Raw genomic sequence first — 454395 nt, forward strand, 5'->3', positions numbered from 1 at the left:
CGTCACCGTGGTCGAGGACGACGAGTGGTCCGAGGCGGATGCCGTCGACGTCACCCTCAGCGGGTCGACGGCATCGTCCGACTCGTCCGCCGTGACCGTCGACGGCTCCACGGTGACGATCACCGAAGCGGGCGTCTTCCGCCTCTCGGGCTCGCTCGACGGCCAGGTCGTCGTCGCCGCACCGGAGGACGCGCAGGTCGTGCTCATCCTCGACGACGCCGAGATCTCGGCATCCGACTCCCCCGCCATCACCGTGACCAGCGCAGACGACGTCGCCATCGCACTCGCCGCGGGAACGACCAACACGGTCTCGGATGCCTCGACGTACGCCGACGACGCCACCGCGAACGCCGCGATCTACAGTGACGCCGACCTGACGATCACCGGCTCCGGCTCGCTGGAGGTCTCGGGCAACGGCAACGACGGCATCACCAGCACGGACGACCTCGTCATCCTCTCGGGCGACATCACCGTCGACGCGGTCGACGACGCGCTTCGCGGCAAGGACTCCCTCACCGTCGCCGGGGGCGCGATCGTGCTCGACGCCGGCGGCGACGCGCTCAAGAGCGACCAGGACGAGGACGCCACCCAGGGCTTCATCGTCGTGACGGGCGGCTCGGTCACCGCGACGAGCGGTGACGACGGCTTCGCCGCGGTCACCGATGTCGTGATCACGGGCGGCACGGTCGACGTGACGGCGGGATCGGATGCCTCGGCCGCAGATGCCTCGCCGAAGGGCGTGTCGGCGGGCGTCGTGGTCGCCCTCGACGGTGGAGACATCACCATCGACGCGGCCGACGACGGGGTGCACTCCGACGGCTCGGTCGGCATCGGCGGCGCGACGCTCGTCGTGACGGCCGGCGACGACGGCGTCCACGCCGAGCAGACGCTCGAGATCCGCGACGGCGACGTGACCGTCGCCGACTCCGTCGAGGGACTCGAGGGCGCCGCGATCGCGATCTCGGGCGGCACGGTCGATGTGACCTCGAGCGACGACGGCGTGAACGCTGCGAGCGGCTCGACATCGACCGGGCAGGGCGGCGGGGGCGGCGGCGAGTCCGACACCGGCGAGACCCTCGTGATCTCGGGCGGCACCGTGCGGATCGCGGCGGTCGGCGACGGACTCGACTCGAACGGCTCGATCTCCCTCACCGGCGGCACGACCGTGGTGTCGGGGCCGAGCTCGTCCGGCGGTCAGGGCGCGGTCGACTCCAACGGCGCCATCACGATCGACGGCGGTGAGCTGCTCGTGGCCGGGAGCGTGCTGGTGGCACCCGCCGGCGGGCAGCAATGGGTCGCCGCGACCGTGAGCGGCTCTGCGGGCGACACGATCGAGGTGACGGATGCCGCGGGCACCGTGATCGCCACGTTCGAGGCCGACCAGTCCTTCGCCGCGGTCTTCTACAGCGGCCCGGCGGTCACCGACGGCGGCAGCTACACGGTCACGGTGAACGGGGCCTCGGCCGCGACGGTCACCGAGGGCACGAACGTGTCGTCCGGCATGGGCGGCGGCGCGGGAGGAGGCGGCGGCCGGCGCCCCTGAGTGCGACCTCGGCGAACGTGGGAATCCCCTCCGAATGGTCGTCGAGCCTTGCATCCCGCCGAGGATCTCGGAATCGTGGCCGGTCCGGAACCGCAAACGGAAAGGAAACAGCATGCTCACGCTGACCCATACCGCCGCCGAGGCCGTCAAGGACATCGTCGCCCGCGTCCCGCAGGCCGAGGACGGAGGTGTACGCATCCGCGATACGGGAACGCCCTCCGGCTTCGAGCTGAGCGTCGCGCCCGACCCGGAGCCCCGCGACACGATCGTCGTCACCGACGGAGCACGCGTGTTCCTCGATGAGACCACGGCCGTCGTTCTGGAGGACCGTGTTCTGGATGCCGAGCTCGCGCAGGACGGCTCGGTGCGGTTCGCCCTCAGCAGTCACGGCTGATCCTCGCGACGACGGCGACCCCGGTGCGATGCACCGGGGTCGCCGTCGTTTCGTCTGGGGTCGGACCGCGCCGACAGATATGCGAGCCCCTCGGTCCGTCATCAGCGACGAAGGGTCCTAGCTGCCCGTCGCCCGCGCGACTGGGCCCTCAGTCGCCCGATTCGACCCAGTTCACCGGAAGGAAGGGGCTGTAGACGTAGACGATCTTGTTGCCCTTGTGGTCGATCTCGATCGTTCCCTTGCCGGCGTTCATGGCACCGATGATCTGAGATCGGACGCCTTCCCACACGACGGGATCGCTGAAGCGGAACTTCGCGTTGTACGGTGCGAGGCCGATGTAGAGGGTGACGTCCGTAGCCATGTGACGCACTCTACCGAGGGGTCTGCGATCCTTCCCGAGGAGCGCTACCTCGACGCGAAGTTTCCGGCCGAATACCGCGACTATCGTGCGCGGGTTCGCCGGTGGCTCTGACCGGCACCGAACCCGTCATCTAGGCACGATGAGGGCGTTTCCGCCGTCGATCGCTATCGTGGGCGTGTGATTACCGGATCGGCTCTCTGCCATGCACGGGTTGGCAAACCGGTAGTTCTCTGAGGTTCGGTCGGTCGCCGCGACCGTCGCGCCCGTTCTCCTCGCTCGAGCACATGTCTCGCCGCTCGCGAGCACCGCCCCCTCTGGCGCGCCGTTCGCATGCCTACGCATTTGCGGCGCATCCCGCGCACGCCAGCCAAGACAGAGACAGGAGAACTCCCATTCCCGCAACCTTCAACCACACCATCATCGCCTCGAAGAACCGCGACGAGTCCGCCGCGTTCTATCGGAATCTGATCGAGGCATCCGAGGCCCCGTCCTGGGGCCCCTTCCGCAACATCCTCCTCGAGGGTGGCGTGATGCTGCAGTTCGCGGAGCCGCCCGTCGAGATCCAGATGCAGCACTACGCATTCCTGGTCGACGATGAGCTCTTCGACCGCGCCTACGCACGTCTCGTCGAGTGGGATGTGACCCACTGGGCCGACCCGCAGATGACCCGCCCCGGCGAGACGAACACCGAGCACGGTGGACGAGGAGTGTATTTCAAGGACCCGGCCGGTCACGCGATCGAGCTCATCACCCAGCCGTACCTCTCATAGCGGGGTTCGGAGAGGACCGCGGAACGCTCGCCGGGCCGGCGCCCGGTGAGCGTTCCGTCTTCGGATGCGCCGAGCGCTCCCTCCCCTGTCTGCCTGTCGGCTCGCCTCGGTAGCATGCACGTCATGGCCATCAAACTGGAGAATGTCGGCATCGCCGTCCGCGACCTCGAGGCAACGATCGCCTTCTTCACCGACCTCGGTCTCACTGTCGTCGGCCGTGACACCGTCAGCGGCGAGTGGACCGACACCGCCGTCGGCCTCGACGGCAATCACGCCAACATCGCGATGCTGCAGACCCCCGACGGGCATGGCGTGCTCGAGCTCTTCGAGTACATCCACCCCGAAGCGATCGAGACCGAACCCACCCTCCCCAACGAGATCGGCATGCACCGCGTCGCATTCTCGGTCGACGACATCGACGAAGCCCTCGCGATCGCCGCGAGACACGGTTGCCATCCGCTTCGCGGCGTCGCCACCTATGAAGACGTCTACAAGCTCACCTATGTGCGCGGCCCGAGCGGCATCCTCGTGATGTTCGCCGAGGCGTTGAGGAAGGACTGAGGGCCCTCCGGCTCCGAGGCCGGATCAGCGGAAGAGCACGAAGGATCTCAGCGGCTCGGGCGCGAAGTCATGCGCCTCGACAAGTCCCCGCGACTCGTAGAAGGCACGTTGCGTCTGCTCGGCATCCGTCAATAGGACCAGCTGCCTGATGTCCTGCGTCTGCGCGATCACCTCGTCGAGCAGCGCTCCCCCGACGCCGTGACGCTGATGTTCGGGCGACACGAGAATGTCCTGGATGTACGCGACGGTGAGCCCATCCGAGACCGTCCGCACCAGTCCGATCAGCTCGCCCGCTTCGCTTCGCGCAGTGACCACGCGGTACGAGGCGCTCACGGCGTCGACGAGTCGTTGCGGATCATCCGTATAGGCGGTCCACCCCGCCGACCGATACAACTCGACGAGTTCGGCGGCGGCAGGAATCTCGGCTGCGATCACGAACGTCACTCGACCCATCCTGGCACCGGATCGATCGTCGAGCGGATGCCGCAGCCTACGACGCCAGTCGCTCGCGGACGCCGGGGTGAGAGCCTGCATCGTCGGCGCGTTCGGGCGGGCTGACCTCGGTCCACACGGCGTCGAGCGAGAGGCCGAGGACGCCCGCGATCGCAGCGATCGTCGAGAAGGCGGGAGTCGCCACTCGGCCCGTCTCGATCTTGCGCAGCGTTTCGGGAGAGACGTGTGCGTCGAGCGCGACGTCGAGCATCGAGCGCTCTCCGCGGGCTCGGCGCAACAGTGCGCCGAGGCGTCGACCGCGTTCGAGCTCTTCCGGAGTGTGAGGCAGTCTGACCATGCCCCGATTGTAGTACCGGCATAATATGGCCGGTATAGTTATTGTTTTCGTCGAACGGAGACAGCTCATGATCGAGATATTGAACCCCGCCGAAGTCGCACGCGCCAGGGTCTCAGGGTCCGTGGTCGCTAACATCCTGCAGGCTCTCAAGCGCCGCACGACCGTCGGCACGAATCTGCTCGACATCGACCGCTGGGCGCAGGCGATGATCGTCGAGGCCGGTGCGCAGTCGTGTTACGTCGACTACGCCCCCTCGTTCGGAAACGGACCGTTCGGCCACTACATCTGCACGGCCGTGAACGATGCCGTCCTGCACGGCATGCCGCACGACCACGCGCTCGCCGACGGGGATCTGCTGACGCTCGATCTCGCCGTCATCACCGGCGGTGTCGCCGCAGATGCCGCGATCAGCTTCATCGTGGGCGACTCGAAGCCGGCCGAGAGCGTCGCGATGATCGATGCCACCGAGCGCGCCCTTGCCGCAGGAATCGCGGCCGCAAGGCCCGGGGCGCGCATCGGTGACATCTCGCACGCCATCGGCACGGTGCTCGCAAAGGCCGGATACTCGATCAACACCGAGTTCGGCGGCCACGGCATCGGGTCATCCATGCACCAGGATCCGCACGTGTCGAACACAGGACGACCCGGTCGCGGCTACAAACTGCGCCCCGGACTGCAGCTCGCGCTCGAACCGTGGGTCATGGCAGACACCGCGACCCTGATCACCGATCCCGACGGCTGGACCCTCCGCAGCGAAACAGGATGCCGCACCGCCCACAGCGAGCACACGATCGTGATCACTGAGGGCGATGCTGAGGTTCTTACGTTGGCCGACTAGGACAGGTGTGCAGGTATGCGGATTCTGGCGGCGGCCGATCGGCATCCGGAGGGCGCGAATCTAGTAGTGGTAGCGAGCCTGCAGAACGGTGACGTAGTGCTCGTCGGCTATGTAGACAAGACGGTTGGCTTCATCGATCCGCCGTGACCACACTCCGGCGAGGGCGTGCCTGAGGGGTTCAGGTTTGCCGATCCCCTCGAAAGGGTCATCTCGCAGGCAGTCGGCGATGAGCGTGTCGATCCGCTTGAGGGTCTTGCGATCCTCACTCTGCCAGTACAGGCAGTCTTCCCAGCCCTCGACCGTCCATGCGAGCTTCCGCTCGCTCAAGGGTCCTGTAGATCCCGCTCGGTGATCTCACCGGATCGCGCTTGCTCCATGGCACTCAGCAGCCGTCTCGCGTTCTCCGGGGAACGCAGGAGGTAGCTCGTCTCCACGAGAGAGTCGAACTCGTCCTTCGACATCAGAACAGCAGAACCTCGATGGGCAAGGGCGAGCAGTTGAAGCAACAGCGGCCCAGCACCGGATGGGCGGCCATACGCCCGAGCCGCCGTCGCCTAGCGAAGCCAACCGGTCCGGGCGACTCTCGCACGTTCCGCCCGGCTCAGCCTCCGTGCGGGGAGGGACGCGATGGCCAGGCGCGCGGCAAGAAGTTCGTCAGCGGCGCCTCGAAGCGCCTCTTGATGCACCTCTCGTTCGTTCTGCAAGGCCATCAGTGCATCGCGATTCGACGCGGCGAGCAACTGCATCGCCGACTCCAGTTTCGCGATTCGTTCGACTGCGGTCGGCCCGCCAGTCGCCCCGACAGCATCGCCGATGTCGTTCACGCTCTTCACTGCGGAACGTTGCCAGAACCTTGCCCGTCGCTCAGTCGCCGCGGCGTCGTTGTTCACGATGAAGCTCAGAGCAATCGGGATGAGAAGCAACCCGAGCGCGAGGGCTACTGACCCGATTCCCGACATGCCGTCAGCCGGGTTGAGTGAGAGCGCCATCCCCGCGACCGTGAGGTAGATACCGAGTCCATAGGAGACGAGGATGACAGCCCACACACCGACGGAACGCCATCTGTCACTCGCAGTCCTCGGCTCGACGCCGTAGCCGCCGTCATGTTTGTGGAGGGTCATGGATTCGCCCGTCGTCAAGAATCTGTTCCGATAACTACCCGCTCACCGTAGCGGGGACACTCACTCGCCTTGCGCCGCAGCGAGAGCCATACCGCGCCGCGGTTGCCTCGCGTGCGAAGCATCAATCGGGTCCGCCGACGATTCAATCCCGACGAGAACACGTGCCCGTGGGGTGGGAGATCGACGCCTGCACTCGTTCGCACACAAATACCTGATCAAGCAACATAAAACGGGAGGTGGCCCCTAGAGGGACTCGAACACGTTTTGAGCATTTTGCATTGCAGCATCAAACGACAGATTCCGCGTAATTACGCGGGTTTTCGAGGTTCTGCCGTCACCCAACGACGTCCGAAAACAGCCATCGACAAAAAGGATGCGGGCAAAAAGCGGGCAAAAACGGCCCGTTCTGCCGTGCTATCAGCGGCCTCCGGAGATGGACGTCATTCAGCAACATGTGAGAGCAAATTCCAACCTGGCCATTTTGAGCATATTGCTCAATAGGCTAGGCCGAAAGTTCCGCGTATGGAGCAGTGTGCTAAGCACAGCTGAGCCTTCATTCTTGGGGGTCGGACGGCCGGGGGGACGGGCAGGAGGCTCCTGAACCTCAGCAAGACCGCCGTCATCGAGAGGGCGGTCTTGGGCTGTGCCGCGTGTGCTACAGCGCGCTACATTGACTCCCATGGAGACCGTGACACATCGCGAGATGCGCAACCGCAGTGGCGAGATCCTGCGCAGGGTTGAGGCTGGGGAATCGGTGCTGGTCAGCAACAACGGCCGCCTGGCCGCCCTCATCGTGCCCGTGGGAGGCGATCCGCTCGACGGGCTGATCGCGCGAGGCGAGGCAAGGCCGGCCCGCACCGGTAGTGATGCCCTGGCAGACATCACACGGGCGGTTTCGCCAGTGAGTACCCGGGAGCTGATCGATGACAGTCGAGGCCGCTGGTAACGGTGGCCTACCTGGGCACCTCGGCCGCGATGAAACTGGTGATCGAGGAGACCGAGTCCGAAGCGCTCGTCGCAGCCCTCACTGATTCCTCTCGACGCCTTGCGGCGTCCTGGCTTCTTCACACCGAGTTGCATTGCGCCGCGGGCCGGCATCCGGCGATCATCGCTATCGATGCGATCACGGCAGTGCTCGATGCGGTGAGTCTGGTCGACGTGACGCGCGGGGATCTGCTCGCTGCCGGCACTCACGCTCCGCTGCGTTCGAACGACGCGATACACCTTGCGACCGCATTGAGGATCGGTGCCGACGAGATCGTCACCTACGATGACGAGCTCGCCCGAGCCGCCGCGACGGCCGGCATCCGGGTGGTCGCCCCGGCGTGAGGGCGCGGTGGCCGCCCACGATGGCCCGGTTCGCCTGCCAGGATCCACGCGATCCTTACCCACTTGACGGCAGGAGACCGTGGAACAACGATGAGGAACTTCCGGATTTCCTGGAATCATGGTTTCATATAAACCTGGAACCACTGTTACAGGAAAACCCGAATGGAGGCGGGCTGGCATGAAGGGGAACGAGCTTGTGTGGCGCGTTCTGGCCGATCGAGCCATCGAGGGCAAACGCACCTGGGCCAACGTCGCTGACCTCGCTTTCGAAGCAGGCGTACCGAGCACGACGGCATACCTTGCGCTCGATCGCCTCGAGAGCAACGGGACCGTCGATCGATACAAACGCGGCGGGCTTGCGGTGGTGAGCGTTGACAAAGTGCTGACGATGCTCTGCGCCTGGCGAAACCTCGCACGCGACACCGTCGCCTGGACGACGAGAGACGCAATCAGCCCCTTCCTCGATTCGAGCCGAGGGCCGTACGCCCTCGGCGGTCCCGACGCGGCAAATGCTCATCTGGGTGGCCGCGCCGTCGCAGACTTCCGGGAACACCTCGTTTACCTGCCGCCGACGGTCGACCTGAACGGGCTGCCTCAGTCCGACGAGGTGCGGGTGCTCGCAATGGACAAGCGCGCGATGAAGACTTGGGACGGATACTCGAGCGTGGCGCAGACCTACGCCGATCTCTTCGCGACACCCGGGTGGCAGGCATCCGAGTTCCGGGCCGCACTTCGGGAACGCTTCGTTCCCGCGCGCGAGTGGAATGAGGCAGGTGATCAGCAGTGACCATCCTTAGTGCGGCCGATGACGGCAAGCTTCGAGCCGTGCTGGACTCGCTCGGGTACGACTTGGAGCCATCCATCCTCATCGGCGGATGGGCGACCAACGCCCGCGTAGGCGGCGAGATCAGCCACGACATCGACCTCATCATCACCGATCAGAATCTGAGGCAGAAGCTGCCGCAACGCCTGACGGAGTACAGCGAGAATCAGTTGCACAGCGGAGGCCGAAAGGCGCGCGGCAATGCAGATGGGGTCCACGTCGACGCCTACTTCCCTTACGAATCCAAACTCGGATCCAAGCTGCTCCTCGACGTCGGCGTGCTCACCCGCTTCATCGATCCTGACCTCAAGGTCGAGGGGTGGCTCATGCTCACCCTCGACGCACACATCGCGACGAAGATTGCGGCGCTCATCGACCGCCAAGCAACGGAGAAGGGCAGAAAGGATGCTCGGGAGCTCGTCGCACTCATCGACACGGGCGCGGATGCCGCGCGCGTGGCCGAAGTGCTCCTCGCCTCGACGGGGGGACCGAAGAGCGACGTCCCGGGATACGTGAAGACGATGTTCGAGTTGCTGCCGAAGCTCGCAGCACTCAATCAGCGGGATCGCCGCCGATACGCCGCCCTGGCTCGCGAATGGATCGAAGAGGCCGAATTGCAGCTCCGCGCCAGTTCGAACGCGAAGCGCGAGCCGAGCCTCTAGCGCGCAGTCCGGTCGTGATTCACCTCGAATCGCAGGTACCTGAGCGCCAGCGCGTGGCCGGACGGCGCCCGCACGGCACTCGTCATAGACCGATCGACGGCCCTCCGGGCTGAGACGGCCCGGCGTGCGGCGCCGAAGGGTCGTACCGCCTGCCCGGGTTGTACGGGTCAAAGGCCGGCGCACGCCGAGGCTCCTGGATCCGCACTTCCGGCGCGAGACCCGCATCGCGGGCGCTCTTCATGAGGCGGGTCGCGGTGCTCTGGCTGATCTGGAGAGTATCGGCGACGAGCTTGAGCGGGGGGAAGCTGATCGCCGTCGCAACGCGATAGACGGCGATCGCGGCGTGCAGGGACTCCAAGGGTTCGCGCTCCCGCGCCGCCAGCATGCGGCCGAGAAACTCTTGCACCGGGATGCGGTCAAGGCCGCCCTCACCCTCCGCGCTGACGTCGACCGTGACGACCTCGATCGCCGACCTCGCCATGATCCAATGCGTGCGCACCTCGCGGAGCATCTGGCTGGTGATGTCGACGCCTTCCCCTTCGCGCTCAAGGGCGGCGAACACGACGGCAGTGCGGCCGAGCGCAGCATCCCACTCCACGCGAACGGTGATCGTGCCGGGCACGTCCTGCTCACCCGACACGCGCGCATGCCAGGACTTCGGCAGCGTTACGCGGCTGCCGAGATCGATGCGTTCGTCGCTGATGTCATATGCCTCGACGTCTGCCATAGAGCCCACTATTCCAGGTCGCCGCCGATTCGCGAAGAAGACTGTCGATCTTGGCTCACCGATGTGGTACCTTGCGACGAAGGGAGACTGACACTGCTGGCTCAAGGAAGGGAAGGGTTATGAACCACTCACCGGAGCACCTCGCTCTGACGATGAAGGATGCCGCCAAGCTCGTCGGCGTCGACTACCGCACGATCAAGCTCGGCATCGAGAGCGGGACGATCCCCACGGTCCAACTTGGCCCGCGCCGGATGATCCCGCGCGTCCCGCTGCTGCGCGCCTTCGGCGTCGACGCCTGATAGCGGCGCGAAGGGCGGTGCTGCCGGCTTGGGTTGCGATAGCGTCGCAGAAATGGGTGAGCGGGCGTCGAGGTTGGGGTTTATAATTGACTAAAGTCGAGCGGCCGCTGTTCGCTGACGGCGAGACGCATGAGATGCGTCATGCCATGTGCGCTGACAGCACCTGCCCTTCACTGGTTGCGCTTACCGAGATGCAACGCGGGCAGTGGGAAGAAGATCCGGATCTCGAGGGAGTCCCCGATGATGTGCAGATCAAGCAAGCGGACAAGCTCGTTGTCGGAATGGAGTTTTTCGCGGACTACGGCTATCCCAACAACAGCTACTGCACGATCAACGACTTGGACGAGGGAGTGTGGGAGTTCAAGTTGGGCGCCGTTCGCTTTTCGTTCTACGACACAGACGGGCAGGGAGCGTTCACGCCGAAGCTTCGCGTTCGCGATAGGCGAGACGCCGAGTTCGAAGGTGATTTTTGGTGGCTGCCGGGGTTCGATGAGTTTGTTCGGGTTGGCCACTGTTTCGGTAAGAACAGCCAGCAGACGCCACCCGAGGACATCGAAATGACGAAGCAAGTACGGAGAGAGGATCTCAACCATGACCGAGCTTGATGACGTTCGTCTCGCCGGACCTCGCCTGGCGATTAGGGTCGCGGAGCTTATCCGTCGAGCAGTTGCGCAGTCCGGACTGCAGCAGCGAGAGATCGCTGAACGGATGGGGATCAGCGAGTCGCGCCTCTCCCAGATCGTTAACGGCGACGGCAACTTTCACACCGCGACTGTGGCGCGCCTGTTTGCAGCTGCGGACTGCGCGGTTGACCTGCGTGTCTTCGACCGTGACGCGCACGAGGTAGAAATCCAACGCCGCAGGCACCGGGCGGGGCGGGCGCAGACAGCGGTGTATATCCACCCAGTCGAGACCGAGGACGGCTCTATTCACCCCGTGGTCTCGTACGCGCATAACAGCGTCGAAGGAACTCCTCGAGATCTTCCTATTCGCGTGAAGTCGGCAACCGACGCCAGGAGACTCAACGAGTCATTTGATTCCATCGAGTTCGCCCTCGAGGTTGAGAGCATCCGTGCCTAGGGTCGTAGCAGTCCGACTGAGCGAATGTGTGCTGACCGGGGAAGTTCAGCCGGACTCCGACTTCGAGGCGTCTCCGAAGCAGCGTGTGGGCATCGAAACCGAAGTGCCAGCCGAGCACGGGGATGAGGTGACTGTCCGGTGCACTTACTCCCGCGAGAGTGATGATGATCAGATCGGCTACCGCATCGGCTTCTACGTCGGCCTGGCCGAACTCGACGGCATGCCTTCGGACCAGCAGGTAGCCGCTGAGGCGATTAGAGTGGCTCACCCATACGTGCGACAGCTGCTGATGCAACTCGGACTGTTGATGGATAACTCGACGCTAACGCTCCCGCCAGCTGCGCCAGAATTCCATCCGGCAAACATCTCTGAGGTTGCCGCAGCCGGTAGCTAGACGAACAACAATCAGCGACTTATCTGTTCGCCGGTAGTGCCCTCATAGCGCGAGTCCATCGGCATCTGTGGAGCTGGCTCGTATGCATCGGCGACTCGCTCGCCCACGAATTCGGGACCGTGTGATGTCGCCGACCAGTGGCGGGTCGTCTCACGGGCGGGAGACCGAGCGCGCACGCTCGCGCCGGGTCAGCTACTCGGAGCGTGTCATAGACGAGCAGCCTCGTGTAGCGGGCAGGTCGGGCACGCGCCGCAGTTAGTCGTATTCGCTTGCATCCATCGGCATCGGAATCTCATTCGGATCGGGCTCGTAATCGACCGGGCTGTAATCCATCTGGCCGGTGGTTACCCACCTGCGCACTCGCCCCGTAATCGTCCAGACGAGCGTTGAATGGTCCCTCTCCCTTTCTGAGTCCGTCGGTCCGTCTCCAACGAACGACCGCACGAGACTCCTGTCGAACAACTCATCCTCAACCGTGACGATCCAGCGCGCGACGGCCGTCGCGCCCGCGCCAGCCGTAGCCGCGCTGGTGAACAGACGATTGTCCGCTCCGAACACCGGATCGCGTCGTCGGTGTGCGTCGTCGAGGCGAGGATCCAGATAGTCACCCACCGCAACCGCGAACGCGGCACGCCGATTGCGTTCGCGGTCGTTGCGATCGAGGCGCGCCAGTCGCCACGTCACGTAGATGGCGGCGACGGCAACGGCGAACGAACCGATGGCACCCAGCATCGGAATGCCGGCATCTATCCACCATTCAGCTGTCCACAACTCGGGAGCGGGATCGATGAGGTACACGGGCACAGGCGTCGGATCGGCAAACGGAAGCACTTCGCCACAGTATCGACGAACGGGGGCGCAGCTGGGCTTCGAGTTCCGAAGCAACTCGAGAATTGGGCCTCGCGCATCAGCGAAGTACGTCTTGTAGTTGCCGCTCCGGTCCTTTTGCCTGGTCAAAGGCTCCCAGTTCGGCCAGCGTGGGGGACTGCGCCCTCACTGTTATGGTCAAATATCGTCGAGTGAACGCTCCACGTAGTCGCCGACGAGCGACCACCAGCTGGAGTATCGGTCTGCGCTGGAAAGCCCCAGCACCAGAGAGCCCGGCGGCATGTCCGACTGGTCGGCAGGGATAGACGCGACCTCAATGAACGGGATGTCCACCTGGCTCATGCTGAGTTCCGGCTCGTCCGCCAACCATCCTTGATGGTCATGGCGGGGCGGCCTGAGGACGTCCAGGATCGCCGGGAGAGTCTCGCGCACGAGGTTGTCCAGGTCCTTAGAGTGACCGGGCTTATCGAACAGGATCATCGAGACACCGCTTCGCGCCCGGAGGGGCAGCAGGCCTGGGAAGCGGTCTCTACGGTCCTCGAGAATCCTTCGAAGCCGCCGTTCGAACTCTCGGGTCTCGCCCCGTTCAGGAAGCGTCCCCAGATCAAAGATGTACGGGCAGTAGGCCAGGCGCGAGCGCGCAGCCTTCCACACGCCGAACCGGTCCACAGGTAGTTCGGTGAACAACGAGGAGAACACGAGGTCGACGTGCTGCTGTTGCTGGGCTTGATCGCGATAGTCGATCTGGTTCGCTATCTGACGGAATCGTGCCCCCTCCTCTTGGTCGTTGGGGTCAAACAGCGCCTGATAGTCCAGCAGCTGATCTCGTTCGAAGTCGGCATAGAACCTGGAACGCCGACTTTCGCCGTAGACCGCTTTGTGAGAGTCCCACGCTTCTTCGAGATTGTTCGCCACGCGCAGATCGTGCAGCACGCTGGACCGTGGCTGCGCGGTGATGGAGATGCTCGCGCCGCAAGGATCAACCGCATTCGTCACGGGCGGTGCAATCTCACCCCAGAACGCAAGGGACGCGGGATCGCTGGGCGGGCGCCCGATCCGGGCGAACAGCAGCTTCACCTGCTTGTCGTCTCGATACACAAGGCCGGTGAGTTCGTCCAGCAGCCACTTGCACGCACTGTCGATGCGTGCCCCGTTGCGGGAGGCACTGTTCACAAAGATGTCGAGCGCTATGTCCGCCCGCGGCTTAGGCCAATTTGTCTGCTCGCGCGCGTAGCGGGCGAGCGTGTCCGTCTCGAACGCGAGTCGCAGCGCTTGCCGCGCCTTCTCTTGTGACCCCTTCCGCATCTTCTTCGTTGGGGCCTCGGTGTTCAACGTCACACGCAGCGACGCCATCCGTCTGCGATACAGCCGGATGTGTTCGCCGGCATCGCTCTGCCAGAAGGTAGTCACGAACCGATTGTGAACTACCCCGTCGACACCGCCCACGCCAGAGTCTGTTAGCCGACCTCTACTGGGAGCTCAGTCGTTTGTACCCAGCGGAGGACTGGCGTGCGACGAGACGTTGTCGCAACAGGCAAGGACAGGCGGTCGACGAGCTTCCCGAGCATTACTGGAACGCAGCCCACGGGCCCGACTATCGGCCCGCGCGCAGCACGAAAGCGGCGCCGCGATCGGGCATGCTCCGGTCTTGCCTGCGGCGATGCATCCACGTATTCGGTCTGCGCGACAATATCTTTCAAGCATGCCGCCGTACGTCACCGATTGGATCTCGAGCATCGCCTCTCTCGTTGGCGGGTTGGCCGGCGTCGGCGCGCTCATCGTGTCGTTCCTGAGCTATCGCAAGTCGAACCAGGCCCTTGCCTCCGAAAAGGACACCCTCGACTCGGTGAGCGCCACGCTCGACGCGGTGGAGGCCCTGGGAGCGCTCGACAGCGAAACGCGGGCCGAGCGTCAGGGGGTCGCCGTCGACGGTGCGGGGATCACCGAGAAACCGCATGCTGACACGGCGGGTAAGGAAGGCTTCGAGGCTGCTCTTGAGGATGCGCAGGAGAAGCTCGCTACTGCCAGAAGTCGCATATTCCGCGTCACCTGCCCATACTGCGGGACCAAACTTGGCCCCTTCTCGCGGATCTCGAGCGGTCTTCTCAAGTGTGGAAATTGTGGGCGACCGTTCAACGTCCGGGTCTAGGGGCAGTGAAGCCTGTTCCGCGATGTGCTCAACAAGCCCGCGCCGGCTACCTCGCCATCGGTAGCTCCCGATCGCAGGCTTTCGAGCTGTCGGATCGCGTTTTGACACGTCGCAACCCGACATCCGGCACGGAGACTTCAACGGAACCGACACATGGGTTTGCTACAGCGACGATTGAGTTGGAACGTGCCAGCGAGCGGCGTTCGGCGCCGAGCGATTCTCTCGACATCCTCTGCGGGCTAATCCGGCGGGGTGTTCGAGAGAACCGAGATGAACTCCGTCGGATCTCTTGTATAGAGCGTTAGCGGTCGTGGTGAGTGAATATGATCCGGTCATGGTTCAAGCCGCGGCTATCGATGTCATCAACTACGTCGAGTCATACTGGGACGAGACACTCACCCGCGCACTTGTCAGCCGGATCACGGCTTGGGATGATTCGGAACTCGATCGGTTCTACTCGGGCTGGCCCGCCCAAGCTTCGGAACCGAGTGGACTCTGGGCTGACCTGCCGGAATTGCGGAGGGGTCAAGTCCGCCCTATCGTCGGTGCCGCCACGTCGCCGAGCACCGAGCTCGAGTTGGCGCCGCTCCTTCTCCTGTATGTCGAGAGCGTGCTGGTGGACGCCGGGCCGTTGCTGCCGACCTGGACGCTATCTTCGACACGGCGACACCCTGTCAAAGACCGCTGGGAGATCCTCCACAACCTCGGTTGGCTCGCCGCGATGCGTCCTCTCGTCATAGATGGCTCGGTGCTGTTCACCAATAAGGTTGTCGGACTGCACCCGTCCGCCTTTGTTCCCTTGATGCGAACGATTGACGCAACCAAGAAGGCCGATTGGAAGGGAACGGAGTTCGAGGGGGTGAGCAAATCCGCTCGCCGGGATCAGGCGTACATGTTGGCGAGTGCATTTGCCGCCAACGTTGAATCGGCGCGTCGGCGTCACGGGACGCTCTTGGCACTCGAGGCGGTCGAGGAGCGTCTGTATCGACTCTCGTTCGGCAATCGAGAGTCGGTCAGCGCGCGCGCTTCGCGACTCGCGCAACTTGGCCGGTGGTCCGTTCCAGCGTTCCGAGGCGACGCATCTGACTTGGTGGCCATCCGTAACTCTGACAGATTCGCCGAATGGCGATCAGCGCTCTCGCGCGGGCTCGACGAGATTTCGAAGCTCAGTGACGAAGTAGACGGCGACACAGAGTCTCGCGGCATCTTGGCCGAAGAACTCGCAGCATCGTTTCGCGGGCTCGAGCATGAGACGGCCAGATCACCGGTTCTGCGCTCCTTGAACGTTGGCTGGAAGGGCCTCGCCGTCGGTGGCGTGCTGGGAGCCGCCGAAGGAACGCTGACGGGCAATGCAATGGGGGGGCTTGTGACCGGGGCGGCGGCGCTCGCAGGCGGTGTGATCGACGGTTACCTCCAAGCCGCGCAGAAGCGTGCCGACGCGAAGGCTGTCTGGGATGTTGTGATGTCGTTTCGGGACTGGGGTGGGTTCACTCCTCCAGCAATGAGAGCCAGGTCCCGCCCCGAGTGAGTACGTTCACGCGCCGGCGTAGTGCGGTTTCTCCAGCTCGCTTTCGGAGCGGGGGCAATTCGCGTCTGCAGACCGATGGGCCAGCGCTCGAATGCCGGTCCTCCATCAGAACAGGCGAAGAGATGTCGCCAAGGCGCTGATGCCTCATCCGACCCCCACCGGGATAACCGGCACGAAAGCTTGCCCGCTGAGCGCCCCGCCGATCGAACGCCGCTACATCCCGATCCCACGCCCCGCACTCGGCGCCCCAACAACCGGACCCGTCGCCATCGCCGCCAAGTCCCGCGCCCGCGCCGCGCGCCGCAACTCCGCCTGAGCCGCGCGCACAGCATCCTGCATCGTCAGTTCCGGTGTGCCGCGCTGCATCGACTCGGCGAGAGACTCGCGGGTGGCGGCATCCGTCCGCGCGACCACGATCGCGATGTTGTGCACCCGCCCGCGAGTGAGGCCTACGTACAGTCCCGCCGCGTCCACATCCGGCCCGACCACCGACGCATCGGCTGTGTCGCCCTGCACGCCATGCACCGTCGACGCGTAGGCAAGTTGCAGGTGCTCCCGCGCATACTCGGCAGACACTCGCCGCAACTCGCCGCTGTCGGCAACCGACACAAGATCGACGAAGTCCTCGCGGATGCCGCGCACGATCCACTGCGCACGATTCTCGACACCGGTGAGCCGATCGTTGCGGCGGGTTTGGACGGTGTCGCCGACGAGGATGCGCTGCTCCTCCATCCCCGCCGCGACCACGCCGGGATCCAGCTCGCCGTGATCGACTCGCCGCTGCTGGATCGCGTCGTTGATGGCATCCGCCTCAGCGTTGGTACCGGAAACCAACGTCACCCGCTTGCCACGCCCGTGCCACTCGAAGTAGGCGTCGATCATCCGCTCACGCGCCGCATCGTGATGATCGACCCGCTCGACGTGACCGCGTTCCGCAAGCTCACCGGCAACCGCCAATGCATGCTCGCGATCACTCGCGTCTCGCAGCCGGAGCGTGAGCGCCGCGTACTCGGGATCGCGGAACCGATGCACCGTATCGAGCTCAACCGCGGCATTCGCGTGCCGAATCGCCGAACCCATCGCACCGGAATGTCCGACCGGCAACGCCTGGTGCGGGTCACCGACGAACGCAAGCCCGACCCCCTGCTCGATCGCGAGGTCGACGAGGACGTTCGCAGTCTGCAGATCGACCATGCCCGCTTCATCGACCACGATCCGATCGCGAGAACGCAACACGTACTGCGTCGGCCCGCCATATGTGGCACCCGTGCTGGGATCGACCTCCCCGACACGCAATCGTGTCCACACCTTCGCACCGGCCTCATCGGCACCCCACCGGTAGCCGTGGTCTGCGAGCAGTGCATGAATACTGGATGCCGCAGCCCCGACCTCGCGAGACGCCACCGACGCCGCTTTCCGGGTCGGAGCGACGACGAGCATCCGCCGCCGTTGCGCCCCGAGCGCGGCGAACGCAACGCGCAGCATCGTCGTCTTGCCTGTCCCGGCGGGGCCGGTGACCGTGACGAGCCCGTCGGTCCCGGCGATCGCGCACGCGGCGACGCTTTGCGAAGCATCCAGTGTCGAGAAGTCCTCGTTCGACGCGAAGCGATGCAACTCGTTCGGCAGAAGTGAGCGCCCCGGCTGGGCGAGCACGTCAAGGCGTCCGGCGAGGCGCACCTTGGCCCGCACCGTCTCGGTGGCCATGAAGGCCTTCACGGGCGCGGGCGGAACCTCCGCAACGAGCCGATAGACGGCCTTCGCGGCGCGCGTCGTGATCTCGACGATCACGCCGTCGAGCTGATCGCGCGGCGCAACGATGCCGGTGCGTGAGAGCGCGCGTGTTGCGCCGGCGCGAATGTCGAAGGTGCTGAACCGCCCGCCACATGATGTGGAGCGTTCGTCCGCATCCACGATCGCCGCAGCAGCGAGCAGATCCAGATCGAGGGCGTGCAGGTCCGTCGAAGCGACTGCAATCGGTGCACGCGCGGTGATCAGGCTCGGATCGATCGCCGCGATCTCGTCACGGACGCGCGACTCCCACGACATCTCGTCGAGGTCGGCCGGCTTGTTCGGTCGCGCTACCGCCCACGCGCGCCGGTCAATCTGATGCAGCGCCTCCACGCTCGGCCCCGATCCAGAGTGGCCCGCCGACCACTCCGCGATCAGGCGGGCTCGGTTCGCCTCGATCTGCGCCGACCGACGCGAGAGCGGGCGGACGGCGCCGGCGAGTTCGGCGATCTCGCCCGAGTCGTCGAGTCTGTACCCGTGACGCGCAAGGGCGGCGATCCACGCGGGATCTGCGCGGGCGGCGAGCTCACCTTCCGCGTTAACGACGGTATGCAGCTTCATCGCAACGCGCGAGTCGAGGTTCGACCATTTGCCGTCCGCGCCGAGCACTTTGATGTTCAGCCAGAGGTGGCGGTGGATGTGCGGGTCGAGCGCCCGGGATCGGCGGTGCTGCAGCTCGACGACCTCGATACGCGTGATGTCCTCGCGGACGAGCCCACCATGCCCGCGCCGCGCGTTGAGCTCGGTCTGCCACGTGAGAAGGATGCGTTCACGCAGCCGGTCTTGCAACGCCTCGAACTCGCCCGCGAGCTCGGGATGCAGCAGCGCCGCGATGCTGAACGACTTCGGGTGATTGAGCGTTCCGTCGAGCACCAGGTCGGCATCAGGGCTCAGCCGCTGGTGGCCTCGCTCCTCCCCCGTGACCGGGTCGTGCCCGGTGAGCCAGACACGAAGGCCCCCGGCGGTGAGTTCGTCTTTGCCGATCCTGCCGCTCGCGACGATGAATCGGGTGACGGTGGAATCGGATGCTGCGCCATACGCCTCGAGCGCTTCGGCGCCCGCCGAGTAGGGCATGTGGGCGTCGCACGTGCCCTCGAGAGCGTACGAGATCGCCTGCCGGACCCCGCGGGAATCGGCACCCCTCTTCCATCGCTCCAGACCTCCGCGCATGGCGCCAGAGTAGGCTAGGTTTTGCTGGTTATCCAGGGATTTTTCTGCGATGCAGGTAACTGTAGCAAAGCGGTTTCAAAGGGCGTCGTCCACCGTGGGTGCCTGCGTGCATTGTTGTTCTAGCGTCCTGTCGACGTCGGCGTGATTCGCGGAGTTCAGTTCGCTCGCTGGCCTGGCTCGATCTCTCGAATGGCATCAGTTGGATTCCACGCTGCGCGCCGTTCTCGGTGGTCGTGGGCAGGCTCGATAACGTAGCGTTCACGAGAGGCAGACCGGCTTGGGGGCAATGAGTGGCTGATTCGACAACGACGTGGGAGCCAGACCCCGCGCTCATTCTCGAGATTGAAGACCAATTCGACCGAGCCATCGGATCGTACAAAGCTGATCCCAAACTGGTGATTGAGCACGCCAATCTTGAAGAGTCCATCCGGGTCGGAGGATACGCAAACCGGACATTGCTGGAACTGGTTCAGAACGCTGCCGATGCGATGGCGGGGACGGCGCCCGGCGAAGACAAGCTCGGCCGGGTCGAGATCGTTCTCGACCCGGCGACGAAGACCCTCTACTGCGCCAACTCTGGCCGACCTTTTTCTAAGTCCGGGCTCGAGGCGATGTCGCACGCGTATCTGAGCGCGAAGCGCGGCGATGAGATCGGTCGCTTCGGGTTGGGATTCAAGTCAGTCCTCGCGCTCACCGACTTTCCGCAGGTCCTCAGTCGGAGCGTGTCATTCGAGTACAACTCCCCTACTGCGACGGATGCGATTCGAGCCGTTGGATCGGCCGCACGCCGCCTTCCCATCTTGCGTACAGCGACGCCCCTGGACGCGCAAAGTGTGATTTCCGATGAGCCGCTCTTGAGGTCACTCGCCGGATGGGCCACGACCATCGTCCGGCTCCCGGGGGTGAGAAGCATCGAACGCTTGGAAGCTGAGATGAGGTCGTTTGCTTCGGAGTTCTTACTCTTCGTGAGCGCTGTGCGTGAGGTGCATCTCCGTGTGCTCGGCGATGAGGGCTTCGAAACTAGCCACATCTCGCGCGATCTCGGCGACGGACTGTTCAAGATCGAGCGTCCGGATGGAAGCGGCGACGAGTGGATAGTCGGCGAACGGATGCACGCGCCTTCGCCTGCAGCTCGACGTGAGGTTGGCGAAGCGGTTTCACGCGACGAGATCAAGGTGAGCGTCGCAATACCGCTGAAACCTCGCCGCTCGGGCACCCGAGACAAGGATGACCGGGGTACACAGATCGGTCAGTTTTGGAGCTACTTCCCTCTCCAGGACAACACGTCGGCGACTGGCTTCTTTAACGCCCCTTGGAGCGTCAACGACGACCGCACGACTTTGCTTCGCAACGGGTATAACCGAGAAATCCTGTCGACGATGGCTGACCTATTCATCGAACTCGTGCCTCGCGTGAGCACGGAGGACGATCGCGCCGCTCACCTCGACTATCTTCCCGCCCGCGGTCGAGAGGAGCGGTCCTACGGTGACTCCATCTTGTGCACCGACGTGCCACGCCTCGCTGGGTCCACCGCCATCGTGCCTGATAGCACTGGAGCGCTCCGCTTCGCCTCGGAGTTGGTCCCCCTCGACTTCGGCGCGAGCGACGACCTAAAGGTCGATGAAGCTGCTCACAAGGCTTGGATCGAGTCCCCGAATACAGGCGCGGACGTGCCTCATTGGAAGTGCTACACGTCAAACCAAAGGACTAGCCGGCTTAGTGAGGTGTTCGCTGCCACCGCTGATCCCGAACTGTTCTTCGAGGAGGCCGGGCCTCGCGCCCGTCGCATTGAGAACGCCCTGAAGTCTCTGCCCAAACGGGGGATACTTTCGTGGCTCTTGGAGTGGGCTGACGGGTCCCACATTGTGTCATCGGCCAACGCATTCCGTTTCACTTTCGACCGACGTACCCACCCGACTCTCTCAGACGCCCGCGTCATTCCGACATCCGGCGGTTTCAAGGGCCTGAGGGACAAAGACACGGTCTTCCTCCGGCGAGCGGAGGACCTGGAAATCGAGGGCGCTCAATTCGTCGAAGCCGAATTCCTGGCGCATGGCGAGATGGAGAGGAGCCTGCGCGAATGTGGATTCCGCGATCTCGACCCGGTAGCAATTCTCAATGCGAGAATCACGAAGCTGACGCCGACCGCAGATACTGCCCTCCAAAGCAAGTTCTGGGATGCGGTGGTTGGCGTAAGCACGCGGGAAGCGATGGACGTGATCGCGGCCCACCCGCTGGCCGTCGTTCTCGTCCCCACCCGTGATGGGGGGTGGGCTTGGCCGCAGCAGGTCGTCGACCTAGATGAAGCGCTGCCCGCCGCCGATGGAAGGCTGCTCCTGGAACGGGACCATTGCCTACCAGTGATCGCCCACGCCCTGGGAGTTGTGCGTGCACCGCGAGAGAACTTCCCATTTGAGGACGAATTCGCGGCTGAGGCGTATCAAGAAGCGGTTATTGCGGAACTGAACTCCCGCTTGAGTCAAGGCGATCGGCCGATCGAACGTATCGCGTTGTACCCTCGAAAGGCTACCTCACCAGGCCCATTTTCCGTTCTGCTCCTCCTTGCCGAGTCCGCCGCTAGCGAATCAGTCCGAGAGCAATGGACGCGCGGTCTCTTGGAGTTCGGTGATGACCCTTGGGACTGTGAAGATAGCGACACCGGAGCAAGTTACTCGGTTAGTTCACCCGTTAGGTGGGCTGTGGACAATGTTGGGATGCTTAAGTCGAGCCGAGGCTACCGCCGACCGGGAGCCATCGTGTCGGGATCTCTCATCAAGTTCGACGGCCTCCTGCCGCTCTTTCGTGGACCTCGACAGGTCGAGGATGCACTGGGCCTGCCTGATGAGCTTGATTCGGTGCCGGCGGACGTGCTGCAAGAGGCACTCGAACACGAACTGTATCCTCCTGCACTCAAGGATGATGTCCTTGCCGAATTCACGTTGCACGCTTCGCGAATCGCCTATCCCACCTCCCGGCCTCAACGCATACCGGCGAGGGTGCACCGCGCGATTGAATCTCGGCCGCCAAACTCTGTGTATCTCGCGAGCACTGACGAGCAGGAAGTCTTTCTTCAGTCCAGACAACGTCCGTACCTTCGCGTTACCCCCGACGACGTGGACGAGTTCGTCGAGAGCCTTGGATGCAGACGGTTCGAGGACAGCTTCTCGTTCTCGATGGTCGTCGAGGGCCAGCAGGAACCGCAACGCATTCTCGACACCTACACGGGCCTCCGCAGTGAGTTCGGCTCCAAACTGGGTGCCGCCAGGTGCGCTCGCGCGCTCCAGATCGCAAAGCGAGTAACCACAGAGGAGGGCGTCGAGGACCAAGCACTTGACTGGCACCTAGACGGTTCCGACTTAGTCGTCCGCAGTGACGCCGACGAACGTCAGACGCTTGCATTCGTGAGCGATGCGTTCGACCTCAGACTCAACAACGCTCAGCTCAGCCAGGTCCTCAAAGCAGGGCTGGATCACCGACTCGAACTGCTCAGGAAGCAAGCTCAATCGATCGAGTCGGATGCCGAGCGGCTGGATCACTACATCGGACCAGACGATCTGAAAGATGCGCTGCCAACAGGGCTTTGGTCTGCTCTGCAGGCGCAGGAACTAGTGGATGACGAAACGTCCGTCGCAGAACTCTTCTTGACGGTCTACGGTTCGGATTCTCTGAGGATTCTGTCGGACCGATTTCGGGAGGAGGGGTACTCCGACGTTCCAACGGCATGGGCAGGAACATCTGCAGCCATCTCATGGGTGCGGAAGATGGGATTCGGGCCATCCTTCGCAGGGCAGAGAAACTATCCCCGGCCAGAGGAATTCGTCGTTGCGGGCGCTGTCCGTCTGAACAAGCTGCACAGCTACCAAAAGAAGATCAGCGAGGACCTGCGGACCGTTCTGACCCAGCCGTCCGCGGCGGGCCCCGCGCAGAAGGGCATGGTCGAGTTGCCGACCGGCGCCGGCAAGACACGCGTCGCTACCGAGACCGTGCTCAGGCTCTTTGCCGACGAAGTGCTGCGCGGGACGGTTCTCTGGATCGCACAGTCTGCGGAGCTTTGCGAGCAAGCGGTGCAAACCTTCCAGGCAGTTTGGCGGTATCTCGGTGATGAGCGGCCGTTGACGATCGGCCGTTTGTGGGACACGAACACTGTCCACGAGCCTGACACCGAGCTCTCTGTCGTCGTCGCGACAGACGCGAAGATCGAAGCGATCATGAATAGAGCGGACTACGAGTGGCTGAAGCGACCGACCGCGGTATTCATCGACGAGGCCCACCGTGCAGGAGGATCCACCCGGTACACGACGATTCTCCGCTGGCTTGGCGTGGACGGTCGCAGCTGGGAGCGCCCACTTGTAGGTCTTTCCGCGACACCGTTCAAGGGCAGTGCCAGCGAGACAAGCGGGACCAAGGAACTTGTCGCGAGATTCGGCTCGAACCGTCTCGCCGCGTTCAAGTCGGACTCCTATCGCCAACTTGTGAATCTCGGAGTCCTCGCGAACGTCCGACATGAGGTGCTGGACACGGGGGTCGACGTCCAGCTCAGCACCGCGGAACGGACCACGCTCCAGTCGACACGCCTGATCGACCGCAATCTTTACGAGAGGATCGGGCGCAACGAGCATCGGATGCGCGTCCTTGTAGAGCACATCCTCCAGCAGGACCCGACGTGGCCGATTCTGGTCTTCACCCCGAGCGTACTGTCCGCTCAGGTGCTCGCTGCATCGCTGAACTACCGTCGGCGCGGCGTGAGAGCCGCCTCGGTCAGCGGGCAAACGGGACGCCAGGAACGCCGCAATGTCATCGAGCGGTTCCAGGCGGGCGAAATTCAGGTGCTGGCGAACTGCGACCTACTGGTACAGGGTTTTGATGCGCCCGGCGTCCGTGCTCTGTACATCGCACGACCCACGTTCAGCCCTGGAGCGTACATCCAGATGGCCGGACGTGGTCTGCGGGGCAAGGAGAACGGCGGCAAAGAAGAGTGCCTGATCGTCGACGTTGCTGACAACTGGGGCGCGATGAATGACTTTCTTGGATACCACGACTACGAAGACCTCTGGCAGGAGCAAGGCCAATGATTCTTGTCCCGGACCTCGCCGACGTCGAGCGATACGCCACCAGCGATGCAGAGCGTCGCCTAGCTCGCCTACTCCGAAGCGTGGACTCCGACTTGGAGGCCGTCGCATTTCATTCGGTGAAACTGCGTTCCCATGCTTACAAGCAACAGGCCGAGGCCGACTTCGTCATTCTCTACAAAGGCGTCGTGGTCGTCGTCGAGGTCAAGGGTGGCGGCGTGAGAAAACACGACGGTGTCTGGTACTCCATTGACCGCAGGAGCGATTGGCACAGACTTGGCGGCTCGCCGATGGAGCAGGCAAGGTCTGCATCATTCGCCCTTCGGGATATCCTCCGGGAAGAAGGAATAGGCTGGTTCCCTCATGAATCCATAGTGGTGACGCCAGATATCGACTCGCCCCCGCACTCTGTTGAGTGGCACGCGAGTCACTGGCTCGCCAAGGATGAAATGAACGTCGCTCGACTCGCCAGCGCATTAAATGCAGTGGTTGCGAATGCGAGACACGCTCCCGCGAATCAGAAGATCGCTCGGCCGAGTGACCTCCGCACGCGACTGTTCGGAGAGTTCACCCGCGTTCCAGTTATCGACGCCCAGCGCGGTGCAGTGCTCGAAGAACAGAACCGTGCGACCGAAGGTCAGGCGCGGGTTCTCGCGGCACTCGCGAGAAATCCTCGCGTCTTGGTATACGGAGGAGCCGGCACCGGCAAATCGCTGGTCCTCGCTGAGGGGGCCAAGCAAGAGGCGGATCAAGGTCGCAGCGTGCTGATAACTTTCGGCTCGCCCGGACTCGTTGATTTCTTCGCGCCGCGGATCGCGGGGAGGGCGATCGACCTCGTACCGTTCGGCGCGCTGAACGCCACAAAGAAGTATGACGCGGTGTTCGTTGATGAGGCCCAAGACTTGATGACAGCAGAGGGGATGGATCTTCTCGACACCGTTATTTACGGAGGACGCGCGAGCGGCCGGTGGCGAATGTTCCTCGATCCCAACAACCAGGCCCACGTCGACGGTGAGTTTGATGCCGACGTGCTTGCACTTGTCGCCGACGAAGCAACCACGCTCGACCTGGACCTAAATGTCAGGAACACGCAGGCGATAGTGCATGTAGTGCAGGAGTACCTGGGAGCGGATGTTGGGGATCCTGGAATCGTCCATGGTGAAAAGGTCCAATGGCACACGCCATCCGACGCAGCGGACGTCGAAGCTGCCGAAGCGATCGCCGCAGACCTCGTGTCATCTGGCGTGAGGCGATCGGAGATTTGGATTGTCCGAACTGATTCAGTTGAGCAAACGACCACTACGACCAACGGATTCACCGTCATCACGCCGCGGTACGCGAAGGGGCTAGAGGCCGAGCACGTGGTCGTCTGCTGCCTCCCAACGGAATTCGACCTTGCCGGGACCGCGGCGTTCTACGTCGCGGTGACCCGAGCGCGTGTGTCGCTGCACATCGTCGCATCCAAGGCCGACAAGAGAACCCTTCAACTACTCGTCAAGAAACAACTGGCACAAGCATGATCCTCAGTAGGGCGCAAGCTCTCGCGCTCAGGCACCTCCGTTCTGCCTACGTAGGACCCGACGGCGGTGCGGACGAAGTCGTGATGAACCCGCCCAATCGCCAGTACGCGGTTGGCATGCTGTTCCCCTCCGAGTCCATCGACCCCCCGGTGGAAGGATCGAGCGATGTCGAGGCCGATGTGCCAGAAGGAGATGTTGACGAAGAAGGAGCCACCGGCCCGCTCGCAGAGGATTGGCGTCCATCATCGGTTGCGATCTCCTTCGTCACCGACCGTCCTGAGGTTCGTTGCAGCGTCACCGGCGGCACCTACAAGCGCGTAGAGGACGACGGCCCACCGAGATGGGCTAGAACTGAGTTCTCATTCAGCGACCTCGAGCTGTCTACTTCACAGAAGATGCATCAGCTCCTCGTTGGAGAGCTACCGCTTGAAATTGGCTCCCGTTGGCGGCACTACGGGTCTGGGTTCCTAGTCACTGTGCATGTTCGGTTGCGCACGAAGAGCACGGGCGACGACCGACTCGACGTTCCCCTGATGGTCTTCCAACAGGGACTGAGCGTCGCCCCAGCTGTCGGAGGCTCGATCCTGGAGTACGACACGACACGAGCATTCGATGTCGATTCGGAGTCGGCTGAGATCCGCCTCAGATACCGCAACCGCAAGGTGTACGCCGTTGGCCATGGCATGGCGGCTGACTGGGATACCTCTGGCGACACGGTCAACAGAATCTTCCTGGACCCGGTCCCGGCTTTCGTCGTTCCTGGGATCGAGACCATCGGGTTTGTCCCGAGCGCCCCTGAGTCAGATGCCCTGCGGTTGATCGAGCTTGCGCGGATCGACACCGACACAGACCGTGTTCTCGCGACCCTGGATGCCTTTGTTGCCGCGTTCTCAGATTGGGTTACCAACCAGGAATCCCGCGTCCCCGGGTTTGGGCCTGAATCCGCTGTGGCGGCGAGGATCGTCAGCAGATCGCGAACCGCCGTCGACCGCATGAGTGAAGGTGTGGATCTATTGCGAGATTCTGGGCAAGGCCAGCTGCGCACTGCCTTTGCACTTGGTATGGCCGCCATGCGCCTTCAGATGCGACAGCCGTTCATCCAAAGGGGAACTAGCCCCGAATCAGCGCCAGAGCCACAGTGGCGCCCATTCCAGCTGGGTTTCATCCTCGTATCGCTTGCCTCGACCATCGATGAGCAGCACGCGGATCGTCAGTTGGTGGACCTGATTTGGTTCCCCACTGGCGGCGGAAAGACCGAGGCGTATCTGGGGCTCGCGGCGATAGAGATATTCCACCGACGCTTGGTTCACGGTGTATCAGGCGGCGGAACCGCCGTTATCACTCGGTATACGCTTCGCCTTCTTACCTCCCAGCAGTTCCAGCGCGCAGCGTCCCTGATCTGCGCAATGGAACTCATGCGACGCACCGACCGCCTCGCTGATCCACGAGTGAATCGGATGGCTCCGTTCTCGATTGGGCTGTGGGTCGGAAACGAAGTCACTCCGCGTGATCGCCGCGAAGCCAAGGCGGCTCTTGAGCGCCTCCACAAGGCGGCCAGACCCGAAGAAGCGAACCAGTTCCAAATTGAGAGTTGCCCGTGGTGCAGGGCTCCATTGGTTCCCGAGGGCAAGACCAACGATGCAGGCAGATACGGCTTTCGGCTCTCCGGCAACGACGTCGTCATTCACTGCACCGACAAGAGTTGTGAATTCGCCGACGCATTGCCCGTCGCGGTGGTCGACGAGGAACTATACGCGGACCCGCCCACAATATTGCTCGCAACGGTCGATAAGTTTGCAAGGCTCCAGTTTCGTCCCGACGCTGGCACGCTGCTCGGGCTGAACACCATCTACCGACAGCCGTCGCTAATCATTCAGGACGAGTTGCACCTACTGTCAGGCCCCCTCGGAACCACCGTCGCTGTTTTCGACGCTGTAATCCAATTACTACTCAGTCGGGGAGGAAGTTCGCCAAAGATCGTTGCCTCAACGGCAACGATCCGAGCCTCGGATGAGCAGGTCCGCGGTCTATACGGTCGTCTCGTAGCGCTTTATCCGCCAGCAGGACTCGACGACGACCGCACATTCTTCTCGCGGCCTGACGTTTCCGGCGAGGGACGCGTGTACATCGGGGTCATGCCGCAATCGCTTTCCCAAGTTTCTGCCGTAGTCGCCGCAGCATCACCACTGCTTGAGATTCCCGAGGTTCTCGCAGCTCAGCCTGGAAGCGGAGCAACTCGCGACTCATATTGGACCGCTGTCATGTATCACAACAGCTTGAGGGAACTCGGTCGCACCGGAACCTTGGTCGTGGATGACATCAACGGGCGGCTCGAGTCTCGTTCAGAACGACTCCGTCTCCCGCTCCGCAGAGTGCGCGCTGACAAAGTTCTGGAACTAACGAGCCGACGTGGCCCCGAAGAGCTTCCCAATGACCTTCGCGACCTGGCACGCAGTATTGAGACGTCAGATCAAGCCATCGACGTAGTGCTGTCCTCAAACATGCTCTCCGTTGGAATAGATATCCCGCGACTTGCCCTGATGCTCATGGTTGGGCAGCCGAAGACCACAGCCGAGTACATTCAGGCGACAAGTCGCGTGGGCCGAGGAGAGAACCTTGGCATCGTCACCACTCTTTTCCGATCAAACCGCGCCAGAGACCGGTCTCACTTCGAGACTTTTCGCAGCTACCACGATGCCCTATACCGAAGTGTCGAGCCGACGAGCGTCACACCTTGGTCAATTGCATCGCGGGATCGCTCGCTCGCGGGATCGCTTGTAGCCCTCCTCAGACACTCAATTTCGGCGCTTGCGGACAACGATTCAGCGGGCGCGCTCGACCTCGACAACGCGCAGATGCGATCCAAAATCGAGCACTTGACGGCCGAGTTGGTCGAGGTCGTCGGCCGTTCCGAGGTGATTGAGGCGGACGAGACCGCGGAGTCATTGTGGATACTCCTACGAGAGTGGGACCGTCGCGCCAGAATTGCGCGACACGCAGGGGAACCTCTTCGTTATGACCGCAGTAAGTCCGACCAGGAATCGCTTTTGAAGCGATTTGGCCAGACGGGTGAGGGATTCCTTGTCGCGGATTCGATGCGGTCAGTCGAACCCAACGTCGCCGTCGAAGTCGTCGAGCCCAAGGAGGTGGTGACCAGTGGAGCGAATCAAGCATGACCTCCGTCTGTCAGAGACAGTATCGCCGTTCGGCGTCGGCGCGATCGTGGATGTGCGCGGACAGTCACTCATTGCGGCAGACACGTCGTGGTGGGACAAGAGGTATTCACCCGAGATCCATTGCGACAGGTTGATTCAAAGGATCGGAGCGGGTGAACTCCGAGAACCACCCACCCATTCCGGCCGACCGGCAAAGGAGACTCCGGGTCTCCTCTACTGGAGATTCCCTGAGTCGAGATTCTGCGAGCGTTGTACCAAGCTCTCCATCTTCACGGGAAAGGCCAAGGGGAAGTGGACGAACACTTGCGCCTGCGGAGGGATGCTCGTCCCGATGCGCTACGTGGCGATCTGCGAAAAAGGCAGTCACATCCAGGACATACCTTGGTTCAAGTGGGCGCACCGAGGTACTGACGCCGAGGTCGACGACAATGTCAGGTTTTGCCGTGCCTATAAGGAGCTGCGGTTTGTACGAGCGGCGAAGTACGGTGAGGGCCTGAAGTCGCTGAGAGTCGAGTGCGGCGCGTGCAAACGATCACGACCGCTGTCTGACCTGGTCATGAAATCGTCCTTGCAGCGCGACGGCATCAAGTGTGAAGGACGACAGCCGTGGCAGGACCTACAGACGGACTCTGCATGTGAGCATCCGCTTGTCGCGGTCCAACGGGGGGCGACTGGCAACTATCTCGCCGACAGATTGTCTGCGCTCGACATCCCCGAGGAGCGCCCTCAGTCTGTGGAGCTCGCGGACAAGATCCGGGGTCACGTCTACTTCGACAAAATTCTTGCCGACAACGGCGGGCCTCAGGCGGACATGGTGTCGGAGTGGATCGCATCCGATCTTGGAACCTCGAAGGACGTTGTTCTCGAGGTTGCTGCTGGCCATGGCGCTGATAGTGACGCCCCATTGCTTGACCTGAAAGACGGCGAGTGGGCTGCATTCCTCAAGAAGCTCTCTGTAGACGGACGAGACCTCGGCGTCGATGACTTTGTCGTCGATAGCTGGAATGTGGCTCCGCGCGACGGGTGGCCCGCCGCCCTAACCAGCAGGATTGGCGCGGTGGGCCAAGTTCGACGAGTACGCGAGGTTCGAGCACTACTTGGGTTCCAACGACACAACGCGGGCGCCGACTTCATCAAGGCCGATCTTGGACCAGACGCACGACGCAAGCCCGTCTACCCCGCGATTGAGATGTTCGGCGAGGGCATATTCATCAGATTTGACGAGCCGTTCCTCTCCGAATGGGAGAGCAGACCGGAGGTGCGCGCGAGAGCAGACATCTTGGTCGCTCGGCGGAATGCGAGCGAATGGGCCCACAAACTCGATCCTCCCGAACCGCGGTTCATCGCTCTCCACACAATCGCTCACCTACTGATTCGCCGGTTGGCGTACGCGAGTGGCTACTCATCTGCCTCCTTGCAGGAGCGAATCTACGCGAACTCATCGAGGAGTGACCGCACAGCAGGGATCTTGATCTACACGGCTGCAGGCGACGCTCAGGGAACGCTTGGGGGACTTGTGCGACTGGGAGCGCCCGACAGGTTGGTACCGCTGCTGATCGCGGCGCTCGACGACGCGGACGTCTGCTCGAACGACCCCGTTTGCATAGAAAGCGATCGGCAAGGCTCGTCCAGCCTCAACCTTTCGGCGTGCCATGGATGTTCGCTCGTCAGCGAGACGTCGTGCGAGACTGCCAATCGGCTGCTCGACCGTCAGCTGGTACTCGGGGGAAGCAATATCCCAGGGCTACTCGAGGGGGTTCTAGAGGAAGTGCGGAATCAGGCTGCCTAGCGTGACAAAGAGGAGTTTGCTCAGCGCGTCGCGCAACACAGGCGGATTTTGCACCGAATGACCTAGCGCGCAGTGTCGAACATGGTGATCGCGTGCGCGCGACGGTTTGGCTACGCATACTCGGCGACCTGTGGAGAAGCTCTCCACAGGTCGCCGTAGGGTCAGGGTACCGAGGAGCGAATCGCCGCGGCGATGCTTACAGCCACGAGTGAAGCATCGGCGCGAACCTCGTGCTCCCAGAATCGGAGCGGTGTCCAGCCCGCGGCGGACAGAGCTGAATCTGTCTCGGCATCTCGCTCGCCGTTGCGCTTCCGCTTCGCCAGCCAGAAGTCACCGTTCCGCACCGGTGCTTGATAATGCTCCGGACAGCCGTGCCAGAAGCATCCGTCGATAAAGACCGCAATGCGCGCTCGAGTGAAGACGATGTCCGCGGTTCGACGTAGATTCGGCACCGGACGCACCGACACCCGATAGCGGAGGCCCATCGCATGCAGACGACGTCGGACGGCCAGTTCGGGCGCCGTATCCCGGCCGCGGTTCGACTGCATCGACGCGCGCGAGCCCGGCGTGCTCGCCCAGGATTCGGCCCGGGGAGGCACGGCCTTCGACTCGCTGTCCGGCATCCGCTGAACCTCCTCCCCTCCACAGTAGATTTGACCCGATGACTCTGCAGGCGCCAACGCACGTCGATACCCCGACGATTGACTCGAGCGCGAACCGCACCATCTCCATGCTCGACCTTTTCGCCGGCGCCGGTGGCCTCACCGCTGGATTCCATGCCGCCTCGGATCGCTACCGCGTGAAGCGCGCCGTCGAGCTCGACACCGCCGCTGCCGCGACGTTCGCCGCCACTTTCGGACCCGATCTCGTCTATCGCGGCGGGATCGAGACGTGGCTGAAGGAGGAGGACGTCCCGCAGGTCGACGTCATCGTCGGCGGACCGCCGTGCCAGGGCTTCTCTATGCTCGGCAAGCGTGACACCGGCGATCAGCGCAACTACCTGTGGCAGGAGTACGCGGCGACGATTCTTCGAGCGCAGCCCAAGTACTTCGTCGTCGAGAATGTGGCGGCGTTCGCGAAGTCGCAGCAGTTCCGCGACTTCAGCGAGTCGACCCAGCCCGACGGTCTGCTGAGCGACTACACCTTCGAGTGGGGCATCCTCAACGCTGCGGATTACGGTGCGTTCCAGGCGCGCAAGCGCGCGATCCTGATCGGCCGCCACCGCGATCTGCCCGCGATCGGGATGCCGGAGCCGACTCATAGGGGCAGCCACCGGACCGTGTCCGAGGCGTTCAAGAACATTCCTCGCAAAGTGACCGAAACACGACTCGCGCCCCGGACCAAGGAGTTCTTCGGAATCGACTTACCCGGTGTGTACCGACCGTTCGAGCTTCATGTCGGGCGTGACTATTCGGACCTTTCGATGGAGCGGTTCGCCGAGATTCCCGCCGGTGGCAACCGGTTCAATCTGCCCGACCGCCTGCTCGCGCCCTGCTGGCGTGGACACACAAGCGGATCCGGTGACGTGATGGGTCGGCTCCACTGGAACAAGCCCTCTGTGACGATCCGCACCGAGTTCTTCAAGCCCGAGAAGGGCCGCTACCTGCACCCCATCGAGGATCGCGCGATTACCCACTATGAGGCGGCCGTGCTGCAGGGGTTTCCCGACACGCACAGGTTCGTGGGATCCAAGACGGCAATCGCGCGGCAGATCGGGAACGCTGTTCCCATTCCCCTTGGCAGGGCGATCGGCGAACTATTGCTGCGGGCACTGTGAAGGTTTGTAAGTGAGCTGGGCAAACCGTTATGCGAGCCCTCTTCACTCAGCTCGGACACCCGACCACGTACCGGCTGCAACGGTCTTGCCGCCATCGGCATAGCGTGGCGTCACTAAGTGTGCGACGCGGTGAGGCACATCCGCATCGAGGACCTGCACCGCAGGTGCGAGGGCTATTGATCGATACCCGGGCGCAGCACCGTGGAGAAATAGTCGCGTAGATCCGGATCGCACACGTACACGTAGGTCCCCAGGATTCCTCGCGTGAGTAGCACGCCGTAGATGTTCTGAATCAGCGTCAGGAGGTCCTCGTCAGTCGTCTGTCGTCGCAGCTTCTTGAGATTCTCCTTGCCCTTCTTGTCGCGATACGCGGCGCGGTCGACCACTACCTGCCGCGTCAGCTCGTCGTATCGGAGGTCCCCGCCGACGATCACGCCGGCGTAATTGAGGTCGTATCCCTGGACCGTGTGAATTGAGCCGATCTCATCGATCGATCCCGGCGAGTTGATCCAGTCCTTGTCTGTGCGGTTCCAGACGAACTCGGCACCCTCGAGTTCGAAGTCGAAGCCGGGTTTGTTGCCGCGGGTTCTCCAGTCCCAGGCATAGCCGGCGACAAGCCGGGCGAGCCCGACCTCGCGGTCGCGCTCGCGGATCGCGTCCTGCATGTCGACGACGCTTCCAAAGAATCGCAGGTCATACTCGCCGAAGTCCGGGAGGTCCCCTGCGCGAAGGTCGCCTCGAAGAAGCTGGCGAATGAATCCCACGTAGTCTGCGTCCGCCCGCACCCGCATCTGCCTCGCCAACGGAAACCACCGATGCGATCGCTTTGCATCAGCGATCTCAGCGGCGAGCGTCTCGCCCGAGAGGTCTGCAGGTCGCACGCCTTGCTGCTCGTCAATGAGCAGGATCTGGTGCGTGCTCCGGGTGCGGATCCAGTCGAGCTGGGTCCTGCTGAGGTCATCAGATCCGAAGAGTCGTTCGTTGATGTCCGCGAAGTCGCGGTTGCGCATGCCCGACGACTGGTTTGCGCGGCGATTGAGCCGGTGCGTCTCGTCGACAATGAGCAGGTCGAACGACGTCGAAGACTTTCCGACGTCGAACGGGTTCAGGACAAGATCCTCGCTGACTTTCGGCGTCTTCCTGAATACCTTCTTGATGGAGTCTCGGAGCGACTGCTGAGGAACAACCAGACCAACGCGAACGCTCTTCAGAAGCTTTCGGTTCTCAGGGACGAAGAACTCCGAGAAGAGTGAGTCCTGCTCGATCTCGTCCGCGTCTTCGTAGTCCCGGATGTCGGCCAGCAGCTTAATCAGAAAGATCGCGACGATTGTCTTCCCAGTACCCGGGTTGCCCAGGATGACACTAGTCGACGGTGTGCCGGTCGCAAGATCCTCGAGAAGCGCCTCAACGATTTGCTCTACCGCAATCGCCTGTTCCCGGGTGAGGACCTTGAACGGCGAGAGCTTAAACAGATCGCTGTTCTCGATCTCGGGGATGCTGCGCTGAAAGATCCCCTCCAACCGCAGCTGCTCGAAGATTTCGCGGAAACTCTCGCGGTATTGCTCCCGCTCGTAGTAGCGCGCATCGATGATGCCCTCGTTGCCGTTCAGTACTGTGAAGTGCCCGTCGCCGGCGAGCCAGCGGATCAGGTGCGACTCCAGATCGAGGCACGCTGACTTGTTGAAGGTCTCGTCTATGACGACTCGCACACGACGGAACCCTGCCTTCGACGGGTTCTGGAGGTGCTGACGCATCCGCGACACAGCGCTGACCGTCTCACCGACGTAGACAGACGGCACACCCGCCGAGTCTGCACTGTCGAGGACGTAAACGACGGGCCAGTTCGTGCGTCGTTCATCACCGGACGCCCAAACGGAGATCGCGGGTGTTGTGAAGTCAAGCCGATCGATCTCAAAGGACGTCATACTTCGTGCTCCGCCCTCTCGATCTATCCGCGGGGTACTTCGCGCTCGTCACAGCCAACTTCTGCAGGACGATCTCGTCCAGGTCGAGCCCCAGCCGCGCGGCGAGCAGCGTGCAGTAAGTGACGACGTCGGCGAGCTCCTCGCGTACGCGCGCTTCGTCTGCGTCGTCGTTCCATTGGAAACACTCGAGGAGTTCCCCCGCCTCGATCGAAATGCTCTTGGCGAGGTTCGCGGGCGTGTGGAACTGAGCCCAGTCGCGCTCGCGAACGAACTCCGACAATGCTTCACGAACACGCTCACTCGTCACGATGTGACGGTATCGTATGGCCGCCGGCGCTCCGACATTCAGCCATCCAAGCGCTCGGGCGCGGCGCAGTGCTCGTCGTCGAACGGCTGCTAAGTGACGCGCGCCAGCGCGGAGTCTGCAAGGAGTGAGCGGCGAGAACGGAGACGCAACCGATCGCTACACTCTCGGCGTCGGAGGGGAGCGCCCCTTCACCCCAACGCAGTTGACGACGTCTTCCGTCATCTATCCACATCTGTCGTCGGCCGCGTTGACGGCGTCCCACCAGTGTCCGACACTAGGCCGATACTGACTGTCTAGCCGGCATGAGCGGAGGTCGAGATGGGCACCATCACCCCGTACGAAACGGCGAAGGGCCGCCGCTACCGCGTGCGCTACCGCAAGCCTGATCGCACCGAAACGCAGAAGCGCGGCTTCACGACGATGCGCGAGGCGAAGCTCTACCTGTCCATGGTCACCGTGTCCAAGTCGAAGGGCGAGTACATCGATCCCGTGGCGTCGCGGGTGCCGGTCCGGATGTTCGCCGACAGCTGGCTGCGGTCGAAGCAGCCACCGATGTCGAAGCCTTCGTACTACATGACGCTCGAGCGGGCGTGGAAGAACCACGTCGCTCCCGTCTGGGCAGACAGGGAGATCTGGTCGATCCGGCGGTCTGAAGTACAGGACTGGGTGTCAGAGCTCGCGACGGAGAAGTCGCGCACGGTCGTGCTTCGCGCCCTGGGAGTCCTCGCAGGCATCCTCGATGTCGCCATCGATGATCGTCGCCTTGCGAACAATCCGGCGCGACACATCCGCAATCTCCCTCGGAGCGGACCAGGCAAGCGCCGCGTCTATCTCACGCACGACCAGGTGGCGACGTTGGCGGCATGCTCGGCGCAGCCGACAATGGTTCTGACCTTGGCCTACACCGGTCTGCGGTGGGGCGAGGCGACGGGGCTGCGGGTGCGCAGCGTGAACCGGCTGCGTCGGCGCTTCGTGATCGAGGAGAACGCGGTGATGATCGCGTACGAGATCCACGTCGGCACGCCCAAGACGCACGAAAAGCGCTCGGTGCCTTACCCCGCGCGGCTCGCTCCGATGATCGAGCAGGCGTGCGCCGGCAAGGGTCCGGAAGGGCTGCTGTTCGGCGACGGCGTCAACCACATGCGCAACTCAGGCGCACAGGGATGGTTCGCGAACGCGGTCCGCCGCGCGCAGGCTGTGGACCCGTCGATGCCGCGGCTGACGCCTCACGACCTCCGCCACACCGCCGCATCGCTCGCGATCAGCTCCGGCGCCAACGTGAAGGCCGTGCAGCGGATGCTGGGGCACGCGTCGGCGGCCATGACGCTCGACACCTACGCCGACCTCTTCGACGACGACTTGGATGCCGTCGCAACGCGCCTCAACGATGCGATGCCGCTGGTAGCACTGCCGTCAGGTCCGCAGACCCGCTACCGCCAGCCGAAATGATCGCAACGCACGTCAGTATGCGATAGCCAGCTGACTACTGATGGCGAGAGCTGGCTCCGCGACGTCGGCTTCCAAGTCTTCGATGGATCAGTTCTATAGCGCCGAGAGAGAGCTTCTCGGACGAGTACATGCACGGGAGTGTCGCCCAGATCGAACGGCGCGACGACGACGCCGAGCCGGGCGGCGAGGACTGATATCCGACGCCGCTTTTCTGGCATCGGCGAGTCCACGGCTTCGATACTCGGGGCCGTCGTGGTCGCTCGATAAAGTGCGCTCGTGACTCCTGGGGAATCCGCCGCGCTCACCGTTTCCATAATCGCGCTGGTCATAGCGCTCGTCGCGGCGGGATTCAGTGGGTGGCAGGCGATCACGGAACATCTCGCGCGCACGCAACCACGCCCGGCCATGTGGACTATCGCGTTGCCCGCGCTGTACGACACGTTCGGCAAGTCCTGGAGTCTGCACAACGTCGGCGGCTCGATCGCAACCGATGTGACGTTGCGACTCGGATTCCCGATCAAGAAGGTCGGCAATCCGTGGAAGGACTTCTCGATCGGGCAGGCCGTCGGGCCCGGCCAGTCGGTCGTGATCCCCAACACCGACCGGCTAGCGGACCCGCGCGTGAAGATGTATCCGAAGCAGACGCCGGAAACCCCCAATGGGTGGGCGACCCTGAAGCCGGGCGAAGAGCGGGACGACGCGATATACGTGAACGATCAGTACGTCACGATCCACTGGCGGGACCACAAGGGCAGGGAGAGGCGCGGGCGCATCCCGGTTCGCTAAGCCGGGCGCGCGCTAAGGCAGCGTTATAACCTCATCGAGCGTCTCGCCGTTTGGCCGCGTCCACTCGATCGTCACGTCGAGATTGAGCGGCGAATCGTATGTCTGGCCCCAGAGCACCGAGATAGCCTGCCCGGGTCGCATCGGCCCCGCGACGGGCAGGCCTCTCACGTCCAGTTCTTGCGCGTTGGCCTCGTCGGTCTTTAGGACGACGCGGTCGAGCGTCTCGTTACCCCCGAGCCGGAACTCACCTTTCACGCCCCAGTCGTGTTTCTCGCGCGTGATCCGCCACGGGCTCTCGTAGCGCTCGCGTTCGGCGCGGATCATGGCGGTCTGCTCTTCTAGCGCCTGCGCGGTGCGTTCCGCCGCCGTGACGGCGCGTGCCTCATGTTGCTTCGCCTCGTCGGCAGCGGCCTGGGCGAGTCGGCGTGCGCGTCGTGCCTCCCAGGCCTGCCACACAGCGGCGAGAGCCGCTATGACGGCCACGACGACGGCTATCCACTCCACGCGCATGAACCTACCTCCAGAAATCGTCGGCGAGCGGAATGCCTTTTCGCTTCGCGTAGACCGTCTCGCCGGTCGCCAACTTGACGAAGGCCCGAAGATCGCGCGGCGACAATCCGGGCCGGTCGCGGAGTCCACGCCCGACGAACTCGGCGGGCACGAAGAACTGGGCGTTCGTCCCTCCATCGAGCATGTGCGGCAGGACGGTCGATTGCGACATGGGGTTCGTCACGACCATCCCACCCCCGTCCGGCAGTTCGAATCCCCAGGTTGTCACTCTCACCGCCGAAGCCCCCTTGTTGATCGCTTCGACGCAGAGCATCACGCCGTCGGGGCTTCCGTAGCCCACGAGAACGGCGTTCGTGACGTTGACCGTTACGCGGTGCGCGCCGCGGGTTCTCGTGATGATCTGCCAGACCAGGGCAACGATGCCAGTGAGAGCGCCGATGACGGCGACGACGAGGCTGATGATCGACAGGATGAACGCCGGGAGCGCGAAGGGATCGGGTTGCACAGGTGCAACCTATCGACGCGCTCCGACACCGAGTTTCGTGACACACAACCCACCGAACCGCTGATAGACAGGTCGGACCGGCATCGAGCGACCTGGGGGCAGTTTTGAGTGAGGCGGAAGTCTGGCGACCGCTCGGCGTGGACTCGGACGACGACATAGCCGAGTACGACGCGCTACATGACGGCTTGCCGAAATGGATGGTCTCGGCCTACTGGGCGTGGGTCCGTAGCGGCATCACATCGTGGCGACGCTATCCGGACGGTAGCGGCTCCGTCGCCCACCTTCGTGAGTCTGATACCGAACAGATGGCACAAACCCTACGCATCCCAATGCCGATCTCTCGCCACCGAGGTCGTGCGGACTACACAATCGGACAGGGGCACCTCTCTGCAGCCATGACCGCACTGCAGAAGCACAGCAATGCTCTTCAGATCGCGGACTATATGCTCGCGCACTTCGAGGGCGTGCTGCTCGATGAACTCGATGCGCTTCTAGAACGGAGCAAGTCGGCGTGGCGTGTCGGTACACGCGCGGGCAAACCAGGCATTGTCCGTCGTGTCCCCGAAGGCGTCCAGGTCGGCGGCGATCTGGTCATGGCCCGGTCGGGACGTGCCGGGGTCCGGCTGGCGCGAGCGTGGGAAGAACTCTACGGACAGAACCCGAACCCGAGCGAGGCATACCGGCTAGCGATCCTCGCTGTCGAGGATGCCGCCGTTCCCATCGTCGCCTCGAACGACGCGTCGGCGACGTTAGGCAAGGTTCTAAACCAAGTCGATAACGGCGGCTGGCGGCTGCCGATGAACCGTGAGCACGAGAAAGCCACGTCTCACGACGTCCTTGTGGGCATGATCCGACTTCTGTGGCACGGTCAGCACGACCGCCACGGCGGTCAACCTTCCGGCCCCGGCAACGTCAGCATGGAAGAGGCGACCGTGGCTGTCGGCCTCGCGACGACGCTCGTCCAGTTCTTCGACGCCGGGCTCGTCCGCCGAGAGACCTCGGCGTAGTCGAGGGGATGCCCGCCGCTTTCCGTCGGGCCTGAGACCGGCCAAGGGTCTACGACCGCCGTAGCCGCGTGGCGTCGTCGCCGCCGACGGGCATCCCGGTCTAGATCGCCACGCCGCCGCGCTCTCGCGTTCATGATCAGCGCGACGGCGGCGGCTTCATCGGCCAGGGCCAGCCGACGTCGGTCGGCGAGCTCGTTGCGGCGATAGGCGGGGGCGAGGTCGGAGCGATCGGTCCACGTCTGTCGATGTACGCCGTTAGCCGGTCATCCCAACTCCACGGTTCATCGAGGCCCGCCCGGTCGGCGGCGCCACTCGCGGCGAACAGGCGGAAGGTAGGCGGGCCTCGACGCCCAGCGGCACCGGCCAGCCGGTCGCGGCCTCTATGCCGATGCGCGCTCACGGGTCATCCGCGCCGCAGCGCGCGTACACGGTTCGGTGTGAGTCTTCGTGGTCGTTCTCATGGTTCCCTCCTTGTTGTCGACTGTCGGACTAGATGCGACCGGCCAGCAGGGCGGCGTTGCCCGCTGCCACCCGGGCCCCGCAGACGCCCCGCGCGGACGGACCCCCTCGGCGGCGTGGATGCAGGCGACAGCGGGCGCGCCGGGCACGACCGCTTCACGGTCCCACCGGGCCCTGACCTGCTCGGGCGTCATCCCGCTCGGCTCGTTGCCGACCGACGCCGGGGCAGGGCCCTTCTTCACAGGCGGCTTCTCACGCCCGCCGTAGTACCAGCGCTCGTCGCGATACTCGCCCTGTGCAATCGCGCGGTACGCGTTCTCGGTAGCCCTCACCTGCGCGTCCTCGTGCGTCTGGTGGGCGATACGGATGTGATCCTTATCTTGCTCGCGGGTGCGGTGCGACATCTTCGACTCCTCTATCTCGGTAAGGACTCTTGGCGGCGGCGGCTGCGTGCGGCGACGATCAGCGTCCGCGTTCCATTGTTAATGTCGGTCGAATGGCAGAGACCTTCGCGCAGATGCGCGCTATGACCGACGAGGAACTCGTCAAGCAACACGACGAGTCCGCTCGGAACACGACTGTTGGGCTCGCGCATTACGAAGACGAACTTCGTCATCGTGATCTGACGCGTTCGGCTGCGGCGTCCACTCGGCTCGCAGAAGAGTCGCACCGGCTCGCGAGGCAGTCCCACAAACTGACGATCGCCAACACGGTCTTGTCCGTCGTCGCGGTCATCGTGGCGATCGTGGCGCTGTTCGTGCGGTGAGTAGCCCGTCATGACCGGCCGCCCTTCATACACGCCCGGAATGTGGCCGACGACGTGACGACACCGGCGAGAAGTTCTCCCCGAGCGCCTCGCTCCGATGATTGAACTGTCCTGCGCCTGCAAGGGTCCCGAAGGGCTGCTGTTCGGCGACGGCGTCAACCACATGCGCAACTCAGGCGCACAGGGATGGTTCGCGCACGCGGTCCGCCGCGCGCAGGCTGTGGACCCGTCGATGCCGCGGCTGACGCCTCATGACCTCCGCCACACCGCCGCATCGCTCGCGATCAGCTCCGGCGCCAACGTGAAGGCCGTGCAGCGGATGCTGGGGCACGCGTCGGCGGCCATGACGCTCGACACCTACGCCGACCTCTTCGACGACGACTTGGATGCCGTCGCAACGCGCCTCAACGATGCGATGCCGCTGGTAGCACTGCCGTCAGGTCCGCAGACCCGCTACGCCCGACCGACGTAACGCCGGAGAGCAGACTGCTCAATTTTCGACGAGGCACAGGACGCCAGAAATGCTCGATTTCGTCGTTCTGAGACGTCGAACGACGCTCCGTGAAGGGCGTCAAATCTGCGTCGGTTTCGGCTCACAGCTTTCTCAAATGCGGCCAAAAAGCGGCCAAGAACGCAATTTGAGTGGTCTGACCTCAGAAGAAATCCCTGGTCAGAGCTAAAAAAAGACTGTGCCCCTGGAGGGACTCGAACCCCCAACCCTCTCCTTAGGACGGAGCAGCTCTTCCATTGAGCTACAGAGGCTTGCGCCATCCATTCTAGAGCGGGTCGAGCACCCAATCCGATTCTCCCTCAATACATGACAACCAAGCGTGCCGCTCCTTTCGGGCCGCCGAACCGCATTCGGGCCGCCGAAGTCGGCATGATGTTCGGGGCCTTCCCGCGCCCGAGAGAGGTTCCCGTGTCGATCTTCAACCTGCTCGTCGTCGCCGTCGGTGTCTCTGCCGATGCGTTTGCGGTGTCGCTCGCGCAGGGTGTGCGCATCCGACGTCACCTGCACCGCGACGCGCTGCTCGTCGCACTGACCTTCGGCTTGTTCCAGGCGCTCATGCCGCTGCTCGGATGGCTGCTCGGCGCACAGTTCAGCAGCTTCATCGCCCCGATCGACCACTGGGTCGCGTTCACGCTGCTGCTGCTCATCGGCGGCAAGATGCTGTGGGAGGCCTTCCGCGCCGATCACAGCGAGCAGACGAACGGCCGGGTGCGACCGCGCGAGCTGCTCCTCCTCGCGGTCGCGACGAGCATCGACGCACTCGCGGTCGGCCTCAGCTTCGCGTTCCTGCACGTCGACATCGTGCCGGCCGTGATCGTGATCGGAGTGATCACCGCCGCGCTCACCTACCTCGGCGTCGTGCTGGGCCACCGCGTCGGCACTCGCTTCCAGGCACCCGCCGAAGTGGTGGGAGGGCTGGTGCTCATCGGCATCGGCGTCAAGATCCTCGTCGAGCACCTGACCGCCTGACCCGAGAGGGCAGTCCTACTGCAGGCAGAACTCGTTCCCCTCGGGATCTTGCATCTGGAAGTACAGCTCGGGCCACGGACCCCAGGTCTGATCCACCAGCCGCACGACCTCGGCGCCGAGTGCGACCAGCCGGTCCTTCTCCGCGTCGAGCTCTTCGCGGGTCGGTCGGCGGCCCGGCGTCGCGCTGATGTCGAGATGCAGGCGGTTGCGACCACTCTTGGGCTCGGGCGCGTGATGGAAGAAGAACCGCGGCCCGATACCGTCGGGGTCCTCTGCCATGCCTCGGTGCGCGAGATCCGTCTCGGTCACCCCCGACGCGAGCAGCTCGCTCTTGAGCGGCTCCTCCCACGTCGCTTCGGGATACCCGAAGACCGCGCCCCAGAATCGCGCGAGCGCGGGGGGATCGACGGCGTAGAACGTGATGTTTCCGAGCTTCGAACTCATGGCATCTCCTTCTCATCGGAGAGCTTGGCGACCACGCTAGACCACCCCGCAGACACCCGCGGAACTCCCCCGCGACGAACTCAGGACGCCGGGCGCTGATGCCACGTGTCCCACAGGCGGCGGTACGCACCGTCCGCGTTGAGGAGTTCTTCGTGAGTGCCCTCTTCGACGATCCTGCCGGCATCCAGAACGATGATGGTGTCGGCCGTCGCCGCCTGATCGAGCCGGTGCGCGATCGTGATCGTGGTGTGACGTGCGGCCAACGCGGTCGCCGCGTGACCCAGCTCGCCGTCGCCGTTCGCTCCCGCCTCGGACGCGGCCTCGTCCAGGATGAGGACGTCGGGCGCGAACAGCTCCACCCTCGCCAGGGCGAGCTGCTGCCGACGCGTCTCGGTGAGAACCGCCCCACCGTCGCCGATTCTGGTGTCGAGCCCGGCGGCGAGATCTTCGACCCACGACGCACCGACGACAGCGAGCGCCCGGTGCAGCTCGTCGTCGCCGGCATCCGGCTTCGCGATCCTCAGATCGTCCCGGATGGAACCTGCGAACATGTGGTTCTCCTGGCTGACGAGCGCGACGCGCGAGGAGTGCGTGCCGAACCCGATCGCCCCGCCAGAGGGCGCGAGTTCCCCATTGACCAGCGAGGCGATGGTGCTCTTTCCGGCTCCGCTCGCACCGACGATCGCGAGATGCCCGCCGTGGGGAAGGTCGAAAGTGATACCCGAGAGCACATCGCGTGTGCCGTAGGCGAAGGTCACATCCTGCAGCGACACCGCGGCGCCCGTCGATGCCTGCGCCTGCGGACGAGCGCGCTCCTCGGCGGCCGGCTCATCGAGGATGCCGACGAGGCGGGCAAGACTCGCCGCCGCACGCTGCAGATCGTCGAAGCTCGCAAGAACCGTGCCGATCGGGCCGAAGAGCTGCATGAAGAGGAGCGCGGCCGCCGTCGCGGCGCCCACCGTGCCGGCACCGGTGGAGACGAGAAGCCACCCGACCGCCAGGATCGCAGCCAGCCCGATGAACTCTGCGATGTTGAGCCGCCCCCAGAACCGGGCACCCACGCGCGTCGCCGCGAGCACGAGGTCGGCCTCCCGTCGCGCCGCGTCGTCGATGCGCCCCTCGAACTCGGGGCCGGACCCGAACGCGGTGACCGTGGCGTGGCCATCCAGCGCCTCCAGCGTGAGCTGGGATCGGGCACCCGCGGCCGCACGCGACGCTCGGTACAGCGGCTGCGACCGCTTCAGATACAGGCGAACGGCCATCACCTGAAGCGGCACGGCCAGAAGTGCGGCGAGCGTCAGGCGCGGGTCGATGAAGGCCAGTCCGACCGCCGAGGTCGCCACGAGGAATGCCGCCGACGCGGCGCCCGGCAGAATCGACGACACCGTGTCGCCGACCACGGCGACATCGGCGGTCACACGCGAGATCACCTCGCCGCGGCCGGCCGCTTCGATGCGTCGCTCGGGAAGGCGCATCACGTGCACGAAGACGTCCAGGCGAAGCTTCGCCAGCATCCGCTCCCCCAGCCGCGCCACCGCGACGCGGGACCAGACCGCGAAGACGGCCAGCAGCACGGCGAGGACGGCAAGCGCGACGAGGAGCGGGACGAGCCGTCGGTGATCCGCCTCGTCGCCGACCGCGGCATCCACGATCTCGCCCAGCAGCAGCGGCGTCGCAACCCCGGCGATCGCACCGGCGAGCAAAGCCACCAGCGCCCGCACGAAGCCCGGCACGTGTCCTGTCACGAGGTCGCGCATCGCACGCCGCGTTCGCACCGGCGTCGCAATCGGAAGCGGAAGACTCATGCTCGGGTCCTGCCTTCGCTCGGTGCCGCATCCACGACGGCCGCTTCCTCGCCCGACGCATCCACGAGCACGTCGCACATGCTCAGCAGCGCGGGGCTGGTGGTGAAGAGCAGCGTGGTCCGGCCGGCACGGTGCCGGCGGATCCCTTCGGCGATCCCCGCCTGGGTGACGGCGTCGACGGATGTCGCAGGCTCGCGCAGCACGAGCACCGCAGGATCCGCGGCGAGCGCACGCGCGAGCGCGACGCGTTGACGCTGGCCGCCGGAGAGCAGCCGCCCCCGCTCTCCGATCTCACGACCCCACCCCTCGACGAGGAGGATGTCCGAGAGCGCCGCCGCCTCGGCGGCCGCTCTGACGTGGGCATCGTCCAGCGCCGATCCACGCGGAACGACGTTGTCGCCCACCGTGCCGGTGAACAGCGCCGGCTCGTGCGGCGGAGCTATCAGCCCCGGCCGCGCACCGGCCGCGGGCGGCCCGACCAGCGGCACGCCGTCGATGTGGACGTGTCCGTCGTCCGATCGACCGAGACCGGCGAGGCGATCGTGCGCGGCGATGGCGTCCTCCTCGTCGAGCACCAGCCCGACCATGCTCCCGGCGGGCACGTCGAGGGTGAGCTCGCCTCCGGACGGCAGGCGCAGTCCACGAATCCTCACGTCCCCCGGGCCGTGCTCGATCTGGCTTCCCGGCCCGGAGACAGTTCCGGCGAGAACGTCCATCCGCCCGGCCGACGCACGCACACGGGCCATCTGGGCTCCGACGAGACCGAGTCCGGCGATGGGCCACTGCAGGAACTGCGCGAGGCCGACGACGGTCACGAGCTGACCCGGCGTGAGATCGCCCGCGACGACAGCGGCCGAGGCGATGGCGGCGAGCAGCACGAGGTAGGCGCCCGAGATCAACGAGCTGACGCCGGTGAAGGCACCCTCCGCGTACGACGCGCGCAGCGCCGCTCGGAGCGAGCGCTCGTTGACGTGGCGGAAGCGGCGGATCGCCTCATCCTCGGCACCGAGCCCCTTCACCGAACGAAGGCCCGACAGCAGATCGCCGGCCAGGGCGGACGACGCGGCGAGCGCTTCCTGCTCGGCGCTGCTGCGTCGCTCGAGCGGCCTCGTGCAGAAGTGCAGCACGACCATCACGACCGGGGTGCCGACGAGCACGAGCGCGGCAAGAGGCGGCGAGATCACCAGAAGGGCGATGGATGCCGTGAGGACGGCAGCGCCGGAAGCTATGGCCCGCGAGATGGTCCAGACGACGGTGGCCGCCTCGTCGACATCCGACGAGAGCGTGGACAGCATCTGCCCGGCGGGGCCGGGGAAGGACACCCTCGGCGCGAGCAGCCGGGCGATCAGGCCGCGCCGATCGCCGTACGTGGTCTCCACGTAGGCACGCGTGGCCGCGAGCTCTCCCATGCGCCACACCGACAGCAGCGTGAGGAACACGACAGCGAGCACCGCAAGCGTTCCCAGCAGCAGCCACGGATCCGACGGGGCGATCGCGACATCGATCGCGATCCCGACGACGATCGGCACGAGTGCTTCGCACGATTGATGGAGCGAGAACCCCAGCGATGCGAGCGCGACGCGTCCGCGCTGACCACGCCGGATGAGTGTCGCAGGCACCACGGCGGGCACAGAATCAACAAGGGGCACGAAGTGGTAGCTTAGGTTCGCCTTACTCGTGGCGACAAGACGACAGGCGGACAGATCATGTCGTGGAGCAGACAGGACCCCGAGCCGGATCCGTGGCGCGTCGACACCGTCGACATCGCTGTGGCCGAACGGGTCGAGTGGGACCGCCACGCGCACGAAGACATGCACGAACTTCTCTGGGGCACTCGCGGCACCTTGACGGTCGAGACGGACGACGGATGGTTCGCCGTGCCGAGCGCTCTCGGAATCTGGATACCCGCGGGAGTGATGCACCGGGTCGTCGCCGCCCCCAGAACCACGTTCCGCTGCACGTACTTCGATCCGGCGCTCGGATCCCCGGGCGACAAGACCACCGCGGTCGCGATGCCGGAACTGAACCAGGCGCTGCTCACCCGGCTCGCGGACGAATCCCGTCTCCCCGTGAATGCGCGCCGGCATGCCGAGCAACTCGTCACCTGGCTCCTCCAACCGGTGATGCTCACGACGGTGGATCTTCCGCTTCCTTCCGATGACAGAACGCGCCGGGTGGCCGAGATGCTGCTCGACGACCCCGCCGACGCGCGATCCCTCGACGAGTGGGGACGCGAAGTGGGAGCCAGTGCACGCAACCTCTCGCGGCTGTTCGTCGCCGAGACGGGTCTCAGCTTCGCGGAATGGCGCACTCGTGCCCGCATCCGGCGCGCCATCGAATGGCTTGCTGCCGACCACTCCGTCGTGTCGGTCAGCGCACGGGTCGGCTATGCCACGCCGAGCGCGTTCGTGCAGGCGTTCCGGCGCGAGATCGGGCACACACCGGGCGAGTTCGCCGGTGCCAGATCCGGAATCGGGCAGAGGTTGTCCTGACCGCGACACGTTCTGGCGCCCGGACGACATCTCGGGGTGAATACTTGGGCGAGGTTAGGTAACCCTTGGCTAACTCCCTCCCCTGATGAAAGGCCGCGTCATGCGCGCTCACTCACTCGCGACCGTCGCCCTGCTCGGCGCCTCGGCGCTGCTCCTCACCTCGTGCGCTTCGAGCGCAGGCAGCGCCACCACGACCGACACGACCTCCGTCGACACTCCGGCCGGCGTCACCATCGAGATGCCGAACGACCCGCAGGCGGCGCTCGGCTTCTACACGACCGACGTCGACATGCTCATCACCCTCGGCATCCCGCTCGCCGGCACGCAGCCGGTGCGCGACGACTTCACCGCCTTCCCCGACTTCTTCCCGCAGGAGGAGCTCGAGGGGCTCGCGGTATTCGGCAACTTCCCCGAGTTCAACCTGGAGAAGGTCCTCGAGGCCGAGCCCGACTTCATCCTCAACGGGCTCGGATACGAAGAGGACCTCGACGCGGACCTGCAGAAGATCGCCCCGACCTACACCTACAACGCGTTCGACGGCGCGGACTGGCGCGACTCGTTCCACCAGGCCGCCATCGACCTGGGTCGCGAAGCGCAGTGGCAGGCCTGGACCGACGACTACGAGGCCCGCGTCGCCGAGATCCGCGCCGAGCTCGATGCCGCCGGCATCGACCCGGTCGTGGCCGACGTGTCGTTCTACGAGGGCGAGGCGGGAACCAGCACATACGGTGTGCCCGCGCTCGTGTTCACCGACCTCGGTCTGCAGGTGTCGCCGATGATGATGGCGGATGAGAACGGCCTGCCCGCCGGCGACGGCACGAAGTTCAGCATGGAGCAGCTCGGCCAGCTCGACGCGATCGACGTGATCTTCACCCCGGTCAACGAAGACGGCTCCGGCCTCATCAGCGAGGAGGAGGCTCTCACCAGCAACGCGCTGTGGAACCAGCTCGGCTTCGTGCAGAACGGCGAGATCTACGGCTACAACTACGAGATGATCTACGGCTCGCCCAGCGGTCAGCGCGCCTTCCTCGAGACCGTCGCGACGGCGCTGCTCGGATGAGCGCCAACCGGATCCACCGGCTCGAAGTGCTCCGCGTGGAGCGGCTCACTCCGGGGATGATGCGCGTCGTGTTCGGCGGCGAAGGGCTCGAGGGCTTCGAATCCACCGGGGTCGGCGACGAGTACTTCCGCATCTTCTTCCCGTTCGAGCAGCGTGCCGAGCCGACCCTGCCGTTCGCCACGGAGGACGGCTACTGGGACTACCCGGAGGGCGTCGAGCCTGCTCCGCTGCGCACCTACACCGTGCGCAAGTGGGATGGGGCGCAGCGCGAGCTCACGATCGACTTCGTCGTGCACGAGGGCGGCATCGCCGCAGCATGGGCGCTCGCCGCGCAGCCGGGCGACGTCGTGGGCGTGAACACGCCGCGCGGTCTGTACGACCCGCCCGCCGACATCACGTGGCAGCTGCTGGTCGCGGATGCGACGGGACTGCCCGCCGCGCTCCGACTCGCGGAGACCGCACCGGGCGGCGTGCGGACCCGCGTGGTCATCGAGGTCTCGTCCGCCGAACACGAGCAGAACGTGGTGCTGCCGCCCAACGTCGAGCTGCACTGGGTGCACGGCGGGAACGGGCACGGCCCGACCCGCATCGAAGAGATCGTGCGTTCCGCCGAGCTGCCTTCGGGGCCGGGCTACGTCTGGGTGGCCGGCGAGACCAAGGCGACCCGCGGCATCCGTCGCCTGCTCCGCCACGAGCTCAAACTCGCCGCCGCCGCCTACAAGATCGTCGGATACTGGACCGAGAACGCCGAGCAGTGGCGGGAGAAGTACGACAACCTGCCCGAGACGGACCGCACCCGCCTGGCGGCGATGTGGGACGACGATGAGCGCGACGGCGAAGAGATCGAGGACGAGTACGAGGCGGAACTCGAGAAACTGGGCCTCTGACGCATGAGCGCCTCAGTCCTCGAGAAGCCGGCGACGGCCGCTCCCCCACGCCGGGCGCTGGCCGTGACGCTGCTCGCGGTCGCGCTGGTCCTGGCCTGCATCGCGAGCATCTTCCTGGGGTCCCAGCGCCTCAGCCCGCTCGAGGTGTGGGAGGGGCTCCTCGGAACCGATCCGCAGTCGGCGCTCATCGTGCGCGACATGCGGATACCCCGCACCGTCATCGCGCTCGGCGTCGGGGCGGCCCTGGGCATCGCCGGGGCGCTCATCCAGGGATTCAGCCGCAACCCGCTCGCAGACCCGGGGATCCTCGGCGTCAACGCGGGTGCGGGCGCGGGCATCGTCGCGGGAGTCGCGTTCGCCGGCGCCAGCGGTGCGCTGGAGTACATCTGGTTCGCGTTCACGGGCGCGGCCCTGGCGACGCTGCTGGTCTTCGTGATCGGATCCGCCGGTCGTGGCGGTGCCGACCCGCTGCGCATGACGCTGGCGGGCGTCGCGCTCGGCGCTGTGCTCGCGGGGATCACCGGGGGAATCTCGCTCCTTCGCCCCCAGGTGTTCAACGAGATGCGCACGTGGGCCGCCGGCTCGCTCCAGGCGCTCACCTCCGACGTCAACACGGTGCTCCCCTTCATCGTCGTCGGTCTCGCCATCGCCTTCGCCCTCGGCCCGAGCATGAACGCGCTCGCCCTCGGCGACGACCTCGCCACGGCACTGGGCTCGCACGTGATGCGCACACGCATCCTGTCGATCGTGGCCGTCACGCTGCTGTGCGGCGCCGCCACCGCAGCGGCGGGACCGATCGGCTTCATCGGCCTGATGGTTCCCCATGCGGTGCGCTGGCTCGTCGGTCCGCACCAGGTGTGGATCCTCGTCGGCACCGTGCTGGGTGCACCGCTGCTGCTGATCGTCTCCGACATCGTCGCCCGGCTCATCCTGCCCACCGGCGAACTCTCCGTCGGACTCGTCACCGCCTTCATCGGCGCTCCCGTCCTCATCGCACTCGTGCGCCGACGAAAGGCCAGCGGGCTGTGACCGCCACGATCCACGGCCCGCGCGTGTTCGCGATCGAACGCGGCCCGTTCACCCGCCGGATCCGGCTGCGGGGAGTCGTGGCCACCGTGGCGATCGTGCTGCTGGCGCTGTGTCTCGGCATCCTGGCGCTGTGCCTCGGCGACTTCTTCGTCGCTCCCTCGGATGTGATCGCCGCGCTCGTCGGCGTCGGCACACCGAAGAACACCCTCGTCGTCGTGGAGTGGCGGCTGCCCCGCGTGCTGCTCGCGCTCGTCTTCGGTGCGGCGCTCGGCGCCGCCGGCGCCATCTTCCAATCGCTGACCCGCAACCCGCTCGGCAGCCCCGACATCATCGGATTCGACGCCGGGGCCTACACCGGCGCGCTGCTGATCATGACCGCCGGAGCCTCCGGCTTCGTGAGCACGGCGATCGGCTCGTTCCTCGGCGGGCTCGCGGCCGCCGTGATCGTCTACCTCCTGGCATGGCGAGGCGGGTTCCAAGGCTTCCGGCTCATCATCGTGGGCATCGGCGTCAGCGCGATGCTCGCCTCGGTCAACACCTGGCTCATCCTCAATGCCGACCTCTACGTCGCCATGATGGCCTCCGCGTGGGGCATGGGATCCCTCAACGGACTGGGCTGGGAGCAGGTCGGCCCGTCGCTGCTCTTCCTCGCGCCACTCGCCGTGGCGTGTGCCGTGCTCGCCGACAGGATGCATCTGCTCGAACTCGGCGACGACACGGCCACGGCGCTCGGTGTGCGCACCGGAGTGGTCCGCATCCTGCTGGTCCTCGTCGGCGTCGGGCTCACCGCCGTCGTCATCGCGCTCTGCGGACCGATCGCCTTCATCGCCCTGGCAGCCCCGCAGATCGGCCGTCGCATCACCGGCAGCGCCGGTGTCACGCTCACCGGGTCCGCCGCCGTCGGCGCCGCACTCCTCGTCGGCAGCGACGTGATCGCACAACGCCTGTTCGCGCCCACTCAGCTGCCGGTGGGTCTGGTGACCGTCGCCCTCGGCGGCGGCTACCTCGTCTGGCTCCTGATCCACGAAGCGAGAAAAGCATGACCGATACGACGACGCACCATGCCACGACGGATGCCGACAACACGACACTCGCCGCGCGCAATGTCACCCTCGCCTACGACAAGGCGGTGATCGCCGAGAACCTGAGCGTCGAGATCGAGGCGGGATCGTTCACGGCCATCGTCGGACCGAACGCCTGCGGCAAGTCGACGCTGCTGCGCGCGATGGCGCGACTGCTCAAGCCGGTCGAGGGCACCATGATCCTCGACGGCAGGGCGATCAGCGACTATCCGTCGAAAGAGGTGGCGCGCCGGCTCGGTCTGCTTCCGCAGACGTCGATCGCGCCCGACGGCATCCGCGTCACCGACCTGGTCGGTCGGGGCCGGCATCCGCATCAGACGCTCCTGCGGCAGTGGTCGCGAACCGATCGCGACGCGGTCGACGCCGCGCTCGAGGCCACGGGCACGCAGGAGCTCGCGAGTCGCCTCGTCGACGAACTGTCCGGCGGCCAGCGGCAGCGCGTGTGGATCGCGATGCTGTTGGCGCAGGAGAGCCCGATCATGCTGCTCGACGAGCCCACGACCTTTCTCGACATCTCGCACCAGTACGACCTGCTGAAGCTGTTCCGCGCCCTCAGGGACGAGGGGCGCACGGTCGTGACCGTGCTCCACGACCTCAACCAGGCGGCACGATTCGCTGACCGGATCGTCATGATGCGGGACGGCCACGTCGTGGCGTCGGGAGCACCGGCCGACATCGTCACGGCCGAGAGCGTAGAGAGCGTGTTCGGGCTGTCGTGCTCGGTGATTCCCGACCCGCACTTCGGCACTCCGATGATCGTGCCGTACTGACGGGTCTCCCGTGTGGTCCGGCCGGCCCTTCGGCAGGCGCATGATCGTGCCGTACTGAGCCGGTCCCACGTGGTCCGGCCGGGCAGCGACGCGATCGCCGGAGCGGTGACCCGCCGCGCCGAGCGGTGCGATCAGCCCGGGCGCACCTCGACCACGACTTTGCCGAGGGCGCGGCCCTCGCCATGGTGCTCGAGCGCGGCGGCCACCTCGTCGAGCGCGAACCGGCTGTCGATGTGGATCTTCACGTCGCCGGCGATGATCCGCTCGGTCAGCGGCGAGAAGTGCTCCGGTCCCTCGTGGATCACGAGAAGCTGCAGGCGCCGGCCCGACAGCGGGCCGATGACGGAGCCGACCGTGAGCAGCCGCAGGATCGTCCGCGCCGTTCCCCCGACCATGAAGTAGCGGCCACCGGGCGAGAGCGCCCGACGATATGCGAACACCGAACGGTGCGCGACGAAGTCGATGATGAGGTCGTAGGGCCCTGTGCGTGTGAAGTCCTGCGTGCGGTAGTCGAGCACCTCGTCGGCGCCGAGCTCGCGCAGAAAGCCGAGCTTGCCGGCATTGTCGACCGCCGTCACATGAAGGCCCGCCGCTTTGGCGAGCTGCAGCGTGAACATGCCCGAGCCTCCGCCGGCGCCGTTGATCAGCATCCGCTCGCCTGCTCGCCCGCGCGCGAGGGCCTGCAGCGCGATCGCACCCGCCTGCGGGATCGTGGATGCCTCGGCGAAGGTGATGCCGCCAGGTTTGACGGCGAGCGCCGACTCGGGAGCGACGGCGAACTCGGCGAACCCGCCCTTGAGCAGGAGGTTGTCGCCGTACACCTCGTCGCCCACGCGCAAGCGCTCGACTCCCCCGCCCACTGCCGCGACTCGTCCGGCGATATCGGAGCCGAGAGTGTGGCGGCGCGGGCGACGCAGGCCGCCGCTGGCGCGGGCGTACGCGGGGGTGCCGCGCAGGGCTTCCCAATCGCTCAGATTGACGGATGTCGCCACCACCTCGACGAGCACCTCGCCCGGCCTCGGTGCCGGCACGGGGACGTCTTCGATCCGCAGCTGGTCGGTCGAGCCATATCTGTCGTACACGACGGCTCTCATCGGACCAGTGTGGAGCATCCGATCCCCCGCGTCGATCACCGAAGGCATTCGGCCGGCGGTGCGGCAGATGGTGGGGTCTTCTCGTCGGGGACTATGCCGAGACCGAAAGCGAATCACTCCCTGCGGGTGATGCCGCACCGCCCCGCGAGGCGCCATCCTCAGTCAGGCGGAAGATGCTCTTGCGCCTGACGAACGACGAGGACAGACCAGATGAATGAGCATGAACTCTCCGAGTTGGGGCCAGTCGACTTCCTGGTGATCGAGTTTCCCGCGGGGCAGCAGAACTTCAGCGGCGAGATCGTTGAGGAGCTGATCCGCCTTGTGGATGCGGGGACGATCCGGGTGATCGACGCGATCATTCTGACCAAGGACGACGACGGGGTCATCGACGCTGCCGAACTCTCGGACACGACTGATCTCGGGGCTCTTGTCGAGATCGAGGCGGAACTCGCCGAGTTGCTCGCGGCCGACGATGTCGCGCAGCTTGCGAACGCGATGGATCCGGGAAGCGTCGCCGGTGTCCTCGTCTACGAGAATCTCTGGGCGGCACCGTTCGCCTCCGCTGCGCGGCGAGCAGGCGGTCAGCTGATCGCCAACGGTCGCATTCCCATCCAAGCGATCGTCGCGTCACTCGCGGCGGACGCCGAACTCGAAACCACAGGAGCCTGAGATGCCGCTGAGACCAGCACGAATCGGACGAGTCGGCGTCATCGGGGCGCCGGTCGCGAAGGCCGCCGTCGTCGCCTCGGCCGTCGGCCCCGGCCCCTCCCCCGTTGCCAAGGCGGCCGTCGTGGGCGCCGTGGTCACTCCCGGCAGGCGCCGTCGAATCTAGCGGCCTCGGCCTCGGCCTCCGCGTCCTCCGTGTCGGCGTCGATCACCGGAAATCCCTCGCCCGGTGCTCCACGCCCACGCGGAGGTCCTCGAAGCGATCGGCGATGAGGTTGGTGACGCCCTCGATCGAGCGCTCCAGCATCCCCCTCACGATCAGCGCCGGACTGTCGCGCACGACGCGGCGATAGCGGTTCCACACCCCCACCGAGCAGACGACGTTCACCAGACCGTGCTCGTCCTCGAGGTTGAGGAAGGTGACCCCGGATGCCGTGGCCGGCCGCTGCCGGTGAGTCACGAGCCCTGCGACCTCGATGCGGCGTCCGATCTCGTGGGTGCGCAGCTCGCTCGAAGTGAGGACGCCGCGTGCATCGAGTCCGGAGCGGTAGTGCGTCATGGGGTGATCGTCGGTCGAGACCCCGGTGGCCCACAGGTCGGCGGCGAGCACCTCGTAGCTGGTGGGGTCGGTGAACAGCGGCGGCTGCACCGCGATGAGGGAGTCCGGCAGGAACTCCGGCCGGTCCTGCGCGGCCGAGCCGGCCAGCCAGATCGCCTCACGTCGGCTGTGCCCGAGACTCTCGAACGCCCCCGCCGTCGCGAGGGATTCGAGCTGCGCGGCGGTGATGCTCGTTCGCCGCACGAGATCGCGAAGGCTCTGGAAGGGTCCCTCGGCCTCACGTGCGGCGACGATGCGCTGCGCGACAGCCGCACCGACCCCTTTGACTCCGGCAAGGCCGAGCCGCACCGAGAAGCCTCCGTCGCGGCGATGGTCGGCGGACTCGTCGGGCGCATCGATGTCGAACGTCCCCACCGGCGGCTGGATGCGGTGGGTGCAGGAGTCCATACCGGTGGGCCCGGGGCCATCGACCGGCTCGAGCACCGCCTCCACCCCTGACAGATGCAGGTCGGGGCGGTGCACCTCGACGCCGTGGCGGCGGGCGTCCGCCACGAGGGTCGCGGGCGAGTAGAAGCCCATCGGCTGCGCGCGCAGCAGCCCCGCGAGGAACGCGGCCGGATAGTGCAGCTTGATCCACGAGCTCGCGTACACGAGCAGCGCGAACGACAGCGAATGCGACTCGGCGAACCCGAAGTTCGCGAACGCCTGGATCTTCGCGTAGATCGCGTCGGCGTCTTCTCCCACGAGATCGTTCGACGCCATCCCCGCGTAGAGCTTCTCCTTCAGCGACTCGATGCGCTCGATGCCACGCTTGGATCCCATCGCCCGGCGCAGCAGATCGGCGTCCTCGCCGCTGAGTCCGCCGACGGCCATGCCCATCTGCATGAGCTGCTCCTGGAACACCGGGATGCCGAGAGTGCGCTCGAGCACCGGCTTCAGCTTGGGATGCGGGTAGGTCACCGTCTCTTTCCCGAGCTTGCGCCGCACGAACGGGTGCACCGCTCCTCCCTGGATGGGACCGGGCCGGATGAGGGCGATCTCGACCACGAGGTCGTAGTACTCGCGCGGCCGCAGGCGCGGCAGCAGCCCCATCTGCGCACGCGACTCCACCTGGAACACGCCGATCGCATCTGCACGGCACAGCATGTCGTAGACCGCCTTCTCCTCCTTCGGGATCGTCGACAGCTCCCACTCCTCCCCGGTGGCTGCCCGCACCATGTCGAAGCTGTACTGCAGGGCGGCCAGCATCCCGAGTCCCAGCAGATCGAACTTGACGAGCCCCATCCATGCGGCGTCGTCCTTGTCCCACTGGATCACCGTGCGGTTCTCCATGCGCGCGTGCTCGATCGGCACGACCTCGCCCACGGGCCGGTCGGTCAGCACCATCCCGCCGGAGTGGATGCCGAGATGCCGCGGCGCTTTCAGCAGCTCGGACGCGAACTCGAGCACCTGATCGGGGATGTCGTGACCGGCCCCCGTCTCGAGGAGCGCCCCCCACCCCTCCACCTGCTTCGACCACGCATCCTGCTGACCCGGAGAGTACCCGAGCGCCTTCGCCATGTCGCGGATCGCGTTCTTGGGGCGGTACTGGATGACGTTCGCCACCTGGGCCGCCCGCTCGCGCCCGTACTCCCCGTAGACCCACTGGATGATCTCTTCGCGCCGGTCGGAGTCGAAGTCCACGTCGATGTCGGGCTCTTCGTCGCGCATGCTCGACAGGAACCTCTCGAAGGGCAGGTTGTATCTGATCGCGTCGACCGCGGTGATCCCCAGCAGATAGCAGACCGCACTGCTGGCCGCCGACCCACGCCCTTGGCACAGGATGCCGCGGCGCCGCGCCTCTTGCACGATGCCGTGCACGATCAGGAAGTAGCCCGGAAAGTCCTTCGCCTCGATGACCCCGAGTTCTTTCTCGATGCGATCGCGGTCGTTCTGCGTCAGATCGGGATACCTGTGGGGCACCGCCTCCCACACCAGCTGCCGCAGCCACGACATCGGCGTGTGTCCCTCGGGCACCTTCTGCTTCGGCAGCGCGGGCTTCGCGCGCCGCAGCGGAAAGGCGAGCTGGTCCGCCAGCGCGACGGTGCGGGCCACGGCATCGGGATACCGCACGAATCTCTCCGCCATCTCGGCGCCCGACCGCAGGTGCGCGCCGGCGTGCGACGGCAGCCATCCGTCGAGTTCGTCCAGACCCCGGTTCGCGCGCACCGCGGCGACCGCCGCCGCGAGCAGCTGCCGCTCGGGCACCGCATAGTGCACGTTGTTCGTGGCGAGAAGAGGCAGCCGCCGCTCGCGCGCGAGCTCTGCCAGCACCGCGTTGTCGCGGGTGTCGAGAGGGTTGCCGTGGTCGATGAGCTCGACGTGCACGGCGTCTCGCCCGAACAGCGCGACCAGCCGGTCGAGCTCTCGGGCCGCGGCATCCGCCCCCGCCGTTCCCGGCGCAGACGCGAGCGCCCGGCGCACCGCGCCCTTGCGGCACCCGGTGAGGATCGCCCATTCGCCCCCGGCCTGGGCCGCGAGCTCGTCGAGATCGTAGGCCGGACGCCCCTTCTCGGCGCCCTGCAGCTGCGCGTGCGTGATGGCGCCCGCGAGCCGGTGGTACCCCTCTTCGCCGCGCGCGAGGACGAGCAGGTGCGCTCCGACAGGATCGGGCTCGCCGTTCTGCGGTTTGGGCAGCTCGAGCGACAGCTCGGCACCGAACACCGTCTTCAGAGCGAGCGTCTCGGCGGCCTCGGCGAAGTGCACGATGCCGTAGAAGCCGTCGTGATCGGTGATGGCCAGCGCGTGCAGCCCCAGCCGCTCCGCCTCTTCGGCGAGCTCTTCGGGAGAGGAGGCGCCGTCGAGGAACGAGAACGACGAGTGCGCGTGCAGCTCGGCGTACGGGATCGCCTCGGCCGGGCGCTCGATCTGCGGCGGCACGTAGGGTCCGCGCTTGTGCGACCAGGCCGGGCTGTCGCCGCCGTCGGCGCCCACGGGTGGCCCGCCCGGGCGGCGACGGCCGCTCAGCACGCGCTCCATCTCGGACCACGGCACCGAAGGGTTGTCGAAGCCCATCAGCGATCACCCCCCGCTGCGGACAGCACCTCAGTCATAGGTCGCCTCCGCCGTCCAGGTGTCGCCCTCGCACACCAGCAGCCACGCGCCGCCATCGGCATCGACGACCTGGAACCGGTGCGCACGACGCGTGCGCGCGGCATCCCATCCTCTCTCGACCACGGGCCACGGCCCCGCCCACGCCTCGATCGCGCGCCGCCGACCGTTCTCGTTCAGGAACGCGGGAACCGCCGAGACGCTCCCCCGCTCGTCGACGTCGATCAGCTCGCCGCCGAGCGCGCGCACGTCGACGGGGACGGGTTCGGCGAACACCGTCGTCGGCAGCGGATCGGGCAGGCTCCCCGGCCATGGCCTCGCGCGTTGCGCGGCGAGGCTGTCGGCGCTCTTCGCGTGTCGGTCGCGCTCGTGCCGGTCCCCCCACGGCACCAGCACTTGTCGTTCGGCCAGCCACCGCCCCCCGCCGATCGCCGGGGTGAGCACGCCGCGGTGGCCGAGCATCGCCTGCACGCGCGAGAGGGCGTGGTGCACGCGCTCCTCGGGTCCGCCGCCGAAGATCGCGGGGGCGTGATGGGATGCCGCATCCACCGACTCGGGAGAGATCCGCACGAGCGCGACCCCGCTGCGCAGCCCCCCATCGCCGAGACCCGCGCCGTCGGCGCCGACGTCTTCGGCGAGCTGCCACCGCACCCGGTCCACGACCGCCGCCGCGTCGAACGATCCCGGATGCAGCCACACCCGGTCACTGCGCTCGCCCCGGTCGCCCACGAGCTCGACGCGCAGCTCGGTGCAGACGAGATCCACCGCGCCCAGTCCCGTGATGAAGTCGTCGGCGGTCAGTCGCATCGCGAACGCGACCTGGTCGGCGATCTCGAGCGGAGGCTCGAACGCGATCTCGCGCTGCAGCTCGGGCGGCGGCGTGCGCGGCTGCACCGGCTGCGAATCCTGCCCCGCGGCCAGCGCGTGCAGACGGATGCCCCGCTCGCCGAACCGTTCGCGCACGCGATCGGGATCCATCACCGCGAACCCGCCGAGCGTCTGCACGCCGAGCCGCGCGAGCAGGCCCACGAGGTCACCGGCATCCCACCCCGCCGACGACGACGCCTGCAGCGTCGCCACCGACAGCGGTGCCAGAAAGCCCGCCGCACCGCCGGCGGGCACGACGAACACCGGGTCCCCGGCGCTCGTGCCGCCTTTGGCCGCCTGCTCGGCCGTGAACGGCCCGTCGGCCACTCCCACCCGGACCTCGTCGATGCCCGCCCCGCGGAGCACCTCGATCAGCATGCGCGCCGCCTCGGCCTCACCGCCGTAGTAGCGTGCGGGGCCCCGGGCGCGCAGCGCGCACAGTCCCGGCCGCACCAGCTGCACCCCCGGCGCCCGCTCTTCGATCAGAGACACGATCGGTGCGAACGCGCGCTGATCGCGCACGGCATCCGCCGCCACCACCGTCAGCCCCGAGCATCGGGCTTGCGCATCGCGGCGACGCTGGTCGCGGCGCACTCCTTCGGCGCGAGCTGCCGCCGAGCACGCGACGACGAGGTTTCGCTCGACGACGGCGATCGCACGCCCGGGATCCAGCGGTGCGGAACCGTCACGGGCCAACGCCGTCACCGGCCAGTCGGGAAACCACATCACGAGGCTTCGCACGGGAGACTGCAGAGCCATGTCAGCCGACCGCCCTCGCCGCGAGCCGGTCGAAGCGCCCGACATCCGCCCCGACGGCGATCGGGCGCAGCGGCTCGGCCGCACGCACCGGAGCACCCGGACGCCCGGCCGCCACCGCGATGTGCCCCGCGGCATCGGGCAGCATCACGCGCGCGCGCCGCGGGTGCGGCCACCTCCTGCTCGAGGCGGTGAGCGTCACCTCGCGGCCCGACAGGTAGCCGTGCCCGCGCCCGACACCCTCCCACGCCGGATCGGCGACCTCGATCACGGCCTCGGCCTGCGGCCACGGCCCCTGCACCAGCAGCACGGCGCCCCGGTCGCGCAGTCGCCCGGCCAGCCGTGCGACATCGCCGTCGGCCGCACGCCCGGACGGCCGGACGGCCACCACCGGCAGCACCTCGGCGATGGTCGCGGTCACCGCGAGCCAGCGTGCACCGGGATCGGGGATGAGCACGAGCCGCGAGAGATCGACCCCCAGTCCCTCAGCCGCCTCGGCGCCGAGCCGCGGCATTCCGATCGCTGCGCACCAGGATCCGGACTGCGAGGGCTGCGCGAGCAGCGCTAGCAGCACCGACATCGAGCGCGGGAGCGAATACGCACTGCCCGGGCGCAGACCGCCACCGGGAAGAAGCGATGCGAGAGCGGGGTGCACCGGCAGCACCGGGGCGTCGAGCCGGCGACCCTGCACCCGCTCGAGCTGGGCCCGCAACTGCGCCACGGTGTTCGTCGGCCCCGCGTTCAGGGAGGCCGCGCTCGCCAGGCCCGGACGCATCGACTCCGGGCCGACCGCCTCTTGCACGTGCGATGACGCGAGCTGCACGACCGCCCTCATTTCCCTAGAATAGAACAGATGTTCTATTCACTCAACCGCAGGGAATGAGATTACCGCCGAGTTCCGACAGTTATGTTCGAGACTGCGCTGCCGGGCGGCCCGTGGAGATCATGCCGACTGCCTCAGCGCGCCACCCTCAGGCTGCCAGCGCCAGGTACGGCTCCCACCGGGGGTCGGTGCGCTCGGTGCCCCGAACGGTCCACTGCCCCCCGCGAGGCGGGTGCGGAGTGAAACGCAGCTCCCAGTTCATCTCCTGAGGCGTGCGGTCGCTCTTGATGTTGTTGCAGCGCAGGCAGCAGGCGACGAGGTTCTCCCAGGAGTCCGCGCCGCCGCGCGAACGCGGCAGCACGTGGTCGATGGTCGACGCGGTCTTGCCGCAGTACCCGCATCGGTGATTGTCGCGACGGAGCACACCGCGCCGCGTCACCGGCACGCGGCGCCCTCCGGGCACCCGCACGTACCGAGTGAGAATGATCACCGCCGGGCGATCGTAGGACCGTCTCGTGCCCCAGACCGGATCGGTCTCGGTGTGTTCCACCACGGTGGCCTTCTCGTTCATCACGAGCACGAGAGCCCGCTTGAACGACACGACGGCGAGGGGCTCATAGCCCGCGTTCAGCACCAGAGTGCGCATTGATCATCCTCTCGAACGGCCGGGACGGCTTCCCGGTGATTCGACTTGCGCGACGATCAAGGGCGCAGGGGCATGAAAAAAGGCGCTGTCTTATAGACAGCGCCTTGGAACCGCGGCAATGCCGCGGCATCCACTCGTGCAATGCCGAAGGACGAGGCGTCCGAGCGCATCCATGGTTCGGATGCGTGGTGTGATGCCCATCGTTCAGCTCCCTCCGCTCTCTCAGCGTCGGGTTTCAGGCTAACGCACCCGACGCGAGCGAGGGCCGCGGCATGTATGAACGACACATGGCGTGTCGCCGAACGGCCCCCATGCCCGCTCTACGCAGCGCTGACGCGCCGCGCGGAGCATCCGCGGGCGTGGAGGGCCAGCCACGGCTCTCGCCGCGCAGGAGATTCCAGGTCAGCCGGCGTTGGTCTGCAGCCAGGCCCACGGGTCGACGACCGACCCGTTGATGTGGACCTCGAAGTGCAGGTGATTCGCCGTGGAGCTTCCGGTGCTGCCGACCAGGCCGATCAGCTGTCCTGCTTCGACCGTCTGGCCGACGGCGACCTGACGGCTGCCGTAGGTCATGTGTCCGTAAAGCGTGTTGACCCGCTGACCGCCGATGACGTGGTCGATCGAGATGCCGACGCCATAGCCGCCGTAACTCTCTTGCGAGACCTTCACGACTCCGGCCGCGGCGGCGTAGATCGGCGTTCCGCCGGCTGCGAGAAGATCGACGCCCTGGTGATAGCCCGAGTCGCCGAGGCCGCGGCCCTTGGTGAAGTTGAGGAGCGGCCAGCGCACCTCACCGGTACCGGGCGAGACGAGCGCGATGTTGATCGGGACCGACGACGAAGACGAAGACGCGAGACGAGCGACCTGCTTCGCGCGCTCGGCCGCAGCCTCTTCGGCCTTCTTCTTCTCGATCTCCTCGGCGGTGGTGGCCGAGTAGCTTTCGCGCGAGAGCTCGGTCGAGACGGCATCGGATGCCGCGACGAACGACTGCGCGTCGTCGACGGCGATCTGCTGGATGGTGACGGCGTCTTCCGTGGGAAGCGCCCCGGCGAAGGCCGGGATCGCGACGGTGGCGACCATTCCGCCGACCATGCTCAGCACGACGAGGCTGCGCAGCGGCTTGGTGATGCGCTTCGCACCCGATGGCACGGTCGCCTTCGCAGGCGCTGCCTTTGCAGTCCCTGCCGTAGCAGGCGCCACAGCGGCAGACGTCGCACGAGATCCGCGCACAGACGCGGCACGGCGGTTACGCACGCGACGGGTCAGACTCGTCGCGTCGCTCTCGGGATCAGTCGCATTCGAATCGGTATGTTCAGCCAAGCTTGTCCTCCGGCGCCTCTGCGCCGGGGCGCCTGGCTCGTCAGCACTCGGTGTCGGGGCACGATATGCGGGCTTCACCACGTGGACGACGAGCCGGAGAGGCAATCCACGCGGGGTCCGGTCGGCGGGCTTCTCGCCGGGGTGGACTTTTCGAGGCTACCCGAAGGTAACGAATCTGTCACGCTCCACGCGCGGCAGATCCCGATACACGCCTTCGTCGCACGTGATGCGCGGCGTTCTCCCAGGCTCGCACACGGCCTTCGCTCGATCCGGCAGAGCACCGGACGGCGTCGCTCCGCCCCCAAAAGACGGCAGCATTACGGATGCCGGAGCCCCGGCATCCGTCGAACGTCAGCGCGATTCGTCGACGAGGAAGATGTGCGACGCGATCTCGACGGGAAGCTCGAGGCCCTCGTCGTTGCCGTTCATCTGCACGAGGACGTAGCCCTCGTTGTAGCGGTAGTCGCCGGTCGCACCGGGGACGACGCCCGCGCTCTTGAGCTGCTGCAGCAGTTCGGGGTCGACCTGCGCGGGCTCGGCGAGGCGGCGCACGGTGCCCGTGATGGGCTCGCCCGCGTCGTTGAGGCGTCGCACGAGGCCCACGACGCCCTGCTCGAAGCCCTTGGCCGGCGAGTCGCCGAGCTGGTCGAGACCCGGAATCGGGTTGCCGTACGGGGATTCGGTGGGGTGCCCCAGAAGCTCGACGAGGCGGCGCTCGACCTGCTCGCTCATGACGTGCTCCCAGCGGCATGCCTCTTCGTGGACGTATGCCCAGTCGAGGCCGATCACGTCGGAGAGGAGGCGTTCGGCGAGGCGATGCTTGCGCATGACGTCGACGGCCTTCTGACGTCCCGCGCCGGTGAGCTCGAGCGAGCGATCCTCCGACACGATGACGAGTCCGTCGCGCTCCATGCGTCCGATGGTCTGCGACACCGTCGGGCCGGAGTGGCCGAGGCGTTCCGAGATGCGCGCGCGCAGCGGAACGATGTTCTCCTCTTCGAGCTCGAGGATCGTGCGGAGATACATCTCGGTCGTGTCGATCAGATCGGTCATGTCGCGGCGTCCTTGGGGGTCTAAAGGGGCAAGGCAAGCCTATCTTCTGCCGCCGACGTCGCGGCCGCCCCGCGACGGCTCATCCGCAGAGCAGTGCACAGGAGCCCGGCGCGCGGCGCCAGCACCCCACGCCCAGCTCCTCCGAACTCGCGCTCGCACGTCACCTCGCGTCACGGCGGCGGGAGGCGTGCGTGCGGCTCTCTAGAATCGAGGCATGTCCCACATCGTGCTGCCCCGTGAGATCCTGCCCGCCGACGGACGCTTCGGGTGCGGCCCGTCGAAGGTCATCCCCGCGCATCTCGACGCGCTCGCCGGCCGCGGCGCGTCGCTGCTGGGCACCTCGCACCGCCAGGCGCCCGTGAAGGACCTCGTCGGGCACGTCCGGGCGGGCCTTCGCGAGCTCTTCCGCGTTCCCGAGGGGTACGAGGTCATCCTCGGCAACGGCGGCTCGACGGCATTCTGGGATGCCGCAGCCTTCGGTCTCATCGACAAGCGCAGCCAGCACCTCGTCTTCGGCGAGTTCGGCGGCAAGTTCGCCGCCGCTGCCAAGGCGCCGTGGCTCGAGGCCCCGGATGTCCGCGACGTGCCGGCCGGCACCCGCACGGTCGCCGAAGCCGTGGAAGGGGTCGACGTCTATGCGTGGCCCCACAACGAAACCTCCACCGGTGTCGCGGCTCCGGTGGCCCGCGTGAACGGCGACGAGGGCGCGCTGACCGTGATCGACGCGACCAGCGCCGCGGCCGGCATCGACTTCTCGGTCCACGAAGCCGACGTCTACTACTTCGCACCGCAGAAGAACCTCGGTTCGGACGGCGGGCTGTGGTTCGCGCTCGCCTCGCCCGCCGCCATCGAGCGCATCGAGCGCATCGCCGCGTCGGGTCGCTACATCCCCGAGTTCCTGAGCCTGAAGAACGCGGTCGACAACTCGCGACTGAACCAGACACTCAACACCCCCGCGCTCGCCACCCTGTTCCTGCTCAACGAGCAGTTGTCGTGGATCAACGCGAGCGGCGGACTGCAGTGGGCCGACGCCCGCACGCACGAGTCGTCGCAGGCGCTGTACGACTGGGCCGAGGCATCCGCTTTCGCGACTCCGTTCGTGGCAGACCCCGCCGACCGCTCCCCCGTGGTCGTGACGATCGACTTCGACGACACGGTGGATGCCGCGGCCGTCGCGAAGAGCCTGCGCGCCAACGGCATCGTCGACACCGAGCCCTACCGCAAGCTCGGCCGCAACCAGCTTCGTGTCGCGACCTTCGTGTCGATCGACCCGGAGGACGTGCGTCAGCTGATCCGGAGCATCGACTACACGGTCGAGCGCCTGGGCTGATCGCGGCCGTTCGAGCTCTTCGCAGCCCTCACCCGCTCACACGAGCGGTGAGGGCTGCGGTGCGAGCACTGCCGTCACGATCGCCTCGATCGCGAACTCGGAGGCCCTCCCGAGATCCACGGCATCGGGATCGAGCAGCCACTGCACCTGCAGTCCGTCCATCACGGCCAGGATGCTCGCCGACGCGAGACTGACCGTGGCGGGCGCTGTGATGCCGCGCTCGGCGCACACCACGGCGAAGGCGTGCGCGACTTCACCGCGCAGCGTGTTGTAGCGCTTCTGGAAGAACTCGCGGCCGGGGTGGTCGTCGGTGACCGATTCGGCGGACAGCACGACGTACGCCTGCACGATCCCCGCCCGGTGGGCGTTGATGAAGGCGGTCCGCACGAGGTGGTGGAAGAGCGGCATGCCGTCGGGGATGTGCTGCTCTTCGAGGTCGGCGACGTCGGTCTCGTCGCGATGGTTCAGAACTTCGATCAGCAGGTCGTGCTTCGACCCGAAGTGATGCAGGATGCCGGCGTGGGTCATGCCCACCTGATCCGCGATCTCTTGCAGCGTGCCGCCGGCGAAGCCCTTGCTTCCGAAGATATCCACGGCCGCGTCGAGGATGTCGCGACGACGCGCCAATGTCTCGGGTCGCGACCGCGGCTGGCGTCGTTGAGTCGCCATCATCCGGCCTCCTTCATCGACTGTCGCGGCGTCGTTCCCGCTGGAACAGAGAGTCTACGCACGCCCGTCCGGCGACCTCGTCTCCGCCGCGCTTGCATTAGTTACTTACTTGATTGTAAGTTGATTTCGCAATCACCGCCCGACGCTGTCGTCCCCCTGGGAACACATCGCCGTGCATCCATCACGAAGGAGAAGCAATGAGGCTCAGAACCTCCCTCGTCGCCGTGGGTCTCGCCGCGGCGATCGCCCTCACCGGCTGCGCCGGCGGCGGCTCGTCCAGCGACCCCGAAGCCGGTGCCGCCCTCACGATCGCCAAGCCCGACGGCGCCATCGCCGCCGAGAGCAACAACCCCTGGATCGGCGACTCATCGGCGCTCAAGCTCGGATACGCCAACACGATCTTCGAGCCGCTCGCGTTCGTCAACGTGATCGCCGACGCACCCGTCACCCCGTGGCTGGCATCCGAGATCGAGTGGGCCGACGACTACCGGTCGGTGACCGTCACCGCGCGCGAAGGCGTCACCTGGAACGACGGTGAGCCCTTCACCGCCGACGACATCAAGTTCACGTTCGAGCTCCTGCGCGACAACCCCGCGATCGAGCCCGCCGCACTGGGAATCACCGACGTGACCGTCGACGGTGACGCCGTGACGATCAACTTCGAGAACTCGGTGTTCGTCAAGCAGGACAAGGTGCTCGAGAAGTTCATCGTCCCCGAGCACATCTGGAAGGACGTCGAGGACCCCAGCGACGAGACCAACCCCGAGCCCGTCGGCACCGGTCCGTACACGCTGACCAGCTGGACGTCGCAGAGCGTGCAGCTCGACCAGCGCGACGACTACTGGGGCGGCGAGCTCGCCGTGCCGACGCTCTACTTCGTCTCGTACAACGACAACACCGCGCTGACCACCGCACTCGCCAACGGCGACGCGGACTGGGCGCAGGGCTTCATCCCGAACATCGACGACGCGTACCTGTCGAAGGACGAGCACAACCAGTACTGGGCGCCCGCGGGCCTCGGTGTGGATGCGCTGTGGTTCAACACCGAGACCAAGCCGTTCGACGACAAGGCGCTGCGCCAGGCGCTGAACCTCATCGTCGACCGCGACCAGCACCGCGAGGTCGCCCGCGAGGGCAACGTCCCCGCCCTCACCTCGGTGACGGGACTGCCGACGCCCGCCGGCGACCCGTTCATCATCGACGAGTTCCAAGGACAGGAGTACACGGTGGATGTCGAGGGCGCCAAGGCGATCCTCGAAGAGGCCGGCTACACGTGGGATGCCGATGAGAAGCTCATCGACCCGGATGGCACGCCCGTCACCTTCACGATCCAGGTGCCCCAGGGATGGAGCGACTACGTCACCGGCATCACCCTGATCGCCGAGGACGTGAAGCAGATCGGCATCGACGCCACCGTCGACACCCCCGACGTCGACACGTGGTGGGCCAACAAGGGCACGGGCGAGTTCCAGGCGATCCTGCACTGGACCGACACCGGACTCACCCCGTGGGACATCTACTCCAACGTCATGGACGGTGCACGCTACCTGCCGATCGGCGAGCAGTCGGAGCAGTACAACTTCGGTCGCTTCAACGACCCGGAGATCACCGCTGCGCTGGCCGAGTACGCGAACGCCGCCGACGAGGCGACCCGCGACGCCGCCCTCGCGAGCATCCAGACCTCGTTCATCGACGAGGCCGTGGCGCTCCCGATCGGAACGCGACCGTTCATCGGCGAGTTCAACACCCGCAACTACGTGGGCTGGCCGTCGGATGACGACCCCTACGCGGTGCCCGAGCCCACGCGACCGCAGATGCTCCTGGTGCTGACGAGGCTGCAGGCGGCGGAGTAACCCCGGCGGCACGACCCGGTGGGTGCCCCCGTCCGCGGGGGCACCCACCTCCATGAAGCCCTCTCCCCGAATCGCCTCCCCCGAAGCCCTCCCTGCCGAGCTCCCGAACAGACAGAGGACCCCCGTGACAGACCGACCACTGCTGACGATCGACGACATCCACGTCGTGTACGACGTCGAGCCCCCCGTGCACGCCGTGCGCGGCGTCTCGCTGACGCTGGAGCGCGGTGAGATCCTCGGACTCGCCGGCGAGTCCGGCTGCGGCAAGACGACGCTCGCCTACGGCATCCAGCGTCTGCTCAAACCCCCGGCCGTCATCAGCGCGGGCGGTGTCGTGTTCCACGACGCGTCGGGCGAGGATGTCGACATCACGCGTCTCGACAGCGATGCGCTGCGCCGGTTCCGCTGGGACAAGATCTCGATGGTCTTCCAGGGGGCGATGAACGCACTGAACCCGGTGAAGAACATCGGAAGCCAGCTGGACGACGTGTTCCGCACGCATCGCCCCGGCATGACCGCCTCGCAGCGGCGCGAAGAGTCGGCCGAGCTGCTCGAGCTGGTCCGCGTCGGACGCGACCGGCTCCGCTCCTTCCCCCACGAGCTCTCGGGCGGCATGCGCCAGCGCGTGATGATCGCGATGGCCCTCGCACTCAAGCCTCAGCTGATGATCATGGACGAGCCGACCACGGCGCTCGACGTGCTCATCCAGCGCGAGATCCTCCAGCAGATCTCGGAGCTGCGCCGTCAGTTCGGCTTCTCGGTGATCTTCATCACCCACGATCTCCCGCTGCTGCTCGAGATCAGCGATCGGATCGCGGTCATGCGCGCCGGCGAGATCGTCGAGCTCGACACCCCCGCGAACATCTACCACGGCGCCCGCCACGACTACACGCGCACTCTCCTCGGCTCGTTCCCCAGCCTCACCGGCGAGCGCGGCGGGTTCGTCCGCGGCGCACAGGAGCCCGCTGCGGCCCCGCAGGCCTCCACGGACGGAGACCCCCGATGACCACGCTCGAATTCACGAACGTCAGCCGGCGCTACAAGATCCGCGGAGCCGGCGACATGTACGCCCTCGACGACGTCAGCTTCACACTGACCTCGGGCCGCACGATCGCCCTGGTCGGTCAGAGCGGCAGCGGCAAGTCGACGATCGCGAAGATCCTCACGCAGCTCGAGTTGCCATCCTCGGGCGAGATCCTCCTCGACGGCCGGCCCATCCCGCGCCGCGGTCGTGGCCTGCGCGCCTATCGGCAGCAGGTGCGCATGGTCTTCCAGGACCCCTACGCGTCGCTGAATCCGTACCACACCATCCGGCACCACCTCGAGCGTCCACTGCGCCTTCACCATGTCGTTGCCCGCACAGAAGTCGACGCGGAGGTCGCGCGCCTGCTCGAGAAGGTAAGGCTGCAGCCCGACATGGCCGACCGTCACCCCCACGAGCTGTCGGGCGGCCAGCGGCAGCGCGTGGCGATCGCACGCGCTCTCGCGTCGCGTCCGAGCCTGCTCATCGCCGATGAGCCGGTGTCGATGCTCGACGTGTCGATCCGTCTCGGGGTGCTGAACCTCCTCGCCGATCTGCAGCGCGACGCGAACCTCGGCGTGCTCTACATCACGCACGACCTGGCAACCGCTCGGCACTTCAGTGACGAGATCATGGTGCTCAACCGCGGCGTCGTGGTGGAGTCGGGTCCGGCCGACCGGGTGATCCTCGATCCGCAGAACGAGTACACGCGGCGTCTGCGCGACGCCTCCCCCAACCCCGACCTCCTGTTCGGCGCACGCTCCACCGGCACCGAGGAGGCCGGCGAATGAGATTCTTCCTGCAACGCGCGGCGTTCTACCTGTTCACCCTGTGGGCCGCGATCACCATCAACTTCTTCCTGCCCCGAATGATGAAGGGCGACCCGATCACCGCGTACCTCGCGCGCAACCAGGGCAAGGTGAGCCCCGAGGCGGTCGAGTCGCTGAAGATCCTCTTCGGCCTCGAGCAGGATCGGTCGCTGTGGGATCAGTACGTCCAGTACTGGGCGCTGCTGCTGCAGGGCGACCTCGGCCGGTCGCTGTCGAAGGGCCTGGTCCCGGTGACGGAGGTCATCGCCGATGCCCTCCCGTGGACGCTGGGCCTGGTCGGCATCGCCACGATCATCAGCTTCTTCGTCGGCACGGTGGTCGGCACCTATATCGGGTGGCGGCGCGGCAGCAAGGCGGAGGGCGTGATACCGGCGGCGACATTCCTGTCGACCGTTCCGTACTTCTGGCTCGGCCTGATCATGATCGCGGTGTTCTCCACGACTCTCGGATGGTTCCCCGCGTCGCACGCCTATGACAAGACTCTCCAGCCCGGCTGGGATTGGGAGTTCATCGGCAGCGTCATCTATCACGGGACGCTCCCCGCCCTCACGATCGTGATCACCTCGCTCGGCGGCTGGATCCTCGGCATGCGCAACATGATGATCACCGTGCTCGACGAGGACTACGTCACCGTCGCGCAGGCGAAGGGCCTGCCTCCCCGCCAGGTGGTGACGCAGTACGCTGCGCGCAACGCCGTGCTCCCCCAGTTGTCGAGCTTCGCTCTCGCCCTCGGCTTCATCGTCGGCGGCACTCTCATCCTGGAGATGATCTTCTCCTACCCGGGGCTGGGCCTGCGGCTGTTCGAGGCGACTCTCGCCAAGGACTACCCGCTCATGCAGGGCATCTTCCTCGTCATCACCCTCTCGGTCCTCGTCGCGAACATCATCGCCGACATCGCCTATGCGGCGATGGACCCCCGCACCCGTCAGGAGGAGGCGCAGTGACCGCCGCAACCGGAACGATCGAAGAGGTCACCCCTCCGCCCCGATCCCAGCGTCTGAGCGACAACTTCTCGATGCTTCGCAACCCGAAGGCCGTCGTCGGGCTCTGCATCCTGGGATTCTTCACGCTGCTCGCGATCTTCGGCCCGTGGATCGCTCCGTACGATCCGAACGCGATCGATCTCGAGGCACGCAACTCGCCGCCGAGCCCTGAGCACTGGCTCGGCACGACCCACATGGGTCAGGACGTGCTCAGCCAGATCATCATCGGCAGCCGTGACGTCATGTTCGTCGGCTTCCTCGCCGGCTTCCTCGGCACGCTGCTGGCGGTGCTCATCGGCGTGAGCGCGGGATACCTGCGCGGCGCGGGGAGCGAGTCGCTGTCGGCACTGTCGAACGTGTTCCTCGTCATTCCGGGACTGCCGCTGATCATCATCATCACGTCCCAGTTCGACGACCCGAGCATGGCGCTGATCGCCTTCGTCCTCGCCCTCACGGGCTGGGCGTGGGGCGCCCGGGTGCTGCGTGCCCAGACGATGTCTCTGCGCAGCCGCGACTTCGTGCTGGCGGCGCGGGCGAACGGCGAGCCGCTGTGGCGCATCATCGCCGTCGAGATGATGCCGAACCTCATGGCGGTCATCGCGTCGAGCTTCGTCGGCACCGTGACCGCGGCGATCCTCACCCAGACGACCCTCGCCTTCGTCGGGATCACGCCGATCGACCGGTGGAACTGGGGAACGATCCTCTTCTGGGCGCAGAGCCAGAACGCCTTCCCCGATCGCTGGTGGTGGTATCTGCCGGCGGGCCTGTGCATCGCGCTGGTGGGCATGGCCCTCGCGCTGCTGAACTTCGGCATCGACGAGTACGTCAACCCGCGGCTGCGGAGCGCCGGAAAGCGCGCCCGGGATCTCAAGAAGAAGGGGATGTCGGTGGCCAGCGACGTGACGACCGTCCGCCCCCTCGACCCGGGTCCACCACCCGCCTCGTCCGCTTAGAAGAAGGGCGGGCGCGGCATCCGCTCGACGCGCCCTTCCCTGTTCGCGCACCCACCACTTTTGGAGTCCCTGTGACCACGCTCGCCTACCTCGATCCCACGCTGCCCGTCGGCGAACGCATCGCCGACCTGCTCGCCCGCATGACGATCGAGGAGAAGATCGGGCAGATGCTGCAACTCGACGCACGAGAGGATCTCGAGGACGAGGTCGTTCGGATGCACGCGGGCTCGATCCTGCATGCGTCGCCCGAGAAGGTGCTGCGGGCGCGGGAGCTCACGCTGCAGACGCGACTGGGCATCCCGCTGCTGGTGGGCGAGGACTGCATCCACGGGCACTCCTTCTGGGAAGGCGCGACGATCTTCCCGACGCAGCTGGGCATGGCGTCCTCGTGGGACCCTGAGCTCGTCGAGCGGGTCGCCCGCGCGACGGCCGTCGAGGTGTCGGCCACCGGCATCCACTGGACGTTCTCCCCCGTGCTGTGCATCGCCCGCGACCTGCGGTGGGGGCGGATCGACGAGACGTTCGGCGAGGATCCGTTCCTCATCGGCGAGCTGGCGTCGGCGATGGTGCGCGGGTACCAGGGCGAGGGGCTGGATGATCCGACCGCGATCCTCGCCACCGCGAAGCACTTCGCCGGATACTCCGAGACGCAGGGCGGCCGCGACGCGAGCGAGGCCGACATCTCGCGGCGCAAGCTCCGCTCGTGGTTCCTGCCGCCCTTCGAACGCGTCGCACGCGAGGGATGCCGCACCTTCATGATCGGATACCAGTCCACCGACGGCGTGCCGATCACGGTCAACGACTGGCTGCTCAACGACGTGCTGCGGGGCGAGTGGGGCTACACCGGCACCCTCATCACGGACTGGGACAACGTCGGACGCATGGTGTGGGAGCAGCGGGTGCAGCCCGACTACGCGCATGCCTCGGCCGCCGCCGTGCGTGCGGGCAACGACATGGTGATGACGACGCCGGGCTTCTTCCAGGGTGCGCTGGACGCCGTCGAGCGGGGCCTGCTCACCGAGACCGAACTCGACCGGGCCGTCTCGCGCATCCTGCTGCTCAAGTTCGAGTTCGGACTGTTCGAAGACCCCCGCCTGCCCGATGCGGCCCGGATCCGCGAGCAGATCGCGACCACCGAGCACATTCGCCTCAACGTCGAGGTCGCCCGCCGCTCACTGGTGCTGCTGCGCAACGACGGCGTGCTGCCCCTCGCCGGTGGCCTCACCGCGGATGCCGCGGGGCGCGCGCTGCCGCTGCCGACCGGGGGGCGCCGCGTCGCGCTCATCGGCCCGCTCGCCGACGATGCCCAGACGCAGCTCGGCGACTGGGCAGGCTCCTCCGGCCAGGTCGACTGGCTGCCCGACGGGCATCCCCGCGAGATGATCTCGACCGTGCTCGACGGGCTGCGCGCACACGCACCCTCGGACTGGACGATCGAGCACGCCCGGGGCGCCGACATCCTGACCCTCGTCGAAGACCCGGCCGGCGCGTTCTTCCCCGACGGTCAGCCCCGTCCGCAGATCGTCGTGCCGAGCCCGGCCGATCATGCGCTCCTCGCCGAAGCGGTCGAGGCCGCCGAGCGGGCAGACTACGCCGTCGTGGTCGTCGGCGACCGCATCGAACTGGTCGGCGAAGGCCGCTCGACCGCGACCCTCGAGCTCGTCGGCGCGCAGCTCGCGCTGCTGGAGGCGGTCGCGGCGACCGGCACGCCCCTGATCGTCGTGCTCCTCGCGTCGAAACCGCACGTGCTGCCGGCGACGGTGACGGATGCCGCGGCTCTCGTCTGGGCGGCGAGCCCCGGCATGCGCGGCGGTCAGGCGATCGCCGAACTGCTGCTCGGGCTGATCGAGCCCAGCGGACGTCTGCCGATCTCGTTCGCCCGCCACGCCGGCCAGCTGCCGATCTTCTACAACCAGATCCGCGGGCAGCACGGCGACCGGTACGCCGATCTCACCCAGAGCCCCGCGTTCGCGTTCGGCGAAGGACTCTCGTATTCGGGCGTCGAGTACTCCGGCGCACGCATCCTCGATGCCGACCTGCAGATGAGTGACGTGGTGCGCGCCGAGGTCGTCGTGCGCAACACCGGAGACCGGCCCGTCCACGAGGTGGTGCAGGTCTACGTCCGCGACAGCGTGACCTCGGTCAGCTGGGCCGACAAGGAGCTCAAGGCGTACCGCCACGTCGACCTGCTCCCCGGTGACGCGGCGACCGTCGAGATCACCCTGCCTGTCGCGGAATGCACGATCGTGGATGCCGCGGGCATGCGTGCCGTGGAGCCTGGCGACTTCGAACTGCTCATCGGGTCATCCTCGCGCGACGAGGACCTTCACATCGTGCGGTTCCACGTGGCCGAGGACAGCCGGGAGCGCGCGCAGCTCAGCACGTCGGGAGCCCGGCGCCTCTGAGACCGATGGCGCCGCGACTCACGACTCAGTCGTCGGCGCCGTCATCGTCGTGGTCGTCGGAGTCGTCCTCGTCCGAGTCGTCGGAATCGTCGTCCTCGTCCGAGTCGTCGTCGGAGTCGTCGTAGTCGTCTTCCGAGGCCTCATCGTCGTCCGAATCGTCGTCGTCCGAGTCCTCGTCGTCGTCGTCCTCATCCTCGTCCTCGTCCGAGTCGTCCTCGTCGGAGTCGTCGTCCTCGTCGTCCGAGTCGTCCTCGTCGGAGTCGGACTCGTCGTCGTCGGTCTCGAAGTCGGCGGGGTCGGCGTCCGCGAACTCGTCGATGTCGACGCCGTCGACATCACCGGCATGCAGGATCGACGAGCCGTCGTCGTCGAAGTCGGCGGCGTCGAGGTCATCCACGTCCTCGAGATCGTCGTCGTCCGCGTCCGTATCGGAGTCGTCGGAGTCGTCGGCATGCGCGGCCTCTGCGATCGCGGCCTGCGCGGCGTGGTAGTCGGCGAGCCGCTCGGCCCACGGCACCCAGTCCGGCGCGAGCAGGGCACCGTCACCGGGGAGCAGTTCGACCTCGAGAACGGTGGGCTCGGCGCCCTCCACGCGTGCGAGGCTCACGGTCCAGAACCAGCCGGGGTAGCCGGCGAGACGGTTCGTGAACCGCAGCGACACCACTCCATCGGGCTCGGCTCGATAGCCCGCGGGCTCGCCGATCGAGGACTCCGGAGTGATCTCGCGCAGGGCGTCGAGAGCGAGCTCGAGCGACTCCAGGAGAGTCTGGTCGGGATCGACCGGTGCGATCTCGACGTCCACCGATGCCACGACGGCGTCAGACGACTCACCGGACTCCGCCTCGTCCGAGTTCTCGGGCGCGGCATCCGTCACCGTCGTGTCGGCCCCGGGCGCGGCATCCGTCACGTCCGCTTCTTCGAGCGTCGTGGCCTCTTCCACGGGCGCTGCGGCACCCGCGTCGCCTTCAGGCGAGACGGTGCCGTCAGCGGCGTCGTGCTCAGGCGTCGAGTTCATCCGCCACCTTGCGCAGCACGGCTGCGACCTTCTTCGCGTGTGCGCCGCTCGGGTACCGACCGTGACGCAGGTCGCCACCGATGCCGTCGAGCAGCTTCACGAGATCTTCGATGATGATCGCCATGTCGTCGGCGGGCTTGCGCGAACGCTTCGACAAGCTGACGGGAGCTTCGAGCACGCGCACCGAAAGCGCTTGCAGACCGCGCTTGCCGTCGGCGACGCCGAACTCGAGCCGGCTGCCGGCCTTCGGCGCGGGCGATCCCGCGGGAAGAGCCGAGGCGTGCAGGAAGACGTCCTGGCCGTCATCGGTGACGATGAAGCCGAACCCCTTCTCCTCGTCGTAGAACCTGACCTTGCCGGTGGGCATTCGAGACCTCGCTGATAAGGCGCCCTCGCAGAACGCGGGCGGAACAGTGCATGACAATGCGAGGGCCTGCCGGCCCCCACCTGCCCAGCCTAAGGCACGGGCCCCTCACCGGAGCCGCTGCCCTGCGGCGGCGGGCGGGGATATCGGGGACGGCCCGGACGGGTAGGCTGAGGCCGATGAGCACGAACACTCCTGGCGACGACCTTCCGGTCCGCCGCATCGACCGCATCCTGGCATTCATGTCGCTGGGTCTGCTCGTGCTGTCCATCCTGAGCTTCTTCGCGATCATGATCGCCTCGTCGGCAGGTGCCGACATGTCCGTCGGCATCTGGCCCATGATCGGAGTCCTCGTCTACATCGCGCCGATCATCGCCTTCGCGCTGCTGATGACGGTCCTCATCATGAGCTTCGTGCGGAGGGCCCGGGCCAACCGAGGCGGCTAGTGGTCTCCGATGCGCGCGCTCTCGCGACGTGGCTCGCCCTTCGCGACGATGCTGCGCTCGCCTCGACGCTCGCCGCGCGCGGCGTCTCTCCGACGGTCAACTGGCACGACTTCTTCGACGCCGCAGAGGGCCTCCTCGAACAGGGCTCGCTCGATCGAGCACTGACGCGCCTCGCTCGACCCGAGCTGCTCGCGGTCGCGGCGGCGGCATCGCCGTCCGAACCGCCGGCAACGGACGGAGTCGGCTCGCGCCTCGCTCTGATCGACGACACCGGCCGCCCCTTCGGCCCCGTCGCCGACCGGCTCGCGGCGACGCGCTCCGCCCACCCCGACGCCTTCGCTCCGATTCCCGTCCCCTCGCCTCCCGGCCCGGCCGACGCGCGCTCCGCCGCGGCTGCCGCCGAGCAGGCGTTCACGTCCGCCGGCTCACTCGCCGATGTGCTCCTGGCTTGTCTGCACTCCGCGATCACCCGCACCGGCGCCGGCCCCGTCAGCGCCGCGGACCGCAAACGGCTGACGGATGCCGGAGCCATCACGCACGCCGACGACCTCGAGGATCTGCTCGCCTCGGCAGCCGCATCGGGCCTTGCCATCGCCCACGATCGCGAATGGGTCGTGACGACCGCCGGGGAGCAGTGGCTCGAGACGTCGACCGCCGGCCGATGGGCGACGGTCGTCGAAGGCTTCCGGGCGAGCCTGCCCGAGGGACTCCGCACGCCCGACGGCGGGTTCCTGGCCCCGGGAGTGTGGGCCGACGCGTATCCGCTCGATGCGGATTGGTCCGAGCGTGCCCGCCGACTGCGGCGCCTCGGGGTGCTGTGGGGGCTCTTCGGGGCATCCTCCGACGCCGAGTTCCCCTGGACGGTCGCGCTGCGGACGGGCGCACCCGCGGATGCCGGGACCATGACGCCTCACCTGCCGACCGAGATCGATCGCGTGTACCTGCAGGCCGACCTGACGGCGATCGCGCCCGGTCCTCTCGCGCCCGCGCTCGATCTGCGGCTGCGTTCCATCGCGCTGCGCGAATCGCGGGCACAGGCATCCACCTACCGCTTCACGCCGGAGTCGCTCGGCGCCGGCATGACCGAGGGCGAGACCGCGGGATCGGTGCGCTCGTTCCTCTCGCAGCTCTCGCTCACCGGCATCCCGCAGCCTCTCGACTACCTGATCGAGAGCACCGCCCTCCGCCACGGTCTCGTGCGGGTGCGCAGCGAAGAGTCCTCGGGGCGCACACGCGTCGAGAGCGCCGATGCGGGACTGCTCGACACCATCGCGATCGACCAGTCGCTGCGACCACTCGGACTCGTCGACGACAACGGCGCACTCAGCTCGCGCGTCGCGAGGGACGCGGTGTACTGGACGCTCGCGGACGCCCGCTATCCGGTCGTCGCGCTGGATGACAACGGCACCCCCGAGTCCGTTCATCGGCGTACGGCCACGACGCAGTCCGAACCCTCTCCGACGCCTACGCGCACGTATTCCCGCCTCATCCAGACGCTGCGCAGCGGCCACGGCACGGGCGGCGAAGAGGGCTGGCTCGGGCGCGAGCTCGAACAAGCCGTGCGCGCGCGATCCGAGATCATCGTCGTCGTGAAGATGCCCGACGGCACCGAGCGCTCGCTCACCCTCGAGGCCGCAGGCCTCGGCGGCGGAAGACTGCGCGGTCGCGACCGCGCAGCCGACATCGAGCGCACGCTCCCGGTGTCGAGCATCGTGAGCGTCCGCCCCGCCTGATGCGAGCCGAGAGCGCCGCGACCGGCCCCTGCGGCGCCTTCGGTGGTCGGCGCCCCGGTAGACTGGCACGTTATGGCTGACGGCCCCCTCATCGTCCAGAGCGATCGCACCGTACTGCTCGAGGTTGCACACCCCGACGCGGAGAGTGCGCGACACGAACTCGCGATCTTCGCTGAGCTCGAACGCGCCCCCGAGCACATCCACACGTACCGGATCACGCGGCTCGGACTGTGGAATGCGCGCGCCGCGGGCCACGACTCCGCCGACATGCTCGCGACCCTCGATCGCTGGTCGCGCTTCCCTGTGCCGCCGTCGGTATCGATCGACATCGCCGAGACCGTGGGCCGCTACGGCCGTCTCGTCATCGAGCGCGACGACGAGGGCCAGCTGGTCCTCCGATCGACGGATCCCGCGGTCCTCGCCGAGGTGTCGAAGAACAAGCGCATCCAGCCGCTGCTCATCGGCCACCCCTCGCCCGACGCGTTCCTCGTGGATGCCTGGGCTCGCGGTCACATCAAGCAGGAGCTTCTCAAGATCGGCTGGCCGGCAGAGGACCTCGCCGGCTACACGCCCGGCACACCGCACCCGATCGATCTCGCGGAGAACGGATGGACCCTGCGCCCCTATCAGCGCAAAGCGGTCGACATCTTCACCGAGGGCGGATCGGGCGTGGTCGTGCTTCCCTGCGGCGCAGGAAAGACGCTGGTCGGAGCCGCCGCGATGGCCGATACCAAGACGACGACGCTCATTCTCGTGACCAACACGGTGAGCGCACGGCAGTGGCGCGACGAGCTGCTCAAGCGGACGTCGCTCACCGCCGAGGAGATCGGCGAGTACTCCGGCCAGGTCAAAGAGGTCAAGCCGGTGACGATCGCGACGTACCAGATCCTCACCGCGAAGCGGAAGGGCGAATATGCCCACCTGGCGCTGCTCGACGCCCTCGATTGGGGCCTCATCGTCTACGACGAGGTGCACCTGCTGCCGGCGCCCGTCTTCAAGCTGACCGCCGATCTGCAGGCGCGCCGGCGCCTCGGCCTCACGGCCACGCTCGTTCGCGAGGACGGCCGCGAGGGCGATGTGTTCAGCCTCATCGGCCCCAAGCGATTCGATGCCCCGTGGAAGGAGATCGAAGCGCAGGGCTTCATCTCGCCCGCCGTCTGCTACGAGGTACGCGTGGATCTGCCCGCGGGCGATCGCCTCGAGTACGCCGCGTCTGCTGACGACGAGAGGTACCGGCTCGCAGCGACTGCGCCGGCAAAGATAGGCGTCGTGCGCCGACTGGTCGAGCGGCACAAGGGCGAGCGCATCCTGATCATCGGTCAGTATCTCGATCAGATCGACATGCTCGCAGACGCCTTGAACGCACCGAAGATCACGGGTCAGACTCCGATCGACGAGCGCGAACAGCTGTACCAGGCGTTCCGCGTCGGCGAGATCTCGCTGCTCGTGGTGTCGAAGGTCGCGAACTTCTCGATCGATCTGCCCGAGGCATCCGTCGCCATCCAGGTCTCGGGCTCCTTCGGCTCGCGGCAGGAGGAGGCCCAGCGCCTCGGCCGGCTCCTGCGTCCCAAGGAGTCGGGCAACACGGCGAGCTTCTACACGCTCATCGCCCGCGACACGGTCGACCAGGACTTCGCACAGAATCGTCAGCGCTTCCTCGCCGAACAGGGCTACGCGTACACGATTCTCGACGCGTCTTCGCTCGCCGCCTGACAGCCGACCCGAGAGCTCCTGGCGCGACGTCGGAGGCGTCCCCGCGTCCGCTCCGCTCCGAGACCGCCTCAGGCGGGCGTGCGCGCGTAGCGCAGGAGCACGAACCCCTCATCGTCGGTGACGACTCCGGCGAGCGCGAAGCGGCGGTCGGCCTCGGATGCTCCCCGCACGATCCGCCCGGCATCTCCCCCGACGAATCGGGGAGCGATCGTGACGCACACCTCGTCGACCAGGTCCGCCTCCAGCAGCGCGCCGAACAGGTGCGGCCCACCCTCGCACAACACCTGGGTCCAGCCGCGGTCGGCGAAAGCGGTGAGCATCGCCGGCAGATCGATGGTTTCCGCCTCGCCGCACGCGAGCACGTCGGCCGCGGATTCGAAGAGACCTCCCCGACGGCGGTATGCGGCATCCGTCGTCACGATCACCGGGCGCCGCACCGCGCGCGTGAAGACGTCGTCGTCGGGATCCAGCTGCAGTCCACCGCTCGCGATCGCCAGCGGCGGCTGTGCATCGAGCCCGGCGGCGACACGCCATCGCGCGTCCTCGCCCTCGACGCGCAGTCCCCCGTAGCCTTCGGCACGCACCGTGCCCGCGCCGACGACCACGACATCGGCCATCGCCCGCAGCACCTGCATCACCGATCGGTCGGTCGCTCCGCCGAGCGGGCCGCTGCGTCCGCCGAGGGAGACGGCGCCATCTGCGCTCTCGACGAAGTTCATGCGCACCCGAGGCTGTGCGCGATCCGCCAGGGCATAGGCGTCGAAGAGCTCGGCACGGGTCGGCATCATTCGTTCCCTCCGGGCTGCGTGTTGTGAAGCTCGAGCACGGGCTCTCGCCAGCCGAGGATCGCCTCGACCATGCGCATGGCGTCCACGGTCTCTCGCACATTGTGGACCCGCACGATCCGTGCACCGTGCAGCGCGCAGTAGACAGCGGCGGCGAGCGAGCCCGACAGGCGCTCGCCACGAGCACGATCGAGAGCCTCGCCGACGAAGTCCTTGTTCGACAAGGCGACGAGCAGCGGCGCGCCGAGGGCGGTCAGTTCGCCGAGGCGGCGGGTGAGCTCCAGCGTCTGCCGGGTGTTCTTATTGAGGTCATGGCCGGGATCCAGCACGATGCGAGACGCCGGAACACCGCGCTCGAGCGCGACATCGCGGCGACGAGAGAGGAAGGCCGCCACGTCGCCGACGACGTCTCCATACTGCGGGAGCGGATGCTGAGTCCGCGGCGCCGCGAGGCTGTGCGCGATGACGACCCCGGCGCCGCCCGCGGCGATCTCGTCGGCCATGCGCGGATCGCGCAGGCCGGTGGTGTCGTTCACGATCGCCGCGCCCGCCTCGATCGCGGCACGCGCCACCTCTGGGTGGAACGTATCGACGCTGACGTGCGCGATGGATGAGAGCTCGCGCACGACGGGGACGACGCGCGCGATCTCCTCGTCGATCGGAACGGGCGGCCCCGGCGCGAACTTCACTCCACCGACATCCACGATGTCGGCGCCCGCCTCGACTGCGGCGACTCCTGCGCTGACGGCCGCGTCGAGGGCGTCGGTCGCTCCGCGGTCGTAGAACGAATCCGGCGTGCGGTTCACGATCGCCATGACGGCGATATGGCGAGAGAGGTCGAGTTCGCCTCCGGGCAGGTCGAGGCGCGTCACGGCCGCCGTCACGACAGGATGTCCTCGATCGGCATCTGCGTGTCGCGCAGCCGGTCGGCGCCGACGCGTTCACCCGACCGGATCAGCGCCTGCACCGTCTCGTTGACGTCCCACACATTGACGTTCATGCCGGCGACGACACGTCCTGCGTCCACCCAGAACGCGACGAACTCCCGGGCCTCGAGATCTCCGCGGACGACCAGTTCGGCATCCCTCATCAGCGGCGCGTAGCCGGACAGTTCCATGCCCAGATCGTATTGGTCGGTGTAGAAGTACGGGATGTCGTCCAGCGAGGCCGGAACCCCCTGCATCGATCGTGCCGCCACCTCGCCCGCGGCGAGGGCGTTCGCCCAGTGCTCGCTGCGCAGGTGCCGTTGCAGCACCGGGTGGAAGGCGTTCGCGACGTCTCCGGCGGCATACACGTCGGGAGCGCTGGTGCGCAGCGCAGAGTCTGTGAGCACGCCGTTGAGGATCCGCAGTCCGGCCTGTTCGGCAAGAGCTGTGTCGGGCACGGCGCCGACGCCGATGAGCACGAGATCGGCCTCGACCGTCTCGCCGTCCACGACGACGCCTTCGGCGCGCCGGGTCCCGGTGATTCGCTCGATGTCGACCGAGGTGCGCACGTCCACGCCGTGGTCGAGGTGCAGGGCGCGGAAGACCTCGCCCATCTCCGGCCCGAGAGCGGCCGCCAGCGGTACCGGGTCGCGCTCGAGGATCGTGACCTCGTTGCCGAACCCGCGCGCCGTCGCAGCCACCTCCATGCCGATCCAGCCGGCACCGACGACCACCAGCCGCCGCCTTCCGCCGCGCAGCTGCGCAGCCAGCTCGTCGGAGTCGTCGAGGCGCCGCAGCGTCATGACCCCCGCCAGATCGCACCCCGGCAGCGGCAGCATCCGCGGCACTGCTCCGGTGGCGAGCAGCACGGCGTCGTAGGCGAGTTCGTTCCCGTCGGCGAGCCCGACGATGTGCGCCGCCGGATCGAGCGTGGACGCCGCGACATTCGTGATCAGGCGGATGCCGCGCTCGGCGTACCAGTCGGCGGGATGCAGGATGACGGCATCGATTCCCTCATCGCCTGCCAGGTACCCCTTCGACAGCGGCGGCCTCTGGTAGGGCGGATGCGGCTCTGCGGCGACCACGGTGATGTCGCCCCCGAAGCCCTCGTCACGGAGCGACTCGGCCGCGGTGCCCCCCGCGAGCCCTCCTCCGATGATCAGCATGTGCGTCATGACGACTCCTCTCGACGTAGTCAGCTTCGCAGTGATGACGCCTCGGGACGAGATGCCGGCCTCATGACGGTGGAGTACGTGCGGCGCTCCGGCCGATCGGGACCCCCGCCCGGCGACACGCGCACATCCGTTCTCGCACCGCGAGCGGGCCGCTGCTGCGTCGAGGTCCAGGCGGGGAACTCCTGACGATTTCCGTTCGGAATGGCCGATATCCAGCGACGGCATCGGTTCCGCCGACATAATGAGGGCATGACCGCACCGCGCATCCTCGTCGTGGACGACGAGCCGAACATCCGCGACCTGCTCATCACGAGCCTGCGATTCGCCGGGTTCCAGGTCCGCGCCGTCTCCAACGGCGCTCAGACGATCTCCGCCGTCCTCGAGGAGGAACCCGACCTCATCATCCTGGACGTCATGCTGCCCGACATGAACGGGTTCAGCGTGACCAAGCGCCTGCGCGGCGCCGGGTACACCGCGCCGATCCTCTTCCTCACCGCGAAGGATGAGACCGAAGACAAGATCACCGGCCTCAATGCCGGGGGCGACGACTACGTCACCAAGCCGTTCAGCCTCGACGAGATCGTGGCCCGCATCCAGGCGATCCTGCGCCGCACGATGCAGGCCGACGAGGAGTCGGTGATCCGCGCGGGTGAGCTCACGATGGATCAGGACACCCACGACGTCCAGGTCGGCGATGCCAGCATCGATCTGAGCCCCACCGAGTTCAAGCTGCTGCGCTATCTCATGCTCAACCCGAACCGCGTGCTCTCGAAGGCCCAGATCCTCGACCATGTGTGGGAGTACGACTTCAACGGCGATGCCGGCATCGTCGAGAGTTACATCTCGTACCTGCGCCGCAAGATCGATCCCCACTCCTCCGAGCCGCTCATCCAGACCAAGCGCGGCTTCGGCTACATGCTGAAGGCCGGCAAGCCCGCCTAGAGCGGAAGAAGCAAGGGGACGACCTGGCGCACAAGCCCGACGCGGTCACCCGGTGGTGGCGCGGGACGAGCCTGCGCGCGAAGGTCACCGGGGTCACTGTCGTGCTCCTGGCGGTCGGACTCCTCGTCGCGGGATTCGGGACGGCTGTGTTCCTGCGCACCGCTCTTGTCGCGGGCGTCGATACACAAGTCGAAGCCCTGGCCAGCACCGAAGCCGCAGCGCCTCTGCTCGACTTCTCGGTCTCGGACGGCAGACTGATCGTCCGCCCGAAGGAGGACGCCCCGTCGGTCGACTACTTCGTCGCGGTGTACGACCCCCTTGACGGCGCGCTCCTTGCGCTCGCCGGCGGCCGCGGAGGCCCCACGCCGGTGGTGCCCGATATCTATCCTCTCGACAAGGGCCAGGCCGATGAGCTCAAACCCGTCACTCTCGCCTCGAACGACGGCGAGGATGAGTTCCGGGCGACCGTCGCCGTTCAGGAGTTCGCCGATGCGGGCATCCTGTACACCCAGCTGGTAGCGGTGCCGCTCGCGTCAGTCAATCGCACCATCGCCAACTACATCGGCATCTACAGCATCCTCGCGATCCTGATCCTCCTGCTCGGAGCGATCGCAACCCGAGGGCTCGTCACGCTCACCTTCCGCAGCCTCGGCCAGGTGGAGTCCACGGCCGACGCGATCGCGTCGGGCGACTTCGGTCTGAGAATGACCGACATCGAGCCGACGACGACCGAGGTCGGGCGGCTCAAGACCGCGATCAACGCGATGCTCGGACGCGTGGATGCCGCCATCTCTCAGCGCGACGCCACGGTGCGCCAGATGCGGCGCTTCATCGGCGACGCCAGCCATGAGCTGCGCACCCCATTGGTGACCGTGCGCGGGTACGCGGAGCTGTACCGCATGGGCGCGATCCGCGGCGAAGACGATGTCGCGCAGTCGATGGAGCGCATCGAGAAGGAAGCCATCCGGATGGGGCTCCTCGTCGAGGATCTCCTGGCGCTCGCTCGTCTCGACGAACGGCGAGATGTGGTCATCACGGCCGTCGACCTTCGTCCGGTGGCGAGGGATGCCGCGCTCGACGTCCGCGCCGCATCACCGCAGCGCCCGGTGACCGTCATCGACACCACGAGCGAACCGACCGACCAGCCTCCGCCGGTGGATGAGGACGAGACGTCCGTCGATCCCGATCCGAAGCGGCGCGGCAACGGACCCTCGGCCATCTCTCGGGCCGGGGCGACGCTGTCATTGCTGCGTCGCCGCCCGAAGCCGCTGCCGGCGATGACCGCGACAGGCACCGGCGACGCCGAGCTTCCTCCGATCCTCCCGACGCCCGATCCGGTACCTGCCGGCGATGCGCCGCTGCCGATCGTGCTGGGTGACGAGAACCGCATCCGCCAGGTCGTCACCAACCTCCTCGGCAACGCGCGCCGGTTCACCGCCGAGGACTCTCCGATCGAGCTTCGCGTCGGCGTCGACAGCGCGGCGCGAACCGGTTGGATCGAAGTCATCGACCACGGCGAAGGCGTTCCCGATCAGATCAAGGAGAAGATCTTCCAGCGCTTCTGGCGCGCCGACAACTCCCGCACGCGCGAGACCGGCGGGTCGGGACTCGGACTCTCGATCGTCGCCTCCATCGTCGAGGCACTGCACGGATCCGTTTCGGTGCGCGACTCCGACGGCGGCGGCGCGACATTCCGCGTCGCGTTCCCTCTTGCGGAGGGACTGGATGCCGCGGAGCACCTCGACATCCAGACACAGCCGCTCGCGCGCCCCCGGCCGTCGGACACACTGTAGGCACGAGGCCGGGGCCTGTGTCCTGGCTCCTCCCCAACGGTGCTCCGCGCGGCGATCTCCACTGGTTCGCCCGGCCGCCTGCGCCAGACATGCGAGCGCTTCTAGCGTGATCGGTGAAGGGGCGCGGCGACCGGCCGACCCCTCGAAGGGAGCAAAATGGCAGTCTTCTCCGTCGACAGCGACGCGGTCCTCGCCAGCACCGCGGCAGTGCGCGGCACGATCGACCGGTTGCAGGCCGAGTCCACCTCGATGCTGGCGCAGCTGACTCAGCTGCAGTCGTCATGGACCGGCTCGGCATCGATCGCGTTCCACGGCGTCGTCGATCAGTGGCGCGTGACGCAGCGACAGGTCGAGGAATCGCTCGCGGGCATCAACGCCGCGCTGAGCGCCGCCGGCCGCCAGTACGCCGACACCGAACTGGCCACCGCGAGCCTGTTCCGCTGATCCCCTCGGAACGCAGAACGGCCCCTCCCGAAGGAGGGGCCGTTCTGTGAACGCGTTACGCGGTCGTGGAATTCTGGATCAGAAGTCCATGCCACCGGTCGGGTCGCCGGCGGGAGCCGACGCCTTCTCCGGCTTCTCGGCCACAACGGCCTCGGTGGTGAGGAAGAGACCGGCGATCGACGCGGCGTTCTGCAGCGCCGAGCGGGTCACCTTGGCCGGGTCGATGATGCCCTGTGCGAACAGGTCGCCGTACTCGCCGGTCGCGGCGTTGAGGCCGTGTCCTGCGGGCAGCTCCGACACCTTGTTCGCCACGACACCGGGCTCGAGACCGGCGTTGAGTGCGATCTGCTTCAGCGGAGCCTCGATGGCGACGCGCACGATGTTCGCACCGGTCGCCTCGTCACCCGTGAGCTCGAGAGCGTCGAGGGCCTTGCGACCCGACTGGATGAGCGCGACGCCACCACCGGGGACGATGCCCTCCTCGACGGCCGCCTTCGCGTTGCGAACGGCGTCCTCGATGCGGTGCTTGCGCTCCTTGAGCTCGACCTCGGTCGCCGCACCCGCCTTGATGACGGCCACGCCGCCCGCGAGCTTGGCGAGGCGCTCCTGCAGCTTCTCGCGGTCGTAGTCACTGTCGGTGTTGTCGATCTCGCGACGGATCTGCGTGACGCGACCCTCGAGCTGTGCGGGGTCGCCGGCACCCTCGATGATCGTGGTCTCGTCCTTGGTGACGATGACCTTGCGCGCACGGCCGAGCAGGTCGAGGGTGGCGTTCTCGAGCTTGAGTCCGACCTCCTCAGTGACGACCTGGCCACCCGTGAGGATCGCGATGTCCTGCAGCTGAGCCTTGCGGCGGTCGCCGAACCCGGGAGCCTTGACGGCGACCGACTTGAAGATGCCGCGGATCTTGTTGAGCACGAGAGTCGCGAGAGCCTCGCCCTCGACGTCCTCGGCGATGATGACGAGCTCCTTGCCGTCCTGGATCACCTTGTCGACGATGGGCAGAAGATCCTTGATGTTCGAGATCTTCTGGTTCGCGATGAGGATGTATGCGTCCTCGAAGACCGCCTCCTGGCGCTCCGGGTCCGTCACGAAGTACGGGTTGATGTACCCCTTGTCGAAGCGCATGCCCTCGGTGAGCTCGAGCTCGGTGCCGAAGGTCTGCGACTCCTCGACGGTGACGACACCCTCCTTGCCGACCTTGTCGATCGCCTCGGCGATGAGCTGGCCGATCTCGGGGTCTGCAGCCGAGATCGAAGCGGTCGCGGCGATCTGGTCCTTGGACTCGACCGGCTTTGCGCTCGCCAGCAGTTCGGCGGTGATGGCCGTGACGGCCTTCTCGATGCCCTTCTTGAGGCTGATGGGGTCGGCGCCGGCCGCGACGTTGCGCAGGCCCTCACGCACGAGCGCCTGAGCGAGAACGGTGGCGGTGGTCGTACCGTCGCCCGCGACGTCGTCGGTCTTCTTGGCGACCTCCTTGACGAGCTCCGCGCCGATCTTCTCGTACGGGTCGTCCAGCTCGATCTCCTTGGCGATCGAAACGCCGTCATTGGTGATCGTGGGGGCGCCCCACTTCTTTTCGAGCACGACGTTGCGACCGCGGGGGCCGAGCGTCACCTTGACAGCGTCAGCCAGGATGTTGAGGCCGCGCTCGAGGCCGCGACGGGCCTCTTCGTCGAAAGCGATGATCTTTGCCATGTGTGTGTCGTCCCTCCGGAACGTTGGCTTCTGGGTATTAGCACTCAACGAAGGTGAGTGCTAATACATTCTGGCACTCGCCCCTATCGAGTGCAAGCCACGGGGAAGGTTGCTGAAACGAACGGAAACGGGATGCCGACGCGGCATCCCGTTTCCCGATTCGATCCGACGCTCTACGTCGGGCGCGATCCCCTGCTGTCAGACGACGCGCACCGACTCCGCCTGCGGGCCCTTCTGGCCCGAACCGACCGTGAACTCCACGGTCTGGCCCTCTTCGAGGACGCGGAACCCGTTCATGTCGATGTTGGAGTAGTGAACGAAGACATCTTGGCCGTCGGTGACGGTGATGAAACCGAAACCCTTCTCGGCGTTGAACCACTTCACGGTGCCCTGAGTCATGCAGAATCTCCTGTTGCCTGGCGGTACTGGGCTTCATCGTATTCACGGCAGAACCGGCCGATCGCGCGGTTCGTCACTTGTTGACACGCTTGCACTCAAGTGTTTACCGGCGTGAAACACACCCCTGTGGGCAGGCGTCAGGGAGTGGGCGCAGGGGTCTGGCCGGCCGCGGTGCGATCGAGGCCGATGACCACCGTCAGTTGCGAAGACTCCGGATCTGCCGACGGATAGGCGTCGCTCTGCTCGGTCGCCGCTCCGCCGATGACCTGCGCAAGGCCGGCCGCGGCCGCCTCGTCCTCGGCGTTCACGTAGAACACCGTCGTCTCGGCGAAGTCCTGCGAACCCGCCTCGCCTGCCTGGACGTCGTCGGCGAGCCATCCCGCACCCACCACCACGTCCTTCATCTGCGTCGCGAGTCCCTGCTCGGGCGTCGCGTTGAGGATGAGGACGTCGAAGGTCGTGTCGACCACCGGAGTGACCTCGGGAATCGGCTCGACGGTCGGCGTCGGCTCAGGGAAGAGGTCGATGCGACCGGCCGCGAGCAGGGTGCCGAAGATGCCGACGGCGATGAGGACGATGGTGGCCAGCGCAGCCCACAGCAGCACGACCCAGCCCCGCATGCGGGGGTTCTCGGCTCGATGGGCGCCGACGCGGTCCGTGTCAGGAAGCTCGTCGAAGCGATCCCGGGGGAAGGTCGTTCGGGGCACCCGATGATGTTACCGGGCGAACTCCTGAGGAACCTGCGTGCGGCGGCGGGTCGGCGATGTCGGCGGGCACCCGCCCATCGATGGCGGCATCAGCCGCCGTCAGTGTGCGTCTGCGGTGCGGCTGGAGCGGGCCGCCGTGCGCGCGTCCCGCAGGCGGCGCAGCCGCTTGACCAGCATCGGATCGTGCTGCTGCGCATCGGTCGTGTCGATGAGCCGACCGAGCAGCTGGTAGTACCTGGCGGGCGACAGCCCGAGCTCGGCGCGGATCGCCTCCTCCTTGACCCCCGCGTGCCTGCGCCACTCGGCCTCGAAGTCGAGGAGGGCGCGGTCGCGGTCACTGAGGGGCACGATTCCACGCTAGCCCGCGGCATCCGTCCTGCCCGCACGCCACTCCACGAACGCGCCCAACGGGTCGACGGCGGCGAGGGGGTCGCCGTTTCGACCGAGGACGAAGCCGCTCCACGCGGCCGGATCGATCGGAGGATTCCAGGTTCCGTACGGTCCGAGAGCGCCGTGCAGACCCGGCGGATCGATCGAGATCCACACCGCCTCGAGCGTGCGCAACGTCTGGATGAGCCGATCTCGACCCGCCCGCGGGATGTGCGGGAGAACTCCGGGCGTCGTCACGACGAGCGTCGCGCCCGCAGGTGCTCCAGACGCGATCTTCCGCAGGACCGCGGGTTCGGAGGCGTCGCCGGCATGCAGCAGCGGCGGCTCGGCGGCCGCGATGTCGAGCGCGGCCTCGATCCTCGCTTCGCGTCCCCGCTCCCCCGGCCATACGAGGCTGGTGAGGAATCGCCGGTCACCCGGGTCTGCGGCATCCAGGGGGGCAAGATCGATCCCCGCACGCCACACCACTTCGGGCATCCGCAGGGGCGGATCTCCCGCAACCTCGCATTCCAGCACGACGGACGAGACCCCCGTCGCCGGATCGAGCGCGGTCACCCGTGCGCCGGCACGATCGCGGAACCGGTACGAGTAGCGGTCGGGGTACAGGCAGAGCCCGGCGCTCGCGCCGATCTCGAGCAGCGCGAGCGGCCCTTCGATCTCGGCGAGCGCCGGAAGAAGCGCGGCGCACCGGAGCGGCTCATTCGTCTGGAGACTGCGGCGGGATGCCTCCGCCACGACATCGTCGGCGTGTTCACGGACCCATTCGCGCCACGTGGCGTAGTCCGCCTCGGGGGCTCCGAGCAGGCGGGTCACGGCGAACACGAGAGGAGGCTGACGCCGAGTCTCGGGAATGCGGCCGAGGATCTCTGCCACGCTCGGATCGGCGGCCACTCCTGCCGCCCATTCGGCGTACAGGGCGGACCGCCCCGCCGCCTCGTCACGCGCGAACCTCGCGTACCGGTCGGCGGCGGACGCCGTCGCGACCCCGCGCCCCGAGGCTCCGTGCGGCGCGCCGGCGGCGGGAGGAGCGGGAGCGGGGACATTTCCCATCCGGTCATCTTTGCGCATCGACCGCTCTCACGGGCAACGTGCAGGCGCGAGGGCGCGGGCACGCCCCGGCTGGGGTTGAATGGAGGTGAGCGGTCTCGTCGCGCCGGATGGACGGGTGCCTCCGGAGCATCCGCTCGTCCGTGCAGAGGAGAATCCCATGACGTACGCGGTTGACAAGTCGGATGCGCAATGGCGCGACGAGCTGAGCCCGGAGCAGTACGCGGTGCTGCGCGAAGCGGGCACCGAGCGCGCGTGGACCGGCGAACTGCTCGACGAACACCGCGCCGGCCTCTACACGTGCGCCGCATGCGGCGCGGAGCTGTTCCAGAGCGGTACCAAGTTCGACTCGCACTGTGGCTGGCCGAGCTTCTACGAATCGATCCGCCCCGAAGCGGTCGAGTTGATCGACGACACCAGCCACGGGATGGTCCGCACCGAGGTGCGCTGCGCCGCATGCGGCTCGCACCTGGGCCACGTCTTCCCCGACGGCTTCGGCACGCCGACCGGCGACCGCTACTGCATGAACTCGCTCTCGCTGGAGTTCACGGCGGAAGGCGAGTGATGTCGAGCGCACTGGAGGCGATGCAGGAGCGCCGCTCGTGGTCCAAGGTCACCGATGACGCCCCCACGCACGCGGAGCTGCTCGAGCTGGTCGCGGCGGCCGGCCGGGTCGCCGACCATTCGTCGATGCACCCGTGGCGCCTCATCGAGCTGCGCGGCGCAGATCGAGTGCGTCTCGCGCGCGCGATCGGCAAGGCGGAAGGCGACAAGGGACCGTCGTCGAAGCCGCTGCGTGCGCCGCTGCTGATTGCGATCGTGGCGACCTTCCGCAAGAGTGACAAAGTGCCGCGGTGGGAGCAGGAGGCCGTTGCCTCGGGCGTCGCGCATGCCCTCAGCCTGCTGCTGGACGAAGCAGGCTGGGGCGTGTTCTGGCGCACCGGGCACTACACCCGGGCCAAGGCCGTCGCGAAGGCGCATGGCCTGGCGAAGAACGAAGAACTGCTGGGCTGGCTCTACGTGGGCGGCAAACCGTCCCGCAGCCGTGCGGGACGCCGCAAGACGATCGAGGCGCGCAAGTACGTCTCACGGATGCCGAAGCCCTCGAAGGACTGACTCAGCGGGTGCGTCGGCGGCGCCAGGGCACGGCGGCGACCACGACCGATGCCAGGGCCACCGTCACCATGACGACCTGCTGCGCGAGCGCCGGGCTGGCCGGCGCAGGCCACAGCAGGTCGAGCAGCAGCGACGTGAGCAACTGGCCGACGACTGCTCCGAGCCCCAGCAGCAGCACGCCCGTGTACTGCACCACCGCTGCTCCGAGCGCGATGTAGACGACACCGAGCGCGCCGCCGACGTAGAGCCACGGATCGGAGGGGAGAGATGCGGGCGGACCGGCGACGATGAGGTGGATGGCCGCCGCGATCACGAGCAGCACCGTGCCGCCCGCGAAATTCACGAACGTCGCCGTCAGCGGCGTCCGCACGCGCTGACGCAGGCGCCCATTGGTCGCCTGCTGCCACGCGATCCCCATGCCGGCGAAGAACGGCAACGCGATCATCCACAGCGGCACATCCGACAGACCGCCGCCGCCCAGCGCGATCGCGACGGCGACGAGCGCCAGGACGCCGCCCATCAGCCGCGGCACGGTCACTGCGACCGTACCGGCCGGTCCGTAGCCGATACGGTCCAGCACGAGTCCGTTCACGGTCTGACCCGCCACGACACCGACGGTGAACAGCGAGACCCCGATGAGCCCGACCGCCAGGCCCTGCGTCGCCACCGTGAGCGCGCCGGCCGCTCCGCCGGCGAGCATCCACCACGGAATGCTCCGCGTGCGCACTCCGGTCACCAGAAGAGAGAAGCCCGCGCGGCCCGACGGAAGAACGGCCGACAGCACGATGAGGATCACGAGACCCGACCCGAACGACACCACCGCCGCCGCGAACCCGTCTTCGAGGCGCACACCGAGCTCCCCGTTGACGCGGGCCTGTGCTGCGGTCATGACCCCGATCGCCACGGCCGCGCCGAGCGCGATCCAGGTGGGCATGCGTCGCTCGGTCACTCGTCCCATCTTGCCCTGCGCGTGCGCGCCCCGCCGACCGTCCGCGGCGGGCAGCGGACGCTGCGGTTACCCTGGAGCGTGGCCGTCTCCGCTCGCACTCGCAGGCTCCTCACGTGGCTGCCTGCCGCCATCCTGGTGCTCGTCATCGCCGGGGTGGTGTTCGCGTCCTTCGCGATCCAGGAGTCGTGGTGGACGCAGGAGAACCCCGCCGCCTCGGTCGACCAGAAGGCCTCGGACGGCTCCAGCATGCTCACCGACGCGGGATTCGATTACGCCAACGTCGAGGGTGTCGTCCGCGTGCGCGTCGGCGAAGGCGGGCTCTCGGCCACCGAACTGGGACTGCCCATCGACGGCGAGAAGACCGCCGACTTCCGCCGGCCGCTACGCGCCGTGATCGCGAGCGGCGACGCGGTGCATGTGCTCGACGACATCGCCGGCCTCACCGCGACCTCGCAGGGCGACGAGCTCGTCGAGGTGTCGCTGCGCCCCGACGTCGTGCAGGGCTGGTCGGGCGCGATCGGGTACCTGCAGGCGCTCGCTCGCGATTTCGGATGGGATGCCGCGCAGCTCGACTCGCTCGAGACCGAGATCTCCGAGTTCAATCGTGCAGGCGAGGGTGAAACCTTCACGGCGACGATCGGGCCCGGCACGACCGGCGACGCGACGGTGACCGCCACCCTCGTGTTCGACCGTGCGAGCGGAGCGACCCCCGTGCTGATCACGTTCGCTCCTGCAGGCTGACCGCGCGCGTTCGCGAGCGGGGAGCGCTGGCTCGGATCAATTCACTCGAGCCGGCAGCATGCGCGACAGCGAGGATGCGAGGTCGTTGAACTCCTGATCGCTGATCGGGCGACGGAACAGGGAGTCTGCGCTCACGGGCACGAAGCCGACGCACGCCATTTCACCCTGCTGGATCCATCGGACCCAGATACGGGGGAACAAGCGATCGCTGTCGACTCGAACGTCCACGCCCGGCGTCCCCCGGTCGATCCTCTTTGCGCGAGACAGCATCGCGTCGAATTTCAGCGGGCGACCACCGATCGGTCTCTTGAGTTCCCAGAACTCCACCGCGTCGTCCGTGACCCGCATCCCGACGAACGAATGGGGCGACTCGCTGCCGAAGCGCAACTGAGTGAAAATCCCTTCGGGAGCGAACGTGCCGCCCGCGAGTAAGCCGACCACACAAATCCCCTGCGAGCTAGCCGACGTCATCGCTGACCGCAGCCGGATGCGCCATCGGCGGGCTTGCAGCGTAAGCGGCGCGACGATCACGATCGCGAAGAGCACACCGAGTCCGGCAGCGGCGACTCCGGCGATCTCCATTGTGCTGGCTCCCTACCCGCGGTCGCGACTCCGCGGTTCGAGAGTCCGGCGGACACCTCACGATAGCCGTGGAGGTTCCGCGCGTGAACCGCGGAAAGCGAATATCTGGGCGAGGCTTGGGGCTGTCGGAGAAGAACCAGACCAGACCATGCCGATTCTGGAGCCGACTGCGGGACTCGAACCCGCAACCCCCTAATTACAAGTTAGGTGCGCTACCAATTGCGCCAAGCCGGCAAGGCGCCCAGTCTACCGGCGCTCGTCCCCCTGCTCGTGTCAGGGAGTCGGGGTGGCGGTCGGAGTCGGCGTCGCCTTGTAGTACGAGTCGCTCGAGACCGTGAGCACGAACTGGGCGAACTCCTTGGGGTCGTCCAGGGCGCCGACGTACTGCGTGCCGTTGACGAGCACCATCGGAGTGCTGGTGAGCGCGACGCCGTCGGTGCCGGGCAGTTCCTTCAGCGCACGCTCGGTGGCCGTCTTCGCCCACGAGGCGTACGACTGCTCCTCGATGCACGAGCGCACGACCTTGGGGCCGTCCAGGCCCACGCCGATCGCGAGAGCGGCGAGCTCACTGTCGGTGAGGCCGTCCGAGTCGACGTCAGGCTGCTCGACGAGCAGGGCGTTGTTGAACGCGAAGAAATAGTCGGGCGAGTGCTGGGCAACGCACGCGGCGGCGTTGGCCGCGCGGAGCGAGTACTTCGTGCCGTTGGACTTCGCGGTGAGCATCGCGACCGGATAGTACGTGAGAGTCGCGGCGTCCTCGGCGACCCATTTCGACAACTGCTGCACATTCGCGATCTGGAAATCGCGCGAACCGGTCGAGAGGTAGTCCACATACACGCGGATGTCCACGGCCGGCACCTCGGTGGCGGTGGCGGTGGCGGTGGGCGTCGGCTCGGTCGCCTCTGCCGCCACATCACCCTCGGGTGAAGGAGTCGCCGCCTCGCCGCCCAGGATCGAGCCGTTCGCACCGGTCTGCTCGGACGTGACCCCGGCACCGGTGACGCCGGTGATCATGAAGCCGTAGTCCACGCCGTTGGCCGGGCTCATCGTCGGCTTCGATGCGCTGGACGAGACCGTCCACGTCACCACGACAGCGATCACGGCCACGACGGCCACGATCGCGACCGCCAGCGTCGAGCGCAGGATCAGGCGATCGCGGGACTGGCGCGCCTGCACCTGCTGCGCCTTCTCACGCACCGCGTCGCGGCGCTCGCTGGACGCGGCGTTCGGTGACTCGTCGCTCGACATGGAACCTCTCGGACGGATTTGGGCCGGTGGATCGGCGGGGGCCGCACGGGAAAGCGGCCGTCCACGATGCTAGCCAGCCACCCTGGGAAATGCCCAGACGCAACCTCCAGGCACGCCGTGTCATACTGTTTTCTGCGCCCGATGAAGGGCGTGCGGGCAAGCCCCCGCTCATTCCATCACTACGGATCGTCCGGCACGTACCTGCCGGTGAAGGAGAAGAAAACATGGCGTCAGTCACGTTCGACAACGCAACCCGTCTGTACCCCGGCGGCACCCGCCCCGCGGTCGACAAGCTGAACCTCGAAGTCGCCGACGGCGAATTCCTCGTTCTCGTCGGCCCCTCCGGCTGTGGCAAGTCCACGTCGCTGCGCATGCTGGCCGGCCTCGAAGAGGTCAACGCCGGCCGCATCCTCATCGGAGATCGCGACGTCACCGACGTCCCGCCGAAGGACCGCGACATCGCGATGGTCTTCCAGAACTACGCGCTGTACCCGCACATGACGGTCGCCGAGAACATGGGCTTCGCGCTCAAGATCGCCGGCGTCGGCAAGGACGAGCGCGCCACGCGCGTTCTCGAGGCGGCCAAGCTCCTCGACCTCGAGGACTACCTGACCCGCAAGCCGAAGGCGCTCTCCGGTGGCCAGCGTCAGCGCGTCGCGATGGGCCGCGCGATCGTCCGCCAGCCGCAGGTGTTCCTCATGGACGAGCCGCTGTCGAACCTCGACGCCAAGCTCCGTGTGCAGACCCGCACCCAGATCGCTTCGCTGCAGCGGCGCCTCGGCGTCACCACGGTCTACGTCACGCACGACCAGACCGAGGCGCTCACCATGGGCGACCGCATCGCCGTGCTCAAGGACGGTCTGCTGCAGCAGGTCGGCACCCCGCGCGACCTGTACGAGACCCCGAACAACGTGTTCGTCGCTGGCTTCATCGGCTCGCCCGCGATGAACCTGTTCCCGGCGCACCTCGCCGAGGGCGGGGTTCAGTTCGGGGACACGGTCGTGGGCATCGAGGCCGACACGCTCGGCAAGGCGCACGGCAGCGATGTCACCATCGGCGTCCGTCCCGAGGACATCATCGTGGCTCCCGAGAACGGCAAGGGCCTCTCGGTCATCGTCGACCTCGTCGAAGAGCTCGGCGCCGACGGCTACCTGTACGGCCACGCCGATGTGAACGGCAAGCGCACCGACATCGTCGCCCGCGTCGACGGTCGTCGTCACCCGAACGCCGGCGACAGCGTCGTGCTCGCACCGGTCCCCGGTCACGTGCACGTGTTCGACGTCGAGTCGGGCGAGCGCCTCACCGACAAGGCCATCGCCGCGGCGTAAGCGGTAAGTCGCGACGGCGCGGGTGGGAATCCTCCCCCCGCGCCGTCGCGCTTTTCTGTCCGGCCCTGAACAACACCGTCGCGCAACGTGAGGAAGTGACCGTGCCAGACGCACTGAGCATCACCGCGAGCAGTGTCGATCCGGGTCTGCTGACCCTGCCGTGGTCCACACCGCTCGCCGACTGGCCGTCGAGCAGCATCGTCTATCTGCCCAAGGGCATCTCACGGCACCTGGTGCGTTTCGCGAACCTGTCCGGCCGAGTCGTGGCGGTCAAAGAGACGACCGAGGCCATGGCACGCCGCGAGTACGACATGCTCGGCAACCTGGATCGCCTGGACGTGCCGTGCGTGCAGCGCGTGGCGGTGATCGCCGGGCGCAAGGATGCCGACGGCGACCCGCTTCCGGCAGTGCTGGTGACCGCGCACCTGAAGTTCTCCCTGCCGTACCGAGCGCTGTTCACGCAGGTGCTGCGACCCGACACGGCCACGCGCCTCGTCGATGCGCTCGCGGCTCTCCTGGTGCGTCTGCACAACGTGGGCTTCTTCTGGGGCGACGTGTCGCTGTCGAACACGCTCTTCCGCCGCGACGCCGGCGCCTTCGCTGCATACCTCGTCGATGCCGAGACGGGCGAGCTGCACGAGAGCGGTCTGACGCCTGGCCAGCGCGCTCACGACCTGGATGTCGCCCGCACCAACATCGCCGGCGAGATCATGGATCTCGAAGCCGGCGGCCGGCTCGAAGGCGGCGTGGACGCGGTCGCGATCGCCGACGGCATCGTGTCGTCGTACCACTCGCTGTGGGCCGCGCTCACCGATACCGAGACGTTCCGCGCCGATGAGGCATGGCGCCTCACGAAGCGCGTGCAGCGGCTGAACGAGCTCGGATTCGACATCGGCGAGATGTCGATCCAGACGACGGCCGACGGCACGAAGGTGTCGATCCAGCCGAAGGTCGTCGATGCCGGACACCATCAGCGGCGCCTGTTGCGGCTGACGGGCCTGGATGTCGAAGAGAACCAGGCGAGGCGCCTGCTCAACGATCTCGACGAGTTCCGCGCCCGCATCTCCCGGCTCGGCGACGACGAGGAGATGGTCGCGCACGAGTGGGTGACGCGCGTGTTCGAACCGGTGGTGAAGGCGATCCCGTGGGATCTGCGCGCGAAGCTCGAGCCCGCCGAGGTCTTCCACCAGCTGCTCGAGCACCGCTGGTACCTCTCGCAGGCGAAGGGCAAGTCCGTCCCCCTCGCAGAGGCCCTCTCGAGCTACATCGACGACGTGCTGCGGCACCGCCGCGATGAGGCGACCCTGATGGGTCCCCCGACCGAGACGATGTCGCTGCCGGTGATCACGTCGAGCGTCCCCGTCGTCGACGACGACGAGGACGACATCGACTGGCGCGATCTCGTCTGAGCGACCCGGTCAGTACCCGACCGTGAACCGCTCGCGCGAGTGCTTCGGCTGCTCGATCTCGTCGAGCACGGCGACGGCGAGGTCGGCGCCCGAGATGTAGGAGTCGCCTGCGGCGTCGGTGACGAGCACGTCGCCGCCGTCGCGGTAGCTTCCTGTCCGCTCGCCGGGGTTCCAGACTCCGAACCCGCCGGCGGGGTGGACGTAGAACCAGTCGCGCGCGGCCGAGCCTCCTTCGAGGTCGTCCAGCACACCGATCGCCTCGAGCGATTCCGGCTTGTACTCCGGGGTGAACGAATCCTGATCGACGAGACGCTCGCCGTCCGGTGCGATGAGGCTGCCGCCCGCGCCGCCGATGACGCCGACACGCACGTTCGTGGGCAGCTCGGCGACGAGCTCGGCGATGTTCGGCCGGAGCTGGCCGAGCATGTCGCCGCGGGGGGCGATGGCGCTCACCACGACGTCGACGCCTTCGAGCTCTGCGACGAGGCTCGGCACGTCGAGGATCGTTCCCTCGATGTACGTCGCGCCCTCGACCCGCTCGGCGGGGACCGAGCGGGCTACCGACACCACGGTGTGGCCACGGCTCACCGCCTCGGCGACGATGTTGCTGCCGGCGTAGCCGGTCCCCCCGATGACGGCGATGCGTGCCATGTTCTCCCCTTCGGCGATGACGGTCAGTGGGCGCGCGTCGCGCGCACGGTGGATACCTGGTAGAGCGCGACGGATGCCGCGATCCCGGCGTTCAGCGATTCCGTGGCGCCAGAGATCGGGATCGACACGATCTGGTCGCACGTCTCGGTCACCAGACGCGAGAGGCCCTTGCCCTCGGACCCGACCACGATGACGACGGGCCGGTCGGCCAGCTCGAGCAGCGGCAGCGACACGTCGCCCCCGCCGTCGAGGCCGAGGATGAACACGCCCTGCTTCTTGAATTCCTTGAGCATCGCGGTGAGGTTCGCGGCGAGCGCCACCGGGATCCTCGCGGCGGCGCCGGCGCTCGTCTTCCACGCCGCCGAGTTGACACTCGCCGAACGGCGCTGCGGCACGATCACGCCGTGCCCGCCGAAAGCGGCCGTCGAGCGGATGATCGCGCCCAGGTTGCGCGGGTCGGTGATTCCGTCGAGTGCCACGAAGAGCGGCGTCTCGTCGGCGTCGATGACCTTCTCCAGCAGGTCCTGCGGGTGCGCATACTCGTAGGGCGGAACCTTGAGCGCGACGCCCTGGTGCACGCCGTCGAATCCGGCCATGCGATCCAGCTCCGGGCGCGTGACCTCGAGAACGGGAATGCTGCGGTGCGTCGCGATCGACAGCATCTCTTTGACGCGGTCATCCATCTCGACGCGCTGCGCGATGTAGAACGCTGTTGCGGGGATCTTGGCCCGCAGCGCCTCGAGCACGGAGTTGCGGCCGGTGACCGTCTCGGTGTCGTCTTCCTTCTTCGCGGGCCGCGACGAGCGGGGCGCAGTCTGCCCGGGCTTGCCCTTGCCTCCTGCAGCCGCGTAGCGCTCGGACGCCGCCTTGCGCTTGCCGGCGGGGTGCCACGCGCGGTCCTCGGCCTTGGGGGTCGGCCCCCGGCCTTCGAGGGACCGCTTGTTCTTGCCGCCGGTGCCCTTGGTGGGGCCCTTCTTGTTGCCCTTGCTTGCGCCGGGGCGTCCTGGCTTAGCCATTGATACTCCAATGTGTCCCATCGGGACCGTCTTCGAGGGCGATGCCGGCCGCCGCGATCGCGTCGCGGATGCGGTCGGCTGCCGCCCAGTCTTTCGCGGCGCGCGCCTCGGCACGCTGCGTGATCATCGTCTGCACGAGGGCGTCCAGAGCGGTTGCCTCCGCCACGTCTCCCCCACTGCCTGAAAGCTGCTCGAATCCGAGCAGCCGGGTCATCGCATCGACGGCGGTGAAGGCATCCCATGCCGCCCCCGTGTCGCCGGCGTCGATCGCCGCGTTCCCGCGTCGTACGGTGTCATGGAGCACGGCGAGGGCCTGCGGCACGCCGAGGTCGTCGTCCAGCGCTGCGGCGAAGGCCTCGGGGATCTGCCCGATCGCCGTATCGTCGGGCGCGCCCGCGAGACTGCGGCGGACGCGCTCGATGAACGTCGCGATCCGCTCGAGTGCCGCCTCGGCCTCGTCGAACGTCGAGTCGGTGATGTCGAGGCTGGAACGGTAGTGCGCCGCGGCGAGCGCGTAGCGCACGACAAGCGGGTCGCGCTCGCTCAGCACATCGTCGGCGAGGAGGAAGTTGAACAGCGACTTCGACATCTTCTGCGAGCCGACCGTCACCAGGCCGTTGTGCACCCAGTACCGGGCGAAGCCGTCACCGGCCGCCGTCGACTGCGCCAGTTCGTTCTCGTGGTGCGGGAACCGCAGGTCGAGGCCGCCGCCGTGGATATCGAAATCGGCACCGAGGTAGCGGCGCGACATCGCGGAGCACTCGATGTGCCAGCCGGGGCGGCCGGCGCCCCACGCGGACTCCCAGGTCGCCGACGAGGGCTCACCGGACTTGGCGCCCTTCCACAGCGCGAAATCGCGAGGGTCGCGCTTGCCGCGCGGATCCGCGTCGGTCGCGGGCTCCATCGCGTCGAGCGACTGGTTGGTGAGCGAACCGTAGTCCGGCCAGGACCGGACGTCGAAGTAGACGTCGCCGGCGGCTTCGGAGCCGGCGGGCGCCGCGTAGGCGTGGCCGGCATCGATCAGGCGTTGGATGATCTCCTGCATCTGCGGGATGGACGCGGTCGCGCGCGGCTCGTAGGTCGGCGGAAGGATGCCGATCGCCGTGTAGGCGCGGGTGAACTCCTGTTCCATCCGGTACGCGAGCGCCCACCACGGCTCGCTGTCGTCCGCATTGGCGAGCACCTTGTCGTCGATGTCGGTGACGTTGCGGACGAACGTAACGCGGCCATACCGGTGCGAGAGCCAGCGGCGGAGGATGTCGAAGCTCAGCGCGCCGCGGAGGTGCCCGATGTGGGGCCCGGACTGCACGGTCGGTCCGCACACGTAGATCGTGACGTTCGCGGGGTCGATCGGCACGAAGTCGCGCAGGACCTGCGCCTTGGTGTCGTAGAGCTGAACCGTCACCGCACCAGCCTACCGGCGGGCGCCTGTGCGTCCGGAGTACGACCGGCAGGCGGGCACGGCTGGGTCGAAGCTCGGTCGAACCGGTACAACTAGGAGCGTGCTGCACGTTCTCGCCGTCCTCGCCGCCGCTGTGCTGTTCGGCACCACCGGCACGTCCCAGGCGCTGGGCCCCGACGGGACGACCCCGCTCTCGATCGGCGTCATGCGGATGGTCATCGGCGGCACCGGCCTGGCGCTGATCGCATTCCCGCTGGCCGCACGCCATGCGCGCCGCGTGGCGACCGGCTCGGCGAACGCCGCCGGAGTACCGCGACCCTGGCTGGGCGCCGGCCCGCTCGCGCTCATGGTGCTGACCGGCCTGTGCCTGGCGATCTACCAGCCGCTCTTCTTCCTCGGCACCGACCGCAACGGCGTCGCCGTCGGAACGGTGGTCGCCCTCGGATCGGCGCCCATCCTCGCGGGTCTGCTCGAGTGGGCGCTCACCCGACGGATGCCGACCCCGACGTGGATGGGAGCGACGGCGCTCGCGACGCTCGGCGTGATCCTCCTCGGCTTCGGCGGCGAGGCGGGCGGCACCGGGGGCACCGATCCGCTGGGACTGCTGGGCTCGGTCGGGGCGGGAGCCTCGTTCGCCGTCATCGCGAACGCGCAGCGCCGGCTCCTGGATCAGGGCTGGGACCCGTTCACGGTCGTCGGGGCGATGGGGGCGAGCGCGGCGCTGCTCTGCGTCTTCGCGATCCCGTTCGTCGACCTCGCGTGGCTTGCCACTCCCCGCGGGCTGGTGATGGCGCTGTGGCTGGGCCTGGCGACGATCTCGATCGCCTACGTGATGTTCACCTGGGGGCTGAGCGGCCTCACCGCGGCGACGGCGGCGACTCTGACCCTGGGCGAGCCGCTGACGGCGAGCATCCTCGGCATCACAGTGCTCGGCGAGCGCCTGTCACCGCTGGCGATCGGCGGACTCATCGTGCTGGCCGCAGGCCTCGCGCTGCTGGCGTGGGGATCGCGCGCACCACGCGACCCGGCTCCGTTCGCCGTCGAAGGCTGAGCCGGGAGCGCCCCGGTCCGCGAAACGTGGCGGCAATGACCACATGGCACACTGGCCGTGCCATGCCGCACGCGATCGAGATCCGCCCCGACGACCTCACGGATGAGGCGAGCCGCCGCCTCGTCGCTCTGCATATCGCGGGGATGCACGACACGTCACCCGCCGAGAGCATGCACGCGCTCGATGTCGACGCGCTCCGGCATCCGTCGATCTCGATCTGGTCAGCCTGGATCGACGGGGAGCTCGCGGGCATCGGCGCGTTGAAGTCGCTCGACGAGCGGCGGGGCGAGCTCAAGTCGATGCGCGTCGACGACCGGTTCCTCGGCTACGGGGTGGGCCGCGCGCTGCTGCGGCACATCGTCACGGAGGCGCGGGATCGCGGAATGACGGGGCTCTGGCTCGAAACGGGGACGGCCGAGGAGTTCGTCCCCGCACAGCGGCTGTACGAGAGCGAGGGCTTCGCGAACTGCGGGCCGTTCGAGGACTACGTGCTCGACTCGTTCTCGGTCTTCATGACCCGGGCGCTCTGACCGCGCGCCTCACGCCGAGACGCTCACGCACCCCGCGGGCTCAGGCGGGGACGACGAGAGCGACCGCGAAGGCAGCGACACCGTCGCCGTGTCCGGTGAACCCCAGACCGTCGGTCGTGGTCGCCGAGACCGACACCGGCGCACCGCCGAGCGCCGCCGAGAGCGTCCGCTCGGCCTCGGCGCGTCGCACCGCGAAACGCGGACGGTTGGCCTGCACCTGCACCGAGACGTTGCCGACCCGCCAGCCCGCCTCGCCGAGGATGCCGACGGTGCGCGAGAGGAAAGCCTCGGCGTGCGCGCCGGCGTACTCGGGGTGGTCGGTGCCGAAGTGGGTGCCGATGTCTCCGAGACCGGCCGCGGCCAGCAGCGCATCGACGATCGCGTGGGCGACGGCATCGCCGTCGGAGTGCCCCGACAAGGCCGGCTCGTTCGGCCATTCCAGTCCGGCCAGCCACAGCGATCCTTCGCCGCCGAACGCGTGCACGTCGGTGCCGATGCCCACTCGCGGGATGGGGGCGGTGCGTTCGAGGCGCGCCGGCGCCGCGACGGGAGCGGGCGCCACGAGATGCCGGGCCCGCTCGAGATCTGCGGCGGTGGTGATCTTGAAGGCGAGCGGATGCCCCGGCACGGCCGCGACGGAATATCCGGCTTCGGCGACGAGGGCCGCGTCGTCGGTGAACTCCCTGCCCGCGGAGACATATGCCGCGTCGAGCACGTCTCGACGGAAGCCCTGCGGTGTCTGCGCCGCCGACAGTTCCGAGCGATCGACGGCTCCCACGACGACCGACTCCGAGACGCGCTTGATCGTGTCGATCACCGGGAGCACCGGCACAACGCCGGCCGCACCGCCCTGAACGGCCGCGGCCACCCGGGCGAACACCTCGGGCGGGGTCAGCGCTCGTGCGGCGTCGTGCACGAGGACAGTGTCGATATCGGCCCACAGCGCTTTGAGCCCCGCGGCCACCGACGCTTGACGCGAGGTGCCTCCGGGCACGACCGACACGAGGTCGCGGCGGTCGCCCGCGGCATCCAGCGCCTCGGTGAGCGCATCACCGACCCGTGATTCCGGCGCCACGATCACGACCTGCGCGGAGGGTGCCGCGAAGACGCCCTCGAGCGCATGGCGCAGGATCGTTCGACCGTCGATCCCGACGAACGCCTTGGGAGCGCCCGCTCCCAAGCGCGTGCCGGAACCGGCGGCGACGACGATGACTCCGACGTGGGGAACGGGAGTGATGCTCACCCGTTCACGCTACCGGTGCGTGTCAGCTGGCGAGAACCTCGTCGAGGATCACGCCGGCGCGCTCCTCATCGGTCTTCTCCGCGAGCGCGAGCTCGGAGATGAGGATCTGCTTCGCCTTCGCGAGCATGCGCTTCTCACCTGCCGACAGACCGCGATCCTGATCGCGGCGCCAGAGATCGCGCACGACCTCGCTCACCTTGATCACATCGCCGGAGGCGAGCTTCTCGAGGTTGGCCTTGTACCGGCGGGACCAGTTGGTCGGCTCCTCGGTGAAGGGGGCGCGCAACACTTCGAAGACCTTGTCCAGGCCTTCTTTTCCGATCACATCACGAACGCCGACCAGATCGACATTCTCAGCGGGAACCTCGATGATCAGGTCGCCTTGCGTGACGTTGAGCTTCAGATATCTCTTCGTCTCGCCCTTGATGATCCGGTCTTTGACCTCGATGATCGTTGCCGCGCCGTGGTGGGGGTAAACGACCGTCTCGCCAACCTCAAAAAGCATGGAGTTATGTCCTTTCGGCAACCTCCAGGATACCACAGGAGAAATACGCTAAGGTTCTCCGCCCTCCGGTCGGTCCGTGCCCACGGTGCCGCTCCGCGCGCGCGTCTGCGAGCCCCTAGAATGCCTAAGAAGCCGTCATCCGTCCTGGGAGGATCTGTGATTTCGATACACCGCCGTGGCGGTTCGACACCCGGCCGTTTCGGGGCGGCACTCGATCCGAGGAAGCCGCGGCTCGTCGCGTCGCTGGCCATCGGAGCCGCGCTCGTCGTCGGCACCACCGGCTGCAGCATGATCTCGCCGCAGGCGACCACGATCGGCTACGCCGCCGCAGAGGGCGTCAACGTGCCCGACGAGTCGGGTCCGCTCGAAGTGCGCAATGCGCAGATCGTCGCGAACGAAGACGGCTCTGAGGGCAACTTCGTCGCCGCCGTCATCAATCGCACCGACGAGTCCCACACGCTGACCATCGAGCTGGGCGAGGGGTCCTCGGTGATCCCGCTCACCCTCCGCGTGCCCGCCGGCGCCACGATCAGCCTCGGCGCCGACGGCGAAGAGCCGCTGCTCGTCGAAGGACTCGACACCCCGCCCGGCGCCGACATCGTCGGATTCTTCCAGTCGGGCGACGGCACCGGCGTGCTGGTCTCCGTGCCCGTCCTCGACGGCGCGCTCGACTACCTCGCACCGCTCGCGCCCTGACGGGCGAGAACGACCGCAGACACGAGAAGGGGCGCCCCGCCGGGGCGCCCCTTCTGTCGTCTCCGCGTCGCTGCCGTCAGCCTTCGAAGCGGTAGCCGAGGCCGCGTACGGTGACCAGCATCGTGGGGGAGCTCGGATTCGCCTCGATGCGAGAGCGGATGCGCTTGATGTGCACGTCGAGGGTCTTGGTGTCGCCGAAGTAGTCACTCCCCCAGACGCGGTCGATCAGCTGCCCGCGCGTGAGCACGCGACCGGCGTTGCGCATGAGCACTTCGAGCAGCTCGAATTCCTTGAGTGGCATGTTGATCTCGCCGCCGTCGACGGCGACGGTGTGGCGGTCGATGTCGAGAACGACGCGTCCGCCTTCCAGCACTCGGTCCTCGAGGTCGGCGTCGATCTGCGAGAGCCGTCGCAGCACCGCCCGCATGCGGGCGAGCAGCTCGCGCGCCGAGTACGGCTTGGTCACGTAGTCGTCGGCGCCCAGCTCGAGCCCCACGACGATGTCGACCTCGGAGTCCTTGGCGGTCAGCATGATGATCGGCACGGCCGAGGTGGTGCGGATCTGACGGCAGACCTCGGTCCCCGGCATCCCGGGGAGCATGAGGTCCAGCAGCACGATGTCGGAACCACGCTCGCGAAAGGCGGCCATAGCGGCCGGGCCGTCCTCGGCGATCTCGACCTCGTATCCCTCGCGGCGAAGCAGATAGGCGAGCGGGTCGGCGAGGTCTGGCTCGTCCTCCACGATCAGGACGCGAGTCATACGGTGTCTCCGTTCGTCAGGGTCGCAGAACCCGTAGGCGCTGCGGGGGTCTTGGGGGCGGCGGACCGCGGGGGCGAGGCGGTCGCCGGACGCTTCTTCTTGCGGCCGCGCTTGGGCACCGGCTCGCCGACCGGCGCCTCGATCTGCGGAAGGCGGATCGTGAAGGTCGAACCGCGGCCGGGCCGTGACCACAGGCGCACATCGCCTCCGTGCCGCTGCACCGCGTGCTTCACGATCGACAGGCCGAGGCCGCTGCCGCCGGTGCGGCGGGCGCGGGCCGGGTCGGCACGGTAGAAGCGCTCGAAGATGCGATCCTGGTCGCCTTCTGCGATGCCGATGCCTCGGTCCGTGACGGCGATCTCGATGATGCCGTCGGCGGCCTTCACGCCGACGCCGACGCTCGATCCGCGCGTCGAGTACGCGATCGCATTGGCGATGAGATTGCCGACGGCCTCGCTGAGCACCTGCGCGTCTCCGCGCACATACAGTCCGCGCAGCCCGCCGCGCACCACGTCGACCCCCGCGGAGTCCGCCTGGATCGCGTGGGCGTCGAGTGCGGATGCCACGACCTCGTCGATCGCGACGTCGCGCAGCGTCAGCTCGTCGGCCGCCTGCAGGCGCGACAGGTTCATGATGCGCGATGTGAGCAGTGCGAGCCGGGCCGCCTCGGCCGACAGGCGCGCGGTGAAGATGCGCACCTGCGGCGGATCGTCGGCGGCGGACTCGATGGCCTCGGCGAGCAGGCTCACCGCTCCGACCGGGGTCTTCAGCTCGTGACTCGTGTTCGCGACGAAGTCGCGGCGCATCTCTTCGACGCGTTCGCGCTCGGTGATGTCGCGGAGAACGAGCAGCGTCAACCGCGGCGAGATGCGGGTCGCGCGCACCACGACGAGGCGGGGCTCGGCGGGAGGTGCTCCTCGGCGCAGGCGCAGCGTCTCGGTCTCGGGCGCATCGGCGGTCCGGGCGGTCCGCGCGACGGCGCGCAGCTCATCCGTGGGCAGCGAACGTCCCTCGATGAGGTCGAAGGGGACGGCCGCGGCGGAGGCGGCGAGAACCGTGGACGACGCGTCGACGACGACGGCCGCGTCATCCATTCCGTGCAGTACCTCGCGCACTCCGTCGGGGATCTGAAGCGATGTCTCCACCCGCGCGTTGTCACGCGCTCGCAGCGCCGCGACGATGATCGCCGAGATCGAGCCGCCGATGAGGATTCCCACGAAGAGGGCGAGCAGCGCAAGCTGCGTCGTGTCCATAGGACCAGCGTACGGGCAGGCCGACGACGCAGCCGGACCGCGAGAGCGAGTGCGGGACCGCGGCCCGCTACTATTCACCGCGGCGGCACCATCCGTTAACCTTCGCTGGCGACAATCACGGAGGCGCGGGGCGGTTGCCTGCCCGAAATCACGAAAGGTGCGTCCGATGCGCGAAGTCTTCCATCAGTCTCTCGAGGACGTGCAGGGCCGTCTCGTCGAGATCGCCGAGCTCGTCACCATCGCCATCGACAAGGCGACGCGAGCGTTCGGCACGAGCGATGTGGGACTCGCCGAGGAGGTCATCGAGGCCGACTCCATCATCGACGAGAAGGCGATCGCCCTCGACGAGCTCGCGATCGAGATCCTCGCCCGCCAGCAGCCGGTCGCCCGTGACCTGCGCATCGTGGTGAGCGCACTGCGCATGAGCGCCTCGCTCGAGCGCATGGGCGACATCGCCGAGCACATCGCGCAACTCACCCGCATGCGCTTCCCCGAGCGGGCGATCCCCAAGGGCCTCAAGTCGACGTTCCTGAAGATGGGCGAACTCGACGTCGAGGTCGCCCGTCAGCTCACCGAGCTGCTGCGCACGCAGGACCTCGCCATCACCGAGGAGATCCGCAACGCCGACGACGACATCGACGACCTGCACGTCTCGGTGTTCGAGAAGGTGCTCAGCGACAGCTGGCAGGGCGAGGCGTCGGCGACCGTCGACGCGACGCTCGCGAGCCGCTACCACGAGCGCTTCGCGGATCACGCCGTCTCTGTCGCCAAGAAGGTCGCCTATCTGTCGACCGGCGACTGGACTCCGGCGACAGACACGATCGAGATCGTCGTCGGGCCGACGCAGTAGTCGCACAACGCGCGAAAGAGCGGATGCCTCGATGAGGCATCCGCTCTTTCGATATCTGTCGCCTGTCGGCTACGCCTTGCCCTGGTTCGCCACCGCGGCGGCACCGGCCGCCGCAGCCTCGGGGTCGAGGTACTCCCCCGGGCCGAGCGGCTCGAGGTTCTCGTCGAGGCGGTAGACCAGCGGGATGCCGGTCGGGATGTTCAGCTCGGCGATATCGGCGTCGCTGATGCCGTCGAGGTGCTTCACGAGTCCGCGCAGCGAGTTGCCGTGCGCCGTCACGAGTACGGTCTTGCCGGCCTTCAGATCGGGGGCGATCTCGTCGTGCCAGTACGGCAGCATGCGGTCGATCACGAGCTTGAGCGACTCGGTGTGCGGGACCTCGCCGTCGATGCCGACGTATCGGGGGTCACCGACCTGGCTGTACTGGTCGTCGGCCGGAAGCGGCGGCGGCGGTACGTCGAACGAACGGCGCCAGAGCATGAACTGCTCATTGCCGAACTCGTCGAGGGTCTGCGCCTTGTCCTTGCCCTGCAGTGCGCCGTAGTGGCGCTCGTTGAGGCGCCAGGTGCGCTTGACGGGGATCCAGAGACGGTCGGCCGAATCCAGTGCGATGTCGGCGGTCTGGATGGCACGGCTGAGGAGGGAGGTGTGCAGCACGTCGGGCAGGATGCCGGACTCGGCGAGCAGCTCGCCACCGCGCGCGGCTTCGGCCTTGCCCTGGTCGGTGAGGCGGACATCCACCCAGCCGGTGAACTGGTTCGTCTTGTTCCACTCGCTCTGTCCGTGACGGAGGAGGATCAGCGTATAGGGCGCGGTCATGCGCCCCATGATATCGGCGTGCGGTGACGCGCCCTCCTCCTGTGACACCGGCACCCGCCGCGTACGACGGTGGCGGCGCCCCGACGATGGCACGATGGGGGCATGGGATCGGCGCGTTCCTCGCATGGCCCGGTCGTCGGGCAGGTCACCCGCGGGACGACCGGCACCAACCGGCTGCGACGAATCGACCGCTGGATCGCTCGTCAGCCCGCCCTGCGTGCGGCAGCGGATCCCCTCGTGGTCGACCTCGGCTATGGCGCGAGCGGGGTCACGGCGCTGGAACTGTACTCGAGGCTGCACGCCGCGCGTCCCGACGTGGAGGTGCTCGGACTCGAGATCGAGCCGGCACGGGTGGCGCGAGCGCGGGCCCAGCTGGACGAGGTGAGATCCGGCGCGACCTCCTTCCCGCCGGATGCGCGCGTCTCGTTCGCCCGGGGTGGCTTCGAAGTACCGGTGCCGGGCGGGCGGCGCCCCGCCGTGATCCGCGCTCTGAACGTGCTGCGCCAGTACGACGAGTCCGACGTCGCCGGCGCCTGGCGCTCGATGACCTCGCGACTCGCGCCGGGCGGGCTGCTCGTCGAGGGCACGTGCGACGAGATCGGCCGCATCGCGACCTGGGTGGCGGTCGACGAACGCTCCGCACCGCAGACCTTCACGATCTCCCTGCGGCTGGCGGGGCTGGAGCAGCCGTCGGTCGCGGCCGAGCGGCTGCCGAAGGCGCTCATCCACCGCAATGTGCCCGGCGAACGGGTGCACGCGTTCCTGGTGGCCCTCGACGCCGAGTGGGACCGTGCGGCCGCCGTCTCGCCGTTCGGTCCGGTGCACCGGTGGCGGACGGCCCTTTCGGCGCTGGCGGCATCAGGATGGCCGCTGCGGGAGCGCTCGCGGTGGCGACTGGGCGAGATCACGGTACCCTGGGCGGCCGTCTCACCGCGGTGAGCCGCTGAGCGGGAGCGGCGCCGGTCAGACCCGCGGCAGCACCGCGCGCGCGTCGCCCGCCGCCATGCCGGTCGCCGTCAGCAGGTCGACCGCGAGCGGACGCAGAGCGGTGATGAGGTTCTGCTCGCTCATCGAGCCCTCCGGGAGGATCGCGACCGGGTCGAGCCGGGCCGCGACCGCCCGCACGGCTTCGCGGGCCAGCGGCTGCGTCGCGATGTCGTCGAGACTCTCCTCGACGAGGGATGCCGCACGCATCAGTTCGGCCAGCAGCTCGGCGAGCAGCGGGCGCCGTTCGCCGTCGTCGCACAGATACACCGCACGCCGCGCGACCACGCGAAGATTGCGGGTGGCGAAGTCCATCGCCTGCAGCACGGCGTGGTGACGCGCGAGCTCCGCGCGCTGGGGACGCAGCCACGGCGAGAATCTCGCGACGGCGAGGCCGGAATCCAGCGACTCTCGCCATTCCTCGATGCGCGGTGCGATCGCCCTCGCCTTCTCCAGACCTCGCGCCGCACGCAGGGCGTCGCCCCGCCGCAGCCCCTGCACGATCGTACGGGCCGCGTCTTGGGCCGCGACGAACACCGCGTGCCCGTCTCGCGCCTCCTCACGCCGCGGATTGCGCGGGATCAGCGCGGTCACGACGAGAGCCGCGACACCTCCCACGATGCCGTCGAGCACGCGCGAGAAGGGCTGGGTCGCCGGCAGCGACATGACGATCACGGCCTGGATCGCCGCCATGATCGCGAACGGCGGATAGGGCGAGAGGAAGCGGGCCACGAACAGGGTGGCCGTCAGTGCGAGGGCGAGCTGCCACCAGCCAGGGCCGACGGCGAGGACGAATCCTTCGGCGACGATGATGCCCACCAGCATCCCGACGACGGTCTCCAGCACGCGCCGCGGTCGGGCGTCGCGCACGAGCCCCAGACTCGAGATCGTGACCGTCGCTGCGAGCAGGGGTGCGGGATGCCCCACGACATACCGCGCGAACGCCCAGGCGGCCGTGGCCGCGACCACGATCTGCACGATCGCGATCGCCGAGCCGCGTGCCCGGCTGAGGTTGGGGCGCGGATCGAACCGGGCGCGCCATCCCGTCGGGATGACCGCGGTCTCGGGAGAAGAACCCCCGTCGCCGCTCATCGGTGCCGACCGCTCACGACGGCGCTACTGGGCCGACGCGCGTCGAGAGAGCCGTGGCATGCGAGGGATGTTCGCGGTCCTGCCTGCGTCTGGGGGTACGACGACCTCTTGCGCGGCGGAGATCACGCCGTCGGAGGTGTCGACGGTGAGCACGGCGTCGACCGCGACCGAACGGCGCACGATCGCCAGAGCGATCGGGCCCTCTTCGTAGTGCAGCGCGGCCGAGGTCACCGTGCCGACCGACTCGTCACCGACGCGGACGGCGGCACCATGCACGGGCAGCACGCTGTCGCTGCCGTCGAGCTGCAACGCGACGAGCCGCCGCGGCGGGTGTCCGAGGTTGTGCACCTTGGCGACCGTCTCCTGGCCCCGGTAGCACCCCTTGTCGAGGTGCACCGCGGTGCGCATCCAGTCCAGTTCGTGCGGGAGCGCGCGCTCGTCGACATCGGTCGTCCACCGAGGCCGCCACGCAGCGACGCGCAGCGCATCGACCGCGGTGAGCCCTGCCAGCACGAGGTCGCCCGCTGCGGCAGCATCCGCGATCCGTCGCTCTTCGTCGCGCGTCACGATCGCCTCGGCCCAATCCCGATCCGCACCGGGATGGGGATCGACCGCGGCGTAGCCGTAACCGCCGGGCGACACGTCGGGCCAGGGGTCGATCCAGACGAGCGGCCGTCCGGCGGGAGTTGCGGGGACGACGCGCGCGAGTGCCGAGCGCGTACCACCGACGACCGCGAACTCGTCGTCTGCGGCCCGGGGGTCCACGCGCAGGCGGAACCGCATCTTTCGCAGCCAGGCCAGGAGTCCCTCGGCGTCACCCCGATCGGTGATGAGCCAGGCGGTCTCGCCATCGTCGACGACGGATGCCGCATGCTCGACGTGACCCTGCGGGTCGAGCACCAGCAGCTCGGTGCCGACGCCGGGGTCGAGGCGCGTGAGCGCCTGCGAGGTGAGCGAGTCGAGCCACGACAGGCGATCCTCGCCCGGCACGGCGATGACGGCCCGATCACCGAGGGGCGCGATCGCCTCGCCTGCTGCGAGGCGGCGCTGTTCCACGAGCGGGCTGCCCAGATGCAGCAGGCCCGAGTCGTCCAGGACGGCGCCGGGCAGGGCGGAGAAGACGGACGGCATCAGTCCACCCGCGCGAGACGCGCCGACGCGTGCGAGCCGAGTTCGAATCCGAGGGCAGCGACATCCCACGCCCACAGCAGGTGAGCATCCACGAGGCCGTACATCCGCGTCGCCGCGGCGTAGTCCTTGGCGCCGGCCGGCCGCACCACGGCATCGGTCGCGATGTCGATGCGCGGGCCGCGGATCTGACCGAGATAGAGCTCGCTCACGCCGTCCGCGTGGACGAGCGACACCTCGATGTCGAAACCGCCTTCCGCATTGCGCAGCTCTTCGACGTCGTCCGCCGTTCGATGCGCAGCGATGACGGCGGCGGGAAGCAGACCCGGCCCGGCGTCGGCATCGGTGGCTTGGCGCGAGAGTCGCCAGTAGCCGACCTCGGCGACCAGTCGGGTGCGCACGGCGTCGTCCTGCGCGTCGTGCAACCAGGCTTCGGCCGAGTAGTTCAGATAGTCGCCGCCGTCATGGCTGAAGCTCACGCGGTGCGTGAACTCGCCGGTATAGGCGTGGTCGCCGTAGTCGACGACCCCCGTGCCCTCCCAGACGCCGATGAGCCACGACAGCGGCACCAGATCGGCGGCGAGACCCTCCGGCAGATCGATCACGAGACGACCTGTCAGCGCTGGCCGCGGTACAGGTTCTTCACGACCACCGCGGAGACGAAGACGATCGCGAGCGACGCGAGAGCGAGCAGACCCACGAAGAAGAGTTCGAGCGCGACGAGATCCATGGCAAGAGTCTAGCCGGGAACGATCGCGGCGAGACCGAATCCGAGGCTGATGACGCCCATCACGACGGTCGCTCCGAGCACGCTGGCCGCGACACGCTCGGTGAAGCCCTGGGATCGGCCCGACCACAACTGGATCGCGAAGGCTGCGAGCAGGCACCCGCCCAGCCCGACGCCGAGCCACGCGGCGCGAAGGTCGACGGGGGTGAAGATCCCCACCGCCACGGCGATCAGCGCCGCGACGACCCATACGGCGATGACGCCGCCGAGAGTGCGACGGGGAGCGAGTTCGGGCACGGCCACGCCCCCATCATCGCGCATGACGACGCCCCGTGCACCGCATCGCGATCGGTCTGTCGCTGCTCCGGGTTCGTCATGCAACCCTTCCGAACCTGATCGAGGCCCTCGCACGCCCTACACTGGGGTCACGGCGCGCCCCCACGCGCCGGAAAGGCGATGCATTGGCACAGCTCCTGGTTCTGAGCTCCACGCACGGAGGCGGCCCCGTCCTGCCCTCGCTCGAGTTGCTGAGCCATCGTGTCCGGCAGATCCCCGCCGAGCCGGCGCAGTTGGTCAACGCGCCCAGCGCAGACATCATCTTCGTCGACGCGCGCGTCGATCTGGTCGGCGCGAAGTCGCTCTGCAAGATTCTCAATACGACCGGTCTCGACGCTCCACTGCTGCTCGTGGTCACCGAGGGCGGCCTCACCGCCGTATCGACGGACTGGGGCGTCGACGACGTCATCCTCGTCACGGCCGGCCCCGCCGAGGTCGATGCCCGCATCCGCCTCGCGATCGGACGGATGACGAAGGAGCAGGTCTCCACGCGCATCCAGACCTCGGGCATCACGATCGACGAGTCGTCGTACTCGGCCAAGGTGCACGGCAAACCGCTGGATCTCACCTACAAGGAGTTCCAGCTCCTCCACTTCTTCGCCACGCACCCCTCGCGCGTCTTCACCCGAGAGCAGCTGCTGAGCGAGGTGTGGGGATACGACTACTTCGGCGGCACCCGCACGGTCGACGTGCACGTGCGTCGACTGCGCGCGAAGCTCGGCGACCTCGAGCAGCTGATCGGCACCGTGCGAAATGTGGGCTACCGCTTCAACGTGTACGAGGACGACCAGCTGCCCACACCGCGCGAGCGCAGCGAGGCATAGCGAGGCGCAGCGCGATCACCCGTTCACACGCTCGTCACCTCACCCTGCAATGATGAGGGGATGATCGAACCCGAGGTGCTCGACGCGGGACTGGGCGACGCGGACGACGACGACTTCGATGTGTCGGAGGCGTTCGACTCCCAATTGCCCGACCATCGCTATCTGGATCGCGAGCTCAGCTGGCTCGCCTTCAACCAGCGGGTGCTGGAGCTGGCGGAGGATCCCAACGTTCCGGTCCTCGAACGGGCGAACTTCCTCGCGATCTTCTCGAGCAACCTCGACGAGTTCTTCATGGTGCGCGTGGCCGGCCTCAAGCGCCGCATCATCACGGGCCTCGCCGTGCCGACCAATGTCGGCCGCGCCCCGGCCGATGCGCTCGCCGACATCTCGGCGGAGGCGCACCGTCTGCAGCTGCGTCACGCCCACGTCTGGACGACTCTGGTCCAGCCGGGCCTCGCCGACGCCGGCATCACGATGATCTCGTACGAGAGCCTCGACGAGGGCGAGCGGGCCGCCCTGTACGAGTACTTCCAGACCCAGGTGTTCCCGGTCCTGATGCCGCTCGCGGTCGACCCCGCCCACCCGTTCCCGTACATCTCCGGGCTCTCGCTGAACCTCGCGATCCGCATCCGCAACGCCCGGACGGGTCGTCAGGAGTTCGCGCGCCTCAAGGTGCCGCCGATGCTCCCCCGCTTCGTCTCGGTCCCCTCGAACGACGGACGTGTGCGATACCTGCCGCTCGAGGACCTGATCTCCAACCACCTCGACGACCTCTTCCCCGGCATGGAGGTGCTCGACCACCACGCGTTCCGCCTCACTCGCAACGAGGACGTGGTGATCGAGGAGGACGAGACGGAGAACCTCATCCAGGCTCTCGAGGCCGAGCTGCTGCGCCGGCGCTTCGGGCCCCCGATCCGCCTCGAGATCACCGACGACATGGACGATGTGACGCTGGACCTCCTGATCAAGGAGCTCGACATCACCGAACAAGAGGTCTACCGCCTCCCCGGCCCGCTGGACCTGCGCGGGCTCTTCGACCTGTCGCGCATCAATCGCCCGGATCTGAAGTTCAAGCCCCACGTGCCGACGACCGCTCTCGCCTTCCAGCCGGGCGACAACAACGAGCGCGCCGACATCTTCGCGTCGATCCGCAAGGGCGACGTCCTAGTGCACCATCCGTACGAGTCGTTCGCGACGAGCGTCCAGGCGTTCCTCGAGCAGGCCGCCAAAGACCCGCACGTGCTCGCCATCAAGCAGACGCTCTATCGCACGTCGGGCGACAGCCCGATCGTCGAAGCTCTGATCAATGCGGCCGAGGCCGGCAAGCAGGTGCTCGCGCTGGTCGAGATCAAGGCCCGCTTCGACGAGGCGAACAACATCGTCTGGGCACGCAAGCTCGAGAAGGCCGGAGTGCACGTCGTCTACGGCCTCGTCGGGCTCAAGACCCACTGCAAGCTCGCCCTCGTGATCCGCCAGGAGGGCGGAGTGCTGCGCAGCTACAGCCACATCGGAACGGGAAACTACAACCCCAAGACCAGCCGCATCTACGAGGACTTCGGCCTCTTCACCGCGGACGACCAGGTCGGACGCGACCTCACGCGCCTGTTCAACGAGCTCAGCGGCTATGCGATCGAGAAGAAGTTCAAGCGGCTCCTCGTCGCCCCGCTGCACCTGCGCAAGGGGCTGCTGCGCCAGATCGACAAGGAGCGCCGCAACGCTCTCGCCGGAAAGCCCGCGGGCGTGCGCATCAAGGTCAACTCGATGGTCGACGAGCAGATCATCGACGCGCTGTACCGCGCGAGCCAGGCCGGCGTGAAGGTGGAGGTGTGGGTGCGCGGCATCTGCTCCCTCAAGCCCGGCGTCGTGGGGATGAGCGAGAACATCACGGTCCGCAGCATCCTGGGCCGCTACCTCGAGCACTCGCGCATCTTCGCGTTCCACAACGACGGCGACCCGCAGATCTACATCGGCAGCGCCGACATGATGCACCGCAACCTCGACCGACGCGTCGAGGCGCTGGTGCGCGTGGTGGCGCCGGCGCATCTGAAGGAGCTGAGCGATTTCTTCGATCTCGCGATGAGCGACACCTCGTCGTCGTGGCATCTCGGGCCGGAGGGCGAGTGGACGCGTCACAACGTGGACGGCGACGGCAAGCCGCTGGTCGACGTGCAGGATCGGACCATGACCAACGTGCAGCGCCGCCGGCGGGCACGCGCGGTGCGATGACTGAGACCGCCGTCTACGCCGCCGGAGGCGTCGTCTGGCGTGTCGTCGACGACAAGCTGCGCGTCCTGCTGATCCACCGCACGAAGTATCGCGACGTCACGCTGCCCAAGGGCAAGGTCGATCCCGGCGAGATGCTCGCCGAGACGGCGACGCGGGAGATCCACGAGGAGACCGGCATCCGGGTCGCGCTCGGCGTGCACGTCGGGGTCTCGCGCTACCACCTGCCCAGCAAGCGAACCAAGATCGTGCACTACTGGGCGGCGGAGGCGACGGATGCCGCGATCCGGGCGTCGGCGTTCGTGCCGAACAAAGAGATCGCGGCGATCGAATGGGTGACGCCCAAGAAGGCACTGAGCAGGCTCAGCTACCCGGTCGACGTCGAGATCCTCGAGAACTTCGTTCGCCTCGTCGACGAGGGGGTGCTGCGCACCTTCCCCATCATCGCGCTGCGTCATGCCAAGGCACTCGCACGCGAGGACTGGGAGGGCACCGACGCCACTCGCCCGCTTTCTCCGCGGGGTAAGAAGCAGGCGGACTCCATCGTCGGCCCGCTGCTGGCATTCGGCGCGCGCAAGCTCATCTCCAGTCCCGCCACACGGTGCCTGAAGACCATGACCCCGCTGTCGGCGGCCCTCGGCCGCAAGGTGGAGAAGAACGCGCTGATCAGCCAGGACGCCTGGGAGGACGGCGTGTCGGATGCGCGCACCGTCATCGGCCACCGGGTGCGATCTCGAAAAGCCACCGTGCTGTGCAGCCACGGGCCGGTGCTTCCCGACATCCTGAGCGAACTGGCGCTGGCCACCGGCACCCTGCGCGGGTCGTACCTGGGCAGCGCCTCGGCTCTCGAGCCCGGCGCCTTCTCCGTCGTGCACCTGTCGGTCGACAACCCCGGCTCGGGGATCGTCGCGATCGAGACGCACGCCCCGAAGGTATGACGCCGGGCGATCGCCCGCCGGTGCGACTGGCGTGGGCGGAGGTGCCCACGGGCATCCCTCGCCGCGAGATCGCATGGCGACTGCTACGCGGCCTGCTCGCCGCGGACGCCGAGCTGACCAATCCGTGTCCATTCTGCGGCGGCCCCCACGGCCCGGTGAAGACGACGGATGCCGCGGGCCGCCCCGCGATCGCCTACGCGGGCACGACCGCCGTCGCCGCGGTCGCCGACGTCGGCGCGGCTGGGGGTGCGTTCGCGATCGACGCGGAGCCGGAGCGGGATGCAGTCCGCGATGCCGCCGGGCTGGCGGGAGTCCTCGGCTCCGGAGCAGACGTGCACGTGCGCGACTGGGTTCGCGTCGAGGCGGCGCTCAAGGCCGACGGCCGCGGCCTGCGTGTCGATCCGGGCGATGTCGTCGTCACCGAAGAAGGCCCGCGAAGGTGGTCCGCGATCGTTCCCGGCGCTCCCGCGCCCCTGCTCGGCTGGGATCTGGACGGCCCGCCCGGCGTCCTCGTGAGCGCCGCTGTCAGCGCGGCAGCGGAGGAAGCGCCGGGCGGTCGAGCCACGCCGTGAGGAGCGGCTCGATGCCCGCTCCCACGAGACGGACCACGAGCGCCCGGAAGTCCTCGGTGGTGACGGTCTCATGGGTGCCGGTGCGCGTCCACTCCCGCAGCACCATCCAGAACGCGGCATCCCCGATGGTCCTGCGCACCGCCTGGAGGGTCAGCGCCCCGCGCTTGTAGACCCGATCGTCGAACATCAGCTCAGGACCGGGGTCCGAGAGCACGAGGTCCTGCGCGAGCCCGGCGAGACGCGCGTGGTGACGAGTCGCCTTCTCGTCGGCGCTGGGCCCTCCCGAAGCCTCGGACCACAGCCATTCGGCGTAGCAGGCGAAGCCTTCGTTGAGCCAGATGTCGCTCCATCGCGCGAGGCCCACGCTGTTGCCGAACCACTGGTGGGCCAGCTCGTGGGCGATCAGGCGCTCGGATGCGGCATCGAGGTGGTTCGCTCCGAAGACCGCCATCCCCTGCGCCTCGAGCGGGATCTCCAGGTCGTCGGCGGTCACGACGAGAGTGCAGGCATCCTGCGGGTACGGACCGAAAGCCTCCTCGAAGACCTCGAGCATGCGGGCGACCGGCGCGAAGGCCGTATCGACGGCGCCCCGCAGCGCGGGAGGATGCACCACCGTCACGCCCAGGCCGCTCGAGGCGATGGTGACGGGCATTGCTCGCGACTCGTATCGGCCGACGTGGACGGCGGTGAGGTAGGTCGCGGTCGGCACGTCCGAGCGGAAGGTGCGCGTCTCGAACTGCCCCCGACGAGCCGAGCCGATCAGCGCACCGGTGGCGACGGCGGCGTAGCCGGCATCGGTCGACACGGCGATCGTGTAGAGCGCGCGATCGTCGAGCCGGTCGTTGCAGGGGAACCAGGTCGGGGCTCCCACCGGCTGCGAGGCCACGAGTGCGCCGTCCTCGAGCTCTTCGAAGCCGATGGTGCCCCAGCGCGTGCGACGGGGAGCGGGAGCACCTGCGTACACGACCTCGATCGAGAATCGCTCGCCCGCCTCCACACGGCGGGGAAGCGTGACCCGCAGCTTGCGCGGGCCCTGCGCGAACGCGGTGCGCCGGTCGCCGTCCACACGCACGCGCGACGCGCGCAGGCCGATGAGGTCGAGTGCGACCGACGAGACTCCGAGCGCGGCGACCGCATTGATGACCGCGCGACCCTCGAGCCGATTCGTGCGGACCCGGTAGACCAGGTCGAGTTCGTACGATTCGACATCGAACGTCGTATCGCCGCTCTGCGGAACATAGGAGTCGTGAGCACTCACGATGTCGACTGGTAGGAGCGGATCTTGACGGCCCGCCACGGACCGATCGGGTTGCCGCTCCAGCGGGATCCGATGGGGACCGTCTCACCGCGCATCACCAGCGACGCCGGGCCGACCGTCGCGTGAGCGCCGAGTGTCGCGCCGGGAAGGATCACGCTGTGCGGCCCGAGCGTTGCCCCGGCCTCCAATTCGACGGTGTCCATGCTCATGATTCGATCATGGAACAGGTGGGTCTGCACGACGCACCCGCGGTTCACAGTCGATCCGTCGCCGAGGGTCACCAGATCCGGCTCGGGCAGCCAGTAGCTCTCGCACCACACTCCGCGGCCGATCCGCGATCCGAGCGAGCGCAGCCACATCGCGAGCGCAGGCGTCCCCGAGGCGGCCCGCGCGAACCAGGGGGCGGCGACCATCTCGGTGAAGGTGTCCGACACCTCGGTGCGCCAGACGAAGCTCGACCACAGCGGTTGCTCCCCGGCGCGGATCGTCCCGACGATCGCCCACTTCGCGATCGTCGAGATTCCTGCGGCGACCGCGCCCGCCGCGAGCATGACGATGCCCGAGACGAGCAGGGTCCACACCGGTCCGATCCCCTGCCAGAGGGCGGCGAGTGCGAACAGCACCGCCAGTCCGATCGCGCAGCTGACGATGACGGGGACGATGCGACCGAGTTCCCACAGGGTGCGGGCGAGCCGCAGACTCGGAGTCGGACGGTACGTGCGACTCTCGTCGCCGCCCGCCGACAGCCGGCGGAGCCGGACGGCGGGCGAGCCGAGCCAGGACGAACCCGGCTTCGCCCGGAGCGGTGCCGCCGACAGCACCGCGACCAGCCCGTCGCGGGGCACGCGGTGGCCGGGCGCCGCCATGCCGGAGTTTCCGAGGAACGCGCGCTTGCCGATCCGCACCGGACCGATCCGCAGCCATCCGCCGCGCAGCTCGTAAGAACCGACCATGGTGTCGTCCGCGAGGAACGCCCCGTCGTCGATGCGCGTCATCGACGGGAGCAGGAGAACAGTGGATGCCTCCACCTCGCGTCCCACGCGCGCGCCGAGCAATCGCAGCCAGACCGGCGTGAACAGGCTCGAGTACAGCGGGAACAGCACCGTGCGGGCGGAGTCGAGCAGACGCTCGATGCTCCATGCCTGCCAGCCGACGCGGCTCCGGACAGGGTGAGTACCTTCGCGGAGGCCGATCGACAGCAGTCGCACCGCGCCCACCACGGCGACGGCGAACACCAGTCCCACGGCCAGCACTGCCGGCACGAGCCACACCAGGGCCGCGACGAACGCAGCGCCGAGGTCCGCGGCATCGCGGATCCCCTGCGCGATCACGAGACCGCCGACGGCGAACGCCACGAGCGGAAGCAGGGCAAGGGCCACCGACGACACGGCATACGCCCACAGCCACCGGTGGGGCGCGGGAGCGCGTTCGGCGGGCCAGCCGGACTCGACCCCTCCCACCCGCTCGGCGGGCGAACCCGCCCAGGACTGGTCGGCGCGCACGCGCCCGAAGACGGCCGATCCCGGCGCGATGTCAGCGCGCTGGCCGACCCGGGTTCCGGGCGCAAGCGTGCTGCGCGCCCCGATCGTGGCATCGGCACCGATCCGCACCGCTCCGATGCGCACGACGTCACCGTCGATCCAGGTGCCGGTGAGGTCGACCTCGGGCTCGATCGCCGCGCCGTCTCCGACCTCGAGCATGCCGGTGATCGGCGGCAGCGTATGCATGTCGACACCGCGCCCGATCTTGGCGCCAAGTGCGCGGGCGTAGTACGTCACCCAGGGCGCTCCCGCCAGCCCCACGGCGTCGATCTGGTCGGCGATCTGCTCCGCCAGCCACAGCCGCAGATGCACGGTGCCACCGCGCGGGTAGTCGCCGGGGCGGAGGCCCGAGAGCAGCGTACGCGCCGCGGCGACGGCGATCGCCATGCGCCCGAACGGCGTCGCGAAGACCACGAGCCCGATCAGCAGAACCCCCCACGGTACGGCGGGCAGCACATCGAATCCCGGCACCAGGCGCAGCAGGGCGCTGGCGGTGAGCAGGTACATCAGCCAGCGGATGCCGCTGAGAATGAACAGCGGCACCCCGAGGAGCGTCTGCACCCACTGGGTCGATCTAGGCGTGGGGACCGGCTTGTGGAACGTCGCGGGACCGTCGTCCTCGAGAGGCCCCAGGGCCTTCGCCATCGCGCTCAGGCGCGGCACGTCGTAGATATCGGCGACCGAGAACTCCGGCACCCTGACCCGGATGCGCGAGACGAGCTGCGCGGCGGCGAGCGAGCCGCCGCCGAGGTCGAAGAAGTCCGCAGAACGGCTGGGCACCGCCATCCCCAGCACCGCCTGCCACTGCTCGGCGAGCCAGGCCTCGGCGGGAGACAGACCTGCGAGCGGCGATTCGACGCCGGGAAGCGGCCAGGGCAGCGCGGCCCGGTCGACCTTGCCCGAAGTGCGCACCGGCAGCTCGTCCACCACGGCCAGCAGCGGCACGATCGCCGCCGGCAGTCGCTCGGCGAGCAGAGCGCGGGCATGGGCGCGATCGAATTCGGCCCCCTCGTTCGCGACGAGGTAACCGACCAGGACGGGGACGCCCGCCTCGGTGGAGCGCACCGCGGCCGCGGCCGCCGTCACGCCCGGAAGATCCTGCAGCGCGGATTCGACCTCGCCGAGCTCGATGCGCCGACCGCCGACCTTCACCTGATCGTCGGCTCGGCCCATGAAGACCAGGCCCGCGGGGTCATAGCGCACCAGGTCGCCGGATCGGTAGGCACGGTCCCAGCCGAGCGTCGGCATCGCCGCGTACTTCTCGGCATCCTTCGCCGGGTCGAGGTAGCGCGCAAGGCCCACGCCGCCGATGATGAGCTCGCCCACCTCGCCCTCGGCGACCCGACGGCCTTCGGCGTCGACGACGGCGAGCACCCAGCCGTCCAGCGGCAGTCCGATGCGCACCGGACCCGCGTCCAGCGGTGCCGCGCACGCGACGACGGTCGCCTCGGTGGGACCGTACGTGTTCCACACCTCACGGCCGTCCGCGGCGAGGCGCGCGGCGAGTTCGGGCGGGCAGGCCTCGCCGCCGAAGATGAGCAGGCGTACGTTCTCGATCGAGTCCTCGGGCCACATCGCGGCGAGGGTCGGCACGGTCGAGACGACCGTGATCCCCTGACGGATGAGCCAGGGGGCGAGGTCCTCGCCCGAGCGGACGAGCGCGCGCGGAGCGGGCACGAGGCAGGCGCCATGGCGCCACGCCAGCCACATCTCCTCGCACGACGCGTCGAAGGCGACCGACAGCCCCGCGAGCACGCGATCCTGCGGGCCGAGCGGGGCGCCTCGCAGGAACAGACTCGCCTCGGCGTCGACGAACGCGGCCGCGGAGCGATGGGTCACCGCGACGCCCTTGGGAACACCTGTGGAGCCGGAGGTGAAGATGATCCAGGCATCGTCGATCACCGCCGGCGGCGGCACGGCGATGATCGCATGCGTGCTCGGGTGCGGCGCGGCGCCCCGGAAGAGCGCGGTGGCCGCCGCCAGCTCCGCGTCTTCTCCGGCGGCGTCCGCGGCGACGTAGCCGTCGTCGGTGATCACGCCGCGCACCTGCGCCTCGCCGAAGACGAGGCGCGCACGTTCATCGGGGTCGTCCACATCCACTGGCACATATGCCGCGCCGGCGGCGAGCACGCCGAGGATCGCGATATAGAGCTCTTTGGACCCTGACGGCACCCGCACCCCGACGCGGTCGCCCCGGCGCACGCCCGCCTCGTGCAGCCGCGCCGCGGTGCGCCCGACGCGCGCCATGAGGTCGCGGTAGCTCATCGCGCCCGAGCCGTCATCGAGGGCGGATGCCTCGGGATGACGCGCCGTGGTGTCGCGAAGGATGTCGATCAGCGTGCGCGGCGGCGTGACGGCCGCCGATCCGTCGAGCTCCGCCTGCGGCACGGAGTCCCCCACCGTTGTCACGTCAGGAGAGAAGGGCGACGAGCTGCGCCTTGGACAGGCGGGAGTAGCCCGTCTTGCCGGTCGTCCGGGCGCGCTCGCGCAACTCGGCGACGGTCAGCGATGCCACGCCCGTCCCCGAGGCCGGCTTCGCGGCTGCGCGGCGCGGGGCGGGCTGGGCGACGGGCTTCGCGGCTGGCTTGGCAGCAACCGGCTTGGCGGCGGAGGGCTTGGCAGCAACCGGCTTGGCGGCAGCCTCCTTGGCGGCGGGCCTGGTCGCTGCCGGCTTCGCCGCGGGCGCAGCCGCAGACTTCGCGGCGGGCTTCACGGCCGGCTTCACGGCCGGCTCGACGGCTGCGGGCTTCGCCTCAGCGGCCACGGTCTTCGCTGCCACGGCGGGCGCGGCATCCGTCGCCTGTGTCTCCTCCGGTCCGGCCAGCTCCGCCTCAAGTGCGGCCTGCGCCGTGTCGGACTCGCGGTCGGCACGTTCGGCCGCCCTCGCCGCCTTTGCAGATGCCTTCTTCAGTGCCTTCGCGTCCGCCGCGCGTTCGGCGGCCTCGGCGGCGGCTCGCTCCGCCTCGGCGGCAGCTCGCTCGGCCTCGGCACGAAGCCGTGCCTTCTTCTCCGCCTTCGCGACCGCCTGGGCCGTGGCCTTCACGAGCTTGTCTGCCGCACGGTGCGCGCGCTTGGCGACCTTCCGGGGGTCCTTGCGGATCGCCTTCTTCGACGCGTCCGCAGCGTCGCGGGCGTCTTCGGCGAGGTCCTTGAGCTTGCGGGCGGTCTTGCCCGCGAGCTGCTTGGCAGCCTTCTTCGCCTGCTTCGCCGCCTCAGCGGCATCGTCCATCGCTTCCAGCGCCTGGCGCTGGGCCTTCGTCGTGTTGCCCATGGCCAAGCACCTTAGCGGGCCGGGGTGAACGGACAGTGCTGCGATGTCGCGGAAAGACGCGGCTGCCGGCCCTTCCTCGTGCATCCGGATGCATGGATGTCGGTGCCCCGTTCACCTTCCGTTCACCCGCAAAGCCCACTCTCTTAAGAGTCCGCGCCTACGTTTCAGTGCGAGCCCTGCACCGGGCTCGACACCCGAAGCCCTTCAACCGGGCTTGCATCCCTGACACGTGAAGGATTCACACAGTGAAGATCTCCCGCATCGCCCAGGTGGGCGCTGTTGCCGCAGTCGCGGCCCTCGCCCTCGCCGGCTGCGCATCGAACGAGACCCCCACGGGCGACACCACTGACGAGCCCACGTCGACCCTGTCCGGCGACATCGCCGGTGGCGGCGCCTCCTCGCAGGAAGTCGCGGTCAACGCGTGGATCGCCGGCTTCCAGACGGCGAACCCCGACGTCAACATCACGTACGACCCGGCCGGCTCCGGCGCGGGCCGTGAGTCCTTCCAGGCCGGCGCGTTCCCGTTCGCGGGCTCGGACCGCGCGTTCAAGATCGAAGAGATCGAGGCCGGCCCGTTCGACGCCTGCGTCGACGGCTCGAGCATCATCGAACTGCCGACCTACATCTCGCCGATCGCGGTCATCTTCAACATCGACGGCGTGGACTCGCTGAACCTCGACGCCGCGACCATCGGCGCCCTGTTCGCGGGCACCATCACGAACTGGAACGACCCGCAGATCGCCGCTCTCAACGAGGGCGTCGATCTTCCCGACCTGACCGTGACGCCGGTGCACCGCGCCGACGACTCGGGCACCACCGAGAACTTCACCGACTACCTCTTCCAGGCGTCGGGCGGCACCTGGTCGTTCGAGCCCGATGGCGTGTGGCCCGCGACCCCCGTCGCCGGCGAAGCCGCGCAGGGCACCTCCGGTGTCGTCTCGGCCGTCTCGGGCGGCAACGGCACCATCGGCTACGCCGACGCGTCGCGCGCCGCTGAAGAGGGCCTCTCGGCCGCCGCCGTCAAGGTCGGCGACGAGTTCGTCGAGTACTCGCCGGAGGCCGCCGCGGCCATCGTCGACGAGTCGCCGTTCGAAGAGGGCCGCGCCGAGGGCGACCTCGCGATCTCGCTCGACCGCACCTCTGAAGAGGCCGGCGTCTACCCGATCGTCCTGGTCAGCTACACGATCGCGTGCCAGGAGTACGCGGACGCCGCGGTCGCCCCCGTCGTCAAGGGCTTCCTCGAGTACATCGCGAGTGCCGAGGGCCAGGACGCCGCCGCGGCCGCGTCGGGCAACGCGCCCATCTCCGACTCGCTCCGCGAGCAGGTCAACGCCGCGATCGCACTGATCGTCGCAGAGTAAGGCTCGATACCCGGTCCGGCCCCGTGCCGGACCGGGTATCACCCTGAGATACCCGAACCAGAAGGACACCATGACGACGACGACCGCCCCGGCGGGCAAGGTCAAGCAGCGACCGGGCGACCGCTGGTTCTCGGGCACCGCTGTCGGCGCGGGAGTGATGATCCTCGTCACCCTCGCCGCAGTCGCGATCTTCCTCATCATCCAGTCGATCCCCGGCCTCACCGCCACCAGCGAGACCGCGAGCATCCTCAGCGGGAACTTCTGGGAGTACGTCTGGCCTCTCGCGTTCGGAACCGTGTGGGCGTCGTTCCTCGCCCTCCTGCTGGCCGTGCCCCTCGCGGTGGCGGTCGCCCTGTTCATCTCGCACTACGCCCCGCGCCGTCTGGCGCAGGGCCTCGGCTACATCGTCGACCTGCTCGCCGCGGTGCCGTCGGTCGTCTTCGGTCTCTGGGGCATCCTCGTTCTCGCCCCCGCCGTGCAGCCCGTCTACGCGTGGCTCAACGCCAACATGGGCTGGTTCCCGCTCTTCGGCGGCACGGTGTCCAGCACCGGCCGCACCATCTTCACCGCCGCGATCGTGCTGGCCGTCATGGTCGTGCCGATCATCACCGCGATCTGCCGCGAGATCTTCCTCCAGACGCCGGTGCTGCACGAGGAGGCCGCGCTCGCGCTGGGCGCCACGCGCTGGGAGATGATCCGCATGGCCGTCTTCCCCTTCGGTCGCAGCGGCATCGTGTCGGCCTCGATGCTCGGCCTCGGCCGCGCTCTCGGCGAGACGATGGCCGTGGCCATGGTGCTCTCGATCGCCAACAAGGTGACCTTCCAGCTCTTCACCTCCGAGAACCCCGGCACGATCCCCGCGAACATCGCGCTCACCTTCCCCGAGGCGTACGGCACGAACATCAACGTGCTGATCGCGACAGGCCTCATCCTCTTCATCGTCACCTTCGCGGTCAACGCCATCGCCCGATGGATCGTCAGCCGCCGCAAGGAATTCTCGGGAGCGAACTGACATGACCCTCACGACCGCTCCTACGCAGACCCCGCCGGTCGCGCCCGTCCGCGAGACGCCCCGCCTCACCAGCGGGCACCTGCCCTCGTGGGCGCCCTGGGCGCTCCTGGGCGCCAGTGCCCTCGTCAGCGCCGCGGTATTCGCCATCCCCGCTCTCGGATCCGGCGAGTCCTTCAGCATCGCCGGCTGGGCCGTCGTGTCGGCGGTGCTGTACCTCGTGCTGATCCTCCTCATCTCCAGCGTCGTCGAGGGCCGCCGCAAGGGCGTCGACCGCCTCGTCACGGGCACCGTGGCCATCGCGTTCGGCATCGCGATGGTCCCGCTCATCTCGGTGGCGATCACGGTCATCGTCAACGGCGTCGCCGGGATCACGGCGGAGTTCTTCACGAGCTCGATGCGCAACGTCGTCGGCGAGGGCGGCGGCGCACTCCACGCCATCATCGGCACGCTGCTCATCACCGTCGCCGCTGCCGTCATCTCGATCCCGATCGGCATCTTCACCGCCATCTACCTGGTCGAGTACGGTGCGGGAAACCGGCTCGCACGTGGCATCACGTTCCTCGTGGACGTGATGACCGGCATCCCGTCGATCGTGGCCGGTCTGTTCGCATACGCCCTGTTCGCGCTGTTCTTCGGCCCCGGCATCCGCATGGGCATCATGGGATCCGTCGCCCTCGCGGTGCTCATGATCCCGGTCGTGGTGCGCTCCACCGAAGAGATGCTGCGACTGGTGCCGAACGAACTGCGCGAAGCGGCGTATGCACTCGGCGTGCCGAAGTGGCTCACCATCGCGAAGGTCGTGCTCCCGACGTCGGTCGCCGGAATCACGACCGGCGTCATGCTGTCGATCTCTCGTGTCATCGGCGAGACCGCTCCCCTGCTGCTCACGGCGGGTGTCGCGACGTCGATGAACTACAACCTCTTCGACGGCCGCATGATGACTCTCCCGGTGTTCGCCTACTCGCAGTACATGAACCAGGGCATCCCCGCGCAGGCCTACATCGATCGGGCGTGGTCCGCCGCCCTCGTGCTCATCGTCATCGTCATGCTCCTGAACCTCATCGCGCGCCTCGTCGCGAAGGTGTTCTCGCCGAAGCTCGGCCGCTGAGCCTTCCCACTTCTCCCACCCGAAGGAACCGACAGGAACAATGTCCAAGAGCATCGAAGTCAACGACCTGAACGTCTACTACGGCGACTTCCTGGCCGTCGAGGGCGTCACTCTCGACATCGAGCCGCGCAGCGTGACCGCCTTCATCGGTCCCTCGGGATGCGGGAAGTCGACGTTCCTGCGAACCCTGAACCGCATGCACGAGGTCATTCCGGGCGCCCGCGTCGAAGGCAGCGTCCTGCTCGACGGCGACGACCTGTACGGTGCGAACGTCGATCCGGTGCTGGTGCGCCGCCAGGTGGGCATGGTGTTCCAGCGTCCGAACCCGTTCCCGACGATGTCGATCAAGGAGAATGTGCTCGCGGGCGTCAAGCTCAACAACAAGAAGCTCTCCAGGTCCGACTCCGACGACCTCGTCGAGAAGTCGCTGCGCGGCGCCAACCTGTGGAACGAGGTCAAGGATCGCCTCGACAAGCCCGGCTCGGGTCTGTCGGGCGGCCAGCAGCAGCGCCTCTGCATCGCCCGCGCGATCGCCGTGTCACCCGAGGTCATCCTCATGGACGAGCCGTGCTCGGCCCTGGACCCGATCTCGACGTATGCGATCGAGGAGCTGATCGGCGAGCTGAAGAACGACTACACGGTCGTCATCGTCACGCACAACATGCAGCAGGCATCGCGCGTGTCCGACAAGACCGCGTTCTTCAACATCGCCGGCACGGGCAAGCCGGGCAAGCTCATCGAGTACGGCGAGACCAAGTCGATCTTCACGACGCCCTCCGTCCAGGCAACCGAGGACTACGTCTCGGGTCGCTTCGGATAAGGCCGGCTCAGTCGCGGGGGCTCAGCAGGTAGCGGTTGAACGACGCCGTGACCTCGCGGTCCAGCGGCACCTCGCGGCCGTCGATCGCGACAACGGGGGCGGCGAGTCGGACGCTCGACACGAGCCACGCGGCATCCGCCCGCGCCAGCGCATCGACGGGGATCGTCTCGTAGGCCGTCTCGTGGCCCTGGCTCGCGAGGTGCTCGAACAGGCTCAGCTGCGTCGTACCGTGCAGGATGCCGCCGTTCGGCGCCGGTGTCACGAAGCGGTCTCCGAGGCGCAGGATGAGCGAGGCCGTCGGCGCTTCCAGCACGAACCCGTCGGATGAGACGAAGATCGCGTCGTCGGCGCCCTGCCGCCTCGCCTCGCGGATCGCCGCCATGTTCACCGCGTACGACAGCGTCTTCGCACCTAGCAGCAGCCAGGGCGCGTTCGCCGGAGTCTCGATGCCATAGCCGCGATCGAGGGTGACCACGCGGATGCCGCGCTCACGGGTGGCGGTGTTGTCGGCGGCCTGCGCGGCGGTGACCCACGCCGTCGGCGCCGGACCGTGCTCGACGCCACGGCTCAGGATCAGCTTGATGACGCCCTCGCCGTCCGGGGGGCAGTGCTGTGCGGCCGCCACGACGGCCTGCCGCCACTGACGCGCGTGGGGAATGGGGAGGTCGCAGAGTTCGGCGGAATGCGCGAGCCGGTCGAGGTGGGCCGTGACCTCCTGCGGGTGAGCGTTCACGACGCCGATCGACTCGAAGACGCCGTCGCCACGCTGTGTACTCAGCTCCCCCACCGTGAGGGCGGGCGCGGACGGATCGATCACGCGGAACGTGTCGGCGAAGTCTGAGCGGGGATCATCGGATGCCGCGGGCTCGATCACGAGCGCGAAACGCCAGGTCATGTCATCGAGCCTAGGACGTCGGGAATGCCAGCGCGGCCGGCTCGGTTACACTGGATCGGCCGGGCCGCAGTAACCCCGGGCTCCATCTTCTGCCGCTATGAGCGGCTCCGCGCCGAGAGGCGTTCTGCGGCCCGGCACTTTCACGCCCGCACCCGTTCCGCGCGGAGGCATCGGGCCCGCCGCAGCAGGTCGGCGTGACGCCCTCCGGTCGAAACACCATACTTCGGGCGAGACACCACCCGGTCGATGGTGTCTCGAGCGGAATGTGGTGTTTCCTCGGCATGAGCGGATGCCTCGGCAGCTGATGTCAGCACAGCTCGGCTCGCGGTCGACGTGAGCGGCCGGTCCCGCTCAGCTCAGCGCGTCGCGGCGCCACAACGCGGCGCATGCGGCGAGGTCGCGAGCGTAGTCGGCGAGCCGGAGCGCCCGCGTGGTGAACGACGAGGCCCGTTCGGGCTCGGTGGCCTCGTAGTCATCGGCGATGTGCGTGGCTCCGGATGCCTGCACCCGGGCAAACGCGGCTGCCCGCTCCAGCGCCACGGCGAAGTCGCCCTCGAAGAGGCCACGCAGAATCGTGTCGATGAGGGCGACGAGCTCTTCAGGCCCGGCGGGGCTGGGCGCGCCCGCGACGACCTCGTCGACCGAGGCGAGCTCTGCACGACCGCGCTCGTAGAGCAGTGCCGCGGTGCGGGGGTCGTCGTGGATCATCAGCTGCAGCAGATACAACCGCCACAGCGCTCCGGGCAGCGACCGCGAGGGAGAGCGCGACCACAGCTCGGCGATGTCATCGATGCCGTTCTCGTCGGTGAACGCCACCAGCCGGTCGACCACGGCGCCATCCGGATCGGCGCGCACACGGGCCAGTAGGGCGTGCGCGGTGGAATGCGCGACACGCGACACCTCTGCGGGATCCTCGGCCGCGAAGAGGCGGTCGAAGAGTTCGGCGGGACGCCGGACGGGCTTGTGGAACTCCCTGGACTCGTCGCTCACCCGTTCCACGGTACCCGCCGCGACGAGCACGCGGGCGCGTTGCGCAGCACGTTCCGCGTCCCGCTCGCGATCACGGGAGGGGTACCCGACCATCCACGGCAGACACACGATCGCCTCCCGTCCGGCGACGACGCCGTCAGCCCTGGTTGATACGGATGTGGTTGCCCGCGGGATCGCGGAAGGCGCAGTCCTTGGCGCCCCACCCCTGTTCGATGGGCTCCTGGAGCACCTCTGCGCCCGACGCCCGAAGTCGTTCGAAAGTCGCGTCGAGATCGTCGCTCGTGAAGACGTAGGGGCCGGGGCCCGAGCCCTTGACGACGAGCCGCTGCAGGGCGTCGCCGTCCTCGGGCGAGCGTCCCGCCGTCGGGTCGGAGACGACCGCCGACAGTCCCGGCTGTCCGGGGAAGCCGAAGCTCACCCAGCGGTGGCCGTCGTAGGCGACGTCGTTGACGATCTCGAGGCCGAGCCCGTCCCGGTAGAACAGGATCGCGGCATCCACATCGTCGACGGTGATGGGGCAGTATGCAAGAGAGATGCTGGTCATGGATGCCACGCTAGAGCGCCCCGCGACGGCTCGCTTCTCCGATCCTGCTCGGTTGCGAACCGTGCGCGAGCACGTGCGCCTCAGGCGTAGCGGGTGGGCCTGGTCAGGATCTTGGCGATGCACAGCGGCATCGCCTCGGCCGCATCGTGTGAGCGGGACCGGTAGGCGCTCGGGGTCTCGCCGACGATCTCGGTGAACGTCGAGCTGAACGAGCCCAGCGAGGTCGCGCCGACCGCGGTGCAGGCATCCGTCACCGTCGTGCCGGTCCGCAGCAGCGCCATGGCCCGCTCGATGCGCCGGGTCATGAGGTACGCGTACGGCGTCTCGCCGTAGGCCGTCTTGAACTCGCGCGAGAAGTGCGCCGGCGACATGAGCGCCTGGGCCGCCATCGTCGGCACGTCGAGGGGCTCCGCATAGTCGCGGTCGATGAGGTCGCGCGCTCTGCGCAGGTGCACGAGCGTCTGAGGCGTCTGCAGAGGCGTTGCCACGCCCACAGGCTACCGGCTCGCCGCGCTCACGCGGTCGGGATCACGACGATCGGCTCGGTGGTCGGAATGCCGTCGGGCGCTCCCCCGTCGGGCTCGACGGTGACCGCGATGGCCGCGTCCTGTGCCCATTCGCCGTCCATGAGCACCGTCGTCGACCCGTCGGAGCCGGCCTCGAACGTGCCCGCAGACACCGCGCCCTCGTCGCCCACCCACCAGAGTTCGAACACCTCGTCCTCGGGGATCTCGGCGATGCCGTTGGTGACGACGACCGCCTTGCCGATCGAGGGCGCCCAGTGCGCGGTCGCCGTGCCGCCGCCCGTGACGGCGACCGTCGCCGACTGCGCGTCGGGTGCGGCTTCGATGTCGTTGAGGGCGACCACGGCGGCCGGCCGGTTCGCGATCTCGTTGATCGACGCGGCGCCGAAGCCGAGCACCACGAGAACGACGAAGGATGCGGCGAGTGCGAGCAGCCCGCGGGTCCAATTGCGCCGCGATACCGCTTGGATGGTCGTCGTCGTGGGCGAGGGGTCGATCATGGGGTCCGGCGTGGCCGTCTCGGCGATCTCGTCGCCCGCGTCGATGGCGGCGGCGGCGACGGATGCCTCGGCATCCGGCAACTGCGGCATCGTCGCGATGCGCGAGAGCAGCGCCGACCGTGTCGTGAGAGGCGGCGCGGCCTCGCCGGCGCCCGGGGCGAGCTCTGCGGCGGTCGCGGCATCCGAGATGATCCAGTGCTCCCACTCGGGGTGGTGCGCACGCTCCGTCTCGAACGTCCTGAGATCCTCGGGCGACAGCGCATTCAGCGCGTAGCCCGCCGCCAGCTCGGCGAATTCCTGCTCGTTCATGCCGTCACCCCCATTGCGGCCCTCAAACGCGTGAGTCCGTCACGCGTCCTCGTCTTGATCGTCCCCAGTGGCGCTCCCACCAGCGCCGCGATCTCGCTCTGACTGTAACCGCCGTAGTAGGCGAGGGTCAGAGCCTCCTTCTGCACATCCGGCAGGGTCGAGAGCGCGGCTGCGACCTTCTCGCTCTCGATCCGCAGCTCGACCTGTTCGGCGACGCCGTCGTGCGCGACGTCCAGGTCGCGGAACCCGACGCGCACGTCTCGGTCGGTGCTCGCCTGCGACGAGCGCACGCGGTCCACCGCCCGGCGATGCGCGATCGTGAGAACCCACGATCTTCCCTGGCCTTTGTTCGGAGCGAACCGCGATGCGGATTGCCACACCTCCAGGAACACCTCCTGGAGCACCTCTTCGCTCTGTGCACGGTCGACGAGCACGCGCAGGATCAGGCCGAAGACGCGCGGCGAGAGCATGTCGTAGAGGCGCGCGAAGGCGCCCTGATCGCCGTCCGCGATCCGGGCCAGCAGAACCCCCGCACGATCGACGCGGGTCGTGCCGTCCTCGGGCACGTCGACGCCGTCGATGACCATGTCCACCAGCATGCCCTATGACCCTCCTCTGTCCACTCAACCCGCCCTGATCGTGCGACGGCTCACCCGAAGGTGAAGGAGTAGACCTCGACGCCCCGCGGCACCACGAGGTCGACGACGTGGGCGTCGCCGTCGAGGTCTGCGGCGACTTCGTATGAGCGCGGCACTCCCGACACCTCGACGGTCTTCGTCGCACCGTCGTCCAGACGCAGTGTGATCTCGCCCTCGCCGGCGAGTACGACGCGCGCCTCGCGGGCATGGAACGACAGGCGGATGCCACCTCCGGCGTCGGTCGCAGGGCTCGCGTACTGCGTCTCGAGGCTCCAGCGACCGTCCAGCGCGAACGAGTCGGCGGGCTGGTCGCCGGGGAACGCGAAATCGGCCTCGCCGTCGCGGTAGTCCTCGTCGCCACCGAAGTTGACCTCCTTCGACCAGCCGAGGAACGTCTCCCGCGTGCGATCTCCGCTATCGGGAGTCGCATCGTCGACTTCGGTGGCGGCCGGAAGATCCGCCTCGGGATCGGCGCTCTCGAGCAGCTCGCGGACGAGCTTCTCCGTGGCCGCGTAGTTCCCCTCGCCGAAGGCCACATGACGGACGGTGCCGTCCGCGTCGATGAGGTAGTGCGCGGGCCAGTAGCGGTTGCGGTAGTTCGTCCAGGTGGCGAGGTCGTTGTCGAGCGCCACCGGGTAGGTGATGCCGAAGTCCTCCGCACCGGCCGCGACGTTCGCGGCATCCTTCTCGAACGCGTACTCGGGCGAATGCACCCCGATCACCGTGAGCCCTGCGTCTCGGTAGGCGGCGTCCCACGCGACCACGTGCGGGATGCTGCGCTGGCAGTTGATGCACGAGTACGCCCAGAAGTCGATGAGCACGACACGGCCGCGGAGGTCCTCCAACGACACCGCCGAGCCGTCCGGAGTGTTCAGCCACTGCGCGATCCCCTTGATGCTCGGGGCCGTTCCGCACGACTCCAGCTCCTCCGCGCCATTGGAGCACTTGTCGAGCTCCCGGTTCTCGTCATTGACGAGCCCGCCGAGGTCGAGTGCACGACGCGCGTCCGGATTGTCGGTCAAGTCGCGCTGCAGCCCCGCGGTGTAGTCGGGCACGAGGCGCTGCAACTGCTGCGGCACGTTGAACGCGAGTCCCACCGCGAGCGCGAGCATCGCGATTCCCGCGGCCATGCGGATGCCGCGCTCCCGCGTCCGGAAGGCCTTGATCCGCTCGATCAGGCCGCGCCCCGCCAGGGCGAAGAACAGCAGCGGGATCGCGACGCCGACCGCGAACGACAGCGTCAGCAGGACGGTGTCGAATCCGATGCGTCCGGTGGACCCGGCGACGATGATCGCGGCCAGGACGGGACCGGCGCACGGGACGAAGACGGCGCCGAGCGCGAGGCCCACACCGAACCCACTCCCGCGGTTGGCGACCTCCCGGCGCGAGGCGAGACGCTGGAACGGCTTCTCGAGAAGCTGTTCGAATCTCGGCACGAGCAGTCCGATGCCGATGAGCACCAGTACGCCGATCCCGAACCATCGCAGAACGTCCTGCGGCAGGTTCAGCGCTCCGAGCACGACCGTGCCGAGCAGGGTCACCAGAGTGAAGCTCAGCACGAGGCCGAGGATCACGAGATACGGCCTTCCGCGCCCCGCGGGCGCCGGACCGTCCGGCCCGCCCGCGCCGAAACGCGCGGATTGCGCGCCTCCGGTCAAGAAGATGACCGGGAGCACCGGGATGATGCACGGCGATATTCCGGTGATGAGTCCGCCGAGCAGACCGATGACGATGAGCGACATGCTTCCCCCGTTGCGTTCGTCGGGTTGTTCGCTTCGGCGGCCTCATCGGATTGCGCCGGCACATCCAATCCGATTCGAGACACCGGTCCGAAGAGACAGTTGCAGCCGCTCTTGCGGCGAGGTCCCGGCATCCGGGATCTGCAGACCACGGTCCGCACGGACCTTCCAGAGGAGGAAGTCATGTCACGCAACACCCGGAAGCGGCTCTCGGCAGGTCTCGCACTCGCCTTCGCCGCCACCTTCGCACTGTCGGCCTGTTCGATGGGCGGAACCGCCGCGGAGCCTTCGGACGAGCCGAGCGCAGCGCCCATGGAGACCGAGGAATCGATGGAGATGGACCCGGCGGCGAACCTGGTCGGGCCGGGCTGCGCCGCGTACGCCGAGGCGGTGCCCGATGGCGCGGGTTCCATCGAGGGCATGTCGGCGGATCCTGTCGCGGTCGCGGCATCCAACAATCCCCTGCTCACGACCCTGGTCGCAGCCGTCAGCGGTCAGCTGAACCCCGAGGTCGATCTCGTCGACACCCTGAACGGCTCGGAGTTCACCGTGTTCGCTCCGGTCGATGACGCCTTCGCGAAGATCGACCCCGCGACGATCGAAGCGCTGAAGACCGACAGTGCGACGCTGTCGTCGATCCTCACCTACCACGTGGTGCCCGGTCAGATCGCTCCGGCCGACATCGCCGGAACGCACACGACCGTGCAGGGCGCCGACCTCGAGGTGACCGGCAGCGGCGACGCGTGGATGGTCAACGACGCGACCGTCATCTGCGGCGGCGTCCAGACGGCCAACGCGGTGGTGTACCTGATCGACACCGTGCTGATGCCGCCGACCCCGTAGTCCCGATGAACGTCCGCCGGTCACACACCGGCGGACGTTCGGCGGATGCCGCGACGAGAAGTAGGCTGGAGGATCGAGGGCCTCTAGCTCAGTCGGTAGAGCATCGGACTTTTAATCCGCGGGTCGTGGGTTCGAGCCCCACGGGGCCCACAGATGATCGGAGGGCGTCCCGTCACGGGGCGCCCTCCGATCGCGTTCTGCGTGACGTCCGATCCGGTCGTCAGCCTTCCGCCGCGACGAGTTCTGCACCGGCATGGGCGAGCTCCGCCAGTGCCGCCTCGCTGGAGTCGACCGCGACACCGGCGACGAGATCGGTGAGGACGCGCACGTGGCGGCCGTGCTCGATCGCGTCGAGGGCGGATGCCCGCACGCAGTAGTCGGTTGCGATCCCCGTGATGTCGACCTCGACCACGCCGTGCTCGTCGAGGAGGTGCGCGACGGTGACCCCATCGTCGGTGGTGCCCTCGAAGAGCGAGTAGGCGGGCTTGCCCTGTCCCTTCTTGACGTGGTGGGTCACCGCAGCCGTGTCGAGACCGGGGTCGTACTGCGCGCCCTCGGTGCCGCTCACGCAGTGCACCGGCCAGGTATCGACCATGTCGGGCGTGCCGGCGGCGAAATGACCGCCGTTGTCGTTGTCGGCGTCGTGCCAGTCGCGCGACGCGATGACGAGGGCGTACTCCTCCGCGTGAGTAACGAGGAATCTCGAGATGCGTTCGGCGACGGCGTCTCCGCCGGCCACGCCGAGCGCTCCGCCCTCGGTGAAATCGTTCTGGACGTCGACGATGAACAGTGCCTTGCTCATGATTCCAGGGTACGCCGGTCCGTTTCGTCCGGCTCTGCTCGGCCCCGACGACCCAGCTTCGACGGCCACCAGATCGCCCGGCCGATGTCATACGACAGGGCTGGCACCAGCAGCGAGCGTACGACGAAGGTGTCCAGCAGCACGCCGAATGCGACGATGAAGGCGATCTGGGCGAGAAAGAGGATCGGGATGACGCCGAGCGCGGCGAAGGTCGCAGCGAGCACGAGTCCTGCCGAGGTGATCACCCCGCCGGTGGCGACGAGGCCGCGCAGGATGCCCCGTCTCGTGCCGTGGACGAGGGATTCCTCGCGCACCCTCGACATCAGGAAGATGTTGTAGTCGACGCCCAGTGCCACGAGGAAGACGAAGCCGTACAGCGGAACGGCGGGGTCGGCCCCCGGGAACCCGAGCACTTCGTTGAAGACCACGGCACTCACCCCGAGCGCGGTGGCGAACGACAGGATCACGGTGCCGATCAGCAGCAGCGGCGCGACGATCGATCGCAGCAGCAGCATGAGGATCACCAGGATGACCGCGAGGATCACCGGGATGATGACGGTGCGGTCGCGCGTGGAGGTGTCGTTGGTATCGATGTCGGTGGCGGTCTCGCCGCCCACCAGCGCCGTTCCCTCGCCCAGGGCGTCGTCGAGGTCCACCCGGAGAGCGCGCACGGTGTCTTCGGCGGCGACCGAGTCCGCAGCATCCGTCAGCGTCGCGATCAGAAGCACGTCGCCCTCCGAGACGGTGGGCTCGGGAGCGGCGGTCCCGGGCGGCCCCACCACGGTGAGCACCGGGTCGCCGTCTTCGATCTCGACGGTCGCCTGGCCCGTGGGCGAGTCCTCGGATGCCACCGCGACCGCCTCGATGCCGTTCGAAGCGTTCAGCACTCCGACCGTCTCGGCGAGGTCCTCCTCGGGCACGATGACATAGACGGGGCTCCCCGACCCGGCGGGGAAGTGCTCCCCGAGCACGTCCTGGCCGTCGCGGGCCTCGGAGGCTCCGAGCACCAGGTCGCTCGAGGGCACGCCGTCGGCCTGGAGCTGGGTGATGCCGAAGGCGCCGGCCAGCAGCACCACTGTGCACACGACCCACACCGCACGCGCGTGGCGAGCGACGAAGCGCGCCTGACGCGGCCACAGTCCCTTCACGGGCTGCTCGAGGTCGTCGGGGATCATGGCGAGCGGCGCGGTGGGGATGAACGGCCAGAACGCCGCCCGCCCCACGAGCGCCAGCAATGCCGGAAGGAAGGTCAGCGCCGATAGCACCGAGAACGCGATGCCGATCGAAGCGATCGGGCCGAGGGCGCGGTTCGTCGCGAGGTCCGACAGGAGCAGGCACAGCAGCCCCGCGATGACCGTGCCGCCCGAGGCGATGATCGGCTCGAAGGCTCCGCGCCACGCCTTGGTCGTGGCATCCCATCGTCTTGCCCCGTCGGCGACGGCCTCCCGGAACCGGGCCACGTAGAGCAGGGCGTAGTCGGTCGCGGCGCCGATCACCAGGATGAAGAGGATTCCCTGCACCTGCCCGTTCAGCACGACGATCCCGGCCTTCGCGAGCCACCAGACGGTCAGGAGCGCGACGCACAGCGCGAACACCGATGTCAGCAGCACGAGCACCGGCAGCAGCGGCGAGCGGTAGACGATCACCAGGATGACGAAGACGGCGATGAGGGCGACCGCCAGTAGCAGTCCGTCGATGCCGAGGAAGCCGGCGACGAGGTCGGCGGTGAAGCCCGCGGGACCGGTGACCCAGCTTTCGAGTCCGGCGGGAAGGTCCTCTGCGACAAAGGCGCGGATCTCCTCGACGACTTCGCGGACTTCACCCGACGCATCGATGGGCACGAAGATCTGCACCGCTTCGCCGTCGTCCGACGCGATCGGCGGCGAGACGCCCTCCAGCACTCCATCGATCGCCGCGATGTCATCGGAGAGAGTCTGAAGGTCGGCGACCTGCGCGTCCGTCAGCGCCTCGTCGCCTGACACGACGACCACCGCCGGGATGCTGTCGTCGCCGAGGAAGCCGGGCAGCATCTCGTTGACCTGTGTGGCATCCGCGCTCGCGGGCAGGAACGACGACCGGTCGTTGGATGACACCTCGTCGACCTTGCCGAAGAACGGTCCACCGATCGAGCCGCCCACCAGCCAGAGGAGAACGAGAAAGACCGGGATGCCGATCCGCAGCCAACGGGTCGGCTCGCGGCGTGCATGATGGGGCGTCGTCATATAGCTAGCTTATCTAGCGAATATGAGCTCATCCTCGCTCCTATGCAGAGGGCGATGATCTCCGCAGCCCTCGCCCTTGTCGGCGCCATCGTGTACGGCGCCGCCGATTTCCTCGGCGGGCTGGCCGCGAAGCGCCTGCGATCGATCGTCGTGACCTGTATCGCCGCCTTGTCCGGATTGGTCGCGCTGGCCATCAGTCTCCCGCTGCTCGGCGGGGTGTGGTCGACGGCCGATGTGCTGTGGGGCGTCCTCGCCGGCCTCGTGGGCGTCGCCGCGATCGCGCTGCTGTACGCGTGCCTCGCGATCGGCCCCATGAGCATCCTGTCGCCCCTCACCGCCGTCGTCTCGGCCATCGCCCCGATGCTCTGGGGACTTCTCGTCAACGGCGACACCCTCGCCCCGGTCGGGTACGCGGGGCTGGCCGTCGCGCTGGTCGCGGTGGTGCTCGTCGGCTTCATACCCGGTCAGCAGATCGTGCGTCCCCGCCCGCGCGGGCTGCTGATGGCTGTCGGAGCAGGGCTCGCGATCGGCGCCTTCCTGATCGTGGTCGACCAGACCAGCGCGGCGAGCGGGCTCGTACCGCTCGTCACGAGCCGCGCGACCAGCTTCGTCGTGACCGCGGCTATCGTCGGCATCCTCGCTCTCATCGCAGTGCGGCGCGGGCGTGGCGCGGCGTCCGTGCTCGCCGTCGACGGCGCGCCCCTCGGCGCGACACCCACCGGCCACGCCGACCTCGAGCATGCGGGCACCACGGGCATCGACGTGCGGATCACCCGGACGCGCGCGTGGTGGCTCGCGGTCGTGTGCGGAGTGACGGATGCCGCCGCCAACGCCCTCATGCTCGTCGCCCTGCGCGCCGGCGACCTGTCGATCGTGTCGGCGCTCACCGCGCTCTACCCCGCGGGCACGATCCTGCTCGCGGCCCTCGTGCTTCGCGAACGCGTCGCGGCGGTGCAGTGGCTGGGCCTGGCACTCGCCCTGGTCGCGGGCGGCATGCTCGCCCTCGCCTGAACGTCGACGGGAGGCCGCGCCGAGGGCATCCGGCCGAGGCCGGTCAGCCTCGGATGAAGAGCAGGACGAGCGACGCCGCCAGCGAGAGCACGCCGACCGTGAGCAGCCCGACCGCGAGCAGCATGACCGCTCGGACCGCGGGCGAGCCCTGCGTCAGCCGCATGCGGTTGCGCGCGCCCCTGCGGTAGAAGATGTCGGTCATGTCGTGGCCCGCCACGGCGCGCTCCTGCTCGTGGGAGAGCCGTGCCTGATTGACTCCGCCGTCCTCATCGAACCAGCGCACCAGCGGCCCGTCGGCGGGGTCTTCCGGATGCTCGACCACGGCGCGAGTGGGCACCCAGGTGCCATCGATCAGATACATCACGAGCGCGACACCGGCCAGCAGCGCACCCAGGCCGAATCCGACCCACGAGAAGATCTCGGCGACGGCATCGATGGCCTGATCCGGCACCGCTGACCACCGTCCTTCGGATACGGAAAACGGCCGCTACTGGCGCGGCCGCTTCCGGTTCTGAGCCACCTAAGGGAATCGAACCCTTGACCTATTCATTACGAGTGAATCGCTCTGCCGACTGAGCTAAGGTGGCGCGCTTAGCTTGCGCTATGCACGATCAACGATCTTACAGGCTCGCAGAGGTGCTCGCGAACCAGCGCCCGGGACCACTCTTGCCGCGGACCTCAGTGCCGGTGCCGACCGGACTCGGTGTCGACGTGTTACGGCTCGATTCGAGCGCCGCAGCCGCTCGACGTAGGTTCGTATCCGGTCCGCGATGCAGCGAGCGCGGTCCTGCAGATCGCGCGGGCGGTCTCTCCGCCGCTCACGGACCTCGATCCACAGGAGCAGCAATCATGTCGAAGAAGTTCGTAGCCGCGGCCGCACTGGCCCTCCCCCTCGCCCTCGTGCTCGCCGGCTGTGCCGGAAACAGTGCCGACGCCGGTTCGGGCGAAGCCACCGACAACGCGGACGAGGTCGTGCGCATCGGCGTCGTCGGCGCCGGAGACCCGTACTGGGACACCTACGTCGAGGCGGCAGCCGAAGAGGGCATCGAGGTCGAGCTCATCGATTTCAGCGAGTACACCCAGCCCAACCCGGCCCTGTCGGCGGACGAGCTGGATCTCAACCAGTTCCAGCACATCATCTACCTCGCGACATACAACGTGCAGGCCGACGATGACCTTCAGCCCATCGGCTCGACCGCGATCTACCCCCTCGGCCTGTACTCCTCGCAGTACACCTCGGTGGACGACATCCCCGAGGGCTCGACGGTGGCCGTCCCGAACGACGAATCCAACCAGGCCCGTGGCCTCCTCGTGCTCCAGTCCGCCGGGCTCATCGAGCTCGAGGACGGCGGATCGATCTTCTCGACCGTCGCCGATGTGCTCCCCGAGTCGAAGGTCACCGTCGAGGCGCTGGACGCCGCGTTCACCGCGACCTCGCTCCCCGACGTCGCCGCGGCGATCATCAACAACGACTTCGTCGAGGACGCCGGTCTGAGCTTCGAGGACGCCATCGCCACCGACGACCCGTCGGACCCGACCGCGTTCCCGTACATCAACATCTTCGCCGCCAAGGCCGAAGACGCCGACAACCCCACGTACCTGAAGCTCGTCGAGATCTTCCAGAACACCCAGGCCGTCACTGACGGACTGCAGGAGGCCTCGGGTGGCACCGCGGTGCTCGTGAAGACGCCGGTCGACGACCTCGTCGCGTCGCTCAGCGACGTCGAGGAAGACATCCGCGCCAACCAGTGACATCCCTTCGCGTGCGGTCCGTTCAGCGCTTTCGCGCGAGCGGGCCGCACACGCGTGTTCTCCCGAGGAGCCGACCATGACCCTCATCCGCCTGAACGGCGTCACCAAGTCGTACCCCGCATCTTCGAAGGACGCGGCTCCCGTCGTCGCTGTCGACGACGTCTCTCTCGCCGTCGACGCCGGTGAGGTGTGCGGAATCATCGGGTACTCGGGCGCGGGCAAGAGCACGGTGCTCCGCCTCGTGAACGCGCTCGAAACCCCCACCGGCGGATCGGTCGAGATCGACGGCACCGACATCACCCGGCTGCCCGAACGCGAACTGCGAACGCTCCGTGGCGACATCGGCATGATCTTCCAGCAGTTCAACCTCTTCGACTCGCGGACGGTGGCCAAGAACGTGGCCTACCCTCTCGAGGTCGCCCGCCGCCCGCGCGCCGAGATCACCGCGAGGGTTGACGAGCTGCTGCGATTCGTCGGCCTCGCCGACAAGGCGAAGAACTACCCGGAGCAGCTGTCCGGCGGGCAGAAGCAGCGGGTCGGCATCGCCCGCGCCCTCGCCACCAGCCCGAGGATCCTGCTCGCCGACGAGGCGACCAGCGCTCTCGACCCCGATACGACGCAAGAGGTCCTCGCGCTGCTGAAGCGCGTCAACCAGGAGCTCGGGGTCACGATCCTCGTGATCACCCACGAGATGGATGTGATCCGCACGCTCGCCGACCGCGTGGTCGTGATGGAGAGCGGCCGCATCATCGAGAGCGGCGCCGTGTTCGATGTCCTGTCGGCGCCGCAGCACGCCGCGACCAAGCGCTTCGTGGCGAGCATCATCGAGGACGTGCCGGTGGGCGAGCAGCTGCGCACCCTCCACTCACGGCATCCGGGGCGCATCGTGACCTTCACCATCCGCGACGGAGACGTCACGCAGGCCGACATCTTCGCGACGCTGTCGTCGCACGGGGTGCGGTTCGAACTCATCCACGGGGGCATCAACGACATCCGGGGCCGAGTGTTCGGCCATCTCTCGCTCGCGCTGACGGGAGAGTCGGATGCCGTGCAGAAGGCTATCGACACCGCATCGGCGTTCGCGCCCCTGATCGAGGAGGACGTCCGTGGATAGGCTCATCGATCTGCTGCCAGAGCTGTGGGCGGCCACTGCCGAGACGCTGTACGTCGTGTCGTTCAGCCTCATCTTCGGCGGGATCGCCGGCCTGCTCGTGGGGCTGGCGCTCTATTCGACGCGCGAAGGCAGCCTGTTCCCGAACCGGTTCCTGTTCGGGACGATCAACGTGATCGTCAACTTCTTCCGACCGATTCCGTTCGTGATCCTCCTCGCTGCGGTGCAGCCGATCGCGCGGAGTGTCGGCATCCCCGGCATCGGCCCCGAGTTCGGCATCTTCGCGATCACGATCGCGTCGCTGTTCGCGATCAGTCGCATCGTGGAGCAGAACCTCCTCACCGTGCGCCCCGGCGTGATCGAGGCCGCACGCGCGACGGGGGCGAGCCGCACGCGGATCCTGTTCGGTCTGCTCCCCCGCGAGGCACTCGGACCCCTGATCCTCGGCTACACGTTCATCGTCGTCGCCCTCGTCGACATGACCGCGATCGCCGGCGCGGTCGCGGCCGGCGGCCTCGGCGAGTTCGCGATCGTCTACGGCTTCAAGCAGTTCAACCCGTGGGTCACGTGGGCCGCCGTGCTCGTGATCATCGTGATCGTGCAGGCCGTGCAGTTCCTCGGCAACGGCCTCGCACGGCGCGTGCTGCGCCGCTGAGACCTCCCGCTCCCGGGAACAGTCGAGGCGCCGCTATTCGCAGCGCAGACCGTCTTCGGGTACCGTGCCGTCGATGAGGTACGCCTCGATCGCACCGTCGACGCAGGCGTTGCCCTTGTTGTAGCCGGTGTGGCCCTCGCCGACACGCGTGACGAGCACTCCCGATGCCAACTGTTCCGCGAGCGAGACCGACCACTCGTACGGGGTCGCAGGATCGTTCGTCGTGCCGACGACGACGATCGGCGCCGCACCCTCAGCGGTGATGCGCTCACGCACGCCGGTCGCCGGGTACGCCCACACCTCGCACGGATCCGGCCCCGCCCAGTACGGCGCCACCGTCGGCGCCTCGGCGTTCAGCTTCGCCTCCGCCGCGGCCGTCTCCTCGGGCGTCGCATCGACCGGGTAGTCCATGCAGTTGTACGCACGGAACGCCTCGGTCGAGTTGTCGAGGTACTGGCCGTCCTCGCGGTTGTAGTAGAAATCCGCCAGCAGGAACGCGACCTCGGCGTCGCCGGCGAGCGCGTCGGTGAGGGCGATGGTGAGATAGCTCCAGCTGTCCTGCGAGTACAGCGCCGCGACGATCGCCGTCATCAGCGAGTCCGCGCCCAGCATCCGCCCGTCCGAGTTCGGGATCGGGTCGCGGTCGACGCTCGCCAGGAGCGTGCCGAGGTCGGCCATGGCCTCGTCGACCGTACCGCGGAACGGACATTCGTCGTCCTGAAGGCAGTCGGCCATGTAAGCGCGCAAGGCTGATTCGAATCCGACGCCCTGGGTCGTGCCGACATCGAGTCCGGGGATCGACGGATCGATCGCACCGTCGAGGACGAGCCGCCCGACATGTTCGGGGAAGAGCTTCGCGTACGTCGCCCCCAGGAACGTGCCGTACGAGTAACCAAGGTAATAGAGCTCGCTGTCGCCCAGCACTGCGCGCAGCAGGTCCATGTCTCGCGCCGCATTATCGGTCGTGATGAAGGGGAGGATGCCGTCGCTGTTCGCCTCGCACGCTTGCGCGAACGAGGCGTGCTTGGCGAGCAGCTCGTCCGTCCAGGCATCCGTTCCGCGGGTGCCGGCAGGGATGTCGAACAGGTACGAGTCCATCTCGGTCGCGTCGAAGCAGCGCACCGCAGTGGATTCGCCGACGCCCCGCGGGTCGAACCCGATCACGTCGAAGCGCTGGCGCACCGCATCGCCGACCGCGAACGAGAGCGAATCGCGGATGAGGCCGACGCCGCTGGCGCCGGGACCACCGGGGTTCGTCAGCAGAGACCCGATCGGCTCGCCGCCCTCGGCTCTGCTGCGGATCACCGAGAGTTCGATCTCTCCCGCCTCGGCGTCGGTCCAATCCAGCGGCGCCGTCACCGTCGCACAGTCGAAGCCGTCGCAGTCCGTCCACGCGAGGTCCTGCTCGTAGAACGGCAGGAACGCCGGGTCGGTGCCGTCCGTGGCGGGCGACTTGCTCGACGTAGGGCGGGGAGCGGCGTCGGGGATGGCCGCGTACAGGCAGCCGCTCAGGGCGAGAGAAGCCGCGGCGAGCACCGCGACGACGGCGCTGAGGCGACGGAATCGGCGCACGCCGACGGATCGGGAGGGGTTCACGGGATCCTTCCGCTCGCGACTGTCACGAGCATGCTCTCGAGGGCGAGGGTGGGAGCGGCGTTGAACTCGAGGTTTTCACGCGTCTCGCCGATGCGGTCGACGACGGTGAGGGTGCGCTCCGCCGTCCAGGCGGCCGCGAGGGCGCGAAGGTCGGGCTCAAGTTCGCGATTGATCAGGTCGGCGTCGCGACCGAACTGCAGCATCAGCACGTCGCGGAACATCGACTCGAGGTCGGTGAGCACGCGATCGATGCCGTCGCGGAGGCTGCGTGTCGCTCGGCGCTTCTGCTCGTCTTCGAGCGCCGACAGCTGCGATCGCACCGCGGGCGGCACTGCGGCGCCCTCGGCGATGCCGAGCGTGCGCAGCAGCGACGAGCGCTCGGCCTCGTCGCGCTCGGCCGTGAGCGCCTTCGCGTCGTCGGTGGCGGCGGCCACCATCGCCCCGGCGACCTCCACGGCGTCGCCGACCCCGCGCACACGGAGCACGGCACGCAGCATCGTGTCGCGGCGCGCGCGGGCCGCGGCATCCGTCGCCAGTCGCTGCGCCATGCCGATGTGGCGCTGCGCGTGCCGCGCGGACTGCTCGGCGACCATCGGGTCGGCGCCGGTGCGCTGCACGATCAGCCGCGCGACGTCGTCGATGTCGGGCTCTCGCAGGCGCAGCGTGCGCACGCGCGACCGAATTGTGGGCAGCAGATCCGCATCGCTCGGTGCGCACAATACCCACACGGTGCGCTCGGGCGGTTCTTCGAGCGCCTTCAGCAGCACGTTCGAGGTGCGCTCGGTCATGCGGTCGGCGTCTTCCATGACGATCACCCGATACCGGCCCAGCGACGGCGCGAAGTACGAGCGTTCGACGAGGGCCCGCGCGTCCTTGATCGAGATGATGACGCCCTCGGTGCGCAGAGCTGCGAGATCCGGATGGGTTCCGGCGAGCACCTGGCGCATGGCCTGCTCGGCCGCCGGACCGCCGGTCGGCTCGGCGATCAGCGCAGCCGCGAACGCGTAGGCGAGCGTGGAGCGGCCGGAGCCGGGCGGGCCGGTGATGAGCCACGCGTGGGTCATCGAGCCGGGATCGGATGCTGCGTCCTGGAGCGCCCTGACGGCCGCATCCTGCCCCCACACCGCACCCCACGGAACGGAGTCCACGGCGGCGTGGTCCGTCGCGGGGTGAGTCGAGGCATCCATCCCGCCCAGCCTAACCGTCGCCCCCGACTCCGCCGGGCGTCATCGTCGGCACGGCCTCGGCCACCCGTCGTGCGCGACAGAAGTTCCCACGTGCACAGGATGATCAGGGGCGACACTCACCCGTCCTCGCCGGAGCACCTGTTCTCGGCGGGGTGGGAACCGGGCTCAGCCGAGCAGCGTGGCGATGCGGTCGCGCACGACGGCGGCGAGTTCGGCGGCGGGAATCGCCGCGTCGAGCACGAGGAACCGGTCCGGCTCGGCGGCGGCGAGCGTCAGGAACTCCGCACGCACGCGCGCGTGGAAGGACTCCTTCTCGGCCTCGAGCCTGTCGAAGGGCTTGTCGTCGGCATCGAGGCGTGCCCGCGCGACCGACGGATCGAGATCGAGCAGCACCGTGAGGTCGGGAAGCAGCCCCTCAGTCGCCCACAGCGAGAGTTCCCGCACCTCGTCGCGTCCGAGCACCCGCCCGGCGCCCTGGTAGGCGACGGACGAGTCGATGTAGCGGTCCTGGATCACGACTTCGCCGCGCGCGAGCGCAGGGCGCACCACGGTCGCGATGTGGTGCGCACGGTCCGCGGCGTACAGCAGTGCCTCCGCGCGCGGAGCGACCTCGCCGCGATGGTGCAGCACGATGTCGCGGATCAGCAGCCCCACCTCGGTGCCCCCGGGCTCTCGGGTGCGCACGACCGTGCGTCCGGCATCCGTCAGCCACTCCTGGAGAAGCGCCGCCTGGGTCGTCTTGCCGACGCCGTCGCCGCCTTCGAGCGTGACGAAGAGTCCTCTGCTCGACCGCGGCTCTTCGACAGTCTCAGTGGACGGCCGCGGCGCGGGGACCGGAGAGCCGTCCGTCACTTCTTCGCCGGGGCCTTCTTCGTCGTCGTCGTGCGACGTGTCGTGGCCCGCTTCGGGGCCGGGCCCTTCGCGCGCTTGTCGGCCAGCATCTGCACGGCGATCTCGTAGGTGATGTCGTCGGGCGTCTGTCCTCGAGGGATCGTGACGTTCGTCACGCCATCGGTGACGTACGCGCCGAAGCGGCCGTCCTTGATCTTGATCGGCTTCTCGCTCACGGGGTCCGCCTCGAACTCCTTGAGCGCCGAGCTGGCACCGCGCGCGCCGTACTTGGGCTGCGCGTACACGGCGAGCGCCTCATCGAGCGTGATGTCGAAGATCTGCTGCTCGCTCTGCAACGTGCGCGAGTCGGTCCCCTTCTTCAGGTACGGACCGTAGCGACCGTTCTGCGCGGTGATCGGCGCCTCGGTCTCGGGGTCGATGCCGACCGTGCGGGGAAGATCGAGCAGCTTCAGCGCGGTGTCGAGGTCGATCGTGTCGACCGACATCGACTTGAAAAGGGATGCGGTGCGAGGCTTCGGCGCTGCTTCCTTCTTCGCTCCACGCTTCTTCGGCGCGGGTGCAGGCTCGGGCTCGACCGCCACGACTTCGCCGGTCGCCTCGTCGACCTCCTCCTCGGCGGGCGGGTCGATCTCCTGCACGTACGGGCCGAATCGGCCATCCTTCACGATGACGAGCTTGCCGTTGGCCGGGTTCTCCCCGAGCACCCGGTCGCCCGCGACCGGTGCGTCGATGAGCTCCTGCGCCTTCGCCGGCGTGAGTTCGTCGGGCGCGAGGTCTTCGGGGATGTTCACCCGGCGCGGCTCGCCCTCCGGGTTCGCGGGATCCGCGAGCTCGAGGTACGGACCGTACTTGCCGAACCGCAGGGTCGCCACGTCGCCGATCGGCGTCGAGTTCAGCGCGCGCGCATCGATCTCGCCGAGATTGTCGACGATGTTGCGCAGGCCTACGTGCTGGTCCGAGCCGAAGTAGAACTCCTGCAGCCAGTCCTGGCGCTTCTGCTCGCCGCGTGCGATCGCATCGAGGTCGTCCTCGAGAGCGGCAGTGAAGTCGTAGTCGACGAGGTCGGCGAAGTGCTGCTCGAGCAGGCGCACGACGCTGAACGCGAGCCAGGTCGGGATGAGCGCCTGGCCCCGCTTGGTGACGTAACCGCGATTGAGGATGACGTCGATGATGCTGGCGAACGTCGAGGGACGGCCGATGCCCTTCTCCTCGAGCGCCTTCACGAGGCTCGCCTCGGTGTAGCGAGGCTTGGGGCTGGTCGCATGCCCCTTGGGCTCGACGTCCTTCAGTCGCAGCACGTCGCCGACTGCGACAGCCGGCAGCGACTGGTCGTCGGACTTGTCGAAGTCGCTGCGCTTCTCGTCGCGGCCCTCCTCGTATGCCTCGAGGAATCCCTTGAACGTGTAGACCGTCCCGGAGGCGGTGAACTCGGCGTGACGCCCACCGGCATCGACCGCGAGGGTCACCGTGGTCGTCTCGTACTTCGCGTCCGACATCTGGCTCGCCATGGTGCGCTTCCAGATGAGGTCGTAGAGGCGCTGCTCGTCGCGGTCCAGTTCGCCGGAGACCGATGCCGGGGTGCGGAACGTCTCGCCCGACGGACGGATCGCCTCGTGCGCCTCCTGCGCGTTCTTGCTCTTGCTGGCGTAGGTGCGCGGGTTGAGCGGAACGGCCTTCTCGCCGTACATGGCGACCGCCTGCTCACGCGCAGCCTGCACGGCCTGCGTGCTGAGCGCGGTCGAGTCGGTGCGCATATAGGTGATGAAGCCCTTCTCGTAGAGACGCTGGGCGACGCTCATCGCGTGCTTGGCGCTCATCGAGAGCTTGCGGCCTGCTTCCTGCTGCATGGTCGAGGTGGTGAACGGAGCCTTGGGGCTGCGTGTGCCCGGCTTGGACTCGACATTCGAGACGGATGCCTCGCCCGCCGCCTCGATCGCGGCGGCGAGTTCGCGCGCCGCGGTCTCGTCGAGCACCAGCACGGCCTTCTTCAGCTCACCGCGGTCATCGAAGTCGGTGCCGCGCGCGAGCACGGCCCCGTCGACGCGGGCGAGCCGGGCGGCGAACGCGTCGGCGCCCTTCGCCGCAGTGGTCTCGATGTCCCAGTACGACGCGGAGACGAACGCCATGCGCTCGCGCTCACGGTCCACGACCATGCGGGTCGCGGCGGACTGGACACGGCCGGCGGAGGTTCCCTGCTGGACCTTGAACCAGAGCACCGGGCTGACGTCCCACCCGTACAGGCGGTCGAGAATGCGACGGGTCTCCTGCGCGTCGACGAGTGCCAGGTCGAGATCGCGCGTGTTGCCGACGGCAGCCTGGATCGCATCCTTGGTGATCTCGTGGAACACCATCCGCTTGACGGGGACCTTGGGCTTCAGCGTCTCGAGCAGGTGCCACGCGATGGCTTCGCCCTCGCGGTCCTCATCGGTGGCGAGCAGGAGTTCGTCGGCGGTCTTGAGGGCGCGCTTGAGCTCGGCGACGGTCTTCTTGCCACGATCGCTCTCGACGTAGTACGGAGCGAAGCCGTTGTCGACGTCGATCGAATACTTGCCGAATGCGGCCTTCTTGTCGGCCGGGATGTCCTTCTTGTCCGCGAGATCGCGGATGTGCCCGACCGAGCTGAGCACCTCGTAGCCGTCACCCAGGTATCCCTGGATCGACTTCATCTTCGTCGGAGACTCGACGATGACGAGCTTCTTGCCTTCTGCCAACGGGGGCGTCCTTTCTCCGACGCAAACCATACACTCCGCATCTCGGTGTGGCGGCTGTGAGTCACGTCTCAGGGTGACCGATCGGGAGGTCGGTCATGTGATGCGGGCGGCGGTCCCGCCCGGGCGGAGGTCTCGGCCGAGACCGGACCGAACCGGAGAGAGACCGTCACCGTGGCGATGAGGCCGTCGACCTCGCACCCCACGATACGGGCGCCGAAGGTCTCCGCGAGCTCACCCGCACGCTCGCAGGGAACTCCCGCGACGGCGCCCGACGCCGTATCGGCCGCGGCGAGCGCGGCGGCGTCCGCCGCTGAAGCCAGACGCTGACCCACGACGGCGGCGGACCCTGCCGCGGCGAGTCCGAGCGTCGCGAGCGCGATCCCCGCGACGAGTCCGACGGCAGCGACGGAACCGGCCATCAGCTCGTTCGCACCATCAGAGCCCGCCCGCGAGCGCGCATCCGACGGCCGTGACCCGCAGCCCCAGCACAGCGGCAGCCGACGCGGTCACGCAGACCAGATCGCCGCGAGGGGCGATGTCGACCACCGCTCCGGGAACCGCCGCTCCGACCGCGTCGTGCACGCGCTGCGACGATTCGCCGCGGGCGCTCAGCCGCGCGGCATCGGCCACCGCGTCCTGCAGTCGCACGTGCCTGGCCCCCGCGGCCAGCGCCCCGATGCCGACGGTGAGCACCAGCACCACCGCGGGGAGCGCGACCGCGAACTCGGCGACGACCGAGCCGCGCTCGTCGCCGAGTCGCCGGCCCGTCATGCCACCGTGAGAGCGCGGCGGACGAGATCGGTCAGGATGCCGCGCACCTCGTCGGAACGCATGATGACAACGAGCAATCCCGCGAAGGCGACAGCGGCCATCGTCGCGATGGCGTATTCGGCAGTTGCGGCTCCGGTGTCGTTCGCGTCGGCCAGGCTGCGGGCGATGCCACGCACCGCAGTGCGAGCGCCACGGGCGCCGGGAGCGCCGCGCCGCGGAGCGGTGTTCGACGCCGCGAACAGCCGTTCGGCACGGTGACGGGTCAGTCGCGGCAGGCTCCCCACGTGCGGGGAGGCATTGGCGGGACGGGTCGGAATCGAGATGAACATGAAGTCTCCGTTTCGGTTTCGAGAGGCGGGCACGTCGGGTGTGATGGCCTCGTGCGGCTCATCACAAAGAAAGAGGCATGGTCGACATAACGCTCAGCAGCATGGGAGCGACGCCGAGCAGCAGGAACGCGGGCAGAGTGCACACGCCGAGAGGCAGGAGCAGTCGCGATGACAGCCGCGCGGCGCGCAGCCGCCCATCGACGCGTGCCCGATGCCGCGCGTGGGCGGCGGATGCGCGGAGGAGCTCGACGGCCGGAACCCCGGCCACGCGAGACAGGGCGAGCACCTCTTCGGGGCTTCCGTACGCGCTGGCCCGCGCTCTGTCCGGGGCGCCGACCCCGGCCCTCTCGCCCGCTCCGTCGCGAGCGCCGGGTTCGGCACCGGCACCCGTGCCCGTGCGCGTGTCGCCATCGTTCCGGTCGCCGCCGGGTTCCGCACCTGATCGACTCGCATCGTCCCCGCGACCGGCCGTCGGTCGCGAGCGGCCCACGATCGCCGTCGCGCGCTCGATCGACACTCCTCCCCCGAGGGCGATCGCCAGGAGCTCGGCGTCGAGCCCAGGCACTCCGCCTTCCGCGCCCGCACGTCGCACGAGCCGCCGGGTCCAACGGTGCGCGGCGACGATGAGCGCTGCTCCCGCGACGAGACAGGCGATGCCCATCGGCTGTCCGAAGAGCACTCCGAAGGTGTCGAAGCCGAGCACGGCGCCGAGGCCGACGGCGACCAGTGGCAGCCAGGCCATCAACCTCGCCGTGCCCTCCGGCTCGGCCAGAGCCACGCGTATCTCGTCGGTCGCTTCCTGCGCGTCACGAAGGGCCGAAGCGAGCCCGCGCAGGCTCTCGGCGAGCGGAGCGCCGACAGTGGTCGCCACCCGCCATGCGGCGGCGATGTCGTGCCACGCCCCGGGTCCCGCACCGGCGATCGCATCGCTCAGCGGCATTCCGCTCTCCAGTCCGGCCACAACCCGCCTCGCGCTCGGATCGCCGGACTCGGCCAGATGCGACCAGGCACGCGCCGGCGCGACGCCCGCCTGAAGCAGCACCGCGAGCCTGAGCACGGTCTCAGCCGCGGCGGAGGCATCCGGAGCGCTCACTCGGCGGGCCAACGCACCTGCTCCATCGCGAGTCGTCCGGATGCGTCTTCGATCGGGCGGCCGAGCCCGGCGAGGCGGCGAATGCCGTCGGCACCGCGCTCCACGTGCAGCACCAGGCCGATGGCGCTCGCGACTTGTCGTGCGAGAGCGCGGTCGTCCAGACCGGCGAGCGCTCCGAGCGCTTCGAGCCGCGCGGGCACGTCGCGCAGACTGTTCGCGTGAATGGTGCCCGCGCCGCCGTCGTGGCCGGTGTTGAGGGCCGAGAGCAGCTCGCGCACCTCGTCGCCGCGGCATTCGCCCACCACGAGCCGATCGGGACGCATGCGCAGCGCCTCGCGGACGAGACGTGCCAGCCCGATCGCACCCGCGCCTTCGAGGTTGGGCTGGCGCGCTTCGAGCCGTATGTGATGAGGGTGGGTGATGCGCAGCTCTGCGACGTCTTCGATCGTGACGATCCGCTCGTGCGACGGCGCCTCGCCCAGGAGGCTTGCGAGCAGGGTGGTCTTGCCGGCGCCCGCGGCGCCGGACACCAGGATGTTGGTCCGACGAGCGATGGCGTCGCCGAGCAGACGCCTGGTGGCCGCATCGAACATCCCCGCGGTATGCAGATCGTCCAGAGTCGCATCGGCGAGACGCGGCACGCGGATGGAGATCGCCGTACCCTCGGCGGCGACCGGCGGGAGCACCGCGTGGATGCGGATGCCGCCTTCCAGCCGCACGTCCACGCACGGGGAGGCGTCGTCGATGTGACGTCCGCCGAGCCCGATCAGCGCGACGGCGAGCTCCCGCACCTCCGCTTCGGTGGCGCGCCATTCGCGCACGACCGTGCACCCGGCGCCTCGATCGATGAAGAGCCCTGCCGACCCGTTGATGAACAGGTCGGTGACCTCGGGGTCATCGAGATACGCGGCGAGTGGAGCGAGGACCGGATGCCGCTCCTCGGGAATCTGCCGCGTCGGCCGCGCAGATTCAGCCGCCGCATCGGCAGCGGCCGGGCTGCGCGGCGCCGGCATCCACGGGCTCTGCGCAGACGCGCCCTGCGGCCCGGGCCTCTTCGGCGCGCGCGGGCCCGTCGCATCCGACGGGCCCGCCGTCCCCACCGCCGAGAATGCGCCACCGGTCGCATCGACGGCGCCTCGCGCGCGACCCGTACCCGCGCCACCCGCCCCGCGCGCGTCCACCGCGCCGCGCGCCGAGACCGGCGGCCGGGCGCGGTCGGGGCCAGGCACGGTGTCGCGGGGTCGGACGACAAAGGGAACGGTCATGCATCCGACCGTAAGAGCGACGGGCGCGGGGCCTGCCGCGCCATCGCGGACCGGTGGACGATCATCGCGACGACACCGCTGTGGAGGAGCGGACCGCCGCACTCGAGAGCGTGCCACGAGAAGAAAAGGGGCGGCATCCCATGGGGGGAATGGGATGCCGCCTCGCGCGGAACCCGAATTCGGGGGGTGACGTCGGGCGCCGCAATGCCAGAATCGATGTTCGGCCGAGGGACAGCTTATGCGAGGTTTCGACACTCTCATAGCGAAAAGGAGAGGATTCTCACCGATATATCGCCCGAGTCGGAGCAGGGGTCAGCACCTACTATCGGGGGTAGTCGCCCGGGCGGGGTGCGGATACATTTCCTGGCAGACTCGCCGGTCCTCCGGCCTTCCTCTCAGCCCGCAAAGGAGCGGCTCTCATGAGCAATCAGACGCCGAACGATCAGACCCCGAGCAGCCAGATCGACCACCTTCTGACAGAGACACGACGATTCGCTCCGGCAGCCGATTTCGCCGCGAACGCCGTCGGGACGGCCGAACTCTACGATCGCGCCAAGACCGACCGCGAAGGGTTCTGGGCCGACCGGGCCCGCGACCTGCACTGGCACACGCCGTTCACCGAGGTGCTCGACTGGACGAATCCCCCGTTCGCGCAGTGGTTCGCCGACGGCGAGCTCAACGTCGCCTACAACTGCCTCGACCGTCATGTCGAGGCCGGAAACGGCGACCGTGTCGCCCTGCTGTGGGAGGGCGAGCCGGGCGATGACCGGCGCGTGACCTACGCCGAGCTCACCGACGAGGTCAAGCGCCTCGCAAACGTCCTCGAGGGCCTCGGCATCGAGGCGGGCGACCGCGTCGCGATCTACATGCCGATGATCCCCGAGGCGATCGCGGCGATGCTCGCGGTCGCGCGCATCGGCGCCATCCATTCGGTCGTGTTCGGCGGCTTCTCGGCCGACAGCCTGCGCGCCCGCCTCGACGACGGCGGCGCGAAGCTCGTGATCACGGCAGACGGCGGCTACCGCAAGGGCAAGGTCTCCCCTCTCAAGCCGGCCGTCGACCTGGCGCTTGCCGACCGCAACGGCTCGGGCGTGCAGGAGACGGTCGAGCACGTGATCGTCGTGAAGCGCGGCGGCAACGAGGTCGAGTGGCGCGAGGGCCGCGACATCTGGTGGCACGACGCCGTTCCGGCGGCATCCGGCGATCATGTGGCCAAGGCGTTCCCCGCCGAGAACCCGCTCTTCATCCTCTACACCTCGGGCACGACCGGAAAGCCGAAGGGCATCCTGCACACCTCGGGGGGCTACCTGACGCAGGCCGCGTTCACCAACAAGGTCGTCCACGACATCCACCCCGAGACGGACGTCTACTGGTGCACCGCCGACATCGGCTGGATCACCGGGCACACCTATGTCACCTATGGCCCGCTTGCCAACGGCGCCACGCAAGTGCTGTACGAGGGAACGCCGGATGCCCCGCATCCGGGCCGCTGGTGGGAGATCGTCCAGAAGTACGGCGTCACGATCCTCTACACCGCGCCCACGGCCATCCGCTCGTTCATGAAGCTCGGCCGAGCGATCCCGAAGCAGTTCGACCTGTCGTCGCTGCGCCTGCTGGGGTCGGTGGGCGAGCCCATCAACCCCGAGGCATGGATGTGGTACCGCAAGATCATCGGCGGCAAGACGGCGCCGATCGTCGACACGTGGTGGCAGACCGAGACCGGAGCCATGATGATCTCGGCACTTCCCGGGGTCACCGAGACCAAGCCCGGCTCGGCGCAGGTGCCGCTTCCGGGCATCTCGATCGACGTGGTCGACGAGGACGGCGCGCATGTCGGCAACGGCAACGGCGGCCTGCTGGTCGTCACCGATCCCTGGCCGTCGATGCTGCGCGGGATCTGGGGCGACCCGGAGCGCTTCGTCGAGACGTACTGGGAGAAGTTCCAGCAGCAGGGCTACTACTTCGCCGGCGACGGGGCGCGCCTCGACGACGACGGCGACGTGTGGCTGCTCGGGCGCGTCGACGACGTCATGAACGTGTCGGGCCACCGGCTGTCGACGACCGAGATCGAGTCGGCACTCGTGGGCAACGAGGCCGTGGCCGAAGCCGCGGTCGTGGGGGCCTCGGACGAGACCACCGGCCAGGCTGTCGTCGCCTTCGTGATCGCCAAGCAGTCCTACCTCGACGCCCACTCCCCCGACGGTCTCGCGCAGAGCCTGCGCCTGTGGGTCGGCGAGCAGATCGGCCCGATCGCCCGGCCCCGCGACGTCTACATCGTGGGCGAGCTTCCCAAGACCCGCTCGGGCAAGATCATGCGCCGGCTCCTGCGCGACGTGGCGGAGGGTCGCGAGGTGGGCGACACCACCACGCTCGCCGACACGGCCGTGATGAGCGTGATCTCGGCGCAGGTCAAGTAGCGCAACGACAGAGCGGATGCCGTGGCTCGGCGCCACGGCATCCGCTCTGTCGATTCCGCTCAGGCGTACGAGAAGACGACCTCGACCTCGACGGGCGAGTCCAGCGGCAGCACCGGCACGCCCACCGCCGAGCGCGCGTGTCTGCCCCCCTCGCCGAAGATCTCGCCGAGCACCTCGCTGGCGCCGTTGATCACGCCGGGCTGACCGGTGAACTCGGGAACGGATGCCACGAAGCCGGTGACCTTGAGCACGCCCGTGAGCCGGTCGGCGCCGCCCACGACAGCCGCGGCGGCGGCGATCGCGTTCAGCGCGCTTTGGCGGGCATAGCCTTTCGCGTCCGACGCGGGTACGAGCCCGTGGCCGTCGCCGACCTTGCCGGTCGCCGGCAGCGCACCGGCGATCATCGGCAGCTGGCCGGAGGTGTAGACGAGGTCTCCGTGCGCCTTGGCGGGCACGTACGCCGCCACGGGGGGAACGACGTCGGGAAGAAGGATGCCGAGCTCGGCGAGTCGTGCTGTCACGGTCATCCGGATCACGCCCCCTCGAACTGCTGCGCGGCCTGAGCCGCGGCATCCAGTCCCGCATTGGCCTGACCACCGCCGGACGGGCGCTTGAGGTACGCGACCAGCCCGCCCTCGGGGCCGGGAACGACCTGCACCAACTCCCAGCCCTGCTTGCCCCAGTTGTTGAGGATAGCGGCGGTGTTGTGGATCAGAAGGGGCGTGGTGAGGTACTCCCACGTCGTCATCGCGACTCCTTGGAATGGCTCGGTTCAGCGAGCGGATAGGGGCTGTTGGATGCTGGGAAACACCTCAGCGGGCGCACGTCCGTCAGGGAATCGCCCAGGTATCTCCCCTACGATCAAGCCTATGCCTGATACCAAACGCACGGCCAGCGGCGTGCTCGGCGGTCTCGCCGGCCTCGTGGGCCTCAGCGCAGTCGCCGGCGTCCTCATCGCTGCGACGGTCACTCCCGCAGTCGCCCTCACGGGCACCGCTGCAGAGCGTGCGATCACCATGTTCGACAATCTGCCGAGCGTGCTCGAGATCGACAAGCTCATGCTTCCGAGCAACTTCTATGCGACGGATGCCGCCACCGGCGAATCCACGCTGATGACGAAGTTCCTCGAACAGGATCGCACCCCGGTCACGTTCGAGCAGATCGCACCCGTCATGTACGACTCGATCCTCTCGAGCGAGGACCCCCGCTACTACCAGCACGGCGGGGTCGACCTCATCGGCACCACTCGCGCGGTGCTCTCCAACGCGCAGGGCGGGGGCGAGACGCAGGGCGGTTCGACGATCAGCCAGCAGTACGTCAAGAACGTGCTCATCCAGAAGTGCGAGCAGAACGCCGAGGCCGAGCCCAAAGTCGATGACGATGGCGAGCCGGTCCTGGACAAGAACGGAGAGCCCGAGGTCATCAGCCGCGAACAGGCCCTGTTGAACTGCTGGAGCGACGCCACCACCGCAGACGGAAGCGATGGCTACACCCGCAAGCTGCAGGAGATGCGCTACGCGATCGCGCTCGAGCAGAAGTACTCCAAGAACGACATCCTGCTCGGCTACCTGAACATCGCCAACTTCGGCGGCGTCACCTACGGGATCGAAGCGGCCGCACGTCACTACTTCAGCACCAGTGCCTCCCAGCTCACCATCGCGCAAGCGGCGGCTCTCGCCGGCATGGTGCAGAATCCGAACCGATACCGTATCGACAAGCCTGAAGGCTCGATCGTCGGTGCCGAGGACGTCCTCTTCAACAAGGCCGCAGACGGTGTGATCGACGAGGGCGCCAACATCGGGGTGCTCGACAGCCTTCTCGAATCCGGCGAGATCACGCCCGAGCAGCACCTTGCGGCGGCCGACGCCTACACGTCGACGAAGGTTCGTCAGCTGTACGTGCTCAGCCGCCTGCTCGACGACGGCAAGATCACGCGCGAACAGTACATCGAGGCCGCGGTCTGGCCGATCTCCCCCGCGGTCACCGAGCCGACGACCGGCTGCAAAGCGGCCGGCGGAGCGGCGTACTTCTGCCAGTACGTCAAGTACGTGATCCTCAAAGACCCGGCGTTCGGAGAGACGGCGGAGGACCGACAGGATCTGCTCAATCGCGGCGGCCTCAACGTCTATACGACGCTCGACTCGCGCGTCCAGGGTGCGGCCGAGGCCGCGATGACGCAGTACGCACCCAGCGCCATCGATATGCGGCAGGGATCGACCGTCCCCTCCGTCGGCGTTTTCGGCTCGACCACCGTGAGCATCGAGGCGACGACTGGCAGGATCCTCGCGATGGCGCAGAACACCCAATTCAATGAGGATGCTTCCGCGGCGGGCACGGCGGGCGTCTCCGCGCAGGTGTACGCCGGCGACAGCGAATTCGGCAACTCGATCGGATTCAGCGCCGGCTCGACCTTCAAGCTGTTCACGCTGATCGATTGGCTCGAGAAGGGCAAGTCCGTCAACGAGACCCTCAACGGCACGTTGCGCATCTTCAAGAAGCTGACTGTGTGCGGCGAAACGTGGACCAATAACGCCACCAAACCGACCGGCAACTTCGGCGGCGACCGCGGACGTGTAGGCACGCCCATGCAGTTCACCGCGTCGTCGCTCAACACGGGCTACTTCGCGATGGCGGAGAAACTCGACCTGTGCGATATCGCCAACGTCGCCACCAAGATGGGCGTCACCCAGGGCAACGGTGATCCCATCAAGATGGATAGCTTGAACACTGTTATCGGCACGGCTTCCGTTTCACCGCTCGCGATGGCCGGGGCCTATGCGACCGTCGCCAACAACGGCACGTACTGCCAGCCGCAGGTCATCGACCGGGTGACCGACGCAGACGGCAACGAACTCGCGAAACCCGAGCGCACGTGCAGCCAGGTCATCGAGCCGAAGGTCGCCGCGACCGCCGCGTACGCCCTGCAGGGCGTCATGAACGGCGGCACCGGCCGACAGGGCAACCCCTACGACGGCACTCCCCTCATTGGCAAGACCGGCACGCACGAAGAGATCCAGTCCTGGCTCATCGAGTCGAGCACGAAGGTCGCGACCGCCACGTGGGCTGGCAATGTCCAGGGCGGCGGCGACATCTTCAAGACCTACGCCAATGGAAGTCCTCTCTCCAACATTCGCTACAACATCACCAAGGCCGTGCAGGGCGCCGCGAACGCGGCGTACGGCGGCGATGCCTTCGCCGGTCCGGATACCGAGCTGACCAAACAGGTACTCACCGACCTCCCCAGCGTCATCGGGCTCTCTCCCGCCGACGCGCAGGCGAAGCTCGAAGCCGCCGGATTCACCGTGACTGTCGGCGACGCGGTGGACTCCGACCTCGGAGGCGGCGTGATCGCGGCCCAGAACCCGGCCGCAGGCAAGGTCGCGGGCGGCACGTCCGTGACGATCAATCCGAGCAACGGGCAGGCGGTGGCGGTTCCGAACGTCGCTGGAGCCTCGCTCGACGATGCCAAGAAGGCGCTGCGCAGCGCCGGTTTCGGAAACATCGCCGAGGGGACCTGTACGACCGACGCCTCTGCCGCGCAGCCACGGACGACCGGAACGAATCCTGCAGCAGGCACCGTGGTGAACCGCAACGCGGCGATCAGCGTCGACTACGCCTCTGCGAACTGCCGCGGCGGCGGTAACGGCTAGTGTCCTCAGGAGCATCGCGCGGCGCACGAACCGCTCTCACCGCGTTCGGCGTGGTGGGCGCGGTCGGTGCCGCGGCCGCGATCTGGGGCATCGGCATCGAGCGGTACCTGTTCACGGTGCGCTTCCACGAGGTGCCCGTGCTTCCGCATGGATCGGCACCGATCCGTGTGCTGCATCTGTCGGACGCGCACATGGCGCCGTGGCAGCATCGCAAGCAGGAGTGGATCTCGGCCCTCGCCGAGCTGCAGCCCGATCTGGTGGTCAACACCGGCGACAACATGGGTCACCGCGACGGCCTCCGCGGCCTGCGCGCCGCATTCGATTCGTTCCGGGGCATCCCGGGCGTGTTCGTGCACGGATCGAACGACCATGCCGAGCCCTCGCCGCGCAACCCGCTCAGATACTTCTCCGGCCCGTCGAGGGTGAAGCACACGACCGAGCCGCTCGACACGCAGGCGCTCGACGACTACTTCACCGATGAGCTCGGCTGGCTCGACCTGAACAATGCGGTCGGCTCGCTCGACGTCGACGGCCTGCGCATCGACACGTTCGGCGTGAGCGACGCCCATCGAGAGTGGGACAGGCTCGAGGTGCTCCCGGGATTGCTCGAGAACCTCCGCGCCGACGTCGCGCCGGCGGCGCTCTCGCTCGGCGTCACGCACGCCCCCTATCGGCGCGTCCTCGATGAATTCACCGACCTCGGTGCCGATGTGATCCTCGGCGGGCATACGCACGGCGGCCAGGTACGGGTTCCGGGGATCGGTGCACTCGTCGCCAACTGCGACATCCCGCTCGATCAGGCTCGTGGGCTCAGCACGTGGACGCACGAGGAGCGCACCGTGCCGCTCAACGTCAGCGCCGGGCTCGGCCACTCGATCTACGCCCCCGTGCGCTTCGCCTGCCGCCCCGAGGCGTCGCTGCTCACCCTGGTCCCGCACGCCTGAGCGCCTGCGGCGCGTCCGTGCGCCGCTGCTCATCGCCCGTGTAAGCGGACTCCGTGAAGGGTTCGCGCTGGTTCCTCCCCAGCGGTGCCCGGCGTTGCGGCATCCACAGATCGGCAACACCCCCGCTGGGTGAGGCCCCGCTCGGGCGAGGCTCGGTCCATGCCGAACACACCCGTGCCCGACCGTCGATCGTGGCAGCCGCCCAGCCATACTCTCCTCGTCACGCGCGTGCGCAGCGGGCACGCGCTGTCGCCCCGCATGCGGATCCTCGCTCTCCTCATCGCGATCGCACTCAGCTTCATTCCTGCGCCCCCGGCGGATGCCGCCACACGAGGTACGGGCTTCGGCACCTGGGCGCCGATCTCGGCCTATGGCTGGCACGGGTCGATGATCGTCGACGGCGTGCACACGTACTGCATCACCCCCGGTGCCCCCGCACCGACGGGGCAGAGCATCGACCACGGCGTGAGCGGATCCGTCGCCGGCCTGTCGCCGCAGCAGCTGACCGCCATCAACATGCTGGTCACCGAATACGGCCAGACCGACGACCCCGTGCAGGCGGCCGCGGTCGGATGGGCCGTCAAGGCGATCGCGAATCGGCAGGAGACCCTCCACGCATTCGGGTACCGCGGCGACTCGCTCGCCGGCGCGATCAACTGGACGTTCTCGGCACTCGCGCCCGAGCACAACCGCGCCGTGCAGCAGCTCGCGGAGACGTACTACGAGGAGGCGACGAAGCTCCCCGCAGGCGTGGAGTCGGCGAGCGGGTCGCTCGTGTTCACGACGGACCCCGAGGACCATCGCGGGGGAAGCGTGCGCGTCGACGCCACCACCGCGGCAGCAACAGGGTCCCTCGCCCTGACGAATGCCGTCTTCGCCGACACCGGAGCGAACACGCGGAGCGACGCCACCCCCGGAATCGCGTACGCGATCCGCACCCAGCCGCCGGGCGAGGGTGCGAGCTACGCCGTGAGGGGCACCGGGCGGTTCTCGACAGGCCACGCAGCCGCAGTGCGCCACTACACGACGCCCGGGGGTCAAGACACCGCGGGGCCTGCGGGGCCCGTCTCGTTCGATGTCACCGGCGCCGACACGCGTGTGCCACCGTTCGCGCCGGCGATCACGACAGAAGTCGCGTCGCGGTACGCGGCCGGCGGCACCTTTCTCGACACGGTGTCGTTCAGCTCCTCCACCGGCGAGTGGCCGCGCGACGCCGACGGCGTCCCGCTCTCGCTCACGGCGCGGGCAGCGGTGTACCGCACGAACGCGGAGCCCGTGGCGGGATCACCTCTCCCGGCCGACGCGGTGCTCGTCGGCGGTCTTTCTCTCACGACGGACGCCGCAGCCGGATCACACCGAGTGGCGTCGGAGTGGACCATGGACGGCCCCGGCTTCTACACCGCGGTATGGACGATCCGCCGCGACGAGCAGGCCGGCGCGATGCAAGAACGACTGATCGCCGACTACACGTGGGTCGAACGGTTCGGCGAGCCCGGGCAGATCATGATGGTGCCCGACATCTCGACCCGGGCGACATCCGCCGTCCCGGCGGGCGAGCCGTTCAGCGACGCGATCATCGTGGGAGCGCCGTTGCCTGCCATGGGTCTGCGCGTCGCATCATCGGTGTATCGCGGCGCAGACGGCGTCGCTCCGGCCGACGCCTGCGTCCCGGATCGGCTGGTGTGGATGAGCGACTGGGTGGCGGTGTCCGAGCCCGGCGAGTACGTCGTGACCGCTCCCCCGGTGGCAGAAGCCGGCACCTACTACTGGCAGGAGCAGGCGGTCGATGCCGCAGGTGAGCTGGTGCATCGCGGCGCCTGCGGTGTGGCGAACGAGACGACGACGGTGAACCCGCCGCCGGCCGCGGAGACACCACCTGCGGAGGCTCCTCCCACCGAGACGCCGCCACGCGCGGCACCGCCCGACGAAGCACCGCTCGCGGCGGCTCCTCCGGCTGAGGCAGAGCCCGCCACAGGCGTCACAGCCGGGGAGTCCGCGCCCGCGACATCCCTGGCGGCGACAGGTCAGCCAGAGCAGGCGCTGAGATCCGCGATCGGGCTCGCGATCGCCCTGATCACCGTCGGCGGCACACTGCTGGCGGGAACCCGCGCTCGACTCGGTCACAGGGCCGGAGCGACCGCTGCAGGTCGACGCCGGTTCGGACCACGGCTCGGGATCAGGTAGACTCGCAGGGTTGCAAAGCGGGGTGTGGCGCAGCTTGGTAGCGCGCGTCGTTCGGGACGACGAGGCCGCAGGTTCAAATCCTGTCACCCCGACAGCAGAGAGGCTCCACCGCCAGGTGGGGCCTTTCGCGTGAAAGGACGGATTCCGTGACCGCCAGCATGCCGCCCCGCCTCGTCGCCTTCGACCTCGATGACACGCTCGCTCCTTCCAAGAGCGCGATCGACCCCCGCATCGGCGCCCTCCTGATCGCTCTCGCCGAGCACGTCGAGGTCGCGATCATCTCCGGCGGCCAGCTCGCCCAGTTCACGGCGCAGGTCGTCGATCTGCTGCCGGATGCCTCGGCCGAAGTTCGCGCGCGCATGCACCTGCTTCCGACGTGCGGCACGCAGTACTACCGCCTCTCGCCCGACGGCATCGTCACCGTGTACGCGCGGTCGCTGACCGACGACCAGAAGACCCGCGCTCTGAATGCCGTCGAGGGCGAGGCACGTCGTCTGGGCCTCTGGGAGGCCGAAACCTGGGGCGACATCCTCGAGGACCGCGGCTCGCAGATCACTTTCTCGGCCCTCGGCCAGCGCGCGCCGGTCGATGCGAAGAGCGCATGGGATCCCTCCGGTGCGAAGAAGAACTCGCTGCGCGCCGCGGTCGCAGGCCTCCTCCCCGATCTCGAGGTGCGCTCCGGCGGCTCGACATCGGTCGACATCACCGAGCGCGGGATCGACAAGGCCTACGGCATGCGCAAGCTCGCCGAGCAGACGGGCATCCCGCTCGACGACATGCTGTTCGTCGGCGACCGCCTCGATCCCGACGGCAACGACTACCCTGTGCTCGCCATGGGCGTCTCCTGCCACGCGGTCGGAGGCTGGGAAGACACCGTCGCATATCTCGAGGCCCTCATCCCCACGCTTCCCGCGCGCGTCTGACGCCTCGGAGACGCAGAACGTGTGAAGCCCCGCCCTTTCGGCGGGGCTTCACCTTTACGTCTCGCGTGATGTGGCGACGCGATACTTCGCGTTCGCAACTCGCCTCGGCGCCGAAAACGACGGCGGGCCCGCACATCGGCCGAGCCTGTCGCCGCCACGCAACACTCGCCGCGCGACGCGCGACACACACGGACGTGGGGACAGACACGCTGCCCGCCTAGCATCCGACTCCAAGGGTCGAGAACGCTCCCGCACAGCATCCGCCGTCCGACGTGTCCGGCGCCATCCTCGCCGTTGTGGGCCGCGGTCAGCTCTTCGCGGCGACCGGCCGCGGTCGCGACGCACGAGCGGCCGGCGCGGCGACCGGCACGAGTCTCTGCAGCTGCGTGACGTGCTTCGGCTCGAGTTCGGCGAGTGTCGAGACGCCGAGCAGCTTCATGGTGCGTTCGATCTCGCTGCGGAGGATCTCGATGGTGCGGTCGACGCCCTGGCGTCCGCCTGCCATCAGGCCGTAGAGGTAGGCGCGCCCGATGAGTGTGAACTTGGCGCCCAGCGCGATGGCGGCCACGATGTCGGCGCCGTTCATGATGCCCGTGTCGATCATGACCGTCGCATCCTTGCCGACCTCGCGAACGACGTGCGGAAGGAGGTGGAACGGGATGGGCGCGCGGTCCAGCTGACGTCCGCCGTGGTTGGACAGGATGATGCCGTCGACGCCCGCATCGATCAGGCGCTTGGAGTCCTCGACGTTCTGGACGCCCTTCACGACGATCTTTCCCGGCCAGATGTCGCGGATCACGGCGAGATCGTCGAAGCCGATGGTCGGATCCATCGCCGAGTTGAGCAGCTCGCCCACGGTGCCACCAGTGGTCGACAGCGACGCGAACTCGAGCTTGGGGGTCGTCAGGAAGTCGTACCACCACCACGGCCTGGGGATCGCGTTGACGATGGTTCCGAGGGTCAGCTGAGGCGGGATCGAGAAGCCGTTGCGCTTGTCGCGTAGGCGCGCACCGGCGACCGGGGTGTCGACGGTGAACTGGAGGGTGTCGAATCCGGCAGCGGCAGCTCGGCGAGCCAGCGCATACGAGATCTCGCGGTCGCGCATGACGTACAGCTGAAACCAGTTGCGCCCGTTCGGGTTCGCCTTCTTCACATCCTCGATCGATGTCGTTCCCAGCGTCGAGAGAGTGAACGGGATGCCGGCGGCACCGGCCGCGGACGCTCCGGCGATCTCGCCCTCGGTCTGCATCAGACGGGTGAACCCGGTCGGGGCGATGCCGAACGGCAGCGCCGATGGTCCGCCGAGGATCTCGGTCGACATGTCGACGTTCTCGGCCGGACGAAGGATGCCGGGGTGGAACTCGATGTCCTCGAACGCCTGTCGCGCCCGCGAGAGCGACAGCTCGCCCTCGGCCGCACCGTCGGTGTAGTCGAAGGCCGCTTTAGGGGTTCGGCGCTTGGCGATCGTTCGCAGGTCGGCGATGGTGAGGGCACCGTCGAGGCGACGCTTGCGCCCATCGAGTTCGGGCTTCTTGAACTGCATGAGTTCGAGCAGCTCGGCAGGACGCGGAAGTTGGCGGTTGACCATGAGAGGTGCCTTTCGGATTCAGTGCGGAGGCGTGCGGGCCAGGCCCGCCTGGGCGTAATAGCCGGCGATGTGCTCGTGCACGAGCATGCGGGCACCGGCGGCATCGCCGGCATCGACGGCCTCGAGGATCGCGCGGTGCTCGTGACGGAGACGCGACGCCGCGGCATCCCAGTCCGTGATTCGGGCGGCTCCCGCCTGCACATACGACTCGATCGCGGTGCGCAGGCCCGCCATCATGGCCGAGATGACCACGTTGCCGGACGCCTCGGCGAGCGACGCGTGCCACTGCGCGTCCAGAGCGAGGAACTCCGCCGTGGTGAGGTCGGCAGCATCCATCGCATCGAGAATCGCCTGTGCCTCGCCCGTGGCGCGCTCCGGGTCCGCGGCAAGCGCCTCGACCACCGCGGATTCGAGCACGACGCGGGTGCGCACGACGTCGTCGAGCGGAAAGCCCTGTGCCGCGACCTGCAGCCGGAGCAGAGCCGACATGCCGCCTTGCGGAGTGGCGATGATGATCGCGCCGGATGTCGGGCCTGAGCCGGTTCCGGTGCGGATGAGTCCCATCACCTCGAGCACGCGAAGCGCCTCGCGCACGCTCGAGCGGCCGACGCCGAGGGTCGTGGAGAGTTCGCGTTCGGGCGGCAGCCGGTCGCCGGGCTGGAGCGTGCCGTCGAGCAGGTCGGTCTCGATCTTCTCGAGAACGACACGCCAGGCGCGCGCGGACGATGCTGTCGGCGCTGCGGGAGATGCGACCACGGGTCTCCTCGTCGATTGTGGTCTGACCACATTACCGTGTGGTCGGACCACACTCAACCCCGTCACGACCACTACCCTGGCGCCATGGACCCCTTCCTGCTCGTGCTCATCGTCGCAGGCGCCGCCAGCGCCTTCTGCTGGATCGCGTCGCTCATCACGAAAGACACGTCCTGGGTGGACCGGCTCTGGTCGATCGTTCCCGTTGTGTACGTCTGGATCTTCGCGATCGCCGGGATCGCCGGCGCCGAGTCAGTCGAGAGCGTCGCGCGCCTCCTGGTGATGGCGGTGCTGGTCACCGCGTGGGGCGCGCGGTTGACGTTCAACTTCGCACGCAAGGGGGGCTACACCGGAGTGGAGGACTACCGCTGGGCGATCCTCCGCGGGCGCATGTCACGGGGGCAGTTCCAGCTCTTCAACCTCTTCTTCATCGTGCTCTACCAGAATGCCCTGCTCGTGCTCATCACGCTTCCGGCATACATCGCGTTTCAGCATCCCTCGCCGTTCACCGGATGGGATGCCGCGTTCGCGGTGCTGTTCACGGCGTTCCTCATCGGCGAGTTCGTCGCCGATCAGCAGCAGTGGAGCTTCCATAAGGCGAAGAAGGCCGCAGGCGGAGCACTCGCCCCCGGCTTCGTCACGACCGGTCTGTTCGCCCACAGCCGCCATCCGAACTACTTCTTCGAGCAGGCGCAGTGGTGGGCGTTCTACGCGATCGGGGCGGTCGCCCTGGTCGCCGACGGCGGCAGCTGGCTGAACTGGACGATCGTGGGCGCCGCACTGCTGACCGTGCTGTTCATCGGATCGACCATCTTCACCGAATCGATCACGGCGGCGAAGTATCCCGAATACGCCGAGTACCGGCGTACGACCTCGATGCTCGTACCACTCCCCCGGCGCAGGCGCCGGAAGTCCCCCGAGACGGCCTGACCGGCCAGCCCGGCGGCGCGCACGCTCGTCAGGCGGTGGCGAATCCCCGCGGGTTCTTCGACTGCCAGTTCCACGCGTCGCGCGAGGCGTCGTCGATCGTGAGGGTCGCCGTCCAGCCCAGCTCGCGCTGCGCCTTCGACGGGTCGCAGTAGGTCGCCGCGACATCGCCGCCGCGACGCGGGAGCACCTGCGAGGGAAGCTCACGGCCCACGGCACGCTCGAACGACGCGATCAGCTGACGGACGCTCACGGGCTTGCCGGTGCCGAGGTTGAACACGGCGAAGCCCGGCTGCGCCTTCTCGAGTGCCGCGACGTGTCCTGCCGCGAGGTCGACGACATGGATGTAGTCGCGAAGGCCCGTGCCGTCGGGGGTGTCGTAGTCCTCACCGAAGATGCCGATGCGCTCGAGCTCTCCGATCGCGACCCGCTGCACGTAGGGCATGAGGTTGTTGGGGATGCCGGTGGGGTCCTCGCCGATGAGCCCGCTCGGGTGCGCGCCGACCGGATTGAAGTAGCGCAGCACCGTGACGTCGAGTTCGGGGTTCACCCGCGCCACGTCCTCGAGCACGACCTCGTTCATGCGCTTGGACTTGCTGTAGGCGTTCGAGAGGTCGATGCTCGTGGCCGATTCCTCGGTGAACGGCAGGTCGGCAGGATCGGAGTAGACAGTGCCGGTGCTCGAGAAGAGGAACGAGCGGATGCCACGCTCGATGCCGACCCGCAGCAGCGCGTAGGTCGTGTCGAGGTTGTTGGAGTAATACTGAAGCGGCTTCTGCAGCGACTCCCCCACCGCCTTGAAGGCGGCCAGATGCACGATGGCGTCGAAGGGTCCGTGCTCGTCGAACGCCGCCGTGACGACCGCGTCGTCGGAGGCATCGCCCACGACGAGAGGGACGCTCTTGCCGGTGATCTCGGCCACTCGATCCGCGGCGACCGCCGAGGTGTTCGACAGATCGTCGAGCAGGACTGCTTCGTGACCGGCATCCAGGAGAGCGACGGCCGTGTGTGCACCGATGTAGCCGGCACCGCCGGCAAGGAGTACGCGCATGTCTCCAGCCTAGGGCGCGACGCCCGGGCCTTCCGCACGCGCGACGTCGGGTGCAGCGCGCGGTGACCTCAGTTCAGGCGCCCGCCCGATTCCCGCAGATAGCAGGCGGCGCACATCGACTCGTAGGTGACGCGCTCGGAGGTGAGCTCGTCGATCGCGACCTGATCGCCCTCGAACACGAACCTTCCGCCCACGAGTCGCGCGTTGAAGAGCGCCTTGCTTCCGCACCGGCAGATGGTCTTGAGCTCTTCGAGGCTGTGGGCGAGTTCGAGAAGACGCCGTGAGCCCGGAAACGCCTGGGTCTGGAAATCCGTGCGGATGCCGTAGGCCAGCACCGGCACGCCATCCAGCACCGCGATCCGCAGCAGATCGTCCACCTGCTCGCGCGTGAGGAACTGCGCCTCGTCGATCAGGAGGCAGGCGACATCGACATCGTGCTCGTCCGACTCCGGCACGAGGGCAGCTGCGGCATCCGTCGTCACTCGCGCCCGATGCTCGGCGAACAGCGCGCGCACGTCGTCATCGGGGCGGATGAGGAAGTCGACCGTGCGCTTGACGCCCAGGCGGCTGTCGATCTGGTCGGCACCCTTGGTGTCGACCTCGGGCTTGGCCAGCAGCACGTGCTGACCCCGCTCCTCGTAGTTGTACGCGGCCTGCAGGAGCGACGTCGACTTGCCGGAGTTCATCGCCCCGTAGCGGAAGTAGAGCTTTGCCACGAACCGAGCGTAATGCGTCCGCGGAGTGCCCGGCGCAGAGCGAGCTGCGTCGTCGGGGCGGGCTCGTGCTCCGCTTCGGCACGGGCTCGCTCGGTGGGCGCCGGGGCGGCTGCGCCGTGCGCGCGAGGCGCTACGCGGTGAGGGCGAGCACCTGTGCGGTCTCGGAGAGGGACTCCTCTGCCACCTCGGGGCGCGGGTTGAGCGTCTCGCCGTAGCTCGGGATGAGCTCGCGCAGGCGCGGCTCCCAGGCATCGATCCGATCGGGGAAGCAGGTCTTCAGCAGCCCCAGCATGATGGACACCGCGGTCGAGGCACCGGGCGACGCGCCCAGGAGTCCGGCGATGGTTCCGTCGGCTCCGGTGACGACCTCGGTGCCGAACTGCAGGATGCCGCCCTTGTCGGGGTCCTTCTTGATGACCTGCGCCCGCTGGCCGGCCTGGATGAGCTCCCAGTCCTCATCCTTTGCGGTGGGGACGAAGGTGCGCAGGCTGTCGACCTTCTTCGCATGGTTCTTCAGCAGTTCACCCACGAGGTACGTGATGAGACTCGGGTTGTCCCACGCCACCTTGAGCATCGGTCCGAGGTTGCCCGGGCGCACCTGGCCGACGATGTCGAACAGCGAACCGGTCTTCAGGAACTTCGGGCTGAACGTCGCGAACGGGCCGAACAGCAGCGAAGCCTCACCGTCGACGACACGGGTGTCGAGGTGCGGCACCGACATGGGCGGCGCGCCGACCGATGCCTGCGAGTACACCTTCGCCTTGTGCTGGGCGACGATGGCGGGATTGGTGGTCTTGAGGAACTGCCCGCCGATCGGGAAGACGCCGTAGCCCGAGATCTCGGGGATCCCCGAGCGCTGCAGCAGCTTGAGCGCCCAGCCGCCCGCGCCCACGAACACGAACTTCGCGCGGATCTCGCCCGGCGTGCGGCCCACCGTGCGGCGGTACTTCACGCGCCAGGTGCCGTCGTCGAGACGCTTCAGGCGTCGCACCTCGGTGTTGGTGCGCACGTCCGCGCCGTTCTCGGCGAGGTTGTCGAAGAGCTGATGGGTGAGCGCGCCGAAGTCGACGTCGGTGCCGGCGGGCACCCGAGTGGCGGCGAACGGCTCGCCCTTGCGGCGCTTCTGCATGAGCAGCGGCGTCCACGTGTTGATCACGCGTGAGTCGTCGCTGTACTCGATGCCGGCGAAGAGGGGCTCCTTCCTGAGCACCTCGTAGCGCTTCTTGAGGTACGCGACGTCCTTCTCGCCCTGGACGAAGGTCATGTGAGGCGTCGAGTTGATGAACGTCGACGGGGCGTCCAGGACTCCTTCCTCGACGAGCGAGGACCACAGCTGGCGACTCAGCTGGAACTGCTCGTTGATCGCGATCGCCTTGGCGGGGTCGACGCCGCCATCCTTGCCCTCGGGCATGTAGTTCAGCTCGCACAGCGCTGCGTGACCGGTGCCCGCGTTGTTCCAGGCGTTCGAGCTTTCCAGAGCGACATCGTGCAGGCGCTCGAACACCGCGATCTTGAGGTCGGGCTGCAGTTCCTGGAGAAGGGTGCCCAGCGTCGCACTCATGACCCCGCCGCCGATCAGCAGCACATCGACGGTTTCGACGTGGGGGTCGTGGTCGGTCGTGGTGTCAGCGGGCGTTTGAGTCACCAGACAATTCTAAGTCGGCTTGACGATGCGCCCGACCGAGGTCCTGGTCATGGGGCGAAAGTCCTGCTGTTCTTGACCAGTGAGAAAGCGAGCGAGTGTCCACGGGGCATCCGCTCGCTTTCGCGCGGTATTGGGTCGGGCGCGGCGTGACGAATCCGCCCCGGGGCGGAACACGCACCGTGGGACGGGCAGATCCCGCCCCAGCGTGAGCACACCGCCCCGGGGCGGAACACGCACGGTGGGACGGGCAGATCCCGCCCCAGCGTGAGCCAACCGTCCCGGGGCGGAACACGCACGGTGGGACGGGCAGATCCCGCCCCAGCGTGAGCCAACCGCCCCGGGGCATCGCGCGCGGGGTCGCACAGGCGGGACGGAATCCGCCCCGCGGCGAAATCCGTTTCAGGCGTTGACGCCCAGGTTCGCCGCGACGACCTCGGCGATCTGCACGGCGTTGAGCGCGGCGCCCTTGCGCAGGTTGTCGTTGGAGATGAACAGCACGAGTCCCTTGCCCTCGGGGGCGGACTGGTCGGCGCGGATGCGGCCGACATAGCTCGGGTCCTTGCCGGCTGCCTGCAGGGGCGTCGGCACCTCTTCGAGCGCGACGCCCGGGGCCGACGCGAGAAGGTCGCGGGCGCGGTCGGGCGTGATGTCGCGCGCGAACTCGACGTGGATCGAGAGCGAGTGGCCCGTGAAGACCGGCACGCGCACGCACGTCCCCGCGACACGGAGATCGGGCAGCTCGAGGATCTTGCGGCTCTCGTTGCGGAGCTTCTTCTCTTCGTCGGTCTCGTTGAGGCCGTCGTCGACGAGGTTGCCCGCCAATGGGATGACGTCGAAAGCGATGGGGGCGACGTACTTCTCGGGCTGCGGGAAGTCCACAGCCGAGCCGTCGTGCACCAGGTCGAGCGTGTGGCCCTGAGCGAGGACTCCCTCGACCTGACCCAGCAGCTCCTGCGCGCCCGCCAGACCCGAGCCCGACACGGCCTGGTAGGTCGACACGATGAGGCGCTCGAGGCCCGCCTCGGTGTCGAGCACCTTCAGCACGGGCATTGCGGCCATCGTCGTGCAGTTCGGGTTCGCGATGATGCCCTTGGGCGGGTTCGCGATGACGTGGGGGTTGACCTCGCTCACGACGAGGGGCACCTCGGGGTCCATGCGCCATGCGCTCGAGTTGTCGATGACGATCGCACCCGCCTCTGCGAAACGGGGAGCGTGCGCGCGACTGCCGGTCGCGCCGGCCGAGAACAGAGCGACATCGATGCCCGCAGGGTCGGCGGTCGCGACATCTTCGATGATCACGGTCACGCCCGCGTACTCGAGGGCCGTGCCCGCCGAGCGAGCGGTCGCGAACAGACGCAGGTCACGGATCGGGAAGTTCCGCTCCGCGAGAATCTCGCGCATAACCGTCCCGACCTGGCCGGTGGCGCCGACGATGGCGACGGAGAGTCCTGAATCGGAGATGCGGGTCATGCGTTGGATCCTACCTTCGGTGAATTCTTCGGGGGCCGGCGGCGCCGGTCAGCGGCCGGTGCCGGCGTGGACGACGGCGTCGGTGTCGCCGTCGAGGCCATAGGCGGCGTGCACGACGCGGGCCGCCTCGGACAGGTCGTCGCCGCGCACCACGACCGAGATGCGGATCTCGGAGGTCGAGATCATCTCGATGTTGATGCCCGAGACGCTGAGCGCCTCGAAGAGCGTCGCCGAGACACCCGAGTGGGTGCGCATGCCCGCGCCGACCACCGACAGCTTGCCGATCTGGTCGTCGTGGACCAGGTTCTGGAACCCGATGTCGGCCTGGTCGCCCGCGAGCGCCTTGAGAGCGATCGCCGCGTCCGTCTTGGGGAGGGTGAACGAGATGTCGGTGCGCCCCGTGGCGGCGGCCGACACGTTCTGCACGATCATGTCGACGTTCGCGCCGGACTTGGCGATGACCTTGAATATCTCGGCCGCCTTGCCCGGAACGTCGGGGACGCCGATGACCGTGATCTTGGCCTGGCTGAGGTCGGTCGCGACTCCCGCGACGATCGGCTCTTCCATCTGTTCTCCCTCTTCGCCATCGGGGAGGGTCATCCCCGGGCCGAGCACGTAGGTTCCGACGCTCGAACTGAACGTCGAGCGCGAGTGGATGAGCACGCCGTGGCGGCGTGCGTACTCGACGGCCCGGATGTACAGCACCTTGGCGCCGTTGGCCGCGAGCTCGAGCATCTCTTCGGCCGATACGACGCCGAGCTTGCGCGCCTTCGGCACGACGCGCGGGTCGGCGGTGTAGATGCCGTCGACGTCGCTGTAGATCTCGCACACATCCGCGTCGAGGGCGGCGGCGAGCGCAACGGCGGTGGTGTCGGAGCCGCCGCGTCCGAGCGTGGTGATGTCGCGGGTATCGCGGTTGAAGCCCTGGAAGCCGGCGACGATGACGATCGCGCCCTCATCGAGCGCCTCGCGCAGACGGATCGGGGTGACATCGACGATCCGGGCCGCGCCGTGCGTGGCATCCGTGATCATGCCGGCCTGGCTGCCGGTGAACGACCGCGCCTCGAAGCCCATCGAGTGGATCGCCATCGCCAGCAGTGCCATCGAGATGCGCTCGCCGCTGGACAGCAGCATGTCGAGCTCGCGCGGCGCGGGGATGGGCGCGACCTGGCCCGCCAGGTCGAGCAGCTCGTCGGTGGTGTCACCCATGGCGCTCACGGCCACGACGACGTCGTGCCCGGCGCGACGGGTGTCGACGATGCGCTTCGCGACCCGCTTGATGCTCTCGGCATCGGCGACCGACGAACCGCCGTACTTCTGGACGATCAGCGCCACGATGGAACTCCCGGAGGTGCCTCGTAAGGGCACGCGTGTCATATCGGGTGGGCGAACGGATGCCGCACCCACCGATCCATCTTACGGACGCGCTCATGCGCATCCGGTCATGTGACGCCTCACCCGCTGATGCGGCACCGGTACGAGGCCGTTAGCATCCGAACATGGAGCAGATCGAGGCCTGGTCGGAGTTCAACGTCGCGATGGTCGGCGCCACGGCCGCACTCGCCGGTCTCGTGATCGTGGCCTCGAGCGTCAACATCGCCGAGATCATCAAATCGAACACCCTGACCGCACGCCTCGCCGCGGCGATCGCGGCGCTCGTACTCGCGATCATCGTCACGGGAGTGGGTCTCGTTCCCGACGTCGGCATCCTTTCGTACGGCGTGGTGATCGGCGTCTCCACACTGCTGGCCGCGATCTTCCAGGTGCATGCGACCCGCGTCATCGCGCACGACCCCGATCCCGAACACGTCGCGCGCGTGTTCAAAGCAGCACTCGGATTCGCACCGATCACCGCCTACGCGGCCGCGTCGCTCGCGTTGCTCTTCGCGGCGCCGGTGGGCCTGACGATCGCCGCCGTGGGAACGCTGCTGGCCATCGTGTCGGCCATCGTCGTCTCGTGGGTCGCGCTCGTCGAAGTGCTGCGCTGACCGTCTCGGCGGGCGCGAGCCCGCAATCGGATCCGTGGGTGCGGAGACCGTGGGCGAAGTTCCGTATCGGGTGAGCCGCGGATTGACACAACGACTTGTCCGAGGGAATCCGCGCAATCTGAGGAACGTCGTGTCCGCCTTAGTTCGATAGAGGTAGCGGCGTGCCCTGGTGGCAAAGGATCACAGGTGCGCTGCCACTCACGTCCCAGAGGGATGCGTGCCGGCTGCTCGCCGCAGGAGTGCTGATGCGAAAGGTCACGAGCACCAAGCCGGGCGGGACCTGGTTGAACATCCACTCGTCGGTTTCGGGTGCGACGCGGCCTTCCTCTTGTTCGAGCGCAGCGATGGTGTCGACTTGAGTCCATCGACGACCTGAACGGCCGATCTCGGCGAAGTCTGGGTGCAGGACGGTGCGCACGCGGTCCGCGTTACGACGCACGTCAGGGTCAAGGAGTTCGAGCTCGGACGCCATGACGGCGTTGAAGCGACTCGACGACTCCCACACCGCTATCTCACCATCCGCGCGTCGGTGATCAGCGGCGCGTGCGGGTCGATCTGCTCGGCTCCATCGAAATGAAAACCGTTGCGCAGATAGAACGCCGTTGCTCGTGGATTCTCCTTCGCGACCCACAGCATCGCCGGGTCCGTTCCCAGAGTCTCGTCCAGAAGCGCCTGACCGGCCCCCGTCCCGTAGTGGGCAGCCAAAACGTAGATCGCGTAGAGCAAGCGGTCGCGAGGTGGCTTCTCACCGTTCAGACCTTCGCCCGGCCCCACCCACGCGAAACCGATGATTGTCCCGCCGGTCTCGGCCACCCGAACCGTCATGTCATCCCGCGGGTGTGTGAGGGCGTGATGCCACATGCGGTGCCGACGCTCGACGTACTGCTCGGAGAAGTAGTCGGCGGGGAGCAGATCAGAGTACGCCTCTTTCCACGTCGCAACGTGCAGATGGGCGAGCTCCGACGCATCAACCGGCCGCGGTTCTCGGATCGTGAATGCCATGCGCCCATGGTGTCAGGAGCGGGCCCGCCACCCGAAATGTCCAGACGGACACCGCGTAGACATTTCATCTGCGAAATGGACAACTCCGAGCGGAATCTACAAGGCCCTGTAGGAAACAGTTCGAACTTCCGTCGCGCCTGCGACGTTGCGCGCCCAGAAGGGTCAATGTGTCCGCAGCGTCGAGCGCCGACAGATGAACGTGTCCGCGAGTTTTTCCCGCTGGCCGTGAGTCTCTACTGACCTGATTCCGGTCCCGATGCCTCGAGCCGTGTAAGACGGTACTCAGTAACGAATCGGATCGAAGACACCGCGGCGGCCACGAACATGATGACGACCGAGACGACCGACCACCACTCCGACAATCCTGCGCCGAGCATCATCATGCCAGCTCCGAGATAGATGGCGGCCCCGAACAAGTATCCGCTCGACGTTGTCATTCCCCGAGGGTACTGCCCCGACGACTAGTGATGACAGAAACGTCCCGACGGACATCGCCTCGATATTTCGTCTGCGAGATGGACAACGTCAAAATGAACCTGCATCGAGCGGGAGGAACCCGGCGTGTCGCGGACCCGGCTCAGCCCGGGGCGATGGGGGGCAGATCGGTTCCGGGCTCTCGCACGCGGATGGTTCCGCCCGTCGCCGCGAGCCAGCAGCCGAGGATCACCAGCGGGAAGCCGATCAGCAGCCCCAGCGTGAGCTGCTCACCGAGGATCACGGTGCCCAGGACGATCGCGACCACGGGGTTGACGTAGGTGAACAGCGGCGCCCGCACCGGACCGACGCGCCTGATCAAAGCGAAGAAGACGATGAACGCAACCGCCGTGCACAGCACCGCGAGCGCGACGAGCGAGACGGTGCTCGCGACGGTGGGCACCTGGTGCTGCGTGAGGAACGCGATAGGCGTGTAGAAGATCCCGACGGCGAAGAGAGCCAGCGTGATCGAGCCGAGCGAGGGGACGTCTCGGAGCTTCGTCGCGATGATGAATGGCGCGATCGCGTACAGCAGCGCGACGAGCAGGACCTCGCCGACCGCGACGAGGCCTCCTCCACCGTCGATGGCCAGCCCCGGTCCGGCGACGATCACGAACACGCCTGCGAAGCCCACGAAGAGTCCGATCGCCCGGGCGGGCTTGAGGACCGACCGGTCGCCCCCGCCGAACGCGATGAGCGCCGCGAACAGCGGCACCGTGGCGACGAGCAGGCCCGTCAGCCCGGACGGGAGGGTCTGTTCCGCGTGGCCGAGCAGCATGAACGGTCCGGCCATCTCGATGGCGCCGAACAGCAGCACCCAGCCGATCTTCCCGAACGCGGGGCGCAGCGCTTTCTGGTGGAGTGCGAACGGCAGGAGCAGCAGCGCGCCCAGAAGCGTGCGCCCGGCGACGACGGCGGCGGGCGAGTACGACTCGACGGCGACGCTGATGAACAGGTACGGGACGCCCCAGAGGAGAGCCATCGCGCCGAACAGCACCCAGGCGCGCGCGTCGAACCTCTCGATGGTGCCGTTCATGCGTCGTGCCTCATCCCCTCAGGTTGCCGCACGGGGACTGCCACCGTGCTACGTCCGACCGCCAATCTAGGGTCGGGATCGGACAGGATAGACCGAGGGATCGGACAGACCGCGTGCCGGACAGATCTCGTGCCGGACAGACCGCGTGCCGGACAGACCGCGTGCCGGACAGACCGCGTGCCGGACAGACCGCGTGCCGGACAGACCCGAGCGCCGGAATCTCAGATGGAGCGACGACCTTCGAACGCGCGGCCGAGGGTGACCTCGTCGGCGTATTCGAGATCGCCGCCCACGGGCAGGCCGGATGCGAGGCGAGTCACCGAGATCTCGAGCGTGTGGAGCAGACGGCTGAGGTAGGTGGCCGTCGCCTCTCCCTCGAGGTTGGGGTTGGTCGCGAGGATGACCTCCTGGACCGTGCCGTCGGCCAGGCGCTGCATGAGCTGCGTGATACGCAGGTCGTCGGGTCCGATGCCGGCGATCGGACTGATGGCGCCGCCGAGCACGTGGTAGAGCCCGCGGAACTCGCGCGTCCTCTCGATCGCGGCGACGTCCTTGGCATCCTCGACGACGCAGATGAGCGTCTCGTTGCGCCGCGGGTCGCGGCAGATCGAGCAGCGGTCCTGCTCGGAGACGTTGCCGCACACCTCGCAGAAGCGCACCTTCTCGCGTACTTCTGCGAGGAGCTGAGCGAGGTGGGAGACGTCGAAGTTCGGAGTCTGGAGGATGTGGAACGTGATGCGTTGCGCCGACTTCGGGCCGATGCCCGGGAGTCGGCCGAACTCGTCGATCAGGTCTTGGACGATGCCGTCGTACATGGGTTAGCTGAACCTCGTCGGCGGCTCGTAGGGCTCTTCGCCGACGAACGTCGCCCCGAGCATCTGGCGGACCACCGCTTCGCCGTAGCGCTGGACACCCTGGTTTCGCAGCGTTGTGTCGGGGCGCGCGGCCGTGACGGCGGTCAGCGGCGGGGCGACCGTGGGCGGCACGGGAGCGTCGGGCGCGGCATCCGTTCCGTCGAGTTCGTCGTCGTCGTCGTCGCGCTCGATCGACGCAGCGACATCGGCGCGCGGAAGCACGTCGCCTTCGTGCGGCGCAGTGAGGGTCGCGGTGCGCACGCGCGCGGCGGAGGCGGCGTCTTCGGGCTCATCGTCGACCGCGAACTGCGCGGGCGCGGCCACGTCGGCCGGCGGCCCCGGGTCGGGGGGCGGGGCATCGGCGTCTGTCGGGATCGGTGCGACGGCCCATTCGGTGACCGGTGCCGCCGCGGACGGCGCGTTCGATCGGATGGCGGATGGCCGGGGCGCGCTCGCGGGCCGCTCCCGCGCCGCACCGCTGCCGGCGGGACCGCCCTGCAACCCACTGCCGGAGGTGACGCTGTTCGGCTCGCCTCCGGACGTGCCGTCCGGCTGCGAGCCGGCGCCGGATGCTCCGCCGCCGGATCCACCGGAGGGGTCGTGCTTCGCGATGTACTTCACGCGGATGCCGAGCGCACCCAGAATCGCCTGGCGCAGATCTTCGCTCGGCCCCTTGCCGGCCGCGAGCTGCTTGAACTTGACGACATCGCTCTGACTCGGGAACGCGAGAGTGAGGACATCATCGTCGAGCGCGACGACCTTGGCGTTGGACGCGAGCATCCACGACGAGCGACTGACGTTCTCGAGCCGGCCGAGCACGTCCGACCACGAGTCGCGCATGCGGTCCAGCGTGACCGGCCCGGACGGCGCCGGTGCAGGAGCAGGCGCGGTGTCCGCTGCCGCGGGAGCAGGAGCAGGCGCGGTGTCCGCTGCTGCGGCAGCGGTGGCGACCGGTGCCGGAGCAGCCGCTGCCACTGCCACTGCCACTGACGGTGCCGGCGCAGCGGCGGGAGCCGGCGCACCGGCGGGAGCCGGAGCGATAGCCGGAGTGCTTGCCGGAGCAGGAGCAGCCCGCACAGGCGCGGTCGTGGGCACCGGCGCAGAACCGGCCCCGCCGACGGCTGCGGACCCCTCGGTCGCGCGGGCGAGCACCCGGGCGACCATGAGTTCGAGCTGCAGGCGCGGCGACGTGGCACCGGTCATGTCGTCGAGCGTGGCGATCACCAGATCGGCGATGCGGGACAGCCGCGACGAGCCGAAGGCGTCGGCCTGCTGCTGCATGCGGGCGAGGTCCTCGGCCGAGATGCCTCGCAGCACAGCGGAGGCGCCCTGACCGGTCGCGGCGATGACGATCAGATCGCGAAGTCGTTCGAGCAGGTCGTCCACGAATCGGCGCGGATCCTGACCGGTCTGCACGACGCGGTCGACGGCCGCGAACGCCGCGGAGGGGTCAGCGACGGCGAACGCGTCGACGACCTCGTCGAGGAGCTCGGCGTGGGTGTAGCCGAGCAGTGAGACGGCGCGCTCGTACCGCACGAGAACGGTCCCGGCCTCTGCCGACCCTTCGGAGGACTCGGGAACCTCGGAGCCCGCGATGAGCTGGTCGAGGAGCGACAGGGTGTCTCGGGGCGATCCGCCGCCGGCGCGCACGACCAGGGGCAGCACGCCGGGCTCGACCTGCACGCCCTCCTGCCCGCACAGCTGCTCGACGTACTCGAGCATGGCCGCGGGCGGCACGAGGCGGAACGGGTAGTGGTGCGTGCGCGAGCGGATGGTTCCGATGACCTTCTCGGGCTCGGTCGTCGCGAAGATGAACTTGACGTGATCGGGCGGCTCTTCGACGAGCTTCAGCAGAGCGTTGAAGCCCTGCGGCGTCACCATGTGCGCCTCGTCGAGGATGAAGATCTTGAACCGGTCGCGCGCCGGGGCGAAAACTGCCCGCTCGCGCAGGTCGCGGGCGTCGTCGACGCCGTTGTGCGAGGCCGCGTCGATCTCGACGACGTCGAGGGATCCGCCCCCGCCGCGGCCGAGTTCGACGCAGCTGTCGCACGTGCCGCAGGGGGTGTCGGTGGGGCCCTGCGCGCAGTTGAGGCAGCGTGCGAGGATGCGCGCGGAAGTCGTCTTGCCGCACCCGCGCGGGCCCGAGAACAGGTAGGCGTGGCCGACGCGGTCGCCACGCAGGGCGGTCATGAGCGGGTCGGTGACCTGCGACTGGCCGATCATCTCGCCGAACGATTCGGGCCGGTAGCGGCGATAGAGAGCGGTGGTCACCCCCACAGCCTACGGCGTGGCCGCGACATCGGATCGAGACGTCGCGACCGGATCGACGTGGTCGGCGACGGGGCCTGCTAGATTGCTCGGCAGTGACACGGGGTGCCCGCGCGGCGGGCTGAGACCACACCCGTCGAACCTGATCTCGATCATGCGAGCGAAGGGATGTCGCGATGAACACGCGCGCAACCACCGTCCATCTGTCCCCCTCCGAGGCGCTGACGGCGCTGCGCGATGCCGCACCGCTCGTGCAGTGCATCACGAACGCCGTCGTCACCGGCTTCACCGCGAATGTGCTGCTCGCGATCGGCGCGGCGCCGGCCATGTGCGATCTGCCGGGCGAGGCCGGCATGTTCGCGGGCCTCGCCGACGGCGTGCTCGTCAACCTCGGCACACCCACGGCCGAGCAGCGCGACGCCGCGCGCGAAGCGGTTCGCGCGACGAGCGCATGGGTGCTCGACCCGGTCGCCGTCGGCGCACTGCCTGTGCGCACGGCGCTCGCCGCCGAGCTTCTCGAGCACCGCCCGGCGATCATCCGCGGCAACGCCTCCGAGATCCTCGCGCTCGCTGGAGCCGGTGCGGGCGGTCGCGGCGTCGATGCGACGGACGGACCGGATGCCGCGGCCCCGGCCGCCCGTGCGCTCGCGGTACGCACCGGCGGGGTGGTGGCCGTCTCGGGCCCGGTGGACCTCGTGACCGACGGCGAGCGCATCGTGCGCATCGGCGGCGGTGATGCGCTGCTGACGCGCGTGACCGGGGGCGGCTGCTCGCTCGGTGCCGTCATGGCCGCGTTCCTCGGGGTGTGCGCGCCGCTCGAGGCGGCGGTGGCGGCATCCGCCCTCTATGCCGACGCTTCCGAGCGCGCCGCGGCGCTCTCGAGCGGCCCGGGTTCGTTCGCGGTGGCATTCCTGGACGCGCTCGACGCCACGGCGGCATCCGATCTCGACGCCCGCGTCGCACTGACGGCGGTGGCTCGATGAACCCGCGCCCGGCAGGGGACGGGTTCGGACTGCACCTGGTCACCGACGAGCGCGTGCCGTTCGCGCGTCTGCTCGAGGTGGTCGATGCGGCGGCGTCCGCCGGCGTCGACGTCGTGCAGGTACGGGCGAAGTCCGCGAGCGGGCGCGAGTTCCTGCGGCAGGCACGGGCGGTGGCGGATGCCGTCGCCGGCCGAGCTCTCGTGCTCGTCAACGACCGTGTCGATGTCGCCCTGGCCGCACGCGACGCGGGGGCGCGCATCGACGGCGTGCATCTCGGCCAGAGCGATCTGCCGCCGACCACCGCGCGCCGGCTGCTCGGCGCCCACACGGTGGTCGGGTGGACCGCGAACACGCCTGCGCATCTGGACGCGGCATCCGCTTTTCCCGCCGGCACGCTCGACTATCTGGGAGTAGGAGTCATCCGCCCCACCTCGACGAAGCCCAACCACCCGCCGGTGCTCGGAGTGGAAGGGTTCGCCGGGCTCGCGGCGCGCACGGCGCTGCCGTGCATCGCGATCGGCGGTGTCGTCGATGGCGATGTGGTTGCGCTCCGCGACGCCGGCGCTGCCGGGGTCGCGGTCGTCTCGGCGATCTGCGCCGCGGACGATCCCGGGGCGGCGACCCGTGCGTTCCGCACCGCGGCCGCATTCGCGACGCCCGGAGCGGTGGCCGCACGATGACCGCGATTCCCCGTGTGCTGAGCATCGCCGGTACGGATCCGACCGGCGGTGCCGGTCTGCAGGCCGACCTCAAGTCCATCGGCGCGCTCGGCGGCTACGGCATGGCGGTTACGACCGCCCTCGTCGCTCAGAACACGCGCGGCGTGCGCGAGGTGCACGTGCCGCCGGTGGCGTTCCTCACGGCGCAGCTGGATGCCGTGTCGGACGACGTCGAGATCGACGCCGTGAAGATCGGGATGCTGCAGTCGGTCGAGATCATCGCCGCGGTGCGCGCATGGCTGGACCGCACGCGCCCGCCGATCGTCGTGCTCGACCCGGTGATGATCGCGACGAGCGGCGACCGCCTGCTCGACACCGCGGCGGAAGAGGCCCTTCACGGCTTGTGCCGCGAGGCGGATCTGATCACTCCGAACCTCGCCGAGCTCGCCGTGCTCACCGGCCGCCCGCAGGCCGAGACGTGGCCGGCGGCGATCTCGGCCGCCCGCAGGCTGCACCGATCGACCGGAGCCACGGTGCTCCTGAAGGGCGGACACCTCGCCGGCGGTGCGTGCCCCGACGCGATCGTGGGCCCCGACGGCGTGCATGAGATCGCGGGGGTGCGCGTCGCCACCCGCAACACGCACGGCACGGGGTGCTCGCTCTCGTCGGCGATGGCCACGCTGCGCGCCCAGGGCGCGACCTGGCCCGAGGCACTCGCACGGGCGAAGGAATGGCTCACCGGCGCACTCACGCATGCCGATGCGCTGCGGGTCGGAGGCGGCAACGGCCCGATCGATCACTTCCACGAGCTGCGGCGGGGTACGCAGGCGCGACCCCGGCCGAGTCTGTGGTCCCGTGAGGTGTGGGATGCCGCCGCCGTCGTCCGCGACGACGTCGATGCCTGCGCGTTCGTGCGCGGGCTCGCCGACGGGTCGCTGCCGGGTGAGGCGTTCCGCCACTACCTCGCGCAGGACGCGATCTACCTGGGCGAGTACTCCAGGCTCCTCGCCCGCGCGAGCACGCTCGCACCGACCGCCGACGAGCAGGCGTTCTGGGCACGGTCGGCCGAGTCGGCACTGGTGGAGGAGTTGCGGCTGCACGAGGGCCACCTCGGGGCCGATGCCGATCGCGACCCCGCTCCGCAGACGCTCGCGTACACGAACCACCTGCACGCCTCGACCCGGTCGTACGGCGAGCTGGTCGCGGCGCTCCTGCCGTGCTTCTGGCTCTACACCGATCTCGGTTCGCGACTGCAATCGGCGCGGCGCGACGGGCATCCGTACGACGACTGGCTCGCGATGTACGGCGACCCGACGTTCGCCGAGGCGACCGCTCGTGCGGTGTCGATCGCCGACGCCGCCGCGCGCGATGCCGGGCCTCGGGAGCGCGCGCGCATGACCGATGCGTTCGCCCGCTCGATGACGCACGAGCTGCGCTTCTTCGAGGCGCCGCTGGAGGTTCCCGCTCGGCCTGCCGAACTGAGTCCGGTCCTCTGAGGCGCCCTCACGCAAACGCCCGCTCGCCGAGAACGGGTGTTCCGGCCGGAACACCCGTTCTTGCGATCGCTCCCGAGACGCCCTGAGCGTCAGCGCTACGCGTCGGCGCCGTGCTCGATGTCGGCGGTTCCCACGATGATCGGGATCGTCGAAGTGACGGTCGGAACCGATGCCGACAGCAGCGAGCCGTCCTCCCGGCGGGCGTCGCCCAGCTCGCCGAGGGTCGGTCGGCCCTCGATCACCGGCCCCTGCCCGTCGAGCGCCACCACGACCTCTTCGCCTGCGCCGACCACGTAGCCGGTGCCGCGCACGCTGAAGCCGACGGGGTCGCCCTCGGCAGCGCGGACCCGGATCTGCTCGCGCGTCACCTCGATCTCGAGGCGCGTGCCGTGCCAGTGCAGCACGAACTCGAGCGACGGCCACGCGGCGGGAAGCCGCGGGTCGAACGACAGTTCGCCGAAGTGGTCGCGCATGCCGCCGAAGCCCGACACCAGCGCGGTCCACACTCCGCCCGCAGAAGCCACGTGGACGCCGTCGGCGGCGTTGTGGTGCAGGTCGGCGAGGTCGACGAAGATCGACTGCCGGAAGTACTCGAGGGCGAGATCCTGGTAGCCGACCTCCGCCGCCAGGATCGCCTGCACGACCGCCGACAGGGTCGAGTCGCCCGTGGTCAGCGGATCGTAGTACTCGAAGTCGGCCAGCTTGTCTTCGGGCGAGAAGTGATTGCCCTGCAGGAACAGCGCGAGCACGACATCGGCCTGCTTGAGCACCTGGTAGCGGTAGATCACCAGCGGGTGGAAGTGCAGCAGCAACGGCCGCTTGTCGAGCGGGGTGTTCTCCAGGTCCCAGATCTCGCGCTCCAGGAACACGTGATCCTGCGGATGGATGCCGAGGCTCGGGCTGAACGGGATGTGCATGGCCTCGGCGGCCCGCTCCCAGGCCTCGGCCTCGCCCGGCTCGAGCCCCAGGCGGTCCACCGTCTGGCGGTACACCTCGCCGTCGATCTCGGCCATCTCGCGCACCGTGCGCGCGGCGAAGCGCAGGTTGAAGCGTGCCATGACGTTCGTGAACAGATTGTCGTTGACGACCGTCGTGTACTCGTCGGGTCCCGTGACGCCGTGGATGTGGAAGGTCTCCTCCCCCGCGCCGTCGACCGAGCGCCAGAAGCCGAGCGTCGTCCACAGCCGGGCGGTCTCGACGGCGATGTCGACGCCCTCGCGGAACAGGAACTCGTCGTCGCCGGTGGCGCGCACGTACTTGGCGAGCGCATAGCTGACGTCGGCGTTGATGTGGTACTGCGCCGTGCCGGCCGCGTAGTAGGCGGATGCCTCTTCGCCGTTGATGGTGCGCCAGGGGAAGAGCGCGCCGGCCTCATTCAGCTGGAACGCGCGCCTGCGGGCGGCCGGGAGCATCAGGTACCGCATCCGCAGCGCGTTGCGCGCCCAGAGCGGGGTCGTGTACGCCAGGAACGGGAGCACGTAGATCTCGGTGTCCCAGAAGTAGTGCCCGGAGTAGCCCGAGCCTGTCATGCCCTTTGCCGGCACACCCTGGCCGTCGGCGCGGGCCGAGGCCTGCGCGAGCTGGAAGAGGCACCACCGCGTCGCCTGCTGCAGGTCGCCGTGGCCGCCGATGCGCACGTCCGAGCGCTCCCAGAATCCGTCGAGCCAGGCGCGCTGGCGCACGCGGATCTCGTCGATGCCCTCGCTCAGCGCGCGGTCGATCGTGCGACGGCAGCGGTCGACCAGCTCCCGTCCGGGCACGCCGCGGGAGGTGTGATAGCTGACGAGCTTGGTGACGCGCACCGGCACACCCGCCTTCGCCTGCACGCGGAACACGTTCTTGGCGATGTCGGGCTCGATGAGGGTGCGTGCGCTGTATTCGTTGTCGGTCTCGACGAGGTGGTCGGAGACGAGGGCGATGGTCATGCCCGAGTCGGTGACGCGATACGACAGCGCCGAGCGGAGGCCGTCCTGCCAGTACTCCTGGGGCTGCAGGACGCGCTCGTGGATGCGCTCCGCCTTGCGCGGGTCGAAGCCGGCCTTCTTGGTGGCCGACGGCGTGCCGCCGTAGACGTCTTCGCCGTCCTGGCGGTTGATCATCTGGCAGCTCACGGTGACCGGGGCGTCGGCGTTGAGCACCGTCACCTCGACGGACATCAGCGCGAGGTGCTTCTCTTCGAACGAGACGAGGCGCTCGACCTCGATCAGGACGTCCTTGCCCGAGGGCGTCATCCAGCGCACGTGGCGACGAAGCACTCCGTCGCGCATATCGAGCACGCGCTCGTATTCGCGGACATCCGCGACGTCGAGCGACAGCGGCTCGTCGTCGACGTAGACGCGCATCACCTTCGCGTCGGGCGCGTTGATGATCGTCTGGCCGACCTCGGCGAAGCCGTAGGCCTGCTCGGCGTGACGGATGGGGAACGTCTCGTGGAACCCGTTGATGAATGTGCCCTGCTCGTGCGCGAACCGCCCTTCGGGGTGGTTGCCGCGCAGGCCGAGGTAGCCGTTGCCGACCGAGAACAGGGTCTCGGTCACACCGGCGTCGTCGAGGTCGTACGACGTCTCGACGAGCCGCCATTCGTCGACGGGGAAGCGGTCGCGGTCGATCATTGGACGAACTCCTCCAGGTCCTTCACGACGACGTGGGCTCCCGCGTCGACGAGGTGCTGCTCGCCCACACCGCGGTCGACGCCGACCACGAGGGCGAATTCTCCGGCGGCCGCCGAGCGCACGCCGCTGATGGCGTCTTCGACCGCGGCGCTGCGCGTCGGATCGACCCCCAGCATCCGCGCCGCTTCGACGAAGACATCCGGTGCGGGCTTCGAAGCGAGGTGATCGCGCTCGGCGATGACGCCGTCCATCACGACGACGAATCGATCGCGGATGCCGGCGGCGGCGAGCACCTCTTCGGCGTTCTTCGAGCTCGAGACGACCGCGACGGGGGTGCCGGCCGCGGCGAGCACGTCCAGCAGCCGCAGCGACCCGGGGTACGCCGCAATGCCTTCCGCGCGCAGCACCCGCTCGAACACGACGTTCTTGCGGTTTCCGATGCCGCACACCGTGTCGGCGCTCGGCGGATCGGACGGATCGCCCCACGGCACCTCGACGTCGCGCGAGCGCAGCAGACTCGCGACGCCGTCATAGCGCTTCTTGCCGTCGAGATGATCGAAATAGTCCCGCTCGGTGTACGGCGGAGAGATGTCCCAGGTGGCGAAGAGCTCCTCGAACATGGTCTGCCATGCGTGCATGTGCACTTCGGCGGTGGGTGTCAGTACGCCGTCCAGGTCGAACAGAACGGCGTCGTATGCGGTCAGGTCGGGCAGGGCGTCCATGGGCACTCCCTCAGGGTACGGCGGGCAGGTTACGCGCGTGCGACGCTCAGTGTCTGTCTGGCGATCTCGAGCTCTTCATCTGTCGGAACGACCAGCACCGTCACGGCCGAGGCGTCCGTCGAGATGATCCGGATGCCGCGCTCGGTCGCCATGTTGCGCTCGTGATCGATCTCGACGCCGGCAAAGCCGAGGGTCTCGAGAGCGCGCTCGCGCACGTAGGGCGCGTTCTCGCCGACGCCCGCGGTGAAGGAGATCACGTCGGCGCCGCCGAGCTGCGCGAGATAGGCACCGGCGTAGGCGCGCAGCCGGTGGACGTACACGTCGAACGCGAGTCGCGCGCGTTGATCGCCCGCGGCGATCGCGGCGCGGATGTCGCGCAGATCGTTGGATCCGGCGAGACCCACCATGCCGCTGCGCTTGTTGAGGAAGTCGTCGAGATCGTCGATCGACATGCCCGAGCGGCGCGCGAGGTGGAACAGCACGGCGGGATCGATGTCGCCCGAGCGCGTACCCATGACGAGCCCCTCGAGCGGGGTGAATCCCATCGACGTCTCGACCGAGCGCCCGCCGTCGATCGCTGTGACGGATGCGCCGTTGCCGAGGTGGAAGACGATCTGCTTGAGGTCTTCGAGCGGGCGCCCTACGAAGGCCGCCGCCGTCTCGCTCACGAACTTGTGCGAGGTGCCGTGGAAGCCGTACCGGCGGATGCGATGGGCCGCCGCGACATCGGCGTCGATCGCGTAGGTGAAGACCTCGGGGGCGAGCGTCTGGTGGAACGCGGTGTCGAAGACCGCGACGTGAGGCACGTCCGGGAAGGCTTTGCGCGCGGCGACGATCCCGGCGAGGTTCGCAGGGTTGTGCAGGGGTGCGAGCACCGAGAGCTCGTCGATGTTGATCTCGACCAGCGGCGTGACGAGCGTCGGCTCGAAGAACCGCGCACCGCCGTGCACGACCCGGTGCCCGACCGCGATCGGCGGATGATCCTGGAGCGACGGCCCGTCGGAGGCGAACGCGTCGAGCATGACCTGGAAGCCGGCGGTGTGATCGGGGATCGGCAGCTCGCGGGTGCGCGTCGCGTCGAGGAAGGTCGCCACCGGACCGTCGCCCTGCGGCGCAAACACCGTGTGCTTCGCCTCACCCAGGGGGTCGCCGATCCGCTCCACCAGGCCCGACGCGAGGGTCGCCTCGGTCTCCATGTCGATCAGCTGGTACTTGAACGACGACGACCCGCTGTTGATGACGAGCACCGGAGTCATTCAGCGCCTCCTCTCGGCCCGAAGGCGCATCCGTTGCTCACGATGTTCCGATTTCTCGCCTGCGGCGTAGGGCTTGCGGACGATCTCGGGACATGAAGGCGAGCGATCGGGACATCGTTGAGGGATGCCGGCGGCAGCGCGACGGGGGCGAGCAACCGTCACTCCCCCTGTGCCTGGATCGCGGTGATCGCGATGGTGTTCACGATGTCATCGACCAGAGCGCCGCGCGAGAGGTCGTTGATGGGCTTGTTGAGTCCCTGCAGCACCGGCCCGATCGCCACCGCGCCGGCGGAGCGCTGCACCGCCTTGTAGGTGTTGTTGCCGGTGTTGAGATCGGGGAAGACGAACACCGTCGCGCGGCCCGCGACCGCGGATCCGGGCATCTTCGCCGCGGCGACGGCGGCGTCGGCAGCCGCGTCGTACTGGATCGGCCCCTCCACGAGCAGTTCCGGAGCCCGCGTGCGGACCAGTGCCGTGGCATCCCTCACCTTCTCGACATCGGCGCCCGATCCGGATTCGCCCGTCGAATACGACAGCATCGCGATGCGCGGGTCGATGCCGAACTGCGCGGCAGTGGCGGCGGAGGAGACCGCGATGTCGGCGAGCTGCTCGCTCGTGGGGTCGGGGATCACCGCGCAGTCGCCGTAGACGAGCACGCGATCGGCCAGTGCCATGAGGAAGACGCTCGAGACGACCGACACCCCGGGCTTCGTCTTGATGATCTCGAAGGCGGGGCGGATGGTGTGCGCCGTCGTGTGCGCCGCACCCGACACCATGCCGTCGGCCAGCCCCAGGTGCACCATGAGCGTGCCGAAGTACGACACGTCGGTCACGGTGTCGGAGGCCTGCGCGTGGGTGACGCCCTTGTGGGCGCGCAGGCGCGCGTACTCTTCGGCGAAGCGGTGGACGTGCACCGCGTCGAAGGGCGACAGCACCTCGGCGGCCTTGATGTCGATGCCGAGTTCGATCGCGCGGGCGTGGACCTCGATCGGCTCGGCGAGGATCGTGAGGTCGGCGATGCCGCGCTTGAGCACGGTCGCGGCGGCTCGGAGCACGCGGTCGTCGTCGCCTTCGGGCAGCACGATGCGCTTACGCTGCGCGCGTGCCCGCTCGATCAGCTGGAACTCGAACATCAGGGGCGTGACCACCGTGGCGCGTGCGACGCCGAACGCCTCGAGCATCTCGTCGATGTCGACGCTCTGCTCGAACAGCGCGAGGGCGGTGTCGTAGCGGCGCTGCGAGTCTGCGGCGAGCCGGCCCCGCGCGCTCATGACGCGCACCGCCGTCTCGTAGGTGCCGAGCTCGGTGGTGATGATCGGCACGTTCGAGCCGAGTCCGTCGAGCAGCCGCATGACCGGCTCGGGCAGCTCGAACCCGCCGTTGAGCACGATGCCCGAGATCGACGGGAAGGTGCCCGACGCGTTCGCGAGGAGCGTCGCGAGAAGCACCTCGGAGCGATCGGCGGGCACCACGACGACGGCGCCTTCCAGCAGGCGCGGCAGCACGTTCACCATCGACATGCCCGCCACCACGACGGCGAGCGCTTCGCGCGTCAGGCGGTCGGGGTCGCCGGCGAGCAGTGCACCGTCGACGGCGCGCATGATCCCGCGGATCGACGGGGCGACCAGGTAGCGGTCCTCGGGGATCGCCCAGACCGGCACATCCGACATGTCGAGCGGGGTGGATGCGTCGATCGAGCCGCGGATGGCGGCGATGGTCTCATCGGTGCGCACCGGGTCGGCGCGGTTCGCGATGACGGCGAACAGCTTCGCCCGGCCGTGCGCGAGCTCGGCGAGCGCGAGGTCGGCGATCTGCCCCATCTCGGCAGGTGTGCGCGCGAACGACGAGCCGAGCTGCTCGGGCACAGTCTGCCCTTGCGCCGACCGGCCGCCGAGCACGAGCAGAACCGGGGCGCCGAGGTTCGCCGCGATGCGCGCGTTGTATGCGAGCTCGGCGGGACTGCCGACGTCGGTGTAGTCGCTGCCGACGATGACGACGGCGTCGCATTGGGCTTCGACGGCCTTGTAGCGTTCGACGATGCTCGCGAGTGCGGCATCCGGATCGTGCCTCACCTCGTCGTAGGTGACGCCGATGCACTCGTCGTAGGCGAGATCGACGCCGTCGTGGTCGAGCAGCATCTCGAGAACGTAGTCGCGCTCGATGGTCGAGCGGGCGATCGCCCGGAAGACACCGACCCGCGGAGTCGCGTGACTGAGGGCGTCCAGGACGCCGAGCGCGACCGTGGACTTGCCCGAATGACCTTCGGCCGACGTGATGTAGATGCTCTGCGCCACGCGTCCAGCCTACGGGCGCGACCCTGTCAGCATGCTGCGCGCACCGGGAGCCGGTGCGGTGACCGGTCCGGCGGGATCGGCGAGGGGATTGGGTAGGCTCCGCGCATGAGCGAATCCGTGCCGCGCCCCGGCGTCGACGTGCCCGATCATCGAGGCCGCACGGGGCTCGACCGCACGGGGCTCGACCTCGCGCGCAACCCGCAGGTGCGTGTGACCGATGTCGAACTGCTCGCCGCGGGGTGGCATGTGCTGCGGCGCACGACGCTGGAGTACCGCGGTCCGTCCGGCGAGTGGGAGACGCAGCAGCGCGAGACCTACGACCGCGGCAACGGCGCAACCGTGCTGCTGTACGACCCGGAGCGTCGGACGGTGCTGCTCACCCGGCAGTTCCGCTACCCCGTCTATGTCAACGATCACCCCGACGGGATGCTCATCGAGACCGCCGCGGGACTGCTCGACGACGATGATCCGACGACGGCGATCCGGCGCGAGGCGGCCGAGGAGACCGGTGTCGAGGTCGGCGATCTGGAACACGTGTGGGACGTGTACATGAGCCCGGGGTCGGTGACCGAGCGCATCCACTTCTTCGCGGCGCCGTACGACGGATCGTCCCGCAGCGGCGATCGCGGCGGCCTGGAGGAGGAGGGCGAGCACATCGAGCTGCTCGAACCCGGGATCGATGAGGCGCTGGCGATGATCCGCGACGGTCGCATCCAGGATGCGAAGACCATCATGCTGCTGCAGTGGTCTGTGCTGGAGGGCCCCTTCGCCCGGAAAGATTAAGACTCTCCGCGAACCCGGCAGAGCCTGGTTACCCTTGCTACGTTTCCGTCCTGGGGGAATTGGCCTGGATGCCGCCTCGCGGAGAGCTGAAACCAGTCTAACCCGGTTCGACCAGGCCTCGTGCCGCGGGTGCCGGCCGCGGCATCCAGGGTTCTCCCAGTACCCGAGCCATCGTCACGGGCGTTCTTCGCGATTAGGATCAACGCGTGGGCGAGGGAGCCCGCGCTCACCGCCGACCCGCCGTCCGAGGCGGAACTGGAGGCCTGCGATGGTCGATACCGCGATGACGGATGGTCTCGCCGAGCGCGCGTCGCGCGGATCCGACCCGGCGGGACGGCCCATATCGGGCCCGCTCACCGCGGACGATTTCGCCCGCGTCACGGACTCGATCCTCGACGCGGTCGGCAGCGTCATCGACGGCAAGCCCGACGCGGTGCGCAGCGCTCTGGTGTGCTTCCTCGCCGAGGGCCACCTGCTCATCGAGGACGTGCCGGGCGTCGGCAAGACGATGCTGGCGCGCGCCTTGGCCACCTCTGTCGACGCGACGGTGCGGCGCATCCAGTTCACCCCCGATCTGCTGCCCGGCGACGTGACGGGTGTGAGTGTGTTCAACCCCGTCGACCGCGAGTTCGAGTTCAAGCCCGGCGCGATCTTCGCGAACATCGTGATCGCCGACGAGATCAACCGCTCCTCGCCCAAGACCCAGTCGGCGCTGCTGGAGGCGATGGAGGAGCGTCAGGTCACCGTCGACGGCCACACCCACTACGTGCCGGATCCGTTCCTCGTCGTCGCGACGCAGAACCCGCTCGAGATGGAGGGCACCTACGCCCTTCCCGAGGCGCAGCGCGACCGGTTCATGATGCGCATCTCGATGGGCTATCCCGACGCGCGCTCCGAGGCGCTCATGCTCCGGCAGCGCGACAGCGCCAACCCGCTCGACGGCCTGGCCCCCGTCGTATCGGCCGACCAGGTCGCAGGACTCGTCGCCTGGGCCCGCGCCGTGCACGTGGCCCCCGCGATCGAGGACTACGCGGTCGCGCTCTCGCAGGCCACCCGCGGCCACACCGACCTGCGCCTGGGCGCGAGCCCGCGAGCGACGCTGCAGCTGGTGCGCGCCGCGAAGGTGTGGGCGGCGCTCGACGGACGCGGCTTCGTCATCCCCGACGACGTCACGGCGCTGCTGATCCCCGTCTTCGCGCACCGGCTCATCCCGACGCGATCGGCCGGCGGCGCCAGGGCGCGCACGACCGCCGATGCGATCACGACGATCCTCGAGCGGATCGCGGCGAGCGTGCGCGTTCCCATCGCCTCCCGGCAGTGAGCAGACGATGAGACGCGTGTGGCCGTTGACCGTCCGGGGAACGGGCGCGCTCGTCCTCGCGATCGCGTGCTTCGTCGTCGCGAACGAGGCCGGCATCGTGGAGCTGATGTACTTCGGCTTCCTGCTGCTCGCCGTCATCGCCGCCAGCGTCGGCTGTCTCTACGTCGGACGTCGCCGCGACGTGGTGACGCGTTCGCTCGTCCCCGATGTGGCATCGGTCGGTCGCGAGACGCACGTCTCGGTCCGGGTCGGCGTGCGCACCGTCATTCCGACACCGCCCGGAACCTGGCGCGACACGCTGCCCAAAGGGCTGCGCGGCAAGGCCACGGGCGCCTTCCCGGCCCTCGGATCGGGCCTGCGCGGCAGCGAACGTTCCGTCGACCTCGTCTACACCGTCACCGGCGTGCGTCGAGGGGTGCACCCGCTCGGGCCGTTGACCGTCCGCTCCACCGACCCTTTCGGGATCGCCCGGCGCACCCTCGTGTTCGGGGAGCGCACCCCGGTCACCGTCGCGCCCGCTGTCGTCGACCTGTCTCCGCTCGTCGACTACGCCGGTGCCACCGGCGGAACGCTGCACACGACGACGAACCAGCTCGGCCAGGGCGCCGACAATCTCGTGGCGCGCCCGTATGCGCCGGGCGACTCGATGCGCCGCATCCACTGGCGCGCGACCGCGCACCGCGACACGCTGATGGTGCGTCAGGAGGAGCAGGAGTCCACGCCCGAGGCGACGGTCGTGCTCGATCGGGGGGCGCTGCGCTGGTCGATCGACGCCCTTCACGCGCCGGGCGCCGATCCGGGTTTCGAGGCGGGCGTATCGGCGTGCGTGTCGGCTGTCGCGCGGCTGGTGCACGACGGATACGCGGTCGAGGTCCTCGACAGCGACGGGACCGTGCTGGTCGAGCGCATCGAGGGCGGCGACATGACCGAGGTCGAGGCGATGCTCGCGCATTTCGCGACCGTCACCGCACGGCGCGACGATCATCTGCCGGGCCTCCCCCGCCTGTTCGCGGGGGTGTCAACCGGGCCGATCGTGCTCGTCGTCGGACGCTTCGACCCGCCCGACGCCGACATCGTCGGGCCGGTCGCGCATCACAGCACGCTGCCTCTCATCCTCGCCGTCGGCCCTGTCGGCGACGCCTTCGAGCGGGCGGCCGATCACGGCTGGCACGTGGCCGTGATCGATCCCGACGGCGATCTCGCGATCTCGTGGGCCAACGCCGTCGGCCGGGGGACGCATCATGTCCTCAACTGACGCAGCGGCGACCCCCGACACCGCCAGACGCGGCGGCGAGTGGCTGCTGGCGGCGGCCATCCTCTCGGCGCTGCTCGCCGCTCTCCTGCCGGTCGCGCGGGTCGTGGAGTCCAACGCGTGGCTCGTCGGCGCGCTTCTGCTGTCGGTGCTGGTCCTCGCCGCCGGCTACAACGCCCGCCGGTACCATCTGCCCGCCATCGCGGTGACACTCATCGAAGCCGCCGTGTGGGCGGTGTTCATGACGCTCGTCTTCCTGCGAGACACCGCGATCCTCTGGATCATCCCGACGCTCGACACGTTCCGCGCGGTGCCTCAGCTGGTGGAGACGGCCATGGAGGAGATCGTCCTCGGCGCGGCTCCGCTCGAGGCCACCCTCTCCGTCGCGTTCGTCGTGGTCGGGGCGATGGGGCTGCTCACGATCATCATCGACCACGTCGTCGTCACAGCCCGGATGCCGCTCCTCGCCGCAGTCGGGATCGTCGCGGTGTCGCTCATCCCCTCCATCGCCGTGCCCGGCGACGTGGATCTGATCGGGTTCGTGTTCCTCGCGGTCACGATCCTGTTCGTCATCCGTGCCGAGACGCGCTCGCGCGAGAAGCCGCTGGAGCAAGAGGCGGAGCGCAGCGCCGGCGTTCCGGCGACGGCCGTCGGGATCGGGGCGATCGCGATCGTCGTCGCGCTCGTCGCGACGCCGCTGCTCCCCCAGCCCACGCTGCGGGCCGGGGCGGGGCTCGGAACCGGTCCCGGGATCGACGCGACACTTCAGCTGGGCGACGATCTGCGACGCCCGCAGGAGGTCGAGGTGCTGCGTCTGCGCACCGATTCGGCGAACGTGCCGTACCTGCGCGCGACGACGCTCACCCGATTCGAGGGCGGCGTGTGGGAGCCCGACCGCGTGCGCACCGTGCCCCTGGCGAGCGAGCTCGCGCTCGGCGAGGTCTCGGTGGATCCCGACATCCGCGTCACCGAATACACCACCGACGTCGAGGTGCTCTACCTCGAATCGGTCTGGGCGCCCATCCCCTACCCCGCCGTCACGGTCACCGGGCTGGAGGGCGACTGGGGCGCCGTGCCGTACAACCGCACGGTGGTAGCGCAGTCCGGTTCGACGCAGGGGCAGTCCTACGAGGTGGTCGCGAATCAGCCGCGCCCGACGCTGGAGCAGATCCGCGCGCTGTCGGCCGGAGGCGAGCAGGTTCGCGACGAGACCACCGAGCTTCCCACCGATACTCCGCCGATCATCGCGCAGCTCGCCGCCGAGGTGACCGCCGAGGCCACGAACGACTACGACCGTCTGACCGCGCTGCAGCGGTGGTTCCGCGGCAGCGAGTTCAGCTATTCGCTGGATGCGCCGGTAGAGGACGGCTTCGACGGGAGCGGGGCCGAGGCGGTCGCTCAGTTCCTCGAGCAGCGCGAAGGCTACTGCGTGCATTTCGCATCGGCGTTCGCCTTGATGGCTCGCACGCTCAGCATGCCGTCGCGCGTCGTGGTGGGCTACCTGCCGGGGCAGCCCACGAACGACGCGATCGGCGCGGAACCGGTGTACTCCGTCACCAGCTCGCAGCTGCACGCCTGGCCCGAGGTGTACTTCGGCGGACTCGGGTGGATCGCGTTCGAGCCGACATCGGGACTCGGCGTGCCCACGTCGTTCTCGCCCGCGGCAGCGCTTCCGGGCCAGAGCGGAGAACCCGGTGAATCGGCTCCCGCCGCCTCGCCGTCCGCCACTGCGCCGACCGGCGTCGATGAGACGGATCCCGAACAGCAGCGCGGCGGGACCGCCGCCGGCGCGGCGGGCACCGCCGTCGATCCGGTGCCTCTCGTCGCGGTCGCCGTGGTCGTCGTCATCGTGCTCGCGCTGCCGTTCCTGGTGCGCGAGCTGCGCCGACGTCAGCTCGATATCGCCGCGCGTCGCGGCGACGCCGCGGCGGCGTGGCAGACGGTGCAGGATGCCGCGATCGACCTGGGCATATCGGTACCGGCCAGCGAGACGCCTCGCGCCTTCGCCCAGCGCCTGATCGTGGAGCACGGCGTGCCCGCGAGTGAGATCAACGTCGTGCTGATCGCGATCGAGCGTGTGAGCTACTCCCGAGCCGGCACGCGCTCGTACTGGATCGGGGATGCCGCAGCCGACGCCGCCGCAGCCGTGCGGGTCTCGCTGCTCGCCGCGACGCCGCCGGCGCGGCGCATCCTCGCGCTGCTCGCGCCTCGCTCGCTCGTGATCCGTCCGGGCAGCGTGTACGCCGCCGGGGCGCCCGTGCGGGCGAGGTAGCGGCGTCAGGGTAAGATGGTCGCTGGCCCTCCGGGGCTGCTGGAGGATTCGCCTAGTGGCCTATGGCGCACGCTTGGAAAGCGTGTTGAGTGAAAGCTCTCAGGGGTTCGAATCCCCTATCCTCCGCCACTCCGATCCCAGTGTTTACAAGGGATCGCGACCCGATTTTTTTCCCGTGGCACAGTTGGTGGCACAGTTAACGCCGATTTCGGGCTTCGGAAGCCGCCGATTTCCCGCGGATCGACTCAGCTCTGACATGAGCCCGTCACGACGTGGCGTAGTCATGTCACATCTGGCGCTGGCGGGTTTCGGACACGAGTTCCGGCGAAGTGGGCCATCCCTCCGACAGCGAGATGGTAGCGAGCGGCCGCCGCTCCGTTCCCTCAGATCGCTATTTGCAGACTCCGCTCTCCGCTGCGCTCCGAGCTGCGCTTAGCAACCGCTCACATCGGGCACTCCGCCGCGCCCGCTCGCTTATTCGCTGATTGTCGGAGTGAGGGCGAGCACCGAGGCAGTGGTGAGTGATTACGGAGTAGTGAGTGTCGGCGGCTCAGCGGGCACCGGCGAGAGAAGCTGGCCGACAAGATCTGCGGCACCCCGCTGGAGCGTCCGCACCGCGTGGGAGTAGGTGTTGAGCGTCGTCTGAATGTCGGCATGGCCGAGGCGCTCCGACACGATCTTTGGATGCACGCCAGCGCGCAGAAGGAGCGTGGCATGCGTATGCCGCAGCTCGTGCAGATGGAGCTCATCGAGATCGGGATGCAGAGCGCACGCCTTGAGCACCCGTTCACGCCATTGGCGCGAGAACTGCGTCGGGTTGTGCGGCTGTCCGTATCGGTTGCAGAAGATCAGGTGCTCCCCACGGGCGAGCTCCGGCGAGACGGCGCGAAGCATGTCCCGCTTTGCGCGGAATGCGCCAGCGAGGCGGACGTCGATGTCGACGTTCCGCACACGACCGCTCTTGGTCGCTCGGAAGTCGATGATCGGCTTCTTGCCGGCCTCTTTCACGTACGACATCGCGCGGGCGATCGTGATCACGTTGTTCTCGAGGTCCAGATCCTTCCACCGGATGCCGAGGATCTCGCCGCGGCGCATCCCGGTTCCCAGCAGCGTCAGCCACGCCAACCACAGGTAGTCCCCCGATGACTGCGACCACTCCAAGAAGAGCCGCGCATCCTCAGCCGACCATGTCGCCATCTCCGGCGGAGCGGCCTCGAGCTTGCTCGGTGGTGACGCACGCTTCGCCGGATTGAACCTGATCAGACCGTCCTCGAGTGCATGCTGCAGCACCTGCGAGATCAGCACGTGGATGTGCCGCACGGTCGCGGCGCCGAGCGGATCTCCGATGTGTCCGCGGTCCTTCCTGCCGTTCACCTCGAGCTGTCGGTAGAAGCGATTGAGCTGGTCCTTGGAGATGGCGGCGATCGGCGTGCGTCCGACAGATGACGGCAGCACGTGGACGCGGAAGTGCTTGCGGTATCCGGCGAGCGTCGTCGGGCGCACGCGCAGCGAGTCGAAATACTTCTCCGCGTAGACGTTCAGCGTCTCGCGCGTCTCCTCGATGTGGTCGCCGCGTCGGATGTCGACCTGCACTTCGGTTAGCGCGTTCAGCGCATCCCGTTGCGTTGCGAAGCCTCGTCGGAACCTGCGAGCCGAGTCTCCATCTGCGCGATCCACCGAATAGGCGATCCGGTACTTCGTCTCCCCCGCCTTCGTCACGTACGACGAGACAGTTCCATCTTGGTTTGGACGACGCGGCACCGACTCGCCTACCTTCCGATGCTCGGTCCGCTGGATTCGGGCGAGCCGACGACCGGTCCCGTTGCTGACGGATCCGGGAAACTGACACCGGGCGCGAGCCCTTCGATACGAGCCCGATTCATCAACCGCGTCGCCGTGCTCTGACTCACACCCAGACAGTCGGCCACTGCTCTCAGCGGCGGCAGATTGATCGTGGCCGCTAGCCGATAGGTTGTCGAGGCGTCCACGACACTCGCGGTCAGATCGCGTTCGGTGCGGTCCTGCATGCGCCGAAGGTACACCGAACCCGAGACGGTTGGATGGCCGGGCTCCGAGACAGTGGACACCTGCAGCCCGCTCGCCTGCAGCGCGTACTGGACGCGCACCTCACGCAGCGTGAGGCTGGTGACTTCGCCTCCCTCACCATCGCGAAGGACCCTGACCTCGGTCGCGACCGTCCGATAAAGGCTCGGGTCGTATGCGACGTGCACCTGTATGGCGCCGGGGACACCGGACTCACCACGAAGAACAACCGTCCAGAACGCGGGCACGGCGACGCCATTTCCGGCGGCGACGCGCTCGTCGCTGACGTCGATGTTCTCCACCTGCACCATGCGCCCAGTATCTCAGGCATCCAATTGCCGAACAAGGCATGACATGACGCATTCATGACACATATGGCTCACGCTGGTGCTACCGTGTGCGCATGCGCTGACAAAGGTGGCTCACAAAGGAGAAGAACATGAACCGCTCGCAGAACTCGCTCGCCCTCACATACAAGGATGCTGCCGTGCTGGTCGGCGTCGAGTATCGGACCATCAAGCTCGGAGTGGAGCGCGGGACGATCCCGACTGTCCAGCTCGGGCCCCGTCGGATGATCCCTCGGGCCGCATTGCTGAAGGTCTTCGGCGTCGAGTCCTGACCCAGGGTTCGCGGAGACCGCTATGGTCGATGCCCGACTCCCCGCAGAGTGGCTGGGGAGCATACGTTTCGACAACCTCAGCGACCGCGCCTTTCGCGTCTTCGCTGGCGCGCTGATGTGGTGCAACGGTCAAGGCACTGATGGATCGGTGCCCGTGCGATTTACGAAGCACCTTCACCCTGATGGCGATGACCCGGACGCGTTCGACGAACTGGAAGCGGCCGGCTTGTGGTCGCGGGTGGAGGACGGTTACCGCCTGACCGGATGGAGCGATCTTCTCCACCAGTCCACGGCTGAGGAGATCCAGCGCTACCGGGACGCTTCAAGACGACGCCAGAAGGCGTATCGCGATCGACAGAAGGGTGCGAATGCCTCATCCGACGGAGCGACCGCCAGCGACCCGCGGGCGATGCGTGACGTCACGCGTAACGTGACGCGTGATGTGACGGCAAACGTAGGCCCAGGCTCCTTAAGGCAAACCGAAGAGAAGAGTGCCTACTCACGCCGTGATGTGACGGGTGACGTCACGCATAACGCGTCCTCGCCCTTCTGCCCCAAACATCCGGCCGGAACGACCGAACCCTGCGGCGCGTGTGCGCGCGCGAGAACCGCCCGCGAGGCCAAAGAGAGCCGTCTCACCATCCGAGGCTGGGACTGCACTGTCGATGGCCACAAGTACGTGGTCGACGGTTCGTGCGCAATGTGTGAACTTCGTCCTGGTCGCTCCGTCGCGTAGCCAGCCCAGCGCTTCGACGACTACCGCGACGATCGAAGCTCCGCAACAAGGCCGTGGACTTCTGTACCCACGGCGTCGCGCATGGCTCGTACGCCTTCGAGATTCCACTCTTCAGGATTGGGAAACGCCCACTCGACGAGCCGCCCTCGGACTGGACCTGGCAGCTGGAGGCCGGGCTTCATGGTGACTACGACATCGGCGGTCGCGAGATCCGTCGCAGTGACGAGGCGCGGGCGAGCCGTCGACGTATCGGCGCCGACTTCGTGGAGCGACTCAGCGACGACGGGGTTGATTTCATCCGCGGGCTTCAGGCCACCGCTGCTGGCGATGAACTGGTCTGGCGCGATGACTCCGAGCAGGTGTGCTCCGAGTTGCGATCGGCCCGCGTTGTGCTGGCAGATGAAAAGCACGGTCGGCGGTGTCGTCATGCGTGAGCTCCGATCAAGGAGTTTGCTCGCGACCAGGCCTGAGTCGCGACCTGAACCGCATCCCAGGGCGAGCCGAGAGGGGGCGTGTAGGAGAGGTCGAGGTCGCTGATCTGGTCGACGGTCAGGCCGGCGAAGAGCGCCGTCGCATAGGTGTCGACGCGTTTGGCGGTCTCTGTGCCCCGCCGGCCGACCAATTGAGCGCCGAGCAGAAGGCCGGAGTCGGTGTCGCCGGTGATGCGGATGCTGATCGGCTGCGCTCCCGGGTAGTAGCGCTTGTGGTCGTCTGCAACAGTTTGCGCACTGGCCGGCAAGTAGCCCGCGGCAACCGCTTCGTGATCGCGAAGGCCGGTGCGTGCGGCAACGACGTCGAAGACTTTGACCACCTGAGTCCCGACAGAGCCCGCGAATCGCGCCGAAGCGCCCAGCGCGTTCTCCCCTGCGGTGCGGCCTTGTTTGTGAGCAGTCGTGCCCAGGGGGAGGTACGTCACACCAAGCAGGCGGTGATGGGTCACGACGCCGTCGCCGGCGGCGAAGACGTGCGGCACGCCGGTGCGCATCTGTTCGTCGACGGCAATTGCCTTGCCGGCGCCGAGGGTCGCGCCGGCATCCTCGAGCAGGCTCGTGTTGGGGCGAACTCCCACGACGGCGAGGACCAGGTCCGCGCTGTAGGTGACGGGTTGCCCCTCGTGCTCTGCTCGCACCGTGAGCCCTGTCGCCGTCTTCTCGACGGCGCGCACGGTGGTGTTCGTGTGAACGGCGACGCCGTGCTCGATGAGTTCGGCATGCACGAGAGACGCCAGCTCCGGGTCGAGCGTGGACAACACCTCGGCGCCGCGCTGAAGTTGGGTCACGGCGATTCCTCGTGCGGTGAAGCCTTCCGCCATTTCGAGCCCGACGTAGCCGGCGCCGATGATGATGGCGGTGCGCGGGTCGCGTTCGGTGAGGTGAGTGTCCAGCGCGAAAGTGTCGCTCATGGAATGGATGACGTGTACGCCGTCGTCGGGTCCGAGCTGGTCAAGGCCGGCGATGCCGGCGTAGGCGGGCAGGGCTCCGGTTCCGACGATGAGCTCGTCGTAGTCGATGACGGACTCGCCGTGTTCGTCCTGCACGGTCAGCTGCCGGCCGGCGACATCGATTCGGGTTGCGAGGGTGTCCAGTCGCAGTCGCATGCCCGTCGCTTCGAGGTCGGCGTGGGTGCGGTGGGCGAGCGACTTCCAGGGCTGGACGTCACCCGAGAAGTAGTACGGGATGCCGCAGATGGAGTAGTTCGGGTAGGCGTCCGCGACGACGACGGTCACGTCAACGCTGGGGTCGAGTTCTCTGGCTCGCAGCGCAGCGGAGATGCCCGCGTCGCTGCCGCCGATAGCGACGATGTGCATGATGGGGTTCCTTGGGCTTGGGGCTGTCGCTCAGTCGAGTGACTTGAGCTCTTCCTGAGCGGTCGTGATCTGGGCGCTGGTGAGCGGCACCACAAGTGCGCGTTCAGCGATCTCCAGCGCTTTGTCGACGTAGAAGTCGACGAATGCCTTCACCTGCGGCTGGTCCGCGTAGGAGGTGTCGTTGACGTAGATGAACAGCGGTCGACTGAGCGGCGTGTAGCTGCCGTCTTGTACCGTCTCGGTGCTCGGCGCGACACCGTCGATGGATGCCGCGGCGATGACGCCAGGATTCTCTTCCACGTAGCTCAGACCGAGGAATCCCAGAGCACCCAGCTCCTTCGCCACCCCCTCCACGGTCTCATCGTCGTCTTCGGACGCACGGTAGTCGGCGCGGATCTCGCCTTCTTCGCCATTGATGGCGGCAGTGAAGTAGTCGAGCGTTCCCGAGTCGCTGCCGGCACCGAACAGGACCAGCGGTTCGTCGGGGAAGCCGGGGTCGACCTGATTCCAGTTCGTGATCTCACCCTGAGATTCGGGAGACCAGATGGTCGCGAGCTGCTCGACGGTCAGGTCTGTCGCCCAGTCGTTCTCGGGACTGATGATCACAGACAGTCCGTCGTTCGCGACGACGATCTCAGTGAACTCGACCCCGCTAGCTTCGCACGCAGCGATCTCTTCATCCGAGATCGACCGCGAGGCGTTCGAGATGTCGGTTTCCCCGTCGCAGAACGCTCGGAAACCGGCTGACGTGCCAGTGATCGTGATGACGACGTCAACGTCAGGCTCGACTCCGGCAAAAAGGTCCGCCGCTGCATCCGTCAACGGAGCGACCGTGGAGGAACCATCCGTCACGACCGAGCCGCCGAGTCCCGCCCCTGATCCCCCCGCCGCCGTCGATTCTCCTGCACACGCGCTGAGCAAGAGTGCGACCGCAAGAAGGGGCACTGTCGCGATAAGGGGCGTTGCCTGCACCCGTGGCGCGTGCCTCGGGCGGTTCACGCGGAGCCCCGGGACGGTGCGAGCTCGACGAGCAGCGCCTCGACGCGGCGCCTGATCTCGTCGCGAATCGGTCGGACGGCCTCGATATCCTGCCCGGCCGGGTCGTCTAGCTCCCAATCCTCGTAGCGCTTACCGGGGAAGATCGGGCAGACATCCCCGCATCCCATCGTGATGACGACGTCGGACTCCTTGACCGCATCGACAGTCAGCACCTTCGGGGTGTTCTCGGCGATGTCGATACCCTCTTCGGCCATCGCCCGGATCGCGACGGGATTGATTTGGTCCTTCGGCGCGGATCCCGCCGAGAGCACCTCGATCTCGCCTCTGCCGAGCTCGCGAAGGAATCCTGCAGCCATCTGGGAACGACCCGCGTTATGGACGCAGACGAACAGGACGGTGGGCTTGTCGGTCATGGTGTCTCGCTTTCCTCACTCGAAAGCATAGACCACTATCTATTGGTTCTTGGTTACGGGTCGGTGAACGATCAACCAGGAACAAGCTCGGCGAGCAGCGCACGAACGCGCGCATCGATGTCGTCGCGGATCGCGCGGATGGAATCCAGTGGCTTGCCAACGGGATCCTCGATGTCCCAGTCGAGATAGCGCCGACCGGGATAGACGGGGCAGGCGTCGCCGCACCCCATGGTGACGACGACATCGGCGGCGCGGACGGCCTCGTCGGTGAGTGGCTTGGGGAATTCGCCACCAAGCGGGACCCCGATCTCGTCAAGTGCGGTGACGATCGTCGCTCGCACGGCATCGGCGGGGGCGGAGCCGGCCGTGCGGACGAGCACGCGATCACCGGCGAGTTGGCGCAAGATGCCGGCGGCGAGTTGTGATCGTCCGGCGTTCTCGACGCAGACGAAAAGCACTTCGGGAACGGCGTGATGAGTCCCTTTGGACCGGGCGAGGGCGTCGAGGCGGAGGGTGGCGAACGCGGCGATTCGGGAGCCGAGGAGCGGCGTGGGACTATCCGAGGACAGAAGCTCGTGACTCTCGCTCACATAGCGCTCGACGGTCTCTGCACTGAATGTGCCGCGATAACGCTCGGCGAGGTCCTCGACGATTCGTGGCAGATCCAATTCTGTTTCTGGTCGAGCTGCGTCGTGACCGAGGAGTGCATCGACGCGCTCGGCGTTGCGTGGGTCCAGTGAATACCAGACGACTCGCCCCTCGGGGTGTCGGAGGACGATGCCGTCGGCGGCGAGGGCCTTCATGTGGTGGCTGACGGTCGGCTGGCGGAGGCCGAGCGCATCGGCAAGGCGACCGACAAGTGCGCGCCCGTCGGGCGAGTCGCGAATCAGCCGCACGATTCGTGCACGGGTCGGGTCTCCAAGAATCGTCAGCTCACGAGGGCCCGCGCCATTACTCATAGACCGCAGTCTATTTGCTGATCATGGGAGCTAGCCCGTCACCGCGTAGCGCAGGCCTGGGCTCGCGCACGTTCACCCAGCTCGGTGACCGTGTATGTGCCACCGGTATCGCGGATCAACTCGAGGTTCTTCAATCGCCACACGATCTCCCCGACCATCCGCGGCAGTCGGCACCGATGAGCCTCGGTCATCGCAGGCCTTAGGTCGATCCAGGCGTGCAGGATCTGAGTGCTGTCGGCGGAACCCTCAGCATGAAGGATGTCCAAGAAAAACGCACGCGGGGCGCTGACGTGCCGTCGCAGTTGGGCGTCATCCATCGCCTTTCAGCCCGTCCCGTTCACCCTGCTGCGGCGCTCGATCAGCACAGTGTCACGCCACTGTCCCGCGTGTGCGCCCAGGGCCGAGCGGGCGATGCGTTCTCTGGTGCCGATGACGCGGAATCCGGCTGACTCGTGCACGCGCAGGCTCGCCGTGTTCTCGGGGAAGATGCTCGATTGGATCGTCCAGAATCCCGCCTCATCCGCCGCGGCGACGAAAGCATCCAGCAAGAGTCGGCCCAGTCCTTGGCCGCGCGCGTCACGGTGGACGTAGACAGAGTGCTCGATCACGCCTTGGTATGCGGCTCGGGACGAGACGGGTGATGCGGCCGCCCATCCCACCGCCGCTCCACTCTTGTCAAGGGCGACCAGCCGGGGTTCGGAGAGCTTCCCTTCGTCGAACGCCTCCCACGTAGGGGTCTGCGTTTCGAAGGTCGCTTCGCCGTCCTCGATGCCGTGGCGGTAGATCTCCTCTACAGCCGGCCAGTCGGACGGGACCATGCTGCGGATCGTCGTCACGAGCAGCATCCGCCTCCGTCGCTCGCGTCCGTGGAGCAGACCCCTGTGGCGGGAAGCACGAGTTCGACGTGGGATGCCGACGTGGTGTCGCCCGCCAGCCAGGCAGTCACGGAGCGGACCTGCTCGTAGCCGGTGGCGAGCAGGAACGTGGGTGCGCGTCCGTAGGACTTCATCCCGACGACGAAGAATCCCTTTTCCGGGTGGGTGAGTTCGCGGAACCCGTGGGGTTCGACCGTTCCGCAGGAGTGGACGTTCGGGTCGATCAGCGGCGCGAGTCGCTTGGGAGCTTCGACGATGTCGTCTAGCTCGAGGCGGATCTCGCGCAGCATGTCGAGATTCGGCCGGAAGCCGGTGGCGTTCACCACGACGTCGGTGAGGTGCGTAACGACCTCGCCGCGACGATGGCCGACGAGCTCGACGGTGTCGCCGGTGCGCTGGGCGCGGATGATCTCGAACCCGTCGAGGACGGTGATGCGCCCGTCGGCGACCGCCTGGTCAACCCGGCTGCCGAGCCGTGCACGGTCGGCGAGTTCGTCATCGGCCGAGGAGGAGACCCGCACCGCCTGCGAGTTGCGGATCAGCCAGGTCACTGTCGCTCCCGGCTCTTGGCGCGCAAGCTCCACGAGGCCCAGCAGGGTGTTCGCGGCGGAGTGACCGGCGCCGACGACGGTCGCGTGCCGGTCGGCGAACAGGGCGCGGTCCCGGCCGAGCACGTCGGGCAGCGCGGCGGTGACCCGATCGGCGATATCAGTCATCCCCAGCAGGTCGAGCCCGCCCGAGGACAGCGAATTCGGCGACCGATACGTGCCCGAGGCGTCGATCACCGCGCGAGCGGCGACGTCCTCGATCGTTTCGTCGGGGGTGCGGACACGGAGGGAGAACGGGGTGGCGAAGCGCGCCTTCGTGCGGGTGCGATCCATTCCCTCGCGGGTGACGCCGAGCACCTCTACGCCGGTGCGCAGGCGGGAGGCGATCGGCTCCAGCGCAGCCAGCGGGGCAACGTACTTCTCCACCAGCTCGGTGCCCGTCGGAGCACGTTCCGGGTCGGGCAGCTCCCACCCTTGCGCCTCCAGCAAACGCCGAGATGCGGGGTCGACCAGGTGCTTCCACGGGGAGAACAGCCGCGTGTGGCCCCACGCGCGAACGCTCGCGGCCGCGACGTCGCCTGCCTCGAAGATCACGAAGTCGATGCCACGCTCCAGCAGATGCGCCGCAGCGGAGAGCCCGATCGGGCCAGCACCGATGATCGCGACCGGCAGAGTCGTCAGGCGATCGTTCTGCACCGCACGGGGCGTCAGATCAAGCAAGGTCACAGCATCCTCCAACACAATATCGATGAACGTCGATACCCGATTCTGCACCGCTCTATCGACATCTGTCAATATCGACTATTGTCGATGCATGACCACGATGCTCGAGGTGACGGACGTCACCGCAGGCGGCTGCTGCACTCCCCTGCAGCGCGAGCCATTGTCGGCTGCGGAAGCGGACCAGCTCGCCACGACGATGAAGGCACTCGCCGACCCGACTCGCCTCCGGCTGCTGTCCATTGTTGCGGCATCGGAAGGCTCTGAGGCGTGCGTGTGCGACCTGATCGAGCCGGTTGGGCTGAGCCAGCCGACGGTGTCACATCACCTGAAGGTGCTGACCGCCGCGGGCTTCCTCACTCGCAGCAAGCGCGGAACATGGGCATATTTCACGCTCGTTCCGGGCGCGCTCGACCGCGTATCGCAGCTCCTCACCGCGTCGTGAGTCCGGACACCACTCGCGCCCTCGCCGGCGAGTTCCTCGGCAGCGCGCTTCTCGCGGCTGTCGTCGTCGGATCCGGCATCGCGGCGCAGACACTGTCGCCATCCGATACCGGTCTCGCTCTCTTCGAGAACGCGTTTGCGACAGCGCTCGGCCTGGCCGTTCTGATCCTGGTCTTTCAAACAGTGTCCGGAGCCCACTTCAACCCGGTGGTCTCCATCGTCGACGCACTGCTGCACCGCAAGGGGTGGTCCGTGACGGCGGCGTACATCCCTGCGCAGGTGCTCGGCTGCATCGCCGGCGCGATCCTTGCGAACCTGATGTTCGCCGAGCCTGCCGTTGCATGGAGCACCTCTGACCGAGCCACATGGCCACATCTTCTGGCGGAAGCCGTCGCGACTGCCGGTCTCGTACTGGTGATCTTTGCCCTCGTCCGCACCGGCCGTTCTCACCTGGCCGCGCCGGCCGTCGGCGCCTACATCGGCGCCGCGTACTTCTTCACCTCCTCCACGAGCTTCGCGAACCCCGCGATCACTGTCGGTCGCGCCTTCAGCGACACATTCGCCGGCATTGCACCCACCTCCGTCCTGCCATTCATCGGCGCGCAGCTGGTCGGAGCCGCGCTCGGCTGGTTACTGGTTCGCGCGTTCTTCCCCGTCGCGGCAGCCGCACCGGCGGCGTCCGGCGGCTCGACAAGACCTCAAACGCGCGCGAAGTAAGGCCGGATGCTCGACGACTCGCGCTCCTACGAGGGCGATGTCGAGAACACACCTGACTACGTCTCGACCACCAGACGAGATCAACCGCCAGATAGCAATGCAATAAGCGCAATGCACGCAGGCACTCTAAGTGGATGGCCCCCGGTTCCTTGCAATGTCAGGGATGCCGTGTAAACCAGGTTGCATGGCGCGAAGCAAGTATACGAAGCCAAATGCACGTCGCGAGGAAGCTTATCGGCGGCAGCGGGAGGCCAACGATGCGGCCGCCATCGCGGCCAGAGACCGCGCAAGGGCGGTCTCTGAAACGCAGCGATCACAGCGTGCCGACCGCAACCTCGAGCTCGTCTGGGGTGGGCGCACCGATGCGCTCAAACGGCTGCGGGACATCTCACGACAACTCGAGAAGTTGCATCGGGCCGAGCGCGCCCTGCTGACAGAGCGCGATGAACTGGTCGGCACTTTGCGTGCTGTCGAGGTCTCGTGGGCGCAACTCGCCACGTGGTCCGGATTGAGTCGCCAGGCGCTGAGCAAACGAACAAACGTGAGCCAGGACCGGCCAGATTTCTGAAACCTTGGCAGATATTGCGTGCCTGGCCGGCTCAAATCGACGAGTCCCGGGCTGGCTAGGCTGGGTGAGCCCGTCCGTTGGCGTAACGCGGGCGCAAGGGGTCGTTGGTGCGTAATTCGCTGCGGATTGGTGCGTGGAGGTTCGTCGCCACGTTCGGCGTAGTCAGCCTCCTCGCGGACATCGTCTACGAGGGCGCGAGGTCGGTGACGGGACCGATCTTGGCGGTGCTCGGCGCGACCGCGATCGTCGTCGGCGTAGTCACGGGGATCGGGGAGGCGGCAGCATTACTCCTGCGACTCGTGTCTGGTCCGCTCGCCGATCGGAGCCGCAGATTCTGGGCATGGGCCATCGCGGGATATACGCTCACGGTGATCGCCGTTCCCGCGCTCGGCTTTGCCCAGACGCTCGCTGTCGCGGCCGTGTTGATCATCCTCGAGCGGGTGGGCAAGGCGATCCGCTCCCCAGCGAAGGATGCAATGCTGTCGTTCGCCACAGCACAGACTGGCCGCGGCAAAGGCTTCGCGGTCCACGAGGCCATCGATCAATTCGGTGCTGTCCTCGGCCCGCTGCTCGTGGCCGAGATGCTCGCACTCACCGGAGTGCAGTACGGCCCAGCGCTGGCCGTGCTCGCAATCCCGGGCATCGCTGCACTCGGCTTGCTGTTCTGGTTGCGGTCGCGAGCGCCGCAGCCCGAGCTGTTCGAGTCCCGGAGTCGCCCGCAGACTCCGCACCTCCCCGACGACGTACCCGCGGGCACCCGCGTTCGGCTGCCCTCCGCATTCTGGATCTATGCCGGATTCAGCGCCGCAACGGTCACAGGGTTCGCCACCTTCGGGCTCATCTCATTCCACATGGTTGAGGGCGGCATCCTTGCACCCGCGATCGTCCCCGTCGTCTATGCCGCGGTGATGCTCGTCGATGCCCTGGTCGCGCTCGCAACTGGATGGATATACGACCGCATCGGGCCCCGCGTCCTGCTGGCGCTTCCGGTGCTGTGTGCGGTCATTCCCGTGCTCGCGTTCGGCGACGCGATGTGGGCGGTCGCGGCCGGTGCACTGCTTTGGGGTGCTGCGCTCGGCATCCAGGAATCCACCCTGCGCGCGACCATCGCCGACCTCATCCCGCCTTCCTACCGCGCGACCGCCTATGGCGTTTACGCTGCCGTCCTCGGCGTCGCGGCCGCCATCGGCGGCGCCCTGGCGGGCGTGCTCTACACGGAGTCTCTGACCGCTTTGGTGGTGGTTACGGCTGTCATCCAGGCGGCCGCTCTGATCTTCTTCGCAGTCTTCCTCTCGCGCCGCAAGCTGGTGGTCGAAACGGTCCCTGAAGAGCCGGGCCAAACGACGGACGAGCGCATCGACAACGACGCGTAATTCTTCTGCGAGCTTGGCGCGCACGCCGCCGCGTTCGGCACGTTCGCAGTTCAGCCTGCGGTCGACCTATCGCCGCCAGTACGTCAGCAGGCGCAGGTCGGGTCGGCGCAGCCATTCGCGCCCGCCGCCGCAGCCCGTTTGGCGGCCCGCCGGCGGTACATCCACCACATTCCGAGAGCGAGCACACCGAGTCCGATCGCGACCGCGGTGAGCGTCTGCTGCAGTACTGCGGCGCCGGCGCCGGTGAGGAGACCAGCCACGATGAGGTAGGGAAGCGCACAGCACCCGACGCATGCGAGAAGCGCAAGCGATGCGGCGATCTTCGTCCGTCTTGGTGCTGAGCTGTCTATGCTCACTGTTCTCGGGCAGGCGGTTTCGGGCAAGGTCATCGGGGAGCCTCTTCTGATCGGGCAAGATCGGCGTACGGAATGGGGCAGTCAGCGCAGGTGCAGCCGGTGAGGCTGTCGCAGCGGGCGGTGACGATCTGCTCGAGTCCCTCCCGGATGGTGTGGAGGGCGGCGAGCTTCTGGTCGATCTCGGCGATCTTCGCCACAGCCCGCGCCTGCAGGTCCGGCGTGGGGTGACCATGCCTGCCGGTATCGAGAAGTTCCGCTACTTCGTCAAGCGTGAACCCGAGCCGTTGCGCGGCTTTGATGATGCGCAGGGTCGCCACAGCGCTCTCGTCATACAGGCGATGCCCACCCGACGAGCGGATGGGTCTGGCCAAGAGTCCTCGTCGCTCGTAGTAGCGAAGAGTCTGCATATTCACACCGACCCGTTCCGCGACCGCTCCGCTGCGCAGCATCTCAGTCATCGACGGGGTCACTCGTGATAGCGAGGAGGGCGCCCAGCACGTCTGTCTGATTGTCCGGGACCGTGATGTCCATCCGAAGGCCGTCGGCCGCGTCGGTGAATATGAAGTCGAAGAACGTGCAACACGAGGACTCTCGAGCCGCGAGATCTCGGGCCTTCGCTTCCGCTGCCGGGTCGAATACCACCCGCGCGCGGGTGGGCGAGATCCGCTGAATCTGACGGGCCGAGGTGCGGAACAGGTGATCGAACTCTGCGACACGCAACGGCCGCTCTGTCGTGGGGAGAGTGCACGCGGCGGGCGCCCAGTTCAGTGCTGAAGTCTCTGACATGACTCCACGGTAAACCTGTACCTGAGTACCGGTTGCAAGTCCTAGGGAAGAGCTTGTTGACGAGCCCCGCCGTCGCCTATTCCGAGGGCGTGGCGCGTACGCGGGTTCGGATGACTCGCGGGATCAGCCGGACAAACACGACCATCGCAATCAGCTCCCCGGCAGCGAACAACACGAACACGCTCAGCGCATTGCGAAAGTCACCTGCGGGCTATCCTCCCGGGGTCCTGCGCGCCCGGAAAGATGCATTCCGTGGAGCAGTGGTCTGCGCTGTCCGGGCAGCTCGCGAGTCCGTGGTCGGCCTCGTCGAGGCGGGCGCGAAGAACGTCCAGCCGCGCCCGCTTCTCATCGATCTGGCGCATGCGCTCAGCCAGGAGCGGCCGAAGGTGGTCTCTGACGTCCGTGCACGGTTCCGTCTCCACCGATCGGAGATGTTTGGCAATGTCTGCCAGGGGAAGCCCCAGCTCCCTGCTGGCCTCGATGATGTCGAGGCGACTCAGGACGTCGCCACCGTAGTCTCGGTAGCCGTTGCTGCTGCGGCCAGGTGCGATAAGACCGATGCTCTCGTAGTAGCGCAACGCCGTCGTGGAAAGCCCGCTATGCCGGGAGACTTCCGAGATGCGCATGCCGCGAGCCTATGCGCGTACAACTTGACCTTCAAGTGGCTTGAAGGTTTACGTTGTTCACCGTGCCTTCTTCTCCCGGTCTCCGCACGTGACGCAGCTGGTCTCCTGGCTTGAGCGTCATCAGATTGCCCTGTATCTCGCCTCGATCTTCGTCGGCGTCTTGCTTGGTGTGCTCGCTCCGGCAGCGCATCACCTCGAGGTCGCGATAGAGCCAGTACTCGCATTGCTACTGTTTGCGACGTTCCTCGGTGTCCCGTTCGCCGCACTCGGCAGGTCGCTACGGGATGTTCGGTTTCTCGCTGCGCTCGGCGCACTTAATTTCGTCGTCGTCCCCGCAATCGCATTCGGCTTGTCACGTTTCGTCGCGGATGAGTCTGCACTGCTGTTCGGGGTGCTGCTGGTTCTGCTGACTCCGTGCATCGACTACGTGATCGTGTTCGCAGGCCTAGCGGGAGGCGCATCTGAGCGCCTACTCGCGGCAGCCCCGCTCCTTATGCTCGCCCAGATCCTCCTCCTGCCCCTCTACCTGCTGCTTTTCATCGGGCCGGAAGGAGTTGCGGTGGTCGAGGTCGAACCCTTCGCCAGGGCATTCCTTCTGCTCATCGTGTTGCCCTTGACCGCCGCCGCGGCGACGCAGTTGCTGTCCAAGCGGCACCGCATCGGGAGTCTGATTGAGAGAACAATGCTGAGGCTGATGGTTCCCTTGATGATGGCCACCTTGTTCACTGTGGTCGCTTCGCAAGCAGGTGCCGTCGGCGCGGCAGCCCTGCAGCTCGTCGTCGTCGTACCGATCTTTGTCGCGTTCCTCATCTTGATGGCTCCCGTCGGCGCCGGCGCGGGATATCTGTTCCGGCTGGATGTCCCATCAACGCGCGCGCTGCTCTTCAGCGGAGCGACCCGTAACTCGCTGGTCGTGCTGCCTCTGGCACTGGCGCTCCCCGCTCCCCTCGCGCTCACGCCGGTCGTGGTCGTCACCCAGACGCTGATCGAATTGCTCGGCATGGTGATCTTTGTCAGATTCGTTCCCCGACTCGTTCGCGGCCGAAAGCAGCCCTGATGCGTCGAATTCGACGAGAACACTTCTGACGCCGACCGTGACGGGATCTGGCGACGGAGCCGATAATGCACAGCTGGCTCACCCCAGACCGCCCGTGGCACAGTTGTGGCACAGTTGAGCGCGACACGCCGTGCATTTAAAGGCAGGGGGATGCTGGTGTGCCACGTTTTCGGTAGCCCGAAAACCGCGTAATTACGCGGCAAAATGGTGTATTTGCACCCCAGAAAATCGGAGTTCGAATCCCCTATCCTCCGCCACTCCGATTCCCGTGTTTCACGCGATCGCAACTCGTTGTTCCCTGGCACATCCTGCGTCTGCCGAGCACGCATCCTTCTGTGGCGAACGCAGGGTGCACCGCGTCAGTTCACGGCGGAGGTGAGCCGTGCAATGCCGTCGAGGAATGTCGCCTTCGCCGGTTCGTTGCGCCACTCCTCGAGGGTGAGCTGGCGGCCCGCGTCGCGGTAGCCCTGCTCGACCTCGCGCATGGCAGCGACGAAAGACTCGCCAAGGACGAGCAGCGAGATCTCCATGTTCAGCGAGAAGGAGCGGATGTCCATATTCGAGGAGCCGATCACGGCGATGTCGTCGTCGATGGAGAAGTGTTTGGAGTGCAGGATGAACGGCGCCGGGTAGAGGAAGATCTTCACACCGGCCTCGAGCAGCACGTCGTAGTACGAGCGCTGCGCGTGGTAGACCAATCCCTGGTCGCCGATCTCCGACACGAACAGCGGCACTTCCAGCCCCCGCTGGCACGCCGTGGTGATCGCGTAGACCATGGCTTCGTCCGGGACGAAGTATGGCGACGTCAGGATGACCTTCTCGGTGGCGCCGTAGATGAGGGAGAGGAAGAGCCGCAGGTTGTTCTCGGTCGTATACCCGGGACCCGAAGGCACCACCTGACACACGAGGGCATTCGGCGAGGTGTCCACCGGGAGATCCGACACCGGAACATGCTCGGTGCCGACGAGGTCCTCGTCCGTCTCGATGAGCCAGTCCGAGAGGAAGACCGCGTTCACGGACGCCACCACCGGCCCGGTCAGGCGCGTCACCAGTTCCTGCCACTTCAAGCCTCGCTTGATGTTCTTCTCGGAGTCGTAGTCGCGCGAGATCAGATTCTGCGATCCCATGAACGCGACCAGACCGTCGACGACGACGATCTTGCGGTGGTTGCGCAGGTCCGGGCGCTGGTACTTGCCTTTGAACGGCATCACCGGCAGCATCCACGACCACCTCACTCCGATGCGGTCCAGCTCTGCGAATGTCTCTTTGGAGTGAGCCACCCTGCCTGACGAGATGTGATCCGCGAGCAGCTTCACCGAAACGCCTCGCTGGACGGCGCGTTCCATCGCCGAGAAGAACTCGCGCGTGGTGTCGTCCCATCCCACGATGAAGAACTCGACGTGCACCCATTTCTGGGCATGATCGATCTCCACCGTCATCGCGTCGATGGACGCCTGATACTCGCCGTAGAGGGCCGCCTCGTTCCCGGCCATGGCCGGGAGCGCGGTGAGGGCCTCATTCTGCTGCGCGATCCGCTGGAACCATCGTGGCCAGTCGTTCTGGTCAGCCACCATCGTCCCGGCCGCCGAAGCTCTTCCTTTGATGAGCGTGTCGATCCGCGCCTGCTCATTGCGGCGCTTCTTCGGCAGCGCGAAGTTGCCGATGAGCAGGTAGAAGACGATCCCGAAGAAGGGGAACAGGATGATGAGCAGCAGCCAGGCCATCGCCGCCGTGGGCTTGCGATCGCGCGGGATGTAGATCAGCGCCATCACGATGACCGCCACGTGGGCGACAAGACTGATCAGCCAGATCAGATTGGCGAGGAAAGTGCTGTCCATGGTCGATGACGTCTCAGACCGGCTGGATTTCGCTTGGTCGCCAGCTCTTGTCGAAGAACGACTGGAGCGGGTTGTACAAGCGCAGGGTCACGAAGTAGCCCTTGCCGGGAATCGACTGCAGCCAGTTCGTTTCCGCACCTTCGGGTGCGGTGGGCCCGATGTGGATCGTCGTGCTGCCGTCGTCGTTCGCCTTCACGGTTCCCGTTTGGCTGCCGATCGACGGGTGCGGCTGGTCGGTCTGCAGCATCGATCGGGTCTGCCGGTCGTAGAGGATCACCGACCAGAACCTGCTCTGCGGGATGTCGGCGGGCAGCGTGATCCGGTAGTCGCGCGCACCGTCGAAGAACTCTCCATTGGCGTCGCGAGTCGCGATCAGATACTGCGATCCGATCCCGGTCAGGCGCATGCACATCGCCGGGGTGACCCCGGTCGCCGGGTAGAAGAAGGCGATACGCGAATCGATCTTGCGCGCACCGTCGCCCTCGTACGCCACAACACCGTCCGGGGTGATCTCGGGAGGCGGCGTCAAGAAGTCGTAGCCGCCCTTGAAGAGCATGTTGATCCAGCGAGAGCCGGGGTAATAGGAGAACTCCTCGTCGTCACGGGGTGCGAACGTGATCGTGCGCGCAGTGGCGTTGCCCACCGCCACCGCCTGCTCCAGAATCCGACGCATCCGCGGATCGGGCGCGAACTCCTTCCCCTTCGAGATGCCGACAGCGGCCAGCATCCCGAGCAGTTCCGGGTCGCCAGAACCGACCGGTTCATCGTCGATGAGTTCCTTCAGGACCTCCCAGTAGCTCCAATCGCTGGGAGGCACCGTGTTGAACGACACGTGAGAACCCTCGACGATGATCGTCTCCTCGGCGGGCGCGGGGCCCGCGAGCGGCGAGTCGCCAGCAAGGAAGGTGGCGACGGCCGTGCCCATCCCACCCGGCGTGTAGTGCGAGATGCGGAGGCGGTTGTGGATCGCGTCGAGTGCTGCACTGGGGTCGTTGTCGATCATGAATGCCCGAAGCAGCAGGATCACCCGGTTGGTGCGGGAATGAGACACGAAGAATCCGCCGTCGGGAAGCGTGCCTTCGAACTCCGGGCCCACGAGCAGGTATCGGCCGCCGTGGCCACGGTCAGGACCCGGAAGCCCCATGTCGGTGATCCACCGGAACCACATGTCGTCCACGGTGCCGAGGAAGCCCGAGGGTGCCGGGATCGAGGGAACATCGACGATCATCGGGCCGTCGCTCAGATCGAGGAAGCCGAGGGCGTAGACGGTGTCGGTGTTGGCGGTCAGGAACACCGATGCCGAGTCCATCAACTCGGAGAAGAGCAGAAGGGAGTTGTCCTCAACGCCGATGGAGCGGAACCCGCGACGGATGCCGACCAGTGAGGCACCGGGGTAGCCGTCCACGAACGCCTTGACCCCGTTGATGAACGCCCAGTGGTCGTAGAGCAGTTCGGCGGTCGCTTCGCTGGGTGCGCCGTCGACGAAGTCGAGCGGTCCGAGACGGGTATCGATGTGGTCGGGTGTGGAGATCGAGGCCAGCGTTTCCGCCGAAACGCCTGTCCGTGTCTTCGTCATTTCTCTGTCTCCTCTGGGTTCAGTTCAGATCTTGAGGTTCTGCTTCGGCACGATCACCTGGCGGATGATGAGCAGCAGTGAGGCGATGACGGGCAGCGCCAGCAGCACTCCGATCACGCCGAGCATCGCCGCCCCCGCCATCGCTCCGATGAGGACCAGCGCGGGTGGGATCGAGATCGCTTTCGTCATCACGCGAGGGCTGACCACGTATGACTCCACCTGGATGTAGACGAAGTACGCGATCAAGAAGATGAGCGCCTGCGTCGGACTGCTGAACAGCGCGACGACCGCCCCCAGGACGAGGAAGATCAGCGACCCGAACAGGGGGATGAACGTGATGATGAAGGCGATGAGCGCCATCAGCGCCGCATAGGGCAGACCGAGGAAGAAGTAGATGAGGAACACGACCACGCCGTTCAGCGCGGACAGTGTGAGCGAGCCGAGCAGCGAAGCACCCACGGATGCGGTGACCTGCTCGGTGAGTCCCGCGACCGTGACGCGGTCGCGAGACGGGACGAGCGAGTAGAGCCCCTGCTTCATCCCATCGAGCGACGCCAGGAAGTAGAGCGTCAGCGCGACGATGATGAAGCCGGCAGAGATCGCGTTGAACAGTCCGGCTGCGGCGGCGAGCACTCCCCCGCCGATCGCGGCGATCGTCTCCGGCTGATGAAGCGTGTCGGCGATCGTGGCCAGACCCCCGGCTACCGCGACGCGGAGGTCGAGCGGAAGCGCGGTGAACCAGTCGGATTGGACCATCTCGTCCGCCGCCTGCGGCAGGTGCTCGACGAACTCGGCGATCTGAGTGATCACCGGCGGCAGGACGAAGAAGAGGAACGCGGCGGACACCAACGCGTAGCCCCCGAAAACGATGGCGATGCCCGTGCCTCGCTTCATCCCGCGCCGTTCCAACGTCCGCACGATCGGGTCGAGCCCCAGCGCGATGAACATGGCCAACGCGATCTGCAGAAGCAGTGTGGTGATCGATCCGAGCGCCACCCCGACGATCAGAGCGCCCAGGACGCCGAGCGTGGCGACGAACGCGATCGTCAGCGGTCGCTCGAGCAGTGCGAGGATGCCGCGCCGCGCCGCGGAATCCGGCGGATCGGCGCTGGACTGCGCGGCATCCGGCACGACAGCGACTGTCGTACGACGTTGCCTGCCGAACCCGCGTCGTCTGCGGCTGGGCCGTCCGTCGGATTCGCTCATGCGGGACACTCTGGCCGTCCGCGATTCGCGCCGCGTCACGCAGATTGTGCGAAGTGCGTTGCGGGCCTCTTCTCGCAGGCGCGGCCATCGAGCCGACGATCCCGCGCGACGCGAGCGGGACACGGAGTTCTTCATGCGATCTCCATGATGCGAGCGAGTCGGCCGACGGGTGCAATGGGCTTGGACCGCCGCGATCGAGCGTGGTCCGCACACCACGGAAAGGTTCATCATGTCTGACACCACCAACCCCGACGACCGTCCCGTCCTCGAACTCCTCGCGCGAATGACCGCCGACTCCGTCGAGTCATCCAGCCTCGACTCCGAGACGCTCGTCCTCGTGCGGGTCGCCGCCCTCGTCGCCGTCGACGCAGCGCCGGTGTCGTACGCGCTCAACCTCAAGGCCGGGGGCCTGGTCGGCCTGGACGTCGAGAGCCTCCGCGGTGTTCTCACCGCGATCGCGCCGATCGTCGGCACGGCGAAGGTCGCCGCGGCGACGGGCAATATCGTCAAGGCGCTTGCCGCCGAAATCGCGCTGGAAGAACTCGAGATCGCGGAACTCGAGGACGAGTACGAGTATGAGGACGACGACGCCTGACGAGAGAACCGCCACCGACCCCCGCGACGAGAATCCTTGAGCAGCCGACCGCGGGTCACTAAGCTTCGTCCGTGCGACAGGAAGCCCCGGCGCTCGCGCCGCCGGAGGTGGAGCTGGATCGACAGCTCCTCGACGCGAAGCTGGCCCCTCCGCGGATCACGGCTCGGGGTGCTGTCAATCGCGCCGAGATCATCGGGCGCGCTCGATCCAGCGCGCGCTGCGTGGTCAGCGTCACGGCGCCGGCCGGTTACGGCAAGACGATCCTGCTCACGCAGTGGGCGGAGACCGAAAGCCGACCGGTCGCATGGATCTCCCTCGACCGATTCGACGACGATCCGATTGTGCTGCTCACGCTGATCGCCGCCGCGATCGCTGTGATCACGCCGTCCGCCGAGCGCCTCCCGGCGGACGTGCGGCGCCTGGGCGCCTCTCCTCTGGGACGGGCAGCGCCGATCGTCGCTGCCGCATTGAAGTCGCGGCGCGCACCCTTTGTGATCATCCTCGACGACCTCCATGTGCTGCGTAATCCCGAGTGCCACGACGTTCTCGGCGTCGTGATCGCCGGCGTGCCCCCAGGGTCGCAGCTCGTCGCAGCGAGCCGCGGCGATCAGCCGCACCTCGCGCAGGCCCGTGCGCACGGGGAATCCGTGGAAATCACGCCCGCCGAACTCGCATTCGATGAAGCGGCAGCGCGGCGGGTGTTCGCGGGAGCCGAGTTGGCGCTGTCCGCCGAGGATGCGGCGGAGCTGATCAAACGCACCGAGGGTTGGCCGGTGGGGGTTTTCCTGGCTTCTGCGATCACGCGCGACGGCGGCGAGATGGCTGTCAGCGGTGATGATCGCTACGTTGCGGACTATCTCTACCGCGAAGCCATGATGAACCTTCCTCCGCACCATCAGGAGTTCCTACGCCGGACCGCCGTGCTGGATCGGATGTCAGGAGCGCTGTGCGACGCGGTGCTGGAGACAGGTGACGCGCAGAACGTCCTGCGCGAACTGGAAGCACGGGATGTCTTCCTCGTGCCGCTCGATCGACGTCGCGGGTGGTATCGATACCACGATCTCTTTCGCGAGTTCCTGCTCAGCGAACTTCGGCGGAGCGAGCCGAAGGCGATCGTCGATCTGCACCTGCGGGCGGCCGATTGGTTCGAGCAGAACGGATCGCCTGCGATGGCGATCGAGCACCTTCTGAACCTGCCGACGAAGCGGGCGCGGGCGACGCGTCTCATCTCGATGACGGCGCTCGCCACACACCAGGCGGGGCTGATGCGCACGGTGCAGCGTTGGTGCACGTCCCTGGGCGACGCCGCGGTCCAGGACTACCCGCCCCTGGCAGTGATCGCCGGCTGGATGGCGGTGCTGACCGGGCGCGTGAACGAGGCCGAACACTGGGCGACGATCCTGGATCACTCCTCGTATGACGGTGTCCCCGATGATGGCACCGCATCTTTTGCCTCAGGCTGGGCGATGCTCCGATCATTCATGTGTGCGGAGGGTCCGGCACGCGCGCTCGAGGACGCGAGACTGAGCGTCGCCGCCGAATCGATGTCGAGTCCGTGGCGAGATCAGGCGCTGTATCTGCTCGGCGAAGCGCTGCTGCTCGTCGGCGAACTCGACACTGCCGACGCGGCATTCCGCGAGGGTTCCGTCGCGGCAGCGTCACAGGGCAACAGCGATATCGTCGTCGGATGCGAGATGGAACTCGCCGTCCTCACGATGAACAGCGGCCTGTGGGTGGAGGCCGCTGAACATGTCGACGTGGCGATGACCGCCATCCGAGAGCAGAGCATGTCCGACTACTCGACTTCGGTGCTCGCGTTCGCAGGGGGAGCACGATTGGCGCTGCACCGAGGAGACCTCGAAGGTGTGCAGCGCCACCTCACCCGGGCGATGCGCGCCCGACCGGACTGCACACACGTCATGCCGTACCTCGCGGTGCGCGGACGGCTGGAGCTCGCGAAGGTCTACTGGGCGCTGGGCGACCAGACGACGGCCCATCACCTGGTGCGCGAGATCGACGACATCCTCTTGCACCGCTCGGGGCTCGGGACGCTCCTCGTACAGGTCGATGAGTTTCGCGCGGCGATGAACTCGAGTCGCGATGCGAGGGTCGTCAGCGGTCCGCCCCTCACCCCCGCCGAGCTGCGATTGCTGCCTTATCTGCAGACGCATCTCTCGATCCGAGAGATCGGAGAGCGGCTCTTCCTCTCTCGCAACACCGTGAGCACGGAGGTCGGGTCGGTTTACCGCAAGCTGGGCGTCTCGAGCCGGAGTGAGGCGGTCGGGCGCGCGACCGAGGTGGGTCTGCTCGGCGCTTAGGCGCGTGCCGCCCCTGTGGCTCTGCCGGTGTCCTCGTCGTCGTAGAGGTCATGGCCGAGCACGATCGCGATCTTCGGCGCGGCCGCAACCGCTCGTGGCAGGCCCACCACCACGACCACGCCCTCGACAACGTCCACGACATCGCTCGCCGTCGCGCCGGCGCTGATCGCGGCGTCTACTTGAGAGGCGAACGATGCCTCGGGCGCACCCATCGCGACCAGTGCGGCGACCCGCGCGAGGGCGAGCGTCTTCGCGTCGAGCCCGAGTCTGGTCAGCGCCGAAGGCAGGTCGTCCGCTAAGGCGTCGTCGTTGAACGCGAGCCGACGAAGCCGTTCCGTGTAGTTCACTGGTCCCTCACCTTCTGCGTTGTGCGCACGACCAAGTGGACGACAGATGCGATCGGACGGCATCATGCAGATGAGATGAAGCGCTCTCATGCGCTCGCTCCGCACTCAGTTCACACGAAACGGGTGATGTCCGCCAACGCCGGGCGCGCCAATGTGATCATCACACCAGCACTGGAGGTAGTCACCATGTCAAACACCGCTGCACCCACGACGACCCTCGCCCAGACTCTTCCGTCACCGGCGGATTTCGCAGCGCGACCGGCACGCGCCCACCAGAACGATCTCGACGACACCCCGTTCGCGGATGCCGTCGTGTCGGGCACGCTTCCGGGTGCCGGCGTCGCGGTCTGACGACACACGCGCATGGACGATGCAGCGAACCGCGGGCTGACCCGCCGCGAGCGCCGACGGTTCATCCTGCGGGGCCTCGGGCGAGCGGCGGTCATGACGCTGGTCCTCGTGGCACTCTACTTCCTGGTGCCCTTGGACGGGATCGGCAGGCTGCCGCTCTCGGTGATGCTGATCGCGGCGCCCCTCATCCTGCTCATCGTGACCGTATGGCAGGTCCGCGCGATCCTGCGGTCGGAGCAGCCGGGCCTGCGTGGCATCGAAGCACTCGCGATCATCGCTCCGCTCTACCTCCTTCTGTTCGCGGCGACGTATTTTCTGATGGCGCTCGACGACCCGTCGAGCTTCACCGCCGACTCGATAACGCGGGTGGACGCGCTCTATCTGACCGTCACGATCTTCTCCACGGTCGGGTTCGGCGACATCAGCGCTGCCAGCCAGACCGCACGGGTCGTCGTGACGATCCAGATGATCCTCAACCTGATCGTGCTCGGCGCCGGTGTGAAGCTGCTGACCGGTGCCGTCAAGCGCGGTCGCGAGACGAAGGACTCCGGCGCGGAGCCCGAGACCACCCCGACATGAGCCTCCCTCTTCACTGCCTCAACTGATTCCGCGGCGGAATCCTTCACGGCCGCCGCCGCGTCCTGCCGCGACCGCATATCACGGACGTCGACATCGAGCCAGGGCCATGGCCGCGCCGGCGTTGCGCCCTACCGTAGGCGCCATGACCGAATCGACCGAGCACGAGATGACCGAAGAGCAGAAGCGCCGTGATCAGCTGCTGCGAGCCGAGAAGTCGACCGACGCTGACGCAGCTCCGCGGATCGAGGTGTCTCACGTCGATGGCAACACCCGCATCGACATCGCCGACACAGCCGCGGTGAGGCCCGGACCCGGACCGGGCGTGGAGCGAGAACCCGACGCGGATGCCGGGCATCAGCAACCCGTGGCGGGCGGGTGATTCGCCCACGAGCGGGCAATCCGCTGGCGTTCGCTGTTGCGCGGCGCTCACACGTCAGCCGCTGAAAGCGTCGACGAAGCGGTCGCGGAACTCGTCCATCCGCCACACGGGTGCGACCTCCGAAGGCCGGACGCCCTCCTCCCAGCCCCACGCCTGGATCGATTCGAAGATCGCGCCGTCTTTGGCGATGATCGTGATCGGCACGTCGTGGTCGGCGCGCGGGCCGCTCACGATGCGGGCCGGCTGATGATCGCCGAGCACGATCAGAACGAGGTCGTCATGGCCGAACGTCTCGAGGTAGGAGAACATCGCCGCCAGCGAGTACTCCACCGACTCCGCGTACAGCGCGCGGACGCGCTCGGGGTCGCTCCAGGCGGCGAGCGCCGATTCGCCCGCCGCCTGCGGCGCGAACACCGACCCGTCTCCGAGGTCGCTCCACGACACCATGCGCGGCAGCGGCGTCCAGGGCGTGTGCGACGAGACGAAGTCGATCTCCGTCATCAAGGGGCCCGACCCGTTGTCGGAAGCGTGGTCGTGGAAGACCTTCCAGGTGTACTGGTCGGGCATCCGCGCATATCCGAAGGCGGGTCCTCGATACCCCATGCTGCGGGCGTCGAGGATCGTGTCGAATCCGTAGAAGGACTCCCCCGCCTCCCACCCACGCTCGTTCGAGGGCACGACCGCCATCGTGCGCCAGCCCGCCCTTTCGAAGACGCTGGTGAGTGTCGTGCGATCCTGCGAGAGCAGCCGGTCGTACTTGCGCGGCGAGTCCACCCACACCCCGCTCTGCAGCGTCGCGTGCGCCAGCCAGCTCACCCCGCCGAACGTCGGTGACGACAGGAACGCACTGCGCGCAGCGAAGCCGTGACGCGTGAGGGTGGTCTCCCCCTCGTCGAGGGTGCGCGCGATTCCGTCGGTGAACGGCGACGGCTGCACCGCGACTCGGCCGTAGCTCTCCACGAAGGCGACGACGACGTCTTTGCCCGCGAGCCCTGTCAGCAGTCGTGCGCGTGGCATGTCATCCAGCGGATCGGAGGAGGTCAGGGCGCGTTCGAAGGCCCGCTGCTCCTGCATGCTGGCGACGACGCGCGCAGAGCTGGCGACGAGCGTGTCGCCTGTTCGGGATGCCGCGACCGGAGCACCGGACACCAGCTGAGCATCCACGAGCGAGCAGACGATCCACACCGTCGCGACAACGGCGACCGCTGCACGACCGCGTCGCCTCTGGCTCAGCCGTCGGCCGACGCGCAAGGCTGCGAGCGCGACGACAGCACCGAACGCCACCACGAGCGCGCCGACGCCCGCCAGGACCGTGGTCGCGCCGACGGCGCCCAGGGCATTTTGCACCACACCGAAGGCGTCGACGAGGGCGCCGCCGTCTTCTGCGGCATTGAACGGACGGTCGATCGTCTCGCGAAACGCCAGGTCGAGGGAGGAGACGAGGACGGCGGCGAGGACGACGGCGCCGAAGACCGCGGCAGCGAGCACCTGCAGCGGAGCTCGCACGACGATGAGCAGGAGGAGAACGATGATGACGGACTCCACGGGGATGCCCAGAAACTCTTGCGGGCTCTCCCTGCTCAGCGCGCCTGGTACAAGTGGCGCCACGAGCAGAGTCGCGCCGGCGAGCAGCGTGAGCATCGCCCCACCGTGTTCTCCGCGATCGTCGAACGGGGTCTCACGCCGTCCGGTCACGGTCCGCGCCCACCCGATCCACGGCGTCGGCGCCGACACGAGCTGCCGAAGCTGCCGAAGCTGCCGCCTCGAACCTCTCGGAGAGCGCATAGCGGAGCAGGACCACATCGCCGATCCGTCGGGTGTCGGCCAACCTGGCCCTTCGCGTCGCCGTCCAGGGGAAGGCGCCTGCCTCGACGAACCGCGGCGCACGCGATTCCCCGACGAAGAACGGCGCGATCACGAGCTGCAGCTCGTCGGCGATGTCCTCCCGGAGGAATTGGGTGTGCAGGCGTCCGCCACCTTCGACCATCAGTCTCCGAACGCCGCGTTCCGCGAGGTCCTCCGCCACGTCCCGCATCGTCACCTCGTTGCGCAGAGCGACGACCGTGGCGTTCCCGCCCAGGGTGCTCGCGATCCGGGCGGCCTCCGCGCGCGGGCAGTAGACGATCTTGTCGACGTCGCCGGAGGTGAAGAACGACGACTCCACCGGAAGATCGCCGCTCGCAGTGACCGTGACTTTCACGGGGGTCATGCTTCTCCCGGCTGCGACGCGCTCCAGCCGGCGGTCGGCGCTGCGCACCAGCAGACGAGGATCATCGCGCCGTACGGTCGACGCCCCCACCATGATCGCGTCGCTGTCGGCACGCAGCTGATCGACACGGTCGAAGTCCTCCGCGTTGGACATCGCCACACGGCGTGGCGCCTCGCTGTCGAGGTAGCCGTCGATCGACATCGCGCAGCTGAGGGTGATGTACGGCAGGGTCATGATGCTGCCCGTCCTGCGGCCCCGGCGAAGACGCGGCGGCGATGCAGCAGCGAGACTGCGACGACGACGGCACCGGGGGCCACGGCGATCATCGCCAGCACGCCGTACGCGGTGGCGGCGGCGAGACCCGCCGCCGCGCCGAGCCCGGCCGCACCGAATGCCCACGCGGCCGCACCCTCACGAGGGCCCCAGCCGCCGAGACTGAGCGGGATGGAGGACGCGAGTACGGCGACGACCGCCGCGACCGTCACCTGCTCTGCCGAGGCGGCGATACCCACGGCCGCGCACGCGACGAGGAAGGTGGCGACGTGCGCGGTCACCACGACCGTGGATGCGGCCACCACGCCCACCACGGTGCCGACCGAGCCGAACGCTCCACGGAGGATCGCGACCTCGCGCCCGAGCGCGAGTCGTGTGCGACGGCTCACCGCGGCGGCCACGATCACCACGACGACCGCTCCGCACAACACGAGCAGCACTGCCATGCCCGGAGCGTAGGCCGAGAATCCGACCGACACCACCACTGCCACGGCCAGCACGAGCTGGACCGCCTGACCCGACGCGCGCTCGGCCGCGACGGCGCGCGCGGCCTGAGCGACCTGGTCCACGCCGCGACCGTGCGACACGGCGCGATCGACGTCCCCCACGACACCACCGGGCAGCACCGTGTTGAGGAACTGCGACCGGTAGTAGGCGGCGATGGACTCCCTCCAGCCGAGCCGCAGCCCGAGGCGCCGGGCGAGGAGGCGCCATCGCCAGGCCGCGGCCGCGGTGGCGATCGCCGCGAGCAGCGTCGCAGCCGCGATCGCCGCCGGCGACACCGACGCGATACCGCGGACGAAGGGCTCCGCACCCGCGACCGAGACGATCGCCACGAGGATGCCGGCACCGATCACCGCTCGCACCCACGGTTGCCATCGGGGCAGCACTCCTGCCCGTCGGCCCACCGGGGGCTTCATGACGCTCATGGCGGCCACGCGAGGAGGTCGACGTGGTGCACGACGACCCGCAGGCCGTCGCGGGCGATCTGCGCGGCGCGCGTCCGGGCATACTCCGCCGCCCACTCGCGCAATGCCGGCCGCTCCTCGACGGCGGCACCGAGCCATCCGTCGAGCCACTCCGATATGAGTGCGCGGTCGCGAGCATCCAGTCGCCAGGGAGAGTCCGCGAGGCGAACCGACCAGCCCGCGGACCGGAAGAGATCGGCCATGACGGCCACGGCGTCCGGCCCGAGAAGACGCCGATCGTCGAGCGTGCGCCGCTGGTGGTCGTCGAAGGCCCTCTCGAATACGCCGTCGCCCGGGTCGACGGGGTCGAGCGTGACGCGCCCCGTCACCGACAGACTGAACAGGGCGGATGCTCCGGCCTCGAGGCACGCCGCGACGATCGCGGCGACCTCGTCGGCGGAGAGGACATCCAGCAGCGCCGATGCCGTGACGAGCGACGCCCCGCCGAGATCACGACCCCGCAGGTGTCCGAGTTCGCCGACCCGGGTGCGCACCGTGATCGGGGCACCATGACGGTCGCGAGCGGATGCCTTCGCCGCGTGGTCGAGGAGCGCATCGTTCCAGTCGTGCAGCACCCACGTCTGCGGTCCCGGTAGCAGCGGCGCGCACCATCGCACCATCGATCCGGTTCCGCTGCCGAGATCGTGCACGATGACCGGTGGACGCAGCATCCTCCCGGCCCGCAGCGCGAGCGCACGGGAACGAGCGCCGGCATCCGCGTCTTCCCGCAGGGTCAGCCAGTCGGCCGACACCGGGATCACCACGCTCACGGCATCCCCCTGAGCGTGAAGTCGATGGTGCGCGCAGTGTCGCTCCAGCGCTTGCGGATCGGGGCGGCGCGCCTCGCCGCGGCGGACATCCGCGCACGGAGCGCGGGATCCTCGATCCACTGACGCAGCGCCTCGCCGAGCGCCCTCGGATCCTGCGGCGGCACCAGGATGGCCGCGTCCTCCGGATGCGCGGACTCGGCGATCCCACCCACCCGGCTGGCGATCACCGGGATGCCCCGGCGGAGCGCGTCGCCGACCGCGATTCCATAGCTCTCCGTGCGAGACGGCGCGATCAGCACATCGGCGCGGGAGTACGCGTCATCGAGTTCGAGAGCGTTCAGCACCCCCGCCCACGTGATCCGCGCCGACAGCCCCGCCTGGTCGGCGCAGGCCGCCACCCGGGCCGCGAAGCCGTGATCGGCCTCGACGGACCCGGCGAACGTGCAGGTCCACGACGGGTCGGGGCCGAGGGCGGCCAGTGCGTCGATCAGCGTGTCCTGACCCTTGTGGGGAGCCACGACGCCCACGCACAGGATAGAGCCGCCCGTCGGGGTGCCGGCTGCCGGTGCCGCCTCGTCCGATCCGGGTGTCGCCACCACGAGGCGCTCGGGTGTGCTGAGCCCTCGGTCCTCGAGCTCGTCTCGCAGCCACTCGCTCGCCACGATGACGCGCCCGGCGAGGGGAAGCGTCCGCCGTTCGCCCTCGATTCTCAGAGGATCGGCGTCGGCGAAGGCTCCGGCCGCCATGTGCACGAGCACGACGACGCGCAGCCGCCCGGCGGCGCCCTCGAGCGCAGCGGGCGCTTCGACCGCCACCAGGCCGTCGACGAGCACGAGCGCGCCGTCCGGGATGCGTTCGAACGGATTCGTCGTGGCCGTGACGACCGGGATGCCGGCGGCCACAGTACGGACGTCCCAGCCGAGGCCGCTCAGCTCTGCACCCACCCGCCGGTCGTAGACGTTGCCTCCGCTCACACGGTCGGGATCGTCGAAGCCCTCGGGCACGACGAACCACACGATCGGCGCGGGCGCGGTCACAACTGCACCTCGAACGAGGCCCAGGCGATGTGCGACTCGCGCAGCGTGACCTCGATGCCCGACAGGTGCCTCGCGCCGAGGCCGCCCGTGCGCACGGCGTCGACGAGGCGCCCCGCAATGACACTGCAGAGGTGCTCGGTCGTCGTGTTGACGCCGGCGAACTCCGGCTCTTCATCGAGGTTGCGATACGAGAGTGCGGAGAGGATGCCGTGCAGCACGTCGGCCGCCCGCCCGATGTCGACCACCACGCCGTCCGCGTCGAGGGCGCCGGCACGGAAGGTGGCGTCCACGACGTAGGTGGCGCCGTGCAGTCGCTGCGCCGGTCCGAACGACTCGCCTGCCAGGCTGTGGGCGATCATCATGTGGTCGCGGACGGTGACGGAGTAGGTCATTCGGAGTCCCTCCAGTCGATCGTGTGACAGAGACCGGGCGAGGATCCTGCCGCGATCCGGGCCATGACGGCAGGCAGGTCGCGCCACGACGACTCACCGGTGAGCAGATCGTCGAACGCGGGATCTCGCAGCAGCCGCAGGGCGAGGCCGAGCCGGTCGCCCGCCGAACGCGTCCCCCGCCGGCGGGCTGCGACCATCCCGACCTGGCTCGAGCCGATCGTCAGACGCCGGGAGTGGAATGCTCCCCCGAGCCGCACACTCACGGCGCGATCGCCGAACCAGCTGGCCTCGATGATCTCGCCCTCGATCGCGGCGGTGTCGATAGCCAGCTGCAGACCGTCGCCCGACCCGCTGGTGTCGATCACCAGGTCGCGCTCCTTCGGGGCATCGTCGGGATGGGCGTACGCGACGCCCAGGCTCGCGCACACCTGCTCCTTCGCCCGATCGATGTCGACGACGACGACCTCGACTTCCGGGATGCCGCGTGCCAGCCGGGCCACCGCGCAGCCGATCATCCCCGCGCCCACCACGGTGAGCCGATCGCCGACCAGCGGCGCGGCATCCCAGAGGATGTTCACCGCGGTCTCGACCGCGCCCGCGAGGACCGCCCGTCGCGGCGGAACGTCGTCCGGGACGACCGCGACGGACGACGCGGGGACGACGAACACGGACTGATGCGGGTACAGGGCGAACACGGTCTGCCCGACGAGTTCGACCGGCCCCTGCTCGACGACCCCGACGTTCAGGTACCCGTACTTCACCGGCGCGGGAAAGTCGCCCTCCTGGAACGGAGCGCGCATGCGTTCCCACTCGCTGCGGGGCACCTCGCCACGGAACACGATCGACTCGGTGCCCCGGCTGATGCCGGTGTACAGCGTCCGGACGAGCGCCTCGCCCGCCTCGGGACGCGGCACAGCCTCACCTCGCAACGCTCCCTGCGCGGGGGCCTCCACCCAGTACGCCGTAGCCATCATCGGCCGACGGCCCCGATCGATTGAACCGAGACCCTCTCCGCGAACGTGTACCCAGTGGTATCCATGACGGAGAAACGGAGCTCCCTATGCCGAAGGTTCATTTCGCTCCGCTCTCGTCGATCGCGGCGGGGGTGCTCGGCCTGGTCGCGCTCGACCGCGTCTCCCCACTCTCCGCGGCCGGATGGACCGCCGGACTCCTCTACCTTGTCGCGTCCAACGGACTGCTCGCCAGGGGCTTGCGCCAGAGCGGAATGACCACCTTCGGGGCGGGCAACTGGGCGACGACGACGCGTTCGACCCTGGTGGCCCTGATCACCGCCATCGTCGCGACGTCGTTCGGCGCACCGGTGCGGGTGCCTCTGATGATCGTGCTGGCGAGCGTCGCACTGGTGCTCGACGCGGTGGACGGATGGCTCGCGCGACGCACGCGCACCGAGAGCGCGCTCGGGGCGCGCTTCGACATGGAGGTGGATGCCTTCCTCCTGCTCGTCCTCAGCGCGTATGTCGTCCCGTCGCTGGGGTGGTGGGTGCTCGCGATCGGACTGCTGCGATATGCCTTCATCGTCGCGGGATGGCTCGTGCCGTGGATGCGGGTGACGCTGCCACCGCGGCATTGGCGCAAGGTGGTCACGGCCTTCGCCGGAATCGCTCTGACCATCGCTGCCACCGGAGTCCCGCCGATGTGGGCGTGCGCGGCGGTGACGCTGATCGCCCTCGCGCTGCTGCTGGAGTCGTTCGGACGGGACGTGCTGTGGCTCGTCGCCCGAAGGCCCGTGGAGACCACCCGCACCGAGGCGGGTCACCGAAGGAATGGAGTGGGCCGATGACCGAAACACCTCAGCGGGGCCTATGGGTCCTGCGGATCCTCAGCGCCGTCCTCCTCGTCGCCGCAGGGGGAATCCATCTGTACCTCGTCTTCAATGGGGTCGGCGGCATCCTCGGCGTGATGTTCGTGCTCAATGCCGTGGCGGCGCTGGTCCTCGCGATCGCAATGGTCGTGCTGCACGGCAGGCTTCTGCAGGCGGCGACCGTGTTGAGTCTGCTGTTCCTCATCGCCACACTGCTGGCGCTCGTCCTCGCGCTGACCGTCGGGCTCTTCGGCATCACCCAGACCTGGGACTTCACGCTGGTTCCCACGACCGTGATCGTCGAGTCGATCGGAATCCTCGTGCTCGCAGTCACGACCTTCGTCGTCTTGCGCACACCGCCCGACTGAGGATCTGCTCAGCGCTCGGGCTGGAGCTCGCTCGTCGCGGCGAGGCTTCCGAGCAGCCTCATGCGGTCCTCGCTCGGGGAGCCTGCCCGCGTGGTGAAGGCGAACATCGTGAGGCTCGGTTGGCCGGGCATCTCGAACGCCTCGAAGTCGAACTCCAGGTCGCCGACGGCGGGGTGGTGGATCCGCTTGGTCCCGACTCGGTGGAAACGCACATCGTGCTTCGCCCACCGCTGCCGGAAGTCGTCGCTGCGGGTGACGAGCTCACCGATCAGGTCGGTGAGCCCCTTGTCGTGGGGGGTGCGCCCGGCGTCGCTGCGCAGCGACGCGACGACACTGTCGGCGCCCTGCTCCCAGTCCGGGTAGTACAGGCGGGCGGCCGGGCTGAGGAAGGTCCACAGCGCGTTGTTCCCGCGGCTCGCGGGATCGTCGAGCATGGGAGCGAACAGGGCCCGTCCGAGATCGTTGCCGGCGACGTAGTCCATCCTCGTGTTGCGCACCCAGACGGGAGTGGCGGTGACCGCATCGAGGAATCGGTTCAGCGTCGGCGGCACGACAGCGACGGATCCGCGGGGCTTGCGGCGCGGCGAGACCGGTGCTGCAGCGCGCGCGAGGTCGTGCAGATGCGCGGTCTCGGCCTCGTCGAGCCGAAGAGCGCGGGCGAGCGCGCCGAGAAGCTCGGGTGAGACGCCGGCCAGGTTTCCGCGTTCCATCCGCGCGACGTAGTCGACGCTCATCCCGGCGAGCATCGCAACCTCTTCGCGGCGCAGTCCGGGCACACGCCGGCGCCCTCCGCCGATGATTCCCACCTGCTCGGGAGTGAGACGCTCCCGACGTGTGCGGAGGAATTCACTCACCTCGGTCTGATGCTCCATACCGCCACGGTACGTCGCGCGGGCGCCGCCTGGCAGTGACTGGCGGTACACGGATAGGCCGTCACTGTCACATCCGTGCAATCCGCGGTGGACTGGACGGCGAACCCAGCGAAAGGCACTTTCATGCAAACCGTCACCCTGAACAACGGCGTCGAAATGCCCATCCTCGGCTTCGGCGTCTACCAGGTCGGCCCCGAAGAGACCGAAGCGGCCGTCAGCGCCGCTCTCGCCGCGGGCTACCGGCTCATCGATACCGCCGCCGCCTACGGCAACGAAGAGGCCGTCGGCGCCGCGATCGCCACGTCCGGCATCCCTCGCGACGAGCTGTTCATCACCACCAAGCTCTGGGTGCAGGATCCCGGCGAGGAGAACACGACGCGCGCGTTCGAGACCTCACTGCGCAAACTCGGCCTCGACTATCTCGATCTGTACCTGATCCACCAGCCGTTCGGTGACTACTACGCGCAGTGGCGTGCGATGGAGAAGCTCAACAAGGATGGCCGCGCCCGCGCGATCGGCGTCTCGAACTTCGCCGCCGACCGGCTGCTCGATCTGATCATCAACAACGAGATCACGCCGGCGGTCAACCAGATCGAGACGAACCCCTTCCACCAGCAGACCGAGTACCACGAGATCCTCAAGGCCGAAGGGGTGCAGATCGAGGCGTGGGGCCCCTTCGCCGAGGGCAAGAACGGCCTGTTCACGAACTCGCTGCTCGCCGAGATCGGCGCGGCGTACGACAAGTCGGTCGCTCAGGTCGTGCTGCGCTGGATGATCCAGCGCGGCGTCGTCGTGATTCCGAAGACCGTGAACCCGGACCGCATGGCGCAGAACTTCGATGTGTTCGACTTCACCCTTTCGGACGACGACATGGCGAAGATCGCCACGCTCGACGAGGCGACGTCGCAGTTCTTCGACCACCGGGATCCGCAGATGGTCCGCTGGCTCAGTGCCCGCCGCCTGAGCTGACGCGAATGCGGGATCCCCGCCTCCGCGATGCGGTGGCGGGGATCCGTGTGCTCAGCTCGCGAGAGCCGCCTTCTTCTCCGAGATGGGCAGCGCCGCGAGCGCGCCGACGACGACCACCGCGGGAAGCAGCCAGAGTGCCGCCTGGAAGTCGGCGAGGGTCGGGTCATCGGGGAGCATCGCGCTCGGGATCGATGTCAGCAGGCCACCGATGATGAAGCAGACCCCGTTGACGATGGCGGATGCACTGCCGATCAGCCCGCCCGGCACCGCCTCGCCCGCAATGGTGAAGCCCAGCATGTGGGCGCCCGCGAAGAAGCCGATGGCGAACATGAGCACGAGGGCGATGCCCTTGCCCTCGGCGGGAAGGTAGATCACCAGCGCGATCGCGAGGGCCTGGAGCAGCAGCCCTCCGAAGGCCGGCCACTTGCGGCTGTGCCAGCGGTCCGAGACGACATTCACGATCGGTGCTCCGACTGCGAGGCCGAGCCATGCGAGCGCCGTGAGGATCGTGGCGAAGTCGGTCTCGGCCCCCCGCGCCTCCATGATGCGCGGACCCCAGAGCGTGCCGACGGCGAGCATCGCACCGAACGAGGCGCCGGCCAGGATCGACGAGAGCACCACCTTGATGTTCGAGAACGCCTTGCCGAGATCGCGGAAGATGCCGCCGAAGACGTTGCCCTGCGGCTTTGCGGCCTCCACCCCGGGCTCCGGGGAGGGGTTGCGGACGAACACGACGAACAGGATCACGAGCAGCACGCCGAACGCGCCGAACGTGACCAGCAGGTCCTGCCACGTCATGTGGGCGAGCGCGGCGAGGATCAGCGGCTGGCCCACGGCCGAGCCCAGCGAGGCGAAGGTCTGCACGAGCCCGAACATCAGACCGTACTTGGCGGCGTCGAACCACTTCCCGCCGAGGTATCCGGCACCGACGAAGCCGAACGACGATCCGATCGCGAGCACGGTCTGTGCCAGGGCGAGGGTCGCGAACGTGGTCGTCCCCGCGTAGAGGAACGCGCCCACCGCGACGAAGGCGACCGCGATCGCCATGAGCGGCCGCGAGCCGAACCTGTCGAGCAGGGCACCGGAGAAGAACTGGACGAGCGCGAACACCCAGGTGTAGATCGACGCCGCGAGACCGACCTGAGCGATCGTGAGGCTGGCGGTCTGCTGGATGTCGGGAGAGACGACGGCATAGCCGGTCTGAATCGCGAACAGCCAGACAACGAAGACCGTCGCGAGAACCCAGACGAGCCACGCCTCCGGGCCTCCGATACGGCGGTGGCCGCTGAACCATCCCTTGGAAGCGTGGTGGTATGCCGCGTGTCCGGTCGACATGGGTGTCCCTTCTCTAGACGAGAGCGTTGAGGGCGGAGGACTCAGTGACCGTCGCGCGAGTACGCGACGTCTCCGGCGATGTAGGTGGACTGGATCACACGGTCATCCCCCATCACCGCCAGCACGAAGAGCTGCTCCTCGAGCGACTGCACCTGGGCGCTGCGGAAATCCAGCAGCGGGGTGGCCTTGGTGTCGAGCACCACGAGATCGGCCTCCTTGCCCACTTCGATCGAGCCGATGCGGTCCTGCAGCCCCAGTGCCTCGGCACCGCCGAGCGTCGCGAGATAGAGCATCTTGATCGAGTCGAGCGGGTACTGCGTGAGCTGCGCGACCTTGTACGCCTCGTTCATCGTCGACAGGAGCGAGAAGCTCGTGCCGGCGCCGATGTCGGTGCCCAGCCCCACCTTGATCGGATGCGTGTGGTTCTTGGCCTGGTGCACGTGGAACAGGCCGCTGCCCAGGAACAGGTTGGAGGTCGGGCAGTGCGACACCGCGGATCCGGTCTCGTGCACGCGCAGACGCTCATGCGCCGTGAGGTGGACGCCGTGGGCGAGGACCGCTCCCGGCTGGAGCAGGCCCGCCCGGTCGTAGACGTCGAGGTAGCCGTCCGCCTCCGGGAAGAGCGAGCGCACCCAGGCGATCTCGCCCAGGTTCTCGCTCACGTGCGTGTGCATGAGGGTGCCGGGATGCTCCTTCAGCAGCGTGGCTGCGGCATCCAGCTGGCCTTGCGTGCTCGTCGGCGCGAAGCGCGGCGTGACGGCGTAGTGGTTGCGGCCCTTGCCGTGCCACTTCTCGATCAGGGCCTTGGAGTCGTCGTAGCCGGACTGGGCGGTGTCGAGCAGGTGGGCGGGTGCGTTGCGGTCCATGAGGACCTTGCCCCCCGCCATCCGCATGTTGCGACGTGTCGCCTCTTCGAAGAACGCGTCGACCGACTCGGGGTAGACCGCGCAGAAGGTGAGCGCTGTCGTGGTGCCGTTCGACAGCAGCTGATCGAAGAAGACGGATGCCACCGCGGCGGCGTGCGTCTTGTCGGCGAACCGCTGCTCTTCGACGAACGTGTAGGTGTTCAGCCAGTCGATCAGCTGCGCACCGAAGGCGGCGATGATCCCGGTCTGGACGTAGTGCACATGGGTGTCGATGAAGCCGGCGGTGATGATCCCGTCCGGGTGGTGATCGATGTGGGCATCGGGGCCCAGTCTGTCTTCGAGCTCGGCGTAAGGTCCGACGGCGGCGATCACACCGCCCTCGACGATGATCAGCCCGTCGGTGTGCTCGACGAGAGCATCAGAGGAGAGGAAGGGATCGGCGACGACGGTCACGATGTGCCCGCGAATCGCGTGGTGCCCCGAATTCGCAGGCGGCAGGTAGTACGGCATCAGTCGATCGGCTCCTCACCGCTTCGGTTACTTCCGGACACTATCGATCAGACGTCGTGCTTGACAATCGAGACCGCAAACCTGGGGCGGAGGAGGGCCGCGGCGATCGCGCCGACCCCCAGCACGAGCGGCATCAGCCACAGCGCGGCCTGGTAGTCCGCCAGCGCGGGATCTGCGGGCATGAGCGTGGAGGGAATCGAGGTCAGCAGTCCCCCGATCAGGAAGCAGAATCCGTTGACGATCGCCGAGGCGCTGCCGATCAGCGACCCGTCGATCGATTCGCCCGCGACGGTGAATCCGAGCATCTGGACGCCCGAGAACAGTCCGAGCGCGAACATCAGCACCACGGCGACGCCGTTCGCCTCGTGGGGCAGATAGATCACCAACGTGATGGTCACGGCCTGGAGCAGAAGCCATACCACCGCGGGCGCCTTCCGGCTGTGCCACCGATCCGACACGATGTTCACGAGGGGCGCGCCGACGGCGAGCCCGAGCCAGGCGAGCGCGGTCAGCACGGTGGCGAAGTCGGTGGATGCGCCGCGCGCCTCCATGATGCGTGGACCCCACAGGGTGCCGACGGCGAGCATCGTGCCGAACGCCGCGCCGGCGAAGACCGCCGACAGCACGACGTTGGGGTTGGCGAAGCACCGGCCGAGGTCGCGGAGGATCTCGCCGAATACGTTGCCATGCCGCACCTCGCTGCCGGCGGCATCGGTGCTCGGATCGCGCACGATCGCGATGAACAGGATGGTGAGCAGAACGCCGAACGAACCGAACGCGAGGAGCAGCTGCTGCCAGCTGAGCGCATCGAGCAGGAGGAGGATCGCCGGCTGGCCGACGGCGGATCCGAGACTCGCTGCGGCCTGCACGAGACCGAACATCAATCCGTAGCGGGCCACCGGGAACCATTTGCCACCGATGTACCCGGCCCCCACGAACCCGAAGGAAGCGCCGAGCGCGAGGACGGTCTGCGCCAGCGCGAGGGAGGCGAAGCTGGTCGTCCCGGCGTAGAGGAAGGCGCCGACGGCGACCATGGCCACGGCGATCGCGAGCAGCGGTCGACTTCCGAAGCGGTCCAGCAGCGACCCCGAGAAGAACTGGACGAACGCGAAGACCCACGTGTAGACGGACGCCGCGAGGCCGATCTGGGCCAGCGACAATCCCGCGGAAGCCTGGATCTCCGGCGAGACGACGGCGTAGCCGGTCTGGATCGCGAACAGCCAGACGACGAAGGTCGTGGCGAGAACCCAGACCAGCCAGGCCTCGGGCCCGCCGATCCTGCTCGCTCGACGAGATGCGCGGGCGGTGGGATCGATGAAACCGCTCATAGGGGATATCCAACACCCCGGCGTGTGTGCTCCGGCGCCCCACGCCGCCGCGAACCGATCAATCGCGGAGGGGCGCTCCCGGAGCGATAGTCTCGATGACAGGGCGCGTATCGGCGCACCTCGACCGGAGGCCCCTCCCCATGCCTGAACAGAACGTGTCATCCCCCTGGAAGCGCTTCTGGGACCGGGGCGGATTCTGGAAGGCGCTGCTGCTCGCGGCCGCCTACTACGCGCTCTATCAGCTCATCGCCGTCGGAGTGTTCTTCAGTATCGGACAACTCGGCGGACCGGCGGGAAGCCCGCTGAATGTCCTGCTCACCACCGGCCTGCCCATCGCGCTGGGCGGCGTTCTGCTCGTGGCGTTCGCGTGGTCGATCGGCTGGCTGCGAGAGCTCTTCGGTCCGCAGCCGATCAGAGGCCGCGGATGGATGTGGATCGCCGTCGCCGTGGTGCTGATCACCAACATCGCCCGGTTCGCCTCTCTCGACTACGCGGCAGCCGGATTCGCCGTCGTCGCCGCATGGCTGCTCACGAGCCTGTTCATCGGCTTCGCGGAAGAGCTGCTCACCCGGGGATTCGTCGTCAACCTGATGCGTCGCGCCGGCCACTCCGAGATCGTCGTCGCCGTCGCCTCGGCCGGGATCTTCGCGGCGATGCACGCCGCCAACGCGTTCGGCGGTCAGCCGCTCCTCGCGACCGCACTGCAGGTGGGCTACACCTTCGCGTTCGGCATCTGCATGTACCTCGCGCTGCGCGTCACCGGCAACATCATCTGGCCGATCCTGCTGCACGCGAGCACCGACCCGAGCATCTTCCTCCTGAGCGCCTACCCCGGCGCCGGGCCGCTCACGCCGCTCGCGGGGCTCGGCAACATCGTCGTCGTCATCACCGGACTCGTGCTGCTCATCTTCATCCGCGGTCGCGTCACGGCCAAGACCGAGCCGGCGCCTCAGTTCGCGTCATAGCTCGATCCGTCCCAGACGCTGCCCGCCGTGAACCGATCTACGCTCGCAGCCCTCGCTGCAGCGTGACCAGTCCGTACTCGAACGCGTCGTCGACGTCGCCGCCGAGCCGGAACGCTCCGGCGAGCTCCATCTGCAGGAACCCGGTGACCCACGCGGCCACGAGGCGTGCGGCCTCGAGAGCATGCTCGCCTCCTGCGATCGCGCCGGCGCTGCCGACGATCGTCGCCCCCGCACGGTCGAGCGCCTGCTGCGGCACCGCCGTGGCGAACATCAGGCGAAAGCCCTCGGGGCGTTCGTGCGCGAACGCCCGGTAGACGCGAGCAAGGCTTTCGAGCGATCGATCGGATGCCTCGAGCCGCTCCGTCAGGTCGTCCAGGGTCGCGGCGGCCACCGCCGTCACCAGTGCGTCGCGATCACGGACCCGCTTATAGAGAGACGGTGCGCGCACGCCCACCCGTTCCGCGACGCTCTGCATCGTGAGGCCGCCCGGGCCCGTGTGCTCGAGGATCTCGCGTCCGGCCGCGACGATCTGGGCGAACGACGTGCGTTCGGGAGTGGGCAACCGGCTTCCCTTCCGACGACGACCCCATGCTGGCCGACGACTGTGTGGCTATTGACGTGAGCCATCATAGCTACGTAACGTAGCCATCACCACCCCGCCTCTGGAACGAAGGGCATCAGCATGGAACTCGGGCCGCACCTGCGTCGCATCGGCAACGACATCGTCGCCGCCTACCTGGTCGTGACCGACGACGGCATCACCCTCGTCGACGCCGGCCTCCCCGGTCATTGGAACGACCTGCTGCGCGAACTCGACGCGATCGGCAGGTCTCCCGACGACATCCGCGGCCTCGTCCTGACCCACGGCGACAGCGACCACATCGGGTTCGCGGAACGGCTGCGCCGCGAGCATGGCGTTCCTGTCTACGTGCATGAAGCCGACGCCGAGCGGGCGCGGACCGGCGAGAAGCCGAAGACCCCGATGGGGCCCATGAAGCTCGGACCGACGTTCGGCTTCTTCGCCTACGCGCTGCGAAAGCGCGCCATGCCCACCACCTACGTCTCGGAGGTCGTGCAGGTGCACGACGGCGATGTCCTTGAACTGCCGGGGTCGCCCGTGATCGTCGGCATGCCCGGCCACTCCCCCGGGAGCATCGCGGTGCACGTGCCGCTCGCGGGCGCAGTCTTCGTCGGCGACGCGCTCACCACACGGCACGTGCTCACCGGACGCGAAGGCCTGCAGCCGGCACCCTTCACGGACGACCCGGCCGAGGCATCCGCGTCGCTCGAGAAGCTGGCCGGCCTGCAGGCGTCGTGGGTGCTCCCCGGCCACGGAGCGCCGTGGCACGGGACACCCGCCGATGCCGCGGCAGCGGTGCGAGCCGGGCGCGCGTAGAGCGCACCCGGCGCCCGCCCGGCACTTCCTCCGATCGTGGTTCTCAGACCGGTCGCGCCGCCGAGAAGACATTCGCCGGGTCGTACGCGGCTTTGAGCTCGCGCAGTCGCTCCCACGCGTCGCCGTAGGCGCGTGCAGGGTCGACCCCCGCGCCGTCGATGAAGGTCAGCGCCAACGCATCGGCGTGCCAGGGCGCCAGCGCGGCGACGCCGGCGCGGGTCGCGGCCATAGCGCCGGGTGCCATCTCGGGCGCCGGCACGATCGCGATCGAGTGAATGAGGTACTCCCCCGCGAGCGACGCGATCGCGCCGCCGTGGGCGGGCCGGCGCTGCGCGGCACCGCCGATGTGGCGGATCTCCTGCACGAACAGCCCCGGAATACGGGACGACGCGACGAAGGCGTCCACGGCTTCGGGCGGCAGCTCATCGAGGACGGCGTGCTCGGTGAGCGCGGGCGTCGGCTCGGGCGGGTCCATGTGCACAGCGACGAGCGCGGGCGACGGGATGCGACCGAACGTGTCCATCTCGGGCTGCAGTGCACGCAGGCCCTCGAGAAGGGCGGATGCCGCGGCATCCGTCTCTTCGATCGCACCGTCGATGACGACGACGGAGCGCCCCGAGAGGAACGGCGGAAGCTCGGGCAGCGGCGGGAAGCTCATGACGCGGAGCGTCGTCGTCGCGGTCTCGGGCGCGGATGTCGTCCACTCCGCCCACGCGTGGGACACCTCGGATGCCCGCTCCGCGTCCCACAGCAGCATGCCGGCATAGATGTCGGCGATGGGCAGGAGGTCGATCTCGATCGACACCACGATGCCGAACGCCCCGGCGCCGCCGCGCACAGCCCAGAACAGGTCGGGGTTCTCGTCGGCGCTCGCGCGGACGAGCGCGCCATCGGCGGTCACGATCTGCACGGCGCGCACGGTGTTGACTCCGAGCCCGCGGGATCGGACGAAGAACGACAGGCCGCCGCTCAGGCTGTACCCGACCACCGACACGTCGCCCGCGCTGCCGTGCAGCGCGGTCAGCCGGTGTGGCGCGGCGACGGCGAGCACGTCGTTCCAGTGCGAGCCGCCCAGCACGCGTGCCGTCTGCGCCGCCGCGTCGACGACGACTCCGCGCAGGCCCGCGAGCGAGACGAGCACGGTGCGCGACAGATCGGCGTCGCCGAGCGCTCCGGCGGCATGGCCGGTGGACTGCGGCGCGATGCGGAGCCCCGCGCCCGTGGCCGCACGCACGACGGCCACCACCTCTTCGGCCGACTCGGGACGAACCACCGCGAAGGGCCGCTGGTCGATGGCCACATTCCAGGGCGTGCGCGCGGCGTCGAAGCCCTCGTCACCCGGGAAGAGGATGCGGTCGCCGAGAGCCGCGCGGAGCACGCCCGCGGTGTCGATGGCGAGTTCGTTGATGGTCATGGTGCCCTTTCGGTGCGTGGCCGACGTCGGGAGGGAAGCCGGGTGGTGCCAGTGTGGCGGTGGCCCGTCACTGCCGACCACCCCAGCCCTGAGGGGACTTTCCCGCCCCCAGATACCTGGGATGGCGCCGGATCCGTCGCGAGAGGACACTGGTTGGCATGTCCACCGCGATCGCGCTGGGGCGCGCACGCAGCGACCTCGATGTGATGTCGCGCGCCGGCCTTCCGCTGCACGAATTCCTCGGCGAGGCGGCGCTCACGCTGCAGAAGGTCGTGCCGTTCGTCGCCGGATGCCTGGCCACGCTCGATCCCGCCACCTCGATGGTCTCGAGCGTGGGCAAGTTCGGCGCGCTGCTCGGCCGCAACGACCAGGACATCGCCTGGGCGCAGATCGAGTACGGCGACGACGATCCGACCGCGATCGCCACGATGATCGCGGCCGGCCGGGTCACCCTCGGCGTCCATCACGAGCTGGACGGCGACATCGAGCAGTCGCCGCGGATGGCACAGCTGATGGTGCCGGTCTTCGACTTCCGCGACGAGGCACGGGTCGTGTTCGGCGACCGCAGCGGCGCCTGGGGCGCGATCGCGGTGTTCCGCGGCTCTGACGACGAGCCGTTCCGCGACGACGAGCTGGTCTTCCTCGAAGAGGTCGCACCCGCGTTCACCCGCGGCATCCGCGCGGGACTGCTCGCGCAGCTCGGAAAGCGTGAGGTCACACGCGAATCCGGCCCCGCGGTCGTGATCGTCGATGCCGCGAACCGCATCACCCAGGCCACCGCGTGCGCGCACGATCAGCTGGCACGGATGGCCACGCCCGGGATGGGCGACCCGCTCACGTTCGTGCATTCGCTCGTGAGTGCGGCGCGGCGCTTCGCCCGCGGAGAGACCGAGCGGATGCCGCGGATCAGAGTCCGCACCGGAGACGGCGTGTGGCTCGTCCTGCATGCGACTCCGCTCATGGGCGGCGGCCCGGCGGGCGAGCACTCGGGAGAGGTCGTCGTCACCATCGAGGAAGCACGCCCCCAGGAGGTGGTGGCGCTGGTCGCCGCGGCCTTCGGACTCACCGCCCGGGAGCGCGACGTCACGGGGCTGGTGCTGCGCGGCGCCGACACCAAGGAGATCGCCGGGTCGATGCACGTGTCGCCGTACACAGTGCAGGACCACCTGAAGTCGATCTTCGACAAAGCGGGTGTCACCAGCCGGCGCGAGCTCGTCGCCCGCGTCTACTTCGACCAGTACGCGCCGAGACTCGGAGCAGAGGTCGGCGCGAGCGGGTGGTTCACGGGCTGACGGAGGTCAGCCTTCGAAGTCCTCGGGCTCCACGTCGTCGAGGAAGCGCTTGAACTCGTCGAGGCGCTCGGAGGCATCCGTCTCGGTCAGCACGTCCGGCACGCCTGCCTCGGTCAGGACGGCCTCGGCCACCCAGATGGGGGCACCGACGCGCGATGCGAGGGCGACGGCATCCGAGGGCCGGGCGTCGATGACGCGGACGCCCAGCGCGGTGGACACCGTGATCTCGGCGTAGAACGTTCCCTCTTCGATACGGGTCACCGCGACCTTGGTGACCTCGGCGCCGAGCGTCTCGAGCATCGAGCGCATCAGGTCGTGTGCGAGCGGCCGCGGCACAGGTGCCTGCTCGACCGCGACGAGAATCGAGGTGGCTTCGAGCTGACCGATCCAGATCGGAAGCACGAAGCCGTCTCCGGGAATCTCGTCGATCGGCTTGAGCAGCAGCACGTGCTGACCCGAGGCGTCGAGCGCGACGCCTGCCACCCGGACCTGGACCATCGCGCCTCCTCTGACGCAGCTCGCGTTCGCCACCGGCTGGTGCCATCGTAGGCACGGCAGGCGCCGCCCGCACAGAGGGTGTGCGCTAGCGTGGTGATCCCACAGCCACCGGCACACACGCAGCGGCATCCACGAGAGCAGAGGAGGACGGCGTGCTCGAATCGCTGACCTCCGGCCTGCAGATGCTCCTCGCGACGCTCGGACTGCTCGTCACGCCCGATCTCGGTGCCATGGGCGCTGTGGGTGCGATGGGAGCCCTCGGCGTCACCATCGCCGTGGCGTCCTTCGCGCTCGTGCTCGTTGCTCTCCTCGCCGTCGCCCTCACCCGCTCGGGCCGGGCGTCCCCGGCGCATCCGAGCCGTGCGATCGACATCTCCTCCCCGCTCTCGCAGAGCGATCCGGACGCCTCGGGCCACCCGCGCCCTCGAGCACCCGGTCACGCGGCCTCGGCCGCGTAGCCTCCGTCCGTCGAACGCACCCGAGGGTGCGGTCATCGGGCATCCCTTCGCGGCCGATCAGCCCCCTGATCGCTCCCCTGAATGGATGAACCGTGGACCTCTTCGCCTTCCCTCCCGTCGCCGCCGTGCTCGACCTGGCCTATGCCGGTCTCATGGCCCTGACCGCACTGCTCCAGCCCCTGGCCGGAGCATCCGCCGCCGCCGTGGCGGTCATCCTCGTGACGCTGCTCGTGCGCGCGGCGCTGATTCCCGCCGGCGTCGCCCAGGCGAAAGCCGAGCAGGTGCGCTCCCGCCTCGCTCCGCGGCTGCGTGAACTGCAGAAGCATCATCGCAAGGACCCCGAGCGCCTGCAGCGCGAGAGCATGCAGCTCTACCGCGACGAGAACACGTCGCCGTTCGCCGGCTGCCTGCCGATCCTGATCCAGGCGCCGATCGTCGGGGTGCTCTACGCGATCTTCCTGCACACCACGATCGCCGGTCATCCGAACGCGCTCCTCACCGAGACGCTGCTCGGCGTTCCCCTGGGCACGAGCCTCTCCGGCGCGATCGTGTCGGGGACCGCGGATGCTGCGACCTGGGCCGTCATCGGAGCACTCGTGCTGGTGATCGCCGGGATCGGCGAACTCACCCGTCGGTGCTTCCGCGTGGCGCAGGTTCCGGTGGCCGAGGACTCGCCGCTGCCGCAGATGCCGGCGGGCGTGCTCGGCCTCCTGCAGTTCGCGACCGCTGTGGTGGCGATCTTCGTGCCGCTGGCGGCCGGACTCTACCTGCTCGTCACGGTCACGTGGACCCTCGGGCAGCGGCTGGTCCTGCGACGGATCTATCCGCCGCAGGAGCCCCAGCCGCTCACCCGATGAGCCCGGCGTGAAGGTGTGGTCAGACGGTCGCCGGAATCCATTCCGACACGCGCGACAGCTCGGCGACCTCGGCGTCGGAGAGGTCCACCCGGGCGCCGTCGAGCAGGTCGGCGACCTGCTCGACGCGCGATGCGCTGGCGATCGGCGCCGCGACGGTCGGCTGCGCCTTCAGCCATGCCAGGGCCGTCGCCGCGATCGAGACGCCGTGCGCGCGGCCGATGCCCTCGAGCGCATCGATGATCTCCAGCCCCTGATCGGTGGCGTAGGCCGAGGCGGCGCCCGCGCGCGGCGAACGGTGGCCCGCGGCATCCGTCGAGCGGTACTTGCCGGTGAGGAATCCCTTCGCGAGCGAGAAGTAGGGCACGAGGCTCAGATCGAACTCGCGCGCGACGGGGACGATGTGCTCCTCGACGTCGTTGCGGTGCACCAGGTTGTAGTGCGGCTGCACAGCGACCGGCAGGGCCTGACCGCGAGCCTCTGCGAGACCGATCCATTCGCGGATGCGCTCGGCGCTGTAGTTCGACACGGCGGTGTACCGGACGAGGCCGTCCGTGACGAGGTCGCCGAACGCGGCCACGGTCTCTTCGAGCTCGACGGTCTCGTCGTCGAAGTGCGCGTAGTACAGGTCGATCGTGTCGACGCCGAGCCTGCGGAGGGAGGCCTCGGCCGCGGCCCGGATGTTCTTCGCCGAGAGCCCGGGGAACTCGGGGTGCTGACTGACCTTCGTCGCGACGACGACGTCGCGGGCACCGCGCGACGACAGCCACTCACCGATGATCGTCTCGCTCTCACCTCCGGAGTTGCCGTCGATCCACGCGCTGTACGAGTCGGCGGTGTCGACGAAGTTCCCGCCGCCGGCGTGGAACGCATCGAGGATCGCGAAGGATGTCTCGCGGTCGGCCGTCCAGCCGAACACGTTGCCGCCGAGCGAGAGGGGAAGGACGTCGAGTGAGCTGGTTCCGATCAGGGTCATGATGCGAGTCAACCCGGTGCCGGATCGAGGTGTTCCCTCATGACGGCGAATAACGGGCATCTATTCACCGGAATGGACAGCGCCGGCGTACCGTTGCACTCGTCATGCAGCGCTTCGGAACACTCTCCTTCGGACACTACGGCCCTCTCGGGGGTGGCCGGCAGCTCACCGCGGGCGACTCCCTGCGCCAGGCCATCGACCTCGCGCAGGGGATGGATGACCTCGGCGTCAACGGCGCATACTTCCGCGTGCATCACTTCGCCCGGCAGCAGGCCTCGCCGATGCCGCTGCTCGCCGCGATCGCCGCGCGCACCGAGCGCATCGAGATCGGCACCGGCGTCATCGACATGCGCTACGAGAACCCGCTCTATCTCGCGGAGGAGGCGGCGGCGGTCGATCTCATCTCGGACGGCAGACTCGCGCTCGGCGTGAGCCGCGGCTCACCCGAGACGGTCGTGCGCGGCTACGAGACATTCGGCTACACCGGGTCGGAGGATCCCCGCGGCGCCGACCTCGCACGCGAGCACTTCGAGCTGTTCCTGCGGGCAATCGAGGGCGAAGGCCTCGCCGAGCGCGACGGCTCGTCGGCCTTCGGCGCCGGCGCGACCGGGTTGCAGCGGATCGAGCCCTACTCCCCCGGCCTGCGCTCGCGCGTCTGGTGGGGCGCCGGCAACCGCGACTCGGCGGAATGGGCAGGACGCAGGGGCGTCAACCTCATGTCGTCGACGCTGCTGACCTCTGCCGACGGCCGACCCTTCGACATCCTGCAGGCCGAGCAGATCGACGCGTTCCGCGCGGCATGGCGCGAGGCCGGTCATGCCGGTGAGCCGCGCGTGTCGGTGAGCCGTTCGGTGTTCCCCCTCGTCACGGCCGAGGACCACATGTACTTCGGAGGCCGGCAGGACGGCGACCAGATCGGCGTGATCGACGGCATGCGCTCCACATTCGGGAAGACGTACGCCGCCGAGCCCGATGTGCTCGTGGAGCAGCTGCTCGCCGACGCCGCGGTCCAGGCCGCCGACACGCTGATGCTGACGATCCCGAGCCAGCTGGGCGTCGAGTTCAACCTGCGGGTCGTCGAGTCCTTCGCCACCCACGTGGCTCCGGCGCTCGGCTGGGTGTCGACCCGAGGCTGAGCCCCGCTCGCGGAGGGGTCCCCGCCGCCGCCACGCGAGGTTCTTGACCGGGCGGTCAGTCAGGCCTACCGTGGAGACGATCCCGATCGGGGTCATCACATCTCCGAAGGAGGAGAGTCGAATGAAGAAGTGGACTCGCTGGGAGGACTGGGTCGCCGTCGGCGTCGGGCTCGTCGCCGCCGTGTCGGCGTTCCTCATGCCGCAGATGGGCGCCTCCATGCCCTGGATGCTGATCGTCGGCATCCTCCTGATCGCCGCCGGGGTGGCGAACCTCGCGATGCCGGGAATGGTCGCGATGGAGTACGTGCAGCTGGCTCTGGGCGCGGTGCTGTTCCTCGCCCCGTGGTTCGGCGGCTACGCCGCCATGGACTCCGCCGCGGCCTGGGTCTGCTGGATCGGCGGAGCGGTCGCGGTGATCGTCGCGGCTCTCGCCGTCAGGCCGGCCATGCAATTGCACGACCGCACCATCCCGCACTGAAGCGGAACCGAGACGGGGGCGCCGGATCCGTCCGACGCCCCCGCCATCTTCGTGAGGATTCCCCATGACGCGCAGCCGGCAGAGCCGGACACTCATCCTCGACGCTGCCGAGCGCCTCTTCGCAGAGCGCGGCTTCGACGCCACTCCGACCGGGGCGGTCGCCGATCTCGCGGGCGTGCCGAAGGGGCTGCTTTTCTATTACTTCCCGAGCAAGAACGATCTGCTGCGAACGCTGGTGGGCGAACGGCTCGAGCTCGCGCCCATCGACACGTCCGCCCTCATCGCGCGGGGCGATCCGGCGCGGACGCTCCTGAACGTGACGCGTCGCCTGCGCGAACTGCAGGCCGAATCGGCGGTGCGCCGCGTGATCGTGTGGCGTGAGCAGCGCACGCACCCGGAGGTGCGCGCGAAGCTCCACGAATACCGGGGTCAATTGCAGGCGATCGTCGAGCGTGTGCTGGGCGCGAGCATCCTGCATCCGATCGCCGCCCGCCGTGTGCGCACCGCGGCCGCGGCCTGGGTCGCGATCATCACCACGCCGACGATCCCCGACCACATCGGCAGCGGCGACCCCGCAGATGCCGAGCCGGCGGGCGAACTCGACGATCCGACGGACGCGGCGGGCCTGCCCGCACTCGCCGATCTCATCTCGGCGGGCCTTCGCGAGACGGACGACTGACGAGTGTCGCGCTCGCCTGCCGCTCCGGGTCGACTCCGGGTCGACTCCCTGGCGCTCAGTCGAGCACTTCCACCCCGGTGATTCGCAGCTCCTCCACGTCCAGACGCGTCTGGATCTGCGTGACGACCGCATCGTCCACGACGCCCTCGCGTCCCAGCCGGTAGAGCACCTCGCGCTTGCGGTCGAGCACAGCGATGCGCAGGCGCGAGTACTCCTCGTCGCGCTCGCGCGGTGAGGGCAGCGGCATGGGCTCCTCGAGCACGGTGGTCTTCGCCGACGCCTCGACCGCGGCATCCGGCTCGCCCATCATCGCGTCGAGGGCGACGATCCTGCGATCGACCTCGGCCTGCTCACGAGCCTGCACGCGCTCATTGTTGCGCTCGAGGTAGTCGTAGTAGTCGCGGGTGAGGCGATCGCGCACCTCCGTGCTGACGCCGTGGTCTGCCGCGAGATCCTGGACCGCGGTCAGCGCCGCGCCCGTGATGGCGCGCTCGGCGAGTTCGAGCTCCTGCTGCATCGACGTGTCGTCGGGCAGCCGCGCCCAGCGGACGACCGCGGGCAGGAGCGGACCCTGCACGAGGAGCGTCAGCACGATGACACCCGCCGTGACGAACACGATCTCGTCGCGGCCCGCGAGCGCGTCGCCGGCCGTCGTCGTCAGCGGCACCGACAGCGCGATCGCGAGCGACACGGCTCCGCGGAACCCGGCGACGGCGCTCACCACCCGCGCCCGGTAGGTCATACGCCGAGCGCGCTGAGAGGGTCTCCGGTCGAGCACGCGGATGGTCATGACCGACGCGGTCTGGAACACGAATCTCGTCACGAGCAGCACGAGCCACACCGCCACGGTCACGAGCAGCAGCCAGCCGATCTCGCGGGCGTCGATCTCGTGCGCGACCGCCTGCACTTCGAGTCCGACGAGCACGAACAGCGAACCGTTGAGCAGGAACGAGCCCAGCGGCCACGTCCACGCCGTCTGCCGCCGTGACGACGCCGTGCTGATCCGCGGGCCGATGTAGGCGATGATCAGCCCCGCGACGACCACCGCGAGCACCCCGGACGCGTGGATGACCTCGGCCAGGAGGAACGCGGCGAACGGCACGAGGAGCAGCGCGATGTTGATGGTGAGGGTGTCGCGCAGGCGCCGCATGACGAGGTACGCGAGTCCCGCGATCGCGAGCCCGGCAGTCACGCCGCCGACATAGGACAGCAGCACCATGCCGGTGATGTCGAGCGGGGTGTACTGACCGCCCATGGCCAGGCCCACCGCGATGGCGTAGACCACCAGCGCCGTACCGTCGTTGGTGAGGCTCTCGGCCTTCAGCACCATGAAGTTGCGCCGCGGCAGCATGCGGCCGAGCGCCGACACCGCCGTCGCATCCGGCGGCGCGACCGCGGCCCCGAGGATGAGCGCCGCCTCCCACGGAAGCCCGAACGCATAGGCGACCCCGGCGACCGCGAAGGCGGTTGCGACGACCAGCACCGTGCTCATCAGGAAGATGCCGCGGAAGTCGCGGCGGATCGAGCGCAGCGACGTCGTGAGGCTCTCCCAGAACAGCAGCACCGGCAGGAACAGCAGCAGCACCGTCTCGGGCGGCAGTTCGATCTCGCGCAACTCCGGCACGAAGCCGAGCGCGAGGCCGGCGACCAGGAGCAGCAGCGGCACGGCCACCCGCAGCTTCGGCGCGAGGATCGCGCCGACGAGCACGGTCAGCCCGAGCAGGACGGTGACTTCGAGTCCGGTCATGTGCGGCTCCGATCGAGGACGGTGGTGGACTGAACCCGCCCGGACCCGTCGAGATTCCCACGGGACCGGCCGATCAGCGCTCCAACGACGCCGCGAGGACCGCGAGGTCGTCGCCGACGAGACGTTGCGTCGTCCACTCGGCCATGGGCGCTGCACCGATCGAACGGTAGAACCCGATCGCGGATTCATTCCAGTCCAGAACCGTCCACTCCAAGCGCGAGTACTCGCGTTCGATGCAGACCTCGGCGAGCGAGGCGATGAGCGCCTTGCCGTAACCGTACGCCCGGTGCGCCTCGGCGACAAAGAGGTCTTCGAGCCAGATGCCGTGGCGGCCGGTCCATGTGGAATAGGTGAGGAACCAGATGGCGATCCCCACGATCACCCCGTCGCGCTCGACGACATGGGTGAAGGCCCGCGGCTCATCGCCGAACAGCGTCTCGGCGAGCGCCTCGACGGTGTTCTCGACAGCATCCGGCTCGCGCTCGTACACCGCGAGGTCGTGGATGCGGGCGAGGATGCCGGGCTCATCGCCGGGACGGGCGTCACGGAGCACGGCGCCACCCGCCAGGGCACGCGAATGCGGATTGCGAGGGGTCACCGTTCGAGCGTAGTCATCCCCTGTCGGCGCGTGGCATGTCAGCCGGCGTCTTCGATCAGATGCAGCTGGGTCCCGTCGGGGTCGATCAGGAAACCCGCGCGATGACCCCACTCCTGCAGTGCGACCGGGACGAGCCGCGGAATCACGGCGGACTGCTCCGGGACGCCGCTCGCGCGCACCGCCGCATACAGTGCGTCGAGGTCATTCACGCGCACACTGGCCATGAACCAGCTCTCGTACGGATCGTGCTCGGGCGCCAGGAAGAACTCGAGGACGACGCCGCCGCGAGTGACGATCAGCCACCCGCCGTCGCGGTACGAGACATCGAACCCGAACCCTCCGTAGAACGCGACGGTTGCATCGAAGTCGCGTGAGGGAAGGTTCGGCACCGCACGATCCGCCATGACGCGAACCTACGACGACCTGCCGCGCAGGTAAAGAGCGCGCGTCACCGTTCGACCGTCGCCACCCCGAGCCATTGCGCCAGTTCGGCGATCTCGGCCCGCACCATGTCGTGCTCCTCGGGCTCGAACGGGAGGAACTCGTGGATCGCATTGATCCGCAGCAGCTCGTGGTCGCGGTCCACCTCGGCGTCCAGCATCCCGACGAACCGGTCTCCCAAGAGGATCGGGTGGGCGAAGTATCCGTAGACGCGCTGAGGCTTGGGTTTGAACTGCTCGAGGACGTAGGTGAACTCGAAGAGCTCCTCGAGTCGCCTGCGATCGAACAGCATGCTGTCGTACGGGTTGAGCAACGCCACGCGCCCGGCGGGCTCTTCGTCCTCGAGGGCTGCGAGCGCCTCGGGATCGACACGGTACGTGACGGTGCTTCCCTCGACGACAGCGGGCTCACCCGTGTCTTTGGCCACCCCGCTCCAGTACCGGTGCGCTCTCGCGAGGCCTGCGGACTGGAGGCGACGCGCGGCGAGCAGGCGGTCGGCATCGTCGGCATCGTATTCGGGCAGATCCTGTGGGTACACGCGCTCGGCGAGGTCCCAGCGGCGATGACGCCCATCGCGGCCCGCGACGGCCACCTCCCCCCGTCTCATCAGGAATTCGAGCATCAGCGGCACCTGGTTCGAGCCCGACCAACCGTCCGGCGGGCGGCTGACCTGCGCCGTATCGGGGATGTCGCTCGCGAACAGCGGGCCGTCAGCGCGGAGGCGGGCGAGGACATCCGTGCGGAACCCGGCGTTGGCGTCGAGCCATTGCCGGCTGCTCTCGCGCTCCGGCCAGCGGCGCATCGCGGGGAGCATGAGCGGCAGCAGGCTCATGGGACGGAACGCGCCGTCGAACTCGAACAGCAGCCGATCGATCTCGACGACCTTGGTGAGCTGTCCGGGTTCGTACGACCATCCGATGCGCGACCACAGCACGGTCTGCTCGCAGGGCGCGATCGTCGCCGTGGGGTCGAGCTTGATGTAGCCCAGCTGCTCCGCCACCTCGACGACGTCGCCCGGCCGATCGGCATCGAGCAGCTGCGCGCGCACGATGATGCGTCGCGCCTGGTCCCGCGTGAGCCGGTGCGCAGTCACGGGTTCGACAGTAGCGATCCCGATCAGGCTTCGCTCGGGCCGCAGCGTGCGGGCTTCTCACGGGCGGTGATGTCGTCGGCGTTCGCCGCGACCCACTCCATGAGCGGAAGCATCCGCTCCATCAGCGCGTCACCGAGGGAGGTGAGCGAGTATTCGACGCGCGGCGGCACCTCGGGATACGACGTGCGCGAGATGAAGCCATCGGTCTCGAGCGTGCGCAGGGTCGAGGCGAGCATCTTCTCGCTGATGCCATCGACTTTGCGGCGGAGATCTCCCCAGCGGATCGTGCCGTCGGTCAGCGCGAGGAGCACGAGGACCCCCCACTTGCTCATCACATGATCGAGCACGACGCGAGTCGGGCACGACTCGCTGAATACGCCGGGGTACTCCTCCCGTATCTGCGCAAAACTAACCACCATGTGGGTACCTTACCTCAAAGTGGGTACCTTCCGAAAGGAATGTGAACCCGCAACGCGGGCGTTCGACCTCGGTGAGCGCACGGCGCGTGCCGCTCCCACCGAAAGGACACCGCATGACCATCCTCGTCACCGCCGCAGGCGGACAGCTCGGCCACCTCGTCATCGATGCGCTTCTGGCCCGCGGCACCGCACCGAGCGAGATCGTCGCCGGCGCACGCACCACGTCGAAGGTCGCGGATGTCGCGGCGCGCGGCATCCGAGTCGTCGAGCTGGACTACCTGGTCCCCGCCACCATCGCGGCAGCGCTCGAGGGAATCGACACCGTGCTGCTCATCTCGGGCAGCGAGCCGGGCAAGCGACTCGACGGGCACAGGAACGTGATCGATGCCGCCCGGGCCGCGGGCGTCGCGAAGCTCGTCTACACGAGCGTCTCGCACGCAGACTCGGTGGACTTCGTCCTCGCGCCCGAGCACAAGGCGACCGAAGAGGCCCTCGCCGCGAGCGGTGTTCCGGCCGTGGTGCTGCGCAACAACTGGTACACCGAGAACTACACGCCCGACGTGCTCCGCGCCGCCGAGACCGGCGTGATCGCGGCGTCGGTGGCAGACGCCGTCGTCGCCGCCGCCAGTCGCGCCGACTACGCCGAAGCCGCCGCCGTGGTCCTCGTCGAAGACGGCCACATCGGCCGCACGTACGAGCTCTCGGGCGATACCGCCATCTCGTACGCCGACATCGCCGCGGCGGCAGGCAACGTGCTCGGGCGTCATGTGGCGTACGTGCCGGTGACCCGCAAGCAGCTCGAAGAGGCACTCACCGAGGCGGGGTTGGATGCCGGCACCGTCGGCTTCGTCGCCGAGATGGAAGCCGGCATCGGGCGCGGAGTGCTCGCCGACGCCGACCCCACGCTCGCGCGCCTCATCGGTCGCCCGACCACCCCGATCGTCGAGGGCCTCCGCGCCGCCGTCGAGCCGGCGCGCGTACCGGCGTAGCCGACCCGCGCCGCCGTCGAGCCGACTCGCGTCGCGGCGTAGCCGATCCGCGCCGCCGTCGAGCCGACCTGCGTACCGGCGTAGCCGACCCGCGCCGCGGCGTAACCGATCCGCGCCGCCGTCGAGCCGACCCGCGTACCGGCGTAGCCGATCCGCGCCGCCGTCGAGCCGACCTGCGTACCGGCGTAGCCGACCCGCGTCGCTGCGTAGCCGACCCGCGCGGCGGTCGAGCCGGCGCGCGTCGCGGCGTAGCCGACCCGCGCGGCGGTCGAGCCGGCGCGCGTCGCGGCGTAGCCGATCCGGCGATCAGCTCGTATCGGGGAGCGTGAGCGGAAGCTCGCGCTCCCCGTTCCACGGTTCGGTCCAGCCGAGCCGATCGAACAGCGCGTCCAGCACCAATCCGGTGAACCCCCAGACGAGGTGCCCGCCGGTCGCGTGCGGCACGAGGAAGCCGGGGCCACGCCACTCCTGACGGTCGCGCCGGACCACCGTGATCCCGCGGTTCGCGGGGTCGAGCAGATCGGCGACCGGTGCGCGGAACACGTCGGCCGACTCCGCCACATCGACGACGCGGACGGGAGACGGATGCCGCCACCAGCCCAGCACGGGAGTCACCAGGTGCTGGGAGTAGGCGAGGGGCACATTCTCGAGGACGCCGAGCACCTCGACGCCCCTCGGATCGAGGCCCGTCTCTTCCCGAGCCTCGCGGAGGGCGGCAGCGACCGGGCCGTCATCGCCGGGGTCCACGCGTCCGCCCGGGAACGCGACCTGGCCGGGATGCGATCGCAGCGTCGAGGCGCGCGAGAGCAGCAGCACATCGAGGTCGCGAGAAACGGCGCGCGCCTGCGCGTCACGGTCGCTCGGCAGTGCGTCGAGAACGCCGAAGAGGATGAGCACGGCGGCCGGACGCCCGTCGTCGGACGCCGGCAATCGGGAGAGTCCTTCGAACCCCCGTCCGTCGCGGGCTGCGACGGCGTCCGCGACGGCGGCGAGCTGCATCCGCGCGCCGTCCGTCCTCGATCGCGTCTGTTCGGCGGCCATTGGCTCAGGCTACGCCGATCCGGCGACACCGCGGACGGAGCCCGACCTCACCACCAAGCCCGGCCCAGGAGCCCGACCTCACCCACTCCGGCCTCACCAAGCCCGACCTCACCCACGCCGACCTCACCACCAAACCCGACCTCACCACCAAGCCCGACCGAGGAGCCCGACTTCGCCCACGCCGACCTCACCCAAGCGCGACCTCACCACCCAGCCCGACCTCACCCACGCCGACCTCACCACCAAACCCGACCTCACCACCAAACCCGACCTCACCACCAAACCCGACCTCACCACCAAGCCCGACCTCACCACCCAGCGCGACCTCGCCCAGCCCGACCTCATCACCCAGCCCGACCTCACCACCCAGCCCGAGGCGAGCCGTCGCACCCACACCGCGGGTCACCCGCGGAAGAACACCTCCGCGACGCGGGTCAGGTCCCACAGATCGCTGACACCCGCGAGTTCTCGCGCCGAGTGCATCGACAGGATCGGGATGCCGACATCCACCGTCCGGATGCCGAGGCGGGTCGCCGTGATCGGCCCGATCGTCGATCCGCAGGGGACGGAGTTGTTCGAGACGAACTCCTGGCTCGTCACGCCCGCCGCGAAGCACCAGGCGTTCCAGGCCGCGGCACCCGCGGCATCCGTCGCGTATCGCTGGTTCGCGTTGATCTTGAGGATCGGTCCCGACCCGAGCATCGGCTGGACGACCGGGTCGTGCTTGTCGGCGTAGTTGGGATGCACCGAGTGGCCGACGTCGCTCGAGACGCACCATGACGCGGCGAGGGAGCGCAGCTGCTGCTCGCGGTCGGCGCCGAGCGACAGCCAGAGCCGCTCCAGGACGTCCGAGAGGAAGGGACCGGCAGCACCCGAACGGGTGCCTGATCCGACCTCTTCGTGATCGAACACCGCGAGCATCGCGATGTGGTCGGCATCGTCGGCGCTGCCCTGCGGGCCGGCCGCGCGCTCGAGCGCGACGACGCCCGCGTGCACCGACGCCAGGTCGTCGAGACGGCCCGAGGCGAAGAAGACGTCATCGAGCCCGAACGTCGTTCCGGCAGCCGCGTCCGCGGTGACGACGTCGTAGCCGCGGATGCGGGCGGCATCCACGCCCGCATCGCGAGCGAGCTCGTCCAGGATGTCGGCCGAGTCGGACTCGCCGAGACCCCAGACCGGCTGAGTCTGGGACTGCTTGTCGAGCGAGAGGTGGTCGTTGGCCTCACGGTCGAGGTGGATCGCGAGCTGCGGCAGCCGCAGCAGCGCGCCGGTCGCTGCCAGCACACTCGTCCCATCGTCGAGCACCAGGCGTCCGGCCAGCCGCAGTTCGCGGTCGAGCCACGAGTTCAGCAGCGGTCCGCCGTAGATCTCTACGCCCGCCTGCAGCCAGCCGAGCTTGCCCGTCGTCGGCTTGGGCTTGAGCTTGAACCCGGGCGAATCGGAGTGCGCCCCGAAGATGCGCACCCCCGTCGAGGCCGAAGCGGCCCGCGGCACCACCCACGCGATCACCGCGCCGTCGCGCACCACGACATAGCGACCGCCGGCGGGCGCGGGCCATGAGACGCTCTCGTCGAGGCGGGTGAACCCCGCCCTCTCGAGTCGCGCGGCGACCTCGGCGGCGGCGTGGAAACTGGACGGCGATGCCTCGACGAACGACGCGAGATCGGCGGTGTGAGCGAGGGCGGCGGTGGACGAGGGCACTGCTTCTGAGGGCACGGACGAGTCTCCTGGGCAGGGGCGGGCGGTGCCTCGATCGTAGTTCGCGGCACCGTCGATTCGCGGTTCGTCGTGGGATCGCAGGACTCGTGATCTGGCCTTTTTCCGACGCCTCGGCGCATGTCACATTCAGGTAACGCACGGGAACCGTCCAGAAAAGACCGCCAGACTCTGGAACTTGTGTCCGCCCGAACGGATGCCGAGCGCCGCACGGCGGCGCCTTTCTCACATACGGAACCCGGTCTTTTCATGCGCTCCTTCACGTCGTCCATTCCCTCCCGCCGCACTCTCCGCCGCACCGCGCGCCGCATCCGGCGCCGCCCCGCGCTGGTCGCCGCGACCCTGACAGTGGGACTTCTGCTCGCTGCAGGAATGACCGCGACCGCGCCGGCGTCGCAGGCCGAGGCATCCGGAACGCTCTCGAATTTCGCACTCGCGTCGTTCACGTCGCCCGCGGTTTCGACCGTCGCGGCGAGCGCGTCGGATACGGATCTCGTCTCGACCGATGCCGACGACGCCATCACCGGTGCCGCCGCGTCCGTCACCGCAGCGACGACGGTCGCGGCCGACATCGCTGCCTCGGGTCTGGACGTGGGCGTGCCCGTGACGACGGTCGACACGGCCGAGCTCGAAGCCGCCGTAGACCAGCTCGAGCGGGCCGACATCCTTCCCGCGGCGTTCGTGCAGGACTTCACCGAGGACGTCACCACGCTCGCGGCATCCGTCGACGAGCAGGTCTCGGGCTTGCGCGGCCGCCTCGACGCAGCGATCGCCGTCAAGGCCGAGCAGGAGGCCGCCGCCGAGAAGGCCCGCGTCGAGGCCGAGGCGGCCGCCACCGCCGCCGCCGAAGCCGCTGCGGCGAAGAAGACCACCACGTCGTCCTCGGCAGCGGCGAATCCCGTGTACGCCACCGGCGGTTCGGTCGGCGGCAGCAGCCCGGCCGACGCCCAGGCCACTGCGCGCGTGATGATCGGCAACTACGGCTGGGGCGACGACCAGTTCGCGTGCCTCGTGTCGCTGTGGAACAAGGAGTCCGGCTGGAACTACGCGGCCCACAACCGCTCGAGCGGCGCCTACGGCATTCCGCAGGCTCTCCCCGGCAGCAAGATGGCGAGCGCCGGTGCCGACTGGCAGACGAACGCCGCCACGCAGATCTCATGGGGACTGGGTTACATCTCGGGACGCTACGGCACCCCCTGCGGCGCCTGGGGCCACTCGCAGTCCACCGGCTGGTACTGAGACTGAGACTGAGACTGAGACTGAGACTCGGCCTTCGCTAGAGGTAGAGATCCTCGTAGGCCGCGATCGGGATGATTTCCCGGGCCGCGGCGGCGAGCGTCGGATCGTCGGCGACCAGTGCGTCGGCCTGAAGCTTCGCGACCGCGAGGTACTCCGCACGTGCGGGATCGTCCCAATCGAGCTGCATCGCGATCTTCCAGGCCACGGCGCGTGACACGCGATCGCCGAGCAGGCGCACCTTGAGCACGGCGAGGCGCTCGAGCTTCGCCCGCCCGGCCGCGTCGTCGATTCGCCCCTCGCGCACGCGCCGGTAGAGCAGGCGGAGGGCATCGGATCGCAGCAGAGACGGCCCCACCAGCGAATGGCGCGGGTCGATCTCGCGCTCGTCATCGACGATCCGCAGCGCCGTCGGCGCATCGATCGCAAACCTGGTCATGGCGCGATCCTGCCATGGCGCTCCGACACCGCGCTCCACACACCGCACTCCGACACTGCACTCCAAGCACCGCTTTCCGACACCGCACTCCAAGCACCGCTTTCCGACACCGCACTCCAAGCACCGCTTTCCGACACCGCACTCCAAGCACCGCTTTCCGACACCGCGCTCCGACACTGCACTCCAACGCCGCGCTCCGAGACTGCGAAACGCAGGATCAAGCGTCGGGCACCCGCCGGGAACTGCGCGCGCGACACTGGAGTCATGTGGATCGCCTGGATCGAGTTCGACCTGCTGCTCGGCGACGTGCACTCGCTCAAGGAGAAGCGCAGCATTCTGCGACCGCTTCTCGCCGACCTGAGTCGACGCACCGAATCGGCCGTGGCCGAGGTCGGCGCTCACGACCTGCATCGTCGCGCGACGGTCGGGGTCTCGGTCGTCGCGGCCGAACCGAGCCACGCGCAGCAGGTGCTCGATCACGCCGAACGTCTCGTCGCGGAGCAGCATCCCGAGGTGACGCTGCTGTCTGCGCACCGCGGACTGCACTCCAGCGAAGACTGATCGAGGTTCGCCCGCTCGGAGCGCTGACTAGCCTGGCACCCGCACAGGACACCCCGCTCAGAACGGCGCGACGCCGACGCCGGACGGCCGGAACACGGGAACGCGTCGTTCGGGCTCGACGACATAACGCCGTCCGGCCGGTGAGGTCCACTCGAGCGCCCCACCTCCGTCAGGCATGTGCTGCACTCGCCATCCGCCATGGTGCTTCACGGTGTGATGTCCTTTGCACAGCGGCGTCAGGTTGCCGAGCGCGGTGGAACCGCCGTGCTCCCACGCGATCGTGTGATCGATCTCGCATCGCGAGGCCGGGATTCCGCAACCCGGGGCCATGCACCGATCAGCCCGCCACCTCACGAGCCGTCGCAATGCAGCGGGTGGACGATATCTGTCACGGCCGACCGAGACCACCATGCCGGTCTCGGGGTGGGTGAGTACCCGCATCCAGTCGTCGGCACCCCCGCACAGTTCGCGCGCGCGGTCGCTCGGGATCGGCCCGATCCCCTCGACGACCGCCCATGCGGCACCGCCCGCGAGATCGACTTCATCGCCGGTCAGCAAAGCGAGGGCAGGAACAGTGACGGCGACCGTCGCGCGGATGCCGCGCGCCTCAGGCGGGTGGGCGTCCGACACTGCGTCGATGAGAAGGTCGCAGACGACATCGGCGCGCACCTGATCCAGCGTGCGCGTCTCGCCTTCGCACACCGTGATGGTCTTCGCGATCGCCGTGGCTCTGCCGTGGATCGCGTGAATCTCGACCATCGGCGCGTAGAGATGCAGCCAGGCCATGCCGTCTTCTGCAGCCTCAACCACGACGCGCCGACCCGCGAGCGCCGTCTCGTGTCGTTCCGACATCGTCACGGCACGTGCGTTCTCGATGAGCACGCGGAGCGCTCGGCGGAACGTGCCGACCGGCTGGGCTTCGGCGAGGGCGAGGGCGCGGGCGCGCGGAAGCAGAGTCGCGCGGAGCTCAGGCTCGACGGCGTCGATCGCAGCGACGAGGATCTGCGCGTGACGCTCGGTCACGCGAGCCTGCTCCAGCGAGGCGAGCACGGCCGGATACCGGCGCACGACGCCCTCCGCCAGCGAGATCAACTCCCCCGCGGCGTACTCGGTGATCCGCAGCGCGGCCGCGAGTTCGAGCCGCACGCCGCGTTCGATGACCTCGGTCAGCGCCCGACCGTGCCGGTCGGCGTCTTCGAGTGCCTCCCGTCGCATCCCGTCGATTCGCTCCAAACGCTGCGCCGCGAAGATCGACATCATGTCGGCCACTTCGACAACGAGATCCACGGCATCCGGAATCGGCATGTCGGGGTAGTCGGGATCGAAAAACATGCTTCCAGATTAGAACATACCTACGACACTCCGCCGATTTGTCGCGCCTGCCCTCACCCGGCGTCGGCGCCCATCCGCTGTACCCCGAGCACGCCGAGCAGACGGATCCTGGCCTCGTCTTGGCTGCGCGGCTCGGCGCTGAGCACGAGGAGCGCCTGCGAGCGGTCCTCGGTGAACAGCACCTGGCAGTCGACCTCGATCGGTCCGATCTCGGGGTGGATGAGCACCTTGTGGTCGGCGAAGCGCAGAGCGACCTCCTGCCGTGCCCACAACTCGCGGAACTCCTCGCTCCGCTTCGAAAGCTCGGCCACGAGTTCGCCCGCGCGCGACTTCGCCCCCATCGCTCCGTACGCCGCGCGAAGCCCTGCGACGAGCGCCCTGCTCTGGCGCGCCCGGTCGTCGGCCGGGTACTTTCGCCGCTCCGCATCCGGGTTCGCGAACCACCGGTACGCCTCGTACCGATCCCATCCGGTCGCGCCGACGTGGTCGCCGAGCAGGGCCACAGCGAGCGCGTTCTGCACCAGCGTCTCGCCGAGGGCCGAGATGACCAGGGCCGGGGTATCGGACAGCCGGTCGAAGACGCGCTGCAGCGCCGGTGCGACGTGCCCCGACGACCCGAGCCGGTCGGGGACCGCGTGCCCCGACATCCGGTAGAGGTAGTCGCGCTCGTCGGCGGTGAGCCGCAGCGCCCGGGCGAGCGATGCGAGCATCTGCGTGCTCGGCTGCGTCGATCGCTGCTGCTCGAGCCTGGTGTAGTAGTCGGTCGACATCAGCGCGAGCTGTGCGACCTCTTCTCTCCGCAGTCCCGGAGCGCGCCGTCGGGCGCCGGCGGAGAACCCCACGTCGGCGGGCTGCAGCTGCGCACGGCGCCGACGGAGGAACTCGGCGAGGGCTTCGCGATCCATACGTCCATCTTGCGGGCTTCGTGCTCCGGCATCCAGGGATCGCCGCTCCCCCGATAAGCGCTCTCTGGAACGCCCTCCGGGCTTCGCGAACACTCGAAGCATGCGAATCAGCGGAAACACCATCTTCATCCCCGGCGCCACCAGCGGCATCGGTCTCGCCCTGGCGGAGCGCCTGCACGACGCCGGCAACACCGTCATCGTGGGCGGGCGCCGTCGCGCGCTCCTCGACGAGATCGCAGCGCAGCATCCGGGCATCGATACGGTTCGGATCGACACGACGGATGCCGCATCCATCGCCGCTGCAGCGACCGAGGTGATCGCGCGCCACCCGGATCTCAACGTGCTCATCACGATGGCGGGCGTCATGCGCACCGAGGACTGGAAGACGCCGGCAGGCTTCGTCGAGATCGCCGAGGCGACCGTGACGACCAACCTCCTGGGGCCGATCCGGCTGATCGGCGCGTTCATCGAGCAGCTTCGGGCACAGCCCGACTCCACGATCATGACCGTCTCGTCGGGACTCGCCTTCGCCCCGCTGCGCGTGACGCCGACCTACAACGCGACCAAGGCCGCGATCCACATGCTGAGCGAGTCCCTGCGGCTTCAGCTCGCGGACTCGACGGTGCGCGTCGTCGAGCTCGAACCGCCGTCGGTCGCCACCGATCTCATGCCCGGCCAGCAGCAGAGCCCGTTCGCGATGCCGCTGGACGAGTTCGCCGACGAGGTGATGTCGATCCTGAGCGACGAGCCCGAGGTGACCGAGGTTCAGGTCGAGCGGGTCAAGTTCCTTCGGTACGGCGAAGCGCGGGGCGACTACGCCCGTGTGGTCGAGACCCTTAACCACGCCGACCCGCACGCGGCTGCCTGACGGCTTCACAGCGAGGATGCCCGGGGTTCAGCCCGCGGCATCGGCCTTCATCTCCGGGCACGCGCCGCCGGGCCGGGTCGCGAGCTCGAAGTGCCAGCGTTCGTTCGCATAGGTCTGGCAGATGCCGTGGCGGGAGCCGTTCTCGATCAGCCAGAGCTGCGCGTCGAGGGGCACGATGTCGACCGCGTCGCCGGTGACGTGGCGGGAGCGATCGGGCGTCGCGACGAACTGCCGCGCGACCTCCTCGCTCCCGTACTGTTCGATCGCATCGGCGAGCAGCCACCGCTGATAGGCCTCGCTGCGCCAGCCGCTCGTCACCTGGAACGCGATGCCCACGGCTGCGGCGTCGGCCTCTGCACGGCGCATCGCGTCGCGCAGTGCGGGGTCGAGCCGGGCGATAGCCGGCACGTCGTCGTCGGCGAGGGTCACGACCGAACCTTCGGAGATGTGCCCCTCGTCGGCGGTGGGTGCGAAGGGGGCGACGGCCGACGCGAGCGTCACGTTGATGACGACGGCCGCGAGCGATGCGAGGAGGGCTGCGAGACAGATGCCGAGCGCGACGAACGTCAGCTGGCGGGTGCGCGACGGCGGGCGGACGAGCGTGGTGGGAACGAGGACGGGATCCGGCATGCTCCCCATCCCACGCGCAAGCGTGTTGCGAGGGCGTACGCGCAATCGCATACGCCGGCGATATGCGCCGCGACCTAGGCTGGGCGCATGCGGGTGCTGATCGTCGAGGACGAGCTCTTCCTCGCCGAGGCGATCCGCGATGGGCTGCGTCTCGAGGCGATCGCCGCCGACATCGCCGGCGACGGCGACGGCGCTCTGGAGCTGCTCGCGGTGAACTCGTACGACGTCGTCGTGCTCGACCGCGACATCCCGGGACCCGACGGCGACGAGATCGCGCGACGCCTCGCGCGCGAGCCCGAGAGTCCCCGCATCCTGATGCTGACGGCCGCCGACCGGCTCGATGACAAGGCGGCGGGGTTCGAAAGCGGCGCCGACGACTACCTCACCAAGCCCTTCGCGCTGCGCGAACTGATGCTGCGCCTGCGGGCCCTCGGCCGGCGCCCGGCGGCGGGTGCTCCCCCGGTCGTCGAGATCTCCGGCATCCGACTCGATCGCTTCCGCCGAGAGGTGTTCCGCGACGGCCGCTACATCGCTCTCACGCGCAAGCAGTTCGCCGTGCTCGATGTGCTCATGACGGCAGGCGGCGGTGTCGTGAGTGCCGAAGACCTGCTCGAGCGCGCGTGGGACGAGAACGCCGACCCGTTCACGAACGCCGTGCGCATCACGATCTCGACCCTGCGAAAGCGCCTCGGCGAACCGTGGGTCATCGAGACGGTCGCGGGCGTCGGGTACCGGATGAGCTCGTGACCGGTCAGACGCCGCAGCGGCCGCGCGGACTCTCGGTGCGGGTGAGGCTCGCACTCAGCTACGCGGGGTTCCTCGTCGTTGCGGGGATCGCGCTGTTCGCCGTCGGCTTCCTGCTGCTGCGCTTCGTTCCCGACGGCGCCCTCTACGTCGCCGGTGGAGGGTGGGCACCGAACCGCGACAACCTCCTGGAGGTCTTCGTCCGCTACACGTGGTGGGCGATCGCAGGGTTGGTCGCGTTCGGACTCGTGGGAGGCTGGCTGCTCGCCGGGGTCGTGCTGCGGCCGCTGGATCGGATCACGGATGCCGCCCGCCTCGCCCGCGACGGCCGCCTCGATCAGCGCGTCGCCCTCCCCGGCCGGCGGGACGAGCTCACCGACCTCGCCGACACCCTCGACGCCATGCTCGACCGCGTGGAGCACACCATCGACGAGGAGCGCCGGTTCGCGGCCAACGCGTCGCATGAGCTGCGCACCCCGCACGCGATCATCCGCACGATGGTCGAGGTCGCCCAGGCCGACCCGGGCGGTCGCGACGTCGACGTCCTCCTCCAGCGGATCGCCACGACCAATGACCGCGCCATCGCGACGACCGAAGCCCTCCTCACGCTGGCGAGGGCCGGGCGGGGACTCGAACTCGAGACGACGCGCGTGGATCTCGCGGTGCTCGTCGCCGAGGCGGTCGACGCGGAGCAGGCGGATGCCGCGGCTCGCGGCATCCGCTTCGACACGTCTTTCGAGCCTGCCGTCGTGACGGGAGATCGAACGCTGCTCGGCCGGCTCGCTGCCAACCTCGTGCACAACGCGGTGGCGCACAACGTGGACGGCGGATGGGTGCGGGTCTCGATCTCGAGTTCCGCACCGGTCGAGCTGATCGTGGCCAACAGCGGCCCGTTCCTCGAATCGGACGTCGTCGCGACGCTCGCCGAGCCATTCGTGCGCGGCGCGGGACGCACGCGCCGCAGCGGAAACGAGGGCGCCGGCCTCGGCCTCGCGATCGTCACCTCGATCGTGCGGGCGCACGACGGCGCTCTCGACGTGCAAGGGCTGGCGGAGGGCGGGCTTCAGGTCCGCGTGACGCTGACTCGCTGACGCGCGCGCCGGGCAGCACCGGCGATCAGCCGCGGGACGGTCACGACCGCCACCCCGATCACCGCACCGACGGTGTTCCACAGCACGTCGTCGAGGTCGGGCACACGGCCGGGGATCGAGACCTGCGCGTACTCGACGGTCGCCGAGAGTGCGAAGCCGGCGAGGATCGCGACCGGCCAGGCCCGCCGCGTCAGCAGCAGCGCGATCGTCGCGCCGAGCGGTACGAACAGGAGCGTGTTCAGGACGCTCTCGGCGTCGCCGGCGGGAAACCAGGCGAGGAGGGGCTCCGCGACGGCATCCATCGCGCTCATGAACGCCCCGCGGGCCGGCGCCACGAGAGAGCGCGGTGCGAGGGTGAGCAGGGTGACGGCGGCCGCCGCCAGACACGCGCCGAGAAGACGGATGCCGCGGCGCGGGGTCGTGGAGATGCCGGTCATGTTCGGCCCTTCCGCCGGCCTTCGGGAGGAACCGGCTGCTCCAGTCCACGCGAGCCGATGTTGCGGGAGCGTATGCGTTTCGGCGTGCTCGGGGAACACGGCGGAGTCGGCGCGCCTTATGTTCGAGGAACGACCTGATCGAGGCCGACTCGATCGAGGCACATCTGAGATCGGACGAGCATGACCGCGACCCCGCGCCGCCTCTCGCACCACGCCGGGTTCTGGGTCGTCGCTGCCGCCTTCGTCACGACCATGGCGTACTCGACGGTGCCGACTCCCCTTTACCCGCTCTACCAGGAGCGCGACGGCTTCCCGGTGTGGGTGATCACGATGATCTTCGCGGCCTACGCGGTCGGGGTCGTCTTCAGCCTCTTCTTCGTGGGGCACATCAGCGACTGGGCCGGTCGGCGGCGGATGTCGGTGATCGCGGTGGTCGTCTCGGCGCTGTCCGCGGTGCTGTTCCTCGTCTGGAACGACGTGCCGGGGCTGCTCACGGCACGATTCGTCAACGGCGTGAGCATCGGCATCCTGACCGCCACGGCCACCGCCTATCTCGGTGAGCTGCGCGCGATCTCGCGCCCGGCCGAGAACATCATCATCGCGGCGTCCGTCGCCGGAGCGGCCAACCTCGGCGGACTGGCGCTCGGCCCGCTCATCGGCGGCGTGTTCGCGGAGTACCTCCCGGATCCACTGGTGCTGCCGCACGCGGTGTTCCTCGTGCTGCTCCTCATCGTCGCACTCGTGCTCGTCGCCGTCCCCGAGACCACGGAGCCCGTCGAGCCTCGGCCGAGATATCGTCCGCAGCGGCTCGCCCTCCCCTCGAGGTCGCGCCCCGCCTTCGTCGCCGCGGGGCTCGGCGCGTTCGCCTCGTTCGCGTTGTTCGGACTGTTCACCTCGCTCGCCCCGACGTTCCTCATCGACGCGTTCGACCAGCACAGCCATCTGCTGGCCGGTGCGACACCGTTCGCGGTGTTCGCGTCCGCCGCGATCGCGCAGGTCGCGCTCGCCCGAGTGGTGCTCGCCCGGCAGCTGATGATCGCCATCGTGAGCTGCACTGTGGGGCTCGTCGCCATCGCGGCCGGTGCGCTGACGCCCTCGCTGGGACTCTTCCTCGCGGGCGGGATCGTCGCGGGCGTCGGCGTCGGCATCCTCTTCCGCTCCGCCATCGCCACCGCCGCATCGCTCGCCGAACCCGGCAGGCGGGGCGAGACTCTCGCGCTCATCTTCCTCATCGCCTACTGCGGACTCGCCCTGCCGGTCATCGCGGTGGGAGTCAGCCTGCTCTTCGTCAGCGAGACGACCGTGCTGCTGGTGTTCTCATCGCTCGTGCTCGTCGCGACGGTCGGCGCCGGCCTGGTGATGCGGCGGCGCGCGGCGGTGGGAAGCACACCGTAGGCGGCCGGCGCTCTGGGCACGCGAGCGGATCGGGCGCACCTCAGCCTGCGCTGCCCCCACCCGAGGCGCCGGCACCGTGCGTGTGCATCCGCACGCCGTCGGCATTGAAGATGCTGAGCACCTCGGCCGGTTTCTGCCCGGCCGCGCTCATCGCGTGCGGCGTGCGGGTGTCGAACTCTGCCGCCTCGCCGCGGCTCAGCACCAGGTCCTGCTCACCCAGGCGCAGTCTGAGCTTTCCCGAGAGCACGTACAGCCACTCGAACCCGTCGTGCACGCGCAGGTCGGGCAGCTCGGCGACCGGCGGGTAGGTGATCCGATAGGTCTCGATCGGCGAGTCCTCGGGTGCCAGCGGGGCGATCACCAGCCCGTTGCGGCGTATCACGGCGCGCCGCACTCGCGGGTCTGGCGAGTCGGGACGCACCAGATCGTCGATGCGGATGCCGAGCTGTCGCGTGATCGGCACCAGCAGCGCCAGGCTCGCCTGCCGCTTGCCCGACTCCAGCCGCGACAGAGTGCTCGTCGACATGCCGGCTCGCGCCGCCACGTCTTCGAGCGTGAGTCCTTTCGCCTGTCGCGCGGCGCGCAGTCGTGCGCCCACCCGCTCGAGATCTCCCGGCATCCGTCCGCACTCCTTGCCATTTCAGCAAATCTGATTGCGCATTCATCCTAGCCCCGCGCATGCTGGACGACATGGATGCAGAGACATGGGACGCGATCGTGATCGGCGCCGGGGCGGCGGGGCTCAGCGCCGCGCAGATGCTCGGACGGGCACGGCGGCGCACGCTCGTCATCGACGGCGGCGCGCCGCGCAACCGATTCGCCGCGCACATGCACGGCGTCCTCGGTCATGACGGCATGACCCCGGACGCCCTGCTCGCCCGGGGCCGCGGCGAAGTAGAGGCATACGGCGTCGAGGTGCGCTCTGCCGCGGTGGAACGCGTCGACGAGCACGCAGATCACGCCGTCGTGACCTTCGCAGACGGTCGGAACGAGACGGCGCGCGCCGTCATCGTCGCGACCGGCGTCGCCGACGACCTGCCCGACATCCCGGGTCTCGCCGAGCGCTGGGGCGCGGGAGTGCTGCACTGTCCGTACTGTCACGGATGGGAGGTGCGGGGCCGGACGCTCGGCGTGCTGCTCACCTCGGATCACGGGCTGCACCAGGCCCAGCTCATCCGGCAGTGGAGCGACGACGTCATCGTCTTCACGGGCATTGTCGGGCCGATCGACCCCGGGATCGAACGGCGCCTGCGCGGCCGCGGCGTGAAGATCGTGGCCGAACCGGTCGTCGAAGTGGTCGGCGAAGCGGGAGAGGTGACCGGCGTGCGCGTGAACGACGATCGCATGATCGCGGTCGGCGCACTCTTCACCGCGGCGACGCTGCGCCCGCTCGACGGCTTCCTCGCCCACCTCGAGCTCGAGCGATCCGAGACTCCTGCCGGCTCGTTCCTCGCGGTCGACGCAGCGGGCAGGACCAGCGCTCGGCGCATCTACGCCGCCGGCAACGTCGTGGCCCCCATGGCGAATGTACCGGTGTCGATGGGCGCGGGCTCGATGGTCGGTGCGAGCGTCAACGCGGCGCTCGTCGAGCAGGACACCGACGCGGCGCTGCGTGAACGGCACGGCGAGTGGCACACCGTCGCACCTGCCGAGTACTGGGAGCACCGCTACGCCGACGCCGAGCGGATGTGGTCGGGCCGGCCCAACCCGACGCTGGTGGACGTCGTGACCTCACTCACCCCGGGCCGCGCCCTCGACCTGGGGTGCGGCGAGGGCGCCGACACCATTTGGCTGGCTCGGCAGGGGTGGGATGCCGTGGGTCTGGACATCTCGCCGACCGCGGTCCGCCGCGCGTCGAGTGCCGCGGCGGCATCCGGAGTCGCGGGAGACCGGGCGCGCTTCGTCGCGCACGATCTCGCGGAGTGGGACGACGAGGCGGCGTACGACCTGGTGACGGCGAGCTTCCTGCACTCCCCCGTCGCCCTGGACCGCACCGCGGCGCTGCGCAGGGCGGCGGCTCGGGTGGCCCCGGGAGGTCGTCTGCTGATCGTGTCGCACGCCGCCCCGCCGCCGTGGGCGACCGCCGAGCACGTGCGCGACCACGTGTTCCTCGGACCGGCCGACGAGGTCGCCGAGCTCTCGCTCGACCCCGCGGAGTGGACGGTGGAGCTGGCCGAGGTCCGCTCGCGCCAGGCGAGCGCGCCCGACGGCCGTCCCGCACACCTGGACGACGGCGTCGTTATGATGCGACGCTCGCCGTGATCCATGCCTCAGCGCGCGGCGAGGGATGTCACTACCCGACCGCGCGGGCGGCCTCCCACCCGGATGCCTGTGCGTCGACGGCCACGGCAGCCGAGTCCGGCGGCGTGGTTCGTGACGTGCGGGCGAGCCGGGCCGCGATGATCATCACGATCAGTCCGACCGCGGTGATGGCCGCACCGATCCAGATCGGCGAGGTGTACCCGAGGCCGGCCGCGATGCCGACGCCACCCAGCCAGGCGCCGAGGGCGTTGCCGATGTTGAAGGCGCCGATGTTGGCTCCCGACGCCAGCGTGGGCGCGCGACCGGCGTAGACCATCACCCGGCTCTGCAGCCCCGGAACGGTGCCGAATCCGAAGCCGCCCATGAGCACCAGCGCCACGGCGGTCGCCACCGGCGAGCCGGAGAACAGCGCGAAGGCGACGAGCACCACGACCAGCGCGCCGATGAAGCCCAGGAGCGTGCGATCGATCGAGCGGTCGGCGAGGCGGCCGCCGAGCCAGTTGCCGACGATGAGCCCGACGCCGAACAGCACCAGCAGCCACGGCACCGCCGACGACGCGAAGCCCGAGACCTCGGTGAGCGTGTAGGCGATGTAGGTGAACGCGCCGAACATGCCGCCGAATGCGAGCACGGTGACGGTGAGCGAGAGCCATACCTGACCCGACCGGAAGGCGCCGACCTCACGACGCAGACTCACCGGCGCTGCCGATGTGCGCGAGGCCGGCACGAGGAGCGCGACGCCGATGAGCGCGAGCACTCCGATGCCCGAGATCACCCAGAACGTCGCGCGCCAGCCGTACGCCTGCCCGAGGAAGGTGCCGAACGGCACACCCAGCACGTTGGCGGCGGTGAGCCCGGTGAACATGATCGCGATGGCGCCCGCACGCTTCTCGGGCGCGACGAGACCGGCCGCGACGACCGACCCGATGCCGAAGAACGCACCATGGCAGAGTGCCGCGAGGATGCGCCCCAGCATCGCGACGTTGTATTCCGCGGCGATCGCGGTGACGACGTTGCCGACGATGAAGAGGACGAGCAGCGCCAGCAGCACCTGTTTGCGCGGCAGCCGCACGGTTGCGGCGGTCAGACCGAGTGCACCGACCGTCACACTCAGCGCGTAGCCGGTGATGAGCCATCCCGCCGCCTGTTCGGTGACGGCGAAGTCGGCCGCGACCTCGGGCAGCAGGCCCATGATGACGAACTCCGTCAATCCGATGCCGAAGGCACCGATGGCGAGCGAGAGAAGACCGAGCGGCATGAGGAGAACTCCGGTAGGATTCATTGCAAACGCGGGATATTGCGCCCGAGACATAGATACTTGCACACGCAAATATAAAGCGCAAGCAATGATCCGAGGAGAACCATGGGCATCGCCGACGACGCCGTCGAGATCCGCGCCCGCGGATGGCGCACACTCGCCGCACTTCACGGCCTCATCGAGTCCGAACTCGAGCGCTCGCTGAGCACCGCCGCCGACCTGTCCGTGGTCGAGTACACCGTGCTCGACGCGCTCAGCCGTCAGGACGGGTGGCATATGCGCATGCAGCAACTGGCCCGTGCGACAGCGCTCAGCCCCAGCGCGACCACTCGACTGGTCAACCGTCTCGAAGACCGTGGACTTCTGCGACGCGTGCTGTGCGCCGACGATCGCCGCGGCATCTACACCGAGCTCACGCCCGCCGGCCAGCAGCTCTACGAGCGCGCTCGCCCCACGCATGACGACACCCTCGAGCGCATCCTCGTCCAAGCCGCCGAGCAGCCCGAGCTCGCGCCGGTCGTCGAGGCCCTGCACGCCACGGAGGCGAAGGCCGGCGTCTGACCGGATGCCGTCCGTCGGCGTCCGCGGAACTCACACCCCGCTCCCAGGTTCGCGGGACCAAAAGGCCGCGCGCAGCCGTTCTCCTCTAAGACGCCGCAGCCAGCGCCGTCGCCGAGGAGGAGCCACACTGTGAGCAACGACTACCGCAAGACCCCCGAGGCGCTCAGCCGCCTCACCGACACCCAGTACCGGGTCACGCAGGACGACGGCACCGAGCCTGCGTTCCGCAACACCTACTGGGACAACCACGACGACGGGATCTACGTCGACGTGGTCTCTGGCCAGCCCTTGTTCTCGTCGATCGACAAGTACGACAGCGGCACCGGATGGCCGAGCTTCACCCGTCCCATCGATTCCGACGCCGTCACGACCAAGACCGACTGGAAGCTGCTGATGCCCCGCACCGAGGCGCGCTCGTCGGGTGCCGACAGTCACCTCGGTCACGTCTTCCGAGATGGACCGCGGGATGCCGGCGGCCTGCGCTACTGCATGAACTCGGCGGCACTGCGCTTCATCCCCGCGACCGAGCTCGACGCACAGGGCTACGGTGAATACCGCGGACTCTTCCACCCCACCACCGACGACCAGGAGCACGCGTCATGACCAGCGGACCCACCGACACCGGCACCATCACCCAGACCCCCGACTCAGAGACGGCTGTTCTCGCCGGCGGCTGTTTCTGGGGCATGGAGGACCTCATCCGCCGCCAGCCCGGGGTGCTCGACACCCGCGTCGGCTATACGGGCGGCCAGAACGATCATGCGACCTATCGCCGCCACCCCGGCCACGCCGAGGCGGTGGAGATCGTGTTCGACCCGTCGACGACGTCGTATCGCGACATCCTGGCGTTCTTCTTCCAGATCCACGATCCGTCGACGAAGGATCGCCAGGGCAACGACATCGGCTCGAGCTACCGCTCGGCGATCTTCCCGCTCTCGCCGGAGCAGGAGCGGGTCGCGCGCGACACCATCGCCGACGTCGACGCGTCGGGTCTCTGGCCCGGCAAGGCCGTCACCACGATCGAGCCCGTCGGCCCGTTCTGGGAGGCCGAGCCCGAGCACCAGGACTACCTGATCACCTACCCGAACGGCTACACGTGCCACTTCCCGCGTGCCGGGTGGGTGCTGCCCAAGCGCGCCGACGCCACCGCATGACGGCGAGCCTCGCACGATGAGCGAGGCCGTCCAGGCGTGAACCCGCAGCGGATGCCGCGACCCGACGGGTCGCGGCATCCGTCGTTCTCTCCTGCGGGCGCTTCAGCCGTTGATGATCGTGCTGAAGGCCAGCACGATGATGAGCGCGTTCAGGAAGAAGCTGATGGTCGTGTGCCACACGACGGTCCAGCGCATCCGGCTCGTCATCACCTGGACATCCGACACCGAGAAGTTGGTGGCGTTCGTGAACGAGAAGTAGACGAAGTCGACGAGGCGCGGGGCGTCGGTGCCCGGAAACAGGAGCGGAGCGACCTCGGAGCGCCGGTAGCGGCGGTCGTAGATGCGCGCGAAGCCCCAGTGGAACAGCGCCCACGCGAGCAGCATCGCCCAGACCGCCACGGGCTCGACCCATCCCGCCCACTTCGGGTCGTTGCGCAGCACCAGGATCTCGGTGGCCGCGACGATTCCGACGAGGCTGGCGACGAACGTGGCCGTGGTCGAGATGATGCCCACGATCGGATGCCGATCGACGTGCTGCAGCCAGTTCGCCGCGGTCCGCTTCGCACCCCGCCGCACGCTGATGCCGACGGCGGCCACCGACGCGATCCAGTAGAGCGTGCCGACCAGGCCCCACCATGCCAGCAGATCGATGGTCAGCGCGTCGCCGTCGGACCCGATGAGAGAGATGCCCAGCCACACCAGCACGAGCTGCACGAGCAGATCCGCGATCCGCACGATCACCGCTCCGACCACACGCACCCCCAGAGTCGCGACCTTCCTGCTGCCACGGTAGCGGGCATCCGTCGTCGAGGCCCGGAACACTCACCCGCGCTGCAGCCCGGAGGCTGCTAGTCGCGCCGCCCGCCCATCCCTGCCAGCAGCGCGTGCAGCAGCGCGGGCACCGAGGCCACCATCAACACGAGGCCGAAGACGGGCTCGTCCGGCCGCAGGACGACTCCCCCGATGAACAGGCCGGCGAACAGCACCGCCGATACGATCCGCCGCCCCACCCTCTCGAGGCGTCGCATCCGCTGGTCCAGCCGAGGCGTCTCGACGGCGAGGCGCCCTTCGTCGAGGCGGGTGACGACGTCGTCGATCCGCCGCGGCAGGCGGGCGAGGGTGCCGGCGACCGAGACCGCTTCGCGCGCGAACGCCTGCACCACGTTCCCGCGCTCGTCGCGCAGCAGCTGCGCCGCATACGGCTCCACCGCGTCCCAGATGTTGAAGTCGGGATCCAGCGAGCTGCACATCCCCGACGTCAGCGACACCGCGCGCACGATCAGCAGGAAATTCTCCGGCAGCTGGAACGGCAGCGCCCGCACCAGATCGCCGAACTCGACCGCGAACTCCTGGAACTCTCGCGGGTCCACCTTCTGCAGCTCGGCGAACCCCATGCCGCCGAATCGCGCGAACAGGGCCGTCATCGCCCGCTCGAGCTCAGCCGTGTCGGCCGACGGCAGCAGCACGCCGACATCTCGGATGCTGTCCACGAGCTGACGGCTGTTGCGCGACGCCACCGCGATGATGAGCTGCTGCAGCCCGTGACGGAGCCTGTCAGGCACCTCGCCCATCATCCCGAAGTCGATGAAGGTGAGCTTGTACGGACGCTCCCCCTCCGGCGTCGGGGTGACGAAGATGTTGCCCGGATGCGGGTCGGCGTGAAAGAAGCCGTCGACGAACAACTGGTCGAACATGACGTTCGCGAACTCGGCGGCGACCTCCGACGGATCGATTCCCGCGGCGCGCAGACCGTCGACGTCGTTGATCTTGATCGCCGTCACGTCAGCGAGCGTGAGAACCCGGCGGGTGGTGCGTTCCCAGGCGATCTCCGGCACGGCCACGCGCACGTCGTCGGAGAAGTTCGCGGCGAACCGTTCCGCGTTCTGCGCCTCGTGCAGATAGTCGATCTCGTCCCGGCTCGTGTGCGCGAACTCCTCGATGAGCTCGGGCAGATCCACGTGATCGCGCACGACCTTGACCCGGTTGAGCCATCCCGAGACGCGGCGGAGCGCCGCGAGGTCCGTGTCGACGATCTCGTCTATGCCGGGCCGCTGCACCTTGATCACGACGTCGGCGAATCCGGTCTCGGCCGCTTCCGCGTCGGCGAGCCGTGCGCGGTGCGCCTGGCCGAGGGATGCCGCGGCCAGCGGTTCCTCGTCGACCCGCGCGTACGCGCGCTCGAGCGGGATTCCCAGTTCGGCCTCGGCGAGCGCGCGGATGGCCGGGAAGGGCACCGGCGGCACTTCGTCCTGCAGGCCTTCGAGTTCTTTCGTGATCTCGGGCGGCAGCACGTCGAGGCGCGACGACATGAACTGACCGACCTTGATCATGAGTCCGCCGAGCGAGACGGCGAGCGTGTGGAATCGGCGTGCGATGTTCTGCAGACGAGCCGCACGGCCACGCGCGGCGAGGCCGCTCAGGCCGATTCGCGGAAGGAACAGCTCGAACCACCACGCCTGCGCCATGTAGCGGGCGGCGAACCGCAGGATGCGGCGGTAGCGGGCGCGCGAACTGGCGGCGTGGGCCATCGAATCTCCTGATCCCGACGGCTCGGCGCCGGCGGTCGCTCCGCTCCTGGTCAGTCCTGGGCGAGGATCGAGTAGAGCTTACGACGAGCCTCGTCGAGCACGTCGACCGCCTGCTGAACCTGCTCGGGAGTGCCGCCGCGGGCGACCTGCGCCGCTGCCTGGGCGAGCTTCGCACCGGCCTTGGGCAGTGCGGTGCTGCGGGCGGCTTCGGGACTGCCGAATGCCTCCCAAGGCGCCGTGCGCTCCTCGGACGATGCGACCTCTTCGCGTCCGGAATCGGTCAGCGAGTAGGTCTTCTTGCCGCCGGACTCTTCTGCGCTGATCAGGCCTTCATCGGCGAGAAGCTGCAGCGTCGGGTAGACCGATCCGGGGCTGGGCTTCCAGGCGCCGTCGCTGCGCGCCTCGATCTCCTGAATGATCTGGTAGCCGTGCATCGGCTTCTCGGCGAGGATCGCCAGCACCGCGGCGCGCACGTCGCCGCGGGCGACGCGGGACGGGGCGAAACGCTGCTCGAACACCTCGCGAAGCTGCTCCATCGCCTCCCACAGGCCACCTGGCAGCGACCCGCCCTGGCCGCGATGGCGCGGACCGAAGCGATCTCCCGTGGATGAACCGCTCATGATGACCTCCTCGAACGAGTGCGTTCCGATACCTCGACGATACCTAGCGATATATCGGTAGACAAGGTGCTTCGTCGATGGATTCGTTCAACTAGTTGCCTCAGGCAATTACATTGCTAGACTGGATGCATGGCGACGGAGGACATGAGCCCGCTTCACGCGGAACTGCTGACCTCGCTCACCGACCTGATGTCGCGCTGGTCGTCCAGCGAAGTGCAGACCGCGATCGCCGGCGGGGTGGGGGTCCGGCTCGATCCGATCGAGGTCCGAGCGGTCTACACGCTGGGCCTTCACGGCGGCCGGGTGCGGCCGAGCGAACTCGCCGACGCGCTGCACCTCACGCGGCCGACAACCTCCAAGCTCATCGCGCGGCTCGTCGCCGACGGACTCGTCCTCAGGACCGAGGCCCCCGGGGACGGTCGCGGGACCACCGTGGCGTTCACGCCCGCCGGCGAAGAGGCGTTCCGTCGACTCGCGGCCGCGGGACACGAGATGGTCGGCCAGGTGCTCGCGCAATGGACGACGGGCGAGGCGGAGATGTTCGGCGAGCTGCTCCGCCGCTTCGTCGACGGGCTCCTCACGGCATCCCCCGTCCCGCGAATCCACTGATCTCGCGCACCGATCTGCGCATCCCGCTCCAGCGCCCCACCCGAGCGCTGCATCACGAAGAGGAGACAGAGAATGACACGCACGTATGTCGTCACCGGTTCGGCATCCGGAATCGGAGCCGCGACGGCCGAGCTGCTTCGATCGCGAGGTGAGAACGTGATCGGCATCGACCTGCGCGGCGCCGAGGTCGAAGCGGATCTGTCCACGCCTGCGGGCCGAGCGGATGCCGCCGCCTCGGCGATCGCGAGGGCGAACGGCGTCATCGATGCCGTGATCGCATGCGCCGGCATCTCGGCACCGATCGCGAAGACGATGTCGATCAACTACTTCGGCGTCACCGAGCTGCTCACCGCCCTGCTTCCGGCGCTGCGAGAGTCCGAGGCGCCCCGCGCCGCCGTCGTATCGTCGATGGCCACTCTGCAGCCCATCGCGCCGGCTCTCGTCGACGCCGCCCTCGCGGGCGACGAAGCGATGGCCGTGGCGATCGGCGACGAACTCGCCAAGGATCCTCGGCTCGGCTACCTGAACTACCCGTCCTCGAAGCGCGCACTCTCACGGTGGGTGCGGCGCGAGTCGATCTCGCCGGACTGGGCGGGAGCGGGGATCCCGCTCAACGCCGTCGCTCCGGGCACCGTCGTCACGCCCATGACCGCGGAGCTCCTGGCATCGCCCGAAGGTGCGGCGATGGTCGACGCCGCGGTTCCCATGCCCCTGAACCACCATCAGCCGGCCTCGTCGATCGCCGAGCTGCTGGTCTGGCTGACGAGCCCGGCGAACACCCACATGGCCGGCCAGACGGTCTACTGCGACGGCGGCGCCGACGCGACACTTCGCGGCGACGACATCTGGTCGTGGAACGACGCACCGACGGCTTGAATCCGAGATCGCCCCTGCCCTCGCGTCCGCGCAGAGGCAGGGGCGATCTGTTTGTGCGCGGGTCGAAGGCACGTTCACCATCCGTTGAGATAACGGTCTCTCACGATTCGGGTCAACCTCCCAGGGTCAGGTGCTACGCTTGTGAGCGGACCGTCGGGTCATCGCGTCGATCATGCTCTGCTCATCGTCGAGAAGCAGCCATCTGACGCCCGCGCCGCGAACAACCGGCGCATGCCGAGTTCCCTGTGCGGGCCACCGCCGCCCCACCCTCCTCTGAAAGACCTTTTGACACTCGTCACCATCCACCCCGCATCTGCGTCAACGTCTGCGCCGCGCCTCGATTGGCGACAGGCTGACGACGGCGTCTTCGTCGCCACATCCGCCGGCGAATACGCCGGCTTCGTCGCGACCGAATCAGACGGCCATGCCGCCCACGGCGCGCGCGGCGAGGATCTCGGCATCCACGCGACCCACGCGCTCGCGTCGCTCGCTGTCTCGGCATCCTCCCTCCCTCTGCGGCGCAGTTCGCGCACGCACCCCACACGTCCGCTCCGCACACGTCGGCGCGGCACCCCGGTCGCTTCTCGCGGCCCGAAAAGTAGAAGGAAAGACACGATGGCCACTGGCACCGTGAAATGGTTCAACTCCGAGAAGGGCTTCGGCTTCATCGCTCCCGATGACGGCGGCGCCGACCTGTTCGCGCACTTCAGCGCGATCACCGGCGAGGGCTACAAGGAGCTCCGCGAAGACCAGAAGGTCGAGTTCGAGGCCGAGCGCGGCCCGAAGGGCATGCAGGCCGCCAACATCCGGCCGCTCTGATCTTTCACGTCGGCTGGGACGCGAATCGCGTCCCAGCCGACGATGGTCAGGCATGAGACCGCGTCGATCCTGTCGGCGCGGATCGATCTGTCGGAGTGATTCGACAGGTCAAGAGGGACCGGTCTGAGAACCGGGACCTTTGGTGCGCCACATCGCACGTCCGGCGCCGCGTTCCTGACGGCGCCGCCGACACCTGCGGCATCCGCGTGCAGCTCGAGACGACATTCTTCGACTCGCTGCTCGCCGACGCCGCGCCAGAGGGGTAGCTGTACCTCTCGGCTTCTCGCCGACCTACGATGGCGGCATGGAGTTCGGCGAGACGGTCATGTGGGGATTTCTCGCGATCCTCTTCGCGCTGCCGATCTACTTCGCGTGGGTCGCGGTCGACACGCATCGGCGCCGCGCTCGCGGCGAAGAAGTCGCGCGATCTTCCGGTGGGCTGGCGGGCTTCGACATCGTGTACCAGCCGACTGCCGAAGAGGCACGAGCCGTATGGGAGGCCGAGCAGATCGCTCCGGCACCCGCGCCCGTCCCCGGTGACGGCCCGGGCGTGATCGAGGGCAATCGCATCGTCATAGAGACGGGACTGCGCAAGACCGCGTGAGGCCTCCGGCCCCTTCCCGCGGCGTCAGACGGGACGCCGGCGCGCGCGCCGGATGAGCGTCACGATGAGACGCCAGCCCACGAGGGCGACCAGCAGCGTGACCGACGCGACGACGACGAAGGGCAGCGCGGTTCCCTGACCGGATGCCGCGCGCAGCAGCATCCCGCCGGCCACCGTCGCGATCCACACGCCGAGACCGGTGCGCACCGGCGCCAGCGGCGCCCGCCACGCGAGGGTCGCCAGCCAGCCGACGCCGAGTCCCGCGAGAAACGGCCATGCCGTCTGCCACAAGCCGAACCACACGTCGGAGTCATGGCTCGCCCGGCCGATCGCGGCGAAGGCGGCGACGAGAACGATGTCGGCGGCGAGGGCGCCGAGGACCACCCCGGCCGACACGCGACTGCTCGTGCGCTCAGGATCGCGGGGACTACGCCGGCGGGAAGCGGCAGAGCCTCCGTGCGGGCCACCCGAAGCAGGGTGACCGCTCATTCGGCGACTCCGGTCTGGGGCGCCAGCCCTGGGTCGAGGGCCTCGCGCTCGTCGAAGACGAAGCAGTCACCCTCCCAGTGATCGGCTCCGACGTGCTCGAAGTAGCCGAGGATGCCGCCGTCCAGCTGCAGCGCATCGACGCCGAGATCCTGCAGGTACAGCGCCGCCTTCTCGCAGCGGATGCCGCCGGTGCAGTAGCTGACCACGGTCTTGCCGCGAAGATCCGCTGCCGCAGCGGCCGCGGCCGCCGGGAACTGCGTGAAGCGCTCGATGCGCCAGTCCATCGCTCCCGCGAACGCGCCGTAGTCCACCTCGAACGCGTTGCGCGTATCGAGCAGCACGACCTCTCGGCCGTTGTCGTCGCGGCCCTGATCGAGCCAGCGACGGAGCGTCACCGGAGCGACAGCGGGGGCACGCGAGAGCGCGGGCCTGATCATCGGATGGTCCATGCGGATGATCTCGCGCTTGAGCTTCACGAGCATCTTGCGGAAGGGCTGTTCGCTCGACCAGCTCTCCTTCGTCGCGAGTCCGGCGAACCGCGGATCCTCGCGGAGGTCGTCGACGAATCCGTGCACCGCATCGGCATCGCCCGCGAGGAACATGTTGACGCCCTCCTCGGCGAGAAGGATCGTGCCCTTCAGCCCGGCAGCGACCGCCCGCTCCCGCAGAACCGGTCGCAGCGTCGGCGCATCGTCGATCCGGGTGAACAGATATGCCGAGATGTTGAGAACCGATGCCACTCCTCCAGCCTAAGGATGCTGCGCGGAACCTGCGACCGATGCCTCTCCCGTACGGCGGGTAGACTCCCGAGGTCGCGCAGCTCGCGTCATCCGTCTTCCCGGTCGTCGCGCAACGAAGCGCCCGCCACGCCACGACAGGAGCGCTCGTGCCCGCCGTCATCCCCGCGCCCGACAGCGCCGCCCGCTACCGTATCGAGCCCACCGTCCTGCAGGCGGTGCGCAGCCCGCGGATCCTGACGCGCGAGGTGCTGGCGGGCCTCGTCGTCGCCCTGGCCCTCATTCCCGAGGCGATAGCGTTCTCGGTCGTGGCGGGCGTGGACCCCCGGGTCGGCCTCTTCTCGTCGTTCGTGCTCGCGGTCGTCATCGCCTTCACGGGCGGTCGCCCCGCGATGATCACCGCCGCCGCCGGCGCCGTCGCCCTCGTGATCGCGCCCGTCGCTCGTGAGTACGGCACCGACTTCCTCATCGCGACCGTGGTGCTGGCGGGTCTCCTCCAGGTCGTGCTGGCAGTGCTGGGCGTCGCGAAGCTGATGCGGTTCATCCCGCGCAGCGTCATGGTCGGGTTCGTGAACGCCTTGGCGATCCTCATCTTCGTGTCGCAGCTGCCGCAGCTGATCGACGTGCCGTGGCCGGTATACGTGCTCGTTGCGGCGGGCCTGGGCATCCTCTTCGTCTGGCCGAAGATCACGCGTGCGATCCCGGCCCCGCTCATCGCGATCGTGCTGCTCACTGCCGCGGTGGCGGTTTTCGGCATCGCGGTGCCGGATGTCGGCGACCAGGGCGAACTGCCGCGGAGCCTGCCCGAGCTGCTCATCCCGAACGTGCCGCTGACGTGGGAGACGCTGCAGATCATCGCGCCGTACGCGTTCGCCGTCGCCCTGGTGGGACTGCTCGAATCCCTCATGACCGCGAAGCTCGTCGACGACATCACCGACACCCGCTCCCGCAAGACCCGCGAAGCCTGGGGACTGGGTGTCGCGAACATCGCCTCGGCGTTCTTCGGCGGCACCGGCGGGTGCGCGATGATCGGCCAGACGATGATCAACGTCAAGACATCGGGAGGGCGCACGCGCATCTCGACGTTCCTGGCGGGCGTGTGGGTGCTCGTCCTGGTCGTGGTGCTGGGCGACATCGTCGCGATCATCCCGATGGCCGCGCTCGTCGCGGTCATGATCCTGGTGTCGGCGTCGACCTTCGACTGGCACAGCGTCCGGCCGTCGACGCTGAGGCGGATGCCGATCAGCGAGACCCTCGTGATGCTGGTCACGGTCGTCGCCACCGTGTGGAGTCACAACCTCGCGATCGGGGTGATCGTCGGCGTCCTCACCGCAATCGTGCTGTTCGCACGGCGCGTGGCGCACTTCACGACCGTGACCCGCGTCGTCGACGGCGATGTCGCGCGCTACCGCGTCGACGGCGAGCTGTTCTTCGCCTCCAGCAACGACCTCACGACGCAGTTCGAGTACGCGGCCGATCCGGCGCGGGTCGTGATCGACATGTCGCGATCGCACGTGTGGGATGCCTCGACGGTCGCCGCGCTCGACGCGATCGTCACCAAGTACGCACGACACGGCATCGAGGTCGAGCTCGAGGGGATGAACGACGCGACGACCGCGTTCCACCGGCGTCTGAGCGGCGAACTCGGCGGCGGCAGCTGATCCCGCGTCGCAGAGCGATCAGCCGAGGAAGCTCGCCGGGTCGAACTCGTCGATCGGGATGACGCGCACGCGCGGAAGCGGAGCGTCGAACACTCCCGCATCGAACTCGAGGTCGAACTTCTGCAGCCCCGGCAGTGCGGCGAACCCGGCGTTGCGGAACTCGGTGAACGCCAGCAGGCCCACCCGCCGCTCGCCGTCGAGCAGGTTCTCGATGTCCTCGAGGAAGTCGCCGTCGTGGCTCACCAGGATCACGTCGGAGTCCCGCTCGACAAGAGCCTGCAGCGTCCGCTGGATGGCGATGTCGACGACCTTCTCGTCGGGCGCGCCCGAGAGCGGGACGACGAGGTAGTCCATGGCCTTCAGTGCCTGGACGAATGCCATGGGGATGCCGGTGGTGGCGTTCAGGAAGAAGAGGCCGCGCACCGATTGGTTCCACCGGCGAGCGGCGAACGCGAGGAGGCGATCCCAGCGGGGACGCTCGTCGGGCTGCGGACGCCGACCGAGGATCGATCCGCCGAGCGTCGCATCGATGTTCTCGCCGTCGACGAGCACCCAGGTCGTGCGATCCATGTCGTTCACGTCAACTCCCCCGGGTGCGCCGCGGCGGCGCGCTCCGAGTGACAGCCTAGGGTGCCCGACCGCGTCGCGACCTCAGTCCGGCAGCGCGACGGGCGCCACGCCCGCCTCGATGTCGCGACCGGCGGTGAGCACGACATCTTCGGCGAACATCGGGCCGATGAGCTGCACTCCCGACGGCATGCCGTCGGCGGCGAGGCCGGCCGGCAGCGCGAGCGCGGGAAGACCGAGGAAGTTCACCGCGACCGTCAGCCGGAGATCCCGCCACGCGCGGTCCGCCGCAGCCGTCCCACCCAGGTCGTCGTCGGGTGCGCTCATGCGCGACGTCGAGACCGGGCCCAGGATCAGCGGCACCTCGACCTGCAGCCGGCGCCACTCGGCCGCGATCGCGGCGCGCTGCCCCCACGCCTGCGCATACTCGGAGGCGGTCTCATAGGGCCGCGCCGCCGCGGTGCTGTCACGGAGGAACCGCGTGGCCGATCGCCCCAGCGGCTCGCCCAGGACCGCGGGATCGAGCGTCAGCAGCATGTCGGTGCAGGAGAGCCGCCGCCACAGCACCGCAGCCTCTTCGAGCATCGGCGGCTCGACGTCGACGACGTCCCACCCTGCACGCGAGAGAGCGGCGGCGGCGCGGTCGATCCCGGCGGCGACCTCGGCGTCCACGCCCCACGCCAGCGGGTCGTGCGTGACCCCGATGCGGCGAGGCACATCGCCGGGGCGAACCCGCGGAGCATCGATCGACACCGGATCATCGACATCCCACCCCGCGATCGCATCGAGCGCGAGCGCGATGTCGTCCACGCTGCGCGCAAGAGGACCGTTCACCGAGAACTGCTGCAGCGTGAGGGCGACCGCTCGCCCCTGCACCGCCGCGCGCGGAACCCGTCCCTGAGACGGGCGCAGCCCGCACACCCCCACCGCGTATGCCGGGAGGCGCAGCGATCCGCCGAAGTCGTTGCCGAGTCCGATCGCGCTCATGCCGGTCGCAACGGCCACGGCATCGCCGCCGCTGGATCCCCCCGGACTGCGCGTCGCGTCCCAGGGGTTGAGCGTGCGACCGAATAAGTCGTTGTCGGTGTCCCACCGCATGCCGAAGTCGGGCATGTTGCCGCGCCCGATCGGCACGGCGCCTGCCGCGCGGATGCGGCGCACGACGGCGGCGTCCCGCTCGGGCACGGCGTCGGCCAGCGCCCGCCAGCCGTTCGTCGACGCGGACCACATGAGGTCGATGTTCTCCTTGACCGAGACCGGCACGCCCGCCAGAGGCCCCGGGTCGTCCCCGGCGGCGAGCGCCGCGTCGATCTCTTCGGCGACTCGTCGGGCGCGATCGTCGAAGACCACCGTGAGCGCGTTCAGCGTCGGGTTCCGCCGTGCGATGCGCGCGAGGTGCGCCTCGGTCACGGCGAGCGCCGTGGTCTCGCCCGAACGCACCGCCGCGGCGATGGCGCCCGCCGAATCAGGACGGATGGGGGCGTCGTCGGTGCCGGCGGAGGTCATGGTGTCCCACGCTATCGGCGGCAGCGGCGCGCCGCCCTCACGACACCGGTCGCGAGACACCGCGCTCGCGCAGCGCGCGCGAGATCACGGCTTGTTCGCGTGCACCGGAGGCCTCTCGATCGCGTGTCCGCGGCCTCGTATGACAGCGCTTGCGCACGACGACGTGCCGTGCCGCCGGCGACCACTAGGCTCATGCGCATGGCATCAGGAAAGAAGCAGCACCACGACGAGCCCGAGCTTCACGGCGGGGTGCTGAGCGGCAACGGCAGCCCGGGTCTCTGGGGCGCCCTCATCGGTCTCATCGTGTTCGCGTTCGTCGCGGTGCCGATCTCGGCCGCGGTGCGCTTCGCGACCCACCCCGTGTCGCAGCAGCTCTTCGGCGGGCGCCTGTCCGAGGCGACGACAACGGGCTACGTCGTGTTCTGGTGGATCGTCGCGATCTTCCTGTTCGCGCTGCCGTTCCTCGTCGGCTGGGGCGTCGCGAAGCTGTCGGGCAAGACCCTCGGGATCATCGCCGGGATCGTCGGCGTCTTCTTCATCGTGACGCTGGTGCTCGGCCAGTTCTACGTCTTCTGAGCCGGTTCGCCGGCCGCGGCCGCGGATTCCACGCGCGCGTCCTCGTCGACCGCGACTGAGGCATCCGCTTCCCGGCCATCCCGCTCGCGAAGCGCCTGCGCGACCGCGGACTGCACCCGCAGATCCTCCGCCGCCGTGCGGCGGACGACCGCTGCGCGACGGCGCCGCACGGCCAACGCGATGAGCGCACCGACGATCAGGATGAGCACGGCCAGCGTCCACGGAAGAGCGAGGGTCGATGACGACGCCTCGACCGCCGCGGGTGCCGGAGTGGTGTCGGACGGCGCCTCGGGCGACAGCGTGACGCGTGCGGTGAGCACGACGGACGGAGCCACGCCCTCAATGTGCACCGTCATCGGCCAGGACTCCCCCGGCAGGAGCTCGGGGACGTCCTCGGTCCCCGCCGCATCCGCCGGGAACAGTCCCAGCGGGCCCGCCACTGCGACGGCCTGAGCCGCCGAGAGGCGAGTGTTCCCGGAGTTGGTCACCGTGTACGAGACGGTGGCGGCGCCGGTGCCGAACGGATTCAGCGTGCCCTCGTAGTCGACGCGAAGATCGTCGATCGACGCGGCGGGAGCGATCTCGCCGCCCACGCGGAGCAGGATGCGGATGCCCAGGCGCCGGTCCACGGTGACCCCGTCCTCCACCTGGGGCGTCTTGAGAGTGGTGAGGATCGCTCCGGCATGGTCACCGGGCGTGGCGTTGGCCGGAACCTCCAAGGTGAACGGCACCTCGATCGACTCGCCGGGCTGCACGGTGACCCGGTCGGCGTCAGGGCGCACCCATGCGCCCACCAGACGCGGTGGCACATCCCGCATCGCGGCGTCGAGCTGGCCGCTCGAGGTCGTGAATCCGTCGGCCGCGTACACGTCGAGCACGAGCGGCACGGCGTCGTAGTTCGAGACGATGAGCGCGTCTCGGACGCTCTCGCCCGGCTCGACGCGGTATTCGTAGTTCTCGCGCTCCTCGCCCTCGGCGGCAGGAGCCGTGCGCACTCCCCAGGTCACCTCCGGCCCGTCGGTCGTCTCGGCTCGGGCGGACGGCGTCGGCCCCGCGAACACGGACCCCAGGGCCAGCACCGCGGCGAGGGCTGCGATGCCGAGAGCAGGCAGGAGAGCGGATGCCGTGGCCCGGCGTCGCAGGGGAAGGTGCATGGTGTTCCTCGAACTCGTGTGATGACGGAGGATCGGGGCGGGCGCGATGCGCCCGCCCCGATGTGGTGGGTCGACGGTCCGGGGCCGCTCCGCAGCCGGCCCCGGACCGTGCGTCAGCTCAGCGCGGTGATCGTGAGGGTGGCCCGGTAGGTGCCGTCCGTCACGTCGATGGGGATCCGCAGATCGAGCTGCGCGCCCAGCTTCGCCGAACCGCGGTCATGCCCCGAGGGAGCATGGCCGAGCGTCGACGAGACCGAGAGGCCCTCGCCCCCGATGAACCCCGAGTCGACCTCGTCGCCGGCGACGGCGCCGCCGCCCGCCTCGACGACCGACGGGGTCCATCCCAGGTACTTGCCCGAGAACGACGACACGCTGGAATCGAAGTCGCCCACCTGGGCCGACACCGACCACGCGGCGCCGCTCGCTCGCGTGTCGGTCACCCGCACCGGGTTGATCACACCGGTCGCGGCGAAGTGATCGCCGTTCTCGACCGCCGTGCCGAGGTCGACGAGGTCGTTCGTGCCGTCGATGCTCCACACGAACTCGCCCGGCGCGCCGGTCGGAACCGTCACCTGCAGGTTCTGAGCGTTCGGGTCGGTCTCGGTCTCGTAGACCTTGAGGAACTTCGCCGTTCCCGCCGGTGCCACCGCGGCTTCGCCCTGATCGTTCACGATGTGGTTGATGCCACCCGTGCCGTTCAGCATGACCGACACGGCGGACTCGATGCGCACACCGGGTCGCTGGGGAACCTGCACGCCGCTCTCGACATAGATGTTCTGTCCGTTGTTGTACTGGTTGTCGAAGAACGAGTACACGCCGAGCCCCTGCGCCAGGTGCTGGCGCACGTTGTCGCCGACCCGGTACGACGACCATCCGAGGCGGGTGCCGTCCATATACGCGCCCTGAGTCGGCGCGTCGTACGGAATCTCGCTCTGGTAGAAGATCGTGCGACCGCGCTCGCCGTTCCAGATCACCTGGTTCTTCTGGTAGTGCTCGACGAACAGGCCGAGGGCGGTGACGTTGTCGCCGTTGACGATCAGGCCGTGGTCTCCGACATTCGAGGTCCAGCCGACGCCCTCGCCGTGGTCTGCGCGCCACGCCCAGATGTGGTCGAGGAGTGCATCCGGGCTGTTGACCTCGATGCTGGTGGTCGCCTTGCCCGCCCACGGGCCGCCGATCCGGATGAACACGTCCGTCAGGGTCGTCGGGTCGGTCGGGTCAGACACCGCTGCACCGTCGGGGCCGACCTTCAGCAGCACATCCGAGAGGGTCTCGCCCGCGTCGATCGTGAGTCCCGCGATCTTCACGCCGGCGACGTCGCCCACCTCGATGGCCGCGTTGCCCGCCGTCGGCACCAGCGACGCATAGCCGAGTCCGAGGATCACGGTGCCGCCGTCATCGACCTCGAGCGGTGCGTCGAGGTAGTAGACGCCGGGGGTGACCAGCAGGTTCTTGCCGTCCGCGAGCGCAGCGTTCAGCTGTGCGGCGGTGGCGCCTTCCTTCGCGATGAAGAAGTCCTCGAGCGGCAGCGATTCGCCGGCAGCGGCATCCGTCGACCAGTCGTGGCCGCGGGTGTCCTGCTTCGCCTTGGGGACGAAGACCTTGTAGTCGTCGCCGTCGAGGTACAGGAACGGCGACTCGCGCACGATCGGCGTCTCGTCGATCGTCGTCTTGTTGCCGTTGCCTCCCGCGGGCAGGGGCCCGAAGTCCGTGGCCGGGGCACCTTCGACACCCGAGAAGACGGTGTTCCAGACTCCGCCGTTCCAGGTGCCGACGGACGAGTTGCGCGTGAACCACTGCTGCTGCGAGCCGCTGAGGATCTCGCCGTCGACGTTCGAGTTGGCGAGGTATCCGCCCGACGCGTACTCCCCGACACGCCCCATGAGAGTCAGGTCGCCCTCGATGTTGATGCGCCGCAGCGGAGCGGCCTGAGAGACGGCGAAGCGCATCTGGTGCGCGTTGGTGAGGCCGCTCGGGAAGGGGCGCAGCGCGTCGGCTCCGATCGGGCGCTGGATCGGGTTGAACGTGAGGTTCGACATCGAGCGCCAGAACCGGGTGAGCGATCCGGGCTGCTGGCAGTCCCAGGGGTTGGCTTCGCACGCGCGCACCGGCTCGACGTGGATGGCGCCGTTGATCCGCACGTCTTCGGGTGACGCGCCCAGGCCTGCGACCGACTGGTAGTAGCCGAGCTCGGAGTTGACGATGTCCGTGGCCGTGGCCGGGTTGTTCTGCCCTGCCGCGGACCCGTACGTGCCCGGCTTGAAGAAGAACTGGTGCCTGTTGAAGCTGAACTCGCTCTCCTGCGACGCCGCCTGCAGTGCGGCGCTGATCTGATCGGCGGTCCACGTCTCGTCGAAGATCGTGACGTTGGGGCCGAAGAGCGGGTCTGCGGCGGATGCCGGCGCCGCGGCGACGACGGATCCTCCGAGGGCGAGGGCTGCGATGGTGGCACCCGCGACCAGGCGGGTGCGGCGTCGTGCGGGCGGGTGGTCCGTCCTCGAACGATGCTTCATGAGTTCTCCTTTGAACGTCGGCCGACGGCACTGCGCCGACCTCTGATCCGGGCCCGGAGGCACGGCACGCACCGTCTTCGGGGCGTTGATCGCGACTATAGCGAAATACTTACTGACTTGTCAGTAGTTAAGTTGGCGGAATTGCTCGTCGTTGCTGCGGCGCCCCGGTGGACGGGCGATAATGAGGGCATGACGGGTGGGTACAGCGCGATCTCGAGCTACTCGAGGGTCGAGATCATGCACCTCATCCAGGGCCGCCCGCAGCGCGCGATCTCCGAGCTCGTCGATGCGACCGGGCTGCATCCGAATACAGTGCGCGAGCACGTGCAGCGCCTCATCGACGCGGGGTACGTGATCGCCGAGACCGAACGCCGAACCACCCGTGGCCGCCCTCGAGTGCTCTACACCGCAGCGACCGGCGTCGACGCCGCGTCGAGCCCGGTCGCCCAGCGCAAGGCGCAGGATGCTGCGCGGCGCGGTGACCTCATGCGACGCGTGTACGCCGATGACGTCGCCGACACCGACCTCGGCGCCGACGCCGTGCACCAGCTCGACGCACTCGTGGACGACCTCGGCGGCGCCGGCTTCGACCCGGTGATCGACGAGGACTCGCTCACCGTCGACCTGACTCCCTGCCCCCACGCACCTGCCGCCGAGCGCCGCGGCACCCTGTGCAACGTGCATATCGGTCTCATGGAGGGCGTCCTGGCTCAGGCCGGCGGGCCGCTCCACGTCGAGGGCATCGCCCCCTCCTGCGACCCGACGCACTGCGTCGTGCAGCTCACCACGATCCCGGGCTGACGACGCCCCGTGCTCGAACTCGCCTCACGCGAGCCGGCGGGGGTGCGAGTAGACGTTCATCGACGGAGATCGGACGAACCCGACGAGCGTGAGCCCGGACGCCTCGGCGAGCTCCACCGCGAGAGATGACGGCGCCGAAACGGCGGAGAGAATGGGGATGCCGGCCATCGCGGCCTTCTGCACGAGCTCGAAGCTCGCGCGGCCCGAGACCTGCAGCACCGTTCCCGCGAGCGGAAGACGATCCTGCAGCACGGCCCAGCCGACGACCTTGTCGACGGCATTGTGGCGCCCGACGTCTTCCCGCAGCACCAGCAGCTCGCCGGTGGCAGCGTCGAAGAGGCCTGCCGCGTGCAGTCCGCCGGTCTTGTCGAAAACCGTCTGCCCGGCGCGCAGGCTGTCGGGAAGGCCCGCGAGCACGCGAGGGTCGACCGTGGCCTCGTCGGCGGCGACGTCGAAGCGCGACACGGTCTCGACCGCGTCGATCGATGCCTTGCCGCAGACGCCGCAGGAGCTCGTCGTGTAGAAGTTGCGGGCGAGATCGGTGCTCGGCAGCGCGACGCCCGGCGCGAGAGCCACGTCCAGCACGTTGTAGGTGTTCTCGGCCGACGTTCCCGCACCGATGGTCCCGCCGGCGAGAGATGCTCCGACACCGAGGACGGGAGTCACGGCGCCGGTGCCCGGACCGCCGCAGTGGATCGCGGAACGGAAGTCGTTCGCCGAGCCGATCACTCCTTCCGAGACGAGGAAGCCGGCCGCCAGCTCGATGTCATGCCCCGGCGTGCGCATCGTCACCGTGATCGGGGTTCCGGCCAGCCGGATCTCGAGCGGCTCCTCGACGACCAGCGTGTCGGCCCGGCGTCGCACGGCGACCCCGGTGTCGTCGAGCGTGATGCGCGTGACCGGGCTGCGCGCCGTGATGCGTCCCACTCCGCCAGCCTAGGCCGGGCGCAGCCCATCGAGGCGGGTTCGCGAGTCAGCCTGAGGTGAACCGGATCGCCGAGTTCGGCCGACGGTCGCGCGGTGCGGGGCGTCGCGTCGGGACAGCCCGAACCCGACGGTCAGCCGCCGATCGCGTTCATTCCGCGCGCGGGCTGAAGGAACGACGGGTCGTTGATCGCGTGACCGGGCAGCTTGCCGCGCACGCAGGACCGCAGCATCCGGTCGATGTCGCCGTCGACCGCTTCGATGACCGAGGGCGTCTGTCGAAGGATGGGCAGGAGGTCGTACTCGGTCGTCGAGAAGAGGCAGTTGCGCAGCTGTCCGTCGGCGGTGAGGCGCAGCCGGTCGCAGTCTCCGCAGAACGGGGCGGTGACCGAGGCGATCACGCCCACCGTGTGCGGGCCGCCATCGAGCACCCATCGGGCGGCGGGGGCACCGCCGCGGCCGGGCACGGGGGTGAGGGTCCATCGCCGGGCGAGAACCTCGAGGATCTCGTCCTGCGTCACCATGCGCGACCGGTCCCAGGTGTGGCCGGCGTCCAACGGCATCTGCTCGATGAATCGCATCTGCGCATCGTGCGCGATCGCGAACTCGACCAGCTCGACGATCTCGTCGACGTTGACGTCTCGCATCGCGACGGCGTTCAGCTTCACGGGTCGCAGATCGGATGCCGCGGCCGCCGCGATCCCGTCCAGTACGTCGTCGAGCCGATCGCGACGGGTGAGTTCGCGGAAGCGGTCGCGTCGAAGCGTGTCGATCGAGATGTTGAGACGCGACAGGCCCGCGTCGGCGAGCGCGGGCAGCAGTTCGCGCAGGCGGATCCCGTTCGTGGTCATCGCGATCTCGACGGGCCGTCCGTCGGGCCCGGTGATGCGGGAGAGGCGCCGGACGACCTCGACGATGTCGGTGCGCAGCAGCGGCTCGCCGCCGGTCAGGCGGAAGGTCGTGATGCCGTCGGCCGCCGCGATGCCGGCGATCCGCACGATCTCGTCGAGGGTGAGGATGCTCGTCTTCGCGAGCCACTCGTTGCCCTGCTCGGGCATGCAGTACGTACACCGGAGCGAGCAGCGGTCGGTGAGCGAGATGCGCAGGTCCCGGTGGATCCGGCCGTGGGTGTCGACCAGGGGCGCCCCCCGACCCGGCGCTGCGGCGACCACGCCCCCGTCGGCGGCCACGGGCTCCGGCATCCGGCGCCCGATGATCACGGGGACCGCGCTCACTCGCGCTCCCCCGCTCGCTCGGCCCGGCTCGTCATGGTTCGAGGGTAATCGCTCGTACGTGCTCGGGGACCGCGTGCGTCGTCATTATTCACGGCCGCGAATGCTCCCGATCGGAGCGGGTTCCTGGGACTCTAGGTCTTGCGGGGGCTCGCTCTCGAGCCTCGATCCCCTGTGGTCAGACCACATGCTAACGTGATCAGACCACCTGGGTGCGCCCTGGACCGATCGGAGAACGCATCGTGGATCTGCTGGACCCCCTGCTGCTCGCACGCTGGCAATTCGGTCTCACGACTCTGTACCACTTCCTCTTCGTCCCGCTGACGCTCGGCATGGCGCTGACCGTCGCGATCTTCCAGACCGCCTGGTTCCGCACCGGCAAGGTCAAGTGGCTGCATCTCACGCGGTTCTTCGGCAAGGTCTTCCTGATCAACTTCGCGATGGGCGTCGTCACCGGCATCGTGCAGGAGTTCCAGTTCGGCATGAACTGGTCGTCGTACTCGCGTTTCGTCGGAGACGTGTTCGGTGCGCCGCTCGCCTTCGAGGGCCTCATGGCCTTCTTCTTCGAGGCGACCTTCATCGGCTTGTGGATCTTCGGGTGGGACAAGCTGCCCAAGGCGCTGCACCTCGCGAGCATCTGGATCGCGACGATCGGCGCATGGTTCTCGGCGTACTTCATCCTCGCGGCCAACGCCTTCATGCAGAACCCGTTGGGCTTCCAGATGGCCGAAGACGGCTCGCGCGCCGAGATGACGGACTTCTGGGCGGTGCTGACGAATCCGGTCGCACTCGCCGCGCTCCCCCACACGCTGTTCGCCGCGTTCATGATGACGGCGGGCGTGATCATCTCGATCTCGGCCTGGCACCTGCTGCGGGGGCAGAACCTCGAGATGATGCGCTCGTCGCTGCGCTATGGACTGTGGGGCATGATCATCGCGTTCGCCGGCGTCGCGCTCTCGGGCGACCAGCTGAGTCTCGTGATGGTCGCGACGCAGCCGATGAAGATGGCCGCCGCAGAGGCGATGTTCGACAGCGCATGCGGCGCCGACGCCTCGTTCTCGATCTTCACGCTCGGCACCCCCGACGGCACGAGCGAGCTCTTCTCGATCCGCGTGCCATACCTGCTCGCGCTCCTGTCGACGCACTCTCTCGACGGCTGCGTCGAGGGCATCAACGACCTCAACACGCTGTACACGAACGAGCTGTTCCCGCAGTTCGCCGACCAGGTCGACGGCAACTTCGCCCCGATCCTGTGGGTGACCTACTGGGCGTTCCGCTGGATGATCGGGCTCGGCGGCATCGCGGCGCTGACGGCGGTCGTGGGGCTCTGGCTCACCCGCAGGAAGGCGAAGCGCGAGGTCCCCGCGTGGGCGTGGCGGCTCGCGATCTGGGCGTGGCCCGCGTCGCTGTTCGCCATCCTCGTCGGGTGGGTCTTCACCGAGATGGGCCGGCAGCCCTGGATCGTGTTCGGCCTCATGCTCACCGAGGACGGCGTCTCGCCCACGGTTCCCGGCTGGACCGTGCTGATCTCGCTCGTGGCGTTCACCCTCATCTACGCCGTGCTCGCGGTCGTCGAGATCGGGCTCATCGTCAAGACCGCCCAGAAGGGCCCCGACCCGCTCCCGGGACCGGATGACCCGGACCCGCGCACCCGCGCGGTCGAAGACACTCCGACGACGGTCTACTAGGAGACAGCCATGGATCTCGCCTACCTCTGGTTCTGGATCGTCGGATTCCTGTTCGTCGGCTACTTCGTGCTCGACGGGTTCGACTTCGGCGTGGGCATGTCGCTGCCGTTCCTCGGCAAGAACGACATCAGCCGTCGCCAGATCATCAACACCATCGGCCCCGTGTGGGACCTCAACGAGACCTGGGTCATCGTCGCGGGCGCATGCCTGTTCGCGGCGTTCCCCGAGTGGTACGCCACCCTCTTCAGCGGGTTCTACCTGGCGCTGCTGCTGATCCTGCTGGCCCTGATCCTCCGCGGCGTCTCGTTCGAATACCGCCACCAGCGCGACAGCCTGCGCTGGAAGAAGGGCTTCGACACCATGATCGTCGTCGGCTCCGCGGTGCCGGCGCTGCTGTGGGGCGTCGCCGTCGCCAACATCGTGCAGGGCGTGCCGTTGGATGCCGACCACGAGTTCATGGGTTCGCTCCTGACACTCCTCAATCCCTACGGACTGCTGGGAGGGCTCACGACGCTGCTCTTGTTCTTCACGCACGGGGTGTACTTCGTCGCACTCAAGACCGACGGCCAGGTGGCCGCGGACGCCCGCCGGCTCGCGGGGCGCGCCGGACTCGTCACGATCGTGGTGGCCGCCGTCTTCCTGGTGTGGACGGTGGGCATGGCATTCGCGGAGGGCCGCGACCTCGCACTCGCAACGACCGTCATGTCGGCTGTCGCCGCGGTGCTGCTGATCGCATCGTGGATCTCCAACGCGCGCGGCCGCGAAGGCTGGGCGTTCGGCTTCGGCGCCTTCACCATCGTGTCGGCCGTGCTCGCGCTGTGGTTCGCGCTGTTCCCGTTCGTCATGCCGTCGACGGTGGACTCGGCGACCAACAGCCTCACGATCGAGAACGCGTCGAGCACCGACTACACCCTGACGATCATGTCGTGGGCGGCGCTGGTCTTCCTCCCCCTGGTGCTGCTGTACCAGGGCTGGACGTACTGGATCTTCCGCAAGCGCGTCTCGCGCTCGCGGATCGAGAAGGCGGCCGCCGCGGTCCACTGAAGAAACGCCCGGGGTCCGGGATCGGTAGGCTCGAAAGAGCGATGAACGAGATGCACGACGAAGGCCCTCCCGCCACCTCGGGCAGACCGGTCGACCCTCGTCTGCTGCGCTATGCGAGCGCGTCGCGAGGATTCTTCGTCGCGATCGGCGCGATCTCGGTCGCCCAGACCGCGGTGATCGTCGCATTCGCATGGCTTCTGACGCGCGCCATCACCGGTGCGATCGAGCGGATGCCGCTGCCCGAGCTCGCACCGACCCTCGGCGCCCTCGCCCTCGTCGTCGCCGCCCGCGCCGGACTGCTGTGGGCGCGGGAGGCGGTCGCTGCCCGCGCCGCCGCCCGGGTGCAGACCCAGCTGCGCACCGCGCTGGTCGTGGCGATCGGAGAACTCGGCCCGGAGTGGCTGGGGTCACGCAACTCCGCGCAGCTCGCCATCACGGCCGGGCGCGGACTCGACGCCCTCGAGGCGTACTTCGGCCGGTACCTGCCGCAGCTCGTGCAGACGGTCGTCGCCACGCCCGTGATCATCGCGGTGATGTGGTGGCAGGACTGGCTCTCGGGTCTCACCGTGCTGGTCACCCTTCCCCTCATTCCGGTGTTCATGGTGCTGATCGGGCTCGCCACGCGCAGCGTGCAGCAGCGCCAGTGGCAGACGCTCCAGCGCCTCGCCGCTCGCTTCGCCGATACGGTGCAGGGGCTGTCGACGCTCAAGGTGTTCGGCCGGCAGCATCGGGCGGCGGCATCCATCGAGCGTGTCACCGACGACTACCGCCGCGAGACCATGCGCGTGCTGCGCGTCTCATTCCTCTCGGGGTTCGCGCTCGAGTTCCTCGCCTCGATCTCGGTCGCGATCGTCGCCGTCTCGATCGGGTTCCGCCTGATCGACGGCGCCCTGGTCCTCGGAGTCGGCCTGTTCGTGCTGCTGCTGGCGCCCGAGGCCTATCTGCCGCTGCGCCAGGTGGGCGTGCAGTTCCATGCGGCGGCCGAGGGGGTGGCCGCGACCGACGACGTCTTCGATGTGCTCGATGCGGCGTCGCGTCGCACCCGGGCCCGGGTCGTCGAACCCGAAGAACAGGGCGAGCAGCGCCCGGACGCACCGGCGAGGGAGCTGGTGCTGCGCGATGTTCGCGTGCGGCGCGCCGAGCGGATGCTGCCCCTCGTCAGCTTCGTCGCGGCTCCGGGCACCGTCACCCTGCTGGAGGGGCCGAGCGGCGCCGGCAAGTCGAGTGTGTTCGCCGCTCTGCGCGGCGCCGCCGCATTCGACGGGTTCGCGACGCTCGGCGACGACGACCTCCGACTCGTCGCCCCGTCCGGATGGCTGGCCTGGGCCGGGCAGCAGCCGGGCCTTCTCACCGGGACGATCGCCGAGAACGTCGCGCTCGGCGACGACGCTCCGGATCCGCTTCTCGTGCGCGAAGCGCTGGCCCTCGCCTGCGCCGACGGCCTCGACCCACACCTGCCGCTCGGCGCGCAGGGCGCGGGACTGTCGGGAGGCCAAGCCCAGCGTGTCGCCGTCGCGCGGGCGTTCTACCGGCACCTGCGCGGACGTGCCGAGGTCGTCGCTCTCGACGAGCCGAGTTCGGCGCTCGACCCCGATACCGAGGCCCGACTGTGGCGGAGTGTGCGCAGCATCGCCGAGGACGGCGCCGTCGTGCTGCTCATCTCGCACCGCACGAGCGCCCGCGACATCGCCGACCATGTCGTGCGACTCGAGCCCAGCGAGGTGCCCGTATGAGCATCTCCTCGAACCTCGAGCGTCCCACCGCGGCCCCCCGGCCCGCGACCCCGCGCACCGTGCTGCGCGGGGCGCTGCCGCCCGCCCGGAGATTCTGGTGGGCATTGGCGGCGGGCTTCGCCTCGGAGGCGTCCGCCGTCGCGCTGCTCGCGGTGAGCGCCTGGCTCATCGTCCGCGCGAGCGAACAGCCGCCGGTGCTCTATCTGTCGGCCGCAGTCGTCGGAGTGCGCTTCTTCGCGCTCTCGCGTGCCGTGTTCCGCTATCTGGAGCGCCTGACCGGCCACGACGCCGCCCTGCGGCAACTCGCCACGACCCGCGCGGACCTGGTGCGGCGCCTCGTCCCCCTGGCCCCTGACGGTCTGGCCCGCACGCGGCGCGGCGCGGTGCTGGGCGCTCTCGTGGACGACGTCGACGACCTGCAGAACCTTCCGCTGCGGGTGGTGCAGCCCCTCGTCTCATCGGCGCTCGTCGCGGTCGGCGCCGTCGTGCTCGTGGCTTTCGTCTGGTGGCCCGCCGCGCTCGCGCTGCTCGCCTGCCTCGTGGTCGCGGGTCTCGTCGCCACGCTGTGGGGATGGGCGGCGGGAGCACGGGCCGAACGCGCCATCGCCCCGCTGCGCGCGCGTCTGGCCGACGCGATCCTCGACCACCTCGGCAGTCTCGACGTGCTCGCCGCGTTCGGCGCCGAGGCGCAGAGCCGCGAGCGGGTCGCTGCCGCCGAAGCCGCCCTGCATCGCGCGATCGTCCGCCGCGCGGGCGCGCAGGCCGGAACGACCGCCCTGGTGTCGCTCCTGGCGGGCGCCGCATCGATCGCGGCGGTACTGGTGGCAGCGCCCGGCGTCTCGTCCGGCACGCTCCTCGGCCCGTCGCTGGCGGTCGTCGTGCTCGTGCCGATGGCGGTGTTCGAGGTCTTCGCCGCGGTGCCTCTCGCCGCTTCCGCGTGGCGACAGGTGCGCGCCTCGGCCGAGCGGATCGCGGAGTCCCTGCCCGCCGAGACTCCTCCGGAGCTCGTCGACGAGCATGTTCATCCGACCGGCGACGCACCTGGCCTCGACGAGGGCCTGCGGCTGAGGAGCGCCTCGGTGCGGTGGCCGGCGACGACGGGCACCGCGCTCCGCGACATCGACTTCGACCTCCGACGCGGCGAGCGCGTGCTCGTGATGGGCTCGAGCGGCGCCGGCAAGACGACCCTCGCCCACGCCCTGGTGCGATTCCTCGAGACCGACGGCGAATACGACATCGGCGGGCGCTCGGTCCACGACCTGGCGGGAGACGACGTGCGCCTCACCGTCGGCCTGTGCGAGCAGCATCCGATGCTCTTCGACGAGGACATCCGTCAGAACCTGCTGTTCGCGCGCGACACCGCGACCGATGCCGAGCTCGAAACGGCTCTGGAACGTGTCGGACTGGGCGCATGGCTGCGCTCGCGCGGAGGTCTCGACGCACGTGTGGGCGAGCGCGGAGCGCTGGTCTCGGGCGGCCAGGCGCAGCGCATCGCCCTCGCCCGAGCGCTTCTGCGAGGCTTTCCCGTGCTGGTGCTCGACGAGCCGACCGCGGGCGTGGACCCCGCGGCATCCGACGCTCTTCTCGCCGATCTGCTGGGGGCGGTGGGCGACGACCAGGCGGTCGTGCTGATCTCGCACGTCGCCGTACCCGACGGGCTCGTCGACCGGGTCGTGCGGATCCACGACGGGCGGATCGTCGCCTGATCCGGCCCGCTGAACTCGATCGGGGACCTCTCGTCATCTCCCTCAGACCGCGTCGAGCTCGGCGGCCGCGGTGATCCGCGTGGCCATGCCGGCGAAGATGAAGCCGTGGAAAGGCAGCACGGCGAGCCAGTACAGCCGTCCCGCGAGGCCCTTCGGGAAGTACACCGCCCGCTGGTCGTAGCGCGAGCCATCGCCGTCCGGCGAGGCGCGCAGTTCGAGCCAGGCCAGCCCCGGCACCTTCATCTCGGCGCGCAGGCGCAGCATCCGTCCCGGCTCGATCGCCTCCACTCGCCAGAAATCGAGCGCATCGCCGACAGCCAGCCGCGCCCGCGACCGGCGGCCGCGGGCCAGGCCGATGCCGCCGACGGCCCGGTCCATCCAGCCGCGCACCGCCCACAGCAGCGGCGACGAATACCAGCCGTTCTCACCGCCGATCCCCTGGATCACACGCCACAGCGCTTCCGGCGACGCTGAGGTGTGAGCCGTTCTCGAGTCGGTGAACGCGGTGCGCCCGGCCCAGTCGGGGTCGCTCGGCAGCGGGTCGCTCGGCACGCCGAGCACCTCGGCATCCTGCCAGCTCGTCTCGACCTCGTCGGCCTCGACCCGCCCGAGCGCCAGCCGTACCGCGCGCCGATAGGGGGTGAGCCCGTCGACGGGAAGCGGGATGAGCTCGTCCACCGCGCGATCCTTCACCACGCATTCGTTCTGCAGCGACTCGACGAGCGGACGCGCGATGGACGCCGGTATCGGCGTCACCAGGCTCACCCACAGCGATGCCAGCCGCGGCGTCAGCACGGGCAGCGCGGCGATCGGGCGCTGGCGCAGCCCCGCCTCCACCGCGTACCCGTTCATCATCTGGCCGTACCGCAGCACGTCAGGCCCCCCGATGTCGACCGCGCGGTTGACGTCACCGTCCACCCGCGCCGCGCCCAGCAGGTAGTGCAGCACGTCGCGCACCGCGATCGGCTGGATGCGGTTGCGCACCCACCGCGGTGCCGGCATGTACGGCAGCACCTCGGTGAGGTGGCGCACCATCTCGAAGGACGCCGAGCCCGAGCCGATGACGACCCCGGCCTGCAGCACGAGGGTCGGCGCTCCGCTGTCCAGGAGCACCTGCCCGACCTCGACGCGCGAGCGCAGGTGCGGCGACAAGGTCGCACGCTCGGGGTGGAGTCCGCCGAGATAGACGAGGCGCCCGACGGATGCTGCCGCCGCGGCGTGAGCGACCGCTGTCGCCGCCTGCCGGTCGGTCTTCTCGAACGAACTGCCCGCAGACATGGAGTGCACGAGGTAGTAGAGGACGTCGACATCCGCCGCGGCGCGCGCGACGGCCTCGGCATCCCGCGCATCCCCCGCCTCGACCTCCACACCGCCGCCCCACGTGAACGCGGAGAGCCGGGCGGGATCGCGGACGAGCACCCGCACGACGTAGCCCGCATTGAGCAGTCGCGGCACGAGCCGGCCGCCGATGTACCCCGTCGCGCCCAGCACGAGTGCTCGCGGCGGCGATCCGTCGGCACGCGGCCGCGCGGCGAAGGCGGGCTCGGATCCCGTGGGGGCGGAGACGTCGTCCATGCTCGCAGGCTATGCGCCCGCCGGTCCACCGGGCAGGGGGTTGACGCCTCAGAGGCGCTTGCCGAAAGCCCGGGTCCCCTCGGGCGAGGGGAGAGCGGTGAAGCCGACGCGGGGGTAGAACGCGATCGCGCCGGTGTTGTCGGCAGATGCCACGAGATGAAGGCCGCGTACGCCGCGTACGCGCAGCGCCTCTTCGAGCGTCTCGATGAGAGCCCGGCCGAGGCCCTGCCCCTGCGTCTCGGGGAGCAGGTCGATGTGCAGGTGCGCGGGGAAGTCCTCGCCGAACGGCTGCGCACCGCCCTGCCGCGCGTAGGCGTAGCGGAGCGTGCCGTCCTGGCGGGACGGCGCGCTCGCCGGTTCCGGCGCGGGTTCCGGCCAGCGGCCGGAGAACTGCGGCCACCATTCGGTCGCGAACCACTCTTCGAACGCCGCCGTGTCGGGCGCACCCACCACATAGCCCACGACGCGTGCGTCATCGCTCTCGACGACGAAGGCGAACTCGGGGTGGCGGGCCGCGTACGGAAGCACGAAGATCTCGGCCCACAGGTCATCGTCGTCGAGGATGCCGGTCGCATCGGCTCCGGCATCCGCCGTCCTCAGGCAGATGTCGGCCAGCGCCGGCTCGTCACCGGGGCGAAATGCTCTGATGCGGACCATCGGCAGAGTCTACTGAGGGGGCGCCGGGTCGAGGGGGATCAGTCGCACGGCCGCGGAATCGACGCGCAGGCGCACCGCCATACCGGGGGCGATGCCGAGGTCGGCGACCCGGCCCGCGGAGAGGTCGACGGCGACTTCGGGGTCGGCGGTGCGGATCCGCACCCCCGCGGGCGTCGGCTCGAGGCGCGTGACGCGAGCCAGCCACTCGCCACGGCGGACGCCTCCTTCGACGTGCGGGGCACCGGTGCGCGCATCGATGCCTATCCGGTCGACCGCCACGGCGCCGGGGGCGAAGACGGCGGCCGCCTCGCCGCCGTCCGCGAACGTCTCGGCCCCCTGCCCACCGGATACCGCGCGCGCCACGTCGAGCGTGAATCGCCCCTGCTGCCACCGGCCCGCACTCACCGAGCCGACGACACGATTCAGGCCCGCCACCGCCGCGGTGAAGCGCGTCGCCGGCTCGGCGAGCACGTCGCGGACCGCTCCGGTCTGGGTGACCAGGCCGTCTTCGAGTACGACCAGTCTGCTCGCCAGCGACACCGCATCGACGGCGTCGTGCGTCGCGACGATCGCCGTGGTGCCGGTGGCGAGGAGCTGATCGTGCAGGAGCGCACGGATATCGCCCGCGGTCTCGGTGTCGAGCGAGGTGAGGGGTTCGTCGAGCAGGACCGCCGCGGGCGAGGTGGCGAGCGCGCGGGCAAGCGCGACGCGCTGCTGCTGCCCTCCCGACAGCTCCGCGGGGCGGCGATCGTCCAGCCCTGCGAGCCCGACCCGTGCGAGCCAGTCATGAGCCGCGATCGCTGCGCTCGGCGCGTCCGCACCGTGCACGCGCAGGCCGAACACGATGTTCGCGTGCGCCGTGAGGTGAGGAAAGAGACGCGGCTCCTGACCGAGCAGCACGATGCCGCGACGCGACGGTGCCGTCCGCACGCGAGGCCGCGGCGCGGCCTCCAGCGTCCTGGCGCCCGAGCGCACGTAACCCTCGTCGAGGGGGACGAGGCCGGCCAGCACCTCGAGCAGCGTGGACTTGCCCGCGCCGCTCGGACCCATCACCGCGACGACCTCGCCCGGTTCGACGGAGAGCGACGCGTCCAGCCGGAAGCCCGGGCGCTGCACCACGACGCGGGCGTCGAGCGCGGTCACCGCACCGGCGTCGCCCGCTGCACCGCCGATGCCGCGGTCGCGCCGGCTCATCGCTGCGCCTCCGCCCGCCAGGCGCGCACGAGCAGCAGCACGCCGACCGCGGTCACCAGCAGCAGCAGCGACAGCGCGACCGCCGTGCCCTGCGAGACGCCCGCGCCGTTGAACGCGGTGTAGATCGCGAGGGGCATGGTCTGCGTCACTCCCGGAGCGTTCCCGGCGAACAGCGCAGTCGCTCCGAACTCTCCGATGGCGCGTGCGAAGCACAGCACGATGCCCGCGACGAGGCCCGGCGCCGCCAGGGGCATCGTCACGCGCGCGAGGATCCTCCAGCGACCGGCACCCAGGCCCGCCGCGGCCTGCTCGAACCCGACGCCGGTGGCGCGCAGCGACCCCTCGAGGGCGAGCACGAGGAACGGCAGGGCGACGAACGTCTGCGCGAGCACGACGGCACCTGTGGTGAACGGCACACGGATGCCCCATTCCGCGAGGATCCCGCCGAACCAGCTCGTGCGCCCGAAGAGGAACAGGAGCGCGACGCCGCCGACCATCGGCGGCAGGACGAGCGGCACCGTGACGACCGCGCGCAGCACCGCGGCCGTGCGCACACGACTGCGAGCGATGAGGAGGGCGAGCGGCACGCCGAGCACCACGCAGATGCCGGTCGCGATGAGTCCGGTGAGGAGCGAGAGCCCGAGGGCCGACAGCGCTTCGGGCGAGGTCACATCCGTCCACAGCGTGGACCACTCGACACGGAGGACGAGCGCGCCGAGCGGGAGGATCAGAAGCGCGAGCCCGAGCACGGCGGGAATCGCGAGCACCCTCGGGACGAACCCCGCCTGTCGCTTCCTCACGCCCGCCATCTCACCACATCCGACGGCGGATCATGCGGGCCACGCCATCATCGCGGCAGGACGATCACGCAGCGCCGAATCCGAGACCCTCGAGAACGGCCTGACCCTCGGCCGAGAGCACGAAGGCGACGAACGCCGCCGCGGCATCCGGATTCGAGGCATCGGTCAGCACCGTGACGGGGTAGTGGTTGACGACGTTCTCGGAACCTGCTGCCGCAACCGCCTGCACATCGTCGTTGCCGATCACGTCGGTCGCGTAGACGAGTCCCGCATCGGCCTCGCCCGCGGCGACCTTGGTCAATACCGCCGTCACGTTCTGCTCCAGACTCGCCGCAGCCACGGTCACGCCGTTGTCGGCGAGGAGCGTGGCCGCTGCTGCGCCGCACGGCACCTCGGGCGCACACAGCACGACCGTCAGCGCAGGATCCGCGAGGTCTTCGATCGTCTTGACACCGCCGGGGTTGCCGGCAGGCACCGCGATCACGAGCGTATTGCTCGCGAACAGCTCCGGCGCGACGGCAAGGCCTTCGTCGGCGACCTTCTGCATGTTCTTCTCGTCCGCCGAGGCGAAGACGTCGGCCGGCGCGCCCTCGATCAGCTGCGTCGCCAGAGTGCTCGAGCCGTCGTACGAGATCGGCAGGACGTCGACATCCGGATGCTGCTGCTCGAACTGCGCCGCGAGCTCGTCGAACGCCGCACCCAGCGACGCGGCGGCGAAGATCGTGAGGTCGCCGGCGAGTTCGTCGACCGCCGCCGTCTCGGTCGACGCCGTCGGCGCGGTGGACGCTGCGGGAGAATCCGCCGAGGTGCACCCGGTCACGGCGAGCAGCACGGCCGCGGCCAGCGAGAGAACGAGCGCGGAGCGGGAGGAGGGACGCGGCATTTCAGCCTTTCGGGGTTTCGACGATGACGTTCGTCGCCTTCACGACGGCGACGGCGAGGGATCCGGGCTCGAGCGCGAGATCGCGCACGGCCTCGGCGGACAGCAGCGACACGACGCGGTGCGGCCCGGACTGGATGTCGACCTGAGCCATCACGCCGTCGATCTGCACACGAGTCACCAGCCCGACGAACCGGTTGCGGGCGCTGGAGAGCACATCGCTGGGATCGGACGCCGCGTGCGCGAGCTCGACGGCGTGCGCGGCGAGCGCGTCACCGGGGACCTCGGCCGGTGCGGCACCGGTCGTAGGAAGCACTCCGGCATCGATCCATCGGCGCACGGTGTCGTCGCTCACACCCAGCAGCCGTGCCGCATCGGCGATCTTGTAGCTCGGCATGACATGAACCTACACCCGCAGGTGCGGGTGATTCGCGTCATTGCAACCGTATATGCGGGCATCTATGCGGCGGGTGGTCCCGAAGTACACGGACACGAAGGAGCGTCCCCCTCCTCGCGGTCGTAGCCTGTCAGCATGGCGTTTCCTCCCCTCGTCGAGCCGGCTCTGGCACTGAGCGAAGCCGAGAGCGCGCGCACGGCGCGACACCGCGTGCTCGCGGGATTCGGCGACATCGCGCAGCGCCGGCTGCGAGCGGCGCACGTGGCGATCGTGGGCGCGGGAGGCCTCGGGTCGCCCGCCGTGCTCGCCCTCGCCGCGGCCGGAGTCGGCCGGCTCACCGTCATCGACGACGACGACGTCGAGCTCTCGAACCTGCAGCGGCAGGTGATCCACCGGGTCGGCGACGTCGGCGCCCCCAAAGTCGATTCCGCGGTCCGCGTCGCAGGCGAGATCTCGCCGGTCACCGTCGTTCATGCCGTGCGCGAGCGCCTCACCGCCGACAGCGCGGCACGTCTGCTCGCCGGGGCGCACGTCGTGATCGACGGCAGCGACACCTTCGACACGCGTGAGGCCGTGGCATCCGCATGCGAGGCCCTCGGAGTTCCGCTCGTGTGGGGCGTCGTGCAGGAGTTCCACGCCCAGGTGACGGTGTTCTGGTCGAGCCCTCCCCCGGGCGTGGATGCGGTGCGCCTGGCCGACCTCTACCCGCCCGAGACGATCGGCGACGTCCCGTCCTGCGCGCAGGTGGGCGTGCTCGGCTCGCTCTGCCTGCAGGTGGGCGGCATGCTGGCCACTGAGACCGTCAAGCTCCTCACCGGCGTCGGCGACGCGCTGCTCGGCCGGGTCGTCGTCGTCGACGCACTCCGCGGCCGCTTCGACGAAGTTCCGCTCCGGCCCGCCGCGGCCGTCCGCCCGGCGCGGGCCGCGCCGGTCTCGAGCGACACCGCCGTGCGCCCCGTCGTGCAGCTCGACGCGGAGGCGACACGTCGGGCCCAGGCCGCCGGTGCGACGATCATCGATGTGCGCGAACCCGCCGAGACCGCCCGCGGCGTGATCCCGGGCAGCGTCGAGGTGCCCCTCGCCACCCTCCTCGCCGACCTCCGGCTCGCCGGGACAGGACCGGTCGTCGTCGTGTGCCAGGTCGGCATGCGCGCGCAGCGCGCGGCCCGGGCGCTGCTCGATGCCGGTGTCGAGGCATCCGTTCTCGCGGGAGGAATCGATGCGTGGGATGCCGCGACTGCGGCACCCGAGAAGGCGACCGCATGAGCGCCGCACCCCTCGTGCTCATCGCCGAGCACCTGGCGACGGTGCTCGCCGCCGTCACCCCCGTCACCACCGAGACGAGATCACTGAGCACTGCCCGCGGCAGGATCCTCCGGCAGGACGTGCGCGCCGCCGTCGACATCCCGGTGTTCGACAATTCGGCCATGGACGGATTCGCGGTGCGGTTCGAAGATGTGGCCGCGGCATCCGAGCACTCCCCTGTTCTCTTGCGGGTCGTCGCCGATCTGCCGGCGGGCACCGATGTCGACCCGCCTCTCGCGCCGGGCGAGGCGGCTCGCATCATGACCGGCTCCCCTTCGCCCACGGCCGCCACCGCCGTCGTGCCGTTCGAAGACACGATCGGCGGCCTCGACGACTCGCTCGGCGAGATCGCGGTGCTCCGCGCCCCCCGCGCGCCCGGCGCCCACATCCGTCGACAGGGAGAGGACCTCGTGGCGGGCGACGTCATCCTGACCGCGGGGGTGCGCCTCGGCGCGCTGCAGACCGCGGCCCTCGCCGCGGCGGGCGTCGCCGCGGTCGTCGTCGCGCGCCCGCCCCGGGTGGCGGTGATCTCGACCGGCTCCGAGCTCGTACCTCCCGGCACGGCGCTGCGCCGCGGACAGATCCCCGAGTCCAACAGCGAACTGCTGGCGGCCCTGGCGGCCGAGGCGGGTGCCGAGGTGGTGCTGCGTACGAGCGTGCCCGACGAGGGGGACGGACCCCGGCAGGCGATCGCCGAGGCCGAGATGCTCGGTGCCGACGTCGTGATCTTCTCGGGAGGGGTCAGTGCGGGCGCGTACGAGGTCGTGAAGAACACCCTCGGCGACGTGATGGCCTTCACCAAGGTGCGCATGCAGCCGGGCAAGCCGCAGGGTTTCGGGCGTACGGCGTCGGGCGTGGTGCTGTTCGGCCTGCCCGGAAACCCGGTGAGCGCCGCCGTGTCGTTCGAGGCGTTCGTGCGTCCCGCGCTGCTCGCGCTGCAGGGCGCGGCAGACATTCACCGGCCCGTGATCTCTCTCGCCGCCGCCGTGTCATGGCGCACGCCGCCGGGGCGCACTCAGTATCTCCCCGTCCTGATCGACCGCTCCCTTCCGCGCGCCTGGCGAGCGGTCCCCGCGACAGCGGGCGGCTCGCATCTGGCAGGCGGCCTCGGCCGGGCCGAAGCGTACGCGGTCATCCCCGCCGAGGTCGACGCGGTCGAGGCGGACGACCTCGTCGATGTCATGCTGATCTCATGAGCTTCACCCATCTGGATGCCGCCGGCCACGCCCGCATGGTCGACGTCACGGACAAGCAGCCCACCGTGCGCTCCGCGACCGCTCGCGGGTTCGTGCGCTGCGCGCCTCATGTCGTCGCGGCATTGCGGGACGGGTCGGTGCCGAAGGGCGACGTCCTCGCCGTCGCCCGGATCTCGGGCATCCAGGCCGCCAAGCGCACTCCCGAACTGCTCCCGCTCGCCCACGTCATCGGCGTGCACGGCGCCGCCGTCGACCTCGAGGTCGTCGACGAGGGCGTCGGGATCGAGGCGACCGTGCGCACCGCCGACCGCACGGGTGTCGAGATGGAGGCGCTCACCGCCGTCGCCGTCGCCGCGCTCGCGATCGTCGACATGGTGAAGGGGCTCGACAAGGGGACTTCCATCGAGAACGTCCGCATCACCCGCAAGACCGGTGGCAAGAGCGGCGACTGGGCCCGCGCGGGCGAGGAATGAGCACCGTGGAATTCGGCGCGATCCTGCTGGCGGGCGGGCGCGCCTCGCGGGTGGACGGCGCGGCCAAGCCGCTGTTCGAGGTCGGCGGGCGATCGCTGATCGCCTCGGCCGTCGCCGCCGTTCGGGACGCCGGAGCCGGGTCGATCGTCGTCGCCGGACCCGAGCTCGACCCGGCCCTGGACGTCGTCTGGGTGCGCGAAGACCCCCCGTTCGGTGGACCCGCCGCCGGTGCCAGCGCCGCGCTCGCGGCGCTCGCGGCGCTCGCGGCGCTCGCTCCGACGACGGAGGGCGAGTCGGGGAGCGCCCCCGAGTGGACGTTCCTCCTCGCGTGCGATCTGCCCCCCGTCGCCCGCGCCGTCGCCGTGCTCGTGGACGCGCTCCCGCTGCTGCCGTCCGACGCCGATGGCGTGTGCCTCGCGGATGCCTCGTCCCGCCCTCAGTGGCTGATAGGCCTCTACCGCACCGCTGCGCTGCGGGCCGCGGCATCCGCTCTGCCGGATGACGGCCGCGACGCCGCCGTGCGCGCCCTCGTCGAGGATCTCGCGATCACCGTCCTGAGCGTCGATGACACCCTCACCCGCGACGTCGACACGTGGGAAGATCTTGCTGACGCACGCGCCGCGGCAGAGCGCCCGACCGAGGAGGCACCGTGACCGAGCCCCGCACACTTCCACCCGAGGCTCTCGATGCGTGGGCCGCCGCGCTTCGGGAGCAGTTCGACCTGGCGCCCGACGACCTGCCCGTCTCGCTGATCCTCGATCTGGCCCGTGACGTCGCGATCGGCGTCGCCCGCCCTGCTGCACCGTTCAGCGCCTTCGCCGCGGGCCTGGTGGCCGGCCGCGCCGGCGGCTCCCCCGCCGACACCGCGGCCGCGGTCGCTGCGATCTCCGCGCTCGCGAGTCAGTGGAAGCAGGAGGCCTGATGGCGCGCATCCGCTATTTCGCCGCCGCCGAAGAGATGGCCGGCCGCGCGGAGGAGACGCGCTTCGAGGCGACCCTCGGCGACCTGCGCGCCGCATTGGCGGACGAGCGGCCCGGGCTCGGCGGGATCCTGCCGCGCTGCGCCGTGCTCGTCGGGGGCGCCCGCGTCGACGACGCGACACCGCTCGGCGCCGACGATCTGATCGACGTCCTCCCGCCGTTCGCCGGCGGGTAAGGAGCGCGAGCCCGTCCGTCGCGACGGACGCGAACCCGTGCGCGGTGCTCAGCCGCCGAGGCCCTTCCAGGCGGTCGTGCCGTCGGATTCGACCTGGCGTTTCCACACCGGCAGATCGGTCTTGATCGCCTCGATGAGGTCGCGGCACACCGCGAACGCCTCGGCCCGATGGGGCGATGCGACGGCGATGACGACCGCGAGGTCGCCCACCTCGAGACGACCGATCCGATGAGAGACCGCGACGATGGCGCCTGTGTCTCCGATGCTCGTCTCGGCGATGCGGTGCAGCGTCGTCTCGGCATCGGGATGGGCGCTGTACTCCAAAGCGACGACAGCGGTCGCGGCATCCGGATCGTGATCGCGGACGCGCCCTACGAACGACGTGACCGCGCCCGCGGCCGGGTCGTCGACCGCATCGAGGTGCGCCGCGAGATCGAGCGGTTCGGCGCTGATCGCGACGAGACGCACGGGCATCAGTGATCGCCCCCCGACAGTTGGTCGACGATGTGACGGGCGACCGACAGGATGACGGGCATGCCCGACTCGACCGCACGCGGCGAGCCCGGCAGATTCACGATCAGCGCGGCTCCGGCCACGCCCGCGACACCGCGCGACAGCATTCCCGCCGGCTTCTCGGCGACGGCACGGCGGCGCAGCTCTTCGGAGACCCCCGGAATCTCGCGCGTGATCACCCGCAGGGTGCCTTCGGGGGTCTGGTCGCGCGGTCCGAGCCCCGTGCCGCCGGTCGTCACGATGAGGTCGACCCCGGCGACGATCTCGGCGGTCAAGGCACGTTCGACGCTGTCGGCTCCGTCGGGCACGACGACCGCGTCATCGCAGGCATATCCGGCGGCACGCAGCGCCTGCACGGCGACGGGGCCACTGGTGTCCTCGCGCTCGCCCGCGGCGGAGCGGTCCGACACGGTGATGACGACGGCGCGAATGCTCACCGCACCAGCCTAGGTCTGCACGGCGACCTATGGCACTCGTGGACCGCCTCGCTCCCGCACGCCGCGTAGCCGCACGGGTGCGCATCCGTGCTCGCGGCAGAGACCTGCGCCCTCACACCCGTCGCTCGAGCCGGATGACCACCGACTTCGAGGTCGGCGTGCCACTGACGTCGGCCACCGAGTCCAGCGGCACGAGAACGTTCGTCTCGGGGTAATACGCGGCGGCATTGCCCCGCGGCGTCCGGTACGCCACGATGCGGAACGCGTCGGCGCGCCGCTCCTGCAGCACGCCGTCGGCGCCCCGCCACTCCGAGACGAGATCGACGATCTCGTTCTCGGCGAACCCGAGCAGGGCGATGTCCTTCGCATTGACGAGCACGACCCGCCGCCCGTCGTGGATGCCGCGGTAGCGGTCATCCTTGCCGTAGATGGTGGTGTTGTACTGGTCGTGCGAGCGCAGGGTCTGCAGCAGCAGGCGCCCCCGCGGGATCACCGGGTACTCCAGCGGATTCGCGGTGAATCGCGCCTTGCCGTCGACGGTCGCGAATCGGCGCGCATCGCGCGGGCCGTTCGGCAGGAAGAACGTGCGGCCTTTGTCGATGCGCTCCTCGTAGTCCTCGAACCCCGGGATCACCCGTTCGATGTGCCGGCGGATCAGCGCGTAGTCGCTCTCGAGCGCGGCCCAGTCGGCGCGCGGGGCGTTCTGCGGATGCCGCACCGCAGCCGGGTCCGGGCCCTCGGCCTCTTCGGCAGCGGTCCGCTCGGGAAGGCCGCGGTCCGGATTGCCGGCCTTCGCAGGTGACGCCCTGCCGAGAACAGGAGCGTCGGCCGGAGCACGGCGCTTCGCACCCGCATCGTCCTGTTCCGGCGAGAACACCTGCTCCGGGAGGCCGGATGCGGCGCCCGCGCCGACGGCCGCGCCCGCATCGACATCGACATCGACATCGACATCGACATCGACATCGACGAAGAGCAGCCCGCAGAGCCGGGCGACGATCGCGACTTCGCTGAGCAGTTCCTCCGACGGCGGTGCGAGCCGCCCGCGGGAGGAGTGGACCGCGCCCATCGAGTCCTCGACCGTGACGCGCTGCTCGCGCTGGCGGCCGCCGGGGCCGCCCCGGCGATCCCGGTCGGTCCGGCCCAGCGTCGGCAGGATCAGCGCCCGGCGTCCGGTGACGACGTGCGAGCGGTTCAGCTTGGTCGACACCTGCACGGTGAGTCCGATGCGCGCCATGCCGGCTTCGACGACCGCGGTATCGGGCGTGGCCGAGACGAAGTTGCCGCCCATGCCGAGGAACACGCGCACACGTCCGTCGCGCATCGCGCGGACCGCCTCGACGGTGTCGAGCCCGTGCTCTCGGGGAGCGGTGAACGCGAACTCCTCGTCGAGCGCCGACAGGAACGCCTCCGAGGGCTTCTCGTAGATGCCGACGGTGCGATCGCCCTGCACGTTCGAGTGTCCGCGCACGGGGCAGACGCCGGCTCCCGGGCGACCGATGTTGCCCTGGAGCAGCAGCACGTTGACGACCTCGCGCAGCGTCGGCACCGAGTGCTTGTGCTGCGTGAGCCCCATCGCCCAGCACACGATGGTCGCCTTCGACACGCGCACAGCCTCGCCCGCGCGGCGCAGGGCCTTCTCGGGGATGCCGGTGGCGGCCACGAGCTCGGGCCACGCGGCATCCGCCATCGCCTGACGGTAGGCGCCGAACCCGCTCGTGTGCTCCCCGATGAACGCATGGTCGAGCACACCGCCGCCGGACTCCTCGGCCTCGAGCAGGTGCTTGCCGATCGCCTGGAACAGCGCCTGGTCGCCGCCGAGGCGGATCTGCAGGAACTCGTCCGCGAGCTTGGTGCCGCCGAACGCGACGCCGCGCACCGTCTGCGGATTCTCGAACCGCATGAGGCCTGCCTCGGGCAGCGGGTTCACCGCGATGATCGTCGCCCCGCGCTGCTTCGCCTTCTCGAGCGCCGAGAGCATCCGCGGGTGATTCGTGCCCGGGTTCTGCCCCGCGACGATGAGCAGATCGGCCTCGTGGATGTCGTCGATCGACACCGTGCCCTTGCCGATGCCGATCGTCTCGGTGAGCGCCGAGCCGGATGACTCGTGACACATGTTCGAGCAGTCGGGAAGGTTGTTGGTGCCGATGCCGCGCACCAGCAGCTGGTAGAGGAACGCCGCCTCGTTGGACGTGCGTCCCGAGGTGTAGAACACCGCCTCGTTCGGGTCGTCGAGCTGTGCGATCTCCTCGGCGACGAGCCGCAGCGCCTCGTCCCACTCGATCGGGCGGTAGTGCGTCGCGCCCGCTTCGAGGAACATCGGATGCGTCAGCCGCCCCTGCTGTCCGAGCCACCAGTCGTCGTGGCCGCGCAGCTCGTCGATCGAGTGGTCGGCGAAGAACTCGGGGCCGACACGGCGCAGCGTCGCCTCTTCGGCGACCGCCTTCGCACCGTTCTCGCAGAACTCGGCGAGGTGCCGCTTGTCCTCTTCGGGCCACGCGCATCCGGGACAGTCGAACCCGTCCTTCTGGTTGACGCGCAGCAACGTCTGGACGGACCGTGCGACACCCATCTGCTCGTTCGCGATCTGCAGCGCGTGCAGCACCGCGGGCACGCCGACGGCGACCTTCTTGGGGCCGGTCGCGCGCACGCGCGTCTCGTCGATATCGGATGCCGGGGGCCGCGTCGCCATGCTCTCAGGCTATTCCTCCGGCCGCCCACCCGGGGCCGGGGCGCCGCGCCGTTCGGTTCAGCAAGGACTGCGGATGCCGCGATCCGCCCGGTCGCGGCGCCGTCAGCCCCACCAGCCCCGCACCGTGCCGCGCAGGTCCTCGCGCGCGACGCCCCCGTGCCCGGGCTGCGACACCGAGAGGCGGGAGTCGGCCGAGGCGTCGCGGTTGTCGCCCATGACCCACACCGCACCTTCGGTGACGGTGACGCGGAACGGGATCGCGCCCCCGGGTCGCGCGTCGTGGACGTACGCCTCGTCGACCGGTTCGCCGTTGACGACGAGACGGCCGCTGCCCGCCTCGCAGCAGACGACGACGTCGCCCGCCACCCCGACCACGCGCTTGACCAGAAGCGCGCCGGGGGTTCCCGACCATCCCTCCCGGTCGACCAGCAGCACGATGTCGCCGCGCGCCGGCGCGCTCCAGCGGTCGTAGATCACGAGGTCGCCGCCGTGGAGCGTGGGGCTCATGGAGTCGTTGTGGACGGAGGCGACGCCGAAAGCGCTCAGCACGAGCGCCGCGGCGACGACCGGTGCGATCATCGCGGCGGCGGCGACGAGCCGGCGCCGTCCGCGCGCGCGAGCGGGCACGGCGCCTGCCGGCGCGTCATTCCGCGTCTCGATCAGCGTCATGGCGCCTCGGCGAGCAGCGCGGTCATCGCGGCGATCTCGCGCTCCTGCTCGACGAGCACGTGCTTGCCCGAGGTCCGGACGAACGCGTTCGATCCTTCCAGCACCGCACGGGTCGCCATCTCGAGCGCTCCCTCGTGGTGCGCGATCATCAGCTCGAGGAACATGCTGTCGGCGAGCTCGCCTTCCGCCGCATCGAGCGCCGCCAGTTGATCGGGGCTCGCCATGCCCTTCATCTCGCCATGGCCGTGGTCGCCGCAGCCCGTCGGGACGTCCTCGGTCGTGCCGTGGCCGGAATGCGCGCCGCCCGCCGATCCGGCCGGGATGGTGCGCAGCCATGCCTGCTGCCACGTGCGCATCGTGTCGATCTCGGCCGACTGATCGGCGACGATGAACTCGGCGAGCGCGCGCGTCCGCTCCCGCACACCGGTCGCGGCGAGAATGAGCTCGCTGAGCGCCAGAGCCTGCTCGTGATGCGGGATCATGCCCTCGATGTAGCAGTGGTCCTCGAGCGTGGGGTACGGCGAGACCGCATCGGGAGCCGATGCGTGCACCGGCGCGGCCACCGGTGCCGACTCGGCCGGGGCTGTGGCTGCGAGCGTGACCGCGCCGGCTCCGGCGAGCCCCGTCGACACGGCCAGCACGACTCCGATGAAGGCGATCCGACTGCGCATGGAGGTTCCTTTCGTGGGACGGGGATGCCGCGGGGCGGCGCGTCGGGTCGCGCCGCCCCGCGGTGGGTCAGGCGAGGACCTGAGCCCCTCGACGCCGCATGTACCACGCGGTGCCGGCCAGACCCGCGCCGGCGATGATGAGCACGAGGCCCGACATCGCCCAGCGGTTCGCGTCGGTGCCGGTCGTCGCGAGAGCGCCGAAGATCGCCGCCGGCGATGCCGACGCGACCGTGAAGGTCCCCTCGGCCACGACCGACGAGGACTGGCCCGTCAGCACCAGGCGGTGCTCGCCCGCCGGCGTGTTGGCCGGGACGATGAACTGCGCGGTCACGGTGCCGTCGGCATCCGCGATGAACGTCCCGACGTCGACGGGATCGGAGTGCAGCACGGCGCTGACCGTCTCACCGGGGGCGAATCCGCTCGCCGTCGCCGTCTGGGTCGCTCCCGGAGCGACTTCGGCATGACCGAACTGCACCGGGTTGGCCACCGGCGTCTCTGCACCCGCCGACGGCGAGCCGCTCGGAGTCGGCGTCGCACCGCTCGTCGGCTCGGTCGTCGGGGCGACCGTCGGCGCGGTGGTCGGGGCGACCGTCGGCTCGGTGGTCGGCGTCGGGGTCGGCGACGCGGTCGGGGACGGCGTGATGTTCGGGTTCGGAACACCGCGCATGTCGCCGTTGACCCACTTGCGACCCTCGGGGATGTTCGGGTTCTGAGCCGCGAAGTCACGCGGGTAGAGGGTGAAGCCCTGCCAGTGGATCGGCATCGGGCTCTGGTCCTCGTCGCGGTTGATGTGGTGGAATCCCACGTTCACCCAGGCGATCGGGTCTTCGAGCGTCTCGCCGTCGGCGATGTAGTCCGAGACCATCTGGCCCGCCTTCGACGGGATCAGGTTGTGGCTCGCGTGCACCTCGTCCGACTTCGCCGACGTGAAGGCGATGTCGTAGTCGGTCTCGGGGTTCAGGTTGTAGGCCTGATCGCGCGGCACGATGATCTCGTACGAACGGGCGTGCCCGTCGGCGTTGATGCTCTCGGGGTTGACGACGCGATACGCCTCGCGGTTCGAGCCGAGCGTCTTCGTCTCGTTGGCGACCTGGGTCAGCGTCGTCTCGAGGATCGCCGTGTGACCGGTGTCTCCCGTCGTGCCGTAGTCGCCCGTCGGGACGGTGGCGAACTTCTCGACGACCTGGTTCGCTCCGGAGTCGATGCCGAAGTCCACTCGCCAGAAGGCCGAGTGGTAGTGGTTGACGGCGAAGTCCTCCTGGCCCGGCGCGAGCGGCCAGCCCTGGTTGACGACGTTCACGTAGTCGTTGGGCGACAGGTCACCGGTCGCACCGAGCTCTACCGAGATCTCACCGTCGTCGTGGAAGCGGTACTGCGTCTGGTACTCGTACCAGCCGATGCGCGACACCGTGTGCAGCACCAGGTCGGTGCCCTGTGCGGCGTACAGTGCGTCGTTCGGAACGTTCGAGCGGTAGGCGAGACCGGAGTCCTCCTCGCCGATGCAGATCGCGGGGATCTCGCCGCGGGCGGCGTCCACCCATGAGGTGCGCACCTCGCCGACGGGGCAGTCGACCGCCGCGATCGCCTGCAGACGGCGCCCACCCACCTGGTAGGTGGTGACGTCGTTGTACTCGGTCGCGCCACTGTCGTAGGGCACGTTGAGCTGGGCGAGCGCGATCGAGTCGAGCACGAGGATCGGCGCGGCGTCATCGCGCGGCTGGTACGCCACCTTGTCGAGCACGAGGCCGCGGTAGGTGTCGAGGCGCCAGCACATCTGCCAGCTCGATCCCGATTCGAGGGTCTCCGACACGAGCGAGTCGCCGGAGCAGGATGCCTCGGTGATCGTCTGCGCGGAGGCGACGGTGGGGACGGCGAGGACGACCAGTCCGCCCGCGAGCAGAGCGGCCGCGGTGGCCGCAGCCAGCGCTCGCCGGATGGGGGTTCGTTTCATCGGGTTTCTCTCCATGGTCATGAGACGGACAGGACGGCGCCGGTCGAAAGGTTGACGACGTAGGCACTGGTGGTGAGGTAGGCGCCGCCGTCGACCTGGGCGAGCAGTTGCACGCAGCGGTCGACGCCGCACGACTCGGCGCCGAAGGACCCGGCATCCGTGACGAACGAGTGGGCGGTGAGGAGGACCTCGGCGGATGCCGGAGTCAGATAGGAGCCGCCGGTGAGCGAGGCGAATTCATCGGTGAGGGGCTGCGACAGCTCGGAGTCCAGGAGCATCTCCCACGCGAGGGAGGTCTCGGCGTCGGTCGGCGCCGGCTGGGAGCTGGATGCGCGCTCGACGGACTCGACGGCGCCGGTCGTGACGTTGACGATCATGCTGACCGTCTCGTTCGTGGCGTAGTCGTAGTACAGCGAGATCAGACGGCGCTGCCCGTCGGCGTACGCCTGGGGTTCGGCGACATCGGTCGACAGGAACTGCAGGCCCGCCTCGCCGAACACGTCCACGCCGGCCGTGAAGGCCGGGTCCTGCGCGCCGACGAAGCGGACGTATTCGACCTCCGCGCCGGAGAGCTGGTCGTAGGCGGCCGCGACCGTGGCGGGCTTGGCGACCTCGACGGCCTTCTCGGGCGCATTCTCATCGGTGCTGTCGGCGGCGATGGGGGTCGACTCCGGGAGTTCGGGCGAAGAGGTGGCCTGCACCGCGGTCTGCGTCGCGAAGACGAGCGCGACCGCGGCCGCCCCCGCGGCGATGGCCGAGCCGATGCCGAGGGTGCGCGGTGTCAGCAAGCGCCCCATTCTCGAGGGCCGCCGCCCCGAGGAGGGTGGCGAGTCTCCCTCTGGTGAGAGCTGTGTATCCGTCACAGAGTTCCTTTCGATGGCTGGGGATGTTCGGGCTTGTGTCGCTGACGGCGGCACGACTCACCCCCCGTCGTGGCGATTCTTCGCCGTCGTCGTTTCCCCGTCGTGTGCTCGGACGAACGCCGAGCGAAATCCCGGTGAGACAGCATCGAAGGACTCGGTGGGGTCGTCTCATCCGGTGTCACGCGCCCGAAACACGACCCGTCGTTGCGCGCAACGGCGCGCCGATAATCTCGCTTCGACCGCAGCGACGAACGGCGAGGAGGACGCATGAGCGCACTCGCCGACGCGATCAGAGAGGCCCGGCCGAGAAACGATCTGGGCGGGAGCTCCCCGTTCGCGGGACTTCGCCGGCGGCACGCGCGGACCGTGGATGTCGTCGCCCAGTCGGTCGCCGCGACCGCACCGGCCGGTGTGCTGCTCATCCACCCCGCCGCCGCCTACGCGCGGAGCGGTTCGTTCGCATTCGTCGACATCGCGATCACGATCACGCTGGTGGTGGGCGTGGCGCTCGTGATCGGCACGTTCGCACGCCGCATCGCGAGCACCGGGTCGCTGTACACGTTCGCCGCACGAGGCCTGGGCACCCACGCCGGCCTGGTCGCCGGAATCGCGTTGAGCCTGGGCTACCTCGCCATCGCGATGAACACTCTGAGTTCCGGCTCGACGCGGCTGGCCCAACTGCTCGTCGGGGGTGCCGAGCCGCCCTCGTGGCTCGTGATCGCGCTCATCGTCGGTTTCGGCGGAGTCATCGCGTTCGTGGTCGCGCGAGGACTGCGGATGTCCACGCGCATGCTCCTGGTGCTCGAATCCGTCGCCGTGATCGCCGTGCTCGCGCTCTCGATCGCCGCGCTCAACCTCACCGAATGGGACCTGGGCCTGCTCGTTCCCGATCCGTCCGACTTCTCTCTGGAAGCGATCATCACGGGCGTCGCCTTCGCGCTCATCGGGTTCGTGGGTTTCGAGAGCGGGGCCGCTCTCGGACCCGAGACGCGGCGTCCGTTCGCCGCGGTCCCGCGGGCGATCCTCGTGAGCGTGGGGGCGACAGGGCTCATCATGCTCGTCGGCACCGCCGCTCAGCTGTCGATCGTGGCGGAGCGGCCCGGTGCGGCGTCACTGAGCAGCGTGACCGGACTGACGTGGCTCATCGACGTGATCGTCGCGATCTCGTTCCTCGCGTGCGCGCTGGCGATGACGAACGCCGCGACGCGACTCGCGTTCGCGATGAGCCGGGAAGGGCTGCTCCCGATGGCGCTGGGCCGCGTGTCGCGCCGGGGTGTGCCGGCCGCCGGCGGCGTGCTGCTGGCGACGCTCGTCACCGCCGTCCCCGTCCTGATCCTCGCGCTCGGAGGCAGCAGGCAGGACATGCGCATCGTGACCTCGCCGGCATCCATCCTGGGCTTCGTGCTGGCGTACGCCCTCGTCTGCGCGGCTGCACCGGTGTTCCTCGCACGGATCGGCGAGCTCACCATCCGCGTCGCGGTGCTGTGCATGCTCCCCCTGGCAGGGCTGCTGGTCGTGCTGGGCTTCTATCTCGCCGCGACCCTGCGCGACAATCCCACTGGCCTGCTGTGGGCGATCGGGCTACTGGCCGCCCTCGTCGCGGCAGGTTCGGTGCGCCTCGCCCGGCACCCGGCGGTGGCGGCACGCATCGGCGTCCACGACTGGCCGATCGACACCGATTGCCTCGACGGGCCGGCACGAGGGTGACCGCGGCCGATCTCGCACACGAGGCGCGGCCGCCGGAGAAGGGCCTCGGGCTCGCCCTCGAAGTCCTCGAGCAGGTCGCGCGTCATCCGCAGGGCGCGACGGCGGCGGAGATCGCCCGCGCGGTCGGCGCGCCGCGCGCGACCGTTTACCGGGTGGTCAACTCCCTGGTGAGAGACGAGTACCTGGTGCGGCGCCCCGACCTGACCGGATTCCTCCTCGGCGCGCGTGTGCTGGAGCTGGCGGCGGTCGTCGACGCGCACCGGCGTCCGGACTACTCCGGCGTGCTCGACGCGCTGCGTGCCGAGACCGGCGAGGCGGTGCACCTGTTCGCGTTCCGCGATGGCGGGGTGGCGATCCTCGACGAGGATCCGCGGTCGCCCATCTCCGACCGTGCGGCGCTCCTGGGCGATCCCACCCGCTCAGCGGTGGGTCATCTCTGGCTCGTCGGGCGACCCGATGACGATACGCGCGGAACGCGATGGCGTGTCCGCGCGCAGCCGGCCGATGTGGAGGCCATCGCCGAGGCGTATGCGATTCGCGGGTACACGGAGCAGGCCGCGCTGCTGGCGCCCGATCGGGGCTGTCTCGCGGTGCCGATCAGCAACGACCACCACGAGCCGATCGGTGCGGTCTCGCTCGCCACGCCGGTCTCCCGGCTCTCGGTCGCGGCGAGACACGTCGCGCGGCTGCGCGGAGCCGCGGCATCCCTCTCCTCCACCGCCCTCTGATCTCACCCGGTGCACCCGGCGCACTCGGTGCGCCGAGCCACGCGAGAGCTCGGGTCAGCGCCTGCCGGTGCCGAAGATTCCGCGGATGACGCCGCCGAGTATGGTCTGCGTCGACTTCGAGTTGAGAATCTGATCGAGCGGGGACTTCTGCGCGCTGCGCGATGTCCGGGTCGATCCGGCGGTCTTCTTCAGCAGCCGCTCGTACTCCTGCTGCGCCTTCTTCTCTGCGGTCGCCGCCGCCTTCGCGGCACTCGCGTTCTCCTTGTCGATCGCAGCCTGCTGCGTGGCGAACTCGGCGTCGATCTTCGCCTTCTCGAGCGCGGCCTGCGCGACCGAGGCCGCCTCGTCGGCGGCCCTCATCTTCGCCGAGAGGATCTCTCGGGCCGACTCGCGATCGATGGGCGTGCCGTACTTCGCGAGAAGGAGGGATGCTCTGACGGCCGCGTCGATCTGCGGATCGGGCGTCGGCGACATCAGGCCCTGCGGGGCACGCAGCCGGGTCCACGCGACGGGCGTCGGGGCACCCTTCTCGCTCATGACCGTCACGATCGCCTCGCCGGTGCCGAGCTCCTGCAGCACCCGTTCGAGGTCGTAGCCCGACTTCGGGTAGGTGCCGACCGTCGCACGCAGCGCCTTCGCGTCGTCGGGCGTGAAGGCGCGCAGGGCGTGCTGCACCCGGGACCCCAGCTGCGCCAACACGTCGCTCGGCACGTCCTTGGGAGTCTGCGTCACGAAGAACACGCCGACGCCCTTCGACCGGATGAGCCGTACGGTCTGCACGATCGCCGAGAGGAAGTCCTTCGACGCGTCCTTGAACAGCAGGTGCGCCTCGTCGAAGAAGAAGACGAGCTTGGGCTTTTCGACATCGCCCACTTCGGGGAGGATCTCGAAGAGCTCGGCGAGCAGATACATCAGGAACGTCGAGAACAGCGCAGGCTTGTCGACGACGCCCGGAACCTCGAGCAGGCTGATGATGCCGCGTCCGTCCGCGGCCGTGCGGATGAAGTCCGCGACGTCGAACTCGGGCTCGCCGAAGAAGACGTCCGCGCCCTCGTCGGCGAAGGTGATGAGTTCGCGCAGGATCACCCCCGCCGTCGCCGGCGAGAGCCCGCCGAGCTCTTTGAGCTCGGCCTTGCCTTCGTCGCTCGTGAGGTGGCTGAGCACCGCGCGCAGGTCTGACAGGTCGACGAGCGCGAGGCCCTGTTTGTCGGCGTAGTGGAAGACCAGGCCCAGGCTCGATTCCTGCGTCGCGTTGAGTCCGAGCACCTTGCTCAGCAGGAGCGGACCGAACCCCGACACCGTCGCGCGCACCGGGACACCCTTGCCGATGCCGCCCAGCGCGAAGTACTCGGTCGCGGATGCCTCGGGCTTCCAGTCCTGACCGATCCCCTCGGTGCGCGCCAGCAGCTTGGCGCTCGACTCGCCGGGGGTGGCGACGCCCGACAGGTCGCCCTTGATGTCGGCCGCGAACACCGGGACGCCCTTCGCGGCGAGCTGTTCGGCGAGACCCTGCAGCGTACGGGTCTTGCCCGTTCCGGTCGCACCGGCCACGAGGCCGTGCCGGTTCATCATGGCGAGCGGGATGCGCACCTGCGCTTCGGGCACGGGGTCGCCGTTGATCAGAGCCCCGACGTCGAGGGTGTCTGCGTCGAAGGAGTAGCCCGTGATGATCGCGGCGATGTCCTCGGCGCCGAGCGGACCCGAGGGCCCCGTTCCGGCGGAAGCCGCAGCGACCTCGCTCGTCCCTTCGGTCCTGCGCTCAGGAGACGAGCCGAGTGGAGGAGCCACGGCGCCGGAGGCATCCGCACCTCGTCTCGGGCCCTCAGCCGAGGACGCACCCCAGACCGGGGACGCATCCGCGTGGGCGGCGGCCTTCGCCTGCGCCGCTGCGGCCTCGGCGGCGGCGAGCGCGGCCCGGGCCTGTGCGGCTTTCAACTGGGCCTCGGCGGCGTCGGCGTCGGCGCGGAGCCGGGCGAGCTCGGCTTCGGCGGCGGCCACAGCGGGATCGGGCGTCGAGGGCGCGGTCATGCGCTCAGCCTAACCAGAGGCTCCGGTCGCGGCATCCGCTCGTTCTCGAGCCATCGGCACGACGAACGCAGCCGCGACGAGCAGTGCCGCCCCCGCCCCGATGAGCGCGCCGCCCAGGGTGTCGCTCAGCCAGTGCACGTGCAGATAGGTGCGGCTGAAGGCCATGAGCACGACCCAGGCGGCGCCGACCACGGCGACCCATACGCGCGGGAAGATGATGACGGCGGCCACCGCGATGGTCGCGGCGTTGGCCACATGCCCCGACGGGTATGAACCGTAGTCCGACAGCACCAGCATGTCTTCGGGGCGAGCGCGTCCGTACACGTGCTTGAGCACCTGCACGCCCGCGGCCGACACCGCCTCGGCCGCGAGGAAGTACGCCGCCGCCCACGGCAGGCGAAGCAGGATGAGGCCGATCGCGCCGCCGATAGGCACGACGAGCACTCCGAACCATCCCCCGCCCAGCCAGTTCATCACGCGTGAGAAGCCGAGAAGCACCGGATTCCAGAGCTCGGCGATCGCTGCGTTCCACCATGTGTCGATCGGGAACGGCTCGTCGCCGCGTGAGAAGATCCACCAGCCCAGCAGGCACGACAGCGCCACGAGCACGGCGCCCCCCACGAGGTACGCCGTGACGGATGCCGTCACCCGCCTCTGCGTGTCGGTCATCGCCCCATTCTGCACGGCCCGGCGCGACATCCGCGTCACGAGGCAGGATGAGGTGCATGAGCCGAGCAGTAGACTCCCTGCGCGCGGTCATCGCGCCTCTCACACGCACCCGACTGTTCCGCCGCGTGATCGGCCCGATGCTGCTGCCACCGGTCGAGCGGCTCGTCGCGTGGGCCTCGCACGGCCGCGTGCAGGTGAGCGCACTTCTGGTGCCGTCGCTCGTGCTGCACACGACCGGCGCGAAGACGGGAACGCGCCGCGATGTGCCGCTCATGTACACGCCGGACGGGCACGGCCGCGCGATCATCGCCGGCACGAACTTCGCGGGCTCCCGGCATCCGGCATGGACCGCGAACCTGCTCGCCCACCCGGAGGCCGCGATCACCGTCCACGGACGCGACCTGGCCGTGCGGGCGAGCCTCATCTCCGACGGCGAACGCGATGCCGCCTGGGCGCGCATCGAGCGGCAGTGGCCCGGCTACCGGGGCTACGAACGCGATTCGGGCCGCTCGGTGCGGCTCTTCCTCCTGCAGCCGGTCCGCGTGCAGCACTCGCCGGGCTCGCCGCGCGCCTGACTACGGCGCGAGGCGCTCCACGGTGCGCGGACGCACGATGAGCCACAGCGCGAGCACACCGACCACCGAGCAGCCCACCATGACCGCGGCCATCGTGGTGGCGGTGATGCCCGCGTCGGCGGCGATCCAGCCCACGAGCGGAGAGATGATGCCGGCCACGCCGAAGTTGGTCGCACCGACGATGGACTGCGCCGTTCCTGCGGCCTTGCCGTGGCGATCGAGGGCCAGCACCTGCACGCACGGGAAGGTGAACCCGCATGCGGTCATGAAGAAGAACAGCGGGATGATCGTGCCCCACATGCCGAGACCGAGCTGGTCGGTGACGATGATGGCGGATGCCGCGACCACGAGCACGGCGGTGGACCACGCCATGACCCACTGCGGGCCGTACTGCGCCGCCAGCCGCGAGGCGAACTGGACACCCACGACCACGCCGAGCGAGTTGGCGGCGAACAGCAGTCCGTACTGCTGGGGGTCGAAGCCGTACTCCTGCTGGAAGAGGAAGGACGACGACGAGAGGTACGAGAACAGACCGCTGAAGGTCATGCCGCCGATGACCAGCACGCCGATGAAGACGCGGTCGCTGAACACGCTCTTGTAGCGCTGCCAGACGGTCGTCGCGCCCCTCTCATGACGGCGGGCGCGCGGAAGGGTCTCGGGGATGAAGATGACCGCCGAGATGAGCATGATCAGGCCGTAGATCCCGAGCACGACGAAGATGCCGCGCCACGGCATGACCAGCAGCAGCGCGGAGCCGACCAGCGGCGCGAGCACCGGAGCGACACCCGAGACGAGGGCCAGCCGCGAGAGCATCACCACCAGCCGGCGTCCCCCGAACAGGTCGCGGACGATCGCGGCGGCCACGACACCGCCGGCAGCGGCACCGGCACCCATGAACACCCGGGCGACCGACAGCAGCTCGAGCGACGGCGCGAGGGCCGCGGCGATGCTCGCCACCACGTGCAGCGCCGTCACGATCAGCAGCGGCATCCGGCGTCCGACCTTGTCGCTCAGCGGTCCCACGATGAGCTGGCCCAGTGCGAAGCCGATCATCGTGCCGGTGAGTGTCAGCTGGATCGCCGCCGCGGTCGTCTGGAAGTCCTCCTCCAGCACGGGGAAGGCCGGCAGATACAGGTCGATCGTGAACGGGCCGAGCGCCGTCAGCGCCCCGAGCAGGATGATGTAGAGCACCCGCCGGCGCGTCGAGATCGAGTCGCCGGGGTGCAGGACGATCGGCGCGGTGGCCGGATCGCTGCCGAGCGTGCGGATCGCGCCGGTGGCCGTCGGGTGCGGGTGAGGGGCGTGGGGGGTGCGGTCTTCGGAGTTCTGAACGGGGACGGATGCGGTGTCGAGCAACGTTTCTTCGTTTCGATGACGAGGCGGGAAGGCGTCGACACCGGCAATCCGGTTCAGGCGCACAGGGGCGGGAATCGATCGGCGCTGCCGAATTCGTCGAATCGATTCGAGACCCATAGTACCGGATGCCTCGACCAGGCCTGAAAGCCCCGTCCGAGCCGCCGCGGCCCGGCCATGCCTCGCTCACGGCTGTCGGTGGCTTCCCAGACCCGAGGCCCATGCGCTCGCATAGGATGAGACGGTCCAGTCACCCCCTGCCCCGCTGACAGCCACGCGCCGGGCGCCCGAGCCGAGATCAATCAAATGACCCCGACACCCCCGAGCCCCACCGACAAGCGTGCAAGCGGCAATCCCGCCAAGCAGGCCGAGATCAACCTGACGGTCAAGCAGCAGCGCGAGCAGAAGCGCCAGGAGAAGCTGGCCGAGTATCAGAAGCAGCTCGCCAAGCGCCGCCGCAGCAAGCTGGTGTGGTGGATCGTCGGATCGACGGCCGCGGTCGTCATCGTCGGCCTCGTGGTGGCATCCATCGTCTTCGCCCCCGCACCGGCGCCCACGCTCGAACGTGGCGACGGAAACGGCGAGAGCATCGAGGGCCTCGAGACGTTCTCCCACATCACGACGCACGTGGAAGGGGCTGTCGAATACGAGCAGACCCCGCCCGCAGGCGGCGAGCACAACTCGACGTGGCTCAACTGCGGCGTCTACACCCAGTCGGTACCCAACGAGAACGCCGTCCACTCCCTCGAGCACGGAGCGGTGTGGGTCACGTACGACCCCGCCCAGGTGACCGACGCGGACATCCAGACGCTCGAGGACCAGCTTCCCTCGACGTACACGATCCTCTCCCCCTATGAGGGCATGGACACCCCGATCGCCGTGAGCGCGTGGAATGCCCAGGTGAAGGTGGACTCCGCCGACGACGAGCGCATCGGCGAATTCCTCACGTCGTTCTGGAGGAGCACCTCGGTCCCCGAGCCGAACGCCGTCTGCACCGGCGCCCTCGACGCACCGGGCAAGAAGTAGTCCATCGTGTCGGGCGAGTCCACAGCGCCTTCTCGGCGCTGGTGGGTGGTGGCGCTGGTTCTGCTCGGCATCGCCGCGCTCGCCTTCGCCGTCGGTCGCTTCTCGACGTTCGGCGCGCAGTCGACGATCACGGCGCCGGGCACAGCCTCCCCGGAGGCGGGATTCTCGCGCGACATGCAGGTGCATCACGCACAGGCTGTCGAGATGGCCATGGAGATCTACCGCAAGACCGACGACGAGCAGCTGCGGGTGCTCTCGTACGACATCGCGACAGGTCAAGCCGGTCAGCGCGGTGAGATGTACGACTGGCTCGTGAAGTGGGGACTGTCGCAGACCGGCGGACCGATGATGCAGTGGATGGACGCGTCCGAGGCCGGACACGCCCATGGCGCGACCGCCGGTGGCGAGGCGATGACCGACGAGGAGGCCCGTGTGGCGATGGGCATGGCGTCGGCCGCCGAGATCGCCGCGCTCCAGGACGCTTCCGGGCAGGAGGCCGACTGCCTCTTCCTCGCGCTCATGATCCGTCACCACGAGGGGGCGATCCCCATGGCGGAGGCGCTCCTCGAGCTCGGCTCCGATCCGCGTGCCCTCCAGGTCGCCCAGAGCATCAAGGACGGCCAGTCGGCCGAGATCGCGGCGATGCAGTCGATGCAGGCCCGCCTCGGCTGCTCCGCCTGACCCGAGAGATCCGCTGATCGGACCCAGCCGGAGAGCCTGCTGATCGGATGCCGGGGCTCGGCGCATCGCTGAGCCCCGGCATCCGTTCGTCAGCCCTTCGTCGCGCCCGCCATCAGGCCTCTCACGAAGAACCTCTGCAGTGAGAGGAAAACGACGAGCGGCACGAAGAGGACCAGGAACGCGCCCGCCGACACCAGGAACCACTGGTCGCCCCACGACCCGGAAAGCGAGTTGAGCGTCTGCGTCATCGGCAGCGACGACGACGGAGCGAAGATCGTCGCGACCAGCAGGTCGTTCCACACCCAGACGAACTGGAGGATCGCGAACGACGCGAGCGCCGGCGTCGCCAGCGGCAGAATGATCCGGAAGAAGATCTGCCCGTGCCCGGCACCGTCCACGCGCGCCGCCTCGATCACGTCCGAGGGGATCTCGGCGATGAAGTTGTAGAGCAGGAAGATCGCCAGCGGCAGGCCGAACATCACGTGCGCGATCCACATCGTCGCGAAGCTGTGATCGACCTCCCGCATCTCCAGGCCCGGGAAGATCGCGACATCGCCGAACTCGAGTCCGCGTGAGAACAGGCCCAGCAACGGCACCAGCGCCATCTGGATCGGCACGATCTGCAGCGCGAAGACGGCGACGAACAGCATCCCGCGGCCCTTGAAGTCCATCCACGCGAACGCGTAGGCGGCCAGTGACGCGATCGCGAGCGCGAAGACCGTGACGGGGATCGTGATCGCGAGCGAGTTCAGGAAGGACTCGCCGAGCGTCAGTGCGGTGCCGCCCGAGGTGAGGGCATCCTCGTAGTTCCCCAGCGTGAAGTCGGGGTTCGTGAAGACCGTCCACCACCCCGATGTCGCCGAATCCGCCCCAGGACGGAAGGACGTGATCAGCAGCCCGAGTGTCGGGATCGTCCACAGGAACGCGATCGCGATGGCGATCACCGTCGCCACGGGCGACGTCAGCCGCTTCTGCGCCTGGGCCTCGTTGCGGCGGGTCTCGCGCGCGATCCTGCGCGCGGCGGCCCTGTCGATCTGCGTGGTCGCCTTGGAGTCGACGGCGGTCATCACCGCACCTCCCTCTGCCTACGGAGCTGTCGGACGTTGTAGATGATCAGCGGTGTGACGAAGACGAAGATGAGCACGGCCAGCGCGGCCGCGTGCCCGTAGCTCTGGAACCGCTGCTGCTGGTTGACCATCTCGAAACCCAGCACCGTCGAGTTCGACCGGCCGCCGGTCATCACCGCCACGATGTCGTACAGCTTGAGCGAGGAGATCGTGATCGTCGTCAGCACGATGACGATGGCGGTGCGGATGCCCGGCACGGTCACGTTGACGAAGCGCTGCCACGCCGTCGTGCCGTCGAGCTGAGCGGCCTCCATCTGCTCGGCCGGCACCGCCTTGATCGCGGCCGAGAGCACCACCATCGCGAATCCCGTCTGCGCCCACACGAATGCGAAGAGCAGGCAGAACGTGTTCACGAGGGGCCAGACGTCCAGCCACCGGACCGGCTCACCGCCGAACGCCACGACGAGAGCGTTCAGGATTCCGATCTGCTCCCCCTGCCGGTAGTCGTAGACGAACTTCCAGATCAGGCTGATGCTCACCGGTGCGATCGCGAACGGGATGAACACCAGGATCTTCAGGAACCGGTCGCCGCGCGACCGCTCCATGAAGGCGGCGTATGCGAGGCCCACGACGGTCGCGAAGATGGGGGCGAAGATCGCCCAGATCAGGGTGTTGATGATCGACCAGAAGCCCTGCGGATTCGTGAAGGCCCACTCGTAGTTCTCCAGGCCGACGAAGTTCTCGCCGGTCTTGTCGTAGAACGACTGGATGATCGTCGCGATGCTGGGGTAGATGAGGCCGATCAGGATCAGGATGGCGGCCGGTGCCATGAACAGCGTCAACTGGTAGAGGTAGCCGGCCCCCTCGCGCGCCCGGAGGTCGGCGTAGAAGAGCAGGCCGCCGGCGATGAGTGCGATGAGGAGAACGTAGATGACGGCGTTCTGGTAGGGCCGCAGCATCATGAACGCGAGCACCGGGATCGCGAAGCACGAGATCAGTCGCAGCCAGAAGTAGCCCGCGCCCTTCCGGGGCGCGTACTCGATGAGCAGCAGCAGGATCCCGACGACCACCCCGAAGAGCACGAGGACGATCGGGATCTGCACGATCGGCCCCATATTGCCGATCCATTGGAAGAACGAGTTGAACGAGAACCCCAGCGATGTCGGCCGTGCATCCGGGGCCGGCGGGCTGAGGAACAGGAAGATGACGAGCGCCGCGATCAGGATGAACCCGATCGTCACCACGATGCGCGTCGTCGCGCGCGAGGGCTGTTTCTTCTTCGTCGAGGGCGTCGGGGGTGTGCTCTGCGCCTGATCCGCCGAGGTTGCCGTTTGAGACATGGAGTGCGCCTTCCTCCGTCGTCGTCGACGGATGCCGTCACCCGGGTGCCGGGTCCGCGCGGCGAGCGCGCAGACCCGACATCCGGGTGCGATGCGTCAGTTCTCGTAACCTGCCTGGATGTCGCTGAGGACCTGAGGCGTCGGCTTGCCGTCGATCCAGTCGACCATGCCGCGCCAGAAGGATCCCGACCCGACCGTCGCGGGCATCAGGTCGGATGCGTCGTAGCCGAACACCGTCTCGGGGTCCTGCACGATCGTCATCGCATCGGTCAGGAACTTGCTCGACGCGAGCGACGGGTCGGCACCGGAGTTCGCCGAGATGGCGCCTCCGAGCGACACGCGGGCGTCGGCCCATTCCGGCGTCGACATGTACTCCGCAACGGCCTGTGTCGCTGCGTCGTCCGAGAAGACGGTGACGAACTCGCCTCCGCCGGACACCGAGAACGGCTCACCCTCGAATCCGGGCATGAGGAACGCGTACACGTCGCCGTCCTCGGCGACGTCGGGCGTGGCGCCCTCCGCTGTCTGGACCGCGAGGAAGTTCGCGGTGAGGAACGACGCCTGGTGCGTCAGTGCGCAGGTGCCGTTCGCGACGGCGGCGGCGATCGGGTCTCCGAACGCTGTGGAGTTGATGCTCGCCACATCGCCGAATCCGGCATTGACGTACTGCGGGTCCAGCAGGATCTTCGCGACCTCGTCGAACGCCGACTCGATGTCGGGGTCGGTGAACGGGACGTCGCCGGCCGCCCAGCTGTTGTACACGTCGGCACCGGACTGACGAAGCACGAGGTCTTCGATCCAGTCCGTGCCCGGCCATCCGGACGCGGCTTCGGAGGAGAATCCGGCGCACCACGGCGGCTCGCCGGTCTTCTCCTGGATCGTCGCGGTGAGCTCGAGCAGCTCCTCCCACGTCGTGGGGATCTCCACACCCCACTCCTCGAAGCTCGCCGGAGAGTAGTAGATGTACCCCTTGACGTTCGCCAGCATGGGGGCGGCGTAGAACGTGCCGTCGACCGAGCCGTACTCCTTCCACGACGGAGCCCAGTACTCATCGACGTTGGCGGCGACCTCGTCGGTGCCCGCCTGCACCTCTCCGGTATCGACGAGCGAACGAAACAGACCGGGCTGCGGCACGATCGCGATGTCGGGCGCCGAGCCGCCGGCGACCTTCGTCACGATGTTGCCCTCGAAGCCCTTGTCGCCGGTGTAGACGACTTCGACGCCGGTGTCGGCGGTGAACGCGTCGAACGACTTCTGCAGATTGTCTGCCTCAGAGCCGGTGATGCCGCCCGAGATCTCGACGGTCTCACCCTCGAGCGAGCCGTCGTCGCTGTCGTCGTCGCCTCCGCCTTCGGCGCATCCGGCGAGTGCGAGGGCCGCGATGGTCGCGACTCCCAGGGCGATGTAGCCGCGCCGACCGCGCGATCGCAGTGCAGTCATCTTCTCTGCCTCCTCATTGAGTTCGCGGAGCAACCGTCCTCGGACTCCGCACGTGCGAGATCGGGAACCGATTCCATGCTCACGCTAGGCGATGCGCGGGAGCGGCACAATCGCCCAGGATCACAACTCGATAAACACGGCATCAGCGCTGGCACACGGGCGGGCGACGCGGCACAATAGGCGCTGGAACCGGTTCCAGGATCTCGTGCGACGCCGATGTCCCGCGAGAGCGAGCGGAGGACCCGATGGCGGGGATCGCCGATGTGGCCCGAGCGGCCGGGGTGTCGAAGTCGACGGCCTCGCGAGCGCTCACGGGAGCCGGCTACGTCTCGCCCTCCACTCGCACACGGGTACAGGATGCCGCGGCCGCGCTGGGATACGTCGCCACGACGAGCGCCGTCAGCCTGGTGACCGGCCGGACCCAGACCGTCGGGGTGGTGATGCCGTCGCTCGACCGCTGGTTCTTCGCCCAGGTGCTCGAGGGCATCCAGGATGCGCTCCTGGACCGCCGCTACGACCTCGCGCTGTACGGCGCTCCCCCGGAGTCGGGTGCACGGCGCGAGATGTTCGGGCACTTCCTCGCGCGCAAGAGGTTCGACGGGCTGATCGCGGTGGGGATCGAGCCGAACGCGCACGAGCTCGAACGCCTGGTCGCCTTCGGCAAGCCGGTGGTGAGCGTCGGCGGCTACGACATCGGCACGAACGCGGTCTCGATCGACGACGAGGCGGCGGGCCGCATCGCAACGGATCATCTCCTCGAGCTCGGACACCGCTCGATCGTCTTCCTCGGCGGCGATCCGGACGGTCGCCACACGAGCTTCGGCGACGGGCGTCGCCATGACGGCTACCGCGCTGCGATGCGCCGGGCGGGACTCGAGGCATCCGCTCGCCACGTGCACTCCGAGGTGACGATGCCCGGCGGCTATGGTGCGGCGGTCGAGCTCCTGAGCGATCGTCGCACCCGGCCGTCCGCGATCGTGGGAGTGTGCGACGAGGTCGCGATCGGGGCGATCATCGCGGCCAGGCGCCTGGGGATCCGCGTTCCCGAGCGCGTGAGCGTGGTCGGCATCGACGATCACGCGCACGCCGACATGTTCTCGCTCACCACACTTCAGCAGCGTCCGCGCCAGCAGGGCCGGGCCGCGGTGCAGCTGCTGATGTGGCAGCTCGACGACCCCGATGCTCCGACGCACCGCATCTACGAGGCGTCACCGCTCGTCATGCGCAACTCCACCGCCGCGATCGATGCCGAGGCCTCGGCGATCATCGGGGTGACGTCGCACGGCGGGTGATGCCGCACGCGTGTCGCGGAGAACGACGAAGGCCCCGGATGCGAGCATCCGGGGCCTTCGAAAGGAAGAGCGAGATTACTTGAGGGTAACCGTCGCGCCGGCCTCTTCGAGAGCGGCCTTGGCCTTCTCGGCGGCTTCCTTGTTGGCGCCTTCGAGGACGGCCTTGGGAGCACCGTCGACGACAGCCTTGGCCTCGCCCAGTCCGAGCGAGGTGAGCTCGCGGACCGTCTTGATGACCTGGATCTTCTTGTCGCCGGCAGCCTCGAGGATGACGTCGAAGGAGTCCTTCTCCTCGACCTCTTCTGCAGCGGCGCCGCCGCCGGCGCCGGCAGCGGCGACGGGAGCAGCAGCGGTGACGTCGAACTTCTCCTCGAACGCCTTCACGAACTCGCTGAGCTCGACGAGGGTGAGGTCGGCGAACTGCTGCAGCAGTTCCTCAGTGGTGAGCTTCGCCATGATGTATCTCCTAGATTGATGGGGTTGTGAGAAAGATCGCCGGTCGCTTACGCGGCCTCGGCGGTCTCCAGCTTTTCGCGAAGCGCGTCGATGGTCGCGGCAGCCTTGCCCATCGTCGCCTTCATCATGCCCGCAGCCTTCGCCAGCAGAACCTCACGGCTCTCGAGCGAGGCGTACTTGTTGACCTCGTCGGCGCTGAGGGAGTTGCCCTCGAAAACGCCGCCCTTGATCACGAGAAGCGGGTTGGCCTTGGCGAAGTCACGCAGAGCCTTCGCAGTGGCGACGAAGTCGCCGTGCACGAAAGCGATGGCCGACGGACCCTTGAGGTCCTCGTCCAACGCAGAGATCCCCGCGTTGTTCGCGGCGATCTTGGTCAGCGTGTTCTTCACCACGGCGTATTCCGCGTCCTGACGGATGCTGTTGCGCAGCTGCTTGAGCTGGGCAACCGTCAGACCGCGGTACTCGGTCAGCAGAACGGCGTTCGAGTTCTCGAAGTTCTTCGTGAGCTCGGCGACCGATGCATCCTTCTGCGCCATGGTCACTCCTTGTGTGTATGAGACGCTCCGCGATGGCGGGGCGCCGGCCTCGGCATCCGCTCATCTGCTCGACACGGCAAACAAAAAAGCTCCGGCGCAAGCGCACGGAGCTGGATTCCCGAATCCGGAAGAATCTTTCGTGACACCTGCGCGGGCCCCTGCGATGCAGTGCTTCGATCCCGTGCGCTTGCGCGCACGTCGATGACCGGCGGTCTTTGGCTTCGACAAGAGTACGTGATGCCCGGCGTCCAGCCAAATCGAGGGGAGTCATCCGCACCCGTTGCGCGCGGCGTCGCCCTGGTACAGGCTCGCATCAAGCCTACCCAGGACGAAGTCGCGCGACGATGCCGTCGGGCGACGGAGAGGACGACGATGTCTGCGAACAGGGCTGTTGCCTACAAGGGTCCGGGAGAGGTCGAGGTCATCGACACCGACTACCCCGAGTTCGAGCTGAAGGACGGCCCCGGGGTCAACCCGGCGAACGTGGGCAGACAGGTGCCGCACGGCGCGATCCTGCGGACAGTCAGCACGAACATCTGCGGCTCGGACCAGCACATGGTGCGAGGGCGCACGACCGCCCCCGCGGGACTCGTGCTCGGACACGAGATCACCGGCGAGGTGGTCGAGGTGGGACCCGATGTCGAGTTCATCGCCGTCGGCGACATCGTGTCGGTCCCGTTCAACATCGCGTGCGGTCGATGCCGCAACTGCAAGGAGGGAAAGACCGGGATCTGTCTGAACGTCAATCCCGACCGCCCCGGCAGCGCCTACGGCTATGTCGACATGGGCGGCTGGGTGGGCGGCCAGGCCGAGTACGTACTGGTTCCCTATGCGGACTGGAACCTGTTGAAGTTCCCCGACCGCGACCAGGCGCTCGAGAAGATCCTCGACCTCACGATGCTCTCCGACATCTTCCCCACCGGGTTCCACGGCGCCTACACCGCCGGCGTGCGTCCGGGCTCGACGGTGTACATCGCCGGAGCCGGTCCCGTCGGACTCGCCGCGGCCGTCGGCGCGCAGCTGCTGGGAGCCGCCGTCGTGATCGTCGGCGATCTCAACGAGGAGCGCCTGGCCCAGGCGCGATCCTTCGGCTGCGAGACCGTCGACGTCTCTCAGGGCGACCCGCAGGACCAGATCGAGCAGATCCTGGGCGTGCCCGAAGTCGACTGCGGCGTGGACGCGGTCGGCTTCGAAGCGCGCGGGCACGGAGCGGATGCCTCGCACGAGGCCCCTGCCACGGTGCTCAACTCCCTCATGAGCCTCACCGCCGCCGGCGGCGCGCTCGGCATCCCGGGGCTGTACGTCACCGGCGACCCGGGCGGCGTCGACGAAGCAGCCAAGACGGGCTCCCTGTCGCTGCGGCTGGGCCTCGGCTGGGCGAAGTCGCTGTCGTTCACGACCGGCCAATGCCCGGTGATGCGCTACAACCGGCAGCTGATGATGGCGATCCTGCACGACAAGGTGCAGATCGCGCGCGCCGTCCACGCCACGCCGATCTCGCTCGAAGACGCCCCCCAGGGCTATGCCGACTTCGACAAGGGCGCCGCGAAGAAGTACGTGCTCAACCCGAACGGCTACATCACCGCGTGACGACCGGATGCCGCAGCCCGCGGCATCCGTCGGGCTGTCGATGCCCGTCGTCCTCCTGCGTCGCATGTCCATCACGAAAGGAACCGTCATGTCCGTCACCCTCGAAGATGCCCGCCGGGTCATCGCCGCCGCCGAGAAGCGAGCCGATGAGATCGGCCAGCCCATGAACATCGCCGTCGTCGACAGCGGGGGCAATCTCGTCGCACACGTCCGGCAGGACGGCGCGTGGATCGGGAGCGTCAACATCTCGATCAACAAGGCGTGGACGTCCAAGGCCTTCGACATCCAGACGAAGGATCTCGGCGACAACGCCCAGCCGAACCAGCAGTTCTACGGCATCCATGCCACGAACGGGGGCAAGGTCGCCATCTTCGCCGGCGGCGTGCCGCTCTCGCGCGACGGCGTCGTCGTCGGCGCGGTCGGTGTCAGCGGCGGCTCGGGCGAGCAGGACCAGACCGTCGCCGAAGCCGGCGCCGACGCGTTCTGAGCGCTGCCTCTCCCGGCGATCAGGCCGGGCCGCGCCACGGACAGAGGTCGACCTTGTGTCCGTCGGCATCGGCGAGGGTCCACCACTTCGGCGCGTGACTGTCATCGGCGATCATGCCGCCGGCGGCGAGCGCCGCCTCCAGACGCTGCTCGATCACATCGCGCGGTGCGTTGACGTCGAGATGCGACTTGCCGCGCAGCGGACGATCGACCGGCTGGAACCAGATCAGCGGACCTCGCCCGTCGGCGTCCAGCAGGGTGCCCTCGGCGACCTCGTCGAACCCGGTCACCGCCTTCCAGAACGGCAGCAGGGTGTCTGGGTCCGGCGTCGAGATCGCGAGCATGAGCTCCTGCATCCGCTCGGTCTCGGCAGGGATGTCGAGCTCGCGTGCCGCCTCCGAGATCCGGGAGGCCATCGCGGCATCCTTCGCCGTCAAGCCTCCGGCCGAGTGCGTGACGAGCCGCACGCGCACCGTGGCGTAGCGGACATCGACGTCGGGATGGTGGCCTGCCGCGTCGGCGAGCTCGGCGATCGCCCCGAACAGCTGCGCGCCCGTTGCGAAGCTGCCGGTGCGAAACACCGCGAGCGCACCCGTCGCGCGCGGGCGCCAGTCCTCGACACCCGGGAACGCGCGGAACTCCTTCGTCGTGATGGTGTCCATGCACTCGACGATGCCACTGCAGCCGGTGAGCGCAACCCCCTTCCGCGCGGACGCCCGGCGCACTCACGAGACCTTTCTCCCCCTCTCCCCTCGCACCCGCCTTCGTGTGCCTCACCGAGACCGCTCCCTCTCACCCACTTCATGTGCTCTCACCGAGACCACATGGCCCGATCGATCACGAGATGTGCATTCGGTGAGAGCACATGAAGTTTGACGATCCGAACGACGTGTAGGCCGGGCACGAGTCCATGGAACGAGGTCGTCGCCTCGGGCTCGAAGGCGGATGGGCGCTGGATGCCGGCGGTCACCGTCCCGGCAGAGTCACCCCGAACGCAGCGAGCCTCGATGCCAACGCGGCCGCCGTGCGGATGTGCGGGCTCCCGACTCGAACGAAACGCCACTGCGTCGTGCCGCGAATCCAATCCTCACGGCGCTTCTCATCGAGCATCACCTGCTCGATCGTCCGGCCTGTGCGCATCGCCGCGTCGAGATACTTGCCGACGCCGTCGTACTCGAAGAACGTGCGTGCATCTTCGATACCGATGTCGACGCGATACTCCTCACCGCTCGGACCGCGCGCCGGCACCTGCGGCAGCAGGTGCCGGAAGCCGAGTCTTGAAAGCTGCAGACGACCGACGCTCTCGCCCGGCAGGTCAGCCCGCCCATCGGCGAAGGTGATCGTCTCGATCGCCTGACGGATTCCGCGCTTTCCTGCCGCACGCGCGCACCGATCGAGCATCCGTTGCCTCCACTCCTCCGCGCCATCGATATCGTAGGTATCCCCGCGCATCGCAGTCTGGCGGAGGCCTGCATCCGCCACCGCGACCGCGGCCTCGGGACCGAGCGTGCGCACAAGGTCGAAGATGGTCCGCTCGGCGGTCGTGCAACGCACGCCGAAGAGCGTCGCGATATCGGCATCCGCAAGCGCCTCGGCATGTCGCCGCAGACCTGGGCGGCTTGACATGCGCTCGCGCGGAGACATGCTCATATGAACCGCGACGGGCATATGCCGGTACAGCGGGAAGTCCCAGAGCACACCGGCCGAGTCGTATGACGCTGTGCCTCCACCGTCCCTCATCTCGCCGAGGGCAGCACTCACCTCGATGCGATGACGCGACTCTGGCCAGAGTCCACTCCACAGCTCGTCGCGCACGTAGCGGTTTCGCTGCAGCCTCCGCAGCTCGCCCGCGTCGACCGCCCTCGCGATATCTCGCGGGAGCAGCCCTGAGCCGAGCAGTTGGGCCCGAGTGCTGACGGCCTGCTGCGCCTCGATGAACGTGATGTGACGCGACATGCATGCCAGCGTCGCGGACATGTGCGCTCGGCACCGAGCTGTCGGGGCGATCTGGGGAGAGCCACGCGATTCGGCAGTTCCCGCCGACCCGTGGAGGAGCGGATGACTCGACGGGAACCGTGCGACGGAGATGCGCACCCGTCCACATCCGTACCCCGCCCGTCCCGCCACCGAACAGGTAGTCACCGCGACCGCATGCAGATACGGATGCGGATGCAAGTACGGGGCCGGGCTCCAGGGGCTCGCGCGCGACCACGAGCCACGCACGTTCGCTTCATGTGCTGTCGTCGAGAACACGCGATCGGCGCGCATACAACGTGTTCGTTCGGTGAGTGCGCATGAAGTGAACAGGCTTGAGAACAGGAAGGTGCGTGAGTGCCACGAAGCCCCCACGAGCACGGCGGCTCGCACAACTCGGGCTTGGACCGCGCAGGGCGGTTCGCTCGGTGCGTCGCGAACGGCGGATGTCGCGGTGGCGGCGTAGCCTCGAAGGGTGATCCTCGAACCCGCGACAGCCCGCTCGTCGGAGTTCGCGACGCGGGCGCCGGAGCTGGCAGCACGGGTGGTCGCGGACTCCCGCGACCGGGTGGCCTGGGTGCGCGCGCGCTCGCGCGGGATCACCGCGACGGATGTCGCGACGCTGACCTCGGAGCGCTCGATCGCGCGTGCGGCGGACGCCAAGCTGATGGGCTCGGGCTTCTCGGGCAACGCCTTCACGGCGCACGGGCGAGCCCGCGAGCCCGAGATCGCCGCGTGGGTGGCCGCCACCCACGGCATCCAGCCCTCGTCCGCCCTCTTCCACGCCGTGGTCGAGAAGCGCCATCTCGCCACCCCGGACGGGATCGCCGTGGACACGGCCGGACGCGTCACGCTCGCCGAGATCAAGACGACGAACAAGGCATGGCGCAGCGTCCCGCGCACGTACCTCCGGCAGGTGTGGTGGCAGCAGCACGTGCTCGGCGCGGAGCGCACGCTCGTCGCATGGGAGCAGCACGACGATTTCGTCCCCATCGGCGACGAGCCCCGATGCGTGTGGATCGACCGCGACCAGACCGAGATCGACAAGCTCGTGCATCTCGCGACCGCGCTCATCGACGAGCTGTACCGTCGCACCACCGGGCGTGAGGTCCCGCCTCGCACGGACGAGCGGATGCCGCAGCCTCCGGCATCCCGTCAGCCTTATCGCGCCCTCGCCCTCGCCCTCGCCGACTGACGTCACGTGCGCGCCGCCTCGGGGCGAGGCATGCGTCCGCATGCCCGCTCGCGGAGTGAACCCCCGGGAATAGTTGACGCATGTCAACCATTAGGTATATAGTTGACTCCGCTCAACTGTTGACCTTCGTCAACCACTTTCTCTCGCGCCACCGTCGCCGCGCCCTCCTGAATCCTTAAGGACACACATGGCCAGGTCCACTGCGGCGAAGCCCGTCGCCACCCCCGAACAACAGCTTCAGCACCGTCGCGTGCTGCGCGCGCTCAGCGGCCTCCTGCTCGGCATGTTCGTCTCGATGCTCGCGTCGACCGTCGTCTCGACCTCGCTGCCCGTCATCGTCCACGACCTCGACGGCGACCAGGCTGCCTTCACATGGGTCATCACCGCGACCCTGCTCACCACCGCGATCTCCACCCCGATCTGGGGCAAGCTCGCGGACCTGTTCAACCGCAAGCTGCTCATCCAGCTCGCGATCGTGATCTTCGTGCTCGCCACCGCGGCCGCCGGCTTCTCGCAGAGCCCGGAGATGCTCATCGCCTTCCGCGCTGTGCAGGGCATCGGCGCGGGCGGTCTCGCCGCCCTCAGCCAGGTCATCATGGCCGACATCATCAGCCCGCGAGAGCGCGGCCGGTACATGGGCCTGTTCGGTGCGGTCATGGCCGTCGCCACGGTCGGCGGGCCCCTCCTCGGCGGCGTCATCACCGACGCGCTGGGCTGGCGCTGGAACTTCTTCGTCGCGATCCCCGTCGCCGTCGTCGCGCTGATCATCATGCAGCGGACGCTGCATCTGCCGGCACGCCCGAAGCAGAAGGCACGCATCGACTACCTCGGAATCGTCCTGCTTTCGGTGTCGGTGTCGCTCCTGCTGATCTGGGTCAGCCTCGCCGGCAGCTCCTTCGACTGGTGGAGCCTCGAGACGATCCTCATGGTCGGCGGCGCACTGCTGGGCATCGTGCTGTTCGTCATCACCGAGCTGCGCTCGAAGGAGCCGCTCGTCCCCCTCACGATGTTCAAGAACCGCACGTTCACCCTTGCGGTGATCGCCTCGATCGCCACCGGCATCGCGATGTTCGGCACCTCGGTGTTCCTCAGCCAGTACATGCAGATGGCCCGCGGCGCGACCCCGACCGAAGCCGGCATCATGACGATCCCGATGATCGGCGGGCTGCTGCTCTCGTCCATCGTCATCGGCGGTCTGATCACGCGCTACGGGCGTTGGAAGCCGTTCCTCATCCTGGGCGGCGTGCTGCTCATCGCCGGCTCCGTCATGCTGTCGACGATCCACTACGACACCAACTTCGCGCTGGTCTCGCTCTACATGTTCCTGCTCGGCGCGGGCGTCGGCATGACCATGCAGAACCTCGTCCTCATCGTGCAGAACACCGCGAAGCCGTCCGAGATGGGCGTCGCGAGCTCGGGAGTCACCTTCTTCCGCAGCCTCGGCGGCACGATCGGAGTATCCGTCATGGGCGCCGCCCTCGCGACCTCCGCAACGAACCTGTTCGTGGATCGCCAGGCCGACATCGCAGCAGCACTCGCCGCGCTCGGCGAAAAGGGCGCCGCACTGGGCGCACAGCTGCAGTCCGGCACGCTTCCGCAGGTGTCGACCCTCCCGGACGGCATCCGCGTGATCATCGAGGACATCTACGCGCAGGCCATCGCGCAGTCGTTCCTGATCGCGGTGCCCGTCGCCGTGATCAGCCTCATCGCGATCATCTTCCTGCCGAACGTGCCGCTCACCCGCATGACCACGAGCGAGCGCGTCGCCGCGAGCGAGGCCGACTTCGCGACGGTCTCGACCGCCGAGGGCATGAGCGCCCTGTCGGCGACCGGGACGGTGCCGACGGCGCTCGACGAGCGGGCCGACGAGGCTGGCCCCCGCCTGTCAGAGGCTCCGCTCGACGAGCGGGCCGACGAGGCATCCGTCACTCGGCGCTAATGTCGATCACGATGATCTCCGACGACACCCGAGAGGCGCGCACCGAGGCGGTGCGCGCCCTCGAGTCGGAGTTCGGCGAACTGATCAACCGCTTCCGGCGGATCATCACCGAGAACGCCAACCGTGTGAGCCCGGGCATGCTGCCCGGCGCCTACAAGGTGTTCACGACGATCGTCCGCCGCGAGCGGGTCACCCTGTCGGCGCTCGCCGAGACGCTGATGTCCGACAAGGGTCAGATCAGCCGCACGGTCCGCGAGCTCGAGCAGCTGGGTCTCATCGAGCGCACGCCCGATCCCGAAGACGGTCGATCCAGCCTGCTGTCGCCGACGCCGCTGGGCCTGGAGCGGCTCACCCAGGCGCGCATGCCGCAGGAGGATGCGCTGCTGCGAGCCCTCGAGGAATGGCCGGTCGACGACATCCGCAATCTCTCGCGTCTGCTGCACGCACTGACGGCGGGCGTGGCGCCGATCGACTGACACCAGCGCCACCGCTGATCGCCGTTCAGAGCACGATGTAGTCGTACTCCTGGAATTGCGCGACCTCGCGCGTCCATCGCTCCGCGACGAAGGCCACGTGAACCGGGTGCTCGTCGTATGCCCGATAAGCGGATTCGTCGACGAACGCCATCGAGAAGCGGTGGGTGAGATCGCTCTTCGCGCTCACCTGGCGCGCGATCTCGAAATCCGCCACCCCGGGGATGCCGCCGAGAGCGGTACGCGCGTCCGCGAAGAACTTCTGCTCTGCTGCGGATCCCGGGGCGTGGATCAGACGGAAGACGACGGTGTGCTGGATCGGCATGCTGTTCCTCACTGGTTGCCGAACGCCGCGTCGAAGGGTGCGTCGGGCGCCTTCCACAGCAGCGAGCGGATGAAATCGATCGCCTCGGCGGCACCGTGCAGGCGGCTCATCCCGGCATCCTCCCACTCCACCGAGATCGGACCGGTGTAGCCGATCGCGTCCAGAGCCCGGAACGAGTCCTCCCAGGGCACGTCGCCGTGCCCGGTGGAGACGAAGTCCCATCCGCGACGCGGATCGCCCCATTGCAGATGGGAGCCCAGCACGCCCGCGCGACCGTTGCGCGGGCGCAATCGGGTGTCCTTGCAGTCGACGTGGTAGATGCGGTCCCGGAAGTCCCAGATGAAGCCCACCGGGTCTATGTTCTGCCACATCATGTGCGACGGGTCCCAGTTGAATCCGAACGCCTCGCGGTGCCCGATCGCCTCCAGCGTGCGCACCGAGGTCCAGTAGTCGTAGGCGATCTCGCCCGGATGCACCTCATGTGCGAATCGCACACCCTCGGCATCGAAGACGTCGAGGATCGGATTCCAGCGTGCGGCGAAGTCGTCGAAACCCCGCTCGATCACCGATGCGGGAACCGGGGGGAACATCGCCACGTACGGCCAGATCGACGAACCCGTGAAGCCGACCACGGTGTCGACGCCGAGCTTGCGCGCCACGCGCGCCGAGCGCTTCATGTCCTCCGCGGCCCGCTGCCGCACCCCTTCGGCGTCGCCGTCACCCCACACGTAGTCCCGCAGGATCGCCTGGTGGCGGAAGTCGATCGGCGCATCGCACACCGCTTGTCCGGCGAGATGGTGAGAGATCGCGAACACCCGCAGGCCGTGGCGGTTGAGGATCTCGCGTCGCGAAGCGACATAGTCGTCATCCTCGTCGGCGCGCTTCACATCGAGGTGGTCGCCGGAAGCCGCGATCTCGAGCCCGTCGTATCCCCAGGACGCCGCCAGCCGGGCGACCTCCTCGAAAGGCAGATCCGCCCACTGACCGGTGAACAACGTGACCGGGTGCTCGGCCATGCGATCTTCTCCTCGTATGTCGTCTTCGGGGTCTGGCTGCGCAGTCAGCGCGCGGACTGCAGGTCGTTCAGATAGGCCAACGACCGCTCTGCGAGTGCATCCTGCGACTCCGCGAGCGGGCGCCACACCGAGGCGGCCACGGCGATCGTGGCGTTCTCGCCCGTGAAGCTCTCAAGTCCCAGCACTCCTTCGTAGCGCGCATCGTCCAGAGCGTCGAGCACCCCAGGCCAATCGGTGTGATCGTCGCCCACGGCACCGCGGTCGCTGCCGCACACCTGAACGTGGGCGATTCGCCCGGCGGCCGCACGGATCGCGGCATCCGGTCTCTTCTCCTCGATGTTGAGGTGGTACGTGTCGAGCGCGAGACCGAGGCCCGGACCGAGCAGCGGCCCGAGCGCGTCGAGCGCCTGGTCGACCGTGTTGAGAACGCTGGTCTCATAGCGATTGAGCGGTTCGATCGCGAGGGTGAGTCCCGCTTCGGCGGCCTCGTCCACAAGAGGCCGGAGGTTGCGGCGCAGCCGTGCGACGACTTCGGTGCGCTCCTCCGGCGTCATGCGCCACGTCACCCCGGTCGGTGCATAGAAGGGCCCGGCCACGACCGAAGCGCCCACCCGGAGCGCCGCGGCCATGCAGGTTCGCAGGTACGCCTGGGTGGCCGGGACGTTGCCGGCACGCTCGAGCAGCGATCGCCCCGGTCCCATCGCGCCCACGACGATCGGGGCGAGCGCGAGCGCCTCGAGCAGGTCATTCGTGCGGGCTGGATCCCAGTCCCCTGCGCGCTCCAGCGGAAGCTCGATCGCGCCGAACCCCAACTCCGCGATGCGGGGGGCGAGCGTGGCGAGCGACTCATCGGTCAGGGGCGAGGTCCACACCCAGGTGTTCACACCGATCGTGCGCAGCATGCTCCTCCTCATCGTCGTTCGGCTGCTCGAGCGGGACCGTGTCCCGCTTCCTGCCGTCCCGAAGACCCGGAAAGCGGTGTCATCGGGACATGCGCGGCAGGAAGTGGGACAGGTCAGCGCGACCTACGGGATCTGGCGCTGCTGCCAGACCTCGGGGTAGCCCGGAAGGTTCTCGCCGCCGAACTTCGCGTAGTGCCCGTCGGGCATGCCCTCGTTCGCCTCGAGCCACTGGTCCAGCTCCCCGGCCTCGATCGGCACCTGCGGGAGCACCCACTCCTTGGGAACCTCTTCACCGGCGAAGATTTTCTGCGCCGCGAGCAGCGGCGTCCGCCACTGGAAGTTCGAGTACACCGGAGCGAGCCCGGTCAGGCCCGTCTCCTTCCACTTGCGCAGGAAGCTCATCTCGTCCTCTCCCGTCATGACGGGGTAGTCCACTCCCGCATCCTCGAAGGCCTCGATCGCGGCGACGGCGCCGTCACCGGCATCCATCCAGATCCCCGCGACATCGCCCTTGGCGAGCTCGTCGCTGATGATGCTCTTGATCTCGGCAGGGTCGGCACCGGTGAAGTAGTCGACGGCGTCGATGCCGGCCTCCTCGAACATGTACTCGGCCGCGGCCCAGCGCTGTTCGAGGACGTCGACACCCGGCAGGATTCTGAGCCCCACGACCTTGTCGCCCTCCTCGAGGTTGTCGATGAGGAACTGCGCGGTGTCGATGCCCCAGGCGAAGCCGCCGATGGGGTGGATGAACGTCACCGGGCAATCGGTCTCGACACCGCGGTCGAACACGATCACCGGCTTGCCGGTCTCGCAGGCACGCTCGACGGCCGGGGTCATCGCCGCCGTGCTGTTGGGCGAGATGATGAAGACGTCGCAGCCGCCTTCAGCGATGAAGTAGTCGATGTCGGCGATCTGCGTGTCGTCGGAGTCCTGCGCGTCGCGGGTCTCCATCTCGCTGATCACGCCCTGCTCCTGCAGCACCTCCAGCTGCTGGTTCATGGTGATCCAGCCGGTCTGGCGCCACGGGTTGGAGATCGACGCATTCGCGAAGCAGGCCTTCTTCGCGCCGGTGCTCGCGTACTGCGAGGTGTCGATCATCTCGGCGTCGATGTACTGCAGGTAGGGCTCGTCCTCGGGCCCCTCGGGCACGACCTCGCGCTGGGCCATCTGCGTGTCGAACAGGGCCTGGTCGAACCACTCGTTGGCACCGCCGTCATCGGTCGCCTCGGCGGACGAGTCCGGCGGGGCCACGGTCGGATCGGTCGTACACCCCGCGAGGGCGAAGAGGCCGACGAGCGCCACCGATGTGGTGGCGATCTTCATTGATCGTCGCATTGCTAGTCTCCTCTGTTCTCTGTGACTGTGTTTCCTGCGACGCCCTCGACGACGAGGGCAGGTGATGCGGACGACTCCTCGACACCAGGCGGTGCGTCGGGTCGCTTCCCCGGTTCGGGAGAAGTCTGTGGGGGCGCCCCGCGGCGCCGGGATCGGAACACGAGGCCGGAATAGGCGACGGCGGCGATGATGATGACGCCCTGAACGGCGTCGCGCAGCGACGACGGCACGCCGGCGATGTTCAGCAGCAGGAACAGGGCCTCGAGCACGAATGCCCCCGCGACGGCCGCCACGATCCAGCCGCGCCCGCCGCCGAGCACCACACCGCCGAGCACGACAGCGGTGATCGCGACGAACTCGTAGCCGCGGCCCACCGACGGGTGCACGCCCGCGTAGCCGACGAGGAGCACGGCCGACACGGTCGCAGACAGCGAGGAGATCATGAACGCGCGCGTCGTGACCCACCAGTCGCGCGCTCCCGAATAGCGGGCGGCGCGCGGATTGTCGCCGATCGCGATGAGGAGCTTTCCGAGCGGCCGCTTCGTCACCCAGATGCCGAGCGCGAGCCATCCCGCGAGCACCAGCACCGACCAGGGAAGGAAGTCGAGCACGGGGATGTCGCGGATGCCGCCTCGCCCGATCTGGCGGAAGCTGTCGGCCGGGTTGCCCGTGGCCGCGCCCCCCGTCCACCACAGCACGAGTCCGAGGAGCGCGAGCATCATGCCGAGGGTCACGATGAACGACGGCACCTTGAGGAGTGTCGTCAACAGCCCGTTGACCAGACCGATGAAGAGACCGAGCACGACCATGAGGCCGAGCACCGGGAGCGTGCGGGCGTCGTCCTGACCGACGAGGTTGCCGGCGATGATCACCTGCGCGGTGATGAGCGACCCCTGCGAGAGGTCGAACTCCCCGGCGACGATCACGAAGTACTGGCCGATCGCGACGATCGCGACGGGCGCGACCCGTTGGATGAAGCGCATGAACTGGCCGGGCTCGGCGAAGTTCGGGTTCAGCACGATCACCGCGACCAGCAGGATCACCAGCAGCAGGAACACCGCGCCGCGCGGGCTCACGAGTGCACGCAGGGCGTTCATCGGGACTCACCCCCTCGCTCCGCGCCGCCGGCATCGGCGGCGGTGGCCTCCGCTTCGAGCGCGTGGGATGCCGCGGCCATGGCGGGTGCGGCGGCGGCGGCCGCGGCATCCCCACCGGTCCTGGTCCCACCGGGTCCGAACCTGGTCCGACGACGCACGATCGCCCGGCGGCTGTACACCGCGACCGCGGCGACGATGACGACTCCGCGGACGACGTCCTTGAGGAACGGGTTGACCTGCATGACGCTCATCACGTTGTCGACGACCGCGAAGATCGCCACGCCGCCGATCGTGCCCCAGATCGAGCCGCGGCCGCCCATCAGGAGCGTGCCGCCGAGCACGACGGCCGCGATCGACAGCAGCGCGTACCCGCCCTGCTGACCGACGGTAGGGCTGCCCACGCCGAGGCGGCTGGCCAGCAGCAGCCCCGCCAGCCCCGCGAACACCGAGCACAGGACATGCGCGGCGATCAGTGGCGGACGCGTGCGCACCCCCGAGAGACGGGCCACTTCGGGGTCGCCGCCGACGGCGAACAGATGCGCGCCGGTTCGGGTGCGATCCAACAGGAACCACACCACCACCGCGAGCGCGATCATGATGAGCGTCGACACCGGCACCGGGCCGATACCCGTGGCCCCGATGATCTGGAAGGCCCACGGAACCGATCCGGCGCTGCCTTGGAAGTTCGTGTTCAGCACTCCCTGCAGGATCAGTCCGACGCCCAGCGTCGCGATGAAGCCGTTGACCTTCAGCACCGTGACGATCAACCCGTTCGCGAGCCCGATCGCGGCGCACATCACGACAGTGAGGGTGACCGCCCACGGGATGTTGGCGGGGTTGCCGTTCATGGTGGTGGCGGCGATCAGACTCGCGAGGCTGATCACGTACGTGACCGAGAGGTCGAGCGACGCGCCCAGGATCACCAGCGTCTGCCCGATCGCCACCAGGCCCAGCACGCTCATCCCGGTGAGGATGTCGCGGATGTTGCCGGGGCTGAAGAAGCTGCGCCCGACGGTCGCCACGAGTACTGCGCCGATGACGATGACGAGCAGGAGGATGCCGAGCACGATCATCGTGGAATCGACGCGGATGCGCTTCACGGCCGGCTCCCGTCGTCGCTGAGACCGGGATCCCGGGTGTCATCGGCGCCACCGCCCGAACCGGTCGCCGCCGCGAGCACTTCGTGCTCGGCCGACCCTGCCGGCAGCTCGGCGGCGATCTCGCCGTCGCGCATGACGAGGATGCGATCGCTCATGCCGATGATCTCCGGCAGCTCGCTCGAGACCATCAGCACGGCCTTGCCATCGGCGGCGAGCTGGCGCATGAGCTGGTACACCGCGACCTTCGCGCCGACGTCGATGCCACGCGTCGGCTCGTCGAAGAGGACGATCTGCGGGTCGGTGACGAGCCACTTCGCGAGGACGACCTTCTGCTGGTTTCCTCCGGAGAGGTAGCGCACCTCCTGGTCGACGCCCTGCGACGACACCTCCAGCGAACTCAGAATGCCCGGCACCTGCTTGCGCGAGGCTCCGGTGCGTCCTGCGAAGACGCTGCGCACCACGAGGAGGGAGTTGTCGAGCACCGATTGGCCGAGCGCCAGCCCCTGCGCCTTGCGGTCTTCGGTGACCAGAGCCAGCCCCGCCTTCACCGCGGCCCGCGCGCTCGTGAGCCGGGTCGAGCGGCCATCGAGCGTCATGCGTCCGCGAGTGAATCCATGGACTCCGAAGATCCCCTCGACGAGCTCCGTGCGCCCGGACCCCTGGAGACCTGCGACGCCGACGATCTCGCCCCCGCGCACCGAGATCGTCACGCCGTCGACGAACTCGTTGCCGCATTCCTCGAGTTCCAGGCGCACCGCCCCGACGGCGGTTCCCTCGACCGGCCCCGGGAAGTACGACTGGATGGGCCGGCCGACCATGCGGCGCACCAGCTCTGCGTTCGTGAGGTCGGCGGCGGCATTCGTGGAGACGAGCGCCCCGTCCTTCAGGATCGTGATGCGGTCGCAGAGATCGAAGATCTCTTTGAGTCGGTGCGACACGTAGATCACCGCGACCCCGCGCGCGGTCAGCTTGCGGATGATCGCGTAGAGCAGCTCCACCTCGTGGTCGCTCAGCGCCGCGGTCGGTTCATCCATCGAGATGACCCGGGCATCGAAGGACAGCGCCTTGACGATCTCGACGATCTGCTGCTCCGCGACGGTGAGCGAGCCCACACGCGCAGACGGGTCGATGAAGGTGACGCCGAGTTCCTCCAGCAGGGCTCCGGTGCGCCGGATCATGCCCTTGCGATCGATCAGACCCGCCCGGCGAGGCTCGCGGCCGAGGAAGACGTTCTGAGCGACGGTGCGTTCGGGGAGCAGGTTGAACTCCTGGAACACCGTGACCAGACCCGCGTCCATCGCCTGGCGAGGGTGCGCGAACGAGACCTGCCGGCCCTCGAATTCGATCGACCCGCTGTCGCGATGGTGCACCCCGGCGAGGATCTTCATGAACGTCGACTTGCCGGCGCCGTTCTCTCCGACGAGGCCGTGCACCTCGCCGCGGCGGACATCCATGTCGATACCCGCGAGCACACGGACGCCGAAGAAGCTCTTGGAGATCCCGCGCGCGGTGAGCACCACGTCTGATTCTCCGGGCGGGAGCGGCGTGTCGGCCAGCATCGTATCGGTCATGCGGGCACCTCGATCCACGTGCGCGAGTCGGCAGCCGCCAGTACGGCCTCCGTGAGAACGGCCGCGCGCAGTCCATCGGCGAACGTCGGAAGTCCTTCGGGCTCCTCACCGGCGATCGCGGCGTACACGTCGGCGATGAAGCCGTCGAACGCATCCTGATACCCCATCGGATGCCCGGCGGGGGCGCTCTGCAGGCGCGCCGAGTCGGGCGCGGCGGTGGCCGGATCGCGCAGCAGCAGCCGGGAGCCCTCGCGGCCGCCGATCCACAGCTCCTCCGGGCGCTCCTGGGCGAACCGCATGCTGTGATCGGTGCCGTGCAGCTCGAGGACGAGGGCGTTCTTGCGACCGGGCGCCATCTGCGACACCAGCAGCGTTCCGATCGCCCCCGACTCGGTCTCGACGAGCACGGCCGCGATGTCCTCGTTCGAGACCCCCCGTCCGCCGCGCTCGTCGAACACCCGGCGAGTGCGGGCCGTGAGGCGGGTGATGCGCTCGCCGGTGACGAACTCGATCAGGTCGCACAGGTGCGATCCGATATCGGCGAACGCACGCGACGGGCCGCCCGCGGCGGCATCCGCTCGCCAGTCGTCGTCGTCGGCTCTCAGCATCCAGTCCTGCAGGTATGAGCAGTCGATGCTGAGGAGCGTCCCCGCCTCGCCCTGTGCGATGCGGGCACGAGCCTCGCGGACCATCGGGTGGTACCGGTATACGAACGGGACCGCCGCGACGAGGCCGGCCTCGTCTGCGGCGGCGACGAGCGCACGCGCGTCGGCCGCTGAGGTCGCGAGCGGCTTCTCGCACACGACGTGCTTGCCGGCGGCGAGCGCCGCGAGCGCCAGCGATGAATGGGTCCCGTTCGGGGTGCAGATGTGCACCACGTCGATGTCGGATGCCGCGAGCAGACTGCGTGCGCTGCCCTCGGCCCGCTCGATGCCGAGGTGACGTGCCGCAGCCTCGGCTCGTGCGGGATTCGAGGTGGCGACGGCGGTGAGCCGGGCACCGGCTCGGCGAGAGGCGGCGGAATGGACTCGCGCCATGAAGCCGGCACCGACGAGGCCGGTGCGGAGCGTGCCGACGACGATGTCGGTGACTTCCGTAGTCATGGAGCCGATTGTGACACGCATCCGATGACTTTTGCTAGGTCTTCGTCAAAAGTGATCTTGTCGTGATGTTAAGTCGATCGCGAGAGGCACAGAAGGCGTGTGCTTTACTGTCGCCATGGTCGATGCAGCGCGCGGCAGCGGGGCCGCCGGCACCACGGGCGCGGGCGAGATCTTCCAGATCCTCCGCGACGGGCGCGCGCGGACGAAGGCCGAGCTCGCCACCCTCACCGGACTCGCTCGCTCGACCGTCTCAGGACGTGTCGACGCACTGCTCACCGCGGGTCTGGTGCGTCCCGCCGGCGAGGCCGTCTCCACCGGGGGACGTCCACCCGCCCGCGTCGCCTTCAACCCCGCGGCCGGCGTCGTCCTGGCAGTAGACCTCGGCGCGACCCACGCGACCGTCGCCGTCGCCGACCTCGCCGCCGACATCCTCGTGTCCAACACCCACCCGCTCGACATCGCCGACGGACCCGAGCGCGTCCTGGACTCCGTCATCGCGGAGGGCGTCGCTCTGCTCGAGCGGTGCGGGACAGCGCCGGAACGGCTCGTCGGCGTGGGGATCGGGGTGCCCGGTCCGGTCGAGCACTCGACCGGACGCCCCACGAACCCGCCCATCATGCCGGGCTGGGACCGCTTCGACGTCCCGCGCTACGTGCAGCGCACGTTCGACGTCACCGTGCTCGTCGACAACGACGTGAACATCCTCGCCCTCGGTGAGCAGGCCCTCGGCTGGCCGGGGGTCCAGGATCTCGTCTACGTGAAGGTCGCCACCGGCATCGGCGCGGGCATCATCTCAGGAGGCGTCCTTCAACGCGGCGCCCAGGGATCCGCGGGCGACATGGGCCACGTGCAGGTGCCGTTCAGCCACGACTCGCCGCGTCCACCCGGGGACGAGCGTGACCTCGAAGCCATCGCGAGCGGCACCGCGATCGCCGCCGACCTGCGCGCGCAGGGCATCGACGCCGCCGGAAGCTCCGACGTGGTGCGCCTCGTCCGCTCCGGACACCCCGCGGCGATCGCGGCGACGCGCCAAGCCGGTCGCGAAGTCGGCGAGGTGCTCGCCACCGTCGTGAACATGCTCAATCCCTCCGTCATCGTGATCGGCGGCAGCATCGCGCGCGCCGGAGAGCATCTGCTCGCCGGGGTGAGAGAGGTCGTCTACCGCCGCTCCATCCCCCTGGCGACACAGCATCTCGGCATCGTCCAGTCGCAGGCGGGCGAGACGGCCGGCGTGCTCGGAGCCGCGATCATGGTCACCCAGCAGGTGCTCTCCCCCTCGGCCGTCGACGCCCGCGCGATCCGCGCCTGATCGTCGCATCTGCGGGGATTAGCCATGCGGTAGCACCCGCGTAACACGTGCGAGACATTTGCAGGGTTGACTGTCTCTCACGAGGCACATGCTGCCGACGACGACATGCATGCGGAAGGGGCGAGCCATGAGATTCCGACCGCTGCGATCGGCACCGGCACCACAACCGGACGAGGTCCCGGTGCCCGTCCCACCCGCCGAGATGCGGGCGATGGTGGTGGATGCCCCTGAGGGTGTCGAGGCCCCGCGCGGTCCCGACACGCTGCATGCGGCATCCGTTCCCGTGCCCTCCCCCGTCATCAGCGAACTGCTCGTGCGCGTCATCGCCGCGGGAGTGAACCCGATCGATGCGAAGACCCGCGCCGGGGCCGGGGTCGCGGGAGCGATCAGCGCCTTCCCCGCCACGCTCGGGTACGACTTCAGCGGGATCGTGGTGAAGAGCCCGTACGAATCCCACCCCTTCCCGCCCGGGACACCGGTGTTCGGGATGGCGGCCTTCCCCCGCTCCGGCGGCACCTATGCGGAATACACCGTGGTTCCGTCGCTCTCTGTGGCGCGCAAGCCCAGTTCGCTGTCGCACGTCGAGGCGGCCGGCGTTCCGCTGGCCGCGCTCACCGCCTGGGGACTGGTCGTCGAGACCGCGCACGCCCACGAGGGGCAGCGGATCCTGATCCACGCCGGAAGCGGCGGCGTCGGCCACTTCGCGGTGCAGATCGCCGCCTACTTCGGGGCCCACGTGACCGTGACGGCATCGGCTCGCAATGCCTCGTGGCTGCGGGAACTGGGGGCCGCGGTCGTCATCGACTACACGACGACCCGCTTCGAGGAAGTCGTCTCCGACGCGGATGTCGTGATCGACCTGGTCGGCGACGTCCAGGGCGACACCGGCGCGCGATCACTGCGGGTCCTCCGCCCCGGCGGGCTGTACATCGTCGTTCCGACCGGCTCCTGGCCCGGATACGCCGAAGCCGCGGCAGAGGCGGGCGTGCGCGCCACCAGCTACAAGGTCATCCCCGACGGCGGGGCCCTTGCCACCATGGCGCGACTGCTCGACTCCGGCGCCGTACAGGTCTATATCGACAAGGTCTACGACCTCGCCGACGCGGCCGCCGCGCACCGCGAGCTCGAAGAGGGGCACACTCGCGGCAAGATCGTGCTGCGGGTCAGCGACGACTGACGCGCGGATACACCCGGCGCGTCTCGATCACGACAGCGGAGCGAGCACCCGGCGCGCCTCGCTGACGATCTCTTCGGCGATCGCGTCCAGAAGGGGTGAACGCAGGTTCCACTGCTGCCAGTAGAGCGCGACGTCGACCGGCGCACCGCCGAGGAGCACCAGCTCGCCGCGCTCCAACGCCTCGTGCGACTGGAAGCGCGGCAGCATCGCCCACCCGAGCCCCCGCTTCACCGCGGTCGCGAAGTCGTTGGATGCCGGCACGTAGTGGCGCTGCACCGTGGCCGGATCCACACCCTGGGCCGAGAGCCAGACGTTCTGCAGGTCGTCGCGACGGTCGAAGTCCACGAGCGGTGCACCGGCGAGGATCCCCGAGCGGTCACCGCTCAGCCATCGCTCGACGTACGCGGGTGTCGCGACCGCCTCGTACCGCATGGCACCGAGCGCCGAGACGCGGCACCCGGCAACCGGCGCCCGGCGTGAGGTGACGGCACCCATCACCGTGCCGGATTCGAGCAGACCGGCGGTGAAGTCCTGATCGTCGCGATGCAGATCGAAGACGATGGGATGCCGCTCCGACAGCCGTGCGAGCGGCTCGAGGAACCAGGTGGCCAGCGAGTCGGCGTTGACCGCCAGGGGCACGCTGGTGCGGGCACCGCCCGCGGGATCCTCGCCCAGCTCCGCGAGCGTGTCGTACTCCAGGAGTGCGGCCTGACGAGCGAGGCGGATCACCGCCGCGCCCGCTTCGGTGGCGCGGACGGGTCTGGAGCGCACCAGCAGCACTCGTCCGAGCTGCTCTTCGAGCGTCTTGACGCGCTGGCTGACGGCAGAAGGCGTGATGTGCAGATGTCGGGCGGCGGCATCCAGCGTCCCTTCGTCGACGACGGCGGCGAGGGTCTCGGCGAGATCGAACGGGATGCGCGACATAAGCATCTCTAATGCTACCGAAGAACCATGAGCTGGACTACGGTAGCCCCGGCTTCTACCGTCGAAGTGTGTTCACGTCCCTCCTTGCCGGCCTCGGTCTCGGCTTCTCGCTGATCATCGCCATCGGCGCGCAGAATCTCTTCGTCCTGCGGCAGGGCCTGCGGCGTGAACACGTGCTGGCGGTCGCCGCCGTCTGCGCGGCATCCGATGCCGTGCTGATCGCACTCGGAGTCTCGGGGATCGGGCTGGTGCTCCAGGCGGTGCCATGGCTGGTGGATGTCGTGCGATGGGCCGGCGCGGTCTTCCTCGTCGGCTACGGCCTGATTGCGGCGCGGCGCGCATGGCGCCCGTCCGGCGCGGCACTCGCGTCTGCCGATACGGTCGACGATGCCGACTCCCGCGGCAACTCCCCGGCGGATTCATCAGGCGCGGCCGGACGCGTCGCCGTCACGGCGCGCGCGACGCTGGCCCCCGCGCTGCTCACCTGCCTCGCGCTCACCTGGCTCAATCCGCACGTGTATCTGGACACGGTCTTCCTGCTCGGCACGGTCGCCAACACCCACGGCGACGCCCGGTGGATCTTCGCCGCCGGCGCGATGACCGCGAGCGTGCTGTGGTTCTTCGGCCTCGCGTTCGGCAGCCGGTTCCTGAGCCGCTGGCTGTCGACGCCGCGCGCGTGGCGCATCGTCGACGCCGTCATCGCTGTCGTGATGATCGCGCTCGGCGTCGGTCTCGTCCTCCCCCACTGACAGCGCTGACACCGCTGACAGCGCTGACACCGCTGACACCGCTGACGCCGGCAGATCGCCGCAGCAGGCTCACCGTTCGATCTGGTCCCTGCGTGCCATGACCAGCGCCCGCACGACGTCGTCGGGTATCGGGTGGTCGGGTTGGAACCTGATCGTGCCCTTGTCGAGGCCGATCCCAGGATGCGATGCGAGCATGCCCGCCACCGCCGACACGGCATCGGGACTGAACGGGTAGACGCCGATGTGCTTCTTCGCGCGCATCACCGAGATCAGCGGCTTACCGCGGTACACGAGCGCCGGCATCCCGTATCCGAGCCCCTGCTCCGCCTCGGGCACCACCTCGCGCGCGATCTCGTACACGCGTTCGATCGAGGGGCGGTCGGCGGGGTCGAGCCCGGCCAGAAGGTCATCGACGGTTCCCATGCAGGCATCTTTGCATCCGCGCCTCGCCACCGGCAGCCCGCGCGCGGCACGATGGAGTCATGAGGCGGGTGCGCGTGGTGGTCGGCGGCGAGGTGCAGGGTGTCGGATATCGGTACACGATGCGCATGATCGCGCGCGAGGCAGGTGTCTCGGGGTGGGTGCGCAATCGCCGTGACGGGACAGTCGAGGCCGAGTTCGAGGGCTCGCCCGAGCGGGTCGACCAGGTGCTCGCGTGGATGGCGGAGGGCCCGCCCGGTGCACGGGTCGGCTCCGCGACGGTGACGGATGCCGCGCCCGCGGGCGACGCGGGTTTCGAGGTGCGCCCGCCCGCCTGACCCTCGTCGCTGCGAGCAGGCCCGGCGCGCAGAAGGGCGAACCGGATGCGAGCCGCCGACGCCGGCATCCGCGGTGCGGTACCCCGTGACGAGTCGGTGCCGAGTCGGTGCCGCCTCAGCCGGCAGGAAGGCCGGCGGCGAGTTCGGCGAACACGTCCGCGGCCTCGTCGCGCGTCGCGAGCCCGGCCGACTGTCCCGCCCACAGCGAGACCAGCTCGCCTTCGCCACGGCGCCCGGCCTCGGCGCGGAACTGCCCGGTCAGCCAGTTCTGAGCAGGAAAGGGCGCCATGATGCCCGAAGACTCGATCACGCGCATTGCACGATTCGGGATGCCGCGCGCCAGGCGTCCGCTCATCGCCCGGGTGAGCACCGTGGCCGTGTCGGTGGACTGCGCGAGCGCCCTGCGGTGCGCATCGGTGGCGGCCGACTGCCGGGTGCGCAGGAATGCGGAGCCCACCTGCACGCCCGAAGCGCCGAGCGCGAACGCCGCCGCGACGCCGCGTCGATCCGCGATCCCCCCAGCGGCGATCACGGGAACGTCGACGGCGTCGACGACCTGCGGCACCAGCGAGAACGTGCCGACGAGCGAGTCCTCGGCGGGTCCCAGGAACGAGACGCGGTGACCTCCGGCCTCCGCGCCGGTGGCGACGATCGCGTCCACGCCGGCCGCGGCGAGCACCACCGCCTCGGCGACGGTGGTCGCGGTGCCGATGATGCGGACGCCGCGACTGTGCGCCGCCGCGACGATCCGCCCCGAGGGGACGCCGAACACGACGCTCAGCGCCGCCGGCGCGGCATCCAGCACCGCCGTCAGCTGGGAGTCGACATCGGGAAGGAACTCGATCGGCGGCGAGGGCGCTTGCATGCCCAGCTCGTCGAAGAGAGGCCGGACGGCGTCGATCGCCGGTCCGAGATCGACCTCTCCCGGCGTGACCTCATCGCCGGTGGGCAGCCAGAGGTTGACGGCGAAGGGATGCGACGTCGCCGAATGCAGGGCCGCCAGGGTGTCGCTGATGCGATCTGCGGAGTAGCCGTAGAGCCCGTACGAGCCGAGCCCGCCGGCATCGCTCACCGCCGCGGTCAGCGCGATCGATGACAGGCCGCCGAAGGGGCCGAGCACGATCGGCGTATCGATTCCGAACAGATCCTGCAGAGTCCGCGCCATGGCGTCGACGCTACTCGCGTCCCGCACCGGCGTGTCGCCCCCGATCTCCTCAGCCGCGGATCGCGCGACGACCGCGAGACAGAGCGCAGCGCAGGGGCAGAGACGCGCAGGCAGTGACGACGATGGGGCCCCACCCGAAGGTGGAGCCCCATCGTGCGGATCGACTCGGCGGTTGCCCGCCTACGCGATCACAGGTGTCAGAGAGCGTTGACGTCCAGCGGGATGCCGGGGCCGAACGTGGTCGACACGGCGCCCTTCTGGATGTAACGGCCCTTCGAGCTGGACGGCTTGAGGCGGATGATCTCCTCGAGCGCAGCGTGGATGTTCTCGTCGAGCTGCTCGGCCGAGAACGACGCCTTTCCGACGACGAAGTGCACGTTGGCGTGCTTGTCGACGCGGAACTCGATCTTTCCGCCCTTGATCTCCTCGACGGCCTTGGCCGCGTTGGGGGTCACGGTGCCGGTCTTCGGGTTGGGCATGAGGCCACGGGGGCCGAGCACCTTACCGAGACGACCGACCTGGCCCATGAGCTCGGGCGTCGAGACGGCCGCGTCGAACGCGGTCCAGCCTGCGGCGACCTTCTCGATGAGCTCGGCGCCACCGACCTCGTCAGCGCCGGCGGCGATCGCGGCCTCAGCGGCCGGACCCGTCGCGAACACGATGACGCGGGCGGTCTTGCCGGTGCCGTGCGGGAGGATGACGGTGCCGCGCACCATCTGGTCCGCCTTGCGCGGGTCGACGGCGAGCTTCAGCGCGACCTCGACGGTCGAGTCGAACTTCGCCGAACCGGTCTCCTTCGCGAGAGCAACGGCTTCGCTGGGAGTGTAGAACTTGTCCGCCTCGATCTTGGCGGCAGCGGCCTGGAAGGCCTTGGACTTGGTTGCCATGGTTACTGTTCCCCTCAGTCCTCGACCGTGATGCCCATGGAACGGGCGGTGCCGGCGATGATCTTCGAGGCGGCCTCGATGTCGTTCGCGTTCAGGTCGGGCTGCTTCGTCTCGGCGATCTGTCGCACCTGCTCCTTGGTGAGCTTGGCCACCTTGGTCGTGTGCGGGGTCGGCGAGCCCTTCTGGACTCCGGCGGCCTTCTTGATGAGCTCAGCGGCCGGCGGGGTCTTCAGGATGAAGGTGAAGCTGCGGTCCTCGTAGACGGTGATCTCCACGGGGATGACGTTGCCGCGCTGCGACTCGGTCGCGGCGTTGTACGCCTTGCAGAACTCCATGATGTTGACGCCATGCTGACCGAGCGCGGGCCCGATCGGCGGCGCCGGGTTGGCTGCACCGGCGTTGATCTGAAGCTTGATCAGGCCGGTCACCTTCTTCTTCGGTGCCATTCTTGTTTCCTTTCGTTCGAACCGGATGCCGTGGCAAGCGGTTCTCCCGCACACTCGGCGTTTCCGAGCAGCGGTTCTCCCGGGTGACCCGGGAAGTCTCTATTGGGTTTCGATACGCGCGCTTCGCGGGCTACTCAACCTTGACCCTCGCCGCATCAACGCGAGCTTCGCTCGCATTGATCCGGCTCGCGTCAAAGCTTGGTGACCTGGTCGAACGACAGCTCGACCGGGGTCTCGCGCTCGAAGAGCGAGACGAGGACCGTGAGCTTTCCGCTCTCCGGCTTGATCTCGCTGATCGTTCCGGGCAGACCCGCGAACGAGCCTTCCTTGATCGTGATGGTCTCGCCGACCTCGAAGTCGACCTCGGCGATGACGCGAGCGGCAGCCTGGCCCTTCTTGGCCGCACCACCCTTGGAGGTGGCGACTTCCTTGACCTCGACGAGGCTCTTCAGCATGTTGAAGGCCTCTTCGAAGCGCAGCGGCGTCGGGTTGTGGGCGTTGCCCACGAAGCCGGTGACGCCGGGCGTGTGCCGCACGACCGACCAGGTGTCTTCGGTGAGCTCCATGCGCACGAGCACGTAGCCGGGGATCCGGACGCGCGTGACCATCTTGCGCTGGCCGTTCTTGATCTCGACGACGTCCTCCATCGGGACCTCGATCTGGAAGATCTCCTCTTCGACCTCGAGCGTCGACTTGCGCTGCTCGATGTTGGCCTTCACCTTGCGCTCGAAGCCGGCGTAGGAGTGGATGACGTACCACTTGCCCGGGAGCGAGCGCAGCTCGGCGCGGAAGGCCTCGTACGGGTCTTCCTCGTCTTCTTCGTCGCTCTCGTCGCCTTCGATCTCGGCGGCCTCGGCGTCGTCGACGACGGCTGCCGCGGCATCCACGTCGGCGACGAAGTCTTCATCGAGAACGGGCTCGTCCTCGTCGCCGTTCACGTCGGGTCCGTCGTACGGGGCGACCTCGTCCGCCGCCTCGGCGGCGTGCTCGGCCTCCTCTTCGGCGATCGAGTCGTTGAGCACCTCGGCGGCAGCCTCGGTCTCGGCTGCTTCGTCCAGGTTGAGCGCGTCGTTCACGATGGCGTCGGCCTCCGGGTCGTCGATGTCGATGTCGTCCAGGTCGGCGTCGCTCTCTTCGCCGTCTTCGACGATGTGGATGGCGACGTGCTCGGCGGCCTCGACCGACCGCTCTTCAGCGGCCAGCACGTTGCCTTCCTGCGCTTCGTCGTCCTCCGAGGACTGCTCCGCAGCCGTCGCCCAGTCGGCGTCGTCGACATATCTTTCAGTCACGTGAAATTCTCTTCCGTTCCGTCTGCGTCGGACTTGTGATCCGTCCGCTCGCGCTCTTCGATCGGCTCGTGAGCGCCCGGAGATCAGGCGCTGGGCACTCCGAAGACGTACGCCGTGATCCACACGAACAGCACGTCGAGGCCGTAGACGATCGCCATCATCACGACGACGAATCCGAGCACCACACCGGTGTACTTCAGCAGCTCCTGGCGCGTCGGTGTGACGACCTTGCGGAGCTCGGCGAAGACCTGGCGGATGAACAGGGCGATACGCGTGAAGACGTTCGACTTCTTCTCGCGGGGCGCAGTCGTTCCACCTGCGGGGACGACCTCGCCCTTCGGCTCGTCCTGAACCATCGATGCCACCTGATTACCTTCCGTGAGTCGGCGAGGGCCGACGCACTGTGTTGTCAACCGCCTGCGTTGGTGCACCGGCGTTGCGCTGACGCGCAGGGCGGACAGGAATCGAACCTGCAACCTGCGGTTTTGGAGACCGCTGCTCTGCCAATTGAGCTACCGCCCTAGAGACCCGGAGGTCTCGGCGAAACCCGCACTCTTCTCCCATCACGTGAGCGAGAGGAGGCCACACTGCTGATCACTCGGAACGGCGGGCACGGCGAAAGAATGCAGACTTCAACTGCATGATCCAGTGTACGGCATGGCCGCTGAGCCTGCGAACTCGAGCCGGAAGCACGAGAGCGCTGTGGCCACGGCCGCCACCGGATCGCAGCTCAGCCGATGCGGATGAGCTTCTTGTTGACGAACTCGTCGGCCGCGAGCAGGCCCATCTCGCGCGACGTACCCGAGCGCTTCACACCGCCGAACGGCAGCCCCGGCTCGTCGGCGAGCACGAGGTTCACGTAGACCATGCCGGCATCGATCTTGTCGGCGACGCGGGCCGCCTGCTCCTGGTCGGTCGTGAAGACGTACGAGCCGAGGCCGAAGCTGGTGTCGTTGGCGAGAGCGACCGCGGCGTCCTCGTCGGCGACCTTGTAGACGACGCCCACGGGGCCGAAGAACTCCTCGCGATAGGCATCCATCTCGGGCGTGACGTCGGCCAGCACCGTCCCGGGATAGTACGCGCCATCGCGCGTACCGCCGGTGACCAGCCTCGCCCCCTGCCCGACCGCCTTGTCGACCTGCTCGGCGAGGCGCTCCGCCGCGGTGAGCGACGAGAGCGGGCCGAGCACGGTGTCGTCTGCGAACGGGTCGCCGACCTTGGCCGCGGACATCGCAGCGGTGAACTTCTCGAGGAACGCGTCGTACAGCCCGTCCACCACGATGAAGCGCTTGGCCGCGTTGCACGACTGACCGGTGTTGTCCAGGCGCGCAGCGGCCGCTGCCTCCACCGCGGCGTCGAGGTCGTCGGTGGAGAGCAGGATGAACGGGTCGGAGCCGCCGAGTTCGAGCGCGACCTTCTTGAGGTTGCGTCCGGCGATCTCGGCGACCGCAGCGCCGGCGCGCTCGGACCCGGTCACCGAGACTCCCTGCACCCGCCGGTCGGCGATGACTACGGCCGACTGTTCGTTGGTCGCGTAGAGGTTGGTGTAGATGCCGTCGCCGAGTCCGGCATCCGCGTAGATCTTCTCGATCGCCGCCGCCGACTCGGGACACTGCGGAGCGTGCTTGAGCAGGATGGTGTTGCCGATGACGATGTTCGGGGCCGCGAAGCGGGCGACCTGGTAGTACGGGAAGTTCCACGGCATGATGCCGAGCAGCACGCCCAGCCCCGAACGCCGGATCACCGCGGTGCCCTCGCCCTCGATGTCGATGGGCTGGTCGCCCGTGATCTCGTCGGCGTGGTCGGCGTAGTACTCGGTGATGTCCGCGGCGAAATCCACCTCGCCGAGGGCGGCCTCGAGCGGCTTTCCCATCTCGCGCACGATGATCGCCGCGAGCTCGTCGCGGCGCTCGCGATGCAGCTGCGCCACCCGGCGGATGCCGGCCGCGCGCTCGGGCACCGGCACATCGCGCCACACGCGGTAGGCGGCATCCGCCGTGGCGATGGCGCTCTCCAGCGCCTCGTCGGTGATGGTCGGGTACGTGGCCAGGGTCTGTCCCGTTGCGGGGTTGACGACGGCGTACTCACTCATTGCGTTCTCCGATCGAGGTGGTTCTTGTCAGTCTGGCGTTCACCGGCGGGCGCGGCGAAGGCTCGGCGGTGCATCGAGACTGAGTGTCTCGCCGCGGAAGAAGGCCGGACGCTTGATCGCCTGCCAGATCATGATCACGATGCCGAGGCCGATGACCACGACGCCGAGGATGAACACGAGCCCCAGGCCACCGATGTTCGACCCGCTGCCGTAACCGGGGTCCATGGAGTCGATCAGCGTCTTGCCGAACAGGAAGAGCAGGATGAGACCGCCGATCAGCGGGAACAGGAACATGAAGAACACGTTCCTCGTCGAATCGAACAGCTGCTTGCGGAAGTACCAGACGCAGGCGAACGCCGTGATCCCGTAGTAGAAGCAGATCATCATGCCGAGGGTCGTGATCGTGTCCCAGAGCACGTCCTCGCTGATGAAGCGCATCACGGCGTAGAACGCCGACGCGACGATCGCCGAGACGACGGTGGCGTATCCGGGCGTGAAGAACCTCGGCGACACCTTGGCGAAGGCCGGCGGAAGCGCGCGGTAGTGCCCCATCGCCAGCAGCGTGCGCGCCGGGCCTACGAACGTGGACTGCAGCGACGACGCCGAGCTGGTGAGCACCGCGAGCGACACGAGGAACGCCATGGGTCCGAGGATCGGCCCGCTCAGGTAGAAGAAGACATTCGACTGGATCTCCTCGTTGCCCAGCCCCAGCCCCTCGGCGCCCGTGCCGGCGAACGAGAGCAGCGACACGGAGATGAGCAGGTACAGGACCACGATCGTGACCACCGTGAGCGTCGCGGCCCGACCGGGGGTCCTCTCGGGGTCCTTGGTCTCCTCGTTCATGGTGAGGGTGACGTCCCACCCCCAGAAGATGAAGATCGACAGCGACAGACCCGCCACGACCGCGGCGAAGTCGCCGACGGCGAACGGGTTGAACCACGACAGCTCGACCGGGCTGGCATCGAACGCGTTCCCCTGCGCCACCGCCACGAAGGCGGCGACCGAGAAGATCACGAGCACCAGCACCTGGAAGGTCACCAGGAAGTACTGCAGCTTCTGAGTGGTCTGCATATCGCGGTACGAGACGAAGGTCGCCCCGAGCATGAACATGAGACACACCGCGACGTTGATGAACGGGTTGAACGCGAGTTCGGCGATCGTGCCGGGGCTGCCGGCGAGCTGATCGATCAGCAGGAAGAGGAACTCCACCGCGATCCCCGCGAGATTGGACAGCACCAGGATCGTCGCAGCGATCAGGCCCCAGCCCGCCATCCAGCCGATCCACGGCCCGAAGGCGCGCGTCGCCCACGTGAAGGAGGTGCCCGAGTCGGGCATCGACCGATTGAGCTCGCGGTAGCCGAAAGCGACCAGGAGCATCGGGATGAAGCCGACGAGGATGATCGCCGGCACCTGGAAGCCGACCTCCGACACCGTCGGGCCCAAGGCCGCGGTCAGCGTGTACGCGGGTGCGATGCACGAGATGCCGATCACGACGGCGCCGATGAGGCCGACCGTCCCGGCGCTCAGGCCCTTCTTGGACAGTCCGCCGGTCTCGGCGCCGTCGAGCGGGGCGAGAGGCGTCTGCGCCCCTTCGCGCGAGTCTGCAGCGGTCATTGCTGCGCTCCTTCCTTGACGGCGGTCGCCGGGCCGCGGGCGCCTTCTTTGGCTCGCGTGCGCGGCACGACGACCATGGGGACGGGCAGCTCGTGCAGCATCTTCGCCGCAGTCGAGCCGAGGAAGAGCCGCCGCGGCTGTGCGAGACGGCTGGAGCCGACGACGGCGAGTTCGCCCGGCTCCCAGCTCAGATGCGAGACGGCGTCCTCGATGCTCTCACCGCGCGCGACCACCACATCGGCGTCGATGCCGTCGGGGAGTGCGGCGAGCACCTTGGCGAGCACGTCGCCGGCGTGCGCAGCGCCGGCGATGCGGATGACGCCGGTGTCGACCGTTGCGGGCAGGTCCACCGATACGAGCGACAGCAGACGCAGCTCGGCACCGGTCGCGACGGCGAGCGCGACGCTCTCCTCCACGAGGACGTCCGCGCCCGGCCGCGTGCCGATCGCCGCCGTGATGCGGGTGATTCCGCTCGCCGGGTCGACGCGCCGCGAACCTTCCGGGGCGAGCACGACGGGCACATCCGACGAGTGGAGCAGCTCGCTCGCAACGGTGCCGAGCCGGTGACGGCCGCGAATGCCCCCGTTGGCGGCGCCGACCACGATGTGCGATGCCCCCAGGTCTGCGGCGGCCCGGACGAGCCCCTCGGCGAACGAGTCCCCGTAGCGCACGTGGGTCTCGTGCGGCAGATCGGCGGGAAGCGACGCGGATGCCTCGGCCAGCCACGTCTGCGCCTGCTCCTGCAGGTAGCGGTCGTAGCCGGCGTCGGGAGGCGTGATCACGCTGCGGTCCTCGCCGGGCAGCACCACGACGAGGTCGAGGGCGGAACCGGCAGCCCCCGCCACCCGGGCACCGAGCGCGACCGCGTCGGCCCCGGCATCCGTCGCCGTATAGCCGACCACGATCCGGCCGCTCATCGGCGGGCTTCCGCGACGATGTCGGCGGCGACCAGCCGGCCCATGCGGACCGCGCCGTCGACGTGCTGATACCCGGCGCCGGCCATGTCGCTGCACGCGAAGTGGATCGGGCCCACGGGGGTGCGCAGGTCCGCACCGTAGCGGGACAGGCCGCCCAGATCGAAGCTCGCGGCGTACGCGCCGCGCGTCCATTCCTCGGCGCCCCAGTCGCTCTCGAAGTAGACGACCGGATTCTTCGCCTCGGGCCCGTAGTAGTGCGACAGCGACTCGAGGATGCGCTCCTTGCGCTCCTCGGCCGAGACCCGGAAGAGGTTGTCGGCGTTGCGATCCGACACGAACCCGACGAGCGTGCCGCGCTCGTCGCCGTGGTTGGTGTTGTCGTACGCCTCGTGCGACAGCTCGTACGGGCTGAACGCCGTGCCCGAAAGCCCCTGCTCGCGCCAGAACGGCCGGTCGTAGACGGCGTGCACCTTGATGACGAAGCCCATCGAGATGTGCTGGTGCATCTGCTGCTTGAGACGCGGGAGCGCGGGGGCGAACTCGATCCACGGGTACAGGATCGGCGCGTGGGCGAGGATCACGAAGCGGGCCTGCACCGTGAGGTCGGCATCCGTGACGACGGTGACCCCGCCGTCGGACCAGTGCACCTCGTTGACCGGCTGGCCGAGGATCACGTCGTCGCCCAGGCGTTCGGCCAGCAGCAGCGGAACCTGCTGGAGCCCGCCCACGACGCGTTCGTCGAGGATGTAGTCCGCGTCGACCAGGTTCGAGAAGCTGCCTGCGCTGGCCGCCATGAGCAGCGCCTGCAGGGCCGAGAACGCGTAGGCGGGCTTGGTGAGCATGGCACCGGCGATGAAGAGCGCGATATTGTCGCGCGCCTCCTGGTCGGAGGTCTGCTCCTCGAGCCATGCCTCGAACGAGACGCGGTCGAGCGCCTCGGCATCCGGGTGCTCCCATGGACGATCGGGGTCGACCTCGGCGACCATTGCGTCGAGCAGCTCGATGAGCCGCACGATCTCCTTCTCCGTCTCAGGCGCGACCGGGAAGATCTCGCCGGTGAAGCGCGTGAGCTCGCCGTCGCGGCCGATGTAGACGGACTCGCCCTCGCGGTAGCGGCTGTAGGTCTCGAGGCCGAGTTCGGCGATCGTCTCCTTCAGCGCTTCCTGATCGGGCGACACCCATTGGCCGCCGATCTCGAGCATGGCGCCGTCGATCACGTCGGTCCACAGCCGCCCTCCGACCCGGTCCCGGGCTTCGAGAACGACGACCGAGAGCCCTGCCTTCTTCAGCTCGTTCGCGGCGGTGAGGCCCGCGGCTCCGGCCCCGACGATCACGACGTCACGTGTGAGTTCGGTGCGGTTCGGCTCTGCCATGGGAGCTCCTTTGCTTCGTTGCGGGGAGAAGACGCGAGCGTCAGGACCGGCTCCCCATGCACGATCCCGACGCTCGTGGTTCAGTTGTTGTCCGTCAGGGCGGCGGCGACGACGTCCAGGCCCTCGTGGAGCAGGTCGTCGGGGATCGACAGCGGCGGGAGGAAGCGGATCACGTTCCCGTAGGTGCCGCAGGTCAGGACGATGACACCCTGCGCGATGCAGGCCTTCGCGACCGCGGCCGTGAGGACGGCATCCGGCTCTCCTGTCGCGGGATCGACGAACTCGGCGGCGATCATCGCGCCGTGACCGCGCACATCGCCGACGCGCGGATCGGCGGACTGCAGCGCGGTGAGGCGAGAGGTGAGGATCGCGCCGATCTCACCGGCGCGCTCGATCATGCCGTCGTTCTCGAACACGTCGATCGCGGCGAGCGCCGCGGCACAGGCCACCGGGTTGCCCCCGTACGTGCCGCCGAGGCCGCCGGCGTGCGAGGCATCCATCATCTCGGCGCGCCCCGTCACGGCCGCCAAGGGCAGGCCCCCCGCGATGCCCTTGGCGGTCGTGATGAGGTCCGGCACGATGCCGAAGACCTCGCTCGCGAACATCTTCCCGGTGCGTGCGAATCCGGTCTGGATCTCGTCGGCGATGAACACGACGTCGTGCGCGCGGCACCAGTGGACGATCGCCGGGAGGAATCCGTCGGCGGGGACGATGAACCCGCCCTCGCCCTGGATGGGCTCGATGATGACGGCGGCGAGGCTGTCCGCGCCGACCTGCTTCTCGATGATCGAGATGGCTCGCTTCGCAGCCTCGGCGCCCGTCAGCCCGTCGCGGTACGGATACGACAGCGGCGCACGGTAGATCTCGCTCGCGAACGGTCCGAAGCCGCTCTTGTACGGCATGGCCTTGGCGGTGAGCGCCATCGTGAGGTTCGTACGGCCGTGGTAGCCGTGGTCGAATGCGACCACGGCCTGCTTCTTCGTGAACTTGCGGGCGATCTTGATCGCGTTCTCCACCGCCTCGGCACCGGAGTTGAAGAGCGCGCTCTTCTTGGCGTGGTCGCCCGGAGTGATGCGGTTGAGCGCTTCGGCGACCGAGACGTACGAGTCGTAGGGAGCGATCATGAAGCAGGTGTGGGTGAACTGCGCCACCTGCTCCTGCACCGCGGCGACCACCTTCGGGTGCGCGTTGCCGAGCGTGGTGACGGCGATGCCCGAGCCCAGGTCGATGAGGGAGTTGCCGTCGGCGTCGACGATGACGCCGCCGCCCGCGGCCACGGCGTGCACCGGGGCGGTGTGTCCGACGCCCGCGGCCACCGCCTCGGCCTTGCGGTCGATGAGCTCCTGCGAGCGAGGTCCCGGGATGCTGGTCACGAGCCTGCGCTCCTGGGGAAGGGTGGGTCCGCCGATGGGTGGTGCGGTGAGGGTGTCGGCTGCGCTCATGATGGGGAGCGTATGTGCCCGTCCCGCCGCCCCGCACCCGCCCGGATGTACATTCTCGCCACCGCCTTATACGCCCCGTACACTCGGATGTCATGGACGCCGATGACGCCCCCACACTGCGCGCACTCCTCGCCCGCCGTGACCTGCAGCTCTCTCTCGCCGAAGACGTCGGCCTCGACGCCGGCGCGCTCGACCGCTCGATCCGCTGGGTGCACAGCTCCGACCTCGCGGATCCGACCCCGTTCCTCTCCGAGGGACTGGTGCTGCTGACCACGGGCACGCAGTTCCAGGACGGCGTCGAGGACGCGACCCACTACGGCGCCTACGTGCGCCGGCTGGCCACGCGAGGCGTCGTCGGTCTCGGCTTCGGCACCGAAGTGGTGCGAGACGGCATCCCGTCGGCCCTCGTCGATGCCTGTCGCGACGAGCGGATGCCGCTGTTCGAGGTCCCCTATCGCACACCGTTCATCGCGGTCGCGCGCGCCAACGCCGAGGCGATCGCGGCACAGGCGTACTCCCGGCGCAGCTGGGCGCTCGCCGCGCAGCGCGCCATCGCCCTCGCGGCGCTGCGCCCCGACGGGCTCGGCGCGACCGTCGCCGAGCTCGCGCGGCAGCTCGACACATGGGTGGGCATGTTCGACGCGGCGGGCGAGCTCTCGCGCGAACATCCCGCGGGCCGACTCGATGCCGAGGCCGCCGAGGGGCTGCGGCGCGAAGTGACCAGCGTGCTGCATCGCGGCGCGCGGGCGGGGTCGTCCCTGCGGATCGGCGAGACGCCCTTCACACTCCAGACCCTCGGCCGGGGCGGCCACCTTCGCGGAGTCATCGCGATCGCGGCGGGCGACCTCGACCAGGAGGGCCGCGTCGTCGTGACCGCGGTGATCGCCATGGCCGGACTCGCGCTCGAACAGCAGCAGGGACTCAGCCGGGCACGGGGTGCGCTGCGCGCGGGCCTGGTGCAGTCGCTCCTGAGCGGTGACCCGGCCCTGGCACGCCGCACCTCGCGGGATCTGTGGGGTCCGCTGCCATCGGCTCCCGTGACGATCGCACTGACGGATGCCGCCGCCGCCCGTGTGGACGGCATCGCGGAGCTGCTGGAGCTGCGGGTGGAGGAGCACCGGGGCGCACTGTTCTTCGGACGCGGTGACGACGGGCTGATCCTGGTCGTCCCCGCCGCAGACCGCTCGGCCGTCGAAGAACTCGCCGAGCGCTTCGACGTGCGCATCGGCCTGTCCGATCCGACCGGCTACGACGGCTTCGCCGCCGCGGTCGGCCAGGCTCGTGTCGCGCGCGAGCGCGGCACCGGACCGCTCACCGCCTTCGCGGACGTCTCGCGCTCCGGTGTGCTCTCAACGCTCTCGGACGAGGCCCGCACCCTCGCCCGCGCCGAACTCGCCCCGCTCGCGGCGCACGATGCCGAGCACGGCACCCGACTCGTCGAGACGCTGCAGGCCTGGCTCGACGACGACTGCTCGCACGAGGCATCCGCTCAGACTCTCGGCGTGCATCGGCACACGGTGCGCACCCGGCTGGCGCTCATCGAGCGTGTGCTGGGACGCGACCTGTCTTCGTTCGCGACGCGCGCCGAGCTCTGGGCGGCGCTGCGCGCCCTCGACTCCTGACGCGAAGCGACGTGCGCTTCGTCTGCTGTGCGCTCTGCGATGTGTCCACTTCATGTGCTCTCACCGAGACCCCACGCCGCGCGCGTCGATGACGTGTGCAGTCGGCGAGAGCACATGACGTGGACGGAGCGAAAGCGCGTGCGACAGGTACCACCGACGCGGATGGTCGCGCGAGCACCCACTCTGCGTAGGCGAGCGGATGCCGCACCACGGCAGGATGGGCGCATGACCGACTCGCTCGTCCCCAACGGAGACGTGTCATGGTGGTGGCGCGACCTCGGCGGTGCGCCGGTTCCGCGGCCGCCCCTGCCGGGCGACATCGAGGCCGACGTCGCGATCGTGGGCGCCGGGTACACCGGGCTCTGGAGCGCGTACTACCTCAAGACGCTGCAGCCCGACCTGCGCGTCGTCGTCCTCGAGGCGCGCTTCGCGGGCTTCGGAGCATCCGGGCGCAACGGCGGCTGGCTCACCAACACCGTGACCGGCGGACGCGATCGCTACGCGGACTCGCAGGGGCGCGGCGCCGCGATCGCCCAGCAGCGCGCGCTCAACGAGACCGTCGCCGAGGTCGTCTCGGTCGCCGCGCGCGAGGGCATCGACGCCGACATCGTCCAGGGCGGCGAGTTCGAGATCGCACGTACGCCGTCGCAGCTCGCGCGTCTTCGCGCGAGCGCCGTCGAGGAGCAGTCGTGGCCCCACACGGATGTGGAGCTTCTGGATGCCGGGGCCGCGGCATCCCGGATCTCGATCGAGGGCATCCTCGGCGCCACGTGGCATCCGCACTGCGCGCGCGTGCATCCGGCGAAACTCGTGCGCGGTCTCGCGGATGCCGTGGAACGCCTGGGTGTGCCGATCCATGAAGACACCCGCGTTCGCGAGATCGTGCCCGGCCGGGCCGTGACGGACCACGGCACGGTTCGGGCGACCCACATCCTGCGGGCGACCGAGGGCTTCACCGCAGACCTCCGGGGCGAGCATCGCACCTGGCTGCCGATGAACTCCTCGATGATCGTGACCGACCCGCTCCCCCGTGCGTTCTGGGATGGCGTCGGCTGGGAGGGGCGCGAGACCCTCGGCGACTTCGCGCACGTGTACATGTACGCCCAGCGCACCGCCGACGACCGGATCGCGTTCGGCGGCCGCGGCGTGCCGTACCGCTACGGCTCGCGCGTCGACACCGACGGTGCCACCCAGGGGCGCACGATCGCGTCGCTCGCCTCCTTGCTCGGAGACTTCTTCCCGGATGCCGCGGATGTGCCGATCGCGCACGCCTGGGCCGGTGTGCTCGGGGTGCCCCGCGACTGGGCGGCGACGGTCGTGCACGACCGCACGACCGGGCTCGGATGGGCCGGCGGCTACGTCGGCACCGGCGTCGCCGCCACGAATCTCGCCGGTCGCACCCTGGCCGACCTCGTGCTCGGCCGCGATACCGACCTCGTGCAGCTGCCCTGGGTGGGGCACCGCGCGAAGCGCTGGGAGATCGAGCCGCTTCGATGGCTCGCCGTCAACGCGATCTACACCGCGTACCGGCTCGCGGATCGCCTCGAGGCATCCGGGGCATCCCCGCGCACCGCGTGGCCCGCGCACGTGGCCGACCTCGTCGCCGGGCGCCACTGACGCGCCCGGCGCTCTCGCACGGCATCGCGCCACCCGACCGCGCGCATCCCGCACGGAGCGCACGTGATCGCGCGAGTGCTGCTGTTTCCTGCGAACGCGGCGTCGCGCGCCGCAGCGCTCGCAGGAAACAGCAGCACTCGAAGTGCACGACGCCCGCGAACGGCTGACGGCCGGCCGAGGGTCAGCGCGGGGCGTGCGCCTCGAGGAATTCGTACACGTCGGTCGTGTCGACTCCGGGGAACGCGCCGGTCGGCAGCGTCGCCAGCAGCGTCCGCGGAGTGCGTACATTCGGCCACGAGTTCTCGCGCCAGGCGGCTTCGAGGTCGGCGGGGGCACGCCGACAGCACACCTCGACCGAGTGCTTCGAGACGCCTCGGTTCGATGTGTCGCGCCCGAGGAACCACTTGGTGTCGTCGAAGCGCACCCCCACCGAGACCGAGTGAGCCCCCTCGCTCGACAGTTCGACGCGGGCCGTGCACCAGTACGTGCCGTTGCCCGTGTCGGTGTACTGGTAGTACGGGTTGAAGTGGTCGTCCTCGTCGAACACGACGCGGGAGGTCCACTTGCGACAGCACATCTGCCCCTCGATCGAGCCCAGCTGATCGGTCGGGAAATTGACGTCGTCGTTCTCGTACGCCTTCGTGATCGTGCCCGACTCGTGCACTTTGAGGAAGTGCACCGGGATGCCCAGGTGCCTGCTCGCGAGGTTCGTGAAGCGGTGCGCCGCGGTCTCGTACGACACCGAGTAGGCATCGCGAAGATCCTCGATCGAGATCGCGCGGTCGGTCTTGGCGTCCTGCAGAAAAGGCACCGCATGCGCCTCGGGGATCAGCAGCGCGCCGGTGAGGTAGTTCGTCTCCACCCGCTGTCGCAGGAACGCGGCATAGCTCGTCGGTTCGCGGTGGCCGAGGATCCGGCTCGACAGCGCCTGCAGGACAGCGGTGCGGGGATCGCCCTTGGACGCGAGCCTGCTCGATAGGTAGAGCCGGCCGTTCTTGATGTCGGCGACGCTGCGGGTGGTCTGCGGCAGATCGGGCACGTAGTGCAGGGTGAAACCCAGATGAGCGGCGATATCGGATGCCGTGCGCTGCGTCAGCGGACCCCCCGGGTGATCGACCGCCTCGAGAATGCCCCGCGCCTGCTGCTCCAGTTCGGGGAAGTAGTTGCTCTGCGTGCGCATGAGGCGGCGAAGAGCGACGTTCGCACGCCGGGCCTCTTCGGGCGTCGCGGCGCGCTCGTCGCGTAGCCGCTCGATCTCACTCTGAAGCGCGATCATCGCCTTGAGGGCGTCGGTCGGAACCGTCTTGCCGATGCGGAAGGGCGCAATGCCCAGAGCCTGGAACGTCTGGCCCCGCATCGCTCGCTCGAGAGAGATCTCGAGCGTGGCGCGCTCGTCCAGCGGCTCGGATTCGATGATCGCGTCGAGCGTCGAACCGAGGGCACGGGCGATCGCCTGCAGGAGGGTGAGCTTCGGCTCGCGACGACCGTTCTCGATCATCGAGAGCTGGCTCGGCGCGCGGTCGACAGCGGCCGCGAGCTCTTCGAGAGTCATGCCGCGGTCGGTGCGCAGCTGCCGGATCCGGCGACCGATGGTGAGGGAGTCCACATCCTCATCGTCCGGGACTTCACCTGCCGGAGTGCGTGTCAGCGACGTCGTCATGGCGCGATTCTGTCACGAAAGCAGAAATATCTACAAACTTCACACACCGATTGGCCGGGTACGCCCCCGAACTTCACCGCAGAGTGGAGACACGACCTCCCACCGGTTGATCCAGAACGCGGATCGATGGATGCCGAGGCCTGGCGCACACGCCGGGTCGGGGCATCCCCCCGAATTCACCACACTCGTTCACAGGAAGACAGGGACATGACACCTGCAACCGCCACCCCGATGCCCACGCGCACCGGGCCCATCCCCACCCAGACCCACGAGCCGTCCATCGCGATCACGGGCCGCATCGGACCCCGCTACGACGAGATCCTCACGCCTGATGCCGTCGCGTTCCTCACCGAGCTGCACCAGCACTTCAGCGCACGCCGCCACGACCGGCTCGCCGACCGCATGCGCCGCCGGTTCGAGATCGGCAACGGGCACGACCCGCAGTTCCGCGATGACACCCGGCACATCCGCGAGGATGCCGAGTGGCGCGTCGCGGGCGCCGGCCCCGGGCTCGAGGACCGTCGCGTCGAGATCACCGGCCCGACCGACCCGAAGATGACGATCAACGCGCTGAACTCCGGCGCGAAGGTGTGGCTGGCCGACCAGGAGGACGCCACGAGCCCGACCTGGAAGAACGTCATCGAGGGGCAGCTGTCGCTGCGCGACGCGATCCGTGGCGAGCTCGAGTTCACGAGCCCCGAAGGCAAGCGCTACGAGGTCACCGCCGAACAGACGCCCACGATCGTGATGCGTCCGCGCGGCTGGCACCTGATCGAGCACCACCTGCGCTTCACCGACCGCACCGGGCGCGAGATGGCAGCATCCGGCTCGCTCGTGGACTTCGGCCTCTACTTCTTCCACAATGCGACGCAGCTCATCGCCAACGGCCGCGGTCCCTACTTCTACATCGCCAAGCTCGAATCGAGCGAGGAGGCGAAGCTGTGGGACGACGTGTTCACGTTCAGCGAGCGCTACATCGGCATCCCCCACGGCACGATCCGCGCGACCGTGCTGATCGAGACGCTGCCGGCGGCGTTCGAGATGGAGGAGATCCTCTTCGAACTGCGCGATCACTGCGCCGGGCTGAACGCGGGCCGCTGGGACTACATCTTCTCGATCATCAAGAACTACCGGGGCCGCGGGGCGCGCTTCGTCCTGCCCGACCGCAGCGAGGTCACCATGACGGTGCCCTTCATGCGGGCGTACACCGAGCTGCTCGTGCAGACGTGCCACAAGCGCGGCGCCTTCGCGATCGGCGGCATGAGCGCCTTCATCCCGAACCGCCGCGATCCGGAGGTGACGGCCACAGCGTTCGAGAAGGTCGCCGCCGACAAGAAGCGCGAGGCCGGCGACGGCTTCGACGGCACGTGGGTGGCGCACCCCGACCTGATCCCGGTCGCACGGGCCGAGTTCGACGCGGTGCTCGGCGACCGGCCCAACCAGCTGGACCGTCAGCGCCCCGAAGTCCACGTGAACGCGGCAGACCTGATCGACGTGCACATCGGGCGCCCGATCACCGCAATCGGCGTGCACGCGAACGTGTCGGTGGCCATCCGCTATCTCGAGGCGTGGCTGCGGGGCCTGGGCGCAGTGGCGATCGACAACCTGATGGAGGATGCCGCGACCGCCGAGATCAGCCGCAGCCAGGTGTGGCAGTGGATCCACCAGGACCGCCGCACCCAGGACGGAACGGCGATCACCCGTGAATACGTGGAGGGCCTGATCGCGCAGGTGCTCGGCGAGGTCGAGCGCCGTGACGGCGACCGCTTCGACGACGCGGCGGAGATCTTCCGCGATGTCGCCCTCGGGCAGGAGTTCCCGGCGTTCCTGACCCTGCCGGCCTACTCGCGCTTCCTGATCGAGACCGACTGACGCCGTCCTCCGTGTCCCGATCTCCGCCGCATAGGACCGCTCAAGCGACGGAGATCGGGACACGAACACCACTTTTCGGGACACGAACACCACGACTGCAAAGGAAATGAAATGACCGCCTACGAAGACGACATCGAGGCCATCCGGGCGCTCACGGCACAGCACGGCTCCGGCTGGGATGCCATCAGTCCCGAATCCGCCGCCCGCATGCGGGCGCAGAACCGCTTCAGGACCGGCCTTGCGATCGCCCAGTACACCGCCGACATCATGCGCCGCGACATGGCCGAATACGACGCCGACTCGTCGGTGTACACCCAGTCACTCGGCGTCTGGCACGGCTTCATCGGGCAGCAGAAGCTCATCTCCATCAAGAAGCATCACAAGAGCACCGCCAAGCGCTACCTCTACCTGTCGGGCTGGATGGTCGCCGCACTCCGTTCGGAGTTCGGCCCGCTGCCCGACCAGTCGATGCACGAGAAGACGTCGGTGCCCGCGCTCATCGAGGAGCTCTACACCTTCCTCCGCCAGGCCGACGCCCGTGAGCTCGATCTGCTCTTCACCCGGCTCGACGAGGCGCGCGTCGCGGGCGACGAGACGGCGGTGGAGTTCATCCAGTCGCAGATCGACAGCCACGAGACCCATGTCGTGCCGATCATCGCCGACATCGACGCCGGCTTCGGCAACCCCGAGGCCACCTATCTTCTCGCCAAGAAGATGATCGAGGCCGGCGCGTGCGCCATCCAGATCGAGAATCAGGTGTCGGACGAGAAGCAGTGCGGCCACCAGGACGGCAAGGTCACGGTTCCGCACGAGGACTTCATCGCGAAGATCAACGCGGTCCGCTATGCATTCCTCGAGCTCGGAATCGACAACGGCATCATCGTCGCCCGCACCGACTCGCTCGGTGCCGGTCTCACCCAGAAGCTCGCCGTCACGAACGAGCCCGGCGATCTCGGAGACCAGTACAACTCCTTCCTCGACGCAGAGGAGATCTCGGATGCCGATCTCGGCAACGGCGACGTCGTCATCAAGCGCGACGGCAGGCTGCTGCGCCCGAAGCGTCTCGCCAGCAACCTCTACCAGTTCCGCCCTGGAACCGGTGAGGAGCGCGTGGTGCTGGACTGCATCACGTCTCTCCGAAGCGGTGCCGACCTGCTGTGGATCGAGACCGAGAAGCCGCACGTGGAGCAGATCGCCGGCATGGTCGACGCGATCCGCAAGGAGATCCCGAACGCGAAGCTCGTCTACAACAACAGCCCGTCGTTCAACTGGACGCTCAGCTTCCGCCAGCAGGCGTACGACCTGCTCGTGGAGCAGGGCAAGGATGTCGCGGCCTACGACCGCAGCGATCTGATGAGCGTCGAGTACGACGACACCGAACTGGCGCAGCTGGCCGACGAGAAGATCCGCACATTCCAGCGCGACGGCTCCGCCCGCGCCGGCATCTTCCACCACCTGATCACGCTCCCGACCTATCACACGGCGGCGCTGTCGACCGACGACCTGGCCAAGGGCTACTTCGGTGACGAGGGCATGCTCGCGTACGTGAGGGGCGTGCAGCGTCGCGAGATCCGCGAGGGCATCGCCACGGTCAAGCACCAGAACATGGCGGGTAGCGACATCGGAGACAACCACAAGGAGTACTTCGCCGGCGACGCGGCTCTCAAGGCCGGCGGCCAGCACAACACGATGAGTCAGTTCTCCTGAGCCCCGCTGCGGGAGGCGAGGATGCCGCGACCCGGCACCTCGAGACACCGCATTCGGGCCGAGACACCACGAATCGTGCGGTGTCTCGGCCCGTTCACGGTGTTTCGCGCGAAACACGGGCGAGCGGAGGTGACGCGGGGACGAGCGGATGCCGGTGGCTCAGGCCAGAAGCCCGCGCTCTATCGCGAGTGTCGCGGCTCGCGTCCGGTCGGCGACGCCGAGCTTCTCGAAGACCTTCAGCAGGTGGGTCTTCACGGTGGACTCGCCGATCCCGAGTGCTGCCGCGATCCGCTTGTTGCTGTGGCCCGTGGCGACCAGGCGCAGCACGTCGGTCTCGCGCGGGGTGAGCACGGTCTCGGGTGCGGGGCGACGCATCCTCTCGACGAGTCGCACCGCCACTTGCGGCGACAGCGCGGACTGCCCCGCCGCCACCGAGCGGATGCCCGCGACGATCTCGGCCTGCGGCGCAGCCTTGAGCAGGTAGCCCGAGGCGCCCGCCTCGATCGCGGCGAGGATCTGGTCGTCGGACTCGTAGGTGGTGAGGATCAGAACGCGCGGCACGGGCTCCCCCGCCTCTCCGCCGACGATCCGGGCCGTAGCGGCGACGCCGTCGACGTGCGGCATGCGCAGGTCCATCAGCACGACGTCCGGATGTGTCGCTGCGGCGAGGCGCACCGCTTCGCCCCCGTCGGATGCCTCGCCCACCACCTCGAAGCCGGGCTCGTCCGAAAGCATCCCCGCGAGCCCCGCGCGCACGACCGGGTGGTCGTCGGCGATCAGCAGACGGATCACACCGGACCTCCCGCGACGGTGCGCCCGGATACGGACCGGACGGACGGCGCGGTCGGGGCAGTCGCCGCGGACGCGGAGCCCGCACCCGGGGCAGTCTCCGCGGTCGCGGAGCCCGCGGTCGCGGAGCCCTCGGACGGGTCGGACGCCGCGGACGCGGATCCGGTGACCGCGGGGAGCGAGACGTGCAGCGACGTGCCGCGGCCCCGAGCGCTGTCGACGTCGAGCCGGCCGCCGGCGAGAGCGACCCGCTCGCGCATGCCGTCCAGCCCGAACCCCGTCGCCGGCTCGGACGGGTCGAATCCGTCGCCGTCGTCGGAGACGTCGAGCCGCACCGCGCGGTCCGGCTCGACGAGCACCCGGACCGCCACCCGCCTTGCCCCCGCGTGCTTCGCGATGTTCGAGAGCGCCTCCTGCAGGCATCGCAGCAGTACGACCTGAGCGTCGCGGTCGAGAGCACCCTCGGCGATCTCGGCGTCGAGGGTGATGTCCACCGCGGTCTGACCGACGTCGGCCTGCGCGCGGAAACGCTCCACCAGCCGCTCCACGGCCGCCGCGAACGCCGGCTCGCTGGGCACAGCCGCGGTGCGCGCGACGAGCGCGCGGGTCTCGGCGAGCGCATCGCGCGCGACCTGCTCGACGGTCGCGATAGTCGTGGCTGCGGCATCCGCCTGTCCGTCGCGCGACTGGCGGCCGGCACGCTCGGCGAAGATCACGAGGCCGGCCAGAGTCTGGGCGAGCGTGTCGTGGATGTCGCGAGCGAGGCGCTCACGCTCCTCGGCGGCGCCGCGGTCGCGGCTGAGCGCCTCGATCTGCGCCTGTGCGGCGGTCAGGTCGGCGAGCAGTCGTGCGCGTTCCTCGCCGTACTCGGCGATGCTCGAGATCCACAGTCCGAACGCCACGGCGAACGTGAACGAGAAGCCGGCAGTGGTCAATGCCGCCGCGAGCGCCTCCACCGTCAAGCCGCCGCCGATGAGATAGCCGATGAGCACGGCGACGGCGAGCACCGCCGATCCGATGATCCCGCGGCGACGCGAGTCTCCCAGCACCCAGACGAGAGGGTAGGTGAACACCTGCAGCATGGCGAGGAACGGCGAGGCAGCCGTGCCGACCACCATCACAACGGACGCCGCCGCCAGGAACGCGATGAACCGCCAGTTCGGCGGCATCCCGATTCCGGGGCGGGCGATGAGGACGTAGGCAAGGGCGAGGGCACCCACGGCCGCGAGCGCCACTGCGCGTTCGGCAGCGGTGTCGGGGCCGAGCCCGAGCAGAAGGGCGATCGCGATCGCGGCCGATCCGGCCCCGACCGCGACGTCCCACCATCGTCGGTTCTCCATGCCATCCTCCTGATCGCAGGCTACGCGTCGCGGCGGATCCACCGGAAGGTGACGCGCGAGAGCACCAGCCCGACGATGAGCCAGATGCCCAGCGCGAGCGCGACGCCGGCGAGGTTCCATTCGCCATTCTGCTCGAGTGCCGCGTACTCGTCGGGCAGGAAGACTGCGCGCATGCCCTGCGCCATCCACTTCAGCGGGAAGAGCCCGGCGATGTTCTGCAGCCATTCCGGCAGCTGCGAGAAGGTGAGGTACACGCCCGACACGAACTGCAGGGCGAGGGCGATCGGCACGACCACAGCGGTCGCGCTCTTCGCGGTTCGCGGCACGGCCGACAGCGCCACACCCAACAGCGCCGAGGTAATAATGCCGAGCAGGAACACCCACGCGAACGTCGCCCAGCGCGCGGGCTGCGTCGGCAGCTCGACGCCCAGCGCGAGTGCGGCGAACCCCATCAGCAGCGCGGCTTGCAGAACGCCGGTGACCAGCACCTGTCCGATCTTGCCGATGAAGTAGCTCACCGGGGAGAGCGGTGTGCCGCCGAGGCGCTTGAGCATGCCATCGGAACGCTCGATCGCGATGTCCATGGCGAGGTTCTGGAAGCCCGACAGGAGCAGGCCCGCCGCGATCATGCCCGGCAGGTACAGCTCGGCCATCGAGATCGGCGGCACGTCGGGGGCGATCTGCACGTCTCCGTCCGACCCGAACGCGACGCTGAACAGCCCCAGCATGAAGATCGGGAAGAGGAACGTGAAGAACAGCGTGTCGCCCGAGCGGAAGTACTGCACCAGCTCGAATCGGGCACGCCACGCACCGACCGCGAGGACGCCTCGGCGGCGGGCGGGAGGTGGAGCGATCCGTGCTCCGGCGGTCTCGGCGCGGGTGCTCATCGTCCTGCTCCCTTCGGCGCGGCGGTCTCGTCGGCGGAGGCGACGGTCCCCGCGACCCCCCGCCGCGTTGGCCCGGTCTCGGCCTCGGCGACGAGCCCGAGATAGATGTCCTCGAGGCTCGGCCTGACGATCTCGAGCTCGCCGGGGGCCTCGCCCAGTCGCGCGGCGAGGGCCGTGATGAAGCCGAACGGATCGTCGGTGCGCGCGTGGCGCGGCATTGCGTCCTCCGCCCATCGCACGATGGGCACCCGCGCCTGCTCGCCGCCGAACCCCGCTACCGGGCCGATCGCCTGCAGCCGCCCTGCGGCGATCACGGCGACCCGGTCTGCCAACTGCGCGGCCTCGTCGAGGTAGTGGGTCGTGAGGAGGATGGTCGTCCCCTCAGCCTTCAGCCGGCGGATCAGCCCCCAGAACTCACGTCTCGCGTGAGGGTCGAAGCCGGTCGTCGGCTCGTCGAGGAAGAGCATCCCAGGGCGGCCGATGATGCCGAGCGCGACGTCGACACGTCGCTGCTGGCCGCCTGACAGCTTCGAGATGCGGGTCTTCGCCTGCGCGTCGAGACCGACCGCCGCGATCACCTCGTCGACGTCGCGCGGGTCCGGATAGAACCCCGCGAACTGCCGCAGCTGCTCGCGGACGGTGACCAGGCCCGCCTGTCCGGACGACTGCAGCACGATGCCGATCCGTGCCTTCCAGTCGAGGCCGCCGTCCGCGGGGTCGATGCCGAGCACTTCGACCTCACCACCCGTGCGGCGCCGATACCCCTCGAGGATCTCCACGGTGGTCGACTTGCCCGCGCCGTTCGGCCCGAGCAGCGCGAACGTCTCGCCCTGCGCGATGTCGAACGACACCCCATCGACCACTGCCCGGTCGCCGTACGTCTTGCGCAGGTTCCGCACCCGCACCGCTTGTGTCTGCATGTCTCCAGCCTGGCGGCGAGCGGATGCCGCGCCCAGCCGTCATCCGCAGGAGGAGGCATCCCCCATTCGGTGGATGCCCGGCGCCCTCCCGACTACGCTCGAACCCGTGACAGAACGCGCTCCTCTCCTCCGCACGCCCACGCTTTCCCGCAAGCTCAGTGCCATCGCCGAGTCCGCGACCCTCAAGGTCGACGCGAAGGCGAAGGGCCTCCAGGCCGCCGGCCGTCCGGTCATCTCCTATGCGGCGGGTGAACCCGACTTCGCCACGCCCCAGTTCATCGTGGATGCCGCCGCCGAAGCACTCCACAACCCCGCGAACTTCCGCTACACCCCCGCCGCCGGCCTGCCGGTGCTGCGTGAGGCGATCGCGGCGAAGACCCTCCGGGACTCCGGGCTGGAGATCGACCCGTCTCAGGTCATCGTCACCAACGGTGGCAAGCAGGCGGTCTACCAGGCCTTCCAGACCGTCGTGAACCCCGGCGACGAGGTGCTGCTGCCGGCCCCCTACTGGACCACCTATCCCGAGGCGATCGCGCTGGCCGACGGCATCCCCGTCGAGGTTTTCGCCGGCGCCGACCAGGACTACAAGGTGACCGTCGAGCAGCTCGAGGCCGCGCGCACCGACCGCACGACCGCGCTCGTGTTCGTGTCGCCGTCGAACCCGACCGGCTCCGTCTACACCCTCGAAGAGACGCAGGCGATCGGGCAGTGGGCCGTGGAGCACGGCATCTGGATCATCTCGGACGAGATCTACCAGAACCTCGTCTACGAGGGCACGCGCGCCGTCTCGATCGTGGAGGCGGTTCCGGATGCCGCGGCCCAGACCATCCTCGTCAACGGCGTCGCCAAGACCTATGCGATGACCGGCTGGCGCCTGGGCTGGATGGTGGGGCCCAAGGACGCGATCAAGATCGCCGGCAACCTGCAGTCGCACCTGTGCTCGAACGTCAACAACATCGCGCAGCGTGCCGCCCTCGCCGCCCTCACCGGGCCGCAGGACGAGGTCGAGCAGATGCGCCAGGCGTTCGACCGTCGTCGTCGGCTCATCGTGGCAGAACTGTCGAAGATCGACGGGGTCACCGTTCCGACGCCGCTCGGCGCGTTCTACGTCTACCCCGATGTGCGGGGGCTGCTCGGCCGCGAATGGCGTGGCAAGACACCGACGACGTCGCTCGAACTCGCCGACCTGATTCTCGAAGAGGCCGAGGTCGCGGTGGTGCCGGGCGAGGCGTTCGGTCCGAGCGGCTACCTGCGCCTGTCGTACGCGCTGGGCGACGACGCTCTGCTCGAGGGCGTGCAGCGCATGCAGGCGCTGTTCGCCGTCTGACGGCAGAAGCCGCTTACAGCTCGACGTTCACGAGCACGGGTTCGGGCTGGAGGATCAGCCCGAACTCGGCCTGAACGCGACCCTGGATGAACCGGGCGAGCTCGGCGAGTTCGGCAGCGGTCGCCGAGCCACGATTCGTGAGAGCGAGGGCGTGCTTGCTCGACAGCGCCGCGCGCGAGCGAGGCAGCTTGAATCCCTTGCGCAGCCCGGAGTGCTCGATGAGCCACCCGGCGGAGACCTTCACATCGGACTGCACGGCGGTCGGCGGCGGCGCGACATACCCGTCGAACGCGGCGAGCGGGATGACCAGCACGGGATCCAGGTCGGGCGCGACAGGCCATCGCGGGCACTCATCGGGAAGGGTGCGGGCGAACGACGCCGAGACCACCGCATTCTGGAAGAACGAGCCCGCACTGTAGGTGTCGGGATCCTCGGGATCGAGCACCATCCCCTTGCCCCGACGCGTCTCGAGGATGCGCTCCCGCACCCAGGCGAGCGACACCTCCTCGTCGACGCCGAGACGCAGCGCGGTGCGCAGCTGCTCCCCCGCGATCCGCCGTGCGCCCTGGCCGATGTCGGCGAGATCGAGCGTGACACTCAGGATCACGGCCCGACGCTCGGGCACCGAGCCGTAGTGGTGCTTGAGCACGGACGTGCGAAAGCCCAGGCCGAGTTCGGCGGCCGGAACCGTCGACACCTCGCCGGTGCGCTCGTCGACGAGTTCGACCTCGGCGAGGGTCTGCACGATCTCCTGGCCGTATGCGCCGATGTTCTGCACGGGCGCGGCGCCCACCGTGCCGGGAATGCCCGACATCGCCTCGAGGCCGGCGAGCCCCTCGGCGACCGCGTACGCCACGAGGTCGTCCCAGTCATGCCCCGCCTGAACCCGCAGCCTGACACGGCCGGGCACGGGCGACGGCATCCGCTCGATGCCCTTCGTGAGCACGCGCACCACGGTGCCGTCGAAAGGCTCGTCACCGACGAACAGGTTCGATCCGCCGCCCAGCGCGAACCACGGATCCCCGCTGGCCCAGACCTCGCGCAGCGCGGCGACGAGTTCGTCGGACGTCGTCGCATCGATCATGCGGTCGGGGGTGCCGCCGGTACGCAGCGTCGTGAGCTGAGCAAGCGGGACGGGAGTCGCCTCGGGCATGCGGTCAGGCGATCCGGACGCGCACCTGCGCCTTGACGAGCACTGTCGTCCCGGCATGCGACACGGTCAGATCGATGCGCGCCGACTCATCGTCGAGCGCTCCGACCTTCGCGACCACGGTGACGTCGGCACCGGTCTCGGGATCGACGACGACGGGCTTGGTGAAGCGCACCCCGTACTCGATGACACGATCCGTATCGCCGATCCACTCCTCGATCGTGCTCACCGCGAGCCCCATCGTGAGCATGCCGTGGGCGAGGACGCCCGGAAGGCCCACGGCGGCTGCGACGTCGTCACGATAGTGGATGGGATTGAAGTCCCCGGATGCCCCGGCGTAGCGCACGAGGGAGTCCCGGGTGAGGTGCACGGTCCGCTCGGCGACGACATCGCCGACGGTCAGCTCGGTGATCGGGATCACTGGTCGTCCTCCCCGGCGAGCAGGACGGCCGTCGCCGTCACGACGTGACCGGAGGCGGCATCCGTGATCACCGTCTCAGCGGTGACCATCGCGTTGCCGCCCATCTTGCGCAGCCCCGTGATCGACAGCTGCGCGGTCAGCTCGTCTCCCGCGACGATCGGACGGGTGTAGCTGAATCGCTGATCCGCGTGAAGCAGACGTGACAGCACGATGCCCGAATCGGGCTCGGCGAGCAATTGCTGCAGCGTGGACTCCTGCACGACGATCGCGAAGGTCGGCGGCGCGACGACATCGGCATAGCCGAGCGCCTGAGCTGCGACGGGATCGATGTGCTGCGGGGCGTCGGCGAACACGGCGCGAGCGAACTCGCGCACCTTCTCACGACCCACGAGATAGGGGGCCGTCGGCGGGAACTCACGTCCGACGAGCTCGGGGTTCACTGGCATCGGACCATCCTACCGAGCCCGTGTCGGTGTCCGTCCGGCGACGGCGTCAGGCTCCCGGCGCGAGAGGAAGGATGCCTGTGCCGTGCCGGCCGGTGTCATCGGCGTCGGCCGCGCAGCGCGCGCAGAGCCATCTGCACCGCGATCACGACGAGGAATGCCGCGAAGAGCACGTTGCCGAGGAAGGGATCGACGAGGGTGGCAAGCCACGCGCCGAGCGCCGTCGTGGTGCACGCCGCGCCGCCGACGAGCGCTGCGGCGACGAGGTCGACGTTGCGACGGCGGACGTTGCCGAACGTGCCCGAGATCGCGGTCGGGATCATCATGAGCAGTGACGTGCCCTTCGCGACGAGGTCGCTCGTGCCGAAGAGCACCATCAGCGCAGGAACCACGATGATGCCGCCGCCGACTCCGATGAGTCCCGAGACGACTCCCGTCGCGACGCCGAGTACGACCAGCGCCGCACCGGTGAACCACGTGAGCACGAGCTCGGCGTCCCGCGACGGGATCACCAGGAACAGGCTGATGATCACCGCCACCAGGAACGCCACGAACGACCATCGCAGCACGGTGATCGACAAGCGCGGCAGCAGCCACGTGCCGATCTGCGCGCCGACCACGGCTCCGGCAGCGAGAAGCAGCGCGGCGATCCAGGCCACCGACCCGTGCATCGCGTACGAGATCACGCCGACCGTCGCGATAGGCACGATCGCCGCGAGCGACGTTCCCGCCGCCAGACGCTGATCGAACCCGAGAAGCAGCACGAGGAACGGCACGATCACCGTGCCGCCCCCCACGCCGAACAGACCCGACAGCAGACCGGCCAGCAGTCCGACGCCCAGGCACGACAGGATGAAGCGTGCGTCCCGCGGACGCCTCGTGATCTCCGTCACGCGTCTTACTCGTACGTGAGGCCGTCGATGGCCCACTCGTCGCCCACCGCGACGACCGTGTAGTGATAGACGGTCGCTCCGGGGACCGGCTCGTCTGCCGGGTTGCCTTCTTCATCGAGGGGCGAGAGGAAGGACTCCGTGGTGGTGACGGTGATGGTGCCGTCCTCGTTCGTGGCGACCTCGTCGATCGCGACTTCGTAGTCGTCGAAGTTCTCGTCGAACAGCTCGGCCTCGGTGACGAAGGAGTCGCAATCGCCGAAGCCGCTGTCGGCGCGGAACTGATCGGTCGTCGACGTCGTGAACGCCTCGCAGTCGGCATCTTGCCACGCATCGTCGTACAGCTCGACGGCGGCCACCGCGGCACGCTCGTCTTCGGAGTCGGCAGAGCCGCCGGAGGTCGCCATGCTCATGAACAGCAGCGGGATGACGATGGCCGCTGCGATGACGATGCCCAGCAGCACGACGCCGAGGACGACCCAGAGGATCCAGAGCTTTGACTTGCGACGCTCGGTCGCGGCCGTGAATCCGCCGGCGCCGTTGGCGGGATATCCCGCGGGCGGAAGTCCGGTCGCCGCGTACGGGTCCTGGTACGCCGGCTGCGCGGCGGCGTCGATCGGAGCACCCGCCGCAGCGGCTGCGCCCGCCTCGGGCGCCGCCTCCGCGAGCGGTGCGGGTTCGCCCGCCGCGGCGTATGCCTGGTAATCGGGCACGCCGGCGGGGGAAGGAACGCCGTATGCCGCTGCTGCGGCCGGGTCGAGCTCGAGCGCTGTCGCTCCCGGAACCGCGCCGGCCTCGGAGGCGGCGACGATGTCGGCCTCGGTCGGCGCGCCGGCGTCGGTCTCGGCGTCGGGCTGCGCGACGTGCTCGGTCCACTGCGCGCCGTCCCACCAGCGCATGGCGCCGTGGCCGTCGTCGTACCATCCGGGAGGAGTCGTCGTCATGGTCACACCCTACTGCGGAGGCATGCGCGGCATCAGCGGCCCGACGTGCACGACGGCGCTCGCACAGCCCTGGTTCAGCGCCGTGTCGAATGCCCGGGCCTCAGATCCAGCCGGCGCAGCAGCTGCGCGTTGAGCGCGACGACCACGGTCGACAGTGACATCAGGATCGCGCCCACCGACATCGGGAGCACGAATCCGATCGGTGCGAGGATGCCGGCCGCGAGTGGTACGGAGATGAGGTTGTACCCCGCCGCCCACCAGAGGTTCTGCGCCATCTTGCGGTAGCTCGCGCGCGAGAGTTCGATCACCGAGAGCACCGAGCGCGGATCGCTGGAGGCGAGGATCACCCCGGCCGACGCGATGGCGACGTCGGTCCCCGCTCCGATCGCGATGCCGACGTCCGCCCTCGCCAGTGCCGGGGCATCGTTCACGCCGTCGCCCACCATCGCGACCCTCAGCCCCTCGCGTTGCAGCTCGGCGACCTTGGCCGCTTTGTCCTCCGGGCGGACGCCCGCGAAGAAGCGACGGATGCCGAGGTCCTCGGCCACCGCGCGCGCGACGGCTTCGGCATCCCCTGTGATCATCACGACATCCACCTCGAGCCGGCGGAGCGCTTCGACGGCTTCTCGGGATTCGGGGCGGATCTCGTCGGCGAGGGCGAGTCCGCCCACCACGGCATCGTCGCGGACGACGTGCAGGACGATGAAGCCCTGGTGCCGCCAGGCGGCGGATGCCGCGACATCCGCCGCCCCGATGTCCGCGAGCAGACGAGGACCCCCGACGCGCACCTCGTGGCCGTCCACCGTGGCGGTCACGCCGACGGCCGGCGACGACGAGAAGCCGGTCGCGCGCGGCACCGCGAGTCCGCGCCGGCGCGCGGTGCGGACGATGGCACCCGCGAGCGGGTGCTCGCTGTCGGCTTCGGCCGCTGCCGCGAGCACGAGCACCTCGGAGGCGTCGAGACCGTCCACCGCTGCCACATCGACGACGGTCGGCTCGCCCTTGGTGAGGGTGCCCGTCTTGTCGAACAACACGGCGTCGACCGTGCGCATGCTCTCCAGCGCGAGACGGTCCTTGATGAGCACGCCGCCGCGCGCGGCCCGCTCGGTCGCGATCGACACCACGAGCGGAATCGCGAGGCCCAGCGCGTGCGGGCAGGCGATGACGAGCACAGTGATCGTGCGCACAACGGCTTCGTCGGGCGACCCGATCGCCGTCCAGACGATGGCCGTCACCGCCGCAGCCGCGAGCGCGAACCAGAAGAGCCATCCCGCCGCACGATCGGCGAGGCGCTGAGCGCGGGAGGTCGAGTTCTGCGCGTCGGCGACGAGGCGACCGATGCCGGCGAGCGCGGTGTCGTCACCGGTCGCGGTGACCTCGATGCGGATGCCCGAATCGGTGGCCACCGTGCCTGCCGTCACCGGGTCGCCCGCCATGCGGGACACCGGACGCGACTCGCCCGTCACCATCGACTCGTCCATGTCGGCACGGCCATCCACGATCCGGCCATCGGCGGGGACGCTCGCGCCGGGCCGGACGATCACGACGTCGCCGACGCGGAGATCGGCGGGCGGCACCACGACGATCGTGTCACCGTCGATGCGCTCCGCCTCGTCGGGCAGCAGCGCTGCGAGCGAGTCCAGCGCCGAGGTCGTCTGGGCGAGCGAGCGCATCTCGATCCAGTGGCCGAGCAGCATGATGACGATCAGCAGTGCCAGCTCCCACCAGAATTCGAGCTGGTGGTGCAGCATCCCGAGGGTCGCTCCCCACGACGCGATGAACGCGACCGTGATCGCAAGCCCGACGAGCAGCATCATGCCGGGTGTCCGTGCTCGGATCTCACCGATCGCACCGGTGAGGAACGGCCAGCCGCCCCAGAAATACATGACGGTGCCGAGCACCGGCGAGATCCATGCGGCGATCGGCGCCTCGGGAAGCGGGTAGCCGGCGAGCATCGCGAACATGCCCGAGAACGCGATGACCGGGACGGCGAGGGCGAGGTTGATCCAGAACAGCCGGCGGAAGCGCGCGGCATGATCGGCGCCGTGGCCGGTATGACCGCCGTGCGACGAGTGAGCGGCATGGGCGGCGGGCGCGTCGTGGGCGGCGGGCGCGGCGTGGGCGGCGGGCGAGCCGAGACCAGCGTGGGCGTGGTGCTCCCCTGGCGCGGGCTCGAGGTGACCGAGGTGGCCGGTGTGATCGGCGTGGCCAGAGTGCTCGGCGTGCTCCGCGACGTGCTCGGCGTGGGCGTCGTTCAGCGCGGCGCGATGCGGACGGTGCTGGCCGGTCATGGCCCTCTCCTCATTCAGCGATTGATTCCGTTATACCCCTGAGGGGTATCTAGGACAATCGTGACGGCCCGTCACGTATTCCGCTTCACGGACAATCGCTCGCTGTCAGGCCGAGGCATCCCACCAATCCAGCACACGGGTGCCGATGAGCGTGAGCCATCGAGACGACTGGCCCTCGGGCACGTCGACCGCGAACCAGGTACGCCCGGTGAGGGGCGTGCCCTGCCGCCAGGTGCGATCTGCCTGGCGGGCGGCACGCACGAGGTCGACGGCATCCGAGAGTCGCGAATCGGGCGCGGTGCCGTCCCGCAGCGCGGCGTCGCGGAAGTGATCGAGCGCGACGAGTGCGCTGTACCGGTGGCGATTCGGAGAGACGAAGCGGGTCGCGAAGTCGCCGACGACCTCGCCCGTGGTGGCGCGGTAGAGGAGGCGGCGCGTGAGGAGGTACTCCTCGCCCCCTCGACGCGCCTCTGCGAGCGAGGAGTCGCCGGTCAGCCGCTCGTACGCGAGCATTCCGCGCACGGCATTGAGGGTCGAGTGGAACGACGAGCGGACGGAGCGGCCTTCTTCCGCCTCGCAGTTCCAGCCGCCGTCGGCCAGACGGTGTGCAGGAAACCACGCCGCGAGCGCTGAGACGTCGGCGCCGAGCCAGGCGCCACTGGCGAGAGTGTAGGAGTTGATGCAGACATCGACCTCGCCGCCCCAGTACGGCAGATCGTCGTACTCCCACCGACTGTTCGCCGCGAGCTTCTCGGCCGTACCGTCCAGGGCGGCGGCATCCAGGCCCCACTCCCGGAGGTCTTTCAGTGCCCACGTGGTCGCCGTCCAGGGCTGACCCGGCAGCTCTGCCTCAGCGCTGCCGAAGAACCCGGCGGGGAAGTACGCGCCACCATCCCACTGACCATCCGGGTCCTGCTTCGCCAGAAGGGCCGCACCATAGCCTTCGACCGCCACTCGGGCACGAGTCGCCTGCCAGGTCTCGGGCGCCGCACCGGTCAGATCCCGCTCTACCTGCCATTTCACGGCCGGGTCGGAGTCGAGCAGCCAGTCGAGCACCCGCGGATCGATCGCCATGCCAGCAAACTAGCCCCCGGCGCCGACAGTCGGAAGCGTCCGCGTGCGTCACCCCAGGGCATCCGCCGATCGCCCCGGAGCCGGAGCGCCCTACATCCGACCGACGGTCTCGATATCTTCGAGGAAGTCCGCCGCGACCTGGGGCGACACGGTGGCGCGCGTGGCGGAGATCGCGGCGATGTAGTCGCCGATGACCGGGCCGTCCTGAGCGCCCTCGGCGGCGTACACCGCATTCTCCAGCGCCGCCTGCGACGCCTTGCGCGCCGCGAACTCGATGTCGGCGGGCGAGAAGCCGTCCGTCATGGTGACGAGCGTGGACACGTCGATGTCGACGGCGGTCGTCGGGATGTACCGCCGCCAGATAGCGGTCCTGGCCTGTTCGTCGGGGAGACCGATCGGGATCACGTAGTCGAACCGGCCGTGACGCAGGAACGCGGCATCCAGCGCGCGTATGAAGTTCGTGGCGCAGATCAGCAGGCGCCCGGGCTGCTCGCGGAAGGCGGGGATGATCTTCAGCAGCTCGTTCGTCACGCCCTGCGTCGGCGACGGCGGCTCTCCCTGGCGATGCGAGGCGATCTCCTCCACCTCGTCGATGAAGACCACGGCGTGCTCCAGCTCGGAGATCGTCGTGAACGTCTCGCGCAGCGCGCCGGCGAGCCCGCCGGGATGCGCGGCGAGGCGCGAGGGGAAGACCTCGACGAACGACCACTCCAAGCGGGACGCGATCGCCTTCGCGAAAGTGGTCTTGCCCGTTCCCGGCGGACCGAACAGGACGATGGCCCGCGGCGGCACCACCCCGAACTTGTCGGCGAGCTCGGACTGGGCCAGGGGCATCACCACTCGCCGTTCGAGCAGATCCTTCTCGGCGGTCATACCGCCCACGGAGTCCCACAGGCCCCGAGGCAGCACACGCCCGCCGAGTTCGGCGAGACGCTTGAGCTCTTCGCGCTGGACGGGAATGAGTCGCTCGAAATAATGCAGGTCCTGCTTGAGCACGAATCCCTGGTGCAAGAAGGCACCGACTCGCGTCTCGACCGCCGGCATCAATGCCGAGAGCTTCGAGATTCCGTGCGCGGCCATCCGCGCCTCGAGCGCCGCGAGCAGCGAGGATCCGACCCCGGTTCCCCGGGCGTGGGATGCGGTGGCGAGGAAGACCACCCAGCCTTGCGCGTGCGCAGCCCTGCCGATCGCCGCGCCCACGACCTCGTCTCCGGCAACGGCCACCACGGCATGGTCCTTCGCGCAGGAGGCGAGGACGTCTGCGAGCCCGTAGACCGGTTCGGCATCGGCCGCGAGGACCTGCTCCCAGAGCCTCAGGATGCCGTCGACATCGTCGGCGTGGTAGTCGCGGATCCGCCAGCCTGTCATCGAGTCTCCTTCGATCCCGTGCCCGCACGTGATCCGGCGAGGCGGCGAGGGGATCAGAGTATCGCGGACGGACTCGCTGCCGGCCCCGCATCCGCAGGACCGGCAGCTTCGCGCGCTCGCTAGTTCACACCCCACAGCTCCAGGAAGCCGGCCCGGTAGTCGGCGTCGCCGAACCACTCGCCCGACGCCTGCGCGTCGGCGGTGAGCGTCAGGTTCCCGACGTTCTCGGTGGTGAAGATGCGGCGGAACGGGAACGAGAGGTCCCCCACCGCCTCGGCACCGGAGGTGAGGCGCACGACCGCATCGGCCGTGTACCACGCTGCCGCATCCTGGTTGTATGCGGCCACCGCCTTGACGTCCCCGCCCGCCGCGATCTCCTGAAGGGTGGAGAGCTGCCCGTCGACGCTGACCACGGTGATGTCGTCACGTGCGGCGGACTGGATGCCCTGCGACACCGACGGCAGGAACTGGTCGAACTCCGCCTGGATGTATGTGATGTCGGGGTTGGCGATCAGCGCGGAACTGATGAGGCTCGGGAGCTTGTCGAGCTGACCGGAGTTGGTCTCGACGACCTGGACCGTGCAATCGGCGCAGCCCTGCTCGTAGGTGGCGAGGATGCCGTAGTCCGCCCACGCGGTGGTCGCCTCGGAATCGGTGAGCTTGATGACGAGCACGTTCGCCGCCGCATTCGAGTCGGCGATGACCCAGTTCGTCGACCACGACTGCAGCAGCACGTTGTCAGCGCTGACGTAGGCCACCTGCGAGGGGTCGCCGTCGCCCGAGGTCGTCGTGGCGGACAGGACCCACGGAATTCCCGCCGCGAGCAGCTGATCGAAGGATGTCGTCGCGAATTCCTTCGGGATGCCCCCGGTGATCACCGCGGCCGCATCGGCGTCGATCGCCTGCGAGATGCAGCTGGCTGCGTCCGCGGGATTGAGCTTCGCGTCGCAGACCTGGACCGTCGCGCCGACGTTCTCCAGAGCAGACGTCAGAGCGGTCCCCAGATTGTTGAGCAGCGGGATCTGAAGAGCCATCGGAATGTAGTAGACCGTCTCGCCCGCGAGAGCACTCGCATCGACCGCCGGACCCGGTGCGGTGAACTCATCGACGGACTCCGAGGCGGCCGTCACGACCTGCAGCGCAGCCTGGGCTTCGGGGCTCAGATCCGCGGCATCCATGGTCTCGGTCGAGGTGCCGGGGTCGCTGGAACAGCCGGCGAGAGCGATCATGCTCAGGGCGGCGATGACGACGCCGAGGGCACGGAGATTCTTCTTCACTGATGTGACTCCATTGCTTGGTGATGGTGATGGTGATGGTGAGGAACGCAGGACTGCACCTCGTGGGTCAGCCCTTGGTCCGCCGTTGCAGGAGGTGCGAGATGGTGACGGCGAGGATCAGCGCGGCGCCGTAGAACACTTCGGTGACCCAGCCGGTCAGGCCCAGCAGCTGCAGCCCGAAGACGCCGGTGATCAAGAAGTAGGCGGCGAGGAACATCCCGATCGGGTTGAAGCGCCCCGGCACGACCGCGACCGTCCCCAGGAAGACGGCGGCAAAGGTCGGGAGGAGGTAGGAGGCCGCGGACGCGGGGTTGAACCCGCCGTTGCCGATCGAGATGACGACGCCCGCGAGCCCGGCGAGAAGAGCGCTTGAGAGGTAGGCCCCTACGCGCACTCGTCCGACGGCGATCCCGGCGAGCTTGGCGACAGCCCTGTTCGATCCCACGAACGCCATGTGACGGCCGATCGGGGTCGCGGCCATGATGTACGCCACGAGCGCGACGAGGACCAGCCCGTACCAGAAGAGCAGCGGCAGCCCCAGGAAACGAGCGGTGGACACGGCGGAGAGCGCGGTGGGCAGACCGCTGACGGTCGTCTCACCCGACAGCAGATAAGCGAGTCCACCCGCGATCGACCAGGTGCCGAGCGTCACGACCACCGAGTTGATGCCGATACCGACGATGAGCAATGCGTTGATCGCGCCGAGGACGAGCGCGATGACGAGGGCGGCCAGCACCGCGAGAGGAATCGGCCAGCCGTGCAGCACGGCGAGTGAGGGCACGGCGACGGCGGAGATGCTGAAGATGCCGGCGAACGAGAGGTCGAACTCGCCGACCGCCATGGTGATCACGACACCGAGGCCGAGGAAGATGACGGGCGTGATCTGGCTGAAGACCGTGCGCATCGCGTTGATCGGGCTGACATCGCCGGGCACGAGTGCCACGAGTGCCACCAGCATGACGATCCACAGCAGGACCAGCGCGTAGCGCGACAGCAGGTTCATCGCGATGCGCTGCGCCCGCGGTACGGGTGCGGGCACGGTCGTCGTGGTGGTGGTCGTGGACGGCGGGATGGTCGAGCTCATCGGTCGGTTCCTTCGGAATCGTGGAAGATCGCGGAGAAGATGGTGTCTGCGGTGAACGGCCCGGTCAGCTCGTTCACGACCCTGCCCTCTTCGAGGATGTAGACGCGGTCGCAGACGGAGGCGAGGTCCTCCACCTCGGAGCTGCACAGGACGACCGCCGCACCGTCGACGGCTGCCTGCCGTGTGGCGCGCAGGACGCTGGCGCGCGCGCCGACGTCCACCGCCTGCGTGGGATCGTCCAGGACGAGGACCACGGGACTGCCCATCAGCCACTTGCCCATGAGCAACTTCTGCTGATTCCCGCCAGAGAATCCGGCGACGGCCGCATGGCGATCGGCGGGAGTCACCGCGAAGCGCTGCAGCACGGCGTCGGTCTCGTCCCGCTGCCAGGCGACGCCCGTCCACCACGGCTTCCCCCGCCGGCGGAGGTGCGGCAAAGTGACGTTCTCCTCGACGGTGAGTTCCGTCGCGAGCCCCTCGCCATGCCGGTCCTGCGGAATGTAGGCCACGCCCGCGTCGAGCGCCTTCGAGATGGTCGCGTTCTCGAGCGAAAGCTCCCGGCCGTCCACGCGGACCACGCCCGTGCCGGTCAGCGCACCGGCGAGAAGTGGCGCGAGGCTGGAGAGGCCGGAGTCGATCGATCCGGTGAACCCGACGACCTCCCCGCGGCTCACGGACGCGGAGATCCGGCGAATACGGCCGCCGCGCACGTCGCGCAGCTCGATGCCGCCGACGCGGCGCGGGGACGGCATGCTGGCCGCGAAGTCGGCGAGCTCGCCGTTGCGGCCCAAGACCATCCGGGTGAGCTTGGCCTCGTCGAGCTGTGCGATCGGAACACCCATCTCGATGACGCGCCCGTTACGCAGTGCCGTCACACGGTCCGCGATCTGCAGGACCTCGGTGAGGTTGTGACTGACGATGATCACCGCCGTCCCCTGCGAGGTGAGCAGCCGCACCATCGCATAGAAATCGGGAAGCGCCTCGTGCGGAATCGATCGCGACGACTCATCGAAGACGACGACCCCGCTGCCGGGCACGCGCTCCTGCAGCGCGCGGGCGATGGCGACGCCGACCTTCTCACTGGGCCGCAGCTTCTGCACCTTCGTGTCGGGCGAGATGTGCCCCAGATTCAAGAAGTCGAGCGTCTCGCGCACGGCCGCGGAGTCCTTGCGCGTATCGATCCACCCCGTGAACCGGCGGGTGGAGTGACGCCCGACGCGCACGTTCTCGCGGACGGAGAGATCCGGGATCAGTCCCAGGTCCTGGTGCACGAAGGCGAGGCCCTCGTCGTGGAGGGTCGCCGGGTCGACAGGGGCGCCGATCCGCTTGCCGTCCACGAGCACTTCCCCGCCGCGATCGGCGCGGTACACGCCGCTGATCAGCTTGATCAGCGTCGACTTTCCGGAGCCGTTCTGCCCGATGAGCGCATGCACCTCGCCCGCGTGCACCTCGAGGTGCGCGTCCTTCAGGACCGTCACGCCGGCAAAGGTCTTCGACAGCGACGTCACCTCCAGCCGTGGAGCGCTCATCACCGCACCTCGCTCGCCGTGCGAGTCATGCCCGCTCTCGCCGCGAGTCGCGACTGATTCGGATAACACACAGCACCTCCTCGTGTCTGTGGACATCGACCGGGCGGCCACCCGGCAGATTGCTGTGCACGGCCGCAGACGTCGAGGTCTGTCGCCGTGCCCGTCATTGAGTTGTGGTGCCCCGGCTCCGCCCGCCGCACGGGCGGAGGCGAAGCCGGGGGGTCGATCGTCCGCTGCGACCTACGGCGCCTTCGCTGACGTGAACGGCAGGACGAGGCGCGAGTGGTGTTCGGCATCGCGGTAGACCTTGTGGGTCACCGGGCGCCCGACGGGCAGATGGAACGCGTCGGGGGGCAGGAGCGAGTTGTGCTCGTCCACCAGCGGCTCGTCGTTGGAGAGCTCCGCAACGAGACGGTGCCCCGGCAGGAACGTCGCTGCGAAGGGATAGATCCGCAGGACGTACTCCTCGATCCGGCCCGGCTCGACCGGCACCGCGCGGGTGTGCGGGTGGTACGGATTGCCCTCGGTGGTGCGGTCGTCCAGCTCGCGGTGGGATGCCTTCAGATACGCCGTCGTGATGAGCTGGCGACGACCTCCGGGAGCTTCATCCCAGAATCGCAGAATGAGATTCGAGTCGTCCTGATCGATCGCCACGAACAGGTGCGCCGCGCCCGTACCGATCATCTCGGTCGCCTGCTCGAACGGATCCGTGCGCCAGGTGAGGATCTCGACCTTGTCGGTCACCGTCAACGGCGCCTGGTAGAACCCGTCAGGGGCGGCATGCTCGGCGGTCATCGGCTCGGGCTGCGCGAGCAGCTTGCCGCGCGGACGCAGGAACAGCGACGTGTACTCGATCGGCTTCGGCGGCCACTGGTCGGCGGTGACGACCTCGCGCGACCCCTCGACGAAGACCGAGACCGCCGGCTCGTCCATCACACCGTTGTCGATGCCCTTGATCCAGTAGTCGTACCAGCGGAACATCTTGTCGTGTTCCTCGATGAACGGCCGCGATTGCATCGGGGGGTAAGGGCCGATGTCGAGCTTCTTGGGGCCCCTGAGGCGGTGGAAGACCTCGAGCGTGCCGTCCAAGGTCCAGCCACGACCCTGATCCAGCTGCAGCCACACCGGGATGTCGATGTTCGGGGCGAGGGCGACGGGATTGCGCTCCTCATACCAGTCGCCGTACAGCTCGTTCGTGATGATGTCGAACCACGCCTCGTGGTTCTTCGGATAGTGAAGCGTATGCACCAGGTTCGGCCACGCCGCCACATCCGGATCGGCGAGACGCTCGGCGACGCGGCGGGCCACGTAGTCCGGCGTGCAGTTCTCCAGCATCCGCGACTTGACCCGATCGGTGAACGCCCAGCCGGAGTCGCCGCCGCGCCCCTCGCGCGCCGCACGCGGCATGAACCACATGATGCCGCCGTGGTAGGTCGTCTCGTAGAAGTCGTAGTGACCACCGGAGACGAAGATCGCCTTCAGGTGCGGCGGACGCGCGGCGGCCGCCAGCAGCTGCATCGAGCCGAAGTACGAGATGCCGATCATTCCGACGTTGCCGTCGCACCATGGCTGAGCCGCGACCCACTCGATGAAGTCGTAGGCGTCCTGGCCCAGTGAGACTCCGCCGGCGTTGTAGTTGCCGATGTGCTCGCCGTCCGACGCCCCGGATCCGCGCAGGTCGCCGATGACGTGCACGTATCCCTCGTCGACCACGCGCGCGATATCGCCCGCTTCGATGCATCCGTCCCACATCGGACTGGGACGGCGCTGCGGCGGCATGGTGAGAGCGAGCGCCTGCAGTTCCTTGCCGTAGGGGCTGAGGGCAACCAGTGCCGGTCGCGGCGCGCCGTCGGTGCCGGCATATGCGTCGGCCGCGAGCTCGACCCCGTCGCGCATCGGAACGCGCAGGTCCTTGCGGACGGTGATGGCGGTGTTGCCCGCCTGGACGTTGTGGATGGCGCTCATCGCACGCTCCTCGGAGAGTTCGCGCCACCGAAGTGGGCGACATAGGCGTTCATGGTCGTGAAGAACGGTGCGGGCTCCAGCGTCGGATCGCCGGAGTAGCCGAGCTCGTCCGCGACCGCCTCGAAGGGCGAGTACGGCGAATCGGTCGCGACGGCTCCGGCCTCGAGACGGCCCCGCACGGCGGCGCGGATACGGGCCTCGTTGTCGATGCTTCCCTGGATCGCCTCGATGGCATCCGCCGCGTCCAGCACCTCGGGAAAAGGGGTTCCGTCCGCGCGACGATAAGGATGCCCCATATAGAGGCGCTCCGGACGGACGACGTCGCGCAGATACTCCAGGCTCGCGCGGTAGCGATCGGGATCCTCGTAGCCGGGGAATCCGCTCGCGGCGCCGTACGCCTGCACGGCGTCGCCGACGAAGACGTCTCCGTGTCCGACGAGCTCGTACGCGACCGCACCCTCGGTGTGGCCGGGAATCGAGTGCACCCGCATCTCGATGCCGTCGCCGAGTGCGAGCGTCTCGCCCCCGGTGACGATGATGCTCGGCTCCATCTCGCCGTCGATCGCGGCACGAAGCAGCTCGATCTCGTGGGCTTCGCCCTCGGGATCGGTCAGCCAGCGCCCGCGCCCCTGCCGCCACTCCTCGACGTGGGCCTCGCGCGAACGCAGGAATGCCACGTCGGCTTCGTGGATGACGACGTCGGCCTGGCGGCCGGTCCGCTCGTACAGGCCGGTCGTCCCGCCCATGTGGTCGATGTGACCGTGGGTCAGCAGGATCCACCGGACGTCGGCGACGCTTCGCCCCAGAGTTTCGAGCTGCGCCGCCATGTTCGCCGGCGACTCGGTCACGCCGGTGTCGATGATCGCGGGCTTCGGAGCATCGATGTAGAAGCTGCGCAGGCTGAAGCGGCCCCACGGCGCGACCAGAGGGTGGACGATGCTCATCGTGCCGCTCCGTCCAGGAACCGCGCCGTCTGCGCGAACGCCTCGGCGTACTCCGGCAGCCAGAAGAAGTGCTGCACGAAGCCGTGTCCGGCGCCGAGGTAGCGTGTCTGCGTCACGTCGACGCCGGCGTCGCGCAGGCGCTGCGCGTAGAGCTCGCCCTCGTCTCGCATCGGGTCGTACTCGCCGGTCAGGATGAGCGCTGCGGGAAGACCCGACAGATCCGCACGCGTGATCGGAGACACGCGCGCGTCGAGCACGTCGGCTCCGCTGTCGATGTAGAACGCATTGAAAGGGGCGAGTCCCGAGGTCTCGAGGCCGTAGCCGACCGCGTTCTCGACCATCGAACCGTAGCGCTCGGGGTCGAGGTCGAGGTCGACCGACGGGTAGTAGAGCACCTGGTGCGTGATGCGATCGGTCCCGCGGTCGTGCAGCTCGGCAGCGACGACCGTAGCGATCGTCGCGCCGGCGCTGTCACCGACGACGGCGAGGACGCCGCCGTCCCAGCCCAGTTCGTCGCCGTGCTCGATGATCCACCGCACCGCCGCGACGCTGTCGTCGATCGCGGCGGGGAAGGCGTGCTCCGGCGCCAGGCGGTAGCCCACGGAGACCACGCGCAGGCCGGTGGCGGTGGCGAGGTGCCGCGCGATGTGGTCATGCGTGTCGAGGCTGCCCAGGAAGAACGCCCCGCCGTGGAAGTACACGATCACACCCGCGGACTCCGTCTCGGAGTCGTTGTACACGCGCACCGGAATCCCGCCGACGGGGGTGCTCAGCACCCGGTCTCCGACCGAGCGCACCGGGTGGCGGTCGTCCGGTGCCGGCACACGCGCCTCTTCCCCGGCCCGCATGGCGACGGGGTCGAGCACGTCGGGTTCATCGTGCGGCAGCGTGGCGATGAACGAGGCGATCTGAGGATGCAGCGGCATGGCTCAGGCCTCGACCCGGTCAGCATCCCCGTGCTGACCGGGGAAGCCGTCGTCGAGCGACTCCTCGTCCCATCCGGCGCGCGAGATGCGCTGGTATTCGTCGGTGATGGGTTTGCGGGCGGCCTGGTAGGCCGACAGGCCGGCGGCGATCGAGTCGGCGTCGCGGAGTGCGTCCGCGAGGCCCTTCGCGCCGAGGATGGCCGAGTTCGCGCCTTGTCCCTGGTGGTGGAGCATGGCGTGAGCGGCGTCGCCGACCAGCACGATCGAATCTGTGTGCCACAGGTTTATCGAGTCGATGTCATGAGCCGAACGGCAGTTGACGGTGTCGAGGTCGATCGTGCGAGTGACGTTCTCGAAGCGGTCGTCGAACCCCGCGAGCGATTCGATCAGCCGCTCGCGAGTGATCTTGGGCGACCACGTGTCGTCGTCCGACGGGACCGTGATGTCGAACGAGACCTGTCCTCGATGCTTGAGCGGCACCAGGTAGAGGTGACGGTTCGTGGGAACGTCGAAGTAGATGTGGAAGTCGTTGTCGTCGTCGAACACGCCAGGAATCAGGTCGAGGTCGAAGACGGCACGGTAGGCGTGCTCGTGAGCGAACACCGGGGGCTTCTCGCTGAAGAGGGCACCGCGCACGCGCGAGGTGATGCCGTCGGCCGCGACGACCAGATCCGCCGTGATCTCGGTGCCGTTCTGGAAGCTCACCGTGGCGCTGTCGCCGTTGTCGACGACGCTCACGAGGCGATGGCCGAACGCGACCATGCCCTCGGGCAGCACGCTGAGCAGCGCGTCGATGAAGTCCCGACGATGGATGAAGTGGGTGGTGAGGCCGAAGACGTCCTTCTCCGGCCATTCCTCGGCGTGGATGGGCTCCGAAGTCGGCGTGAAGATGCGCAGGCCGTGGCTCGGGCTGGTCACGCCCTGGATGGCCTCGAGCGAGCCCCACTCGCGGAAGGCCGCGAGTGAGGAGGGCCGCAGGCCGATACCGGCGCCGACTTCTCCGGCCTGTTGGGCCTGCTCGTAGACGGTGACGTCTGCGCCGAGAAGGCTCAGCGCCTTCGCTGTCGACGCTCCTGCGAAACCTGCGCCGATGACGGCGACCGTGCGTCCGGTGAGATCCATGATGTGTTCTCTCAGTTCTTGGGAGTGAAGAAGTCGACGACGTTGCCGACGAAGAGCTGCTCGATCGTGGCGTCGTCGACGCCATCGGCCTTGAGATCGGGGATCAGCTGATCGAAGAGGTAGTTGATGGTGTGGCCCTTGACGCCGGGCCAACCCAGCGGCGAGCAGTTGGCGTCGGCGGCGACGAGCACCCGGTCGGCCTGGCCGGCGCGCAGGAATCGCATGAGGTGCTGGAAGCGCTCGTCGCGATGACGACCCCAGAACGGCGGGTCGGGCAGTTCGAGGTCGTACCCGAAGGTGTCGAAGCCGATGCGCCCCCCGGCGGCGAGCAGCCCTTCCTCGTCGACCTTGCCCTGGCTCACCCCGTCGTCCGCGTGGCCGAACAGGACGCGATTGACGTCCATGCCCTCCTCACCGAAGATCTCCAGCGCGGGCGCGGAGTCGACGGCGAGGTGCGTGATGATCGGGACGCCCGTGGCGACGGCCGCGCGCGCGGCGGCACGGTAGATTCGCAGATCGAGCGGGGTCATCTTGAAGCCGCGGCTGACGCCGACCTTGATGATGCCCGCCTTGCCGCCGGTCGAGCCGACGCCCACCGTGATCTCGTGGATGAACTGGTCGGCGAGGTACTGCACCTCGGCGTCGGCGAAGTGCTTCAGCGCCGTGTCGCCACCGACGAAGCCGGTGCACGCGACGATGTTGACGCCGGTCTTCTCCGACAGGGACTGGTAGTAGTTCACGTCGCGGCCGTTGCAGATGCCGGTGGCGTCGACGTAGCTGCTGCCGCCCTTCTCCTTGTACTCCCGCAGCTTCGGCACGGTCTCCTCGTAGCGCTGCTCCGGGCTCTTCCACCAGCGGGTGTCGAGTTCACTGCCGGGCATGCCGTAGCCGATGTGCTCGTGGATCGAGGTGAAGCCGAGTTCTTCGACGGCGATGGGTCCGAGGACGGTGTTCACGCGTGCCATGTCAGATCTCCTGTCCGATGAGCAGCGCACGGGGGTTGTCCGTGAGGATGCGGGTGATATCGGCATCCGCGACGCCCGCGATGCGCAGGGCGGGGACGAAGTCGGTGAGCACGACGGCGTACTCCACGGCCGGGGCGGTGAATCCCTTCGCGACGCCTACGGCCGATGCCGAGAGGATGATGCGGTCGGTGTGGCCGGCGGCGATGAGCCTCTGCACGAGGCCGACGCGCTCGGTGTCGGTCAGATGGGTGTCCTCGGCAGAGCCGACATGGTCGATCGCGACGTAGGCGCCGCGTGCGGCGAGGTCCTCCGCTGCGGCGACGCGGTCACGGCGGTCGATGCCGCCGATGACGACGCGATCGGCCGCCAGGCCCTCCTCGGCGATGATGTCGAGGGCAGCGTCGGGGTTCGCGGCGACGAAGGACAGTGCGACACCGGTGGCCTTCGCGGTGCGAGCAGCGCCGCGCAGCAGGCTTTCATCGGTGGGCGTGGGTCCGTTCTCGCTCAACGCCGTGACCACGAGCCCCGCGCCGCTTCGTCGCTCGACGCGCGGGACGACCATGCCGTCGGTGACCTCTGCCGCGAAGAGCTCGGCGAACCGCTCGGCGGGCCACGGCGTCGGCGGGTTGGTCTGCGGGGTGAGGAAGTAGCCACCGAGGTTCTCCTCCGGGCCCATGCCCGTGGAGGCGATGATGTGCACGCCGGTCGCCCGGGACAGCGCCTCGTAGAGGCGCACATCGCGACCGTGGAACATGCCCGTGTGGTCGACGACAGTATCGCCACCCGCAGCCTTGAACGTGTCGAGTCTGCCTTTGAGCGTCTCGAAGATCTCCGCGCGATCGATCGTGATGTCGAACGCGTACTGCGCGCCCGGCACGACCGACAGCAGCGCTTCATGCACCGCGATGACGCCGAGATCCTCCGGCGCAATAGGGCCCAGCACGGTGTTCACCGTCATGCTCACGAACAGCCTCTCCTTTGAGTTCCGAATCGAACGGCGGGCACGATTTCCCGCGCGATCGTGACGATCATGACATTCACTTTACAGAGTGTCAAGTTATATTCCAGAGCGTCACCGCAGGGTCGACGAAAGACGGCGCGTCGAGGGTGACGCACCTCGTGCGCGCGCAGATGGCGGGGCGATACCGCCGGGGCCGACCGGCCGCTAGAGGTCGGCGATGAAGGTGTGCTTGATGATGTCCGCGTGGTCGGCGATACGACGCCAGACGACCGGTCGCCCCTCGCGGGTGCGCATCACGGTCTCCAGGACGAGCACCGGGGCGCCGGCTTCGAGCGCAAGCGCCGCGGCCTCTTCCGACGACGCCGAGGTCGCCCAGACACGATGCTCGCTGCGAGCCACCCGGACGCCGTACGCCTGTTCGAGCAGTTCGATCGCCGAGCCCGCCGCCTCGAGCTCTGCCGCCGTCGGCAAGAACTCCTCCGGGCTGCGAAGACGCACCAGCGCGAGGGAGAGAGGCTGGCCGTTGGCGAAGACGCGACGGTGAAACGTGAGAACCGTTTCGCCCACGTCGAGCATGAGGGCGTCCACGACCTCTCGCGGCGGAACGGCACGATGGACGTCCCTCACCTCCGACGACGGGTTCATCCCCAGATCCGCGAGATAGCCGACGAGCCCGCCGACCTGCAGCGTGGCAGGCCGGTCGATGTCCATACGCTGGACGGGGAACGTTCCCTTGGACCGTTCCCGGTACACGAGGCCGTCCTTCACCAGTTCCTGCAACGCCTGCCGCACGGTCGCCCGGCTCACCCGGAAGCGCTCGGTGAGCAGCTGCTCGGTCATCGCCCCCGCATCGGCGCCCACCGCGACGATCTCGTCGGCGAGGATCCGCTTGATCTGCAGGTACAGCGGGACGCCCGATCCGCGATCGATCTGCGTAGCTGCCGTCACGGCTTCCTCCGTTCACAGTGGCGAGGAACCCGGGTTCCGTCCCCAGAACATCTCGATGCCCCGCCACTCGAGTGACTGCGGGCTTTCGACGCGTTCGCCGAATGCCGCCCGGATCTCTTCGCGCGACCAATAGGGGATGATCGACGGATCGAGCTGTTCGAACAGTTTGTCGAACCACGATCGCACATGCACATCGCTGTTGATACGACTGAAGAAGGTCTCGCCCGCCATGACCGCCTCCGCGAGGACGATGCGCCGGCCAGGAGCGAGCACGCGCAGCAGTTCTCCGGCCGTCTCCGCCCAGTCATCGGAGTGCTGCGTCGCCTGCAGCACCGCCACTGCGTCGTAGTGACCGTCGGCGATGCCGTCTGTGTACGTCCACTGCCAGCATCCGATCTGGCCGTTTCGGCCGACCCTGCCGCTGTGCACCGCCTCGCGCCCGTCACGGATGATCTCGACGATGTCGACGGCGCCGTCGTCGCCGACGATCTCGCGCATGTCGCGCTCCCAGCCGGCGGGGCCGATGCCTTCGCCGATGAGCAGGACGCGGTCACCGGGCCGCAGCTCCAGCAGCCCATACGCGATCTCCGAGATCGGTCGTGCGAGTTCCTGATAGATGTACGGCAGACCGCCGCCGAGTCGGAGCTTCATCTCCCAGGCGCGACGCTGATCCGCATCCAGGATTCCCTCGCCCATGCGCTCCACATCCCAGTCCTGGACGTAGTCGAACGGGTTGCCGCCGCCCCAGTTCTCGGCCATGCTCAGGCCTCCTGAATCGTGAGCAGGCGGGCGGGATTGCCCACCAGAAGCTGATCGATCATGGATTCGTCGACGCCCTCCTCGCGGAGGTCGGGAGCGAAGCGCGTCAGCAGCTCGGCCACCGAGTGCGGCGGGGATTTCCATCCCAGCGGCTGGACGTCCGCGTCTGCGGAGACCGCGACGTTCTTCACGTAGCCGGCCTCGAGGAGGTCGAGGAGCTGCCGCAGCCGGTCCTTGCGGGCCTGGGCCCACGGCACACGCGGTGTCTTCTCGGTCTCATAGCCGATGTTGTCGATGCCCACGAAGGCACCGCGCTGAGCGACAGCGATATCGCGTTTGCGATCGATGTCGACTCCCGCATCGGCGTGACCGATCACGACACGCTCGGGCGAGAGCCCCTGGGCCTCGAGGATGTCCAACTGAGTCATCGCGTCGGTGGACAGATGCGTGAGGATCGGCACCCCGGTGGCGACCGCCGCGCGGCCGGCCGCGGTGTAGATCTTCTTGTCCATGTCGCTCAGGCCCCCGTGACTGACGCCGACCTTGATGACACCCGCTTTGGCGGCGGTGTCGTCGATGCCGACGGTGATCTCCTTGACGAACAGGTCGGTCAGGTACTCGACCGGCTTGTCCCAGAAGAAGGGGCGTGTGCCCATGCCGGTCCAGAACCCCGTGCAGGCCACGAAGTTGATACCGGTCGCCCGGGCGATGACGCGGTAGAGCTCCACGCTGCGGAAGTTGCCGATACCGGTCAGGTCGACGTAGGTGCGTCCGCCCAAAGCGCGATAGTCGGCGAGCTGCTGTTCCGCGCGCGCGATCGTCTCAGAGATCGGCGTCCAGAAGTCGGACTCGAGGTACCAGCCGTTCTGCCCGAAATTGATGTGCTCATGCACCGCCGTGATCCCGAGCTGTTCGGTCGGGATCGGACCGAGCACTGTGTTTATGACACCCATGTCATCCCTCCAGGGTCGTGCGGGTCAGGATGCGTTCCGGCGTCGATCCGAGCAGGATGTCGAGCTGCTCGTCGGTCCCGCCTGCCGCGAGGAAGGCGGGCGCGAACTCGCGCAGAACAGCCCCGAAATCGCCTGACACCTCACTCGGGTACTCGACGGAGACGCCGATCGCGCTGCTCGAGACCACGACGCGCTCTCCGAGGCCTGCGTCGAAGAGCCCGAGAACGATGCGTATCCGCGCCTCCGAATCCACGTACCCTCGCTCGATCGGCCACCCGACGTGGTCCAGCCCGACGATGTATCCCTCGAGAGCGAGAGCCTGAGGCAATCCGGCCGCGACGTGGTCGGCACGGTCGAGACCCAGCACCACCGTGCGCTCGACGGGCAGTCCTTCCTCGACGAGCAGCGCGAGCGCGGCTCGTGGATCATCTGCGACCCGCACCGCGACCGCGGCGCGCGCCGCTCGTGCCGCGCGTGCCGCGGCGCGGATGGTGTCGCGCTCGATGCTCGCCCTGCCGCGGGTGAGCGGCAGCTCGGGGTCCGTGTCAGCGCTCTGGGTGATGCTGACGATCCCTGCCGTCTCCGCGAGACGCTCACGGGTCGGCACGAGCAGGCCCTCGGTGAGCTCCCGACGGAAGATGTCGGCGATCCGATCGACCGTCATGCCGCCGTCCGAGACGTTGTTGGTGAAGTGCGAGCCCACGGTCCATGTCGGGCCGAACCCGGTCGACGCCACGATCTCCACGCCCGTCACCTCCGCGAGCAGAGCCAGCAGCTCTGCATCACGGCCCGTGGTGAGGCCGCCCATGTCGACGATCGTGCGACCGCCGAGATCGCGGAACTCCGTCAGCGCGAGGCGAAGGCGTTCGAACGTCTCCACCCGATCGATCCGATGCTCGGGGACCAGGTCCGCGCCCGGCAGCACCGCGTAGATCGACTCTGACAGCAGCACCGCGCCTCGCCCGCCGGACGATGCGCTGATCACGTCACTCGCCAAAGTCCGCGGCTTCCTGCTCGACGGTCGCCTGATCGAAGTCTCCGATGGCGTCCAGCAGGGAGTTGTCGTACAGGATCGAGGAGTCGGGGATCTTCTCCGAGAGCCCGAGCGCTGCGATGTGCGCATCCCAGCGATCCGGCGAGATGTATCCCCACTGACCGTTGTCCGCGGGAACGAACAGCTCGAGGGTGGCCTCGAGGTTGGCGAGTGCCGCCGCCTGCCCGGTCTCGTCGCTCGGCTTGGCCTCCGGGTAGAGCTCGAAGTTCATCGCAAGGGCGGCCTCGGGGTTCGCCTGGGCGAACGTCGCGGACTTGAGGTACGCGCGCAGGTAGCGTGCGTACACGTCCTTCTCCTCGTCGGTGGAGTCCGTGCGCATCAGGAATCCCGCACCGAAGTCCTCGGCCACGTTGTCGGACAACGGCAGCATGCGCAGCTCGGTGCCGGTGGCGACGGCGGCCTGCGCGATGTCACCGGGGTTCATGACGATCGCGTCGACGCCTCCCGAGCGCAGCTGCTCGACCGCGGCGGCACCTGCCACCGCGACGATCTGCACGCTGGACGGGTCGCCGCCCTCACCGCTGATGTTGGCGGCCAGGAACGTCTCGAACGGCGCCCCCGTCGAGGGCATCGCCACGGTCTTGCCCTCGAGGTCTGCCGCGTCCTCGATGTCACTGTCGTCGAGGACCGCGATGGCGAAGGTCGGCGCCTGGTACGGCGTGAAGATCCATGTCAGACCCTGCTCGCCCTGGTTCGCCGTGGGCACGATGAGCGCGTCGGGCGCCGAGATGACGAGGTCGGCCTGACCCGCGATGACGGTCGCGATGGCATTGGCGGGCTGTCCCGGGAACGTCACGACCTCGACGGTGAGGTTCTCCTCCGCGAAGTAGCCGTTCATCTCGCCGATCCAGATCGGCACACCCGCTGGTGTGCCGGCAGGGGTCGGCGTGGCGATCGTGATGTGGGCGGGGGCGGGAGCGCCGTCCGTCGCTGATGTCGAGTCGGATGCCGGGGCGGATGCCGCACATCCGGCGGCCATGGCCAGAAGGGCCCCTGTCAGGAGCGTTGCGGTGACGGCGCGCGTCGTCCGCATGGTTGTCGAGATCATCATCGACCTTTCTTTCGAGCGGTTTCGGTGGAGGTGGGATCTTGGTGAGGACGCAGCGATCAGATGCCGGGGCGGCGCGTATCGATCGACCAGAACAGCACGCGGCGGCGAACGAAGGCGAGGATCGCGACGAGGACCCAGCCGATGACGCCGAGGATGATGGTCACGGCGAAGATGCCGGCGGTGTTGAGCACTTGCCCCATCTGCACGATGACCACGCCGAGACCCGCCGTGCCGGAGAGGAACTCCGCGACGATCGTGGTGGTGATGGCCAGCACGAGTGAGATCTCGAGCCCGGTGAAGACGAACGGCAGCGACGCGGGGAAGACAAGCTTCAGGAACGTGCGCCCCTTCGACGCGCCCAGCGACTGCATGACTTCGAGACGCTCCTGATCGACCGACTTGAAGCCGGCGAGACCCGCGACCAGCACCGGGAAGAAGACGACCACGACGACCAGCGCGATCTTCGACATCGCGCCGAACCCGAACCAGATGATGAACAGGGGTGCGATGGCGACCTTCGGCATCGACTGGAAGGCATCGATGATGGGTTTCGTGATCCGCTCGACCGTGCGGAACTGCACCAGGATCAGGGCGAGCACGAGGCCCAGCAGCGTACCGAGGATGTAGCCGACGAGGATCTCGAAGAGCGTCACGCCGATGTCCTCGTAGAGGTTGGCGGGGTTCGCGGGATCGAGCGCGAGGATCAGCGCCTGCCACACCGCGGCCGGACTCGGCAGCACGACGGCACGGATGTCGAAGACCGCGACCGCCGCCCCCCACAGGAGGATGATCGCGATGATCGCGAGGGGGGTGCCGATGGTCTCGGGGCGATGAGTGCGCATCCAGCTCTTGGCGGAGCGCTTGCTCTGCCCGACGGTGATCGCAGTCGTGGCCATCGTCATTCTCCCGTCCGGGCACCGAGAAGGTGCCGAAGATGTTTGGCGGTCTCGCCGAACTCCGGCGTGCTCATCACGTCGAGGTCGCGGGGGCGAGGGAGGTTGACCTCGATGAGCTCGTTGATCCGTCCGGGCCGGGCGGCCATGACGAGTACGCGGTCGGCCAGGAAGAGCGCCTCGTTGACGTCGTGGGTGATGAACACCACCGTCTTGCGGCTCTGATCCCAGATGCGCAGCAGCTCCAGGCCCATCGTCTCCCTGGTCAGCGCATCCAGTGCTCCGAACGGCTCATCCATGAGGAGCAGCGGCGGGTCGTGCAGCAATGCCCGGGCGATGCTCGCGCGCTGCTGCATCCCCCCGGAGAGCTCGTACGGATAGAGGGTCTTCGCGTGCCCGAGGCCCACCATGTCGAGCAGCTGCTCCGCGCGCTCGTCCGCGACATCCTTCGACAGACCCAGCATCTCGGCGCTGAGCAAGACGTTCTTCTTCACGCTTCGCCAGGGGAACAGCGCAGCCTGCTGGAAGACGACACCCACGTCACGGCCGGGCTTCTCGACCTTCGTCCCCCGCAGGAGCACGTCGCCGGAGGACGGCTTGACCAGGCCTGCGATGACACGCATGAGGGTGCTCTTGCCGCATCCCGAAGGTCCGAGAACCGAGAGGAACTCGCCCTCACGGATCGTCAGGTCGATGTCCTTCAGCGCGGCGACCTCGCCTCGGGTCGTCGTGCGGAAGACCTGGCTGACGTTGCGCACCTCGATGAAGGGGCTGGTCGTCACATCCTGCTTCTCAATTGCAATCGTCATTGATCGTCCTCGTTCGGGTCGGACACTCGTTTATTTTGCCAGATTATTCGTTTGTACGGTCAAAGGCAATTCCAGCTCGCTTGTCAGTACGTCACATGAACGTCATCCGTGTCAGATCACTAAGGTGACACCATGGCGAACCTGCGCGCGAAGAAGAAGGAAGAGACTCGTCGGCACCTCCTCGATCAGGCGCTTCGCCTCTTCGAGGAGCAGGGGTACGTCGCCACCACCATCGACGACATCGCGACCGCCGTCGGAACCACTCGCGTCACGTTCTACGCGCATTTCCCCAACAAGGCCGAGGTCATGCAGGCGCTCTTCAGAGATCTCAACGAGCGGCTGGAGCGCGGCGAATCCACCGAGCATCGCTCCACATCGAGGCCCCTGGTGGACGCGGTGGCCGTCGGCACGCGCGATGCGATCCGCCCTTGGCTGATGGCTCAGGTCGCGCGGTGGCCGGCGATTCGGCCCTACATCATCGTGGTGTCCGAGGCAGGAGCGGTGGATCCCGAGATCCGCGAGTTGAACGACGCCTGGTTCGGGGAGGTCATCGCCGATGTCACCGAAGGCATGACACGCGCCGGCCGCTTCGACCCCGAGACCCGCCACTTCCGCGGCTACCTCGCGATGGAGCTTCTCCACAGCACGAACCTCAAGTGGATCCGGACCCCGTGGCCGCTCGACGACTCACCCGAGCTCGAGGTGCTGGTCAGTGCCTGGACTCACCTTCTCGGAGAACCCGCCGCCTCGTGAGCCCTGAGGATGTCGAGGATCCCGTCGGCTTGAATTCGTTGGTGCACTGAGCATATGCTGACCCCCGGCCGACGCAGACCGCCCCGAGGGAGATCAGACATGCAGTTCTATCGCAACGGATACCGCCCAGGAGATCCCGACATCCGTCCTGCCGAGTCCGCGGAACGTGCACGACCCGAAGACCTGCCGTCGCAGCTCGACGTCCTGATCGTGGGCACCGGCCCCGCAGGGACCGTGCTCGGGGCGCAGCTCGCCGCCTTCCCCGGCATCGACACGCGGATCGTCGAGCGCCGCGGCGCGCCGCTGGAGGTCGGACAGGCGGACGGCGTCGCGTGCCGCACCGTGGAGATGTTCGATGCCTTCGGGCTTGCGGATGCGCTGCTCCGCGAGGCGTACTGGGTGAACGAAGTGCGGTTCTGGGGCCCCTCGGAAGCGGATCGCTCGCGGATCGTGCGCACGGGATGGGTGGAGGACACCCCCGCGGGAATGAGCGAGTTCCCGCACGTGATCGTCAACCAGGCACGCATGCAGCAGTTCCTGCTCGAGCACATGGCGCGATCCGCGAGCAGACTCCAACCCGACTACGGCATCGAGTTTGTGACGCTCGAGGTGGGCGAAGGCGAGTTCCCCGTCACGGCGACCCTGCGACGCGTCGAGGGGTCGCGTGCCGGCGAGGAGTTCACCGTCCAGGCGAAGTACGTCGTCGGCGCGGACGGCGCGCGCAGCAATGTGCGTCGATCGATCGGACGGGAACTGCGGGGCGACAGCGCCAACCATGCCTGGGGCGTGATGGACGTGCTCGCGACGACCGACTTCCCCGATTGGCGCACCAAGAACGTCGTCCAGTCCGCCGGGAAGGGCAGCCTGCTGATGATCCCGCGCGAGGGCGGCATCATGGTGCGCTGCTACGTCGACCTCGGCGAGGTGGCATCCGGTGACGGGGCCGTTCGCAAGACCTCGGTGGAGCATCTCGTCGCCGTGGCGAACGACATCCTGCATCCGTATTCGATCGACGTGAAATCGGTCGCCTGGTCATCGGTCTACGAAGTCGGTCAGCGGCTCGCGGACGCTTTCGACGACGTGCCGGTCGGCGACACGACGGGCCGCCTGCCGCACGTGTTCATCGCGGGCGACGCCTGCCACACCCACTCCGCGAAGGCGGGCCAGGGCATGAACGTGTCGATGCAGGACGCGTTCAACCTCGGATGGAAGCTGGCCGCCGTCCTGCAGGGCCGATCGGATGCCTCGCTCCTGCTGTCGTACTCCGCCGAGAGGCAGGCGGTGGCGCAGGACCTCATCGACTTCGACAAGTTCTGGTCGGCGTTCATCGCTCAGCCGACCCGCGACCCCGAGAACCCCGAGCGGGGCGGTGTCACCGCGGCGCAGATGCAGGCCGAGTTCGCCCGTCAGGGGCGATACACCGCCGGTCTCGCAACGAAGTACCAGCCATCCGCCCTCACGAGTGGCGGCGAGCATCAGTGCCTCGCGACCGGCTTCGAGATCGGAACCCGATTCCACTCCGCTCCCGTGGTGCGGATCGCCGATGCCAAACGCATGCACCTCGGGCACGCGCATCGCGCCGACGGTCGCTGGCGGATCTACGCCTTCGGCGACGTGGACGGCTCCCGTCTCCTCAACCTCGCGCAGTGGCTCGGCGACTCTCCCGACTCGCCGATCCTTCGATTCACGCCGAACGGCGCAGACATCGACGGCGTGATCGATGTGCACGGAATCTTCCGAGGAGACCACCACGAGCACGATCTGACCTCCGTCCCCGAGATCCTGATCCCTCGCTCCGGGCCGCTCGGCCTTCAGGACTGGGAGAAGGCATGGGCGGTCGACACCACCGACGACATCTTCGACTCTCGCGGCATCAGCCGCGACGGCGCGATCGTGATCGTCAGGCCCGACCAGTACGTCGCGCACGTCCTGCCCCTGACCGCCCGCTCAGAGCTGTCGACGTTCTTCGCCGGAATCCTCGGCCAGCAGCGGCCGGCAGAGCGCTAGAGCAGCCGCACGTCGTCGTCGATCGCGCGGGTGGTCTGCAGGAGCGGCCCGAGGTACGCCTCGCGCACACGCTCGACCGAATCGCGCGTCGCGCTCGTCGACACGTTGACCGCGGCGACGACGCCTCCATCGCGGGCGTGCAGCGGAGCGGCGATCGAGCGAAGTCCCGGCTCGAGTTCACCGTCCACGAAGGACCATCCCTGCCGCCGAACGCGGACGAGTTCGGCGCGCAGCTCCGCGGGATCGGTCAAGGTTCGGTCGGTAAGGTGCGAGAGATCTGTCGCCGCGAGCACCTCTTCGGCTGCGGCTTCAGGCAGTCCTGCCAGCAGTACGCGGCCCATGCTGGTCGCGAACGCCGGAAACCTGGTGCCGATCGTGATCCGGACGCTCATGATGCGCCGGGTCGGCACGCGGGCGATGTAGACGATGTCGGTGCCGTCGAAGACGGCCGCCGAGACGCTCTCTCCCACCTCGCGCGACAGCGTTTCGAGGTGCGGCTGCACGATCTCCGGCAGCGACAGCGACGACAGATAGCTGAACCCGAGTTCGAGCACCCGAGGCGTGAGCGTGAATGCACGACTGCTCCCCGATCCTTCGCCGGCCGCCGGGCCCGTCGATCCACGGACGTACCCGAGCGACTCGAGCGTCAGCAGGAATCGTCGCGCTGCCGCACGCGTGATGTCCGCGCGGCGGGCGACCTCGCTCAACGTCAGTTCGGGGTGGTCCGCGTCGAACGCCCGGATGACGGAGAGCCCGCGAGCCAGTGACTGCACGAAGTTGCCATCGGCCGCCACCTCGGTATCGCTCATGGACCTCATCCTCGCGCATCCGGGTCGCGGAGCCCGTCGAGGCCCGGGTCCTTCGACGACCTCCGCGTCGTAGCCCTGACGCTCACCGCTCCAGCACGACCGCGAGCCCTTGGCCGACGCCGATGCAGATCGCGGCGACGGCGACGCCTCGGCCACGGCGCGCGAGTTCGTGTGCGGCGTGGCCGATGATCCGTCCGCCGCTCGCGCCGAGCGGGTGGCCGATCGCGATCGCGCCGCCGTGGATGTTCACTTTGTCGGGGTCCAGTTCCGGCCACAGCTGCATGCACGCGAGGCTCTGCGAGGCGAAGGCCTCGTTGAGTTCGACGACATCGACGTCGCTCCACGACTTGCCGGCGCGAGCAAGCGCCCGGTTCGCCGCCTCGACGGGTGCGACCCCGAAGACGTCGGGGTCGTTGCCGAACGCGGCGCGCCCCGCGATGCGGGCGAGCGGTTCCGTCTCGAGGACGCCCTCACGCCCCAGCAGTATCGCCGATGCCCCGTCGTTGATCGACGACGAGTTGCCCGCGGTCACACTGCCGCCATCGGCGAACAGGGCCCGGAGGCCACCGAGCTTGTCGAGTGTCGTGTCGACTCGGATGCCTTCATCCATCGCCAGCGGATGGTCGTCGACCTGCACGATCTCGTCGTCATAGAATCCGGATTCCCAGCCGAGAGCCGCAAGAACGTGGCTGCGGAGCGCGAACGCGTCCTGCGCGTCGCGGGAGATCCCGTGTATCTCGGCGAGCTTCTCCGCGGACGCGCCGTTGGAGATTGTCCAGTCCCTGCGCAGTGCGGGGTTGGTCATCCGCCATCCGATCGACGTGTTCCACATCGTCTGGTTGCCCACCGCGGGCCATGGCTTCGACGATTTCTCCACCACGAACGGCGCGCGGCTCATCGACTCGACACCGCCCGCGAGGATCACATCGGCATCTCCCGCCTCGATCGCGCGCGACGCCTGGATGACGGCCTCGACCGCCGACCCGCAGAGCCGGTTCACCGTCACGCCGGGGACGCTGGAGGGAAAGCCGGCCAGCAGCGCTCCGAAGCGCGCGACGTTGCGGTTGTCCTCGCCCGCCTGGTTCGCGTCACCGAAGACGACATCTTCGATGCGCGCAGGATCGATTCCGGTGCGCTCGACGATCGACCGCATCACGACGGCTGCGAGGTCGTCGGGGCGGATGGATGACAGGGCACCCCCGGCGCGCCCGAACGGAGTGCGGACGGCGTCGTAGACGAAGCTGGTGGTCACGTCAGTTCTCCTCTTCGGACTCGGCGTCTCGCCGACTCCTGCTCAGGGCAGGAGCCGCGCCCGATGCATCCCTCAATTCGAGCCCGGTCAGCGCGGCCAGCGACTGGACCGTGTTGGCGCCGAACGCCTCGCGCACGACGAAACCGTCCGTCGTGACGTCGAAGACGGCGTGATCGGTGTAGACGCGGGTCACACAGCCCACGCCGGTGAGGGGGTAGGTGCACTCGGCGACGAGCTTGGACTCCCCCGTCTTGGTGAGCAGGTCGGTCATCACGTACACGGCCTTCGCGCCGATCGCGAGGTCCATCGCGCCGCCGACGGCGGGGATCGCGCCGGGAGCACCGGTCGACCAGTTCGCGAGATCGCCCGACTCCGAGACCTGGAACGCGCCCAGCACGCACACGTCCAGGTGCCCGCCGCGCATCATCCCGAACGAATCGGCGTGATGGAAGTACGCGGCACCGGGAAGCGCCGTGACAGCCTGCTTGCCCGCGTTGATGAGGTCGGGGTCGACGTTCGCTGCGCCGGGGGCGCGACCCATTCCGAGCAGCCCGTTCTCGGTGTGGAGAATGATCTCCTGGTCTTCGGGGAGGAAATTCGCCACGAGCGTCGGCGCACCGATTCCGAGGTTCACGTACGACCCCTCGGCGATGTCGGCCGCGATCCGCTGCGCGAGCTCCTCGCGGCTGATCCGGGTGGTCACAGGCCTCCTCCGTTCGTGCCGGCGGCGGCCGGTTCGATCCGGCGACCCTCCAGGTCGACGCCCCCGACGAAGGCACCGTCGTCGAGCCAGACGCGCTCACCGACCTCGACCACGCGGTCGACGAAGATGCCCGGCGTCACCACCGTCTCGGGATCGAGCTCGCCGAGCGGCACGACCTTGTCGACCTGCACGATCGTCGTGGTCGCGGCCGACGCCATGATCGGCCCGAAGTTGCGCGCGGTCATCCGGTAGACGAGGTTGCCCCAGCGATCGGCCTGCAGTGCGCTGACGAGCGCGAAGTCGGCGTTGATCGGGTATTCGAGCACATAGTCGCGGCCGTCGATGCGGCGCTGCTCCTTGTCCGCGGCGAGCTCGGTGCCCACGCCCGTCGGCGAGAAGAACGCACCGATCCCGGCACCGGCGGCCCGGATGCGCTCGGCCAGGTTGCCCTGCGGCACGATCTCGAGCTCGATCTCGCCGGCGCGGTACAGCCCGTCGAAGACCCAGGAGTCGTGCTGACGCGGGAACGAGCAGATGATCCGTCGCACCCGCTTGGCGGCCAGAAGTGCGGCGAGCCCGGTGTCTCCATTGCCCGCATTGTTGTTCACGATCGTCAGATCGCCCGCGCCCTGCGCGATGAGCGCGTCGATCAGCTCGATGGGCTGGCCCGCTCGGCCGAAGCCGCCGATCATGACCGTCGCACCGTCGGGAATGCCCGCGACCGCGGACTCGGCATCCGTCACCGTCTTGTCGATCACAGCCCTACCCTTCGTGTTCGCTATGCGCACATCCATGCGTTATACGCACATACTAGCAACGATGGCCCGGACCGGCACCTCAGGACGGCGTAGCCTCCACGTATGACTTCTCAGGTGCCGGCGCCCGCGCCGAGGTGGGTGACCCCGACTCCGGAAGCGGTGGCCGAGGTCCTCGAGCAGACCACCGCTCGATGGTGGCTCTCGGGTGGCGTCGCCCTGGACCGCTGGCTCGGTCGATCCATCCGCGATCGCCCCCATACGGATGTGAGCACGACGTCGCGCGACGTCGCACAGCTGGTGCGGAGTCTGCCGGCCTCGCTCAGCGCCTGGGCGTCCGGAGGCGAGGGGGTGTTGGTCCCCTGGGCGGAATTGCCCGCCGATGCCGACCTCCAACCGGTGCGCATCCACGACGACGACACGGACACATGGGTTCTCCGGCTGAACGTCGAGGACGGCTCGGATCAGGCCTGGGTGTACCGACGGGACCCGCGGCTTCAGCTCCCGTGGGATGCCGCTGTCCTCGACATCGACGGCATCCCCACCGGCGCTCCCGAGGTTCAGCTGGTGTGGAAGGCGCTGCGTCCCCGACCGCAGGACGACATCGACAAGGACGCCGTCCTGCCTCAGCTGTCCGAAGAGGCCCGCGCGTGGTGGGAACGGGCGGTGCTCTCCATCCACCCGCACTCGACATGGTCCATCCACGTGCGCAGTCCGCTCTTCCCGGCGAAGGCCAGCTGGAACCGCACCCGGCGCTAGCGCGTACGGTCGGCCCGGAATTCGTCGGACGCGACGGCGTCGAGCACGAGCGAGCGGAACCAGCGCTGCGCCGGCGACAAGCTGGCCTCCCGGCGCGTGTAGAGGGCGACCGGCGAGCTGTGTCCCGGCCACGGCAGCTCGGCGATCCGCAGGCCGGGAAACCAGCCGCAGAACACCTCTGCCACGTGTCGCGGCAGCATCACGACCAGATCCGTGGCCACGAGGACCGCGGGCACGGTCGCATACTCCTCCACGGTCAGCGCGACCTGTGGCACGAGGTCGTGCTCGACCAGCGCCTGGTGGGGGTAGAGATGCCCGCCGCGGGAGGACACCTGCACGAAACGGCGGCCCGCGAACATGTCGGGCCCCGTCGGGGGCAGCGCGCGCGCGCCCGAGGAGAGGGCCACGTACTCCACGCCGCGCACGCGTGTGCGCCATAGGCGCGGCGTCACCATGAGCGAGACCGTGATCGCCAGGTCGATCGAACCCCGGACGAGACCCTCCTCCACCTGATCGGCGTCCAGACGCTCCACTCGCAGGTGCGGGCTCGATTCGTCACGCGCGAGCGCCGCCATGATCGGAGGAAGAAAGGTCTGCTCGCCGATCGACGTCAGCCCGAGCGCCAGCTCGCCGCTGAATCCTGCAGGCTCGAACGCATCCGGATCGGTCACGGTCGCGTCGATCTGCGCCAGCGCTTCGTGCAGTGGCCCGAACAGCTGCGTCGCGCGCGGGGTCGGCACCATGACGTGGCCGCTGCGGCGGAACAGGTCATCTCCGAAACGCTCGCGCAGTCGCGCAAGCGTGTAGCTCACGGTCGGCTGCGTGACGTGCAGCTGCTGGGCAGCAGCGGTCAGGCTGCGCAACTCGTACAGCACGACGAACACACGCAGCTGGTTCAGATCTGCCAGAGACATCGATCGATCCGATCTATGGGGACTGTCATCCGAATCTATTGGACCACACGATGCACCCCGCCTATCGTCGTCAGCAGCGGCCCCTGCGCCGCTCACGACTCACGCGGGGTCACCTCCCGCACCTGATCATTCATGACGAGGACGCGCGTTGATCATCGACATCCACGGCCACTACACCACCGCCCCGGACCCGCTGGGAGCGTGGCGCGACCTGCAGGTCGCGTTCGTCGAAGGGCGGGCGGAGTCTCCTGATCCCGCAGCTCTGCGGATCAGCGACGACGACATCCGCGAGACGATCGAGGCCAACCAGCTCAAGCTCATGGACGAGCGCGCCAGCGACGTGACGGTGTTCAGCCCCCGCGCCTCGTTCATGGCGCACCACATCGGAGACCTCGCCGTCAGCGAGTCGTGGGCGCGGCTGTGCAACGACCTGTGCGCCCGGGTCAGCGAGCTCTACCCTGATCGCTTCCTCATGGGTGCGATGCTTCCGCAGTCCCCGGGCGCCGCCCCTGGGACGAGCGTCGCCGAACTGTCGCGCGCGGTGGAGGATCTCGGCGCGGTCACCGTGAACCTCAACCCCGATCCGTCGGGGGGCAGCTGGACGTCGTCGCCGTTGACGGATCGCTCCTGGTACCCGCTCTACGAGAAGCTCGTCGAGTACGAGATCCCGGCGATGGTGCACGTGAGCACTTCCTGCAATCCGGCGTTCCACACCACCGGCGCCCACTACCTCAACGCGGATACGACCGCGTTCATGCAGCTGCTGCAAGGAGATCTCTTCCGCGACTTCCCCGACCTCAAGCTCGTCATCCCGCACGGCGGCGGCGCGGTGCCTTATCACTGGGGCCGGTTCCGAGGTCTGGCGATGGCGCTGGGCAAGCCGGAGCTCGAGGAGCACCTGCTCGGCAACGTGTTCTTCGACACCTGCGTGTACCACCAGCCGGGAATCGACCTGCTGACGAAGGTCGTGCCGGTCGACAACATCCTGTTCGCCAGCGAGATGATCGGCGCCGTCCGTGATCTCGACCCTCGCACCGGGCACTACTTCGACGACACGAAGCGCTATGTCGATGCCACACCGCACCTCGACGCCGACCAGCGTGCTCGCGTGTACGAAGGCAACGCCCGCCGTGTCTACCCGCGCCTCGACCGCGCCCTGACCGCCCGCGGGCTCTGAGAGGAAGAACCATGCGCCTGAACGAACTCGGCATCGTCCGCACGAGAATCGAGCGTCCCGATCCTGAAGACGTCGCCCGCCTCTCGCAGTTCGGCGTGGCCACCATCCACGAGGCGATGGGCCGCGTGGGGCTCATGCGCCCCTACATCCGTCCCGTCTTCTCCGGCGCGAGGCTGTGCGGTCCCGCCGTCACCGTTCTGCTGCAGCCGGGCGACAACTGGATGTTCCACGTCGCGGCGGAGCAGGTGCAGGAGGGCGACGTCATCGTGGCCGGCTGCACCACCGAGAGCGAGGACGGCTTCTTCGGCGAGCTGCTCGCCAGCTCGCTCAGCGCTCGCGGATGCAAGGGTCTGGTCATCGACGGCGGCGTGCGCGACGTCGCCGACCTGGAGAAGATGAACTTCCCGGTGTTCTCCCGGGCCATCAACTCCAAGGGAACCGTCAAGGCCACCCTCGGCTCGGTGAACGTGCCGGTGGTCGCGGCGAACGCGCTGATCCACCCCGGTGATGTGGTGGTCGCCGACGTCGACGGCGTGGTGGTCGTGCCGCGGGGCCTCGTCGCCGCGGTGGCGGATGCCAGCCGGAAGCGCGAGGACAACGAGGAGTCCAAGCGCCGGCAGTTCCGCGACGGCGTCCTCGGGCTCGACCTCTACGGCATGCGCGAACACCTCGCAGCTGCAGGCCTGGAATACGTGGAGGACTGACGATGACCCACGGCGAGACGAGTGGCGGCTTCGAGAAGTCCGCCGGCTGGCTGGATTGGTACGACGGCCCCCGCACACCGACGTTCCGTGTGCCCGAGGGCGCCGTCGACGCGCACTGCCATGTATTCGGTCCCGGCGATCGGTTCCCCTACGCGCCGGAGCGCAAGTACACCCCGTGCGACGCGTCCGCGGATCAGCTCCTCGCGCTGCGCGACCGCCTCGGCTTCGACCGCAGCATCATCGTGCAGGCCACATGCCACGGCGCCGACAACAGTGCACTCGTCGACGCGCTGCAGCGCAGCGGGGGCCGCGCTCGCGGAGTCGCTACCGTGCGCCGCGACGTGACCGGCGAGCAGCTCGCCGAACTGCACGAGGCCGGAGTGCGCGGGGTCCGGTTCAACTTCGTCAAGCGTCTGGTCGACCGGGTGCCGACCGACTCGCTCCACGAGATCGTCGCGAAGGTCGCCCCGCTCGGCTGGCACGTCGTCATCTACTTCGAGGCCGAAGACCTCCCCGACCTGTACGACTTCTTCTCGGCGATCCCCACCGACGTGGTCGTCGATCACATGGGGCGCCCCGACGTGACGAAGGACCCGAACGGTCCGGAGTTCGCACTGTTCCTGCGCTTCCTGCGCGAGAACCCGAACGTGTGGACCAAGGTGTCGTGCCCCGAGCGCCTGAGCGTGACGGGGCCGCGTGCCCTGGACGGCCAGCAGCACGCCTACACCGACGTCGTGCCGTTCGCGCGTCGCGTGATCGAGGAGTTCCCCGACCGGGTGCTGTGGGGGACCGACTGGCCGCACCCCAACCTCACCGACCACATGCCCGACGACGGGCTGCTGGTCGACTACATTCCCCGAATCGCCGCGACGCCCGCCCTGCAGCGAAAGCTGCTGGTCGACAATCCGCGGCGCCTCTACTGGCCCGAAGGAGCATGAGATGGCACTCGACAAGCCGTACAGGGACGTCCCCGGAACGACGATCTTCGACGCCGAGCAGGCCCGCAAGGGCTATCACCTGAACCAGTTCTCGATGTCCTTGATGAAGCCGGAGAACCGCGAGAGGTACCTCGCAGACCGAGAAGCGTATCTCGACGAGTGGCCGCTCACCGAGGCGCAGCGCGAGGCCGTCCTCGACCTCGATCTGAACGCCTGCATCCGCGAGGGCGGAAACATCTACTTCCTGAGCAAGATCGGCGCGACGCACGGGCTGAGCTTCCAGCAGATGGCCGGCTCGATGACCGGCATGTCCGAGGCCGCCTACCGCGACATGATGCTCGGCGGCGGGCGGCGACCCGCGGGCAATCGCCTGAAGGACCTCGACGGCTGGGCCCCGCCGGAACCGGGCGTGGAGGCCGGGACCACTCGGCCTGATGCGCCTGCGAAATACACCTCGGCGCTGTTCACATCCCACGTGCCGGCGATCGGTGCCGCGATGGATCTGGGCAGGACCGAAGAGCCCTACTGGAAGAAGGTCTTCTCCGGCTACGAGTGGACACGCACGTGGGCTCGCGAGAACATGCCCGATGTGGTCATCCTCATCTACAACGACCACGCCACCGCGTTCGACTCCTCGATCATTCCCACCTTCGTCCTCGGCACCGGCTCGGACTACCAGGTCGCGGACGAGGGCTACGGCCCCCGCCCCGTGCCCGACGTCAAGGGCTATCCCGAGCTCGCTGCACATATCGCCCAATCGGTGATCCAGGACGACTTCGACCTCACCCTCGTGAATGAGATGGTCGTCGACCACGGCCTCACCGTGCCGTTGTCTCTCGTGTTCGGCGACGTCCAGGAGTGGCCGTGCAAGGTCATCCCACTGGCGGTCAACGTCGTTCAGTATCCGGTTCCGTCCGGTCGTCGCTGCTACGAGCTGGGCAAGGCCCTGCGTCGCGCGCTCGACAAGTGGGACGGCGAGCCGCTCAACGTGCAGATCTGGGGCACCGGTGGAATGAGCCACCAGCTCCAGGGCCCGAGGGCCGGTCTCATCAACGAGGAATGGGACAACGCCTACCTCGACCACCTCATCGCCGACCCGCTGGGCCTCACCGAGTGGCCGCACATGGAGTACGTCGACGAAGCCGGCTCCGAGGGCATCGAGCTGGTCGACTGGCTCATCGCCCGCGGCGCCATGGATGATCAGTTCGGAGGGGCAAGCCCCGAGGTCAACCATCGCTTCTACCACGTGCCCGCCTCGAACACCGCGGTCGGCCACCTGGTTCTGACCAATCCTTCCGACTGACCGCACCCCGATAACAGGAGACCCCCATGACAGACGACAGAGTTCGCGTCGCCGTCGTCGGCGCCGCGGGCGCCTTCGGAATGAAGCACCTCGACGGGTTGGCCGACATCCCCTCTGCCGAGGTGACCGTCGTCAGCGGCACGGATCAGGAAGCCACCGAAGCCGTCGCGAAGACGTACGGCGTCCCTCACGCCGTGCTCGGTTACGACGCCGTGCTCGAGCGCGACGACGTCGACGCCGTCATCCTCGCGACGCCCACCCCGATGCACGCGAGCCAGATGCGGGCCGCTCTGGCCGCCGGCAAGCACGTGCAGGTGGAGATCCCCCTGGCCGATTCGTGGGCGGATGCCGAGGCCACCCTTGCTGCGTCGGAGGCATCCGACAGGGTCGCGATGGTCGGCCATACCCGCCGGTTCAACCCGTCTCACCAATGGATCCACAACAGGATCGCCGCCGGCGAGTTCGCCGTGCAGCAGATGGACGTGCAGACGTACTTCCTGCGCCGTCAGAACATCAACGCCAAGGGCGAGCCCCGCTCCTGGACCGACCACCTGCTGTGGCATCACGCCGCTCACACCGTCGACCTCTTCGCCTACCAGGCGGGCAGGATCGTGCAGGCCAACGCCATCCAGGGTCCGATCCATCCCGAGCTCGGCATCGCGATGGACATGTCCATCCAGCTCAAGGCAGAGTCCGGTGCGATCTGCACCCTGTCACTGTCCTTCAACAACGAAGGGCCGTTCGGCGCGTTCTTCCGGTACATCGGCGACACCGGCACCTACGTCGCCCGCTACGACGACCTGGTCGACGGCCGCGACGAGGCCATCGACGTGTCGAAGGTCGCCGCCAGCATGAACGGCATCGAGCTGCAGGACCGCGAGTTCCTCTCCGCGATCCTGGAGGGCCGTGAGCCCAACTCCTCCATCCGTCAGGTCGTCGATTGCTACCGCGTGCTCGGCGCGCTCGAGGAACAGCTCGCGTGAACCTGCCCCGCATCGGTCTCGGCTGCATGTCACTGAGCCACGCCTACGGCATCCCTCCGTCGGTCGAGGACGGGACGAAGCTGTTGCGCACGGCTCTCGACAGCGGCGTGCGGATGCTGGACACCGCGACGCTGTACGGCGGCGGGCGCAACGAAGAACTCGTGGGGCAGGCGATCGCCGGACGCCGCGACGAGGTCGTGCTGGCCAGCAAGGGCGGCATGGCCATGGTCGACGGGGTCCGCACGATCGACGGGCGCCCCGAAACGCTGCGGGCCCAGGTCGACGCCTCTCTCGCACGGCTCCAGGTCGAGCACATCGACCTCTACTACCTGCACCGATGGGACAAGAGCGTGCCCATCGGCGAGAGCGTCGGCGCGCTGGCCGAATCGGTGGATGCCGGAAAGATCGGTGCCATCGGGCTGTCCGAAGTCTCGGTGGCGCGGCTGCACGAGGCGATGGCCGTCGCCCCCATCGCCGCGGTGCAGAACGAGTACTCGCTCTGGACCCGCAACCCGGAGCTCGGCATGCTCGAGGCGACGCGAGCGGCCGGAGTGGCGCTGGTCGCCTTCTCCCCCGTCGCACGCGGGTTCCTCGCCGATTCGGTGCACAACCCGGACGATCTGGCATCGAACGACATCCGCCGCGCCATGCCGCGCTTCCAGCCGGGCCACTGGCCGATCAACGACGCCCTGCTTCCGGCGTGGCGAGCACTCGCCGCTGAGGCCGGCTGCGCTCCCGCGCAGCTCTCGCTCGCGTGGCTGCTGTCGCGCGGCGAGCACGTGCTCCCGATCCCGGGGACGACGCGTGCCGACCATCTGCGGGAGAACCTGCTCACCGTCGACCTGGCCATCGACCCGGCTCTGCTCGCGCAGGCGGGCGCGCTGATCGACACCGCCACGGTGTCGGGAGCCCGCTACGGCGCGGCCACGTCGATCGAGGTCGACGCCGAATCGCTCGACGTCGCGGCATGAGAGCCATCTCCTCGATGGCGACCCGCCATGTTCTGGCCGATCTGGCCGGCGCCGCGGCATCGGCCGGATTCCCCGAACTGCACATCGAGTCGGTCGGCGGTGTGGATGCCGCGAGACGCGTCGCAGACGGCGAGCCGTTCGACCTCGTGTTCCTCGCCGAGGACGCTCTGGACGCACTTGCCGCGGCGGGCCACACGGATGCCTCGACCTCCACGCCTCTGATGCGGTCGCACGTCGCCGCGGCCGTGCCACTCGCGACCGGCGAGCGCGTCGGCCCCCGCGAGCATGTCGCCTTTCCCGACGCCATGGGCATGCGCGCGGCACTGCAGAACGCCAGCCGCATCGGCTACTCCACCGGTCCGAGCGGCACCGCCCTCATCAGGATGATTCGGAACTGGGGCCTGACGGACGAGGTGGGCGACCGTCTCGTACAGGCGCGCCCCGGCGTGCCGGTCGCACGACTGCTGGCCGACGGCGAGGTCGACCTGGGATTCCAGCAGCTCAGCGAACTGGTCGGTCAGCCCGGAGTGGCGGTCCTCGGCATCCTCCCGCCGGACTGCGCGATCGACACGGTGTTCGCCGGCGCCGTCGCCACCACGTCGACCACGCGCGTCTCTGCCCGGGGCCTCCTGACCTTCTTCGCCTCCGGCGTCGTCGCGCACGTCAAGGCCGCGCACAGCTTCGCAAGGCCCTGACCCGGTGCCGCCGGCGCTGCGGATATCCCGAAGTCAGTCGTCGGCGAGTGCGCGAAGGCCGCCGACGAGCAGTTCGATGCCGAAGGCGAAGTCCGAGCCCGAAGTCTCGTCGTCCGCAGTCGCTGCCTCCCCGCCCCGCACACCCATGTCGTCGTATTGATTTCGTTGCTGCTCGTGCAGCACGTGCCCCAAGATGAAGTGCAGCAGCGCTGTGGTCGCCCGCTGCGCCGTGCTGTCATCGAAGCCGCCGGCTTCGATTGCGGCCGCGAGGCGATCACGCACGAGCGACGAACCCAATCCGAGCGCGAACGTGCTGGCGACCACCTCCGCGCCGTCGCGGTGCGAGAGCAACGCCGCACGGAAGGCGGATGCTTCGCCCACGGTCCGCGCCGCCCATCCCAGATCGGAACCCACCGAGGCCGTCTCCGCGACGATGCGGTCCGACAGCTCGGCCAGCAGGCTCTGCTTGTTCGGGAAGTGCCAGTACAGAGCGCTCGGCTGCACATCGAGTGCAGCCGCGAGGCGGCGCATCGTGAGATCCGGCAGGCCGTACTCGTCCAGGATGTCCAGGGCTGTCCGCGCGACATCATCACGCGAGTGCCCGCGTCCGCTCCCTGCTCTCGCCACCGCCTCACTCTACTGAACGCAGTTATAGTGAACGATGTTCACGTGAACGCCGTTCAGGTATGTCCGATGGAAGGCAGATCGCCCAGATGACCACACACCCTGCATCCTCCCGCGGCCCCGCCACGCGGGTCCACACGCTCGACGCTGCGGGACTCGCCCGCGTCGCCGTCTTCTCCGCGATCATCGCCATCCTCGGATTGCCGGGCGGCTTCACGATCCTCGGCGCAGTCCCGATCACCGCGCAGACGCTCGGTGTGATGCTCGCGGGCGCCATCCTCGGCCCTTGGCTCGGTGCGCTGTCGGTCACGGTGCTGCTCGCTCTCGTGGCCGTCGGGATGCCTCTGCTCGCCGGTGGACGCGGCGGTATCGGCGTCCTCCTCGGGCCATCGGCCGGCTATCTGCTCGGATGGATCGCCGGGGCCATCGCGATCGGACTGATCGTGCACGCTTTCGGCCGCAAGCCCACGACGGGGCGCACCCTGCTGGGTGTCGTGGTCGGCGGCATCCTGGTCGTCTACGCGCTCGGCATCCCGGTCCAGAGCTTCGTGACGCGTCTGCCACTGGCGGAGACCGCGCTCACCAGCTTGGTGTTCGTGCCCGGCGACCTGGTCAAGGCCGCGCTCGCGACGGCGATCGTGGTGACGCTGCTGCGGGCGTATCCGCGGGCGTTTCGCCGCACGTGGACGACGAGCGGCAGCGATCCCGCATCCGGATCGTGATCGTCCTACTGAGCGGCGACGCACCCGATCTGCTCGACCGGGTGCGCGCGGTGCACGAAGCCGGCGATATCCCCCTCGTCGGCGACCCGCGCTGGCCGCGCGCCCAGTGGGAGGCGGTGCGTGACCTGTCGGTCAGAGCGGGCTCCCCCGCGGACGTCGCCTGGGCCGCGCTGTCGTCGGGGAGCAGCGGAAACCCGCGCATCGTGCTGCGCAGCGCCTCTTCCTGGGAGGCGTCCTTCGGGGCCGTGTCGGAGCTGCTGGACGCGAGCGCCGACGAGGCGGTCGCACTGCCGGCACCGCCCGCCTCCTCGCTCTCACTCTTCTCGATCGCGCACGCCTTCGCGGGCGGTCCGCGTGCGTCGCTGGGCTCCTTCGACGGCTCGGATGTCACGTGCATGCACGGCACCCCGCAGTCGCTGCGCGCCATACTCGAAGCCGGACCGCCACCGGGCCTGCGGACCGCGCTCATCGGCGGCTCGCATCTCGATGACGGGCTGCGGGAGCACGCCCGGAGCGCCGGCATCCGCGTCATCGGCTACTACGGAGCGGCGGAGCTGTCATTCGTCGCCGTGGACCACGGCGACGGCCTCCGAGCCTTCCCCGGAGTGGATCTGAGCATCCGAGGAGGACAGCTGTGGGTGCGTTCGCCGTTCGTGGCGTCAGGGTACGCGGGCGCGTCCGGGCCGCTCCGGCGGGACGGCGACTGGGCATCGGTGGGTGACCGGGCGGAGCTCACCGACGGGCGGCTGCGTCTGCTCGGCCGCGCCGACGACGCGATCCTGAGCGCTTCGGCCACGATCGTGCCGGAGGAGGTCGAGGAAATGCTGCGCTCGGTTCCCGGCATGCGCGACGCGATGGTGTTCGGGTTGCCGCGCGAACGGGTGGGAATGCTCGTCGCCGCGTTCGTGGAGTTCGACGCCGACCCGGCCGGCGATCTCCGCGAGATCGTCAACACCCGCCTGGCTCCGGCCCATCGGCCGCGCCAGTGGTTCATCGGTGAGCTGCCACGGACGCCGTCGGGCAAGCCGGCACGGGCGGAAGCCGTGCGCCGGGTCGTGAACGGGGAGGTTCCCCGCCTTGCCGTCTGACAGGAACCCGGTCATCATCGCCGCCCGCCGCACGCCGATCGGCACCCGCGGGCGGGCCCTCGCCGGACTGGACGTCGGCCAGCTCGGTGCGGCGGTGGTGCGTGCGGCGCTGGCGGACGCCGCGTCGGTGACCGGGGCGCCGGTCGCGGTGGCTGACGTGCTGCTCGGCAACTGCATGGGCCCCGGCGGCAACCCGGGGCGGATCGCCGCACTCGCGGCCGGTCTCGGCCCCGACGTCCCCGGAGGCACGGTCGACCGTCAATGCGGCAGCGGCCTGGCCGCCGTGCTGGACGCGGCGGCCGCGATCCGTGCCGGAGACGAGCGGATGCGGGTGGCAGGCGGAGTGGAGAGCCCCTCCACTGCGCCGGTGCGGATGACGGGTGGCGCCGCCTACGACCGTGCCGCGTTCACGCCGCCGGGCTTTCCCGATCCCGGCATGACACGCGCGGCCGAAGACCTCGCCGCGCACGACGACATGCCCCGCTCCCGACAGGACGCGCACGCGGCGCGCAGCCACGCGCGCGCCGGGGCCGCCCTCGCCGCCGGACGGTTCGGCGCCGAGTTGGTGCCGTTGGCCGGACTCCGGCACGACGACGCGATCGGCGGGGCCGAACCGCTGCTGCGGCGGCTGCCCGCACTCTTTCCGGGCGGAACGGTCACCGCCGGCACCTCGACCCGCATCGGCGACGGAGCGGCGGCGGTCGTCGTCGCTCCCGCCGGCACCGGCCCGGGTCTTGCCGTTCGGGCGGCATTGGTGGTCGGGTGCGACCCCGCCCTTCCCGGCATCGGCGCGGCGCCCGCCATCCGGTCCGCGCTGCACGCGGCCGGCGCGACCATCGCCGACGTCGACGCGTTCGAGATCGTGGAGGCGTTCGCCGCGCAGAGTCTCGCTGTGCTCGACCGGGTCGGCGTCGATGAGGAGGATCCACGGGTCTGCGCGGACGGCGGCGCGCTCGCGCTCGGGCACCCGTGGGGCGCGAGCGGGGCTGTGGCCGTAGTCCGCCTCTTCAGCCGGCTCGTCCGCGCTCACCGGCCGGCGGGCACGCTCGGCGTGGCGGCCGCATCGGTGGGCGGCGGGCTGGGGATCGCCATGGTCGTCGAGGTGGTCCGGTGACCATTCAGCTGAAATCCGTGAGCCTCCGGCTGGGCGACGCGGACGTGCTCCGCGACGTGTCCGTCGACCTCGACGCGCGCACCGTCGCGGTGATCGGAGAGAACGGGTCGGGCAAGTCGTCCTTCGCCCGCCTGGTCGGCGGTCTGACGCACCCCACGGCCGGGACACTGCGTGTCGTGGGGCTCGACCCCCGCAGGCACGCGACCGAGCTGCGACGACGCACCGCATACGTGTTCAGCAACCCGGACGCGCAGATCGTCATGCCCACCGTCGCGGAGGACGTCGCGTTCTCACTGCGCGGTGAGCGGATGTCGGCGACCGACGCTCGCGAGCGGGTATCGACCGCGCTGGCGACGTTCGGCCTCACGCCTCTCGCGGAGCGGCCGGCGCACGACCTCTCGGGAGGACAGAAGCAGCTGCTCGCGCTGTGCGGGGCGTTCGTGCGCCGCCCGGACCTGGTGATCGCCGATGAGCCGACCGCGTACCTGGATGCCCGCAACGCGCGCGTCGTCGCCGACCACCTCTTCGAGGACGGGGGCCACCGCCTGCTGCTCGTGACGCATGACCTGAACCTCGCGCACCGCTGCGAGTCCGCGGTGCTGTTCGCACACGGCCGGCTCGCGGCCGCGGGCGAGCCTGCCGCGGTCATCGCCGAGTACGAGGCGATCCTGCGATGCTGACCCTGTACCGCCCTGGCGACAGCTGGCTCTACCGGTTGCCGGCCGGCCCGAAGACGCTGCTGCTGCTCATGTCGGTGTTCGGCGTGCTCCTGCTGCCATCGGCGTGGTGGACGGCGGGTGCCGCGGCCGGGATCAGCCTCGTCGCCTACGCGCTGGCGGGCCTCGACGACGGGGCATGGGGCGTGCGCGAGCTCGGCCGCCAGCTGTTCGCCGTGCGCTGGGCGATCCTGTTCACGCTCGCGGGGCAGCTGCTCTTCCTCGGACCAGAAGCCGCGGTCGCCAACACGGCCCGCGTCACGGCATCGCTCGTGCTCGCCGGGCTCCTCGTCCTCACCACCCGTGTCAGCGACCTTCTGGACGCCTTCGAACGCGGCCTGCGCCCGCTGCGGCGCATCGGCGTCGACTCGGAGCGCGCCGCGCTCCTGCTGACAGTGACGCTCGGCACCGTACCGGTGCTCGCCCGGCTCGCGGGCGAGGTGCGCGAGGCTCAGCGCGCCCGCGGCGCACGCGCGAGCCTGCGCCTCTTCGTCGTGCCTTTCCTCGTCGTCTCCCTCAAGCACGCCGACCAGCTCGGCGACGCCCTCGCCGCCCGAGGTCTGCAATGAGACCTCGCGTGCTGGGTGCGGTAGTGGATGCCGAGACCCGCTGCATCCATTACGCGACGCCTCTCGACGTCGTCGCCCTGAGGTTCCACTGCTGCGGCGAGTTCTATCCCTGCCACCGCTGTCACGCCGAGGCCGCCGACCACCCGGACGAACAATGGCCTGCCGGCACCGGTCACGAGCGCGCGGTGCTCTGCGGCCCGTGCGGGCACGTGCTGAGCATCGCCGAGTATGCCCGGGCCATGGCGTGTCCGTCCTGTGCGGCGCCGTTCAACCCCGGATGCAAGCTGCACTGGGAGCTCTACTTCTCAACCGCGCTGCGAGGGCAGTGGGAGGAATGAGGCCAGGCTCTCAACCAAAAAGCCCCGGATTCACCGGGGCTTTCTTCTGTAGCGGGAGCGGGGCTTGAACCCGCGACCTCACGATTATGAGTCGTGCGCTCTCACCAACTGAGCTACCCCGCCGCGTGACATCTCACGATGTTCCGAGCCCCGAGTCAGGATTGAACTGACGACCCCTTCCTTACCATGGAAGTGCTCTACCACTGAGCTATCGGGGCGTGCTGCCTGCGAGCAGGCAACTAGAAGAGAATACCAGAGCCGTGGCATCCTTCCGAACTGGCGTCAGCCCACGGTGTGGGTGCCGTCGGTGTGCTCGCGCAGCCAGGGCATCGGGTCGATCGCCGTGGTGCCGTTCATCAGGATCTCGAAGTGCGTGTGAGCGCCGTATGAGCGCCCGGTGTTGCCGGTGTGCCCGAGGACCGTGCCGACCGTGACCTGCTGCCCGGCGACGACCTCGAGCGAGCCGTACTGCATGTGCGCGTAGTGGCTCGAGACGAGTTCGCCGTCGATCATGTGATCGATGATCACGTGCACGCCGTACGCTCCTCCGGCCTCGGACGCCACGCGCACCGTGCCATCGGCGATCGCCTGGACCGGTGCGCCGGCACCGGGCGTGAAGTCGATACCCTCGTGCATGCTGCCCGAGCGCATCCCGAACCCGTACGACATGGTCACACCGACCGCGAACGGCCACTGGATGTTCGAGTTCGGGTCGTTGTAGAACAGGTTCGAGAAATTCTGGATGCCGGCCTCGGACGCGAGCTCGGCCATCGTCGTGGTGCCGTAGTTCTCGGTGCGCTCGAGCGTGTCGGCCTGGACGCCCGCGGGCGCGACGTACGCCTGGATCTCGTCCTCGTCGAGCGCGGTCGTCGACCCCACGGTCGGGGCGATCACCGAGAGAGACGCGTCGACCCCGTTCGCGGCGGCGACGGCCTGGGCGGGGGTCGTCATGCCCACGGTCATCAGCCCGACGATCCCGAGAACGCCGATCGAGAACGACGCGGTGGCGATCCGTCGGAACGACGCTCCACGTCCTGTCCGCTCACGGCGCGAGACCCCGTGGGTCTGCGTCCGAGGCGACGGGCCGGCGTCCGCCCCGTCGTCGGCGGTCGGAGCAGCCTGCACCGGCGTCTCGCCGGTGAAGGAGAAGAGGCGAGCGGCGGCCTCGAACTCATCGGCGGCGGAAGCGTCGATCCGAGGGATCGAGGCTGTCGCCGGCGCATCGGGCTGGGGCTCCGCGAGCCCGAGCGGCTCGGCGGGCGACACGACCGTCTCGAGAAGCTCGAACGGCTCGGCGGGAGCGAGGACCGTCTCGAGGAGCGGCGCGGGCGCGTCGGCGGTCGGCAGCTCGGCCTGGAAGACGGGTGCCTGCCGTGCGGCCTCGGCGGGGGCGACGGGTGCGATCGGAGGCACGACGACGGGCTTCGCGGCCGCCTGCGGCGCGCGGCGCGCACGGCGGCTGAGCGGTGCCCCCGGAGCGGAGGCGACGACGACGGATGCCGCAACCACCGCGGCGGCCGCCGCCACCGGGAAGATGGGCTCGATCACGGAGACCGGCGTCGATGACTGCTCGATCGTCGACGGCGCGGGGGCGGGGACGTCGGCGGTCACTGGCGCGGAGACAGGCTCCGGTGCCGGGAGGCGGGAGGCAGGGTGCTCAGAGGCGACCGACGAGTCCGTCGCCGTCACCGGGAGGTCGGCCAGCGGAGTCGAGGGGACGGAGCCATCGGCCCGCTTCGCGTCGGAGGCGCGGCTCCATACGACCGTGGGACGCTCGGGCGTCGAACCCGTGGCCTGTCGTCTCGACACACGCGATGCGCCCGTGTTCTCCGGCGTCGCCTGGACAGGCGTTGCGGGGGTCCGGCTGGATCGGCGCGTGGGCGCTGGTTCAGCCATGGGGGCGTCGAAAGGCAAAGCGGTGGCGGGCTCTCGGGTCGTGTCGCTCGGGGGGCAACGTACGGGCTTCGGGCTTCACCTTCACCGTTCGGGACAGCGAAGGTAACGATCGGGTAAACACTACCCCGGGGCCCCTGAGAATGCCATGTACGGCTGTGGATAACGCGCCGTGTTTCGTGAAAAGTCCGTGAGAAACCGCGGAATCACGCCAGTCCGGCAGCCTCGGCGAGCGGGCTGAAGATCGCGGGCGAGGCGGCCACGAAAAGAGGTGCGCGAGGCGAGCGATCGGGCTGCGAGCGACCGATGCGCCCTCCGGCCTCTGTCACGAGAAGAGCTCCGGCGGCGTGGTCCCAGGGCTGCAGTCCGCGCTCGAAGTAGCCGTCGAGTCGACCGGCGGCCACGTACGCGAAGTCGAGCGACGCGGCTCCCGCCCGGCGCAGATCCCGCGCCATCGGCATGACGCGCGCGACGACGGCGAGATCGCCGGCGTGCGTCGACGGGTCGTACCCGAATCCCGTCCCGATGAGCGCGCCGGCCGGTCCGACCTCGGGGTTGACCGCGAGGCGGCGATCGGCGAGCCAGGCTCCCCCGCCCAGCGCTGCGTGGAACAGCTCGCCCGAAACGGGACTGAACACGGCACCGGCGAGCGCCTCCCACGTTTCCGGGGCGGGCTCACCCCGCACCGCCGCGATGCTGACGGCGTACGACGGGTTGCCGTAGGCGTAGTTGACCGTCCCGTCGATCGGATCGACGACCCAGGTGATGCCGCTCGTGCCGCGCTCCGCCCCGGTCTCCTCGCCGAGGAAGCCGTCCTCGGGCCGCGCCTCGGCAAGGCGCGTCCGGATCAGCGCTTCCACCTCGCGGTCGGCCTCGGTCACGATGTCGGCGAGCGCGGACTTCGTCGCGGCGATCGCGACCCCGGCATCCCGGCGCAGCCGCGCCAGAGCGCCCGCGTCACGGGCGATGTCGATCGCGAGGGCTTCCAGCGTTGCGGTATCGGTCATCTCTCCACGGTATCGGCCGATGGTGAACGGCTCACCCGCGGGCGAAGACGAGCACTCGGATCTGCTCGCGCACTCCGGGCGGCTCTGCACCGCTCGCTCGGGGAGGGCTACCGTGGACGAATGGCCGCCGAAGCCCGCCCTCGCACCCACGATGTCGTCATCGTCGGAGGCGGACACAACGCCCTCGTCGCCGCCGCCTACCTCGGCCTGGCCGGACGATCGGTCGTCGTGCTGGAGCGGCTCGACCACCTCGGCGGCGCCGCAGTGTCGGAGCGACCGTGGGCGGGGGTCGACGCGCGCCTCTCGCGCTATTCCTACCTCGTGAGCCTGCTCCCCCGCCGCATCGTCGACGACCTCGGGCTCGACATCCGTCTTCTTCGTCGGCGGTACTCCTCCTATACGCCGGATCCCGTCGACCCGTCGCGCGGCATTCTGATCGACACAGCGGATGCCGCGGCCACCACGGACTCGTTCGCCCGCGTGACGGGCGGCACGGCCGAGGCCAAGCGGTTCGCCGCCTTCTCCGAGCGGATCGCTCCCGTGGCGCGGGAGATCTTCCCCACGACGATCGAGCCGCTGCCCCGTCGACGGGATGTCCGCGATCGCCTCGGCGACCCCGCGCTGTGGGACGACCTGTTCGAACGCCCCCTGGGGGAGGTACTGCGGCGATCTCTCGACACCGACATCCTCCGAGGTATCGCCCTGACCGATGCCCTCATCGGCACGTTCTCGGCCTCCGACGATGAGAGCCTCCGGCAGAATCGCTGCTTTCTGTACCACGTGATCGGTGGCGGCACCGGTGACTGGGACGTCCCGGTCGGCGGCATGGGCCGGGTCACCGGCGAGCTCGCGCGGGCCGCCCGCGATGCGGGCGCCGACCTGCGCACGGGCGCCGAGGTCGTCTCGGTCTCGCCCGACGGGAGCGTCGAGGTGGGCGGCGAGCGTGCCGAGACACTGCAGGGCCGGATCGTGCTGAGCGGCGTGGGTCCGGCTGTGCTGGCGCGGCTGCTCGCCGCGGGCGGCGCCGCCGACGCTCCCCGCGCTGAGGGCGACCACCCCGAAGGGGCGCAGCTCAAGGTCAACATGCTGCTGCGCCGACTCCCGCGCCTGCGCGACGCGGACGTCGCGCCCGAAGCCGCATTCGGCGGCACGTTCCACATCAACGAGACGATGTCGCAGCTCGACGCCGCGCACTCGGCCGCCTCGAGCGGCGGCATCCCCGATCCTCTCCCGGCGGAGATCTACTGCCACTCGCTGACCGATCCGTCGATCCTCGGGCCCGAGCTGCGAGCATCGGGCGCGCAGACCCTCACACTGTTCGGACTGCAGGTGCCGCACCGGCTGATCTCGGGCCGAGCGACGGACGAGGCGCGCACCGTGCTGCTGACCGCCGCCCACCGTTCCCTCGATGCCGTGCTGGCGGAACCGATCGCGGAGTGCGTCTACGAGGCGCCCGACGGGACGCCCTGCATCGAGGCGCGCACCACCGCCGACCTCGAATCGTCGCTCGGAATGGTCGGCGGCGACATCTTCCACGGCCCGCTGTCGTGGCCCTGGGCGGACGACGACGAGCCGCTCGACAACCCCGCCCGGCGGTGGGGCGTCGCCACGGCACACGCGAACGTGCTGATCTGCGGTTCGGGCGCACGTCGCGGCGGCGCCGTCAGCGGCCTCGGCGGGCACAATGCGGCGATGGCCGCGCTCGAGATGCTGCAGGGCTGAGTCGCGTCGCATCAGGCCCGCGCCGAGACCCGAGCGCCCCGGGACAGACGCGTCGCGCGCGGCACGATGCGAATGGGGCGCCCGCGCACGATGTGCGAGGACGCCCCGTTCGGTGATCTTCGCCTACGGCCGGGGCGGGAGCGGCGGTGCGGGCGGGAAGCCCTCGTACCCGGGAGCGACCTGCGGTGCAGGAGCCGCAGGCTCCGGCGTCGGCTCGGGCGCAGCAGCCGCAGGAGCCGGGGCGATCGCATCGGGTGCACCGAACACGTGCGCTCCCGGCGACGGGTATCCCGTGTAGTAGGCGTTCCAGTCGGGTGATCCGTCCGGCAGCATCGGCAGAGGGGTGAACCCGTCGACGAAGGTGGGCCACGGCAGAAGCTCCTGCGACGCCTCCGCCGAAGGTAGGGCGGGGGCCGCGGGCGCCTGACCGTAGGGCGCCTGTCCGTACGGCGTCTGACCGTACGGAGCGTGTCCATACGGCGTCTGCCCGTACGCGACGACGGCGACGCGCTGCTTCTTGGGGGCGAAGAGGACGTTCACGAGCGGGATCAGCGCGGTGCCCACGGCCGCGAGGATCGCGACGGCGACCACGACGCGCCAGTAGACGTCGGGGAAACGCAGGTACTCGCCCAGCATCAGCGGCAGGACGAGGAGCACCGCGAGCGATACCACCAGCGTGAGGGTGGCGATCGCGACGACCCTCGTGAACGGAGTGTCGTACCGCTGGAACGCCTTCATGTAAAGGCGTACGTGCAGAAGCGCGAGCTGCAGGATCAGGACGATCAGGAGGAACTGGATGAACCGCGAGAACCCGCCCCACGAGTAGCGCTCCGGCATCCAGATCATCACGGCGCCGATCAGCAGGATCGCGATCCACGAGCCCATGCTGGCGAGCGCGAACCACGCCGGCCGGCGAGGCGCGAGGTGCGCGTCGAGGATCGCCACACCGGCGAAGCCGACGAGCAACAGGATCGTGAGGAACGCACGCCCCACGATGCCGTTCTGCTCGCCCAGCAGCACCCAGATCACACACACGATCGCGGCGGCGATCAGTGCGCCGATCGCCACCCAGATGGCCGCGCGCAAGAGCGAAGAGGTCGGAGCGTCCGAACGGGGCGCCTCGGGGGTCCCGTACGGGGCCGTCGCATACGGATCGGGCACGGTCATGTCGGTCCTCTCGTGTCGCAGGAGATCTCCCGCACGCCCATCCTGGCACGCCCGTCACCGGGGCTGCGAGGCCCGCGCCGCCTTGTGGACAAGGCACTCCAGACAGCGTTCCGCGGGAGGGGGCCGACGCCTCATCCGATCGGCCGGCCGCCGTTCACGCGATGTCCGCGGTCGCCGTCGCCACCGGCTGGAGAACGAGCCTCACCGCCGTGCGGGCGACGATCAGCGTGATGACCAGCGGCATGACGAGAAGAAGCCGCCGAGGTGCACGGCATCACCGAGGACCAGGTCGGTGAGCCAGAGGATGACGAACTTGCTGCCCGCACCGGTCAGCACGAGTGCGAACCCCGTGAATAAAAGACGAAGGGCCCCGCGTGCGGGGCCCTTCGTTCGATCTGTGGCGAGTGAGGGATTCGAACCCCCGAAGTCGATGACAGCTGAGTTACAATCAGATCCCTTTGGCCGCTTGGGTAACTCGCCAATGCACCCCCGTCCAGCTTTTCCAGTCGACCGGAGGCGCGATTGAATATCTTACGCTGTCTTGGGCGCTGCTCGAAATCCGCGGCCGTCGCCTGAGGATCACGTGCCGATGCGGTCCAGGTCCGTACCCGACAGTGCACCGGGTGTGCGCAGCAGCGCACCCTCGAAGCGACACGTCGCGGCCGCGGTATCCATGGCGCTCTGCAGCACCGCCGCCCATCCGTCGGCATCTGTCGGCGTCGCTTCGACGAGCGCGGCCACGGTCGCGGCGAACGCCGCATCTCCCGCGCCCATCGTGTCGACGATGCGTCCGGGAAGGTTCGAGATCGGCCGCGTCACGATGACCCCGCCGGCTTCCAGCGTCGCTCCTCCAGACCCCTCGGTCGCCAGCACAGCCTGGGCGCCGAGATCGATGAGCCGCGCGCGCAGGGCGTCGAGGCGATCGTCGTACAGCAGAGCCGCGTCGTCCTCCCCCACCTTCACCAGGGCTGCTCCGGCGGCGAGCCGCTCGAAGCCACGCACGAACTCGGCAGGGTCGTGCATCATCCCGGAGCGCGGATTCGGGTCGACGGCGAGGGATGCCGCGGCCCGCCCTTCGCTCTCCGCGCGCGCGGCGGCTGCGGCGATCGCCTCAGCCAGCTCCGTCGTCTGCTCGGCGTCATCGAACGCGACGCAGCTCACCACGACGAGGTCGGCATCCGCGATCGCCTCCCGCTCGCGATCGGCGAACCGGATCCGCCGCTTCTGCGCGGCCTCGTTGAAGACATAGGTCGGCTCGCCGCCGCCGGTGCGTTCGCTCACCGCGCGCGCGGTGCCGAGCAGCGACGGGGTCGCGATGAGGCCGACGCCGAAGTCGGCGAGGTACCGCCTGATGCGCGTCGCGGGCTCGTCATCACCGAGCATCGCGATCAGCATCGCCGGCACGCCGAGTCGCGCAAGCCCCACGGCGACGTTCAGCGCGGCACCGCCGACGAACTCACGCACTCCGGAATCGTCGCGCAGCTCGTCGATGAGGGCATCGCCGACGACCACGACGGTCATCGGCGGACTCCTGCCTTCTCGAGCACACGGCCGACGAAATCCTCGGTGCGACGTCGGGTTCCGTCGATCTTGCGGTCCACGCTCGCGCGCACCTCGTTGGGCGCGAGCGGCGCGGCCAGCCGCACGGTCTCGTGGCACGACAGATCGGTGCAGATGTAGGTGCCCACGCTGTCGCCGTGGTCCCCCGCCGCGCCGGCTTTGCGCGCGGTGAACAGTGACACCTGATCGGCGGGCTGCATGGTGTGGCAGAGGTTGCACATCGCCGATCGCGCGTGCGACGACCCGTCGGCGGCGCGGAGAACGACACCGGTCGGCTCGCCGTCGATCTCGGCGACGACATAGCCGCGGCCGCGAGTGCGGGGGTCGCGCCAGGCCAGGAAGTCCAGGTGGTCCCAGTCGGCGAGCACGAAGTCGGCAGGCAGCGCGACGAGCCTGAGCTCGTCGGGTGAGGCGTTGACGAACGACGAACGCACATCTTCTTCGGTCAGTGGGCGCATGGCACCTCCTCGCGGACCCAGTCTACGAATGACGGGTACCTCTGCCACCCCGCACCCCACGAGCCCGCACCGTCGATCGGCTCGGGACGGCCGAACCGGTCAGTCCCAGCCGAGCCGCATCGCGACGGCATCGGCCGCGCGGGAGGGGAACTCGTCCCACCCGGGCTCCAGGATTTCGCGGGTCAGCCGGAACAAGGCATGGGCGGCGTCCTGGACCGGAAGATCCAGCGCTGCGGCGATGCCCGCACCCCACTCCGGGAAGTCGCGCTCGAAGCGGCGCACGGGGTCGATGGTGTCGCGAAGCGAGGTGGATGCCGAGGCGAAGCGTCCGCGGATCGCCCGTACGAGCAGCTGGGTCGCCCACACCCGGATGAACGCATTGCCGTTCAGCGCCTCGCCTCGGCGCACGCGGCCGACCCCGATGAGCAGCTTCACGAGCACGAGGCGCACGTCGTTCCCGGGATCGAATCGATCGCCCGCGGCAGCGCGATCACGAGACTCGGCGATGAGCGCCGCGGTCGTTCCGCTCTCGTCGTCGACGGTGATCGTCGCGTCGCCCGCGAGCGCGCCGGCGAGCTCGGCGGCGTCAGAGAACGCGAACTCGAAGACGTGTCCGTCGTCGTACACTGCGGCGAAGCCGATCTCTCCTTCTCGCGCGGTGAGCACCAACCGGTCCTGCTCGGGCAGCCACGACAGGTCGGGACGGATCTCGGGCCCGCGACCATCCTCGACGAGCGCGAAGAAGTCGTGATCCGACCACTCGTCTCGTCGTGACTTCGCCTCGTCCGACGCGGAGCCGAGCAGCACGAGGCCGATGAGATCTTCGCGGCCCTCCACTCCCGCGGTGAGGCCCTCGCTGAGCGCCTGGAAGCGCTCGGGAGACGTCATCGCGCCGCGGCGTCTGGCACGGCGCCCTCGGGCGCCGTCACGCCGGGCAGGGTCCATGCCGCGAATGCGGGGCCGTCAGCCGTCACCAGCACGGAGCCGTCGGCCGAGACCGCGAGCGTCGCGTCGCCGACGACGGCCTGGGCGGCCTCCGCGCCCGCGAGCGCACCGGCCGGGATCTCGGCATCCGCGTCGCCCTTCGTCGCCAGCACGAGGACGCTCTCGTCCGACGACTCGCGCACGAACACCACCGTCTCGTCGTCGACGTGCAGCCACCGCAGTCCGCCGGTGGCCAGCACGGGGTAGTCGCGGCGGAGGCCGACGAGGTCACGGTAGAGCGCGATGCGCGCCGCGACCTCGGGCTCGCTCTGGGCGCCCCACGGGATCGGCGTGCGACTGGATTCGCCGTCTGCACCGGTGAGGCCGAACTCGTCGCCGGCGAACACGACCGGCACTCCGGGCAGCGTCATCGACAGGCCCACGGCGACCGGGATCGTGCCCGGCGCCGCGTTCGTCGCGAAGCGTGCCGTGTCGTGGGTGTCGAGCGGCTGCATGTTGCCCAGGCGCACGCGCCACGGGATTCCTGCGGTGAACTGCACCACGGCGTCGACGAACTGCGCGGCGGTGTAGCGCGGGATGCCACCGACCGGCTGCGTGAAGAACCATGGCTCGGTGACCTCGTCGCCGTTCGCGTCGAGGTACGGCGTGCCGGCCGGCTCGCTCAGCCAGCCCCACACCGGACGGGTGAAGCTCGGATAAGTCATCGCCCCGTGCCAGCCATCTCCCTGCAGATCGCTGGCGGCGTCATTGGTCGACTCGCCGAGCAGGATCGTGTCGGGATTGATCTCGAGCATGGTCTTCAGCAGCAGTGTGCGAACCTCCTGGTTGAGGTCGACGGCTCCGAGGCGCCCCGTCATGTTGGCGACGTCGATGCGCCATCCGTCGGCGCCGAACGGCGGCTTGAGCCACATCGCGACGATGGAGTCCTCACCCTCGATGAAGCGGTTGCGGAGCTCTTGCGACGACCAGTCGAACTTCGGCAGGCTCTCGTAGCCGAGCCACGACTCGTAGCGGGTGTTCGCATCGTCGGTGAAGTAGTAGAACTCCTCTTCCGGCGCACCCGGATGCCCGAGCGCCGCCTGGAACCACTCGTGGCGATCCCCGGAGTGGTTGCTGGTGAGATCGCCGATCACGCGGATGCCACGCGCATGCGCTGCGGCGATGAGTCGCGCGTACGCCTCGTCGCCACCCAGCAGGGGGTCGACGTGGTCGAAGCTCGAAGCGTCGTAGCGATGGTTGGAGGCCGCCGGGAACACCGGCGTCAGGTAGAGCAGATTCACGCCGAGCGAGACGAGGTGGTCGAGCTTGTCGATCACGCCGTCGAGGTCGCCGCCGTAGAACTGTCGCGAACGCGCCGGCATGACCGGGTCGACCTGGTCGTCCCATGATGCGGGGATCGCCCACTCGGGCGTCGGACGCTCATCGGCCTGAGCGGAGCGGGCGAACCGGTCGGGGAACACCTGGTACATCACGGCGTCGTACAGCCACGCGGGGGGTGCGGGATTCGCGACCAGGGCGAAGTCCTCGGCATCGAGCGTCTCGATCGTGTGCAGCCCGGACTGGTTGAGCCACTCCACCCGCCCGTCCTCATGCAGGAGCAGGAACCGGTACCCGTGGCGCGGGTTGCGCACGGTGACCGGGGCTTCCCACCAGTCCCACCCGTCCACCGACCCGATGGGCGTCGCGTCTGTCCATTCCGGTTCATGGTCGGGGTTCGACCGCGTCCGCACCGCGGCGAGCGATCCGTACCCCGAAGGCACACGCAATCGCACGGCGACCACGTCGCCGAGTGACGGTGAGTGGTTCGACACATACAACGGCGAACCGTCGTGGTGGGGCAACAGACTCGTCATGCTCCGACCTTTCCTGAGGGTGTCATGATCGCACGCGCAGACGACACGGCGAACAACGGATGCGCCGTCTTCAGCGCTGCGAACCCAGATGAATCGCAGCCGCCGTGAGAGGGGCGAGGGAGAACCGGGCAACGCCGTCGGCGACGGTGTAGGTCGTGCCGCGGCATCCGCTGTCGATCACGGCGTCGCGACCGCCGGTGATCGCATCGCAGTAGTCCCCCGCGGGCATCGACGTCGGAATCTCGATGGCGATGTCGTCGTCGCCCGCGTTGACGGCGACGACACCGCGACCCTCGCGCTCGAACCCGTAGGCGGAGCCCGCCTCGACGCCGCGCAGCCGCGCGGCATCCGATGCCACGGCTCGAAACTCGAGCATTCCGGCGATCGCCGTCCACGACTGCACGCACGTGCGCTCGCCGTCGAGGTACGAATCTGCCGGCCCGGTCGCTCCCTCGCACGACGCGGGCAGCACGGCGCCCTCGGCATCGGCGGGCGCACCGGCGTCGCGGTCGGTGAACGCGTACCCCGAGAACACGACCGGGGTTCCGTAGTCGTCGGCGAGCATCAGCGCGTTCGCGATGACGTAGAGCGGGCCGTCCTTGTAGGTGACGGCGGCCTCGCCGCGTTCGGTGTCGTGATTGTCCACGAACACGACGGCCTTGTCGGCCGGCACCAGCAGAGGCCGGTCGCCTTCCAGCACCGGATCGGCGAACGCGGCGCTCTGGACCTGGGGCCCGAGATCGCGCGGGTAGCTGAACTCGAACACCTCGCCGAATCCGGTGTACTCCTCGGGCTGCACGGGTTCGCGCGCGCCGCCACGGATCACCTCGCTGACGATCCGCGTGCCTTCCGGCAGTTCTCCGACGATCGCCTGGACGTCGTCCGCGGCCATGTGCTTTGCCGCATCGATGCGGAACCCGGCGACTCCCAGCGACAGCAGATCGTCGAGATACGTCACGATCGTCTCGCGCACGTGAGGGCTCGACGTGTCGAGATCGGCAAGGTTGACGAGCTCGCACGTCTGCACCTGCTCGCGGGACGTGTAGTCGACGATGTCGTCGCCCTGCGCCAGCCCGCAGTGGTGGAAGTCGTCCGCGCCGTAGAGCCCGGGGTATTCATAGTGCGCGTAGGGCGTGCCCGCGAACCCGGTGCCCGCGGCATCCTGCCCGGTCATGTGATTGATCACGGCGTCGGCGATCACGTCGACCCCGGCGGCGTCGCAGCGCATCACCATGTCGGCGAAGTCGTCCCGTGTCCCGAGCCGCGAGTCGAGGTCGTACCCCACCGGCTGGTACGACGCCCACCACTCGTCGCGCGCGATGGATTCGTTCGGCGGCGACGTCTGCACCCATGAGAACCCACTCGGGCCCAGCGTCGCCTCGCATTCATCGGCGATCGACGACCACGGCAGCTGAAAGAGCTGGATGCCGACGTCGGGCGTCGCGCGCTGCGCCGCGGCCTGGGGCGCACAACCCGTCAGCACCGCGGCGATCGCGATCGCGAGTACGCCCAGCCGACCCCGGCTGATGCCGGAGCGAGAGGGACGCGGCATCCCTCGATCAGCCCTTCGTTGCGCCCGCGGTGAGCCCGCCGACGATGTACTTCTGGAGCAGGAGGAACAGCACCACGACCGGGATCGCCGCCATCACGGCACCCGCCGAGAACGCAGCCCAGTCCGCGTAGCGCGGATTCGAGACGAGCTTGGTGAGGCCGACGACGAGGGTCTGCTTCTCGGGGTCGATCAGCATGACGCTGGCGATCACGTACTCGTTGACGATTCCGATGAACGACAGCAGGCCCACGACGGCAAGGATCGGCGCGACCAGTCGGAGGATGATCGTGAAGAAGATGCGGGCGTGGCCTGCACCATCGATCTTGGCCGCCTCGTCGAGTTCTCTGGGGATCGTGTTGAAGAACCCGTACATGAGGTAGGTGTTCACGCCCAGCGCTCCGCCGAGGTAGATGAGGATCAGGCCGCTGAGCGTGTTGAGACCGATCGCCGGGAACCAGTCACCGATCGCGCTCATCATGAGGAAGATCGCGACCACGGCGAGCAGCTGCGGGAACATCTGGACGACGACGATGGTGACCAGGCCCACGCGGCGACCGCTGAACCGCATGCGCGAGAACGCATACGCGGCCAGGGCTCCGATGAAGACCATCGTGAACCCGGTGATCGTCGCGACGAGCAGCGTGTTCAGGAACCACATCGGATATGGCACCGCGGGATCGGTCAGGATGCGCACATACGCGTCGAATCCGACCTGCGAGAACAGCGCGTTGGAGCCGGTCAGCGTGCCGCGCGGATTCAACGATGCCGACAGGACGTACAGCAGCGGGAAGATCGCGAAGATCGAGACGACGATCGCGACGACGTGGCGCCAGCCGGTGTCGCCGAACCACTTGCCGAACGTGCGGCGTCGGGGCTTATCGTGCCGGACCTCGTCCGGGACGATGGCGGTGCGGTCTTCGAGGAGAGCGCTCTGGGTCATGTCAGTTCAACTCCTCGAGGGCCTTGGTCTTGCGGAAGCTGATGATCGAGATGACCGCGACCACGATGAAGATCAGGATCGTGAACGCCGAAGCCAGACCGTAGTCACGGTTCTGCCCGGTGAAGGCGACCTTGTAGACCATCGAGATGAGCAGGTCGGTGTGGCCGACGGGTATCGATACGTCTTCGAAGCGTGGCCCACCGCCGGTGAGCATGTAGATCAGATTGAAGTTGTTGAAGTTGAAGGCGAACGACGCGATGAGCAGGGGCGTCACGGTCACCAGCAGCAGCGGCAGCTTGATGCGACGGAAGATCTGCCACGGGTTGGCACCATCCATGACGCCGGCCTCGTTGACCTCTTCGGGGATGCCCTGGAGTGCCCCCAGGCAGACGAGGAACATGTACGGGAAGCCGAGCCAGAGGTTCACGAGCAGGATCGAGAACTTCGCGAGCACAGGGTCGGTCAGCCACGGGATCTCGGCGCCGTTGAACAGCACCTGGTTGATGAACCCGAAGCTCTTGTTCATCATGCCCGCCCAGATGAGGGCCGACAGGAACGCCGGGAACGCGTACGGCAGGATAAGCATGATCCGGTAGCCGTTCTTGAACCGCATTCGCTTGCTCTGGAACACCAGCGCCAGAAGCAGTCCGAGGAAGAACGTCGTGGCGACGGACAGCGCAGCGAAGACGAAGGTCCATGCCGTGACGGCGACGAGCGGGCCTCGGATCTCAGTGTCGGTGAGGGCGCGCACGAAGTTGTCGAAGCCGACGAAGACCTGCCAGCCCGGGAGCAGCTGCTCGCCGGACGCGGATGTGAATGCGCCCTCGCCGTTGTCGACGTAGACCGTGCCGGTGGTGGTGTCGGTCATGGTGTCGGCCACGGGGTCGTACTCGAGCGTCGAGGTGTAGAGGTACCCCTTCTGCCCGTCCTGCGTGCGGATGGCCCCGTCGTTGGGGTCGTCGGTGTACGCGACGGCGAGCTGCTCGACGTCGGTGCTGCGCTGCAGCACCTCGGCGAACGACAGCGTGGTCCAGCCGTCGACCGCGACACCCTTTCCGCCTTCCATCGTCGCATCGACGGATTCGAGCGGCTGCGTGTTAGTGCCGAGCGAGACGTCGCCATCGGTCGGGTCGGTGACGAGCAGTCCGAGTTCGTTGAAGCGCTCGACGACGGCCACGTCGAACGTCGGCGAGTCATCGACCCGGACCAGCGACGACCGCATGAGCGAGGCGACGGCCTGGTCCTTCGAGCCGTTGTGCCCGGTGCCGTAGTTCGTGAAGCCGATATAGGCGGTGTAGCTGAGCGTGAAGATCTGGAAGACGATGAGCAGGATGATGCCCGGCGTCAGGTACTTCGCAGGGATCTTCGTGCGCGAGAAGTAGATCCAGTTGACGAGGATCGTGACCGCCGCGACAAGGCTCAGCACCAGCCATTCGTTGTGCAGGAGGAGCACGAAAACCGCGTACACCGCGACGGCGTCGACGATCGCGAGCATCGCGATCTTCAACAGCAGCCAGCGGGTCTTTCCGCCGGCGGCGTCGGCGATGCGGGTGGCGCTGCGCTGCTTGCGGGTTTGCGGCGGGGACTTCTCACCTGTCGGGGTGGTGAGGGTGTCGGTCATTGGTCGTCCTCATCATCGGGACCGGGACGGATGCCGTGGCATCCGTCCCGGTCGCCTTTCGCGGTCGCGAGACCGCAGTGTCTTACTGGATTGCGGCGCTCACGTCATCGGTGAGCTTCTGCCACGTCGACGTCGGGTCGGCACCGTTGATGATGGCCGCCTCGGCGATACCCCAGTACTGCCAGACCGAACCCATGGCCGGGATCGCGGGCATCGGGACCGCGTCGGCGCCGACAGCCTGGAAGCCTGCGACGATCGGGTCGGCGGCAGCGGTGTCGGCAGCAGCCGTGAGAGCGGGCAGGACGTTGCCGGCCTCGAACAGCGAGAGCTGAACCTCTTCGGTGCCGATGTAGTTCACCAGGAAGTCGTTCGCCGCGACCTTGTTGTCGGACTCCGAGCTCACGAAGAAGCCCTTGACACCTGCGAACGGCTGAGCGGCGGCGTCGGTCGGGCTCGGGATCGAGTCGATCGCGACGTTGATGCCGGCATCGGTCGCCGCGCTGACGTTCCACGGACCGGTCAGCCAGAAGGCGGCCTCGCCCTCGAGGAACTTCGTCTTGGCGATGTCACCGTCGATGTCGGTGTTGAGGGTGCCCGCGGCGCCCTGGACGCCCAGCCAGTTGGCGAACTCGAAGCCGCCCTCGTTGCCGATCTGCAGGTCGGTGGGGTCGTAGCTGCCGTCGGCGTCGGTGCCGAACACCGGGGCGCCGAATGCCGTCTGGAACGGGTAGAGGTGGTACGGGTTGCCCTCGACGCCCTGCTCGACCACGAAGGGGGTCGCGAGGCCTGCGGCCGTGCCCTTGGCGATCATGTCGTCGAAGCTTGCCGCCGCCTCGGGGATGATGTCGGCGTTGCGGAGGACCGCGATGTTCTCGACCGCGTACGGGAGCATGTACGTGGTGCCCTCGTAGGTCGACGCCTGCAGCGCGACCGGGAGGTAGTCCTCGGACGTGTCGCCGAGCTCGATCGGCGCGACGACGCCGTTCGTCGACAGCTCACCGAGCCAGTCGTGGGCACCCATGACGACGTCCGGGCCCTTGCCGGTCGGCGCCTGCTGGATGAAGTCGTCCTTGATGGTGCTGTTGTCCTTGCCGACGATGTCGACCTTGACGCCGGTCTTCTCGGAGTAGGAGTCAGCCGCGCCCTGGAGCGCGTCGACGCGCTCCGAGTCGACCCATACGGTCAGTTCAGCCGACGCGTCGCCGTCTTCGGTCTCGGCGGGGGTGCCGCTGCCGGCGCAGCCGGCCAGAACGATCGAAGCGACGGCCAGGCCGCCGAAAGCGAGCCAGCTCTTCTTGTTCACCTTCATCGGTGCAGTGCCTCTCTGGAGTACTGAGTGAGTTCGGCCGCGCTGCCGTTCGCGACAATGCGGGTTCGACTCTCGCCTGCGGAATGCAAGCGCTTACATTCTTACCCGGCGGTGCCACATCTAGCAACACGGCCGAACGATTGATATCTTGCCGTGATCAAATCGGGCCATCGTGGAATCGCTTGCAGTCACCTTCCCGACACGGCTCGGGCGCGGCATCCGCTCGGCGACTAAACTGCCCCGCATGGCAGATTCCTCGTTCGACATCGTCAGCAAAGTCGACCACCAGGAGGCCGAGAACGCCCTCAATCAAGCGCGCAAAGAGATCGAGCAGCGCTACGACTTCAAGGGGACCGGCGCTTCGGTCGAGTGGAGCGGCGAGTCGGTGCTCATCAAGGCGAGCAGCGAAGAGCGCGCGAAGGCCGTGCTCGACGTCTTCCAGTCGAAGCTCATCAAGCGCGGCATCTCGTTGAAGAGCCTGGAGTCGGGCGAACCCTTCGCGAGCGGCAAGGAGTACCGGATCGTCTCGACGATCAAGGACGGGATCTCGTCCGAGAACGCCAAGAAGATCAGCAAGCTGCTGCGCGACGAGGGCCCGAAGTCGGTGAAGTCGCAGATCCAGGGCGACGAGCTCCGCGTGCAGTCGAAGTCGCGCGACGACCTGCAGGAAGTGCAGCGGCTGCTCAAGGCCGCCGACCTCGAGGTCGATCTGCAGTTCATCAACTACCGCTGACGCACGACGGCACCGCGCGGTCGGGTGAGGGCTGCAACGGGGTCGGTGGGAAAAGGAAGAGGTCGACGGTACGCCTGCTGAAGGCGCTGCCCCGTCCCCTATACTCCACTGGAGTATCCCCCCACGTACGATGACGTATCCCCGATACGAAGTCGTATCCCCCGCGGGCCCCGCCCGCCGCCCATCGGAGTGCATGTGATTCGGGTGCAATCGGTCACGCCCGCCAACGACGGTGCCCTCACACGCGCTGCCACACGGGCCGCGCGTCAACGCAAGCGCTTGTTCGTTCTCCTGGGCATCGTCCTCGTCCTCTCCGTCGCGCTCGCCGCCGTGCTCGGCGTCTTCTTCGCGCGCGGAGCAGCCGGTCAATTCTCGCAGCAGCCGACCTCGACGGGCGAGTGCCTGCCGGCGAGCCTGCGCGTCACCGCGGCTCCGGCGATGACGGGTGCACTCGAGGCGATCCTCGCCGATCTGACAGGTTCTCGCTCCGACTGCCCTGAAGTGGCGATCCGGGCCAAGGACAGCTCGGTCACGGCTGCGGCACTCGCCGCGGGGTTGACACCGGACTTCGACCTCTGGGTGCCGGAGTCCGCGATGTGGCCCGCATGGGCGAAACGTCACGCGGAGCTCATCGGTGTGGACTCCGTGGGACTGGACGTCGGCCCGGCCGTGGCCAGCACCCCGGTCGTCTTCGCGGCGACGGAGCCCACGGCGGCCGCTCTCGAGAGCGCGGGCACGGGATTCTCGAGCCTCGCGGAGCGTTCGGTCGCCGCCATACTGCCGGATCCATCGAAGGTCGCCGCGAGTTCGGCCGCGCTGCTCGCTCTGCAGACCGCGGTCGGCGGAGACCCCCGCACGTACACCTCGCTCGTGCTCGGCCTCGATCCCGGCGTCGTTCCGACCGCCGCCGATGCGCTCGCCGCGGCATCCGCTGCGACGACGCCGACCATCGCCGTGACCACCGAGCAGGCGGTGCTGAACTACGACGCGGACGCAAGGACCCCCCTCGTGCCGGTCTACCCCGCCGACGTGAAGCCCGCACTGCGCGCGCCCTTCGTGACGCTCGCCGACGCTTCGGACAGCACGCTCGAGGCAGTGGAAGCGTTCTCCGCGGCGGTCGCGGGTGGAATCGACCGACTCGCCGAATACGGACTGCGTGACGCGGCGGGCAACGCGCAGGACTCGACCACGGAGGCGGCCGCCGACGACGCCGATGCCGCATCCATGCCCGTCGACGGCGCCGATGAAGCCGAAGCACTGCGCAATTGGCAGGTGCTCACGGCGCCATCACGGATGCTCTCCCTCAACGACGTCTCAGGTTCCATGCTCCAGCCGGCTACCGCCGATATGCGCCGCATCGACCTGTTCGAACAGGCTGCCGTCCGCGCCGTCAATTCCCTGTCGGCCGACTCGTCCCTCGCCACCTGGGTGTTCTCGAGCCAGCGGATCGGCGCGCAGGATTGGCAGGAGATCGTCCCGTTCGGTGCACTGAGCGACCCGGCGCACAAACAGCGCACGATCGACGCGGCGAACGGTCTCGACAGCCTCGTCGGCGGCGGGACGGGTCTCTACGACAGCGTGCTCGCTGCCGTGAAGTACATGCGCGAGACGTACGTCCATGGTCGGGTGAACCTGGTCCTGCTCAATACCGACGGGTTCAACGAGGACGACGAGGGCCTCGACCTGCCGGGGCTGCTCGCGCAGCTCGAGCTCCTGCGCGATCCGGCGAAGCCCGTCGCCGTCATCGCGATCGGCTACGGCCCCGACACCGACCAGGCCGCCCTGGAGCAGATCGCCGCCGCCACCGACGGTGCGGCATATCAGGCGCTGGAGCCGACCGACATCGGCAGTGTGCTGATCGACGCGGTCACCCAGCGCGGCTGCCGCCCGAACTGCGGGTAGGCCCGGATAGCAATCGCCCCTAGATCATCGCGGTCAGCACGCCGCCGTCAGCTCGCACGGCTGCACCGTTGGTGGCAGATGCCAACGGGCTGGCGAGGTACACGACCAGACTCGCGATCTCGGCGGGATCGATGAAGCGCTCCAGCAGCGAGGTGCGGTTCTGGCCGATGATGGCGTCCTTCATGGACTCGGTCGAGATCGACTGCCCAGCGGCTACCGCCGCGATGCTCGCGGCCACCCCGTCGGAGTACGTCGGACCGCCGAGCACTGTGTTGACCGTCACAGACGTGCCCCGCGTCAGTTTCGCGATGCCGTTGCCGAGCGCGATCATCGCGGCCTTCGTCATTCCGTAGTGCACCATGTCTGCGGGCACGTTCACTCCGGATTCGCTGCTGATGAAGAGGATGCGGCCCCATCCCCGATGCAGCATCCCACCGAGCACATGCCGAGAGAGGCGCACTCCGCTCATGACGTTGACATCGAAGTAGCGTGCCCACTCCTCATCGAGGACCGACTCGAATTCGGCGAGACCGAACAGTCCGACGTTATTGACCAGGATGTCGATCTCTCCGAGCGACTCGATGAGTCGCGCCACCTCCTCAGGCTTCGTGAAATCCGCGACGACGCCGGTGGGATTCGATCGCGGATGCTCGTCGCGGAGTCGCTCGACGGCAGCGGCGAGCCGTACCGCATCTCGACCGTTGAGCGTGACCTGCACACCTTCGGCAGCGAGCGCCGAGGCGATCGCGTACCCGATCCCCTGGCTCGAACCGCTCACGAAGGCGGTCCTTCCCCGCAGTTTCAGATCCATGCTCATTCCTGTCCTCGGTGCGCGTCATGTCGCGCTTCGCTTGCCTACGCAAGTCACGATAGGCGCGTTTCACTTGCCTGCGCAAGTTAAAACGGCACGATTCGCCTGGTTGATCGCATACACTCGGGGCATGTCGACACCGCGGGAAACTGCCGAGCTGAGTATCGAGGACCTCGCTGTCTGGGCTTCCGTGGCGACCATGCTGGAGCGACTACCCACGGCTCTGGACGCGCAGCTGCAGCGCGACAGCGGGCTCACCCACTTCGAGCACGGGATCCTTTACGCACTGGATGTCGCCCCCGAGCGCTCGCTCCGGCTGAGCGCGCTCGCCAACTATGCGAGTTGCACTCTCTCGCGGCTCTCACGCGCGGTCTCGCGTCTGGAGGCGAAGGGCTGGGTGCGGCGCGTGGTCGACTCCAGCGACGGACGATTCACGTTGGGAGTACTGACAGGAGAGGGTCACGACAAGGTCGTCGAGTCGACGCCGGGTCATCATGCCCTCGTTCAGAGGCTCGTCTTCGACGCGCTCACGCGCAGCCAGGCGACTCAACTCGGAGTCATCAGCCGGAGGATCTCGACGGCGATCGCTCCGGACTCGATCTGGACCCCGCCCGCCTCGCCGCGGGAAGTATCGGGCTGAGCGCGACTCACCGAAGAGGGGAGCCGCAGCGCGCTCGTGGTGCACCACGCTCCTCCACCGACGAAGCCCCGCTCCTCCGAAGAGACGCGGGGCTTGATCTCGCGGGTCACAGCACCGGGCGACGGGTGTCGTAGTCCCTGAGCGTGGGCACCGGCCCGCGCGAATCGCGCACCGTCGCGACGATCGCGGCGACCACGCCGACGACGCAGAGTCCGGCGAGAGCGAGAACGAGGAACATGTCGCGGCTCCTTCCTGAGCGAGTGATGGATAGAAGGTCACGCCTGAGCGAGGGGACGCCAGGCCCGGAGGACGGATCGACGCACGCGCTCCGGCTTCGGGCGCGCTTCCTGGAGCGCATGACGCCGCGCGGCCTCACGACTGAGCTGCACGCCGTCGGGGAGGAAGGCGCCGTACATGAGCGGATTCATGACGTGCTCCTGCGACGCACCGCGGTGACGATGAGGTACTCCCACGCCATGGCGCCCGCATCGATGAACCTGTCGCCGAGTGCCGCCATGTCGGCATCGAGGGCGGCGACCTTCTCCGCGTCCTCGCCGAGGAAGCGGTAGACCGCGATGGTCGGGCCGTAGTTGGCCTTGAAGAAGTCGCGCAGTTGCGCGCCGCTGGCGAATCGGTGCACGGGCAGCGACTGCTGACGGACCACGAATTCCTCGACGCGATCGCCGAACAGGTCGCGGACATGCTCGACGCTGCCCCACAGCGGGGCGGGCGACGCGCCGGGAGGGGGCGCCGGCGCATAGAGCTTCATCGTGGCGAAGAGCTGCCCGATGAAGCCGCCCGGGGTCCAGCTCAGGACGCCGATCGTTCCGCCGGGTCGGCACACGCGCACGAGTTCGTCCGCCGCCAGTTGGTGGTGCGGTGCGAACATCACGCCGATGCTCGACAGCACGACGTCGAACTCCGCATCGCCGAACGGCAGCGCCTCCGCGTCCGCGGTCTGCCACGTCAGCTCGATCCCCTCTGCGTCGGCTGCGGCGCGTCCGACCGCGAGCAGCTCGGGCGTGAGATCGGTCGCGACGACGTCGGCGCCGCGACGGGCCGACGGAATCGCGGAGGTGCCCGTGCCGGCGGCGACGTCGAGAACGCGCTGCCCGGGCCGGACGTCCACGCTCTCGACGAGGATGGCGCCGAGCGGATGCACGACCTCGTCGACGACCGCGGGGTAGTTTCCGCTCGCCCACATCGCGGCGTGCTTCGCCTTGAGTGCGCGGTCCTCCTCGGTTGCGGTGAGGGTGGTGCGGGTGGATGATGACATTCGATTCCTCCTGTGGTGGGTGATGTCACCACGGTAGGAATCGCGCACCCCTCGTCACATCGGCGCCGACGCGCAAGCCGCCGCGACCGGCGAGTGACCGATGGCGGCTGACGCGTATGTGCTCAGGCGCCCGAGAGCAGCCGCGCGACAGCGGCGGTCCGGGCCGTCCGGCCACTCAGCCCGAGCTTCGCGTAGACGTTCTGCAGATGCCGCTCCACCGTGCGCACCGAGAGGAACAGCTCGGCCGCGATGGCGTCGTTGTCGTAGCCGGCCGCTGCCAGGCGAAGGATGTCGAGCTCGCGCGGCGAGACCATGGCGGCGACATCGTCGGCGACGACCCCGGGAACCGTCCGGCGATCGGGCTCTATGAACACCGCGACCTCGTGCAGGAAGGCGGGCCACGCGGGTTCGTCGGAGAGCACGATGTGGTTGTTGCTGTCGAGCGCCACGAGCTTGGCCCCGCGGATGCCGACGGCGAGCTCCCGCGCATGGTGGAACTCGTTCATCTGGTCACCACGGCTGTGGATGACGAGAGTCGGAAGATCGAGTTCGGGCAGGCGCCAGGTGGAGTCCGCCACCTGACGCTGCGAGCGCGAGAGGACCGCGGTCTCGGTGTCGCACGCGCGTGCCTGCAGATCGTCGAGCCAGCGCATCTGCTCCTCGGTGCCGCCGGGGATCATCATGCTGCTGAACACCCTGCGGAATTCCGACGTCGGTCGCGCCCATCCGACCCTGATCAGCGCCTCGAACGCCGCGAGGAGCTCGAGCTCCTCCGCAGATGCGGCAGCCTGCGCGCCCGCATAGCTCCCGTAGAAGATCAGCCGGGTCAGTCGTTCCGGATGCCGCGCGGCATATTCGATCGCGACCGGACCGCCCTGCGCCATCGCCATGAGCGCGAACCGATCGAGGCCGGCATCCGCCACCACCGCTTCGAGATCGGCGACCCGCGCCTGGAGGCTGTGGTCGGTGACGCCGCGGTCCGAGAGCCCGTGGCCGCGCTCGTCGTAGCGGATGACGGTCGCGACCTTGCCCAGCTCGACGAGGTAGTGGCGCCAGACCGGGCTCTCCCAGTCGAACTGCAAGTGACTCAGCCAGCAGGCGTCGATCAGCAGCGGCGGCCCCGAGCCGTGCACCGCGTAGGCGATCCCGACTCCGTCCGCGGAGCGCGCGAAGCGGATGTCCTGCACGACATCGGCTCTGGGCGTGTCCACGCCGACATCATAGGAGCCTCGCGCGGCGAGCACATCGGGTGGATCTGGAGAAGGGTCGTGCTCACCCGATCCAGGAGTTGCGGCCGAATCGCTCCCAGCGGTCCACGATCCGCGGCGTCGGGTCATCGGCGGCGGTGGGCTCGATCGCGGGCCGGCCGTTGATGAAGACCTGCTCGACCTCCGACTCGATCGCGAGCGGATCTGCAGACCACACGACGATGTCGCCATCGAGGCCTTCTTCGAGCGCGCCGACGCGTGAATCCAATCGGAGAATCGATGCCGGATTCACGGTGAGCGCCTCGAGCGCCGTCTTCGCGGGCAGCCCTTCGCGGACGGCCAGGATGGCCTGCAGCCGGAGCTGCTCGATCGGGACGACCGGATGATCCGTCGTGATGGCGACCTTCACCCCGGCCGCCGCGATCAGCGCGAGATTGCCGATCGCACGGTCTCGCAGCTCGACCTTCGAACGCGAGGTGAGCAGCGGGCCGAAGATGACGGGGATGCCCTTCTCTGCCAGCACATCGGCGATCTTGTGGCCCTCGGTGCCGTGATTGATGACGAGGTCGTAGCCGAACTCCTCGGCGATGCGGATGGCGGTGGCGATGTCGTCATGACGGTGGCAGTGCTGATCCCACACGAGGTCGCCGTCCAGCACCGCCGCAAGCGTCTCATCGGTGAGGTTGCGCGCGAACGGCTCGCCCTTCGCCGCCGAATCCGCGCGCTTGTCGGCGTAGTTGCGCGCACTCACGAATGCGTCCCGAAGAACCGATGCGACTCCGAGACGGGTGGAGGGCGTCTGCTTCTTGTCGCCGTAGACGCGTTTCGGGTTCTCGCCCAGTGCGGACTTGACCGAGACATCCAGCGCCAGAACCTGCTCGTCGACGGTTCGTCCGCCCCATGTCTTGAGGGCGACGGTGCGCCCGCCGATCGGGTTGCCCGAACCCGGCTTGATGACAGCGGTCGTCACTCCGCCGCGGAGGGCGTCGCGGAAGCCGATCTCTTCGATGTCGATGCCGTCGAGCGCGCGGAATCGCGCCCCGTTCGGGTCGGTCATCTCGTTGGTGTCGTTGCCCGACCATCCTTCGCCGTCTTCGTGCACGCCGAGATGGCCGTGCGCCTCGACGAACCCGGGGACCACCCACCTGCCCGATGCGTCTACGACGCGAGCGTCGTCCGGAATCGGTGTGCCGGGCCCGCCGACGGCGGAGATCACACCGTCGGCGACGACGACGGTCCCGTTCTGGATCGGTTCGCCGCTCACAGGAACGACGTAGCCACCGGTGATCGCCAGGAATTCAGTCATCCCTCCAGCCTAAGCGGCCGGATCATCGGGTCGCCGGGCCTATCGACCGCCGAGTTCGGAGGGGTGGGTGAGGCGCCACCAGGCGGTGGGCGGACGGATCGTCCCCTCCACTTCCACGGCGGCCGTCACGGTATTCGGTCCGGCGTTCCAGGTGATGCTGCCGACCACCTCGCCGTCCTCGTAGGCCGTGGGCGTCGTCGTGTCCATCGTCGACGTGATCGCCGTGTCGGACCAGGTGAAGATCGACGAGTTCTCGGCCACGACCATCCGGGCGGTCGCGCCCCATGGCGTCGAGTACGAGCCGACCTGCTGGCCGGCCGTCGACAACGGCACCTCGTGGAACCCGCCGCGGATGCTGTCCAGCAGGGAGAGCACGCTCACGTTGACGGATTGACGCGACTGCCCACCGAGCACGACGCCGGTCACGCTGAGCGGTTCCCCCGCTCCGACATCGAGTGATGCCGTGTACAGCAGGCTGTAGCTGCCCTCACCCAGGTTGCCGGTCTTGAGTCCGGTGATTCCGTCACTGCCCAGCAGGTCGTTGGTATTGGACATCCCACCGGGGCCGGGCAGCGAGAGCGAGCGGGTCGCCACGATCTTCGCGATCGCCGGGTTGGCCGCCGCGAGCTTTCCGATCGCCAGCAGATCGGCCGGTGTGCTCGTGTTGCGCGGACTGATGCCGGTGGGCTCGACGATCGTCGTGCCGGTGAGCCCCTGCGCCGCGAGCCAGCGCCGCGTGGCGTTCAGGAAGGCGCTCTGCGATCCGAATGCCCACGTCGAGACCGCTTCGGCATAGTTGCTCGCCGAGGGGATCAGCATCGTCGAGAGGGCATCGCGCTGCGACATCGAACTGCCGGTCGGCATCGCCGCGATCGTGGCGCCCATCACGTAGTACTTGTCGTAGAGGTCGTGATCGGCCTTGTCGAAGGTGATGGTGGGCCCCGGATCGTCGGCGTTCGCGAGCGGCTTCGCATCGAGGACGACGAGCGCGGTGATCAGCTTGCTGATGCTGGCGATGGAGCGGGGTTCGTCGGTCCCGCTCGCCGACCAGGTGCCACTCGCCGCAGCGCCCAGATACGCATCTCCCCCGGAGACGCTGACCGCCGAGGCCCCCTCCGACGGAAGGGCGATCACCGCAGCGGCGGGCGCCGCCACTTCGGGCGTGCTCGATGTGATGACGGGTGCGCTGAGCGGCGCGGTCAGCGCCCAGCCGACGTAGCCTCCGGCGGTGCCGAGCACGATCGCGGTCACGACCGCAGTGACGATCAGTCCCCGGCGGCGACGACGACGACGCGTCGCATCGTCCCGGCTGGAGCGAGCGGGGAATTCCTGCTCGTGCCGCATCAACTCGGCGAGGTCAGCCAGCTCGTCCGGCGATTGGTGATCCGTCGTCATCGGGCTCCATCGGTGAATGCAGGATCCCATCATGCATCACCGCGGCATTGCGATGCGGGCGGCTGTAACCCGATGGCGAAGTCGCCGCCGGCTCCGCGCTGCGCCGGCAGGAAAAGAAAGAGCCCCGACCGTTACCACGCGGCCGGGGCGAGACGGATGAGAAATCCGCCTATCCCCTTCAGTGTACCGCACCTCGAGGCAGCCGACGTCTCTTGGCCGTTCTCGCCATGGTTCGACTCTCGGGCGCCCTCCGATGTGCGGGCCCGACACAGACGGCAATCCAGACCCGGAACGAGGCATGGTCGCGGGAATGGCAGAGGCCCCGGGTGCTGGGGACACCCGGGGCCTGTCATCGCTGGATCCTGCTCGTCCACCCCCCGGCGAACGGCTCCTCGCGATGCGTTGGGAAGACCTTGGGGAAAGCCCTCCCGGAGGCGCTGGGGACGCCTCGCAATAAGGATAACCCGATTGGTAGGACCATATCTGTCCCCTCTTCGGGGGACAGATCGTCACTGTTGCCGGTCGACGTACCCGGTCATCCAGTGGTCGAGCGCGGCATACGCGGCCGCGCGAGGCTCCTCGCGCGAGAGGAAGACGTCATGGATCGCGCCATCGATGCGCGCGATCGTGATGAGACGCCCGACGCGAGTGGCTGCGCGCGCGATGTCGTCGACCACGAGCACCGAGTCGGTCGAGGTCATCGACTCCTTCCACGTCAACGGCGGCGTCGAGCCCACCGAGAGCAGGACCAGCGTCGGACAGCCGACGTCGACCCCCGACGCGATCCGGCGGTGCCCGTCGAGGATCGCGGCCAGCCAGCCGGGAACGGTGGGAAAGCCCCGGTCAGGACGCCACATCGCGCGCTCCTCGCCGGTGGGGAGGCTCTCGAGCTGACGCTGGGCACGTGTGTAGAACCCCAGGTCGACCGCGGGCTGCGTGCCGCGCGGATCGAATCGCGCCCGCATCTCCACGATCGGAGCAATGGCCTGACGACCGATCGCCCCCAGTTGCAGCTCGAGCCACGGGCTGTTCAGCACCAGCGCGTGGGCGCGCTTCGGATGCCGCGACGCCCACAGCGTGAGCGTGAGGCCCCCGGTGGAATGGCCCAGCAGCACCAGTCGCCGGCCATGCTGCACGCCGCGGGCTCCCTGCTCCTCGGCTCCGTGCCCCATCGCCGACAGCGCCGCTTCGATGTCGATGTCGTAATCGTCGAGGGAGTCGATGTAGCCGGGGGTCTGCCCCGGGCGCAGGCTCCTGCCGTAGCGGCGGAGGTCGAGCGCGAAGAAATGCGCTCCCCTGCTCGTCCAGAAGCGCGCGAGCTCGGTCTGGAAGAAGTAGTCGGACCACCCGTGCACGTAGAGCACGTCGACGTCGCGCAATGGCGCGAACAGCGTGGTCAGCCCGTTCGGGATGCTGCGCACCAAGGTCGCCTCGAGAGGCCCCTGCTCGCCGTCGATGCCGAGCGGCAGCGTGAGCTGCTCGAACGGCTCCCCCAGAATGTCGGGGGTCCATTGTTGGGTTGGCCCGGCCATGGCCTCAGCCTAGGGGCCGGGACCTCACTCTCCGCGAGAGAGCGTCACCATCTCTTCGCGCGGCACGACCTTGATGCGGGCCCGCTCATGCGGTGCGCCGAGCGCGATCTCGTGCTCGTCGAGGCGGTGCCAGCCGTCGAGGTCGGTCCAGCGTACCCCCCGCGATGCGAGCAGATCGGGAATCGCCTCGGGTGAGGGATCCAGCGGCTGCCACCACATCCCCTGGTCGTTGATGAGGTGGCTGATGGTCTCCATCGCGTCGGACTTCGTGTGGCCGATGAGTCCGACGGGGCCGCGCTTGATCCAGCCGGTGGCATAGATGCCCGGCACCCGCTCGTTGGAGTCCTTGCTCAGCACCTGTCCCTCGCGGTTCGGGATGACGCCATGGCGCTTGTCGAAGGGCACGCCCGACAGCGGCGAGCCGAAGTAGCCGACCGCGCGGTAGATCGCCTGGATGGGCACCTCGCGGATCTCTCCCGTACCGACCACACCGCCCTCGCCATCGGGACGCGTGCGCTCCCAGCGCAGCGCCGCGACCCGGCCGTCGTCGTCGACGGCCACCTCGAGGGGTTTGGCGTAGAAGTGCAGGTGGAGGCGGCGCGACGCCGTGCCGCCGGCGTTGTTGACCGAGTCGCGCTTGCGCCAGGACTGCAGCACGCGGTCGATGACCATGACCTGCTTGTTGCTCGCGATCGCCGCACGTGCGGCGTCGTCGTACTCGAAGTCCTCGTCGTACACGACCATGTCGACATCTCGCAGCTCACCCAGCTCGCGAAGCTCGAGCGGCGTGAACTTGACGTTCGCGGGACCGCGGCGTCCGAAGACGTGCACGTCGGTCACGGCGCTGGCGGCGAGGCCGGCGTGGACGTTGTCGGGGATCTCGGTGGGCAGCAGGTCTTCGGCGTGCTTGGCGAGCATGCGCGCGACATCGAGCGCGACATTGCCGTTGCCGATCACCGCGACGGATGCCGCATCCAGCGGCCATTCGCGCGGCACATCGGGGTGCCCGTCGAACCAGCTGACGAAGTCGGCGGCGCCGTAGGATCCGGCAGCGTCGATGCCCGGGATCTCGAGGTCGGCGTCGCGGATCGCTCCCGTCGCGAAGATCACGGCGTTGTAGTGCCGTTTGAGGTCGTCGAGGGTGATGTCTTCGCCGAAGCGGACGTTGCCGAAGAGGCGGATGTCGCCGCGATCGAGGACTTCGCGCAGCGCCGTGATGATGCCCTTGATGCGCGGGTGGTCCGGCGCCACGCCGTAGCGGACCAGACCGTAGGGCGCCGGCAGCTGCTCGAACAGGTCGATCGAGACGTCGAACTTGCGCTCGGCCTTCAGCAGGATGTCGGCCGCGTAGATGCCTGCCGGTCCTGCACCGACGATCGCCAGCCGGAGCTTGGTCATGGTGGTCCTTTCAGGAGATGCCTCGGCCGGAGCGCGCGCGAGGCGAGTCGGGGCGCGGGCAGCTCAGCTCGAGCGGTCGGCGACAGCCTGCGCGAAGCGCGTGAGTCCCTCGCGGACGGGTCCGTCGGGCAGCGGCGCGAGCGCGGCGATGGCCTCTTTCGACCATGCATGCGCGAGTTCCCGGGTGGCTTCGGTGGCTTCGTGCTCGCGCAGCTGCGCGAGCGGCTCGTCGAGGAGGGCGGGATCGCCGCCGTCGGCGATGCGAGCGACGCCGTCGTCGATACGGGCACGCAGACCGACGGAGGAGGCATCCGCTCGCTGGCCGAGCACGAGGTACGGCATCGTGGGCACCCCCGCACGCAGGTCGGTGCCGGGGACCTTGCCGGTCTCGGCGGGATCGGCCGACAGGTCGATGACGTCGTCGAGCAGCTGGAAGGCGACGCCGGCCTTCTCGCCGAAGGTCACCATCGGCTGCTCGTACTCGCGCGGACCGTTGGAGAAGATGACGCCCGCCTGTGCGGCGGCGGCGATGAGAGAGCCGGTCTTGTCGGAGAGCACCTGGAGGTAGAACTCGACAGGGTCATCGCCGTCCTGCGGACCGACCGTCTCGTGCATCTGGCCGAGCACCAGACGCTCGAAGGTGTCTGCCTGCAGCCGGATCGCCCGGTCGCCGTGGCGCGCCATGATCTGGCTGGCGCGCGAGAACAGCAGGTCGCCGGTGAGGATCGCGACGTTGTTGCCCCACACCGCGTGAGCGCTGGGCACACCGCGACGCTTGTCTGCGGCATCCATCACGTCGTCGTGGTACAGGGAACCGAGGTGGGTGATCTCCAGCGCGGTGGCCGCTTCGATCACCGCGTCGGTCGTGCCGTCGCCGAGTTGGGCGGTGAGCAGGGCGAGCACCGGGCGCACCCGCTTTCCGCCCGCCTCGTAGAGATAGCGAGCCGTGGCGTCGGCGAGGGCGTCGGTCACACGCAGCTCGCTTTCGAGAGCCGCGTCGACACGCGTGAGGCCTGCCTCGACCGCCGAAAGGAGCCTGCGGGACCGCGGCCCCGCGAAGATGCGGTCGGTGAGGCCCAGCTTGCCCGCGATACGCGAGCCCGGCGCTGAGGGAGTCACGACCCCAGCCTATCGGGGGCGGGCGGGCGACTCGGAAAGTGCAGCCGCGTCGCCGGCGTCGTCGGCGGCGGGCTTCGTGGCGCGATGAAGCGCGACGATGCCCATCGACAGGTTGCGGTGGGCCACGTCCGTCCACCCGGCCTGCCGGATCCACGCCGACAGCGTGCGCTGGTCGGGCCAGTCGCGGATCGACTCGTTGAGATAGTCGTAGGCCTCGGCGTTCGAGCTCACCGTCTTCGCGACGACGGGCAGCACCCGGTCGTTGTAGAAGCGGTACAGCCCGTGGAACGCCTTCGACGGCGGCTGCGAGAACTCGCAGATCACCAAGCGCCCCCCGGGACGGGTCACGCGCAGCAGTTCGCGCAGCGCCTTCTTCGGCTCGTTGACGTTGCGCAGACCGAACGACATCGTGACCGCGTCGAACTCGTCGTCACCGAACGGCAGGTCGGTCGCGTCGGCTTCGACGAAGGACAGATTCCGGATGCCGCCACCCGGCGAGCCCGTGCCGTACCGGCGCGTGCCTTCCGCGATCATGCCGGGCGAGAAGTCAGCGGCGACCACGTCGGCGCCGCTGCGGGCGAGCGCCACGCTCGACGCGCCGGTTCCGGCAGCGAGATCGAGGATGCGCTGCCCGCGCCGGGGAGCGACGGCGCGGGTCGTCGCGGCGCGCCAGAACCGGTCGTTGCCCATGCTGAGGACGGTGTTGGTGCGGTCGTACCCGGGCGCGACCTGATCGAACATGCCGCTCACGCGGGACGGGTCCTTGTGCAGGTCGGCACGGTTCGGCTCGTGTTCGGAGGGGTGCGGTGCCACGGCTCCGAGTCTAGGCCGGTGGGTTCCGGGCCGCGGAAGCTCGAGGATCAGTCGCGAGCGAGAGCGGCGAGGCGCGCGAGCCAGGCATCGGCGGTCGCGGCGTCGTAGGGGGCTTCGTGTGCGGCCACACGTCGTTCCAGGTCGACGGCGAGCGCTTCGAGCTTCGCCACGATGTCGAGCGGGTACCCGTAGGCGACCCGGTGCTCGTCCCACTCGTCGCGGTCGTCGATGAAGACGCCCCGCTCGTCGATCGCGTCGACGACGTCGAGGTCCATGTCGATGCCGGTCGGTTCTCCGTCGCTCCAGCGCGCGTCCCAGGCGATGTCGATGTAGACGCGGTACGAGGCGGGGGGTGCCTCGTTGAGCGTGACGACGTGATCGCCGCCGGGAGGCAGCAGGGTGACGTTCGGTCCGTCGATCAGGTAGTCGCGCCCGGGACGGAAGCTGCGCCATCCCGAGAGCTGACCGAACCAGTCGCCCCACCGGTCGCTGCCGAGATACACGCACTCGTGCACCCAATGGGGTCCGCCATCCCATTTGCGCCAGCGGAACTGCAGTCTCGTGCCCGGCTCGGGGCGTGAGGGAGCGGCGATGTCGGTCACTCGGCGAGTCTAGGCTGGAAGCGTGACCGCCTCGCCCCGCCCGCATCGCCTGGTGGTCGAGACCCGCGAGATCGACCATGTCGAAGAACTGATCGCGCAGACGGATGCCGCGACTCCCCTGTTCTGGCAACGCCGCGGCGACGGAATGGCCGGGTTCGGCGAGGTCCTGCGCATCGAGGTGGGCACCGGGCCCGACGGCGGCCCGTCACGCTCGACGGCGCTCGCCCAGGCGTGGCGCGACGTGGCCTCGGTGGCCGAGGTCGATGACGCCGTGCAGATCGCCGGCACCGGCCTCGTCGGGTTCGGAGCGTTCGTCTTCGACGAGCGGTCCGCCGCCGTCAGCACCCTCATCGTGCCGTCCGTGATCATCGGCCGGCGGGACTCCCGCAGCTGGGTGACCCGGATCCACGACGCGGACGCGGCACCCGGCGCGGGCGAAGCGCCCGCGGGACCGGGCCGGCTCGGCACCTACTGGTCGGCGACCCTCGGGCCGGGGGCGATGGACCCCGAGGGGTATCGCAGCGCGGTCGCCACCGCCGTCGCACGCATCCGTGCCGGGGAGTTCGACAAGGCGGTTCTCGCCCGCGATCTCGTGGGCAGCGTCCCCGCGGGCGCCGATCTGCGCAGGCTCGTGCGCGCCCTCGCCACCGACTACCCGGACTGCTGGACGTATGCCGTCGACGGCATCGTCGGCGCGAGTCCCGAGACGCTGGTCACGGTGTCGGGCGGCACGGTGAGCGCGCGCGTGCTCGCCGGGACGGTCGGCCGCGGAGTCGACTCCGACGACGACACCCGCGCGCAGGTGGCCCTCGCGACGAGCGCGAAAGACCTCGAGGAGCATCGCTACGCCGTGCAGAGCGTCGTCGCCGCTCTCCGCCCCCACACCTCGGCCCTCGCGGCCGCCGACGAGCCGTTCACGCTCAAGCTCCCGAACCTCTGGCACCTCGCGACCGATGTCGAAGGCGTGCTCAGCGGCGCGGCATCCGCTCTCGATCTCGTCGCGACCCTGCATCCGACCGCAGCCGTGGCCGGCACCCCCACGCTGACGGCGCTCGACGTCATCCGCGAACTCGAGCCGTTCGACCGCGGGCGCTACGCCGGGCCGGTCGGCTGGGTGGACGCCGGCGGCGACGGCGAGTGGGCGATCGCGCTGCGCTGCGCCCAGTTCGGGCCTGCGGGCGAGGCCGTCGACGACGCGCATCCGGACGCGCGGCCGGTGGTCGCCCACGCGGGCGCGGGAATCGTGGCCGGCAGCGACCCCGAGACCGAGCTGCTCGAGACGCGGGTGAAGTTCCGCCCCATCGTGGACGCCCTGGCGTAGTTCTCGCGCGGGCATCCACGTCCGGCGAGATCAGTCGCCGGTCAGCAGCCGCCGCAACGGCTCGAGGCCCATCGGCCCGAGGGCGAGCGCGTCGCGGTGGAACTCGCGCAGTGAGAATGCCTCGCCGAGCTGTGCCTCGAGGGCCGTCCTCGCCTGCAGCCACAGCCGGGCGCCCACCTTGAACGTGAGCGCCTGGCCCGGCCAGCCGAGGTAACGGTCGACCTCGAACCCGGCGAGGGCCGGGTCGACGAGTGCGAAGTCCACCAGCATGCGACGGGCGAGCTCGGGCGTCCACTCGTCCGAGCGCACCAGAGGATTGGGCGCAACGGCACGCCCGGTGTGCAGCCCGATGTCGGCCACGATGCGCACCGAACGCCAGATCTGACCGAGCAGCAGCCCGAGCCGCTCGGCGGGATCGCGGATGAGTCCGAGTTCGTCGGCGAGCTGCTCGGCATAGTGCGCCCAGCCTTCCGCATACCCGTGGATGTGACACAGATGCCGCTGCCACGGGTGCAGGCCCGGGTCGGCGGCGGTCAGCACGAACTGCAGGTGGTGCCCGGGCACTCCCTCGTGGTGGACGCTCGTGACCTCCTGCCATGTCGCCGCGACCGGGATCCCGCTCGGAATCGTCCAGACGATGCGGCCGGGCGTCGAGCCGTCGGGTGCGCCGGGCGTGTAGTAGACCACGCCCGACGCCGCCTCAGACACGATGCATTCGACGTCGTGCACCGACGCCGGCAGATCGAACGCGGGCGCGACGGCGCCGATCGTCTGAGCGACCCGCGCGGTGAGCCAGTCTCGGATCTCCTCGACCCCGTCGAGACGGTAGCGCGAGTCCTGGTCGAGGACGGATGCCGCGGACCTCACGGGATCGTCGCCCGCACCACCCAGCTCGCGGGCGAGGGCGCGCGCCTCGCCGACGAGTCGCTCCAGTTCCGCCCACCCGTAGGCGTAGGTGTCGTGGATGTCGACGCGCGCCCCGAGCATCCCCGCGACGACGTCCTCATAGACGGCGTCGCCGACGCCGTCGGCGACGGGTGCGACCGGGCGCAGTTCCTCGCGGAGCACGGTCACCAGCTCGCCGAGCGCGGCCGCGATCTCGTCGGCAGCCGCTCGCACGCGCGGCGCGGCCTCGGCATCCGTCACGGGAACGGAACCGAACCAGTCGTCCGCGATCCACGCCTCGATCTGCTGCGCGAGAGTATCGAGCTGCCGCACGGGGGCGACGCCTGTCCCCGTGAACCGATCCTCTTCGTCGCGGGACCAGCGCAGCGCCGCCATGTACTGGCGTACCGCCGCCGGCGCGGCCTCGAGCCGGCCGAGCACCGCCTCGCCCGCGGCATCCGGGGTCACTGTCAGGCCTTCGACCGCGTACCGCACGAGATGCACAGGCGTCGCGAGACCCGCGACGAGCCGCGGGGTGAACCCCGTCTCGAACAGCAGTCGCTCGCTCTCGAGTCTTTCGCGCAGCGCCGCGCGGAGCACCTCGTCGCCGGGGCCCGCCGCGTCCAGCGAGGCGAGCGTCTCGCCCTGCAGGTCGTACCGGCGCCGCAGCCATTGCGGGCTGAGATCCGGCAGCGCCGGCCCCTCGACGCCGATCGCCATCGCGGCGTCGGGTTCGTGGCGGGCGAGCTCTCGGACATAGGCGTCCGCGGCCGCGCGGACGGGGTCGGAAGCGGTCACCGCCTCAGCTTAAGTGGGCACCGCGGCTCGGGTCTCCTGGGGTGCCCCGGCTCCGGTCAGCGGCGGGTCATCCGTGCGCTCCACAGGAGACGCAGCCGCCTCAGGACTTCTTCTCGGGGGCGAAGAGCATCCGTGCGAGGACGAACATCCAGAGGGCGAAGCCGACCGCGAAGGCGACGGGAGCCCACCACCAGCCCACGGTGAAGACGAGCACCGCGATCGCGGCGAAGGTCAGCGTCCAGATCCCGACGGTGTAGATGCCGAATCGCGCGGCCGCCTCGGGCTCTCGCTCGAACCGGTTCTCGGGCTCGCGAGCCTGGGCCTGACGCGTCCAGGCCTTCTGCCGGTTGGTCTGGCTCGCGCCGAGGAAGGCGAACAGGATGATCGAGGCGATCACACCCAGCGCGGCGAACACGATGCCCCACATGGGCAGCGCGCCGAAGGCGACGAGCCCGCCGAAGCCGAGTCCGTACGCCGCGAGGAAGGTCGCCAGCGCGTACCCGCCCGCCCGCCGCTGAGGCATCGGATGGTTCGTGGTGGTCTCCTGGGTGAGCGCGTCGCCGACGAGAAGTCCCAGCGCCGACGACGCGAAACCGAAGAGCGCGATCTCGGGCCCGAGCGGGAGCGGCAGAACGCCGGTCGCACCCAGGATGCCCAGCGTGATGCCGACGACCGCGACGATCGCCCAGACGACGACCCGCACGACGAAGCCGGCGCGGGGCTTCACGCGGTACCGCTGCTGGAGTGCGGCGTAGCTGTCGGCACGGGTGGGTGCCACGGCATCGGTCTGCTCCCCCAGCAGGTCGCGCACGTCACCCAGCTCGGCGACGGCCTCGCGGGCGGCGTCGGACGATGATCGCCCCGCCGTCTCGAGCTCATCGGCGCGCGCCATCAGGTTCGCCCGGACCTCTTCTTTCAGGTCCTGTGCGTCGGGTGTCATGTCGACGCCCTGGAACGCCTGATCGAGGAGGCGGTGGATGTGGGTGTTCTCGGTCATTTGCCTGCGTCCTTCACGGCGGGGTCTGTCACGGTGGTGTCCTTCACGACGGTGTCCTTCACATCGAGAAGGGAGTCGATGATGCGTTTGGTCGCGACCCATGCCGCGACGTTGCCTCGGAAGACGGCGCGGCCGGCATCGGTGATCCGGTAGTACTTGCGGCGGCCGCCCTGCGTCTCGTCACCCCAGTAGGACTCGACCAGCCCGTCCTTCTCGAGACGGCGGTAGGTCGCGTACAGCGTGGCCTCTTTGATCTCGTGGGCGCCGCCGGTCGCATCGCGGATCGCCTTGTAGATCTCGAAGCCGTACGCGTCACGGCCACGAAGCACCCCGAGCACGATCGTGTCGGTGTGGCCGCGCAGCAGATCGGCTGCGAAGGCATCGTCCTGTGTCATGGCAAGTACTGTATTACGTCTATTACTTTGCGGAGTAGGTATCTATACCGAGTGAAAGTCGTGGCGCGTAGACTCCCGCCATGTCGTTCGACGTCGCCCCTGAGGCGTACGACAGTTTCATGGGCAGGTTCTCGGTACCACTCGCCGAGACCTTCGCCGCGTGGGCGCGACTGCCCGAAACCGGGCGCGCCCTCGACGTCGGCTGCGGCACCGGCGCGTTGACCGCGGTGCTCGCACACCGGTTCGGCGAAACCGAGGTGGCAGCGGTCGATCCGTCGACGACGTTCGTCGAGGCGACGACCGCGAGGCTGCCGTGGGCCGACGTCCGCCACGGTGCGGCCGAAGCCCTCCCCTTCGACGACGACCTCTTCGCTGCGACACTCGCCGAACTGGTGGTGCACTTCATGACGGATGCCGCGACCGGCGTGGGCGAGATGGTCCGGGTCACCGCGCCCGAGGGCGTCGTCGCGACGTGCGTGTGGGACTTCGCCGGGCACCGCGCACCGCAGAGCCTCTTCTTCGAGGCTCTCAGCTCGGTCGTGGCGGGCATCGACGACGAGTCGCGTCGCGTCGGCGCTACCCGCGGCGACCTCGGCGCCCTCCTCGAGGCGGCGGGGTGTTCGGACGTCGAGGAGGCCGAACTGCCGGTCGGTGTGGAGTATCCGTCGTTCGACGAGTGGTGGACCTCCTACACTCTGGGCGTCGCTCCCGCCGGCCGGCAGCTCGCCGCGCTCACCGACGCGGACCGCGAGCGCGTCCGGCACCACAGCATGCGTCTGCTGCCACCCGGCCCGTTCACGATCACCGGGACGGCATGGGCTGCACGCGGCGTCGCCCCGTGATCCGCGCGTGAGGGCGCCTCAGGGCATCGGCCGCCGTGCCGAGTGCAATGGATGCGCTGCGCCGCCGCCTTGCTGATCAGCTCGCAGCCAGGCGCCTCTTCTCGAGCTCGACATCGAAGGTCGCTGCGGGCCACTGCGGATCGATGTCTTCGAGAGCCTCGAGCAGCAGGTGCTGCACGGCCAGGCGCCCGTACCACTTGCGGTCGGCGGGCACCACGAACCACGGCGCGTGGGCGGTCGATGTGCGCTCGAAGACGGTCTGGTAGGCAGCCATGTACTTCGGCCAGAGCTCCCGCTCGTCGACATCGCCGGGGTTGTACTTCCAGTGCTTGTCGGGGCGGTCCAGCCGCTTGCCCAGACGCTCCTTCTGCTCATCGGGCGAGATGTGCAGCATCACCTTCACGACCCGGGTTCCGGCATCCGTCACGCGCTTCTCGAACTCATTGATCGCGCTGTACCGGCGCTCGATCTCATCGGGCGCCGCGAGCCCGCGGACGCGCCCGATCAGCACGTCCTCGTAGTGGGAACGGTCGAAGACCCCGATGAAGCCGGGTTCCGGAAGGCGCTTCTCGATGCGCCACAGGAAGTCGTGCGCGAGCTCGTCGGCGGTCGGCTTCTTGAACGCGGCGAGGGTGACACCCTGGGGGTCGACGGATCCGACCACATGCCGGATGATGCCTCCCTTGCCCGCGGAATCCATCGCCTGCAGGACGAGCAGCACCGAAGCTGGGCCCACGCGCCCGGAGGCTCCGGACGACGCGCCAGCGGCGTCTGGAGTGGGCGTGGGGACCGTCGCGTCGACACGGCCGCGGGCGAACAGGCGCTCCTGGTACTCGTCGAGCTGGTCCGCGCCGCTCGCGAGGTCCTCGGCCGCCTGCAGCTTGTCGCGGGAGTAGCCGGGCGTCGCCCGCGGGTCGAGGCCGGCGAGCACGAAGCCCTCGTCGACGCGGAGGAGATCGGCGACGTCGCCGGTCCAGTGCTTCTGACTCTTCGCGATCATGGAGCCATCATGGCGGAAGTTCCCGATGCCGTCGCTGCTGTGCCGCGGGATCCGGCGAATGCCGGTGCCGATACTGCCCGTCCGCGGACGGGAGCTCAGCGCTCGAGCGGAACCTCGATGATCTGCCGGCCGCCCGCGGGGGCGGTGAGCGCCTGATCGAGCGCCGTGCGCGTCGTGATCCGGCGGTACTCCCACCCGTACGCGAGCGCGAGCTGCTCGAACCTGGTGGAGTGCGGCGTGTACAGCACGCGGTCCATGACCTCGCCGTCCGCGACCGCGGCGACCTCGAGCGCGTCGAAGATCGTTCCGCCGCCGTCGTTGCCGACGATCACCTGGATGCGCGGCTCGTCCTCCTGCGGGGGCAGCAGGAGCGCACCGACATCGTGGAGCAGCGTCAGATCGCCGAGCAGCACGCGGGTGACTCCGGGACCTCCCACCGCTTGACTCGCCACGGCGATGCCCAGCGCGGTCGCGACCGTGCCGTCGATGCCGGCGAGACCACGGTTGGCGTGCACCGGCACCTTCTTGCCCGGGAGCACCGCATCGGCCACCCGCACGAGCCGCGACGATCCGAACACGAGACGGTCGTGCGGCCAGGTGGCGCGCCACACCGCGTCGACGAGACTCGCGCGGTCCAGCGGCGCCCGGATCACCTCGAGCTCGGCGGCGATCGCCCCGAGCCTTTCGCCCGGTACGGCGGACGCGAGACCGTCGGCGTCGGGCGCGGGCGGAGTGAGATCGACGGATGCCGCGCGAGAGGCCTGCAGCCAGGCACCGAGCCATTGGCGGTCGGCGTCACCGGACGCGACGGCGACCGTGTCGGCCGGGGTGGTCGCGCCGTTGAGATTGATCGGCTCACCGGGACCGCGGACCGCGATGATCTCGACCTCGGGGTCCGACAGCAGGGCCGCGGATTCGCGGCTCAAGGTCGGATGACCGAGCACGATGACCCGTTCGATCCGGCCGCCGAGCGCTGGGTCCGACAGCAGCGACCGGTAGCCGTGCACGAGGTGCCGCCCGAAGCGCGAGCCGCTGACGATCTCCGCGATGAGCGGCCACCCGCCGGCGTGCGCGAGGATCTCGGCGTCGGCACCGGCATCCGCCCCCGCGAGCACGACCGTGCGAGGCCCGCGAACGAGCACGAGCGGGTCATCGTCCGGCTGGGTGGCGACGTCGGCCTCGCCGATGCCTCCCCCGCCCTGGTAGAGGGCACCGGATGCTTCTTCCTCGACGACGGGCTCGGTCGGAGGCCCGTCGGGGTCGTCGTCGGGCTCGGTCGCCAACTCGGCGGCGGGCACCCCGATCCACGTCGGGAGGGTGCCGGCGAGTGGTTCGCGGTACGGCAGGTTCAGGTGCACGGGTCCGGCCGAGCGCAGCCCGGCCCCCAGGGCGGCGGCGACGGCCTCATCGGCGACCGCGCGCAGCATCGCACTCTGCTCGCCGCAGCCGTCCGCATCGGGGAGCTCGGGCACGGGGAGGTCGGCCTCGTACCGCACGTTCGGCGAGAACATCCCGGGCTGACGCGTCGTCTGGTTGGCGCCGACGCCGCGCAGCTCGGGCGGGCGGTCCGCCGTCAGCAGCAGCAGCGGGACCCCCGCGTGGTGCGCTTCGAGCGCAGCGGGCAGCAGGTTCGCCGCGGCGGTGCCCGACGTGCACACCACGGCCGCCGGCATCCGGGTCTCGCGTCCGATGCCCAGCCCGGTGAATCCGGCGACACGCTCGTCGATGCGCACGTGGAGGCGGATCGTGCCGCGGCGCTCGAACTCGGCCGCCACCAGTGCGAGCGCCTGCGAACGCGACCCGGGACTGAGTACGACGTGACGCACCCCGAGTTCCACGAGCCGGCACAGCAGCGCCGCTGCGGCATCGGTCGCCGGCGCCGGGTCCGCCCGCGGATCCTCTTCTCCGCCGCGCGCGCGGTCGGATTCGGGCGCGCCGTCGCGGTCGGCGCCGAGCGCGTCGGTCACGTCAGCCGACGGCCCCGCGCTGACCGCGCGTGTCGTCGTCGCCTTCCGCCGGATGCGCCGGCGGATCGGTCTTGGGATCGGTCTTCGGCGGGGTGCCGGTCGCACCCGGAGCCGCGGAGGCGGTGGACGCGCCGGGCACCGGAGGCTCGGCGGCGGCGGGCCCCGTCGGCGGGTTCCAGCGCGGATCGTCGTCTTCGGAGTCGAGCTGCGCGAGCTCTTCTTCGAGCCGGCGGATGCGCTCGTCCTGGTCTGTCACGGCGCCGAGGGTGCCCAGGAACTCGGGGTCGTCGTCGGGTGCGCGGCGGCGGGCGATCGCGGAACGACGTGTGCGGCCCACGACGAGCCAGAGGAGGCCGCCGATCACGGGAAGCAGCACCACGATGAGGATCCACACCGGCTTGCTCACGCCGCGGTGCCGCGTCGGAGGCTGCACCGCGCAATCGACGATGGTGAAGACCCAGAACGCGGTCGCCACCAGGGCCAGAATAAGCAGCACCCGAGGCATCTTCCCATCCTAGGCGGGCGGGGGCGTGCGCGGTCCCCTCGTGACCGAACCGTCGCCCACGGCGCGGCCGTGCGGCCACGAAACCTAGGATGGACGGGTGAAAGCACGCTCAGCCCTCGTCTATTCCGTTCTGCGGCTGCTGGCGTTCCTCGTGCCGTTCGGCATCCTGATGCTGTTCCCGATCATGCGCGAGTACTACTGGCTGTCGGCGATCTTCGCCGCGCTCATCGGTCTGAGCCTGTCGGTGCTGTTCCTGCGCAAGCCTCTCGACGACGTGACCGCGGGCCTCGCGGAGCGCCGCGCGAAAGCGAGCCGATCGGCGAGCGACGAAGCCGCCGAGGACGCCGCCGCGGACGCGGTGGCGCCACCCGAGGACTCCGGCCCGGCGTCAGACGAATCGACTCCGGCCTGATCACCTGACCGAGCGTAGGCCGCAGGCCGCGGCATCCGCTCTCAGCCGATGAACGCCCACATCAGGAACGCGCCGTAGGCGACGGAGGTGAGGGACGTGAGGCCCAGCGCGACGACGAGCTCACGCGGGTCGCGGTAGGTCCACACGATGAGGATGGCGGGCAGCCCTGCCAGCAGCGCCAGCAGCGTGAGCCACGCGATGGGGTAGAACAGCGCGAGGAACGCGGCGATCGCGAACGCCAGGAGCACGAACACGCTGAAGACCCACCGCGTCGCCGTGCGGCCGATGAGCACGGTGAGCGTGCGCTTGCCCGCGGCGCGGTCCTGATCGATGTCGCGAAGGTTGTTGGCCAGCAGCACCGCGCAGGCGAGCAGGCCCGCGCCGACGGCACCGAACCACGCCTCCTGCGGCAGCGCCAGCGCCTGCACCCACGTCGTGCCGAGCGTGGCGACGAGGCCGAAGAACACGAAAACGAACAGTTCGCCGAGACCGTAGTACCCGTAGGGACGTTTGCCGCCGGTGTAGAACCACGCGGCGAGGAGGCACACCGCACCCGCGGCGATGAGCCACCACTGCTGGGTGCGAATCGTCAGAGCCAGACCCGCGAGGCCGGCGATCGCGAAGAACGCGAGCGCCACGATGAGCACGGCGCGCGGCTTCACCCTGCGCGACGCGGTGAGCCGGGCGGGGCCGACGCGGTGGTCGTCGGTGCCGCGGATGCCGTCGCTGTAGTCGTTGGCGAAGTTGACGCCGATCTGCAGCGACACCGACACGATCAGGCAGAACAATGCGATCACCCAGTGGAAGACCGACTCGACGAGGATGGCTGCGCCCGTGCCGATGAGGATGGGAGTGATCGCCAGCGGGAGGGTCCGCAGCCGTGCCGCCCCGATCCAGTCACCCAAGGTGACCTTCTCGACGCGCGCGGGGTCGCGCGACACGGGCGCCTTCTGGGGGTTCCCGCGGGAGTGCTGCTTCTTCGAGCCCGGGTGCTTGCGCTTCTTGCTGGAGGTGCCTGCCACGAGTGCACATCTTAGGCGCAGCGTCGATGGACACCCATTCACGGCCCCGCAACCCCCTGTCGGGAGTGGGAACTCCGGCGCAGGATGGGCGGCATGTTGAGCATCGGATCGACCGTGCTGACGGTCGAAGACATCGAACGGGCCGGCGCGTTCTGGCGGGCCGCCCTCGGCTATGTGAACCGCAGCGAGCCGAGCGAGGACTGGGTCATCCTCGACCCGCCCGGCAAGACCGGGTGGGCGGATCCCGGCGCGAGCATCGCCCTCTCGGTCACCGGCTACCCCCAGCACCATCCGCCGCGCCTCCACCTCGACCTGTACGCCGAGGACCAGACCGCCGAGATCCAGCGCCTGCTCGCCCTCGGCGCGCGAGAGGTCGACTGGCACGGCTACCCCGACGACGCCGACTGGATCGTGCTCGAAGACACCGAGGGCAATCGCTTCTGCGTCGTCGACACGGGCCCGTTCCCGACGGGCTGAGCCGCGGCATCCGTCACGCGCGATCGATTCGCGGGGCGAGCCCGATCGAGCGCGAGACGCGGTCCGGCTCAGTGCAGGGCGAGCACGGCGCGGCGGATCGCCTCGCGATCGGGTTTGCCCGACGGCAGGGTCGCGAGCTCGTCGACCAGCACGAGACGCGCGGGGCGCGCGTGCGCGCCGATCTCGGACTGGACCGCGGCCCGGGCCTCTTCGAGCTGGACGGACTCGCTGCGGCGCAGGGCCTCGCCCCGCGTGGCGACGACGACGGATGCCTCGCCCCACCGGTCGTCGGGAACCCCCACGACGACCGCCGACGCCAGGCCCGGCACCGCACGCACGATGCGCTCGACCCGATCGAGCGACACGTTCAGTCCGCCCGACACGATGACGTTGTCGACGCGCCCGTGCACGCGCAGCACGCCGTTTTCGAACAGGCCGGCATCGCCCGTGCGGTACCACCGGGTGCCGTCGGGTTCGCGCAGGAATGCGGCGTCCGTCGCCTCGGCATCGCCGAAGTACCCGTCGGCGAGCACCGGTCCCGCGATCTGCACCTCGCCTCGCTCGATCCGCACCCGGACGGTGCGCAGCGGAACGCCGTCGTACACGCAGCCGCCGCTCGTCTCGGTGGACCCATAGGTGCGGACGATGCGCGCGCCGGCAGCCTCCGCACGCTCGAGGGTGACCGCCGGGAGCGCCTGGCCGCCGATGAGGATCGTCTCGAACGAGCGCAGCGCCGTGAGCACGGCACTGTCGTGCTCGGCGGCATCCAGCAGCTTGGTCAGCTGCGCGGGAACGAGCGACGTGAACGTCGGGACGCGCACCCCGCCCTCCGTCGACACCATCATCAGCGCGGCGGCGGAGAAGGCCTGAGGGGTGAATGCGCCGGAGAGGATGGCGGGCTCGCGATCGGCGACCAGCGACCGCACGAGCACCTGGAGCCCGGCGACGTAGCTGGCGGGCAGCGCCAGCAGCCAGGCTCCCTCGCCGATGCGGTCCGCGGTCGCCATCGCACCGGTGGTGAGCGCGTCGCGGCTGAGGATCACGCTCTTCGGGATCCCGGTGGAGCCGGAGGTGGTCACCACCACGGCGGTTCCTGCCCGCACCTCGCCCGGCAGCTCGCTCACCAGTCCGAGTCCGAGTGCGGGACCGGCGCCATGGAGCGCGCCGCGCAGCCCTCGCAGGATGTCGCGCGGGTCGTCGCCGACGACGGGTTCGAGCCTCATGATCCTGCAGAACTCCACGGATCCGCGAACGTCACCGAGGTCCGGCCCCACCGAGCAGGCGAGCCCGCGCAGTGCCGTGGAGTTTCGCAGATACGGGAGCGCATCAGAAGTGCCAGGGGTAGGGCGACCAGTCGGCGTCGCGCTTCTCGAGGAACGAATCGCGCCCCTCGACCGCCTCGTCGGTGCCGTACGCGAGGCGCGTCGCCTCCCCCGCGAACACCTGCTGACCGACCAGGCCGTCGTCGACGGCGTTGAACGCGAACTTCAGCATGCGGATCGCCGTCGGCGACTTGGTGAGGATGGTGCGCGCCATCGCGACAGCCTCGCGCTCGAGGTCTGCGTGCGGCACGACCCGATTGACCGCACCCATCTCGAGGGCGCGCTGAGCCGAGTACTCCTCGGCGAGGAAGAACACCTCGCGCGCGAACTTCTGCCCGATCTGCCGCGCGAAGTAGGCCGATCCGTAGCCTGCGTCGAACGAGCCCACGTCGGCGTCGGTCTGCTTGAAGCGGCCGTGCTCGGCGCTGGCGACCGAGAGGTCGCACACGACATGCAGCGAGTGCCCACCGCCGGCAGCCCACCCCGGAATGACCGCGATGACGACCTTGGGCATGAAGCGGATGAGCCGCTGCACCTCGAGGATGTGCAGCCGCCCGGCGCGCGCGGGGTCGGTCACCGCGTCGGTGTCGGAGTACTTGTAGCCGTCACGCCCGCGGATGCGCTGATCGCCGCCCGAGCAGAAGGCCCAGCCGCCGTCTTTGGAACTCGGTCCGTTGCCGGTCAGCAGCACG

General features: G+C 68.7%; 439 protein-coding genes, 10 tRNA genes, 1 other RNA gene, 1 pseudogene and 1 riboswitch (2 of these 452 running past the window's edge). Of the genes and pseudogenes, 182 read left to right on the plus strand and 269 right to left on the minus strand.

What is annotated here, in order from left to right:
- Together KEC57_RS01585 and KEC57_RS01590 are read left to right on the plus strand one after the other, a co-directional pair.
- On the plus strand, positions 1-1543 hold the 3' portion of the coding sequence (locus KEC57_RS01585) for a carbohydrate-binding domain-containing protein (RefSeq protein WP_229382762.1). It extends 194 nt beyond the left edge of the window; 1543 of the gene's 1737 nt are visible here — the last part of the coding sequence; its start codon lies off the left edge, out of view; the stop codon is at positions 1541-1543.
- A 112-nt stretch (positions 1544-1655) separates the two neighbouring features.
- On the plus strand, positions 1656-1937 hold the full coding sequence (locus KEC57_RS01590) for a Fe-S cluster assembly protein HesB (protein ID WP_229382763.1): 282 nt from the start codon (positions 1656-1658) through the stop codon (positions 1935-1937).
- A gap of 148 nt (positions 1938-2085) precedes the next feature.
- Here KEC57_RS01590 and KEC57_RS01595 read toward each other — a convergent pair whose 3' ends face one another.
- Entirely contained in the window at positions 2086-2298 is a 213-nt protein-coding gene (locus KEC57_RS01595; RefSeq protein ID WP_229382764.1) for a hypothetical protein, read from the minus strand.
- Positions 2299-2828: 530 nt separating this feature from the next.
- Between KEC57_RS01595 and KEC57_RS18830 the strand changes: the two genes are divergently transcribed.
- Positions 2829-3068, plus strand: a complete 240-nt coding sequence (locus KEC57_RS18830) for a VOC family protein (protein ID WP_267492027.1) — start codon at positions 2829-2831, stop codon at positions 3066-3068.
- Positions 3069-3191: 123 nt separating this feature from the next.
- A complete protein-coding gene (locus tag KEC57_RS01605; RefSeq protein WP_229382765.1) occupies positions 3192-3629 on the plus strand; it encodes a VOC family protein in 438 nt (145 codons plus the stop codon).
- A gap of 24 nt (positions 3630-3653) precedes the next feature.
- Here KEC57_RS01605 and KEC57_RS01610 read toward each other — a convergent pair whose 3' ends face one another.
- Together KEC57_RS01610 and KEC57_RS01615 are read right to left on the minus strand one after the other, a co-directional pair.
- Positions 3654-4082 carry a GNAT family N-acetyltransferase gene (locus KEC57_RS01610; RefSeq protein ID WP_372456931.1) on the minus strand — a complete coding sequence of 143 codons (429 nt, stop codon included), beginning with the start codon at positions 4080-4082 and terminating at the stop codon, positions 3654-3656.
- A gap of 37 nt (positions 4083-4119) precedes the next feature.
- Positions 4120-4419, minus strand: coding sequence for a helix-turn-helix domain-containing protein (locus KEC57_RS01615; RefSeq protein ID WP_229382767.1), 300 nt, complete (start codon positions 4417-4419; stop codon positions 4120-4122).
- Positions 4420-4486: 67 nt separating this feature from the next.
- On the opposite strand from KEC57_RS01615, the gene map reads away from it, so the two are divergent.
- On the plus strand, positions 4487-5257 hold the full coding sequence (gene map, locus KEC57_RS01620; protein WP_229382768.1) for a type I methionyl aminopeptidase: 771 nt from the start codon (positions 4487-4489) through the stop codon (positions 5255-5257).
- Between the two features lie 60 nt (positions 5258-5317).
- Here the strand turns inward: map and KEC57_RS01625 are convergent, their stop codons facing one another.
- The 3 genes from KEC57_RS01625 to KEC57_RS01635 are packed head-to-tail and all read right to left on the minus strand — an operon-like array spanning position 5318 to position 6378.
- Positions 5318-5584: a Txe/YoeB family addiction module toxin gene (locus KEC57_RS01625; protein ID WP_229382769.1), complete on the minus strand. Its 267-nt coding sequence runs from the start codon at positions 5582-5584 to the stop codon at positions 5318-5320.
- Complete coding sequence (locus KEC57_RS19150; RefSeq protein WP_372456932.1) at positions 5581-5763, minus strand: type II toxin-antitoxin system Phd/YefM family antitoxin; 183 nt, start codon at positions 5761-5763, stop codon at positions 5581-5583. Before KEC57_RS19150 ends, KEC57_RS01625 begins: the two co-directional genes overlap by 4 nt.
- Positions 5764-5811: 48 nt before the next feature.
- Positions 5812-6378 carry a hypothetical protein gene (locus tag KEC57_RS01635; RefSeq protein ID WP_229382770.1) on the minus strand — a complete coding sequence of 189 codons (567 nt, stop codon included), beginning with the start codon at positions 6376-6378 and terminating at the stop codon, positions 5812-5814.
- Positions 6379-7057: 679 nt separating this feature from the next.
- Here KEC57_RS01635 and KEC57_RS01640 point away from each other — a divergent pair.
- From KEC57_RS01640 to KEC57_RS01655, 4 genes are all read left to right on the plus strand, one after another.
- Positions 7058-7324 carry a type II toxin-antitoxin system Phd/YefM family antitoxin gene (locus tag KEC57_RS01640; protein ID WP_229382771.1) on the plus strand — a complete coding sequence of 89 codons (267 nt, stop codon included), beginning with the start codon at positions 7058-7060 and terminating at the stop codon, positions 7322-7324.
- Between the two features lie 2 nt (positions 7325-7326).
- Positions 7327-7707, plus strand: coding sequence for a type II toxin-antitoxin system VapC family toxin (locus KEC57_RS01645; protein WP_229382772.1), 381 nt, complete (start codon positions 7327-7329; stop codon positions 7705-7707).
- A gap of 178 nt (positions 7708-7885) precedes the next feature.
- The gene (locus KEC57_RS01650) at positions 7886-8494 is read left to right on the plus strand and encodes a hypothetical protein (RefSeq protein ID WP_229382773.1); all 609 of its coding nucleotides are present in this window, start codon (positions 7886-7888) and stop codon (positions 8492-8494) included.
- Positions 8491-9192, plus strand: a complete 702-nt coding sequence (locus KEC57_RS01655) for a nucleotidyl transferase AbiEii/AbiGii toxin family protein (protein WP_229382774.1) — start codon at positions 8491-8493, stop codon at positions 9190-9192. Before KEC57_RS01650 ends, KEC57_RS01655 begins: the two co-directional genes overlap by 4 nt.
- A gap of 82 nt (positions 9193-9274) precedes the next feature.
- Here the strand turns inward: KEC57_RS01655 and KEC57_RS01660 are convergent, their stop codons facing one another.
- On the minus strand, positions 9275-9919 hold the full coding sequence (locus tag KEC57_RS01660; RefSeq protein WP_229382775.1) for a hypothetical protein: 645 nt from the start codon (positions 9917-9919) through the stop codon (positions 9275-9277).
- 119 nt (positions 9920-10038) lie between these two features.
- Here KEC57_RS01660 and KEC57_RS01665 point away from each other — a divergent pair, with 119 nt between their 5' ends.
- From KEC57_RS01665 to KEC57_RS01680, 4 genes are all read left to right on the plus strand, one after another.
- Entirely contained in the window at positions 10039-10218 is a 180-nt protein-coding gene (locus KEC57_RS01665) for a helix-turn-helix domain-containing protein (RefSeq protein ID WP_229382776.1), read from the plus strand.
- Between the two features lie 86 nt (positions 10219-10304).
- Positions 10305-10823, plus strand: a complete 519-nt coding sequence (locus KEC57_RS01670; RefSeq protein WP_229382777.1) for a hypothetical protein — start codon at positions 10305-10307, stop codon at positions 10821-10823.
- Positions 10810-11298 carry a helix-turn-helix domain-containing protein gene (locus KEC57_RS01675; protein WP_229382778.1) on the plus strand — a complete coding sequence of 163 codons (489 nt, stop codon included), beginning with the start codon at positions 10810-10812 and terminating at the stop codon, positions 11296-11298. The genes KEC57_RS01670 and KEC57_RS01675 overlap by 14 nt, the downstream gene beginning before the upstream one ends.
- A gap of 85 nt (positions 11299-11383) precedes the next feature.
- On the plus strand, positions 11384-11692 hold the full coding sequence (locus tag KEC57_RS01680; RefSeq protein ID WP_229382779.1) for a hypothetical protein: 309 nt from the start codon (positions 11384-11386) through the stop codon (positions 11690-11692).
- Positions 11693-11947: 255 nt separating this feature from the next.
- On the opposite strand, the gene KEC57_RS01685 is transcribed toward KEC57_RS01680, so the two are convergent.
- Both KEC57_RS01685 and KEC57_RS01690 read right to left on the minus strand, forming a co-directional pair.
- A complete protein-coding gene (locus KEC57_RS01685; RefSeq protein WP_229382780.1) occupies positions 11948-12490 on the minus strand; it encodes a hypothetical protein in 543 nt (180 codons plus the stop codon).
- A 207-nt stretch (positions 12491-12697) separates the two neighbouring features.
- A complete protein-coding gene (locus KEC57_RS01690; RefSeq protein ID WP_229382781.1) occupies positions 12698-13930 on the minus strand; it encodes a hypothetical protein in 1233 nt (410 codons plus the stop codon).
- Between the two features lie 292 nt (positions 13931-14222).
- Between KEC57_RS01690 and KEC57_RS01695 the strand changes: the two genes are divergently transcribed.
- Positions 14223-14669, plus strand: coding sequence for a hypothetical protein (locus tag KEC57_RS01695; RefSeq protein ID WP_229382782.1), 447 nt, complete (start codon positions 14223-14225; stop codon positions 14667-14669).
- 334 nt (positions 14670-15003) lie between these two features.
- Positions 15004-16197, plus strand: coding sequence for a hypothetical protein (locus tag KEC57_RS01700; protein ID WP_229382783.1), 1194 nt, complete (start codon positions 15004-15006; stop codon positions 16195-16197).
- 213 nt (positions 16198-16410) lie between these two features.
- Here KEC57_RS01700 and KEC57_RS01705 read toward each other — a convergent pair whose 3' ends face one another.
- Positions 16411-19155, minus strand: a complete 2745-nt coding sequence (locus KEC57_RS01705) for an AAA family ATPase (RefSeq protein WP_229382784.1) — start codon at positions 19153-19155, stop codon at positions 16411-16413.
- A gap of 290 nt (positions 19156-19445) precedes the next feature.
- Between KEC57_RS01705 and KEC57_RS19045 the strand changes: the two genes are divergently transcribed.
- From KEC57_RS19045 to drmB, 4 genes are all read left to right on the plus strand, one after another.
- Entirely contained in the window at positions 19446-24227 is a 4782-nt protein-coding gene (locus KEC57_RS19045) for a sacsin N-terminal ATP-binding-like domain-containing protein (RefSeq protein WP_229382785.1), read from the plus strand.
- Positions 24224-25744 (plus strand): NERD domain-containing protein, encoded by a 1521-nt coding sequence (locus KEC57_RS01715; RefSeq protein ID WP_229382786.1) that lies wholly within the window; start codon positions 24224-24226, stop codon positions 25742-25744. Before KEC57_RS19045 ends, KEC57_RS01715 begins: the two co-directional genes overlap by 4 nt.
- Before the next feature lie 116 nt (positions 25745-25860).
- Positions 25861-28920, plus strand: coding sequence for a helicase-related protein (locus KEC57_RS01720; protein ID WP_229382787.1), 3060 nt, complete (start codon positions 25861-25863; stop codon positions 28918-28920).
- Positions 28901-30709 (plus strand): MrfA Zn-binding domain-containing protein, encoded by a 1809-nt coding sequence (drmB, locus tag KEC57_RS01725; RefSeq protein WP_229382788.1) that lies wholly within the window; start codon positions 28901-28903, stop codon positions 30707-30709. The genes KEC57_RS01720 and drmB overlap by 20 nt, the downstream gene beginning before the upstream one ends.
- A gap of 161 nt (positions 30710-30870) precedes the next feature.
- Here drmB and KEC57_RS01730 read toward each other — a convergent pair whose 3' ends face one another.
- Entirely contained in the window at positions 30871-31332 is a 462-nt protein-coding gene (locus KEC57_RS01730) for a very short patch repair endonuclease (RefSeq protein ID WP_229382789.1), read from the minus strand.
- 38 nt (positions 31333-31370) lie between these two features.
- Between KEC57_RS01730 and KEC57_RS01735 the strand changes: the two genes are divergently transcribed.
- Positions 31371-32486, plus strand: a complete 1116-nt coding sequence (locus tag KEC57_RS01735; protein ID WP_229382790.1) for a DNA cytosine methyltransferase — start codon at positions 31371-31373, stop codon at positions 32484-32486.
- 173 nt (positions 32487-32659) lie between these two features.
- On the opposite strand, the gene KEC57_RS01740 is transcribed toward KEC57_RS01735, so the two are convergent.
- The gene (locus tag KEC57_RS01740) at positions 32660-34411 is read right to left on the minus strand and encodes a DUF2075 domain-containing protein (RefSeq protein ID WP_229382791.1); all 1752 of its coding nucleotides are present in this window, start codon (positions 34409-34411) and stop codon (positions 32660-32662) included.
- Positions 34398-34718: a nucleotide pyrophosphohydrolase gene (locus KEC57_RS01745; protein WP_229382792.1), complete on the minus strand. Its 321-nt coding sequence runs from the start codon at positions 34716-34718 to the stop codon at positions 34398-34400. The genes KEC57_RS01740 and KEC57_RS01745 overlap by 14 nt, the downstream gene beginning before the upstream one ends.
- Positions 34719-35036: 318 nt before the next feature.
- On the opposite strand from KEC57_RS01745, the gene KEC57_RS01750 reads away from it, so the two are divergent.
- Both KEC57_RS01750 and KEC57_RS01755 read left to right on the plus strand, forming a co-directional pair.
- A complete protein-coding gene (locus KEC57_RS01750; protein ID WP_229382793.1) occupies positions 35037-36167 on the plus strand; it encodes a site-specific integrase in 1131 nt (376 codons plus the stop codon).
- A 276-nt stretch (positions 36168-36443) separates the two neighbouring features.
- Entirely contained in the window at positions 36444-36953 is a 510-nt protein-coding gene (locus KEC57_RS01755) for a DUF8453 domain-containing protein (RefSeq protein WP_229382794.1), read from the plus strand.
- A gap of 12 nt (positions 36954-36965) precedes the next feature.
- On the opposite strand, the gene KEC57_RS01760 is transcribed toward KEC57_RS01755, so the two are convergent.
- Positions 36966-37463 (minus strand): hypothetical protein, encoded by a 498-nt coding sequence (locus tag KEC57_RS01760; protein WP_229382795.1) that lies wholly within the window; start codon positions 37461-37463, stop codon positions 36966-36968.
- Positions 37464-37467: 4 nt separating this feature from the next.
- Positions 37468-37968, minus strand: a complete 501-nt coding sequence (locus KEC57_RS01765) for a hypothetical protein (protein ID WP_229382796.1) — start codon at positions 37966-37968, stop codon at positions 37468-37470.
- Between the two features lie 395 nt (positions 37969-38363).
- Between KEC57_RS01765 and KEC57_RS01770 the strand changes: the two genes are divergently transcribed.
- On the plus strand, positions 38364-38975 hold the full coding sequence (locus KEC57_RS01770) for a hypothetical protein (RefSeq protein ID WP_229382797.1): 612 nt from the start codon (positions 38364-38366) through the stop codon (positions 38973-38975).
- A gap of 380 nt (positions 38976-39355) precedes the next feature.
- Here the strand turns inward: KEC57_RS01770 and KEC57_RS01775 are convergent, their stop codons facing one another.
- The gene (locus KEC57_RS01775; RefSeq protein ID WP_229382798.1) at positions 39356-39838 is read right to left on the minus strand and encodes a hypothetical protein; all 483 of its coding nucleotides are present in this window, start codon (positions 39836-39838) and stop codon (positions 39356-39358) included.
- Positions 39839-39930: 92 nt separating this feature from the next.
- Here KEC57_RS01775 and KEC57_RS01780 point away from each other — a divergent pair, with 92 nt between their 5' ends.
- On the plus strand, positions 39931-40200 hold the full coding sequence (locus tag KEC57_RS01780; RefSeq protein ID WP_229382799.1) for a hypothetical protein: 270 nt from the start codon (positions 39931-39933) through the stop codon (positions 40198-40200).
- Between the two features lie 139 nt (positions 40201-40339).
- Positions 40340-40672 (plus strand): annotated as a pseudogene (locus KEC57_RS01785) (tyrosine-type recombinase/integrase); the annotation flags it as partial.
- A gap of 218 nt (positions 40673-40890) precedes the next feature.
- On the opposite strand, the gene KEC57_RS01790 reads toward KEC57_RS01785, so the two are convergent.
- A tRNA-Arg gene (locus KEC57_RS01790) sits at positions 40891-40962 on the minus strand.
- 55 nt (positions 40963-41017) lie between these two features.
- Here KEC57_RS01790 and KEC57_RS01795 point away from each other — a divergent pair.
- On the plus strand, positions 41018-41680 hold the full coding sequence (locus KEC57_RS01795; protein ID WP_229382800.1) for a manganese efflux pump MntP: 663 nt from the start codon (positions 41018-41020) through the stop codon (positions 41678-41680).
- A gap of 15 nt (positions 41681-41695) precedes the next feature.
- Here the strand turns inward: KEC57_RS01795 and KEC57_RS01800 are convergent, their stop codons facing one another.
- The 3 genes from KEC57_RS01800 to KEC57_RS01810 form a co-directional block, all read right to left on the minus strand.
- Complete coding sequence (locus tag KEC57_RS01800; protein WP_229382801.1) at positions 41696-42124, minus strand: VOC family protein; 429 nt, start codon at positions 42122-42124, stop codon at positions 41696-41698.
- An 80-nt stretch (positions 42125-42204) separates the two neighbouring features.
- A complete protein-coding gene (locus KEC57_RS01805; RefSeq protein ID WP_229382802.1) occupies positions 42205-43929 on the minus strand; it encodes an ABC transporter ATP-binding protein in 1725 nt (574 codons plus the stop codon).
- On the minus strand, positions 43926-45578 hold the full coding sequence (locus tag KEC57_RS01810; protein ID WP_229382803.1) for an ABC transporter transmembrane domain-containing protein: 1653 nt from the start codon (positions 45576-45578) through the stop codon (positions 43926-43928). Before KEC57_RS01810 ends, KEC57_RS01805 begins: the two co-directional genes overlap by 4 nt.
- Positions 45579-45635: 57 nt before the next feature.
- Between KEC57_RS01810 and KEC57_RS01815 the strand changes: the two genes are divergently transcribed.
- The 6 genes from KEC57_RS01815 to KEC57_RS01840 all read left to right on the plus strand — a co-directional run bounded on the left by KEC57_RS01815 (position 45636) and on the right by KEC57_RS01840 (position 51249).
- Entirely contained in the window at positions 45636-46421 is a 786-nt protein-coding gene (locus KEC57_RS01815; RefSeq protein ID WP_229382804.1) for a helix-turn-helix domain-containing protein, read from the plus strand.
- A gap of 100 nt (positions 46422-46521) precedes the next feature.
- Positions 46522-47481: an ABC transporter substrate-binding protein gene (locus tag KEC57_RS01820; RefSeq protein ID WP_229382805.1), complete on the plus strand. Its 960-nt coding sequence runs from the start codon at positions 46522-46524 to the stop codon at positions 47479-47481.
- A complete protein-coding gene (locus KEC57_RS01825) occupies positions 47478-48368 on the plus strand; it encodes a siderophore-interacting protein (RefSeq protein WP_229382806.1) in 891 nt (296 codons plus the stop codon). The genes KEC57_RS01820 and KEC57_RS01825 overlap by 4 nt, the downstream gene beginning before the upstream one ends.
- Positions 48369-48371: 3 nt before the next feature.
- Positions 48372-49397, plus strand: coding sequence for an iron chelate uptake ABC transporter family permease subunit (locus KEC57_RS01830; protein WP_229382807.1), 1026 nt, complete (start codon positions 48372-48374; stop codon positions 49395-49397).
- Positions 49394-50440: a FecCD family ABC transporter permease gene (locus tag KEC57_RS01835; protein ID WP_229382808.1), complete on the plus strand. Its 1047-nt coding sequence runs from the start codon at positions 49394-49396 to the stop codon at positions 50438-50440. Before KEC57_RS01830 ends, KEC57_RS01835 begins: the two co-directional genes overlap by 4 nt.
- Positions 50437-51249 carry an ABC transporter ATP-binding protein gene (locus tag KEC57_RS01840; protein ID WP_229382809.1) on the plus strand — a complete coding sequence of 271 codons (813 nt, stop codon included), beginning with the start codon at positions 50437-50439 and terminating at the stop codon, positions 51247-51249. Before KEC57_RS01835 ends, KEC57_RS01840 begins: the two co-directional genes overlap by 4 nt.
- Before the next feature lie 131 nt (positions 51250-51380).
- Here KEC57_RS01840 and KEC57_RS01845 read toward each other — a convergent pair whose 3' ends face one another.
- Entirely contained in the window at positions 51381-52343 is a 963-nt protein-coding gene (locus KEC57_RS01845) for an NAD(P)-dependent alcohol dehydrogenase (RefSeq protein WP_229382810.1), read from the minus strand.
- A 210-nt stretch (positions 52344-52553) separates the two neighbouring features.
- On the opposite strand from KEC57_RS01845, the gene KEC57_RS01850 reads away from it, so the two are divergent.
- Together KEC57_RS01850 and KEC57_RS01855 are read left to right on the plus strand one after the other, a co-directional pair.
- Positions 52554-53012, plus strand: a complete 459-nt coding sequence (locus KEC57_RS01850; protein WP_229382811.1) for a DUF6325 family protein — start codon at positions 52554-52556, stop codon at positions 53010-53012.
- 1 nt (position 53013) lies between these two features.
- A complete protein-coding gene (locus KEC57_RS01855) occupies positions 53014-53175 on the plus strand; it encodes a hypothetical protein (RefSeq protein ID WP_229382812.1) in 162 nt (53 codons plus the stop codon).
- Positions 53176-53217: 42 nt separating this feature from the next.
- On the opposite strand, the gene KEC57_RS01860 is transcribed toward KEC57_RS01855, so the two are convergent.
- The 6 genes from KEC57_RS01860 to KEC57_RS01885 all read right to left on the minus strand — a co-directional run bounded on the left by KEC57_RS01860 (position 53218) and on the right by KEC57_RS01885 (position 62123).
- Positions 53218-56622: an error-prone DNA polymerase gene (locus KEC57_RS01860; protein WP_229382813.1), complete on the minus strand. Its 3405-nt coding sequence runs from the start codon at positions 56620-56622 to the stop codon at positions 53218-53220.
- A 30-nt stretch (positions 56623-56652) separates the two neighbouring features.
- Complete coding sequence (locus KEC57_RS01865; RefSeq protein WP_229382814.1) at positions 56653-58284, minus strand: Y-family DNA polymerase; 1632 nt, start codon at positions 58282-58284, stop codon at positions 56653-56655.
- A 1-nt stretch (position 58285) separates the two neighbouring features.
- The gene (gene imuA', locus KEC57_RS01870; RefSeq protein WP_229383663.1) at positions 58286-59056 is read right to left on the minus strand and encodes a DnaE2-dependent mutagenesis accessory factor ImuA'; all 771 of its coding nucleotides are present in this window, start codon (positions 59054-59056) and stop codon (positions 58286-58288) included.
- 196 nt (positions 59057-59252) lie between these two features.
- Positions 59253-59750, minus strand: a complete 498-nt coding sequence (locus tag KEC57_RS01875) for an HNH endonuclease (protein WP_229382815.1) — start codon at positions 59748-59750, stop codon at positions 59253-59255.
- Between the two features lie 402 nt (positions 59751-60152).
- Positions 60153-60899: a M23 family metallopeptidase gene (locus KEC57_RS01880; protein WP_308187552.1), complete on the minus strand. Its 747-nt coding sequence runs from the start codon at positions 60897-60899 to the stop codon at positions 60153-60155.
- Between the two features lie 522 nt (positions 60900-61421).
- Positions 61422-62123: an iron-dependent transcriptional repressor DtxR gene (locus KEC57_RS01885; RefSeq protein ID WP_229382817.1), complete on the minus strand. Its 702-nt coding sequence runs from the start codon at positions 62121-62123 to the stop codon at positions 61422-61424.
- Between the two features lie 214 nt (positions 62124-62337).
- On the opposite strand from KEC57_RS01885, the gene serC reads away from it, so the two are divergent.
- A complete protein-coding gene (gene serC, locus KEC57_RS01890) occupies positions 62338-63453 on the plus strand; it encodes a phosphoserine transaminase (protein ID WP_229382818.1) in 1116 nt (371 codons plus the stop codon).
- A 36-nt stretch (positions 63454-63489) separates the two neighbouring features.
- Here the strand turns inward: serC and KEC57_RS01895 are convergent, their stop codons facing one another.
- Positions 63490-64122, minus strand: coding sequence for a TetR/AcrR family transcriptional regulator (locus tag KEC57_RS01895; protein WP_229383664.1), 633 nt, complete (start codon positions 64120-64122; stop codon positions 63490-63492).
- A gap of 197 nt (positions 64123-64319) precedes the next feature.
- On the opposite strand from KEC57_RS01895, the gene KEC57_RS01900 reads away from it, so the two are divergent.
- The 6 genes from KEC57_RS01900 (at position 64320) to KEC57_RS01925 (ending at position 72167) form a co-directional block, all read left to right on the plus strand.
- The gene (locus tag KEC57_RS01900; RefSeq protein WP_229382819.1) at positions 64320-65975 is read left to right on the plus strand and encodes an ABC transporter substrate-binding protein; all 1656 of its coding nucleotides are present in this window, start codon (positions 64320-64322) and stop codon (positions 65973-65975) included.
- Positions 65976-66099: 124 nt separating this feature from the next.
- Positions 66100-66981 carry an ABC transporter ATP-binding protein gene (locus KEC57_RS01905; RefSeq protein WP_229382820.1) on the plus strand — a complete coding sequence of 294 codons (882 nt, stop codon included), beginning with the start codon at positions 66100-66102 and terminating at the stop codon, positions 66979-66981.
- Entirely contained in the window at positions 66978-67787 is an 810-nt protein-coding gene (locus KEC57_RS01910; RefSeq protein WP_229382821.1) for an ABC transporter ATP-binding protein, read from the plus strand. The genes KEC57_RS01905 and KEC57_RS01910 overlap by 4 nt, the downstream gene beginning before the upstream one ends.
- On the plus strand, positions 67784-68770 hold the full coding sequence (locus KEC57_RS01915) for an ABC transporter permease (protein ID WP_229382822.1): 987 nt from the start codon (positions 67784-67786) through the stop codon (positions 68768-68770). Before KEC57_RS01910 ends, KEC57_RS01915 begins: the two co-directional genes overlap by 4 nt.
- Positions 68767-69762: an ABC transporter permease gene (locus KEC57_RS01920; RefSeq protein WP_372456933.1), complete on the plus strand. Its 996-nt coding sequence runs from the start codon at positions 68767-68769 to the stop codon at positions 69760-69762. The genes KEC57_RS01915 and KEC57_RS01920 overlap by 4 nt, the downstream gene beginning before the upstream one ends.
- Before the next feature lie 71 nt (positions 69763-69833).
- A complete protein-coding gene (locus tag KEC57_RS01925) occupies positions 69834-72167 on the plus strand; it encodes an exo-beta-d-1,3/1,6-glucosidase (protein WP_229382823.1) in 2334 nt (777 codons plus the stop codon).
- Positions 72168-72192: 25 nt separating this feature from the next.
- Here KEC57_RS01925 and KEC57_RS01930 read toward each other — a convergent pair whose 3' ends face one another.
- The gene (locus KEC57_RS01930; RefSeq protein ID WP_229382824.1) at positions 72193-73182 is read right to left on the minus strand and encodes a DUF3027 domain-containing protein; all 990 of its coding nucleotides are present in this window, start codon (positions 73180-73182) and stop codon (positions 72193-72195) included.
- Complete coding sequence (locus KEC57_RS01935; protein ID WP_229382825.1) at positions 73166-73549, minus strand: cold-shock protein; 384 nt, start codon at positions 73547-73549, stop codon at positions 73166-73168. Before KEC57_RS01935 ends, KEC57_RS01930 begins: the two co-directional genes overlap by 17 nt.
- A gap of 176 nt (positions 73550-73725) precedes the next feature.
- Between KEC57_RS01935 and KEC57_RS01940 the strand changes: the two genes are divergently transcribed.
- The 3 genes from KEC57_RS01940 (at position 73726) to KEC57_RS01950 (ending at position 77438) form a co-directional block, all read left to right on the plus strand.
- Positions 73726-73992, plus strand: a complete 267-nt coding sequence (locus KEC57_RS01940; RefSeq protein WP_229382826.1) for a multidrug ABC transporter ATPase — start codon at positions 73726-73728, stop codon at positions 73990-73992.
- Complete coding sequence (locus tag KEC57_RS19050; RefSeq protein ID WP_229382827.1) at positions 73992-75725, plus strand: helicase-associated domain-containing protein; 1734 nt, start codon at positions 73992-73994, stop codon at positions 75723-75725. The genes KEC57_RS01940 and KEC57_RS19050 overlap by 1 nt, the downstream gene beginning before the upstream one ends.
- 72 nt (positions 75726-75797) lie before the next feature.
- Complete coding sequence (locus KEC57_RS01950; RefSeq protein ID WP_229382828.1) at positions 75798-77438, plus strand: DNA repair helicase XPB; 1641 nt, start codon at positions 75798-75800, stop codon at positions 77436-77438.
- Between the two features lie 68 nt (positions 77439-77506).
- Here KEC57_RS01950 and KEC57_RS01955 read toward each other — a convergent pair whose 3' ends face one another.
- The 3 genes from KEC57_RS01955 to KEC57_RS01965 form a co-directional block, all read right to left on the minus strand.
- The gene (locus KEC57_RS01955; RefSeq protein WP_229382829.1) at positions 77507-78223 is read right to left on the minus strand and encodes a pyrimidine reductase family protein; all 717 of its coding nucleotides are present in this window, start codon (positions 78221-78223) and stop codon (positions 77507-77509) included.
- Positions 78223-79038, minus strand: a complete 816-nt coding sequence (gene folP / locus KEC57_RS01960) for a dihydropteroate synthase (protein ID WP_229383666.1) — start codon at positions 79036-79038, stop codon at positions 78223-78225. The genes KEC57_RS01955 and folP overlap by 1 nt, the downstream gene beginning before the upstream one ends.
- 65 nt (positions 79039-79103) lie before the next feature.
- Positions 79104-80324, minus strand: a complete 1221-nt coding sequence (locus tag KEC57_RS01965; RefSeq protein ID WP_229382830.1) for an NAD(P)/FAD-dependent oxidoreductase — start codon at positions 80322-80324, stop codon at positions 79104-79106.
- Between the two features lie 249 nt (positions 80325-80573).
- Between KEC57_RS01965 and KEC57_RS01970 the strand changes: the two genes are divergently transcribed.
- The 3 genes from KEC57_RS01970 (at position 80574) to KEC57_RS01980 (ending at position 83503) form a co-directional block, all read left to right on the plus strand.
- Positions 80574-81266 (plus strand): response regulator transcription factor, encoded by a 693-nt coding sequence (locus KEC57_RS01970; protein ID WP_229382831.1) that lies wholly within the window; start codon positions 80574-80576, stop codon positions 81264-81266.
- 101 nt (positions 81267-81367) lie between these two features.
- Positions 81368-83059, plus strand: coding sequence for a sensor histidine kinase (locus tag KEC57_RS01975; RefSeq protein ID WP_229382832.1), 1692 nt, complete (start codon positions 81368-81370; stop codon positions 83057-83059).
- Between the two features lie 156 nt (positions 83060-83215).
- The gene (locus tag KEC57_RS01980) at positions 83216-83503 is read left to right on the plus strand and encodes a WXG100 family type VII secretion target (RefSeq protein ID WP_229382833.1); all 288 of its coding nucleotides are present in this window, start codon (positions 83216-83218) and stop codon (positions 83501-83503) included.
- A 78-nt stretch (positions 83504-83581) separates the two neighbouring features.
- Here KEC57_RS01980 and groL read toward each other — a convergent pair whose 3' ends face one another.
- The 5 genes from groL to KEC57_RS02005 form a co-directional block, all read right to left on the minus strand.
- Positions 83582-85201 carry a chaperonin GroEL gene (gene groL / locus KEC57_RS01985; protein WP_229382834.1) on the minus strand — a complete coding sequence of 540 codons (1620 nt, stop codon included), beginning with the start codon at positions 85199-85201 and terminating at the stop codon, positions 83582-83584.
- A 198-nt stretch (positions 85202-85399) separates the two neighbouring features.
- On the minus strand, positions 85400-85600 hold the full coding sequence (locus KEC57_RS01990) for a cold-shock protein (RefSeq protein WP_229382835.1): 201 nt from the start codon (positions 85598-85600) through the stop codon (positions 85400-85402).
- Between the two features lie 137 nt (positions 85601-85737).
- Entirely contained in the window at positions 85738-86307 is a 570-nt protein-coding gene (locus tag KEC57_RS01995) for a LytR C-terminal domain-containing protein (protein ID WP_229382836.1), read from the minus strand.
- Positions 86308-86406: 99 nt separating this feature from the next.
- Entirely contained in the window at positions 86407-86655 is a 249-nt protein-coding gene (locus KEC57_RS02000) for a DUF3263 domain-containing protein (protein WP_229382837.1), read from the minus strand.
- Positions 86656-86664: 9 nt separating this feature from the next.
- Entirely contained in the window at positions 86665-87747 is a 1083-nt protein-coding gene (locus KEC57_RS02005; protein WP_229382838.1) for a DUF2332 domain-containing protein, read from the minus strand.
- A gap of 157 nt (positions 87748-87904) precedes the next feature.
- On the opposite strand from KEC57_RS02005, the gene msrB (KEC57_RS02010) reads away from it, so the two are divergent.
- Positions 87905-88309 carry a peptide-methionine (R)-S-oxide reductase MsrB gene (msrB, locus tag KEC57_RS02010; protein WP_229382839.1) on the plus strand — a complete coding sequence of 135 codons (405 nt, stop codon included), beginning with the start codon at positions 87905-87907 and terminating at the stop codon, positions 88307-88309.
- A complete protein-coding gene (locus tag KEC57_RS02015; RefSeq protein ID WP_229382840.1) occupies positions 88309-88860 on the plus strand; it encodes a nitroreductase family protein in 552 nt (183 codons plus the stop codon). The genes msrB (KEC57_RS02010) and KEC57_RS02015 overlap by 1 nt, the downstream gene beginning before the upstream one ends.
- Before the next feature lies 1 nt (position 88861).
- On the opposite strand, the gene KEC57_RS02020 is transcribed toward KEC57_RS02015, so the two are convergent.
- Positions 88862-89818, minus strand: coding sequence for a DMT family transporter (locus KEC57_RS02020; protein ID WP_372456934.1), 957 nt, complete (start codon positions 89816-89818; stop codon positions 88862-88864).
- A gap of 69 nt (positions 89819-89887) precedes the next feature.
- Here KEC57_RS02020 and KEC57_RS02025 point away from each other — a divergent pair, with 69 nt between their 5' ends.
- The gene (locus KEC57_RS02025) at positions 89888-90550 is read left to right on the plus strand and encodes a hypothetical protein (protein WP_229382841.1); all 663 of its coding nucleotides are present in this window, start codon (positions 89888-89890) and stop codon (positions 90548-90550) included.
- Positions 90551-90586: 36 nt separating this feature from the next.
- Here the strand turns inward: KEC57_RS02025 and KEC57_RS02030 are convergent, their stop codons facing one another.
- The 3 genes from KEC57_RS02030 to KEC57_RS02040 form a co-directional block, all read right to left on the minus strand.
- Entirely contained in the window at positions 90587-91132 is a 546-nt protein-coding gene (locus tag KEC57_RS02030) for a hypothetical protein (RefSeq protein ID WP_229382842.1), read from the minus strand.
- 158 nt (positions 91133-91290) lie between these two features.
- A tRNA-Thr gene (locus KEC57_RS02035) sits at positions 91291-91366 on the minus strand.
- A 39-nt stretch (positions 91367-91405) separates the two neighbouring features.
- Positions 91406-92380, minus strand: coding sequence for a DsbA family protein (locus tag KEC57_RS02040; RefSeq protein WP_229382843.1), 975 nt, complete (start codon positions 92378-92380; stop codon positions 91406-91408).
- Between the two features lie 224 nt (positions 92381-92604).
- Between KEC57_RS02040 and KEC57_RS02045 the strand changes: the two genes are divergently transcribed.
- The gene (locus KEC57_RS02045) at positions 92605-93708 is read left to right on the plus strand and encodes an ABC transporter ATP-binding protein (protein ID WP_229382844.1); all 1104 of its coding nucleotides are present in this window, start codon (positions 92605-92607) and stop codon (positions 93706-93708) included.
- A gap of 101 nt (positions 93709-93809) precedes the next feature.
- On the plus strand, positions 93810-95117 hold the full coding sequence (locus KEC57_RS02050; protein WP_229382845.1) for a DUF4032 domain-containing protein: 1308 nt from the start codon (positions 93810-93812) through the stop codon (positions 95115-95117).
- Between the two features lie 9 nt (positions 95118-95126).
- On the opposite strand, the gene KEC57_RS02055 is transcribed toward KEC57_RS02050, so the two are convergent.
- Genes KEC57_RS02055 through cysS form a run of 3 tightly spaced genes read right to left on the minus strand, consistent with a single transcriptional unit; the run spans position 95127 to position 98189 of the window.
- Positions 95127-95768, minus strand: a complete 642-nt coding sequence (locus KEC57_RS02055; protein WP_229382846.1) for an NAD(P)-dependent oxidoreductase — start codon at positions 95766-95768, stop codon at positions 95127-95129.
- Positions 95769-95791: 23 nt separating this feature from the next.
- The gene (rlmB, locus tag KEC57_RS02060; RefSeq protein ID WP_229382847.1) at positions 95792-96784 is read right to left on the minus strand and encodes a 23S rRNA (guanosine(2251)-2'-O)-methyltransferase RlmB; all 993 of its coding nucleotides are present in this window, start codon (positions 96782-96784) and stop codon (positions 95792-95794) included.
- The gene (gene cysS / locus KEC57_RS02065) at positions 96777-98189 is read right to left on the minus strand and encodes a cysteine--tRNA ligase (protein WP_229382848.1); all 1413 of its coding nucleotides are present in this window, start codon (positions 98187-98189) and stop codon (positions 96777-96779) included. Before cysS ends, rlmB begins: the two co-directional genes overlap by 8 nt.
- A gap of 97 nt (positions 98190-98286) precedes the next feature.
- On the opposite strand from cysS, the gene KEC57_RS02070 reads away from it, so the two are divergent.
- Together KEC57_RS02070 and KEC57_RS02075 are read left to right on the plus strand one after the other, a co-directional pair.
- The gene (locus tag KEC57_RS02070) at positions 98287-99237 is read left to right on the plus strand and encodes a DMT family transporter (protein ID WP_229382849.1); all 951 of its coding nucleotides are present in this window, start codon (positions 98287-98289) and stop codon (positions 99235-99237) included.
- A 35-nt stretch (positions 99238-99272) separates the two neighbouring features.
- On the plus strand, positions 99273-99767 hold the full coding sequence (locus tag KEC57_RS02075; protein ID WP_229382850.1) for a GNAT family N-acetyltransferase: 495 nt from the start codon (positions 99273-99275) through the stop codon (positions 99765-99767).
- Between the two features lie 40 nt (positions 99768-99807).
- On the opposite strand, the gene ispD is transcribed toward KEC57_RS02075, so the two are convergent.
- Together ispD and KEC57_RS02085 are read right to left on the minus strand one after the other, a co-directional pair.
- Positions 99808-101010: a 2-C-methyl-D-erythritol 4-phosphate cytidylyltransferase gene (gene ispD / locus KEC57_RS02080; RefSeq protein WP_229382851.1), complete on the minus strand. Its 1203-nt coding sequence runs from the start codon at positions 101008-101010 to the stop codon at positions 99808-99810.
- A 22-nt stretch (positions 101011-101032) separates the two neighbouring features.
- Complete coding sequence (locus KEC57_RS02085; RefSeq protein WP_229382852.1) at positions 101033-101515, minus strand: CarD family transcriptional regulator; 483 nt, start codon at positions 101513-101515, stop codon at positions 101033-101035.
- A gap of 156 nt (positions 101516-101671) precedes the next feature.
- Between KEC57_RS02085 and KEC57_RS02090 the strand changes: the two genes are divergently transcribed.
- On the plus strand, positions 101672-102211 hold the full coding sequence (locus KEC57_RS02090) for a DNA modification methylase (RefSeq protein WP_308187553.1): 540 nt from the start codon (positions 101672-101674) through the stop codon (positions 102209-102211).
- A 76-nt stretch (positions 102212-102287) separates the two neighbouring features.
- Here the strand turns inward: KEC57_RS02090 and KEC57_RS02095 are convergent, their stop codons facing one another.
- The gene (locus tag KEC57_RS02095) at positions 102288-102971 is read right to left on the minus strand and encodes a response regulator (RefSeq protein WP_229382853.1); all 684 of its coding nucleotides are present in this window, start codon (positions 102969-102971) and stop codon (positions 102288-102290) included.
- Complete coding sequence (locus tag KEC57_RS02100; protein WP_229382854.1) at positions 102968-104224, minus strand: sensor histidine kinase; 1257 nt, start codon at positions 104222-104224, stop codon at positions 102968-102970. The genes KEC57_RS02095 and KEC57_RS02100 overlap by 4 nt, the downstream gene beginning before the upstream one ends.
- A gap of 166 nt (positions 104225-104390) precedes the next feature.
- On the opposite strand from KEC57_RS02100, the gene phoU reads away from it, so the two are divergent.
- Positions 104391-105074 (plus strand): phosphate signaling complex protein PhoU, encoded by a 684-nt coding sequence (gene phoU, locus KEC57_RS02105; protein ID WP_229382855.1) that lies wholly within the window; start codon positions 104391-104393, stop codon positions 105072-105074.
- Between the two features lie 69 nt (positions 105075-105143).
- Here the strand turns inward: phoU and KEC57_RS02110 are convergent, their stop codons facing one another.
- Positions 105144-105893, minus strand: coding sequence for a phosphoglyceromutase (locus KEC57_RS02110; protein WP_229382856.1), 750 nt, complete (start codon positions 105891-105893; stop codon positions 105144-105146).
- A gap of 102 nt (positions 105894-105995) precedes the next feature.
- Between KEC57_RS02110 and KEC57_RS02115 the strand changes: the two genes are divergently transcribed.
- Positions 105996-106832: a class I SAM-dependent methyltransferase gene (locus KEC57_RS02115; protein ID WP_229382857.1), complete on the plus strand. Its 837-nt coding sequence runs from the start codon at positions 105996-105998 to the stop codon at positions 106830-106832.
- 24 nt (positions 106833-106856) lie between these two features.
- Here the strand turns inward: KEC57_RS02115 and KEC57_RS02120 are convergent, their stop codons facing one another.
- From KEC57_RS02120 to KEC57_RS02135, 4 genes are all read right to left on the minus strand, one after another.
- Positions 106857-107969, minus strand: coding sequence for an FUSC family protein (locus KEC57_RS02120; RefSeq protein WP_229382858.1), 1113 nt, complete (start codon positions 107967-107969; stop codon positions 106857-106859).
- A 24-nt stretch (positions 107970-107993) separates the two neighbouring features.
- Positions 107994-109100, minus strand: a complete 1107-nt coding sequence (gene ygfZ / locus KEC57_RS02125; RefSeq protein ID WP_229382859.1) for a CAF17-like 4Fe-4S cluster assembly/insertion protein YgfZ — start codon at positions 109098-109100, stop codon at positions 107994-107996.
- Positions 109100-109702: a nitrobindin family protein gene (locus tag KEC57_RS02130; RefSeq protein ID WP_229382860.1), complete on the minus strand. Its 603-nt coding sequence runs from the start codon at positions 109700-109702 to the stop codon at positions 109100-109102. Before KEC57_RS02130 ends, ygfZ begins: the two co-directional genes overlap by 1 nt.
- A gap of 134 nt (positions 109703-109836) precedes the next feature.
- Positions 109837-110127: a hypothetical protein gene (locus tag KEC57_RS02135; RefSeq protein ID WP_229382861.1), complete on the minus strand. Its 291-nt coding sequence runs from the start codon at positions 110125-110127 to the stop codon at positions 109837-109839.
- A gap of 158 nt (positions 110128-110285) precedes the next feature.
- On the opposite strand from KEC57_RS02135, the gene KEC57_RS02140 reads away from it, so the two are divergent.
- From KEC57_RS02140 to KEC57_RS02155, 4 genes are read left to right on the plus strand one after another with little or no spacing between them, the layout of a single operon-like run.
- Entirely contained in the window at positions 110286-110984 is a 699-nt protein-coding gene (locus tag KEC57_RS02140) for a winged helix-turn-helix domain-containing protein (protein ID WP_229382862.1), read from the plus strand.
- Positions 110985-111044: 60 nt separating this feature from the next.
- On the plus strand, positions 111045-113210 hold the full coding sequence (locus tag KEC57_RS02145) for an RNA degradosome polyphosphate kinase (protein ID WP_229382863.1): 2166 nt from the start codon (positions 111045-111047) through the stop codon (positions 113208-113210).
- On the plus strand, positions 113207-114145 hold the full coding sequence (locus KEC57_RS02150) for an NUDIX hydrolase (RefSeq protein WP_229382864.1): 939 nt from the start codon (positions 113207-113209) through the stop codon (positions 114143-114145). Before KEC57_RS02145 ends, KEC57_RS02150 begins: the two co-directional genes overlap by 4 nt.
- The gene (locus KEC57_RS02155; RefSeq protein WP_229382865.1) at positions 114142-114717 is read left to right on the plus strand and encodes a chemotaxis protein CheY; all 576 of its coding nucleotides are present in this window, start codon (positions 114142-114144) and stop codon (positions 114715-114717) included. The genes KEC57_RS02150 and KEC57_RS02155 overlap by 4 nt, the downstream gene beginning before the upstream one ends.
- Here the strand turns inward: KEC57_RS02155 and KEC57_RS02160 are convergent.
- The 3 genes from KEC57_RS02160 to KEC57_RS02170 are packed head-to-tail and all read right to left on the minus strand — an operon-like array spanning position 114671 to position 120787.
- Positions 114671-115975, minus strand: a complete 1305-nt coding sequence (locus KEC57_RS02160) for a M1 family metallopeptidase (protein ID WP_229382866.1) — start codon at positions 115973-115975, stop codon at positions 114671-114673. The two genes, KEC57_RS02155 and KEC57_RS02160, sit on opposite strands and share 47 nt — an antisense overlap.
- Entirely contained in the window at positions 115972-119925 is a 3954-nt protein-coding gene (locus KEC57_RS02165) for a Pls/PosA family non-ribosomal peptide synthetase (RefSeq protein ID WP_372456935.1), read from the minus strand. The genes KEC57_RS02160 and KEC57_RS02165 overlap by 4 nt, the downstream gene beginning before the upstream one ends.
- A 1-nt stretch (position 119926) precedes the next feature.
- Positions 119927-120787, minus strand: a complete 861-nt coding sequence (locus tag KEC57_RS02170; RefSeq protein ID WP_229382867.1) for a hypothetical protein — start codon at positions 120785-120787, stop codon at positions 119927-119929.
- Between the two features lie 245 nt (positions 120788-121032).
- Between KEC57_RS02170 and pstS the strand changes: the two genes are divergently transcribed.
- The 4 genes from pstS to pstB all read left to right on the plus strand — a co-directional run bounded on the left by pstS (position 121033) and on the right by pstB (position 125088).
- Positions 121033-122148 (plus strand): phosphate ABC transporter substrate-binding protein PstS, encoded by a 1116-nt coding sequence (pstS, locus tag KEC57_RS02175; RefSeq protein ID WP_229382868.1) that lies wholly within the window; start codon positions 121033-121035, stop codon positions 122146-122148.
- 70 nt (positions 122149-122218) lie between these two features.
- The gene (gene pstC / locus KEC57_RS02180) at positions 122219-123160 is read left to right on the plus strand and encodes a phosphate ABC transporter permease subunit PstC (protein ID WP_229382869.1); all 942 of its coding nucleotides are present in this window, start codon (positions 122219-122221) and stop codon (positions 123158-123160) included.
- A 1-nt stretch (position 123161) separates the two neighbouring features.
- Positions 123162-124268: a phosphate ABC transporter permease PstA gene (pstA, locus tag KEC57_RS02185; protein WP_229382870.1), complete on the plus strand. Its 1107-nt coding sequence runs from the start codon at positions 123162-123164 to the stop codon at positions 124266-124268.
- Positions 124269-124308: 40 nt separating this feature from the next.
- Positions 124309-125088 (plus strand): phosphate ABC transporter ATP-binding protein PstB, encoded by a 780-nt coding sequence (gene pstB / locus KEC57_RS02190; RefSeq protein ID WP_229382871.1) that lies wholly within the window; start codon positions 124309-124311, stop codon positions 125086-125088.
- Positions 125089-125095: 7 nt separating this feature from the next.
- On the opposite strand, the gene KEC57_RS02195 is transcribed toward pstB, so the two are convergent.
- From KEC57_RS02195 to KEC57_RS02225, 7 genes are all read right to left on the minus strand, one after another.
- Positions 125096-125983: an aminodeoxychorismate lyase gene (locus KEC57_RS02195; protein WP_229382872.1), complete on the minus strand. Its 888-nt coding sequence runs from the start codon at positions 125981-125983 to the stop codon at positions 125096-125098.
- Between the two features lie 351 nt (positions 125984-126334).
- A complete protein-coding gene (locus KEC57_RS02200) occupies positions 126335-126973 on the minus strand; it encodes a DNA-directed RNA polymerase subunit beta (protein WP_229382873.1) in 639 nt (212 codons plus the stop codon).
- A 136-nt stretch (positions 126974-127109) separates the two neighbouring features.
- Positions 127110-127517, minus strand: coding sequence for a VOC family protein (locus KEC57_RS02205; RefSeq protein ID WP_229382874.1), 408 nt, complete (start codon positions 127515-127517; stop codon positions 127110-127112).
- Between the two features lie 80 nt (positions 127518-127597).
- Positions 127598-128005: a helix-turn-helix transcriptional regulator gene (locus KEC57_RS02210; RefSeq protein ID WP_229382875.1), complete on the minus strand. Its 408-nt coding sequence runs from the start codon at positions 128003-128005 to the stop codon at positions 127598-127600.
- Between the two features lie 26 nt (positions 128006-128031).
- Positions 128032-128850 (minus strand): anti-sigma factor, encoded by an 819-nt coding sequence (locus KEC57_RS02215; protein ID WP_229382876.1) that lies wholly within the window; start codon positions 128848-128850, stop codon positions 128032-128034.
- Positions 128847-129449 carry an ECF RNA polymerase sigma factor SigK gene (gene sigK, locus KEC57_RS02220; protein ID WP_229382877.1) on the minus strand — a complete coding sequence of 201 codons (603 nt, stop codon included), beginning with the start codon at positions 129447-129449 and terminating at the stop codon, positions 128847-128849. Before sigK ends, KEC57_RS02215 begins: the two co-directional genes overlap by 4 nt.
- Before the next feature lie 50 nt (positions 129450-129499).
- The gene (locus KEC57_RS02225) at positions 129500-131230 is read right to left on the minus strand and encodes a cytochrome c biogenesis protein DipZ (RefSeq protein ID WP_229382878.1); all 1731 of its coding nucleotides are present in this window, start codon (positions 131228-131230) and stop codon (positions 129500-129502) included.
- A 180-nt stretch (positions 131231-131410) separates the two neighbouring features.
- Here KEC57_RS02225 and KEC57_RS02230 point away from each other — a divergent pair, with 180 nt between their 5' ends.
- On the plus strand, positions 131411-132070 hold the full coding sequence (locus KEC57_RS02230) for a fasciclin domain-containing protein (protein ID WP_229382879.1): 660 nt from the start codon (positions 131411-131413) through the stop codon (positions 132068-132070).
- A gap of 77 nt (positions 132071-132147) precedes the next feature.
- Positions 132148-132220: transfer RNA gene (locus tag KEC57_RS02235), tRNA-Lys, on the plus strand.
- A 70-nt stretch (positions 132221-132290) separates the two neighbouring features.
- Here the strand turns inward: KEC57_RS02235 and KEC57_RS02240 are convergent.
- Positions 132291-132872 carry an isochorismatase family protein gene (locus KEC57_RS02240; RefSeq protein WP_229382880.1) on the minus strand — a complete coding sequence of 194 codons (582 nt, stop codon included), beginning with the start codon at positions 132870-132872 and terminating at the stop codon, positions 132291-132293.
- The gene (locus KEC57_RS02245) at positions 132869-135094 is read right to left on the minus strand and encodes an MMPL family transporter (RefSeq protein ID WP_229382881.1); all 2226 of its coding nucleotides are present in this window, start codon (positions 135092-135094) and stop codon (positions 132869-132871) included. Before KEC57_RS02245 ends, KEC57_RS02240 begins: the two co-directional genes overlap by 4 nt.
- A 54-nt stretch (positions 135095-135148) precedes the next feature.
- On the opposite strand from KEC57_RS02245, the gene KEC57_RS02250 reads away from it, so the two are divergent.
- Positions 135149-136105, plus strand: a complete 957-nt coding sequence (locus KEC57_RS02250; RefSeq protein WP_229382882.1) for an EamA family transporter — start codon at positions 135149-135151, stop codon at positions 136103-136105.
- Positions 136106-136148: 43 nt separating this feature from the next.
- On the opposite strand, the gene KEC57_RS02255 is transcribed toward KEC57_RS02250, so the two are convergent.
- On the minus strand, positions 136149-136556 hold the full coding sequence (locus KEC57_RS02255) for a hypothetical protein (RefSeq protein WP_229382883.1): 408 nt from the start codon (positions 136554-136556) through the stop codon (positions 136149-136151).
- A 63-nt stretch (positions 136557-136619) separates the two neighbouring features.
- Positions 136620-136692 (minus strand) — tRNA-Thr (locus KEC57_RS02260).
- Between the two features lie 262 nt (positions 136693-136954).
- Between KEC57_RS02260 and KEC57_RS02265 the strand changes: the two genes are divergently transcribed.
- The 3 genes from KEC57_RS02265 to KEC57_RS02275 all read left to right on the plus strand — a co-directional run bounded on the left by KEC57_RS02265 (position 136955) and on the right by KEC57_RS02275 (position 139623).
- Positions 136955-137857 carry a MetQ/NlpA family ABC transporter substrate-binding protein gene (locus KEC57_RS02265; protein WP_229382884.1) on the plus strand — a complete coding sequence of 301 codons (903 nt, stop codon included), beginning with the start codon at positions 136955-136957 and terminating at the stop codon, positions 137855-137857.
- Positions 137858-137933: 76 nt separating this feature from the next.
- Complete coding sequence (locus tag KEC57_RS02270; protein ID WP_229382885.1) at positions 137934-138971, plus strand: methionine ABC transporter ATP-binding protein; 1038 nt, start codon at positions 137934-137936, stop codon at positions 138969-138971.
- Positions 138964-139623 carry a methionine ABC transporter permease gene (locus KEC57_RS02275; RefSeq protein ID WP_229382886.1) on the plus strand — a complete coding sequence of 220 codons (660 nt, stop codon included), beginning with the start codon at positions 138964-138966 and terminating at the stop codon, positions 139621-139623. Before KEC57_RS02270 ends, KEC57_RS02275 begins: the two co-directional genes overlap by 8 nt.
- A gap of 33 nt (positions 139624-139656) precedes the next feature.
- Here the strand turns inward: KEC57_RS02275 and KEC57_RS02280 are convergent, their stop codons facing one another.
- The 9 genes from KEC57_RS02280 to KEC57_RS02320 all read right to left on the minus strand — a co-directional run bounded on the left by KEC57_RS02280 (position 139657) and on the right by KEC57_RS02320 (position 149175).
- Complete coding sequence (locus tag KEC57_RS02280; protein ID WP_229382887.1) at positions 139657-141219, minus strand: alpha/beta hydrolase; 1563 nt, start codon at positions 141217-141219, stop codon at positions 139657-139659.
- Positions 141216-142406 (minus strand): DNA polymerase III subunit delta', encoded by a 1191-nt coding sequence (locus KEC57_RS02285; protein WP_229382888.1) that lies wholly within the window; start codon positions 142404-142406, stop codon positions 141216-141218. The genes KEC57_RS02280 and KEC57_RS02285 overlap by 4 nt, the downstream gene beginning before the upstream one ends.
- A 165-nt stretch (positions 142407-142571) precedes the next feature.
- The gene (gene tmk / locus KEC57_RS02290; protein WP_229382889.1) at positions 142572-143258 is read right to left on the minus strand and encodes a dTMP kinase; all 687 of its coding nucleotides are present in this window, start codon (positions 143256-143258) and stop codon (positions 142572-142574) included.
- Positions 143255-145969, minus strand: a complete 2715-nt coding sequence (gene topA, locus KEC57_RS02295; RefSeq protein ID WP_229382890.1) for a type I DNA topoisomerase — start codon at positions 145967-145969, stop codon at positions 143255-143257. The genes tmk and topA overlap by 4 nt, the downstream gene beginning before the upstream one ends.
- 68 nt (positions 145970-146037) lie before the next feature.
- The gene (locus KEC57_RS02300; RefSeq protein WP_229382891.1) at positions 146038-146388 is read right to left on the minus strand and encodes an Rv3654c family TadE-like protein; all 351 of its coding nucleotides are present in this window, start codon (positions 146386-146388) and stop codon (positions 146038-146040) included.
- A gap of 16 nt (positions 146389-146404) precedes the next feature.
- The gene (locus KEC57_RS02305; protein WP_229382892.1) at positions 146405-146740 is read right to left on the minus strand and encodes a TadE family type IV pilus minor pilin; all 336 of its coding nucleotides are present in this window, start codon (positions 146738-146740) and stop codon (positions 146405-146407) included.
- Entirely contained in the window at positions 146737-146916 is a 180-nt protein-coding gene (locus tag KEC57_RS02310) for a DUF4244 domain-containing protein (RefSeq protein WP_229383670.1), read from the minus strand. Before KEC57_RS02310 ends, KEC57_RS02305 begins: the two co-directional genes overlap by 4 nt.
- 214 nt (positions 146917-147130) lie before the next feature.
- A complete protein-coding gene (locus KEC57_RS02315) occupies positions 147131-148174 on the minus strand; it encodes a type II secretion system F family protein (RefSeq protein WP_229382893.1) in 1044 nt (347 codons plus the stop codon).
- Positions 148159-149175 (minus strand): TadA family conjugal transfer-associated ATPase, encoded by a 1017-nt coding sequence (locus KEC57_RS02320; RefSeq protein ID WP_229383671.1) that lies wholly within the window; start codon positions 149173-149175, stop codon positions 148159-148161. The genes KEC57_RS02315 and KEC57_RS02320 overlap by 16 nt, the downstream gene beginning before the upstream one ends.
- A 671-nt stretch (positions 149176-149846) precedes the next feature.
- On the opposite strand from KEC57_RS02320, the gene acs reads away from it, so the two are divergent.
- The gene (gene acs, locus KEC57_RS02325; RefSeq protein WP_229382894.1) at positions 149847-151844 is read left to right on the plus strand and encodes an acetate--CoA ligase; all 1998 of its coding nucleotides are present in this window, start codon (positions 149847-149849) and stop codon (positions 151842-151844) included.
- A 59-nt stretch (positions 151845-151903) separates the two neighbouring features.
- On the opposite strand, the gene KEC57_RS02330 is transcribed toward acs, so the two are convergent.
- Both KEC57_RS02330 and sp36 read right to left on the minus strand, forming a co-directional pair.
- Complete coding sequence (locus KEC57_RS02330; RefSeq protein ID WP_229382895.1) at positions 151904-152371, minus strand: RidA family protein; 468 nt, start codon at positions 152369-152371, stop codon at positions 151904-151906.
- A 5-nt stretch (positions 152372-152376) separates the two neighbouring features.
- Entirely contained in the window at positions 152377-152592 is a 216-nt protein-coding gene (sp36, locus tag KEC57_RS02335) for a Sp36 family protein (RefSeq protein ID WP_229382896.1), read from the minus strand.
- Between the two features lie 121 nt (positions 152593-152713).
- Here sp36 and KEC57_RS02340 point away from each other — a divergent pair, with 121 nt between their 5' ends.
- From KEC57_RS02340 to KEC57_RS02360, 5 genes are all read left to right on the plus strand, one after another.
- Positions 152714-155494 carry a transglycosylase domain-containing protein gene (locus tag KEC57_RS02340; protein WP_229382897.1) on the plus strand — a complete coding sequence of 927 codons (2781 nt, stop codon included), beginning with the start codon at positions 152714-152716 and terminating at the stop codon, positions 155492-155494.
- The gene (locus KEC57_RS02345) at positions 155494-156438 is read left to right on the plus strand and encodes a metallophosphoesterase (RefSeq protein ID WP_229382898.1); all 945 of its coding nucleotides are present in this window, start codon (positions 155494-155496) and stop codon (positions 156436-156438) included. The genes KEC57_RS02340 and KEC57_RS02345 overlap by 1 nt, the downstream gene beginning before the upstream one ends.
- 159 nt (positions 156439-156597) lie before the next feature.
- Positions 156598-158622, plus strand: a complete 2025-nt coding sequence (locus tag KEC57_RS02350; RefSeq protein ID WP_229382899.1) for a hypothetical protein — start codon at positions 156598-156600, stop codon at positions 158620-158622.
- Between the two features lie 18 nt (positions 158623-158640).
- A tRNA-Pro gene (locus KEC57_RS02355) sits at positions 158641-158714 on the plus strand.
- A gap of 66 nt (positions 158715-158780) precedes the next feature.
- Positions 158781-159545: an HAD-IIB family hydrolase gene (locus KEC57_RS02360; RefSeq protein ID WP_229383672.1), complete on the plus strand. Its 765-nt coding sequence runs from the start codon at positions 158781-158783 to the stop codon at positions 159543-159545.
- 307 nt (positions 159546-159852) lie between these two features.
- On the opposite strand, the gene KEC57_RS02365 is transcribed toward KEC57_RS02360, so the two are convergent.
- Positions 159853-161133: an alpha-hydroxy acid oxidase gene (locus tag KEC57_RS02365; protein ID WP_229382900.1), complete on the minus strand. Its 1281-nt coding sequence runs from the start codon at positions 161131-161133 to the stop codon at positions 159853-159855.
- A gap of 18 nt (positions 161134-161151) precedes the next feature.
- Positions 161152-161889 carry a FadR/GntR family transcriptional regulator gene (locus KEC57_RS02370; RefSeq protein WP_229382901.1) on the minus strand — a complete coding sequence of 246 codons (738 nt, stop codon included), beginning with the start codon at positions 161887-161889 and terminating at the stop codon, positions 161152-161154.
- A gap of 84 nt (positions 161890-161973) precedes the next feature.
- Between KEC57_RS02370 and KEC57_RS02375 the strand changes: the two genes are divergently transcribed.
- Positions 161974-162816, plus strand: a complete 843-nt coding sequence (locus KEC57_RS02375; protein WP_229382902.1) for a DUF1295 domain-containing protein — start codon at positions 161974-161976, stop codon at positions 162814-162816.
- 28 nt (positions 162817-162844) lie between these two features.
- On the opposite strand, the gene galE is transcribed toward KEC57_RS02375, so the two are convergent.
- The 5 genes from galE to KEC57_RS02400 form a co-directional block, all read right to left on the minus strand.
- Entirely contained in the window at positions 162845-163864 is a 1020-nt protein-coding gene (gene galE, locus KEC57_RS02380; protein ID WP_229382903.1) for a UDP-glucose 4-epimerase GalE, read from the minus strand.
- 68 nt (positions 163865-163932) lie between these two features.
- Positions 163933-164580, minus strand: a complete 648-nt coding sequence (locus tag KEC57_RS02385) for a thymidine kinase (protein WP_229382904.1) — start codon at positions 164578-164580, stop codon at positions 163933-163935.
- Between the two features lie 130 nt (positions 164581-164710).
- Complete coding sequence (locus tag KEC57_RS02390) at positions 164711-166225, minus strand: malate:quinone oxidoreductase (protein WP_308187559.1); 1515 nt, start codon at positions 166223-166225, stop codon at positions 164711-164713.
- 399 nt (positions 166226-166624) lie between these two features.
- Entirely contained in the window at positions 166625-167695 is a 1071-nt protein-coding gene (locus KEC57_RS02395; protein WP_229382905.1) for an aspartate-semialdehyde dehydrogenase, read from the minus strand.
- A gap of 48 nt (positions 167696-167743) precedes the next feature.
- Positions 167744-169030, minus strand: a complete 1287-nt coding sequence (locus KEC57_RS02400) for an aspartate kinase (protein WP_229382906.1) — start codon at positions 169028-169030, stop codon at positions 167744-167746.
- Positions 169031-169194: 164 nt separating this feature from the next.
- On the opposite strand from KEC57_RS02400, the gene KEC57_RS02405 reads away from it, so the two are divergent.
- A complete protein-coding gene (locus KEC57_RS02405; protein ID WP_229382907.1) occupies positions 169195-169683 on the plus strand; it encodes a hypothetical protein in 489 nt (162 codons plus the stop codon).
- A 139-nt stretch (positions 169684-169822) separates the two neighbouring features.
- Here KEC57_RS02405 and KEC57_RS02410 read toward each other — a convergent pair whose 3' ends face one another.
- The 6 genes from KEC57_RS02410 to KEC57_RS02435 form a co-directional block, all read right to left on the minus strand.
- The gene (locus tag KEC57_RS02410; protein ID WP_229382908.1) at positions 169823-170155 is read right to left on the minus strand and encodes a nuclear transport factor 2 family protein; all 333 of its coding nucleotides are present in this window, start codon (positions 170153-170155) and stop codon (positions 169823-169825) included.
- A 35-nt stretch (positions 170156-170190) separates the two neighbouring features.
- Positions 170191-170685 carry a GNAT family N-acetyltransferase gene (locus tag KEC57_RS02415; protein WP_229382909.1) on the minus strand — a complete coding sequence of 165 codons (495 nt, stop codon included), beginning with the start codon at positions 170683-170685 and terminating at the stop codon, positions 170191-170193.
- A gap of 233 nt (positions 170686-170918) precedes the next feature.
- Positions 170919-171122, minus strand: coding sequence for a hypothetical protein (locus KEC57_RS02420; protein ID WP_229382910.1), 204 nt, complete (start codon positions 171120-171122; stop codon positions 170919-170921).
- Between the two features lie 140 nt (positions 171123-171262).
- Positions 171263-172195, minus strand: coding sequence for a DMT family transporter (locus KEC57_RS02425; protein WP_229382911.1), 933 nt, complete (start codon positions 172193-172195; stop codon positions 171263-171265).
- Positions 172196-172416: 221 nt separating this feature from the next.
- Complete coding sequence (recR, locus tag KEC57_RS02430) at positions 172417-173010, minus strand: recombination mediator RecR (protein WP_229382912.1); 594 nt, start codon at positions 173008-173010, stop codon at positions 172417-172419.
- A gap of 3 nt (positions 173011-173013) precedes the next feature.
- A complete protein-coding gene (locus tag KEC57_RS02435) occupies positions 173014-175320 on the minus strand; it encodes a DNA polymerase III subunit gamma and tau (RefSeq protein WP_229382913.1) in 2307 nt (768 codons plus the stop codon).
- Positions 175321-175408: 88 nt separating this feature from the next.
- Positions 175409-175503, plus strand: a riboswitch (TPP riboswitch).
- Between KEC57_RS02435 and thiM the strand changes: the two genes are divergently transcribed.
- From thiM to KEC57_RS02450, 3 genes are all read left to right on the plus strand, one after another.
- On the plus strand, positions 175494-176300 hold the full coding sequence (thiM, locus tag KEC57_RS02440; RefSeq protein ID WP_229382914.1) for a hydroxyethylthiazole kinase: 807 nt from the start codon (positions 175494-175496) through the stop codon (positions 176298-176300). (Overlaps the previous riboswitch by 10 nt.)
- The gene (gene thiE, locus KEC57_RS02445; RefSeq protein ID WP_229382915.1) at positions 176297-176980 is read left to right on the plus strand and encodes a thiamine phosphate synthase; all 684 of its coding nucleotides are present in this window, start codon (positions 176297-176299) and stop codon (positions 176978-176980) included. Before thiM ends, thiE begins: the two co-directional genes overlap by 4 nt.
- Positions 176977-178455, plus strand: coding sequence for a bifunctional hydroxymethylpyrimidine kinase/phosphomethylpyrimidine kinase (locus tag KEC57_RS02450; protein WP_229382916.1), 1479 nt, complete (start codon positions 176977-176979; stop codon positions 178453-178455). The genes thiE and KEC57_RS02450 overlap by 4 nt, the downstream gene beginning before the upstream one ends.
- Before the next feature lie 95 nt (positions 178456-178550).
- Here KEC57_RS02450 and KEC57_RS02455 read toward each other — a convergent pair whose 3' ends face one another.
- The 4 genes from KEC57_RS02455 to pta form a co-directional block, all read right to left on the minus strand.
- Positions 178551-181067: a glycoside hydrolase family 65 protein gene (locus KEC57_RS02455; RefSeq protein WP_229382917.1), complete on the minus strand. Its 2517-nt coding sequence runs from the start codon at positions 181065-181067 to the stop codon at positions 178551-178553.
- Positions 181064-181789: an HAD family hydrolase gene (locus tag KEC57_RS02460; protein WP_229383674.1), complete on the minus strand. Its 726-nt coding sequence runs from the start codon at positions 181787-181789 to the stop codon at positions 181064-181066. The genes KEC57_RS02455 and KEC57_RS02460 overlap by 4 nt, the downstream gene beginning before the upstream one ends.
- A gap of 29 nt (positions 181790-181818) precedes the next feature.
- Positions 181819-183045: an acetate/propionate family kinase gene (locus KEC57_RS02465; RefSeq protein ID WP_229382918.1), complete on the minus strand. Its 1227-nt coding sequence runs from the start codon at positions 183043-183045 to the stop codon at positions 181819-181821.
- Positions 183046-183203: 158 nt separating this feature from the next.
- Positions 183204-185339: a phosphate acetyltransferase gene (gene pta / locus KEC57_RS02470; protein ID WP_229382919.1), complete on the minus strand. Its 2136-nt coding sequence runs from the start codon at positions 185337-185339 to the stop codon at positions 183204-183206.
- Between the two features lie 105 nt (positions 185340-185444).
- Here pta and KEC57_RS02475 point away from each other — a divergent pair, with 105 nt between their 5' ends.
- Positions 185445-186122, plus strand: coding sequence for an NUDIX domain-containing protein (locus KEC57_RS02475; RefSeq protein WP_229382920.1), 678 nt, complete (start codon positions 185445-185447; stop codon positions 186120-186122).
- On the opposite strand, the gene ffs is transcribed toward KEC57_RS02475, so the two are convergent.
- Positions 186117-186213: signal recognition particle sRNA small type (gene ffs, locus KEC57_RS02480), an RNA gene on the minus strand. The two genes, KEC57_RS02475 and ffs, sit on opposite strands and share 6 nt — an antisense overlap.
- A gap of 177 nt (positions 186214-186390) precedes the next feature.
- Between ffs and KEC57_RS02485 the strand changes: the two genes are divergently transcribed.
- From KEC57_RS02485 to KEC57_RS02500, 4 genes are all read left to right on the plus strand, one after another.
- A complete protein-coding gene (locus KEC57_RS02485; RefSeq protein WP_229382921.1) occupies positions 186391-187443 on the plus strand; it encodes an AAA family ATPase in 1053 nt (350 codons plus the stop codon).
- A 7-nt stretch (positions 187444-187450) separates the two neighbouring features.
- Positions 187451-188698: a DUF58 domain-containing protein gene (locus tag KEC57_RS02490; protein WP_229382922.1), complete on the plus strand. Its 1248-nt coding sequence runs from the start codon at positions 187451-187453 to the stop codon at positions 188696-188698.
- The gene (locus tag KEC57_RS02495; protein WP_229382923.1) at positions 188685-190967 is read left to right on the plus strand and encodes a transglutaminase TgpA family protein; all 2283 of its coding nucleotides are present in this window, start codon (positions 188685-188687) and stop codon (positions 190965-190967) included. The genes KEC57_RS02490 and KEC57_RS02495 overlap by 14 nt, the downstream gene beginning before the upstream one ends.
- 41 nt (positions 190968-191008) lie before the next feature.
- Positions 191009-191096, plus strand: a tRNA-Ser gene (locus KEC57_RS02500).
- A gap of 396 nt (positions 191097-191492) precedes the next feature.
- On the opposite strand, the gene KEC57_RS19055 is transcribed toward KEC57_RS02500, so the two are convergent.
- Together KEC57_RS19055 and KEC57_RS02510 are read right to left on the minus strand one after the other, a co-directional pair.
- Positions 191493-192728 (minus strand): site-specific integrase, encoded by a 1236-nt coding sequence (locus KEC57_RS19055; protein WP_372456936.1) that lies wholly within the window; start codon positions 192726-192728, stop codon positions 191493-191495.
- Between the two features lie 8 nt (positions 192729-192736).
- Positions 192737-193321 carry a hypothetical protein gene (locus KEC57_RS02510; protein ID WP_229382925.1) on the minus strand — a complete coding sequence of 195 codons (585 nt, stop codon included), beginning with the start codon at positions 193319-193321 and terminating at the stop codon, positions 192737-192739.
- A gap of 128 nt (positions 193322-193449) precedes the next feature.
- Here KEC57_RS02510 and KEC57_RS02515 point away from each other — a divergent pair, with 128 nt between their 5' ends.
- Together KEC57_RS02515 and KEC57_RS02520 are read left to right on the plus strand one after the other, a co-directional pair.
- The gene (locus tag KEC57_RS02515) at positions 193450-193629 is read left to right on the plus strand and encodes an excisionase family DNA-binding protein (RefSeq protein ID WP_229382926.1); all 180 of its coding nucleotides are present in this window, start codon (positions 193450-193452) and stop codon (positions 193627-193629) included.
- A gap of 22 nt (positions 193630-193651) precedes the next feature.
- Positions 193652-194365, plus strand: coding sequence for a hypothetical protein (locus KEC57_RS02520; RefSeq protein ID WP_229382927.1), 714 nt, complete (start codon positions 193652-193654; stop codon positions 194363-194365).
- 20 nt (positions 194366-194385) lie between these two features.
- Here KEC57_RS02520 and KEC57_RS02525 read toward each other — a convergent pair whose 3' ends face one another.
- From KEC57_RS02525 to KEC57_RS02555, 7 genes are all read right to left on the minus strand, one after another.
- Positions 194386-194793: an arsenate-mycothiol transferase ArsC gene (locus tag KEC57_RS02525; protein WP_229382928.1), complete on the minus strand. Its 408-nt coding sequence runs from the start codon at positions 194791-194793 to the stop codon at positions 194386-194388.
- Positions 194790-196172 carry an FAD-dependent oxidoreductase gene (locus KEC57_RS02530; protein ID WP_229382929.1) on the minus strand — a complete coding sequence of 461 codons (1383 nt, stop codon included), beginning with the start codon at positions 196170-196172 and terminating at the stop codon, positions 194790-194792. Before KEC57_RS02530 ends, KEC57_RS02525 begins: the two co-directional genes overlap by 4 nt.
- A gap of 30 nt (positions 196173-196202) precedes the next feature.
- Complete coding sequence (locus tag KEC57_RS02535) at positions 196203-197171, minus strand: PstS family phosphate ABC transporter substrate-binding protein (protein WP_308187560.1); 969 nt, start codon at positions 197169-197171, stop codon at positions 196203-196205.
- Positions 197168-197584: an arsenate reductase ArsC gene (locus tag KEC57_RS02540; protein WP_229382931.1), complete on the minus strand. Its 417-nt coding sequence runs from the start codon at positions 197582-197584 to the stop codon at positions 197168-197170. Before KEC57_RS02540 ends, KEC57_RS02535 begins: the two co-directional genes overlap by 4 nt.
- 71 nt (positions 197585-197655) lie before the next feature.
- Positions 197656-198543: a metalloregulator ArsR/SmtB family transcription factor gene (locus KEC57_RS02545; RefSeq protein ID WP_229382932.1), complete on the minus strand. Its 888-nt coding sequence runs from the start codon at positions 198541-198543 to the stop codon at positions 197656-197658.
- Between the two features lie 323 nt (positions 198544-198866).
- Complete coding sequence (locus tag KEC57_RS02550; protein WP_229382933.1) at positions 198867-199388, minus strand: GNAT family N-acetyltransferase; 522 nt, start codon at positions 199386-199388, stop codon at positions 198867-198869.
- Positions 199376-200692 (minus strand): FAD-dependent oxidoreductase, encoded by a 1317-nt coding sequence (locus KEC57_RS02555; RefSeq protein ID WP_229382934.1) that lies wholly within the window; start codon positions 200690-200692, stop codon positions 199376-199378. Before KEC57_RS02555 ends, KEC57_RS02550 begins: the two co-directional genes overlap by 13 nt.
- A gap of 88 nt (positions 200693-200780) precedes the next feature.
- On the opposite strand from KEC57_RS02555, the gene KEC57_RS02560 reads away from it, so the two are divergent.
- The 4 genes from KEC57_RS02560 to KEC57_RS02575 all read left to right on the plus strand — a co-directional run bounded on the left by KEC57_RS02560 (position 200781) and on the right by KEC57_RS02575 (position 203788).
- Positions 200781-201131: an ArsR/SmtB family transcription factor gene (locus tag KEC57_RS02560; protein ID WP_229383675.1), complete on the plus strand. Its 351-nt coding sequence runs from the start codon at positions 200781-200783 to the stop codon at positions 201129-201131.
- On the plus strand, positions 201065-201847 hold the full coding sequence (locus tag KEC57_RS02565) for an aquaporin (protein WP_372456937.1): 783 nt from the start codon (positions 201065-201067) through the stop codon (positions 201845-201847). The genes KEC57_RS02560 and KEC57_RS02565 overlap by 67 nt, the downstream gene beginning before the upstream one ends.
- Positions 201848-202031: 184 nt before the next feature.
- On the plus strand, positions 202032-202415 hold the full coding sequence (locus KEC57_RS02570) for a hypothetical protein (RefSeq protein ID WP_229382936.1): 384 nt from the start codon (positions 202032-202034) through the stop codon (positions 202413-202415).
- 107 nt (positions 202416-202522) lie between these two features.
- The gene (locus KEC57_RS02575; protein ID WP_229382937.1) at positions 202523-203788 is read left to right on the plus strand and encodes an MFS transporter; all 1266 of its coding nucleotides are present in this window, start codon (positions 202523-202525) and stop codon (positions 203786-203788) included.
- 83 nt (positions 203789-203871) lie between these two features.
- Here the strand turns inward: KEC57_RS02575 and merT are convergent, their stop codons facing one another.
- The 4 genes from merT to KEC57_RS02600 all read right to left on the minus strand — a co-directional run bounded on the left by merT (position 203872) and on the right by KEC57_RS02600 (position 205556).
- Positions 203872-204177: a mercuric ion transporter MerT gene (gene merT, locus KEC57_RS19270; RefSeq protein ID WP_504753834.1), complete on the minus strand. Its 306-nt coding sequence runs from the start codon at positions 204175-204177 to the stop codon at positions 203872-203874.
- A complete protein-coding gene (locus KEC57_RS02585; protein WP_276573319.1) occupies positions 204174-204602 on the minus strand; it encodes a MerR family transcriptional regulator in 429 nt (142 codons plus the stop codon). Before KEC57_RS02585 ends, merT begins: the two co-directional genes overlap by 4 nt.
- Complete coding sequence (locus KEC57_RS02595) at positions 204595-204930, minus strand: hypothetical protein (protein ID WP_229382939.1); 336 nt, start codon at positions 204928-204930, stop codon at positions 204595-204597. Before KEC57_RS02595 ends, KEC57_RS02585 begins: the two co-directional genes overlap by 8 nt.
- Positions 204931-205130: 200 nt before the next feature.
- Positions 205131-205556 carry a MerR family transcriptional regulator gene (locus KEC57_RS02600; protein ID WP_229382940.1) on the minus strand — a complete coding sequence of 142 codons (426 nt, stop codon included), beginning with the start codon at positions 205554-205556 and terminating at the stop codon, positions 205131-205133.
- A gap of 88 nt (positions 205557-205644) precedes the next feature.
- Here KEC57_RS02600 and KEC57_RS02605 point away from each other — a divergent pair, with 88 nt between their 5' ends.
- Positions 205645-206613, plus strand: coding sequence for an arsenic resistance protein (locus KEC57_RS02605; protein ID WP_229382941.1), 969 nt, complete (start codon positions 205645-205647; stop codon positions 206611-206613).
- 359 nt (positions 206614-206972) lie between these two features.
- On the opposite strand, the gene cls is transcribed toward KEC57_RS02605, so the two are convergent.
- Genes cls through KEC57_RS02620 form a run of 3 tightly spaced genes read right to left on the minus strand, consistent with a single transcriptional unit; the run spans position 206973 to position 211233 of the window.
- Complete coding sequence (gene cls, locus KEC57_RS02610) at positions 206973-208451, minus strand: cardiolipin synthase (RefSeq protein WP_229382942.1); 1479 nt, start codon at positions 208449-208451, stop codon at positions 206973-206975.
- A 13-nt stretch (positions 208452-208464) separates the two neighbouring features.
- Complete coding sequence (locus KEC57_RS02615; protein ID WP_229382943.1) at positions 208465-210027, minus strand: DUF1254 domain-containing protein; 1563 nt, start codon at positions 210025-210027, stop codon at positions 208465-208467.
- A gap of 24 nt (positions 210028-210051) precedes the next feature.
- Entirely contained in the window at positions 210052-211233 is a 1182-nt protein-coding gene (locus KEC57_RS02620; RefSeq protein WP_229382944.1) for an AI-2E family transporter, read from the minus strand.
- A 229-nt stretch (positions 211234-211462) separates the two neighbouring features.
- On the opposite strand from KEC57_RS02620, the gene KEC57_RS02625 reads away from it, so the two are divergent.
- Complete coding sequence (locus tag KEC57_RS02625) at positions 211463-211828, plus strand: carboxymuconolactone decarboxylase (protein ID WP_229382945.1); 366 nt, start codon at positions 211463-211465, stop codon at positions 211826-211828.
- A 71-nt stretch (positions 211829-211899) separates the two neighbouring features.
- Positions 211900-214146 carry a winged helix-turn-helix domain-containing protein gene (locus KEC57_RS02630; protein WP_229382946.1) on the plus strand — a complete coding sequence of 749 codons (2247 nt, stop codon included), beginning with the start codon at positions 211900-211902 and terminating at the stop codon, positions 214144-214146.
- Here KEC57_RS02630 and KEC57_RS02635 read toward each other — a convergent pair.
- A complete protein-coding gene (locus KEC57_RS02635; RefSeq protein ID WP_229382947.1) occupies positions 214143-214493 on the minus strand; it encodes a carboxymuconolactone decarboxylase family protein in 351 nt (116 codons plus the stop codon). The genes KEC57_RS02630 and KEC57_RS02635 overlap by 4 nt on opposite strands.
- Positions 214494-214679: 186 nt before the next feature.
- Between KEC57_RS02635 and KEC57_RS02640 the strand changes: the two genes are divergently transcribed.
- The 3 genes from KEC57_RS02640 to KEC57_RS02650 all read left to right on the plus strand — a co-directional run bounded on the left by KEC57_RS02640 (position 214680) and on the right by KEC57_RS02650 (position 215802).
- Positions 214680-214844: a hypothetical protein gene (locus KEC57_RS02640; protein ID WP_229382948.1), complete on the plus strand. Its 165-nt coding sequence runs from the start codon at positions 214680-214682 to the stop codon at positions 214842-214844.
- 12 nt (positions 214845-214856) lie between these two features.
- Complete coding sequence (locus KEC57_RS02645; protein ID WP_229382949.1) at positions 214857-215423, plus strand: potassium channel family protein; 567 nt, start codon at positions 214857-214859, stop codon at positions 215421-215423.
- Between the two features lie 142 nt (positions 215424-215565).
- On the plus strand, positions 215566-215802 hold the full coding sequence (locus KEC57_RS02650) for a multidrug transporter (RefSeq protein WP_229382950.1): 237 nt from the start codon (positions 215566-215568) through the stop codon (positions 215800-215802).
- Positions 215803-215856: 54 nt separating this feature from the next.
- Here KEC57_RS02650 and KEC57_RS02655 read toward each other — a convergent pair whose 3' ends face one another.
- Genes KEC57_RS02655 through KEC57_RS02685 form a run of 7 tightly spaced genes read right to left on the minus strand, consistent with a single transcriptional unit; the run spans position 215857 to position 222365 of the window.
- Positions 215857-217443 carry an alkaline phosphatase family protein gene (locus KEC57_RS02655; RefSeq protein ID WP_229382951.1) on the minus strand — a complete coding sequence of 529 codons (1587 nt, stop codon included), beginning with the start codon at positions 217441-217443 and terminating at the stop codon, positions 215857-215859.
- A gap of 37 nt (positions 217444-217480) precedes the next feature.
- Positions 217481-218245 (minus strand): RibD family protein, encoded by a 765-nt coding sequence (locus KEC57_RS02660; protein WP_229382952.1) that lies wholly within the window; start codon positions 218243-218245, stop codon positions 217481-217483.
- On the minus strand, positions 218242-219213 hold the full coding sequence (locus KEC57_RS02665) for a lysylphosphatidylglycerol synthase domain-containing protein (protein ID WP_229382953.1): 972 nt from the start codon (positions 219211-219213) through the stop codon (positions 218242-218244). The genes KEC57_RS02660 and KEC57_RS02665 overlap by 4 nt, the downstream gene beginning before the upstream one ends.
- Positions 219210-220022 (minus strand): small ribosomal subunit Rsm22 family protein, encoded by an 813-nt coding sequence (locus KEC57_RS02670; RefSeq protein WP_229382954.1) that lies wholly within the window; start codon positions 220020-220022, stop codon positions 219210-219212. Before KEC57_RS02670 ends, KEC57_RS02665 begins: the two co-directional genes overlap by 4 nt.
- Positions 220019-221059 (minus strand): glycosyltransferase family 4 protein, encoded by a 1041-nt coding sequence (locus tag KEC57_RS02675; protein WP_229382955.1) that lies wholly within the window; start codon positions 221057-221059, stop codon positions 220019-220021. The genes KEC57_RS02670 and KEC57_RS02675 overlap by 4 nt, the downstream gene beginning before the upstream one ends.
- Positions 221056-221451: a 6-pyruvoyl trahydropterin synthase family protein gene (locus KEC57_RS02680; protein ID WP_229382956.1), complete on the minus strand. Its 396-nt coding sequence runs from the start codon at positions 221449-221451 to the stop codon at positions 221056-221058. The genes KEC57_RS02675 and KEC57_RS02680 overlap by 4 nt, the downstream gene beginning before the upstream one ends.
- Positions 221448-222365 (minus strand): zinc-dependent alcohol dehydrogenase, encoded by a 918-nt coding sequence (locus KEC57_RS02685; RefSeq protein WP_308187561.1) that lies wholly within the window; start codon positions 222363-222365, stop codon positions 221448-221450. Before KEC57_RS02685 ends, KEC57_RS02680 begins: the two co-directional genes overlap by 4 nt.
- Before the next feature lie 146 nt (positions 222366-222511).
- Between KEC57_RS02685 and KEC57_RS02690 the strand changes: the two genes are divergently transcribed.
- The gene (locus tag KEC57_RS02690; RefSeq protein ID WP_229382958.1) at positions 222512-223252 is read left to right on the plus strand and encodes a CDP-alcohol phosphatidyltransferase family protein; all 741 of its coding nucleotides are present in this window, start codon (positions 222512-222514) and stop codon (positions 223250-223252) included.
- Complete coding sequence (locus KEC57_RS02695; protein WP_229382959.1) at positions 223249-223641, plus strand: hypothetical protein; 393 nt, start codon at positions 223249-223251, stop codon at positions 223639-223641. Before KEC57_RS02690 ends, KEC57_RS02695 begins: the two co-directional genes overlap by 4 nt.
- A gap of 8 nt (positions 223642-223649) precedes the next feature.
- Here the strand turns inward: KEC57_RS02695 and KEC57_RS02700 are convergent, their stop codons facing one another.
- Complete coding sequence (locus KEC57_RS02700; RefSeq protein WP_229382960.1) at positions 223650-224513, minus strand: helix-turn-helix transcriptional regulator; 864 nt, start codon at positions 224511-224513, stop codon at positions 223650-223652.
- 123 nt (positions 224514-224636) lie between these two features.
- Between KEC57_RS02700 and KEC57_RS02705 the strand changes: the two genes are divergently transcribed.
- Positions 224637-225482 (plus strand): aldo/keto reductase, encoded by an 846-nt coding sequence (locus KEC57_RS02705; protein ID WP_229382961.1) that lies wholly within the window; start codon positions 224637-224639, stop codon positions 225480-225482.
- Between the two features lie 51 nt (positions 225483-225533).
- On the opposite strand, the gene KEC57_RS02710 is transcribed toward KEC57_RS02705, so the two are convergent.
- The 3 genes from KEC57_RS02710 to KEC57_RS02720 are packed head-to-tail and all read right to left on the minus strand — an operon-like array spanning position 225534 to position 229521.
- Positions 225534-226817: an MFS transporter gene (locus KEC57_RS02710; protein ID WP_229382962.1), complete on the minus strand. Its 1284-nt coding sequence runs from the start codon at positions 226815-226817 to the stop codon at positions 225534-225536.
- Between the two features lie 41 nt (positions 226818-226858).
- Entirely contained in the window at positions 226859-228193 is a 1335-nt protein-coding gene (gene guaD / locus KEC57_RS02715; RefSeq protein ID WP_229382963.1) for a guanine deaminase, read from the minus strand.
- A gap of 47 nt (positions 228194-228240) precedes the next feature.
- Positions 228241-229521: an MFS transporter gene (locus KEC57_RS02720; RefSeq protein WP_229382964.1), complete on the minus strand. Its 1281-nt coding sequence runs from the start codon at positions 229519-229521 to the stop codon at positions 228241-228243.
- 140 nt (positions 229522-229661) lie between these two features.
- On the opposite strand from KEC57_RS02720, the gene KEC57_RS02725 reads away from it, so the two are divergent.
- Positions 229662-230486, plus strand: coding sequence for a CPBP family intramembrane glutamic endopeptidase (locus KEC57_RS02725; protein WP_229382965.1), 825 nt, complete (start codon positions 229662-229664; stop codon positions 230484-230486).
- A 37-nt stretch (positions 230487-230523) separates the two neighbouring features.
- Here KEC57_RS02725 and KEC57_RS02730 read toward each other — a convergent pair whose 3' ends face one another.
- On the minus strand, positions 230524-231048 hold the full coding sequence (locus KEC57_RS02730) for a TetR/AcrR family transcriptional regulator (protein WP_229382966.1): 525 nt from the start codon (positions 231046-231048) through the stop codon (positions 230524-230526).
- Positions 231049-231168: 120 nt separating this feature from the next.
- Between KEC57_RS02730 and KEC57_RS02735 the strand changes: the two genes are divergently transcribed.
- Complete coding sequence (locus tag KEC57_RS02735; RefSeq protein ID WP_229382967.1) at positions 231169-231882, plus strand: MBL fold metallo-hydrolase; 714 nt, start codon at positions 231169-231171, stop codon at positions 231880-231882.
- Positions 231883-231925: 43 nt separating this feature from the next.
- On the opposite strand, the gene KEC57_RS02740 is transcribed toward KEC57_RS02735, so the two are convergent.
- The gene (locus KEC57_RS02740) at positions 231926-233296 is read right to left on the minus strand and encodes an FAD-binding oxidoreductase (protein WP_229382968.1); all 1371 of its coding nucleotides are present in this window, start codon (positions 233294-233296) and stop codon (positions 231926-231928) included.
- A 158-nt stretch (positions 233297-233454) separates the two neighbouring features.
- On the opposite strand from KEC57_RS02740, the gene KEC57_RS02745 reads away from it, so the two are divergent.
- Positions 233455-234588, plus strand: a complete 1134-nt coding sequence (locus KEC57_RS02745; protein ID WP_229382969.1) for a helix-turn-helix transcriptional regulator — start codon at positions 233455-233457, stop codon at positions 234586-234588.
- Positions 234589-234594: 6 nt separating this feature from the next.
- On the opposite strand, the gene KEC57_RS02750 is transcribed toward KEC57_RS02745, so the two are convergent.
- Entirely contained in the window at positions 234595-235086 is a 492-nt protein-coding gene (locus tag KEC57_RS02750) for a bifunctional nuclease family protein (RefSeq protein WP_229382970.1), read from the minus strand.
- A gap of 152 nt (positions 235087-235238) precedes the next feature.
- Between KEC57_RS02750 and KEC57_RS02755 the strand changes: the two genes are divergently transcribed.
- Both KEC57_RS02755 and KEC57_RS02760 read left to right on the plus strand, forming a co-directional pair.
- Positions 235239-235544: a DUF6412 domain-containing protein gene (locus KEC57_RS02755; RefSeq protein WP_229382971.1), complete on the plus strand. Its 306-nt coding sequence runs from the start codon at positions 235239-235241 to the stop codon at positions 235542-235544.
- 92 nt (positions 235545-235636) lie between these two features.
- The gene (locus KEC57_RS02760) at positions 235637-236401 is read left to right on the plus strand and encodes a YidC/Oxa1 family membrane protein insertase (protein ID WP_229382972.1); all 765 of its coding nucleotides are present in this window, start codon (positions 235637-235639) and stop codon (positions 236399-236401) included.
- Between the two features lie 19 nt (positions 236402-236420).
- On the opposite strand, the gene KEC57_RS02765 is transcribed toward KEC57_RS02760, so the two are convergent.
- Positions 236421-237374 carry an aldo/keto reductase gene (locus tag KEC57_RS02765; protein WP_229382973.1) on the minus strand — a complete coding sequence of 318 codons (954 nt, stop codon included), beginning with the start codon at positions 237372-237374 and terminating at the stop codon, positions 236421-236423.
- A gap of 104 nt (positions 237375-237478) precedes the next feature.
- Here KEC57_RS02765 and KEC57_RS02770 point away from each other — a divergent pair, with 104 nt between their 5' ends.
- The 3 genes from KEC57_RS02770 to KEC57_RS02780 all read left to right on the plus strand — a co-directional run bounded on the left by KEC57_RS02770 (position 237479) and on the right by KEC57_RS02780 (position 239667).
- A complete protein-coding gene (locus KEC57_RS02770; protein ID WP_229382974.1) occupies positions 237479-238510 on the plus strand; it encodes an LLM class flavin-dependent oxidoreductase in 1032 nt (343 codons plus the stop codon).
- A gap of 121 nt (positions 238511-238631) precedes the next feature.
- Positions 238632-238988, plus strand: a complete 357-nt coding sequence (locus KEC57_RS02775; protein ID WP_229382975.1) for an SPW repeat domain-containing protein — start codon at positions 238632-238634, stop codon at positions 238986-238988.
- A 64-nt stretch (positions 238989-239052) separates the two neighbouring features.
- The gene (locus KEC57_RS02780; RefSeq protein ID WP_229382976.1) at positions 239053-239667 is read left to right on the plus strand and encodes a TetR/AcrR family transcriptional regulator; all 615 of its coding nucleotides are present in this window, start codon (positions 239053-239055) and stop codon (positions 239665-239667) included.
- A 55-nt stretch (positions 239668-239722) separates the two neighbouring features.
- Here the strand turns inward: KEC57_RS02780 and KEC57_RS02785 are convergent, their stop codons facing one another.
- The 5 genes from KEC57_RS02785 to KEC57_RS02805 all read right to left on the minus strand — a co-directional run bounded on the left by KEC57_RS02785 (position 239723) and on the right by KEC57_RS02805 (position 243965).
- Positions 239723-241414, minus strand: a complete 1692-nt coding sequence (locus KEC57_RS02785; protein ID WP_229382977.1) for a Na+/H+ antiporter — start codon at positions 241412-241414, stop codon at positions 239723-239725.
- 73 nt (positions 241415-241487) lie between these two features.
- Positions 241488-242012 (minus strand): GNAT family N-acetyltransferase, encoded by a 525-nt coding sequence (locus KEC57_RS02790; RefSeq protein WP_229382978.1) that lies wholly within the window; start codon positions 242010-242012, stop codon positions 241488-241490.
- Between the two features lie 38 nt (positions 242013-242050).
- A complete protein-coding gene (locus KEC57_RS02795; RefSeq protein ID WP_229382979.1) occupies positions 242051-242416 on the minus strand; it encodes a bleomycin resistance protein in 366 nt (121 codons plus the stop codon).
- Between the two features lie 44 nt (positions 242417-242460).
- Positions 242461-243546 carry a DNA glycosylase AlkZ-like family protein gene (locus tag KEC57_RS02800; protein ID WP_229382980.1) on the minus strand — a complete coding sequence of 362 codons (1086 nt, stop codon included), beginning with the start codon at positions 243544-243546 and terminating at the stop codon, positions 242461-242463.
- 23 nt (positions 243547-243569) lie between these two features.
- A complete protein-coding gene (locus tag KEC57_RS02805) occupies positions 243570-243965 on the minus strand; it encodes a winged helix-turn-helix transcriptional regulator (RefSeq protein WP_229382981.1) in 396 nt (131 codons plus the stop codon).
- Between the two features lie 113 nt (positions 243966-244078).
- Between KEC57_RS02805 and KEC57_RS02810 the strand changes: the two genes are divergently transcribed.
- Entirely contained in the window at positions 244079-244954 is an 876-nt protein-coding gene (locus KEC57_RS02810) for an SDR family oxidoreductase (protein WP_229382982.1), read from the plus strand.
- A gap of 306 nt (positions 244955-245260) precedes the next feature.
- On the opposite strand, the gene KEC57_RS02815 is transcribed toward KEC57_RS02810, so the two are convergent.
- From KEC57_RS02815 to KEC57_RS02825, 3 genes are all read right to left on the minus strand, one after another.
- Positions 245261-245995 (minus strand): NUDIX hydrolase, encoded by a 735-nt coding sequence (locus tag KEC57_RS02815; RefSeq protein WP_372456938.1) that lies wholly within the window; start codon positions 245993-245995, stop codon positions 245261-245263.
- 187 nt (positions 245996-246182) lie between these two features.
- Positions 246183-246401 (minus strand): hypothetical protein, encoded by a 219-nt coding sequence (locus KEC57_RS02820; RefSeq protein ID WP_229382983.1) that lies wholly within the window; start codon positions 246399-246401, stop codon positions 246183-246185.
- Entirely contained in the window at positions 246398-247696 is a 1299-nt protein-coding gene (locus KEC57_RS02825) for a M18 family aminopeptidase (RefSeq protein WP_229383678.1), read from the minus strand. Before KEC57_RS02825 ends, KEC57_RS02820 begins: the two co-directional genes overlap by 4 nt.
- 264 nt (positions 247697-247960) lie before the next feature.
- On the opposite strand from KEC57_RS02825, the gene KEC57_RS02830 reads away from it, so the two are divergent.
- Positions 247961-248950 (plus strand): aggregation-promoting factor C-terminal-like domain-containing protein, encoded by a 990-nt coding sequence (locus KEC57_RS02830; protein ID WP_229382984.1) that lies wholly within the window; start codon positions 247961-247963, stop codon positions 248948-248950.
- Positions 248951-248987: 37 nt separating this feature from the next.
- Here KEC57_RS02830 and KEC57_RS02835 read toward each other — a convergent pair whose 3' ends face one another.
- The gene (locus tag KEC57_RS02835) at positions 248988-249386 is read right to left on the minus strand and encodes a hypothetical protein (RefSeq protein ID WP_229382985.1); all 399 of its coding nucleotides are present in this window, start codon (positions 249384-249386) and stop codon (positions 248988-248990) included.
- 264 nt (positions 249387-249650) lie between these two features.
- Here KEC57_RS02835 and KEC57_RS02840 point away from each other — a divergent pair, with 264 nt between their 5' ends.
- Positions 249651-249947 (plus strand): DUF503 domain-containing protein, encoded by a 297-nt coding sequence (locus KEC57_RS02840; protein WP_229382986.1) that lies wholly within the window; start codon positions 249651-249653, stop codon positions 249945-249947.
- A 57-nt stretch (positions 249948-250004) separates the two neighbouring features.
- Here KEC57_RS02840 and KEC57_RS02845 read toward each other — a convergent pair whose 3' ends face one another.
- The gene (locus KEC57_RS02845) at positions 250005-251279 is read right to left on the minus strand and encodes an HNH endonuclease signature motif containing protein (RefSeq protein WP_229382987.1); all 1275 of its coding nucleotides are present in this window, start codon (positions 251277-251279) and stop codon (positions 250005-250007) included.
- Positions 251280-251332: 53 nt separating this feature from the next.
- Positions 251333-252184, minus strand: coding sequence for a helix-turn-helix transcriptional regulator (locus KEC57_RS02850; protein ID WP_229382988.1), 852 nt, complete (start codon positions 252182-252184; stop codon positions 251333-251335).
- 100 nt (positions 252185-252284) lie between these two features.
- Here KEC57_RS02850 and KEC57_RS02855 point away from each other — a divergent pair, with 100 nt between their 5' ends.
- Entirely contained in the window at positions 252285-253052 is a 768-nt protein-coding gene (locus KEC57_RS02855) for an SDR family oxidoreductase (RefSeq protein WP_229382989.1), read from the plus strand.
- 27 nt (positions 253053-253079) lie between these two features.
- On the opposite strand, the gene KEC57_RS02860 is transcribed toward KEC57_RS02855, so the two are convergent.
- The gene (locus tag KEC57_RS02860; protein ID WP_229382990.1) at positions 253080-253682 is read right to left on the minus strand and encodes a M15 family metallopeptidase; all 603 of its coding nucleotides are present in this window, start codon (positions 253680-253682) and stop codon (positions 253080-253082) included.
- Between the two features lie 87 nt (positions 253683-253769).
- On the opposite strand from KEC57_RS02860, the gene KEC57_RS02865 reads away from it, so the two are divergent.
- Both KEC57_RS02865 and KEC57_RS02870 read left to right on the plus strand, forming a co-directional pair.
- Complete coding sequence (locus tag KEC57_RS02865; protein WP_229382991.1) at positions 253770-254429, plus strand: response regulator transcription factor; 660 nt, start codon at positions 253770-253772, stop codon at positions 254427-254429.
- A complete protein-coding gene (locus tag KEC57_RS02870; protein WP_229382992.1) occupies positions 254426-255517 on the plus strand; it encodes a sensor histidine kinase in 1092 nt (363 codons plus the stop codon). The genes KEC57_RS02865 and KEC57_RS02870 overlap by 4 nt, the downstream gene beginning before the upstream one ends.
- On the opposite strand, the gene KEC57_RS02875 is transcribed toward KEC57_RS02870, so the two are convergent.
- Positions 255490-255954, minus strand: coding sequence for a VanZ family protein (locus tag KEC57_RS02875; protein WP_229382993.1), 465 nt, complete (start codon positions 255952-255954; stop codon positions 255490-255492). The genes KEC57_RS02870 and KEC57_RS02875 overlap by 28 nt on opposite strands.
- A 180-nt stretch (positions 255955-256134) precedes the next feature.
- Between KEC57_RS02875 and KEC57_RS02880 the strand changes: the two genes are divergently transcribed.
- The gene (locus tag KEC57_RS02880) at positions 256135-257349 is read left to right on the plus strand and encodes an MFS transporter (protein WP_229382994.1); all 1215 of its coding nucleotides are present in this window, start codon (positions 256135-256137) and stop codon (positions 257347-257349) included.
- 40 nt (positions 257350-257389) lie between these two features.
- Here KEC57_RS02880 and KEC57_RS02885 read toward each other — a convergent pair whose 3' ends face one another.
- Complete coding sequence (locus KEC57_RS02885) at positions 257390-257968, minus strand: helix-turn-helix domain-containing protein (RefSeq protein ID WP_229382995.1); 579 nt, start codon at positions 257966-257968, stop codon at positions 257390-257392.
- Between the two features lie 71 nt (positions 257969-258039).
- On the opposite strand from KEC57_RS02885, the gene KEC57_RS02890 reads away from it, so the two are divergent.
- Entirely contained in the window at positions 258040-259611 is a 1572-nt protein-coding gene (locus KEC57_RS02890) for an SAM-dependent methyltransferase (protein WP_229382996.1), read from the plus strand.
- 31 nt (positions 259612-259642) lie between these two features.
- On the opposite strand, the gene KEC57_RS02895 is transcribed toward KEC57_RS02890, so the two are convergent.
- On the minus strand, positions 259643-260869 hold the full coding sequence (locus KEC57_RS02895) for an MFS transporter (RefSeq protein WP_229382997.1): 1227 nt from the start codon (positions 260867-260869) through the stop codon (positions 259643-259645).
- Between the two features lie 105 nt (positions 260870-260974).
- Here KEC57_RS02895 and KEC57_RS02900 point away from each other — a divergent pair, with 105 nt between their 5' ends.
- From KEC57_RS02900 to msrA, 3 genes are all read left to right on the plus strand, one after another.
- Positions 260975-261430: a MarR family winged helix-turn-helix transcriptional regulator gene (locus KEC57_RS02900; RefSeq protein WP_229382998.1), complete on the plus strand. Its 456-nt coding sequence runs from the start codon at positions 260975-260977 to the stop codon at positions 261428-261430.
- Positions 261431-261559: 129 nt separating this feature from the next.
- Positions 261560-262033, plus strand: a complete 474-nt coding sequence (msrB, locus tag KEC57_RS02905; protein ID WP_229382999.1) for a peptide-methionine (R)-S-oxide reductase MsrB — start codon at positions 261560-261562, stop codon at positions 262031-262033.
- Positions 262030-262584 (plus strand): peptide-methionine (S)-S-oxide reductase MsrA, encoded by a 555-nt coding sequence (msrA, locus tag KEC57_RS02910; protein ID WP_229383000.1) that lies wholly within the window; start codon positions 262030-262032, stop codon positions 262582-262584. The genes msrB (KEC57_RS02905) and msrA overlap by 4 nt, the downstream gene beginning before the upstream one ends.
- A 102-nt stretch (positions 262585-262686) precedes the next feature.
- On the opposite strand, the gene KEC57_RS02915 is transcribed toward msrA, so the two are convergent.
- Genes KEC57_RS02915 through KEC57_RS02925 form a run of 3 tightly spaced genes read right to left on the minus strand, consistent with a single transcriptional unit; the run spans position 262687 to position 265732 of the window.
- Positions 262687-263406, minus strand: coding sequence for a DUF1345 domain-containing protein (locus KEC57_RS02915; RefSeq protein WP_229383001.1), 720 nt, complete (start codon positions 263404-263406; stop codon positions 262687-262689).
- A 26-nt stretch (positions 263407-263432) separates the two neighbouring features.
- Positions 263433-265112, minus strand: coding sequence for an ABC1 kinase family protein (locus tag KEC57_RS02920; protein ID WP_229383002.1), 1680 nt, complete (start codon positions 265110-265112; stop codon positions 263433-263435).
- 50 nt (positions 265113-265162) lie between these two features.
- Positions 265163-265732, minus strand: a complete 570-nt coding sequence (locus KEC57_RS02925) for a PadR family transcriptional regulator (RefSeq protein WP_229383003.1) — start codon at positions 265730-265732, stop codon at positions 265163-265165.
- Positions 265733-265861: 129 nt separating this feature from the next.
- Here KEC57_RS02925 and KEC57_RS02930 point away from each other — a divergent pair, with 129 nt between their 5' ends.
- From KEC57_RS02930 to KEC57_RS02945, 4 genes are all read left to right on the plus strand, one after another.
- Complete coding sequence (locus KEC57_RS02930; RefSeq protein ID WP_229383004.1) at positions 265862-266341, plus strand: MarR family winged helix-turn-helix transcriptional regulator; 480 nt, start codon at positions 265862-265864, stop codon at positions 266339-266341.
- A gap of 72 nt (positions 266342-266413) precedes the next feature.
- On the plus strand, positions 266414-267217 hold the full coding sequence (locus KEC57_RS02935) for an SDR family NAD(P)-dependent oxidoreductase (protein WP_229383005.1): 804 nt from the start codon (positions 266414-266416) through the stop codon (positions 267215-267217).
- Between the two features lie 615 nt (positions 267218-267832).
- A complete protein-coding gene (locus KEC57_RS02940; RefSeq protein ID WP_055967130.1) occupies positions 267833-268036 on the plus strand; it encodes a cold-shock protein in 204 nt (67 codons plus the stop codon).
- A gap of 304 nt (positions 268037-268340) precedes the next feature.
- Positions 268341-268640, plus strand: a complete 300-nt coding sequence (locus KEC57_RS02945) for a hypothetical protein (RefSeq protein WP_229383006.1) — start codon at positions 268341-268343, stop codon at positions 268638-268640.
- 24 nt (positions 268641-268664) lie between these two features.
- Here the strand turns inward: KEC57_RS02945 and KEC57_RS02950 are convergent, their stop codons facing one another.
- Together KEC57_RS02950 and KEC57_RS02955 are read right to left on the minus strand one after the other, a co-directional pair.
- Positions 268665-269036, minus strand: a complete 372-nt coding sequence (locus tag KEC57_RS02950) for a DUF3054 domain-containing protein (RefSeq protein WP_229383007.1) — start codon at positions 269034-269036, stop codon at positions 268665-268667.
- An 89-nt stretch (positions 269037-269125) separates the two neighbouring features.
- Positions 269126-269869: a sulfurtransferase gene (locus KEC57_RS02955; protein ID WP_229383008.1), complete on the minus strand. Its 744-nt coding sequence runs from the start codon at positions 269867-269869 to the stop codon at positions 269126-269128.
- Between the two features lie 146 nt (positions 269870-270015).
- Between KEC57_RS02955 and KEC57_RS02960 the strand changes: the two genes are divergently transcribed.
- Positions 270016-271527, plus strand: a complete 1512-nt coding sequence (locus tag KEC57_RS02960) for a SulP family inorganic anion transporter (RefSeq protein ID WP_229383009.1) — start codon at positions 270016-270018, stop codon at positions 271525-271527.
- 18 nt (positions 271528-271545) lie between these two features.
- Here KEC57_RS02960 and KEC57_RS02965 read toward each other — a convergent pair whose 3' ends face one another.
- Both KEC57_RS02965 and KEC57_RS02970 read right to left on the minus strand, forming a co-directional pair.
- Entirely contained in the window at positions 271546-272097 is a 552-nt protein-coding gene (locus KEC57_RS02965) for an NYN domain-containing protein (RefSeq protein WP_229383010.1), read from the minus strand.
- Between the two features lie 81 nt (positions 272098-272178).
- Complete coding sequence (locus tag KEC57_RS02970) at positions 272179-273600, minus strand: amidase (RefSeq protein WP_229383011.1); 1422 nt, start codon at positions 273598-273600, stop codon at positions 272179-272181.
- Positions 273601-273798: 198 nt separating this feature from the next.
- On the opposite strand from KEC57_RS02970, the gene KEC57_RS02975 reads away from it, so the two are divergent.
- Positions 273799-274176: a hypothetical protein gene (locus KEC57_RS02975; RefSeq protein ID WP_229383012.1), complete on the plus strand. Its 378-nt coding sequence runs from the start codon at positions 273799-273801 to the stop codon at positions 274174-274176.
- Here the strand turns inward: KEC57_RS02975 and KEC57_RS02980 are convergent.
- Positions 274164-275330: a DUF916 domain-containing protein gene (locus KEC57_RS02980; RefSeq protein WP_229383013.1), complete on the minus strand. Its 1167-nt coding sequence runs from the start codon at positions 275328-275330 to the stop codon at positions 274164-274166. The two genes, KEC57_RS02975 and KEC57_RS02980, sit on opposite strands and share 13 nt — an antisense overlap.
- 113 nt (positions 275331-275443) lie before the next feature.
- On the minus strand, positions 275444-277843 hold the full coding sequence (locus KEC57_RS02985) for a pectate lyase-like domain-containing protein (protein ID WP_229383014.1): 2400 nt from the start codon (positions 277841-277843) through the stop codon (positions 275444-275446).
- A 189-nt stretch (positions 277844-278032) separates the two neighbouring features.
- Between KEC57_RS02985 and KEC57_RS02990 the strand changes: the two genes are divergently transcribed.
- Positions 278033-278644, plus strand: a complete 612-nt coding sequence (locus KEC57_RS02990) for a helix-turn-helix transcriptional regulator (RefSeq protein WP_229383015.1) — start codon at positions 278033-278035, stop codon at positions 278642-278644.
- 24 nt (positions 278645-278668) lie between these two features.
- On the opposite strand, the gene fdhD is transcribed toward KEC57_RS02990, so the two are convergent.
- Both fdhD and moaA read right to left on the minus strand, forming a co-directional pair.
- Positions 278669-279571, minus strand: a complete 903-nt coding sequence (fdhD, locus tag KEC57_RS02995; protein WP_229383016.1) for a formate dehydrogenase accessory sulfurtransferase FdhD — start codon at positions 279569-279571, stop codon at positions 278669-278671.
- A gap of 131 nt (positions 279572-279702) precedes the next feature.
- The gene (gene moaA, locus KEC57_RS03000; RefSeq protein ID WP_229383679.1) at positions 279703-280770 is read right to left on the minus strand and encodes a GTP 3',8-cyclase MoaA; all 1068 of its coding nucleotides are present in this window, start codon (positions 280768-280770) and stop codon (positions 279703-279705) included.
- Between the two features lie 272 nt (positions 280771-281042).
- Between moaA and KEC57_RS03005 the strand changes: the two genes are divergently transcribed.
- From KEC57_RS03005 to cydC, 4 genes are read left to right on the plus strand one after another with little or no spacing between them, the layout of a single operon-like run.
- Complete coding sequence (locus tag KEC57_RS03005) at positions 281043-282488, plus strand: cytochrome ubiquinol oxidase subunit I (RefSeq protein WP_229383017.1); 1446 nt, start codon at positions 281043-281045, stop codon at positions 282486-282488.
- 9 nt (positions 282489-282497) lie between these two features.
- The gene (cydB, locus tag KEC57_RS03010; RefSeq protein ID WP_229383018.1) at positions 282498-283532 is read left to right on the plus strand and encodes a cytochrome d ubiquinol oxidase subunit II; all 1035 of its coding nucleotides are present in this window, start codon (positions 282498-282500) and stop codon (positions 283530-283532) included.
- Between the two features lie 50 nt (positions 283533-283582).
- On the plus strand, positions 283583-285265 hold the full coding sequence (cydD, locus tag KEC57_RS03015) for a thiol reductant ABC exporter subunit CydD (protein ID WP_372456951.1): 1683 nt from the start codon (positions 283583-283585) through the stop codon (positions 285263-285265).
- On the plus strand, positions 285262-286971 hold the full coding sequence (cydC, locus tag KEC57_RS03020; protein ID WP_229383020.1) for a thiol reductant ABC exporter subunit CydC: 1710 nt from the start codon (positions 285262-285264) through the stop codon (positions 286969-286971). The genes cydD and cydC overlap by 4 nt, the downstream gene beginning before the upstream one ends.
- A 42-nt stretch (positions 286972-287013) precedes the next feature.
- Here the strand turns inward: cydC and KEC57_RS03025 are convergent, their stop codons facing one another.
- From KEC57_RS03025 to KEC57_RS03050, 6 genes are read right to left on the minus strand one after another with little or no spacing between them, the layout of a single operon-like run.
- Positions 287014-288546, minus strand: coding sequence for an SDR family oxidoreductase (locus KEC57_RS03025; protein WP_229383021.1), 1533 nt, complete (start codon positions 288544-288546; stop codon positions 287014-287016).
- A 48-nt stretch (positions 288547-288594) separates the two neighbouring features.
- Complete coding sequence (locus KEC57_RS03030) at positions 288595-289203, minus strand: GNAT family N-acetyltransferase (protein ID WP_229383022.1); 609 nt, start codon at positions 289201-289203, stop codon at positions 288595-288597.
- 9 nt (positions 289204-289212) lie between these two features.
- The gene (locus tag KEC57_RS03035; protein WP_229383023.1) at positions 289213-290397 is read right to left on the minus strand and encodes a sulfate/molybdate ABC transporter ATP-binding protein; all 1185 of its coding nucleotides are present in this window, start codon (positions 290395-290397) and stop codon (positions 289213-289215) included.
- Positions 290394-291206: an ABC transporter permease gene (locus KEC57_RS03040; protein ID WP_229383024.1), complete on the minus strand. Its 813-nt coding sequence runs from the start codon at positions 291204-291206 to the stop codon at positions 290394-290396. The genes KEC57_RS03035 and KEC57_RS03040 overlap by 4 nt, the downstream gene beginning before the upstream one ends.
- 55 nt (positions 291207-291261) lie before the next feature.
- Positions 291262-292080, minus strand: a complete 819-nt coding sequence (gene modA / locus KEC57_RS03045) for a molybdate ABC transporter substrate-binding protein (RefSeq protein WP_229383025.1) — start codon at positions 292078-292080, stop codon at positions 291262-291264.
- Between the two features lies 1 nt (position 292081).
- On the minus strand, positions 292082-292474 hold the full coding sequence (locus KEC57_RS03050) for a TOBE domain-containing protein (protein ID WP_229383026.1): 393 nt from the start codon (positions 292472-292474) through the stop codon (positions 292082-292084).
- A gap of 135 nt (positions 292475-292609) precedes the next feature.
- Here KEC57_RS03050 and KEC57_RS03055 point away from each other — a divergent pair, with 135 nt between their 5' ends.
- The 6 genes from KEC57_RS03055 to KEC57_RS03080 are packed head-to-tail and all read left to right on the plus strand — an operon-like array spanning position 292610 to position 296603.
- Positions 292610-293740 carry a ThiF family adenylyltransferase gene (locus KEC57_RS03055; protein ID WP_229383027.1) on the plus strand — a complete coding sequence of 377 codons (1131 nt, stop codon included), beginning with the start codon at positions 292610-292612 and terminating at the stop codon, positions 293738-293740.
- Entirely contained in the window at positions 293737-294975 is a 1239-nt protein-coding gene (locus KEC57_RS03060) for a molybdopterin molybdotransferase MoeA (RefSeq protein ID WP_229383028.1), read from the plus strand. Before KEC57_RS03055 ends, KEC57_RS03060 begins: the two co-directional genes overlap by 4 nt.
- Positions 294972-295448 carry a cyclic pyranopterin monophosphate synthase MoaC gene (gene moaC / locus KEC57_RS03065; protein WP_229383029.1) on the plus strand — a complete coding sequence of 159 codons (477 nt, stop codon included), beginning with the start codon at positions 294972-294974 and terminating at the stop codon, positions 295446-295448. The genes KEC57_RS03060 and moaC overlap by 4 nt, the downstream gene beginning before the upstream one ends.
- On the plus strand, positions 295445-296101 hold the full coding sequence (mobA, locus tag KEC57_RS03070) for a molybdenum cofactor guanylyltransferase (RefSeq protein ID WP_229383030.1): 657 nt from the start codon (positions 295445-295447) through the stop codon (positions 296099-296101). Before moaC ends, mobA begins: the two co-directional genes overlap by 4 nt.
- Positions 296098-296370 (plus strand): DUF6457 domain-containing protein, encoded by a 273-nt coding sequence (locus KEC57_RS03075; protein WP_229383031.1) that lies wholly within the window; start codon positions 296098-296100, stop codon positions 296368-296370. Before mobA ends, KEC57_RS03075 begins: the two co-directional genes overlap by 4 nt.
- The gene (locus KEC57_RS03080) at positions 296370-296603 is read left to right on the plus strand and encodes a MoaD/ThiS family protein (protein WP_229383032.1); all 234 of its coding nucleotides are present in this window, start codon (positions 296370-296372) and stop codon (positions 296601-296603) included. The genes KEC57_RS03075 and KEC57_RS03080 overlap by 1 nt, the downstream gene beginning before the upstream one ends.
- 48 nt (positions 296604-296651) lie before the next feature.
- Here the strand turns inward: KEC57_RS03080 and KEC57_RS03085 are convergent, their stop codons facing one another.
- The 7 genes from KEC57_RS03085 to KEC57_RS03115 form a co-directional block, all read right to left on the minus strand.
- On the minus strand, positions 296652-297077 hold the full coding sequence (locus tag KEC57_RS03085) for a molybdenum cofactor biosynthesis protein MoaE (RefSeq protein ID WP_229383033.1): 426 nt from the start codon (positions 297075-297077) through the stop codon (positions 296652-296654).
- Entirely contained in the window at positions 297077-297553 is a 477-nt protein-coding gene (locus KEC57_RS03090; RefSeq protein WP_229383034.1) for a MogA/MoaB family molybdenum cofactor biosynthesis protein, read from the minus strand. The genes KEC57_RS03085 and KEC57_RS03090 overlap by 1 nt, the downstream gene beginning before the upstream one ends.
- A gap of 112 nt (positions 297554-297665) precedes the next feature.
- Positions 297666-300242 (minus strand): FdhF/YdeP family oxidoreductase, encoded by a 2577-nt coding sequence (locus KEC57_RS03095; protein WP_229383035.1) that lies wholly within the window; start codon positions 300240-300242, stop codon positions 297666-297668.
- A gap of 102 nt (positions 300243-300344) precedes the next feature.
- Positions 300345-300911 carry a signal peptidase I gene (lepB, locus tag KEC57_RS03100; protein WP_229383036.1) on the minus strand — a complete coding sequence of 189 codons (567 nt, stop codon included), beginning with the start codon at positions 300909-300911 and terminating at the stop codon, positions 300345-300347.
- Positions 300908-301582: a DUF305 domain-containing protein gene (locus KEC57_RS03105; RefSeq protein ID WP_229383037.1), complete on the minus strand. Its 675-nt coding sequence runs from the start codon at positions 301580-301582 to the stop codon at positions 300908-300910. The genes lepB and KEC57_RS03105 overlap by 4 nt, the downstream gene beginning before the upstream one ends.
- A gap of 67 nt (positions 301583-301649) precedes the next feature.
- On the minus strand, positions 301650-303533 hold the full coding sequence (locus KEC57_RS03110; protein ID WP_229383038.1) for a copper amine oxidase: 1884 nt from the start codon (positions 303531-303533) through the stop codon (positions 301650-301652).
- A 17-nt stretch (positions 303534-303550) separates the two neighbouring features.
- Complete coding sequence (locus KEC57_RS03115; RefSeq protein WP_229383039.1) at positions 303551-304321, minus strand: hypothetical protein; 771 nt, start codon at positions 304319-304321, stop codon at positions 303551-303553.
- 342 nt (positions 304322-304663) lie between these two features.
- On the opposite strand from KEC57_RS03115, the gene KEC57_RS03120 reads away from it, so the two are divergent.
- Entirely contained in the window at positions 304664-306103 is a 1440-nt protein-coding gene (locus KEC57_RS03120) for an APC family permease (protein WP_229383040.1), read from the plus strand.
- Positions 306100-306831 carry an IclR family transcriptional regulator gene (locus KEC57_RS03125; protein WP_229383041.1) on the plus strand — a complete coding sequence of 244 codons (732 nt, stop codon included), beginning with the start codon at positions 306100-306102 and terminating at the stop codon, positions 306829-306831. Before KEC57_RS03120 ends, KEC57_RS03125 begins: the two co-directional genes overlap by 4 nt.
- A gap of 54 nt (positions 306832-306885) precedes the next feature.
- Here the strand turns inward: KEC57_RS03125 and KEC57_RS03130 are convergent, their stop codons facing one another.
- Positions 306886-308859, minus strand: a complete 1974-nt coding sequence (locus tag KEC57_RS03130; RefSeq protein ID WP_229383042.1) for a helicase HerA-like domain-containing protein — start codon at positions 308857-308859, stop codon at positions 306886-306888.
- A gap of 9 nt (positions 308860-308868) precedes the next feature.
- Positions 308869-309528 (minus strand): phosphatase PAP2 family protein, encoded by a 660-nt coding sequence (locus KEC57_RS03135; RefSeq protein WP_229383043.1) that lies wholly within the window; start codon positions 309526-309528, stop codon positions 308869-308871.
- A 56-nt stretch (positions 309529-309584) separates the two neighbouring features.
- Between KEC57_RS03135 and KEC57_RS03140 the strand changes: the two genes are divergently transcribed.
- The gene (locus tag KEC57_RS03140) at positions 309585-310103 is read left to right on the plus strand and encodes a nitroreductase family deazaflavin-dependent oxidoreductase (protein WP_229383044.1); all 519 of its coding nucleotides are present in this window, start codon (positions 309585-309587) and stop codon (positions 310101-310103) included.
- On the opposite strand, the gene KEC57_RS03145 is transcribed toward KEC57_RS03140, so the two are convergent.
- Positions 310104-311459 carry a multidrug effflux MFS transporter gene (locus KEC57_RS03145; protein WP_229383045.1) on the minus strand — a complete coding sequence of 452 codons (1356 nt, stop codon included), beginning with the start codon at positions 311457-311459 and terminating at the stop codon, positions 310104-310106. It abuts the gene before it with no gap.
- A gap of 303 nt (positions 311460-311762) precedes the next feature.
- On the opposite strand from KEC57_RS03145, the gene KEC57_RS03150 reads away from it, so the two are divergent.
- Positions 311763-312482 carry a DUF3105 domain-containing protein gene (locus KEC57_RS03150; RefSeq protein ID WP_229383046.1) on the plus strand — a complete coding sequence of 240 codons (720 nt, stop codon included), beginning with the start codon at positions 311763-311765 and terminating at the stop codon, positions 312480-312482.
- 6 nt (positions 312483-312488) lie between these two features.
- Positions 312489-313163, plus strand: a complete 675-nt coding sequence (locus KEC57_RS03155) for a DUF305 domain-containing protein (protein WP_372456939.1) — start codon at positions 312489-312491, stop codon at positions 313161-313163.
- A gap of 89 nt (positions 313164-313252) precedes the next feature.
- Here KEC57_RS03155 and KEC57_RS03160 read toward each other — a convergent pair whose 3' ends face one another.
- The 3 genes from KEC57_RS03160 to KEC57_RS03170 form a co-directional block, all read right to left on the minus strand.
- Positions 313253-314230 (minus strand): carbohydrate ABC transporter permease, encoded by a 978-nt coding sequence (locus tag KEC57_RS03160; RefSeq protein WP_229383047.1) that lies wholly within the window; start codon positions 314228-314230, stop codon positions 313253-313255.
- Positions 314230-315570 carry a carbohydrate ABC transporter permease gene (locus tag KEC57_RS03165; protein ID WP_229383048.1) on the minus strand — a complete coding sequence of 447 codons (1341 nt, stop codon included), beginning with the start codon at positions 315568-315570 and terminating at the stop codon, positions 314230-314232. Before KEC57_RS03165 ends, KEC57_RS03160 begins: the two co-directional genes overlap by 1 nt.
- A 96-nt stretch (positions 315571-315666) precedes the next feature.
- Positions 315667-317010, minus strand: a complete 1344-nt coding sequence (locus tag KEC57_RS03170; protein ID WP_229383049.1) for an ABC transporter substrate-binding protein — start codon at positions 317008-317010, stop codon at positions 315667-315669.
- A 245-nt stretch (positions 317011-317255) separates the two neighbouring features.
- Between KEC57_RS03170 and KEC57_RS03175 the strand changes: the two genes are divergently transcribed.
- Complete coding sequence (locus KEC57_RS03175) at positions 317256-318302, plus strand: LacI family DNA-binding transcriptional regulator (protein WP_229383050.1); 1047 nt, start codon at positions 317256-317258, stop codon at positions 318300-318302.
- A gap of 75 nt (positions 318303-318377) precedes the next feature.
- Here KEC57_RS03175 and rplL read toward each other — a convergent pair whose 3' ends face one another.
- Positions 318378-318758 carry a 50S ribosomal protein L7/L12 gene (rplL, locus tag KEC57_RS03180; protein WP_229383051.1) on the minus strand — a complete coding sequence of 127 codons (381 nt, stop codon included), beginning with the start codon at positions 318756-318758 and terminating at the stop codon, positions 318378-318380.
- 47 nt (positions 318759-318805) lie between these two features.
- Positions 318806-319294 (minus strand): 50S ribosomal protein L10, encoded by a 489-nt coding sequence (gene rplJ, locus KEC57_RS03185; protein WP_229383052.1) that lies wholly within the window; start codon positions 319292-319294, stop codon positions 318806-318808.
- A 372-nt stretch (positions 319295-319666) separates the two neighbouring features.
- Between rplJ and fdhA the strand changes: the two genes are divergently transcribed.
- Together fdhA and KEC57_RS03195 are read left to right on the plus strand one after the other, a co-directional pair.
- Entirely contained in the window at positions 319667-320884 is a 1218-nt protein-coding gene (gene fdhA, locus KEC57_RS03190; protein WP_229383054.1) for a formaldehyde dehydrogenase, glutathione-independent, read from the plus strand.
- Positions 320885-320972: 88 nt separating this feature from the next.
- Positions 320973-321371, plus strand: coding sequence for a GlcG/HbpS family heme-binding protein (locus KEC57_RS03195; protein ID WP_229383056.1), 399 nt, complete (start codon positions 320973-320975; stop codon positions 321369-321371).
- Positions 321372-321390: 19 nt separating this feature from the next.
- On the opposite strand, the gene KEC57_RS03200 is transcribed toward KEC57_RS03195, so the two are convergent.
- Complete coding sequence (locus KEC57_RS03200) at positions 321391-322032, minus strand: 4a-hydroxytetrahydrobiopterin dehydratase (protein WP_229383061.1); 642 nt, start codon at positions 322030-322032, stop codon at positions 321391-321393.
- Between the two features lie 304 nt (positions 322033-322336).
- Positions 322337-323326 (minus strand): hypothetical protein, encoded by a 990-nt coding sequence (locus tag KEC57_RS03205; protein ID WP_229383062.1) that lies wholly within the window; start codon positions 323324-323326, stop codon positions 322337-322339.
- A 493-nt stretch (positions 323327-323819) separates the two neighbouring features.
- On the opposite strand from KEC57_RS03205, the gene KEC57_RS03210 reads away from it, so the two are divergent.
- The 3 genes from KEC57_RS03210 to KEC57_RS03220 all read left to right on the plus strand — a co-directional run bounded on the left by KEC57_RS03210 (position 323820) and on the right by KEC57_RS03220 (position 326954).
- Positions 323820-324539: a YqaJ viral recombinase family protein gene (locus KEC57_RS03210; protein ID WP_372456940.1), complete on the plus strand. Its 720-nt coding sequence runs from the start codon at positions 323820-323822 to the stop codon at positions 324537-324539.
- A 187-nt stretch (positions 324540-324726) separates the two neighbouring features.
- On the plus strand, positions 324727-326478 hold the full coding sequence (locus KEC57_RS03215; RefSeq protein WP_229383063.1) for an MDR family MFS transporter: 1752 nt from the start codon (positions 324727-324729) through the stop codon (positions 326476-326478).
- A gap of 11 nt (positions 326479-326489) precedes the next feature.
- Positions 326490-326954: a MarR family winged helix-turn-helix transcriptional regulator gene (locus KEC57_RS03220; RefSeq protein ID WP_229383065.1), complete on the plus strand. Its 465-nt coding sequence runs from the start codon at positions 326490-326492 to the stop codon at positions 326952-326954.
- A 25-nt stretch (positions 326955-326979) separates the two neighbouring features.
- On the opposite strand, the gene KEC57_RS03225 is transcribed toward KEC57_RS03220, so the two are convergent.
- From KEC57_RS03225 to KEC57_RS03260, 8 genes are all read right to left on the minus strand, one after another.
- Positions 326980-327276, minus strand: coding sequence for a Dabb family protein (locus KEC57_RS03225; RefSeq protein WP_229383067.1), 297 nt, complete (start codon positions 327274-327276; stop codon positions 326980-326982).
- Positions 327277-327284: 8 nt separating this feature from the next.
- Positions 327285-328292, minus strand: a complete 1008-nt coding sequence (locus KEC57_RS03230; protein WP_229383068.1) for a sugar phosphate isomerase/epimerase family protein — start codon at positions 328290-328292, stop codon at positions 327285-327287.
- A 44-nt stretch (positions 328293-328336) separates the two neighbouring features.
- The gene (locus tag KEC57_RS03235; RefSeq protein ID WP_229383069.1) at positions 328337-329194 is read right to left on the minus strand and encodes a sugar phosphate isomerase/epimerase family protein; all 858 of its coding nucleotides are present in this window, start codon (positions 329192-329194) and stop codon (positions 328337-328339) included.
- A 123-nt stretch (positions 329195-329317) separates the two neighbouring features.
- The gene (locus KEC57_RS03240) at positions 329318-330529 is read right to left on the minus strand and encodes a substrate-binding domain-containing protein (protein ID WP_229383070.1); all 1212 of its coding nucleotides are present in this window, start codon (positions 330527-330529) and stop codon (positions 329318-329320) included.
- A gap of 2 nt (positions 330530-330531) precedes the next feature.
- Complete coding sequence (locus tag KEC57_RS03245) at positions 330532-331626, minus strand: ABC transporter permease (RefSeq protein ID WP_229383071.1); 1095 nt, start codon at positions 331624-331626, stop codon at positions 330532-330534.
- Positions 331623-332726, minus strand: a complete 1104-nt coding sequence (locus KEC57_RS03250) for an ABC transporter permease (protein WP_372456941.1) — start codon at positions 332724-332726, stop codon at positions 331623-331625. Before KEC57_RS03250 ends, KEC57_RS03245 begins: the two co-directional genes overlap by 4 nt.
- Entirely contained in the window at positions 332723-334297 is a 1575-nt protein-coding gene (locus KEC57_RS03255) for a sugar ABC transporter ATP-binding protein (RefSeq protein ID WP_229383072.1), read from the minus strand. The genes KEC57_RS03250 and KEC57_RS03255 overlap by 4 nt, the downstream gene beginning before the upstream one ends.
- Positions 334294-335400 (minus strand): Gfo/Idh/MocA family protein, encoded by a 1107-nt coding sequence (locus KEC57_RS03260; protein WP_229383073.1) that lies wholly within the window; start codon positions 335398-335400, stop codon positions 334294-334296. Before KEC57_RS03260 ends, KEC57_RS03255 begins: the two co-directional genes overlap by 4 nt.
- A gap of 115 nt (positions 335401-335515) precedes the next feature.
- Here KEC57_RS03260 and KEC57_RS03265 point away from each other — a divergent pair, with 115 nt between their 5' ends.
- Together KEC57_RS03265 and KEC57_RS03270 are read left to right on the plus strand one after the other, a co-directional pair.
- Positions 335516-336709 carry an ROK family transcriptional regulator gene (locus KEC57_RS03265; protein ID WP_229383074.1) on the plus strand — a complete coding sequence of 398 codons (1194 nt, stop codon included), beginning with the start codon at positions 335516-335518 and terminating at the stop codon, positions 336707-336709.
- A gap of 127 nt (positions 336710-336836) precedes the next feature.
- On the plus strand, positions 336837-337886 hold the full coding sequence (locus KEC57_RS03270) for an NADP-dependent oxidoreductase (RefSeq protein ID WP_229383076.1): 1050 nt from the start codon (positions 336837-336839) through the stop codon (positions 337884-337886).
- A 27-nt stretch (positions 337887-337913) separates the two neighbouring features.
- On the opposite strand, the gene KEC57_RS03275 is transcribed toward KEC57_RS03270, so the two are convergent.
- Entirely contained in the window at positions 337914-338810 is an 897-nt protein-coding gene (locus KEC57_RS03275) for a LysR family transcriptional regulator ArgP (protein WP_229383683.1), read from the minus strand.
- 68 nt (positions 338811-338878) lie between these two features.
- On the opposite strand from KEC57_RS03275, the gene lysE reads away from it, so the two are divergent.
- The gene (lysE, locus tag KEC57_RS03280; RefSeq protein WP_229383077.1) at positions 338879-339559 is read left to right on the plus strand and encodes an L-lysine exporter; all 681 of its coding nucleotides are present in this window, start codon (positions 338879-338881) and stop codon (positions 339557-339559) included.
- A gap of 69 nt (positions 339560-339628) precedes the next feature.
- Here the strand turns inward: lysE and KEC57_RS03285 are convergent, their stop codons facing one another.
- On the minus strand, positions 339629-339982 hold the full coding sequence (locus KEC57_RS03285) for an iron chaperone (protein ID WP_229383078.1): 354 nt from the start codon (positions 339980-339982) through the stop codon (positions 339629-339631).
- Between the two features lie 59 nt (positions 339983-340041).
- On the opposite strand from KEC57_RS03285, the gene KEC57_RS03290 reads away from it, so the two are divergent.
- A complete protein-coding gene (locus KEC57_RS03290) occupies positions 340042-340317 on the plus strand; it encodes an acylphosphatase (protein WP_229383079.1) in 276 nt (91 codons plus the stop codon).
- A 115-nt stretch (positions 340318-340432) separates the two neighbouring features.
- On the opposite strand, the gene KEC57_RS03295 is transcribed toward KEC57_RS03290, so the two are convergent.
- The 11 genes from KEC57_RS03295 to gabT form a co-directional block, all read right to left on the minus strand.
- Complete coding sequence (locus tag KEC57_RS03295; RefSeq protein WP_229383080.1) at positions 340433-341482, minus strand: NAD(P)H-dependent flavin oxidoreductase; 1050 nt, start codon at positions 341480-341482, stop codon at positions 340433-340435.
- A gap of 197 nt (positions 341483-341679) precedes the next feature.
- Positions 341680-342369, minus strand: coding sequence for a 50S ribosomal protein L1 (gene rplA, locus KEC57_RS03300; protein ID WP_229383081.1), 690 nt, complete (start codon positions 342367-342369; stop codon positions 341680-341682).
- Between the two features lie 14 nt (positions 342370-342383).
- Positions 342384-342815, minus strand: a complete 432-nt coding sequence (rplK, locus tag KEC57_RS03305; protein WP_229383082.1) for a 50S ribosomal protein L11 — start codon at positions 342813-342815, stop codon at positions 342384-342386.
- 191 nt (positions 342816-343006) lie between these two features.
- Positions 343007-344104: a transcription termination/antitermination protein NusG gene (gene nusG / locus KEC57_RS03310; RefSeq protein ID WP_229383083.1), complete on the minus strand. Its 1098-nt coding sequence runs from the start codon at positions 344102-344104 to the stop codon at positions 343007-343009.
- Positions 344105-344187: 83 nt separating this feature from the next.
- Positions 344188-344460 carry a preprotein translocase subunit SecE gene (gene secE / locus KEC57_RS03315; RefSeq protein WP_229383084.1) on the minus strand — a complete coding sequence of 91 codons (273 nt, stop codon included), beginning with the start codon at positions 344458-344460 and terminating at the stop codon, positions 344188-344190.
- A gap of 93 nt (positions 344461-344553) precedes the next feature.
- A tRNA-Trp gene (locus tag KEC57_RS03320) sits at positions 344554-344626 on the minus strand.
- Between the two features lie 208 nt (positions 344627-344834).
- Positions 344835-346196 carry an NAD-dependent succinate-semialdehyde dehydrogenase gene (locus tag KEC57_RS03325; protein WP_229383085.1) on the minus strand — a complete coding sequence of 454 codons (1362 nt, stop codon included), beginning with the start codon at positions 346194-346196 and terminating at the stop codon, positions 344835-344837.
- Positions 346197-346235: 39 nt separating this feature from the next.
- Positions 346236-347810, minus strand: a complete 1575-nt coding sequence (locus KEC57_RS03330; protein ID WP_229383086.1) for an APC family permease — start codon at positions 347808-347810, stop codon at positions 346236-346238.
- Positions 347807-348727, minus strand: coding sequence for a universal stress protein (locus KEC57_RS03335; RefSeq protein ID WP_229383087.1), 921 nt, complete (start codon positions 348725-348727; stop codon positions 347807-347809). Before KEC57_RS03335 ends, KEC57_RS03330 begins: the two co-directional genes overlap by 4 nt.
- Positions 348724-350100 (minus strand): flavin monoamine oxidase family protein, encoded by a 1377-nt coding sequence (locus KEC57_RS03340; RefSeq protein ID WP_229383088.1) that lies wholly within the window; start codon positions 350098-350100, stop codon positions 348724-348726. Before KEC57_RS03340 ends, KEC57_RS03335 begins: the two co-directional genes overlap by 4 nt.
- 80 nt (positions 350101-350180) lie before the next feature.
- Positions 350181-351542 (minus strand): 4-aminobutyrate--2-oxoglutarate transaminase, encoded by a 1362-nt coding sequence (gene gabT / locus KEC57_RS03345; protein WP_229383090.1) that lies wholly within the window; start codon positions 351540-351542, stop codon positions 350181-350183.
- 92 nt (positions 351543-351634) lie between these two features.
- Between gabT and KEC57_RS03350 the strand changes: the two genes are divergently transcribed.
- Both KEC57_RS03350 and KEC57_RS03355 read left to right on the plus strand, forming a co-directional pair.
- Entirely contained in the window at positions 351635-353164 is a 1530-nt protein-coding gene (locus KEC57_RS03350) for a PucR family transcriptional regulator (RefSeq protein WP_229383091.1), read from the plus strand.
- Between the two features lie 225 nt (positions 353165-353389).
- Positions 353390-354781 carry an NAD(P)/FAD-dependent oxidoreductase gene (locus KEC57_RS03355; protein ID WP_229383093.1) on the plus strand — a complete coding sequence of 464 codons (1392 nt, stop codon included), beginning with the start codon at positions 353390-353392 and terminating at the stop codon, positions 354779-354781.
- Between the two features lie 181 nt (positions 354782-354962).
- On the opposite strand, the gene KEC57_RS03360 is transcribed toward KEC57_RS03355, so the two are convergent.
- Positions 354963-356441 (minus strand): helix-turn-helix transcriptional regulator, encoded by a 1479-nt coding sequence (locus KEC57_RS03360; protein WP_229383095.1) that lies wholly within the window; start codon positions 356439-356441, stop codon positions 354963-354965.
- A gap of 231 nt (positions 356442-356672) precedes the next feature.
- Here KEC57_RS03360 and aceB point away from each other — a divergent pair, with 231 nt between their 5' ends.
- Together aceB and KEC57_RS03370 are read left to right on the plus strand one after the other, a co-directional pair.
- Entirely contained in the window at positions 356673-358313 is a 1641-nt protein-coding gene (gene aceB / locus KEC57_RS03365; protein WP_229383684.1) for a malate synthase A, read from the plus strand.
- Positions 358314-358424: 111 nt separating this feature from the next.
- Positions 358425-360020 carry an isocitrate lyase gene (locus KEC57_RS03370; protein ID WP_229383096.1) on the plus strand — a complete coding sequence of 532 codons (1596 nt, stop codon included), beginning with the start codon at positions 358425-358427 and terminating at the stop codon, positions 360018-360020.
- A gap of 159 nt (positions 360021-360179) precedes the next feature.
- Here the strand turns inward: KEC57_RS03370 and KEC57_RS03375 are convergent, their stop codons facing one another.
- Genes KEC57_RS03375 through KEC57_RS03390 form a run of 4 tightly spaced genes read right to left on the minus strand, consistent with a single transcriptional unit; the run spans position 360180 to position 363956 of the window.
- Positions 360180-360812: a response regulator gene (locus tag KEC57_RS03375; RefSeq protein ID WP_229383097.1), complete on the minus strand. Its 633-nt coding sequence runs from the start codon at positions 360810-360812 to the stop codon at positions 360180-360182.
- Positions 360809-362149: a sensor histidine kinase gene (locus tag KEC57_RS03380; RefSeq protein WP_229383099.1), complete on the minus strand. Its 1341-nt coding sequence runs from the start codon at positions 362147-362149 to the stop codon at positions 360809-360811. The genes KEC57_RS03375 and KEC57_RS03380 overlap by 4 nt, the downstream gene beginning before the upstream one ends.
- Positions 362150-362169: 20 nt before the next feature.
- A complete protein-coding gene (locus KEC57_RS03385; RefSeq protein WP_229383101.1) occupies positions 362170-363036 on the minus strand; it encodes an ABC transporter permease in 867 nt (288 codons plus the stop codon).
- Entirely contained in the window at positions 363033-363956 is a 924-nt protein-coding gene (locus KEC57_RS03390) for an ABC transporter ATP-binding protein (protein ID WP_229383102.1), read from the minus strand. The genes KEC57_RS03385 and KEC57_RS03390 overlap by 4 nt, the downstream gene beginning before the upstream one ends.
- 106 nt (positions 363957-364062) lie before the next feature.
- Here KEC57_RS03390 and KEC57_RS03395 point away from each other — a divergent pair, with 106 nt between their 5' ends.
- A complete protein-coding gene (locus KEC57_RS03395; protein WP_229383104.1) occupies positions 364063-365283 on the plus strand; it encodes a pyridoxal phosphate-dependent aminotransferase in 1221 nt (406 codons plus the stop codon).
- A gap of 13 nt (positions 365284-365296) precedes the next feature.
- On the opposite strand, the gene KEC57_RS03400 is transcribed toward KEC57_RS03395, so the two are convergent.
- The 24 genes from KEC57_RS03400 to KEC57_RS03515 all read right to left on the minus strand — a co-directional run bounded on the left by KEC57_RS03400 (position 365297) and on the right by KEC57_RS03515 (position 391104).
- Positions 365297-366436: a UDP-N-acetylmuramate dehydrogenase gene (locus tag KEC57_RS03400; protein WP_229383106.1), complete on the minus strand. Its 1140-nt coding sequence runs from the start codon at positions 366434-366436 to the stop codon at positions 365297-365299.
- 4 nt (positions 366437-366440) lie between these two features.
- Entirely contained in the window at positions 366441-366845 is a 405-nt protein-coding gene (locus tag KEC57_RS03405) for a MaoC/PaaZ C-terminal domain-containing protein (protein ID WP_229383685.1), read from the minus strand.
- A 5-nt stretch (positions 366846-366850) separates the two neighbouring features.
- Positions 366851-367300 (minus strand): FAS1-like dehydratase domain-containing protein, encoded by a 450-nt coding sequence (locus KEC57_RS03410; protein WP_229383108.1) that lies wholly within the window; start codon positions 367298-367300, stop codon positions 366851-366853.
- 95 nt (positions 367301-367395) lie between these two features.
- On the minus strand, positions 367396-368181 hold the full coding sequence (locus KEC57_RS03415; RefSeq protein WP_372456952.1) for a sulfite exporter TauE/SafE family protein: 786 nt from the start codon (positions 368179-368181) through the stop codon (positions 367396-367398).
- A 14-nt stretch (positions 368182-368195) separates the two neighbouring features.
- Positions 368196-369131, minus strand: coding sequence for a DUF2510 domain-containing protein (locus KEC57_RS03420; protein ID WP_229383111.1), 936 nt, complete (start codon positions 369129-369131; stop codon positions 368196-368198).
- A 74-nt stretch (positions 369132-369205) separates the two neighbouring features.
- On the minus strand, positions 369206-371422 hold the full coding sequence (locus tag KEC57_RS03425) for a heavy metal translocating P-type ATPase (protein ID WP_229383112.1): 2217 nt from the start codon (positions 371420-371422) through the stop codon (positions 369206-369208).
- Between the two features lie 105 nt (positions 371423-371527).
- A complete protein-coding gene (locus KEC57_RS03430) occupies positions 371528-372496 on the minus strand; it encodes a squalene cyclase (RefSeq protein ID WP_229383113.1) in 969 nt (322 codons plus the stop codon).
- Between the two features lie 90 nt (positions 372497-372586).
- Positions 372587-373864, minus strand: a complete 1278-nt coding sequence (locus KEC57_RS03435; RefSeq protein ID WP_229383115.1) for an ATP-binding protein — start codon at positions 373862-373864, stop codon at positions 372587-372589.
- A 119-nt stretch (positions 373865-373983) separates the two neighbouring features.
- Entirely contained in the window at positions 373984-375141 is a 1158-nt protein-coding gene (locus KEC57_RS03440) for a sugar ABC transporter substrate-binding protein (protein WP_229383116.1), read from the minus strand.
- Positions 375142-375208: 67 nt separating this feature from the next.
- Positions 375209-376225, minus strand: a complete 1017-nt coding sequence (locus KEC57_RS03445; protein ID WP_229383118.1) for an ABC transporter permease — start codon at positions 376223-376225, stop codon at positions 375209-375211.
- Positions 376222-377754: a sugar ABC transporter ATP-binding protein gene (locus tag KEC57_RS03450; RefSeq protein WP_229383119.1), complete on the minus strand. Its 1533-nt coding sequence runs from the start codon at positions 377752-377754 to the stop codon at positions 376222-376224. Before KEC57_RS03450 ends, KEC57_RS03445 begins: the two co-directional genes overlap by 4 nt.
- 240 nt (positions 377755-377994) lie before the next feature.
- Positions 377995-379719 (minus strand): CocE/NonD family hydrolase, encoded by a 1725-nt coding sequence (locus tag KEC57_RS03455; RefSeq protein ID WP_229383121.1) that lies wholly within the window; start codon positions 379717-379719, stop codon positions 377995-377997.
- Entirely contained in the window at positions 379716-380663 is a 948-nt protein-coding gene (locus KEC57_RS03460) for an MBL fold metallo-hydrolase (RefSeq protein WP_229383123.1), read from the minus strand. Before KEC57_RS03460 ends, KEC57_RS03455 begins: the two co-directional genes overlap by 4 nt.
- On the minus strand, positions 380660-381589 hold the full coding sequence (locus KEC57_RS03465) for an alpha/beta hydrolase (protein ID WP_229383125.1): 930 nt from the start codon (positions 381587-381589) through the stop codon (positions 380660-380662). Before KEC57_RS03465 ends, KEC57_RS03460 begins: the two co-directional genes overlap by 4 nt.
- A 3-nt stretch (positions 381590-381592) precedes the next feature.
- A complete protein-coding gene (locus KEC57_RS03470) occupies positions 381593-382711 on the minus strand; it encodes an FAD-dependent oxidoreductase (protein ID WP_229383127.1) in 1119 nt (372 codons plus the stop codon).
- Between the two features lie 11 nt (positions 382712-382722).
- Positions 382723-383676 (minus strand): phosphotriesterase family protein, encoded by a 954-nt coding sequence (locus KEC57_RS03475; protein WP_229383128.1) that lies wholly within the window; start codon positions 383674-383676, stop codon positions 382723-382725.
- A 1-nt stretch (position 383677) separates the two neighbouring features.
- Positions 383678-384634 carry a phosphotriesterase family protein gene (locus KEC57_RS03480; RefSeq protein WP_229383686.1) on the minus strand — a complete coding sequence of 319 codons (957 nt, stop codon included), beginning with the start codon at positions 384632-384634 and terminating at the stop codon, positions 383678-383680.
- 207 nt (positions 384635-384841) lie between these two features.
- Positions 384842-385585 carry a GntR family transcriptional regulator gene (locus KEC57_RS03485; RefSeq protein ID WP_229383130.1) on the minus strand — a complete coding sequence of 248 codons (744 nt, stop codon included), beginning with the start codon at positions 385583-385585 and terminating at the stop codon, positions 384842-384844.
- Between the two features lie 12 nt (positions 385586-385597).
- Positions 385598-386344 (minus strand): methyltransferase domain-containing protein, encoded by a 747-nt coding sequence (locus KEC57_RS03490; protein WP_229383131.1) that lies wholly within the window; start codon positions 386342-386344, stop codon positions 385598-385600.
- A gap of 2 nt (positions 386345-386346) precedes the next feature.
- Entirely contained in the window at positions 386347-387297 is a 951-nt protein-coding gene (locus KEC57_RS03495; protein ID WP_229383132.1) for a phosphotriesterase family protein, read from the minus strand.
- A 1-nt stretch (position 387298) separates the two neighbouring features.
- Positions 387299-388282 carry a phosphotriesterase family protein gene (locus KEC57_RS03500; RefSeq protein ID WP_229383133.1) on the minus strand — a complete coding sequence of 328 codons (984 nt, stop codon included), beginning with the start codon at positions 388280-388282 and terminating at the stop codon, positions 387299-387301.
- A gap of 1 nt (position 388283) precedes the next feature.
- Entirely contained in the window at positions 388284-389402 is a 1119-nt protein-coding gene (locus tag KEC57_RS03505) for an ABC transporter substrate-binding protein (protein WP_229383135.1), read from the minus strand.
- A 56-nt stretch (positions 389403-389458) separates the two neighbouring features.
- A complete protein-coding gene (locus KEC57_RS03510; RefSeq protein ID WP_229383136.1) occupies positions 389459-390298 on the minus strand; it encodes an ABC transporter permease in 840 nt (279 codons plus the stop codon).
- Positions 390299-390300: 2 nt separating this feature from the next.
- Positions 390301-391104 (minus strand): ABC transporter ATP-binding protein, encoded by an 804-nt coding sequence (locus KEC57_RS03515; protein ID WP_229383137.1) that lies wholly within the window; start codon positions 391102-391104, stop codon positions 390301-390303.
- Positions 391105-391236: 132 nt separating this feature from the next.
- On the opposite strand from KEC57_RS03515, the gene KEC57_RS03520 reads away from it, so the two are divergent.
- Complete coding sequence (locus tag KEC57_RS03520; protein ID WP_229383138.1) at positions 391237-391857, plus strand: TetR/AcrR family transcriptional regulator; 621 nt, start codon at positions 391237-391239, stop codon at positions 391855-391857.
- Positions 391858-391956: 99 nt separating this feature from the next.
- Positions 391957-393864: an FAD-dependent monooxygenase gene (locus KEC57_RS03525; RefSeq protein ID WP_229383139.1), complete on the plus strand. Its 1908-nt coding sequence runs from the start codon at positions 391957-391959 to the stop codon at positions 393862-393864.
- Here the strand turns inward: KEC57_RS03525 and KEC57_RS03530 are convergent.
- The 4 genes from KEC57_RS03530 to KEC57_RS03545 form a co-directional block, all read right to left on the minus strand.
- On the minus strand, positions 393861-394673 hold the full coding sequence (locus KEC57_RS03530) for an IclR family transcriptional regulator domain-containing protein (RefSeq protein ID WP_229383141.1): 813 nt from the start codon (positions 394671-394673) through the stop codon (positions 393861-393863). The two genes, KEC57_RS03525 and KEC57_RS03530, sit on opposite strands and share 4 nt — an antisense overlap.
- An 82-nt stretch (positions 394674-394755) precedes the next feature.
- Positions 394756-395925 carry a thiolase family protein gene (locus tag KEC57_RS03535; RefSeq protein ID WP_229383143.1) on the minus strand — a complete coding sequence of 390 codons (1170 nt, stop codon included), beginning with the start codon at positions 395923-395925 and terminating at the stop codon, positions 394756-394758.
- A gap of 1 nt (position 395926) precedes the next feature.
- On the minus strand, positions 395927-396628 hold the full coding sequence (locus tag KEC57_RS03540) for a 3-oxoacid CoA-transferase subunit B (RefSeq protein ID WP_229383144.1): 702 nt from the start codon (positions 396626-396628) through the stop codon (positions 395927-395929).
- Entirely contained in the window at positions 396625-397386 is a 762-nt protein-coding gene (locus KEC57_RS03545) for a 3-oxoacid CoA-transferase subunit A (protein ID WP_229383145.1), read from the minus strand. The genes KEC57_RS03540 and KEC57_RS03545 overlap by 4 nt, the downstream gene beginning before the upstream one ends.
- A gap of 102 nt (positions 397387-397488) precedes the next feature.
- Between KEC57_RS03545 and KEC57_RS03550 the strand changes: the two genes are divergently transcribed.
- Complete coding sequence (locus KEC57_RS03550) at positions 397489-398142, plus strand: nucleotidyltransferase domain-containing protein (RefSeq protein WP_229383146.1); 654 nt, start codon at positions 397489-397491, stop codon at positions 398140-398142.
- Here KEC57_RS03550 and KEC57_RS03555 read toward each other — a convergent pair.
- Positions 398139-399056, minus strand: coding sequence for a LysR family transcriptional regulator (locus KEC57_RS03555; RefSeq protein ID WP_229383147.1), 918 nt, complete (start codon positions 399054-399056; stop codon positions 398139-398141). The genes KEC57_RS03550 and KEC57_RS03555 overlap by 4 nt on opposite strands.
- A 148-nt stretch (positions 399057-399204) precedes the next feature.
- Between KEC57_RS03555 and KEC57_RS03560 the strand changes: the two genes are divergently transcribed.
- Genes KEC57_RS03560 through KEC57_RS03590 form a run of 7 tightly spaced genes read left to right on the plus strand, consistent with a single transcriptional unit; the run spans position 399205 to position 405827 of the window.
- Positions 399205-400233 carry an amidohydrolase family protein gene (locus tag KEC57_RS03560; protein ID WP_229383148.1) on the plus strand — a complete coding sequence of 343 codons (1029 nt, stop codon included), beginning with the start codon at positions 399205-399207 and terminating at the stop codon, positions 400231-400233.
- A gap of 11 nt (positions 400234-400244) precedes the next feature.
- Entirely contained in the window at positions 400245-400937 is a 693-nt protein-coding gene (gene ligK / locus KEC57_RS03565; protein ID WP_229383149.1) for a 4-carboxy-4-hydroxy-2-oxoadipate aldolase/oxaloacetate decarboxylase, read from the plus strand.
- A gap of 2 nt (positions 400938-400939) precedes the next feature.
- The gene (locus KEC57_RS03570) at positions 400940-401875 is read left to right on the plus strand and encodes an amidohydrolase family protein (RefSeq protein WP_229383150.1); all 936 of its coding nucleotides are present in this window, start codon (positions 400940-400942) and stop codon (positions 401873-401875) included.
- 1 nt (position 401876) lies between these two features.
- Entirely contained in the window at positions 401877-403178 is a 1302-nt protein-coding gene (locus KEC57_RS03575; protein ID WP_229383151.1) for a protocatechuate 4,5-dioxygenase subunit alpha/beta, read from the plus strand.
- Positions 403179-403204: 26 nt separating this feature from the next.
- On the plus strand, positions 403205-404161 hold the full coding sequence (locus KEC57_RS03580; RefSeq protein ID WP_229383152.1) for a Gfo/Idh/MocA family oxidoreductase: 957 nt from the start codon (positions 403205-403207) through the stop codon (positions 404159-404161).
- The gene (locus KEC57_RS03585) at positions 404158-405132 is read left to right on the plus strand and encodes an aldo/keto reductase (RefSeq protein WP_229383153.1); all 975 of its coding nucleotides are present in this window, start codon (positions 404158-404160) and stop codon (positions 405130-405132) included. Before KEC57_RS03580 ends, KEC57_RS03585 begins: the two co-directional genes overlap by 4 nt.
- Positions 405129-405827, plus strand: coding sequence for a substrate-binding domain-containing protein (locus KEC57_RS03590; protein ID WP_229383154.1), 699 nt, complete (start codon positions 405129-405131; stop codon positions 405825-405827). The genes KEC57_RS03585 and KEC57_RS03590 overlap by 4 nt, the downstream gene beginning before the upstream one ends.
- Positions 405828-405860: 33 nt before the next feature.
- Here KEC57_RS03590 and KEC57_RS03595 read toward each other — a convergent pair whose 3' ends face one another.
- Positions 405861-406454, minus strand: a complete 594-nt coding sequence (locus tag KEC57_RS03595; RefSeq protein ID WP_229383155.1) for a TetR/AcrR family transcriptional regulator C-terminal domain-containing protein — start codon at positions 406452-406454, stop codon at positions 405861-405863.
- Positions 406455-406540: 86 nt separating this feature from the next.
- Here KEC57_RS03595 and KEC57_RS03600 point away from each other — a divergent pair, with 86 nt between their 5' ends.
- The 6 genes from KEC57_RS03600 to KEC57_RS03625 are packed head-to-tail and all read left to right on the plus strand — an operon-like array spanning position 406541 to position 410998.
- Positions 406541-407173, plus strand: coding sequence for a biotin transporter BioY (locus KEC57_RS03600; RefSeq protein WP_229383156.1), 633 nt, complete (start codon positions 406541-406543; stop codon positions 407171-407173).
- The gene (locus KEC57_RS03605; protein ID WP_229383157.1) at positions 407170-408261 is read left to right on the plus strand and encodes a class I adenylate-forming enzyme family protein; all 1092 of its coding nucleotides are present in this window, start codon (positions 407170-407172) and stop codon (positions 408259-408261) included. The genes KEC57_RS03600 and KEC57_RS03605 overlap by 4 nt, the downstream gene beginning before the upstream one ends.
- Positions 408251-409375, plus strand: a complete 1125-nt coding sequence (locus tag KEC57_RS03610; RefSeq protein WP_229383158.1) for a thiolase family protein — start codon at positions 408251-408253, stop codon at positions 409373-409375. Before KEC57_RS03605 ends, KEC57_RS03610 begins: the two co-directional genes overlap by 11 nt.
- A complete protein-coding gene (locus KEC57_RS03615) occupies positions 409372-410055 on the plus strand; it encodes an energy-coupling factor ABC transporter ATP-binding protein (protein WP_229383159.1) in 684 nt (227 codons plus the stop codon). Before KEC57_RS03610 ends, KEC57_RS03615 begins: the two co-directional genes overlap by 4 nt.
- Positions 410049-410660: an energy-coupling factor transporter transmembrane component T family protein gene (locus tag KEC57_RS03620; protein WP_229383160.1), complete on the plus strand. Its 612-nt coding sequence runs from the start codon at positions 410049-410051 to the stop codon at positions 410658-410660. The genes KEC57_RS03615 and KEC57_RS03620 overlap by 7 nt, the downstream gene beginning before the upstream one ends.
- Positions 410661-410683: 23 nt before the next feature.
- A complete protein-coding gene (locus KEC57_RS03625; RefSeq protein WP_308187563.1) occupies positions 410684-410998 on the plus strand; it encodes a CHY zinc finger protein in 315 nt (104 codons plus the stop codon).
- A gap of 49 nt (positions 410999-411047) precedes the next feature.
- On the opposite strand, the gene KEC57_RS03630 is transcribed toward KEC57_RS03625, so the two are convergent.
- The 4 genes from KEC57_RS03630 to KEC57_RS03645 all read right to left on the minus strand — a co-directional run bounded on the left by KEC57_RS03630 (position 411048) and on the right by KEC57_RS03645 (position 413898).
- Positions 411048-411121 (minus strand) — tRNA-Met (locus KEC57_RS03630).
- Positions 411122-411144: 23 nt separating this feature from the next.
- Positions 411145-411216, minus strand: a tRNA-Thr gene (locus tag KEC57_RS03635).
- A 64-nt stretch (positions 411217-411280) separates the two neighbouring features.
- Complete coding sequence (locus KEC57_RS03640) at positions 411281-412609, minus strand: M23 family metallopeptidase (protein WP_229383162.1); 1329 nt, start codon at positions 412607-412609, stop codon at positions 411281-411283.
- Positions 412610-413097: 488 nt separating this feature from the next.
- A complete protein-coding gene (locus KEC57_RS03645; RefSeq protein WP_229383163.1) occupies positions 413098-413898 on the minus strand; it encodes an inositol monophosphatase family protein in 801 nt (266 codons plus the stop codon).
- Positions 413899-414018: 120 nt separating this feature from the next.
- On the opposite strand from KEC57_RS03645, the gene KEC57_RS03650 reads away from it, so the two are divergent.
- Positions 414019-415620, plus strand: a complete 1602-nt coding sequence (locus KEC57_RS03650) for a phytoene desaturase family protein (protein ID WP_229383164.1) — start codon at positions 414019-414021, stop codon at positions 415618-415620.
- Positions 415621-415743: 123 nt separating this feature from the next.
- Here the strand turns inward: KEC57_RS03650 and KEC57_RS03655 are convergent, their stop codons facing one another.
- The 10 genes from KEC57_RS03655 to KEC57_RS03700 all read right to left on the minus strand — a co-directional run bounded on the left by KEC57_RS03655 (position 415744) and on the right by KEC57_RS03700 (position 427025).
- On the minus strand, positions 415744-416787 hold the full coding sequence (locus KEC57_RS03655; RefSeq protein WP_229383165.1) for a hypothetical protein: 1044 nt from the start codon (positions 416785-416787) through the stop codon (positions 415744-415746).
- A gap of 398 nt (positions 416788-417185) precedes the next feature.
- Positions 417186-417267, minus strand: a tRNA-Tyr gene (locus KEC57_RS03660).
- A 99-nt stretch (positions 417268-417366) separates the two neighbouring features.
- Positions 417367-418308 carry a PfkB family carbohydrate kinase gene (locus KEC57_RS03665; protein ID WP_229383166.1) on the minus strand — a complete coding sequence of 314 codons (942 nt, stop codon included), beginning with the start codon at positions 418306-418308 and terminating at the stop codon, positions 417367-417369.
- Positions 418305-418805, minus strand: coding sequence for an FBP domain-containing protein (locus KEC57_RS03670; protein WP_229383167.1), 501 nt, complete (start codon positions 418803-418805; stop codon positions 418305-418307). The genes KEC57_RS03665 and KEC57_RS03670 overlap by 4 nt, the downstream gene beginning before the upstream one ends.
- Before the next feature lie 99 nt (positions 418806-418904).
- Positions 418905-419693, minus strand: a complete 789-nt coding sequence (locus KEC57_RS03675) for a hypothetical protein (protein WP_229383168.1) — start codon at positions 419691-419693, stop codon at positions 418905-418907.
- Positions 419690-421603: a glycoside hydrolase family 13 protein gene (locus KEC57_RS03680; RefSeq protein ID WP_229383169.1), complete on the minus strand. Its 1914-nt coding sequence runs from the start codon at positions 421601-421603 to the stop codon at positions 419690-419692. The genes KEC57_RS03675 and KEC57_RS03680 overlap by 4 nt, the downstream gene beginning before the upstream one ends.
- Before the next feature lie 70 nt (positions 421604-421673).
- Positions 421674-423155: an alpha-amylase gene (locus tag KEC57_RS03685; protein ID WP_229383170.1), complete on the minus strand. Its 1482-nt coding sequence runs from the start codon at positions 423153-423155 to the stop codon at positions 421674-421676.
- A 7-nt stretch (positions 423156-423162) separates the two neighbouring features.
- Positions 423163-424095, minus strand: coding sequence for a sugar ABC transporter permease (locus KEC57_RS03690; protein WP_229383171.1), 933 nt, complete (start codon positions 424093-424095; stop codon positions 423163-423165).
- Position 424096: 1 nt separating this feature from the next.
- On the minus strand, positions 424097-425716 hold the full coding sequence (locus KEC57_RS03695) for an ABC transporter permease subunit (protein ID WP_229383172.1): 1620 nt from the start codon (positions 425714-425716) through the stop codon (positions 424097-424099).
- A gap of 82 nt (positions 425717-425798) precedes the next feature.
- Positions 425799-427025, minus strand: a complete 1227-nt coding sequence (locus tag KEC57_RS03700; protein WP_229383173.1) for a sugar ABC transporter substrate-binding protein — start codon at positions 427023-427025, stop codon at positions 425799-425801.
- Positions 427026-427269: 244 nt separating this feature from the next.
- Between KEC57_RS03700 and KEC57_RS03705 the strand changes: the two genes are divergently transcribed.
- The gene (locus tag KEC57_RS03705) at positions 427270-427758 is read left to right on the plus strand and encodes a YajQ family cyclic di-GMP-binding protein (RefSeq protein ID WP_229383174.1); all 489 of its coding nucleotides are present in this window, start codon (positions 427270-427272) and stop codon (positions 427756-427758) included.
- A gap of 279 nt (positions 427759-428037) precedes the next feature.
- The gene (locus KEC57_RS03710) at positions 428038-429660 is read left to right on the plus strand and encodes a VWA domain-containing protein (RefSeq protein WP_229383175.1); all 1623 of its coding nucleotides are present in this window, start codon (positions 428038-428040) and stop codon (positions 429658-429660) included.
- 19 nt (positions 429661-429679) lie between these two features.
- On the opposite strand, the gene KEC57_RS03715 is transcribed toward KEC57_RS03710, so the two are convergent.
- Positions 429680-430471 (minus strand): SDR family NAD(P)-dependent oxidoreductase, encoded by a 792-nt coding sequence (locus KEC57_RS03715; protein ID WP_229383176.1) that lies wholly within the window; start codon positions 430469-430471, stop codon positions 429680-429682.
- Positions 430472-430601: 130 nt separating this feature from the next.
- Here KEC57_RS03715 and KEC57_RS03720 point away from each other — a divergent pair, with 130 nt between their 5' ends.
- Positions 430602-431111: a MarR family winged helix-turn-helix transcriptional regulator gene (locus tag KEC57_RS03720; RefSeq protein WP_229383177.1), complete on the plus strand. Its 510-nt coding sequence runs from the start codon at positions 430602-430604 to the stop codon at positions 431109-431111.
- Positions 431112-431217: 106 nt separating this feature from the next.
- Here KEC57_RS03720 and KEC57_RS18850 read toward each other — a convergent pair whose 3' ends face one another.
- The 11 genes from KEC57_RS18850 to KEC57_RS03770 all read right to left on the minus strand — a co-directional run bounded on the left by KEC57_RS18850 (position 431218) and on the right by KEC57_RS03770 (position 441760).
- On the minus strand, positions 431218-431349 hold the full coding sequence (locus KEC57_RS18850; RefSeq protein ID WP_267492035.1) for a hypothetical protein: 132 nt from the start codon (positions 431347-431349) through the stop codon (positions 431218-431220).
- Positions 431350-431386: 37 nt separating this feature from the next.
- On the minus strand, positions 431387-431539 hold the full coding sequence (locus KEC57_RS03725) for a hypothetical protein (protein WP_229383178.1): 153 nt from the start codon (positions 431537-431539) through the stop codon (positions 431387-431389).
- On the minus strand, positions 431536-432387 hold the full coding sequence (locus KEC57_RS03730; RefSeq protein WP_229383179.1) for a class I SAM-dependent methyltransferase: 852 nt from the start codon (positions 432385-432387) through the stop codon (positions 431536-431538). Before KEC57_RS03730 ends, KEC57_RS03725 begins: the two co-directional genes overlap by 4 nt.
- Before the next feature lie 122 nt (positions 432388-432509).
- Entirely contained in the window at positions 432510-433598 is a 1089-nt protein-coding gene (locus tag KEC57_RS03735; protein WP_229383180.1) for an alpha/beta fold hydrolase, read from the minus strand.
- A gap of 61 nt (positions 433599-433659) precedes the next feature.
- A complete protein-coding gene (locus KEC57_RS03740; RefSeq protein WP_229383181.1) occupies positions 433660-434901 on the minus strand; it encodes an amidohydrolase in 1242 nt (413 codons plus the stop codon).
- 39 nt (positions 434902-434940) lie between these two features.
- The gene (locus KEC57_RS03745) at positions 434941-436296 is read right to left on the minus strand and encodes a D-alanyl-D-alanine carboxypeptidase family protein (protein WP_229383182.1); all 1356 of its coding nucleotides are present in this window, start codon (positions 436294-436296) and stop codon (positions 434941-434943) included.
- A 509-nt stretch (positions 436297-436805) separates the two neighbouring features.
- Positions 436806-437828, minus strand: a complete 1023-nt coding sequence (locus KEC57_RS03750; RefSeq protein ID WP_229383183.1) for an alpha/beta hydrolase — start codon at positions 437826-437828, stop codon at positions 436806-436808.
- Between the two features lie 24 nt (positions 437829-437852).
- Positions 437853-439226, minus strand: a complete 1374-nt coding sequence (locus KEC57_RS03755) for an FAD-dependent oxidoreductase (RefSeq protein ID WP_229383184.1) — start codon at positions 439224-439226, stop codon at positions 437853-437855.
- Positions 439227-439289: 63 nt separating this feature from the next.
- On the minus strand, positions 439290-440345 hold the full coding sequence (locus KEC57_RS03760; RefSeq protein WP_229383185.1) for a polyprenyl synthetase family protein: 1056 nt from the start codon (positions 440343-440345) through the stop codon (positions 439290-439292).
- Positions 440346-440354: 9 nt separating this feature from the next.
- Positions 440355-441086: a bifunctional demethylmenaquinone methyltransferase/2-methoxy-6-polyprenyl-1,4-benzoquinol methylase UbiE gene (gene ubiE / locus KEC57_RS03765; protein WP_229383687.1), complete on the minus strand. Its 732-nt coding sequence runs from the start codon at positions 441084-441086 to the stop codon at positions 440355-440357.
- Positions 441087-441205: 119 nt separating this feature from the next.
- On the minus strand, positions 441206-441760 hold the full coding sequence (locus KEC57_RS03770; RefSeq protein ID WP_229383186.1) for a ribonuclease FAU-1 family protein: 555 nt from the start codon (positions 441758-441760) through the stop codon (positions 441206-441208).
- Positions 441761-441782: 22 nt separating this feature from the next.
- Between KEC57_RS03770 and KEC57_RS03775 the strand changes: the two genes are divergently transcribed.
- Positions 441783-443081 carry an isochorismate synthase gene (locus tag KEC57_RS03775; RefSeq protein WP_229383187.1) on the plus strand — a complete coding sequence of 433 codons (1299 nt, stop codon included), beginning with the start codon at positions 441783-441785 and terminating at the stop codon, positions 443079-443081.
- Between the two features lie 30 nt (positions 443082-443111).
- Here KEC57_RS03775 and KEC57_RS03780 read toward each other — a convergent pair whose 3' ends face one another.
- From KEC57_RS03780 to KEC57_RS03790, 3 genes are all read right to left on the minus strand, one after another.
- A complete protein-coding gene (locus tag KEC57_RS03780; protein ID WP_229383188.1) occupies positions 443112-444764 on the minus strand; it encodes a DUF885 domain-containing protein in 1653 nt (550 codons plus the stop codon).
- A gap of 100 nt (positions 444765-444864) precedes the next feature.
- Positions 444865-445761 carry a permease prefix domain 1-containing protein gene (locus tag KEC57_RS03785; protein WP_229383189.1) on the minus strand — a complete coding sequence of 299 codons (897 nt, stop codon included), beginning with the start codon at positions 445759-445761 and terminating at the stop codon, positions 444865-444867.
- On the minus strand, positions 445758-446156 hold the full coding sequence (locus KEC57_RS03790) for a PadR family transcriptional regulator (protein ID WP_229383190.1): 399 nt from the start codon (positions 446154-446156) through the stop codon (positions 445758-445760). Before KEC57_RS03790 ends, KEC57_RS03785 begins: the two co-directional genes overlap by 4 nt.
- Before the next feature lie 80 nt (positions 446157-446236).
- Here KEC57_RS03790 and KEC57_RS03795 point away from each other — a divergent pair, with 80 nt between their 5' ends.
- Positions 446237-446998, plus strand: coding sequence for a class I SAM-dependent methyltransferase (locus tag KEC57_RS03795; protein WP_229383191.1), 762 nt, complete (start codon positions 446237-446239; stop codon positions 446996-446998).
- 76 nt (positions 446999-447074) lie between these two features.
- Here KEC57_RS03795 and KEC57_RS03800 read toward each other — a convergent pair whose 3' ends face one another.
- The 3 genes from KEC57_RS03800 to KEC57_RS03810 form a co-directional block, all read right to left on the minus strand.
- Positions 447075-447998, minus strand: coding sequence for a PPK2 family polyphosphate kinase (locus KEC57_RS03800; protein ID WP_229383192.1), 924 nt, complete (start codon positions 447996-447998; stop codon positions 447075-447077).
- Positions 447999-448093: 95 nt separating this feature from the next.
- Positions 448094-449965 (minus strand): 2-succinyl-5-enolpyruvyl-6-hydroxy-3-cyclohexene-1-carboxylic-acid synthase, encoded by a 1872-nt coding sequence (gene menD, locus KEC57_RS03805; protein WP_372456942.1) that lies wholly within the window; start codon positions 449963-449965, stop codon positions 448094-448096.
- A 1-nt stretch (position 449966) separates the two neighbouring features.
- Positions 449967-450470 carry a PLD nuclease N-terminal domain-containing protein gene (locus KEC57_RS03810; protein WP_229383193.1) on the minus strand — a complete coding sequence of 168 codons (504 nt, stop codon included), beginning with the start codon at positions 450468-450470 and terminating at the stop codon, positions 449967-449969.
- 97 nt (positions 450471-450567) lie between these two features.
- Between KEC57_RS03810 and KEC57_RS03815 the strand changes: the two genes are divergently transcribed.
- Complete coding sequence (locus KEC57_RS03815; protein WP_229383194.1) at positions 450568-450882, plus strand: DUF4229 domain-containing protein; 315 nt, start codon at positions 450568-450570, stop codon at positions 450880-450882.
- 41 nt (positions 450883-450923) lie between these two features.
- Here KEC57_RS03815 and KEC57_RS03820 read toward each other — a convergent pair whose 3' ends face one another.
- Entirely contained in the window at positions 450924-451904 is a 981-nt protein-coding gene (locus KEC57_RS03820) for a 1,4-dihydroxy-2-naphthoate polyprenyltransferase (RefSeq protein ID WP_229383195.1), read from the minus strand.
- A gap of 93 nt (positions 451905-451997) precedes the next feature.
- Between KEC57_RS03820 and KEC57_RS03825 the strand changes: the two genes are divergently transcribed.
- The gene (locus KEC57_RS03825; protein WP_229383196.1) at positions 451998-452381 is read left to right on the plus strand and encodes a VOC family protein; all 384 of its coding nucleotides are present in this window, start codon (positions 451998-452000) and stop codon (positions 452379-452381) included.
- Between the two features lie 68 nt (positions 452382-452449).
- Here the strand turns inward: KEC57_RS03825 and KEC57_RS03830 are convergent, their stop codons facing one another.
- Both KEC57_RS03830 and KEC57_RS03835 read right to left on the minus strand, forming a co-directional pair.
- The gene (locus tag KEC57_RS03830; RefSeq protein ID WP_229383197.1) at positions 452450-453604 is read right to left on the minus strand and encodes an AMP-binding protein; all 1155 of its coding nucleotides are present in this window, start codon (positions 453602-453604) and stop codon (positions 452450-452452) included.
- A 103-nt stretch (positions 453605-453707) separates the two neighbouring features.
- Positions 453708-454395, minus strand: partial view of a 1,4-dihydroxy-2-naphthoyl-CoA synthase gene (locus KEC57_RS03835; RefSeq protein ID WP_308187565.1) — the 3' portion only. The gene runs 218 nt beyond the window's last position; only the last 688 of its 906 coding nucleotides appear in the window; the start codon falls outside the window, past its right edge; its stop codon occupies positions 453708-453710.

Source organism: Microbacterium allomyrinae (assembly GCF_020682705.1).
GTDB lineage: Bacteria > Actinomycetota > Actinomycetes > Actinomycetales > Microbacteriaceae > Microbacterium > Microbacterium allomyrinae.

Excerpts from the sequence above, each read along its gene's own strand:
- KEC57_RS01590 (WP_229382763.1), top strand. The coding sequence starts at position 1,656 with ATGCTCACGCTGACCCATACCGCCGCCGAGGCCGTCAAGGACATCGTC.
- KEC57_RS01595 (WP_229382764.1), bottom strand. The coding sequence starts at position 2,298 with ATGGCTACGGACGTCACCCTCTACATCGGCCTCGCACCGTACAACGCG.
- KEC57_RS18830 (WP_267492027.1), top strand. The coding sequence starts at position 2,829 with ATGCTGCAGTTCGCGGAGCCGCCCGTCGAGATCCAGATGCAGCACTAC.
- KEC57_RS01605 (WP_229382765.1), top strand. The coding sequence starts at position 3,192 with ATGGCCATCAAACTGGAGAATGTCGGCATCGCCGTCCGCGACCTCGAG.
- KEC57_RS01610 (WP_372456931.1), bottom strand. The coding sequence starts at position 4,082 with ATGGGTCGAGTGACGTTCGTGATCGCAGCCGAGATTCCTGCCGCCGCC.
- KEC57_RS01615 (WP_229382767.1), bottom strand. The coding sequence starts at position 4,419 with ATGGTCAGACTGCCTCACACTCCGGAAGAGCTCGAACGCGGTCGACGC.
- map (WP_229382768.1), top strand. The coding sequence starts at position 4,487 with ATGATCGAGATATTGAACCCCGCCGAAGTCGCACGCGCCAGGGTCTCA.
- KEC57_RS01635 (WP_229382770.1), bottom strand. The coding sequence starts at position 6,378 with ATGACCCTCCACAAACATGACGGCGGCTACGGCGTCGAGCCGAGGACT.
- KEC57_RS01640 (WP_229382771.1), top strand. The coding sequence starts at position 7,058 with ATGGAGACCGTGACACATCGCGAGATGCGCAACCGCAGTGGCGAGATC.
- KEC57_RS01650 (WP_229382773.1), top strand. The coding sequence starts at position 7,886 with ATGAAGGGGAACGAGCTTGTGTGGCGCGTTCTGGCCGATCGAGCCATC.
- KEC57_RS01660 (WP_229382775.1), bottom strand. The coding sequence starts at position 9,919 with ATGGCAGACGTCGAGGCATATGACATCAGCGACGAACGCATCGATCTC.
- KEC57_RS01665 (WP_229382776.1), top strand. The coding sequence starts at position 10,039 with ATGAACCACTCACCGGAGCACCTCGCTCTGACGATGAAGGATGCCGCC.
- KEC57_RS01675 (WP_229382778.1), top strand. The coding sequence starts at position 10,810 with ATGACCGAGCTTGATGACGTTCGTCTCGCCGGACCTCGCCTGGCGATT.
- KEC57_RS01695 (WP_229382782.1), top strand. The coding sequence starts at position 14,223 with ATGCCGCCGTACGTCACCGATTGGATCTCGAGCATCGCCTCTCTCGTT.
- KEC57_RS01700 (WP_229382783.1), top strand. The coding sequence starts at position 15,004 with ATGGTTCAAGCCGCGGCTATCGATGTCATCAACTACGTCGAGTCATAC.
- KEC57_RS01705 (WP_229382784.1), bottom strand. The coding sequence starts at position 19,155 with ATGCGCGGAGGTCTGGAGCGATGGAAGAGGGGTGCCGATTCCCGCGGG.
- KEC57_RS01715 (WP_229382786.1), top strand. The coding sequence starts at position 24,224 with ATGATTCTTGTCCCGGACCTCGCCGACGTCGAGCGATACGCCACCAGC.
- KEC57_RS01720 (WP_229382787.1), top strand. The coding sequence starts at position 25,861 with ATGCTGTTCCCCTCCGAGTCCATCGACCCCCCGGTGGAAGGATCGAGC.
- KEC57_RS01730 (WP_229382789.1), bottom strand. The coding sequence starts at position 31,332 with ATGCCGGACAGCGAGTCGAAGGCCGTGCCTCCCCGGGCCGAATCCTGG.
- KEC57_RS01735 (WP_229382790.1), top strand. The coding sequence starts at position 31,371 with ATGACTCTGCAGGCGCCAACGCACGTCGATACCCCGACGATTGACTCG.
- KEC57_RS01740 (WP_229382791.1), bottom strand. The coding sequence starts at position 34,411 with ATGACGTCCTTTGAGATCGATCGGCTTGACTTCACAACACCCGCGATC.
- KEC57_RS01750 (WP_229382793.1), top strand. The coding sequence starts at position 35,037 with ATGGGCACCATCACCCCGTACGAAACGGCGAAGGGCCGCCGCTACCGC.
- KEC57_RS01760 (WP_229382795.1), bottom strand. The coding sequence starts at position 37,463 with ATGCGCGTGGAGTGGATAGCCGTCGTCGTGGCCGTCATAGCGGCTCTC.
- KEC57_RS01770 (WP_229382797.1), top strand. The coding sequence starts at position 38,364 with ATGACCGCACTGCAGAAGCACAGCAATGCTCTTCAGATCGCGGACTAT.
- KEC57_RS01775 (WP_229382798.1), bottom strand. The coding sequence starts at position 39,838 with ATGTCGCACCGCACCCGCGAGCAAGATAAGGATCACATCCGTATCGCC.
- KEC57_RS01780 (WP_229382799.1), top strand. The coding sequence starts at position 39,931 with ATGGCAGAGACCTTCGCGCAGATGCGCGCTATGACCGACGAGGAACTC.
- KEC57_RS01795 (WP_229382800.1), top strand. The coding sequence starts at position 41,018 with ATGACAACCAAGCGTGCCGCTCCTTTCGGGCCGCCGAACCGCATTCGG.
- KEC57_RS01800 (WP_229382801.1), bottom strand. The coding sequence starts at position 42,124 with ATGAGTTCGAAGCTCGGAAACATCACGTTCTACGCCGTCGATCCCCCC.
- KEC57_RS01805 (WP_229382802.1), bottom strand. The coding sequence starts at position 43,929 with ATGAGTCTTCCGCTTCCGATTGCGACGCCGGTGCGAACGCGGCGTGCG.
- KEC57_RS01815 (WP_229382804.1), top strand. The coding sequence starts at position 45,636 with ATGTCGTGGAGCAGACAGGACCCCGAGCCGGATCCGTGGCGCGTCGAC.
- KEC57_RS01820 (WP_229382805.1), top strand. The coding sequence starts at position 46,522 with ATGCGCGCTCACTCACTCGCGACCGTCGCCCTGCTCGGCGCCTCGGCG.
- KEC57_RS01825 (WP_229382806.1), top strand. The coding sequence starts at position 47,478 with ATGAGCGCCAACCGGATCCACCGGCTCGAAGTGCTCCGCGTGGAGCGG.
- KEC57_RS01830 (WP_229382807.1), top strand. The coding sequence starts at position 48,372 with ATGAGCGCCTCAGTCCTCGAGAAGCCGGCGACGGCCGCTCCCCCACGC.
- KEC57_RS01840 (WP_229382809.1), top strand. The coding sequence starts at position 50,437 with ATGACCGATACGACGACGCACCATGCCACGACGGATGCCGACAACACG.
- KEC57_RS01845 (WP_229382810.1), bottom strand. The coding sequence starts at position 52,343 with ATGAGAGCCGTCGTGTACGACAGATATGGCTCGACCGACCAGCTGCGG.
- KEC57_RS01850 (WP_229382811.1), top strand. The coding sequence starts at position 52,554 with ATGAATGAGCATGAACTCTCCGAGTTGGGGCCAGTCGACTTCCTGGTG.
- KEC57_RS01855 (WP_229382812.1), top strand. The coding sequence starts at position 53,014 with ATGCCGCTGAGACCAGCACGAATCGGACGAGTCGGCGTCATCGGGGCG.
- KEC57_RS01860 (WP_229382813.1), bottom strand. The coding sequence starts at position 56,622 with ATGGGCTTCGACAACCCTTCGGTGCCGTGGTCCGAGATGGAGCGCGTG.
- KEC57_RS01865 (WP_229382814.1), bottom strand. The coding sequence starts at position 58,284 with ATGGCTCTGCAGTCTCCCGTGCGAAGCCTCGTGATGTGGTTTCCCGAC.
- imuA' (WP_229383663.1), bottom strand. The coding sequence starts at position 59,056 with ATGCGTCCGGGCCTGGCGAGCGCGGCCTCCCTGAACGCGGGGCCGACG.
- KEC57_RS01875 (WP_229382815.1), bottom strand. The coding sequence starts at position 59,750 with ATGCGCACTCTGGTGCTGAACGCGGGCTATGAGCCCCTCGCCGTCGTG.
- KEC57_RS01885 (WP_229382817.1), bottom strand. The coding sequence starts at position 62,123 with ATGACCGATCTGATCGACACGACCGAGATGTATCTCCGCACGATCCTC.
- serC (WP_229382818.1), top strand. The coding sequence starts at position 62,338 with ATGTCCCACATCGTGCTGCCCCGTGAGATCCTGCCCGCCGACGGACGC.
- KEC57_RS01895 (WP_229383664.1), bottom strand. The coding sequence starts at position 64,122 with ATGGCGACTCAACGACGCCAGCCGCGGTCGCGACCCGAGACATTGGCG.
- KEC57_RS01900 (WP_229382819.1), top strand. The coding sequence starts at position 64,320 with ATGAGGCTCAGAACCTCCCTCGTCGCCGTGGGTCTCGCCGCGGCGATC.
- KEC57_RS01910 (WP_229382821.1), top strand. The coding sequence starts at position 66,978 with ATGACCACGCTCGAATTCACGAACGTCAGCCGGCGCTACAAGATCCGC.
- KEC57_RS01915 (WP_229382822.1), top strand. The coding sequence starts at position 67,784 with ATGAGATTCTTCCTGCAACGCGCGGCGTTCTACCTGTTCACCCTGTGG.
- KEC57_RS01930 (WP_229382824.1), bottom strand. The coding sequence starts at position 73,182 with ATGAACTCGACGCCTGAGCACGACGCCGCTGACGGCACCGTCTCGCCT.
- KEC57_RS01935 (WP_229382825.1), bottom strand. The coding sequence starts at position 73,549 with ATGCCCACCGGCAAGGTCAGGTTCTACGACGAGGAGAAGGGGTTCGGC.
- KEC57_RS01940 (WP_229382826.1), top strand. The coding sequence starts at position 73,726 with ATGAGCACGAACACTCCTGGCGACGACCTTCCGGTCCGCCGCATCGAC.
- KEC57_RS01950 (WP_229382828.1), top strand. The coding sequence starts at position 75,798 with ATGGCTGACGGCCCCCTCATCGTCCAGAGCGATCGCACCGTACTGCTC.
- KEC57_RS01955 (WP_229382829.1), bottom strand. The coding sequence starts at position 78,223 with ATGCCGACCCGTGCCGAGCTCTTCGACGCCTATGCCCTGGCGGATCGC.
- folP (WP_229383666.1), bottom strand. The coding sequence starts at position 79,038 with ATGGCGATCGTGAACCGCACGCCGGATTCGTTCTACGACCGCGGAGCG.
- KEC57_RS01965 (WP_229382830.1), bottom strand. The coding sequence starts at position 80,324 with ATGACGCACATGCTGATCATCGGAGGAGGGCTCGCGGGGGGCACCGCG.
- KEC57_RS01970 (WP_229382831.1), top strand. The coding sequence starts at position 80,574 with ATGACCGCACCGCGCATCCTCGTCGTGGACGACGAGCCGAACATCCGC.
- KEC57_RS01980 (WP_229382833.1), top strand. The coding sequence starts at position 83,216 with ATGGCAGTCTTCTCCGTCGACAGCGACGCGGTCCTCGCCAGCACCGCG.
- groL (WP_229382834.1), bottom strand. The coding sequence starts at position 85,201 with ATGGCAAAGATCATCGCTTTCGACGAAGAGGCCCGTCGCGGCCTCGAG.
- KEC57_RS01990 (WP_229382835.1), bottom strand. The coding sequence starts at position 85,600 with ATGACTCAGGGCACCGTGAAGTGGTTCAACGCCGAGAAGGGTTTCGGT.
- KEC57_RS02005 (WP_229382838.1), bottom strand. The coding sequence starts at position 87,747 with ATGGGAAATGTCCCCGCTCCCGCTCCTCCCGCCGCCGGCGCGCCGCAC.
- msrB (WP_229382839.1), top strand. The coding sequence starts at position 87,905 with ATGACGTACGCGGTTGACAAGTCGGATGCGCAATGGCGCGACGAGCTG.
- KEC57_RS02015 (WP_229382840.1), top strand. The coding sequence starts at position 88,309 with ATGTCGAGCGCACTGGAGGCGATGCAGGAGCGCCGCTCGTGGTCCAAG.
- KEC57_RS02020 (WP_372456934.1), bottom strand. The coding sequence starts at position 89,818 with ATGGGACGAGTGACCGAGCGACGCATGCCCACCTGGATCGCGCTCGGC.
- KEC57_RS02030 (WP_229382842.1), bottom strand. The coding sequence starts at position 91,132 with ATGGAGATCGCCGGAGTCGCCGCTGCCGGACTCGGTGTGCTCTTCGCG.
- KEC57_RS02040 (WP_229382843.1), bottom strand. The coding sequence starts at position 92,380 with ATGTCGAGCGACGAGTCACCGAACGCCGCGTCCAGCGAGCGCCGCGAC.
- KEC57_RS02045 (WP_229382844.1), top strand. The coding sequence starts at position 92,605 with ATGGCGTCAGTCACGTTCGACAACGCAACCCGTCTGTACCCCGGCGGC.
- KEC57_RS02055 (WP_229382846.1), bottom strand. The coding sequence starts at position 95,768 with ATGGCACGCATCGCCGTCATCGGGGGGACCGGCTACGCCGGCAGCAAC.
- rlmB (WP_229382847.1), bottom strand. The coding sequence starts at position 96,784 with ATGGCTAAGCCAGGACGCCCCGGCGCAAGCAAGGGCAACAAGAAGGGC.
- KEC57_RS02075 (WP_229382850.1), top strand. The coding sequence starts at position 99,273 with ATGACCACATGGCACACTGGCCGTGCCATGCCGCACGCGATCGAGATC.
- KEC57_RS02085 (WP_229382852.1), bottom strand. The coding sequence starts at position 101,515 with ATGCTTTTTGAGGTTGGCGAGACGGTCGTTTACCCCCACCACGGCGCG.
- KEC57_RS02095 (WP_229382853.1), bottom strand. The coding sequence starts at position 102,971 with ATGACTCGCGTCCTGATCGTGGAGGACGAGCCAGACCTCGCCGACCCG.
- KEC57_RS02100 (WP_229382854.1), bottom strand. The coding sequence starts at position 104,224 with ATGGACACGACGCAGCTTGCGCTGCTCGCCCTCTTCGTGGGAATCCTC.
- phoU (WP_229382855.1), top strand. The coding sequence starts at position 104,391 with ATGCGCGAAGTCTTCCATCAGTCTCTCGAGGACGTGCAGGGCCGTCTC.
- KEC57_RS02110 (WP_229382856.1), bottom strand. The coding sequence starts at position 105,893 with ATGACCGCGCCCTATACGCTGATCCTCCTCCGTCACGGACAGAGCGAG.
- KEC57_RS02115 (WP_229382857.1), top strand. The coding sequence starts at position 105,996 with ATGGGATCGGCGCGTTCCTCGCATGGCCCGGTCGTCGGGCAGGTCACC.
- KEC57_RS02120 (WP_229382858.1), bottom strand. The coding sequence starts at position 107,969 with ATGAGCGGCGACGGGGGTTCTTCTCCCGAGACCGCGGTCATCCCGACG.
- ygfZ (WP_229382859.1), bottom strand. The coding sequence starts at position 109,100 with ATGCCGTCCGTCTTCTCCGCCCTGCCCGGCGCCGTCCTGGACGACTCG.
- KEC57_RS02145 (WP_229382863.1), top strand. The coding sequence starts at position 111,045 with ATGATCGAACCCGAGGTGCTCGACGCGGGACTGGGCGACGCGGACGAC.
- KEC57_RS02150 (WP_229382864.1), top strand. The coding sequence starts at position 113,207 with ATGACTGAGACCGCCGTCTACGCCGCCGGAGGCGTCGTCTGGCGTGTC.
- KEC57_RS02155 (WP_229382865.1), top strand. The coding sequence starts at position 114,142 with ATGACGCCGGGCGATCGCCCGCCGGTGCGACTGGCGTGGGCGGAGGTG.
- KEC57_RS02170 (WP_229382867.1), bottom strand. The coding sequence starts at position 120,787 with ATGGGCAACACGACGAAGGCCCAGCGCCAGGCGCTGGAAGCGATGGAC.
- pstC (WP_229382869.1), top strand. The coding sequence starts at position 122,219 with ATGACGACGACGACCGCCCCGGCGGGCAAGGTCAAGCAGCGACCGGGC.
- pstA (WP_229382870.1), top strand. The coding sequence starts at position 123,162 with ATGACCCTCACGACCGCTCCTACGCAGACCCCGCCGGTCGCGCCCGTC.
- pstB (WP_229382871.1), top strand. The coding sequence starts at position 124,309 with ATGTCCAAGAGCATCGAAGTCAACGACCTGAACGTCTACTACGGCGAC.
- KEC57_RS02195 (WP_229382872.1), bottom strand. The coding sequence starts at position 125,983 with ATGACCTGGCGTTTCGCGCTCGTGATCGAGCCCGCGGCATCCGATGAT.
- KEC57_RS02205 (WP_229382874.1), bottom strand. The coding sequence starts at position 127,517 with ATGACCAGCATCTCTCTTGCATACTGCCCCATCACCGTCGACGATGTG.
- KEC57_RS02215 (WP_229382876.1), bottom strand. The coding sequence starts at position 128,850 with ATGAACGAGCAGGAATTCGCCGAGCTGGCGGCGGGCTACGCGCTGAAT.
- sigK (WP_229382877.1), bottom strand. The coding sequence starts at position 129,449 with ATGCTGGTGGACATGGTCATCGACGGCGTCGACGTGCCCGAGGACGGC.
- KEC57_RS02225 (WP_229382878.1), bottom strand. The coding sequence starts at position 131,230 with ATGTCGCTCATCGTCATCGGTCTGCTCGGCGGACTCATCACCGGAATA.
- KEC57_RS02230 (WP_229382879.1), top strand. The coding sequence starts at position 131,411 with ATGTCACGCAACACCCGGAAGCGGCTCTCGGCAGGTCTCGCACTCGCC.
- KEC57_RS02240 (WP_229382880.1), bottom strand. The coding sequence starts at position 132,872 with ATGAGCAAGGCACTGTTCATCGTCGACGTCCAGAACGATTTCACCGAG.
- KEC57_RS02245 (WP_229382881.1), bottom strand. The coding sequence starts at position 135,094 with ATGACGACGCCCCATCATGCACGCCGCGAGCCGACCCGTTGGCTGCGG.
- KEC57_RS02250 (WP_229382882.1), top strand. The coding sequence starts at position 135,149 with ATGATCTCCGCAGCCCTCGCCCTTGTCGGCGCCATCGTGTACGGCGCC.
- KEC57_RS02265 (WP_229382884.1), top strand. The coding sequence starts at position 136,955 with ATGTCGAAGAAGTTCGTAGCCGCGGCCGCACTGGCCCTCCCCCTCGCC.
- KEC57_RS02270 (WP_229382885.1), top strand. The coding sequence starts at position 137,934 with ATGACCCTCATCCGCCTGAACGGCGTCACCAAGTCGTACCCCGCATCT.
- KEC57_RS02285 (WP_229382888.1), bottom strand. The coding sequence starts at position 142,406 with ATGGATGCCTCGACTCACCCCGCGACGGACCACGCCGCCGTGGACTCC.
- KEC57_RS02300 (WP_229382891.1), bottom strand. The coding sequence starts at position 146,388 with ATGGCCGGTTCCGTCGCTGCCGTCGGACTCGTCGCGGGGATCGCGCTC.
- KEC57_RS02305 (WP_229382892.1), bottom strand. The coding sequence starts at position 146,740 with ATGACGGGCCGGCGACTCGGCGACGAGCGCGGCTCGGTCGTCGCCGAG.
- KEC57_RS02320 (WP_229383671.1), bottom strand. The coding sequence starts at position 149,175 with ATGCCGGCGCCGCGCAGCCCGGCCGCTGCCGATGCGGCGGCTGAATCT.
- acs (WP_229382894.1), top strand. The coding sequence starts at position 149,847 with ATGAGCAATCAGACGCCGAACGATCAGACCCCGAGCAGCCAGATCGAC.
- KEC57_RS02330 (WP_229382895.1), bottom strand. The coding sequence starts at position 152,371 with ATGACCGTGACAGCACGACTCGCCGAGCTCGGCATCCTTCTTCCCGAC.
- sp36 (WP_229382896.1), bottom strand. The coding sequence starts at position 152,592 with ATGACGACGTGGGAGTACCTCACCACGCCCCTTCTGATCCACAACACC.
- KEC57_RS02340 (WP_229382897.1), top strand. The coding sequence starts at position 152,714 with ATGCCTGATACCAAACGCACGGCCAGCGGCGTGCTCGGCGGTCTCGCC.
- KEC57_RS02350 (WP_229382899.1), top strand. The coding sequence starts at position 156,598 with ATGCCGAACACACCCGTGCCCGACCGTCGATCGTGGCAGCCGCCCAGC.
- KEC57_RS02360 (WP_229383672.1), top strand. The coding sequence starts at position 158,781 with ATGCCGCCCCGCCTCGTCGCCTTCGACCTCGATGACACGCTCGCTCCT.
- KEC57_RS02365 (WP_229382900.1), bottom strand. The coding sequence starts at position 161,133 with ATGGTCAACCGCCAACTTCCGCGTCCTGCCGAGCTGCTCGAACTCATG.
- KEC57_RS02375 (WP_229382902.1), top strand. The coding sequence starts at position 161,974 with ATGGACCCCTTCCTGCTCGTGCTCATCGTCGCAGGCGCCGCCAGCGCC.
- galE (WP_229382903.1), bottom strand. The coding sequence starts at position 163,864 with ATGCGCGTACTCCTTGCCGGCGGTGCCGGCTACATCGGTGCACACACG.
- KEC57_RS02395 (WP_229382905.1), bottom strand. The coding sequence starts at position 167,695 with ATGACCCGCATCTCCGATTCAGGACTCTCCGTCGCCATCGTCGGCGCC.
- KEC57_RS02405 (WP_229382907.1), top strand. The coding sequence starts at position 169,195 with ATGGAGCAGATCGAGGCCTGGTCGGAGTTCAACGTCGCGATGGTCGGC.
- KEC57_RS02410 (WP_229382908.1), bottom strand. The coding sequence starts at position 170,155 with ATGGCGTCCGAGCTCGAACTCCTTGACCCTGACGTGCGTCGTAACGCG.
- KEC57_RS02415 (WP_229382909.1), bottom strand. The coding sequence starts at position 170,685 with ATGGCATTCACGATCCGAGAACCGCGGCCGGTTGATGCGTCGGAGCTC.
- KEC57_RS02420 (WP_229382910.1), bottom strand. The coding sequence starts at position 171,122 with ATGACAACGTCGAGCGGATACTTGTTCGGGGCCGCCATCTATCTCGGA.
- KEC57_RS02425 (WP_229382911.1), bottom strand. The coding sequence starts at position 172,195 with ATGAACGGCACCATCGAGAGGTTCGACGCGCGCGCCTGGGTGCTGTTC.
- recR (WP_229382912.1), bottom strand. The coding sequence starts at position 173,010 with ATGTACGACGGCATCGTCCAAGACCTGATCGACGAGTTCGGCCGACTC.
- thiM (WP_229382914.1), top strand. The coding sequence starts at position 175,494 with ATGAACACGCGCGCAACCACCGTCCATCTGTCCCCCTCCGAGGCGCTG.
- thiE (WP_229382915.1), top strand. The coding sequence starts at position 176,297 with ATGAACCCGCGCCCGGCAGGGGACGGGTTCGGACTGCACCTGGTCACC.
- KEC57_RS02450 (WP_229382916.1), top strand. The coding sequence starts at position 176,977 with ATGACCGCGATTCCCCGTGTGCTGAGCATCGCCGGTACGGATCCGACC.
- KEC57_RS02455 (WP_229382917.1), bottom strand. The coding sequence starts at position 181,067 with ATGATCGACCGCGACCGCTTCCCCGTCGACGAATGGCGGCTCGTCGAG.
- KEC57_RS02460 (WP_229383674.1), bottom strand. The coding sequence starts at position 181,789 with ATGGACGCCCTGCCCGACCTGACCGCATACGACGCCGTTCTGTTCGAC.
- KEC57_RS02465 (WP_229382918.1), bottom strand. The coding sequence starts at position 183,045 with ATGACTCCGGTGCTCGTCATCAACAGCGGGTCGTCGTCGTTCAAGTAC.
- KEC57_RS02475 (WP_229382920.1), top strand. The coding sequence starts at position 185,445 with ATGAGCGAATCCGTGCCGCGCCCCGGCGTCGACGTGCCCGATCATCGA.
- KEC57_RS02485 (WP_229382921.1), top strand. The coding sequence starts at position 186,391 with ATGGTCGATACCGCGATGACGGATGGTCTCGCCGAGCGCGCGTCGCGC.
- KEC57_RS02490 (WP_229382922.1), top strand. The coding sequence starts at position 187,451 with ATGAGACGCGTGTGGCCGTTGACCGTCCGGGGAACGGGCGCGCTCGTC.
- KEC57_RS02495 (WP_229382923.1), top strand. The coding sequence starts at position 188,685 with ATGTCCTCAACTGACGCAGCGGCGACCCCCGACACCGCCAGACGCGGC.
- KEC57_RS02510 (WP_229382925.1), bottom strand. The coding sequence starts at position 193,321 with ATGGTGCAGGTGGAGAACATCGACGTCAGCGACGAGCGCGTCGCCGCC.
- KEC57_RS02515 (WP_229382926.1), top strand. The coding sequence starts at position 193,450 with ATGAACCGCTCGCAGAACTCGCTCGCCCTCACATACAAGGATGCTGCC.
- KEC57_RS02520 (WP_229382927.1), top strand. The coding sequence starts at position 193,652 with ATGGTCGATGCCCGACTCCCCGCAGAGTGGCTGGGGAGCATACGTTTC.
- KEC57_RS02525 (WP_229382928.1), bottom strand. The coding sequence starts at position 194,793 with ATGACGACACCGCCGACCGTGCTTTTCATCTGCCAGCACAACGCGGGC.
- KEC57_RS02530 (WP_229382929.1), bottom strand. The coding sequence starts at position 196,172 with ATGCACATCGTCGCTATCGGCGGCAGCGACGCGGGCATCTCCGCTGCG.
- KEC57_RS02540 (WP_229382931.1), bottom strand. The coding sequence starts at position 197,584 with ATGACCGACAAGCCCACCGTCCTGTTCGTCTGCGTCCATAACGCGGGT.
- KEC57_RS02545 (WP_229382932.1), bottom strand. The coding sequence starts at position 198,543 with ATGAGTAATGGCGCGGGCCCTCGTGAGCTGACGATTCTTGGAGACCCG.
- KEC57_RS02550 (WP_229382933.1), bottom strand. The coding sequence starts at position 199,388 with ATGCTGCTCGTGACGACGATCCGCAGCATGGTCCCGTCCGACTGGCCG.
- KEC57_RS02560 (WP_229383675.1), top strand. The coding sequence starts at position 200,781 with ATGACCACGATGCTCGAGGTGACGGACGTCACCGCAGGCGGCTGCTGC.
- KEC57_RS02565 (WP_372456937.1), top strand. The coding sequence starts at position 201,065 with ATGGGCATATTTCACGCTCGTTCCGGGCGCGCTCGACCGCGTATCGCA.
- KEC57_RS02570 (WP_229382936.1), top strand. The coding sequence starts at position 202,032 with ATGGCGCGAAGCAAGTATACGAAGCCAAATGCACGTCGCGAGGAAGCT.
- merT (WP_504753834.1), bottom strand. The coding sequence starts at position 204,177 with ATGACCTTGCCCGAAACCGCCTGCCCGAGAACAGTGAGCATAGACAGC.
- KEC57_RS02585 (WP_276573319.1), bottom strand. The coding sequence starts at position 204,602 with ATGACTGAGATGCTGCGCAGCGGAGCGGTCGCGGAACGGGTCGGTGTG.
- KEC57_RS02595 (WP_229382939.1), bottom strand. The coding sequence starts at position 204,930 with ATGTCAGAGACTTCAGCACTGAACTGGGCGCCCGCCGCGTGCACTCTC.
- KEC57_RS02600 (WP_229382940.1), bottom strand. The coding sequence starts at position 205,556 with ATGCGCATCTCGGAAGTCTCCCGGCATAGCGGGCTTTCCACGACGGCG.
- cls (WP_229382942.1), bottom strand. The coding sequence starts at position 208,451 with ATGGACAGCACTTTCCTCGCCAATCTGATCTGGCTGATCAGTCTTGTC.
- KEC57_RS02615 (WP_229382943.1), bottom strand. The coding sequence starts at position 210,027 with ATGACGAAGACACGGACAGGCGTTTCGGCGGAAACGCTGGCCTCGATC.
- KEC57_RS02620 (WP_229382944.1), bottom strand. The coding sequence starts at position 211,233 with ATGAGCGAATCCGACGGACGGCCCAGCCGCAGACGACGCGGGTTCGGC.
- KEC57_RS02625 (WP_229382945.1), top strand. The coding sequence starts at position 211,463 with ATGTCTGACACCACCAACCCCGACGACCGTCCCGTCCTCGAACTCCTC.
- KEC57_RS02640 (WP_229382948.1), top strand. The coding sequence starts at position 214,680 with ATGTCAAACACCGCTGCACCCACGACGACCCTCGCCCAGACTCTTCCG.
- KEC57_RS02645 (WP_229382949.1), top strand. The coding sequence starts at position 214,857 with ATGGACGATGCAGCGAACCGCGGGCTGACCCGCCGCGAGCGCCGACGG.
- KEC57_RS02650 (WP_229382950.1), top strand. The coding sequence starts at position 215,566 with ATGACCGAATCGACCGAGCACGAGATGACCGAAGAGCAGAAGCGCCGT.
- KEC57_RS02655 (WP_229382951.1), bottom strand. The coding sequence starts at position 217,443 with ATGCTCACGCTGCTCGCCGGCGCGACTCTGCTCGTGGCGCCACTTGTA.
- KEC57_RS02660 (WP_229382952.1), bottom strand. The coding sequence starts at position 218,245 with ATGACCCTGCCGTACATCACCCTCAGCTGCGCGATGTCGATCGACGGC.
- KEC57_RS02665 (WP_229382953.1), bottom strand. The coding sequence starts at position 219,213 with ATGAGCGTCATGAAGCCCCCGGTGGGCCGACGGGCAGGAGTGCTGCCC.
- KEC57_RS02680 (WP_229382956.1), bottom strand. The coding sequence starts at position 221,451 with ATGACCTACTCCGTCACCGTCCGCGACCACATGATGATCGCCCACAGC.
- KEC57_RS02690 (WP_229382958.1), top strand. The coding sequence starts at position 222,512 with ATGCCGAAGGTTCATTTCGCTCCGCTCTCGTCGATCGCGGCGGGGGTG.
- KEC57_RS02695 (WP_229382959.1), top strand. The coding sequence starts at position 223,249 with ATGACCGAAACACCTCAGCGGGGCCTATGGGTCCTGCGGATCCTCAGC.
- KEC57_RS02700 (WP_229382960.1), bottom strand. The coding sequence starts at position 224,513 with ATGGAGCATCAGACCGAGGTGAGTGAATTCCTCCGCACACGTCGGGAG.
- KEC57_RS02705 (WP_229382961.1), top strand. The coding sequence starts at position 224,637 with ATGCAAACCGTCACCCTGAACAACGGCGTCGAAATGCCCATCCTCGGC.
- KEC57_RS02710 (WP_229382962.1), bottom strand. The coding sequence starts at position 226,817 with ATGTCGACCGGACACGCGGCATACCACCACGCTTCCAAGGGATGGTTC.
- guaD (WP_229382963.1), bottom strand. The coding sequence starts at position 228,193 with ATGCCGTACTACCTGCCGCCTGCGAATTCGGGGCACCACGCGATTCGC.
- KEC57_RS02720 (WP_229382964.1), bottom strand. The coding sequence starts at position 229,521 with ATGAGCGGTTTCATCGATCCCACCGCCCGCGCATCTCGTCGAGCGAGC.
- KEC57_RS02725 (WP_229382965.1), top strand. The coding sequence starts at position 229,662 with ATGCCTGAACAGAACGTGTCATCCCCCTGGAAGCGCTTCTGGGACCGG.
- KEC57_RS02735 (WP_229382967.1), top strand. The coding sequence starts at position 231,169 with ATGGAACTCGGGCCGCACCTGCGTCGCATCGGCAACGACATCGTCGCC.
- KEC57_RS02740 (WP_229382968.1), bottom strand. The coding sequence starts at position 233,296 with ATGACCATCAACGAACTCGCCATCGACACCGCGGGCGTGCTCCGCGCG.
- KEC57_RS02745 (WP_229382969.1), top strand. The coding sequence starts at position 233,455 with ATGTCCACCGCGATCGCGCTGGGGCGCGCACGCAGCGACCTCGATGTG.
- KEC57_RS02750 (WP_229382970.1), bottom strand. The coding sequence starts at position 235,086 with ATGGTCCAGGTCCGGGTGGCAGGCGTCGCGCTCGACGCCTCGGGTCAG.
- KEC57_RS02765 (WP_229382973.1), bottom strand. The coding sequence starts at position 237,374 with ATGACCCTGATCGGAACCAGCTCACTCGACGTCCTTCCCCTCTCGCTC.
- KEC57_RS02770 (WP_229382974.1), top strand. The coding sequence starts at position 237,479 with ATGCAGCGCTTCGGAACACTCTCCTTCGGACACTACGGCCCTCTCGGG.
- KEC57_RS02775 (WP_229382975.1), top strand. The coding sequence starts at position 238,632 with ATGAAGAAGTGGACTCGCTGGGAGGACTGGGTCGCCGTCGGCGTCGGG.
- KEC57_RS02780 (WP_229382976.1), top strand. The coding sequence starts at position 239,053 with ATGACGCGCAGCCGGCAGAGCCGGACACTCATCCTCGACGCTGCCGAG.
- KEC57_RS02785 (WP_229382977.1), bottom strand. The coding sequence starts at position 241,414 with ATGACCGGACTCGAAGTCACCGTCCTGCTCGGGCTGACCGTGCTCGTC.
- KEC57_RS02795 (WP_229382979.1), bottom strand. The coding sequence starts at position 242,416 with ATGGCGGATCGTGCGGTGCCGAACCTTCCCTCACGCGACTTCGATGCA.
- KEC57_RS02805 (WP_229382981.1), bottom strand. The coding sequence starts at position 243,965 with ATGGTGGTTAGTTTTGCGCAGATACGGGAGGAGTACCCCGGCGTATTC.
- KEC57_RS02810 (WP_229382982.1), top strand. The coding sequence starts at position 244,079 with ATGACCATCCTCGTCACCGCCGCAGGCGGACAGCTCGGCCACCTCGTC.
- KEC57_RS02815 (WP_372456938.1), bottom strand. The coding sequence starts at position 245,995 with ATGGCCGCCGAACAGACGCGATCGAGGACGGACGGCGCGCGGATGCAG.
- KEC57_RS02830 (WP_229382984.1), top strand. The coding sequence starts at position 247,961 with ATGCGCTCCTTCACGTCGTCCATTCCCTCCCGCCGCACTCTCCGCCGC.
- KEC57_RS02835 (WP_229382985.1), bottom strand. The coding sequence starts at position 249,386 with ATGACCAGGTTTGCGATCGATGCGCCGACGGCGCTGCGGATCGTCGAT.
- KEC57_RS02840 (WP_229382986.1), top strand. The coding sequence starts at position 249,651 with ATGTGGATCGCCTGGATCGAGTTCGACCTGCTGCTCGGCGACGTGCAC.
- KEC57_RS02845 (WP_229382987.1), bottom strand. The coding sequence starts at position 251,279 with ATGTTTTTCGATCCCGACTACCCCGACATGCCGATTCCGGATGCCGTG.
- KEC57_RS02850 (WP_229382988.1), bottom strand. The coding sequence starts at position 252,184 with ATGGATCGCGAAGCCCTCGCCGAGTTCCTCCGTCGGCGCCGTGCGCAG.
- KEC57_RS02855 (WP_229382989.1), top strand. The coding sequence starts at position 252,285 with ATGCGAATCAGCGGAAACACCATCTTCATCCCCGGCGCCACCAGCGGC.
- KEC57_RS02860 (WP_229382990.1), bottom strand. The coding sequence starts at position 253,682 with ATGCCGGATCCCGTCCTCGTTCCCACCACGCTCGTCCGCCCGCCGTCG.
- KEC57_RS02865 (WP_229382991.1), top strand. The coding sequence starts at position 253,770 with ATGCGGGTGCTGATCGTCGAGGACGAGCTCTTCCTCGCCGAGGCGATC.
- KEC57_RS02875 (WP_229382993.1), bottom strand. The coding sequence starts at position 255,954 with ATGACCGGCATCTCCACGACCCCGCGCCGCGGCATCCGTCTTCTCGGC.
- KEC57_RS02880 (WP_229382994.1), top strand. The coding sequence starts at position 256,135 with ATGACCGCGACCCCGCGCCGCCTCTCGCACCACGCCGGGTTCTGGGTC.
- KEC57_RS02885 (WP_229382995.1), bottom strand. The coding sequence starts at position 257,968 with ATGCCGGGAGATCTCGAGCGGGTGGGCGCACGACTGCGCGCCGCGCGA.
- KEC57_RS02890 (WP_229382996.1), top strand. The coding sequence starts at position 258,040 with ATGGATGCAGAGACATGGGACGCGATCGTGATCGGCGCCGGGGCGGCG.
- KEC57_RS02895 (WP_229382997.1), bottom strand. The coding sequence starts at position 260,869 with ATGCCGCTCGGTCTTCTCTCGCTCGCCATCGGTGCCTTCGGCATCGGA.
- KEC57_RS02900 (WP_229382998.1), top strand. The coding sequence starts at position 260,975 with ATGGGCATCGCCGACGACGCCGTCGAGATCCGCGCCCGCGGATGGCGC.
- msrA (WP_229383000.1), top strand. The coding sequence starts at position 262,030 with ATGACCAGCGGACCCACCGACACCGGCACCATCACCCAGACCCCCGAC.
- KEC57_RS02920 (WP_229383002.1), bottom strand. The coding sequence starts at position 265,112 with ATGGCCCACGCCGCCAGTTCGCGCGCCCGCTACCGCCGCATCCTGCGG.
- KEC57_RS02925 (WP_229383003.1), bottom strand. The coding sequence starts at position 265,732 with ATGAGCGGTTCATCCACGGGAGATCGCTTCGGTCCGCGCCATCGCGGC.
- KEC57_RS02930 (WP_229383004.1), top strand. The coding sequence starts at position 265,862 with ATGGCGACGGAGGACATGAGCCCGCTTCACGCGGAACTGCTGACCTCG.
- KEC57_RS02935 (WP_229383005.1), top strand. The coding sequence starts at position 266,414 with ATGACACGCACGTATGTCGTCACCGGTTCGGCATCCGGAATCGGAGCC.
- KEC57_RS02940 (WP_055967130.1), top strand. The coding sequence starts at position 267,833 with ATGGCCACTGGCACCGTGAAATGGTTCAACTCCGAGAAGGGCTTCGGC.
- KEC57_RS02945 (WP_229383006.1), top strand. The coding sequence starts at position 268,341 with ATGGAGTTCGGCGAGACGGTCATGTGGGGATTTCTCGCGATCCTCTTC.
- KEC57_RS02965 (WP_229383010.1), bottom strand. The coding sequence starts at position 272,097 with ATGGATCGCACGACCTGGGTGCTCGTCGACGGCGAGAACATCGATGCG.
- KEC57_RS02970 (WP_229383011.1), bottom strand. The coding sequence starts at position 273,600 with ATGACCTCCGCCGGCACCGACGACGCCCCCATCCGTCCTGATTCGGCG.
- KEC57_RS02975 (WP_229383012.1), top strand. The coding sequence starts at position 273,799 with ATGGCATCAGGAAAGAAGCAGCACCACGACGAGCCCGAGCTTCACGGC.
- KEC57_RS02980 (WP_229383013.1), bottom strand. The coding sequence starts at position 275,330 with ATGCACCTTCCCCTGCGACGCCGGGCCACGGCATCCGCTCTCCTGCCT.
- KEC57_RS02985 (WP_229383014.1), bottom strand. The coding sequence starts at position 277,843 with ATGAAGCATCGTTCGAGGACGGACCACCCGCCCGCACGACGCCGCACC.
- KEC57_RS02990 (WP_229383015.1), top strand. The coding sequence starts at position 278,033 with ATGACGGGTGGGTACAGCGCGATCTCGAGCTACTCGAGGGTCGAGATC.
- moaA (WP_229383679.1), bottom strand. The coding sequence starts at position 280,770 with ATGCCGGAGCCCGTGGCCGCCGACGGGGGCGTGGTCGCCGCAGCGCCG.
- cydB (WP_229383018.1), top strand. The coding sequence starts at position 282,498 with ATGGATCTCGCCTACCTCTGGTTCTGGATCGTCGGATTCCTGTTCGTC.
- cydD (WP_372456951.1), top strand. The coding sequence starts at position 283,583 with ATGCACGACGAAGGCCCTCCCGCCACCTCGGGCAGACCGGTCGACCCT.
- cydC (WP_229383020.1), top strand. The coding sequence starts at position 285,262 with ATGAGCATCTCCTCGAACCTCGAGCGTCCCACCGCGGCCCCCCGGCCC.
- KEC57_RS03025 (WP_229383021.1), bottom strand. The coding sequence starts at position 288,546 with ATGGACGACGTCTCCGCCCCCACGGGATCCGAGCCCGCCTTCGCCGCG.
- KEC57_RS03030 (WP_229383022.1), bottom strand. The coding sequence starts at position 289,203 with ATGGTCCGCATCAGAGCATTTCGCCCCGGTGACGAGCCGGCGCTGGCC.
- KEC57_RS03035 (WP_229383023.1), bottom strand. The coding sequence starts at position 290,397 with ATGAGCCGGCGCGACCGCGGCATCGGCGGTGCAGCGGGCGACGCCGGT.
- KEC57_RS03040 (WP_229383024.1), bottom strand. The coding sequence starts at position 291,206 with ATGGCGGGCGTGAGGAAGCGACAGGCGGGGTTCGTCCCGAGGGTGCTC.
- modA (WP_229383025.1), bottom strand. The coding sequence starts at position 292,080 with ATGCCGCGTCCCTCCTCCCGCTCCGCGCTCGTTCTCTCGCTGGCCGCG.
- KEC57_RS03050 (WP_229383026.1), bottom strand. The coding sequence starts at position 292,474 with ATGCCGAGCTACAAGATCGCCGATGCGGCACGGCTGCTGGGTGTGAGC.
- KEC57_RS03055 (WP_229383027.1), top strand. The coding sequence starts at position 292,610 with ATGGCGTTTCCTCCCCTCGTCGAGCCGGCTCTGGCACTGAGCGAAGCC.
- KEC57_RS03060 (WP_229383028.1), top strand. The coding sequence starts at position 293,737 with ATGAGCGCCGCACCCCTCGTGCTCATCGCCGAGCACCTGGCGACGGTG.
- moaC (WP_229383029.1), top strand. The coding sequence starts at position 294,972 with ATGAGCTTCACCCATCTGGATGCCGCCGGCCACGCCCGCATGGTCGAC.
- mobA (WP_229383030.1), top strand. The coding sequence starts at position 295,445 with ATGAGCACCGTGGAATTCGGCGCGATCCTGCTGGCGGGCGGGCGCGCC.
- KEC57_RS03080 (WP_229383032.1), top strand. The coding sequence starts at position 296,370 with ATGGCGCGCATCCGCTATTTCGCCGCCGCCGAAGAGATGGCCGGCCGC.
- KEC57_RS03085 (WP_229383033.1), bottom strand. The coding sequence starts at position 297,077 with ATGCCCGTGCGTCTCGTCGCGATCAGCGCCGAACCGCTCGATCTCGCG.
- KEC57_RS03095 (WP_229383035.1), bottom strand. The coding sequence starts at position 300,242 with ATGGCGACGCGGCCCCCGGCATCCGATATCGACGAGACGCGCGTGCGC.
- lepB (WP_229383036.1), bottom strand. The coding sequence starts at position 300,911 with ATGACGCTGATCGAGACGCGGAATGACGCGCCGGCAGGCGCCGTGCCC.
- KEC57_RS03105 (WP_229383037.1), bottom strand. The coding sequence starts at position 301,582 with ATGCGCAGTCGGATCGCCTTCATCGGAGTCGTGCTGGCCGTGTCGACG.
- KEC57_RS03110 (WP_229383038.1), bottom strand. The coding sequence starts at position 303,533 with ATGAAACGAACCCCCATCCGGCGAGCGCTGGCTGCGGCCACCGCGGCC.
- KEC57_RS03120 (WP_229383040.1), top strand. The coding sequence starts at position 304,664 with ATGAGCGCACTCGCCGACGCGATCAGAGAGGCCCGGCCGAGAAACGAT.
- KEC57_RS03130 (WP_229383042.1), bottom strand. The coding sequence starts at position 308,859 with ATGACCGCGCCCTCGACGCCCGATCCCGCTGTGGCCGCCGCCGAAGCC.
- KEC57_RS03135 (WP_229383043.1), bottom strand. The coding sequence starts at position 309,528 with ATGACCGACACGCAGAGGCGGGTGACGGCATCCGTCACGGCGTACCTC.
- KEC57_RS03140 (WP_229383044.1), top strand. The coding sequence starts at position 309,585 with ATGAGCCGAGCAGTAGACTCCCTGCGCGCGGTCATCGCGCCTCTCACA.
- KEC57_RS03150 (WP_229383046.1), top strand. The coding sequence starts at position 311,763 with ATGACCCCGACACCCCCGAGCCCCACCGACAAGCGTGCAAGCGGCAAT.
- KEC57_RS03160 (WP_229383047.1), bottom strand. The coding sequence starts at position 314,230 with ATGACCGCCGTCGACTCCAAGGCGACCACGCAGATCGACAGGGCCGCC.
- KEC57_RS03165 (WP_229383048.1), bottom strand. The coding sequence starts at position 315,570 with ATGTCTCAAACGGCAACCTCGGCGGATCAGGCGCAGAGCACACCCCCG.
- KEC57_RS03170 (WP_229383049.1), bottom strand. The coding sequence starts at position 317,010 with ATGACTGCACTGCGATCGCGCGGTCGGCGCGGCTACATCGCCCTGGGA.
- KEC57_RS03175 (WP_229383050.1), top strand. The coding sequence starts at position 317,256 with ATGGCGGGGATCGCCGATGTGGCCCGAGCGGCCGGGGTGTCGAAGTCG.
- rplL (WP_229383051.1), bottom strand. The coding sequence starts at position 318,758 with ATGGCGAAGCTCACCACTGAGGAACTGCTGCAGCAGTTCGCCGACCTC.
- rplJ (WP_229383052.1), bottom strand. The coding sequence starts at position 319,294 with ATGGCGCAGAAGGATGCATCGGTCGCCGAGCTCACGAAGAACTTCGAG.
- fdhA (WP_229383054.1), top strand. The coding sequence starts at position 319,667 with ATGTCTGCGAACAGGGCTGTTGCCTACAAGGGTCCGGGAGAGGTCGAG.
- KEC57_RS03195 (WP_229383056.1), top strand. The coding sequence starts at position 320,973 with ATGTCCGTCACCCTCGAAGATGCCCGCCGGGTCATCGCCGCCGCCGAG.
- KEC57_RS03200 (WP_229383061.1), bottom strand. The coding sequence starts at position 322,032 with ATGGACACCATCACGACGAAGGAGTTCCGCGCGTTCCCGGGTGTCGAG.
- KEC57_RS03205 (WP_229383062.1), bottom strand. The coding sequence starts at position 323,326 with ATGTCGCGTCACATCACGTTCATCGAGGCGCAGCAGGCCGTCAGCACT.
- KEC57_RS03215 (WP_229383063.1), top strand. The coding sequence starts at position 324,727 with ATGGCCAGGTCCACTGCGGCGAAGCCCGTCGCCACCCCCGAACAACAG.
- KEC57_RS03220 (WP_229383065.1), top strand. The coding sequence starts at position 326,490 with ATGATCTCCGACGACACCCGAGAGGCGCGCACCGAGGCGGTGCGCGCC.
- KEC57_RS03225 (WP_229383067.1), bottom strand. The coding sequence starts at position 327,276 with ATGCCGATCCAGCACACCGTCGTCTTCCGTCTGATCCACGCCCCGGGA.
- KEC57_RS03230 (WP_229383068.1), bottom strand. The coding sequence starts at position 328,292 with ATGGCCGAGCACCCGGTCACGTTGTTCACCGGTCAGTGGGCGGATCTG.
- KEC57_RS03235 (WP_229383069.1), bottom strand. The coding sequence starts at position 329,194 with ATGCTGCGCACGATCGGTGTGAACACCTGGGTGTGGACCTCGCCCCTG.
- KEC57_RS03240 (WP_229383070.1), bottom strand. The coding sequence starts at position 330,529 with ATGCGACGATCAATGAAGATCGCCACCACATCGGTGGCGCTCGTCGGC.
- KEC57_RS03245 (WP_229383071.1), bottom strand. The coding sequence starts at position 331,626 with ATGAACGCCCTGCGTGCACTCGTGAGCCCGCGCGGCGCGGTGTTCCTG.
- KEC57_RS03255 (WP_229383072.1), bottom strand. The coding sequence starts at position 334,297 with ATGACCGATACGATGCTGGCCGACACGCCGCTCCCGCCCGGAGAATCA.
- KEC57_RS03260 (WP_229383073.1), bottom strand. The coding sequence starts at position 335,400 with ATGACTACGGAAGTCACCGACATCGTCGTCGGCACGCTCCGCACCGGC.
- KEC57_RS03265 (WP_229383074.1), top strand. The coding sequence starts at position 335,516 with ATGGTCGATGCAGCGCGCGGCAGCGGGGCCGCCGGCACCACGGGCGCG.
- KEC57_RS03270 (WP_229383076.1), top strand. The coding sequence starts at position 336,837 with ATGAGATTCCGACCGCTGCGATCGGCACCGGCACCACAACCGGACGAG.
- KEC57_RS03275 (WP_229383683.1), bottom strand. The coding sequence starts at position 338,810 with ATGTCGCGCATCCCGTTCGATCTCGCCGAGACCCTCGCCGCCGTCGTC.
- KEC57_RS03285 (WP_229383078.1), bottom strand. The coding sequence starts at position 339,982 with ATGGGAACCGTCGATGACCTTCTGGCCGGGCTCGACCCCGCCGACCGC.
- KEC57_RS03290 (WP_229383079.1), top strand. The coding sequence starts at position 340,042 with ATGAGGCGGGTGCGCGTGGTGGTCGGCGGCGAGGTGCAGGGTGTCGGA.
- KEC57_RS03295 (WP_229383080.1), bottom strand. The coding sequence starts at position 341,482 with ATGGCGCGGACTCTGCAGGATCTGTTCGGAATCGATACGCCGATCGTG.
- rplA (WP_229383081.1), bottom strand. The coding sequence starts at position 342,369 with ATGGCAACCAAGTCCAAGGCCTTCCAGGCCGCTGCCGCCAAGATCGAG.
- rplK (WP_229383082.1), bottom strand. The coding sequence starts at position 342,815 with ATGGCACCGAAGAAGAAGGTGACCGGCCTGATCAAGCTTCAGATCAAC.
- secE (WP_229383084.1), bottom strand. The coding sequence starts at position 344,460 with ATGGTTCAGGACGAGCCGAAGGGCGAGGTCGTCCCCGCAGGTGGAACG.
- KEC57_RS03325 (WP_229383085.1), bottom strand. The coding sequence starts at position 346,196 with ATGAGTGAGTACGCCGTCGTCAACCCCGCAACGGGACAGACCCTGGCC.
- KEC57_RS03330 (WP_229383086.1), bottom strand. The coding sequence starts at position 347,810 with ATGACCGCTGCAGACTCGCGCGAAGGGGCGCAGACGCCTCTCGCCCCG.
- KEC57_RS03335 (WP_229383087.1), bottom strand. The coding sequence starts at position 348,727 with ATGAGCGGCCGGATCGTGGTCGGCTATACGGCGACGGATGCCGGGGCC.
- KEC57_RS03340 (WP_229383088.1), bottom strand. The coding sequence starts at position 350,100 with ATGGCAGAGCCGAACCGCACCGAACTCACACGTGACGTCGTGATCGTC.
- gabT (WP_229383090.1), bottom strand. The coding sequence starts at position 351,542 with ATGAGCGCAGCCGACACCCTCACCGCACCACCCATCGGCGGACCCACC.
- KEC57_RS03350 (WP_229383091.1), top strand. The coding sequence starts at position 351,635 with ATGGACGCCGATGACGCCCCCACACTGCGCGCACTCCTCGCCCGCCGT.
- KEC57_RS03355 (WP_229383093.1), top strand. The coding sequence starts at position 353,390 with ATGACCGACTCGCTCGTCCCCAACGGAGACGTGTCATGGTGGTGGCGC.
- KEC57_RS03360 (WP_229383095.1), bottom strand. The coding sequence starts at position 356,441 with ATGACGACGTCGCTGACACGCACTCCGGCAGGTGAAGTCCCGGACGAT.
- aceB (WP_229383684.1), top strand. The coding sequence starts at position 356,673 with ATGCCCACGCGCACCGGGCCCATCCCCACCCAGACCCACGAGCCGTCC.
- KEC57_RS03370 (WP_229383096.1), top strand. The coding sequence starts at position 358,425 with ATGACCGCCTACGAAGACGACATCGAGGCCATCCGGGCGCTCACGGCA.
- KEC57_RS03380 (WP_229383099.1), bottom strand. The coding sequence starts at position 362,149 with ATGGAGAACCGACGATGGTGGGACGTCGCGGTCGGGGCCGGATCGGCC.
- KEC57_RS03385 (WP_229383101.1), bottom strand. The coding sequence starts at position 363,036 with ATGAGCACCCGCGCCGAGACCGCCGGAGCACGGATCGCTCCACCTCCC.
- KEC57_RS03390 (WP_229383102.1), bottom strand. The coding sequence starts at position 363,956 with ATGCAGACACAAGCGGTGCGGGTGCGGAACCTGCGCAAGACGTACGGC.
- KEC57_RS03400 (WP_229383106.1), bottom strand. The coding sequence starts at position 366,436 with ATGCCCGAGGCGACTCCCGTCCCGCTTGCTCAGCTCACGACGCTGCGT.
- KEC57_RS03410 (WP_229383108.1), bottom strand. The coding sequence starts at position 367,300 with ATGCCAGTGAACCCCGAGCTCGTCGGACGTGAGTTCCCGCCGACGGCC.
- KEC57_RS03420 (WP_229383111.1), bottom strand. The coding sequence starts at position 369,131 with ATGACGACGACTCCTCCCGGATGGTACGACGACGGCCACGGCGCCATG.
- KEC57_RS03425 (WP_229383112.1), bottom strand. The coding sequence starts at position 371,422 with ATGACCGGCCAGCACCGTCCGCATCGCGCCGCGCTGAACGACGCCCAC.
- KEC57_RS03430 (WP_229383113.1), bottom strand. The coding sequence starts at position 372,496 with ATGGCGATCGATCCGCGGGTGCTCGACTGGCTGCTCGACTCCGACCCG.
- KEC57_RS03435 (WP_229383115.1), bottom strand. The coding sequence starts at position 373,864 with ATGACAGGCTGGCGGATCCGCGACTACCACGCCGACGATGTCGACGGC.
- KEC57_RS03445 (WP_229383118.1), bottom strand. The coding sequence starts at position 376,225 with ATGAGCTCGACCATCCCGCCGTCCACGACCACCACCACGACGACCGTG.
- KEC57_RS03450 (WP_229383119.1), bottom strand. The coding sequence starts at position 377,754 with ATGAGCGCTCCACGGCTGGAGGTGACGTCGCTGTCGAAGACCTTTGCC.
- KEC57_RS03455 (WP_229383121.1), bottom strand. The coding sequence starts at position 379,719 with ATGAGCGCCATCCACAACGTCCAGGCGGGCAACACCGCCATCACCGTC.
- KEC57_RS03460 (WP_229383123.1), bottom strand. The coding sequence starts at position 380,663 with ATGAGCATCGTCCACCCTCTGGTCGCGCCGTGGGGCCGCTTCAGCCTG.
- KEC57_RS03465 (WP_229383125.1), bottom strand. The coding sequence starts at position 381,589 with ATGCCGCTGCATCCTCAGATCGCCTCGTTCATCGCCACGCTGCCGCAC.
- KEC57_RS03470 (WP_229383127.1), bottom strand. The coding sequence starts at position 382,711 with ATGGATCTCACCGGACGCACGGTCGCCGTCATCGGCGCAGGTTTCGCA.
- KEC57_RS03475 (WP_229383128.1), bottom strand. The coding sequence starts at position 383,676 with ATGGCACGCGTGAACACCGTCCTCGGACCCATCGCCGTCGAAGAACTC.
- KEC57_RS03480 (WP_229383686.1), bottom strand. The coding sequence starts at position 384,634 with ATGACGGTGAACACCGTGCTGGGCCCTATTGCGCCGGAGGATCTCGGC.
- KEC57_RS03490 (WP_229383131.1), bottom strand. The coding sequence starts at position 386,344 with ATGGCCGAGAACTGGGGCGGCGGCAACCCGTTCGACTACGTCCAGGAC.
- KEC57_RS03495 (WP_229383132.1), bottom strand. The coding sequence starts at position 387,297 with ATGGGTGTCATAAACACAGTGCTCGGTCCGATCCCGACCGAACAGCTC.
- KEC57_RS03505 (WP_229383135.1), bottom strand. The coding sequence starts at position 389,402 with ATGATGATCTCGACAACCATGCGGACGACGCGCGCCGTCACCGCAACG.
- KEC57_RS03510 (WP_229383136.1), bottom strand. The coding sequence starts at position 390,298 with ATGGCCACGACTGCGATCACCGTCGGGCAGAGCAAGCGCTCCGCCAAG.
- KEC57_RS03515 (WP_229383137.1), bottom strand. The coding sequence starts at position 391,104 with ATGACGATTGCAATTGAGAAGCAGGATGTGACGACCAGCCCCTTCATC.
- KEC57_RS03520 (WP_229383138.1), top strand. The coding sequence starts at position 391,237 with ATGGCGAACCTGCGCGCGAAGAAGAAGGAAGAGACTCGTCGGCACCTC.
- KEC57_RS03525 (WP_229383139.1), top strand. The coding sequence starts at position 391,957 with ATGCAGTTCTATCGCAACGGATACCGCCCAGGAGATCCCGACATCCGT.
- KEC57_RS03530 (WP_229383141.1), bottom strand. The coding sequence starts at position 394,673 with ATGAGCGATACCGAGGTGGCGGCCGATGGCAACTTCGTGCAGTCACTG.
- KEC57_RS03550 (WP_229383146.1), top strand. The coding sequence starts at position 397,489 with ATGACTTCTCAGGTGCCGGCGCCCGCGCCGAGGTGGGTGACCCCGACT.
- KEC57_RS03555 (WP_229383147.1), bottom strand. The coding sequence starts at position 399,056 with ATGTCTCTGGCAGATCTGAACCAGCTGCGTGTGTTCGTCGTGCTGTAC.
- ligK (WP_229383149.1), top strand. The coding sequence starts at position 400,245 with ATGCGCCTGAACGAACTCGGCATCGTCCGCACGAGAATCGAGCGTCCC.
- KEC57_RS03570 (WP_229383150.1), top strand. The coding sequence starts at position 400,940 with ATGACCCACGGCGAGACGAGTGGCGGCTTCGAGAAGTCCGCCGGCTGG.
- KEC57_RS03575 (WP_229383151.1), top strand. The coding sequence starts at position 401,877 with ATGGCACTCGACAAGCCGTACAGGGACGTCCCCGGAACGACGATCTTC.
- KEC57_RS03580 (WP_229383152.1), top strand. The coding sequence starts at position 403,205 with ATGACAGACGACAGAGTTCGCGTCGCCGTCGTCGGCGCCGCGGGCGCC.
- KEC57_RS03590 (WP_229383154.1), top strand. The coding sequence starts at position 405,129 with ATGAGAGCCATCTCCTCGATGGCGACCCGCCATGTTCTGGCCGATCTG.
- KEC57_RS03600 (WP_229383156.1), top strand. The coding sequence starts at position 406,541 with ATGACCACACACCCTGCATCCTCCCGCGGCCCCGCCACGCGGGTCCAC.
- KEC57_RS03620 (WP_229383160.1), top strand. The coding sequence starts at position 410,049 with ATGCTGACCCTGTACCGCCCTGGCGACAGCTGGCTCTACCGGTTGCCG.
- KEC57_RS03645 (WP_229383163.1), bottom strand. The coding sequence starts at position 413,898 with ATGACCGATACCGCAACGCTGGAAGCCCTCGCGATCGACATCGCCCGT.
- KEC57_RS03650 (WP_229383164.1), top strand. The coding sequence starts at position 414,019 with ATGGCCGCCGAAGCCCGCCCTCGCACCCACGATGTCGTCATCGTCGGA.
- KEC57_RS03655 (WP_229383165.1), bottom strand. The coding sequence starts at position 416,787 with ATGACCGTGCCCGATCCGTATGCGACGGCCCCGTACGGGACCCCCGAG.
- KEC57_RS03665 (WP_229383166.1), bottom strand. The coding sequence starts at position 418,308 with ATGACCGTCGTGGTCGTCGGCGATGCCCTCATCGACGAGCTGCGCGAC.
- KEC57_RS03670 (WP_229383167.1), bottom strand. The coding sequence starts at position 418,805 with ATGCGCCCACTGACCGAAGAAGATGTGCGTTCGTCGTTCGTCAACGCC.
- KEC57_RS03675 (WP_229383168.1), bottom strand. The coding sequence starts at position 419,693 with ATGACGTCTCCCGAGCGCTTCCAGGCGCTCAGCGAGGGCCTCACCGCG.
- KEC57_RS03680 (WP_229383169.1), bottom strand. The coding sequence starts at position 421,603 with ATGACGAGTCTGTTGCCCCACCACGACGGTTCGCCGTTGTATGTGTCG.
- KEC57_RS03685 (WP_229383170.1), bottom strand. The coding sequence starts at position 423,155 with ATGCCGCGTCCCTCTCGCTCCGGCATCAGCCGGGGTCGGCTGGGCGTA.
- KEC57_RS03690 (WP_229383171.1), bottom strand. The coding sequence starts at position 424,095 with ATGACCCAGAGCGCTCTCCTCGAAGACCGCACCGCCATCGTCCCGGAC.
- KEC57_RS03695 (WP_229383172.1), bottom strand. The coding sequence starts at position 425,716 with ATGACCGACACCCTCACCACCCCGACAGGTGAGAAGTCCCCGCCGCAA.
- KEC57_RS03700 (WP_229383173.1), bottom strand. The coding sequence starts at position 427,025 with ATGAAGGTGAACAAGAAGAGCTGGCTCGCTTTCGGCGGCCTGGCCGTC.
- KEC57_RS03705 (WP_229383174.1), top strand. The coding sequence starts at position 427,270 with ATGGCAGATTCCTCGTTCGACATCGTCAGCAAAGTCGACCACCAGGAG.
- KEC57_RS03715 (WP_229383176.1), bottom strand. The coding sequence starts at position 430,471 with ATGGATCTGAAACTGCGGGGAAGGACCGCCTTCGTGAGCGGTTCGAGC.
- KEC57_RS03720 (WP_229383177.1), top strand. The coding sequence starts at position 430,602 with ATGTCGACACCGCGGGAAACTGCCGAGCTGAGTATCGAGGACCTCGCT.
- KEC57_RS18850 (WP_267492035.1), bottom strand. The coding sequence starts at position 431,349 with ATGTTCCTCGTTCTCGCTCTCGCCGGACTCTGCGTCGTCGGCGTGGTC.
- KEC57_RS03725 (WP_229383178.1), bottom strand. The coding sequence starts at position 431,539 with ATGAATCCGCTCATGTACGGCGCCTTCCTCCCCGACGGCGTGCAGCTC.
- KEC57_RS03730 (WP_229383179.1), bottom strand. The coding sequence starts at position 432,387 with ATGTCATCATCCACCCGCACCACCCTCACCGCAACCGAGGAGGACCGC.
- KEC57_RS03740 (WP_229383181.1), bottom strand. The coding sequence starts at position 434,901 with ATGACTGAATTCCTGGCGATCACCGGTGGCTACGTCGTTCCTGTGAGC.
- KEC57_RS03745 (WP_229383182.1), bottom strand. The coding sequence starts at position 436,296 with ATGACGACGGATCACCAATCGCCGGACGAGCTGGCTGACCTCGCCGAG.
- KEC57_RS03750 (WP_229383183.1), bottom strand. The coding sequence starts at position 437,828 with ATGGCCGGGCCAACCCAACAATGGACCCCCGACATTCTGGGGGAGCCG.
- KEC57_RS03755 (WP_229383184.1), bottom strand. The coding sequence starts at position 439,226 with ATGACCAAGCTCCGGCTGGCGATCGTCGGTGCAGGACCGGCAGGCATC.
- ubiE (WP_229383687.1), bottom strand. The coding sequence starts at position 441,086 with ATGTTCGATCAGGTCGCGCCCGGGTACGACCGCACCAACACCGTCCTC.
- KEC57_RS03785 (WP_229383189.1), bottom strand. The coding sequence starts at position 445,761 with ATGACCGAGAACACCCACATCCACCGCCTCCTCGATCAGGCGTTCCAG.
- KEC57_RS03790 (WP_229383190.1), bottom strand. The coding sequence starts at position 446,156 with ATGACACAGGACGATGCCTTCGCAGCCGATCTGCTGCGCGGCCACACC.
- KEC57_RS03795 (WP_229383191.1), top strand. The coding sequence starts at position 446,237 with ATGTCGTTCGACGTCGCCCCTGAGGCGTACGACAGTTTCATGGGCAGG.
- KEC57_RS03800 (WP_229383192.1), bottom strand. The coding sequence starts at position 447,998 with ATGATCGCGAAGAGTCAGAAGCACTGGACCGGCGACGTCGCCGATCTC.
- KEC57_RS03810 (WP_229383193.1), bottom strand. The coding sequence starts at position 450,470 with ATGCCTCGGGTGCTGCTTATTCTGGCCCTGGTGGCGACCGCGTTCTGG.
- KEC57_RS03825 (WP_229383196.1), top strand. The coding sequence starts at position 451,998 with ATGTTGAGCATCGGATCGACCGTGCTGACGGTCGAAGACATCGAACGG.
- KEC57_RS03830 (WP_229383197.1), bottom strand. The coding sequence starts at position 453,604 with ATGAGGCTCGAACCCGTCGTCGGCGACGACCCGCGCGACATCCTGCGA.